Consider the following 461373-nt stretch of genomic DNA (forward strand, 5'->3'; position numbering starts at 1 on the left):
GGTTTCACGCGGTCGGTGGTGGGCACCCACAGGTCGGTGGGAAGACCGGCACCCGAACTCGACAGCATATGAACGTACTGGTTCATCAGCGCATAGGCTCCTTTCAGCGTCCAGTCGGCTGGTAGTTTGTAGGCCACCGACAGACGGGGTTCCGGCCGGACATACTGCGCGTCTTTATGCCAAAAATAACTCAGCCGCAACCCGGCATTGATGCGCCAGCGGTTCGTTGGCTGCCAGAAATCTTCGGCATACACCCCGGATTCAATCACCTCGATGGCCTGATCGGCCCGCATCGACGGTGTGCCGGTTTCCAGTTTGGCCGAAACCACCGCGCTGGGCGTAAACCGGTGAGACGTTGCCTGAAAACCAAACCGCAGTTGATGCGTCGCCCCGGCATAGACATCGAGGTCATGTTTCAGCGTAAAATCCCGGATACCCGAAAAATATTCCAGCCGGAAAACCGCCCCGGCCTGATTGGCAACCGTGGCCGTTTCTTCATTGGCAACCCGCATTTTGTACTGACTGAAAACCAGCGCCGTATGACCCGATACGCGATTGGAAAACCGGTGGCTCCAGCGGAGGGTACCCGTTGAATTGCCCCAGCCGAGTTCCGATTCCAAGGTGCGATCGTTGTAAACCCGCTGGCTGGTGAACTGGTCGGCTCCCATATAGCCACTCAGATAGACGCGGTCGCGCGGGCCCAAATCAAACGAAAGTTTGGCGTTGTAATCGTAGAAACCGGAGCGGGTCGGAAGGCCGGATTCCGGCCCCGGCGAGAGCGCCTGCGTCAGCAATCCTAAATAACACTGCCGCGCCGACACCAGAAACGACGCTTTGCCTTTCTGCAACGGGCCTTCGAGCGTCAAGCGGGAGGCAATCAGACCGATGCTGCCCGTACCGTGCAGGTTGTTCTTATCGCCTTCTTTCATGCCCATTTCGATGACCGAAGACAGCCGCCCGCCGTACCGCGCCGGAAAACCGCCTTTTGTCAGTTCGACACCCTTCAGGGCGTCGCCGTTGAACACCGAGAAAAAGCCGAGCAAATGGCTGGGATTGTAGACCACGGCTTCGTCGACCATGATCAGGTTCTGATCCGGCCCACCGCCCCGGACATAGACGCCCGCGTTCCCTTCTGATCCTTTCTGAACACCCGGCAAAAGCTGGATCACTTTCAATACGTCTTTTTCTCCCAGCAAAGCCGGTATTTTATGGAGTTGGGCAATCGGCACTTCAATTCGGCTGAGTTGGGCGTTGTCGCTGTCTTTTGGCCGGGCCAACTGGCTTTTAACCGACACTTCGGTCAGGGTTTGCCCGGGTGTCAGGGATATATCGAGTGTCTGCTTAAGTGTCGTTGGGAGGAGGGTGCGGGTGACCGTTTCGTAACCCACAAATGAAAAAATTACCGTCACACTGTCTTTGGCCGGAACGGATAAGGTATAGAAACCGGCAGCATCGGTAACTGTCCCCGTTTGATGACCGGCCCAATAAACGTGAACGCCGGAAAGAGGCTTGCGATTGCCCATTTCCCAGACAAACCCCGACATGGTTGCCGGGGTTTGTGCTGCCGCCGAAATGGTCGCTAATGCAAAAAAGAGCTTTGCAAGAGTAGAGGATGCTTTCACAATATCAGACAGAGAATAATACTAAGTACTTTTACTTAATGCAAAGTAAATACATTATCAGACATGTTGAGTAACCGAAGAGCAAAAAAAGTAAATAAAATATTTTTCCTAACTTATTGAAGGAGTAAATTAATCTAGACAAAATACTGATTTACAATATTTTATGTACCAATTAAATAATAGTAAATTTTTTATCAGACACTAATTTTAATTGAATTTTAATGTTTCAGACAATCCGCAAAGCAGAAATAAATTACTTTTCCCACAATTCGTAAGTACCAATAACGGCATAAATAATTACTAAGTATTAGCTAAGTAACCACCGGCAGGCATACCGCCTGGTCTTTCGAACGCGTCTTCCCATTGTCTTAAGCGAGCTGGTTACAATTCGGTTAGAAAATCAAAAAAAATAATAAAACGAAGAAAGACCACTCAATCACTTTTCAAACTGATTAGTTGTCCGGGGAATTTTTGAGGGCTATTATTGTCTGATAAATATTTATACCTGGATCGGCTGTAAGAAGTTTTCATCCCGAAATTTCTTTAAAAGAAAACACTACAAGCCTATTTAGTCTCCATTTTGTCCTATCTCTGATCTTATAGGCATTGTAACCGCCTAAACATTCTTAAATAATCAACTATTTATGTTGTTTAAATACAACTATATAGTACTCATCTCCGGAAATAACCGGTGATTTTAGCCAAACTCACAAACTGTACTTATTTAATATTGATTCTTTTTACTCTCAACGTGTATGATTAGTCTTGTATCCAGGGTGTATTCCCTTCCTTCCCGCGCTGCCGGTACGCGAAAGGCCCCTCCCAGGGTTTATGCGCGGGTTGGAAAGCGTTTATTTGACCTTTTCTTTGCCGGTTTGCTTACGGCTCTCGTGCTCATTTGGCTCGTTCCCCTGATTGCCCTGGCCATCAGCCTGACCTCACCGGGGCCGGTTATTTTTGCCCAACTCCGTACCGGCCGGAACGGACGTCCGTTTCGGTGTCTTAAATTTCGGACAACGGTTTACCATCCCCGAAAAAAATACCACGCTACCCACCAGCAGCAAGCCGACGTCACACCCGTGGGCCGGTTTCTGCGGAGCAGCCGCCTGGAAGCAGTACCGATCTTTTTCAATGTACTGCTCGGCGACATGAGTTTGGTTGGTCCCCGCCCCCACACGCTTCAATACGATGCCCAAAACTGGACGGTACCCGGTTATCGCGAACGCCAGACGATGCGTCCGGGCCTGACTGGCCTGGTTCAAACCCGCCTGGATAGTGCTGCAACGCCGGGACTGATTCAATTGCCGTATGCCTTTCGCTACGACCGATGGTATGCTCGTCAACACTCGCTTTGGCTGGATTTTAAAATCTGCTGGTGGGCTATTGCGGGCCATGCGAAAGCCCTAAGTTGAATCAAACGACCACAGCACACGCCAATTAACAGACAACAATTGTGACCAAAAAGGAGGAATAGTAACATACTGGCATAGTGTTTGCTAACGTTTAAGAAAGCTATGTACTCATCGTTACTTTTCCATGAATACCGCACGTACCAGTATCAAAGTTAGAGACCGCAGAGGGAGAGCTGTCACGATTTCTGCCAAACAAATCCTCTTTTTTGAAGGCTGGAGCAATTATAGCCGTATTTTTCTTAACAAACAGAACGGTTTTGTTTCTAGCTATACACTGAAGGAACAACAGGAATATCATCCTTCCTTCTGGCGTATCTCGCGGTCGCATCTGGTCAATCCGGAGCATATCATTCAGATGGATTTGCATGATATGCACAATAGCTGGGTTGAATTATCAGACGAAACCCGTCTATCGGTAAGTCGTCGGAGAGTCAAATCCATTGTCACACTGGCGAAATTCTTCAACCTGCTGGTTTCCTGAAAACAGGCCGATGCTGCCTGCCGGGAAACGAATGAGAATGCCCGGTAAGCGGTCGTCGACACCCCATACTGCCATTTACTCAACGCTAAACATGAAAGACAGGCAGGGCCTGGTGTGTTGCGGTCTAATAGCCCGGGAGGGCGTTTAGACCGCAGCACCGGGCCAGTCGCCGATGGCTTTCAGGCCCCTGCATCGCTTCGGCACGCCCAGCTCCTCCACCTTGCGCAGAGTTGGTTTGCAACGGGCTTATTCTGATTCGTACTCAACGTGTAACGTAAAAATGCTGAATCGGTATCACTGGTTTTATTACCGGCTGCGATCTCTATCGACCGCAGAAGTGGGCTTCCGGCTGCGACAGTATTTCCAGAAAAAAGCTGACAAACAACAGGTTGGATGGAAACCAAACGTTTTACCGGCAACCTGGCCGGAGCGTATATTCGCCATGTCCTCCGACCATATTCCGGCGTTCCCCTTTTTACACGAACAGAAGATTTTTGAACAGACGCTCGACTATCGCTACCCGATCGACTGGCACCTCGACCTGAGTACCAACAAACGGTTTCCGCTCACTTACGCGAAGGAAATCAACATTCAAAACGCGGCTTTTGGAAATGTCGAATACGTCTGGGAAGTCAACCGGTTCCTTTTTCTGCCGGCGCTGGCGCTGCGTTACCAGCTCACGGCCGACCCGCGGGAATTAAGCCGGCTCATCACCCTCATTTCGTCGTGGGTCAAGGCAAACCCTTATCTGCTCGGCGTCAACTGGTACAGTAATCAGGAAGTGAACATCCGGCTGATCAACTGGTTCATCTGCTGGAATATCCTGGATGCGTCTATTCTGGCCAAAACCGACCCGGTTTTTCAGCGTTTTGTCGAATCGGTCTGGCTCCCGATCATTTACCAGCACTGCCTGTATAGCCGCAACAATCTTCCGTTTCCTTCAACTGCCGGCCACCAGCTCATTGCTGGCTATGCGGGTTTGTTTGTTGCCAGTTCATTGTGGAAGTTTCCGGAATCGCCCGCCTGGCATTCGTTCGCCCAGGGTGGTCTGGAGCAGGAAATGCAGCGCCAGCAGGGAGCCAACGGGATCAACCGGGAAGGAACCGCCGGTTCAATTTCCTTCATTGCGGATTTGTTTCTCCTGACCTATCTGACCGGTTTACGCACCGGGAATCCGTTTTCCGCACATTATATTCATCAACTGGAGAATATGTTTTCGTATATGGCCCAATTGCCCGACGAACAGGGCCATGTTCCTGCCTACGGCGATGAGGGCAGCGGGTATCTGTGGTATCTGGATAACCCGGCACCGGCCAACAATTTCCGGTCGCTGCTCTCGGCTTCGGCCATTCTGTTTGGCGATCCGCTTTCGAAAGAACGATCACAGGGTTTCGATCTGAAAAACCGCCTGCTTTTTGGCGACGAGGGTCTTCCGAAATTCGAGGCTGTTCCGGCCCGGGAAACGACCCTGGGCAGCCAGTTTTACCCGGCAGAAGGGCATTACATCCTCCGCAAACAGGAAGCCGGTACCGGTGAAATTTACGTCCATTTCAACGCAGCCACACTGGGGTCTTCGGCCTCCGTACCCCACGGTCACGCGGATGCGCTGTCGTTTGTCATGCACGTCGATGGACAGCCTTTTTTCGTCGATTCCGGTACGTATGTGCAGTATTCAACTTCGGATTGGCGCCGGTATTTTGTCAGTACCCGCGCCCACAACACGGTTTGTATCGACTGCGAAAATCAGGCATTTCAGGACGATGCGCTGCGGTGGCGGAATCCGTACGTCATCACGACTCACAAAGCCGAAATCCGTGACGATTCGGACGAAGTCATTGCCTCACACAACGGATATGACCGGATTGGTTGTTCACACCAGCGCCGGATGGCGTTCGATAAACGAAATAACCGCCTGCTGATCGACGACCAGGTCGAAAGCCGGCGAACCGGGACTCGTATGGTTGAGGTTCTTTTTCACGTTCATCCGGCCATCCGGTTTCGGGCCAAAGGCCGCAATCATTTTATCCTTTCGCACCCCCAAACGAAGCGGCTGGTGGTGCTGCAAATCGATCCGGTTTTGCAGGTCGAGGTCGTCAATGGCCAGCAGCAGCCGGATTTGCTGGGGTGGTATTCGGCGGGCTTGTATCAGAAACAGGCTACCTGCGTTTTCAGGGCCTATCTAAGCCTGGGGTCCGAACGACGCGTTGAACTACAGCATCAAATCACCGTGCAATCCTGAGCGAAATCCGGGTTGGTCAAGCGCAAAAGATAGTAACATGGATAGAGTAGTCAAGAAAAAAACCAGTCAATTGACTGGTTTTTTCTTTCAAATAACCTGATATTCTCACTAGTAAAAATCTATTCGCAAGGTATTAGTTTCCATACAGCAAACGAAACCCTTTTGTAAACATTTGGCGGGCAATTTCGGGCGAAACCACTAGAAATGACGTATTGTCGCGGGCAACAATCTGGGCGTTCAGGCCTTCCATAAAAAACTGGTTGGCACACCCGATGGCTTGCGGCAGGTTTGTAAAACTACAGGACTGCAATTGATTACGTGACCGGTTTGATGTCGTCAGGTAGGATGCGTTCTTGAGCGTGTTCATTAAAAGTACAGTTACGGTAAGACAGTTCAAAGGTAATAATCCGTCAATAAATTAAGTAATAATACTCACTAAATTTATTATTCGGTAGTATACTTAAAGGCTAAAAAACACCAAAAACGGTTACAAATCAAGCAACTACGGAAATACGTAAATATATTTTCCTATTCTACAACCCCGGTCTGCTCTGTCAGAAGAAAGGTCATCCCGCAGTGGCCGGGAGGCCATGATAACACACGCCCGGTTCCTTTTCATATAGAAAGCCTGCCTCCAGGGGAAGCAGGCTTTTCTGTTAGTCCAGGTTATTAAATTGATTGTCTCAGGAGACTTACTCCTTGAGTACTTTCAGCGTGCGGAGTAATCCTTCGCCCCGCTGAATCTGGAGCAGATACATTCCGCCCGGCAGGCCGTTCGATTGCACATTGAGGGTGGCTTTACCCGGTTCAATCCGCGTGTCCTGGTCCGAAACCGGCAGTTGTTGCCCCGTCGGCGAAACGATTGAAAAACGATAGGGTGCCAGCGGTACGATTTGTTCCTGGGATTCCAGCGGCAGGTTTACCGTGATCTGATCGCGGAACGGATTGGGATAAACGCCCCAGACGGCCGATTCGGCGGTGGAGTTGGCCACCGAAATTTCGGCGTTCTCCCGTTTACCGGAAATATTTCTTACGTAGAACGTAATGAGCCGCGTGACGAGCTGGTTGCCCTGAATATTGGGGTTTTTGTAACCGGTCACTTTCAACATATAGATCCCAACTGGAAGCGGAATTCCTCCGTTGTCGCCCACCATGGCCCAGGGTGCAAAATTTTCCTGAAAATTCACGTTTTTAGGTCCACTGAGTTCAAATTTCACACTCAACACCTTCGTCTCAATTTCGAAAAAGATATTGATCATGGCCGGCAGCGTATTCGCCATCAGCACCGTTTCGTGGTTCAATTCCTGAATGAAGTTCTGCGGTTCGGGTCCCTTGCCAGCCTTATAGAGTTTCATAACGATGTTTTCTTTTACCGTCATGTTGTAGGTGACGATCACGGAACCTGCCTTGTTGTCGATCGCCTTCACGCTGACCGCAACGGTTTGAGCCGTTGTGGGAACACCGCTGATGACACCGGTCGTCGGGTTGTAAGAAAGCCCTTTCGGCAAATTGGTCACCTCGACCGACGTGATGCTGCCATCCGGATCTGAAAAATGCGACTTGCCGATCGTGTAGGAATAGGCAATGCTGATCGTTGCCGTTTGGCCGGGAATTTCGCGCACCAGAACGGGCAGTTGATTGACAGGAGCCTCGTTCACCGTCAGCCGGAAAGTCGTGGTAACGGAGCCTTCACGGTTATCCGTCGCCGTCACTGTCACGGTGGTTGTCGCAGGGGCCGTGGGCGTTCCACTGATCACTCGCGTGTTCGGCGTATACGTTAGTCCGTTGGGCAAACCGCTCACAATTTCCACTTTCGAAATGCTGCCGTCAGAATCCGTAAAGACCCCCGCTCCGATCGTATAGCTGAAAAGCTGTCCGACCGTAGCGCTCTGATCCGCAATGGTCTGTGCCACGATGGGCAGGACATTCGGAGCCAGGTTCACCGCCAGCCGGAAGGTCGTCGTGACAGAACCGTCACGGTTGTCAGTGGCCTTCACCGTCACCGTCGTGGTGGTGGGGGCCGAGGGCGTTCCACTGATCACCCGCGTGTTCGGCGTATACGTTAGTCCGTTGGGCAAACCGCTCACAATTTCCACTTTCGAAATGCTGCCGTCTGAATCCGTAAATACTCCCGCTCCGATCGTATAACTAAACGCCTGACCAACGGTACCGCTCTGATCCGGAATGGTCTGTGCCACCACGGGCAGGATATTTTCCGGAACCGGCACCGGGTTCACCATTAGCTGAAAGGTGGTGGTAACGAAGCCTCCCTGGTTGTCGGTGGCCTTCACCGTCAACGTCGTGGTGGAGGGAGCCGTAGGGGTTCCGCTGATCACCCGCGTAGCGGGCGTATAGGTCAGCCCATTGGGCAAGCCGTTCACGATTTCTACTTTCGAAATGCTGCCGTCCGGATCGGTAAAGGCCCCTTCCACGATGGTATAGCTGAAAAGCTGCCCGACGGTAGCGGTCTGATTCGGTATCAGACTACTGACCTGCGGTGCCTGATTTTCCGGCGGTGAGGGCGACGCTACAACCACCAATTTGAATGCAACCGTTGCCGTTCCGCCGTCATCGTCGGTGGCCGTCACACTAATCGTTGCGGTTTCGGGCTGCGTCAGGGTTCCGCTGATGGTTCGGTTACTCTGGTTGTAACTCAGGCTGGCGGGCAAGCCGCTGACGGCCATGCTGGCGATGGTTCCGTCGGAATCGGCAAACGTTTCAAGCGGAATCTGAAAAATGAATGATTGTCCAACGGTAACCGTCTGGTCGACCGGAGCCTGAACAATGGCCGGTGGCAGATTGGGAATGGGCGCCGGTTTGGGGGCGGCATTGACCGTAATCAGGAAGGACGTAGTGGCCGTTGCACTCAATGCATCCGTCGCCCTCACCGTCACCGTTGCCACTCCCTCGGCGGTTGGCGTCCCGCTGATTAGGCGGCTGCCAGCATTGTAAGTTAGCCCATCGGGTAAGCCACTCACCTGAATAGTGCTCAGGTTGTTATCGGGATCGGTGAAAATACCGGCAGCCAGGGTATAGGCAAAGGACTCCCCTACGCGAGCCGTTTGATCCGGAATGGTTTGGCTCACCACCGGCGGGCGGTTTTGGGGAGCCGTTGTAACCACCACCGTAACCAGCGAGGGCGTATACCCGCCCTGACCATCCGATACAATCAAACTGGCCGTAAACGTACCGACCTGGGTAGGTGTGCCAATCAATGTGCGGTTTGCCTGGTTGTAGGTCAATCCAACTACGCCACCGGACATGGCATAAACGAGCGTCTGGTTCTCATCGTCCGCAAATTCCGGAATCGTATACGAAAAAGGAACATTGACCGACGCATAGATGATAGGAAGCGGAACGGCAACGGGTGGCGTGTTACCCGGTTCCGATACCTGAGCCGTACTGGAAGGACAGTTCAGCGTGATCGGCGAGCCCTTCAGATAATAATCCGAATTCTCAATCCGCATGCTGATGACGTGCGGCTTATCGTCCTTGATGCTGGCCGGGATCAGGAACTGGTAGCCATGCAGACCGTTTCCTTTTTTGGCCGCCACCAAATCCGGCCGGTTGACATTGGCGGTAAAGGTGCCGATCACATTCAGACCGTCGAGAACTTCCACCGGCATGGGCGTATTGGGCAGGTTACGATCCCAGACCCAGCCCCAGATGTCGCCTTCGCAGTTGTATTTGTCGAGATAGCCTTCAAAATTCCCGGTTCGTTTCACCACCGGAGCGGCTTCCCGTATGGTAACCTGCAACGGAACCGAAGAGACCACTTCGGAGGGATCGGCAGCCGTATAGGTCAGCGAAAACACGCCCACCGTGGTTGGTGTGCCACTCAGTGTGTTCGTTTCTGCAGAGTAGGTCAAGCCCGGCACCGTACCCGCAAGGCGGTGAATCAGGGGTTGCGATTCGGGATCGGTAAACGGTGGCAGCCCGTACGAAAAGGCTTTGCCGACTTCGCCCAGGGGGGCAGCGACGGTTGGAGCAACCGGAGCCTGATTGGTTCCGCCGGGATCGATGACCGTCATCCGGAAACTCCCGGTAACCAGCGCGCCCAGATTGTCACGGGCCGTCAACGTCACCATCGCCGACTGTACCCGCGTGGGTGTGCCGGTAAATTCGCCCGTTGCACTCACCCACCGGATGCCTTCCGGCAAACCACTCGCTTCAACACTCACAATCGAACCATCCGAATCGGTAAAAACCTGGCCAATCGAATAACTGAAGGGTTGCCCCACGGTAGCCAACTGGTCGGTCAGAGTTTGACTCAAAACGGGCAGGTTATTGATAACCGGGGCTTCATTCCGGAGCAAATCTTCATCCAGTTCAATCCGTACCGGTTTGTTTCCGTTTTGTGCATACCGCTGCCCCCAGCGCTCCTGGGCAATCACATGGTTTTTTAAAATATCCGACAGCTTATAGCCAATGGCTGCCCCAACGGTTTGAACCTGGGTGACCGGCTGGTTCAGCAAGCCGTTGTTGACCACCATTTTAATCAGATCCGTCAGTTTTTGCCGGGCATTCGTGCCGCCAAAGTTGGCCAGTGTCAGCATTTTGGCGCCATGTTCGAAACACTGGGAAATTTGCTCGTAGTATTTCTCGGTCGATACCGACGTGTGGAACATGCCATCCACCGCGTTGATCATAAACGCCCCCGGCCGCAGATTCGTCCGAACCACATCCATCGAAAACCGGTGGTTATAATCCGGCCCGTCGTTAAACTTCAGACCATCGACCGACTGGCCGAGGTTCTTGAAGGCCAACGACGCCCGCAAGCCCGAAAGCCGGTCCCAGACGCACCCGTGCTGGTTGACAACAACGATGTTCGGATCGACCCCTTTGACAGTAGTGTTGATCTTGTCGATAAACCCTTTCAACTGGCGGTGCCGAAACACATACCAGTCTTCGCCCCGAACACCGGTATGAGACGCGTAGGGGTTCGAAGGAATGTGGGGCGCGGGTCGCACACGGTTCCACTCACTGAAGTCGGTTCCCCAGCGTTGGTTGAGTTGGGCTAAACTGAACCGAGCCTGTAGATATTGACGAAAAGCTTCCAGCTCCGATACGCTGTAATCGTAGGGAACCACGTATTTGTTGCCCGACGGGGGATCGTAAACGGGCGAATATTCGGCCTCCAGCGCGGGCGAGGACACGACCGAGAAAAACAGAAGCTGGCCCTGTTCCTGCAGATAATGGTATCGGTTGGCCGCTTCCAGCACAAACGCGTTGGCCCGGTCGACGGTTTGCTTGTGGGAAAATGAAAACTGGATGATTCCCTTGGTCAGGTTCCGGGAACTGTCGGCTGCCTGCATGGTTTCATGAAGCCCCCAGAACCCCCCAAGCCGTACGGCATCACGACCGACATGGACCCGCAGCGCAATCTTCAGACCCAATCGCTGGGCCGTCTGGATGTGAGAATCGATCACATCCCAGCTCGCGCTGCTTTCGACCGTAGGATAAACCCGGTCCCAGTTGATGGTGATTTCTACGGCATTACAACCCGTAGCGGCCGAGTGTTCGATGCGTTCATCGTCGATGCGGGCATCCGTCTCAAAGTTAAAAATCGTCAGACCGAGGTAACGCTGACTATCGATCACAGGTGGAGCAAACCGGGCATTTTTCGCAGCATATGGGGGCGGAGTGTCCGCCGGGCGAGCCATTGCAAACTGAAAAGATGCAACAAGAAGCACTACTATTTTAAAAATATGCTTCGGAAATTGGACAGGGACAGGAGAACGCCGAATGCGTACAGGTAGATTTGAAATCATAATTACCGTTGAGCAATTTTAAAGGTGATCCAACAATAGGGCATTTGCCTAAATACCCCGTTTTCTTCTCTTACACTTCACACCAACCAATCATAGCCATTAAACTATGGACATAGGTCGTCATTTGAAAAGCTTTTTTGTCTGACAAATACACTTCAACTTGCTAGCGGAATGGATAATGCAAAAGAGATGCCAATGGAATTTTTTGTTATTCTTTGGTACAAATACTTGAAATTCAGATATTTGAATGGCTGTTGATTTTTTTTGAAAAATCTAGAGAACGGTTTTTACTGTACTGACTGCCACTAAAAATCGAGAAAAAACAAAATTTCAGAACGCCATAATTACCGAAATGTACAGCCGGTAAACAAACTGGCAGGACCACTTTTAACCACCATCGACAACCAGCACAGGGCGGTTTTAGAAAGACTAATCCAGGAAGGGAATGTCGCGGTCCTCTGGGAGCAAAACAGGGCAGAATCGTTCTGGCGCGTATCGATTTTATCGATACATGAGCAAAAACCCGACAGCAGAACATTGGCGGGTGACAAAACGACGGTTTGTCGGCGAAACGCTGAAAGGGCTACAAAGTAAGATGGATTCGGCTGAAACGGCCGGGCGGCACGGTCATCCGGATCAGCCCGGTTTTAAAGCAAGTCTGTACTCAGGAAACGTATACGGGAGAGGGCATTCAAAATTTTCTGGATGTCGAACCGCGGTTTGGCACCCCGAAGCGTTCCGCGAAATGGCAGAAGCAATCCATACGTATGGTATATACGTCTCCGAAGCGATTGGCAAGCGGGCACACACCTGGTTTCGAAACCGGTTCGAAACAGCACCTGGCATTGCGGAGAGAGCGGCAATACCTGCGGCCCATTTCCGGCGGGCGGCTTTCTCATCTACGCCTGACCCTTAACCCGGGACATATGGCCCCCCGGTTTCACCCCATCCCCAGGCCGGCATCGGTGCATCGGCCTGAACGGGATTGTGGGTCGCCGTCGAATTTAGCACCGCAATCCGGCTTCCCCATTCCAGATACCCCAGCAGGGCAGAACGAAACTCCGGGTCGTCGGGCAGGCCAATTTCATCTGCGCTCTCAAGCAGCAGGTTCATCCACCGACGTCGTTTGGGCTCGTCGAGCTGCTTGCCGAGGTGATGTGCCACCATGATGGCGTGGCTTCCGCCGTCGGTTTCTGTGTAGTGTTTCGGCCCGCCAAAAACTTCGCCAATAAAATGGGCGACGTGGCTGGCGTGTTCGGGTGACATGTGCCGGAAGACGGGTTCGAGCAGGTCGTCCTTCAAAACTTTCTGATAGAAGCGTGTCGTCAGTTGTTCCAGCCGGTTGGTACCGCCCAGCCAGTCGTTCAGCGTGGGCGTGGTGCGTTCGTTCATCGTTGTGTCGTCAGTAGCTCCAGCTTCACCAGTTGTATTGAACCAGCAATAGCCCAATCGTAATCAAGGCTGGCAGAGCCTGGGTAAAGAAGATTTTTTTATCCGCTGTCAAGGCTCCGTATAGTCCGGCGACGGCAACACAGGACAGAAAAAAGAGGGCAACATTGGCCTGCCAAACCGGGTCGCTGATCAGCAGTGACCAAATCAAACCCGCAGCCAGAAAACCGTTGTACAGGCCCTGATTAGCCGCCAGGGCCTTGGTTGCGGGAAATAAATGAGCCGGGAAGTTCTTGAATACTTTCGGCCCCCGGGTGGTCCAGGCGAACATTTCAAGCCAGAGGATGTAGAGATGGAGCACCGCCACCAGTCCAATCAGGATTTTAACCAGCATTGCCGTGGAATTTAAAATTGTAAAAGCCGTTTGAACAAAAATGTTCTGTTTACTCCATCAGCCAGATCCGGTCGGTTTCCGCGCCCTGCTCCGTCCATTCCACCAGCACCCGCTGCGACTCCAGCGTGTTGACGCGTTTGCCGATGTAGTCGGGTTTGATGGGCAGGTCACGGTTATACCGCCGATCGACCAACACCAGCAGTTCAATCGTGCGGGGCCGCCCGAAAGCCGTCATGGCGTCGAGTGCGGCCCGCACCATCCGCCCCGTCGAAATCACATCATCGACCAGAATGACCTTCTTATTTTCAATCAGAAACGGCACATGGGTGGTATTGGGACGCAAGGGCGACTCGCGCCGGCGAAAATCGTCACGGTAAAAAGTAGCGTCCAGGTAGCCCAGCGGAATTTCTTTCTGTAACGTTCGGTTCAGTTCCCTCGCAATCCGTTCGGCAAAATAAATGCCGCGCGGCTGCATGCCCAGTACCACCGTTTCGGCAAAATCCTGGTGATTTTCAATCAGTTCCTGACACAACCGGCTGATAACAATCTCCAGCAACGGACTGGCGAGGATAAGGCGTTTTTGGTTCATGAACGAAAGATAGTAGTCGGTTTTCAGTTTTCGGTTTTTCCGCAGGTGTTTTTTGTTGAAAGGTTTCTGCGAACTTTGCAACCGGATTCAATTGATGAACCCCTCAAAAACGGTTTTCTATGAAATTTCTCATCGCCGGGCTGGGCAACATCGGCCCGGAATATATGCTGACCCGTCACAACGCCGGTTTTATGGTATTGGATCGGCTGGCGGCTCAACACGGTTTTAGTTTTTCCACCAACCGCCTGGCCTACACCGCCGAATGGCGTCACAAGGGGAAAATCATCCACCTCATCAAACCCACGACCTACATGAACCTGAGTGGTCGGGCGGTCAGCTCGTATTTGAAACAATTTAGCATACCCACTGAAAATCTGCTGGTTATCACCGACGACAAAGATTTGCCGTTTGGGAAGTTGCGACTAAAGCCGAAAGGTTCGGCGGGTGGTCATAATGGCCTGCGCAGCATCGATGATGTGCTGGGAACACAGGAATACGCCCGGCTTCGGTTTGGCATTGGCAACGATTTCTCAAAGGGGCGTCAGGTAGACTTTGTTTTGGGAACGTTTCCACCGGAAGAGCTGGCGGAATTGCCGGACCACCTTGACCGGGCTGGTGAGGCCGTGCTCAGTTTTTGTACTTCCGGACTACAGCACACGATGAATTTTTTCAACCAAAAATAAAACTATTTAAAGATTTTTACAATTTCTGAAATAAAAATTTCCTTTGGCTAAATTGTGCAATTTGTAGTATTTTGTTTCAATATAGCGGTTAAATAGCATAGAAACGGCGTTATAACGTATTACAAATCAATACCATACCACCCACCGCCACTACTATTATTAAAAAATAAAATTTGTACTCTTAAAATTTATTGCGATATTTGCATTGTTCTTCAAAGGGAGAGCAATTGAACAAAATCAGGAATTTCTAAGTTAATTTGAAATAAAAAGATTTTGTTGCGTTACTTCTGAATTATTGTCACGTCTTAAGTGTAGTTAGTTTAGAAAGCTGCCGGACGGTACGATTTGAAAGACATGAAGAAGTAGCTAAGTTATTAAAGAAGAAAAGGTTAAGGGTTTAGGAATAGTCAGTATAAAGCCTCTCGCAATGATCGGGAGGCTTTATCTTTTTGTGACCATCTGTCCTGAACTCGGATTCCACGGATGAAAGGATTAACTGGGATATAGAATGGCGTTGCGGTAGCAATCTTAGTTAATCCTTTCATCCGTGGAATCCGAGTTCAGACATTACGACACTGTCCCCCCGTTCCAAACCGCTTTATCCGGCCCGATCAGCGACAGGCTGCCGTCGCGGTCTTCGGCCATCAGAATCATTCCCTGCGATTCGAGCCCCATCATTTTGCGGGGAGCCAGGTTGGCCAGAAACGTTACCTGCTTGCCGATAAGGGCTTCGGGGGCAAAATGTTTGGCAATACCGCTCAGAATCTGGCGTGGGCCGGTACCATCCTCCACTTTCAGTTTCAGGAGTTTATCACTTTTCGGGACGCGTTCGGCTTCCAGAATGGTTCCGATGCGGATGTCCATTTTGGCAAAATCATCGTATTGAATCGCCGGTTTGGCTTCCGGAATGGTTTTGGTGGCCAGTTCGTTCATGCGTTTGGATTCGTGCAGTTTCGTGATTTGTTGGGCAATTACCTCGTCTTCCAGTTTCTCAAACAGCAAAACCGCTTCGCCCAAAGCATGGCCGTGGGGCAGCAAATCCGGTTTGCCCGCATTGATCCAGTGAAAAGCCGATCCGACGGCATCTTCCGGCGTAATCTGGTCGGTATTGAGCAGTTTCCGTAATTTTTCGGCGGTAAAAGGCAGAAACGGTTCGCAAACAATGCTGAGACTGGCCGAAATCTGCAAGGCAATGTTCAGAATGGTGTTGACGCGCGGCAAGTCGGTTTTGGCCACTTTCCACGGCTCCGTCTCCGCCAGATACTTGTTTCCCAACCGCGCCAGATCCATCAGATACGTCAGGGCTTCGCGGAAACGGTATTGCTCGATGGCCTGACCGATGCGATCCGGAAACTGGGCCAGTTCGTTCAAAACCGCCTGATCGGTTTCGTTAAGACTGCCTTTGGTCGGCACTTTGCCTTCACAGAATTTCTGCGTCAGCACCACCGCCCGGTTCACAAAATTGCCAAAGATCCCGACCAGTTCGCTGTTGTTGCGGGTCTGAAAATCTTTCCACGTAAACTCGCTGTCTTTGGTTTCGGGGCCGTTGGCCGCCAGCACATAGCGCAGCACATCCTGCTTGCCCGGCAGTTCGTCCAGGTACTCGTGCAGCCAGACCGCCCAGTTGCGCGAGGTCGAAATCTTGTCGCCTTCCAGGTTCATAAACTCGTTGGCGGGCACATTGTCGGCCAGAATATAGCTTCCCTCGTGCATCAGCATCGCCGGGAAAATGATGCAGTGGAACACGATGTTATCTTTTCCGATGAAATGAACCAGCTTTGTATCCTTGTCACGCCAGTACAATTCCCAATCCCGGCCCTGCTGCTCGGCCCACTCCTTGGTCATCGAAATGTAGCCAATCGGCGCATCGAACCAGACGTACAGCACCTTGCCGTCCGTATCGGGCAGCGGCACTTTGATTCCCCAGTCGAGATCGCGGGTCATGGCGCGGGGGCGCAATCCTTCTTTCAGCCACGACTGACACTGTCCCATCACGTTGGTTTTCCACTCCGGGTGGCTGTTGACGTATGCCTCGATGCGCGGCTGCATCCGATCCAGCGGCAGATACCAGTTTTTGGTGGCTTTCAAAACCGGTTTGGCCCCCGACAGCATCGAGCGCAACGGTTCTTTCAATTCGGTCGGGCTGAGTGTTGAGCCGCAGTTTTCGCACTGGTCACCGTATGCATTGGGGTTTCCACAAACCGGGCAAACCCCCACGATGTAGCGGTCGGCCAGAAACTGGTTGGCGGTTTCGTCATAATATTGCTCCGTGACTTCTTCCGTAAAATGCCCGTTGTGATACAGATTCAGGAAAAATTCCCGCGAAGTCTCGTGGTGAATCGGTTTCGACGTCCGGGAGTACATATCGAACGAGATCCCGAAATCTTCGAAGGCGCGTTTGATCTGGACGTAATATTTATCGACCACCTGCTGGGGTGTAATGCCTTCTTTCTGAGCGCGAATGGTAATCGGAACGCCGTGTTCGTCGGTGCCGCTGATGAAGGCCACATCTTTGCCAGTTGCGCGGAGGTACCGCACATAAATATCGGCGGGCAGGTAACAACCGGCGATGTGTCCGATGTGAATCGGGCCGTTGGCGTAAATCAGGGCCGCCGTGACGGTATAGCGTTGCGGGTTTTCGAGTGACATGTTGGTCGGTTTACGGTTTTCGGTATTCGGTTCAACACAGAAACAATGGCGGGTTCCATCTTCCGTCAAATCGCACCTTTCAAAACCTAATTTTGGCGCGAAATTAGCAAATCGGCGGCAAACGTTGTTATGTTTACAAAAATGCTCGTCACCGGGCGGATCTGGATAACACCATGGAAAGCACGAATAATTTCCTGACGAAGGTTGAAATCAAAAACTTCAAGTCGATCAAGGACTTACAACTCAACTGCAAGCGGGTCAATGTCTTCATCGGCAAACCGAATGTGGGGAAGTCGAATATTCTGGAAGCGTTGGGGTTGTTGGGAGCCAATTATGATGATGATAAATATTTGAACGGTGCCATTCGGTATGAATATGTAAGAGATTTGTTTAGAGATAGTGATCCTGAGCAACCCATTACAATATCAACAAACCAACTTACAGCTTCAGTTGAACGGGATAGCTATTTAGAAAACGTACCTGAAGACTCTTTTGAACTGACAAAAAAAATAGGTTCTTCTAGTTTCAGACAATTCGTTTTAAGTAATAAGGGGGCCGTAACTGTATTTGGATCAGGATCAAAAAATAATCGTGGCGAAAAAGATCATTTTGATATATACCGTACAAGTCCTGTTAAAAAGTATGATTTTCTTTCATTGAATACCTTCGATAGTACCTTTAGTCAATATCTTCTTCCGCCAGGAGGTCCAAACTTGTATGAAATAGTAAGGAGAAACAAAGATTTATGGAGCGAGTTTGCGAAGTTGTTTACCGAGCAGCAATTGGAACTCGTATTATTTGATGCAAAGCAAGAGTTTATTCTACAAAAAAAGGAAGGGCCCTATGTCAAACAATATCCTTTTTTCTCAATTGCGGACACCTTCCGGCGGTATATGTTTTATATATCTGCCATTGAGTCAAATAAGGATTCAGTACTTGTCTTCGAAGAACCGGAAGTACACTCATTTCCGCCTTATACGCAGTCACTAGCCTATCGAATGATATACGATGAAGATAACCAATACTTTATTTCAACACACAGCCCTTACATGCTTCATCCATTTATCGCCAAAATGGATTACTCAGATTTGAATGTTTTCATTACGTATTACCATGATTACCAGACAAAAGTAAAAGCGTTGACACAAGAAGAATTCCGTGACATTCTGGACTATAGTACCAATGTGTTTTTCAATCTGAATAAATTTGAGCCTAATGCCTAAGACGGTAATGTTGTATCCTGAATGTCACGCTGATACGGCCTTAATACGGTTTTTAGTAAAAGATGAAAACCTACTTATTCATTCAGCGGGTACGGAAGTGGCAAAAGACATGCAAACAGGCATCCAATCGGCAGATATAGTAGTCGGCATAATTGATAATGACAAGGTTAAACCACGCTATTTCGATTTGTTTGTAAAGCTAAATGAGGGAGTGCTCGCTGAACTGTGTCAGTGGGTTTAATCAAAGCGATGTGGCTGAATTCGTTCAGTAAATATAATAGAAACTTGGGCTAAGATCTCCTTCCAATTATACGTGGTGGTTTCCCACTTGATTTGCAGATTTTGAATCACCAAATACACCAGTTTTTGTAAAGCGATATCGGAGGGAAAAGCCCCTTTCGTTTTGGTTACGTTACGCAATTGACGATGGTAGCCTTCAACTGTATTGGTCGTATACATGACCTTGCGGATAGCCGCCGGATAGTCAAAGTAAGGCGAAAGTAACTCCCACTTGTCCAACCAAGGCTGAATGGCTTGTGGATAACGCTGCCCCCAGGTTTCCTGTACCAGCAATAATTGCTCCATAGCTTGCTCACGATCCGATGCCTGGTATACCCCCTTAATATCTTTAACAAAGCTCTTGAGGTATTTGTCAGGGATAAACCGAAAGGAATTACGGAGTTGATGGACAATGCAGAGTTGAACGGTGGCGGCTGGAAAAACGGTTGCAATAGCCGTATCAAACCCTTTGAGCCCATCCACACAGGTGATCAGCATGTCTTCGACCCCGCGCTGCTTAAGGTCAGTTAGCACTGAGAGCCAAAACTTGGCCGATTCACTCTCCGCTGTGTAAATCCCTAGTACCTGCTTACGACCCGCTAAACTCAGTCCAATGACGCTGTATAGGACGCGGGTCACGACCCGGCCTTCATGACGAACTTTGTAGTAGATACCATCCAACCAGACCAATACATACAAGCTCTCCAAAGGTCGATTTTGCCACTCCCGCATGGCCGGGATTACTTTGTCGGTAATGGCTGTTAACTCGCTGTCGGATAGCGAGTAGCCATACATCTCTGAAAGATGTTGGCTGATATCCGCGTAGCTGCTACCCATTCCGTAGAGCGAGAGAATTTTCTGTTCCAGTTGTGGAGTCAGTACAACTTGCCGTTTAGGGACTAATTGGGGCTGATAACTACCGGTGCGGTCTCGGGGCGTTTGCAAGTCCAGCAAACCAGCACTGCTTTTTACTTTTTTGCTGGTTTTACCATTGCGTCGATTTTGCTCAGGCAGACGAGTTTGAACCAGATGGTGGCTCATTTCGCCTTCTAAAGCTGATTCGAGGAAGTGTTTAAGTAAAGGGGCAAACAGCCCACCTTCGCCTGTTAAGGGTTTGCCTTCGTAAAGGCCTTTGATAGCGGCCTGTTTGAAGGCCTCGAAATCGAAGTCGTTGTTCATGATAGTGAAAATAAGGTTTTTTCCTTTTTATTCACCCTTGACACAGTTTAGCGAGCAGTCTCCTAAATGAGCAAAATAAAACCTGTTTCATGCACAAGCCTGACTCTGCTGAATATGTCATTATCATTGATAAAGCCATTGAAAGTTTTCTGATATGGAATGCCGAGCAAGTAAATCTAAACTTAGCTTTGTACGATTTTCCCATTAAGCCTAAATTATTGGGAGAAAAGCTAAAAACGCCATCAATCCAAACCGACCCCAACTACCTCCAACTCCTCACCGACCTCCACACCCGCCAGGCACCCGGTTTCATCACCCTCGAAAACCTTCTGAATGACTTCCTCACTCCCTGATATCACCCTCATCACCGGCGCTAACGGCCTCATTGGTAGTCACATCATCCGGCGGTATCTCGACGCGGGCCAAACTGTGGCCGCGCTCCGGCGCGCCAACAGTGATCTGGGTTTACTGAACGACATCCAGGACCGCATCACCTGGCTCGAAGGCGATATTCTGGATATTCCATCTCTGGAAGACGCGCTTCAAACCGTGCAGGCCCACGGTACCGTCGATGTGATCCACGTGGCCGCCATGATTTCCTATTCGCCGAAAGACCGCGACCGCATGGACAAAGTCAATGTCGAAGGCACTGCCAATGTGGTCAATCTCTGTCTGGTGAAAGGCGTTCGGAAACTGGGCTACGTCAGTTCGGTGGCCGCCGTCGGTCGCCCGACAATCAAAGGCGGGAACGACAACGCAGCTATCGTGATCGACGAAGGGCAACGCTGGGAAGAATCGCCCCAAAACTCCTTTTACGGCCAAACCAAATACCGGGCTGAACTGGAAGTGTGGCGCGGGATTGCCGAAGGGTTGGACGCCGTGATGGTCAACCCGTCGCTGGTACTGGGCGAAGGCGACTGGACGCGCAGCAGCACGCAACTCTTCAAATATGCCTACGACGAAAAACCGTTCTATCCCGCCGGGATTGTCAACCTGGTCGATGTGCGGGATGTAGCCGAAGCGGTTTTTCAGTTGATGCAGAGTCCCATCACCGCCGAACGGTTTATTCTGAGCGCGAAAAGCCTGTCGTATAAGGAATTTCTGGACAAGATGGCGGATGCGATGGGCAAAAAACGAACCCGATACCGTGTTTCCCCCAAACTGACGCAATTGCTGTGGCCCCTCGAAGCCATCCGGTCCTGGATCACGGGCAAGCCTCCGCTGATTACCCGCGAAACCGCCCGGTCGGCATCAGGACAATATCAGTATGATGGCCGCAAGATCGAAAAAATGCTCCCTTTCCGCTACCGCAATACCGACGAAACGATTCACCGGATTTCTGTGTTTTTCAAGCAGAAGCAGTGACCATTGGCCGGGAATCGGATCTAAAATACTGATCGCCAATTCATGCGAAAACCGGTCCAAAACCACTACCTCCTTTTTTTGCGCGAATAGTTGCGGAATAGATTATTAGTTGTATATTTCTACTACATTTCCACGCTGAATAGTGGTGTATAGTATATACGTAACCCCTGTACGAAGTGAATATGGAGCAAGAGTTTGAGGAAAGAGAAAGCGAAATAAAGGCCTCGATACAGCGATTTGAGAGTATGCTGGACGGCTCCGAAAACCAATTTTTCGATCTGGATGTCTACGAGCAGATGGTCGAACATTACATGGAAGAAGGCGACCTGGAAAAGGCCATGAAAGCCTGCGAAGCCGGACTCGGAAATTTCCCCTACTCGCTGGAATTGATGCTGGATAAAGCCCAGTTGCTGGCCACCAACGGAAAGTATGAGCAGGCCCTGGGTCTGCTGGATCGGGCCGCCCTGTATAATCCCAGCGACCCGGATATTCAATACATGCAGGGAACGATCAGCAACCTCGCCGGAAATTTCGAACAATCCGTTGAGATTTTGAATGATCTGCTGGAAACCGCCGACGAGAAAGACGACATCTATTTTCAGCTTGGACAAACCTATCAGAATTGGGGAAAATACGAGCAGGCCATCGAGAATTATAAAACATCGATTAACCACAACATTAACAACGAAAATTCCCTGTACGAACTGGCGTTTTGCCTGGATTTGATCGGGGAGTTGGAAAATAGTCTGGATTATTACCAGCAACTCATCGACCGCGACCCCTATTCGCACAACGCCTGGTATAACATTGGCATTGCCTACAGCAAACTGAGCCGGTATACAGACGCGGCCGAAGCGTATGACTACGCGACGATTATCAAAGAAGATTTTGCGTCGGCGTATTTCAATCTCGGCAATACGTACATGAACCTGGGCGAGTTTGTGAAGGCGGAGGAAGCCTACCGCAGTACGCTGAAATACGAAGAAGCTACGCCCGAAACGTATTGTTACCTGGGCGCCAGTCTGGAGAAACAAAACCGCTACGGAGAAGCCATCACGCGCTACCGCGATGCCGTTCATCTCGATAGTTTGTGGGACGAAGGCTATTATGGCATCGGCGTTTGTCTGAGTGAACTGGGCAAATGGCACGAATCCATTCCGTTTTTGCGGAAAGCCCTGAAACTGAATGAGAAAAATGCGGAATACTGGCTCGCCCTGGCCGAAACCGAGTATAAACTGGGCAATGGCATATCGAGTCTCGAAGCGTTTGAGAAAGCCGTCGAAGCTGATCCGGCCAACGTCGATGTATACCTGCAATGGTCGCTCGTGATGTTCGACCAGGGGGATTTCACCCGCGCCCACGAAATCATCGAGATGGGCATCGAGGAACTGCCGCAGGAAGCGGATTTATACTACCGGGCTGTGATTTACCTCATTCATGCCGGTATGTATCGCGAAGCACTTGTTAGTCTGGAAGCGGCTCTGACACTCAATTACGACCAGCACGTTCTGTTGTTCGATTTTTTTCCGGAACTGGAAAAGCAGAAGGCACTCTACAAGATCATCGAGCAGTACCGTAAAAATTAATTTGGCGCATTCCGCCGTAAAAGCCGCCCTTTTTAGAGTGGCTTTTTTTACGGGCATAGTTTTTGCAATCGACTCGTAAACCCAATACAGACTCAACGTTATGCAGAAAACGTTATTTTCCTTCTTGTTTCTCAGTTTAGTAGTCGGATTTGCCAGTATCCAACCCGCCGTTGCCCAAAATCGACTCAAGAAAATCACCTACACCGACGGCACGATCCGGCAGTTTTTCTACGATGCCGCCGGTAAACTCAGTAAGGAGGAACTCACCCGCGAACAGGCACCACTCAGTCAGTTTCAGCATAGTTACGGCACCAGTGGCAAACTGACCACCTATTCGATGCGGTACCAAACCCCCGAAACGCCCTGGAATTACGGTTATTCGGAACAGTATAACTACAGCAAGGAAGGACGCCTGAATTCGAAAGAACGTTACCTGCTCCGCAAGGGACTTTCGCTGGATAAACCCGAAAAATCGCTCTTTTTTACGGACTCCCTGATCTACAATGCCACCGGTCAGATTGTGGGCCGTCAGCGGTATACGTACCCGCCCCGGGGCGAAATGGCCGGGCGCTCACCAGTTACTTTGACCGCCAGCCAGTATCGCTACGACGCCATCGGCAACCTGGTCGAAGAAACCGTGACGACCACACCCCTGCAACGGAACGCAGCCGCCACCACCACCACCCGCCGGATCGTGTATGAATACGACAACAAACCCAATCCATATTGCCTGGCCGAATGCCCGATTTTCGATCAGATGAGCTGGTCGAAAAACAACTGCATTCGAGCCTCTACGTATCAGGTAGAAGCAGGGACACAGGCTAAACCAACGGTTAGCGAATACCGCTACGTTTACGATAACAATCTGCCAGTCAGACGGTTATTAGCCGAAAACTCTACCCTTCTGGAGCAGTACGAATACGAAACCTATTGATTGGACGACTCGGCTGACTCGTTGGCGCGTTTTTTCAGGTCGTAGGTGTGGGGCGGAAAGAGCATCAGCACATCGTTTTCGCCGAAGGCTTTCTTGACGGCGATAATGGCTTCGCTCAGGGCTTTGGTGGCGTCCACTTTGTTCGGATCGATCCAGAACCAGACCAGAAACTGGATCATTTCCAGCGAAACGCCCTTATAGTGCATTTCAACCGGTTTGTCTTTCCGAATAAACGGCAGGGCTTTTACGGCGCTGATCGCCACCCGCTGGGCTTTGCTCAAATCATCGAGGTGCGACACCCCCGCCGTTAGTTCGATCCGCCGTTCGCCGGTGCGGGAGAAGTTGGTGATGGGTTTCTGAAAAATATCCTTGCTCGGTATTTCGATGGTTTGCCCCGCCGAATTGTCCAGCACAATCGAACGCAGTTTGATACGGACCACTTTTCCCAGAAAACCGTTGGTCTCCACTACGTCGCCGACTTCAATAGGTCGCTGAAGGGCAATGATCGTCCCCGAAATGAAGTTGGCCGTCAGGTCCTGAAACGCAAAACCGATGGCCAGCGCCAGCACACCGGCCCCCGCCAGCAACGACGCCACGGTTTTTTCGAGGCCCAGAATGTCCAGCGCAATGAACAAACCCAGCGTCATGACGACCAACTGGGCGACGGTTCCGGTCAGGTTGATGAGCGACAGATTATCGCTAAACCGATCGAAAGCCCGCACCACCAGCCTGCGAAAATACCGGGATATGAAGTTAAAAATAACAATGACCAGCAGCGCCACCGCCAGATTCGGCACATACAGAACGGCGGTTTTGACCCAGCCTTCCAGACGCTCGAAAATGAGTCGTGCTACCTCTCCTACATTCAGCATAGCAATAGACAAGGTGTAATAGGGTAGAAACCGTTGCCAAAGCGGATGTGTTTCAACGAACTTACGTAGGAAGTCGCTGCATCAGTTGCTCCGTCCGGATTCCGTAGGCACACTGAAAATGGCCCAGCGGACATTTTTTGCGCCCGTGCAGACCGCAGGGACGGCAGTCGAGAATTTCCTCAATCTCGATCTGGTGCGAATCGTCGGCCAGCGGCCCGAAACCGAACTGCGGAATGGTTGAACAGAAAATAGCCGTTGTCGGAGCGTTCACCGCCGACGCCAGGTGCAGGGGAGCCGAATCGTTGACGTAATTCATCAAAGCCCCTTTCATCAAAGCCGCCGATTCCAGAAACGATAGCTTGCCGGAAAGATTCACCACCCGTTCGCTGTCGCCCCCCTGCCGAATTCGCTCCGCGGCTTCAGAATCCGACGGAGCGCCCAGCAAATATACCGTCAGCGAAGGCGGTAGCTGCCGCAAAAAGTCCATCCATTTTTCTTCCGGATATTGTTTCGTAAACCAGACCGATGTCGGTGCCAGGCAAATGTAGGGTTTGGTCTGATACGGTTTTACACGCTCAAAATCGCCGGACGATGGATATAACTTTGGCTTCAGCGCAGCATGATTCGTAAACCAGCTAACCAGTTCCGTATTGCGGTTAATCTCGTGAATATCAGGCGCAATCCGATGATCGATGCCGTAAGTAAAGAAGCGGGAAAACGGATTTTTCTCAAACCCAACGGTTTCTTCGGCTCCCGACAGTGCCGTGAGTAAACCCGTTGCACCGAAGCGTTGCAGGTTGATCACCTTGTCGTAGCGACGGGGGCGGATGAGCCGGATCAAGCGCAGCAAGTCCCGGTATTTACCATTTTTTTTGTCCCAGATTAGTACGTCATTCAAGTGCGGATTATTTTTCAGTAATCCTTCGTTTCCCTTCCGAAGCAAAAAGTCGATCGTGGCATCCGGAAAATGGAAATGGAGTTTTTCGACCAGTGACGTGGCCAGAATGACATCGCCGATGAAAGCGGTTTGGACAATGAGAAACCGGGGCGGTTGATTCATTTAACAAATTTCAGGATGGCCTTTACCTCTCGTCAAGTTAAGCAGTTCAATATTAGATTAAAAACCCCTGATTCCAAAAACCGGAGATCGGATTCTGTCCATTTGTGTACATCCGCTGTCCGTTTCTGGACAAATTTCCTTTCAGCCCGCCATCAAAACCGCCCCTGTTACAACCAGAAAGGCATTCTGGCAGTTTGGCAAGGCATTTGTTTAGCAAATAACAAGGAAATACGAAAATCATGGGAAGACCGTATCTGGGCGAATTTGAAGAACTGGTTTTACTTACCGTTGCGGTGCTGGACGGAAGTGCGTATGGCGTGACGATTGCGGCTGAACTCAAGCAGCGTACGGATCGCGTCATCAGCCTGAGCGGTGTTCACATCGCCTTGTATCGTCTGGAGGAAAAAGGATTCGTCAGCTCCGAGCTAGGCGGTGCCACAGCCGCGCGGGGTGGCCGTCGAAAGCGGTTATTTGGCATCACGGCAGCCGGCAAACAAACCTTGAGTGAGATGCGGCAGGTACGCAACGGACTCTGGGAGTCCATTCCCAACCCTTCCTGGTCATAGCCCATGAATACTCCCCAACCACCCGCCTGGGCCGACCGTTTACTGAAGGGATTGTGCCCCCCCGCTTTGCAGGAAGAACTCCTGGGTGACCTGCACGAACAGTTTGCCGATCAGGTTGTCGAATTTGGCGTCCGGAAAGCCCGTCGGCTGTACGCCCTGGAAGTGATCAAATTCTGCCGACCGTATTTTCTGAAACGACGAACGGCCCATTTCATCAAACCGTCTGCCCATCCGGTTTCAAAAACCGCTCACCGATACCCATTACGTGACGAACGCCAACCTTTTTTTCTGCAACCAGACATGCTCCGTAATTATTTAAAAATCGCCTTTCGCAACCTCTGGAAAAGCAAAGAATACGCAGCCATCAACGTGGTGGGCCTTTCGGTGGCCTTCTGCATCTGCGTTTTTCTGTTCCTGACGTCCTATCTACAGTTGACCTACGACTCCTTTCACCAGGATGGCGACCGAATTTTCAAGACCTATCTTTTCTCGAATGATCCGGAAAAAGCGACGCGCAGTGCCAACATGCCGTTGCCTTTTGTGTCGGCTCTGAAAGCCGACTATCCCGAGCTGGAAGCCGCAACCCGAATGATGAGCGGTCGGAAAAGCCTGGTAGAAGCGAAAGGCAAGTATTTCGACAAGCTGCTGCTGCACACCGACCAGGATTTTTTGAAAATCTTTTCATTTCCTCTCCTCAAAGGAAACCGGGAAATCGCGCTTCGCGACCTGAGCAGCATCGTTCTCAGCGAGAACATGGCGACGACCATTTTTGGCACCGAAAACCCGATTGGCAAAACCGTGCTGGTGGGCCGCGACGCCGATCAGAAGCAGTATGTCGTCACCGGCGTCATCGGCGATGCTCCCTACAACAATTCGTCGATTCAGTACGATGCTCTGGTCCGAATCGAAAATGCGCCGAACTATCAGAATAACAAAGAACAGTGGAATGGCCATTTTTATACAGTTTACCTAAAATTGCCGCCCCAGGTCGATCAGGCTACGTTCGAAAACCGACTGAAACCATTTGCTCAAAAATACTTCTCCGGTGCGCTGAAAGACCTTAAAGAGAAAAAAGCCCGGCCCGATCAACGGGGTGATGTGTTTGCTGTCCGATTGCAGCAGCTTTCCAAGGTGCATTTTGACCGGGAAATCTCCGGCGGAAAAGGTACCCCGATTGCGATCGTTTACACGCTGCTGGGCATGGCCGCTTTTATCCTACTGATTGCCAGCATCAATTTCATTAACCTGAGCATCGCCCGGTCGTTTACCCGTGCCCGGGAAGTTGGCGTCCGGAAATCGTTGGGAGCGCTCAAAAACCAGCTTTTTGTCCAGATCTGGGGCGAATCGACCCTACTTTGTCTGGTGGGCTTTTTAGTCGGCATCCTGCTCACCTACCTGCTGATGCCGCAGTTCAACGCTACGTTCGACGCCCGGCTGAAACTGGAATACCTGCTCAAACCCGGTTTTGTGGGCCTGATTTTCGGCGTATTTTTTCTCGTTACCTTCGTGGCCGGTGGCTATCCGGCCTGGCAAATGGCGAAGTTCAACGCGGTGGAAGTGCTGAAAGGCAAACTGTCGATGAAACGGCCGGGCGTTTTACGCAACTCACTGATCGTTACCCAATTCGCGATGTCGTGTTTGCTGGCCTGCTGCACGATCATTGCCGCCCAGCAGGTCGATCATCTGCGCACCCGACCCCTCGGTTTTGAAAAAGAACAGGTCATCAGCATTCCGGTGGGCAATCAGGTCGACGGTCGCCAAGTGCTCGGGCGGCTCCGCAACAAGCTCGCAACCGATCCTGCGGTACTGGCCGTAACGGGCACGAGCGTCAACATCGGTCGCGGGCAGGATCGGGTCAGTTCGCGCACCTCCGCCGGATTTAAATACAAGGGAAGAGAGGTCGCTACGGATATCCTGCTGGTCGATTACGATTACCTCAAAACGCTGAATATTAAACCGGTAGCGGGCCGTGACTTTAGCCGCTCCTATTCGACAGATTCGGTAAACCGGATTGTTATTACCGAAAGCATGGCCAAAATGCTGGGCGAACCCAAACCGGTGGGCGTGTTTATGGGCGACGATGAAGATACGACCGGTGCTAGATCGGAAATTATCGGCGTCATTCCGGATTTCCATTTGTATTCGCTGGCCGATGAAAACCGCCCCATTACGATGCACCTTTCTCATTCGGAAACCATCCACTACATCTTTATCCGCGTCACTCCGCAAAGTCTGGCGGGTTCGATGGAAAAGCTGAAAGCCGTCTGGCAGGAAGTGGCCCCGCAATCGGAATTTATGGGCATGTTTATGGACGCCAATGTCGATGCCTGGTACCAGAACGAAGAACAGATGGCAAAAATCTGTAGCCTGGCGGCCGGCATTGCCATCTTGTTGTCCTGCCTGGGATTGTTTGCCGTAGCGATGATGGTGATCGAACAGCGCACGAAAGAAATCGGCATCCGGAAAGTGATGGGCGCCAGCATTCCAAACATCATCGTGGTGCTTTCGCAGGACTTTGTCAAGCTGGTTGTGGTTGCGCTGCTGATTGCCCTTCCGATTGCCTGGTTTCTGATGAATACCTGGCTCGACCATTACCGGGAGCGCATTCAGATCAGCTTCTGGGTGTTGGCCGGTGTTGGCCTGTCCGCCATCCTGATTGCGCTGGCGACGGTCAGTTTTCAGACCATCAAAGCCGCGCTGGTGAATCCGGTAAAAAGCTTACGCAGTGAATAAAACCAAACAACAAATCTTATGAAACTCCTTTTGATCAGCCTGTTCCTAACCATCAGCACGGTCGCCATGGCCCAATCTTCGCTGCGAATGCGCATTAGTGACGACGAGAAAACGCTCTCGATCCGGATCGATGGCACCCGGAACGGACGCAAAATCCATTTCAACCAGGCATTCGATGTGTCGGACATGAGTACATTGCGCAAGGAATTGCTCAAATACCGGGTTTTCACATCCCTTGAATTGTCGCCACCGCTGCATGAAATGCCGTGGGTTATTCTCTCGATTTTGGGAGTCGTGGTCGTATTTTTCACGGAATTAGTCCTCCGGTTCCGGCCGACAAAACCGGCGCGGTTTCGATCGGTATAAACAACTGCTACAAAATGATTCATCCCTACGGGATTTGTGTGGATACGATAATCCCTCTTCCAGCGGGTTAAAATCGATTGCTACAAAATGATTCATCCCTACGGGATTTGTGTGGATACGATAATCCCTCTTCCAGCGGGTTAAAACCCACTGCTACTACAAAATGATTCATCCCTACGGGATTTGTGTGGATACGATAATCCCTCTTCCAGCGGGTTAAAACCCACTGCTACAAGATGATTCATCCCTACGGGATTTGTATGGATTCGATAATCCCGCAGGGATGAATCATCTTGTAGATCCCGGTTTCAACCGGGGTAGAGAATGAAAGAGATAGGTCCAAAATCCCGTAGGGATGAATCATCTTGTAGACCCCGGTTTTAACCGGGGGTAGAGAATGAAAGAGATAGGTCCAAAATCCCGTAGGGATGAATCATCTTGTAGACCCCGGTTTCAACCGGGGTAGAGAATGAAAGAGATAGGTCCAAAATCCCGTAGGGATGAATCATCTTGTAGACCCCGGTTAAAACCGGGGGTAGAGAATGAAAGAGATAGGTCCAAAATCCCGTAGGGATGAATCATCTTGTAGATCCTCCTAAGACCGTATAAACCGGAAAGAGGGCCATTCACCGGCCTTTTAGTGTGTACTGAATCGACGCGACACCTTGCACCGGTTTTCTGCCAACGCCCGGCACGTACACCATATTGTTCAATAAATCGGGCTTTTCAAAGACATACGTATTGGCCTGAATTCCCAGATCCAGCGACAAACGCGAAGCGAGGTTACTCCTGAATCCGCCTGTAATACCGGCACTCAACGCGTTAGTTTTTTTAGCCGCGGCACTTTCAAGAGGATAACAAGGCGCCACAATGCATTCAATAACATGATAGTTCGTGCCAGATTGTTTGAGGTAGCTCTCCGTTAACTGCACACCCAGAAACATCCGAAACTTCCTGTTTGAATTTAGAAAAGCTCTTCCTCCTACCCGTAAATAAGCACCACTCGATTTTCCCTCCCAATATTGCCATTCAAAATCATTTTTATTTTTCAGGTAATTGCGAGGAAAAGAATAACCGCCGTGAAGGAATATTTCATACTCTGGCGTTCTCAACACCGTCGCGTTCACTTCTACGGTTTTATCAAATAACGGCACCCCATTCAGACCGATCTGCGGGCTGAGTCGTTGCGCAAACAACCCATGACTTAAAACGAGTAAACCGAACGACAGCAGGTAGATTGTCTTCATCGTTGTATTGGGATGAACTATTCTTTGACTAAATTTAGTTTTTAATTCTGTACCTGCAACTGCACGCGCAGCAAACAACCGCCGGTATAGCTGATTATCAGACCCTATGCATTCCAAAAGGGTTGGAAAAGAATGGAAGATTACGAAGTATATACTTTACCGAACGGAATCCGGATTGTTCATAAACAAGTACCGCATACCCAAATTGCCCATTGCGGCATCATGCTCGACATCGGCAGCCGCGACGAATTGCCCCAACAGGAGGGCCTGGCCCACTTCTGGGAACACATGGCGTTCAAGGGGACCAAAAAACGCAAATCCTTTCACATCATCAACCGGCTCGAAACCGTGGGGGGTGAGTTGAATGCCTACACGACCAAGGAGAAAGTCTGCTTTCACGCGTCGGTTCTGGGGTTGCATTTCGAAAAAGCCACGGAACTGCTGGCCGACATTGCTTTCCATTCGGTGTTTCCCGAAAAGCAGATCGAAAAAGAACGGAGCGTGATTCTGGAAGAAATGGCGATGTATTACGACTCGCCCGAAGATGCGCTCCAGGACGATTTCGACCAGGTGGTTTTCAAGAATCACCCGCTGGGCGGCAACATCCTCGGCACACCCGAAACCGTCAAATCCTTCACGCGGGACCAACTCCAGTCGTTTATCGTCGACAATCTCGACACCGAACGGGTTGTTTTTTCGTCGGTCAGCAACCTGCCCTTCAGCAAGGTCAAAAAGATTGCATCCAAATACCTGATCGACATTCCGCACCGCACCTCGGAGCGGAAACGGCTGGCACCCGAAAGTTATGAACCGCAGCGGGTGACCGTCGAGCGGCCCATCACGCAGGCCCAGTGCGCCATTGGCCGCCCGTCGTATGCCCTGGCCGATCCCCGCCGGTTGCCGTTTTTCATGCTGGTCAACCTGCTCGGCGGACCGGGCATGAACTCCCGGCTGAACATGAACCTGCGCGAAAAATTCGGGCTGGTCTATTCCATCGAAGCCAGCTACACGCCCTTTCTGGATACCGGTTTTCTGGGAATTTACTTCGGCACCGACCAAAAACACCTCGACCGCAGCAGCGCGCTCATCACCCGCGAACTGAAAGCCCTGCGCGAAAAAACGCTCACCAAACTGCAACTTCACAACACGAAAGAGCAGTTGATGGGCCAGTTGGCGATGTCGGAAGAAAGCAACCAGAGTTTTATGCTCACGATGGGAAAAAGCATTTTGGACACGGGCAAACTGGACTCGCTGGAGGAGATTTTCAAGGAAATCCGGGAAGTCGATGCCGGTTTGATGCAGGACCTGGCCAACGAAATGTTCGATGAAAGCCAACTGAGCTACCTCACCTTTGTGCCGGAGCCGGACGAGGACGAGTAACGACTGCGCTTCCCGTTCGCTCCTATAAAGATACAATGATAAAATAGGAACGGCCCATTCCCGTTAACAGAATAGTCGTATTTTTACACGGCCACCGGGTTTCGTTTTCAACCGCCTAAAGTAAACCGGGCCGAACAGGCTCACAGTCAACCGGCATGGATTTTTTGCCACCTGAAATTTCAGCGTATTCCGAAGCGCATACCTCGCCCGAAAGCGAGTTGCTGCGCCAGCTTAATCGAAACACCCGCGCCCGGATGCTCTATCCGCGGATGCTTTCCGGCCATTTGCAGGGGCGGTTTTTAGCCATGATTTCCCGGATGCTCCGTCCCCATCGAATTCTCGAAATTGGCACCTTTACGGGGTATTCGGCCCTGTGTCTGGCCGAAGGGCTGGCTGACGATGGCGTGCTGACTACCATCGAAAAAGACGACGAACTGGAGTCCTTTGCCCGCTCCTACTGGAATCAGTCGCCGGTCGGTTCGCGGATCGACCTCCGGCTGGGCCTGGCCCCCGAACTGCTCCCGACCCTCGAAGGGCCGTTCGATCTGGTCTTTATCGATGCCGACAAAGAAAATTATAGTTTGTATTACGACCTGGTTTTCGACAAGGTGCGACCGGGTGGCATCATTTTAGCTGATAATGTTCTGTGGAGCGGCAAGGTTGTCCGGCCCGTTGGGAAGGGCCGCACGGCCGCCGAACGCCGGGCCGACAAAGACACGCAGGCAGTGCTTGATTTTAACCGAAAAGTGAGTGAGGATCCGCGCGTCGAGCAGGTTTTGCTGCCCGTACGGGACGGATTAATGATGATTTACAAACGATAACAGCGTATGAAAAAGAGACTTTTGACTCTCCCCTTTTTTCTTTTCTTTGCCCCTTTTTTCGTTCTCTCCGGCGTTGCTCAGGTTCCCGCCGACATTCCCGAATCCATCCGCTTCGCCGATCTGACAGTCCGTTTTGACGAAGGCGCCCGCCGAATTATCCGACAGGACATTACCTCTCTGGTTCAATCCAACAAAAAATACTGGGACGCCAAACTCGACCGCGTGGTTCTCTACTTTCCGCTGATCGAATCCATTCTGGCGGAAGAAGAAGTACCGGTCGATCTGAAATATCTGGCCGTTCAGGAAAGCTCGCTGGTTCCCGACGCGGTTTCGTCCTCGACCGCCGTTGGCTACTGGCAATTCAAGAAAGAAACCGCTACCGACCACGGCATGCGCGTCGATGACGAAGTGGACGAGCGCAAAAGCATCGTTGCCTCCACGCGCGGAGCCGCCCGGTATTTCAAACGAAACAATACGGTTTACAACAACTGGGTATCGTCCCTGTTTTCGTATTACCTCGGCACCACCGGCATCAGCAAACTCGTTCCGGCCGAATGGTCTTACGCCCAGGAAGTCACGCTGGACAGCAAAACCGACCGCTACATTCTTCGTTTTTTTGCCCACAAACTGGCTTTCGAAAGCGTTTTGCCTTCTTTTCAAACGGCAAATTCCGTAGCGCTGATCGAATATCCGTATGGCAGTGGAAAAAGCGTGGCCCGGGTTTCGCAAGATCTGAAAATCAGCGAACCGGAAATCCGGAAATACAACCGCTGGATTCTGGGCGACCAGATTCCGTCCGATAAAGAATACGTTCTGGCCATTCCGGCAACGGGCGATCAGGCGGCTGCGCTCCGGCGTCAGGCCCAGCAAGCCAAACTGGTCGCGCAAACCAAAGCCCCGGAAGTAGTGACGAGGGCGAAATTCGACACCGGTTTTCCGGTCTTGCGCAAAGTCAATTATTCGAAAGGCAAACCGGATGTGGTGTTGTATGAAATCAACGGTTTGCCGGGTATTCAGGCCCTGGCGGGTGACAATGCCTCGACACTGGCCCGCAAAGCCCGGGTCAGCGTATCGAGTTTTCTGCGTTACAACGACATGAGTGACCGTGACCCGGTCACTGAAAATGAAGTCTATTATCTGGCGAAGAAAATGCGGAAGGCGGTTGTTCCACACCACACGGTGCAGGTGGGAGAAACCGTGCGCAGCATTTCGCAGATGTATGGCCTCCGGCTGAAAAAACTCCTGCGCTACAACCGCATCGACCGCTCCGACCGTTTGCAGGTGGGCCGGGTCATGTGGCTGCGCGAACGCCGTCCGGGCAACAAACCCGTCGAAATCATCAAAACACCGGCCACACCCGCTCCTGCTTCCCGACCGATTGCCAGCCAACCCAGCCCAAGCGACAACCGGATGAGCCAGTCGACGCCTTCCGATCGCCCGGCGAATGCCATTCCCAGAAATGCCTCCGAACGCAAACTGTATTCACCAAAACTGGTTGAATCGAAGGACGCTCCGGCAAGCACAAGCACTCCTTCGCCAGCCCCGGATACGCGCGTAACGACCACCACGCCCGGCAGCGCACCCACCAGCCGACCCGTTGACAATCAGGAGAACGCCGTGGTAAAACCGCCGGTTTCTGAGCCGACGGTTGCCAGCACGCCGACGGTCACTACGCAGAATTCCGGTTCGACGCAACGGGTTGTTATCGTTCGTCCGGAACGCTCGACCGACTTCGACAGCGAACCGGCTCCTGCCCCCAGCCGGACTACCACCGCGGCACCGGTCAGCCGTCCAGCCGAGCGGAAACCGGGTACATCCGCTCCCGTAACCGCCAGTGCCAAACGCCCCGCGGCCGAACCAATGGAAGAATCATCGTCCAGAATAACCCGCACCAGTTCGGCCCCCGCAACAACGACACGGTCTGCCGGATCGATGACGCACCGGGTAGAACCGGGACAAACGTATTACAGCATTTCGCGGCTCTACAACGTCTCGGTCAACGATCTGCTGGCCTGGAACCGCCTGACCCAGAACGACAAACTGGCGGTGGGTCAATCGCTGGTAATCAAAGGTGAAGGGGCCGTATCCAGAAGCCAGCCTGCCGCGTCCGGCAGTCCGGCGGTCGATGCGAAGGTTTCGGAAGAAATCGTGTATCACACGGTGCAGAAAGGCGAAACCATGTTCCGCATTTCGAAGCAATACGGCGTTACAGTTGAGCAAATCCAGACCTGGAACCAGCTTTCGGGTGGCGGAGTCAACGTGGGGCAGCAGTTGAAAATAATCAAGAAATAAGACTCGTCCGATAAATCCATGATCCTCATTGATAATACCTGCATCAGCGATGATGTAGCCGAAAAGTTTTTCGTTTGTAACCTGGACAAATGCAAGGGTGCCTGCTGCGTCGAGGGTGATCTGGGCGCACCGCTGGAGACCTCGGAACTGGCGGTATTGGACGAAATCTATCCGCTGGTCAAACCGTACCTGATGCCCGAAGGCGTTGCCGCCATCGAAAAGCACGGCTTGTACGAATCGGACGAGGACGGCGGTTTTGTTACGACCACCATTGAAGGGCGCGAATGTGTTTTTGCCAATTACGATAAGCGTGGTATTCTGAAATGCGGCATCGAGGAAGCGTATAATGATGGCAAAGTGGATTTCAAGAAACCCATTTCGTGCCACCTGTATCCGATCCGGATCACCAAATACGACAGTTTTCACGCCCTCAATTACGACCGCTGGCCCATTTGCAGCCCCGCCTGTGATTTTGGCGAACAACTGGGCGTCGAAGTCTACAAGTTTCTGAAAGAACCCCTGATCCGCATGTATGGCCCGGCCTGGTATGGCGAGCTGGTGAAGGAAATCGAAGAGAAATAGCCCTGATTGGGGGGAGTATGGAACACCGCGATTACTTTGAAGATGTATATGACGTGGTTCGGCTCGTCCCGGCGGGGCGGGTGACGACCTACGGCGCCATTGCTCAGTATCTGAGCCTGCGCGCCGGGGCTCGCATGGTGGGCTGGGCCATGAACGCGGCCCACGGGCGCGATGTACCGGCCCACCGCGTTGTCAACCGCATCGGCGTTCTGTCCGGCAAGCATTTTTTTGGCAGCCCAACCGCCATGCAGGATTTGTTAGCGGCCGAAGGAGTTCAGGTACAGGACGACCGCGTCGTGGAATTCGGAAAATTGCTTTGGGACCCGACAACGGAATTACAATAACCGGAAGCTCAGAGCAGCTTGGACCAGCGAACGCTGGGCACCTCCAGAAAACAGGCCTGCATGCTAATCACCAGGTGGTTGTAATCGTCCATCAGATTGGGTTTTTGGAGATACCCATTGGCGCCCAGATTGTAAGCTTTTTGCACCAGATCTTCCTCGATGGAGGTCGATAACATCACGGTCGGAATATGCTTTAACGAGTCGTTGGTTTTGATGGCTTCCAGTACTTCAATTCCGCTCATCCGGTGCATATTGACGTCCAGAATAATGAGTCCGCACCGGGCAATTTTCTCTTCTGCTCCTTCGCTTTCCAGCAAACTACTCATCAACTGCTCTCCATCTTCAAATTGCAGAATCTGGTGTTTTGCCCCTACGTTTTGAAACGCCCGATGAATAAAATGGCGATCATCTTCATCATCATCAACGATAATGACATAGATTTTTCGCTGTAAGGAAGGAGAATGCAATAACTTGGCCGACTGTGGCATTGTGATACTAATCAGATAAAGGATGCCGTTACGATGGTGTACATTACTAGCAATAAAATTAGTAACCAGACCCGATTAACAGAGATTATTTCATATGAGTAAAAGCCAGAAATAAGCCGTTTTAAAACAAAAGCCTGCTTACTTCAATGTAAGATTTAGGATGTTTTATAACTATTCTAAATCTGGCCTTTCTTCGTATTAAAAATACAAAAAATTAACGGTTTTACAAATTTTTAAGGTAAGCGCGCCCACCCAGATACCGCATCTGGCGGGCAATCTGGCGGGTACGTTTCTGGGTGTAGGCCGACGGTTTTTTGATGGAGAACAAGCGGGGATTGGGCAAAACGGCGGCAATGCGGGCAGCCTCGGTTCGCGTCAGGGATTGCGCCGAATGACCATAATACCGCCGGGAAGCGGCCTCGACGCCGAAGGTCAGCGGGCCGGTTTCGGCCACGTTCAGATACACTTCCAGAATGCGTTCTTTGCCCCAGATCAGTTCGATCAGAAAAGTAAAATAGACTTCGAGTCCTTTGCGCAGGTAGCTGCGACCATTCCACAGAAAAACGTTTTTGGCCACCTGCTGCGAAATCGTGCTGGCACCCCGCGGTCGTTTCCGGTGCTGGTTGTCTTTGATCGCATCCTGAATTTCGTCGAAATCAAATCCCCAATGGGTTGGAAACGCCTGGTCTTCCGACGCCACAACGGCCAGCGCCACTTCCTTCGAAATCGATTCGTAAGGCGTCCAGTTCTTGTAGAGCCTGCTGTCCTGGTCCTCACCCATCGCTTCCAGTTTCCGCGAAACCATCAGCGGGGTAAACGAAACCGGCAGGTATTTCAGCAACACCACCCAACCAAACGAAAGCAGGAAGGACAGCGTGATCAATCTGGCAACCAGCCGAACCGACCGCTCCAGCCACGGACGCTGACGGAGCGAAGACCCCATACGTGGGGATTGGCCCGAACGGGAGGAAGCCGAAGGAGGATTTGACGAGCGCAAACGATTGACTTTAACGGAACGAAGAGTACTCATTAAACGTAAAAATAGTAAAGAGTAATGAGTTATGAGTGAAGAATTCTTCACTCATAACTTACAAAAAGCTCCGCGGCTACGCGGTCGGCAAACAGTTTACCGGCTTCGGTTAAGGTTAGCCGATGGTTCTGGAGCGAGAGCCAGCCCCGGTTGTATAAATTTTGCAGTTCAGTCCGGCAAAGTGCTTCAAAATCGGTTCCGGCCAGCGCCGTCAGTTCCCGGACATCACAGCCCCATTTCGTCCGCATTCCCGTCAGAATGTATTCGTTTACCTGATCCGCCCTCGACAACTCCTCGACGGTAGCCGGAATTTCGCCCTTTTCAATGGCCCGAATATACTGCGCATTGTTGGCGACAGTATACTGCCGACTGTGGTTGTTGAACGAGTGCGCACTGGGGCCGATGCCGAGATAGGGTCGCCGTTTCCAATAGCTGCTGTTGTGGCGGGCTTCCCAACCGGGTCTGGCAAAATTCGAGATTTCGTACTGTTCGTAGCCATTCGCCACCAGCGTTTGCACGAGTGTCGTAAACTGATCGGCGGCAAACTCATCGTCGGCAGCCTGTAACCGGCCTTTTTTCTGCCAATTGCCAAAAACCGTGCCTGGTTCGATCGTCAGACAATAGGCTGAAATGTGCGGGATTCCGAACGAAAGTGCTTTCGCCAGATCGGCTTCCCAAACACTGTGGGTTTCGGCAGGAATGCCGTAAATCAGATCGATCGTGAGGTTATTAAAACCGGCTTCCCGGGCTAATTGCACACATTTTTCGGCTTCGGAAGCCGAATGGGCGCGGTTCATCAGGCGCAAGTTCGGCTCGTGAAACGACTGAATACCCATGCTCAAGCGGTTGACGTATTGCCGAAAAAGCCGCAGCGGAGCCAGCGGGTCGGTCGTCGGCCCCACCAAATCGTCCGGATTGGCTTCGAGCGTGATTTCAGCGTCCGGCGCCACGGTATAAAACCGGTGAATCGTCTCGAAAAGCTGCTGCAATTCGGATTCGTTCAGCAGCGAGGGCGTGCCTCCACCCAGGTAAATGGTCTCCAGTTGACGGGTGGGCAGATAGTCTTTTTGCAGTTCGATTTCCCGGCAAAGGGCCTTGACCAGCGCCGTTTTCTGCTTCAGACTGGTGCTAAAATGAAAGTCACAGTAGTGACAGGCTTGTTTGCAGAAAGGGATGTGGATGTACAGATGCATCGGCGAAACTACAAATCTGAACCGGATCAAGTTCCCGGCAAAAACAGAGCAAACTGGGTCTGCCGGAAAGGCCGGGCTTTACAGCATTTTTTCCAGTACCAAGGTGGTGTGGCTATTGGCACTGGTGATGGTACCGATAATGTCAAAACCGTGTCGCAGATTCAGGATGAGCATGTCGCGCCATTGATTGCGGGTGTGGGTCCGAATGGTCTGGTAGCCGTTGATTCTGCACCAGTCGTGTTGCTGGCGCATCAGTTCGCCCGCGATGCCCTGCCGCCGGTAATCCGGGTTTACGCAACCCAGCCAACTGTAGAAATGACCCGGTTTACGCTGATACCCCATTTTATAGCCCACAATTGTTTGATCGTTGGTAGCCACGATCGTCAGCAACCGGCGGTTTTTCATTTCCTCAAATTCCTGAAAAAGCTGGTCGGGCGTCTGACCGGAGAATACCCGCTGGTGCAATTGGATTATTCCTTGCAGGGTGGTTTCGGCAGGAAAACCGTCGTAAATTTCATAATGGCACTTCATGCCACAAAGTTGGCAGAAATACCGATTATCTTTTTAGCGTGCGGTTAAAAAAGAAGAAGGTACCTTGGGAGAAACTATTACTTATCGGGACACTTTTTGCAGTGGTTCCCTTTCTTTTTCCATTTTTTGCAGCACTTTTTGAACACACAGTCCACCTCACCCAGAAAAGGGTTGGCACCAAACGCTTTGGCGTTTTCGGCTACAAAAGAGAATTCGAACGATTTTTCGGTCATTTCATTCATGGCGCTTTCAACATTGCGCCATAAAAGTATTACTTATTTAGAATAAGTACAAATATTGTTTTTAAACGGGACATAAATTACCAACCTTATTATAGAACTTTTGCTTATTGCCCCTAAATCCCCTGAAGGGGACTTGGACACTGCTTAGTCCGGATCAAAAAGTCCGGCAGCGGCCGACCGTCCTTCAGGGGATTTAGGGCAATTTGTAATTGCAACTGAATTATCAGATTTAGATCCTACTATTAATTGAAATTTTCCATGAAAGATACCTTCGCTCGCCTATCCCGGCTTCGCCCCTATGCGCCCTTCCTGCTCCGGCTGGCGTTTGGTTATCAACTCATCGATGCGGCCGGGCACACGGCTTTGCACCCCGCCGAAGGAATTCCGGGGTATGCCGACTGGCTGAAAAGTCTGGGATTTCCATTGCCGCTGGTCGGCGCAACGCTGTCGGCCTATGCGGAATTTCTGGGTGCCATTCTGATGATTGCCGGACTCTGGACGCGCTGGGCGGCTTTTTTCCTGCTGATCAACTTTGTACTGGCGGTTTTGGTGGGACATGTGGCCATTCAGGATACCTACAAAAATACCATGCCAGCCCTTAATTTGGTGGCAATGAGTGTCTTTCTGCTCCTGAATGGCCCCGGAAAACCGTCCGTTGACGAGGGACTTTAAAGTTCGAATTCGCCCGTCAGATAGAGTTTCACCTGCCCGGCCATTTCAACGCGATCCTCCAGCAATTTACACCGCAGAAAACCGCCCCGTTTGGAAACCTGGCGGGCCGTCAGCTCCGTTTTGCCGAGCTTTTCGGCCCAGTACGGAATGAGGGTCGTGTGCGCTGACCCCGTCACCGGATCTTCGTCGATGCCGGACTGCGGGCCAAAAAACCGGGAAACAAAGTCGATGGGGCCGCTTTCAGTCGGATTGCCGGGTGCCGTCACGATCACCCCCCGCGCCGGAATGGTTGCCAGTTCGCGGAAGTCGGGCTGTAGGTCCAGAATCTGCTGCTCGCTCTCGAAAACAATCAGGTAATCCGTTTTTCCTTTCAGCACTTCCACCGGTTTGATGCCGCCCAGACTCGTTTCCAGGGCTGGCGGCTGAATGGCGATGTGCGTGCTGTCGGTCGGAAAATCCAGCACGAGCCAGTCGTCTTCGCGCCGAACCCGCAGCAGGCCGCTGCGTGAATCGAACGCAATGGCATCACCTTCCGCGGTTTTTTCCAGGAAAAACACCACGTAGGCCGACACCAGCGTAGCATGACCACACAGGTCGACTTCCACGGTAGGCGTAAACCAGCGAATGTGATAAAAACCGTTTTCGGGATCGGTCGGAACGTAAAAAGCCGTTTCGGCCAAGTTGTTTTCTGCCGCAATGGCCTGCATGGTTTCGTCGGGTAGCCATTCCGTCAGCGGGCAGACCGCAGCCGGGTTTCCGCCAAAAAGCTGGTCGGTAAACGCATCAAGTTGATAAAGGCGGATAGGCATAATGGGTTTAGGGTTTCAGCGCGTTATTTGTGTGATTGACAATTGATTTTCCAGTTCCCGCAAGTGGGACAGGGTAAATGCCGTCAACGACGGAATTTTTAGCGTAGCCAGGTCAAACTTCGGATCATCGAATTCATAATCGGCGGGCACCGAAACCGTCAGCATCTCAGCCGCATAGGCCGATTTCAGGCCATTTCCGGAATCTTCAAACGCGATACAGCGGTGGGGCTCGACGCCCAGTTTGCGGGCCGTTCCCAGGTAAACATCCGGGTGCGGTTTGTTGCGTTTTTCCAGAGTTGCCGAATGCCAGAGGGTAAAATACGACCGGATGTTCAGCCGATCCAACACGACTTCGATCAGGTGCATGGGCGATGCCGACGCGATGGCCATCGGAATACCCTGCTGCCGAAACAACTCCAGAATGGCCGGAACGCCCGGCATCGGGCCCGCGTGTTTCCCAATCTGGTCGTAGGCGCCCTGAATAATATCCGCATTCACCTCTTCCACACTCCGGTTGTGCCAGGGGTATTTTTCGTACCAATACCGCACCACCGTGTCGGTGGGTAAACCGGTCGTGCGTTTACACATCTCGTCGTCCATTTCCAGACCCACCGTGCGAAATACCTCAATCTCCACTTCCCGCCAGAACGGCTCCGAATCGACCAGAAGGCCGTCCATGTCAAATATTGCTGCCTGAATCATTTGTTTTTCGGTATTCGGTTTACGGCTTTTGGTTTACGGTTGCTGACGCGTATTACAAATAGCATGCTTCGGCAACCGTAAACCAAAAATCGTAAACCGTAAATTTTCTCATATATCCGCTTGCCTAAACGGCTTGATGTCAATCCGTTCCCAAACTTTTCCTGAAATATACACCTCGTTCTGCAACCAGTCGTTCAACTGGTCTTCCGTATCGAAATCGAGCAACATCATGGAGCCGATCATTTTACCGTCGGGGTCGAGTAACGCACCACCCAGGACGAAATGGCCGTCGGCTTTCAATTGTCGGGCACCATCGAAGTGGTTCGGACGAACGGCCAGACGCCGGTTCATGGCCTGATCGTCGGTATAATCGTAAGCGTGAATAACGTACCGCATCCTTTTTCAATACTAAAACAAAAAATAACACCAAAGTTGGGGGTTCCAACGCTTGTTTTTGTCCAAATCTAATCCTTTTCCCTTTTTCTCGCTAATTTCAGTGTTTAAAACCGTACTAGCCTCTTATTCATCAATGAAACCACTACTCATCGGATTGGGTTGCCTGCTGATGGTCAGGACAATAGCCCAGACGCCGACTGCATCCCCGCTCACCGTCGAAAAAATCATGCAGGACCCGAAAGGATGGATCGGGACATCGCCATCGGGCATTTTCTGGTCGGAAGATTCCAAAACGATTTATTTCAACTGGAACCCGACAAAAGCCAAAGGAGATTCGCTGTATAAAATACCCCTCACCGGCGACCGGAAACCCGTCAAAGTGGCCGCTGCGGAACGGCAAAATCTTCCCCCCGCTACCGGTGGAACCTACAACCGCGCTCGTACGCTGAAACTCTACGAAAAAGACGGCGACCTGTTTCTGCTCGACTGCAAACCGGGAAAAACCGGCGGGCAAACCGTCCGGCAACTGACCAATACCGTTGAGCGGGAAAGCAATCCGGCATTCAGTGGCGACGAGCGAAAGGTGGTTTTTGCGAGGGCCAACAACCTTTTCACCATTTCGCTGGCAACCGGCGAATGGACGCAGGTTACGAACCTCGACCCCGGCACCAAAAAACCGGACCCCAAAACCAACGAGCAGGAAACCTGGCTCAAACGCGACCAACTGGCGCTGTTCGATGTGCTGAAAGAACGAAAAGCGAAGAAGGACGAGGGCGAGAAAATTACGAAAGCCGGGCAACCCAAACGACCGAAGCAGTTTTATACCGAAGGAAAAACCGTTCAGAATCAGCGGCTCAGCCCCGACGGGCGGTTTGTGACATTCTCGCTGCTGAAGTCGGCGCAGGGGGCCAAAACCGCCATCGTACCGAGCTACGTAACGGAATCCGGTTTTACGGAAGACCTCACCGCCCGCACCAAAGTCGGCGCTCCGTTTGCCAGTTCCGAGTTTTATGTGTATGACATTCAGCGGGATACGATCCAGGCAGTTTCGACCAAGTCGATTCCGGGCATTACGGATGCGCCGGATTATGCCAAAACCGCTCCGTCGCCAGCGTCCGTTCCCGATAGCAACCGGCGCGGCCCATCGGCGGCCGAAGTGATCACGGATACCGTCAAAAAAACGAAAAAACTGGCGGATCGCAGCGTGACGATCAGTGGGCCAATCTGGTCGGAAGACGGAAAATACGCCGTGGTAATCATCCGCGCCTTCGACAACAAAGACCGCTGGATCATGCGGCTCGACCCCGCCACCCGCCAGTTGAAACTCCTCGACCGCCAGCGCGACGAAGCGTGGGTCAGCGGTTTTGGCCCTTTGACGGGCATGACCGGTTTCCTGGCGGATAACCAGACGTTCTATTTCCCTTCCGAAACCGACGGTTATTCCCATCTATACACCGTCAATGTGGAAACGGGTGAGAAAAAGCAGTTGACCAAGGGGAAGTTTGAAGTGCAGCAGATTCAGTTGTCGAACGATAAGAAATTCTTTTACCTGACCACCAACGAGCTTCATCCCGGCGAGCAACATTTTTACCGGATGGCCGTCGACGGCGGAGAACGCGTGAAACTGACCACGATGACCGGTGCCAATGATGTAACGCTTTCGCCCGACGAAACCCAACTGGCCATTCGCTATTCCTACAGTAACAAACCGTGGGAGTTGTTTTTGATGAAAAACGAACTGGTAACCCTAAACAAAGGGAAACAAAAACCGTCGCCCGCATCGACACCGGTTCAGCTTACGGCTTCATTAACGCCTGAATTTCAGACATATCCCTGGCGTGACCCGGCCATTGTAACCATTCCGGCCCGCGATGGACAGACCATTTACGGACGGCTGTATAAACCCGCCAAACCCAATGGAAAAGCCGTGGTATTTGTGCATGGCGCGGGGTATCTGCAAAATGCGCACAAGTGGTGGAGTCAGTATTTTCGGGAATACATGTTTCATAACCTGCTGGCCGACAAGGGTTACACGGTTCTGGACATCGACTACCGCGCCAGTGCGGGCTACGGTCGCGACTGGCGGACGGGCATCTACCGGCACATGGGCGGCAAGGATTTAACGGACAACGTCGATGCGGCCCAGTGGCTCGTCAAAACCCAGGGCGTGGATGCCAAACGGATCGGTTTGTACGGCGGTTCGTACGGCGGTTTTATCACCCTTATGGCGATGTTTACCACGCCCGACGTGTTTGCGGCCGGAGCCGCCCTGCGACCCGTAACCGACTGGGCGGCCTACAACCACGGCTACACGGCCAACATCCTGAACGAACCGTATGCCGACACGCTGGCCTACCGCCGGAGTTCGCCCATCTATTTTGCCAACGGCCTGAAAGGTCATCTGCTCATCTGCCACGGCATGGTCGACGTAAACGTTCATTATCAGGATGTTGTCAGGCTCACCCAGCGACTGATCGAGCTTCGGAAAGAAAACTGGGAAGTGGCTTCCTATCCCGTTGAGGACCATGCGTTTGTGGAACCTACCAGTTGGATGGACGAGTATAAGCGAATCCTGAAATTATTTGAAGAACGGCTTTAACCGACACGAACTAAGCGCTTTGGAGCGTTGTTGTCAAAACAGGCGTTTTCTGATCCCGGAAAACGCCCTTTTTCTACCCCCTTCAAGACCCAACTCATTCGTATGCTTATTAATCGCAAGGCGTTTCTGCTGTCTCTTCTCCTGTCCATCACGGTTCTTCTGTCGGGCTGTGATACCACCGGAACCGGTTCTGACCCCAAGCCCCAACCGGATGTGTATTTGGTCAGCAGTTCCGACATTAACTCATTCACCAAGGATCAGCTTGGCGCGCAGATTGCCCAGCAATTTCCGGCTCAGTACCAGAGCATTATCAAGGGCTTTCTGCGCTACGATGTCAAGGTGTATAAACTGGTTTACAACACCAAACTGCCCGACGGAACCGCCACCAAAGCGTCAGGAGCAATTATTGTTCCGACCGTCACGACGGCAGTTCCGATGATCAGTCAGCAACACGGAACCATTCTGAACGATGCCGATGCCCCTTCCAATTTCGGGCCGGGCAGCGATGCCGCTTTTGGCGGTACGTTTTTTGCCTCCAACGGCTACATCATGGTTTGCCCGGACTACATCGGTTACGGCGAATCGAAGGCCATTCCCCACACCTACGAACACCGTGAAGGGCTGGCCACGGCCTCGCTGGACATGATCCGGGCCGCGAAAGAATTCATCAAGCAAAAGTCGATCAAATGGGATAACCGGCTGTTGCTCACCGGCTACTCGGAAGGCGGTTTTGCCACAATGTCGTTGCAGAAAAAGATCGAAGAAGAATTTCCGTCCGAATTTACGCTGACGGCTTCCAGCATTGGCGCGGGAGCCTACCACAAATCGGCCTTTATGAAGTACATCATCAACCAGAAAACGCACGGCATTGCCAGCTACAACCGCCTGTATTTGTGGACGATGCTCACGTATAACAGCTTGTATAAGCTCAACAAACCGATGAGCTATTACCTGAAAGAACCGTATGCGACGCAGGCCACCCAGAATGGCATAAACATCAACATCAGCGTTAGCATCAGTGACATTTTCACGGATAGTTTCAAGAAAGCGGTGAACGACGGGACTGAAACCGGGTTTTTGAATGCGGTGAAAGACAATGATGTCTACGATTGGAAGCCTAAAACGCCCACGTATCTTTTCCACGGTGATGCCGATAATCTGGTGTTCTTTTTCAATACACAGGATGCCTACGACGCCATGCGAAAACGGGGGGCTACGAATGTAGAGCTAAAAACGCTGCCAGGAAAAGACCACGGCACGGCGGTTATCGACTATCTACTGCAAACGTATCTCTTTTTCTCAAGCGTCCAGTAATCAGCCGCTTAGCATTCAGAGTAAACAGAAAATCCTCCCGGCAAAGGAGGATTTTCTGTTTTTACCCAACAATTGCCCTCGAACGCTGGTTATAGGAAGAGACTCAAAATAATTCCAACCAACATCATGAAAAAATTGTGGATTGTTGCTCTGCTGGCCGCATTCGGTTTCACAGCAAATGCGCAGACAGTGAAAGAGGAAGCGAAGGAGACCGCGCACCATGCCGGCCAAACCGTAAAAAAAGCCGCCGATGAGGTAGGAGACGAAGCCCGCGAAACCAAGCAGGAAGCGAAACAGAAAGCTAAAAAAGCTGGCAAGAAAATAGACAAAGCTGCCGACGACGCGGGCGATGAAGTTCGGGAAACGGCCAAAGAGACCAAGCAGAAAGCGCGCGAAGCGAAACGTAAAACCGGCAAGAAAGTAGAGAAAGCCGGTGAAAAAATGCAGGAGAATTAAAATTCCTTTAAGTGTTGAATGGTTAGATGGTTAAAAATTGCTAGTAGCATTTTGACCATCTAACCATCTACCCATTTCTAGCCATCAAAACCATTACTTCTTCCCCGTCATCTTCCTGATAAAAGCCGTTTCGGCTGGAATATACGGCTGACCGTTCTCACGGAAAATATCGTGGAACCACACCGGCGGCTCGGCGGTGTACTGCTTCTGCCACGAGTCCCACGGATAAATGGTATTCGATTTTCCGGACACAAAGCCCCAGTTTATCATTCCCACATTCTCGGCTTTCGCAATCGGCAGCGAGCCTTCAAACGTGCTGCCGGCCGGGCGAGCCATGTACTCCGTACAGATCAGGGGTCGGCCAAACTTCTTAAGATCCGCTACCCGCTTTTTGAAATCATCCGGTTTTCCGTAGTTGTGGAACGTGATCACGTCGGAATTCTGAACCAGAAACCGGTTCATGTCATCCATTTTTTCGAGCGACGACCAATCTCCTTTCCAGGGACCTGACGTAATGGGTTGCGTTGGTTTGGCTTCCCGCGCCCAGCCAAAACCGGCTTTCACCAGTTCGGTGCCGAGTTGGGCTTTGTTGGGTAATTCGGTTTTGATCTTGCCGTTGCGGCCGTAGCTGTTGGCGTTATCGTTATCCGGTTCGTTGACAATGTCCCACGCCAGAATCCGCTTGTCGGCCCGGAACGAACCCACGATGTCTTTCACGTAACTCCGCAGACCTTCCCACTTGCTTTTATCGCTCAGAATGGCCGCGCCGGGGCCTTGCACCCAGCCCGAATTGTGCCGACCCATCACCGGCGCATGTTGTTTGCCCAGTTTCGGCTGCGGGTCCCAGCACGAGTCGAACAACACCAGCATGGGTTTGATGTTGTGCTTGGCACACAGCGCCAGAAACTGATCGATGCGGTTTTTGAAGCCTTTGGCATCCTGCCGCCACACCATGTCGTGCAAAAAAACCCGCATCGTGTTCATGCCCAGTTTCTCGGCATAGCCCAGTTCTTTGTCGATCGTTTTCGGATCAAAGCTTTCGGCCTGCCACATTTCCAGTTGATTGATGGCACTGGCGGGCATAAAATTACTCCCCACCAGCCAGGGCTGGCTCTTATACCAGTCGTTGGCCTGTTTGGGCGTCCACTGCTGCGCGGTTGCTAAAAAGGACGATCCGCTCAGTAAAACCGCAAAAATGATACGTCGCACTAATCGAAGTTGATTCATAATTAATTGGCACAGAAGTTTTATAAAGAAAGATTTGGGGGTTGTTACACAGGGTTAATCAGAGAACATCAGAGAGAATCGGAGTTGTCCCTGATTAACTCTGATGTCCTCTGATTAACCCTGTGTAACAACCCGTAATTACTTCACCGAAAACCGGTATTCCGTGGTGGTTTTGTACGTTTCACCCGGTTTCAAAACCGTCGTTGGAAACTTGGACTGGTTGGGTGAATCGGGGAAGTGTTGGGTTTCCAGACAGAACGCCGACCGCTTGTCGTACGGTTTGCCACTTTTGCCGATCCGCTTTCCATTCAGGAAGTTACCACCGTAAAACTGGACACCCGGCTCCGTGGTCAGCACATCCATCGAGATGCCGGTTTTGGGCGAGGTCACCGTGGCAATCAGCCGTGGTTCAGCGGTTTGGCCGCCATTCAGCACGAAATTATGGTCGAAACCGCCCCCATTTTTAATCTGCGGATGGTCGGCATCCTGACGTTCGCCAATGGCAACCGGTTTCCGCAGATCAAAGGGCGTTCCATCCACCGGAGCCAGTTCGCCCGTCGGAATGAGGGTCGCGTCCACCGGTGTGTAGCGATCGGCTTTAATTTCCACCAGATGATCGGCCACGGAGCCGGAGCCTTCGCCGTTCAGGTTGAAATAAGCGTGGTTGGTCAGGTTGACGACCGTGCTTTTGTCGGTAGTCGCCTGATAATCAATCTTGATGCCGTTATCGTCGGTCAACGTATACGTCACATCGACCGTCAGTGTTCCCGGATAATTTTCTTCGCCATCCGGCGAAACGTAGTGCAGTTTCAGGCCGTTGGTTCCCACCGGCGTGGCATCCCACATTTTGGCGTTGAAGCCTTTCTTGCCGCCGTGCAGCGAATTAGGGCCGTTGTTGGTCGCGAGCTGATACGTTTTGCCATCGAGCGTAAACGTCCCTTTGCCAATCCGGTTGCCATACCGACCCACCAGCGTCCCGAAAAAGGATTCATTTTCCAGGTAGTCATCAATGCTGCTGTGACCCAGGTTTACATCCAGCAGTTTACCGGTTTTATCCGGCACCAGAATGCTGACAATGCGGCCGCCGTAGTTCGTAATGGCGACTTTCATTCCACTGGCATTGGTCAAAACGAATAAATCAGCCTGTTTTCCTTCAACGTCTTTCTGAAAACGCGAGCGATCAGGCAAACCGCTGGCTGAATCAGCAGCCGCTGTGCTTGTACTATCCGACATGGTTGACGATTCTTGTTGTTTTTGGGAGTTATTACAGCCGACGAGCATCCCCAGCAGGACGGCGGAGAGAAAGAATTGTTTCATACGAACGTTTAGAAGGTATCGGGGTTTATAAAACCGGCTCTACCTCTTCGAGTTCGAGTAGAAAGCCGGGCATCAAATATCAGACTTATTTTGTAAAAACTATGAATCTGAACGGAAAAGGGCTGGAACCGGTGTAACCTACTCCCAACCGGACGCAGGAACTTCTTGATCCATCAAAAGAAATCTTTTACATTCAGCGTTAAAGAGACAATACCATCCTAACGGAATTCATTCATGGCAGATCAGCCCAGCAACTGGCTTAATAAATTAGGGAATCTCCTGGTGCCGTCCTCCAGTCAGCCCAAAACCACTCCGGTTGCTACCGTTTCCAATACGCGCATTCTGAACGAGCTGGTGGCGTCGTTTCAGGATTCCGTGCCGCGGGAATCCGTCGGAAAAAGCATGCTTTTCAATGCGCATTTTTTGATCATTCTGCATCCCGACACTTACGAAGCACGCCAGAATGCGTTCCCGGTGATTGTCAACGAAGCGGTGAACGCGTTTACGACTTTTATTGAGTCGGAGAAAGCCAACTACGAACGCGTGGTGCCGGTGGCCGCCAACTGGTTCTTTAAGTTTGGGGGCGGCCGTGAATTTGGCGGAGAACCGGTTACGCCAACGGATGTCAAAGTGGTGGGTGCCCTGACCGGTATTCTGCCCGGAAACGACCCGGCGCAATTGCCAGACCGGATTCACGTCACGCGCCGGGTCAAACAGACCAACCGGTTTGAGAAAGTGGACATCGACCCGAACACCTTCCAGCACATCGACTTTCGGGAACCGGGGGCGTTTGTGGTAAAGTTTACGTTTTCGACGCCGGCACCGACCACCGCACGACCACCGGCCGGAGCCCCCGCGACCCGTCACGCGCCGGGATTGCCCCGCAGTCTGGGGGCCGGGCTGGCCCAGATCAATCACTACATTGCGGAATTGAACAAGGAGGATTCGTACCTGATGCGCGACCGTGAAATCGTGGTGGCGCGAAAAGAGCCGGACAACCAGCATTTTCCCAATTATCTTTTGCTCGAATCGGCTTATGTGTCGAACCCGCACGCCCGGATTCGCTACAACGACGAGATGCAGGCTTTTCAGATTGCATCGTTCAGCCGCAACGAAACCCGGGTGAACGAACAGCTTATTCCGCGTAGCGAACCCGCCAGTCCGCAGTGGTACGCGCTGCCGGATCAGGCTCAGATTCTGCTCAATAGCATGGTCACTTTAACCTTTCAACGCCATGATTGATGCGCTGTTTGTCGTGTTGCTGCTGCTGTTTGTAATCATCCTGGTGGTCCGGCATTTTCAGGATTTACCCCGATAAAGCCAACAGAATGCGCTGCCAGCGGTTCTATTCAGTAGAACTGTTTATTTCGCCACGTTTCCCCTGCTAAATGAATCCGTTTCTCATTGCCGGTCAAACCGATGTAGGCCAACGCCGAAAAAATAACCAGGATACGTTCATCTGCGCAACGATCTGGTCCGAATCCAGCGCGCTGCTGGCCGCCATCGACGGCGTGGGCGGCTATGCCGGGGGCGACCGGGCTGCGGCCATTGCCAAGGAATCGATCGAACAGTATATGGCGACGCCCAACGGTGACCCGCTATCGATGCTGCGCGAAGCCGTCGTGTTTGCCAACAACCAGATCAATACGCAGCGCGAGCAGAACCTCCAACTGGCGCAGATGTGTTGTGTGTTGACGACGGCAGTGGCCGATAGCCGTACCCAAAAACTGTATTTTGTGCATGTCGGTGACACCCGCTTGTACCGGTACCGCCGGGGCGTCCTCGAAAAACTCACCCGTGATCACTCGATGGTGGGCGTTCGGGAGGATGCCAACGAACTGACGGAAGCCGAAGCCATGCAACACCCGCGACGGAACGAAATTCTGCGCGAAGTGGGCTCGATGGCACACCGGGTCGATGATCCGGACTTCCTGGAATCCGGTGAAACGGACTTTCTGCCGGGCGATTTTCTGCTGCTGTGCAGCGATGGCCTGACCGACATGATTACCCAGGCCCAGATTCAGGGCGTTCTGGACCAGAACCTTTCCCTTGAAAAACAGGTGTCCGAGTTGATCCGGCTTGCCAATAAACAGGGCGGTAACGACAACATCACCGTCGTTCTGGCCCGGAACACAACGCCAGCCAGCCCGCAGCCGGTGGTTGCCACTGCCGCCGATCCAACGGTGTTGCCCAAACCGGTTTCCAAACCGACTCCGGTTGATAGTCCCAAGCCAACTTCGAGCAAGACCGAACCGGCTAAACGGGGACTGACGGGTTTCTGGATTCTGATCGGGCTGGTGCTGGCGGGAACCATTGCGGGACTGGTGTGGTATCAAAACCAGGGTCCCAGCCAATCCGATCCGCTGGTTTCCAACCAGCCGCCGACGGTCAGCGATCCGGCTGATTCGACGCAGGCTATCGCGCCAACGGTTTCGCGCTTTGATTCGCTGTTGCAAACGGCCTATCGCAGCAGTGATCACCGGCTGACGCTGCCCGTAGATACGGTTCGGCTCACGAAGCCCCTGCTGCTCACCGACTCGCTGCAAAGCATTGTGGGCGCAACCGGGCTAACGGTTTTTGTACCCGCCGATACGGCCCAGGCGCAGCTCGCGTTACGGATCACCCGTTCGGGGCCGGTGGCACTTCAAAACCTGGTCATTAGCGGTTTCAAGACCGGGATCGAAACCAGTCCCGGAACGAAGCTTCATCTGTCGAAGGTCTCTTTTCGCAACGTGAGCCAGCCCGTTCAGGCCGTTATCGGACAGGAAACTTTCCGCGATGCCGTTATTGTGGTTACCTTGCAGAACCAGACTGATTCATCCAAAACGCTCCCTCGCTGATGTCTACCACCCGGTTTGATACACGGTTTCCCGGCTACGAAGTGCTGAGTGAATTGGGCCGCAGCAACGCCCGGATTCTCAAGGCGCGTCACCTGGCTACGGGCGATCTGGTGGCGATCAAGCACTTTGCCCTCAACACCGATGCCGAAACGCTCCGGCGGTTTCAGCGCGAATCGGCCATCATGACCAGCATCGCCCATCCCAATGTGGTGAAGGTTCGGGAGGTGCAACTGGAAGCCGAACTGCCCTACATCGTGATGGAACTGATCGAGGGCGGAAGCTTAAAACAGCTCATTACCGGCCAGAACCGCATCGACGTATCGACCACCATCCGGCTGGGGCTACAAATGGCCAGTGCCTTCAAAGCGATTCATCCCCAAGGCATCATTCACCGGGATGTGAAACCGGAGAATATCCTTTTCCGGCCCTTGCCCAGTGGTGAACTGCATTTTTTGCTGACGGATTTCGGGATTGCGCGGCTCCACGAACAATCGAGTACGCTGACGGGGCAGTCGCTGATGACGTACGAATACGCATCGCCCGAGCAGTTCAACGACCCGAAAGGCGTCGGAACGGCCACAGATTATTATTCGCTGGGCGTCGTTCTGTACGAATGCCTGCACGGAAGCGTCCCGTTTGCACTCGATGATGATTCGGGTATCGTGACGTTTATGAATAAAGTGCTGACCGAAGCACCACCCGCCCTGACCGTGACCAGCCAGGACCAAACCGTGGGCCTGTTCGCGGAGCTTCTGGAGGGCTTATTGAAAAAGAAAGCCAGTGAACGCCTGAACGATCCGGATGAACTGACCTGGTTGCTGAAACGGGCCGAACTGAATTATTTGCAGGCCGGTCGAACCAGCCCTAAAACCGCCCCATTACCCAGAGTTACTCAGCAAAATCCGGCGAAGCCAGACCCCGAAGCAGCCAGGGCTCCTGCACCCGATCCGGTTGTTGTCAAACCCGAACCGGCTAAACCGACTCAAAGCAAGTCGTCGGGCAGGCGTTTGAAACTGGCGGCTCTCGTGCTGGTGATGCTGGCGGGCGGAGCAGGGCTATACTATGTTCTTACCGATTTTGGAGCGAAACCCATCGCCAGTGTGCTGGCCCCAAACGATACTAATAATACGTCAAGAGATCAGACTGCGGGGACCGATGTGCCGGAAGACCTGGAACAGGAAGAGGACACAGTAAGCCTGCGACTGGCGGAAGAAGCCCGGCGACGGGAACAGTTCCGGGCGCAGGTTCTGGCGGCCGGAAAAACCCTGACCGTAGAACCCCTGGATTTTAAAGTCGGTTTTTTCGGCGGAATCAAAAAAGCGCAGATTCAACTCAACAATCCCAGTGCCATTCCCTTTCCGGCGGTGGCGGTTCAGGTGAGTTATTTTAAGGAGAAAGGCGGTCTGTATAAAACCGAGAAGATGTTTTTCATGAACGTAAAACCCAATTCATCCCCCGTTCGGACGGCTCCGGACAGTGACCGGGGCATTCGAATCAGTTGCAGGATCTTGAAGTATGATTTGCCCGGAAATCTGGATTCTCTAATGCGGACCATGCCCGTCAAAACCGACTCGTTACTTTAATCGACTCATGCCAACCGTAAGCGTCAATACGCATTTTCCGGGTTATGAAATTATCGGCGAACTGGGCCGCTCGAACGCCCGCGTTCTGAAGGCCCGTCACCTGGCAACGGGTGATCTGGTGGCGATTAAACATTTTACCCTCAACACCGACGCCGAAACGCTCCGGCGGTTTCGGCTCGAATCGCAGTTGATGACCGACATTCGACACCCGAACGTGGTGCGCGTCCGGGAAGTCCAACTCGACATGCCCATGCCGTTCATCGTCATGGAATGGATCGAGGGCGGCAACCTGCGGACGCTTCTGGCGGAGAAAGGACATCTGGAAATACCGACCGTCATCCGGCTGGGTCTGCAAATGGCCGAAGCCTTCAAAGCGATTCACCCACAGGGCATTATCCACCGTGATATCAAACCGGAGAACATCCTTTTTCGGCTCCTGCCCAGTGGCGAACTGCATTTTTTGCTGACGGATTTTGGCGTGGCCCGGCTGCGTGAACAGTCGCAAACCATGACGGGACAGTCGCTGATGACGTACGAATACGCATCGCCCGAGCAGTTCGACAACCCCCGGGGTGTGGATGTGGCGACGGACTACTATTCGCTGGGCGTCGTGTTATACGAATGTCTCTCGGGCCGGGTGCCTTTTTCGATGGCCGATAACGCCGGTATCGCCACCTTTATGGGGCAGGTGTTGCGCACGCCCCCGCCTGCTTTGGTGCTGCCAACGGGTCAGTTCATGCCCCCCAGCCTCAACACACTCCTCGACTGGATGCTTACCAAAAAACCGGCGGAACGGCTGAGTGATGTCAACGAGCTGGTGTTGCTGTTCGGCCAGGCAAATGTGGAGCAGTTGCAGGTCGGCAGGTCGAACGATCGCCGGGGTCCGGTTTCGTCGCGCACGTTGGTGGCTTCCGAACCACTGCCGCAACTGGAGCTACCCGAAGAGCCGGAAGAAGAGCCCACGAACCGCCAGACCGGCTGGTACATCGGCCTGGGCATCCTGGTCGTTATTCTGATCGGCTTGGCGGTTTTTTATACGTACCAGGCGAAGGAAACCAACGTCAACACAACAACGGCACCGGATTCGACGCGGATGGAAACCGACTCCAGCGCGTCGGAAACACAAGGCGAAATGGTCGAGGATACAGCTACAACGCCATCGGAGGGCTTTATCGAAAGCACAACCGATTCGACCCGATCGGACAGCAGTCCGGCAACCACAACGGAACCCGAAATTCCGGCCGTCCCGGCATCGCCCCCGGATTCATCGAAAACCGTCGTTGACACCACAAAGACGGGAAATTAACCACTCAACCCATTGCATGAAAGGTACGTCTGTATCGTCTGGTCGTTTGTATTTACTGGGAGCATCGGTCATGCTGCTTCTGCTGTTTGTGCGTCTTTACATCAACCTGGCTCCCGGTTTGAATCAGGCCAAAGAAGCCCTCGCCAACGGGCAGGCCATCACGCTGCAACCCGGTTTGAAATCCGCACCGATCCAGCGTTTACTCAACAGCGGTAATTACTACAGCGTTCCGGCCGACCGGACGCTGGTGGCCGATTCTCTGGCGGCTAAACTGGCCCTCAACGGTTCGCCCGACAACCTGGGAGCCATCAACAAACGGCAGTTTTCGATCCGGGCGCCGGTGGCGTGGCGCAGCCGGATTGGCGGAGCGGATTTTCAAAACCGTCTGCAACTGTCCCGCCAGCAAATGGGCTTCGACTCTGTTCTGTACGTTCGCGAACTCAATAATCCGAAACCGTATCCGGCCACCGTTAGCGCGGGGAGCGGAACAGCCACCATTTCGGGGCAGGTGGTGCTCACGGAAACGGAGCAACCAGTGGCGAATGTGCTGATGCAACTCAGACGCCACCCCGCCACCGCCCAGCCCGACACGCTTCCCAACCAGTTCACCTACGCCCGCACCGATGCCGGGGGGCGGTTTTCGTTCACCGGCCTGACGACGGATCTAGGCTACAGCGTCGTCGCCCTGAAACCCGGTTTTGAATTCGGCAGCCGCCGGGGAACGAGCCAACTGACCAGCGATCAGTCCTACACCTTTACGGCCCGTCCCCACCAACTGCGGTTGATTGGCTCCGTCGTTTACGGCCAACTGAAGTCGGATCATGCTTTCATCGTTCGCACGCCAACGGCTTTTACCGTACAATTCTGGGTCATCGTCGGGCTGTTTATCGGGGCTTTCTGGGCCGTGCAGGGCGTCTGGACGCTCCGGCGGTTTTACCCCGATCCGCTACTGCTGTCGGTTCTCATGCTGCTCACCGGCATTTCCGTCCTGACGCTCTTAGCCATTCAGGACCCGTTGCAGGATACGTTATACGCCTGGCAAACCTTGCAGGGCGTGGCGGCTGGGCTGTTCGGCCTGCTCATCGTGTCCCAGATCAACATCGGTCGCCTGTATGCAGACTGGCGTTTCGATTGGCTGTTTACGTTTTACAACCGGTCTTCCGTCAGTTTATCGGGCTGGACGTGGCTGGTACTCGCCCTCGGTCTGGCGGCCCTGACCTTGTTCGTCGGTTCGGGGCCTGAAGGCAGTGGCGTCCGCGTAAACCTGTCGGTTTTGGGACTGACGTTTCAACCCAGCGAAATCACCAAATACCTGCTGTTGGTCTTCTTCGCCGGTTTTTTTGCTGCGAATGAACAACAGATCCGGCAACTCCCGGATTTACGCTGGCGGTTTGCGGTGAGCTTTGGTGCACTGGCCAGTGCCGGTTTACTCATGCTACTCTACCTCCTGCTGGGCGACATGGGGCCCGCGCTGGTCGTCTGCTTTACATTTTTGCTGTTTTACAGCATTGCGCGTGGCAACCTGCCGCTGACACTCGCCACGGGGATCGGCTATGGCATTGCCCTGTGGTTGTTGCCGGGCTGGATCGCCACCCTTCTCAGTCTGGTGGTGCTGATGGGGTATTTGTTCTGGCGGGGAGAGGCCCGTTCCAAAACCGCCCTGGGTTGGGCCGCTTTGCTGACGGAAGCTCCGGTTCTGCTGCTGATGGTGATCGCAATGTTTGCGTTTGGCGATCAGTTGCCTTTTGTGGGGAGCCGCCTGGCCGACCGCAAAGCGATCTGGCTAAGTCCCTGGAACAACGACGTGTACGGCGGTGATCACCTGGCCCATAGTTTCTGGACACTGGCGTCGGGCGGCTGGACGGGACAGGGGCTGGGCAAAGGCTTTGCGAATGCGATGCCAGCCGCCCACACCGACATGATTCTGCCCAGTGTCGGCGAAGAGTTGGGTGGCTTAGGGGTCATTGCGGTATTTCTGCTCATGGGCCTTCTGCTGCACCGAACCTTCCTGCACGCCCGCCGGGCGGGTCAGCCGTTCAGCTTCTTTCTGGTAGCCGGTATCGCCATCGCAACGGGTGTGCAGTTTCTGATCATTGCCAGCGGCTCCATCGGGCTACTGCCCCTGACCGGAATTAGTGTACCGTTTCTGAGTTACGGAAAAATTTCGCTCATCATCAACCTCATGGCGATGGGCATTGTGTTCAGCGTGGCGCACCGGCCCGGCCAGGCCGAGCAACGCGAATACCTGGAAAAAAACTACGATGTGGTGCTGATGGCCGGTATTGCCGGTTTTCTGCTGGGCGTAGCGGTTTTGATTGGCCGGTTGTTGCCGATTGTGGGCTGGCGCGGAAACGAGTATATTGTCCGGCCTGCCCGGGTCATCACCCGCAACGGCGACCCCATCTACAGCTACAATCCCCGCATCGAGCGGCTGACGCGCGTGCTGGCTTCGGGCACCATTTACGACCGGAAAGGGCTGGTGCTGGCTACCAGTTCGCCGGAGCGGGTTAACCGGCAATTGAACCGGCTGAAAAAAAGCGGGCTGGAACCGGATCAGGTGAAAGCCATGAGCCAGAAGCGGTTGCAACGGTATTATCCCTTCGGCGAACACCTGTTTTTCTGGACGGGTGATCTCAACACGCAACTGTTCTGGGGCCAAAGCAACGGATATTATGCCGAAGCCACCCACTTCAGCGAGTTGCGCGGTTTCAACAGCCGCCCCCGCAAAACCAACCTCGTAGCCACTAACTACCGGGCCGACCGCTTCAGTCCGACGGTTGAGCAAACGCGGACGCTGTCGGTTTACGATTACGGGGAACTGGCACCGGCTTTACGGGCCGGGGTCGATAGCCGGGAAGTGGCCAGCCGACAAGCCAAAAACCGGGATTTGTTTCTGAGCGTCGATGCAGATCTTCAGGTGGCATTGCAAAAGTCATTGGCCCAGTCCGAATACCGGGACAAGCGGCTTTCGGTGGTGGTATTGGATGCGGCTTCGGGCGATGTTTTGGCGTCGGCCATGCACCCCTTACCCAATCTGAAAACCCCGGAAGCCATGCTGCTGTCGGATCGGGAGCGGCTGCAACTGCCGTATCTGGTAACGGAACGGGATTTGGGAATGACCTTTCCGACTGCCCCCGGTTCGACGGCCAAAATTCTGACGGCGATGGCGGCTTTTAACAAACTGGGGTCGTCGGCTTCGGCTGTTCGGTATTCCATTTCGTGCCAGGAGATCATCCGGCGGGGCGAGCGGGAGTCGGAGCCCTGCGGGGAATCCGTCGATATGCGGAAGGCCATTGTCCGGTCGAGCAACGTCTATTTTATCCGGCTGGCGAACGATCAGGCACTGGATAAAGAACTGGCCGATCTGTATTTAGCCACCGGGATGAATGTCGATTACATCGGCGGCTACTCGTTTTCGGATACGCACACGGAGGCCGAGCGCGTTCAGATTCGACAGCACTGGCGCGATTCTTCGTTTGTCGTTCGTCGGAAACTCTACCAAAGTTTGCAGTATCCGAGACGGTACCGCGGTGAGTTTTCGGGACTGGCCTGGGGGCAGGGACAACTGAGTACCACACCCGCAGCCCTGGCCCGGATGGCCGGAGCGATTGCCAACAAAGGCGTTTTGCAGCCTTCGCGCTATGTGGTGGCCAAAGCGGGACAACCCCAGCCGATTGGGACCGGAAAACCCGTGGCCCGGAATACCGATTACGCCGGGCAATTGAAAGAATTCATGATCGAACAGTCGAACCCGGCGGGGCGCAGCAAGATCAGCCTGGCCCGGGTGGCGGGCAAAACCGGTACGCCCGAGCGGATTGTGCAGGGTGTTCAGGAAAATGACGGCTGGTACGTCTTTTTCGCCCCAACGCCCGACGGCCGGTCGAATACCGTGGTGACGGTGCGCATCGAGTTGGGAAAATCCTCCGCCGATGCGGTCAACCTGGCCAACACCGTCGTGGCACCTATTTTGAAACAACGCCGGTATCTGGGTAGTTTTTAACCCCAAACCGTCCCTTTTTATGAGCATTCTGGACACAGTAAAGAAACTATTCGGATTTGCAGCGGCAGAACCGCCAGCCGCTGCGGAACGCCCGGCGGAGGTGGTCAGGCAGGTCGAACCGACCCCCGTTATTCCCAAATCGGCTCCGTCCGGCCCCCCCCCGGCTGCTCCGCGCCGTGATCAGCTCATCCGGTTTGTGATCAACAAACTGCGGGCTTACCAGAACGAGCCGGAAACCGCTCCGGTGGGACTCAAGCTTGTGATTTTTTGTGCAAGCCCGGAGGAGGAAGAACTCTACCGTGTGGTTTTTTGGGCCAACCAGCCGGGGAAGTTCCAGCGGGAATTAAACCGCCTGCTGGCCGACAATTACATCGTTTTGCCCAAAAATTGGCGGTTCGACTATGCACTTTTTGCAAATGAATGGCCAGCCACAACCTACCGGGAAGGCAACCTGGGTTTGCTTGTCGAGGATCAATCGAAGTCGGATGCCGCTCCGCTGCTGGCCCGGATTGTGGCACTGGTAGGCCAGACGGAGCAGGAAGAATATCTTCTTGATTCGTCTCAAAAAGGCACGTTCTGCATCGGTCGCGGGCATACCGCCCAAACCAACTCGGGCCGGGTGCGAACCAACGACATCGTGATTCTCAACGATGACGATGCCGGTTTTGACCCGGATAAAGGGGCCGGAAATGGGGCAGTTAGCCGGGCGCATGCCACGATCCGGTATGATTCCGGGCAGAAACAATACGCCCTGCTGGTCGATCCGGGGGGGCTGCCCGCCAGCGGCAACAAGACGAAAATCATGCACCCCGACAACACCATCGAGCGGGCTGACATTGCCGGGATGGGCTACCCGCTTCAGCACGGCGATCAGATCGAGTTGGGGGGCGAGGTGGTTCTGCTGTTCGAACTCCGGTAAGCGGTTTCGCCATTTCCAAACCCGCGTTCTGTTTTGTATCTTTGGGCATGAGCAATCGAATTTCTGTTCAGCTTTTTGGTATCACCCGCGAGATTGTCGGCACTTCGGCCCTCACACTCGACTTGCCACAACCCGGCCAGGTGGGCGAATTACTGCGTAATCTGAAAGAACACTATCCCGCGTTGACTGGCCTCCGGTCCTTGCTGGTGGCTGTCAACGGCGAATACGCCGAAGCGGATCAACCGATCCATCCCAACGACGAAATCGCCCTCATCCCGCCCGTCAGCGGAGGCTAAAATAGAATGATGAACGATGAATGGACTAACGCCATCGTCCATCACTCATAACTCATCGTTCATCATCCATCATTCCCCTATGGTTTCGATTACGACTGATCCCATCGATATGAATGCGGCTTACCGATACGTTTCGACGGATGCGGCCGGGGCCATTACGTTTTTCTTCGGAACGGTTCGCGACAGCACCAACGAGCGAGTGGTCGAGCGGCTGGAATACGAAGCGTATGACCGCATGGCCTTAACCAAGATGCAGGAAATCGCCGACGAAGCCTGCCAGCGCTGGGACGTCCGGAAGTACGCCATCATTCACCGCAAAGGCAATCTGGCCATTGGTGACATAGCCGTTCTGATTGCTGTGGCCACGCCCCACCGGGCCGATGCGTTCGATGCCTGCCGCTATATCATCGACACCCTCAAACAACAGGTTCCGATCTGGAAAAAAGAGATTTTTGAAGACGGCCAGGTCTGGGTCGATGCCCATCCATAGAGCTCTGAATAACGAATATTGAATACCGAATATCGAACGTCGAATTGTGGAGAGACGGAAAAATAACCGTTCTGTGTTTTCTTCAATATTCGTTATTCAAAGTTCGTTATTTACTTTCCAATTAGTTAAAAATCAAACTCTACGTGGGTTCTCGGCGTCCGGTCTTTGCTGATTTCGCGCGGTTTGATGGCGTACTGGGCCATGATGGGGTAATGGTCGGAGAATTTGACGTCGCGGTAGGTGATGTAGTTGAGCGGTTCCAGAAACCGGGCGTTGTAAAACTGGTTGTCGATGCGGAGAAAACCAGGAGATTTGTTGAAACTAAAACCAAATCCGCGCCCCGCATCTTCGAAGGCATTGCGAAGCAGCCGACGCAGCTTTCCGTAGGTATAACTGTAGGGCGTGTCGTTGAAATCGCCACAGATGATAATGGGATGCGGGCTGTTCCGGTAATACTCTTCGAGCCGTACAATTTGGTTTCGGCGCAGGGTCAGGCCCTGCCGGAGCTGCCGTAAAACCGTCCGTGTGTTGCTTTTGACCCGGTTGGTTTCGGTTTGATCCAGCATTCCACCCACCCGAATGCCCATCGACTGCATGTGAACACTGATTACCCGGACGGTGTCGGCTCCCACCTTGACATCCGCCCAAACCAGCCCGTTGAAATTATCGAATACTTCATCGCCCCGCTTCACGATGGGGTAGCGCGAAAAAACCGCCACGCCGAAAAACTTCCCCGGCCCCTCCCGTTCCGGCGGATGCAGCACGGCATAATACGGATACCCGGCTTTCTCCAGCCGCCGGATGGTTTTGAAGACGACCGAACTATTGTCGTTGTAAAATTCCTGGAAACACTTCACGTCTGACGGCTCCTTCAGAACCCATTCAATCATGTTGTTGGCATCATCGGGGCGCTGGGTATCCACGATGTCGTATTTGTTGAACCCCATTGCGTTGTAGCTCATGACCTGCAGCGTCGGGCGTTTCTCGCTGTTGCTGCCTGGCTGGCTATACGTCAGGGTGCGTCGCCAGAACGGAATACCGATCAGCATCGTGAGCACGGGAAGCACGGCCCGCCAGGGGCGAACCAAAACCCAGAACAGGATAAAAAACAGATTGCAGGCCCAGGCGACGGGCAATGAAATCATCAGGATACTGGCGGTCCAGTGTCCAATCGGCACTTCGTAGAGCAGGTAATAAACCAGCAGAGTATACAGAAATAACAACAGGTTCAGCGACCAGAGCAGCGACGAAAAAAACGAAGAAACCAGTACGCCAAGCCTAAGCGAAAATTTCATACGAACGAATCAGATGGGTGCGGGTCACGCAGACCGCCTTTTTTCAGTAACGACAGATGTAGGGCGTAGGAGTACAAAGTTACGAACGTTTGTTCGGAAAATAGCCCGTTTAATCAGCCGTAAAAATTGTTAGCGGCAGTTCGGCAATTTGATTGGGAAACAATTCATAAAATACTTATCTTTGCACCACTTATCAGCATTTGTGCATGGCAGGGAGTTTTCGACTCCCTTTTTTGTTAATTTATGGATGTAAAGGCGAAAGTCAACGAACTGTTACAGCCGTATCTGAACGAAGATCAGTATTTTATCGTTGGCATTCAGGTATCCCCTTCCCGTACTCGTGCTAAAATAACCGTCTTGCTGGATAGCGATACCGGAATCACTATTGAGGAATGCGCGGGAATCAGCCGTCAGTTGGGCAACCAATTGGAAGAGTTGGAAGTATTTGACGGACAGGCGTTTACCCTGGAAGTATCGTCGCCGGGTGTGGATGAACCCCTGGTGTTGAGACGACAGTATCTGAAAAACGTAGGTCGTGAGGTGGAGGTGTTGCTGAACGACGGTCAGATTCGGAAAGGAAAACTGGAGAGCATCGGCGACGATCACATTGTGATCACCGAAATACCGCTCAAAAAACCGAAGAAAAACGATCCTCCGATCGAACCGACGGCCATCCCGTTTACCGAAATAAAGAAGAGCACAATACAAGTTTCATTTAAATAAAGGAAGGTCGGTTTCTAAGTCGCGTTTTCAGTTCGTAGTTTCTGTTTATTCTGACTGGAAACCTATAACTGAATCCCTACACTGAAAACTGAGAACTGAAATGATGGATAGCGGAGTACTCATTGAGTCGTTTGCAGAGTTTGCACGGTCGAAAAATATCGACCGCCCGACCATGATCAAGATTCTGGAAGATGTATTCCGGACGATGATTCGCAAGAAATACGGCACTGACGAAAACTTTGACGTTATCATCAACGCCGAAAGCGGTGACCTCGAAATGTGGCGCACCCGCGAGATTGTGGATGACAATTCGGAAGACATCTGGGATTATGACAAAATCCCGCTGGCAGAAGCCCGTAAAATTCAGGCCGACTTTGAAGTGGGTGAAGAAGTAGCCGAAGAAGTAAAGCTGGAGGATTTTGGCCGCCGGGTTGTGCAAACCGCCCGCCAAACCTTGATTCAGAAGATCAAAGATCTGGAGAAAGAGATTCTTTACGACAAATATAAAAACCAGGTTGGTGATTTACTGAACGCAGAAGTTTACCAATTGCTTAAAAATGAAGTAATTTTGCTCGACAATGAAGGCAATGAAATCAGCCTTCCCAAAAGCGAGCAAATTCCGAAAGACCGGTATCGGAAAGGGGAAACCACCAAGGCCGTTGTCCACCGGGTTGAAATGATCAATGGCACGCCCAAGATCGTTTTATCCCGGACATCGCCGGTTTTTCTGGAACGCCTGTTTGAGAACGAAATTCCGGAGATCTACGACGGACTGATTTCCATTCGCCGGATCGTTCGCGAACCGGGTGAGCGGGCCAAAGTCGCCGTGGAATCGTACGACGACCGGATTGATCCGGTGGGCGCGTGCGTCGGGATGAAGGGATCACGGATTCACAGCATTGTGCGGGAACTGGGTAACGAGAATATTGACGTTATCAACTATACCGACAACTTTGAACTGCTGATCAGCCGGGCGTTGAGTCCGGCCAAAATCAGTACGATGACTGTTGACCGCGAAGCCAAACGCGTATCGGTTTTCCTGAAACCCGATCAGGTTTCGCTGGCCATCGGAAAAGGCGGTCAGAATATCAAACTCGCCGGTCGGCTGGTGGGGATGGAGATCGACGTGTTCCGGGATGTCGAAGGGCAGGAAGACGATGAGGACGTTGATTTGTCAGAATTCAACGACGAAATCGACAACTGGATGATCGAGGAACTGCGCCGGGTTGGGTTGGACACCGCCAAGAGCGTGCTGGCCCGTTCGAAAGAAGAACTTGTCCGGATGACGGATCTGGAAGAAGATACGGTTGAAGAGATTCTGGCGATTTTACGCCAGGAATTTGAGTAAAATGATGAACTATTGAGGATGAACGATGAATTAAGTCGATCCATTCATCGTTCATCATACATAGTGTATCATTAAAATGCTTTTTTCATTCTAAACCATTTGTATGGCAGAAGATAAATCCATGCGCCTTAGCCAAGTGGCAAAAATACTCGGAGTAGGTTCGTCTACTGTGGTGAGTCGTCTTTCTGCCAAAGGGATTAAGGTTGATAGTAACCCTAACGGCAAGATTTCTACGGATCAAGTGGAAATCTTGGCGAAAGAATTCGGTAATACTGAACTGTTGAATGGTGGAGCTGTTCGCAAACCAGCTTCAGAGACTTTTGTGCCCGAACCCAAACGTCGGGAAGATGATGATTTGCCGCAATATTTCCGCAGCGAACCCGCCCGGCCTTCCCAGCCGGTGCCACCTCAGCCTGTTGCCAACCCGGTTGTTCCCAAGCCTGCCCCTGTACAGGAAGCGCCGGTGATCCCGAAACCGCAGCCGGTTACCCAACCAGAACCCGTTGTAGCAGCAAAGGCCCCAGAGCCGAGCCAGCCCAAGCCAGAACCGGCCCCGGCACCCGTGGCTCCGCCCCAGCCAGTTCCTGTTGAAGCCCGTCAGCAGCCCGCGCCGGTTGAACCAAAGGAAACTCCTCCTGCGCCGACACCAGCACCTGCTCCTAAACCGGAAGCAGTGGCTCCTGTACCCGTTATAGAGAATAAACCGGAACCTATTCAGCCTGTGGCACCAACACCGGTTGAGCCCCCACGCCCAATCGAAACCCCTCAGGTTGAAAATCGTCCGCAAGTGACCTCACCGGAAAGTAAAGAACCCGCCCAGCCGGAAATCTCCAGTCCCCGATTGCCGGGATTGACGGTTTTGGGTAAAATCGACCTGGAGAGGAAACCCTCTCCGCAGCCCTCGCAACGGCCCAACGACCCGAATGCACGGCAGCAGCAACCCAACCGGAATGATCAACGGAATGCGGGTCCCCGGCCGGATGGCCAGCGGCCCGATAACCGATCCGGTCAACAACCCAACCGGAATGACCAGCGGAATGCGGGTTCCCGACCGGATGGCCAGCGGCCCGATAACCGGGCCGGTGATCAAAACCGTGCCGGTATTCCAGGCCAGGGACAGGGTGGCAATCGCCCGTCCGATCGTGACCGGAACCGTCCGCAGGACAACAGGGGCCAACAGCCTCCGCGTCCTGTAGAACCACGGCCCGTTGCGCCCCGAATGGAAGAAACACCGGTTCAGCCCGAACCTGTCGTTGATCTGCCGATCGATGAGCCAGTCGAAACCATCCGCGCCCGGGGTGAACAACTGCGTGGTCTGACGGTTTTGGGAACCATCGAACTGCCTTCTGAACGCTCGAAGAAACAAAATGGCCCGGTTGCGTCAACCGACGAACGGGATAAAAAACGCAAACGCAAACGCCTGCGCCGGGATCCGGTCGGTGGAGCCCCGGCAACCGGCGGAGCAGTCCAACCGCAGGGTCAGGGTGGCGCACCGCGCACCCGGGATGCGAACGCACCCACCAACCGCAACCAACCACCGGGTCAGGCCAATAAGCCAGCTACGGGAACGGGTGCCGGAACCGCTAATAAAGGAAAAGCCGGAGCCCGGGGTGGTACGCGTGACCGCCGGGAAGAGCCAACCCAACGCGAAGTAAAAGATTCGATCAAGGCAACGCAGGCCCGGATGACCGGTAACAAACCGAATCGGGGTGCAGACCGTCGCCGGGATCGTCGCCAGGAACGCGCCGAACGCGAACGCGAGCGGATCGACCAGGAAAACGAAGAAGCAAAAATCCTGAAAGTAACCGAATTCGTATCCGCCAATGACCTTGCGTCGCTGATGGATGTGTCGGTCAACGAAGTGATTGCCACCTGTATGAGCCTGGGGATGTTTGTATCCATCAACCAGCGTCTCGATGCCGAAGCGATTACGGTCATTGCCGATGAATTCGATTACGAAGTACAATTTGTCTCTGCCGAGGAAGAGATCGAATCGGGTCTGGTCGATGAACCGGATAACGAAGAAGATCTGGTACACCGCGCGCCGATTGTAACCATCATGGGTCACGTCGATCACGGTAAAACCTCGCTGCTTGACTACATCCGCCGGACGCGCGTTGCGGCCGGGGAAGCCGGGGGGATTACGCAGCACATTGGTGCCTACAGCGTAAAAACCACGGACGACCGCATGATTACGTTCCTCGATACGCCGGGTCACGAAGCCTTTACGGCCATGCGGGCACGGGGTGCGCAGGTAACCGACATTGTTATCATCGTTATTGCTGCAGACGACAGCGTCATGCCACAAACCCGCGAGGCTATCAACCACGCACAGGTCGCTGGTGTGCCCATCGTGTTTGCCTTCAGCAAGGTCGATAAACCGGGTGCCAATACGGAAAAAGTGCGGGAAGAACTGTCGCAGATGAACATGCTCGTTGAAGAATGGGGTGGGAAATACCAGACACAGGAAATCTCGTCAAAATCCGGTTTGGGTATTTCGGAACTGTTGGAGAAAGTATTGCTCGAAGCTGAATTGCTCGATCTGAAAGCCAACCCGAACAAAAAAGCGACCGGAACCGTCATTGAAGCCGAGCTGGACAAAGGCCGGGGTTATGTAACCACGATGCTGGTGCAAACCGGTACGCTCAGACAGGGCGACATCGTGCTGGTGGGTGCGCACTTTGGCCGCATTCGGGCTATGACCGACGACATTGGTCAGCGCCTGAAAGCAGCCGGGCCATCGACGCCGGTGCAAATCCTGGGTCTGCCGGGTGCTCCGCAGTCCGGGGATAAGTTCAACGTGATGGAAACGGAGCGTGAAGCCCGCGAAATTGCCAACAAACGGGAGCAATTGCTGCGTGAGCAAAATCTGCGTACCCGCAAACACATTACGCTGGAAGAAATCGGTCGCCGGAAAGCCATCGGTAACTTCAAAGAACTGAACGTGATTGTGAAAGGTGACGTGGACGGTTCGGTAGAAGCCCTTTCCGATTCGCTGTTGCAGCTTTCGACGGAAGAAGTACAGGTCAACATCATCCACAAAGCCGTGGGTCAGATTTCCGAATCGGATATCCTGCTGGCGTCGGCGTCGGATGCGATCATTGTCGGCTTCCAGGTACGGCCTTCGGTCAGTGCCCGTCGTCTGGCCGAACAGGAGCAGATCGAAATTCGCCTGTACTCCATCATCTACGATGCCATCGGCGAAATCCGGGATGCGATGGAAGGCATGTTGGCCCCCACCACCGAAGAGGTCATCGTTGGCAATATCGAAGTGCGCGATGTGTTCAAGATCAGCCGCGTTGGAACAGTAGCCGGTTGTATGGTAACGGAAGGAATCATCAAACGGAACAACAAAGTCCGCATCGTTCGCGACTTCATCGTGGTTCATACCGGCGAAATCAGCGCCCTGAAACGGTACAAAGAAGATGTTAACGAAGTGCGGTTTGGCTATGAGTGCGGCTTGAGTATCAAGAATTTCAACGATATTATGGTCGGCGACATCATCGAAAGCTTCGAACTGAAAGAAGTGAAACGGACGTTATAAGCCATTCGGTACAACACGATAAAAAAAGCCTTTCCTGCAAATTGCGGGAAAGGCTTTTTCAATATATTGGAGATTCATGAAAATTATTACGATCTCTGACCTCCACGGACGGAATTCCTGGCTTCATATCGACGCAGGACACTATGATAAGGTGGTCTTTCTAGGCGATTATACCGACAGCTACGATCTGACTGATGACGCTATTTTAGAAAATCTCTCCCAAATTATCCGGCTCAAGCAGCAGGCTCCCGATAAGATTATTCTGCTCATTGGCAACCATGATGCTCAGTATCTGCATTTTCCGCATTACCGTTGCTCCGGTTTTCGGCCGTCGATGCAACCCGCACTCACTTCTCTGTTTAGAAAACATCAATCCCTGTTTCAGATTGCCCATCAGGAAGGTTTCTATCTATTTACCCACGCGGGCGTGACGAATCGCTGGCTGGCCCATGTCCCTAAAGGCGATCCAAAACTGGAACTAAATTTGCAGGCGTTGGATCTGTTGGCCGACGCCATGAACAAAATGCACCAGGATCGGATGTTGCGAACATCGCTGTTTGACGTCAGTTCCCTGCGGGGCGGTTTTGACGAAGCCGGTGGGCCATTGTGGGCTGATAAACGCGAAACATCAACGGATTACCTGCCCGGTCTGCATCAAATTGTGGGGCATACACCTGTTCCGGAATTCACCACCATCGGCGACGAAACCGGTTCGATTACATACACCGACGTGTTGCAGACACAGGAAGCCTTTTACACCATCGATTTCGACGATGTAAACTAGCCGTTCGTCGATTTATCCGGGTAAATCCGGCCAATTCGTGTTATCCGCGTGCTATTCTTGTTAAATTCGTAACGGTCAGAACAACATTGGTTTATTTGGCCGTTATTAAAGAAAATAATCGCTACAACGACCCGTTTGAATGAGTTTTCTATATCCTTCGTTTCTCTTTGGGCTCCTGGCGGTCTCTGTCCCTGTCGCCATCCATCTATTTAATTTTCGCCGGACGCGCCGGGTATTTTTTACCAACGTTGCCCTGCTCAAAACCGTCCAGACCGAAACCAAGTCGTTCCGGCGGTTGAAACACTACCTCATCCTGCTGTTCCGGTCGCTGTTTGTGATCTGCCTGGTGCTGGCTTTCGCCCAACCGTTTCTACCCAGTAAAAGCAAACTGGGCCTGTCGCGGAAGGGCCTGACGAGTCTGTACCTCGACAATTCGTACAGTATGCAGAATGAATTAAACGAAAAACGGTACCTGGATATCGCGACCAGCAAACTGGATCAACTGCTGGGATTGTTTCGAAACGCCACCTCACTCCAACTTGTCACCAACGATTTCAGCAGCCAGGAACAAACCGTCGGAACCGCCGACGCCCTGCGCGACCGCGTCACCACCGTCCGATTTGCCCATACGCCCCGCACGTTGTCCGATGTATACCGCCGACAGTTGAACCTGCTGGCCTCACACAATCCGACCGGCACCAACCAATTGTTTTGGTTCTCCGACTTTCAAAAAAGTACCACCGGCGATTTATCCCGCCTGAAAGTTGATACGACCAACCGGCTTTTCCTCGTTCCGCTGGAAACCCAGCCGACTAAAAACGTTTTTGTCGACTCGGTTTGGCTCAGTACGCCGTTCATTCGGGAGATGCAAAACAACACGCTCAACGTCCGCGTCCGGAACAGTGGCGATGAGTCGGTCCGGAATTTGCCCATCAAACTTTTCATCGACCAGACCCAGGTTTCTACGGCTTCCGTCACGCTGCCGGGCAAAGGAGCCGCTACGGCCACGCTCAATTTTAACGTGACCCAGAAAGGGTTTCGCCGGGGGCGCATCACGTTCGAAGATTACCCGATTACGTTCGATAACGAGTATTATTTTGTCATTCAGGCATCGCCCTCGATTCGGGTTCTGCACCTGTTCGACCAAAAATCGGACGCCAATTACGTCGAGAATGTTTATGGCAACGACAGCCTGTTTGTTCGCCGGAGTTTCAGTGCGCAAAACGTGGATGTGGGTCAGTTGAAAACCGCCGATCTGGTGGTTCTGGAGGGCGTCAATCAGGTGAATGGAACGCTGCGGAGCGAACTCGAACGGTTTGTGCGGCAAGGCGGTAGTCTGGTTATCATTCCGCCGACAACACCGGATGCAGCCACCTGGTCGCCGTTTTTTGCCGGTTTAGGGGTTGGCGGCTTACAAACGCAGGCCCCTCCCCTGCCACCCCAGCAGCCGCTGTCGGCTCCGAATCGCCAGAATCCGTTTTTCCGCGATATTTTTGAACAAACCAATCAACAGGGCATCGAAAACCTGCCGAATGCGGTCCCGGTCTGGCAATGGCGCGTGGTGGGAGAGCGGCTCCTGACGCTGCGGAATGGCACGCCCTACCTGACGCAATCCCGCACGGGCGGCCCGACGGCCGGACAGGTTTACATTTTTGCCAGCCCGTTGAACGTCGAATACGGGAATGTCGCCCAACATGCGCTCTTCGTGCCGATTATGTACAAAATTGCCGCCCAGAGCGTTCGCCCACAACGCACGGCGTATTCGTTCGATGACAATACGATTGAAGTCCCCGTCAGCAATGCCTCGCCCAATGCCGTGTACAAATTGGTGCGGGATAAACTGGAGATCATTCCCGTGCAACGCGTCAACGGGCAGCAACTGCTGATGGAACTCCCGAAAAGCAACCAGTTGAACGACGGCCAGCAGCTGGCCTCCGGTTATTACGAACTGCAATTGAATGGCAAAACCGAGAAGTTGCTGGCTTTCAACCACGGCAACCGGGAGTCGCAGATGGAGTTTTACAAACCCGACGAACTCCGGCGGATTTTTGCCAACCAGCCCAATGTGGCGGTTTTCGACAGCATTCAGGACGATGATTTTGTGGAGGAACTTCGGCAACAAAATCTGGGCACCAATCTCTGGAAGTATTTCGTCATTGCCGCCCTGGTGTTTCTGCTGGCCGAAGTGGCGGTGATCCGGTTTATGAAGGGATAATTTGGTATATTTGATAAAACCCGTTGGTTTATGAAACTGACTTTGCCCATTGAAATCACAAATTTGCCATCCGGTACGGATCTGGCTGACCGTCTTCGCGCGATGACCGATGACGAGTTCTACCATTTCTGTGAAGAAAATCCGGACGTCAAATTCGAACGCGATGCCAATGGCAATATTGAAATTATGGCACTTACCGGCGGAGAAACAGGTCGCAGAAATACTAAATTGACTTCCCGTTTAGACATTTGGTCAGATGAAACGCAATTAGGGCTGGTTTTCGATTCATCGACTGGCTTCAAGCTCCCCAACGGTGCTGACCGTTCACCCGATGTCTCCTGGATTAGCCAGAAGACCTGGAATCAGCTTACCCCCGAACAAAGACGCAAATTTCCCCCAATCTGCCCCGAATTCCTGGTTGAATTAATGAGCGAATCCGACGTCCTGCGCATGGCAGAGGACAAAATGCGCGAATACATCGACAATGGTTGCCGCCTGGCCTGGCTCATTGACCCTAAAACCGAAACCGTCCGAGTCTACCGGTTTGACGGTTCGGTGCAGGTTATCCAGGGCTTCGACAACACCCTTTCTGGTGAGAATGTTCTACCCGGTTTTGCCTTCACCCTCAGTCTATTACGCTAAGGATCACGGTTTCCGCTCCCAAACCACAAAATCAAACGCCACGGCGTGCCGCTCATCGGTGGCATGATGCCGACGGCTGATTTCCTGCCAGTGGCTTTTGTCAAAATCCGGAAAGGTGACATCCCCTTCAAAAGAGGCTTTCACTTCGGTCAGATAAAGCCGGTCGGCCGAGTCAATCGCCTGCCGGTAAATTTCGGCACCACCAATCACAAAAGCTTCGTCAATACCGGTTTTTCGGGCCTCATCAAGCGCTTTTTCCAACGAATCGACCACCACGACGCCGTCGGGCCGGTAATCCGGATTGCGGGTAATCACGACATTGAGCCGGTTCAAAAGCGGCTTCCCCAGGGATTCGAACGTTTTGCGACCCATCAGGATCGGGTGATGGGACGTCGTTTGTTTAAAGTATCGAAAATCGTCGGGCAAACGCCAGACCAACTCATTATTCTGACCAATAACGCCGTTTTCGGCCACGGCTGCGATTAAACTGATTAGCATACGTCAAATTTTATTCCCCCGAAAATACTCCTCTACGGTCATTTTCCGTTTTCCCTCGGCCTGCAATTCGTCTACCGACAGCCAGCCATCGGCCGCCTTGATGAGCAGCGTTTTTTTGCCATCGGACCAGGCTTCACCCGGTTCGGCCGGAAGTGGCGAATGGTCCGCAAACGACACTGCATAAATTTTATAGACCTTCCCGTTGATTTTCGTCCAGCCCGTTGGATAAGGCGACATACCCCGCACAAAATTCCGAACCGCTTCGGCGGGCTGAAACCAGTTGATCTCACAGGTCTCGCGGTGGATTTTTGGAGCGAGTTTCAGTTCGCCAACCTGCGGCTGTGGTTTTCGCGGATACGTGCCTTCTTCAATCGCCCGAACGGTTTTCAGCACCAGATTGGCTCCTTTTTCCATCAACCGGTCATGAAGCGTTCCGGCGGTGTCATCCGCATGAATGGGTTCGGTTTCCTGAAAAATCATCTGGCCGGTATCAATCTCTTTTTCGATGAAAAAGGTCGTCACACCGGTTTCCTTTTCACCATTGATGACGGCCCAATTGATCGGAGCCGCTCCGCGGTACTGCGGCAATAAAGAACCGTGCAGGTTGAAGGTACCAATCCGGGGCATCGCCCAAACCACTTCCGGCAACATCCGAAAGGCCACGACCACCTGCAAATCAGCCTGATAGCTTTGTAGTTGTTCCAAAAAAAACGGATCACGCAGTTTCTCGGGCTGCAAAACCGGAATACCGGCCGCAACGGCGGCCCGTTTCACCGGCGACTCCGTCAATTGTTGCCCCCGCCCCGAAGGCCGGTCGGGCGCTGTCACCACGGCCACGACCTGGCAGCCGTCGCCGAGCAGTTTGCTCAGGCTGGCGACCGCAAAATCGGGCGTGCCCATAAATACGATGCGAAAAGAATCACTTCTCAAAACAGTAACGGGTTATTTGCTCGAATTGCTGATTAGGACATTGGGAGAATGCTCCAGAATTGTTATTTTTGTCTTCCTGAGTTCCACTATGAGTAGTCGAACAGCTATACATACAATTCCGCAGAAAGGCTCCTGACGCTTCCTACAAAGAAACAAGATTTTGTATGGAGAACGGTCAGCGAACCGTTCTTTTCTTTTTTGTAGCCATTTACTACCAAATAAGCGGCTACAGTGGGACTTGTAGGGTCTTGGGAGCAGCGAAACCAAAGGCAAAGAAATTTATAGAGTAGATGTAACATGGGTAAAATTTCGTATTACACTGAAGAGGGTCTAAACCGGCTGAAAGCCGAACTCAACGACCTGAAGACCAAAGGACGGAGCGATATGTCCCGCCAGATTGCCGAAGCACGCGACAAAGGAGATTTGAGCGAGAACGCGGAATATGATGCGGCCAAAGATGCCCAGGGACTGCTGGAGATGAAGATTTCGAAGATGGAAGAAATTGTTTCGAACGCCCGGCTGCTGGACGAATCATCGATCGATGCTTCGCAGGTGTCGGTCTTGTCGACGGTTAAAATAAAAAATCGCAAAAACGGCGCGACGATGTCCTACACCCTGGTGTCGGAAGAAGAAGCCGATTTGAAATTAGGAAAGATTTCGGTGGGCTCTCCGATTGGCAAGGGATTGCTGGGTAAAAAAGTGGGCGACACCACCGAAATCAAAGTACCGGCCGGAACGCTGGAGTTTGAAGTACTCGAAATCGGACGATAAGTTTCAAAATGAACACTGAGTTTCGAATCCGGAGCTACATCGTAATTCGACATTCAGTGTTCATTATTCCTTCCCCTCATGGCTTCCATCTTTTCCCGCATTGTCAGTGGCGAAATTCCGGCTTATAAAATTGCCGAAACCGACGATTACCTCGCCTTTCTGGACGTGTTTCCGACGGTGAAAGGGCATACACTGGTCATTCCGAAAAAGGAGGTCGACTACCTCTTCGATCTGGATGAGGATCTGTATCTCGGACTGATGAAATTTGCCAAACAGATTGCACCCGCGATCGAGAAAGCCGTTCCCTGCCAGCGGATTGGCGTGGCGGTGGTGGGTCTGGAAGTGCCGCACGCGCACGTCCACCTGATTCCCATCAACAGCATGGCGGATATGAATTTCAACAACAAGCTGAAAGTGAGCCCGGAAGAGTTTAGCGAAATAGCCGCCCGCATCCGGAGTTTCCTCTAACTTACTTCAATACGGTTTTTAACGCATTCGTCGCCAGCACCGGCGACGTTTTTTCGTATAAAACCGTGTACACCATCTCCATAATCGGCATCAGAACGTTGTACTGTTGGTTGATTTCGTGAATGCTCTTCACGGCATAATAACCTTCCGCAATCATATTCATTTCCATTTGGGCCGACTGCACGCTGTAGCCCCGGCCAATCAGATGCCCGAACGTCCGGTTGCGGCTGAAGGGCGAATAGGCCGTTACGAGCAGATCGCCCAGATACGCCGACGCGCTCAGATCGCGCTGCATGGGATACACCCGATCGACAAACCGCCGGATTTCCTGCATGGCGTTGGACACCAGAACCGCCTGAAAATTGTCGCCGTAGCCCAAACCGTGCGTGATGCCGCAAGCCAGCGCAATGATGTTTTTCATGACGGCGCAGTATTCAACGCCATAAATGTCGTCGAGCGCCGAGGTCTGCACAAACCGTCCGTTCATGAACTGGGCTACTTCCGACGCAAAATCCAGGTTCTGCGAAGCAATGGTCAGATACGACTGTTTTTCGAGAGCTACCTCCTCCGCGTGACACGGTCCGGCAATCACGGCAATCCGGCCCGACGGCACGCCAAATTCCTGCTCGGCCCAATCGGTAATCAACTGGTTTTTTTCCGGAATCATGCCCTTGATCGCCGAAATGATACTTTTCCCCGCCAGTTGTTCCGGTTTGACGCCTTGGAGGGCGTCGCTGACAAAAGCCGCCGGAACCGCCAGAATAATGTAGTCGCTGGTACTGAGTGCGTCTTTGATTTTTGTACAAACCCGCACCTTGCGCGGACTGATCTGCACATCACTGAGGTAACTCGGATTGTGGTGAAATTTTCGGATATGCCCGGCATCGCGCTGGCTCCGCAGCCACCAGCGAATGTGGTTGTTTCCTTCCGACAGAATTTTAATGATTGCCGTGGCCCAACTGCCACCGCCCACGACGGTAATCCGAGCGGGTTGATTCATAGGTGTTTATTGTGGACAAGAGAGGTGAGAATAAAGACCAGAGACTTCTACAACCCGTTATGAAGTCTTTTGTCTCACCTCTTTTCTCTTTTTTCTTGAAATATGATCCCGCAAAATACGAAAAACGCCTGCACCTTTAACAAGGCAGGCGTTTTCGCTTTTTCAACCGTATCGCTCAAGCGGAAGTTATTCTTCCGGTTTTTCCGTCTTTTTGTCCTTATTCGGGTCGCGTTTCACCACCGGGTCGCCGTCTTTCAGGCGCTTCGAAACCGCAATGAAGGGTCCGGAAATCACTTCATCACCCGCTTTCAGTCCCGATTTGACCTCGATGTTTTCAAAGTCACTGATGCCGGTTTTGACTTCCCGCTGAACCACTTTGCCGTTCTGGTGAACAAACACAATTTCTTTGATCTCCTCTTTTTTGGCGGGAGCCTGATTAGCCGGTTTTTCTCCGTTGTTGTTATTGTTGTCGTTATTGTCGTTCGGGCTGCGGTTCATGGCTTCCTGCGCGGCTCCCCGCGTCGTTACGGCGGCAATCGGAACGGCCAGCACACCCGGACGGCGATCCGTAATGATTTCAACGGAAGCGGTCATCCCCGGTTTGAGCGGATAGCTGCGTTTGGCCCGCTGCGCCATTAAATCCTTGTAGGAACTGTTCAGCACCTTGATGCGGACTTCAAATTCGGTCACGGCATCGGTCGACATGCTTGCTGTAGAGGTCCCGGTTCCGGTCAATCCATTGGCGGTATTGGCAATTTCGGTAACAATTCCCTTGAACTTCCGCCCCGTGGTCGAATACGAATCAACGTCGATGTCCGTCGTATCGCCCAGGCTGACCCGCACAATATCGTTTTCATTGACGTTGACCCGAACTTCCATGTTGTTGAGGTTGGCAATCCGGAGCATTTCGGTACCGGCCATCTGCGATGTTCCCACGACGCGTTCGCCCAATTCGACATTGAGTTTGGAAACCGTACCATTCACCGGCGCGTAGATGGTCGTTTTACGCAGGTTTTCCGTGGCGTCGCGCAAACCGGCTTCGGCACCGGCGACGTTGAACTCGGCGGCTTTTATATTGGCCTGAACGGATTCGATGTCCTGCTTGGCCACGTTGTAGTCGGCTTCAATCTGTTCAAAATCCGAGGTCGAAATTACTTTGTCGGCCAGCAGTTTTTTGTTCCGTTCATAATTGGCTTTCGCCCGAATCAAACGGGCTTCCGATTGTGCGGCCAGGGCTTTGGTTTGCAGATACTGGGCGCGGCTGGAGTTGACCGTGGCGCGGGCGCGGGCCAGCAACGACTCGTAGTTGTCGGGCCGGATCTTGAGCAGCAATTGCCCCTGCTTGATCGAGTCGCCTTCGGCGACGTATAAGGCAATGATCTCACCGGAAACATCCGGGCTGATTTTCACCTCCACCTCGGGTTGCACCCGCCCCGAAGCACTCACCCGTTCGATGATGTCCACTTTTTTGACAGCGGTAAAATCCACTTCGGCCGGTTTGGCTTTACCGATCAACCCCGTTTGTTTGGCGGCCACCAGACCACCTACCAACAGAATAACAATACCACCTAAGATCCACCAGATGCGGTTCGATTTGCGTTTCATAGAGATGAACAATGAATAATGAGCCTGAATGTGATACGGAATACGCAAACGCCTGAATGGCAGAACTTGCAAATTATTCAATATTCATTATTCATTGTCCATTATTCGTTAAAAAGATAACGGTTTATTTTGGTAAAAATCAAGAATTTTGGTCCGGAACACGTAGTCAAATTTGGCCTGCACCAGATTGGCGCGGGCGGTATCCAGGTTATTTTTGGCAATGTTATAATCCACCGAGTTTAACGCCCCGGCATTAAACCGGCTTTCGGCCGCCTGAAATGCTTTTTCCAGCGACTCCACCTGAATCTGGGTAGCCCGGTAGCGGTTAGCACCGGCCAGCATGTTGGTATAGGCGGTTTCGATGTTCTGACGCAGCGTCAGCTTGGTATTATCAACGGCAATTTCCGACGTTTTCTGCGTAATGGTCGCGCTCGTAATCCGGTTTCTGGCCTGGAAACGCCCAAAAATCGGAATATTTAGGTTTAAAGATGCCCCTCTGTTCAGGTTATTGTTGAGCTGCTGGCCGTAGGTATAATTTTCCGATCGGAAATTATCCTGAAGAGTAATGATTTCCGTCTGGGAACCATCCGGTAAGATAATTGGTATACGGATCTGGCTTTGTCCATCCGGAATCTGCTTTTGTAAACCCACATTTGAATACAGCGTACTAACCGACCCGCTCAAAGTAAGCGTTGGGTATAAACCAGCCCGGGCGACTGCTACGCCCGCGGCATCGCTTCGTACGCGGAGTTCGGCGGCTTTTACGTCCGGCATAAACTGAAGAGCCGTTTCATAAACCGCCTGTGCCGTTGCCGAATACGGTTCCAGCGTCGGATCATCAAGTTGGTATTTCTCCACTTCCAGCGTGCTCGGTGCCGGTAGGCCATTGCTGCCCGCGGGTACATTCATTGCCTGTAACAACGCCAGTTTAGCCAGATCCAGGTTGTTTTGAGCATTCACAACCGCCAATTCATCATTGGCCACCTGCGCACGCAGGTCATACAGTTGGGCCTCCGCCAATGTGCCGGCATTGACCAGTTTCGTCGTGCGATCCAATTGACCACGCGATGTTTCAACCTGACGCCGGGCAATATCGAGTTGTTCCTGGTACGTCAATACGTTTAGGTAGTTTTGAACCACCAGGATAGAGACGTTATTCTGGGTGGCCTTTAAATTCTGCTGGGTCGATTGCAAAAACAGATCATTCTGTTTGATGGTGTTTTGCAAGGCGAAACCATTGAATATCGTCACCTGCCCCTGAAGCTGGTAATTGTTCGACCGAATCGACAAGGTACTGAATTGATTGGTTACCGGGTTGATGTTCCGGCCGGAGCTGAACGACTGATTCGCGAAACCGTTCGCACTGGGCAGAAGATTCAGTTTCGACTGTCGTAATTGCAAAGCACTACCCTGCACATCCAATTGGCCCTGCTTGATTTGCAGGTTGTTTTGCAAGGCGATGTCGATACATTGCCGCAATGAATACCGCTGGGAAACCGGAGCCGTCTGGCTGGCCTGAACCGTTGTCTGGGCATTCGTTGCGTTCACGATGAGCCCCAGTAGCGATGCCAGGATCGTTGTTTTAAACCGGATCGCCGGACCGTTGTTGATAGTAAATCGCTTCATGGTTGTTCAATGTTACAAAGTATCTTGCGTACTCATTAACTATTTTAGATAAACGGTGAAAATGCAAATGAACGTGGTTTTAAACGGGGATGTAGTGCCGGAAGACGCCGTGGGGCTCCCCCCCAACGACCGGGCATTTCAGTACGGCGACGGCTTGTTTGAGACCCTCCGTTACCAACACCATGAAGTCCGGTTCTGGCCGGATCATTACGACCGGCTCACCCGTGGAATGGAAGCCCTTTCGCTCCGGTTACCTCCCCAATTCATGCCCGACAGGCTCCAAAGCCAGGTCATCGAACTCCTGAAAGTCAACCACCTGCCCGACCAGACTTCGCGCATCAAACTCCAGGTCTGGCGACAAACCGGAGGTCTATACACGCCAACGCGTTTTGAGACCCACTACCTGATAACTACCCGACCCGGCCCGGATTTTGCCCTCTCCGAAAAAACCACGGTGGGCTTCTTCGACGCCGTCCGGTTGTCACCCTCAGCGGTTTCGGCCTACAAAACCCTCAATGCCTTACCCTACGTGTTGGCCGGAATTGCCAAACAGCAGCAACAGGCCGACGATATGATTTTGCTGGATACGCACGGCCACCTCGCGGAGTGCATCGCATCGAACCTCTTCTGGCTGGCGGGCGATGGGCTCTTTACACCATCGCCCACCAGTGGCTGCATCGAGGGCATTCTGCGTCGTCAACTGATCCGGCGGGCTCCGCAACACGGCCTTTCGGTGCAGGAAGGACTCTTCTTGCCGGACGTTCTCGCAAAAGCCGATGCGGTTTTCTGCACCAACATCAGCGGCATCCAGTGGATTCGGCGCATTGGCGAAACCGTGTTTGACGAGACGCTGATGAATCGAATCAGACCGGTTTTTGCGGATTTATAGCGCAGCTATTTACTCACGCTCCAGCGATGGCACCTGAAACGATTCCAGCCAGCCATCTTTCAACCGCAGAATCCGGTTGCCGTATTCGGCGTTCACTTCTGAGTGCGTCACCTGCACAATGGTCACGCCGTCTTCCTTGTTCAGTTTTTTAAACAAATCCATGATCTCCTTCGCGTGGTCGGAATGCAGGTTGCCGGTGGGTTCGTCGGCAAAAATCACCTTCGGCTGCGACGCCACGGCGCGGGCAATGCCGACCAACTGCTGCTGACCACCCGAGAGTTGCGACGGAAATAGGTCTTTTTTCGCCACCATGTTAAACCGGTCGAGCAATTCGGCCACCCGGCTTTTGCGTTCCGACGACGACATACCCTTATACAGCAGGGGTGTTTCGATGTTTTCATACACCGTCAGTTCGTCGATCAGGTGATACGCCTGAAACACAAATCCGATGTAATTACGGTGCAATTCGGTGCGACGTTTCTCCGACAATTTCTGTACTGGCTGGTCGAAAAACAGGTACTCTCCTTCCGACGGCTCCTCCAGCATCCCCAGAATGTGCAACAGCGTGGATTTTCCCGATCCCGATGGACCCATGATGGAGACAAACTCGCCTTCGTTGATATCCAGCGTGATATTACGAAGCACGTACGTCTTACCGAAACCGGCGGGGTAGTACTTGGAAACGTTCTGTAGTGAAATCATAATTTGGTATAGTTGAAAACCTGTTCTATTCTTATTTATTTCGCCCCCAACCCCGAAACGTCGGCCCGGCCTAAAGGGGGCTTTCAAAAGCGGCATTTTAAGCCCCCTTTAGGCCGGGCCGACGTTTCGGGGTTGGGGGGCACTATTCTACTCCGCCCGCAGGCTCTCCGCCGGATTCGACAAAGCGGCCCGGTACGTCCGGATTCCGATGGTTAGTCCACCCAGCCCCAGCAGCAAACCGATGCAGCCGCCCAGTGTTTCAAAACCGATCGAAACGTGGTAGGCAAAATTAATCAGAAAAGCCATTCCGGCCAGATACCCCAGCGGGATGGCAATCGCTCCGGCAAGGAGCAGTAATTTAACAAAATCCCACGACAGCAGCCAGATAATTTGCCGCACCTCGGCGCCCATCACTTTCCGGATGCCCACTTCCTTGATGCGGATTTCGGTCGTGTACGTCACCATGCCCAGCAAACCCAGACAGGCAATGGAAAACGCCAGCCCCGTCAGCAGGCTCATGAAATTAACATCGTCTTCGTGGCTATGGCGTTCGTATAAAAAATCAGCATACCATTGCGCGGCAAACGGTTCATACGGATTGAGCCGTTTCCAGATGCGTTGAATGGCAGGCAGCGCAGACGCTTCGGCACCGGTGGCGATTCTTACATTCAGAAACCGGAACGCCTTCGGCTGATACCGCAGAATAAGCGGTTTGATGGCCCAGTTGAACGTCGTAAACCGGAAATCTTTCAATACACCGGCAATCTGCACTTCCGTGCTGTCGTTCAGCCAAAGTGATTGTCCTACCACCTCCCGCGGGTTGCTGAACCGAAAGGCTTTTACGGCCTCTTCATTGACCAGAATGAACCGCCCCGACGAACCGTCACCAGTTGCATCCGCGGTCATTTTGGGCAAATTCTCACCTGCCAGCAAGGTCAGATCCATGTTGGCAACAAAATTCTGGTCGACGGCAAACATAAAAGCCGCAATCGAATCGCCACCGGAGCGTTGCCGGCGTATCCGGCCATAGTCTCCATCATGATGACCAAACCGTTCCGAGGAGGCCGATACCAGTTCGACACCCGAAACCCGGTTTAATTCATTGGCCAACCGCTGATACGGCACTCCGTTCAATGGAATGTTCAGCATATTTTCACTGCGAAAACCGTAATCGGCCGTTGCCATATAATTCTGTTGCCGCGCCATCGACAGGAGCGCAATCATGGCAATCAAGGCAATGGAAAACTGCGCGACAATCAGCGATTTCCGCAGGGTAATTCCTTTAAAAACCTTTAAGCCCGTCTGGCTCCGCAGCACCTGCGCTGGCCGAAAACCGGACAACACCCGGGCCGGAACGAAGCCCGCCAGCAAACCCGCCGTGATGCTAAACCCGACAAAAACCGCCCACATCGTACCATTCAATTGAACCCCGCCAATGAGCCACTGCTGCACAAACGGCATCGGTTCGATCAGCAACAGGAGCAGATAGGCAACGCCCAGCGCCAGCACCGACAACACCACCGACTCGGCCATGAACTGGGCCATCAGTTGCCAGCGCACGGCCCCGGATACTTTCCGGATGCCGACTTCGCGGGCGCGGCTCAGCGACCGGGCGAGGGTCAGGTTGACGTAGTTGAAAACCGCTAATAATAAGGTGACCAGTCCAACCGCCATTTCGGTTGCCAGCTTGCCCCAGGTTTGCTCCCAGGTGCCCATTTGCAGATCATTGCGCGAGGGAGAAAGCGTGGTCAGGGGTTGCGCCCGAAAGGTGTAGCCTTTCTCGGACGTGAACCGAAGGTCTTTTGTAGCACGCGCGGCAATGGCGGGTAACGCCTTTTCGAGCAATTCGACCGAAGTGCCTTTTTTCAAAGCGACGTAGGTATAACCGGCGGCATAGTACTTCCAGTCGGTCTGCTGCTTGCGGTTTTCGGCTGGAAGCGTCGTCATGGAAAGTACCAGGTCAAACCGCAGATGCGACCGGATTGGCAGTGGCTTGAACACCCCCGTCACCGTGATTGTACCGAACTCTTTGTGGTGGATGGTTTTGCCAATCGGGTTCGACCGGCCAAAAAACTTCTCAGCGGTTTGGGGCGTCAGCACGGCAGTATGGGGTTCTGTCGCCGGTTGACCGCTGGCCAGTTTGTACCCTAGAACCGTGAAGAACGCCGGGTCGACGGCACAATAGGACTCCTGAAGCATTTTCCGATCGACCGTAAACTCGGCATACGTGCGAATGACGCGGGCGGTTTGTTCCACAAATTCATAGTCCCGTTTCAACACCCCGGCCAGCGGCATCGGTGTACTGGCATAAGCAACTACCTGATTTTCACCGCTGGTTACATCGGTCAGGATGCGATACGTTCGCTCCGGGTTCGGGTGGAAATGGCCGTAATCAAACGCGCCTTTGATGTCGATCAAGGCCAGCAAACACACCATGATGCCGGATGACAAACCCACCACATTGATGATGGAAAACAGTTTGTGTTTCCAGAGATTGCGAAAAGCGATGACGACGTAATTGCGGAACATGGCGTTCAGATGATCAGACTGCCTAAGAAGACTCAAGGCTTATGCCAGAAAACCAAAAGGCTGATAATTAACGCCATACACGCATTAAAAACAAAAGAGTGTCCGTCACCGGACACTCTTTTGTTCACAAACGGACAGACCTGTAAGGTTTCTAAAACCTTACAGGTCTCGGCTTATCGATTCACATACACACTTCCGCTACCGGCGGAGATGCGGACGGGAACACCGCCCCCGTTCAGACGGCCCCGGACGCGGTCTTTCTCCACTGTTCCGTCGAATTTACTCAGCGGAATATCGACCCGGTTTCCGGACAAATCCAGGTCAATGCCCTGATCCAGCGGCATTCGGACTTTCACGCTGCCCGGTCCACCCGACAGCCGGACGTATTCGCCCAGTTTGGTAATTTCAACATCCATTCCGCCCCCGCTCGTGCTGGCTTCGACGCTGCCCGAAATGCCCGACAACCGAACCGAACCGCCGGACGTACCAGCTACCAGTTCGCCCTTGATGCCCTCGCCTTTCACACTGCCGCCACTGGTGCGGGCATTGACGCGGCCGCTCAGGTTGGCCAGATGGACACTACCGCCCGAGGTCCGCAGGTCCAGGTTGCCATCAGAATCTTCGGCGTGGATGGAACCGCCACTGGTGGCCAGGTCGATATCTTTCCGGCAGCGATCCAGGTGAATACTCCCGCCCGACGTCCGGCCTTTGATCAATCCTTCGACACCGGTCAGGTGCAGGCTTCCGCCACTGGTGGCAAAGTTCTGGCTCCCCACCAGGTTGCTCAGCCGGATGCTGCCTCCGCTGGTGTGCAGATCGGTTGCGAAGGTTTTGGGCGTGTAGACTTTGAACGAAATGCTGATCGACCGTTTCCAGTCCCAGTTGTCGCGGTTTTTCCGTTTGGCCGTTGCAACGACGGTATTGCCTTCGACGCCCAGTTTGATGTCGTATTCTTTCAGCCGTTCGTCGAGTTCGTCTTTGGAGAGTTTGTTGCTCGGCCAGTTGTTGCCCCGTACGTACATTTCAACTTTGACGCCACTCGACTGGTTGCCTTCTACCGAGATGCTGCCGCCGGAGGTCTCCACCCGGACGGTGTTCAGGCTACCGGAGAAATTTTTGGTCTCGTAGGGAGTTTCATCTTTATCCTGGGCGAAGGAGGTAAAGGACAAAGCGATGGCACACGCAGCGGTTAAGAGGAAAGATGAACGTTTCATAGTATTTGCGTTTGAAATTGTTGGAGAGTTGGGTAAAAGATGCAAAACGAACCAATGGAGTTGCATCGTTTCCGCTGAAAGACGATCAAAGAATACACCACAACTAACAAAACCCTCTCTATCAGCATTTTACCAAATTATCCAATTCTAAAATTGTCCGGGAGCGGACGGCTTTACTCGCTCCGCAGACTCTTCACCGGATTCATCAGAGCGGCTTTGATCGACTGGAAGCTCACCGTGACAAACGCGATGAAAACCGCAACCGTACCAGCCAGCACAAACACCCACCACGGCACGTCGATTTTGTAGGCAAAGTCTTTCAGCCACGCATTCATGCCGTACCAGGCAATCGGCGTGGCAATGAGAATGGCAATGAGCACCAGCCGGAGAAAATCTTTCGACAGCAAACCCACAATGCTGGCGGTGGTGGCACCCAGCACTTTCCGCACGCCAATTTCCTTCGTCCGCTGCTCGGCCATGAAAGCCGCCAGCCCGAACAGCCCCAGGCACGCAATCAGAATGGCCAGCACCGAGAACGTCAGCACAATTTGCCCAACGCGCTGTTCGGCGCGGTACATGGCATCGAAACGATCATCCAGAAAGGAATAACTAAACGGCATTCCCGGCGCCATTTGCTTCCATTTGGCTTCGATCTGTTTCACCAGCGCCGGCATATCCTGGCTGTTGAGCCGGAAAGATACCGCGCCCTGATTCGGGTCCATCATCAACGCCACCGAACCGATATTCTGCCGCAGGGATTCAAAATGGAAGTTTTTTACAACGCCGATAACCGTGTACGTTTTGAAGACCTTTCCCTCATCGTCCAGCATCCGCCAAACCCGTTTTCCGATGGGATCTTTAAACCCGAACACCTTGACGGCGGTTTCATTCAGAATGATTCCGGTTGAATCGGACCCAAACTCCCGCGAGAAATTCCGGCCTTCTTTCAGTTCCATACCCAGGGTCGGGATATACTCATAATCGACACCCCACTGCTGCGTCGAAACCGCTTTGCTTTGCTCTCGCTGCCCCTCCGGAAACAGCGGACTATCGCTCCGGTTCGAGGGTACGGGCAAATAGCCGGACACGGAACCGTTCATCACACCGGGCAGTTTCCGCACCTCATCTTTGAAAGCCTGCGTCTGCTTTCCCAGTGCATAGGCTTCGTTGATGGTCAGCACCTGATTGCGGTTGAAACCCACTTTTTTCGTCTGAATGAAATTGATCTGGCGATAGACCACCATCGTTCCCACAATCAGAATCACCGACATCATGAACTGAAAAACCACCAGCCCGCTCCGCAAACCTGCACTTTTCAGGCCCAGATTAATCTTGCCTTTCAAGACGCTGATGGGTCGGAACGACGACAGGAAAAAAGCCGGATAACTCCCCGCCAGCAAACCGACGCCCAGCGGCAACGCGAGCAAAACCGGCAGGAACTGCGGATTGAACAGGCTGTTGATGGTCAGTTGTTTGCTTGAAATGTCGTTGAAAAAGGGTAATGTCAGCGCAACGATCACCAACGCCAGCCCCATCGACAAAATGGCCATCAGCACGGATTCGGTCATAAACTGCCCGATCAATTGCCGTTGCACCGATCCCAGCACTTTGCGGACGCCCACTTCTTTCGCCCGGTTGGCCGAACGGGCCGTCGAGAGGTTCATGAAATTTATGCAGGCAATCAACAAAATAAAAATCGCCACCGCCGAGAAGGTGTAAACGTACTGAATGTCACTGTTGGGGGCCAGTTCGATGTTCTGTTTGGAGTGCAGGTGAATGTCGGTCATCGGAATGAGTGAGTAGTCGATCCGGTTCCCGGATTGGCGCAACTGGTCGATCGTCGTGCCGACAAACTCCTGAGCCTGCGGCCCCACGTATTTCTGAATAATGGTTTCAAAATTCTGGCTAAACTTCCGGGGGTCAACACCTTCTTTCAGAAGAATATAGGTTTGATGGTTATTGCTAAGCCAACGTCCCCACTCATAATTATCACTCCGCATACAGACAAAAAAATCGGTGCGAAAATGGGCGTTGGTCGGCATGTCGCGCATGACCCCCGTCACCCGATAGGTAAACTCATTGTCAAACAGCAGCGTTTTTCCCATCGGATTCTGGTTGCCAAAATGCCGTTTGGCGGCCGATTCACTAATCACCACCGTGTTGGGTTCTGCCAGCGCCCGTTTCGGATTACCGACCACCAGCGGCAGCGTAAACACATCGAAGAGCGTCGAATCCGCATACATGATGTCGTCTTCCCGCAGATTGTTCGTTTGCCCCGTCTCCTTGACCAGAAACGTACCCCGCCCGTGTAACCGCACAAAGTTTTCGACCTGCGGATAATCCTTGAGCAAGGTCGGCCCCATCGGATCGGGCGAAACGGCCATGTGCATATCATTGCCGCCAAACTTGATGTCGGTATTGATCCGGTAAATCCGGTCGGCTTTTTCGTGAAACCGGTCGTAGCTCAGTTCGTCCACGACATAAAGCGTAATGAGCAGACAACAGGCCAGCCCCGTGGCCAGGCCAAAAATATTGATAAACGTAAAACCCCGCTGTTTGCGGAGGTTTCGGATGGCGATTTTGAGGTAGTTTCTGAGCATAACTTTTTTTAGTGAAGAGTTATGAGTGAAGAGTTTATCGTGCGTCAGCCAACTCTTCACTCATAACTCATAATTCTTCATTCCGAACGAAGTGAGGTAACCGGATTCATCAAAGCGGCTTTTGCGGACCGAACCGAAACCGTTGCCAACGTAATGAGGCTGGCCAGACCGGCCGTTGCGCCAAACACCCACCATCCAATCTCGATTCGGTAGGTGTAGTCCTGCAACCAGCGGCTCATCAGCCACCAGCCCAAAGGGGCGGCCACCAAAAAGCCCAGCAGCACCAGCCGGCCAAATTCCCGGCCAAACAGCCAGAGAATCTGCCCGACACTGGCCCCCATCACTTTCCGCACGCCAATCTCTTTCGTTTTCGATTCAGCCATAAACGACACCAGACCGTATAAGCCCAGACAGCCAATCAGAATGGCAATCAGGGAAAACACCTGTGCAAAACCCAGCATGATGGTTTCGGCGGTGTAGAAGCGATCCATGATTTCGTCCATGAACTGGTAGTGAAAGACCAGTTCGGGAAATAAACCGTTCCAGGTTTTTTCGACCTGCTTCAGCGTTTCAGCCAACTGGGCCGGACTCACTTTCAGGGCGGCCATGCGGTTTTCGCTAAACGCTTTGAAAATCACCGTTGGTGCCACTGCCATCCGCAGCGAGTTGACGTGGAAATCGTTCACCACGCCCACCACCGTCCGGTCAATGCCCAGCACGTTGAGGTGTTTCCCCAAAATGGCATCGGGCGAGGGCAATCCCAGCCGCTTCACCAGCATCTCATTGACGATGATTTCCCTGGCGACGGTATCGCCGGAAAGAAAATTACGACCGGCCCGTAGTTTCAGGCCAAACAGGGGCACATAGTTCCCGTCCCCAATTTTGGTCTGGGTTTCGAATTTTTCCGGCTCGGCCCGGTTATCAAACGTAAACGGGCTCTTGTTGATGATGGAAGACGCAGGCGGAGTGTTGCCGAATGCCACGTCCTGAATCCCCCCGATTTGCCGCAACCGGCTCCGCAGCGTTTCCTGCCTGAGCGGATCAGGCGTCGGCACCGGAATGGTCAGAACGGTTTCTTTCGTAAAACCCAAATCCACATTGCGGACATACCGCAACTGCGACATCATCACAAGCACACTGATGACAAAGAGTTGCGTGATGAAAAATTGCACGACGACCAGCCCGCGACGTACTGAAATGCCGCCCACCTGCTCGGTTGTCATTTTCCGGCGCAAAGCCGCTATCGGATTGAAACCCGACACAATGAGCGACGGATAAAAACCAGCCAGCCCAATCACGCACCCAATCAGCACCAAAAAAATCAGCAACGACTTCGGCTGCAACAGGTCTGTCAGCGAAAAATTGGCGTTGAAAACCGACATCGTCTGGTTGACCAGTGGCAGCCCGGCCTGCGCCAGGGCCAGCGCCAGCGCAACAGCCGCCAGCGTAACCAGGGCGGTTTCGGTCATAAATTGCCGGAACAACTGCCCCCGCGTACTCCCCAGTGCCTTCCGCACGCCCACCTCTTTCGAACGCCGGAGCGCCTGGGCCGTGGCCAGATTGACAAAATTGATGCAGGCTGCCAGCACCAGAAACACCCCAACAATCCCCATCGCATACAGCAGTTTTAGCTGCATCCGACCGCCGTAGGTCGTATTGAAGTGAATGTCGTGCAGGGGCTGCGCGTGGAAGTGAAAAAACCGGGCGTTTTCGGGGGTATAATGCGTTTGGACAATGCCCGGAAAAACCGCTTCCAACTGGCCGACCGGCGTATTTTCCGGCAGCGTAACGTAGGTCATTTCTTCGCTGTTGAGGTCATCCCAGTTCTGCAACGACCGGGCCTCCAGACCCAACACCGTGCTGTAGGAAATGTATACCTCATCGCTGAGGTTGGTGGCCACCGGATGGTCTTTCAGAACACCGGTCACGGTCAGATTCAGGTTGTTATCCAGGCGCAGGGTCTGACCGATCGGGTTGGCATCGCCAAAGTATTTGTGGACGTATTTTTCCGTCAGTACCACGGAATTCGGCGCGGTCAGGGCGGTTTTCGGCGTACCGGTTTTCCACTGAAAATCAAACACACTGAACAGGTCGGGATCAGCAAAGCAAACCGTACGCTCTTCCTGAAACTTCCGAAGAAAACCGCCATCGCCCCGGGGTATACTCAGCAAATTGCTCCGCAGCCGTTTGATCCGGGCAACCGTTTCGATGAAGGGATAATCACGTCGCAACACCCCAGCCAGCGCCTTCGGCGTTCCCCGCGAATAGGTAGTCGTTTCGTAGGTCAGCTCCGTTACCACGCGGTAGATCCGGTTGGCCTTCTGATGATAGGCATCGAATCCAAGCTGAAACCCGACGACCAGAAAAATCAGAATACCGCAGGCCAGCCCGACCGCCAGCCCGATCACATTGAGCAGACTGTAGGTCCGGTGCCGCACCAGCGTGCGGAAGGCCACTTTGAAATAGTTTTTCAGCATAACATTATTCGGAACGAAGCGACTTCACCGGGTTGGCGATGGCGGCTTTGATGGATTGATACACCACGGTGGTCCAGCAGATGAGCAGCGTCAGCACGCAGGCGAGCACAAACACCCCGACGCCGATGTCGGTTTTATACGGAAAATGCTGCAGCCAGCGGTCCATCGAATACCAGGCTACGGGAATGGCAATCGGGAACGAGAACAGCACCAGCTTCGTAAAATCTTTGGAAAGCAGCAGCACCACGCTCGACACCGACGCGCCCATCACTTTGCGAACGCCGATCTCTTTCACCCGCTGTTCGGTCGTAAACGTCGCCAGACCGAATAAACCGAGGCAGGCAATCAGAATCGTCAGGCCGGAGAAGGCCGTAAAAATCCGGCCCCGCAGTTCATCGGCTTTGTAGGCCGACTCGAAATCCTGGTCCAGAAACCGGTATTCAAACAAGCGATCCGGGTAGATTTCGCGCCATTTCCGGCCAATGAACTCAACGGTTTTGTCGGCATTTTGGGCATCGATTTTAAGGTGAATCACCCCGTTGTGCGGCCGATAAAGCATAATCATCGGCTCAATGGGCATATAGAGCGACTGCTGGTGAAAATCCTTCACTACGCCCACGACCTTTGCCTCCGGCGGAGCCTGCTGACCGGCCTGCGGCAACCCGCCGAGCAATACTTTTTTGCCCAGCGGTTCTTTCCAGCCCATGCGTTTGACAGCGGCCTGGTTCACCAGCACGCCATTGGACGTATCTGCCGGGATTTTATCCGAGAAATCCCGTCCGGCAACCACTTTCATCCCCATCGTTTGCAGGTAATCGTGGTCAACACCCATCGGTTTGAAGCCCATTTCTTTCAGTCCGGCATTGGATTCCACGCCGAAAATAATTCGCCCGCCAATGTTGCTGGTAGGTGACGAAGCCGTGGCCACGCTGCGGACGTTCGGATTAGCCAGTAGTTCGCTGCGCAGCCGGTTGTAGCGGTCGCGGGGTTGGCGGTCCTGGTAATCGATGGTCAACACCTGCTCGCGGTTATACCCCAGATCCTTGTCCCGCATGTAGTGCAATTGATCGTATACAATCCAGGTACAAATCAGCATGATCAGCGAAATGGCGAACTGAACCACCACCAGCATTTTCCGGAAAAAACTGCCGCCTTTGGTGTTAAAGGAGCCTTTCAGCACCGTGGCCGGTTCGAAGGACGACAGATAAAAAGCCGGGTAACTACCGCTGATAAAACCGGTGAAAACGACAATGGAAAGGGCAATCAGCATGAACTGCGGCTGAATCAATTCCCGAAACTGAATCTCTTTTCCTGAAACCGAATTGAAAAACGGGAGCAGCAACGCCACAAACAGCAGACTCAGCAGGAGCGACAAAACCGTCATCAGCACCGACTCGGTCAGGAACTGGGCCATCAGCGCACTCCGGAGCGAACCCATCACTTTCCGCAGCCCCACTTCCTTCGAGCGTTTGGCCGAGCGGGCTGTTGCCAGGTTCATGTAATTGATGCTGGCCAACAGCAACATGAAAAAGGCGACGGCGCTGAAAATATAGACGTAACTGATATCGCCGTTGGCTTCGCCGTCGAGTTTGGAGTAGAGGTGAATGCTCGTCAGCGGCTGCAACTGGTACGTGATCTTGATGCCCATCCGCTTGAAGATCGACGCCATGTTTTTGTCGTACAGTTGCGGAAACTTGCTTTCCAGTATCCTGGTGTCGAAGTTTTTCGGCAAAACCAGGTAGCTGACGATGTAAAAACCGCCCCAGCCGTCGGCCTTCCGTTCGTTCGGACTCAGCGACAGCAGCGCGTTGAACGTAAAATGCGAGTTTCGGGGTACGTCTTCAATAACGCCCGTGACCTGATACGAAGTCGTGTCGTTGGTACGCAGCGTCTGTCCGAGCGCGGCCCCTTCGCCAAAGAATTTCCGGGCGGTTTTCTCGGTCAGCACCACGCTGCCGGGCCGGGCCAGCGCGGTTTTGGGGTCGCCCTCGATAAATTTGTGGGTAAAGACGTCGAATACCGTGGAGTCGGCCGCATAGACCTCTTCTTCATAAAACCGCTTCTCACCCTGCCGGAACGCCACCCGGCCGTTGGGAAAAAACCGCACGTAGTTTTCCACGAAAGGATAGTCCCGTTTCAGTGATGTCACCAGGGGCGGCTGCGTGCTCTGCCACTTGTTGATTTTGTCGGGTTCGGTGATGTACGAGACGATGCGGTAAATCTGGTCGGCTTTTTTGTGGTAGCGGTCAAAACTCAACTCATCGGTCACATAAAGCAGCAGCAACAGCCCGCAGGTGACGCCGATGGTCAGACCCAGAATGTTGATCAGGCTGTAGAATTTGTCTTTCAGTAGATTCCGCCAGGCGATGGTCAGGTAGTTGCGCAACATAGGTTCGGCAAGAAAAACGGTTCGGTTGCCCTGGGTCGCTCAACTTCCATGCCGCGCCTGATATATCACTGACTAACAGATCCTTACAAAATGATTTCTCCTTTCTTTGTCCGAAATCGTACAATCGTTTGTCCGCCGATGTACAGGGCTTCGTTTCTCACCCGCCACCAGCACCGGCCGTCATCCGGCTTGTCCGTTTTCAGTACGTCCACTGTCCAAAACCGGACACGGTACCCAAGCGGTTTTTGTAAAATCTGCGTTTAAAGGCAATTGAAGCGGTATTCCAACAGTTGGCACTGCATTTGATCGGCATTATCGTATCATATCACTGCGCCATGAAAAGGGCTTTTTTAGGAGAATTTGAAGAGGTGGTTTTGTTGACGGTGGCCGTGCTGGACGAAAGTGCGTACGGCGTGACCGTTACGCAGGAAATCGAACAGAAAACCGGGCGGGCGGTGGGCTTCAGCACAGTTCATACGACGCTGCAACGGCTGGAGGAAAAAGGATATCTGTCGTCGAAAATGAGCGGAGCCACGGCCGAGCGCGGTGGTCGGCGGAAGCGTTTTTTCACGGTGACAGCCGCCGGTCGTAAAGCACTCATGGAAGTCAAAAGCATCCGTGAGCAGTTGTGGGATGCCCTGCCTCCGCAAACGTTGCAGTTGATGGGAGGATGAAAGAGATGAACAATGAATATCGAATAACGAACACTGAATATTGAATAACGACTGGGCCGCCAGTGTGGTATCGAAATCAAACTCCGAAAGCTAAGCCCTCACTTCGTTATTCAATATTCGACATTCAGTGTTCGATATTAAAAACGTATGAAATCTTCTACCCCCAAACCGCCCCGCTGGGCTTCCATCCTGCTCGATTGGCTGGGCGATCCCAACACCGTCGAGGAAGTTCAGGGCGACTTGCTCGAACTTTACGCCTATTGGGTCCAAACCGGGGGTGAGCGAAAAGCCAATTGGCGATATAGTTGGAGTGTTTTGAAGTTGCTGCGGCCGCTGGCCCAACGAAAAGAAGACTATTCAACCCCTTTTTTCCTACATCCTGCTATGGTACGAAACTATTTCAAAATTGCCTTCCGCAATCTGGTCAAACACAAAGGGTACTCGGGTATCAACATGGGTGGATTGGCGGTGGGCATGGCGGTGGCCCTGTTGACGGGCCTCTGGATTTACGATGAATTATCGTTTAACCGGTATCACCAGCATTACGACCGCATCGCCCGGGTGATGCAGAATCAGGTGGTAAATGGCGAACTGCACACGTCGCAATCCCTGCCGTATCCCTTTATTCAGGAATTGAAAAGCAAGTACAGCAGTCCCTTTAAACACATCGTAACCTCCACCCACCTCGACGATCACATTTTAACGGCGGGTGAAACGAAGCTTTCGAAACGGGGGCAATTCATGGAAGCCGAAGCTCTGGAAATGCTGACGTTGAAGATGGTCAAAGGCACCTGGGCGGGTTTGCAGGACCCCCAATCCATTCTGCTGTCGGCTTCGACGGCGAAAGCCCTGTTCGGCGAGGCTGATCCCATCAATAAACCGGTGAAAATCAATACGGATTGGCTGGTAAAAGTGACCGGCGTGTATGAAGATTTACCGCAAAATACCCAGTTCCACGATGCGCAGTTTCTGGCGTCCTGGGAATATTTTGTGGCCAATAACCGGTATATGAGGGAAAAGAAATGGGATAACCACGCCATTTCAATTTACGTGGAAATCAAGCCGAATACCGACTTCGACAAAGCCACGGCGACCATCAAAGACTCCGAACTGAACGTTATTCGGCACCTGGAGAGCATGAAGGAAGAAGCCGCAACCCGGCCGCAAATGTGGTTGCACCCGATGCGCGACTGGCATTTGTATTCGGATTTCAAAAACGGTGTGGTCGGGAAAGGGCCGCTTCAATACGTCTGGATGGTGGGCCTGATCGGTTTTTTCGTGCTGCTATTGGCCTGCATCAATTTCATGAACCTCTCGACAGCCCGCTCCGAAAAACGCGCCAAGGAAGTCGGCATCCGGAAAACCGTTGGTTCGCATCGTTCCCAGTTGGTGGGTCAGTTTTTCAGCGAATCCTTGCTGGTGGTTTTCCTCTCCTTTCTGATTGCCCTGCTGCTGGCGACGGTTTCGTTATCGTGGTTCAACAACCTGGCCGCCAAGCAGATGACTATTCCCTGGGCGAATGGCTATTTTTGGTTGTTCTGCCTTGGTTTCATTGGAATAACGGGCTTCCTGGCGGGCAGCTACCCGGCCTTGTATCTGACTTCGTTTCAGCCCCTTCAGGTCCTGAAGGGGAGTGGATCGGCGCGGTCGCAGCGGGGCCGGCTGGCATCCGTCCCCCGCCAGATTCTGGTGGTGACGCAGTTCACGGTTTCCATTGCGCTGATCATCAGCACCCTGGTCGTTTACCGACAGATTCAGTTTGCAAAAAACCGTCCGGTTGGTTATGCCCGCGATGGGCTATTGCTGGTGCCGATGCAGTCTGCCGATTTCTACGGAAAAACCGCGTTGCTACGCAGTGAACTGAAAAATACCGGCGTGGTGAGCGAAGTAGCCGAGTCGCAAAGCCCGATCACGGGTGTCTGGTCGTCGAATGAGGGATTTAGCTGGAAAGGCATGCCGCCCGGTTTGAACGAGCGATTTGCTACGCTAACGGTTTCGCCCGAATACGCCGAAACCGTCGGCTGGCAATTTATTGGGGGGCGGAATTTCTCGAAAGAACTGGCGTCCGATTCCGCCGGGTTTGTCATCAACGAAACAGCCGCCAAACTACTGGGTTTTCGGCAACCCGTGGGCGAATTCGTCCGCTGGAAGAGCCAATGGATGACCAACAATGTGGAAAAACAATTCCGGATTTTGGGCGTGGTGAAAGACATGGTGATGGAGTCGCCCTTCAAGCCGATCAAACCCACGGTTTTCTTCCTGTTTGGCTCGCCCAACTGGATCAACATCAAAATCAAGCCCGGGGCTGATGCCGGCAATGCGCTATCCCACATTGAAGCCGTGTTTAAAAGGCTGATTCCGGCGGCCCCGTTTGAGTACAAATTTGCTGATGAAGAATACGACGCCAAGTTCCGGGCCGAAGAGCGGATTGGCAAGCTGGCGACCTTTTTTGCGGTTTTGGCCATTTTCATTTCCTGCCTGGGTTTGTTTGGGCTGGCGTCGTTTGTCGCTGAGCAACGCACCAAAGAGATCGGCGTGCGGAAAGTGATGGGCGCATCGGTGTTCAACCTGTGGCGTTTATTGTCGAAAGACTTCGTGGTATTAGTCCTGCTTGCCTTCGGGATTGCCACGCCCGTCGCTGCGTATTTCCTCCGTAGCTGGTTGCAGCAGTACGACTACCGCACCGAGCTTTCCTGGTGGATTTTTGCCGCATCGGGTGTCGGCGCGCTGGTGATTACGTTGCTAACCGTCAGTTTCCAGAGTATCAAAGCGGCTTTGATGAATCCGGTGAAAAGTCTTCGAAGTGAATGAAAAAGTAAATAACGAATATCGAATAATGAACACCAAATAACGAAGAGGTTTCGCCGACGTCCAACCTTCGACATTTGTTATTCGACGTTCAGTGTTCGATATTAAAAAAAATGAAACCAGCCAAAACGCCAGATCATCCAAATCGAAACATTGGACCACCGCCCCGTTGGGCTACCATCCTCCTCAACTGGCTGGGTGATCCCAACACCGTGGAGGAGGTGCAGGGCGATTTGCTCGAACTCTACGCCTATTGGGTCAAAACCGGGGGCGAACGGAAAGCGCGCTGGCGGTATGCCCTGAGTGTTTTGAAGTTGTTGCGGCCATTATCCAAACGAAAAGAACTGTATTCAACCCCATTTTTACTGAGTCCTGCTATGTTACGGAATTACCTGAAAATCGCTTCAAGAAATCTCGTTAAGAGCAAAGTGTACAGCGCCCTGACGTTATTGGGACTAGCCGCCGGTATGACGTGTGCTATTTTGTTGGGCCTGTATGTATATGACGAACTGACTTACGATCATTATCACAAGCACGCGGAGCGGATTTTTCGGGTCAATCAATACATCAAATGGTCCGACAATGAATACAAACTGGGCATTACCTCGGCACCGATGGGGCCCGCTTTGCAACAGGAATACCCGGAAGTTAACAGCATACTGCGCGTAAAAAAGAGCAATGAAACCCTGTTTCGGGCGGGCGAAAAAGTCCTGTATGCGAAGCATGTTATTTACGCCGACTCGACGCTGTTTACCTTTTTCGATTATGAATTTGTCGAGGGTAACCACCAAACCGCCCTCCTCAACCGCAATAGCGTGGTTCTGACGCAAAAACTGGCGGTTAATCTCTTCGGCAGGACTGATGGCTTACTGGGTAAAGTTATCCAGGTGAAAGATAATCTACCGGTTATGGTTGCCGGAGTGATCAGGGACGTACCTACCAACCACCACTTGAAATTTGAAGCCATTCTGCCGTATGCGAATGAAGCCATCAGCGGTATCAATCCGGGCAAGTGGGATAGCTTCAACTCGATGGTGTATGTCCTGCTAAACCGGGCCGATGAGCAGCGGAAGCTGGAAGCCAAAATGCCCGCCTTTTATAAAAAATACATTGCCCGCGCTCTTGAAGACGATGGTGGAAACAAAGTCAAATTCGATATCACTTTTCAACCGGTAACGGATATTCACCTTCGGTCGACGCACTTGATGGGTGAAGAGAATGGCGGTAACATGGCGTACGTTTACACGTTTTCGGCCATTGGGTTGTTCATCCTGCTGATTGCGGTGGTCAACTACATCAACCTGGCAACCGCCCGGTCGGCCGGTCGGGCGAAAGAAATTGGCATTCGAAAAGCCATCGGGTCACTTCGCTTGCAGCTTCTGGGGCAGTTTCTGGCCGAATCCATTCTGTCGTCGTTTCTGGCTTTATTCTTCAGTCTGCTGCTGCTGTGTATGCTATTGCCTCTTTTCAACAAACTGACAGACAAATCGTTGACACTCGCCCTTTGGAATGGACAAACCGGTTTTCAACTCACCGGTTTTGCGCTGGTCATCGGCCTGATCAGTGGCCTTTACCCGGCTTTCATTCTCTCCCGCTTCAAACCTGCCGTGGTTTTGAAAGGAAACTTTACGGCCAGCGGAAAAGGCGCTTTGCTGCGGCAATCGCTGGTGGTGGTTCAGTTTACGATTTCGATGGTCATGATGGTGGGGACGATCATCGTTTATCGCCAGTTGCAGTTTATGCGGCACACCCAACTGGGACTCAATCAGGAGCAGGTACTTACCATTCCGCTCAAAGTGCCTTCCGCTCAAAAGTCGGGTATGGTGCTCAAAAGTAAATTACTGCAAAACTCCCTTATCAAAGGAGCCAGCCTGACCAACGGCACGGTGGGGAGCGAAATGAACAACAAGAGTGCATTCACTTTTTATGCGGGAGGCACCGAACAGAGTGTAAGCACGGAACACTTTTCGATTGACCACGACTTTCTCAGTGTCTTGCAAATCAAGCTAAAAGAGGGGCGCAATTTTTCACCGGATCTGGCCAGCGATTCGACCGGTGCGGTGCTGGTCAATGAAGCGATGCTCAAGCGCCTGGGCTGGAAAAACCGCACGGCCGGACTCGTTGAACTGGGTTCGAGAAAAATACCGATCGCGGGTGTCATCCGGGATTTCCACCTGCATTCACTGCACAACAAAATCGAACCGCTGGTGCTGGTTTTACACCCGGATCGGGGCGATAACCTGCTGGTTCGGGTGATGCCTCAAAACATTCCGGCTGCGCTGGCGTATGTGAGGGCGGTTTATGAGGAGGCCAATCCCAATCAGCCGTTCGAATACACCTTTCTGGACCAGACTTTTGCCGAACAATACCGCTCCGACGAGCAGAAAGGAGGACTCTTTCTGGGCTTTTCGGGCATGGCCATCTTCATTGCCTGTCTGGGTCTGTTCGGACTCGCAACGTTTACGGCGGAGCAACGCACCAAAGAAATTGGCGTTCGGAAAGTGCTGGGCGCGTCGGTTGCCAGCATCGTGGCCCTGCTGTCGAAAGACTTCCTGAAACTGGTGGGCATTTCCATCCTGATTGCGTCGCCCATGGCCTGGTATGGTATGAACCGCTGGCTCCAGAATTTCGCCTACAAAATCGACCTGGAATGGTGGGTATTTGCCCTGGCCGGTTTGGTGGCGATTGGCATTGCTCTATTGACGGTTTCGTTCCAGAGCATCAAAGCGGCTTTGATGAATCCGGTGAAAAGCTTGCGAAGTGAATGAAAATCAATGGAATAGCGAATACTGAACAGCGAATATCGAACACTGAATATCGAATAACGAACACCGGAATCCGGAGCACGCACTTCGACATTCAACATTCGTTATTCAATATGCGCTATTAAAAACCATGAAACCTTCCACTCCACCAAGCCCAAAACCGCCCCGCTGGGCTTCCACCCTGCTCGACTGGCTGGGTGATCCCAACACTGTGGAGGAGGTGCAGGGCGATTTGCTCGAACTCTACGCCTATTGGGTAAAAACCGGGGGCGAACGAAAAGCCAATTGGCGGTATAGTTGGAGTGTTTTGAAGTTGTTGCGGCCACTGGCCAAACGAAAATCATCTGCTGCGTATCCTTCACCTTTTTTATTGAGTCCTCACATGATCCGGAATTATTTAAAAATCGCCCTCCGAAGCCTCGCCAAAAGCAAAGGATATTCATTGATCAACATCGCCGGTCTGGCTGCGGGCCTGGCATGTACGGTCGTGATTTTTCTCGTGATCAAACATGAAACCAGCTACGACCAGAACCACACCAACGGGAGCCGGATTTACCGCGTTGAAACTGAAAACACCAAAGAAAAACACACCTCTCCGGGCACCTTTACCGGCATGGCACACGCTTTACGGACGGATGTTCCTGAAGCGGAACTCGTCGTTCCGCTGTTTAAGGTTAGAGGCAGCATCTTTGCCGTTCCCTCGACCGACAAACGGTTTAAAGAATCGTTCGTATTTGCCGACAACAGGCTATTCCATTTGCTGAACTATCAGTGGCTTGCGGGCAATGCCCGGACGGCTCTCTCGCAACCCAACACCGTTGTCTTAAGCCGGGCGTATGCCGAAAAGTATTTTGGCACCACGGATGTCCTCAGTAAAGTCATTCAGCTCGATAACAAACAAGAGTTGATGGTGGCCGGTGTGCTGGAAGATCAGCCGTCGACCACCAGTTTTCCGTTCGATATGCTGGTTTCATTTTCTACTCTCAAAAACACCAGTCCGGACTTCGATTTAAACAAATGGAATGGATGGGGCGACAATTTCCAGGTGTTTGTGTTGCTAAAAAAAGGCATTGACCCCGCGCAACTGAACAAACGGTTTCGGTCGATCATACTCAAGTACATGGATAAAGAAGCGCTGTCCAACAAAAACTTCTTGCTGACCCCGTTATCCCAACTCCATTACACCAGCAACCTGAGTGGTCGAACGGCCAACCTCAGTTTACTCAAGACCCTGTCATTCGTTAGCTTGCTGGTGCTGCTGATTGCCTGCTTCAACTTCATTAACCTCAGCACCGCCCAGGCATTCAAACGGGCGAAAGAGGTCGGCATTCGCAAGGCCGTGGGCAGTAACCGCCGGTCGCTGGTCTATCAGTTTCTGACGGAAGCCGGGCTGATTACATTTCTGGCGGTTTTACTAGCCATCCTGCTGGCACAAATGACCCTCTCGACCGTAGCCGGTATGCTGGCGGTTCCACTCACCACGCCGGATTTGTTCTCATGGCAAACCGGTTTGTTTGTTTTCATCCTGGCGGTCCTGACTACCTTGCTGGCGGGGGTTTATCCGGCGTTCCGGCTGTCGGGCATGGCACCAATCTGGGCGTTGAAAAACAATGCGCTGACGCAGGGAAAGCAGTGGTTGTCGTTGCGGCAGGGATTGGTTGTCGTTCAATTTACGGTTTCGCTGATTCTCATCAGCAGTGCGTTGCTGATCAACCAGCAGCTTACTTTCTTCCGGAACGCGGATCTGGGTTTTAATAAAGCGGCCATTATTACCGTCGGATTACCCGAAAACAAACCCGAAAAACTACAAGCCCTTCGCAATCAACTGGTCGGGTCTTCGCAGATTAAGGACGTCAGTTTCTCGTTCAACAGCGCATCGGCAGAAAGCAACTGGATGCAGAGCATGCAATACCGAAAAGGAACCAAAACGATCGACATCAGGACCCAGACGAAAATGGGCGATTCGCGTTACCTGGACACCTACGGCATCCCATTGCTGGCCGGGGAAAAACTCAGGGATACCGACACCGCTTCCGCAGCGATCAAAGTCCTCGTCAATGAAATATTCCTGAACCGATCGGGCATCAGCCGACCCGCTGAGGCCATTGGACAGAAAGTATATTTTGGAGACAGTCAGGAGTTCGCCACGATTGTTGGCGTAACCAAAAACTTCAATGTCAACTCATTGCACCAGAAAATCGACCCGACACTGATCATGGTCGTGCCGAAGAATTTTTACCAGGCGGGCATCAAACTGCAAATGGAGAAGCCAGCGGCCGAAACGGTACAGGCGGTTTTGGCGCATATTGAAAAGGTCTGGACAGCCACGTTCCCGAACCAGGTGTTTGAGTATAGTTTCCTGGAAGAAACGCTGGCGCAGGCCTACAAGTCCGAGACCCGGACGGCGCAACTCATTGAAGCATCGACGTTTTTAGCGGTTTTGATTGCCTGTCTCGGTTTGTTCGGCCTGGCCACATTTACCGCCGAGCAGCGCACCAAAGAAATCGGCGTTCGTAAAGTATTGGGCGCATCCGTAGCCAGCATTATTACGCTGCTCTCCAGAGACTTCCTGAAACTGATTCTGATTGCGATCGTCCTGGCGTCACCGGTTGCCTGGTATGCCATGAATCAATGGCTACAGAATTTCGAGTTCAAGATTGAGATCAGGTGGTGGGTATTTGCGCTAACAGGCCTGCTGATGGCGGGAATCGCCCTGCTGACCGTCAGTTTCCAAAGCATCAAAGCCGCTTTGGTGAATCCGGTGAAGAGTCTGCGAAGTGAGTGAAAATAAAGGAAATAGTGAATATTGAATACTGAACAGCGACTGGGCCGCCAGCGCGGTATCGAAATCAAACTTCGAAAGCTAAGCCCTCACTTCGTTATTCAATATTCAATATTCGATATTAAAACGTATGAAATCTTCTACCCCAAAACCGCCCCGCTGGGCTTCCACCCTGCTCGACTGGCTGGGTGATCCCAACACTGTGGAGGAGGTGCAGGGCGATTTGCTCGAACTCTACGCCTATTGGGTCAAAACCGGGGGCGAACGAAAGGCCAATTGGCGGTATAGTTGGAGTGTTTTGAAGTTGTTGCGGCCACTGGCCAAAGCAAAAAAAGCCGATTCTTCACCCTTTTTTCTGAATCCCGATATGATCCGGAATTATATTAAAATCTCTCTGCGAAATCTCATTCGCAACAAAGCCTTTTCGGCCATCAACATCGCCGGGCTGGCTCTCGGCATGGCTTCCAGTCTGCTGATTTTCCTCTGGATTCAGGATGAACTTCATATTGGAACGCACTATCCCAACGCGGCTCACTTATACCGCGTGATGGAGCACGAAATTACGGATGGCCAAATTGTTACCGATGATAATACGCCCGGCATTCTGGCCGATGAACTCAAAAAACAGTTTCCGGAGGTGGTTTACGCGGCCGGTTTCTCCGGAGGAGAGGGCCACGTTTTATCGGTGGGCGACAAAGTAGCCAGACAGTCGGGGTGCTTTGTCGGAACCGACTGGTTAACGATGTATAGTATCCCATTGGTTGCGGGTTCGGCCAAAACGGCTCTCAATTCGCCCACGAGTCTGGTCATCTCGAAAAAGCTGGCCGAAATTTATTTCGGCAGTCCGCAGGCAGCCTTGGGTAAGTCCATCCGATTCGATAGCAGGAACGACTACCAGGTGACGGCGGTTTTCGAAAATCAGCCAGCCCACTCGCCCGACCAGTACGATTTTCTGCTAAACTGGGAGGGCTACCTGAAACGGGAACCCTGGCTCAACAAGTGGGACAATTATGGACCCGGAACCCGCCTGCAACTCCGCGCCGATGCTGACCCCAATCGGTTAAATGCAAAGCTGAAAACGTTCCTGAAAGGCCGGAACAAAGACATTGGGCCGAATTTTAACATTGAAATGTTTCTGCAACCGGAGACGGAAGCGTACCTGTATTCGAACTTCAAAAACGGCCACCGCGATGGCGGACGCATCGATTATGTGCGGCTTTTTAGCATCGTGGCGGTTTTTGTGCTGTTTATTGCGTGCATCAACTTCATGAATCTGGCCACGGCGCGGTCGGTCAAGCGAGCGCGGGAGGTGGGTGTCCGGAAAGTGGTGGGCGCCGAACGGTCGTCGCTGATCGGGCAGTTTATGGGCGAAGCCCTGCTGTTGACAACACTCTCGCTCGGGCTGGCGGTTGGGCTGGTGATGCTGGTCTTGCCGGTATTCAACCAGCTGACGGAGAAACACCTCGCCCTGCCGGTCGATCAACCGGTATTCTGGGCCGCGTTGGTCGGGTTGTTGATCGGAACCGGCGGGGTGGCCGGGAGCTATCCGGCCTTGTTTCTGTCGTCGCTCAATCCCGTGCGTGTTCTCAAAGGAGCCTTGCGGTTTGGGGCCAGCGCGCAATTATTCCGGCGTGGGCTGGTGGTTTTCCAGTTTGTGCTGTCGATGCTGCTGATTAGTGGAACGGTGGTTATTTATCAGCAACTCCGGTATATACAGACAAAAAATCTGGGCTACGACCGCGAGAATCTGATCAGCATTCCCAGCGAGGGTGAGATCGCTCAAAAATTCACGCTGTTTAAAGCCGAATTGCTTCAATCGTCGGGCATTCAGGCCGTTTCGAGCATGCAGACGAATCCGTTATACAATGGAAACACGACGGAAAGCGTCAGTTGGACCGGCAAAGACCCGAGTGCGGTTATTTCGTTCAACAACACCGCCGTTGGCTATGATTTTGCGAAGACCCTGAACGTTAAATTCATTCGTGGACGCGATTTCTCACCCGATTTCAGGACTGATTCAACCAATTACCTCATCAATGAAGCCGCGGCCCGGCGCATGGGCTACAAAGATCCGGTTGGGCAGCCACTGACGTTCTGGAATAAACCGGGGAAGATCGTGGGTCTGATCGAAAACTTTCATTTCAACTCCCTGCACAACCCCATCAAACCGCTCATCATTCGTCTGACGAACCGTCCTTTCGGAAACATTCTGATCCGAACCCAGCCCGGCCAGACCAAACAGGCACTGGTCAGTATCGAGGCTCTTTACCAGAAACTGAACCCCAAATTTCCGTTCACCTACTCGTTTGTCGATACCGAGTATGAGAAGCTCTACAGAAGCGAAACCGTCGTGGGGACGCTGTCCACCCTTTTTGCGGTATTGGCCATTTTCATTGCCTGCCTCGGTCTGTTTGGTTTAGCCGCCTTTATGGCCGAGCAACGCACGAAGGAAATTGGCGTTCGGAAGGTACTCGGCGCATCGGTTTCCAGCATCGTAACGCTGCTCTCACAGGATTTTCTGAAACTGGTTCTAATTGCCATCATCATTGCGTCGCCCCTGGCCTGGTATGCCATGAACCGGTGGCTCCAGGGTTTTGCTTACAAAATCGACATCGACTGGTGGGTTTTTGCCCTGACCGGCCTGCTCTCGGTGGGCATTGCCCTGCTGACCGTCAGCTTCCAAAGCATCAAAGCGGCTTTGGTGAATCCGGTGAAAAGTCTGCGAAGCGAATGAAATCAAGGGAATAGAAAATAGCGAATAACGAACACTGAATTAATACTGTACGAAGGATTGATTTTGCCGAATAGTCTTTGGGTTTAAATAAACATGCTTTTAAAATGGCCTTTTTTATCTATTAACTACGGTTTTTGACAACCATTTTGTAATGACAGGGCAAGCCCGGGCTGACTGGGCCGCGTAGCGGACGGATGTTTATAGCAAGACGCAGGTATGCTCGCGGTCCAGCGCCTTGCTACAAACATCTGTCCGCTACGCGGCCCACCTCTTACCGTTTGTTTCAATGGATACAATACAGAAAAATTTGTACGCCAACGTCCCAAGCTTGAAGCACAGAGAACAATCCTTCGTACAGTACTAACACTGAATATTGAATAACGAAGGCTGGACGTCGGCAGAGCCTCTTCATTATTCATTATTCATTATTCGTTATTCAATATTCAATATTCAGTGTTCAATATTCAGTGTTCAATATTCGTTATTCAATATTCAATATTCAGTGTTCGTTATTCTCTATCCATTATTAACCCCCTGAAAAACAGCCGTTACCGACGTCTCTCCCATCGGCAGACTTTCGATTTCGAGGGTATTTCCTGTCACTTCCAGCAGTTTTTTGACGATGGCAAGACCCAGCCCGGAGCCTTGCTGTTCGTAGCTTTTGCGGTCGAATTGGACGTACGGCGCAATGCGGGCGATGTCTTCCGGTTTAAACGGTTGTCCACGGTTTACAATCGTCAATCGGTAGGAGTCGCCCGCCCGGCGACCCGTGATTCGAATAGGACTTGACCCATTGGAAAACTTGTGTGCGTTGTCGATCAATTCATCCAGCACAATCCGCAGACCGGTTTCCGACATACAAACCGGAGCCCCTGCCACATCAATCTGACTTTGAATAGGCTGATCGTGTCGCTCATTAACCGTGCGGATTTGATGATTTACCACATCAGAATCCAGTCGTGAAATCCCCTTGATAAACTGGACAGACGCCGGATTTTCCTGAAGATCTTCCATGAGCCGCAGATTGTCCAGAGAGCGTTTCAGCCGCAGCCCACAGGTTTTGATCATGCCCAGCATCGACAGGCTATCTTCCTGATCGAATTCGTTGTAATGCTCCATCAGCAACGTAACGAAACCGAGAATGCCGCTCAGGGGCGTGTTGTATTCATGATTGGACATCCGGGTGATGGTCCGGCGGAGTTCTCCCAACCGGCTTTGCAGGTCGGATTCCCGCAGTGCCTCGCGCTGAAGACGACTTTCGATGGCCAGCAGCAGGCTCTCCAGCGTAAAAGGTTTGGTCAGGTAATCATCCGCCCCCGAGATCATACCCCGACGCACGTCGGCGTCCTCCGTTTTGGCCGTCAAAAAAATGAAGGGAACCGTTGCCAGTGACCGGTTGCTGCGAATGGCTTCCAGCACCTGATATCCATCCATCTCCGGCATCATGATGTCGCACAGGATCAGGTCGGGCTGCGACACCATCGCCAGACTAATGCCCTCCCGCCCATTGGGGGCCGATTCTACGTCGTAGCCTTTCAGACTCAGTAAGGTGGTTACATTGTCCCGAATCGGGGTTTCGTCTTCAATCAGTACGATTCGCGTAGCCATAAAGGGTGGATTTTTAAGTGGGAATGAACAGGGCGGGATTACGACGATGGGATAGAAAGACTGTCGGGTTCGATCGGCAGCCGGATGGTAAACATTGATCCTTTCGTTTCCTGGCTTTCGACGGTGAGCGTTCCCCCGTGAAGCTCCACAAACTGACGGGCAATCACCAGACCGAGTCCGGTGCCCTGAATGCTGGCCGTATTGCTGGCCCGGAAAAAGGTTTGAAAGAGGGAAGAAAGTTCGGTGGCCGGGATGCCGATGCCTTCGTCAATGACCTCGATGACCAATGTCTGTTTCTCAAAGCGGATCACCAAGCCGGGATTGGTTTTTGAAAATTTAAAGGCATTGGACAGTAAATTGACCAAAACGTGGGTCATCAGCTTTTCATCCAGATACGCCCGGGACGACGGCCCACCCAACGAAACATGGACAGTTCGCCCGTCGGGCTGGTGGCTGAAATGACTGCCGATGATCTGCTGGCACAACGCCAGGATATCGACCCATTGGGGATTGAAAGCCACTTTGCCCGATTCAATTTTGCCGATGGTGAGCATGTCCGAGAGCAAACCGGTATAATTTTGAACCTGCTGCTGAATTACCTCCAGATAGTTTTTAATGGCCGGGCGGGCGGTTTCCGGCCGCTGTTCCAGATACAGACGAATCAAATCGACACTGGTCTGGATGGTGGCCAGGGGTGTGCGGAACTCGTGCGATGCCGTCGAAACGACCTGCGATTTTAGCTTGCTGAGTTCCTGTTCGCGCGCCAGCGATTGCTGCAACACCAGTTCTTTCTCTTTCTGGCTGGTGATGTCGTTGGCAATCCCGATATACCGAATCGGCAAGCCCTGGTTGTCTTTCATAACGAACGTCCGGATCAGGAGCCACCGGATCGCCTGGTGTGTGCCTTTCACCCGGCACTGAACCGTCACTTCCTGCCCCTGCCGGTATTTTTCAAATTCGGCCAGCGTTGCGGCCCGGTCTTCTTCCAGAATCGTGTCCAGAAAAGAGTGCTCACCTTTGAGCGCATTCTGGCGTACAATCCCAAACACGCGTTCGTACGCCGGATTGATATACAGCAACCTGAACGGCTCCACCGAGTGAATCCAGAAGACCTCATCCACGTTTTCGGCAATCTCGCGAAACCGCTGTTCGCTCTCCCGCAGGGCATCTTCGGCCAGTTTTCGCTGGGTAATGTCGCGGGCTGACCCGTATACCAGGTTATCAATTCCAATGGCATTCCACTCGATGATGCGGTAGGTGCCGTCTTTTTTGCGAAACCGGTTAATCTGGTTGCGAACCGGCCGGTGCAGAATGCCCGTCAACAGGTGTTGAAAAACGAACTTCTGTTCGTCGGGATGCAGCAGATGCAAAAACGGAATAGCCATCAGCTCGGCTTCCGTATACCCCAGTGCCACCTGAAAAGCCTGATTGATTTTCGATAGGTTTCCCTGGCTGTCGGAGATGCAGTGCATGTCCAGCGCCCCCACGAAGAAGGTATTCAGCTCCCGGTTTTTCTGTTTCAGTTTTTCTTCAGCCGCCTTGAGCAACGAAATATCCGTCGCCATGCCCACATACCCCGTAATCTCTCCCTGCTCATTCTGTAGCGTGCTGGTGGTCAACAAAACCGGAACCCGCTTTCCGCCTTTGCCCTCAATCAGGCATTCGGTCTGAAAATAGCCCTGTTCCTGCAGGATCGGCTGAATCAGAAAAGAGGGCGGGGCACTGGGCAGTTCGGCCTGGTAGGTCAGAATGGGAACCGGGGCTTCGGAAATGTCAAAACGCGTCTGGGGATGTCGGCCAATGAGTTCGTCGGCCCGATAGCCCGACACCTGCTCAACGGCCGGATTTGCCGTCAGCACCACGCCCTGCGTATCGGTGGAAATGATGGCCTGCCCGGCATTTTTGAGGATGGCATTTTGCAAGGCCAGGAGTTGACCGAGTTCCCGGGTTCGTTCCGCCACCCGCTGTTCGAGCTGTTCGGTATGCTGTTGTAGCCGTTCATTCAGGTATTGCTGGTAGATAACGATGGCTAGCTGACTGGCCACCTCGCCGGCAATCTGGCAGTATTCTTCCGTAAAAAACCGGGGTGTGTGCGACAGCAGCACAAAAGCGCCGATGTATTGCTGCTGGCTGAACAGCGGAATAACGAGCAGCGACCGAAACCCCCGTTTATACAGGTTTAGTTCCGGCGGAATAGCCACAGAATCCGGTTGCAGGTGATCCAGCAGCCAGGATTGTCCATTCAGCAACGGCTCGACTTTAAACAGATGAACGGGCAAGCCGGCAGCCGTCCGGGTGGCCATTTCATTGCCAACCAGCCAACTTTCGGCCTGCGCCAGGCCCGTTGCATCGTTAAACCGGAAAACCACCAGTTGCTCGCACGGCACCAGTTCCCGGACGTGCAGAAGGGCGGCTGCTTCGGGGCCCTGTTCGGTCAAACTCTGGTTGAGCAAGGCCCGCTCAATGGCCTGAAACCCCTGAAGACGCTGGTTTGTCCGGGTCAATGTCTGATTAATCCGGTGCAGTTGTTCATTTTTCTGGTGCAGCAGATCGGCCTGCTCCCGCAACGCCTGCTGCTGCTTTTGCAGGATCGTATTGTCCAGATACGTCAGCAACACTCCGTCGCCAATCCGGGTCAGATGGCCTTCTACCCACAAATCCAGCCCATCGGCCTGGTAATGCGCTTCGTAGTGTTTGGGAATCCCGGTTTGTAACACGTCTACGAGACGCCCGAAGGAACCCTGTTCGCGGGCCGAAGGGAAGAGATCGAGTATGCTGCGGCCGATCAGTCGGTCGACGGAGAGCCCTACCGTCCGGGCATTGACGGGATTGGTCAAGGCATAGCGAAAGTCGGTGACGTCACCAGCCTCGTTCCGAACCGGGTGAAACAACGTCAGCCCGGCCGGTAAATGTTCCACAATCGTTTGCAACAACTGGGTTTGTTGCTCCAGTGCCAGTTGCGCTTGTTTGGACGCGGTAATATCGAGGGAGGTGATGATGATCCCTTCGTATTTTTTGCTCACCGTGACATCCACCCAGTTGATGGTGTTGCCAATCGGGTGTGGTCGTTCAAAGCGCTGGGTAATGCCGGTTTCCCAGGCCTGGACGTACCGGCTGAAAACACCCGTATCGACGAAACTGGGAAAAACCTGGAGCATCGTCGTCTGACCGATCTCGCCGGGCGTCAGTGCCGACATCTTCAGGGCAGCATGATTTCCCCAGATGTAGCGAAAGTCGGCTACCTGGTTGTTTTGAACGATAGGCTGGCAATACAACACCGCAACCGGGATGACGTCCTGAAAACTCTCCAGTTGTTGTGCCCGAACGGTTTCATCCTGAAAAATCATACACGCTGAGTACCCCATTTGCAGGCCTGTAGAACTCTGGCCTACAAAGAAGTAAGTATCTGATTACGGCAAAAATTGAGCCAGACAGCAGGCTCTTTCCGTAATCCTTGCGTGCTTGCGTCATTCGGAACGCAGCGACTTCACCGGGTTCCTGAAAGCGGCTTTGACAGACTCATAAGACACCGTGAGCAGTGTGATACCCGCAGTCAGCAGCGCGGCCAGCGCAAAAATCCACCAGCTCAGTTCAATCCGGTATTCGTAGCCCCGGAGCCAGTGGGTCATCAGCCACCAGCCCAGTGGAGCGGCCACCAGAAAGCCCAGCAAAACCAGCTTGCCAAACTCCCGGCCAAACAGCCACAGAAGCTGAGACTGAGTGGCTCCAAGCACTTTCCGGACTCCGATTTCCTTCGTTTTCGATTCGGCCATGAACGCCACCAAACCATAGACGCCCAGACTCCCGATCAGAATGGCCACCAGCGAAAAGACCTGAATCAGTCCCAGCAAAATCCGTTCGGTCAGGTAAAACTCATTCACCAGTTCGTCTACGAAAACCGCTTTGAAAACGTTTTCGGGAAACAGCCCATTCCAGGCTTTTTCAACCGCCTGTACCGTAGCGGGCCGGTTGCCCGGAGCCACTTTCAAGGCCGCCATGGCAAAATCCGTATGCGAATTGAGCAGAGCCGTGGGCGGCACACTGCCGTGAACTTTGCCGATCTGAAAATCATTCACCACGCCCACCACGGTTTTGGTTCCCCCAAAAACCGTGAGCCGTTTGCCCAGAATAGCCGCAGGGGTCGGCAACCCCAGTTGTTTGATCATGGCCTGATTCACCAGCACTTCGTTGTTCGTCGAATCGTTGGTGAGGAAATTCCGCCCCACCACCAGCTTCAGGTCGAACAGTGGAACGTAGTCTTTGTCGCCCACTTTCACATTGACCGGAAACTTCTCCGGTTCCGGATGGCTGTCGTAGGTAAACGGAACCGGCGGACGGCGGTACGAAGCGGGAGGATCGCCCGCCAGCGCCACCTGTTCAATGCCGGGAAGTTGAGCCAGTTGTTCGCGCAGGGTCTGTTGCTTCAGCGGGTTGGTAGTCGGCACCGGAACCGTCAGCACCGATTCTTTCGTGAAACCCAAATCGGCCTGCTGCATGTGCTGCACCTGCCTCGTCATGACGATGGCCCCAATCACGAAAAGTTGCGTAATAAAAAACTGAACGACCACCAGACCGCGCCGAACCGAAACACCCCCGACCTGCTGCGTCGTCAATCGCCCGCGCAACGCCATCACGGGATTGAACCGCGACAGAATCAGGGCTGGGTAGAAACCTGCCAGCAGAATAACCGCCAGAATCAGACCGACAAACCACCACAACGCGTCGGGCCGAAACACATTCAGCACCGAGAGATCCGCGTTTAGTTTCGCCAGGGCCGTGTTCAACAGGGGCAGGTTGAGCTGGATCAACAGCAGGGCCAGCCCGACTGCCGCCAGCACCACCAGGGTGGTTTCGGTCAGAAACTGGCCAATCAACTGCCCGCGCGTGCTCCCGATGGCTTTCCGAACGCCCACTTCTTTCGACCGTTTGATGGCGCGGGCCGTGGCGACGTTGACGAAATTGATACAGGCAGCCCCGACCAGAAATACACCCAGGATGATCAGCGCATACAGAATAGAGCGCGGAGCATGGCCGCCGTATTGTGGATTGTGATTCAGGTCGCTCAGGGGCAAGGCTCGAAAATCAAGCCGTTTCGCTTCCGGCCCGGCTAGGTACTTCCGGCGAATGGTCGGAAAGGCCTGAGTCAACCGGGCAACGGAAGCCCCTTTCCGAAGGGTTACAAAACACAGGGCAGCGGGCGCATCCCAGCGTTGCATGGCGTGTAAATCGCCCGTTAACACGGGAAAAGTCGCGTAGGAAACCAGCATCTCCAGGGGCAGCTTGGTATTGGAGGGCGGGTTTTTAATGACACCCGTAACGGTTAGGTTCGTCTGGTTATCAAACCGCAGTGTGCGGCCAATCGGGTCGGCGTCGTCGAAGTATTTGTGGGCGTAGCGTTCCGATAAAACAACCGTGTTGGGCGCGTTCAGAGCGGTTTTCGGACTTCCCTTCATCCATTCCGTTCTGAATACCTCAAAATATTGCGGTTCGACAAAACCGATGTTGCGCGACTCTTCGAACTTCTTTGCCAAACCGCCTTTTCCGTCCGGTATCCCGATGATTTTCCGAAACGCCAGTTCCAGACGGACGGCGGTTTCCACAAACGGATAATCCCGGCGCAGCACATCGCCCAGCGGTCGGGGCGTGGCATCGCTCGGAACCACGTTATCGTGCCGGATGTCTGTCACGACCCAGTAGGTTCGGTCGGCTTTGGCGTGATAGCGGTCGAAACTGAACAGCCAGTCGACCAGCAGAAAAATCATCAGGCCACTCGCCAGACCGACGGCTAATCCAACCGTACTGATGGTGCTCGAAAGCCGGTTGCGCCAGAGGTTCCGCAGGGAAATGAGGAGGTAATTGCTGAGCATAGTTGGGTTTAGAATAAAAATTAAAGAAGAATCATCCGATTTGTGCTTTCCGGCAAATGGCCATCCGGCCGAACGTCGGCCCGGCCGGGGCCTTACAAATCCCAGCACATCCCACCAATACCGCCATCTGGCCCGCCGTTCGCCAATGCGTTTCACCTGAAAGTCAAACTCCTCGTGCAAATCGCCCTGAATCTCCTCCAGGCGGTGGGCAGAACAGAAGAATTTCAGAAGCTGGTCGGCGAGTTGGGGTGGTTTCATAAGGTTTTAATAGCAAATATTGAATGCTGAATAACGAATATCGAATATCGAATATCGAAGGGTAGACAGCGGAGTCACTTCGATATTCGTTATTCAGCATTTAATATTCGCTATTCAAGCTTTCATTTTTCATTCGCTTCTCAGACTCTTCACCGGATTCGTCAAGGCCGCTTTAATCGCCTGATAACTGACCGTCAATACCGTAAGCCCCAATGCGCCCAATCCGGCAGCGATGAATATCCACCCGGATAGCTCCGTCCGGTATTCGTATTTCTGCAACCACTCATCCAGAAAATAGTACGCGATGGGCGCCGAAATCAGGCACGAAATAATGACCAGCACCACGAAATCTTTCGATAATAACCCCCAGAGGTTGGTGACCGACGCGCCCAAAACCTTGCGAATACCGATTTCTTTGGTTCGTTGTTCGGCCATAAAAGACGCTAACCCAAACAGACCCAGACAGGAAATAAAAATAGCCAATGCGGTAATAAAGGAAGCCAGTTTTCCAATGCGCTCTTCAGTGGCAAACTTGAGCGCAAACTCGGCATCGACAAAATCATAGTCAAAAGGCGCCGTAGGGCTGTATTTTTTAACGACCGCTTCAATCGTCGTCAGAGCCGCATTTGCACTGGAACCGGGATGGATGCGGATCGTCACAAAATTACCGGCCCGTCTGGGGATAAAATAGATCGTTTGTTTAACCGGTTCGTAGGGCGACGACATGAGCATGTCTTTCACCACCCCGATGACTTTAAAACGCCGGTCGTTCCATTGAACGGTTTCGCCCACCGGGTGTTTCAGCCCCATAAACTGGGCGGCCGTTTCGTTGAGCACAAACCCGGACGAATCGCTGGCGAAGGCCCGGGAAAAATCCCGTCCGTCGACAAACTGCCAGCCAACCGTTTTTCCGAAGTCGTGGGAGACACCAACGGTTGCAAAATCGGCCTGCAAACCGGGGCTTTTACCAGCCCAGGTAAAACCGGTATTGTTCGACCAGACGTCCGTGGTGGGGCTTTGCGATTCGGCCAGTGCGGTGACCGCACCGGTTTTCAGCAACGCATCCCGAACCGCATCGTAGTGATCGTGCAGATCCGGCGTGCTGACGTGCATCGACACCAGTCCTTCCCGCGTGTAGCCAATCGGCCGGTTTTTAGCGTGCAGGACCTGGCGATACACCACCACCGTCCCGATCATCAGCGTGATCGAAACCGTAAACTGCAATACGACCAGCACCTGCCGGAGAAGGGCCGCCATCCGCCCCACCCGAAACCGGGCTCCTTTGAGCGTTTTGATCGGCTGGAAAGATGACAGGTAAAAGGCGGGATAACTGCCGGCCAGCAAACCCGTCAGCAAGCTAAACCCGAGTCCGGCGGCCCAAAACCAGGGAGATGACCATAAAAGAACCATTTTTTTGTCGGCCACGTCGTTGAAAACCGGCAAAAGAAGCTGCGCCAGCAGCAGCGAAACCCCAAATGCGATGGTGACGACCAGCAGTGATTCGCTGAAAAACTGGCTGATCAACTGCCACCGGGCCGAGCCAATGGCCTTCCGGATACCAACCTCCTTCGCCCGTTTTTCGGAGCGGGCCGTCGCCAGATTCATGAAATTGATGCAGGCCAGCACCAAAACAAAGGTGCCGATGATCCCGAAAAGCCAGACAAACTGAATGCGACCACCCGCGCTAAGGCCGTTGGTCCATTCCGAATACAGATGCCAGCGGCTCATGGGATGCAGGAAAATTTCGGGTTTGAACTTCAACTCTTCTTTGTCGCCCAGATCGGTTTTAATTGGTTTTATTTTTTCGGACACACGGGCCAGATCGGCCTTGTCGGCAAGCTGGACGAAAATCTGAAACGAGTTATTGCCCCATTCAGGCTGATCCTGCGCGGCTTTTACCCAGTCTGTCGAGGCCACGTATAAATCCCAGGGAGCCACAAACCGCAGGGGCTGAAAGTCGGTATTATCCGGCAAATCTTCGTACACTCCGGTGACTTTTACGTCCAGTTTGTTGTCGATTTTCACCAGCTTATTCATCGCATCTCCATCTCCGAATAGCGCTTTGGCGGTCGATTCGGACAATAGAATGGAAGCCGGTTCTTTCAAACCCGCCTGCGTACCTTTCAGCATTTTTAACGACAACACCTCCGGCGTTTCCGGCGACATGAAATTACCGGTTTTGGTAAATTTGGCATCGCCAAACGTCAGAACATGCCGGGTGGTCCACGACGACAACAGAATGTGCTTGAATTCACTTCCGTAGTGGGTACGCAGCGCAGCAGCCAGCGGAATCGGAACGCCCTGCCCGGTTTTCACCTCGCTGTTGAGGGTTTGCCGGTGCATGACCTGCGCAATCCGGTCGTAGTTTTGATGGGAAGTATTGAACGACAGTTCGTCATGCATCCACAACCCAATCAGCATGGCAATGGCCATTCCTACCGCCAGTCCGCCAATGTTGATAATGGAATATGCCTTGTTGTTAACCAGGTTTCGAACAGCGATTTTCAGGTAATTTCGAATCATATAAGGCAGAACGGTTAGGATAATTATTGAAGGGGTCAATAACGAATATTGAATGTTGAATATTGAAGTGAGCGCCTTGCTTTCGATTTTATACTTCGTTATTCAATATTTGCTATTCAATATTCAATATTCAATATTCAATATTCAATATTCATTACTTATTTTATTCACTTTTCAAACTCTTCACCGGATTCATCAGCGCGGCTTTGATACTCTGGAAACTGATCGTCAGCACGGCCACTGAAACCGCCAAACCAGCCGTCAAAACGAGCATCCACCACTCCATCTCAATGGCGTACGCAAACCCTTCCAGCCAGCGGCTCATCGCCCACCAGGCCAGCGGTGAAGCCAGCAATGCTGCGATGATCACCAGGCGGAGAAAGTCTCTGGACAGCAGAAGAACCACGCCCGAAACCGTTGCCCCCAACACCTTGCGAATCCCGACTTCCTTGATGCGCAGTTGAGCCGCGTAGGCCGATAAACCAAACAGGCCTAGGCAGGAAATAAAAATCGCAAAAACCGCAAAAACCGTCAGCACATGGCCCACGCGTTGTTCTGAATCGTAGAGCCGGGCCAGTTTTTCGTCCAGAAATGTGTAGCTAAACAGGCTTTTGGGCGATAAACGAGCCAGGGTCGATTGCGCAAACTGGACCGTTTCGGGCCATTGATCGCCTTTTATTTTCAGTAAAAAGTAGTTGGCTTGACCGGGATGCTGAACAATCACCAGCGGCTCGACGGCGTTATGCAGGGAAGCAAAATGAAAATCATTGACAACGCCCACAATCTCGCCCGTATCACCCAGTGAAACCATTTTCTGGCCGATCGGCGACTGTAATTTAAGCGCTTTCACAGCCGCTTCGTTCAGAATATAAGGGAAGTGAGCACCTTCGGTTTTCCGCCCGAAATTGCGACCCGTTTTCAGGCCAATTTTCAGCACCGGAAGCATGTGTTCGTCGGCCCACATAAACCGCATCTGACTGGCATCGTCGGCTTTTCCTAACGGGGTCAGCATATCGGTACTAAACCGGTCGCCGGGCAGAACCGAAATCAGGGCAACCTCCGTGATGGCGGAATTTTTCAGCCATTCATTCTGGATCGTAGACACCTTTTCGTGCATTTCCTGTCCATAAAGTTTTACGGCCACGACCTGTTCCTGATCGAAACCCAGCTTCTTGTTCTGGAAAAACTGCATTTGCCGGTACACCACGATGGTACTGAAAATCATGAAAACCGAGACCGCAAACTGGAAAACGATCAACCCTTTGCGCACCAGCGTCACCGACGAAACCGAACTCTTCCTGCCTTTCAGGGAGGTAACCGGCTCAAAACTCGATATGAACCACGCCGGATACAGGCCGGCAACCAGGCTGATCAATCCGGCCAGCAGCAGCATCCCAACGACGTTTGCCGGATTGAACAACTGTCCAAACTGAAGGTTTTTAGCCGTGAGCGCATTATAAAACGGAATCGCCAGCCGGAACAGCAGGAGCGCCAAAACCGCAGCCGTTAGCGTCAGCAGGAACGATTCGCCCAGAAACTGCTTCACCAACTGTTCTTTTCGTGCGCCCAGCACTTTCCGTACACCGACTTCCTTCAGCCGGTTAAAAGCCTGCGCCGTTGCCATGTTGATGAAGTTGACCGACGCCACCAGCAAGATGAACAGAGCGGCCACCCCAAATACATACACGTACAGAATATCGCTGTTCGGCCCCATTTCCTTTTCCAGCTTCGAATGCAGGTGAATAGCCGTGATGGGCTGAAGGTGCGTTTTCCGGGCCGTCAGAATGTCTTTCCGGTTTTCGCCCGCAAGCTCGTAGAATTTCACCATAAATGCAGGCACTCGCGCTTCCACTTCAGGCAGCGAGGCATTGCGGTTCAACAACACGTAATTGTAAAATCCCGACCAGCCCCGGTTTTCCAGCGACCCTTTATCAGCAATGCCATAGTAGGTGGACATGGAAATCAGGTAGTCGAATTGCAGGTGGGTCGGAAACGAAAAGTTGCTGATCACCCCCGTTACGGTCAACGGGCGTTTGTCCAGATCATCCTGAATCACTTTGCCCAGCGGTTCGTCGTCGCCGAAGTATTTTTTGGCCGTCGCTTCGGTCAGCACGATGCCGTCGACCTGTTTCAGTGCCGTTCGTGAATCGCCTTTGACAAACGCCAGATCGAACACTTCGACCACCGTCGAATCGGCATAAAAACCGCGTTTCTCCTCAAACTGCCGAAGTTCACCGCCCGACGGTGCATAACTGAATACCCGATCGGGATAGGGACGGTGGAAACGCGCCAGGGTCTGAATAGCAGGAATTTGCTGCTTCATTTCCACGCCGATAAGGGGCGATGTAGCTGCCCAGATCCGGCTTTTCTCACCGATATTCTCGGTGGTAATCCGAAAAATAAGGTCGGCTTTCGTAAAGCCTTTGTCGTAACTCAGTTCCTCCCTGACGTGGAGAATGATCAGCAAACCGCACGCCAGCCCCAGCGCCAAGCCGGTGATGGTAAGCGTGCTGTTCAGTCGGTAGCGAAGCAGGTTTCGCCAGGCAATTTTGACGTAATTCCGGATCATCATCGGGTTTGTTAATGAGGTGTTTGAATCGTTGCTTGACTTTCTTCTTACGGCAAACTGGATTACAAATCCCAGCACATCCCACCAATACCGCCACCGCGCCCGCCGTTCGCCAATGCGTTTCACCTGCCAGGCATATTCCTCATGCAAATCCCCCTGAATCTCCTCCAGGCGGTGGGGAGAACAGAAGAATTTCAGAAGCTGGTCGGCGAGTTGGGGCGGTTTCATATTTTTTAATATCGAATACTGAATGTTGAACACTGAATAATGAAGTAGCTCTGTGGACGACACTTTGTTATTCAGTGTTCAACATTCAGTATTCGATATTCAAGTTTTCATTTTTCATTCGCTTCTCAAACTCTTCACCGGATTCACCAAAGCCGCTTTGATACTTTGAAAACTGACGGTTAACAGCGCAACGGCCACCGCCAGAAAACCGGCCAGCCCGAACACCCACCATTCCAGATCGATCCGATAAGCAAAATCCGCCAGCCACCGATTCATCGCGTACCAGCCAATCGGTGTGGCAATCAGGATGGCGATCATTACCAACCGCAGAAAGTCTCTGGAAAGCAGTACCACAATGCTGGCAACCGATGCGCCCAGCACCTTGCGAACGCCGATTTCCTTGGTTCGTTGCAGGGTGGTGAGTGCCACCAGGCCGAAGAGGCCTAAACAGGCAATGACCACCGCCAGCCCTGCGAAAATGCCAAACAGTTTCCCGATCCGCTGTTCGGACTCGTACATTTTGTTAAACCGCTCATTCAGAAAAGAATAAGAGAAGGGATTATCGGTTTCGGCTTTCCACTTCTGTTCCAATGTTTTGAGAAAAGCCGGTAAATTCTCCGTCCGGATGCGCAGGGCCAACTGGTACCCATCTCCGCCATACAACATGATCAGGGGCGCAATGTGCTGGTGCATGGACTCAAAATGAAAGTCTCTGATTACGCCGACAACCGTGTAGGTGTGCCGGTCGCCCGGACTGCCGTCGCCCATGGTTGCAATGCGCTGCCCAATCGGGTTTTTCCAGCCAAATTGCCGAACGGTGGCTTCGTTGACCAGCACCGCAGCACTATCGCCCGAAAACGCTTTGGAGAAATTGCGGCCCAGTGCCAGCCGAATGCCCAGGGTCGGCAAATACTGCTCGTCGATCCGGTAGGTTTTCAGCCGATAGGGGCTCGTTTCTGCCGGGGCATTCACATCCCGAACACCGTCAAAACCACTGTTGGAATTCCCGGCGGGCAAATAACCCGCCAGACTGACACTCGCGACCTGCGATTGCTTCGCCAGTTCGGCTTTGAACGCATTCAGTTTGTTACCCAGCACGTAGGTATCGTGCAGAATCAACACCTGTTCTTTGTCGAAGCCAACTTTTTTGTTCTGAATAAACCGCAGTTGTTGATAGACAACCAGCGTTCCGATGATCATGCCGATGGAAACGACGAACTGGATTGTAACCAGCGTATTCCGTAACCAGCCGCTGCGCACCCCGGACGCGAGTTTGCCTTTCAGCACGCTAACCGGTTTGAACGACGACAGGAAAAAAGCCGGATAACTGCCGGCCAGCAACCCGACCACCAGACAGCCCGCCAGCGTGTACGTGATCATCCGGACGTTCAACAGCGTATCCAGACCGAACGTCTTGGTGGCCAGCTGATTGAATGTCGGCAGTACGACAATCACCAAACCGCAGGCTACCAGCAACGCCAGAAACGTGATCAGCACCGATTCGGCCAGAAACTGGCGAATCAACTGCCGCTGCACCGACCCCAACACCTTGCGAATGCCGACCTCCCTGGCCCGGTTGGCCGACCCGGCCGTCGACAGGTTCATGAAGTTGATGCAAGCCAGCATCAGAATAAAAACCGCAATGGCAGAGAAAATGTAAACGTATTTTTCATCGCTGTTTGGCTCCAGTTCACCTTCCCGGTCCGACTTCAGGTGAAGGTCTGTAATCGGCTGGAACTGAAACTCGAACCGGTCGCCTTTGCGGAGGTATTCGTCGTAGCTCATGCCGAGAAACTCCTTTAATTCCGGGCCGAGATACTTCCGGACCATCTGTGTACTTTGAGCCGCCAGCTTCTCAACCGGATAGTCTTCCCGCAGCAGAAAATACGTATTTGCCCCGCTGGACAGCCACTTTTCACGCGCGTGGAGCGAGCGGTAGGAGCCAAAAAAGTCGTAATGAAAATGCGAGTTGGACGGCACATCCCGGCAAACCCCCGTTACCCGAAAAAGGCCCATCGTTCCCATCGTCAGGCTTTTGCCGACGGGGTTCTGAGTGCCAAAATACTTCCGGGCGGTCGATTCGGTGAGAACGACGGTATTGGGTTCGGTCAAAACCGTCTGGCGGTTTCCTTTCAACAGTGGGATCGAAAAAATCGTAAAAAAACTGGAATCCGTAAACACCACCCGTTCTTCCTTGAACCGTTCGTTGCCGTATTTGATCACAAACGTCCCTTGTTCTTCCAGGCGGGTAAAAGCTTCCACACCCGGATAATCGTGTTGAATGGCGGGTCCGGCGGGGGCGGGCGCATAGGCGATATCGAGTTCCTTGCCGCCAATACTGCCCTGCAGCGTCATGCGAAAAATCCGGTCGGCTTTCGCGTTGTAGCGGTCGTAACTCAGCTCGTCCTGCACAAACAGGACAATGAGCAGACAGGTGGCCAGACCGACGGCCAAACCGGCGATGTTGATGGACGAAAACGCCTTTTTCCGCCAGAGATTCCGCCAGGCAATTTTGAAGTAATTCTGAATCATCGTCGGGTTTGTTAGATGCGTTGTTGAATACTCAATTGACTTTCTTTTAAGCGCAAACGATAGCAAAAACCCCAGCACATCCCACCAATACCGCCATCTGGCCCGCCGGACGCCCACCCGCCGAAGCTGGTACTGAAACTCCTCGTGCAAATCGCCCTGCACCTCCTCCAGCCGGTCGGGGGCGCAGAAGAGTTTGAGGAGATGGTCGGCGAGGGGGGGAGGGGTCATAATGTGTTAATAGCGAATATTGAATAACAAATAACGAACACTGACGGGGCCGCCCCCGCGGTAACGAACGCCGAAATGTCGTCCACAGAGCCACTTCGTTATTCAATATTCAGTATTCGATATTCTCTTCTTGTTCAATTCTCTTCTTATTCACTTTTCAGACTCTTCACCGGATCCATCAAAGCGGCTTTGACGCTCTGGAAACTGACGGTTAGCAGCGCGATTACCACCGTCAGCAAACCCGCCAGCGCGAAGACCCACCACGCGAGATCAACCTGATACGCAAAGCCTTGCAGCCACTGGTTCATGGCATACCCGGCAACGGGAAAGGCGATAAGCATGGCCAGAGCAACGGGTTTCAGGAAGTTGGCCGACAGCAGAACCACGATGTTGGGAACCGAAGCGCCCAGCACCTTGCGAACGCCGATTTCTTTCGTGCGCTGCTCGGCCATAAAAGCCGCCAGCCCAAACAAACCCAGGCACGAGATGAAAATAGCCAGAAAAGCAAAGGCATTGGCGAGCTGGCTGACCACCTGTTCGCTGTGGTATAATTTGGCGTATTCCAGATCCGAAAACTGGTAGGTAAACGGAAAATTGGGATTCAGTTCTTTGCAGATTTTTTCGAGACTGGCCAGCGCTTCCCGGGTTTTCCCGGCTTCGGTCCGAACCAGAATACTGCCCCATTTCTGCTGTTCGTCCAGCCGGACAATCAGCGGTTCGATGGCCTGATGCATGGAATTGAAGTGGAAATCTTTCAAAACCCCGATGATCTTGCCCTCCCGGTTTCCCCACCACATCGACTTTCCGATCGGGTTTTTGTAGCCAATTTTCCGAACAGCCGCTTCATTGACGAGGTAGCTGGCCGAATCGGTGCCGAATTCGCGGGAAAAATCGCGCCCTTCGGCCAGTTTCAGGTTCATGGTTTTCAGGAAGTCGAAACCCACCACCGCGTCGGCAAACGGCACCGACAAATTCGGCTCTTTGCCAACCCATTCGATGTCGCCCCGGTGGTGGTCAATCAGGGTAGGCGATTCCTTCATCCTCGAAATGGTCAGGATGCCCGGCTGTTTCGCGGCTTCGTCTTTGAACAGATTGTATTTCTGAACCAAATCCCCCTCGATGGGAATGTAAAGCAGATTTTCACGGTCATACCCGATGTTTTTCGACTGAATGTAGCCCATTTGGCGATAAATCACGATCATGCCCACGATGAGAATCATGGAAAGCGAAAACTGAAAAACCACCAGACTTTTCCGGAAAAACGTTGCGCCAAATCCCAGACGCGCCGACAGCATCCGTCCTTTCAAAGCCCGGATCGGATTCATGGAAGACAGAAACAGGGCCGGGTAACTCCCCGACACCAGGCCGGTCAGGAGCAGAAGGCCGACGAGACTGGCCCAGAAAACCGGTTGTCCAAACGGCAGAAACAGGCGCTTTCCGGTCAGCTCATTAAAGGCGGGCAAGAGAATGAGCACCAGCATCACCGCCAGCACCACCGCGAAAAACGTGAGCAGAATGGCCTCGCCCATAAACTGCCCGATCAAGGCGGAACGAACCGCCCCGACTACCTTCCGAACGCCCACCTCCTTCGCCCGTTTGGTGGAGCGGGCCGTGGCCAGGTTCATGAAATTGATGCAGGCAATGAGCAGAATAAAAACCGCCACGACACTGAAAAGCCGCACGTAGTCGATCCGCCCGCCATCGACCTGACCGTTTTTAAAGGTCGCGTTCAGGTACTTTTCGGGATATGGCTGCAAGGCCAGTTCGGTATGTGATCCGGCGGTTTTCGTCATATATTGGTAGATGAACTCTTTGATTTTGGCCTCGACTTTCGCCGGATCGGCTCCCGGACGAAGCTGCACGAACGTAAAAGGGCTCGTGTTGCTCCAGTTATTCACCCACTGGTTTTCTTTCACATACGCTTTCCAGCTCCGCAAAAAATCAAACTGCTGCGACGAGTTGGCGGGCAGGTTCTCGAACACCGCCGTCACCATCAGGTCGTCCCGGTTCTCGTAGCGAATCGTCCGGCCGACGGCATTCTCCGGTTTTTCAAAAAACAGTTCGGCCATTTTCCGCGAAATGGCGATGCCTTCCGGCGTGTTCAAGGCGGTTTCGGGGGTTCCCTGCACCAGCGGATAACTGAACATGCTGAAGAAGTCGGCACCCGCAAACGATCCATCGGCCTTGCTGATTTTCCCGCCCACTTCAAAGGTAACCGTCCGGCTTTGCTCCAGACCGCTGGCCCGTTCCACTTCCGGAACCACGCGTTTTAATTCCTCCGCCAGCAGGCCCTGCGTGTAATAGGAGGCTTCCACCTTGCCGTCATAAAAACCGCGCTCGTAGATCTGAAAAAGCCGGTCGCCGTTGGCGTGAAAACCGTCGACGCTGCGTTCGTCCTGCACCCACAGCAGAATAAGCAGGCTGCACGCCATGCCGAGGGCCAGCCCGAGGATGTTGATGGCCGAAAACGCTTTGTTGCGAACCAGGTTGCGCCGGGCGATTTTAAAATAGTTGCTGATCATCGTTGTGTTCATTAGATGCATTGTTGAATCGTCAGTCTTTTGTCGTTTGATGGCGAACGGCCATCCAGCCGGGGGCCATCCAGCCGGGGGTTTCAGAAAACCCAGCACACCCCACCAATACCACCTCCTCGCTCTCTGTTTCCCCACCCGCCGAAGCTGGTATTGAAACTCCTCGTGCAAATCGCCCTGCACCTCCTCCAGCCGGTGGGGAGCGCAGAAGAGTTCCAAAAGGCGGTCGGCGAGTTGGGGTGGTTTCATGGTATTTTTTAATATCGAATGCTGAATATTGAATAACGAATAATGAAGTGTGGGCTTAGGCTTCTGGAAGTTGATTTCGATATTCAATATTCATTATTCGATATTCAACTTATTCACTTTTCAGGCTTTTCACCGGATTCATCAAAGCGGCTTTGACGCTCTGAAAACTAACCGTCAGGGCCGCCACGAGAACGGTGGCCAGCAGGGCTATTCCAAAAATACCGGGACCGATGTCGATTTTATAGGCAAAATCCTGCAACCAGTGCGTCATCACCCACCACGCCACGGGCGTCGCGACCACGAAGGCCACGGCAATCAGCCGGGCGAACTCCTTTCCAAACAGCCACAGGATGTTAGTGATGCTGGCTCCCAGCACCTTGCGGACGCCGATTTCCTTCGTTTTCTGAGCGGCCATAAACAACACCAGTCCATACAGCCCCAGACAACCGATCACCACGGCAATTCCGGCGAAGAAATTGACCAGATTTGCCATCGTTTGCTCCTGTACATAGTTTTCCTGCAATTGCTCATCGACAAATTGCGCGGTGAAATAACTGTCGGGATAGACCTGGTTATACTCTTTTTCCAGTTGGCGGATGACCTGCTCAAAATTACCGTTGTGTAACTGCAGACTGGCGTAATAATAATTGGTCGCCCGGGTGGTCATGAAGAGCGGAAAAATTCCACTTTTCAGATCGCGCTCATTGAAGTCTTTCACAACGCCCACGATTTCCAGTTTTCGGGACGTATGCAGGATTTTTCCCAGCACCAGGGCTGGATTACGAATGCCCAACTGCTTGACGAACGTTTCATTGACCAAAGCTTCCCGGGACGTATCGGCGGCCTGAAGATTCCGCCCGGCCACCAGTTTCAACCCATACAGGTCGACGTAAGCGGCATCGATATACTTTTGCTGGGGTGTAAATTTTTCCGGTTCGGGGCGGGTGTCGAATTTGATAACCGTCTGGCTGATCCAGCCCGTTTGGGGTGGGCCGCTCATGGAATAACTCAATTTTTCGACCTCGGGAATGGCCATAGCCCGGTGGCGGAAGTTCGCCATTTTGCCGACATCCTGTTGGGGTGACGAAGGCAATCGAACCGTGAGGATGGCCTTTTGCCGGAAACCGAGGTCTTTCGTTTGAATGTACTGCAACTGATTGGCAACCACGATCATACCCACAATCAGCATCTGTGAAATGGCAAACTGGGTGACGACCAGACTCCGGCGTATGGAAAAACCACCCACTTGCCGGGAGGTGATCCGTCCGGCCAGCGCTAAGGCCGGTTTGAAGCCCGTCAGCACCAGAGCGGGATAAAAACCGGACAGAAAAATGATCCCAGCCACGATCAGTACCAACCAGCCAATGACGGATGGATCGTAATAGAAAGTGAACCGGAAGACACCGTGTAAATATTCCTGAGCCAACTGCTGACCAAGCTGGAAAAACAGGAGGGCAATGGCCGTGGCTGTGAGCGTTAACAAGGCGGTTTCTCCCATGAATTGCCAGAATAATTGGAGTCGCGTACTGCCCAGTACTTTCCGGACGCCCACTTCCCGGGAGCGATTCAGGGCCTGCGCCGTGGCCAGATTGACAAAGTTGATGCAGGCCGTGATGAGCAGAAAAATACCGATGGCAAACAATGACCAGATCAAGCCCGAGCTGACGCCACCGGTTTCGGTCGAGAAATGAATATCCCGCAGAGGCTGCATCGGAAACCGGGTGTCTTTAACGCCGTGCGGTTTGTATTTTTTCACAAAAGCCAGCATCTGCCGATCCCAGTCGGCTTTCGTAAAGTGGCTATTCAGGCTCACAAAGCACTGCGTACCACTGTCGATGTTATCAAAATCTACGTTCAGCGGGCGGTCATGAAATTCGGGCAAACTGGCCCAGGATGCCATTAGAGAATAGGCGAAGTCAGTGTTATCCCGGTAGTCTTTAAACACCCCAACAATTCGGGCATTCAAGGTTGCATTGATTTTAATGATTCTGCCAAGTACCTGCGTTGTCCCAAAGTACCTGGTGGCATTTTCAGCACTGAGAACTACCGTATTGGGTTGAGCCAGTCCCGATGGTCCGCCAGCCAGCCACTCGTAATCGAAAATTTTAAAATAGGAAGGCTGCACAAAGGCTCCCATTTTGTGAGCGTCTTTAAACTTTCGGTCGGGTTCATTGGCTATGGGAATGGCCACCAAAGGATCCCGGTAGAGCTCGATCATCGCCAGATTTTCGATATCCGGATGGTCATTTCGAAGGGCTTTCCCCAGTTCGTAAGGAACGCCAGTTACGTTAAAATTGCCTTCGGGCGTAACAAACTCGGTGGTTACCCGGTAAATAGAAGCGTATTTCTGGTGGTGTGTATCGATGGTATGGTGGTAGCGAACGAGCGAAAAAATCAGCAGCGCAGCGCCAATGCCCAACGCCAGGCCCGTGACATTGATTAAGGCGTAGGTATGGTTTTTAATTAAATTCCGCCGGGCGATTTTGAAATAATTGCTGATCATGGTTGGGTTCATCGTATGAGTTGTTGAATACGCAGTTTCTTTTCGTTTAATGGCGAACGGCCATCCAGCCGGGGGTTTCAGAAAGCCCAGCACATCCCGCCAATACCGTATTCTGGCCCGTCGTTCGCCGATCCGTCTCACCTGATAATCGAACTCCTCGTGCAAATCGCCCTGCACCTCCTCCAGCCGATGGGGAGCGCAAAAGAGTTCGAGCAGTTGGTCGGCTAAGCGGGGCGGTTTCATATAATTTTTTAATATTGAATACTGAATATTAAACACCGAATTATGAAGTGGCTTCGCCAGCGCCCGGCGTTCAATATTCGTTATTCATTATTCAGTATTCGATATTTTATCATTTTCATTTAAACACTCGTGACTGGTTTAAACGGATTCAACAAACGCGCCCAGAAGCTGACGCGGACTTCCTGAATTTCCTGCAACGTCCGGCGGCCATAGGCCGTCACCGTAAACAGGCGCTTCCGTCGTCCCCCACGCTCGGCAGTGGGTTCGCCCATTTCCGATTTCAGCATGCCTTTGTCTTCCAGGCGCTCCAGAGCCGCGTGGACCTGATTCAACCGCACCGCACGACCGGTCTGCTCGCTGATTTCGTGGGTGATCGCAACGCCATACGCCCCGCCTTCCATGACGGCCACGGTGAGTAATACGATTTCTTCAAACTCGCCCAAATAGCTGCGTTTCATCGCTGTCAATTAGTTCTACGTTTGCTGATCAAATGCCTTGCCAACTTCCAAAACCGGCCTTAACAGCGATTTTAGGCGGATTGTAAGCGGGAACGCTGTACGATTTCGGACAATCTCTGTCCGCTAGTGTACAGGAAGATAGACCGGCCCGGACGGGTAAAAAACGGCCCTGAATGCCTTACGTTAGTTTCCGGTTCCTGAATCCGACTTTCCCCATGAAATGCTTCTTTTTGCTGCTGCTCCTCAGCACAACCGCTGGCTTTGCCCAAAAGAAAACCGTGCCGGTCATCGACGCCCGCGTGATCAAAGTCGACTCGCTGCTGTGGGATTTGAAGGCGCTGAGCAAGGCCCCGGCGGTGGAGTGGCTCAGCCAAACCGGACCGGTTCGTTCGCTTTTGTATAAAAGCGTCGATTACGAAGGCAAACCATCGCAGGTGTTTGCTTATTATTCCAATCCAGATTTGATTCGGGGAAAACCGGTCGGCAAGCAGAAATTTCCGGGCGTCGTGCTGATTCACGGCGGGGGCGGAAAAGCGTTCAAAGAATGGGTGGAAAAATGGGCCGCCGACGGCTACGCAGCCATCGCGATGGATCTGGCGGGGAAAGGAGAAGACGGAAAACGGCTCGCGCAGGCCGGACCCGATCAGGGCGAAGTCGATAAATTCTCGAAACTGGAAACCGCCGATCTCCGCGATCTATGGACCTATCAGGCCGTGTCAAGCGCCATTCTGGCGCATTCGCTGCTGCTGAATTTCCCCGAAGTCGATGCCACCAAAACGGCGGTCACCGGCATCAGTTGGGGCGGTTATCTGACCTGCCTCGTCGCCAGTCTCGACAACCGGTTTAAGGCGGCCGCGCCGGTGTATGGCTGCGCGTATTACGACGAATCCGATGTTTTCAAAACTTCCATCCGCAAGCTTTCACCGGGCGGTCAGCGGAAGTGGATGCGGTATTTCGATCCGTCGGTGTATTTGCCGTTTGCCAAACCGCAGTTTCTGTTCGTCAATGGCAACAAAGACCGGTTTTACAACGTCGTTCCCTACCACAAAACCTACAGTCTGATTGCGCCCGGCCAGCGGACGATGTGCCTGATCCCGGACATGAAGCACGGCCACGAAGCGGGTTGGGAACCGCACGAAATCCGGTATTTCTTCGAGAGTATCCTCAACGACGGCGTTCCGCTGGCGGCTGTCGCACCGGTTTCCGTACAGGACTCGACCCTCCGGTTGTCCTATCAATCACCGGTTACGGTGTATACCGCCGAGTTTTATTATTCCAACGACACGACATCGGTGAATGAGAACCGGGTCTGGTCGAAGCAGAAAGCGACCCTCGACCGAAACGCCCGAACCGTGACCAGCCCCATGCCGAAAGAAGGATTCCAGTACGGTTTTTTCTACCTGAAAGACCACCGGAATGTTTCGGTTTCGAGCCCATTCTTCGTGAAATAAACTTACAAGCTGTTGACTATTGACAGGACAGGCCTTCGGCCTTAATTCAAACAACTTCTTAGTGTTTCTCATTACCCGGTGTTATGCCGTCGCTGGCTTGTAAGGCCAGGTAAATTCCGTTGGTCCAGCCAAAACCGTCCTGATTGGGGTATTCTCCCCCGCCCGCCGGCAAATCGGTGTCCACGACGTTGTACTTTTCCATCATTTTTCCGGTTTCCCGGAACACCTTGTCATTGAGCGCCATCCAGCGTTGACGGATTTCAGCGGCTGTCTGCGTAAAGCCATACCGCAACAGACCCTGGTGCGTGATCCATTGCAACGGTGCCCAGCCATTCGGAGAATCCCATTGCTGCCCGCTCCGCTGAAGCGTTGAAACCACTCCGCCTTCTTTCAGAAAGCTTTTCCGGATATGCCCGTCAACCTGGGCTGCCTGTTCGTCGGTCGCCAGCCCGAAGAACAACGGAAACAGAGCCGCCAGCGACCAGACCGGCGTTGTCTTGTGCAAAACGACGTTATAATCCATGAAAAACTGCCGCTGTTCGTCCCAGAGATATGTCATCATGGCTTTTCGCCGGGTCTCGGCTTTCTGTCTGAAATGCGCATACGGTTCCTGGAAGGAACGCTGGAGGTAGGCATCCGACAGGGTTATTTCCAGATCATACATCAGGCAGTTCAGATCCACCGGAATGATGTCGGTGGTGTGAATGGTGGCCAGATGTTCCGGATCGCCAAACCAGCGGCAACTGAAATCCCAGCCGGATTCACAAGCCGCCCGGATGTGTCGGTACAACGTTCCGGGCGCAACGCCGTAGGGAGCCGCTTCGCGGGCCAGTTCCACATCCTCCCGGTAGGATTCGGGGCGGGGGGCAGAGAGGTCATCCCAATAGCGGTTTAAAATACTGCCGTCGGGCAACACCACCACGCGCCGGAAAGCACCTTCATGATCGTCGAGCCGAAAGTAGCCATCCATCCAGTAATTGTATTCTTTCTGCATGTGGGGCAGGTAGCGAACCAGAACGTCCGGGCCGTCGATTTCGGAAAGCAGCCGGACCATCAGGGCAAAAAACGGCGGTTGCGACCGCGTCAGGTAATAGCTCCGGTTGGCATTCGGAATGTGGCCGTAGGTATCGATTAAATGAGCGAAATTAGCGACCATGTGCCGGATCATTTCGTTTTCGCCCGACACCCGCAACCCCAGCATGGTGAAGTAACTATCCCAGTAATAGAGCCCCCGAAAACGACCGCCGGGAACGATGTAGGGTTTCGGAACCGGCAACATGGAACAGAACGGTTCTGACCGTCGCTCAAAAAGCGGCCACATCCGGTTCAGGTGCACGGCTGTCGGCAGCGACTGGTCACTGACGTGATCGGTTTCCAGGGTTTTCGGCAGGTGAAAATTAGCATGAACAAAGTCTTCCAGCCGAAAGCCCTCCCGGTGTTTCTCGATTTCATACTGGCTCAGAATTTCTTCCGGCGCCCGCCGGGGATAGCAGTCGGCGAAGGTGATGGAGTCGGTAAATACCGGCAGCATCTGCACGTCATGAAACAAAGGGCCAAATAGTTGGTCAGGGGGTAAGATGGCCGGTACTACGCTGTATATTTGGGGTGGGAGTTGAGGAGTCGTATCTGCCATAAAATCAAATTGCGTTTCTTAGTAAACCCGGCGCAATCGGGTTGGTTCACGAATTTCCTGAATAAGCCCTGTGTTTTCTTCTATCCCTTAACTCTTTAAACCGGTCAGCAACATCGTTATGCGGAACAATAATCCACACTCCGGCAAAACCATCCAGGCGGTTTTACTCCTCTTCTGGGCACTCTATTTCTCCCTCGTGCTGGGCAGCAACAGCACCGACGCCCTCAAAGCCCTCGGCTTGCTGCCGACCGACTGGGTTTTTGCTTCGGGGAACTACGCCCTGGTTCAAAAAGTGGTCGGGATTTATCATTCACCGGTCTGGCTGGCGGGGCTTTTCTACACCGGCGTTCTTGTCTGGCAGGCGGTTGGCGCGGTGCTGCTCTGGAGCGCGTTCGCGGCCACCGTCCGACAAACATCTCAGTATCAAACGACGGCCTACCGGGCGCTCACCGTCACGATCGGTTTGTGGGCGGCTTTCATCCTGGCCGATGAGTTCTTTCTGGCCTACGAAATGAGCGGTTTATCCGCCACCCATTTCAGCCTGCTCATCGCCGAAATTGGCACACTTTTGGTTTTTAGAAAGAATTAGTGCTTTCGCCCCTAAATCCCTAAAGGGCAGGGCTGTTAAGTTCTAAAAATTAGGATCGTTAAAATACCCGCTTTTCGCCCCCAACCCCCTAAAGGGGACTTGGACACATAATAATCCGGATGCTAAAAGTCCCCTTTAGGGGATTTAGGGGCGAAAGCACTAGAATAACCCATCATTAAGTTCTCCGCTTACTCACAGCTTCCATTAATCCCCGCGTATAGCCCAGCGCATACAAGGTGCCGATGGTGCTGTAACCGGGATTCTGGTTGCTGTCGCCGTACATGGTCGGGACGTGATCGGGGCGAATCGGGCCTTTGAAACCGATCGCATAATAGGCTTTCATGGCCTGATACATGTCGATAATCCCCTCATCGTGAAAGGTTTCCTCGAAGGCAAACTTGTCGCCCCGCACATTCCGGAAATGCACAAAATGGATTTTCTTCCGTTTCCCGAAGTAATCGATGAGCGCTGGGATGTTGGTATCGTTGCCCATCAGCGCAAAATTGCCCTGACACATCGTAATGCCGTTGCTCGGACTGGGATAAAGTTCCAGCAGCCGTTTGAACGAATCGACGGTATTCATGATGCGGGCGATGCCCCGAACGCTGTCTACCTGCGGATCGTCGGGGTGCATGGCCAGTTTCATGCCGACTTTCTCCGCTTCCGGCACGACGGCTTTCAGGAAATAAGCCAGATTTTTCCAGAGCGTTTCCTTCGATACTTCGCCGTATTGCGTCAGCGGCAGGTTTTTGATGGCTTCGTAATCGAACGCTGTGACCAGCGCCCCACCCCGACCCGGGCGGTCGTTCTGCGTGCGATACCAGCCAATCACCGGCATCCAGTTGTAACAGATTGTATCGATCCCGACCTGCGTCAGGTTTTTCATCAGCGTAATAAAACTGGCAATTTCCTCATCCCGACCAGCCAGCCCCAGCTTGGTTTTTTCGCCCAGCGCGGGCGGCCCTTCGATGACGCGCAGTTGCAGACCCACCTTGTCCCAGGCTTCCTTCACCGCCAAAACCGCCTTGGATTCCCAGGGTTTCACGTCCTTCAGGCCAACCATGCCGGGGTTGATGCCACCCACGGCTCCCAGCACCGCCATCTGCTTCGTCAGCGCGATTTTCTGTTCGTTCATCCCGCTGAAATACGCTTCGCAGAGCTGCATTCCGGCATCTTTCAGCACCGCCTGATCGACAGCCGGTTTTGCCCCGCCCCGTTGTTCAGACGCCTGAGCCGATGTGATTCCACCTACTGTCAGGGCGGCCAGAGAGGTGCTTTTTTTGAGAAAGTCGCGACGTGAAGTTTCCATGTAAGGGTCTTGAACTGAGATTACAGGGATTAAAGGATGAACAGGATGTAACATACTCCCGGTAAATCCTTTAATCCCTGTAATCTCAGTTCAAGACTTATTCCGTCTTCAAACTCTTCACCGGATTCATCAAAGCCGCTTTGATGCTCTGGAAACTGATGGTAAAGAGCGCGATGGCGAGCGAAGCCAGAACGGCGACCACAAACATCCACCATTCAATTTCGATGCGGTTGGCGTATTTTTCCAGCCAGCTATTCATCGCCCACCAGGCCACCGGAAGCGCCACCACCGACGACAGCAAAACCAGCAGCAGAAAATCTTTGGAAAGCATCAGCACGATGTTGACAATGCTGGCTCCCAGCACTTTCCGGATGCCGATTTCCTTCGTCCGCTGCTCCGCCGTGAAAGCCGCCAGTCCGAACAGTCCGAGACAGGAGATGAAAATGGCCAGAAAAGCAAAGTAGTTCGACAGTTTGCTAATGATGTTTTCGCTCTTATAGTTGTTGCCAAACTCCTGGTCCGTGAATTTGTACTCGAACGGATACCGCGGATTAAACTTCCGGAAAGTCCTTTCCAGATTGGCAATAGCCTCTTTGGTGCGGCCACCTTCGGTGCGAACCAGCACAACGCCGTCGAATTCGTTGCGCTGCATGTGCAAAATGAGTGGTTCGATCGCGACGTGCAGCGAATTGGTGTGGTAATCTTTCACTACGCCCACAATGATGCCTTTTCGACCCCAGAAAGTCAGCTCCTGCCCCACCGGATTTTTGTAGCCAATCTTCCGGGCCGACGCTTCATTGATGAGGTAGTTGGTCGTGTCGGTGCCGTAATCGGGTGAGAACTCGCGCCCCTCTTTCAGCCGGACGCCCATCGCCTTGAGGTAGTCGTAATGCACGGCGGTCTGGTTGAACAAAATCCGCTGCGTGGTGTCTTTGCCCCGCCAGCCAACGCCGATGGTCGAGCTGCCAACCTCCAGCGGGTCGGCCCAGGAGGCCGAAACCGCCTGAATGCCCGGCTGGGTCAGCAGTTCGCTGCGGAACGTCTGGTAGTTCTTTTTCAGATCACCTTCCAGCGGCATATACACCAGATTGCCCTTGTCGAACCCGAGGTTTTTGGTTTGGATGTACTGAATCTGCCGGTAAATGATGATCATCCCGACAATGAGAATGATCGACAGCGAAAACTGGAAAACCACCAGCCCCTTGCGGAAGAGGGTCGCACTCGGTTTGAACTTCAGCACACCTTTCAAGACCACCACCGGTTTCAGCGACGACAGGAACAAAGCCGGGTAACTGCCCGAAACCAAACCGGTTATGAGCGTCAGGCCCAGCAAAACCAGCCAGAAAAACGGATCGGTAAACTGAAACGTCAGGTGTTTTTCCGTCAGTTCATTAAAAATGGGTAGCGTCAGCGCCACCACCAGAACCGCTACGAACAGCGACAGAAACGAAATCAACAGCGATTCGCCTACAAACTGCCCCATCAACGAACCCCGCTCGGCGCCCACCACTTTCCGAACACCCACTTCCTTCGCCCGTTTGACCGAACGCGCCGTGGCCAGGTTCATGAAGTTGATGCAGGCGATGACGAGAATGAAAACCGCTACGATGATGAACAACCGCACGTATTCGATCCGGCCGCCGTCGGGCTGGCCGTTTTTAAAATTGGAATGCAAATAAGCGTCACTATTTTTTTGCAGAAACAACTCGATATTATTGGTCTGCTTGTTGGTTTTCTGCTTGATGTAATCCTTGATTTTAGCCGATACTTTGTCCGGATCCGCCTTGGCACTCAGCAGCACGAACGCCCGGGGGCCGTTGTTCCCCCATTCTTTCACCCAGGCGTTGTATTTCACAAACCGCTCCCACGACATCAGGTAATCGAATTTCAGGGAGCTGTTTTCCGGCACTTCCGCCATCACCCCCGTCACCATCATGTCGTCGGTATTGTCCACCCGAATCACTTTCCCGAGCGCATCCTGGTGGGGGAAGTATTTCTGCGCCAACTTTTCGGAGATCACAATGCCGTCCGGACGCGCCAGGGCAGTCCGGGCGTCGCCCTGTTTCAGCAGAAACGAGAAAATGGTCAGGAAATCGCCACTGGCAAACCGCCCCTTTTCCTTGCCAAACGTGTTGCCGACCGTCAGCAGAATGTTCTGTTCCCACGTCATCATGGCGGCTTTCTCGACTTCCGGAAAATCCTTCTTCAGGTTTTCGGCCAGAATACCGGGGGTGGAGGGCGTTGTACTGACGTCCTGACCCGCCCAGGCCTGGTTTTCCATGACCCGATAAATCCGGTCGTCGTTGGCATGAAACCGGTCCATCGCGCGTTCGTCCTGCACCCACAGCAGAATAACCAGACTACAGGCCATGCCGAGCGCCAGACCGAGGATGTTGATCAGCGAGAACGTTTTGTTGCGTTTGAGGTTACGCCAGGCGATTTTGAGGTAGTTGCGGAACATAAACAGGGATGGATTGATAACACATGATCAAAAGATGCTTTTTCAGGATCGACGTTGCACGCAACATCAACTATATTCTCTGACTATCAAATCCTTACAGGACGACCAGCGCGCCCGGCAATCCAGAATACAGGACGGATCGTTAGTATGAATGGAAATAACCCTGACCACTCAACGTTATGAAAATCTTAGCCAATCTTTTCGACCGTTTCGATCATCTGGATACCAGCATGAACCGCTGGCTGGTCACCTACAGCATTCCCATCCTGCGGGTCAGCATGGGGCTGGTTTTCCTCGGTTTTGGCTTCCTGAAATTTTTTCCCGGAATTAGCCCCATCGAAGTTCTAGCGACCAAAACAACGACCGTTCTTACCCTGGGTCAGCTCCGTGGGCACGGTGCCATGGATCTGGTTGCCACGCTCGAATGCATCATTGGCGTGTGTTTCATTACAGGTCGGTTCCTGCGCGTTGGGGTTTGGCTGATGGGCGCCCAGATGCTGGGGGCGATGTCCCCCCTGGTTCTTTATCCGGCGGAGCTTTTCCCCGGCCCCCTCCATGCGCCGACTCTGGCCGCTCAGTACATCATCAAGGATATTATCCTGATTGCTGCCGGTTTGATTATCGCATCTACCTGGACGGGAGCACGCATTGTTTCTGAACCCAAAAGTATGAAGAGCACGCTTTTCAAACGAATTCCGGGGGTATATGGCCCTGATCCGGTTTTCAAACCCACCCCGTCAACGCCCGCCAGAACCCGTCAGGCGTAGTTCACTGAAAGAATCCGAGTTTTCACTCACTCTTCAAACTCTTTACCGGATTTGTCAAAGCGGCTTTCACCGACTGGAACGAAACCGTCAGCAGGGCGATCAAAACCGCCAGCGCCCCGGCCAGCACAAACACCCACCAGGAGAGGTCGATCCGGTAAGCAAAATCCTGCAACCACCGATTGATTGCGTACCAGGCAATGGGCGAGGCAATCAGAATGGCGACGAGCACCAGCTTCAGGAAATCCCGGGAAAGCAGTGCAATGATCCCCGCCACCGAAGCGCCCAGCACCTTGCGAATTCCGATCTCCTTGATGCGCCGTTCGGCCGAAAACGACGCCAGCCCGAACAGACCCAGGCAGGAAATGAGGATGGCCAGCGACGCCAGGATGCCGACAATTTCGCTCACCTGACCGTCGGCGCGGTAGAGTTCGGCAAAATGTTCATCCAGAAACGAATAATCGAACGGCTGATCGGGTGCGAGTTTGGCCCAGACGGATTTGGCGTAGGCAATGGCTTCCGGGGCGTTCTTCCCACTGATCCGAATCGACATTTCGCTATAGCCCCAATCCTTCTGGTTGAAAATGCAGAGCGTTTCGATTTTGTGGTGGAGCGAGTTGAAATTGAAATCCTTCGAAATCCCGACAATCCGGCCCAGCGAATCCATCCCGCCGAAGCCAAAATTCCGGCCGATCAGCGATTGCATCGTGGCTTTGGGCTGTTCTTTCAGCAGTTCTTTCGCCAGCGTTTCGTTGATGATATACGCCCGGGCGTTGTCGGTTTTGCTGTCTTTCAGAAAGTTGCGACCGAAAAGAATCGGAATTTTATACAGCGTCAGGTAATCCGGATCGACAATCACCTGCGAGGTCGCCATTTCACGGACCGGCCCGTCGCCGTGAAACTTAACGCCGGTCTGGTGCAGGTTATTCCCCAGGCGTTGTTGCGAACCCGTCACCGCCGTGATCAGTGAATTCGACAGGAGTTCCTGTTTAAGCGCATCGTATTTCGGCTCCGTAGCGGAATTCAGCGGAACCACCATCACCTGATCGCGGGAAAAACCGGGGTCACGCTCCTGCATAAACCGCAGTTGCTTTACGACAAAAGCCGTGGCAATAATCAGAAAAACCGCCCCCGTAAACTGCCCGATCACCAGCATATTGCGGAATGACCCTTTGTTTTTGCCAATTTCCAGACTGCCTTTCAGCACTTTTGTGGGCTGATACGACGATAGAAAAAAGGCGGGATAACTGCCGGAAATGACGCCGATTACAATGGCAAAGGCGAGAAATAAAATCAAGACCAATGGGTTACTGAACAGGGCTAAATCCAATTCCCGCTGACTGAGTTTGGTGACGAAGGGCAAACAGAGTTTCACCAGCAAAACCGCAAAAACCAGAGCGATGGCCGACAGCAGAATGGATTCGCCGATGAACTGAGCCGCCAGTTGCGTTCGCTCCGCCCCCACCGACTTGCGAATCCCGACTTCCTTGGCCCGACCCGACGATTTGGCCGTCGACAGATTCATGAAGTTGATGCAGGCAATCAGCAGCACGATCACCGCAATGACTAGAAAGATGTATGTATAGTTCTTGTCGAATTTTTGAAAATTGAGGTAATCATGCGTGATCGCCATCGAATTATCGTGTACCTCGTTCAGCGGCTGGAGAAACAGTTCGTAGAATTTCCAATTCTCACCACTCATGTGCCGTTTCAGGAAAGCCGGAAATTTTTTCTCCAGAGCCGCAACGTCGGCATTGTTGGCTAGTTCCAGATAGGTCACCAGCCAGTTGCCGCCCCAGTTGTTCATGGCGTCGGCTTTAACAAACGAATTAAACGAGAAGATTCCGTCGAACTGCAGGTGTGAGTTTTTGGGGGCATTTTCAAGAATACCGGTCACTTTAAAGCTAATCGTATCTGAATCATACCGCACGAGCGTTTTGCCAATCGGATTTTCATTCCCGAAGAATTTAACCGCGCTTTCTTCCGTCAGCACCACACTGTTGGGACTCTTCAGAATAGTTTTCGCGTCACCCTGAAGCAGTTTATAATCGAAGAGCTGCAAAAAGGACGAATCCGCCCACAGCATTTGGGGCATCACGATCTTTTTATCACCATAGGTTAGCCGCACCTCCTTGTTGGGCCGAACCCGGACAAAGCTGCGAATTTCCGGATATTCTTTGGTCAAAGTCGGCCCCATGGGAAACATCGACAATGCCACGTTTTGCGGGGCCACCATGCCCGGAAATTTCTGCACTTCATCGAGCCTGTAAATGTTCTTTTTATGAATCCCGTCGAAACTCGTTTCGTACGTTACAAACAGCAGAATCAGAATACAGGCGGCCATTCCAACGGCCAGCCCAATGATGTTGATGGCTGAAAAAACCTTGTTTTTCCACAAATTCCGCCAGGCGATTTTGAGATAGTTCTGTAGCATAGTTTTTTAGTTAAAAGTGCAAGACTTTCGCTTTCTGCCCCTAAATCCCCTAAAGGGGACTTGGACGCAGCTTAATCTGGATGCTAAAAGTCCCCTTTAGGGGATTTAGGGGCAGAAAAGCTCTTCATTCCGAACGAAGTGACGTAACCGGGTTCGTTAACGCGGCTTTCACCGACTGGACCGAAACTGTCAGCAGGGCAATCAGTCCGGCCAGACCGGCGGCCAGCGCAAACACCCACCAGTCGATGTCAATTTTGTATTGGTATTCCTGCAAAAACCGGCTCATGGCGTACCAGCCAATCGGTACGGCAATAACAAAGGCGACCAGCACCAGCTTCAGAAAGTCTTTCGACAACAGCGAAACGATGCTCGCAACCGTCGCGCCCAGCACCTTCCGGACGCCGATTTCCTTCGTCCGCTGCGTTACGACAAACGAGACCAGACCGAACAAACCCAGACAGCCGATCAGAATGCCAACGGCGGCAAAGAGGGTCAGGAAGTTGGTGAGTTTGCGTTCATCGTCGTAGAAAGCCTGAATGTCCTGATCCAGAAAATGGGTTTCAAAATAATAGTTCGGAAAAACCGCTTTCCAGTGTTGCTCAATGTGTTGCAACGCCTGCGACTGCTGTTTCGGATCGATGCGAATACTGGCTTCCTGAAAATTCCAGTCGGCATACAGGAAGATGTGCGGGACAATGCTCGACCGCAGGCTTTGCGAATGGTAATCTTTGACGACGCCCATCACCGTAAACGGCTGGTTTCCATCCAGATTGATCCGTTCGCCAATGGCTTTTTGCGGGTTTTTATAACCCAAATCCCGGGCGGCTTTTTCGTTGATTATCGCAACGGTATTCGTATCGGCGCGGGTCCACGACCGACCAGCAAGCAGTGGAATTTTGAAGAAGTGGAAGTAATTCGTATCGACGTATTGCATCCGAAACTCGCCTGCTCCATTGGGCAGATTCCGGTGATGAATCGTGCGCCACCACCAGTTGCGGTTGCTCGAGGGCGTGGTCAGGGCAAACGCAACGTCCTTTATTTCGGTATGCTCCAGCAATTGCTGCCGGAACCGTTCGCGCAGAACTCCGTTGCCCCGCTCCGGCATGGTAACGGTTACAATCGCTTTTTTATCGAAACCCAGATCGGTTTCGTAGAAATACCGGATTTGCCTGCTGCCAATCAAGGTACAGATCACCAGCACCTGCGCCATCACAAACTGCGCTACGACCAGCGACGAGCGCAACGAAAATCCTTTGGAATTGGCGACATAAAACCGCCCCCGCAATACCTTCACCGGCTGAAAACCGGACAACACCAAGGCCGGATAGAAGCCCGCCAGCAAGGTTACGCCAACACCCAGAACTACCAGAAACGTGATCGCTCCGGCATCCCAAACTTTCGACTGCGCGACCTGCGTATTCAGCAACTGGTCGGCGTACCGAATCAACTGGGTCGCCAGCAAACCGCCCAGACCGATAGCGGCAAAAACCAGAAAAGCGGTTTCCCCGAAAAACTGGATCATCAACTGTTTCCGGCTGCTGCCCAGCACTTTCCGGACGGCAATTTCGCGGCTCCGCTGAACCGCCTGCACTGTGGCCAGATTGACAAAGTTGATGCAGGCGATGACGACCAGAAACAGACCGATGGCGGCCAGCGTGTTGAGCATCCACTGTGGAATGACGTAATTGAACGGGTCGGGGTCGGTTTCCGTATTGCGATGCACCGCCGTCATCGGCAAAAGCTCGAACCCGGTCAGGGCAGAGTGTTTCTGGTGTTGGAGCGCCAGTTTTTTAAGGGTGGCTTCGATGGCTGAAGGTGAAACACCCGGTTTCAGAACGACGTAGCCGTGGTGCATCGAATCGCCCCCGCCCCAGTATTCTTCGTTGGTATACTCGTGTTCGATGCGTTTCAGCGTCTCGCGGGAAGCCAGTACCTGAAACTGAAACTCCGAGTTGACCGGTGCTTTGCGAATGATGCCGGACACCACCAGATCCGTCTGGTTATTAAACCGGATGGTTTTGCCCATCGGGTCGCTTTCGTTGAAAAACCGACGGGCCGTCGGTTCGTCCAGCACCACCTGATACGGCTGGCTGAGCGACTGCTGCGGAGAGCCTTTCACCCATTCCACGTCGATCATGTCCAGAAGCCGGGGGGGCGCAAAAAAGAGGTGTTTGACGTTAAAAAGCTGTTGCCCAACCCGCAATCCGTTGGAACCGTAGCCGTAGGCATTGGCCGCGTTTTCGACCCCCGGAACCTGTTCGTTGAGCGCCTTGATGACGCCGTGCGGAACGGAGGTGCCTTTTTCGCCGTATTTATCGACCGCAATCAGCCGGTACAGCCGGTCGGCTTTTTTGTGGTACGTGTCGAAGCTGTATTCAAACCGCACAATCCAGAACAAAACGATGGCAACGCCCAGCCCCAACGTCAGCCCGGAGAGGTTGATCAGCGCATAATTCCGGTTGCGAAGCAGGTTGCGCCAGGTGGTTTTGAGGTAATTGCGAAGCATGTGCTTTTTCGGTATGTTTGTTTAATCAAATCATCTCTATCATGTATATTCCTCCGCCCCGCGCCAGTAAATTTTTTGTGAATGAAGGTGAAACGGGCGTCAATGCGCCTGTCATTCACCAGCGTATCATCGCAAAATTGACTATGGGTTTAGGAAATTTGTATCACGGTAACCACAGTATTTCGTTAGAACCATTGCCCGAAATGATGTTGGATTTTACCTACAGCAGCCCAACACCCGATGTTATTTTATTTGATAACGAAGCCGATCAAACCCCAATCATTATTGAAATCTGTCATACCAGTGGTTTAAAGCATGACCTTGCCAAAACGATTCGATTAATCGACGAGAATTTATATGGTATCCTCGAAGGCTTCGTTTACAATTACAAAACCGGCCAATGGTTCCGCTACCGCAAAGGCGACGGCGGACTGACCGAAAACTCCTCCTTCTCCGAAATTCTCCAACTCGATTTGAATAGCTTTCTATAATAACGAATATTGAATAGCGAACTTCGAAGTAGCTCTGCGGACGCCCATTTCGATATTCGATATTCGATATTCGTTATTCAATATTCAATATTCATTATTCTTTATTCCTTTCATTTTCATTCCGCCCGCAGGCTTTTTACCGGATTCATCAAGGCCGCCCGGATGCTCTGGAAACTGACGGTTACCAACGCAATGGCGGTTGCCATGACACCCGCCAATGCAAACATCCACCACTCGATGTCAATTTTATACGCAAAATCCTGAAGCCACTGGTTCGTGAAATACCAGGCAATGGGCGCGGCAATCAGCAGGGCGATCAGCACCAGTTTCAGGAACTGGAACGAGAACAGTCCGAAAATGTGCGCAGTCGATGCGCCCAACGCTTTCCGAATGCCAACCTCCTTCGTCCGCGACTCGGCCATGAAAGCCACAACGCCGTATAAACCCAGACAGCCGATAAAAATGGCGATACCGGCCAGCAACCGGAACAGGGCATACAGGCGTTCCTCAGCCGCGTAGAAATCGGCGATGGTTTTGTCCAGGTAATCGTATTTAAACAGAAAATCCGGAAAAGTAGCCGCCCAGGCCGCTTCCACTTCCGCCAGCGTTTTGCTCACCTGCGCCGAATTACCAGACACTTTGATACCCAGACTTGAATAGGCATCCCGGTGCGTAGTCAGAATACAGGGTTCGGTTTCCTGGTGCAGCGAAAACGTGTTGAAATTTTTAATTACGCCGACGATGGGCAGCCGCCGACCGTTTAGCAGAATCGTTTTGCCCAAAATCTCGTTGGGACTCTTCATGCCCAGCTTCGTCATAAACCGCTCGTTGACCAACACTTCCCGCATCGTGTCGGCGGGCAAGTTGATCCGTCCGGCCAGCAGTTTCAGCCCATACGTCCGGACGTAGGACGTGTCGGAAGGGCGCATAACGACGCCGTATTCCTCATCTTTTTCGCGGTTTTCATACCGGAAACCGGTCCACCAGTTGCCCCGGGCCGAAGGCGATGAAATCCCGAAGCTCATTGAGCTGATGCCCGGCAAACCCGTTAGTTTGGCTTGCAGCGATTCCATTTTCCCCGGTTTTTTCTCCGGAATCGGAATCATCATGATGGCGTCTTTCCGAAAACCGAGATCGGCATTCCGGAAATAATCCATCTGGTTGTAAACGATCACGGTACCAATGATGAGCGTTTGCGAAATCGTGAACTGGAGCACAATCAGCGTCCGGCGCAGCGTCAACTGCCCGCTGCCCGAACCCCGAATTTTGCCTTTCAGGGCCAAAACCGGCTGATAACCCGACAAAACCAGGGCCGGATAGAAACCCGCCAATACCGTGGTAAAGACCGCCAGCAGCAGCAGGAAGCCCAGTACCAGCGGATCACTGAAAAGCGTCGTTTGGAGTTTAATGTTGAGCAAATCAGCCACCGACGCCAGGGAGAAGTTGGCAATCAGCAACGCCAGCAGAACCGCCAGACCGGTCAGAAAACCGGTTTCGCCCAGAAACTGCCGCACCAACTGCATCCGCGAACTGCCCAAAACTTTCCGCACACCCACTTCTTTCGACCGTCGGATGGCCTGCGCCGTAGCCAGATTGACGAAGTTGACACAGGCGGTTATTAGCAGAAAAAGCCCGATCAGCGCCATCGCCCAGATCATGGATCGGCTGATGGTTCGGCCGCTGTAGTTGCTCATTTCGGTGCTGTAGTGAATTTCCGTCAGCGGTTGCAGCTCAAACCGCTGATTTTTAACATCTTCCGCACTGATGTATTTTCGGAGAAAAGGCACCAGCTTCTGTTCCATTTGGGCCGCCGGTGTGTTTTCCGGCAATGTTAGGTACAATTGTGCACCCGTGTAGGAAGAGACCCAGTCGTCCCAGTTGGTGTTGGCCCCGTATTCTTTCAGCGAAGCAAACGAGATGAGCATTTTGAACGGGATGCTGCTCGTCACCGGCGGGTTTTGCACCACGCCGGACACCAGAACGGTCAGCTTATTATCGATTTTCAGCGTGCGCCCCATCGGATCGTCGTCTCCAAAATACTTGCGGGCCAGTTCTTCCGTCAACACCACCGTACCCGGGCGGTTCAGCGCCGTGGCCGGATTCCCGCTGATCCACTGGTAGTCGAACAATCGAAAATATTCCGGCTCGGCAAAAGCAGCCACTCCGCCCGTTTCCTGAAACCGGCGCATCGTTCCTTTCTCCCGCCCGTCTTCAGCGGCAATTACGGGGTTTCGAACGTCGTGAATAAACGTCAGTTGGTGTTTCAGATCCGCAAAATCGTTTCGCATTGCAGCCAAAAACGGCAACGGTACTCCCACATTAAAACCATCTTTTGGTGCCGTATAGTGAGTCACCAGCCGGTAGGTCCGATCGGCGTTGGCATGGTGCCGGTCGAAACTCCGTTCGTACCGGATCACGATGAACAGCAGCAGACAACACGCCAGGCTGAGCGTGAGTCCGACAACGTTGATGACGGAATAATTCCAGTTGCGCCGGAAAGCGCGGAGGGCGGTGGTGAGGTAACTTTTTAGCATTGTTGTTTGAAGAGTTATGAGTGAAGAGTTATAAATGCATCAGCCAACCGACGGGCAGCCCACTCATAACTCTTCACTCCGAACGAAGTGAGGTGACCGGATTCATGCGGGCGGCTTTGATCGACTGGTAGCTCACGGTGAGGAAGGCAATGAAAACCGCCAGCACCCCGGCCGTCGCAAACAGCCACCACGACAGATCGACCCGGTATTGAAACGTGTTTAGCCATTGTGAAATCGCCCACCATGCCAGCGGAGAAGCCAGCAGCAGCGCGACAAGAACCAGTTTCAGGAAGTCTTTGGAAACCAGTGAAACAATGCTGGATACCGACGCACCCAACACTTTCCGAACGCCAATTTCTTTCATCCGCTGCTCCGCCGTGAAAGCCGCCAGCGCAAACAGTCCCAGACAGGAAATCAGGATGGCGAGTGTTCCGAAGTAATTGATGAGTGTATTGACCTGCTGTTCACCGCGGTACAGTTTTTCGTAGGCATCGTCCAGGAAATGATACTCAAACGGATAACTCGGATTAAATTCCCGCGTAACCCGTTCCAGTTCGTCGATGGCTTCGGTGGTTTTTCCTTTCTCCGTCCGCACCAGCAGATAGCTCGTATTGCCCGGTATCAGGGTTAAAATCAGGGGCGTAATCGGACTGTGCAGCGATTGCAGGTGGAAATCTTTCATCAACCCGATGATCGGGCCTTTGCCCATCCAGAAACCCACCTGTTTGCCCACCGGATTCTTCATGCCCATCATTTTAGCGGCCGCTTCGTTGATGATGTACGACGACGAATCGGCCTTGCGGGCACTCGAAAAATCCCGGCCCTCCACGAGCTGAATATTCATGGTCCTGATAAAATCATAGCCCACCGACATGGTCGCTGCATTCGAATTCTGATCCGGTTTTTGACCCGGCCAGGTCAAATCGCCGGAGGTAGACTCAATATTGACGGGTAAGCTCATCGTTACCGATGCCGAAGCAATCGACGGGGTGCGAATCAGTTCCTGCCGAAAGGCCTCCATTTTCGTATAGGTATCCCCTTCCAGCGGCACATACAGAACATTTTCGCGGTCAAGACCCAGATTTTTGGTGCGGATATAGTCCATCTGATGCGCTACGGCCAGCATACCGATGATCAGAAAAATGGATAACGTAAACTGAAAAATGACCAGCGTCCGGCGAAACAAAACCGCTCCGGAACCAAACTTCAGGGTGCCTTTCAGAATGCGGATGGGTTGCAGCGACGACAGGAACAAGGCCGGATAACTGCCCGACACAAAGCCCGTGATTAGTACCAGAATCAGGATGCCCAGCCACAGCATCGGGTCTGCCAGATTCAGCGTGAGGTGTTTGGAGAAAACGGCATTGAAGGTCGGCAAAACTACGCTCACGATGCTCAGGGCCAGAAAAACCGCCAGCAGGCTCGTCAGTACCGACTCGCTCATGAACTGCCCGATCAGCGAAGACCGTAACGCGCCAACGACCTTCCGGACGCCCACTTCCTTCGCCCGCATGGCCGAGCGGGCCGTGGCCAGGTTCATGAAGTTGACGCAGGCAATGAGCAGAATGAACAGGGCTACCAATGCAAAAATCCGCACATATTCGATCTTGCCCCCAACGGCCTTTCCGTTCTCATACTTTGCGTATAAATGCACATCCTTCATGGGCTGAAGCGTTGGCACAGGCACCTCCTTCCAGTCGGTATTGCGCCGGTAAATTCCCTTCATGCCGCCTTCCGCTTTGGCCGGATCAGCCTTTGGGTCCAGCCGGACGTAGGTCAAAAACGAGCTGTTGCCCCATTTTTTCTTCCAATCCTCCTCCTGCACGTCATAATTGATGATCCAGTCGAACTGAAAAGTCGAGTTGCCCGGCAAATCTTCAATAACCGCTCCAACGGTATAATACGTTTTATTATCAAATTGCAGGCGTTTTCCGAGTACCTGGGTCGTGCCGAAAAACTTCTCAGCTACCCTCCGCGTAATAATAATCTGATCCAGCTTCGAGTGAGCCACCAGCGGGCTCCCGACAACGGCGGGATAATCGAAAAGCAGAAAAAAGTCTTTCGTTGCATAAAACCCTTGTTGCTTCACCGATTTCTCGCCCACTTTCAGAAGTTTTTCTTCCGGAAACTGCACTTTGGCCGCGTAGCGTACTTCCGGCACATCGCGTTTCAAAGCTTCAGCCAGCGGGCCCGGTGTGACGGTATTGGTATAGATGATACCCTGAGCGGTGCTATTGGTCCGGACGAAGAAAATGTTGTCGAGATGGGGTAAAAACCGGTCGTAGCTCAACTCGTCATTGACCCAAAGACCAATCATCAGGCTACACGACATGCCGAGGGCCAGGCCAAAAATATTGATAAAGGAAAAGAGCTTGTTTTTCAGCAGGCTCCGCCAGGCAATTTTAAGGTAGCTCGTCAGCATGGGTTTCAGCAGAATAGGAAGACGTATCCGTGCTTTCTCCCAAATGGCATACCAGAATCAATAAAATACTCACAATCAATTTCTTACTAAAAAGTAAATAAAATAAAATGTCCGTAAACGGACGGTTTTCCGGCCATTTGCGGACAAATTCTTGAACTCGGATTACGCAGATTAAAGGATTAACTAGGATAGATCCTAAAGGATCATTCCGAACGCAGGGAGGTCACCGGATTCATCAAAGCCGCTTTGATACTTTGGAACGAAACCGTCAACAATGCAATCAGAATCGCCAGCGCACCCGCCAGCACAAACATCCAGACGCTCAGGCTAATGCGGTAATCAAACTGCGACAGCCAGTCGTTCAGGAAATAAGCCGCCAGGGGCGATGCCAGCAGACAGGCGACGATCACCAGCCCGACGAACTCGCGTGACAACAACCCCCACAAACTCCCCACACTGGCTCCCAACACCTTGCGAATCCCGACTTCTTTGGTCCGCTGTTCGGCGAGAGAAGCCGCCAGACCGAACAAACCCAGGCAGGCAATGAAAATGGCCAGAACCGCAAACACACCCGCCAGTTTTCCGATCAGTTCTTCCTGCCTGAACTTGCGATTATAGGCATCGTCGACAAACTGGTAATCGAAGGGAAAAGCCGGGTTGAATTTCTGAAAAATGGGTTCGATCCGCGCCAGTGCTTCGGTGGTGTTGAGATTCGGAGCCAACCGAAAAATCACGTAACGTTCAAACGGACGACCGGTGATCAGAATCAGCGGATTAACGGGCGTGTAGGGTGACTCGATGATCGAATTTTCGACTACGCCGACGATCCGCAGCTTCGTGCCGGGGTCCCAGACAAAGCTCAACTCCTGGTTCAGCGGATTTTTCAGCCGCATGGCCTTCACGGCGGCTTCGTTCAGAATGGCCGATACCGAGTCCGTGCCGTTGGCATAAAAATCGCGACCGGTTTTCAGTTTAATCCCCATCGTCTTCAGATAATCCGGCGTAGCGGCAATCAGGTTGAGCCGCATGATTTCGTCGGGGGCTTTGCCGGCCCAGTCCACCCGCGTGTCGCTCGTGATGGTGGTGGCCGGGCTGGAGGCTTTCGTCACGCTTTCGACCGCGCCGGAACCGAGCAATTCGTTTCGAGCGGCCTCGTAATTCCGATCCAGATCACTCGTCAGCGGAACCGTCAGTAACCGATCGGGATTGTAGCCAACCGGGCGGTTTTTCGCGTATTGAATTTGTTGGTAGACCAGGATAGCGCTGATGATGAACGCAATACAGCCCGTAAACTGAGCGACCACCAGCACTTTGCGCGGCCAGTTGGCGTTGCGACCAACGCGAACGCTGCCTTTCAACACCCGCACGGCCTTGAACGACGACAGGTAAAAAGCCGGATAACTCCCCGCCAAAACGCCCGTTAGCACTGTGAAGCCCAACGCCAACAGCCAGAAACCGGGTTTGGCCCACGGAAAAGAGAGCTGTTTCTGGGTGATTTCATTGAATACCGGCATCAAAAGCAGTGTCAGAATCAACGCCAGCCCCAGTGCCAGCCCGGCAATCAGCAACGATTCGCTCAGAAACTGGCCAATGAGCTGCGACCGAAACGAGCCAACGGCCTTCCGAACGCCCACTTCTTTCGCCCGTTTTTCGGACCGGGCCGTCGCCAGGTTCATGAAATTGATGCAGGCAATCAGCAAAACCGCCAGACCGACGATGCCGAAAAGCCGCACGTAGCGAATGAAACCGCCGGTGTTTTTGCCATTCTCGAACTCGCCGTATAAGTGCCATTTTTCAACCGGGTGCAGGAAAGCCTCAAAGACCGACTCCGGATTATGCCGCTTGATAAGGCCCCGCAGTTTTTGGTCGACCTTCGCAGGATCCGCATTCGGATGCAGCTCGACCAGGTATTCGATGACGTTGTTGTTCCAGTTCGTGCGGCTGCTTTCAACCCAGGGCGCGTTGGCTTCCAGGTGGCTGAACGGCACCAGAAAATGAAAATCCCAGGCGGTATTGGTCGGTAGTTTTTTCAAGACACCGGTCACCTTCAGGTCAAACGCATCGTTGAGCCGAACGGTTTTTCCCATCGGGTCCGCCTGGCCGAACAGGGCGTCGGCGGTTTGTTCGGTTAAAACGATGGAGTTCGGCTCCTGCAATGCCGTCGCCGGGCTACCTTGCAACAGGGGAAGATCGAATAGGTGGAAAAACGAATTTCCGACATTTTGGCCTTTGCGAATCAGTTTTTTATCTCCGACTTTCAAGCCGTCTTCCGGTCTCAAATTGGAACTGAGCGATTCAACCACCCGCCTGATTTCCGGGATTTCGGTCCGTATCACATTCCCAAGCGGCAAGGCCCCGTTGGGCTGCGTTGTGGTTTCACCGTTGGCGGTCCGGTTGAGCATAATCCGGTACAGATTCGCTTCGTTTTTATAAAACCGGTCGAAGGTTAATTCATCCCAAACCCAGATGCCGATCAGCATAGCAATCGCCATGCCGACGGCCAAACCCAGGATGTTGATCAAGCTAAATCCCTTGTTTTTACGCAGACTGCGCCAGGCGATTTTGAAGTAATTGTGTAGCATGAGTGGTTCGTCCTTGATGGTGCTTCAAGGTACGGACAACCCACAAAACCGGGGCGTTAAAAAAAGTTAACAAGCTGTTTGAGTTAGCTGGGAGAGCCCTGGAAGGGCGGTCTGTCAATAGTCTATAGCCGAAGTGGTAGCTCCGGAGGAGCGGTCTGAAGATATCGGCAATAGACTATTGACAGGACAGGCCTCCGGCCTTAATTCAAACAACTTCTAAGTCATCGAGTGTCGGGCGGTTTCGTTTCTATGCGAATTTTATTCGTTTCAATATCGAATACTGAATAACGAACACCGAATATCGAAGGGCCGTCGATTGCTTTCGATATTCGGCGTTCGTTATTCAGTATTCGATATTCATCTTCCCCTTTTCATTCGCTTCGCAGGCTTTTCACCGGATTCAGCAAAGCGGCTTTGATGCTTTGGAACGAAATCGTTGCCAGCGCCACCAGCACGGCGGCTCCGCCAGCCAGCCCGAACACCCACCATTCCAGATCGATTTTGTACTCGAAATTCTGCAACCACTGCCGGGTGGCATACCAGGCAATTGGTGAGGCAATCAGAAATGCGACCAGCACCAGCTTCATGAAGTCTTTCGACAGCAACGTTACGATACTGCCCACCGAAGCGCCCAGCACTTTCCGCACGCCGATTTCCTTCGTCCGTTGTTCGGTCATAAACGTTGCCAGACCGAACAGACCCAGGCAGGCAATGAAAATGGCCAGCAGCGACGCCGTGACGAAAATCTTGCCATATTGCTGCTCCGTCTGGTATTGCCGGTTGTAGTTCTCATCCACAAAGAAGAACTCGAAGGGATTGCCGGGGTAGGTCGCTTTGTAAAGCCGTTCCAGAGCCGCCATTTTCGTCTGAATCTGATCGGTGCCTAGCTGGATGGTGAGCCAGTTGCCGTAGCGGCTGGGCATGAAAATGATCGGATCGATGGCTTCCCGAAGCGACTGGTGGTGGTAATCTTTCACAACACCCATAATTTCGAAGGCCTGCCCCCAGTTGATGATTTTCCCCACCGCGTCGGCGGCTGACGGAAAGCCCAGTCGCCGGGCCCCGGTCTCATTCACCATCAGTTTGCCACTTTTCACGTAGCCAGCCTCGCATTCGGTGGTCAGAAAATTCCGCCCGGCCGCCAGGGCAATACCGTAGGTTGCCAGGTACCGGTGGTCGATGAAACCCATCGAATACACGATTTTGTCAGCCTCTGCCTGCGGATTTTGTTTCACAATACCGCTGGTTGAAAAATTGTAAAAATTCCCCGGTACGGTTCCCGTGCTGCTAAAGTTTTTGATGTAGGGTAATTGCTCCAGTTCGTGTTGGAAAGCCGACGTCCGCGCCTGAAACGACTCATCTTTCCCAACTTCCGGGCCGTGAATCACGACGCGTTGCTCCAGACTAACGCCCAGATTCTGGTTTTGCATAAACTGCAATTGCCGGTACAGCACGAAGGTGCAAATGATGAGCACCACCGACACGCTGAACTGAAAAACGACCAGCGATTTCCGCAACGCCCCCCCTTTGGCACGGTTGCCAAACGCGCCCTTCAAGGTTTGAAGGGGCTGGAAAGAGGATAATGCAAAAGCCGTATACCCGCCCGACGCCAGTGCGCCGAAAAGAAGCAAGCCCAATCCGATTAACCAGAAGTTATTGGAAATCAGAATATTCAGCGACAAGTCTTTTTTAATCAGTTCATTGAATACGGTTTGTAAGCCACTGATCAGCAGAATCGCCAGACCGAAACCGAGCAGATTGAGCAGGAACGACTCGCCCAGAAACTGACCGATCAATTGCCGCTGCCCGGCCCCGACCACTTTCCGAACGCCCACTTCTTTGGCCCGTTTCAAGGCCCCCGCCGTCGAGAGGTTGATGTAGTTGAACCAGGCAATCGCCAGAATCAGCACGGCAATTCCGCCGAGCAAGTAGACAAACGCCAGTTTGCCGGTGGTCGGATACGGATCGCTGAGCGACGCGCCCAGGTGGATGTTCGCAGCCGGTTGCAGCACCATCCGGTTCTCATCCTGCGGGCGGATTTTCATTTTCAACCGATCGAATTTGTCCTCCAGTTTTCGGGTATTCGTTCCTTCGGGCAGTTGCAGATACGTCATCAGGTACGCTCCGTCGAAACTGTCAAGCCGCGCCCAGTCGTTGCCGTTGAGGTTGGCCGGGTTCGCCAGGGTTTGCAGCGAAAACACCATGCCGAACTGCATATCCGAATTTTGGGGCATGTCGGCGTACACCGCCGAAACCGTAAAGGGCGTTGTTCCAAACTGATTGTTCATCGTCACCAACTGCCCCAGTGCCTTCGCATCGCCAAAATACTTGCGGGCGTAGGATTCGGACACGGCTACCGTGTTGGGGCGGGTCAGCGCGGTGGCGGCATCGCCCTGAACGAGCGGAAACGTGAACAGGGTAAAAAAACTGGCATCGGCATAGGCGACGTCGGTTTCCCGGAAGGCTTTCGGCGACAGGCGGTTTTTTCCTTCAGAAGCCGAAACGATCCCGGAAATCGAATTGTCGACCACCCGGCAATACGTTTTCACTTCGGGAAATTGCTGCTTCATCAGCGTTGCCACCGCCGGGGGCATATCCGGCCAGACCTCGCCGGCTTTGTTCTGCCACAACATCCGGTAGAGCGTCGGCAGGTTGCGATGAAACCCGTTGACACTTTTCTCGAAACTGATGTACTCCAGAATCAGCACAAAAGCAGCAATGCCGAGTGCCAGCCCCGCCATGTTGACGCCCGAAAAAACCTTGTTTTTCCAGAGGTTTCGAAACGCAATTTTGAAGTAGTTTTTGAGCATGGCCGTTTAGGTTTCTAAAATGGATACAGTATCTAGTCCAAACGCTGTACCAGAAAGATAAAAATCTGACTATAAGTCGTTTATGTTACACAAAAAAACTGTTTTGTCCGCAAACGGACGACCTGTTTTCCGCTTTCGGACAAGCCTCTAAAAACGTATACAGCAACGTATAAGGGTTGTTTTTTTTGCATGAACACCCCTAAATCTCCTAATTGTTCAAACTAAATAACTGCCGAAGTAGATGTTTATTAGCCCACTGCTTTAGCTGTGGGTAAATTGAAGTGAAATCAAATCATTACTAAACCGTTTTAACGGTTTGCCGGACCATGAAACCGTTAAAACGGTTCAGGTAGGTGGGGTTACTTTTCGCCTTACCCACAGCTAAAGCAGTGGGCTGATAAGCCAGTTATGAATCCGGCGGTTATTTTTTTTAAATCAATTAGGGGACTTTTGCATCTGGAAGCTTACGTGTCCAAGTCATATTTAGGGGTGTTCATGCGAAAGTCTTAGTAAGGCACGTGATAAAGATTTAGGTTAAAACCGCTATTTTTAGGCCATCTTCACGGTTTTCCTTCATCACAAAATCCATGACGCATCTTTTCAAAGCAGCGGTTTTTAGCTTAGTAATTATTTTCACCTATTCGCATGCCCTCTACGCGCAGGAGTCTGTTGCCGTCGAAAAACGCTACGCGGATGAAATCAAAACCCTGGCGAATCGCCCGGCGGTGAAGGCGGTTTTTCAACATTTTGTGGAATGGGAACCGCAGACGAAACAGGATCTGATTACGCTCACCGAAACACCGGCTCCCCCCTTCAAAGAATCGGTAAAAGCCAAAAAATATGCCGCCATGTTGAAAGAAGCGGGTGTTGATTCGGTCTGGATCGACGAAATCGGTAATGTCATTGGCAAACGCAAAGGCCGCTCCGGCCAGAAAACCGTGGTGGTCGAAGCCCACCTGGACACGGTTTTTCCGGAAGGCACCGATGTCAAAGTAAAGCAAAAAGGTGACACGCTGTACGCGCCCGGCGTTGGCGACGACACCCGGGGTTTGATCGCCATTCTGACGGTTTTGAAAGGATTGGAAAAGGCGAAGATCGAAACCGACGCGGATGTCTGGTTTGTCGGAGCCTTGGGTGAAGAAGGCCTGGGCGACCTGCGGGGCGTCAAGCATCTGTTCAAAACGAACCGTTCCAAAATCAATTCGTACATCGCGGTCGATGGCGACGGCATCAGCGAAATCGTCCATCGCGGACTGGGTTCCTACCGGTATCGGATTATGTTCAAAGGGCCGGGCGGGCATTCCTACGGCGCGTTCGGCATCGTGAATCCGCACAGTGCGCTCGGAAAAGCCATTCATTACTTCACCAACGAAGCCGACCAGTTCACGCGGCAGGGCATCAAAACCACCTACAGCGTCAGTGTGATCGGCGGAGGCACGTCAGTCAATGCCATTCCGTTCGAGTCGTGGATGGAAATCGACATGCGCTCCGAAAGTCCCGAACGGCTCAAGGGCATCGACCAATTACTGCAAGCCGCCGTGCAACGGGCGTTGAAAGAAGAGAATGGCCTGAAACGCAGCGGCCCCGATCTGACAGTTGATGTGAAGAAAATCGGCGACCGTCCTTCCGGCAAAATCGAACCGACGGTGCCGCTGGTGCAACGGGCGATGGCAGTTTCCAAACACCTGGGTGCCACGCCCAAACTGGATGTTTCGTCGACCAACGCCAATACGCCGATTTCGCTAGGGGTTCCCGCCGTCACGATTGGCAGCGGTGGCAAGGGCGGAAATGTCCACGCGCTGAACGAATGGTGGCTGAACGATCAGGGCGTTCTGGGCCTGCAAAATGTTCTGCTGGTGTTGCTGGCCGAAGCGGGTGTCGCGCAGGAATAGCGGATTCTAAGCATAATCTAATCATCCGGTTTCACCCTAAATGCCCCGATTGCACTATCTTTGGGGCTGGGCAAGCCCATCCGCTTCATGACAACACTGATCATTATCGTCTTCGTAATTGGGTATATTTTAATTACGCTCGAACACCCCATCCGGCTCAATAAAACCGCTACGGCCCTCATTACCGGCGTGATTTGCTGGACCCTCTACATCCTGAATGTCCCGGAACCGGAGCCAGTTCTGGAGAGTCTGGGGCACCATCTGGCCGAAATTGCCCAGATCCTGTTCTTCCTGATGGGGGCCATGACCATTGTGGAACTGATCGATATTCACGACGGTTTTTCCATCATCACCGACCGCATTGCCAGCCGCAATGCGCGGGTGCTGCTCTGGTTGATTTGTGGGCTGACGTTCTTCCTGTCGGCCATGCTCGACAACCTGGCTTCGGCCATCGTGATGGTTTCGGTGACCCGCAAACTGGTGAAAGATCCGGAACAACGGCGGCTGATGGCCGGTATGATCATCATTTCCGCCAATGCGGGGGGTGCCTGGTCACCCATCGGCGACGTCACCACCACCATGCTCTGGATCGGCGGTCAGGTTACGACGATGAACATCATTACCCAATTGTTTCTGCCCAGTTTGGTCTGTTTGCTGGTGCCGCTGGTGTGGCTGACTTTCACCATCAAACCGACCTCCGAAACCGAGATTGGCACGGCGAAGAAAGGCATCAGCCGACCCTACGTTACCCCGCTCCAACGGCGCGACCGGCGCACCATGTTTGCCACCGGATTAACCGCCATCCTCTTTGTTCCGATCTTCAAAACCGTCACCCACCTCCCGCCCTACATGGCCATGATGCTGGCCCTGGGTGCCGTTTGGGTGGTTTCGGAGGTTATTCATTCCGATAAAGATGAAGAACACCGCCAGCGATTTACGGCGGCTTATGCCCTCAGCAAAATCGACATTCCCAGTATTTTATTCTTTCTGGGCATTTTGCTGGCCGTCGGTGCCTTGCAATCGACTGAAATTCTTTCGAGTGTGGCTTTAGCGCTCGATGAAGCCGTCGGCGATCTCGACCTCATTGTGATGATCATCGGAGTAGCGTCGGCCATTGTCGACAACGTTCCGATTGTGGCGGCCGCGATGGGCATGTATGACATGACAACCTACCCGCCCGATGCCAAACTGTGGGAATTTCTGGCCTACTGCGCCGGAACGGGCGGTAGTCTGCTCGTCATTGGCTCAGCCGCCGGGGTGGCGGTTATGGGCATGGAAAAGCTGGAATTCGGTTGGTATCTGCGCCGGATCAGCGGACTTGCCTTGCTGGGCTACATCGCCGGTTCTTTGACCTACTTTGCCATTTACGGCCTGACCCATTGATTCAGACCGGCCAGCTTTTCCGGCGGTAGGCGCTATCCCAGAAACCATATTCCAATCGGGACGAGATCAGGTAGGCTTCGACCATGCGGTTTTTGGTGGCTTCGGAAGCCTGTTCGCCCAAACGGTCGCAGATGGCAAGGGCTTTGTTCACGGCTACGCCAAATTCTTCGCCAGCGTAGGCATCGATCCAGTTCTGGTAGGGATTGGGCGTGGTCTGGTTGGCGTAAATATAATCCCCGACCTGTTTGTAAATCCAGAAACAGGGCAGCAGAGCGGCCACGGCCACTTCGTAGGATTCGAACGTGCTGGTAGCCAGCAGGTAATTCGTATAGGCAAAACAACCCGGCGCCTTGCCGCTGGTGAAGTCGATGTTGTATTCCGCGAAGTAGCTTTCGTGCAGCGCGCGTTCCACCAGGATGGCATTTTGGGCAAACTGTAAAAATTCCAGCAGTTCCCCGCTCGTTGATGACCGGGTTCCGGCAACGGCCAGTGCCTTCGCAAAATCCGCCAGATAGAGCGAATCCTGGTAAATGTAAAATGTGAACGTTTCGACCGGTAACGTCCCGGTTTTCAGTTCTTCATTAAAGGGATGCGCCTGTATTTTTTCGTATACCGGCAACGCGGCATGCCAGAGCTGTTCCGTGAATTTCATAATCGGATTACCATGGGTTTTGGAGAAAAGGAATGATTCAAAGGGCCGGAACCACGCCCTGTGGTGACGTCTTTCCCGGCCCGAATCGCTTCGGACACGTACGATTTCGCCAGCGAAACGGCCTCGGTCAGCGCGTAGCCCAATGCCAGATGCGTGGCAATCGCCGACGAAAGCGTACATCCCGTTCCGTGGACATTCCTGCTTTCGATGTAGTCCGACTCAAAAACCTGCGTTGGTTCACCCCGAACCGCCAGCACATCATACAGCCGGGCCGCAACAAGGTGACCGCCTTTCAGCAAAACCGCCCGACAGCCCTGATCGATCAATTCTTCGGCCGCTTCCCGCATCTGCTCAACCGATTCGATCGGCTTTTTCAGCAGAATCCGGGCTTCGTCCAGGTTGGGCGTGATCAACGTAGCGCGTGGAAAAAGCTGGTTTTTCAGGATGTCAACGGTTTCGTCCAGAATCAGTTTCGCTCCGCTCGTCGCCACCATCACCGGATCGAAAACCACAAACGGCGGCTGAAACCGATCCAGAACATCGGCAATGACATCCACCACTTCGACGGTATTGATCATCCCGATTTTGACGGCGTCGATGGTGATGTCCTCAAAAACCGCTTCGAGCTGTTCCCGCAGAAAAACCGCCGGAACCGCATGAATGGCCCGAACGCCCTGCGTATTCTGGGCCGTCAGCGCCGTAATGGCCGAGGTTCCGTAGGCTCCCAAAGCCGCAATCGTCTTCAAATCAGCCTGAATGCCAGCCCCTCCGCCACTATCCGAACCCGCAATGGTCAACACCGTTGGATAGCGTTTCATCTTTTTTTTACGCCGGTTTGTATCGTTTTCTTCAATTCAAAAGCCGCCGTCCGGGGTGATTCGGCGCTACAGATCGCAGAAATCACTGCAACACCGTCGGCTCCGTTTTCGATGGCTTCGGCGGTATTCAGTAAATGCAACCCACCAATGACCACCAGCGGATGGCGGCTGTTGGCCCGCACCCACTGCAAACCGGCCAGCCCCCACGGTTCGGCATGATCGGTTTTGGAAGGCGTTGCGTACAACGGACTTAGTGCCAGATAGGAAAGATCCCACTTTTCGGATTCCCGCACGTGCTCTTTCGTTTCAGCCGATAACCCGATGATTTTACCGGGTGGCAGCAGTTCCCGTACGGTTTCATACGGCATGTCGCTCTGCCCGATGTGAACGCCGTCGGCAGCGCTGGCCAGCGCCACATCGACCCGGTCGTTGATAATCAGCGGAACGCCATACGGTTTTAACAAAGTCTTCAGCCGGATCGCCCGCTCTACAAAAGCCCGCGTGCCGAGCGACTTTTCGCGCAATTGCACCATCGTCACCCCGCCTTTGACGGCTTCCTCAACGACCCAAAAGAAGTCCCGGCCCCGGCAGGCGGTTTCGTCGGTTACTAAATAGAGCTGCATAGTTTGAAAGGCTTGCCCCTGAATCCCCTGAAGGGGACTTAGGCATACGGATGTTTCAGCGTCCAAGTCCCCTTCAGGGGATTTAGGGGTTATTTCTTATCTAATCCGCGCCAGTTCAACGAGTTTTTCGGGGGCTAATTCGGCCAGCGCATCCAGAAACGCGATCTGGAAACTACCGGGTGCGGTGGCTTTGCTGAAAGCCAGTTGCCCACAAACGCCCATCGCTGCCGCAGCCGACACAGCCGCCTGAAAAGAATCCGGTTGAACGGCACAAAACGCACCCGCAATCGCCGAAGCCGAGCAGCCCATGCCCGTCACTTTGGTCATGAGCGGATGGCCGTTTTCCACGTATGCAACCCGGTCATTCTGCACAATGACATCGATGGCCCCACTCACGCTGACGACGCAGCCCAACCGCTCGCTGAGGGAGTGGGCCGCGTCCAGACTGCTCATGGACGATGCGGTGCTATCGACGCCTTTGGTCTGCCCGCCCAAACCGGCCAGCGCCAGAATTTCGGACGCATTGCCGCGAATCACCGTCGGCGCAGCGGTTTCCAGCAGTTCGGACAAAACGGTATTTCGGTAACCCGTCGCGCCCGCACCGACCGGGTCCAGCACAATCGGTTTTCCGAGGTCGGCGGCTTTTTTCATCGCCAGCTTCATGGCCTGCACCCAGGGTGCTGAGAGCGTCCCGATGTTGATCACCAGCGCCCCCGCAATCCCCGCCATTTCTTCCACTTCCTCGATGGCGTGGGCCATCACCGGCGAAGCACCGATGGACAGCAGGGCGTTGGCGGAGTAATTCATCACTACGTAATTGGTGATGTTATGCACCAGCGGAGCCATTGCCCGCAGTGCGTTCAAATCCTGTTCAAGAGTAGTATCCACAAGCACCGGGTTTTGACGTGAGCAAAAACTGAATGGACGCATGGGTGCGCTTCCCGGTACGGAAATCAAAAAGAAAGAAGTGAGCGTTCTTTCCAGCTTTTCCCTACGACAGTCTCAACTGTGTCAGGTTCGAAGGGTATTATCTCAGTCCGCACAGGACACCCCCAAAGCCATTCATGGCCGCTAAAGTAGCGGTTTAAAGTCAGGTCCGAAAGTGATTTTTCGATTTTCTCGTCAGCAGGAATGATGAGTAGGCGGTTTACTCTGTTAAGCCAGGATAAAAGTATATTTGGAAAACCTACATTGATTATGAAAGCCACTGCTGACCAAAAAATTTCTAATCAGGAATCCGAGGACACAAAAGTGTCAAGCCGGAACCATTCTAAGCTACAAAGTCAGTTGGCTTTTTTACTGCGTTTGTCATACCGGACGCAATACAGTGTTCTAACCAATTTAGACCTTAGCTTTGCCAATGGCAAAATTAGTCCCGATCTATGCATCTTTCCCAGGCAAACCGCGGATTGGCTGAATGATGAACCAATCGTTCACGATGTTCCGCTGACTATTATTGAGATTCTTTTTCCTGATCAAAGTCTAAATAGTCTGCTCGAACGGATTTACAAAAAACATTTTCCAGCCGGTGTCAAAACCGGCTGGAAAATCATACCGGCGCTGCAAATTGTTTCCATTTTGTTGCCCAACCGCAAACAGCTCAATTTTACGGAAGGCACGATTACCGATCCCGAAACCGGTATTCAGCTTCAGTTAGCTGAGATTTTTGAAGGATAAAGCAGGGGTATTGAGTTCAAGAAGCCATTTCAATTAACCAAAAAGCCCTGGAAGGGTGATCTACCCATAGAAAATTCCCGGTTTCAGTCAGAGACCAGCTCCAGAGGAGCGGTCTAAGCATGTTTTTTAGACCGCTCCTCCGGAGCTTGCGGTATGTAGGTGACCAGCGTTTCTATTGACAGGACAGGCCTCCGGCCTTCACCAGAACGATTCCTTACTCCTCACGCTTACCTGATCACTCATTATTCCTTACTCTTAATTCCTCACTCTCAACACTTCACTCTTAACTCTTAACTTATTATTCAGAACGCAGTGACTTCACCGGATTCATCAAGGCCGTCCGAATGGAGTGATAACTGACCGCAGCCAGCGCGACGAAAACGCCCAAACCGCCCGCGAGCGCAAAAATGGGCCAGTTTAGCGGAATGCGGTAGGCAAAACCATCCAGCCAGCGGTTCATCAACCAGGTCGACACCGGAATAGCCAGCACAAAAGCTAGTACCACCAACGTGAGCGTCCGGCGGTTGAGCAGAACCCACAGTTGCCCCACGGTGGCACCCATTACCTTCCGGATACCGACTTCCCGCATCCGGTTGATGGCCTGGATGCCCGCCAGCCCGAACAAGCCCAAAGCCGCAATCAGCAACGCAATGCCGGTGGCGAGTTGGGTCAGCGTCGTCCAGCGCTGGTAGTCGCGATACCGGGCTTGCAGATCCTGATCCAGAAAAGAATACTCGAAAGGTTGCCCGTCGGAAAGCTGCGGCCAGTCGCGGGCAATGCGGGCGACTTTGTCGGACAGATTGCCCGGCGTCAGTTTCAGGTAAAACACGCCCTGAAAGTCAAGCCCCAACTTGTAATACGCGGGCTGAATGGCTTTGGTCAGCGGTTCGATGTTGTGATCGTTGACGACGCCAATCACTGTCCGGCCATTCAAAGTTTCCAGCGGTTTGTTGAACACCAGTTCCTGACCCAGTAACTTCGCCAGCGTTTCATTGATCACCACCGCCTTGACGCTTTTTGCCGTATCGGACCGGAACGCCGGCGAAAAAATCCGGCCCTGTTTGAGTTTGATTCCCAACAAAGTAAAGAAGTTGTAATCGATGGACTGCTGCAAGGCCCAGTATTTCTGTCCGTTAATCGTGGTGCCATTGCGGTTAAAACCGTCTTCGCCATAACCGCCCGCGCTGCTCGCTACCAGCAGTACGTCCGGGTTCGCCGACTGATACCGCAGCAACCTTTCGTAAATCCGGGGGCCGCTGCCGTCCTCAAACTGTTGCAGGTTTTTGACTTTGAGAACCAGTTCTCTTGTCAATCCCAGTTCCTTTTCCTGCACAAAACGCAACTGTTTATGCATCGTAATGGCGGCCGTCACCAGCACCAGCGACAGCACAAACTGCGTTCCCATCATCCCCTGAATCACCAGCGGATTGATTTTGTAGGTGCGGTTTTGACCCAGAAACACGGTCGGGCGGAAACGGGCGAACAGCAGGGCCGGATAAATTCCCGCGATTAAACTGACGCCCAACACCATGCTCAGCAAGCCCAGCAAATTACCCGCCTGAAAAACATCGAAAACCGTCAGTGTCCGGTCGGTCAGGTTGTTGAAGGTTGGCAGTAGTAGCAACGCCAGCAGCAGACTGATGACCGACGCCAGGCCGACGACCAGCACGGTTTCCAGCCAGAGCTGCACTGCCAACTGCTTTGGAGCCGCTCCCACCACTTTCCGAACGCCCACTTCCTGCAAACGCCCCGCCAGTTTCGACAGCGAAATGATGATGTAATTCAGACCGGCCACGAGCAGAATCAACAGACTGATGGACACCAACAGGTACACATTTGTCGGTGAAACCGTACGGTTCCAGCGTTCGTTGAACGAAAAATGCGTATCGGTCAGCGGGCGAACGGTCAATAAAAACCGGTTATTGGTCAGACGGTCTTTGTGTTCAGGAGACGCTGCCTTTAGCATATCACCGATCACTTCGTTGAAGAGTTTCGGTCCCAGGCTAGCCAGTTTTGTCGTCACCTGCGTCAGTGAAGCCTCGGGGCTCAGTTTCCCGAGTGTGTAGACATTGCTCGTGTTGTATCGTTGTTCGAGTTGCTTCGTGTAATAGTCATCGCTTTCCAGCCGCACCACCAGTTCGGCGGTGAGCGCCGTGTTCGACGGCGGGTTTTGCATCACGCCCGATACGTTGTAGAATTTGCCATCGTACCGAATCGTCTTGCCAACCGGATTCTCATTCGCAAACAGTTTCTGATTCAGTCGTTCCGAAATCACCGCCTGGTGCAATCCGGCCAGCACCTGCTCCGGGCGTCCAATGACCAGCGGAATCGAGAAAAACGTGAAGTAATTGGAATCCGCAAACAGAATGGCCTTTTCATACACCGCGTTCGTTTCGTATTTCACGATGCTTTCCTGAAGCCTCGTCATTCGAATAACCTCCTGAAATTCCGGCATCTGCTGCTTGATTTCCACCCCGAAAACCACCGGAAAGATCATACTCCGGTGTTCTTCGGCCGGAAAAAACGGCAGGTTGAGCGGATGCCGTTTTGGTTTACCCTCAAAATCAAACAAGTCGGTCGATTCAAACCGGTAGATGCGGTCGGCGTCGGTCTGAAACCGGTCGAACGAGCGTTCGTGACGCACGAAGGCGTAGGTCAGCAGGCCGAACGCCAGGGCAACGGACAAACCCGCCAAATGGATACTGGAATAAACCGGATCGCGTCGGAGACTGCGGAAAGCGACTTTGAGGTAGTTTTGAAGCATGGTTCAGGACGTTTTGGCACCCCTTTCGGGCCATTTTTCAATAGACGGATTGGGGTAGCTTCCTGTTGCACCGTCGATTCGTTTTCGACTGAAATAAAAAATCCCGATTCAAGGCTCGCGTCTTGAGTCGGGATTTTCAATCCATACCGGATCAGTTATTTATCGTTCGTTGCTCACTTTCGCGCATTCGACAAGCCCAGCGTTCGTTCTGTTTCGGCAATGAGCTGCTGTTTTTCGGATTCGCTTTTGCCCTGCAAGTTGATCGTCCGCTCGAAAACGTGTTCCTCGCCGTCGAGCTTGTATTCATACTTCATTTTCAGGCGGTTATTTTCGGGATCTTCGATAAGGGTTTTGGTGTAGGGCGTTCCGTCCGGTGCCACAATCACGTTTTTCGGCAGGTGATTGTCTTCATTTTTCGACCGGTTGCCGGACGTGCCGGTTCCTCTCGAAGCAACCGCCACTTCACCCGATTCATAACGCGTTGGTCGGACACCACCCCGGGGGGCCGTCGGCGGTTTGGGGGCGCGGGGCGGACTGACCACGACATGCACGCCCAATGAATCCTGGATCGAGCTAATCAATGCTTCTTTTTCTTCCTTGCTCATTCCCATCGCATCGAATTCCTGGTCGTAGTGAATGTTGCGGCTGGGCTGTTCGACGTCGATCTTTATACGCAACGTTTTGCCATTGTCATTGATGCTCCGGCTGATCGACGAGCGTTCCTGGGCGACAGCCGCGATACTGATTCCGAAGAGTGCGAGGGTAATTGCTGTTTTCATGTGTTTACTGTTTTAGGAAGAGTAACCTGAACCGGGATTACGCGGATTAAAGGATTAACTGGGATTATATACACGCACAATTAATCTTAACGTGAACTATGAGATTTTGACCCCAGAGGGGTCCAATGTTAATAGTAAAATGACTTTCTGAGTATCCCCGCGTGCCGGAGGTACGCAACTAGACTCATATTGCGTACCTCCGGCACGCGGGGATACTCAGAAAGCCGTTTTACTATTAACAGTACGTGCCGTTGGCACTTAGTTGACTTGTAAGAAAGAAAATAATCTCATAGTTCGCGTTAATCTTAGTTAATCCTTTAATCCGCGCAATCCCGGTTCAAGACTGTTTTAACGTATTCACCGGATTCATTAATGCGGCATTGATGGACTGAAACGATACGGTCAACACGGCAATCAGTATGACCAGGCCACCCGCTGCTGCGAAAAGCCATCCTTCCAATCCGACACGGTACGCGAAATCCTGCAACCAGCGATCCAGCGCATACCAGGCAACCGGAGCAGCAATGAAAAAGGCAATGAGAACTAACTTGAGAAAATCTTTGGAGAGCAATAACACCACGTTAACGACGGACGCACCCAAAATCTTGCGTATACCGATCTCTTTTGTTCGTTGCCCGGTTGTAAAGGTAACAAAACCGAATAGTCCTAAACAAGAAACCAGGATGGTTAATGTGGCGAAACCGTTAAAAACTGTTGCCAACACCCGATCTTTATGGTATTGGGCCTCAAACGATTGGTCGAGAAATTCATAGTCGAACGGATAGAGCGGGTAATGCCGCTGCCAGATGTTTTTCACAACCGGCAACTGATCGACGCTTACGTTCAGCATGACGCTGCTGGCCGGAATCGTATTATAAACCAGCACCAAAGGTTCGATCAGGTTGTGCAGGGAGCGGTAATGGAAATTTTTCACGACGCCAACGACCTTTCCCTTGTGGCCGAATCCGTCGATCGTCTGCCCGATGCCGTCCTTCCACCCCGCCAGTTTAACAAACGCTTCGTTAACGAGAAATCCCCCTTTCAAATCGGCTTTCGATTGCGACGACAGGTTGCGCCCGGTTTTCAGCTTCATCTTCAGTAACGGTAAAAATTGGTCATCCACAAATAGAAAGTTGCTCATGAGTTCCCGTTTTCGTCCGTTGCTCCGGAATGTAGTGGAAGCCATGGGCACCAGGCCCGATGGCTGCAAACCGGAGCCCAGCGTCACCGCGCCGACTTCACTGCGGTTTTTCAGACTATTGGCAAAGGCCGTGGCGCCCGCCCGCGCCGTCGAGTCGTCGGGCAGGTGAACGCTCAGAATCCGGTCTTTCGTAAAACCCAGATCCCTGGTTTGCAGGAAGGTCATTTGCCGGCGAATCACCAGCACACCGGCAATCATGCCGACGGCCAGCACAAACTGAAAAACAATCACGGATTTTCGCAGCCAGGCTCCTTTTCCGTAGCTGCCAATCCGGCCTCTCAGCACCTCGACCGGGCGATAACTGGACAACACAAAAGCCGGGTATAAACCGCCCGCCAGCGTGATCAGCAGCCACGTAAAACCGATCAGCGGCACCGCTTCTGATAAGACGATTGACAGGCGGATTTGTAACAGTTCATTGAAAAAAGAAAGGGCAGCATACACCAGCACCCCGGCAATACCGACCGAAAAACCGCTCAATAACCAGGATTCCAACAGAAACTGCCGGATCAACTGGCCGCGTTGAGCACCGTTGGCTTTCCGAATCCCGACTTCTTTGGCGCGTTCGGTGGCCTTGGCCGTCAGCAGGTTGATGTAGTTCAGCAGGGCAATGGCCAGGACAAAGACCGACAGAAAGGCGAACAGATACCCGTACTGCTTATTCCCCTTGGGCGTATCGGCCATTTTTCCCGGGCTGTAATGGACGTCTTGCAACACCTCCGCCGGGAAGGTGAGCGAGTAGCCCTCCGCACCCATTTTCTTCAGTTCGGGGTTGGCATACCTATTGGCCAGTTGCGTGAGTTTTTTGCCGAAAACCGCCAGATTGGGCTCATCCCGGAAAAGGACGTAGGTATAACACGGAAAATCATCTTCCACCCACGACCGGCTTCCGGTGAACACTTTGGAAAGAAAGGCGCTCACGGGCAAATCGGTATTACTCGGCGCATCGGCCACCACGCCGGTGATCTGGAAAATTTGCTTGTTAAATTCGATGGTCTTCCCCAGAACATCCGTCTTCCCGAAATACTTTTTTGCCAGCCGTTCGGTTAGAACCGTGCTGTTCGGATTGGCCAGCGCCGATGCCGGATTTCCTGCCAGAAATGCGTATGAGAAAACCGAGAACACTTCATTATCGGCGTAATAGACATCCGATTCTTTGAGCAGCTTATCGTCATGACGGATTACGGCGTCCGTAGGCAACAAACGCACGGCGGTTTCGACTTCCGGGTAATCGCGTTTCAGTGCTTCCGCCAGCGGAACCGGGCTGGACGCAATCGACAAAACCGACTCCGGCGTTTTCATATCGGTCGTTACGCGCACGATCCGGTCGGCGTTGGCGTGGTAGCGGTCATACGAAAACTCGTGGTCGACATACAACGCCATCAGCAGACAGGCCGCCAGCCCGATGGCCAGCCCGCCGACGTTCAAACCGGTATACAACTTGTTGCGCCAGAGGTTGCGCAGGGCGATTTTGAAATAGTTGCGAAGCATAGTCTTACTAATTTTATTACATTTGATAAAAACTCAAAGCGCTATGGAAACACCCCAGTATGATGTATTCGAGGAGTTTCAAACGGAAGATGTCATGTCGTACAACCACGCTAAGCTTACGTATCGTCTTACGAAAAGTCTTGGTCAGTATGATGAACTATTCGATATTCTGCCGGAACTGGAGTTTGACCTTTCACACGGTCGGGCAAAACCGGATGTTGCCATTTGTATCCCTGGAAAAGCAAACTGGCTCAAAGACATCATCCGTCCCACGACTCCACCATTGATAGCCATTGAGATTTTATCCCCCCGGCAAGCGTTGTCGGACCTCACCGATAAAGCATTGGACGTGTATTTCCCATCCGGCGTAACAACCGTCTGGGTTATTATTCCACAATTCAAGCAAGTGACGGTGTTGTCCCCCACTCAACAGGAAGTTTTTACTGATGGTATCTTAAGCGATGAGCAGACAGGTATTGAATTGAGTCTTACTTCCCTGTTTAAAGAATAGTCGTCGACCGAACAGACTTTGTGTTCTTTAATTTTACTCCGCGCGCAAACTCTTCACCGGGTTCGCCAAAGCCGCTTTAATGCTTTGAAAGGAAACCGTCACCAACGCGACCAAAACCGCCAGAACGCCCGCCAGCGCGAACATCCACCAGGCCAGACTGATTTTATAGGCAAAATCCTGCAACCACTGGCTCATGGCGTATCCCGCAATGGGGCTGGCAATGACCATTGCGATGAGCACCAGTTTCAGGAAGTCTTTCGAAAGCAACGCAACGATGCCGGCCACCGACGCGCCCAACACTTTTCGAATGCCAATCTCCTTTGTCCGCTGAACAACCACCAACGACACCAGACCGTATAAACCGAGTCCGCAAATCAGGATGGCAATGCCCGCAAACGTGTTGACCAGCCGAAAGATCAGGTTCTCGGTTTCGTAAAACTGCGCCAGTTGGTCGTCCAGAAATTCGTACTCAAAAACCGCATCGGGATAAATTTTCTCCCAGACTTTCTGAATGCGCTGAACGGTTTGCTGTGGGTTTTGACCCGAAATCCGCACACCGATCCGCTCATACATCTTAAAATAACTGGCAATGAAGCAGGGCGCTATTTCGTCGCGCAACGACCGCAGATGAAAGTCTTTCACCACGCCCACGATCGGCAGCGCAACCGGCGACAGATAATACTGCATTTTGCGGCCCAGCACTTGCTGCGGATCACGGATGTTCAGCTTCCGCAGAAGGGTTTCGTTGATGAGGTATTCGCGAATCGTATCACTTTCGGACAGGTTACGGCCCGCAACGAGTTGTAAGCCATACGTTTTGAGGTAATCGGCATCCGCCAGCCGTTCCCGAATCGGAAAATCCGTCCATTCGGCCTGGTCACCAAACTTAAACGACCCTCCGTTCATAATCAGGGCGGAGGGTGGGCGGTGACTGGCACTGATGGATTTAATGTCGGGATACTGAAGCAGTTCATTCTTAAACGTTTCCCGCGATGCTTTCTGCGGATTGGGCAAGGTCACCACCACGACATTGTCTTTTCGGAAACCGACATCCGTATTTTGAATGTAGCGGACCTGCGTGGCCACCACCAGTGAACCGATGATCAGGGCCTGACAAATCACAAATTGCAGGACAATCAACGACTGCCGCACGGAATAACTGCCCCCCGATTTGGCCGACAGCTTCCCTTTCAAAGCCGCCCAGGGGCTGAAACCCGACAAAACCGCAGCCGGATAGCCGCCCGCCAGCAAAATGACGACCAGAACGAGTAACGCGATAAAACCGAGCGTTGACCCGTTCGGTTGCAGCGACAGACTAACGTTGACCCACTGGTTGAAAACCGGCAAACTCAGCACCGCCATCAGAAGGGCCAGACTGGTAGCCGCCAACACGATCAGCGCGGTTTCGAGCAAAAACTGCCGAACCAGTTGCCCCCGGGTGCTGCCGAGCGTTTTCCGAATCCCGACTTCTTTGCCCCGCCGGAGGGCTTGCGCCGTTGCCAGATTGACGAAATTGATGCAGGCCGTCAGCACCAGGAACAAGCCCACCAGTCCCAGCGACCACAGCAGCGACGGGCGTATGGCGATAGCGCCACCCATCACGCGCCGAACATCGAAATGACTCTCCCGGAGTGGCTGGAAATGAAATTGCAGGAAGTTGGAACCCAAATGCTTTTTGGTCAGAGCAGGCATGGCGGCTTCCAGACTGCCGACCGATTGGGGATCTTTTAACGTTACAAAAAGCCGGTAATTGCTGTTGAGCCAGCTCCAATCCGCCTGATTGAAGTCCGGACTGAACGCCTTGAGGGTTGACAGGGAAATAAAAAAACGAATATCGGTATCTGTCGTTTTGGGAGGGTCGGCGAGAACACCGGTTACTTTGGCGTCGATTCCGGGCTTTAGATTCAGCATCCGGCCCATCGGGTCGGCATCACCGAAATACTTTTTAGCCCACGACTCGGTCAAAACCACACTACCGGGTTCGCGCAGGGCGTTTTTGGGGTTACCGTGCAGCCATTGATAGTCCAGAATATCAAACAATTCCGGTTCGACAAAAGCCGTTCCTTTGTGCTCCAGAAAGCGAACCGGTTTTCCATTCTTTTGGTACGTAACGGTCAGTTCACGGTTCATGATCAGAAAAGCCGCCTGCTCGACCTGCGAAAAATCCGTCCGCAACACCTGCGCCATAGGCAACGGGGCTTCGGGGTAATACTCGACGGAACCGTCGTCGAGGTGCAGGTCCGTCACGACCCGGAAGATGCGGTCAAATTTGGTGTGGTGCCGGTCGGTGCTGAGGTGGTAGCGAACGAAGAGAAAAATGAGCAGTCCACCCGCCATGCCAACGGACAACCCGAGGATATTGAGCAGGGTGTAACTCCGCTGCGTGGTTAAGTTTCGCCAGGCGATTTTGAAGTAATTCTGTAGCATAAGCCCCGTTGGCAAGCCGGATTTGGTTGCCCTAAAGGTACTTTCTATCCCCTTTCAACCATCGTTCTGCCTTATAAACAGCCTGTTAAAAAAAGTTAATGCTCCGACAAGTTACCGGTGTGATAGGTGCTAAAATATCGAATACTGAATGTTGAACAACGAATATCGAAGTGAATGATCCGGCTTTCGATATTCGTTATTCAACATTCAGTATTCGATATTCATCATCAATAAGCTGTATTTCAACAACTTACACTAATTTGTGAAAACCAGAAAAAACGCCCTGCAATGGTACACAGGCTGACATACCGGATCAATCACCGTACGGTAGCGGGCAATCTATTAAGTTAGGATCATTTGTCTTATTTGTCCGACATAATTCCGAAGAATCCGGGTCGATGGTCACCGGTGAGTGACTGATTTTTAACCGGTTTTGACTTCGTTTTGACTTTTATTGTTCCAATATTTTATTATTTATATTCTATTCTTAACTTAACGTTTGAATTACGATCCTCGCCCCCACGCAGGCGTTTTTCAATGTGAATTCGGCAGGCAATTCATTTTACCAAATTAGGTCGCGGTAACAGGTAACAGGATGGTATTTTTCTTCTCTATTCTGTTACAAATTGACGAAATAATTCGGGAAATAATTTTTCCTTTGCATAATTCAATTGTCTCAAACCATCTCTATTAATTATGATAAACAATTACTACAATCATTCGGGGTTTCCCCCGGTTTAATTCATTTCCCAACCTTTTTTGACTAGCGCCCCCGGTATTACCAGACACCGGGGGTCTTAGTGACACCTATAGTCTTCTTGCTGTCCACGCTTCCCTACACGTGAAAGAGTATTGCCTGTTCAATCTTACCAACTCTATTACTTACTTAATCTAATCCGTCTTATGCGTATGAAAAAGTCTACTCATCAGGTGCCTCCAAAAAACAGGTATCTATTGGTGCTTTATCTAATGATTGCTTCTGTCACCCTTTCTTTTGCTCAAAACTCGACCATAAAAGGGAAGGTAACCGGTGGACAGGGAGACGCACTGCCTGGCGTGAGTATCGTGGTCAAAGGCACCACGCAGGGAACCACAACGGCCTCAGACGGCACGTATTCGCTCAACGTTCCGAACAAAAATGCAACGCTGGTTTATTCATTTATTGGGTATGTGAGCCAGGAATTAGCCATCGGCGGCCGGTCGGTGATCGACGTAAAAATGGCGGACGACATCAGTACCCTGAATGAAGTGGTGGTTGTGGGGTATGGTGAACAAAAGAAAGAAACGATTACGGGCTCGGTTGCTACCGTAAAAGGGACGGATCTGGTGAAATCACCCGCCATGAACATGAGTAACTCCATTGCGGGACGGATGCCGGGCGTTATTGCCACCAACTCCAGTGGCGAACCAGGTTATGACGGTTCTGCGATCCGGATTCGGGGTTCCAACACGCTGGGAAACAACGACGCGCTGATCGTTATCGACGGTGTTCCGGCCCGGGCCGGGGGTTTCGACCGGATCAACCCGCAGGATGTCGAAAGCATTTCCGTCCTGAAAGATGCCGCAGCAGCCATTTACGGCTCACGGGCAGCTAACGGGGTTATTCTGGTGACGACCAAACGGGGCAAAACCGGCAAACCGGAACTCTCCTACAGCTTCAACCAGGGTTTTTCGCAGGCGACGGTGATTCCTAAAATGGCAACTGCGGCCGAATATGCCCAGTTGAACAACGAGATCAACGTGTATAACCTGCCTCCGCAGTACTGGAAAGGTGCTTCGGATGCCTTCAAAACCACAGGCAGCTTTACCCGCCCCGACAACGGAGCGATTGCCAAAGCCGCCTTTACGCCGGACGACATCAAGAAGTTTAACGACGGCTCCGATCCGTGGGGACACCCCAACACCGACTGGTTTGGCGAAGCGCTGAAAACCTGGGCTCCTCAGGTGAAACACACGCTCCAGTTGATTGGTGGTAGCGAAAACATCAAATACCTGGTGTCGGCCAACTACCAGAATCAGGATGGCTATTACAAAAACTCCGCAACGGGTTACAAACAGTATGACTTCCGCCTGAACCTGGACGCCAAAGTCAACAAGTACGTCAATACCGTGGTGGGTGTGGTCGGTCGTCAGGAAAACCGGTTTTTCCCAACAGTAGGTGCCGGAGCCATTTTCCGGATGCTGATGCGGGGTTATCCTAACAAACCAGCTTTCTGGCCGAATGGGCTGCCCGCTCCGGACATTGAAAACGGTCAGCAACCCGTTCTGGTGACGACGGACGCCACCGGTTACGACCGGGATACGCGCTACTACGTGCAAAGCAATGCCACCGTCAACGTTACCAACCCCTGGATTCCGGGTTTGAAATTCAGCGGTAGTGTAGCCCTTGACAAATACATTCAGCAAGGCAAGAGATGGCAGACGCCCTGGTACGTCTATAGCTGGGATTACACGTCGTATGATGCCAACAAGCAACCCATCCTGAACCGGGTGGCAAAAGGTCCCGCTCAGGCAGAACTTAATCAATACACGAACGACCAGTTCAACTCGCTGCTGTCGGGTATTTTAACCTACGATGGTGTCATTGGTAAGGACCACGGCATCACCTTGCTGGCGGGTATCACCAAAGAAGCGTCGAACTCGGCCGGTTTCTCCGGTTTCCGGCGGTATTTTGCCTCCACAGCCATCGATCAATTGTTTGCCGGTGGTAGTGCCGAAAAGAACAGCAACACGACGTCAGCTTGGGAACGGGCGCGGATGAGCTACTTCGGTCGGGCTGCGTATAACTACAAAGAAAAGTACCTCGCTGAATTCCTGTGGCGGTATGATGGTTCATACATGTTCCCGAAAGAAAGCCGGTGGGGTTTCTTCCCCGGTGTGTCGGCGGGCTGGCGTATTTCGGAAGAAAATTTCTTCAAAAATGCCATTCCGGCCATCAATTCTCTGAAACTGCGGGCATCGTGGGGTCAGTTGGGGAACGACCAGGTATATTTCAACGGTGCTTTGCGCGAATATGATTATCTGCCTACGTATGCCTACGGTGATGCTGTCAATGCCAACTGGGGTTACGTAACGGGTGGTCAGGTTGCCCAAACGCTGTATGAAAACGGTGTTCCGAACACGACGCTCACCTGGGAAGTAGCCAACAACGCCGACATCGGTCTGGAAGGGTCTGCTTTGAATGGCAAGATTTTCTTCGAGTTCGACGTATTCCAGAACAAACGGTCTAACATCCTGTGGCGCAAGAGTGCTTCCATTCCACAAACCACGGGGATGACCCTGCCAGCCACCAACATCGGAAAAGTAACCAACAAAGGCTACGAATTCCGGGTGGGTTACAACGGACAGGCGGGTGAATTGCGCTACAGCGTGAGTGTGAACGGCGGGTATGCCAAAAACGAAATTACGTTCTGGGACGAAACCCCCGGCGCACCCGAATGGCAGCGTTCGACCGGCAAGCCCATTCCGAGCAACGTCAACGATCCGAACCAGCAAAACGGTACGCTATGTACCAATACGACGGCATCTTCTCGACACAAGCCGAAATCGATCAGAACACGGTGGATTACAGTGGTGTAGGTGCCAGCTTGCTGCGCCCCGGCGACATGAGATTGAAAGACATCAACGGTGATAAGAAAATCAATGGTGACGACCGCGTTCGAGCCGACCGCAACAACCAACCCCGGTTCCAGGGCGGTTTCAACGGAACGATGTCTTACAAAGGCTTCGACTTCAGCATCCTGGTGCAGGCTTCGGCGGGTGGTCAGATCTTCCTGCAAACCGAGTCAGGCACGATCGGTAACTTCCTGAAATGGAGCTACGATAACCGTTGGACGGTGGACAACCCGAGCACGGAACATCCCCGCATCGTTGACCGCAGCAACCAGTACTTCTCCAACGGTACGAGCTACTGGTTGAAAAAAACCGACTACATCCGTCTGAAGAACGTCGAAATCGGCTATACGTTACCGGCCCTGATTTCCAGCAAAGTGGGGCTGAACAACCTGCGGGTCTATGTAAATGGCCTGAACCTGGCGACCTATGCACCAGCCATGAAAGGTCTGTTCGATCCGGAATCGACCAGCGGCAGCGCACAGTACTATCCGCAGGCTCGGGTACTTAACGCCGGTTTATCAGTCAGTTTTTAACTAAATGCTCAATCATTCTATTATGAACCATATCGTAAAATGCCTGTCGTCCAGTTTACTTGTAGGGATGACGATGGTAGCTTGCAACAGCGATTTTCTGGATACAAAACCCCTCGATAAAGTGTCGGGGGATGCGGTCTGGTCAGATCAGAACCTCTCCGAAGCCTTTGTGACGGACGTCTACAACGGGATTCGGGACGGTGTTCTGGACCAGATGAGTTTCGATTGCCAGACCGACAACGCTCTTTACAGCTTTGGCAAGCAGGATGTCAACGAAGCCAACGTGAGTCCATCGAACCTGGGAACGGTTAAAAACACGATGGAATGGAGTGCCATGTACGCCCGGATTCGGGCGGCCAACATTGCGATCGCCAACCTGGCCAAGCCCAAGTTTAACAATGCCACGGTGGCCGATCGGATGAAAGGTGAAATGTATTTCATGCGGGGCTATTTTTACAACCAACTGCTTCGCTATTATGGAGCGGTTCCGCTGATCAAATCGCCTTACACACTGGATAACCCCGATTTTACCATCGCCCGGAATACCTACGAAGAGTGTGTGAACGCCATCGTGAGTGACCTGGATTCGGCCACGATCCTGCTGAAAGGAAAAACCCTGACCAGTGGCCGCGCCACGATGGGTGCCGCTATGGCCCTCAAAGCCCGGGTGTTGCTGTATGCCGCCAGTGATCTGCACGATATTCCGACGGCGAAAGCCAAGTCGACCGTCATCGCCGGTTTCAACAAACCCGAACTGCTGGGATACGTTAGTGGCGACCGGATTGCCCGCTGGACGAAAGCCCGGGATGCCGCCAAAGCCGTAATCGATTTGAACCAGTATGGCTATAAACTGAACCTGACGGCACCGGTTCCTGCGGCCGAAGGCCAGCAGAACTACGTCAACATGTATCTGTCGCGCAACGGTGGTGAAGCCGATGGCATCTTCCTGAAATACTACATCCGGGCTTCGTTCGACGACTGGGGTTCGTGGTATCCGCGGAACAACATGCCAAACGGTTATCATGGCTGGACATCGAGTCAACCCACGCAACAACTGGTGGATAACTACGAGATGATGGACGGTACGAAATTCGACTGGAAAAACCCGGCCCACGCGGCAACACCTTACGAAAACCGCGATCCGCGCTTCTACGCATCCATCTTGTATGACGGTGCGCAATGGAAACCCCGCACGCCCGATGGAGCGGGTATCGATCCGGCCGGACAGATTCAAATGGGTGAGTATGAAGTCGGTAGCTCGGCTGCCCCCACCAAATACTCCGGTTTGGATACCCGCAACAGCTCCATCGAAAACTGGAACGGAACATGGACGGGTTACGCGATCCGCAAATTTATGGATCCCGATCCAACCCTTGTCGATCAGAACATCCGGCAGGAAGTGCCTTCCATCCAGATCCGGTTTACGGAAGTGGTGTTGAACTACGTAGAAGCCTGTCTGGCCCTGGGTCAGGAAGCTGAGGCCAAAACCTGGCTCAACAAAGTCCGGTTCCGGGTGGGTATGCCCGCCATTACCGAAACCGGCGCGGCCCTAGTCACCCGGTATCAGAACGAACGGAACATCGAAATGCTGTTTGAAGATCAGCGGTTCTACGATGTCCGGCGCTGGATGATTGCTCCAACGGCCTTGGGCAAACAAGCCCAGATCATTGTTATCACCGGCAAACTGAAACCTGGAAAAACCGTGACGACGTATAAATACAGCAAAGACAACTATACGTATTCCTACAGCGTTCAGGATTTAGGTACTGGCAAGGAAAACCGGAAGTGGGCCGACAAAATCTACTTCCTGCCAATCAGCCGGGATGAGATCAACCGGAACAAGCAATTGGTGCAAAATCCCGGTTATCAATAGCATTGAACGCTTTTCTCAAGTTGATATCCCTCTGAATATACCTGGTGCCAACGTATAACCCTGCGTTGGCACCAGTTTTTTTGATACTCATTCCCGCTTCTGCCACCCAAAAATCTGGATGAGTCAACCCACCCCTACCAGGACAATTTGAAAAAACACTGAACTATTGCACGCAATTGTCCTAACTTAGCTTTCCGTGCTTTTTCATCCATTCTTTCGTTTATGACGCTTTTTTTACGCGCTTTTTGGAGTGGCCTTATCATCTTGATGGCCTTTTTGTCGACGGGCTGCCAGAAGAAACCGGCTTCTACGGAGCAGACAACACCCGACGCGGGGCCTCCGCTGTTCACCTTACTTTCTCCGGAGCAAACCGGCATTTCGTTCGTCAATACATTAAATGAAGGGCTGAATACCAACGTACTCATGTACGAATATTTTTACAACGGTGGCGGTGTCGCCGTGGGTGATCTGAACGGCGACGGCCTGGAAGATATTTATTTTAGCGGCAACATGGTTCCAAACCAGTTGTACCTCAACAAAGGCAATCTCAAATTTACCGATATTACCGCCACCGCGGGTGTGTCCGGACGCGAAGGGCCCTGGCGAACGGGCGTCTCGATGGCCGATGTCAACGGCGACGGGCGGCTCGATCTCTTTCTCTCCTATTCAGGAAGTTTGCCGCCCCAAAAACGGACACCCCAACTATTTATCAACGACGGTCCCGACGCACAGGGCGTTCCCCGTTTCTCCGATCAAACCGCCAAATGGGGACTGGACCGGCCCGGACAGACGACCCAGGGGACGTTTTTCGACTACGACCGCGATGGCGATCTGGATTTGTTTCTGCTCAACCACAACCCCCGGCTGTTGCCCATCCTCGACCCGGATGCCACGGCGGAGCTGATGAAGAAAAAAAGCCCGGAAATCGGGATTTGCCTGCTTCGCAATACGGGAACCCGTTTCGAGGATGTGACCGAACGGGCGGGCCTGCTCAATTCGGTACTGAGCTATGGCCTGGGATTGGGCGTCTCCGACCTGAATGGCGACGGCTGGCCCGATCTATACGTTTCCAACGACTATAACGTCCCCGATTTTCTGTACCTCAACAACCGCAACGGGACTTTCTCGAATCAGTTGCAAACCGGCATCGGCCACATTTCCCACTTCTCGATGGGAAACGATGTCGCCGACATGAACAACGATGCCCGACCCGACATTCTGACGCTCGACATGCTACCCGAAGACAACCGGCGGCAGAAACTCCTGATGTCGCCCGACAATTACGAAAAGTTCGATCTGGCCGTCAATTCGGGGTTTTATTACCAGCACATGCGGAATATGTTGCAATTGAATGTGGGAACGGACAGCAAGAAAGGAACCGGGGGCATTCCCGAATTCAGTGAAGTGGGGCAATTGTCCGGCATCTCCAACACCGACTGGAGTTGGGCTCCCCTCCTGGCCGACTACGACAACGACGGCTGGAAGGATCTTTTTGTTACCAACGGCTATCTGCGCGATTATACCAACCAGGACTTCCTGAAATACATGGGCGATTTCCTGCTCAACCGCAAGGTCATGCGCCAGGATTTGCTGGAACTGGTCTACAAAATACCGGCTTCCGATGTGGTTAATTACGCCTTTAAAAACAATGGTAACCTCACCTTCACCGACGTCAGCCGGGCCTGGGGCATGAACCTGCCCTCGAACAGCAACGGCGCGGTGTATGCCGATCTGGACAACGACGGCGATCTGGATCTGGCCATCAATAACATCAACAAACCGGCTTTTATTTACCGGAATGAAGCCAGCAGCCAACTCAAAAACCATTACCTGAACGTCAAACTGGATGGTGTTGGAGCAAACCGGTTTGGACTGGGTACCAAAGTAACCCTGTACCGGAACGGTCAGCAACAGTATCTGGAGCAAATGCCATCACGCGGCTATCAGTCGAGCGTATCGCCCATTCTGCATTTTGGGCTGGGAAAAGAGTCGTCTATCGACTCGCTGCGCATAGTGTGGCCGGGCGATAAACAACAACTGCTGACCAACGTCAAAGCCGATCAGGTGCTGGTGGTTTCGGAAAAAGACGCCAAAACGTCCCGGCAGACAATGCCCTCCGCGCCGGCTATTTTTACGGAACAGAAAACCCCGGTGGCGTATCAGCACCCGAAAAATACCGTTAATGATTTCAAACGGCAGCCGCTGCTGGTCAATCCGGCGTCGTTTGTGGGGCCTTGCCTGACCAAAGCGGACGTGAACGGCGACGGTCTGGAAGACGTCTTTGTGGGTGGTGGCAGCGGACAGCCCGGGGCGGTTTTTCTCCAGCAAGCCAACCAGCAGTTCCTGCAAAAAGCGCAACCCGCGCTGGAAACCGACAAAGCCAGCGACGACGCTGATGCGGTTTTCTTCGATGCCAACGGCGACGGTTCACCGGATTTGTACGTGTGCAGCGGTGGTTACGCGAATTTCATGCCCGACGACGCCTTGTTGCAGGACCGCCTTTACATAAACGATGGCAAAGGCAATTTCACCAAAAATCCGGCGGCTTTGCCCGCCATGCGCACCAGCAAAAGCTGCGTGCGGGTGGCCGACCTCAACGGCGATGGCAAACCGGATCTGTTCGTGGGCGGGCGGGTGATTCCGGGCCGCTATCCCGAAACGCCCCCGAGTTTTCTGTTAATCAACGACGGGAAGGGTAAATTTATCGACCAAACGGCGAGCCTGGCTCCCGACCTCCAGCGCATTGGCCTGGTGACCGATGCCGCCTGGACCGACCTCAACGGCGATAAAAAACCCGAACTGGTGGTCGTGGGCGAATGGATGCCGGTGACGGTTTTCGGGAACGACGGTGGCAGATTTACCGATCAGACCAAGACCTATTTCGACAAAGAATACCGGGGCTGGTGGAATAAACTGCTGGTCGATGATCTGAATGGCGACGGGAAACCGGATCTGGTGGTGGGCAACCAGGGCCTGAACACGCAGTGTAAAGCCAGCGAAAAAGAACCCGCCGAACTGTTTTATAAGGACTTCGACGACAACGGTTCGGTCGATCCGATTCTGTGTTTTTATATTCAGGGCAAATCTTATCCCTACGTCACCCGCGACGAGTTGCTGGATCAGCTCAGCATCATGCGCACGCGCTTCCCGGATTATAAAAGCTACGCCGACGCGACGATGAAGGATATTTTCACGGAAGAAGAATTGAAAGACGTGAGTAAACTGGAAGCCAATCACCTGAAAACCACGTATTTTGAAAGTACGACGACGGGAAAATGGCAGGAAAAAGCATTACCGGCGGAGGTGCAGGTTTCCCCGGTTTTTGCGCTCACGGCGTTCGATTACGACCACGACGGCAAGAAAGACCTGCTCCTGTGCGGCAACATCAGCCGGGCGCGGTTGCGGTTCGGGAAGTACGACGCCAACTACGGTGTTTTGCTGAAAGGCAACGGAAAAGGTCAGTTTTCGTATGTGCCGCAACCCCAATCCGGTTTTCTGCTGAAAGGTGATGTCCGGAGCGTGCTGCCGATTGGAAATACGGTTTTGTTCGGTATCAATCAGGTCGGGGTAAAAGCGTATGGGTTTAAATGAGTTATTACACAGAGTTGATCAGAGAACCTCAGAGGTTATCAAAGTTTTTCTCTGATTAACCCTGATTTCCTCTGATCAACTCTGTGTAACAACCTTTCAATTTCGATGAAAAAAATCTTCCTCTCTCTTTTATTTATAGCCCTTATAAGCAGTTGCCAGACCGAAAAAACGCCGGAACTGGGCAACCGGGAGATCACCGGCGTCATTGCCGAGATGACCGAGGTGATGATCCACGACGTAACCAATCCGCCCCTGGCCGCCCGGTTTTTCGCCTACGCCTGTCTGGCTGGCTACGAAGTGGTTGCCCAGAACGACAAGGCCTACCGGAGCATGCACGGCGTCCTGAACGGCTACCCGGCGATGGAAAAGCCGAACGTTAGCGGACATTCCATGCACCTCAGCGCGGTACTGGCGATGCTCAAAACCGCCCAGAAAATGCAGCCTTCGGGCAAGCGGCTGGAAAAGCTGGAAAAGCAGTTACTGGATTCGTGCCGAACCGTGGGGTTTTCCGACGAGGTGATCGAACAATCGGCAACGTATGCGCTGGAGGTGAGCAAACAGATGCTGAAATACGCCAAAGCCGATCAGTACAACCGGATCAGCAACTTCCCGCGGTATACGCCCTCCGAAAAAGCCGGAAGCTGGTATCCGACCCCGCCGGGGTATTTTGCCCCGGTTGAGCCGTATTTCAATACCGTCCGGCCGTTCACGCTGGACTCGGCGGCCCAGTTTAAACCCGCACCGCCAGCGGCTTATTCCACCGATAAAAGCTCGTCTTTCTACCGGATGCTCCTGCAAAACCAGAAGGAAGGCGGCAACACCCTGACGGAAGAACACCGGCAGATCGCGGCTTTCTGGGACTGCAATCCGTTTGCGCTCGAAAACAACGGCCACATGATGGTGGGTCTCAAAAAAATCTCCCCCGGCGCTCACTGGTTGGGCATTACGGGGATTGCGTGTGCCAAAGCGAAAAAGAGCTTCGCCGAATCGCTGAAGATTTACACGGCTGTAGCCATCGGATTAACGGACGGTTTTATCTGCTGCTGGGACGAAAAATACCGCAGCAACCGCGTTCGCCCCGAAACCGCCATCCGCAAACTCATCGATCCCGACTGGAAACCGTTTCTGCAAACGCCCCCGTTTCCGGAATATTTGAGCGGTCATTCCACCATTTCGGCGGCTTCGGAAGTGATTCTGACGCACTATTTCGGCGATCATTTTGAGTATACCGACACCGTCGAAGAGCCGTATGGCCTGAAAGCCCGCCCGTTCCAATCCTTCCGCGAAGCCGCTGTTGAAGCCGGACTTTCCCGATTTTACGGCGGTATTCACTTCATGGACGCCATCGATCAGGGCAGGGCGCAGGGACTGAAAGTGGGCGAATGGGTGGTGAAGAAACTTAACTGAATGCTCACGGACTAGCTAATTCCAGCCGAATCATCTCACTAATTTTATCCCTATGATGAAGACAGTCGCGTTTGTTTTGTTTTTACTGGTCAATCTGAAGTCTTTTGGTCAGGAAACTAAAAAACCATCTTCACAACCCGACATGGCCATTCAGCTCGATTTTGGGAGTGCGCAGGCGGTTACGAATCTGCTAGCCAAAACGAAAACGACCGATGCCGAACTGGACGAAATCGCGAAACTCTACGGTAGTCAGCAATTGATCCGAAAGGTCACCAGTTACAACAAAACGGGGACAGAAGCCGCCTTTAAACAAACCCTGCGGGAGATGGTCGAAACGGGAACGGTGAAAGGCAACGACCCGTTCGAGTGGAAAGCTGTCAAGTCTAAACTTCCGAAAATCAGAGCTTTAGTCCGTCAACTGGAAACGAAGGCGTCGTTTATCGAGGATGTAAAAGCGCTCATTTTGCCGTATTCTCCGGCTACGCTGCCCGTAAAAGCCCGGGCCTGTTTTCTGGTCGGCGGGGGTGCGCTGGGCTTCACCATTGGTGGCGACGACACCTTCAATGTGGCTTTGCAGAAAATTGGCGATGATTACGAAGGACTGGTTTATCTGGTCGCCCATGAACTTTATCATACCATTCAGCAGGTCGGCGAACGCCATCGCACGAACGGAAAAACCGCAGTGAATCCGCCAAAGCATATTGACAATGCCTACACGCTGCTGTCCAATCTGTGGGCCGAAGGCTCCGCCACTCTGGTCGGTGATTTTACAAAAATCAGGCAGCCGGGCGGTTTCTCAAAAGAGCAGCAGGAACAGTATGCCCGCAACGGGCAGCGTTCACAGCAGAATTTTGCGTTATTCGAGAGCCTGTTATTTTCTGCGTTCCACGACTCCACTGCCAACCTCAGTGAACTTTATAACATCGGTTTTACGGTCGCCTTCGACGAAACCAGTTATTTTATGGGGTATCGGATGGCGAAAGTGATTGAAGAATACCGGGGTAAAGACGTTCTGGCCGGTTTAACTACCAAAAATCCCATCGAATTTTGCCAAATCTACCGGTCTATTTACACGCAGTTTCCGGACAAAAACATCATCCGGTTCAGCGGCTCGACCGAAGCCATTCTGACCCGGATGGAAGCCTGGAAAGATAAACTCTAAGGCCGGGCAACCCTTATTTCTGATTGTCGAGCCATTTCATGACTGGCGTAGCCAGTATTCCGTGGACCACGATGGAAACGAGAACCACAAATCCGACGATGGCCCACAGCCGCTCGGCTTCCGGGAAAGGGGCTTTCTCCAATCCAAAGGCGAGGTAGAAAAAAGAACCGATGCCCCGAATTCCAAAACCGGCAATCACCCACCGTTCGCGAAGCCTGGCACTGGCACCCACCAGCGTCAGAATACCCGCCAGGGGGCGAATCACCAGCAGAAGGCCCAGCCCCAGCAAGGCATCCGCCCAGGTAAGCGGGGCCAGCAGACCCTGCCCTATCGCTCCACCAAAAAACAGGAGGACGACGACAATGAAAAGCCGTTCGACCTGATCCGAAAAATCGTGCATGTGCTGGTGGTATTCGTGGGTTCGTTCGTAGCTGCGGAGGGTGACGGCGGCAATGAAGACGGCCAGGAAGCCGTATCCGTGTATTAATTCGGTGGCCCCGTAGGTGGTCAGGGTTACCGCCAAAACCACAAATCCGTAGACCGATGATTTGATGCTGATTTTTTCGGGCAACCGGAAAATGAATATGGCCATTAGCTTTCCCGAAAGCCAACCCGCCAGCAAACCTACGCCCAGCCGATAGAAAACGTCCATGCCCAGCCAATCCCAGAACCGATCCGTCAAAGGCACCCCGGAAGGCAAGAGGGCAATCGCTCCGTATACGAACGGGAAAGCCAGCCCATCGTTCAGACCAGCTTCGCCCGTCAGCGCAAACCGGACGTTGTCTTCACCGCCCTCGCCCGGATCGCCAACCTGCACATCGCCCGCCAGCACCGGATCCGTGGGTGCCAGTGAGGCCGCCAGCAACAGGGCCGAAGCCGGGGGTAATGCCACACCGTACCAGCCTGCCACTGCCATGACGCCAATGGTGAGGATCATGGCCAATGAGACCAGCCGAAGCGGTATTCGCCAGTTTTTTAGCGAAAACCGGCGATCAATCTTGAGGCCCGTCCCCGTCAGGGCTACAATGACGCACAATTCGCTCAGGTGCGTTGTTAAAGCTGGATACTGAAGCGGATCGGCAGATGGCAAAGGGAGCGGAAAAGCGTAGACCAACAGGCCCAGACCGACCAGAACGATAGGGTATGAAAGCGGATATTCTTTGAGAAAGGAAGGCAGGAACGCAACGGCCAGCACAGCCACGCCCAGCACGACCAGCAACAAATTAATGGAAACCATAGGTAAATGACAGATTCCCGGCACCCAACGGGCACTCAGGAGCGGATAATTGGCCGACGGTTCCGGTTTAATTCGGAAACGGCAACGTTACGCTGACTTAAACCAGATCCGCTCATTGAATGTTATCACGCCATTTTTTCTACACTTTCCTGACTTGCCTTACGGCCGGTTAAACCCCCAGATAGAGGGCGGCCAATTGATCCAGTTGTTGCTGTTGGGTGTTTTTTTGAGCTGAAGACGGTAGTTCCCACGTCACCCGAATGCCCGCAGCATTCTCGATAACGTCCGCGATTCGCTGCATCATCAGGTTCAGTTCAGCGGGTTTCATATTTTTTGCGTTCGCCAGGTTAGACGTCAGTTGCTCCATTATCCCTTTTTCGAGTCGTGCTGTCATGCGAATGTTTGTTTCCGGATTGCGTTTGTACGTTGCGTAAATCAGAAGAGAGAAAGGTCTCAAAACCGTATAAGGTATTCTTCACCCGGTTTTTAATCGCTTTTTACCCCCTTAGTCCTATCGACAGGGAATTTCGCCGGAAGGTTGTCAGTAAACCAAAAAAGAGGGCGTGACACCGCTATGTTCTTTTGTCCCAAATTTCTGTTTTTGAACAAAACTGGAAAAAAGTCCGGTCGGTGTCAGGAACTCCGACCGGAACCATACTAACTCTAACAAAGTATGCCCACTCTCCAGGCGAAAGAATAATCACCTATCCTGTAGTAAGACGTTGAATCTGAAAAAAGTAACTGGAGGAGGGAAAATAAACTTTCGAACTTTAGAAATGGACTGGAGCCGTCGCTGGTTTAAGAGCCAGTTTGTCGCATCGGGACTATTTTGCAGGCTACCGGCTGCCATCGCCCGCGTTATTGCGTTTGCGATTGGGCAGCCGGCTGATGTGGATGTAGATGAGCCAAACGCGCTGGGTTAAAGCGGTTTCACGGCTTCGGGGGCATCGTTGAAATGTTCGTATTTATTCAGCAGCTTTCCGAGGGCATAGATAATGGGAATCATCACTTTCCTGACCAACAGCGGAATTTCCAGCATGTCATATTCGCTGGCATAGCGGGTCAGCAGGTAGGCGGCATCGAAGGCTTCCGGCTGGTTCTTGCCCGACTTGGCCTGGGCCGCAAAGATGGCCGAGAGAAAGAACACAATGGTATTGGCCGGCTTGATCCAGGCATGGCATTGAAGCATGTCGGTTCCTGCATTCCAGAACCGGTGCGGTTCACCGCGTTTAAACACGATGGACTCGCCTTCACCGGCATACTGCTCTTTTTGCCCCTGAATCTGGTAGCCAATTTTGCCTTTCAACACCGTAAACCCTTCATCCTGCAGCCAGTGAACGTGCATGGGCGGGCCACTGCCGGGTGTCACAAAGTTTTCTCCGAAGACCCGGTCGCCGTCGGGCTCCTGGGCCACGCCCAGAAAGACCAATTTTTCGCCGTGGCCGTTCTCAATCGTGTGGGGGTAGGTAATGTGCATGGTCGTTGGTATTTGTTGTTCGGGAGCAAAGATCAACACCCAACCACGACGCTAAAACGCCGGTTCGGTTCAACCGGAAAAAGCAATCCCTGAAGCGTCGTTTTCCGGTCTTCAGGTTTCGGAGCGCATGTCAACGTTTTCCTGAATGGGGCGTCAGGAACAGCCGCAAGTGGCGGAAAAAAAACAATAAGTCATTGATAGATAAGCCCTAATCATTGTCGCCAACACTTGCCATTTCTACCAAACCGTTGTAAATTGGATTCATACCCGCTGCTTACCAGGCCAACAGACCGCTGAGCAGTAGCCCAGCACGAATCGACATGAAAGCACTTAGACCCGTCGAACCGGTCTCCGGTGATTATTACGGCATCGTTTATAAAGGCGGTCCTATTTTGCCAATCCTGGCGGTGATGCTGGTCGTAATTACCTTTTGGTGGTTTCTCCGGAAGCGGAGGAAATCGAAATGAGCTGCCGTTGTAGAAACGATCAATTTGGCAAGACCAATATTGATCGACCTATAAACCAGTTTGTATCACCTCACCGGTACTTTAAAAACCGCTTTATCAGTTGATAAACCGTTGTGCAGGATTCCGATTTGGCTGGACTGACTCCGGCTTTTTTACATCGGCCGTGAATCCGTCCGGCACGGTTTACAGCCAATTGGATTCTTGTTTCCTTTTTGACAATATCGAAACCGTCTAACGCATCGAAGAAGGCTGATGAGACGGTTTTGCTTTTTTTTCCATCATAGTAAGCTCCTAACGGGTTGATGTATCCATTGATTCGGTTGTGATAATCAGCGCGGGGCATTGGGCCACCTTTGTGATCTTCAAAATGGAGAATGAACCAATATTCGAAGGCTTGATTGGAATAGGCTACTTTAAAACCGGCGGCTTCGGCCTGATCAATAGCGTCGTTGAAATCCTCATCTGATATGTCATCTTTATCGAAGACGCACCACACTTCATCGTACTTCTTCTGACTCGCTAAATAGATGGCGTGCTTGACAACATTAACCGGTTGCTTCCTCCCACCATATGATTCGACGGTAGCCGAAGAAAGTCGAAATGAATCAAAATACGATGGTTCGGTATTCTCCCCTTCGCAAACAATCAGGATAGTGGGTTTTGTCTGCCTGTTGGGAGCCGCTCGTGTTAAATTCGGTTCGCCCCGACGCCGGGCTTTGGCCGCATCCCGGTCTTCCCGCTGCGTGACAAATTTATCCTTTCGGTTCGACATCAGCCGTTTCGGTTGCCGGGTTGAAGAGTCGGGAGAAATTGCCTAAGTACGGAATGGCGCCGTATTTTCCCTGAATGTAGTTTGTTTCAAAATTCTCATTGCGACGTACTTTAAAATCAGCTAAAGAGTAAAGTGTGGCTGCGCCGTAACGATCTTTTTCGGTAAACCAGACTTGGTCACGTCGGAAATTGTCCGATTCAAGCAGATTGGTGTCGTGCGTGTTAAAAATTAATTGAGCATTCTTGGGATTCGTCGTAGCTGAATGAAAAAGTTTTACTATGGCACTAACCAGGTTGGGGTGCATTTTTGCATCTAACTCGTCAACGACAAACACAGAACCATTCTCCAAAACATTCAGAATTGGCCCTGCCAACGCAAAAAACTTTTGTGTGCCTGATGATTCAGCTTCTTTCATCGAAAACATGACGCTACCAACAACTTGATTGGATTCGTTGTACTTGATATGAGCGGTTTGTACATCGTCCGACAAAGCATCGCCCCCCATTTCCCAAATGTAATCCTGAAATTTTGACGCTAGATTAGAAGGTAGATCATAAGGATCAAATTTTGCAAATGCAATTTCTTGGACACTTAAGTCTGCGGCTTGAAGTAAATGTAATATCTTATGTTTTTGATCCGATTGCTTCACTTGTTGTACAGTAAAGTTCTCATACCCTTCTTCGTTTATACCGGAAATAATCCGTAGGTTATCAAACCAAGCAAAAATATGATTCGCTCGTTCGTCATTAAACTGCGCAGCTACTGATAGTAATAGTGCATTCTCACGAATATTTTTACCCTTAACAAGTTGGTTTACAAGCCCACTAAAGCTACGCTTATGAAGTTCAAAGTTTTGCTTTTCACGATAGTATAACTCAACCTCTTTCGTGTTGGGACGATAATAAAGCCATTCTGAGACGATTTCGTATCGAGTAGCCTCAAAACCGTATCGATAAAGCACGTCATTATGGATAAATGTCACTTCAAATTCTGACGGTTCGTTTTCTGATACGGTATTCAAGCGAAAAGGTTCTACGGGAATTTCATCACCTTTTTGGCTATCTTTCGAAGACACATGAATAAAGTTGCGCATGTGTCCCAACGCTTCGATTAGCTTACTCTTACCACTGGCATTAGCCCCATACACCACTGCGCTTTTCAGAAGTCGCAGGCCAAACTTAGGCACTTCAATAACGTTCTCTTCGTTGGTTTCTTTGTCGTAATTAGAGGCAATAAGACTCAGTTCTACCCGCTCACGAAAGACTTTGTAATTACGGAGACTGAACTTGATGAGCATAATAAATAGTATTTTTGTCAAGTTTACGACAAAAGAACGATCTATTTTGAAATTAAGTGCAAAATGATACTATTTTTAACCCTACCCTACCCACCTCCGCACTTTATGCCCCCAAAACGCATAGTACACCAGATACAAATAACACGGGAACAACACCCAATACGCGAGTTTTACCCCGTACAAATCCGCGAAATAACCGTAGAAAAGCGGCATGATGGCGTTGCCGCAGAGTCCCATGATCAGGATGGCCGCGCCCAGTTTGGTAAACCGCCCCAGACCGTCCAGTGCCAGCGGCCAGATGCCGGCCCAAACCAGTGAATTGGCCAGCCCCAGCAACACCACGAACCAGATTGAGCGGTCGGCCTGATGACCCAGGATCGTAACCGGACCACTGGTGTAGATGATCAGCAGCGTCAAAACCGCCCCCAACAGTGTGCAAAACCGGAAAGCCGTCACCTGGCTGATGGTTTTCGGAATCAGCGAAATGCCGAGAATATAGCCGCAGATCGTGGCCATTAAGGTATACGCCGGAAAGGTCTTGGCCTCCAGGAGGCTGATTCCCATGGAGTTGGCGTATCCAATCACCGTGTCGATGGCAATGACCTGACTGCCCACGTGCAGAAAAATCGCCACGGCACCCAGGATCAGGTGCGGAAACTGGAAAATCGAGGTTTTTCCGGAGTTGGCAGCCGCCACATCGGCGGTTTCCTGCTCCGTATCGATTTCCGGCAAGGGCGAAAACCGCACCAGCAACCCCAGGCCAATCAACACCACGCCCATCAGCGAATACGGCACGATTACCCGCCGAACCAGCTCGTCCAGTGCGGCACTCCGCTCCACGGCAGACATCGTCGGCAGTTGCGCAAACAGATCGGTGTCGGTCGCCCGCAGAATCACGGCGGCAAACAGAATTGGCGCCAGCACCCCGGCCCCTTTGTTGCAAATGCCCATGATGCTAATTCGCTGGGCGGCCCGTTCCTGCGGCCCCAGAATGGTGATGAACGGGTTGGCCGCTGTCTGCAAAACCGCCAGTCCAACGCCGATCATGAACAGTCCCAGCAGAAAAATCTCGTAGGTTCGGGTCAGCGCAGCCGGTACGAAAATGAACGCACCCACCGCCATGATCCAGAAACCGATCATCATGCCTTTCTTAAAACCGGTGGCTTTCAGCAGATACGACGACGGCACCGACATCACGAAATACGAGATGTAAAACGCAAACGTGACCAGATACGATTGAAAATTGGTGAGTTCACAGGCGATTTTGAAATACGGAATCAGGATCGCATTGACCCAGGTCACAAAACCGAATATGAAAAATAACAGGCCGATGATCAGGATCGAAATGAGCGTATCCCGCTTGCTTAACGAACTGACCTCGACAGCCGCCAGAGTTGCTTTCATCTAATTCAATGAGTGAATGGGCGATTGAGCGAATGAGTGAATAATAGTAACTAAACCGTTGGTTCCCAGCCGGATTGATAGTCCCGTTGCCAGTACTTTTTCATCAGACCTTTGTTCTTGATGTGGCCGTTGCTGGGGTCGATGTTCAGGGTTTCGCCGGACCGGAGGGCGATGTTGCCCAACTGACAAAGCAACGTGCTCTGGTGTCCGCCTTTGATTTCAGCCGCCAGAGCCGTGCCTTTTCGAATGCCGTCGAAGAAGTTCTGAATGTGGATCGCATCCAGCGCCTGCGACGGGTTCATGCGGTCGCGGGCGTCGATAACAAAGTCGTTTTTAACATCTTTGACCAGCTTGCTCTGCAAGTCATACACCTTGTAAGTATTCCCGCTTTCGATCACAACCGAACCGGTTTCGCCGTAGAATTCGACGCCCACGCTGCTGTCTTCGACCGTGCGACCGTTGCAACTGCGCCCTTCCCAAACGATGCTGGTGTTGTTGTCAAATTCCAGCGTAATCACTTGGGTATCCGGCGTTTCCCAATCGTCCTTATAGCGATACCGCCCACCCGCGGAGGAAACCCGCGTTGGGTATTCGACACCCAGGCCCCAGCGCATCAGGTCGATCATGTGGGTGCCGTTGTTGAGCGCTTCGCCCGTTCCCCAGTGCCAGAACCAGTGCCAGTTGTAATGCAACAGATTGTCTTTGAACGGTCGGCGCGGAGCCGGGCCCTGCCACAACTCGTAGTTCAGCCACGACGGAACGGGGGCTTCTTTCCCGACGCCAATCGACGCCCGGTTGTTGGTATACCAGCCTTTCGCAAAATACGGACGACCGATGATGCCGCCTTTCACCTCCTGAATGGCCTTCGCCACATTCGGCCACGACCGGCGCTGGTTGCCCATCTGCACCACCCGTTTGTATTTTTCGGTAGCCGCCATCAACAACTCACCCTCATGCGGATTATGGCTACACGGTTTTTCGAGGTACACGTGCTTTCCGGCTTTGCAGCCCAGAATGGCCGCCGGTGCGTGCCAGTGGTCGGGCGCAGCCACCACCAGTGCTTCCAGGTCCTTGTCTTCGAGGGCTTTGCGAAAATCGGGAGCGGCTTTCGGTCGGCTTTTTTGCAGGTCTTCCACCGTCGCAATGGCTTTATCGGACGCCCGGGAATCGACGTCGCAGATGTACAGCACTTCACAGTTTTTCTGAAGCGCAAAGTTGCTCGCCAGCGCCAGCCCCCGCGAATTGACGCCCATCACCGCCACTTTGATTCGCTCGTTGGCTCCGAGAATGCTGGCGTAACTTTTGGCACTGAAACCGGGCAGAATACCGCCCAGCGATAAGGCGGCTGTGCCCGATACGGTTTTCTTGATAAACGCCCGGCGGGTATTATTCAATGATTGCATGGATTAAAGGGTTATATGTTGTGAAACATACCCCGGAGGGGTAGAATGTTAATAGCCCAATCAGCTAAACTTGTCTTTTTAAGCTCCGGAGGAGCGTCCTGATGGTGCTTTGAGGGCACTCCTCCGAAGCTTGGATTTGACGCTAACTTCTTTTATCTATTAACATTCTACCCCTCCGGGGTATTCCTGTTTTGATACGGTTTTGGGGTGCGACCTTTAGACCCACCTTTACACTTTCCGCAGCACGCTCTCCAGCGTTACATTGGCTCCGCCCTGCCGTTTGCTTTCTTCGGCGGCTTCCATGAAGGCAAAAATTTCCAGCGTTTCGGCGGCACTGACCGGCGGTTTTCCGGTATTGAAAAAGGTTACGATTTGTACCAACAACGCTTTGTAGCCTTCGTAGGGGCCGATGGGTGCAATGCCTTTTTCGCCGTACGCCGTGCCGCCATACCCGGTTTTTCCAGAGCGGATTCCCCGGAAAGTCCCGATCCGATCATCATTCCAGATGCCAACAACCACGTCGGCATCCTTTGTGTGCGTCCGGCTCACCTGTTTGCAACCCGGCCCCATCACCGTGAAAAGCGTTTCGACGCCGTGGATGCCGTACCAGAACAGATCCGGATGGGTTTTCTCGATGGGCGACGGACTGTAGGTGTCAGCCCCCAGCACTTTCCCGACGGTTTTTCCCTGCGCAATGTCCTGCGCACTGGTCATGTAGCGGAGCGACGAAGCCGAAAAAACCGGAACGTTGGCCTTTTGGGCGGCTTCAAAAATAGCTTTCGTATCGGCCAGCGAAGCCGCAATCGGTTTATCGATAAACACCCGTTTCCCGGCCTTGAACACTTTCAGCGCCTGCTCCAGATGCAAACGGCCGTCGTTGGTTTCCAGCAACACCACATCCACTTTTCGGAGCAGTTCGTCGATGGAACCGACAATTTCGACGCCCAGTTTTTTCACTTCTTCCGTATACCCCGCCACCCGGCTGACACTCGATTCGATGTCATTGCTGCCCTTCGGATAAGCCGCCACGACGCGGTAGCCATCCAGTTCAGGACCGGCGGTCGGACTGTTCAGTTCTTTGGTGAAAGCGGTGCTGTGCGAGGTGTCCAGACCAATGATACCAACCCGTTTTCCCTCCGCCAAAGGAGTCGGTTCAGGCATCGAAAAAAGGGTGTGCGGCAGGCTGAGCGAGAGTCCCGTAGTGGCTGTCACACCCAGAAATTTTCTACGGTTAAGCAAATGATTCATCCGATTCGGGCTAAAAAGGTCGTATTATTGTAAGAATAGCAATTTTATTCGTTTTATCCGTCTGCTGTTTCAATGGTAGGTCGATAAAAATACGGTTTTTTCCAGATATGGCTCATCTACCAAACCTGATCATTGATCTGGCGATCATTTTGGGAACCGCAGCCGTAACGACGCTTCTTTTCAAATGGCTTAAACAACCCCTCGTTCTGGGTTATATTCTGGCCGGAGTGCTCGTAGGGCCAAAGTTTTCATTATTCCCGACCATTTCCGACCCGGCCACCATTCGCATCTGGGCCGACATTGGCGTCATTGTGCTGCTGTTCAGCCTCGGGCTTGAGTTTAACATCAAAAAGCTCGTCAAAGTCGGCGGCACGGCGTCCATGACAGGGGTCATTGAAATTTCGGCGATGGTGCTCCTCGGCTACCTCACCGGCATGTGTCTGGGCTGGTCGACGATGGATAGCATTTTTCTGGGCGGTATTGTCTGCATTTCCTCCACCACCATCATCATCCGGGCGTTCGACGAACTGGGTATCAAAACCCAGCAGTTTGCCGGTATTGTTTTTGGAATTCTCGTGATTGAAGACATCGTGGCGGTTTTGTTGCTCGTGCTGCTTTCCACGCTGGCCGTCAGCAAGCAGTTTTTCAGTGCCGAAATGCTGGTTGCCATCATGAAACTGGCGTTTTTTCTGGTCATCTGGTTTCTGGGCGGTATATTTCTCGTTCCCTCTTTGTTGCGAAGCGGCCGAAAATTCATCACCGACGAAACCCTGCTGATCATCTCGCTGGCGCTGTGTCTGCTCATGGTGGTTTTCGCCACGAGCGTCGGTTTTTCGCCCGCTTTGGGCGCTTTCATCATGGGATCGATTCTGGCCGGAACCATTTACGCCGAACGCATCGAACACCTGCTGACCTCGATCAAGGATCTGTTTGGAGCGGTATTTTTTGTCTCGGTTGGTATGTTGATCGACCCGGCCCTTCTGGTCGAATACGCCGGACCGATTGCGATAGTTACCATTGTCGTTATTCTGGGCAAATCCATTTTTGTCACCCTCGGTGCGCTCGTGGTGGGCCAGCCGCTGAAACAATCGATTCAGACCGGGATGAGCCTGGCACAGATCGGGGAGTTTTCGTTCATCATTGCCACGCTGGGCCTCAATCTGAAAGTCACCAGCGGTTTTCTGTATCCCATTGCCGTTGCGGTTTCCGCCCTAACGGCCTTCACCACGCCCTACATGATCAAGGCGTCCGGCCCGCTCTGCACCTGGGTGGAAAGCAAACTGAGCCCGCGAACCAAACTCTTCCTGACGGCCTACAGCTCCGGGGCGCAAACCATCGGCAGTGTGAGTGACTGGTATCAACTGCTTCGTGAACACATTCAGATCATCATCGTCAACACCGCCGTCATTCTGGGCATCATTCTGCTCGCATCCCGCTGGCTGATGCCCCTGATTGCGGAGGAAATCATCGGCAGTCCGGGAGCCGATATTCTGACCGGTTTTCTGTCCATCCTGCTGATGGCTCCGTTTCTGTGGGCGCTGGTGCTGAAACGAATCAACCGGCCGGTTTACACCCGGCTCTGGACCGAACGACGCGCGTATCGGGGGCCGCTGGTGACGCTGGCAATTGCCCGGGGCGTCATCGGGCTGGGGCTTGTGCTGCTGTTGCTGCAACAATTTTTCTCCGTTAGCCTCCTGCTTTTCGTCGTCGTTGTGCTGACCGGCGGCTGGCTCGTGCTGGGCAAGCGGCTTCCGTTGATTTATGACCTGATCGAAAAGCGGTTTCTGATCAATCTCAATTCCCGCCAGATTTACCAGGAAAACCGCATGGGGCGGAATCTGCTGCCGTGGGATGCCCACCTTTCCTATTTCGAAGTCAATGCCGAATCGCCGGGCGTCGGGTCTACCCTGGCCGAACTGGCGCTTCGCGAAAAATACGGCGTCAATGTCATTTCCATTGCGCGCGGCAGCGTGACGATGCTGGTGCCGGGCCGCAACGAACGGCTGTTTCCGGGCGATAAAATTGCGGTAATTGGTACCGACAAGCAACTCGAACATTTCATTAGCCTGATCGAACCCGCCAAAAAGGAGAAGGTGCAGACTACACCGGCGCAGGAAATTTCGCTTCAGAAAATTGCCGTCGATGAGTCGTTTCCCTACATCGATCAAAGCATTCGAAATTCCGGGATTCGGGAAAAAACCCAGGGGCTCATCGTGGGCATTGAACGCAAGGGAACACGCATTTTAAATCCGGATTCAACGACCTTTTTCCTGCCGGGCGATGTTATCTGGCTGGCCGGGAACACAAAACTCATCAAGGAGTTTCAGCGGGAAAACCGCTTGCGGACGTTTAAATAGTATAAGAGTCTGTTTCAAAATGATGCATTGCCGCTTTCCGTTTTGCCCCCAACCCCCTAAAGGGGGCTTTCAAATCCGGATGGTTTAGCCCCCTAAAGGGGGTTGGGGGCAAAACGGAAATCAAACCTCTTTTTTTACTTTATGAAATTACTGTACAGCTACTTACGCGGTTTCTGGCCACTCCTCATTCTGGCTCTGCTATTGGCCGCGATCAACCAGATTTTTTCGCTGCTCGATCCGTACATCTTCCGAAAAATCATCGATCAGTACGTCGTCAAACCGGGTTCGGCCATCCAGCGGCTGGATTTTGTCAGCTTCCTGAGCGATGGCGCCGGGCTGCTGATCTTGCAGGCACTGGGCGTTGCGATGGTGAGCCGCATCGCCAAAAACTTCCAGGATTATTACGTCAACGTCATCACGCAGCGACTCGGCGCCCGGCTCTATTCCGACGGTTTGCGCCACTCGCTCGACCTGCCCTATCAGGTGTTTGAAGACCAGCGGTCGGGCGAAACGCTGGGTAAACTCCAGAAGGTGCGGACGGATGTGGAAAAGCTGATCCAGTCGTTTGTCAACGTATTGTTCACCTCGGTCGTCGGGATTATCTTCGTCATGTGGTATGCCAGCACGGTATACTGGCCCATTGCCCCGGCCTATTTTCTGACCATTCCATTGCTCGGTTTTGTCAGTTCGCTGCTCAGTAAAAAAATTAAAGTCGTTCAGAAAAACATTGTGGCCGAAACCACGGCACTGGCCGGTTCGACCACCGAAAGTCTGCGCAACATCGAACTCGTGAAAAGCCTCGGGCTGGCCCAGCAGGAAACCGAACGGCTGAATGCAACTACCGAAAAAATCCTGCGACTCGAACTCAAAAAAGTCCGTTATGTGCGTTCGCTGTCGTTCGTGCAGGGCACCTTTGTGAACTTACTGCGAAATGCCATCATGCTGATGATGCTGTTTCTGGTGGTGCAGGGACGCATTACGGTGGGCGAATTTTTCTCGCTCTTTATTTACTCCTTCGCCATTTTCGGGCCGTTGCAGGAGTTGGGTAACATCATCAACATTTACCGGGAAACGGAAGCGTCGCTGGCCAATTTCCAGCAGATTCTCGACACGCCCCGCGACGTCAAACCGGCTCATCCGATCCCGATCAAGAAAATTCAGACGCTGGCGTTCGAGGACGTCCGTTTCAAACACTTATCCGCCGACAACCCGGCCCTCGACGGCATTTCGTTCGATGTCAAACTGGGCGAAACCATCGCGTTTGTCGGGCCGTCCGGTTCGGGGAAGACGACGCTGGTCAAGCTGCTGGTTGGTCTGTATCCCCCGCTGGCGGGCCGGATTCTGTACAACGACGTTCCGGGTTCGGAAGTCGACCTGGACGAATTGCGCGAACAAATCGGCTTTGTAACGCAGGACACGCAGCTTTTTGCCGGAACCATTCGCGAAAACCTGCGCTTTGTAGCTCCGAATGCCACTGACGCAGAATGCCTCACGGCACTCCGTCAGGCGGCCGCCGATACGCTTTTGAGTCGCGCTCCGCAAGGGCTCGATACGGTGATTGGCGAAGGTGGGGTGAAAGTTTCCGGGGGTGAAAAGCAACGACTCAGCATCGCCCGCGCGCTGCTGCGCCGTCCGACCCTGCTGGTGTTCGACGAGGCCACGTCGGCCCTCGATTCGCTGACGGAGGAGGAAATCGGCAAAACCGTCCGCCAGCTTTCGGGTTCGCGGCAGCACATCACGATTCTGATTGCCCACCGCCTGAGCACGATTCTGCACGCCGACCGGATTTTTGTACTGGAAAAAGGCCACGTTGCCGAACAGGGGCGTCATGCGGATTTGCTGTTGCAGAAAGGACTCTACTACGCCATGTGGCGGCAGCAAATTGGCGAACGCAAAGAAGTGGCCGTGGTATAATCACGGATTTCGACAAAAAAACCGGGGCTCAACTCCGGTTTTTTGTCTTCTTTGACTTAGAAGAAGCGGGAAACTTACTCGTCAGCGACCAGAAAGTCGTCTTTCCGGGCGACGGCACTCAAAACGATATAGCCAAAACCACCCGCCAGAACCGAGGCAATGAGAATGGCAAATTTGGCTCCTGCGGCAAAAACCGGCTGATCGGCAAACGACAGGAGCGCAATAAAAATCGACATGGTAAAACCGATGCCGCCCAACAGGCCTAATCCGATAATATGGGGCCAGCGGGCGCCTTCGGGTAAGGTACACCAACCCGCTTTGACAGAAAACCAGGAAAGCAACGTAATTCCCACGGGTTTGCCCACTACAAGTCCCACCAGAATGCCCAGCCCCAGCGGGGTCGACAAGCCTTGCAACATGCCGGATTCAAACCGGATGTTGGTGTTGGCGAGCGCAAACAGCGGCATGATGGCAAAATTGACCGGTTTGATCAGCAGGTGTTCCAGCTTTTCCAGCGCCGACTCGGTGTCATCCGGTGTGGTCGGCAGCGTAAAGGCCGTAAGCACCCCGGCGATGGTGGCATGAACACCCGAATGGTGAATAAAATACCACATGAACAGGCCGGGAATCAGGTAAAAGGCCAGATTCGTTACGCCCACCCGGTTGAAAATAATCAGTACCAACAAAATACCCCCTGCATACGCGAGGTAATTGACATGCAGGTCCGTGCTATAGAAAATGGCGATCACCACGATGGCGACCAGATCGTCCACAATGGCCAGGGCGGTCAGGAAGATTTTGAGCGACGCCGGAACCCGTTTTCCCAACAACGTGATGAGGGCGAGGGCAAACGCAATGTCCGTTGCCATCGGAATTCCCCAACCCACCGCGGTTTCGGTGCCGCGGTTCAGCATCATGTAAAACAGGGCCGGAACCGCCACACCACCGATGGCCGCAAAAATGGGCAAAGCCGCCTTTTTGACGGATGACAATTCCCCTTCGACCAATTCCCTTTTGATTTCCAGGCCCACCATTAGAAAAAAGATCGCCATCAGGCCGTCGTTGATCCAGATCAAAACGGAGTATTGTAAATCTAGACCGCCCCAGTCCGTTCCCAGCCGGGTGGCCAGCAAATTTTCAAAGGACGTCCCCAAGGGCGAATTGGCAATACCAAGCGAAATAATGACACAGAGAAACAGCAGAATACCGCCGGTTGAACCCGATGTAAAAAATTCCTGGAAGTGTTTCAGCACCGTTGCTTTCATCGTTTTTCAATTGATAAAATGCAATAGTAAGAAGAAACATTCAGCCGGGCCACTTAATCTTATTTTAATCTTTTTCCTTGCTTTTTTTAATTTCTTTTTAATATTTGTCTTGGTAACCGATTCATTAATATTGGTCACATTCGGAATTATGCTGCAACTTACTCCCCCCTGACGACGATTTTCCGCTAGCCCCAACCCTGGGCTAGATCGTTGACGCGGCCGCATCGAGTGCCGGGGAGTTCCTCTTTTTTCCACTTTTTCGAGCAGTGTCCAGCCGTTTTGCGGCTGGCAGGTCTGGCTTTCCTTTTCTGCCATTTGCGGAGGAGAGTCTACAAATTTCGCTTTAGCTATGCTATATCTTATTCCACCCTGATCATTCGATCAGAGATCAATATCATTTTAGCAAACACGAGCACAATTGGCCGTAACGCTTCTCTTCTGGCTTTTCCAGATACCTACAGTATTCTTACCTTTTTTTCATCTAATCCCTCGCATAATGGATACGAAGCTGAAAAAAAACGTCCAGGAGTTCAACCGGAATGTGAACGAAAATGGCGGTTTTCTGTATACCACCAATGCCCAGTTTTCGTCGCATGTTGCCAACAAACGGATTTCGGACGAGATCTTCAAACTCATCAAACCACATTACAAAACCCTGGTAGACATTGGCTGTGGCGACGGCATGTATACCAACAACATCAAGGAGAACTTCCCGCATCTGGCCGTGCACGGCTTCGATCCTGCCGATTCGGCCATTCAGATCGCCAGTAAGAAGTACCCTAACGTAAAGTTTGAAACCATTAATTTGCTGGACGACCAGTTGCCAGTTCCGGCTAAAAAATACGATGTAGCCGTTATCCGGGGTGTACTCCACCACCTTTCCGACCAGCAAAAAGCCATCACCAATGCGTTCCGGTTCGCCGATCATCTGATTATCATGGAACCGAATGGCAACAATCCCCTTCTGAAAGTCATCGAGAAAACGTCCAAATATCACATCGAACACGAAGAACAGTCCTTCTTCGAATGGGAATTGAAACGCTGGATACGCAATGCGGGCGGGCAAATTGATTCGTGGAGCTATGTCGGTTACGTCCCTTTCTTTTTTCCGACCGGCCCCGCGAAAGTGGTCTATTTCTTACAGCCTTTTCTGGAAAAAATTCCGGGTTTAAAGCACATTTTTTCGGCCCAGTTTATCATTTCCTGTATGAAAAAGCCATAAAATTCGGCTCCTCTGGTTCTGTTGAGTGCGTTAGAAACGGCACCTATATTAACGGGAGAATACCGCTATTTACAGCTGCTTCTTGTCGTAAGTCAGGTTTCATTTTACCAGGCATACGACTGGAAACAAGCTTCCTTGCTCATTTCGCCAACCGCAATGCTTGCGCATAGACGTCCGGCAATTCACTCTGCTCGACGGCCACAGCCGCCCGTTCCACATCGTACGGCACCCGAACAAACTCGACGTGAACACCATCGGCAGAACCAGGCCGGGCGGTTTCGTCGATCGTGAGCAGAACGTAACCCGCGCGGGGGTCGCCGTCCTTGGGTTTGCCCACAGAACCAATGTTGATGGCATGCCGGTAATACGGCGTTTCGCCTTCGCCCAGCGCGTTGACCACTTTGTAATACGGTTTGTGCGTGTGGCCAAAACACATAATATCGGCATGAGCACCCTCCAGAACGCGCGCCAGACTACGATCTCCGCGATCTTCAAACAGGTATTCGTTGACCCGCCGGGGACTGCCGTGTACCAGCAACAAAGAAACCGGCGTTTGCTGCTGCCACAATTGTCCGGACGGTTGGCCGCTGCCATTGTTGCCCAATTCAAACTCGACGCGAATGTGGGTGGGTAAAGTCCGCAGATACGCCCGTTCGTCGTCGCCGACGGTTTTGTTGGTGTAGGCAATCGAAACCTTGCCGTTGGCTTTTTCATCGTCGGTTTTGTAAGCGCACCCGCAATCGTCCGACGAGCGGCCGATGCCGTAGTCGTAGTTACCGGCAATCGTCGGAATGTTCCGACGGCGAATTTCAGCGATCACTTCGTTGGGCCAGATGTTATACCCCACCAGATCGCCCAGGCAATACACTACGTCCGGTTTTTGGCGGTCGATGTCGGCTAAAACCGCTTCCAGAGCGGGCAGGTTGGCGTGGATGTCGGAAAACAGGGCAATTTTCATACGGTTTTTGGGGACGGTTTTTGGGAGGAAATTCCAAATGTATTCTTCTGTTTACGCGCAAAGTTGACCATCAGGATCAAAACCGGCACTTCGATCAGTGGGCCGATGACGGCGGCAAAAGCGGCTCCGGAGTCGATGCCAAAAACAGCAATGGCCACGGCAATGCCCAACTCAAAGTTGTTTCCGGCGGCCGTGAAAGCCAGCGAGGTGGATTTGGCGTAATCGGCACCGGCCCGTTTGGACAGATAGAACGCCGAGAAAAACATGATGGCAAAATAGATCGTCAGCGGAACGGCAATCCGGAGTACATCGAACGGAATGGAAACGATCAGTTTTCCTTTCAGGCTGAACATCACCACAATCGTGAACAGCAGGGCGATGAGTGTCATCGGGCTGATGGCCGGTAAAAATGACTCTTCATACCATTGGCGGCTGAAAACGCGCGTCAGAATCAGCCGCGACAGCAAACCGGCCAGAAACGGAATGCCCAAATAAATAAAAACACTCTGCGCCACTTCGCCAATCGTGATATCGACCATAAAGCCCTGTAAACCAAACAAAGGCGGCAAAACGGTGATGAAAACGTAGGCGTAAAGCGAATAGAACAGCACCTGAAAAATGCTATTGAAAGCCACCAGACCGGCCGCATAGAGCCGGTCGCCCCCCGCCAGATCGTTCCAGACAATGACCATCGCGATGCAGCGGGCAATTCCGATCAGGATCAAACCGGTCATGTAGCCGGGTTTATCGGGCAAAAAGATCACGGCCAGAAAAAACATCAGCAACGGGCCGACAATCCAGTTTTGCAGCAGCGACAGCCCCAGAATTCTGGTATTGGAAAATACTTTGGGCAATTCGGAATACCGCACCTTCGCTAAGGGCGGGTACATCATCAGAATCAGGCCGATGGCCAGCGGCACATTGGTCGAACCGGAATTAAACACGTTGATGAAGCCTTCCGATTGCGGAAAAAAGTAGCCGATGCCCACCCCAAGCAGCATGGCAAGAAAAATCCAGAGTGTTAAAAACCGGTCGAGAAACGAAAGGCGGGGCATGTTCATACGGCATGGTCGTTTACGGTTCGCTTCATCACAATGGCTGAAGACGGACAAAGGGTACTGAATTGCTGCGTTTGCTGAATGTCTTCAGGCACGTCCGATCGGCCTACCCGCTGAAAACCGTGCCGATCAAAATAGCGGTCGGCCGTGGTGGTGATCAGATACACGTCAACCAACCCGTCGGCTTGGGCGGTTTCCAGCAGTCGGTTAACCAGTTGCGCAGCGATGTGCCGCCCCTGGTACTGCGGATCTACGGCCACAGAACGCAGCAGCGCCACGGTTCCGAAGCATTCCAGACCCGCCACGCCAACGCAGGCTTCCTGTGCTTTGACAAGCAGAAAACCGGTTAGTTCGGGTGACAAATCATCGGTCAGCAACTCAGCCTGCTGCAACAGCGCAATAACGGCTTCCCGGTCTTCCGGGCGCGCATTTTCGATTTGTAAAGCCATCTTTTTCAGGATTGAACGCGTTGACGAACGGAAACTAATTGCAGCAGTCGGGTCCGCAGCAGGAAGCGGTTTTCGGCTCTGAATCGGCGAATTCGGGAGCAGTTGCGGCAGGCTTTTCGGCGTAAACCGTGATGCTGTAAATGCCCCGGGCTGAATGGCCTTTGTCCTGCTGGCGATAGTCAGTGATCTCGTCCGCAGTCAGATAGCTTTGCAGCAGTTCGTCGGGCAGAACAATTTCGCGTTCTTTTTGCAGGACGATCCCGGTAAAACCGGCTTCCTGCACGATCTGCAAATAGGTATCTTTCTGGATAGCCCCCGACACACAGCCCGCATACAATTCGGCATCCTTGATGATGCCCGCAGGTAAATCGCCTTTCAGCACGATGTCCGAAATGCTGAAATGACCGCCGGGTTTCAGAATCCGGAACGTCTCGGAAAACGCTTTCTGCTTGTCGGGAACCAGGTTCATCACACAGTTGCTCACCACCACATCGGCCAGGTTGTCGGGCAGCGGCATGTCTTCGATGTCGCCATACACGAAATCAACGTTGGTATACCCTAGCGTTTTGGCATTCCGGCGGGCACGGTCGATCATGGCCGGCGTCATGTCCAGGCCAATTACCCGACCGGTTTCGCCGGTTTCGGCCCGGGCCACAAAACCGTCGTTGCCCGCTCCTGAGCCCAGATCCACCACCACGTCGCCGGGTTTGATCTGCGCAAATTGCGTCGGCAGGCCACAGCCCAGCCCCAGATCGGCTTCGGCCACGTAACCGTTCAATCCGTCATAGCCAACGGCCATGTTGATGGGTACGTCATTCGAGGGGCCACAGCACGACGTAGGACCACACCCGCAGCCAGCCGCTTCAGACTGCCCCCCTTCGGCAATGGCGCCGTAGGTCTGGCGCACGATTTCTTTTAGTTGTTCAGCAGTTTCCATGTTCACTTATTTATTTGTTTATTGTAATATTACGATTGACTCAGGCAAAAAAATAGCGACGCCGGTTTTAGCAACAGGTCGCGGGCGCGAACGAATCCAGCAGGGTACCAAACGTCTGCCGGGCCTCTTCCCAAACGGTTTCGTTGATGCAATAGCACACGCGGGGCGGATCGATTTCGCCCTTGATGATGCCGATGCGTTTCAGTTCTTTCAAATGCTGGGAAACCGTCGGTTGCGCCAGTGGCAATTCATCCACCAGATCACCACAGACACAGGATTTTTTCGCAATCAGCAATTGCAGAATGGCCACCCGGGCCGGATGGGCAAAGGCTTTGGCCAGATCAGCGATGCGGTTTTGCTGGTCAGAAAATATTTCGGTTTTGGTGAGTCCCATGCTGCAAAGGTAACAGGCTTTTTGTTAATCGCAATATTACGATTTATTTTTTTGATGGTCAGATTTTTTGGGGCCGTAGATGCTACCCGGCTGCTGCACGTACGGTAAATTTCCATCGGCACGAAATTATACGTACCTTTTCCTACTTCGTTTTCAATCCATCCAATTTTAATTCCGTATGAAAAACGCCTTCATCCTGTATGCCCTTATCTCTTTTTTCAGTCAAGCGAAAGCACAAACTTCTACACCTGCGAATGGTACGGAATACCTGAAACTCATCCCCGGTTCGGAGCAATCGGCCTTCAAACGCCTGGAGCTTTCGTCCGACATCGATACGACCTGGAGCCGCTGGAAAGAACGGGGGTATAACTTTGGCTTTAATCCACGAATTACGCCGATGTATACGACCGTCAATGGAATTCTGAGTACGCCCTACATGATCCAGGTGCGGGGCAATGAAAACGAACGGAACCGCAAACGCTGGGGCTATCACGTGTTTGAAGGCTACGCCAGAGATGACAAATCCCGCATCACGATGCTGGTGAATAAACACATCGAAGACGAAAAACCGGTCGCTGAACTTTATTATTACAGCACGGTGTATAACCACGACGAACCGGCCTATAACTGGTTTAAAATCGGCTCCGATGTCCGGCAACACTCGTTTCTGTTCAGCCGGGATAAAGCGATTTTCTATGGCTCTTTAAAAATGACCAATGCGCTGACGTTAGGCAATATTGGGCGCGATAATCTGCTGGTGGAAAAACCGACGGCAGATGCCGAAACCAATTACGCCGAGGACGCGAAACACGTCAATTACGAAGCGTTGAAAAACAGCGAAAACGGAACGATCTTCTACGATAAAGACCACAACATCGTCGTGATCAAAATCAACGGAAAGTGGATGAAACTGGCGGTGGAAGCGTTGCCGAAAAATGTTAATTATCCGTTTTGAAGCTACTGGTTGGAAGGAGCACTTTCTAAGCAGTATGTTAATGTGAGTCAGAATTGATCAGGCTCCAGCGGAGCCCTCTGTCAATAGCCTGTTAGCAATCCGGTCATGAATAAGCTCCGGAGGAGCGTCCTTCTTATTCAGGACGCTCCTCCGGAGCTTATCGCCTATTCAGTACGTATATTCTAGTAACAGGGAGCCCCTCCGGGGCAAGTCCCCTGCTTATCCATTGGCTTCAATACCCCGGATTCTGCGTCAGATTCGGGTTCAGATCCCGTTCGCGCTGCGGAATCGGATACAGCGTATGCGTTTCCGTAATGCTGGTTTTACCTTTGGCTTTCAGCAGTGGCACCAACCGACCTGTCCGCACCAGATCAAACCAGCGGTGTCCTTCGGCGTTGAATTCCCAGCGTCGTTCGTCCCAGATCGCCTGCCGGAAAGCGTCTTTGGTTAAAGCCGCTGTGAAGTCGGCGGTCGAAGCTCCGGTTAACGGAAAACCGTAAGCCCGGCGCCGAATGGGATTGATGGCGTCCAGAGCCGCAGCCGTGGGGCCGCTGATTTCATTGTCGGCTTCGGCAAACATCAGCAGCACATCGGCATACCGGATGATCGGGAAGTTGTTGTTGGCATCGCCAAACGCCCGCGCCGATGGATCGACGTATTTATTGAAGTGCTGGAAGGTATTGACGGTTTTTCCGGCCCCATCGACATACGAGTTCAGGAATAGTTCCCTGCGTTTATCCCCGGTTTTGAAGCTGTTGTACAGGTCCATCGTCGGAATGAACGACCCGAAACCCCGGCCCGTGATGGGCGAGTTTTCCGGCGCAAAATACGTCACCATGCCGCTGCCCTGCCCGCTTCCGTTGCCCACAAACTGAATCTCGAACACCGACTCTTTGCCGTTTTTATTCGAAATCGCAAACACGTCGATGTAACGGTCAAACAATCCGTAACCGTATTTGGCGGCATTGTCGATCACTTCTTTGGATTTGGCCCGCGCGTTCGTAAAATCCTTTTTGGTGAGGTACACCCGCGCCAGCATCGACTTGGCGGCTCCGGCGGTAACGCGACCCAGATCGGCACCCGTAAACTTGTCGGGCAACGACGTTTCGGCCTCGGTCAGGTCCTTGATGATTTGCGTATAGACCTCATCGGCACTGGCCCGGGCCACATCTTTCCCGGCACTCAGCGACTGGGTTTCGGTCAGCATCAGCGGCACCCCGCCATACCAGCGCACGAGGTAAAAATAATAGAAAGCCCGCAGGAATTTCGCTTCCCCGATCAACCGCTTTTTCAGCGTTTCGTCCATCGTAATGCCCGGAATCCGGTCGATGGCGGTGTTGGCGCGGTTGACGCCCTGGTAGATCACCTGCCAGCTCTGCGTCACCACACTGTTGGTCGGAATGGTCTGGAAACTCCAGAGCTGAACCCGGTCGGCATTGTTCAGCAGGGGGTCCATATCATCCGACGGCAGATCGCCCATGATGATGAAATTCCGGCTTTGGTCGCCCACCTGATTGGCGATGTCATAGACGGCATTGACGGCCGCCGTGGCATCGTTGGCGTTCGTGTAAAAATTGACCGGAGCCAGCGACGACGGGGGCGTTTCTTCCAGCGAACACGCTCCCAGCCCGAAAGTCAACGCGGCAACAGCAAGGATATGATTGATTTTCATGATCGTACAAAAAGTTTAAGGTCGGATTAGAGTCCAATGTTCAGACCGGCCAGAATCATTTTATTGCCCGGATAGCTCCCGTAGTCGCTGCCCTGGCTCAGTGTGCTTTGTCCAAACCGGTTCACTTCCGGATCAAAACCGCTGTAGTTGGTGAACGTAATCCAGTTCTGCGCACTGACGTAGACCTTCACGTTATACAGTTTGATTTTACTGACCAGCGACGACGGCAGCGTGTACGACAAATTGATGTTTTTCACCCGCAGATACGACCCATCCTCAATCTGACGACTCGACAGCACGTAGGCATTGCCGACGGCGTTGGCGCGCGGAATGGTGTTGCTCGGATTCGTCGGCGTCCAGCGGTTCAGGGTTTCCGTCGACTGGTTGCTAACGCCGGTCAGCGACTCCTGCTCAAAGCGGTTGATGTTGAAAATGCTGTTGCCGTACGTTCCCTGCATGAAAACGCTCAGTTCGACGCCTTTGTAAGAGAACGTATTGGTCAACCCACCGTAGAGTTTCGGCTGGGCGTATCCCAGAATCACGCGGTCGCTGGCGTTGATGGCACCGTCGCCGTTCTGATCCACGTAACGCCGGTCGCCCGGTTTGGCGGTTTTCTGCGCAGAGCCATCGACTTCGGCCTGCGTCTGAAAAATACCGTCCGTTTTGTAACCGTAGAACAAGCCAATCTGCTCACCCACCCGCACCAGCCCGGAGTTCGGAAGCTGGAGGTGACCGCTGGCATCGCCCGATGCAAATTCAGTCTGATCGCCCAGATTCAGCACTTCGTTGCGGTTGGCCGCAATGTTAAACGCCGTCGTCCATTTGAACGCACCCGTCAAATTGGTGGAATTGATGCCCAGTTCGACCCCCTGATTCCGGATGCTTCCCAGGTTTTGCAGAGCCGACGCATATCCCGAAACGTAAGGCAGCGGCACCGACAGCAGCAGATCGGTCGTTTTCTTGTTGTAATAATCGGCCGTCAGCGTAATGCGGTTATTCAGAACGCCCACATCGACACCGACATCGAACTGCGCCGTGGTTTCCCAGCGCAAATCCGGGTTGGCCACGCGCGACGGCCCGATGCCGATCACAACGGTGTTGTTGAAGTTGGCATTTTGCGTTCCCAGCGTCGCCAGGGATTGGTATTGCGTAATTTCCTGGTTTCCGCTCAAACCATAGCTCACCCGCAGTTTCAGATCGTTGATCACATTATTGCCTTTCAGGAAATCCTCTTCCGACAACCGCCATGCCACCGAAGCCGACGGAAAAACCGCCCATTTGTTGCTGGCACCAAACCGGGATGAACCATCGGCCCGAACCGTTGCCGTCATCAAATATTTACCGGCATAATCGTAGTTGGCCCGACCGATGTACGAATTAAGCTGCCAGTTGCTGGCCGACGACGCCGGAACCAGCGCCGTCGATGCCGAGCCCAGGTTTTCGTAGGTCAGAATGTCGTTGGCAAATCCCTGCGAACGAGCCTCAACGCTCTCGAACCGGTTGCCCTGCATCGTGTAACCAGCCAGAAGCGTCAGGTTATGAGCATTCCCGAAGGTTTTGTTGTAGGTCAGCGTGTTTTCGTTCAGCCAGGTCGACGATTGGGTGTTGATGATCGATGCCTGACCGCTCAGTTGCGTACCGGTGGCGGTATTGCGCGACAGGTACAGGCTGCGTTTGGAGTAATTGACATCGGCCCCGAAGCTCGTCCGGAACGTCAGACCGGGAATGATTTTGTAATCGGCGAATACGCTTCCGATCATCCGCGTTCCAACGGTTTTGTTGAACGTTCCCAACGCCTGCGCCACCGGGCTACCGATCTGAATCCGGCCGGGCGTGTTGAAAACCACCAGCGTTCCGTCCGGGTTGCGAACCGGCTGCGTCGGCGAGAAGTTCAGTGCGCTGTAGACGACGGTTCCGCTCGTTCCGCCATCGGCGTCCGTCGGCACGGCATTGTTGCGGCTCCGGATCACGTTCAGGCTGGTTCCGATGTTGAACCGGTCGTTGATTTTATGGTCGAAATTGAAGCGGAATGAAGCCCGGTCGTACTCGGAATTGATGATAACGCCCTGCTGATTCAGGTAGTTGGCCGAAACCGCATAGCGCGTTTTGTCCGAACCACCCGACGCCGTCAACTGGTAGTTTTGAATCGGCGCTTCCCGGAAAATTTCATCCTGCCAGTTGGTGCCTTCGCCAAAACCGGCGATTTGTGCGTCCGTGAAAACCGGTGCCCGGCCCACATTCGTGTTGGCTTCGTTCACCAGCGTCGCATACTGCGTTGCGTTCAGCATCGGCAGTTTCTTGCGAACCTGCTGAATGCCATAATAGGTCTCAAATTCGATGCGGTTTTGGCCTGATTTACCCCGTTTGGTGGTAATCAGCACCACGCCATTGGCACCCCGCGACCCGTAAATGGCCGTCGCCGACGCATCTTTCAGGATTTCCATCGACTCGATGTCGTTCGGGTTCAGGTTGGCTCCACTTTCGTTGTACACCGGAAAACCGTCGATGACGTAGAGTGGCTCGTTTCCGGCATTGATGGAGTTGCCCCCGCGAATCCGAATGGTGACCCCACCACCCGGCGCGTTGGATGCCTGCGTTACCTGCACCCCGGCGGCCCGGCCCTGCAACGCCTGCCCGACGCCCGTCACCGGTACGGACTTGATGTCTTTCGCCGTAACGGACGACAGCGAACCGGTTACGTCGCTTTTCCGCTGCGTTCCGTAGCCCACCACCACGACTTCTTCCAGCGCTTTCTGGTCTTCGGCCAGCGTAATCGTCAGCTGGCTCCGACCGCCGATGTTCACTTCGAGCGAGGTGAATCCCAGCGACGAAACGACCAGGGTGCCGTTGGACGGAGCGTTCAAACTAAATGTACCCTGTGCATTGGTGGAGGTTCCGGTGGTCGTTCCTTTCACCACCACGTTGGCTCCGGGAATGGCCTCACCGTTGGCTCCCGTTACTTTCCCCGAAACCGGGGCGGTTTGCTGCGCCATAAGCAGGATTGGAAACTGCAGGCCCACCAGCAGGGCGAACCAGATCCACCGGCTGGCTTTTGTACCGTTTTTTTTCATAGGATTTAGAATTGTAAAATAGGTTGCACCCTCGACGCCCACAGGATTGTTGATCGGGTTAACAAATGCTGATTGGTTAATTACTAAGCAATATTAATTGCCAGGAGCCTATAAAATGCCGGAATAATCTAAATCGAACGGTTTGTCCACCTCTTTGAACGGTTTTTGATCGGCCTGAACGATTTGTCCACCAATTTGACCACTAGACGTTATCAAGAAAAAGTTGGACGTAACTAAACTTGCACTTCCAAACCGTAGGAGCAATCCCTGTGAGAAAAAACAGACTTATTCTATCCATTGCCGAAGTCGGGTCCATCGTCGTACTCGTCTCCTTTCTCCTATATTTGCTTTCGATCCTGCTCTGATTTCACGAGTACGACAGCCCGGTTTCGGGGTTGCCAAACGAGTCCATACTTTTTAAGTCATACCGATGCAAACACGGTTACTCCTCTTCCCGGTTTTGATCTGCCACTGGCTGGCGGGGGTGGTTTATGGGCAATTGCCGAAACCACCGAAAACCGTTGTGGCCACGTTGAAGTCCGCCATTCTGGACGAAGCCCGCTGGGCGATGCAGCAGGAGCCCGTTACCGTGACGGCCCAAACCTCGCCCCGGAGCGCGGGCGGCCAACACGATTTTTTTTCGGAAGGTGACTACTGGTGGCCCGACTCCACCAATCCGCAGGGGCCGTATGTCCAGCGCGACGGCATGACGAACCCCGACAATTTTGTCGCCCACCGCCAGGCCATGATTCGCTTCAGCCGGGTGGTGGGGGCGCTGGCGTCGGCCTACGTCATCACCCGCGACGAAACCTACGTCCGGCAGGCTTTCCGGCACCTCAACGCCTGGTTTGTCGATCCGGCCACGCGCATGAATCCATCGTTGCTCTACACCCAGGCCATCAAAGGCCGGGCAACGGGCCGGGGTATTGGCATCATCGACACCATTCACCTGATGGAAGTAGCGCAGGGATTGCGCGTGATGGAAACCGCCCAAAGCAGCGATAAACGATCTGTAGCGGCTGTTCGTCACTGGTTTGCCGACTACCTGACCTGGCTGACGACCCATCCGTATGGGAAAGACGAAATGAATGCGAAGAACAACCACGGCACCTGCTGGGTGATGCAGGTGGCAGCATTTGCCAAACTCACGCAAAACGACTCGCTGCTGGCGTTCTGCCGAAACCGCTACAAAACCGTGCTGCTCCCCGACCAGATGGCCGTCGATGGCAGTTTTCCGCTGGAACTTCGCCGGACCAAACCGTATGGGTATTCGCTGTTCAACCTCGATGCCATGACGATGATCTGTCAGATTTTATCCACCAAAACCGACAACCTCTGGACCTACCAGACCGCCGATGGACGCGGTATTCGGAAAGGTATTTCGTATCTGGTTCCGTATGTGCAGAATAAAGCGAACTGGCCGCTCAAACCCGATGTGATGTACTGGAACGACTGGCCGGTGGCGCATCCGTTTCTGGTGTTTGGAGCCGTGGCTTTTGGCCAACCGACCTGGCTGGCAACCTGGCAAAAACTGGAACATCGTCCGCAGGTTGAGGAAGTGCTGCGGAATCTGCCCATCCGGAATCTCGTCATCTGGCTTTAAGGTCATGTAACTATGAAAAAAGTCCCCATCTCACTACTGGCGTTGCTGGGTCTGCTGACCGGTTTCGTTCCCAACACCCTGATCAAATCCCTGTTCGACCAGGCCGAACAGCAAACCCGGCTGATGCTGAGCGAAGTAGCCGCTGCTGAAAAAAAACCGGGCAATAACAAACCGCTTCTGGTTTCGCCCCGAACGTTGAATGACGCAGGTGAATTACAGCTCGTGCCCGCCCGCGACTGGACGAGCGGTTTTTTCCCCGGCGAACTGTGGTACCTCTACGAATTTACCGGCAAAAAAGAATGGGCCACCCAGGCCCGGTTCTACACGGCCAACCTCGAAGCCGAGAAGATGAACGCCGGTACGCACGACATGGGTTTCAAAATTTATTGCAGCTACGGCAACGGTTTCCGGCTGACGCGCGATCCGGCGTACCGCGAGGTCATTATTCAGGGAGCGAAATCGTTGAGCAAACGGTTTAAACCGACGGCGGGCATCATCCGGTCGTGGGACCACCACAAGGAAGTCTGGCAGTGTCCGGTGATTATCGACAATATGATGAACCTGGAACTGCTGTTTGCGGCCACCCGCCTGACGGGCGACTCGACGTTTTACAAAATCGCCGTTACGCATGCCAGAACGACGCTAAAAAACCATTACCGTCCCGATCATAGTTCCTTTCATGTGGTCGATTACGACACGCTGACCGGAAAAGTTTTGAAGAAAAACACGCACCAGGGCTTCAACGACGCGTCGGCCTGGTCGCGGGGGCAAGCCTGGGGCTTATACGGTTACACGCTTTGTTACCGCGAAACCAAGGACCCGCAGTTTCTGAAACAGGCCGAAGCCATTGCCCGGTTTATGCTTGATCACCCCCGAATGCCCGCCGATCTGGTGCCGTATTACGACTATGATGCGCCGGGCATTCCGAACGAACTGCGCGATGTGTCGGCGGCAGCGGTGATGGCTTCGGCCCTGTATGAACTGAGCACCTACGGTTCCAGTAACGCACACTACCGGGCCAAAGCGGATCAGGTCATCACCAGTTTGTCGAAAAACTATGCTTCGCCGGTCGGAAAAAACCACGGTTTTCTACTCCTGCACAGCACGGGCGCGAAGACGTTCGAGCGGGATGTGCCGCTGGTGTATGCCGATTATTATTATCTGGAAGCGTTGCTGCGAGCAAAAAAGCTGAACGAGAAAAAACCGCTGTTCTGACACCGGAAACCGTCGCTCGTTTCAGGACTTCTCCCATTCATCGGCGTTTTTAATACCCAGTTCTCTCGGATTGAAAACGGGATCTTTCCCCGCTTTTTTCTGAGCCTGGTAGTCTTTCAAGGCCAGCAACGCCGGTTTTCGCAGGAGAACGATGGCAATGATATTGAGCCAGGCCATGATGCCCACGCCAATGTCGCCCAGTGTCCAGGCCAGAGCCGCCGTTTTGACTGATCCGTAAAAGGTGGCACCCAAAATCAGAATGCGAAGGGCCAGCAACAGACTTTTGCTGTTCTTTTTCTGATCCAGGTAGCTCAAATTCGTTTCTGCGATGTAGTAGTAGGCCATGATGGTGGTAAACGCGAAGAAAAAAAGCGATACTGCCACAAAACCGCCACCAAACGATGGGAAGTGGGTGTTGATGGCCATTTGGGTGTATTCGCCCCCAATGGCTGCGCCGGGAATGTTTTCGACCAGAAAACCGCCTTTCGGATTCACGACATTGTATTGTCCCGTAAATAAAATCATGAAGGCGGTGGCGGTACAAACGAACAGCGTATCGACATATACTGAAAACGCCTGCACCAGTCCCTGTTTGGCAGGATGGCTGGTTTCGGCGGCTGCGGCCGCGTGCGGGGCCGTTCCCTGACCGGCCTCATTGGAGTAGATGCCTCGTTTCACGCCCCAGGCCACGGCCATGCCGAAAACGCCACTGTAGAGCGGTTCCAGATCAAACGCCGACCGTAAGATGAGGCTCATCACCGAGGGGATTTCGGTGATGTTCATGACGATGATGATAACGGCCATCAGGATGTAGGCCCCGGCCATAAACGGAACGACAATTTCGGCTACTTTCCCGATGCGTTTTACCCCCCCGAAGATGATCAGCGCCAGCAGAAGTGTTACAATGCCGCCGGTAACGGCCACCGGAAGTTGAAACGCATTTTGGGCACTGATGGCAATGCTGTTGCTTTGAACGCCGGGCAAAAATAAGGCGGTGCTCAGAACCGTTGCGATGGCAAACAGCGTTGCATACCATTGAATTCCAAGCCCTTTTTCGATGTAGTAGGCTGGGCCACCCCGGTATTGGCCGTCTTTCACCTGCTTGTAAATCTGACCCAGCGTGGCCTCGATGAAGGCTGATGCTGCCCCTAAAAACGCAATGGTCCACATCCAGAAAACCGCGCCCGGCCCGCCCATGGCGATGGCCGTGGCAACACCGGCGATGTTTCCGGTTCCGACCCGTCCCGAAATGGCAATGGCGAAGGCCTGAAAGGAGCTGACCCCTTTTGCGGATGATTTGCCGCCAAACAGCAACTGAACCATGTCTTTGAGGTAGCGTACCTGCAAAAACCGGGTGATGATTGAAAAATAAACACCGACGCCGAGGCACAGGATGATCAGCGCATTACTCCAGATAATGTCATTAAGGGTATTGACAAGGTTTTCCATGAAACGTACGAGGTGGGTTGGGATAGGGTGTTAGCCTGCAAAGAAAGGTCCATTCTTCAACAATGTCGCAAAAAAGCCAAATTTTGCTGCGGATTACAGGGCACTCTGAAAAAATAGTCGATTCTGTGAGCAAATCAGGGTTCAATTCGGACGCCTTCCAGGCTGTTCGCCCAAGTTTTAGTATTGCTGGTTAGATAAGTAATTGGAAGTGCTAATACGAATTTGTGATACTTGTCTCCCTTGATGTATCAATTAGATTATCATAATGAATAATTAATAGCTTCTGCTGCTCACTATATTTCCTTCTTAACAGATAGGTCTTTTCAGCATAGTCGTTTCTTCTTCCTGCAACTACAACAAAATGAGTCCTGGTCCGGTCATATTTTCGAAATTCATCTGGTAATGTTTCACGCTTATTTTTGTGGTTTTTAAATATTAACTCTAAATGATGAAAATTTTGACCAAGCCAAAAATCCCAATCTTCAATCTGTTTGATGCCTTTTCTAATTGTATCTCCATAAGAGCCATCTTTAGTAGTAATTGAATTATAGAGATTCTCGAATTCAACAAAAACGAAATGGTAGCCTTCAGAGTTTTTCCCAACAATTAAATAATCAACTTGGTAGTTAGGTGCCAATTTAAATTCAGGAAAAACAAAAAGACCGTGATGGCCAAACATATATTGGTTTTTCAGTATTGATCCAATAATAAAATATGCTGCCTCTTTATGGATAAATGAAAGTATATCTCGTTCTTTTATAGACTTATCTTCTATTAAAGATTCAAGCTCAGACAGAATTTTCGAATGATAATCTCTATCGTTTAGTAAGTCAATTCTATCAATAAAATTATTAGGAAATAAACTTAGAAAGTGCCTGACAGCTCTTGGATACTTATGACGAAGGGATTTTTTAAAGGCAGTTGGCTTCCCATCCCTCCAAACAACTTCATCCTGTTTAAGGTCTTCCCAAATCTGTTTTTCTTCTTCAGTGATGGCGTTATAATCTCTATCGTACAGCCTCATATTAATAATTTATTATAACTTCTGGCTCATCTGTACACTGACAAAACCACTCACGATCTCTGACTTTAAACCCAATCTCTTGAAGAATAAAAACCCGGTAAAGCAATTAAGCCTGTTGAAGAATGAAGGCTGGGTCAATATCCAACTTTGTGTATAAACGCTTCGCAACATCCAGTGAAATCCGGCGTTTGCCCCGGATGATTTCTGACAAACGTGTTTCCGGTATTTCCAGCAAATGGGCCATATCCCGTTGTTTGAGCTTTTTTTCGTACATTTTAAACTCAATCATCTCAACCAAAGATTGAGGCATTTTAATAGGCATCAGCGGAATACGATCTTCGTAGGCTTCCGCCAGTTGGGATAGCTGAGCCAATTGGTCAGCCTCCTCAGGCGTCAGACTGGCGAAGCCTTTACCGATCGTGGCTTTTTGCAAAAAAGTTTCGATATGGTTCATCAACTCCCGGTAATCCGTTTCGTTTTTGGGCGCGTTCATAATGCTGTCGTTCAGATCGTTGAACAGTCAATTCTATCGTATTCGGTATGAGTGCCAACAAAACGGATAAATACAGTCCGTTTGTCGAAAAAAATCATGGCAACAATGCGGTACCGGTTACCTCGAATATTAAATACATAGCGATCATTATCTATATAATCCACTGAATTGAATGTTTGTTTCAGCTCTGCCAGACTATTCCAATCGGAGGTTTTTACTGTAGTATACCACTCATTTAAAGCACTTATCGAATCGGCATGCCTCTGACCAAACTCATTCAGAATTGTCTTACTAATGATGACCATTATAATTCTAGACAGATAACACAAGCTACGGCAATAAATTACAAATGTAGGTATTAATTTACATAATTTGTAAGATACTATCAACTCACAATACAAATTTTTGTAAATTCAGAAGCCGACTCGCCCACCTGATGGCTATACTCCGTCGGCGTGACGCCAAACTGGGCGCGGAACGCCCGGCTGAAATACCGGGGATCACTGAAACCGACCGCAAAGGCAATTTCCGACACGCTGGCTTTCTTCTGTTTCAGCAAATTTTCCGCTTTTTTCAGCCGCGTGGTGCGCAACAGGTCGATGACGGACAAGCCGGTCAGCATTTTCACTTTGCGGAACAAAACCGGGCGGCTCATGCCCATTTCGCCCACCAGACTGGTCACGTTGAAATCGGCATCGCTGAGGTGCGCGTCCAGAACCGTCATCAGTTGGTTCAGGAATTTATCGTCGGGGTGATCCAGTTGCTGTGCCTGCGGTTGCAACGTCACGATCCGGTGGTATTTGGCCCGCAACTGCTCCCGCAGCAACAGCAGGTTGCGAACCCGGGCCTGTAGCAAAACCGGGTGGAAAGGCTTGGTCACATAGTCGTCGGCACCGATTTGCAGCCCCACCAACTGATCATCGGTCGTGCCTCTGGCCGTGAGCATAATCACCGGAATGTGGCTGGTGCGCGGATCGGATTTGATGCGGTGGGTCAGCGCAAACCCGTCCATCACCGGCATGGCGACGTCGGTGATGATCAGATCGGGCAACAGTTGTGATGCTTTTTCCCACGCCATCAACCCGTCAGCCGCTTCGATCACCTGGGCGGTGTCGGCCAGCAAATCCCGGATATACGCCCGGATGTCGTCCTGATCTTCCACCACCAGAATGAGTTTTTTGCCGGAAAGCGGTATTTCTTCCGATTCCTTTGCGCTTTCCAGAGCTGCGATCAAAGCCGCTGGCCGAAGCACCTGAAAGTCCGGTTCTGTCGACAGGTCGGTTGGCACCGGTTCGAATTGGCCCGGCAGGCCGACGGGGAGGGTGATCGTAAAGCGTGTAAAACCAGCCGTTTGCCACACCTGCTCCCGGCTCTCGACCGTGATCTCGCCCTGGTGCTGATCGACAATGCTTTTGCTGAGTGCCAGCCCCAGCCCAAAGCCGGAATCCCGCGTTTTAGATCGGTTGACCTGATAAAATGGGTTAAAAATAGGGTCCAGCTCATCCGCCGGAATGCCGCTGCCCGTGTCTTCAACGGTAACAACCGCCCGATTGGCCGCGTCCGACGCGCCAAAATCCTGTTGCAATCGCACGGAAATGGTGCCACCCGCCGGGGTAAATTTAAACGCGTTCAGCAGCAGGTTATAGATCACCTTCTCCATTTCCCCGGCGTCAATCCAAACCGGCAGGGTGGTCACTTCCGACTCTGTGAGCAAGGCGACCTGACGCGAACGGGCGTGTTCCCGAAACGAATCCGTGATTTTTTCCAGAAAAGCCACCAGATCCGTCTGCCGTTTTTGCAAGCGGACATGCCCGGTTTCGTGCTTTCGGAAATCGAGAAGCTGGTTCAAAAGCCGCAACAGCCGGTCGGTGCTGCCCCGCATGATGGCCAGTTGTTTTTGCAGAAAAGCATCGTCGGTCCGGTGGGCGGTCAGCACCTCCAGCGGCCCCATCACCAGCGTCAAGGGCGTCCGGATTTCGTGCGCAATTTCTGTAAAGAAGTTCAGTTTGGTCTGGTGGAGCGCCTGCTGTTGGGCTTTTTCGATCTGTTCTACCTCCAGCTCATGCGCCAGGCGAAGGCGGTTTCGGTTAAACCGCGACCAGAGTCCCAGCAATCCCACAAAAATCAGCGCATAGAGAATGTACGCCCAGACGGTTTTCCAGACCGGCGGCAAAACCGTAATGGTCAGCTCCAGCGGTTGGGGATTCCAGATGCCGTCGTTGTTGGCTCCTTTTACCTGCAGCACATACGCGCCGGGAGCCAGATTCATGTACATCGCGCGGGGTTCGTTCACGTAATTCCAGCCTTTATCGAAGCCTTTCAACCGGTAGGCATACCGGTTTTTGAAGGAATTGATGTAATTGAAAGCCGCAAAATCCAGCGAAAAAACATTCTGCTCGTGCGTAAACGTAAGCCCCTGTTCATAATCGATTCCGTCGGAGGAAAGGCTGGTAACCGGCTCGTTGAACAACCGCAACTGGGTGAATGCCAACCGGGGCGGGGCGGTGTTCCGGCGAATGCTGTCGGGGTGGAAATAGACAATACCGCCGTAGCCCCCGAAATAAAAATAGCCGTTCGCGTCCCGATGCGTTGAATTGGAGGTGAACTCCTTGCAAACCAGCCCGTCGTGTTTGTTGTAGGAAATGATCTTCGACTGGTCGGGATTGAGTTGGGCCAGGCCATTGTCGGTGCTGATCCACAAACGCCCCTGCTGATCCTCGCGAATCCCGAAAACCGTGTTGCTGGGCAACCCCTGCGCCATCGTGTAGTGCCGGAACGAGCGGTTGTCGGGAAGCGTCAGGTTCAGACCGCCATCGCGCGTACCGATCCAGAGCCGGTGTTGCCGGTCTTCGAGGAAACAGGTAATGTGGCTGCTGCTGATCGAGGTCGAATCGGTGTCGCGGTGAACAAACCGGACGAAGGCATCCCGACCCGGCACCTTCCGGTTGAGGCCGTTCGTGGTGCCGACCCATACCTGTTGCCGACTGTCGATGAGCAAACTCATCGCGTTGTTGGAACTGAGCGAATTTGGTTGATCGGCCCGGTGTCCCAACTGCACAAAAGCTTGTTTTTCAGGCTCAAACCGGCATAAACCACCCAGATTGGTGACAATCCAGAGCGTACCTTCCGCATCGTGTTTGAGGTCGTAAATGCGATCGTTCGGCAACGAACGCGGGTTGTTGGGTTCGTGCAAATACCGGGTGATGGTTTGTCGGCGCAAATCCAGGTAATTCAGGCCCTGCAACGTGCCGATCCACAGGCCGTTTGGCCCATCGGCCAGCAGGCATTTGACCTTGTCGTTGGACAAGGATTGGCTATTTTTCGGATTGTGGACGTAATGCCGGGCGATGGTTTTGTCGGCATTGAGCAGAAAAAGTCCCCGGTCTTCGGTGCCAAGCCAGAGCTGGTTCGATGCGTTGGCGGGCAGCATCGGCCCCGCAATTTTAAACGGCATGCCGCCCTCGCGACTGATCGGGCGGTAGGACCCGAACTGCCGGGCCAGCGGACTGTAGAGATCGACGCCCCCGTAATAAGACCCGACCCAGACGGAGCCATCGCGGTCGCGGAAAATGGAGCGCACCGAGTTGTCGCTCAGCGAACCGGGGTCGGCGGGTTGATTGGTCAGGGTTCGAAACCGGCTGCCATCCTGCGCCACAATGTGCAGTCCCGACATGCTTCCCACCCAGAAATTGCTTTTCCCGTCAGCCTGAATCGTCCGGATGGTTTGGGTGCTGAGGTCCAGTCCGGGTGCGGTATTCCACGAAATAACGCGTTTTAATTGCCTGTCGAACAGCGCAATACCGTGCCGTTCGGTGCCCAGCCAGAGCCGTCCGGCCCGGTCTTCGGCCATGGCGTTGATGCTGTTGAAGGCGTTGTGAAAAACCGCATCGGTCGATTCCAGGAAATGATGCGTCAGTTGAAATTTCCCCGAAGGCATTGGCCGGAGTTGCACCAAACCGCCGGATGTACCGACCCAGAGGTTGCGATTACGGTCTTCGAAGAGGGTTCGGACGTGCCGGTTTTTCAGCTCCCGGCGGTACTCGGTCAGGTTCGCCAGCGGCTCAAATTGCCGGGATTGGTCGGCCTGCAAGCGGTATAATCCGTGAAACGTGGCGACCCAGAGGTTGCCACGGCTGTCTTCCGCCAGACTGATGATGGTGGAATCCTGAGAATCGTTGAACGAAAACCGCTGAAAATCATCCCGATCGGGCCGGAAGAGACACAAACCTTTCGTCGTGCCGACCCAAAGCCGCCCTTTTTTATCCAGCAGCAGGCTGTTGATCGTATTGGAAGCCAGGCTGCGTGGATTGCCGTTCTGATTTTTGTAGGCCACCACCCGGCGGGAGTCGTAGCGGTTCAGTCCGTCGCGGGTGCCGAACCACATGAATCCTTTGGGATCCTGCGCAATGGCGTACACACTACTTTGCGACAGACCTTCTTCCACGCTAAGGTGGCTGAATGTTTGTCCGATGACTGCCGGTATCAGCAGAAAGGTATAGAGAACGCCCAGCCAGAGCCGGACGCGGAGTTTGTGATGAGTCATCTTTGCAATCTTAAACCGTCCCGATACTGGATTAATTGCCTACCGGAATGCATTTATCTTACAAAGACAGGGGCCGCTCGTTCCTCCTCACGTTCGTCTACTTTACCAGCGAACGGACTGAAATTTCCAGCCGGGCTGTTTTTTCTGCATCTCCGGTTCGTCGTCCCGTTTTTTCAACCCGCAATCGAGGTAATTCTGGTGCAGCCGGGCCAGCGCTTCGCGGTCCAGTTCTACGCCCAGACCGGGTTGCTGCGGCACCAGAACCGCCCCTTCTTCGAAGGTAAACCGCCCGGCGGTGATGATCTCGTCCGACTGCCACGGATAATGCGTATCCAGCGCGTACGGAACCTGCGGCAAAGCCGCGCCGAGATGCACCATGGCCGCCAGCGAGATGCCGAGGTGGCTGTTGGAGTGCATGGACAACCCACGTCCGAAGGTTTCGCAAATGCCGGAGAGCGTCATCGAAGACCGTAAACCGCCCCAGAAATGGTGATCGCTCAGGATAATGTCCTCCGAACCAATGGCAATGCTGTTGGGAATGTCTTCGAAGGAGGTCGTACACATGTTCGTGGCGAGGGGCGTTTTCAGGGCTTTGCGAACCTCCGCCATGGCCGCCTGTCCGCGAACCGGATCTTCAAGATACTCCAGAATCGGCTCCATTTCCCGGCCGTATTGAATGGCGGTTTCCACTTTCCAGAGGGCGTTCGGATCGATCCGCAGCGGCACATTCGGGCCAAACGCTTCGTAGAGCGCGAACATCGCGTCAACTTCCTGCCGGGGTTCGAAAACCCCGCCCTTCAACTTGATCGACTGAAATCCGAATTCGGCACACATGGCTTTGGCCTGTGCCACAATCTCGGCCGGATTGAGGGCGCTGGCTTGCCGGGCCGCGGCCCAGCCTTCCGCGCTCGGGTCGGTATCGAACGCCAGCTTGCCCCCAGCCCCCTCGTATTTGTAAAACAGATAGGCCGAAAACGGCACCCGATCCCGCATTTTGCCGCCCAGAAGATCGACCACCGGACGACCCACGACTTTTCCGATAATGTCCAGACAAGCGACTTCGATGGAACTAAAGATATGGACCATTTTCCGCTGATCCCAGGGTGCATCACCGCGTTGAGCCGCCGTGTCGGTGCCGAAATGATCGACCAGAACCTGCCGGATTTCATGGAGTTGAAAGACATCGCGTCCGATCAGCAACGGTTTTGACGCTTCCAGAGCGGCATCGATGTCGCTGTTGCCCGGAATCTCGCTAATGCCCGAAATGCCGTCGTCCGTCACCAGTTCCACAATCGTGCGGAGGGCATACGGTGCGTGCAGCCCGGCGGCATTCAACAGGGGCGGATCGACAACGGCAATCGGTGTAACGGTGATCTCTTTAATTTTCGGCCCGGCCTTGTAGGAAAAAGGGGTTGTCAAAGTCATCGTAAAATGCGGGGTTCTGTTGTCAGTTAACTAACTCTTCACTTCGTCGGAAACCGCCTGAAGCAGCCCTTTGATGTAGCCATACGCAAACGAAAACGCCTGCGGTGTGCTGGCCGGATCGTGGTGGTGCGGTACGTGGTCGGGCATCACCATTCCGGAAAAACCGACATCGCGCAGGGCCCGGACCACGTGCAGGAAGTTCATGTCGCCGTTGTCGGGATACACTTCCTGAAAATTGTTCCAGCCACCTTTGATGTTCCGCAAATGAACGTTAAAAATCTGATTTCGCTCCCCTACCCACTTAATTATCGGCATAATCTCGGTTTTCGGATCTTTCAATCCTTCCGCAATCGAGCCAATGCAAAAGTTAAAACCGTGGTATTCACTGTCGTACAATTTCGCAAACCGCTGAATGCCTTTGAACACGTCGGGGCTGTTCCAACGCGTGATGCCGCGATACCCAACGGGCGTCGGCGGATCGGCGATGTGGTTGGCCAGCTTCACTTTGTACTCTTTTGCCACCGGCAGAATCCGATCCAGCAGGTAAGTAATCCGTTCGAACATCTGCTCGATGGTTACATCGCCCGCGATGGTTTTGGGATGGTTTTGCTTGAGGGCTTCCTCATAGTTCCAGACGCTGTAATCGGCATTGCCGCGTTTGGGATCGGTATACCGCCCGGTGCGCAAAACCGGCAGAATCGTGGTGTTGTAGTTCAGGACTTTGATCCCGGTTTTGCCGGCCACCTGAATCATTTGCTGGAGAATCTCAATTTCGCGGTCCCGCTCCGGACTTTTTCCGAGCATGATGTTCGGATACTGCACCTTGTCGATTCCGGCGGAAGTCAGTGGATAGTGATAGGCGTCGAGGCTGATGCCGTATTTCTCGCAGGCTTCCCGCTTTTTCATCGAATCGTCGAGGTCCCAGCCTTTGCCCGGTATGGTTACGGGCGAACCACCGTCCAGGTTAAAGACTCCGTGCCGCGCTTTGAACTCCAGGTTTTCCACGGTCGTTCCGCCCGACTGGCAGCCGACTTTCATCAACACTTTTTTGGGTGCGGCTTTCACTTCCGCCCGGGCCTGTTCGGCACCAAACGCAGCCGCTCCAACGGAGCTGGCGGCCATGACTTTGATAAAACTTTTCCGTTTCATGTTGGTAAGGGATTTAGGTTTTATTTGTGCTGATTGCGCTGGTCAAGATTTGCAATCTTGACCATATCTGTCGCGGATTTGCAATCCGCAGCGTCAGGCGTTTCTTTTAGAATTACAAACCGTGACGATGCTGCGGATTGCAAATCCGCTACAGAGTGCGTCAGGATTGCAAATCCTGACGAGCATCAATCCCGACGAGCTTCCAATTCTAAAAGAATCCCGCTGTGATCCAGTTCGGCGTTCCCAGCCTCCACGGCGGCTTGCATCTGCCCCGCGACCAGCGCCGTGGCTTTCAGCGGCACCGAAAACTCCTCACCGGACTGCAGCGCGATTCCCAGGTCTTTTTTGTGCAGTTTGATTTTGAAACCGGGCGTAAAATTGCGCTCGATCATCCGTTTGCCGTGCAGGTCGAGAATGCGGCTCTGGGCAAAACCGCCCAGCAAAACCTCCCGCATTTTCTCCAGATCGACCCCGGCTTTTTTGGCCAGTGTAAAGGCTTCGGCCACGGCCTGAATGGTGATGCCGACAATCATCTGGTTGCAGGCTTTGGTGGTTTGCCCCGCGCCCGGTTCGCCGATCAGGACGATGTTTTTGCCCATCGCCTGAAAAACCGGCAGTGCGCGTTGAAAAGCCGCTTCGCTCCCGCCCACCATGATCGACAGCGAAGCCGACACTGCCCCCACCTGACCGCCCGAAACCGGGGCATCCAGCGCTTCCACGCCTTTTTCCTGCATCTGCTGGTGAATGGTTCGGGCCGTACTGGGTGCAATCGTGGACATGTCGATGAACAACGCGCCCGGCCGAATGCCTTCCAAAACACCATCCGGGCCGGAAACCACCTGCTCCACATCGGGCGAATCCGGCAGCATCGTGATGATGATGTCCGTGTTTTGCGCCAAAGCTTTATTCCCCGGGAACGCGGTTGCACCGGCTTCAACCAGTTCGCCAGCCGCGCTGCTTTTTTCCAGAACCGATACCGGATAACCGGCTTTGATCAAGTTCAACGCCATGGGTTTCCCCATGATTCCTAAGCCAATGAATCCTATTTTTTGCATGTAATAAATCGTTTACGGTTTTCAGTTTACGGTTTTCGGTGGGCTGACGCACGCTGACTCGACGCAATGTAATCATGCGTCAGCCACCGTAAACAGAAAACCGATTACCGTAAACCGTTAAATCAACGGGAACAACTGGGCGCCGATCATGATGATAATCAGACCGGTCAGGCCCATGACCACGAGCAGGGGCGAGATGGTTTTCAGGGCCTCCTGTTCGGTTAAATTACTGAGTTTACAAATGATCCAGAAACCGGCGTCGTTCATCCAAGGCACCAGTTTGGAACCGCAGCCGATGGCCAGACCCAGGTATACCGGATGAAATTCGAGGTTCGCATTGCTCGCCATGCCCGACAGAATGCCCGATGCCGTGATCAGCGCCACCGTCGCGGAACCCTGTGCGGTTCGGACCACGGCGGCAATCAGAAACGCCAGCGGAATCAGGGCCATCTGGTAATCTTTGGTCAGGTCGGCAATCCGCGTGCTGATGCCGGTTTGCTGCAACATGCCCCCAAAAGCGCCACCCGCTGCCGTGATCAGAATAATACCGCCCCCACTCATCAGAGCCGCCTGCACAAAGGGCGTCAAGCCTTCTTTGCCGCTTTTCTTGTGGGCGGCCAGAATCAGCAAAGCCGCAATGCCACCGGTGACGACGGCAATATTTTTGTCACCAAAAAACTTCACCACCTTAAAAATCACCGATTGCGTCAGTGCGTCTCCGGGTGTGGCCAGCGTACTCAGCACGGTATCGGCGCAAATAAAAACCAGTGGAATCAACACGGGCAGCAACGACACCCCCAAACCGGGCAGGTGACTATCTTCTTTGGCGGCAATCAGTTTGATGTCTTCCAGCTTGGCATCCAGCGAATCCCGCAACGGAATCGGCCATTTTCGGTTGGCCCAGAGCGCAAAGAAATACCCGGCAGTGATCGTAAAAAGTCCTACGATGGTACCGGCAATCATCATCAGTCCAATCGGAATGTGCATTTCGCCGATCAGGAACAGCGGCCCCGGCGCGGGCGGAACCAGGGAGTTGGCCATCGCGGCTCCGGCCATGATGCACAACACCAGCAACAGGTAATTTTTACCGATGCGCAAAGTCATGGCCTTGGCAAGCGGCATCATCAGGAAAAGAACAGTGTCAAAAAAAACCGGTATCCCAATAAAAAAACTACTGACCAGAAAGGCGATGGGTGCTTTGCCGATGCCGGTCAGTTTCAGCATGGAACGGATGATGCGCTCGGCGGCCCCGCTTTCCAGCATACACTTGCCGATGATGGCGGCCATGGCAATCAGGATGCCAATTTTGCCGCAGGTGGCCCCAAACTCCGTGGCAATCCGCTCGCCGATGCCTTTTTTGGCCAGGGCCTGCGCAGCCGCCGGGGCGGTTCCTTTCGCCAGGGCAAACTGCTCGATGGCCGATGCGGGCGTCATCAGCGCGACGATGAACGCGCCGAGCAACAGCGCCAGAAAAGGATGCAATTTCAATCCGATGATGCCACCGACGACAATAAAAACACCTACGGCTAAGATTAACAGGGGATCAGACATTCAGAGTTTCAGGTTTAAGAATGTTTTAGGTTGTTACGCAGAGTTGATCAGAGGAAATCAGACGGGGCCGCCCGGCGGTTAATCAGGGTAGTTTTTGAAATCTTTTCTCTGATTAACCCTGATTTGCTCTGATCAACTCTGTGTAATAATTCATTTCCGGAATGCATCCAGCTTTTTCGCCAGACTGCGGGCACCGTCGGCGACGAAGGTTCCGTCGGCTCCGCAGGCAATCATCCGGATGCCGAGGTCGTGATACATTTTGTAATCGTCGGGATTGAAAAAAAGAATGCCGGTGGCTTTCCCGGCTTTTTGGGCTGCATTAACCGTTTCCCGCAATGCTTCCTTAAACCGCGGATGGTCGAACTGCCCGAAAATGCCGAGTTCCATCGACAGGTCGGCGGGACCGATGAACAGCACATCGACGCCGTCGATAGCCGCCACTGCGTCCAGGTGATTCAGGACTTCGACGGTTTCGATCTGCACCACGCCCAGAATCGTTTCCCGGGCCTCGGCATAATACTGCGGAAAATTTACAGCAAAACCGGTCGCCCGCACCATTTTGGCGACACCCCGGCCGCCGTGGGGCGGATAATGCAGGCCATTGACTACTTTTTGAGCCTCTTCGGGGTTATGAACCTTCGGACACATGATGCCTTCCGCGCCCATGTCCAGCACCCGGTGAATACGCTGGCTTTCCGAGCTTTCGACCCGCACAATAGCCCCCGCATCGGTATGCTCCAGCGCCTGCAACTGATACAAAGCGTCTTTTTCCGAACCCGCCCCGTGTTCGAGATCGATCAGCACCCAGTCGAAACCGGACTGGCCGACAATTTCCGCCGTGAGCGAACTTCCCAGATTTAACCAGCACCCATTGAGGGTTTCGCCTTGTTTCAGTCGTTTTTTTAGATTTTTCATGTACAGGAAAGGCGAAAAAAAGGGTACTTTACTTCTTATCCCACCAAATCCGCGTGTCCAGCAGATTGGCGCCCTGTCGGCCAATGGCCTGATCGACATTGGCTTTGTTCACGTTCAACTCGGCATCGGTGTAGGTCAGCCGCCGAATGAAGCCTTCCGTTTTCAGATCGCTGCCGGGATACGGATTGGGCGTCAAAACCGGAAAACCGCTCCGGCGGAAATTGGCCCAGGTTTCGGGACCTACCAGAAACGAGGCCACCCAGTATTGCGTGTTGATCTGCTCCAGTTCTTTGCCTGCCGCCAGCGGGTTGGCGTCCAGATAGGCCGTGATGGCACTTTCTGCCACGGCGGTATTGGCGCCATACGTGGCCAGTTGCTGCATGTGCGCCCGAATCCCGTTGGCATAGAGCGTGGCGGCATTGCCCGTCGTCCATTTCCGAAAAGCGGCTTCGGCCAGCAGAAGCTGGGTCTGGGCATAGGTTACCAGAAAACTGGGCGCGGTCAGGCCAGCCATCCGGGTTTTGTCGAGTTGGCTGTAATCCCACAAACTGGCCAGTTTACTGGCGGTTACGGCACTACTGATGGTCGTGTTATCATATCCTTGCGGAGCGCCAATCTGAACCGCTGGGGTTCTGTTGGCCCGCGACTCCACCTGCTGCGCCCCACTGATGGCACCGACGTAGCGAACCGCAATGGAGGCCAGGCGCGGGTCGTTGTTTTTCTGGAGGAAATTTACAAACTCCTGATCCAGGTAGAAGAAAGCCGACTGCCCCCCGTTCAACTGACTGCCCACGGGGTTGGTAAAACTGGCAGTATGCCGGATGATCGCGTTGTCGGCGTTAGACTGCATCACGCCACCGGCCACCGCTTTGGCCACGTATTCGGCAGCTTTGGTCGGGTTCACTTTGGAAAGCCGCATGGCACCCCGCAGCAGCAGCGAATACCCCAGCCGCTTCCACTTGACCACGTCCCCATCGTAGAGCACATCGCTGGCCACCTTGGTTTTCGACGCGTCCAGAGCCGCCGAAGCTGCATCCAATTCCGTCAGAATATCGGTATACACCGACTCCTGGGTGTCATAAACCGGTTTTACAATGCCCTCCAGATAACTCTTTCCGGCCTGAACATACGGAACGTCGCCGTAGGTGTCGGTAACCACCATGAACGAATACGCTTTCCAGATCCGCGTCATATTGTACAGATTGACGCGGGCCGGATTATCTTTGGTTTGGGCAATCACATCGACCAGTTCCCGGATGATGGTCCGGTAATAGGTGTTCCAGTTGCCGTTTGAGACGGTGCGGTTGTCCTGGTTAAAGTTGGCCGCTGAGCCCGAACCGCTGAACGGCGTGATCATCTGCTTCACAATGGTGGTTTCGTAGCTCAGGTTACCGTAGCCCGGCGCACTCGACACGATGGCCGTATTCAGTTGAAAAGCCGGTTCCACCGCCGTCAGGGCAATGGGATTGACGTTCATTTCATCGAAGCCGTCGTCGCAGGCAGTGAGGAGAAGAGTCAGAAAGAAAGCGATGTGTATCTTTTTCATGTTTTTGTATCGGGTTTGGAGAGGTTAGTTGTTACACAGAGTTAATCAGAGGGCATCAGAGTAAATCAAAGTTTTCTCAGATAGACTCTGATGCCCTCTGATCAACTCTGTGTAACAACTAACCTTAAAATCGCACATTCAAGTTAAAACCAATGCTTCTCGTAATCGGCAAACCGGTAGCTTCGAGACCGACGAGGTTATCAGACGGGAACCCAAACTGTTCGGGGTGAATATTCGGCACCCATTTCTTGATCACGGCCACGTTGTTAGCCACGGCATTGAGCCGCAGTCCTTTGATGAACTTCGCGTTGGTGGGTAGAAATTTGGTAAAGTCGTAGCCCAGCGTGATCTGCCGCAACTGCCATAACCCGGCGTTGTAGACAAACTCCTCGGCAATGTTCTGCGAACGGACGGTTTCGTAATAAGCCTGCACGCCCGACTTGGTCTGGTTGACTTCGCCATTCGGATTGACGCCCGCGCCAATCACAAAATTTTGCTCCCGCCCTACCAGCGTGGCTTTGTGCAACCCGTGCCGCCAGGCGTTGTGGTTGGTACCGGAAATCATCTTGTGCCCCAGTTTGAAGTCGATCAGGAACGACAGGTTGATGCCTTTGTAGCTGAAGCTGTTGGTAATACCACCCACCCACTTCGGTAGGGCACTGCCAAAACTGATCTGCGTGGGCGTGCGCAGCGGACGCCCGTTTCCGGCGTCGAAAACCTGCCGACCCTGCGCATCCCGCAGATAGCCGAAGCCAAAAAGCTGGCCCATCGGCAGGCCAACCACCTGCCGGAGTTCGCCGGTGAAGTCGCCGGTTCCGACGGTAATCATGTTGTCGCTCACGCTCGAACCCAGATCCAGCACTTTCGTGACGTTATAGGCCGCGTTAAAGGTGGTATTCCAGGTAAAATTCGACCGTTTCACCGGCGAAAGGGTCACCAGCATTTCCAGCCCCTTGTTGCTGCTTTTGCCCACGTTGATCAACTGCGTCTGATAACCGCCCGCGTCGGACGTCTGGGCGCGCAGAATCTGATCCGACGACACTTTGTCGTAATACGTAAAATCCAGACTCAGGTTGTTGTTGAACAGCCTCAACTCCAGACCGACCTCTTTTTCAGAAACCCGCATCGGACGCAAATCGGCGTTGGGAACGGTGGTGCCGCTGATGCTGGCCAGGGGTTGGGCCGTTCCGCTCGGCGACGGAAACTGCTGGGCGTTGATGCCGTAGAAGAGGTTGTTGGCGTAGGGCGACACGTCGGTGTCACTCCCAACTTCTGCATAGGCCGCCCGGATTTTTCCGAACGTCAGCCAGGTGGGCAACGAGCTGGCAAAAGCCTGTGAAAACACGAAGCTGGCGGTGATGGACGGATAGAGAATGCTCCGGTTTGCGGGCGACAAGGTGGAAAACCAGTCATTGCGGACGGTTCCGTTCAGGAACAGATAATCCTTAAACGAGACTTCGGCCGAACCGTAGAGCGAGTTCACCTGCCGTTCCGAAAAGTCGTAAATAGCGTCGCGTTGCCGGCCGTTGCCGATCGTATACAAATCCCGGACGTAAAAATCCTGCACCAGCACGTTGTGACGACTGATTTTACGGTACATCTGATTACCGCCCAGATTTACATTGATGCCAAAAACGCCGAAGGTTTTGTTGGCATTCAGCAGGAAATCGGCGTTCAATTCACGAACGTGCCGAACGTCCTGCACATACTGCCCATTGACAAAACCGGCGGGTGCTGCGGGTTGCCGCTGCGTACCGGTCGGCAGGTTGTAATCCTGTTCGCGGGCGTAGAAATCCTGTCCGATTCGGGCTTGCAGAAACAGCCAGTTCGTGAAGTTGTATTTGGCCGTCAGGTTGCCGAAAACCCGGTCGGTGCTGATGTTTTCAAAACGCTTCAGGGCGAAATACGGATTGGTTCGGTTCGTAAACCGCGACCAGACCGTTTCGTTGCCGTTGGCATCCGACGCGTATTTTTCCAGAATATCCAACGGCATGGAGTTCGCCATGCTAAAGATGATTACCGGACTGTAATCCTGCTCGGCGATGTTGGGCGGGTTTTTCCGGAATTCTTTGGAGTAATTGATATTCCCCGAAACCGTCAGTTTTTTCGCCAGTGTTTGGGTGAAGCCCAGGTTGACGGTTCTGCGGTTGTAGTTCGACCCGCGCAGGATGGTCGTATTGTCCAGATTGGAAAGCGAGAGGCTAAAACCGCCGTTTTCGTTCCCCGACGACAGCGTCAGTGTATTCGTCCAGGTGCTGCCTTTCCGGTAAAAATCCGTAATCTGGTTTCGCACGGGTTGGTACGGAACGGTAATGTTGTCGAACAAAACCTGCGTCATGCCGGGTTGAAATTTTTCACCAAAACTCCACTGACCCGACGTCGGAAAGGGCGTTGTCGGACGGACGCCATTCTCACCCTGACCATATTCATATTGATAATCGGTGTAATCCAGGGGCGTATCGGACGTAAAGTTGGAGTTGTATTCCAGACCAATACCGTTGCCGCTACCCCGGGTTTTGGTCGTAATCATGATCACACCGTCTTTGGCGCGCGACCCGTACAGGGCCGAGGCTGCCGCCCCCTTCAAAACCGTCATGGTTTCGATGTTGTCGGGGTTGATGCTGCTCAGCCCGTCCCCACTGTCCGACGTCCGGTTGCTGCCCCGGTCCGAAGCATCGCCCCGCGCTCCGTAGTTCGTGTTGTCGATCGGCACGCCGTTGACCACGATCAGGGGCGAGTTGTTACCGCCAAACGACGACTGCCCGCGAATCCGGATTTTGCTGGTCCCGGCTGGTCCCGATCCCAGCGACGTGATGTTGACCCCCGCCATTTTGCCCTGCAAGGCGTTCATAAAATTAGCCGTCCGGTTGATCGTCATTTCGTCCGAACCCACCGTTGCGGTGGCGTAACCCAGGCTTTTGGTCTGTTTTTTAATCCCCAGGGCCGTCACAACCACCTCATTCAGTGCCTTGCTTTCCGGCGTCAGCGCAATCTGGATGGTGGTTTGATTGCCGACGGCCAGTTCTTTGTTCACGTAGCCGACATAACTAAAAACCAATACCGTCGAACCATCCGGCACATCCAGTTGAAACGCTCCACTGGCGTTGGTGGTAGTCCCTTTCTGCGTGCCTTTGATCAGTACATTCACGCCCGGCAAGCCCGCGCCGGTTTCGTCGGTTACGTTGCCCGACACCAGGCGTTTGGGAGCCAGCTTTGCGGCTTTTTCGATCAGATCGACCAGGCCGGGCTCGTAGACGGGTGCCGTGCTGGCCGACAAAACCACCTTTCGACCCACCAGTTCGTAGTTGACCGGCAGCGGTTTGAAATACTTGACGAGCACCTCCTCCAGCGTTGAGTTGTTGGCCTGAATGCTGATCTTCTGCCGCTTCTCAATCACCTGCGAGCTGTATACAAACTGCACATCCGTTGCTTTTTCAATATCCGCCAGCACCCGTTTTATATCCTGGTTATCAGCGTGTAACGTCAGGCGTCGGCTCAGGTATTCCTGAGCGTTACTCGTGTGGGCATACGACACGCCCACCAGCGATAACATAACCAAACTTTGTGTTAATGAAAACCGCATAAGCTTCAACCAGAGTTGTCCGGCAAGGTGTTTTTTCATAGTTTTGTTAAGGTTGACTAGTTCTGTTTTCGGAACGTTTTTCTCTGAGCGGTTACTTTGGCGAGCGACACTCAGTGAATAGACCGGTTGGCAGTGGCGTTGTCACTGCCAATTCTTTTTACGGTTTTATCGGTATCCCTTTCGGCTGATGACAATTTGACCATCGGTTATTTCGTAACTCGCCGATGAGGCCTTGCAAAGCAAATCCAGCTTCTCGTAGAGCGACTCACTCGACAGGATGGCGGTTATTTTGCTGTTTTCGAATAGCTGCTCGTCAAACTGGATCGGAATCCCGTAGCTCTTTTCAAGTTCGTGCAGAATCACCGGCAGGGGAACTTCATCGTAGACAAACGGACTTTCTTTGGCTCTTTTCGCAATCAGCAGCGGTTTGGCCACCAGCGTTTTGGTCAGATTGCCGTCGCTTTTTTCAAAAATAGCCGCCTGATTCGCGTTCAGAATCAGCCCGTTGACCTCCTTGTTATCCGGGACCTTCTCCGGCTTTTTTTTGTAAACCGACACTTTCCCCGACAACACCTGCACCGTAATTTTCTGATCCAGATCGAAGGCTTTCACGACGAAACGCGTGCCGAGCACCTGCGTGATCATTTCGCCGGTGTAGACCATAAACGGCTGGCGCTGGCGCTTGACCGAAAAACTGCCTTCGCCCTGTAAATACACGATGCGGGAATTGCCGGAAAACTGGGACGGATACCGAAGGCGGCTTTTGGGACTCAGCAACACCTCCGAACTGTCGTTGAGCACCACCCGCAAAAGTTGGTGAGAATCATTGGTGGTTTCTACCAACTGAATGGCGGATTTAACCGACAACTGAGCGACCTGTTGTGCCGGTTTTTTATCGAAAAAATACCAGCCAAATCCCATCACCGCCACGAAAACGGCCGCAATCGCCGGGAGCCAGCGAACCGGATTATCGGGTCGGCTTTTGTCTGGCTCCGGCTCCAGAACCGCATACCGTTTGGGTGTATACGCACTGGCGTTGTCAATAAACGCTTCCGTTTCTTTTCGGATCTCTGCTTCGCTGAGTCGCTCGGGAGCCACGTTGGTAGCCCGGATAAACTGCTCGGCCTGCCGGAAAACCGTCTGTTTTCCGGGGTAATTCTTCAGAAAAGACCGCCAGAACCCATCCCGATTACCACGACCCCGCACCCAGTCCTGGAAATCTTCGTCCCGAATAAAATCCTCCACGGTATAGGTTTCGTAGTTTTTCATAAGTGTAGCGGTATTCAGTATACCATAAACTGAGCAAACAGCAACCCGACGCATTGCACGGTCCAGTTTTTCCGCAGGCTGGTCAGGGATTTCTGGAGCAGATTATAGACGGATTGGCGGCCCAGGTGCATCACATCCGCAATTTGTTCGAAACTCAGGTTCTGGTAAAACCGCAGATAAATCAGTTCCTTCTGGCGGTCGGGCAGGTGATTGATCACGCGCTCCAGTTTGCGAATCTGGTAAACCTCGTTTTCTTCTTCGATCCACTGCACATCGGCTGCAAACTCGACCGAAAACGCGTATTCGTCCGAAAGCGTGGATTGGTGCGTGGTGTGTTTCCGGGAAAGCTCCCGCAGGATGCGGGTTTTGAGCACCACGAGCAGATAGGCCCGGACGTTTTCGACCGAACAAACGGAATCCTGTCGTTTCCACAGATTGAGGAACAGCTCCTGAATGCAGTCTTTCACAAACTCCCGGTCGGCATGCAACCGCATTCCCCAGTGAAAGAGGTCGGCATAATAGCTCTGCATGATCTTCGCGAGCGCATACATATCCCCCGCCCGGTATTCCTGCCACAGTTGTTGTGCTTCTTCCGAAGGTAGCCGTCTACTCATAGTTTCAGATGCTATACCTGCAAGAGCCTCTTTTTCAGGAAACCTAACCCCTGTTTTAAGATTATTTTTTTAAAAAGTTAGAGAATACCGATATAATGGAAAAAATATCGAATACTGAATGTTGAATAACGAATATCGAAAGTAGGCCGGGTCTATCTTCATTACTTCGATATTCGTTATTCACTATTCAATGTTCGATATTCATTCTTCATTTTCCCTTCGTATCGGTTATAACCCTGAATAGCACAAATTCGCATCATTCCATCCGGGTCTCTATTCTCTGGTCTCCCCTCTCTTGTCGCCAGTTAAAATTTCACGAAAACATAACTTCGGAAAAGGTCGGAATTCGGGGATTCGCCGGAACTTCGGCCCGTGATATTCGAACGGACAACTTCTCCCTCAACTTTCGATTTTATGGCTACTTCCGATTTTTCTGCTTTGCCAACGGCCGACGAGTTTGTGTCGCGGCTCGACGATTTCCGTGATACAATTAAAAGCGCTATTGTGCAGGTCGTAACGGAGTTGGGCGACGATGCCGATGCGTCCGATTTCGATCTGCGGTTTCTGCCGCTAACCCTCGCCGAATCCGATCTGGAAATAACGGCCATCACCCTGAACGACGACGAAAGCGATCCGCTGACGCTGCGTTTCAGCGACGACAGCGATGTTGAACTGGACGAACTTTCTACGGATGACCTGGTCAGTCTGTATCAGGTGATGCGGGATGCTGCGGATGAAAGCACGGATGAGGATGATGACTAGTCAGTCAACGGATGCGTAATGCAAAACTTCATACATAATAGGATATAATCGTACAGACCCCGGCTCCTGTCGGGGTTTTGTATAACCGGAAAACCGGGTGCTAAACCGGACCGGAAATGTAGAAACTGTGTGATTTGAGAACCAGGGTCGTTTCGCGGAAGTGTTCCTCAAACAGATCCTGAAGCTCGTGGACGAACTGAATGTACCGGCGTGACTTGACGCACAGCCAGCAGTTCATCCCGGCTACCAGGCGGGCATTTTCGAAGTTCCACACGTTCGATGCTTTGTCGGGCTCAAATCCGAAGGCCAGCAGCCACGGTTTGGTGAGTTTGATCGGCTGGGGTTCATTCGGCGGCTGGAGTTCTTTGATGTGTTTTTCAGTCAATAAAACCGGTTCTTTCTGAACAACATAGTATCGATTGGGCTTCAGGGGTGTCATCATTGTGCTGGTGGTGTTTACCACTCTACGCAAATCGGTAACACAATATTGCTTTTAATCCCGAATTGATCGAGAACTCTTAGCTACCGGGAATTAAAGAATGGCTCCTACTTTGTTTGCTCCCAGCCCCCTAAAGGGGGAGCCTGGAGCGCGAGAAAACTCCCCCTTTAGGGGGCTGGGGGGCAAAACACGGCAGAACGGAACAGCCCGGCGGCTTCGGGAAGAACAGCGACACGATAAAACCGCTGCAAGCGTAGGCTTTAAAAGGATTTAGGGTACATTTGGGCATATTCCGACAGCCTAATTTCCCGACAAATGACTGCAAAACGGCTCCTGCTCCCGCTGTTTTTTCTCCTGACCGCGCTCCCGGCGGTTTCACAAAAAGCCTTGCCCCAGGCCCAACGGCTCCAGTGGTGGCAGCAGGATCGCTTCGGTATGTTTATCCATTGGGGACCGGCCACGCTGACGGGCAAAGAGATTAGCTGGTCGCGGGCGGGCTACGGCAAAAGCCGGTACGATTCACTGTATCTGCGGTTTAATCCCACTAAATTCAATCCAAAAGAATGGGTGCGACTGGCGAAAGCCAGCGGCCTGAAATACGTCGTGCTGACCGCCAAACACCACGACGGTTTCTGTTTGTGGAACACCAAAACCATTCCTTACAACATCATCTCGTCGCCGTTTGGGCGGGACGTTTGCAAGGAACTGGCCGATGCCGTTCACGAAGCCGGGCTGGAGTTGGGCTGGTATTTTTCGCCCGGCGACTGGAAAGACCCCGACTGCCGCAATCCCGACCGGGAACGGAACACCGTATTTGAAAACCGGATGTTGCAACAACTCACCGAACTGTTAAGCAACTACGGTAAAATCAGCCTGTTGTGGATTGATTACGACGGCTGGCCCTGCCCGACCGACCCGAAAAATGTGCATGAGCTGGCGCATCGCCTGCAACCCGGTATTATCCTGGACAACCGGCTCGAAGCCTTCAACCCGGACGAGTCGCACGCCCAGCCGGGGCGCTACGGCGATTATGTTACGCCTGAGGGTTTTGTGGCTGGCTATGGCAATGTTCCCTGGGAAACCTGCACGAACTTAGGCCACCAGTGGGCGTGGCGGTTTGAAGACAAACCCCGGCCAGCGAAAGAGGTTGTGCATACGTTGCTGCGGTGTGTGGGCGGCAATGGTAACTTACTGCTCAATGTTGGCCCCGATAGCCTGGGGCAGATTCCGCCCCTGTTTGCCAGCCGTTTGCAGGAAGTCGGGGCCTGGATCAAGCCCCGGGAAGAAGCCATTTACGGCACCAAAGGCGGTCCCTACACCCCCGCACCGGCGTATGTCTGTACGCAAAAAGACAACCGGATTTTTCTGCACCTGCTGGCGGGAACCACCAGCGAAGTGGTGCTACCGCCCCTGCCCGCGACGGTTAAACAGGCCACCCTGCTCAATGGCACAAAGCTGACTTTTTCGCAGAATAAAGAGCAGGTTCGGCTGATCGTGCCGGTTTCAGCGCGCGATTCCATTGCGACGATGATCACCCTGACCCTCGACCGCCCGGCTGCGCAACTGGCTCCCATTCTGCCGTTTTCGAAAACCGGGTCGCTGGCTTATGGCAAAAAACCGTCGGCTTCGAGCGCGGTGGGACCGTTTCTGCACGATGCGGGGGCCGCCTTCGACGATAATAGGGCGACCTACTGGAAGCTCGGCCGCCGGAGCGACGCCAATTTTGAGACCAATTACGGAAAACCGCTTCACTATAAGACGAAAGAAGCCCAGTCTCACTACGAAAGTACCGGCTGGCTGCAGGTTGATTTCGGAAAACCGCAACCCGTTGGGCAAATTGTGCTTCAGGAATTTCAGCGAAAAAACAACCCGGAGCTGATTCCGAAAATCAGCCGGTTCAGTGTGCAGTATCAGAAAGGCAACGAATGGGTAACGCTGGCGACGGGCCGGGAGATAGGCGACGAATGGCGGCAGGAAATTCCGCCCATCACGGCGCAGCGGTTCCGGTTGGTCATCCTCGAATCATCGGGCAGCATCGGGGTTAGTGAATTTCAGTTGTTACCGCCCAACTAATCAATGAATTACACCTGGTGCCGTTAGTTTTTCGTCCGACCGGATTTTTCTTCCAGGGCCAGCCGGATGAGATCGACGGTATTTTTGACGCCCACTTTTTTCAGAATGCTGGCGCGCTGGTTGGCCACGGTATTCGTGCTGATGTCGAATTTTTTAGCGATTTCCTGGCTGTTCATCCCTTCCGTCAAACAGGTCAGGATCTGGGCTTCCCGTGAGCTAACCTTGTTCCAGATGGACGAGCGGCTTTTGGAACTATAGCTGGCATCTTCTTTTCGGGGAGCTGTTTCTGGCACCACCCAATGCCGGATAATTACCGTCGAAGCGCTCGGCGGATAATACAACTCGCCGTCGACCACGGCCCGAACCGCCCGCAGAATTTCTTCGCGATCGGTGTCTTTCTGTAAATAACCGGCGGCACCGTACTGCACCGATTTCAGGATATAATCCTTGTTGTTGTGCATACTGAACATCAGAATCCGGATTTTGGGATACTGCTGGGTAATAATCTGTAGGGCTTCGATCCCCGACATGCGGGGCATGGTGATGTCCAGAAACAACACATCCGGCTTCACCACCGGAATCAGATCGATGGCTTCGTCGCCGTCGGGGGCTTCGCCAACCACCTCAATATCAGCTTCGTCTTCCAGCAAGGTCCGAACCCCTTTTCGTACCACAGAATGGTCGTCGGCAACAAGAATTCGTATCGGCATCATCCGTTCGTAGTGTCTGGTAAAGTGACGGTAACTTTCGTTCCTTTTTTCAATTTCGACGTGATCGTCAGGTCGCCGTTCATCAACCGGGCCCGGGTGCGCATGTTTTCCATGCCATTGACGGGCTGAATTCCTTTTTCGTATTTCGGAGTCGATTTCACAGAAAATCCTTTTCCGTTGTCTTCCACCGTCAATACAATTTTAGGCTCCCGCTGCCAGCTAATCCGGATTTTTTGCGCCTGCGCGTGCTTGATGGCGTTGTTCAGGGCTTCCTGCGCAATCCGGTACAGGCCAATTTCCACCGATGGCGGTAGTCTGCGTTCATCACGATCTCCTTCAAAGATAACCTCAATCCCGGATGATCGGACGGTTTGCTCCGCTAATAATTGCAAGGTAGCCCCCAGGCCGAAGTCGCCCAGCACCGACGGCATCAGGTTGTGCGAGGTCTGGCGGGTTGTCTGAATAACGTCATAAATCAGTTCGCACAATTCCTCGAACCGCTGCCGGTGCTTGGGTTCCGGAAAAGGAATGACCTTCAGCTTTTCCGCGTGCAGTTTCAGGCCGGTAAGCATTTGCCCGATGCCGTCGTGGAGTTCGCGCGCAAACCGGCGCCGTTCTTCCTCCTGCCCTTCCAGCAAACCCGCCGACCGCACGGTTTCCTCGGCAATCTGCAAGCGGTATTTTTCTTCGGTCGCCCACAGGAGTTCCCGCTGGGTGATGACCAACTGACGGTTTGCATCTTCCAGATTTCTATTGGCAATAGCCAGGTTCCCATTCACCTCCCGTAATGCATTGTCCGACTCCGTCAGCTTCCGAATTACATTTTTGGTATGCGTCACCACGGGTCTGAAAATCAGTAACCCTTCAATCAGCAGCGTCAGCAGGGTCGCCACCGTCAGCACCCACTCTATTTGTTCGAGCGAGCGAACCCGCTCGAAGCTTTCTTTATCAAACTGAAACACGATGGCATTCATCTGATTCAGAAACATAGGCTCGTCGCGCAGGATCGTCTTCAGGGCGGTTTTCTTCTGCTCCGGCCTTGCAGAAGCAACATCGATCCGCACCAGACTTTTGTACATAGATTGAAAAACCGGCTCGATTTCCGCAAACATTTGGTCGAGCTGGCGGCTTTTCCGCACTACATACGCCTTTTCCATCCGCAAATCACCATTCCGCAACTGAATGTGGCTCTGGCTCCAGGTGTGCAACAGCGCGGAAAACGACGTCGTGTCGGCCGTAGGCGTTCCTGTGGTCCGGAGCAGTGCCAGTTTCGTCAGTCGCTGGCTCAACATGCGTTGCCGACCCGCCACGTTCACCACCCGGCTGTCGTCGTAGTGGTCGCTCAGCGTCTGGCGGATAAACAGCAGCCCGCTCAGCGATAACACGGCAATACACGTTAACGCCAGGACGTAAAACCGGGTTAAACGGCGGGCTACCTGCTCATCGAGTTGATTCATTCGGTCTTTATTCTACCCCAATATACACCATTCCGTCGGTCACTTTCACCGGAAAGGTCATAATCTGGTAGCCATCGTCGTTCAGGCACTGCCCCGTCTGGAGCGAAAAGGTCTTTTTATGAAACGGACAGGCCACTTTCGGCTCGTCGCCCTGACTGCCGATCATGCCCCGCGAAAGGGCCATCTGCTGGCGGTGCGGGCATTCGTTGTCCGTCGCGTACCATTCGCCCCGGCGCGCAAAATTGTAAATGGCGATCTGGTGACCATTGATCAGGACACAGGCCCCACCATCGGCGGGAACATCCTCGACCCGGCAGGCCAGATACCACGTAAGCTCTTCTTTTTCAGTGATTAGTGTTTCCATGATTTTTTGCCTTTGGAAAAAAGAAACGACCATATTTTTTTCATAGCCCACGGTTTTAACCGTGGGTATGCCAATCCGTATCCCATATTCCGGGAACCGTTTTAACGGTTTTGGGAGTTGGCCAAACCGTTAAAACGGTTTATAATCGGCCTAAAACCTCGCCTGTTCCCACGGTTAAAACCGTGGGCTGATAAATCCACCGGGTATTACTTCCACTCCTTCGCCCGTTTCATCTCCCGCAGGGATTCAAATTCTACCGTTGGGTCTTTTTGTTCGGGAACGTTGACGAAGTGGGTAAACCGCTTGCGGAGTTCGGGGTTGTCGACCACTTCTTTCCATTCGCATTTGAACGTATCGACCAGCAACTGCATCTCGCGCTCCAGATCATCGGCAATGCCCAGCACGTCGTCCACGACCACGGCTTTCAGGTAGGTCATGCCACCCTCCATTTTGTTCATCCAGGTGGCGGTGCGCGTCAGCGGGTCGGCGGTTTTGATGTAAAACATCAGAAACCGGTCGATGTAGCGAATGCAGGTTTCCTTGTCGACGTCCGAAGCCAGCAACTGCGCGTGCTGCGGTTTGGAGCCGCCATTGCCGCCTACATACAGATTCCAGCCTTTTTCGGTGGCGATAATGCCAAAATCCTTACTTTGGGCTTCGGCACATTCGCGGATGCAACCCGACACGCCCGACTTGATTTTGTGCGGAGACCGAACGCCCTTGTAGCGGTCTTCCACTTCGATGGCAAACGACACCGAATCCTGCACGCCAAACCGGCACCAGGTGCTGCCGACGCAGCTTTTCACCGTCCGCAGGGATTTCCCGTAGGCGTGGCCGCTTTCAAACCCGGCGTTGATGAGTTCTTCCCAGATCACGGGCAGATCGCCGACGTGGGCGCCGAAGAGGTCGATGCGCTGTCCACCGGTTATTTTGGTATACAACCCGTATTTTTTTGCCACCTGACCAATCACGATCAGTTTGTCGGGCGTGATTTCACCCCCCGGAATGCGCGGCACGACCGAATAGGTGCCGCCTTTCTGGATGTTCGCCAAAAACCGGTCGTTGGAATCCTGAATGGTCGCGCGCCCTTTTTCGAGAATATTTTCGTTCCACAAACTCGCCAGAATCGACGCCACCGCCGGTTTGCAAACCTCGCAGCCGTCTCCTTTTCCGAACGTGTCCAGCACCTCATCGAACGTTTTCAGGCTGTTCATTTTCACCAGATCCAGCAGTTCCTGGCGGGTGTAGTCGATGTGTTCGCAGAGCACATTCCGGACGTAGAGTCCCTGCTGTTTCTGTACACCCTGAATAATGTCCTTCACCAACGGCGTACAACCGCCACAACCCGTACATGCCTTGGTGGCTTTCTTGAGGGAATCGATGGTCGTATGGCCATTTTCGCCAATTTCGTGGCAGAGCATCGCCTTGGTGATGGCTTCGCAGGAACAGATCAGCGCGTCGTCGGGCAAGCCCATGACACCAGCGCCCGCTTCTTCACCCCCGCGCGAACCCAGGATCAGGTCTTCGGGATCGGGTGGCAGAATGGTTTTATTCTTGCAGGTTTGCAGCAGCATGTTATACTGATCGGCATCGCCCACCAAAATACCGCCGAGTAAGGTCTTACCATCTGCCGAAATATTAATGCGTTTGTAAACGCCTTTGGCTTTGTTTTCGTACGAAATCGTGCGGCAGTGGGGTTCCGACATAAACGGATCACCAAAACTGGCAACATCGGTGCCGATCAGTTTGAGTTTGGTCGACATGTCGTACGGTTTGAATTCCTTCTCCTCGCCCATCAACCGGGCGGCCACGACCTCGGCCATTTCATAGCCCGGAGCCACCAGGCCGTAGATCATGTGGTGAACGACGGCGCATTCGCCAATGGCAAAAACCGCCGGATCGGAGGTTTGCAGGAAATTATCGACCACAATGCCCCCGCGCGGGTGCGTATCCAAACCGGTTGCTTTCGCCAGTTCGTCGCGCGGACGAATCCCGGCGGAAATAATCAGCATGTCGACATCCAGCGCGCTGCCATCCGCAAACCGGATGCCTTTGATGGTGTCTTCGCCCGTAATTTCCTGCGTACTTTTAGACAGGTGGATGTTCAGGCCCAGGGCTTCCAGCTGGCGTTGCAGAATACCGGAACCGGCATCGTCAATTTGCCGGGGCATCAGGCGGGGCGCAAACTCAATCACGTGGGCGGTTTCCAGACCCAGATCAAGCAGGGCTTTGGCGGCTTCCAGACCCAGCAAACCGCCCCCCATCACCGCCCCCTTTCTAGCTCTGCGCGCATACGATTGAATGAGGTCCAGATCTTCGATGGTGCGGTAGACAAACACCCCGTCTTTCTCGACACCAGCCACGGGTGGCACAAACGCGCCGGAGCCGGTGGCTAGTACCAGATAGTCATAGGGCACTACCAAACCGTGGTGCGAACGGACTTCCTTCCGCTCCCGGTCAATGTCCACCACCGGGTCGGTCAAATACAGTTGGATGCCGTTTTCGGCATACCACGATACGGGTGCCATCGTGAGGTCTTCGGCCGTTTTTCCATCGAAATAGGCACTCAGATGGACGCGATCGTAGGCTGCCCGCGGTTCTTCCCCAAAAACCGTCAGGGTAAACTGCGCCCCGTTTTTTTGTTTAGCTACTAATTTCTCACAGAATTTGTAGCCCACCATGCCATTGCCTACGACGACGACATGCCTCATTTTGTTTGCATTCATAGTTATTAGTAACTATAGTTATAAAACAAACCCGTTTATTTTTTGTACTATTTCAGTAAAATTCCCCAATCACTCCTGAAATACTACGATTCAAAATTAAACTGATTTTTCCCAATTTCCTATATTTTTATTCTGTTAAGGTCAAATTTTAATCTTATTTTTATCGAATCTACTTGTTTTTCAAAATTATGTCTTTAATTTTGAACCAATAATTTGATAGTTATCAAATACTAACAATAGTACATTTTAACTATTCACCACTACTAAACACCAAAGCGATGAAGCCAAAGCTTACACTCGTGGGGGCGGGTCCCGGCGACGGCGAATTGATCACCTTGAAAGGGATCAGGGCGCTTCAGAAAGCCGACGTTGTGCTGTACGACGATCTGGCCAATGACTCCTTACTGGATTTTGCACCCGAACATGCGCTGAAAACCTACGTGGGGAAACGGGCGGGGAAGGCATCTTTTACGCAGGAGGAAATCAACGGGTTGATTGTGCGGATGGCGCAGGAACACGGCCACGTGGTTCGGCTGAAAGGCGGTGATTCTTACGTATTCGGACGCGGATACGAGGAATACGAGCACGTCCGGCAGTACGGTATTCCGTGCGATGTTGTTCCCGGTGTTTCCAGTTGCATCGCGGTTCCGGCTTCGCAGGGCATTCCGGTTACCTCCCGCGGGGTCAGTGAAAGTTTCTGGGTCATCACCGGCACCACGCGCCACGGCGAACTGTCCGACGATCTGCGGCTGGCGGTTCAGTCAAAAGCGACGGTGGTGGTGTTAATGGGCGTGAATAAACTGGCGGAGATTTGCGCACTCTACTGCCAGGCCGGTCGGGGCCATGTCCCGATGGCGGTTATTCAGAACGGAACCCGCATCAACGAACAGAGTGTGGTGGGTCAGGTGTGGAAAATGCCTCATCTCGTAGCAGAGCATGGCGTGGGGGCGCCGGCTGTGCTGGTGATCGGCGAAGTGGTTGCCCTGCATCCGGCCTATCTGGCCGAATGCCTGCGCAGCATTTCGGTTGATAGTTTTCAGTATTCGGTTTACGGTGGCTGACGCAAGTTGGCTAACGCCAGAACAAGCATGCGTCAGCCACCGTAAACCGAATACTGAAAACTATCAACCGTAAAAAAAGCCGATCCGGTGTGGGGGCACCTTTGGATCGGCCAAAACGGGTTTGTCTATGTAAAACACAAACGGTTCAAAGAAAATGAAAAAACCGACGTAAAGCAAATCGCTTCATTTTGCCTTACCGGGTCCGGACGACCGGACAAATCGCGTCGTCGCCCGTAAGACCTGTCCTTTCAGAGGGTTGCCTTTCTCTTACCCGCTTCGGGTATCCTGCTTACTTTTTGCACCGGCCGCTTCTTTTCTTTCAACCCACGTATGCCATGAAACTCTACTTCATGCGGTTAAGGCTTCTATGCCTTCTGCTGACTATCTTCCAAGTTCAACTCCGGGCGCAGGTTTCGCTGACCGGCCAGCTTCGTACCCGTACGGAACTGCGCGACGGTGTCGGCAATCTGGCACCCAAAAACAGCCGGGCGGCCGCTTTTACGTCGCAACGCACCCGGTTGACGTTCGGTTATAAATGGGATCGCGTTCTTTTTAACGTTTCCGTGCAGGACGTGCGGGTGTGGGGCCAGGATGCTTCCAGTATCAACAGCACCGACGGAAACCGGCTGATGATCCACGAAGCCTGGGCTGATCTGACGCTCATCAATGCCGCCGATAGCACGTTGAAATTCAAGCCCATCGACAGGTTATCCCTGAAAATCGGACGTCAGGAACTGGTGTACGACGATGTCCGCTTGCTGGGCAATCTCGACTGGCTCCAGCAGGCCCGACGGTTTGATGCCGCCCTTCTGAAAGCTCAACACCACGGCTGGGCGCTGGATCTGGGCGTCGGCTTTAACCAGAATTCCGATGCGTTTGGAAACACCGGCACCTATTACACACCCGCCAATGCACCAGCGTCGGCACTTTCCAACAAAAACGTTTCGCTGGCGATTCCGGGCGGTTTTTTGCCCACCGTCGGCAAAGGCGGGGCGCCGGTGGTGGCCAACGCGGTCAGTACCAACGGCCAGAATCAGCAGTTCAAGGCGTTTCAAATGGCGTATCTGACGCGAAAATTTAACGGGACCAAATTCTCGGCTTTACTCTTCAAGGACGATTTCTCGAAATACCGGATCGACTCGCTGGGCAGCGCTTCAACCGGCTACGTATATGGTCGGCGTTATGATGTTCCGGGCGTTCATTCCCGGCTGACCTACGGAGCGATGTTGACAGGACAGGTCACGGTTTCGGCCGTAAAAACCGGTCAGATGCTGTGGCAGGCTTTCGGGTATTTGCAAAGTGGCAAAGACCGCGACGGTTTGCGCATCCGGAACGCCTATCACTACGGTGCCAACGTCACGTTCCAGAAAGGCTTGCTGAGTATCAGCCCCGGGTATGAAGTTCTTTCCGGCACCAATGCCGCGACGGTAAAACCGGGTGAAACCGGTCGTTTCGATCCGCTCTATGGCACCCCGCACAAACACTGGGGCTACATGGATTATTTCTACGTGGGCACGGGCGCACCCGTGGGCGGTTTGAAAGATGCCTTTCTGAAGTTCAAATATGCCGGAAAACGCCTGACGACGGGCCTCGATGTGCATTATTTCGCCCTGGCGGCAACCACGTTTAACAAAATGCCCGATGCGGCATCCGGCGCAAAACTCGATTCGAAACTGGGCATGGAGTTCGACTTTACGGCCACCTACAGCCTGAACAAATTCACGAGCCTGGAAGCCGGATACGCCTTGATGCGCGGCACGAATTCGCTGGAATATACGAAGCAAAACACCATGAATCAGAAAGATAAACTGGGAACCTGGGCGTATTTGATGATCAACATCCGCCCCACTTTTCTCTAATCATAAACCGAAAAAAGCCATGAACGCACACGCAAATAAGCCGCTGGAATCGCTTCCTATCTTCAGTTTCTCAGGCATTCAGATGAAGACTTTTCACATCACCTGGATGACGTTTTTTGTCTGCTTTTTCGGCTGGTTCGGTCTGGCACCGCTGATGCCCGCCATCCGCGCCGACCTGGGACTGACCAAGCCCGAAGTGGGTAACACGATCATTGCCGCCGTGTCGGCCACCATCTTCGCCCGGCTGGTTGTCGGTAAGTTGTGCGACACCTGGGGACCGCGTAAAACCTACACGGCTTTACTCGTGCTGGGCGCGTTTCCGGTCATGTTCGTCGGACTGGCCCACGACTACACCACGTTCCTGCTCTTCCGTCTGGCAATTGGCGTCATCGGTGCGTCGTTTGTCATCACGCAGTTTCACACGTCGGTCATGTTTGCTCCCAAAATCAAGGGAACGGCCAATGCCGTGGCCGGGGGTTGGGGGAACCTGGGTGGAGGCATCACGCAACTCGCCATGCCGGTGATTATGGCGACGATTATCGGTTTTGGCTACACCAAGCCCGAAGCCTGGCGGCTGGCGATGATTTTCCCGGGCGTCCTGATGCTCATCATGGCGTTTGTTTATTTCCGCTACACGAAAGACACACCGAACGGCAACTACGACGAGATTCAACGCACAACCGTTAAAGGCGAGAAAATAAGCTTCTGGAAAGCCTGCGCCGACATCCGCGTCTGGGCTTTATCGCTGGCGTATGCCTGCTGCTTCGGGATGGAAATCACCTTCGACGGTGTGGCGTCGCTCTACTTTTTCGACAATTTCGACATGAAAGAAACCGAAGCCGGTTTCTGGGCCATGCTGTTCGGGTTCATGAACATTTTTGCCCGCGCCCTCGGCGGAATCGTCGCCGACAAAGTGGGAAATCAATACGGTATGCGCGGTAAAGGGCTGTTACTAGCCGGTTTGCTGCTGATGGAAGGCGTCGGCATTGCGCTTTTCGCCCAATCAGGCAGCCTGTCGATGGCCATTATTTCGATGATTAGCTTCGCGCTGTTTCTGAAAATGGCCAATGGCAGCACGTATGCCATCGTGCCGTTCGTCAATCCAAAAGCCGTCGGGGTTATTTCGGGGGTGGTCGGTGCCGGTGGGAACATTGGCGGTATGCTGATGGGCTTCCTGTTTAAATCGCAATCCATCAGCTACGGACAGGCCTTTCTCTACATTGGTGGCATTGTCGCAGCGACCGGACTCCTGCTGTTCCTGGTCAACTTCGGCAAAACCGCCGTCGTAAAAACCGCCGAAACTGAATTGCAAACCGCTTGAGTGAAGAATTAAGAGTTTGGTTGGCGCATTCTAACCTCACGGGCGTCACCGTCTTAACTCTAGGACTTACATCTGATAAATCTGTTTGTCTTTAAAATGCCCCTAAATCCCGAACGTCGGCCCGGCCTAAAGGGGACTTTCAAAATCCGGATTAAGTGGTATCCAAGTCCCCTTTAGGCCGGGCCGACGTTCGGGATTTAGGGGCGAAAACTAAAAAAACCATGTCTCATCAAACTACCTGTTGCTACTGTGGTGTTGGCTGTGGAATCGTGGTCAAACAGGAGCAGAACGGACGGCTGACGGTTGAAGGGGATAAAAACCATCCTTCCAACCGCGGCATGCTGTGTTCGAAAGGGATGAATCTGCACTATACAGTAATGGATCAGTCGGATCGGTTGCTGTATCCGCAGATGCGGCTCAACCGGTCGATGCCGCTGCAACGGGTGGGCTGGGATGCCGCGCTGGAACGGACCGCTGCGGTTTTTAAGACCTTCATTCAAAAATACGGGCCGGATTCGGTGGCGTTTTATGTGTCAGGCCAATGTCTGACGGAAGAATATTACCTGGTCAACAAGCTGATCAAAGGCTTTATTGGCTCCAACAACATCGATACCAATTCCCGCCTGTGCATGAGTTCGGCGGTGGTGGGCTACAAACTGTCACTCGGGGAAGATTCCGTACCGGTTTGCTACGACGACATCGAGGAAGCCGACGTGTTTCTGGTGCAGGGGGCCAATCCGGCCTGGTGTCACCCCATTCTCTGGCGACGGATCGAAGCACACAAAGCGGCCAATCCGCACGTCAAAATCATCTGCGTCGATCCCCGAAAAACCGATACCGCCCGATCGTCGGATCTGCATTTGCCCCTTCGCCCCGGCACCGACATTGTGCTGAACAACGCGATGGGCCGGGTGCTGATCGAGAATGGAGACATCGACATTGACTTTATCACCAATCACGCCGACGGATTTGCCGCCTACCGCGATCAGGTGATGCAGCGCACGATTGAGGAAGCCGCCGACCTGTGCGGGATTTCGCCCGAAGGCATTCGGCAGGCGGCCGACTGGATTGGCCGCTCGAAAGGCTTTCTGTCGCTCTGGACAATGGGTCTGAACCAGTCGGTGATTGGCGTGAACAAAAACCTGTCGCTCATCAATTTACACCTGATTACGGGTCGGATTGGCAAACCGGGTAACGGGCCTTTTTCGCTGACAGGACAACCCAACGCGATGGGGGGCCGCGAAACCGGTGGTCTGGCCAACAGCCTCCCCGCCCACCGCGACGTGCTGAACGCAGCCCACCGCGCCGAGGTGGAAGCATTCTGGAAAAGTCCGGTCAACATTGCGCCCAAACCCGGTCTGACGGCTACGGAAATGTTCGAAGCGCTGGCGGATGACCGGTTGAAAGCCATCTGGATCATCAATACGAATCCGCTGGTGAGTATGCCGGATGTGAATGCGGCTGAACTGGCGTTGAAAAAAGCCCGGTTTGTGGTCGTGCAGGATGTTTCGAACCGCGCGGATACCGTTGGTTTTGCCGATGTCGTGCTGCCCGCTGCCGCCTGGCTCGAAAAAGACGGCACGATGACCAATGCCGAACGGCGGATTGCGTACCTCCCCAAAGTCATCGACGCCCCCGGCGAAGCCCTGCCGGATTCGGAAATTCTCTGGCGGTTTGCGCAGAAAATGGGCTTTGGCGAGTCGTTTAATTATGCGAATTGCTCGGAAGTCTATGACGAATACACCCAACTTACGGCCGGAACGAACGTCGATGTGACGGGCGTGAATTATGAGTTGCTGAAAAAATACCGGACGATTCAGTGGCCGTTTTCGGCGGAACAAAGGAAAAAAGGAGAAGGAATATCGAATATTGAATTTCGAATAACAAATAACGAAGGCGGAAAACCGTATACCGAAAACCGTATACCGGAAACTGTAAACCCTAAACCGACCCCCGGCACCAAACGGCTCTTTACCGATCACCGGTTTTATACCGCCAATGGTCGGGCGCAGATTCATGCGGTTCCTGACGAAAACGCATCGGAACCCACGGATGAGGATTTTCCGCTGGTGCTGACCACGGGGCGCATTCGCGATCAGTGGCATACGATGACCAAAACCGGTCGGGTGGCCAAACTCAATCAGCACAGTCCGCAACCATTTCTGCAAATCCACCCTGACGATGCCAAAGCGCGGGGCATTCAGGACGGTCAGTTGGTCGAAGTGCGGGGTCGGCGGGGTGAGGTGCGCGTCAAAGCCCAGCTCACCGAGGATGTGCGGCCCGGTTTGTGTTTTTTACCGATGCACTGGGGCAAAATGCCGGTCGGCGGTCCGAGCAAAAGCAACCTGAACCGCGCCAACAACCTGACGAATGCCCTCATCGATCCCCGTTCGAAAGAACCCGATTTCAAGTTTTCGGCGGTCGAGGTTGCTCCCTACTGCAAACCGGTTGAAAAAATCGTCATCATTGGGGCTGGCTCGGCGGGGTTGGGCTTTATCAATGCCTACCGAACTTTAAATACGGACGATGAGATTCACGTCTTTTCCAAAGAAATTTATCCGTTCTACAACCGGGTCCTGCTACCCGATTACATCAGCGGGGCGCAGTCGTGGGAGCAACTCGTCAAGTTGCGCGAAGACCAGTTCGAAGATGCTAACATCATTGTTCACAAGGGCGTTAGCATCATCCACATCGACCGGAAAGCCAAAGTGCTGATCGACAGCAACGGCGTGGAACACACCTACGACAAACTGCTGCTCGGCACGGGAAGCCGGGCGTTTATGCCCCGGGGCGTTCCGTCCTTACCGGGCATTTTCAACATGCGGTCGCGGCTCGATGCCGATTCGCTGCTGCCTTTCCTGAAGCAACCGGAAGACGGAGCCGAACCGCACACCGTAATTGTGGGGGGCGGTTTGTTGGGCCTGGAACTGGCGGCTTCGCTGCGTCAGATCAACGTGCGGGTGACGGTGATTCAGCGGGCGGGGCGGTTTATGGAACGCCAGATTGACCCGCTGGCGAGTGAGCTGCTGTATCTGGAACTGAAAGAACGGGGCATCGATGTATTTTTCAACGAGGAAGTCCAGACGTTTGCCGGAACCACCAAAGTGGAAGGCATTCAGTTAAAATCGGGTCATAAAATACCGTGCCAGGTCGTAGTGATCGCCATCGGTACGGAGCCGAATAGCGAACTGGCGCGGGAAGCCGGACTCGACTGCAACCGGGGCGTGGTGGTGAATGATTACCTGCAAACGTCGGACCCGGACATTTTTGCCGCGGGCGAACTGGCGCAGTGGAACGGTCAGATGTGGGGCATCACGCTGGCCGCCGAGCAGCAGGCCGAAATTGCCGCCGGTTTTATCGCCGGGGACGTTTCCAAACCGTATCGGGGCAGTGTTTCGATCAGTATCCTGAAAATGGAAGGACTGCATTTATGCAGCATCGGAATGGCCGAAACTCCTCCGAATGATTCCAGTTACGAAGAAATCGTTTTCATCGACAAGTCGAAACGGTATTATAAAAAATGCATCGTTCAGGGCGACAAGCTCGTGGGCGCCATTCTGATTGGAGACAAGAACGAATTTGCGGAGTTCCGCGACCTGATTGCCAAGGGAACGGAACTGTCGGAAAAACGCCTGCAACTGTTGCGGGCCAGCAAAGCCGTCGATCCGATGGAGGGCAAACTGGTGTGTTCCTGCAACAGCGTCGGTCAGGGCAATCTGGAGCGCGCCATTCAGGCGGGTTGCACCGACTTCCAGCAGTTGTGCCAGAAAACCGGCGCCGGAACCGGCTGCGGTTCGTGTCGCCCGGAAGTGCGAAGTATACTGGAAAAAATGAGTGAATTAGTGATTGAGTGATTGAGTGGCTCACGCGACATTTTCACTCAATCGCTCAATCATTAACTCACTCAATCACTAATCATTCATCATTAAAATGAGAGATTATTACACCCTCAAAGTCAACCTTCCCGCCGGGATCAGTTCGCCCGGGACGTTGCAAAATCTGTTGTCGCTGGCCCGGAGTGCCAACGTTCGGAACGTTCGTTTTGGTGCCCGGCAGCAATTGCTCATGACGGTGCATTACGAAGACCTGCGTGCGTTGGAAAAAGAACTGAAAAAACACCCGATTCCCTACGAAATCAATACGGATCAGTACCCCAATATCATCAGTTCCTACTGTGGGGAAGACGTATTTCGGACGGGCGCGTGGCTGCGGGAAGGTGAATATCATACGGTGCTGGATCAGTTTGATGAGCAGCCCCGTTTAAAAATAAACCTGTCAGATTCCAACCAGAGTTTTACGCCCTTTTTTACGGGAAATCTCAATTTTATTGCTTCGCCCGAGCCCCATTTCTGGTATCTGTACATTCGCCCGAAGCAGAGTAACACGGTTTTTCGCTGGCCGGAACTCGTCTATACCAACGATCTGGGTCGCCTGGCCAAAGCCGTTGAAACGGCTCTGCTGGACGGCGAACCGGACTACCGGGATGCCGAAACACTGCATAAAACCGTCACGAGTCAGGCGAGCTTCATTACCCAACCGGCGACGCAGGAGGTTGAACTGCCGGAGTTTTCACTACCCTATTACGAAGGGTTCAACCGCTACGGTGAGCGGTCATGGCTCGGATTGTACCGCCGGGATGAGCAGTTTTCCATCGATTTTCTGCTGGATCTTTGTGCCCTGTGCCTCAAAACCCGCATCGGCGAAATCTGCGTAACGCCCTGGAAATCGTTAATTATCAAAGGAATCGAAGAGAAAGACCGGAGAGCGTGGTCGTATGTGCTGGCCAAACACAACATCAACGTGCGCCATGCCGCCAACGAACTGGCGTGGCAAACGGAAGACCACAGCGACGACGGTCTGCAACTGAAAAACTACGTCATCCGGTATTTTTCAACCTACGACATGCGGACGTTTGGGTTGTGTTTTGGCGTACAAACCCGCCCAAAATCCGAAGTCTTCGGCTCCGTGCTGGTGCGCAAACGCCCCCTGCTCCGGATCGGTCACCTGGCGCTTTTCAGCGTGTATGATCTGTATTACACCGAGAATTTTAACCCGAACAGCCGGACATATATCCGGTTCGAGAAAGGGTTGTTAAAACCGTTTTTGCCGTACCAGATCGACCGCTTGTGCCGGAAATTCAGCAACCGCCGTTCGCTCGAAACGGGCAAAGCTGTCCGTCTGGAACCGGAAAATTCCGAACCGGCTCCCGCTCCGGCCCATCTGTTGTACCAGTGTCCGCATTGCTTTACGGTGTATGATCCGCAGTACGGTGACGAACGGCGCGGCATTCCGGCGGGCGTGTCATTCAGCCAGTTACCCAGTGACTACACCTGTTCTACCTGCGATGCTCCCAAAACCGAGTTACAGGAAGTTCAGCTCGAATTAACCAACCCAACTCCCACTTTCCGATGAAACCACAGGCTGTTGAAATCGTGTATTTTGCTTTTGAGAACGACTTTGTCGACACGTTTCGTTGCATTCCGATGATTGTCCGCTACAAACTCGACACGTGCAGCATCAAGCTGAAGCTACCGGAATGGGTAAAACTGCGGGTCGATGAAAAACGCGAACTGGCGATCCGTCCGTGTTATACCGAATCAGAAATCGAGCAATACCGCCAGTATCTGATTCATCGGGTGGCCGAGCGTTGCCAGAAAACCGTCAGCGAACTGCCGCCGTTGGAAGCGACCTGGGATAGTCTGGGCGAGGTTCCCGACGAAGTGCAGGAAAAAGCCCTGGAATTCAACTGTGCGCCCCTGACCCTCCGGCAGTGGATTCGGCTGGATGTGCTCCAGCGGTTTGCGCTGATCAAGCTCTGTCGTTCGGGTCACGAAGGAAAAAACTTCCCCCGCGCTTTGCGAGAATTTGGGATTACTACGGCTTAAAACCGGTCATTGCTGCCGATGGGACTGCTTATTTCGTAAACATGGGCAGCGGATTCAGCGGATGTCCGAAGAAATTCTTCGCTATTTTTTTGGTGAGAAACCAGTGAAACCCCCGATTGGGCAATCGCTCCCGGTTTTTCCGAATCTGGTGCGGGTCGGACCCAAACGTCAACAGGCCCAGCGACACATCGATCCAATCCGCTTTCCGGAAGTTTTCGACGGTTTTCTCGAAGTTACCGCGATATGGACTGATTTTGTGGTGCCAGTAAATCATCAACGTAATTTCTTCGATCCACTCTGGTTTGCCGGTTTCGGTCAGGTAGTGCCGGGCCTGTGCCACGGAAGGGTCTAAATAATCAATGGTGTGATTGGTCCAGATGCCGATGTCGTGAAAGACGACGGCTAGGGCGTATTTTTCTTCGTTGGTTGGGTCGCGATCCAGCAAAAGGCAATTCAGAAAAACCCGGTAGACGTGGTTGCGGTATCGGTCATAATCTGCACCAATGACAGGTTTGAAGGGTTGCAGCAAGGCTTCGATGGCGGGATGGGGGGCGTTCATAAATCGGTGGGCAGGTTACGCTTTAAACAGAAGTGTTTTCTACAGAGCAAAGCACGCAAAAAACTTTGAAACACCCGAAAACTACTTTGTAAAAAGAACCTTCCAAAGCCCTTGTACAGTAAGAAAAACGGTTCTAATGGGTACTTTTTTAGCCCATCCACAATCCCCGGATGGCCCGAACCGATTTGTTTGTTCCGATTCTCTCTTTTTAATTTCCAGTCGGCCAACGGGTCGGAATCAACCCCTCAACTTGTCGTTTTCGCCCCTCCTGATTCCGAAAAAAAACCGTCACCTTTGTTCCATACCAAACCCCTATTCAACACCATGGAAAAGCTGGAATATACCATTTTAATCGAGGCTCCGCGGGAAACTGTGTGGAATATTCTCTGGAACGATGCGACCTATCCAGTTTGGACGGCGGTTTTCAGTGAGGGCTCACGCGTGGAAACGGATTGGAAAGAAGGGAGTAAAGTGTTGTTCCTGGGTGGAGAACACGAGGGAATGATTTCTTCGATTGCCGCCAACCGACCCAACGAATTGATGTCGTTCAAACACCTGGGCGTTATCAAAAACGGGGTTGAAGACTACGACAGTGAAGCCACCAGATCATGGGCGGGTGCCCACGAAAATTATACGCTCAAAACCGTCGGTGAACAAACCGAACTAACGGTGGACCTGGACGTTACGGAGCAGGACAAAGTTTACTTTCTGAAGACCTGGCCAACCGCCCTGGACACAGTGAAAGCACTGGCGGAGAAAGGCGCGTAATCAATCCCACACATACCGCTCGTCATAGGCCATGCCGTATTTCTGAAAAATTCCCCGGCATTCATCCTGAAACGTGATGCTGCCGTGGTGCTGGTATTGATTGCTAATGTACCGCACCACGGCATCGACCTGCGACGGATTCACCGAGAACGCGCCATACCCGTCCTGCCAATAAAAATTCCGATAGGTGTGACCTTTTGTTTTCATCCATTTGGACGAGCTTTTCTTCACTTCTTCCAGCAATTTCATGAGGGCGATCTTCTTCGACAGAACGCACAGAATATGCACATGGTCGTAGTAACCGCCAATTTTTACGGGATTACATTCCCATTGTTTGCAAACACCGCCCAGATAAGCATACAATTCGTCTTTCACTTCATCGCCGATGATTGGCGCACGGTATTTGGTGCTGAAGACCAAGTGGACATAGACCTTGGTTAAAGATTGTGGCATGGTGTACCTGATTTAATGGTTTGCCCGATTAAATCATTAGACGATAACCCCTGCAAAAAGTAATGCCCTGAACCCGATTTGGGTTCAGGGTGATTGTTCATCACCTGCTACAAACCTATTCTAATTCCATGTTCGCGACGGTTCCATGTTCGGGGCGATGGCGTGTTCGGAATGATCCCATGTTCGGGGCGATGGCGTGTTCGGATGATGCCATGTTCGGGGCGATGGCGTGTTCGGGATGATCCCATGTCGGGGCGATGGCGTGTTCGGATGATCCCATGTTCGGGGCGATGGCGTGTTCGGATGATGCCATGTTCGGGGCGATGGCGTGTTCGGATGATCCCATGTTCGGGATGATGGTGTGTTCGCATGATGCCATGTTCGGGGCGATGGCGTATTCGGGATGATGCCATGTTCGGGGCGATGGTGCGGATGATGCCACAGGGCGTTGCCCCGTGCTAGTGATGATGCCCTTTCAGGGCGGGAGGTGGAATTTTCGCTGCATCGCGCCCTGAAAGGGCATCATTACTAGCATAGGGCATCGCCCTATGCTATGGCCATGGCATGGCACCGGCATGACATCGACACGACACCGGCATCGGCACCGCACCAACCCCGTGATGAAAACCCACCAAAAAACAAAACCCGACACTCAGGCCGGGTTTCTGCTAATCGAAGATTTTCAACGTGCTGCTCTCAAACCGGCTCAAACGGCCTTCTTCACATCACGGGCGTTGGGACCTTTGGCGGTCATTTCCACTTCAAACGTTACCTTGTCGCCGTCTTTCACCGCGTCGACCAAACCGCTGATGTGCACAAAAACGCTATCCTGCGTTTCCTGATCCTTGATAAAACCGTAGCCTTTCGACTCGTTAAAAAACGTGACCGTACCTTTTCTGATAACTTCCTGCGGGACACCCGGCTCTTGTCTGGAAACCCCAATCTGTATATCTTCCGTATTGATAGTTTTCTTCTTCCGAAGATCCGGGGGCGACGACGAGATATTACCGTTTTCATCGACATACGCCATCATTTCGTCCAGACCTTTTCCTTTATCCGAATTGGCTTTCCGCTCTTCCTTCTTTTCCGCCTTTTCCTTATTCTTCTTTTGCCGGTTCTTTTCTTTTTCCTTTTTATTAAACGTCTCTTGAGTTCTACCCATAATGTGGTGGTTGTTTTAGTGGAAAATGAGTTCTATCAGCCAGTATACGGCTTTCCCGTCTATCCGGAGGCTTTTTCGATGGGAGAAGATCTGGGATCTGGCAGGGAAGCGGCTTTCTGGCAGGCAAGGTACTATATTTTTAATTCGCTTCCCGGCAAATAAGTTCATTATCTCCCGCATTGCCTTCAAAAGAAAAGCTTAGTTACCTTTTTAGCCGCTTTTACGGATTTTTTTCCGAATACAACGAATCTGTCAAGGCCCCAACGTCCCTGAAAACCGGGCCGACGCCGAGTTTGATTTCACACAGAATACTCCTACTTTTGATTAGGCTGGACAAATAGCATTAATAACAGAAAAAGATGAAATATAGTCTCTTCTTGTTTTTCATCTTCTTTTTGGGGAGTTCCTGTTCAAAACCCCAGAGCAAAAAAATTACCATTGGCTTTTCACAATGCACCGGCGCCGACCAATGGCGGCAAACCATGCTCAGCGACATGCAACGGGCGCTGTCGTTTCATCCCGATTACACCCTGCTCTATGAAGATGCGGGCAATAGCACCGACAAACAGATCGCTCAAATTCAATCACTTACCAGCCGTGGAATCGACTTACTGATTATTTCACCCAACGAAACCGCGCCCATTACCAAAGCCGTCGATGCGGTTTTTAAGAAAAGCATCCCGGTTATTGTCCTTGACCGGCGGATCGATTCCGAATCCTACAACGCCTACATCGGGGGCGACAATTTCGAAATTGGGCGGCTGGCCGGTGCGTTCATCGGGAATCACCTCAAGGGAAAAGGTGCCGTGATCGAGGTGAAAGGGCTGGCCGGTTCGTCGCCCGCTCAGGAACGACACCGCGGTTTGCAGCAACAACTCGCCCGGTTTCCGGGAATCCGCGTGGTGGCCGAACTGGACGGCGAATGGGAACGCGACACTGCCCGCCACCGGGCCGAGGCCAACCTCCCAGCCCTTCAAAAAGCCGACCTGGTTTTCGCCCACAACGACGTCATGGCCCTTGGCGTCTACGAAGTCTGCAAACAACACGGCCTGACGAACCAGATTGAGTTTGTCGGCATCGACGCCCTGCCTGGTCCACAGGGCGGCATGCAACTCGTGACCGACGGGCTTCTGAAAGCGTCGTTTCTGTATCCGACCGGCGGGGAGGAAGCCATCGAAACCGCCGTGCAGGTGCTGGCCGGCAAAGCCGTCCGGCGCGAAACGACCCTGAATTCGATCCAGATCGACGCGTCCAACGTCCGGGCCATCAAAGCCCAGAGCGACAAACTCCTCAGCCAGCAGCAGGATATTGAAAAGCAAAGCCAGCGAATCGACGAATTGAAACAGACGTATCTGACCCAGCGCAACACGCTGTATGTCACCCTGGCCAGTTTGTTTGTGGTCATTCTGCTCGGGGCCTGGGCGTTATATCTGGTTCGGCAAAAACAGGCCGCTTACCAGATACTGGCGAAACAGAACGTTGAAATAAGCGAACAGAAAGACCGCATCGAAGCCGTATCGGCCCAGGCCCGGCTGGCAACGGAGGAAAAACTGCGGTTCTATTCGTACATCTCCCACGAGTTCAACACGCCCCTCAACCTGATTCTGACCCCCGCCGAAGACCTGCTGGCAAAAAAAACCGTCAACCCCTACGAACTCAAAACGAATTTATCCCTCATCCGAAAAAACGCCTACCGCCTGTTGCGGCTGGTCGATCAAATGCTGGATCTGCGAAAAACCGACGCCGGCAAACTGCTTTTGCAGGCCGGCGAACAGGATCTGGTGGCGTTTATCCGGGACATTACGAGTGATTTTCGCCGAAGAGCCGAGAAAAACCACATTGACCTGCAATTCATTCCCGCGCAATCGATGCTCATGGTGTGGTTCGACCGCGAAAAACTGGATAAAGTCCTGTTCAATCTGCTGTCCAATGCGTTCAAATATACCTCGAAAGGCGGACTTATTCACGTTCGGGTCGATCTGTGCGACAACCGGGCGCGGATTCAGGTGCAGGACAACGGGGCGGGCATGAACGCCGAAGAACAGGCCCACGCCTTTGATTTGTTCTATACGGCTCCCAAACATTTTAACCTCGGCAACGGCGTCGGACTGGCCCTTTCGCGGGAATTTGTTCACCTGCATTACGGCGAAATCGACGTCCACTCGGAGAAAGACCAGGGGACGACCTTCACCATTTTGCTGCCACTGGGCAATGCGCACCTGGACCCGACCCAACAGGAAGAAATCCCCGGTACCCGTACGTTGCCCCTGTTGCTGGACGATGACGAAGGAACGCGGACGCCCGCCAGCCCTGTAGCTCCGGTGTCCCGAAAAACCGGTACGCTGGTGCTCATCGAAGACCACGACGAATTGCGGCAGTACCTGACCACCCGGCTCAGTGAAGAATTTGAGGTTGTGGCCGAAACAACCGCCGAAAAAGGCTGGGAGACCGTTCTGGAAACCGTACCCGACCTGATTATCAGCGACGTTATGCTGCCGGGCATGGACGGTTTGCAACTGACCCAGCGTATCAAGAGTGACTTCCGAACGTCGACCATCCCGGTTATTCTGCTTACCGCCAAGGGCCAGATGGAAAACCGCATTGAGGGCACCCGCGCCGGAGCCGACGCCTACATCGCCAAACCCTTTCTGATTACGTATTTGCTCGAAACGATCCGGACGGCGTTGAACAACCGGGAAAAATGGCAGAAACGATACATGGGTGATTACCTGACGAAAACCGAAAACCGCCAGGAGAAAAAGTTCCTGAACGAACTCACCGCCCTCATCGAGCAGAATCTGGCCGATCCGTCGTTTGGCGTCGAGCAACTGAGCCGCGAAATGGGCGTTTCGCGCGTCCAGCTCTACCGGAAAGTACAGGCCATGCTTGACAAAAATGTCAATGAGTATTTTACCGAAATCCGCCTGAAAAAAGCCAAAGTGCTGCTGGTGGAGACCAACAAAGCGATGTCGGAAATCGCCGGAGAAACCGGCTTTAGCTCACCCGCCTACTTCACAACATTCTTTAAGCAACACACCAAACAGACCCCTTCCGAATACCGAAAATCGCCGGTTGGGGTTTGAGGCTGCCCGGAAGTGGTATTAGTGATCTGTTTTCAGCCGGGTATAAAGCTGCCGGATGGCCAGCCACCGCCGACGCGAGATGGGTAGCGCCACGCCCGACCGCAAATGAATCAATCCCCCTTTGTCAGGATAAATCCTTTCCATGCGCTCAATGTAGCGGATGTTGACAATGCAGTTGTGGTGTGGGCGAACAAACAGTGCATCGGGCAATTGAGGCTCGTAGTATTTTAAGGTCCGGGGCAGCAGCAGTCGCTGTCCATTTCTCCAGTGCAACCAGCAGTAGTTGCCGGTGGCCTGCAGAAACATCAAATCCGCTACGGGAAGGCTGATCGGTCCCGTTTTCCGACAGTGCATCGTGAGCATGCTTTCGGATGAATTAAAGGTCAAATCGGCTGATTGACAGGTCGTGTTGCCAGCGTAAAAAGGTTGGGGCATATGCACGTGAATAAGTGGTCGGTTCGTCTCTGCAAAAGAGCCCCGATTCCCCCTTTTTCAGTTAACGCATTTCGGACATCCTTTTCCTCATTTCGGACATTCTCCTCTTTTTAGCCCCATTCTCCCATAAAAAGCACTTCAAGCCGTTTTGAGTGTCTTCAAAAACGCACCCGGCACAACCCTTTCAGCCATATCCGACGCCCCGCGGGGCGGAGACGAATCCACCGGCTTTCCTCTTTTTTCGTGGGAAGGAATTCCCATATACACATCACACACGAGACCGTGGTCTGCCGGACAAACCGCCTTGTGATTCATCGTTTGAACGATTGCCAACAGGATAATCGGGCCACAAAGCAGACCCCAAACAAGCAGACCCAAGCCTGAAACCGTCGACGTCAGCATCGTTCGACAGGCTTGAAAAAAGCGAAAAAAACCGGCGTTGTTTTGCATAGCACGACCGAAAAGTGGTGAAAAAATGAACGCGTTTTTCTACCACAAAGCTGACTTTCGACGGCCAATTTCTGTTAACGCAAATCCGACATTCTTTTGCTCATTTTCGCCAAATGACATGCTTGGAGAAATGCCAACAAAGCAGACCCATTCAGATCTGTGCATAGCCGGAAGGCAACACGCCGTATTTATCCTGAAACACCCGGGTGAAATACGAGAGACTTTCGAAGCCCACCTGATAGGCCACTTCCGATACGGTATTGTTCCCCTGACGGAGCAGCTCAGCCGCATGATCCAGGCGCTGGTTCCGGATAAACTCCACGGCGGTTTGGTCGGTCAGGGCTTTCAGTTTGCGCACCAGTTGCCGCTGGCTCAGGTTCAGTTCTTCGCTGAGCTGCTCCACACTGAAATTACTTTCGGCCAGGTGTTGCCCGATGATTGCTTTCGCTTTTAGCAAAAACGCTTCTTCCTTCGATTTGGTCGGCTCATCGACCGGCAGGGTCACATTTCCCCTTCCACTAAAATAGGTTCGTAACCGGCTTTGATTCTGCAATAAATTCCGCACTCTGACCACAATTTCGGCCTGGTTGAAGGGCTTGGTCAGATAAGCATCAGCCCCGATTTCAAAGCCTTCGATGCGGTCTTCGACGGTGGCGCGGGCCGTGAGCATCACCACCGGAATGTGGCTGGTGGCTTCCTGGGTTTTCAACGCCCGGCAAAAACCAAATCCGTCGAGCCGGGGCATCATCAAGTCGCAAATGACGAGATTCGGCAACAGGGCCGTGGCTTTTTCCAGCCCTTCCTGCCCGTCGGTGGCTTCGACAATCTGGTAGTCGTTTTCAAAAATACTCCGCACATACAACCGGATGTCGGCGTTATCATCGATGATGAGCAGAATATTTTCCGGACGGGCCGGTTGCAAAACCGGGTTAGCCGGTGTCTGAATCCGGGGCACAGCGATACCGGCTTCCAGCGCTTTCCGAACCAGAGGCAAGGTCACAATAAATGTCGTGCCAATGCCTTCGGTGCTGGTGGCGGTGATAGTCCCGTTCAGTACGCGGACCAGTTCGCTGACCAGCGCCAGACCGATGCCGGTTCCTTCGTAGGTTCGGATGGACGGGCGATCGACCTGATAAAACCGCTCGAAGATGCGCCCCAGATGCCCCGGAGCAATCCCGATACCGCTGTCCTCAACCGTGACCGTTACTTCCTCTTTTCCGGACTGACCTGAATAGTTCACCGCCATGCGCACTACCTGCCCGGACGGCGTAAACTTAAAGGCGTTCGAGAGCAGGTTAGTCACAATTTTTTCGAGTTTATCCTGGTCAAAATCCGCCCAGAAAGTCGACTCGTTTTGGACGAAACTAAACGCCAGCTTCTGACTCTCCGCCAGTGACCTGAACGAACTGGCCAGCATCCGAAAAAAAGCAGCCATGTCGCCGGTGCGCAGTTCGGGGCTGAGTTGCCCCGCTTCAATTTTGCTCAGGTCGAGCAACTGGTTGATCAGGCTGAGCAGCCGGGTGGCGTTTCGTTGAATGAGCGGAAACCGGATGTCTTGGGCATATTCCTGAACCAGTTGTTCGATGGGTCCGAGGATCAACGTCAGGGGCGTCCGGAATTCGTGGGAAATATTCGTAAAAAGCCGGGTTTTGAGCGCGTCCAGTTCGGCCAGTCGACTGGCTTCTTTCTGTTCAAAAATAACCTGTTGCTGAAGGACCAATCGCTGAATCTGAAACCGGTACAACTGCCATCCGATCAGGGCCAGCACCAGCAGATAAAGGGAATAGGCCCACCAGGTGCGGTAGAACGGCGGATGAATCCGAATCTGGAGTTCGACGGGTTTGCTCCACACCTCGCCGTCGGCCGACCCCATCATTTCAAACCGGTAGCTGCCGTCGGGCAGGTGGGCGTAATTGGCGAAGCGGTTGGTGCCAGCTTCCACCCAGTCACGGTCGATGCCTGTCAGCCGGTAGCGGTAGCGGTTTTTACCGGAATTGATATAATCCATCACCCCGAATTCGAGCGTAACCAGATTCTCATCATACGACAGTTCGAGCGTTGGTGTTTGTTCGATGGCCTGCGACAGAATGCCTCCGGGGCTTCCCACCTCAACCGTTTCGTTGTTGATTTTCAACCCGATGATGTTCACCAGCGGTTTGTCCGGACTCGTCGCGCCGATTTCTGCCGTCCGGAACGTGGTCAATCCATTGATGCCCCCGAAGAGGAGTTCGCCGGATGCGGTTTTAAAGTACGAACTGGTATTGAATTCATCATCCTGCAAGCCGTCGGCCTTGGTATAGCTGCGAAACTGGTAGGTTTTCGGATTGAACTGGGCTAATCCCCGGTTGGTGCTCAGCCAGAGATTTTTGGAGCCATCGGTCAGAATACCGTACACCACTTTGTTGGGCAAGCCCCGGACTTCGGTGAAGTGCACGAACAAACCGGTTTGTTTATCCAGCCGCTCCAGCCCCCCGCCCTTCGTTCCAACCCAGAGGTACCGATCCGGTTCGTTGGGATCGTCGATCAAACTCGATACGAAATCGTTACTCAGACTCTGCCGTTCGGTTTTGCTGTTTTTATAGATCGAAAAAACCGGTTTGGTCCGGGCGTTCATCACTTTGATGAGTCCTTTCTGCGTACCGATCCACAAGGTGCCGCTCCCATCAATATACAAGGCGTACGTCTCGATGTCGGAACCACTTTGGGGCATCAGGGACTGGTAGCTGAACACCTCGAACCGCTCGGTTTTCGGGTTAAACCGGAGCAAATTCCCATTGGTTGCACCAATCCAGAGATTACCGGCCTGGTCTTCAATGGTCTGGTTACCATAAAAACCGAAGGAGGTATTGGCCGGCAACGGGTATTTTTTGAGGAGTTGCCAGTCCGGTGAGAACTTGAACAGGTGTTTTTCGTGGGTTTCGAAATGGACATTGGAAATCCAGTAGGTACCCGCCCGGTCCTGCATCAGATACCGTTGCCGCCGGTCGGCTTCGGGCAGGCTTTGATCCAGAAACGGCAGGAGCCGGTTGTGGGTCCGGTCGAGTTCCCAATATGAAAATTCAAACCGCACATAGGTACGACCCTGCCGGTCGACATACAGATTGGAGAGGGTGGTATTGGGTAAATACGAATGAAATTGTTTGATTTTGGGGTTGAATTTTCGCAAGCCGTAGCCGCTGGTTCCAAACCAGAACGTTCCGGTTCGGTCTTTTAAAACACTCGTAATGCTGTAGACGTTGGGCGGAAAAGCCACAAAGGCCTTTTGGACAGTCAAACTGTCCTGCCGAAACAGCTCGGCGGGCGACATCAGCCACATATGGTCGGCGGTGGCGATGGCGATAGTCTGCGCATCCATCGCGTATAGCTGCACCCCGAAATACTTTTTTTTTGGCAGCGCAATGGTTTTCGATTGCCCTTTGAACCAGCCTTTGATGTGATCACTGGTCGAAGCAAACCGGAAACCCTGGCGGCTGTCTTCATACACCGAATGCAAATCCAGCACCTCATTCCCAAACAGACTCAGCTTGGTGGCTTGCGAAGGATTTCGCCAGTTGAATGAAAAAATGCCATAGGCTGCGCCCAGTAACCCCTGTCCGTCCGGTCGAAAATTGAAATAGAGGGATGACGCATTGATTTTCTTCTCCTTTATTGCAATGGGCTGAATCCGAACCTGTTGCGTCAGATTCGCCTGATCCGGCAACTGATTCCGGAGCGATGCCGGCAAACTGATTTTGAAGATCTTGTTGGTATAGGTTCCCACCCAAATGTTGCCTTCGGGGTCTTCGGCCAGGGTACGGACCTCGTAATTCCCCGCATTCGAGCTGGTCTGGTCGCTGATGTTAATGTGGTAAAACCGCTGCGTCCGGTCGTCGAACAAATTCAGCCCCTCGTTGAAGGTGCCCACCCAAAGCCGCTGGCGGCTGTCGATGAGCAAGGCCGAGCAATTATCACCCGAAAGGCTAAAATCGTTGTAAGGATCGTGCGTAAAAACCTTGAAGTTGTGGCCGTCGTAGCGGTTCAGACCGTCTTTGGTAGCCACCCAAATGAATCCTTTCCGGTCCTGCTCGATGTCGAAAATCATGCTCTGCGACAGGCCATCGGAGATCGTAATCTCCTGCCAGCCTTTCGGCTGGGCAGAAAGGGTCATCGGAAAAAGAATGAAAAAGATCAGGAAACGCATTCGAAACTGATTTTGTCAATATAAATACGCAAAACCGTGCCAAAGAGACTTTCTAACTACAAAGTTATGTCGAAACAAAGCTATTTTAGGAGTATAAATCAAGACATTATCGAAATCGCAGTGATTTTCCAACTAAGTTTTATCCCGTGCCTGACCTCCTCAGCATCCCCGCCGGGATGATCTATTTTGGTTTTCCCGGTGGTATCCGATCCTACAAAATGGCCCATCCCGACGGGATTGGTGTTGGTTTTCCTGTAACATCCGATCCCTACAAAATGGATCATCCCTACGGGATTGGTTTACATTTCCCTGTAGGCCGATTCTACAAAATGGCCCATCCCGACGGGATTGGTTTACATTTCCCTGTAGGGCCGATTCTACAAAATGGATCATTCCTACGGGATTGGTTTACATTCCCCTGTAGGGTCGATTTTACAAAATAGATCATCCCTACGGGATTGTTTTGGATTTTCCTGAAGACCTGGTTGCACCATCCGTCCCATCGGGATGGTTCATTTTGTAGCAACCGTGTGCAATGATTAAGGGGATGAATCCCGTAGGGATGATCCATTTCGCACCTGCCTGATCGTCAATTGTTTTAGATTTTCCGGGGGTTGACCACCGACAAAAAACGCCCGGATGTGATCCGGTTTTACGAGACCATCGGTTTTGTCGATTCCCACGAAGGCATGAAATTACATTTGGCCTAAAATCGGGTGAATCAAACGGACAGAAGTCAATTGCTGAACATAAAAATACCGCGTTTCTGAATTGAGTTTATTACCTCAGTTCATCAAAACGCGGTATTTACCCTAAAATTCAACGGGTTAAAAAGACGATCAGATGGGTGGTTCCCAGCCTTTTTCATACTCCCGGCTCCACAGTTTCATGGCTTCCTTGTCGCGGATGTGACCGTTTTTCGAGTCGATATCCAGTGCCTTGTTGGTACGGAAGGAGATGTTGGCCAGGTGGCAAAGCAGCGTGCTTTTGGCACCATCGTCGATGGTCGAATTCTGTTTTTCTTTCCCGCGAATGGCGTTGAAGAAGTTCACGACATGACGGGTCGACATGTCACCGCCACCGCCCAGCGCCGTTCCGGCTTCCGACCCTTTCGATTTGCTGTCTTTCACCATCTTGCCCTCGCGGTTGTAAAGCCGGTAGCCGTCGCGGTCGACGTACACACTGCCGTTGCTGCCGTAAATGACGGTGCCCCGGTCGCTGCCGTAGGTTTTATACCCATTCCGGCTTTTGCCATCCCACTTGATGATTTTGTTGCCCGGAAACCGGAAGGTAGCGTCCATCGTGTCGTACATGGTCCAGCCGTCGTCCAGAAAATGCCGTTTGGCGGCTTCGACCGCTACGTGTTCCGGAAACTCCACCTGCAAGGCCCAGCGGGCTACGTCCAGTTCGTGCGTCGCGTTGTTGCCACTTTCGGCAGTTCCGTAGTGCCAGCCATACCAGTGCCAGTTATAATCCCAGGTGTCGTGCGTATACGGTCGACGCGGGGCCGGGCCCTGAAATAGATCCCAGTCCAGACCGGTCGGAACAGGTGCCGCCTTTGGCAGGGGCACTTCGCCCCGGTTGGCGGTATAAAACGCAACGGCTTTGAAGGGTGTGCCGATGGCGCCGTTGTGAATCTGGCTGATCACGTCAATCGACTCCAGCGCCGAGCGTTGCTGGTTGCCCATCTGAATGATTTTGCCGTATTTTTTCTGGATCTCAACCAGAATTTCACCTTCCCGGGGGTTTTGGCTACACGGTTTTTCGACGTAGACGTGTTTGCCCGCCAGAACGGCCAGCCAGGTGCCCGGTGCGTGCCAGTGGTCGGGCGTCGCGTTGATCAGCACGTCCACATTTTTGTCGGCAATCACCTTCCGGATGTCGTTTTCCAGCTTCGGTTTGTAGTCGATAAACTTCGAAAATTTCTGAAGCCCCGCTTCCCGCTGTTTTTGCATGACGTCACATAAATACACCAGTTCGACATTGCTGTCTTTTTTCGAAATGGGTTCGTAATACGCGCCCAGCCGCCGACCCAGCCCGGCAATGGCGACGTTCAGCCGCTCGTTGGCCCCGATCACTTTGGCGTAACTTTTGGGCGACAGGCCCGTCGCCATCCCGCCAAAAGTGATTCCGGCGGTGCTCAGGGCGGCTTTTTTAATAAAATCTCTTCGTGAATTTTCCATTGAAAACCGTTTGCTTATGAGTTGGCAGATGCTGACCGTTCGGGACAAAACCTACGGCAACCGTCCAGCGATCCCGCATACCATAGGAAGCAGACAAAGAGGGAAAAATACTGTCATCGGACGGGTTTTTCAGGAGTAGAAGCATTTTTCCCGCTGATCGTCAGTTAGACAACCGGGGATCGATCACCAGATCCGATTCTGCAATGATGCGAATGGCGGCAAACTGAGGGTGACTGGCGTGCAGGAGGTAGTTGATTCCGGCTGGCAATACCGACGAAGGTACGCCCAAAGCCAGCGTATCCGGTTTTGTCAGCCAATCCTGAAGGAGGTATTGGCTTCTGGCATACGTGTTTTCGTTCCAATACGGCAGCAACTCCTCCGGCTTTACCATGCGCTGGCTGTTCTCGGGAATTTCCAGCGTGAAGAGACGATAGGTCGGCAATTGTTCGTAAGGTACCTGCGGCATGTGAACCAGGATTTCGACCAGAGCCAGTGCAGGATGCTCGGCGGTGTAGAGTATTCCCACACCGGGAGGATTCCAGCGGCCGCCGTTCAGCCGGGTTCCTGCCACATCCAAAGGCCGGTCGGCGTATTTCTGGCGGACAACGCGATAGACCAACGCCATGCTTATCCGAAAATACCGTGATCGATTCGACCCAACACCCGATCCACCAGCGTATAGCCCGTAACCGTATCCAGGGTTTGCAGCGGAGTCTGGTTGTCCAGTTCCCGTAATGGTGTACGAAGCCACCCCAAAACCGTTGCCGTCCGCTGATCGAAGGTATCCAGCGCATGATACAGCAGATTTTCGAGCAGCAGCAACCGCTCGGAAGCATCCTGACTGATCCGCTGGTCGGTTTTCTGACGATGCAGGTAACTGGCGGATAAGCCCAAAGCCGCAGCGACCTCTTTATCGGTCAAGCCAACAAGCTGAGCCACCCGATCGGCTTCCGACCGCAGCACCCCCTGCCGACTGCGCGCAATAATCTCCTGCTCGGTAAACGAACGCGATGGTCCGGGTTGATTCCGAAAAGAACCCGGAGTTGAAGCGGCAGTAGCCATACGAGTGAACTTTTTCACTAAGATAACTATACAAGTTCACTTTGACAATTTTTCCATTTTCGGTTTCCTATTCCAACCGCTCCGGCATTTCCTGAATCAAAATCGAAAAAGCGTGTAACAAAATCGAAAAAGCATTTTAAAAATCAACCACAAACCCCTGTAAATCAACACTTTAAAATTAGTACTTAATTTGAAATAATTAGAACAATTCCCGCAAGTCCGCTCCGGTGGCTTTCGGTAGCTTTGGTTCATGATCGGCATTTAACCGGGATTTACCCTGTCAGACATGAGTCAAAAACAACGCATCTTCTTTTGGTCTATCACAGCCGCGCTGGGCGGTTTTCTCTTCGGATTCGACACCGCCGTGATCTCGGGCGTCGAACAATCGCTGCAATCGCTCTGGGGCCTGAGCGTGTGGGAACACGGGCTGACGGTTTCGATGGCCCTGATCGGAACCGTCATCGGAGCGATGTCGGGCGGGATTCCCGCCGACCGGTTGGGCCGTAAAAAGACGTTGTTCTGGATCGCCATTCTGTACCTCGTTTCATCCATCGGAACCGCATTAGCGCCCGAGTGGACCCTCTTTCTGGTGTTCCGGTTTCTGGGCGGTTTGGGGGTCGGTGCCTCGTCGGTAGCCGCGCCCATGTACATCACCGAAATTTCCCCGGCCAAATCCCGCGGACGGCTGGTCGCGCTGTTTCAGTTCAATGTCGTGCTGGGCATTCTGATTGCCTACCTCTCCAACTACCTGCTGGCGGGGATGGGTGCCGAATCGTGGCGCTGGATGCTCGGCGTTCAGGCGTTGCCCTCGCTGATTTTCCTGATTGCGGTTCTCAATATCCCGGAAAGTCCACGCTGGCTGTTGCTCAGGAAAGGCCGGGTTGAAGAAGCCCGCGACGTACTCATCATGATCGATCCGGCAACGGCGGGTCAAACGCTGCTGGCACTGGAACTGAGCGCGGCCCAGACCCAGACGAAAGCCCGCTTATTTTCGTCAACCTACAAAACACCGATCACGCTGGCGGTTTTGTTTGCGGTTTTCAATCAGGTTTCGGGCATCAACGCCATCATTTATTATGCCCCCCGCATTTTCGAAATGACGGGTTTGGGCAAGAGTTCGGCCCTGCTGTCATCCGCCGGTATTGGCTTGATCAATCTCATTTTCACGTTGATTTCCCTGAACCTGATCGACCGGTTTGGCCGCCGGACGCTGATGAAAATCGGCTCGGTTGGCCTGATCATTACGCTCGGGCTGGTTGCACGCGCTTTCTACGTACAGGACTTCAGCGGCATGACGGTTCCGTTTCTGCTCTTTGGGTACATCGCTTTCTTCGGTTTCTCGCAGGGTGCGGTGATCTGGGTGTTCATTTCCGAGATCTTCCCGAACGAAGTCCGCGCCAGCGGGCAGGCGCTGGGCAGCTTCACGCACTGGCTGATGGCGGCCATCATCACCTTCACGTTCCCGTATCTGGCCGAAAAACTCGGCGGAGGAAACACCTTCCTCTTTTTCACTGCCATGATGGTGCTGCAACTGCTTTTTGTCGTGCGGCTGATGCCCGAAACCAAAGGCACCAGCCTCGAGCAAATCGAAAAGACGTTCGTCGTCCATTAACACTACCCGAATCACGCACTCCCTCACTCTATTACGCTCTATTCCAATGACACCTTTAATTACTTGCTTCGGCGAAACTCTCTGGGACGTATTGCCCACCAGCAAACAGGCCGGTGGAGCGCCAATGAACGTTGCCGTCCACCTTCGCAACTTCGGCCTGAACGCCCAGCTCATCAGCCGGGTGGGCAACGACGAACTGGGACACGAACTGCTGGAATTCGTTGCGCAGAAAGGCCTGCCGCTCGACCGCATCCAGACCGGGCAGTCGCACCTGACGGGTGTTGCCAAAGCCAACATCTCCGACTGCAACGAGGTGACCTACAAAATCGTGCAGCCCGTGGCCTGGGACTACATCCAACTGGAACCGGGGCTACTCAAAACCGTTCAGCAAAGCGCGTTTTTCATCTACGGCAGTCTGGCCGCCCGCAGTCCGCAAACCCGCGAAACGCTGCTGGCCCTGCTGGCGGTGGCACCCCGGAAAGTCTTCGACGTCAACCTCCGCGCGCCCCACTACGAACCGGAAACCGTTCTGGAACTGCTGCAACAGGCCGACATCGCCAAACTGAACGAACACGAACTAAGCGAAATCACCCGCTGGTTCAACGGCCCGACCGACGCCAAATCGGCGATGTATGGTCTTCGGGAGCGGTTTAACCTCGAAAAACTGTGCGTGACACTCGGCGAAAAAGGAGCCTTTCTGCTGGACGAAACCGGCTTTGTCCACCAACCCGGTTTTCCGGTCGAGGTGGAAGATACCATCGGCAGTGGCGATGCTTTTCTGGCGGCTTTTCTCTACAAAACGCTGCAAGGCGAAACCGCCCAAATCACCCTCGAATTTGCCTGTGCGACCGGTGCGTACGTCGCCACCCAACGGGGCGCAACGCCCCCGGTTTCGGAAGAAATACTGGTCAAAAATGCCTTCTGGAAAGAATTGATTTAACGCTGTATTCCCTACCATCCTGATTCCTATGATTTTAAAACGTACTCCCATGAACTCAAGAAAAACGCTGTTTATCGTGACGGCCCTGTTGCTGATCGGACCGTTGGCCTGGGCGCAACGCAAGCTCTCGGGCTCCGTCCTGGATGCCAAAAATAACGAGCCGCTGGTGGGCGCCAGCATCGTCGTTCCCGGAACGACCACCGGGACTTCGGCGGATGCGGAAGGCAAGTTTTCGCTCACAATCCCGGAAAGTTCGACTTCCATTCAGGTGTCTTTTATCGGGTATCTAACCCAGGAAGTGCCGGTCAAAGGGCTTGCTACCGTGACGGTTTCGCTGGTGTCCGGCGGACAACTCGATGAAGTGGTCGTGCTGGGCTACACCACTGCCCGCAAGGAAGACCTGACCGGGGCCATCGCCGTTATCGAAGTAGCAGCCACCAAAAACACCAGTTCCGGAAATCCCATGCAGGCGTTGCAGGGCCGCGTGCCGGGTTTGTACATTGAAAAATCGGGAACACCCTCGGGCGACGCCAGCCGGATTCTGATTCGCGGGGCTAACACGCTGGGTAACAACGACCCGCTCTACATCATTGACGGGATGCCGACCAAGCGGTCGCAGGTGTTCCAGAGCCTGAATCCCACGGCTATCCAGTCGATTCAGGTGCTGAAAGATGCGTCATCGGCGTCCATTTACGGGTCGCGGGCGTCGAACGGCGTCATCATTGTCACGACCAAAAACGGGGCAAATTCCGACGGCAAGCTGAACGTTCAGTTCAATTCCAGCATCTCGGCCCAAACCGAAAAACCGCAACGGTTCAAGATGCTGAACGCCGTGGATCGCGGGCGGGCGCTCTGGCAGGCATCGGTCAACGACGGCGTCGATCCGGCGTCCGGCTACGGCGATATCTACGGTTTCGACTGGAACAAAAACTTCCAGAATCCGATCCTGAACAGCGTTACGGTCAAACCGTTCGTGGGGGGTGATCAGAACGTCCCGGCGGGTGATACCGACTGGCAAAAAGAGATGTACAAAACGGGTTACGTCACCAACAACGACCTGACGATTACGGGCGGAACCAAAACCTCCTCGATTCTGGTCAACGTGAGCTACCTGAATAATTCGGGGATGCTGCGTTACACGGGCTATGACCGGCTGACGGGCCGCATCAACGGGATGACCAGCAAATTCGACGGTCGGTTCAAATTCGGGGTGAATCTGCAAATGACCAGTTCCCGCGAAACACCCATTGCAACCGATCTCGGTGGAGCGCCAACCCCCGGTCTGGCCGTGACATTGGCCCCGACGATCCCGGTGTATACCAAAACCGGTGACTACGCCGGACCCATCGGCTCCGGCTACTCCGACCGCAACAACCCGCTGTTCATGCAGTACATCAACCGCTGGGACAAGATCAACCGGACGTTTGTGTTTGGCAACGTGTTCACCGAAATCGAACCCCTCGCCGGGCTGGTGTTCCGGTCGTCACTGGGCATGGACAATGCCGGGTATTCCAACAAAAACATCGAGCAATCGTTCCAGAACGGTTTTATTGCCCGCTCGCTCAACAGCCTGACGCTCAACACCAACAAGTTTCTGAGCCTGACCTGGACCAATACCCTGCGGTACAATTTCGCACTCGGCGACCATAATTTTAAACTGCTGGCCGGGGTTGAGGCCATCCGGGATAATCTGAACGACGTGACGTCGTACCGGGAAAACTTCGCCGTTCAGTCGGAAGAGTTCTTCGTGCTGAGTGCTGCTTCGGGCAACGCCAGCAGCAACGGGACGTCGACCGGCAGCCGCCTGCTCTCGCAATTCGCCCGGATCGACTACGGTTTTTCGGATCGCTATCTGGCGGCTGTGACCCTGCGCCGGGACGGTTCTTCGCGATTTGGTGCCGACAACCGCTACGGTTTTTTCCCGTCGGCTTCGGTGGGCTGGCGGATCGACAAGGAAGCGTTTATGAGCAACGTCCGGGCCATCAGCAACCTGAAACTGCGGGCGGGCATCGGTCGGATTGGCAACCAGGACATCGGGGATCTGGCCCGGTTTGGGTTGTTCGAACCGCGCTACGGAACCCTGGCGTCGCAGGTACCAAACGGGCACAACGGTTTTTTTGACCAATACTGGAACGTGGGAACGGCCTACGATCTGAACGGTGCCGGGGCCGGAACCCTCCCCTCGGGTTTTGTGCAAACGCAGGGAGAAAATACGGCCCTCAAGTGGGAAACCACCAATGAACTGAACGTCGGTCTGGATTTCGCCTTCCTGAACGGGAGTCTGGCGGGGTCGTTCGACTACTTTACCCGGGGCACCAAAGACATTCTGATCAAACCGCCCGTCGCGTCGGCGGTGGGTGAAGGGCAGTTGAAGTTTGTGAACGGCGCGACGAAAACCAACAAGGGCTTCGAACTTTCGCTGGCCTATTTTGGCAAACCGATCGGCGATTTCACCTATAGCATCTCGACAAATTTTGCCCGGTTCCGCGACAAAATAACGGTTTTACCGGAAGAAGTTCGCTCGGCTTTTGCGGGCAATGCGGTTACGACGATCATCGGTCATTCGCAACTGGATTTGTTCGGCTACCGCGCCGACGGTATTTTCCAGAATCAGGAAGAAGTGAACAGCCACGCGACGCAGGTGGGAGCCGCTCCGGGCCGTATCCGATACCGGGATATCAACGGCGACAAGAAAATTGACGCGCTGGATCAGGAGTTTTTCGGAACCACCCTGCCCGGTCTGGAATACGGAACCCGCATCGACCTCGGTTATAAAAACTTCGATTTCTCGGTTTTCGGCTCCGGAATTGCCGGCCGGACCGGTTTCGACTCCTACACTTTCTACAATAACTTCATCCGCGGACGCGACAACGTCGGGCCGGGGGTTTTCAACGCCTGGAGTCCGCAGAACACCGCATCCACCATTCCGTCGCTCACGCTGTCGGATGGCAACAACGAGACGCGCACCTCGGATTATTTCAACGTCAATACCTCCTATTTCAAGATCCGGAATGTGCAGGTGGGCTACACCTTCCCCAAAGACGTCATCGGGAAAGTGGGGCTGACGAGCCTGCGCCTGTACGGAATGGTTGAAAACGTGTTCTGGCTGAAAAGCAAAACCTTTCTGGGTCCCGATCCGGAGCGGGTCGATGTCAACGCCGTCGCCGTCCCACGTACGTTCACTTTCGGTTTAAATGTGTCATTCTAAAGTTTACGGTTTTCTGTTTACAGTTTACGGTGCGGTTCCCCGCCGGGACTGACGCACGAACAAGAATGCGTCAGCCCGCCGAAAACAGTAAACCGTATACCGAAAACCGCTCTAAAGCCTTCAAATCATGAAAAATAAAGCACTTTCCCTTCTTCTGATTGCTGCCGGAACGTTACTGACTTCCGCGTGCAAGGACTTTCTGGAGTATGAGCCACAAGGCACGCTTTCGTCCGATAATATCAAGAGTGCATCGAACGCCGATGCACTCGTCACGGCGGCTTATGCGTCCATTGGCAACGGCGAAATGATCGGTCCCATCGCCAGCATGTGGGTCTACGGCAGCATCCGGTCCGACGACGCCTACAAAGGTGGTGGCGGGGTGGCCGATCTGGAAGACCTCAACTTCTACGAGCAACACAACCTGACGCAGCCCCAGCAGGGGGGCGGTTTGTATCACCCGTATACCTGGGAGAATTACTACAAGGCCATTTCCCGCGCCAATGTGGCCCTGCGCTCCATCACGGCCCTGACCGATGCGAGTTTTCCGGAGCGGAAAACCCGGCTGGCGGAGTTGCGGTTTTTGCGGGGACACGCCCATTTCATGCTGAAAATGCTGTTCAAAAACATTCCGTACGTAGACGAAACGTTGTCGAACGAAGAGATTCTGACCGTTTCGAACCGGGCGATGACCAATGATCAGTTGTGGGACAAAATTGCGACGGATTTTCAGGCTGCGGTGGACAATCTGCCCGAAAAGCAGACGCAGGTGGGCCGCGCCAACAAACTGTCGGCGGCTGCGTATCTGGCCAAACTGCGGTTGTATCAGGCTTACGAACAGGACGATAACAACAAGGTGACGAGCATCAACAAAACCAAGTTACAGGAAGTCGTGAAGCTGACCGATCTGGTGATCAACTCGGGTAAGTATAACCTGCAACCCGATTTTGCGGAGAACTTCCTGCCGGAATTCGACAACGGCGTCGAGTCGGTTTTTGCGGTTCAGTATTCGATCAACGACGGAACGACGGTGGGTCGGCTCAACTTCGAAACCGGGCTGAACTACCCCCACGGTGCTCCGCAATACGGCTGCTGCGGTTTTCACCAGCCCAGCCAGAACCTCGCCAACGCCTTCGGAACCGACGCCAACGGCTTACCTAAACTCGATACGTTCAACGATGCAGTTATTGATTTCAAAACCGCCACCGTCGACCCGCGCGTGGACCACACCATCGGCATCGACGGCCATCCGTACAAGTACAATCCGGCCATTCTCTTCAGCAATAGTTGGGTGCGCGATCCGGGCGTCTACGGTTTTTTCCAGAGCATGAAGGAGCAACAGGCCGCGACCAATTCGACCTATAAAAAACAGGGGCCGTTTATTGGTACCTCGAAAAACATCGACATCATCCGGTATGCAGATGTGCTGCTCTGGCAGGCCGAAGCCTACATCGAACTGGGGCAACCAGCACTGGCCTTGCCGCTCATCAACAAAATCCGGGCGCGGGCAGCCGCCAGCACCGGGCGCACCAAGAAAGCCGACGGCACCAACCCGTCCAACTACCTGATCAAACCGTATGAGGCCACGAACTGGACGCAGGCCTACGCCCGGAAAGCCCTGCAATTTGAACGACGGCTGGAGTTTGCCACCGAAAGTCCGCGCTTCTTCGACCTCGTTCGCTGGGGCATTGCCGAACCGACGCTGAATGCCTACATTGCCAAAGAAAAAACCCGGCGGTCGTTTCTGAGCGGAGCCAAATTTACGGCGGGGCGTGATGAATACCTGCCGATTCCGCAGCGCGAAATCAATTTTACGAAGGGTCTGTATAAGCAGAACCCCGGATTTTAACCGAGTGCTATACCTGGGTGAAAGGTGGATGACGGCCGGGATGCGGTTTTGCTTCGGCAGCCCGTTCCGGCCCCATCGGCCGCCCGATGCCTCCTATTTTGTACATTGACAAATCCTATCCGTATGCATAACTTGCTCGCTTTCGTTGGTATGCTGCTCCTGAGCAACTCCTTTTCCTTTAGCCAGATGAATCAACCCGTTGTTGCGGCAAGTCCGGAACCCCATCGCCCGCAGTACCATTTTTCGCCCAAAGCGCACTGGATGAACGATCCCAACGGAATGGTGTATTTCAACGGGACGTATCACCTGTTTTTTCAGTATTATCCCGACGGCACCACCTGGGGGCCGATGCACTGGGGCCACGCGACCAGCAAGGATATGGTTCGGTGGCAGGAACAACCGATTGCGCTTTTTCCGGATAGTCTGGGTTATATCTTTTCGGGCAGTGCGGTGGTCGATGTGAACAACACGACTGGTTTTGGCAAAAACGGGCAGACGCCCCTGGTTGCCATTTTTACGCACCACAACCCGGTTCTGGAAAAGCAGAAGACGGGAAAACACGAATACCAGAGCCTGGCCTACAGCCTCGACGAAGGCAAAACCTGGACCAAGTACGCCGGAAACCCGGTGTTGCCCAATCCCGGCATTACCGATTTCCGCGACCCGAAAGTGCGCTGGTATGAACCGCAGAAGAAGTGGATCATGACGCTGGCGACCAAAGACCGGATCACGTTTTATTCATCCCCCGACCTGAAAAACTGGACCCGGGAAAGCGAGTTTGGCAGCACCGTCGGCGCACACGGCGGTGTCTGGGAATGCCCGGATCTGTTCCCGCTGACCCACAACGGCAAAACCGTCTGGACGTTGCTGGTGAGCATCAACCCCGGCGGCCCCAATGGCGGTTCGGCCACCCAGTATTTCGTGGGCGATTTCGACGGAAAAACCTTCAAACCGTATTCCACCGAAACGAAGTGGCTGGATTACGGAACCGATAATTACGCCGGGGTGACGTTCTCGAATACCGGCAATCGGGTGGTTCTCATGGGCTGGATGAGCAACTGGCAGTATGCCAACGTCGTGCCGACCGATCCCTGGCGCAGTGCCACCACGGTACCGCGTGAACTGGGCCTGAAGGAAGTGAACAAGCAATTGTTTCTAACGTCGGTACCGGTGGAAGAACTTGGTGCCCTGAATCAGGAAACGGTGTTGGTCAACAACCTGACGGTAAAAGACCGCTATGAGCTGACGGCCAAAACCCGGAATGAGTCGGGCTTATTCCGGCTGGAACTATCCACCAAAACCGCCGGCGATTTTGCCATTGTGCTGGCCAATGAACAGGGGAATGAGGTGGTGATCGGATATGATAAAACCGCGAATGCGTACTACATCGACCGGAGCAAGGCGGGCAAAACCGGTTTTGAGAAAGGCTTTGGCAAGCGGCATACGGCCCCGCGTTTGTCGGTCGATCCAAAAATTTCGCTGACGCTGCTGGTCGACGTGGCGTCGGTCGAACTGTTTGCCGATGGCGGACTGACCGTAATGACAGACATCTTTTTCCCGGATACGGATCTGACCAAACTTGTTATCAAATCGGCCCCGGGAATTGTCATTCCGACCCTGGAATACACAAAGCTGACGTCTTCGGTAAAGTAGAAACGGTAAGGAAGTATACGTTATACCAACTGCTGGCGAATGGTCGGGAGGTGCAGTTTGTTCGGATCGGTCCGGAGCCGCAGTTCGGTGTATTCGTATTCCTCTTCAAACAAATCCTGAAGCTCGTGGACGTACTGGAGATACCGGCGGGTTTGCACACACAGCCAGCAATTCATGCCCGGAATCAGGCGGGAATCTTCAAAAATCCAGGAGTTGGCAGAAGGGTCCGGCCAGTAGCCAAAAGCGATAAGCCAGGGTTTGGTGAGCTTGATGGGTTGGGGACGGTTGGGCGGCTGAAGTTCTTTCAGGAGCGTTTCGGTCAGCAGGACCGGCTCATTGTGAATGAGGTAATAGCGATTCGGTTTGGGACGGTGGAGCATTCTTCAGATAACGTGAGGTTTTACTAAAATACGTAGAAAAGCAGAATACAAGTAACTTGTATTAATAAATCGGTACATAAGTTTAGCAACCGGTACAAAACCGCTTATTATAAGCGGTTTTGTCGTTTATAACAACAGCGAATCGACCCGGTGGGCGTGGACCATCCCGTACGTTTCCGACCAGGTAAAAATCGTAAAACGACCATCCTGCGAGGCCACCAGGGCCACGGCATCCCGTTGGTCGAACACAAACTGAGCCGCCGACAAATGCCGGGTTCCGCCCGTCTGGGTGGGTTGCACCCTGGCCGGTTTATTGCCAATAACCGGTTCGGTGATGATGATCTGCTCCACCCGGTCGGTGGTTTCGGAACGGCCTATCTTGGCACCAAATCCCAGCACCTCGTAGCGATCGTTGAGGATGGTCGCGCCATCGACCGACGTCAGGCCGGCAATAGCCTCGACGGCCAGATTCACCGCGCCCCGCCATACGTTCTGGCTGGCCGCGTCTGATTCCTGCTGCAGCAGATCCGCCAGCCGCGAAAACACCGGCACCACCGGGTACAAAATAGGCTGAAGAATGGAATCACGCCAGGACTGACTGACCGACGGAACCACCAGCAGCGAACCACCCCGGCCGTGCGCCCGCATGGACACCGCCAGTTGTACCAGAATGTTCATCGAATCGTTCCAGAACGAGGGCAATTTGAAACCGAGCATGGACGTGACGACATCCGGACAATCGGGCGTCCGGGCGGTGCCTTCGTCCACGATTTTAATCTGATCGCCCTTCAGAATGGCGACATTGACAAACTTGCCAAAACCGTCCATCCGCCGGTGTTTGATGACGAGCAGACCGGGTTCGATCACTTCCAGCACAAGGCAGTTGCCCGGAATATCGCGGGTGGTTCCCCAGATGTACAATTCTTCATTTTCGTGCCAGACGCCCAGATGAATGCCGGGGCGCTCGACGGCGGGGGCCAGTTTGGTCAGCACGGCGGGGGTAAACCGCAGGCGATACCCAAAAATCAGGGGTTCACCCGCTTGTTCGGGGGGCAAAAAGGCCAGCGTCACTTTGGGCGAAACCCCTTCTTCGTGCCGCAGGCTGGCCCAGAAGGCCGTATCGATCATGGCTTCGATTTCCGGCGCATAAGGCTGATGCCCGGTGTCTTCTCCGCCATTGCGGGTTGCCGTCGCAAAATGATGGGCAAAATAGGTTTCTATGGTTCCCGAAACCAGCCGGGCCGCCTGATAAGTGGATTCAGCGTACATCGTCTAAAGAAAGCAATATTGCACTGAAAAGATGCGAAAGCCGCCTTTTAGTTCCCGGTTTGAAACCGTTCGGACCGGAATATCGTCGGGCTATTCCCAAATTCGGGGATAAAAGACGCCTAAATAGACCGTCGAAAGGAACGCAATCGCTGATAATTCAGCTACATTTGGTTATTTTTAAGGGTATATTAGGCTTATGAACGACAAAAATTACCTGTGAATACAGATTTAGGAACGGGCGGGGATGCCCGCGATAGCACGGCCAAAGGAATGGCACGGATGAACGATCATTTTGGAAACCTCATTGCCCAGGCTCCCGTGGCCATCAGCATTCTGAGTGGCGAAAATCTGGTGATTGAAACGGTCAACGACGCCATGCTGGAATTGTGGGGAAAAGATGCATCCATACTCAATCGTCCCCTGTCCGACGCCCTGCCCGAACTGAAGGATCAGGGATTCATCGAATTATTGAAAACCGTTTATGAAACGGGCGTTCCCCATTACGGGTTTGAAACACTGGCGCAACTGCAGCGCAACGGGCAACGGGAAGACGCCTATTTCAATTTTGCCTATGCACCGATGCGGGAAAACGGGCAGCACATCACGGCCGTCATGGTGCTGGCTACCGAGGTAACGCCCCAGGTAAAGGCAAAACTCGCGCTGAAAGAAAGCGAACAGCGTTTTCGTAACCTGATCGAAGAGGCCCCGGCAGCCATGAGTCTGTTTGTCGGCCCGGATATGATCATCGAGTTGCCCAACGAAGCGATGCTGAAGTTCTGGGGGAAGGGAAACACGGTTGTTGGAAAACCGCTGCGGGAAGCCCTCCCGGAACTGGTGGGACAACCGTTTCTGCCTATCCTGGATGAGGTCTACCGAACCGGCATTGAATTTTCGTCGCAGGAGTCCGAAGCGGTGCTGGTGGTCGACGGCAAACCCGGTATTTACTATTTCAATTTTACGTATAAACCATTGCGCAATGCCGACGGCGAGGTGTATGCGATTCTGGACGTGGCTATCGACGTAACCGAGCAAGTGTTGGCCCGCCGGAACGTGGAAGCGAGTGAATTGCGGTTTCGCACGCTTCTGGAGGCCATTTCGCCCATGACCTGGACGAACACGCCCGCTGGCGAAGTCAATTTTTACAACCAGCAATGGTACACCTATACCGGGCTGGATTATGAGCAGACCAAAGCCTGGGGCTGGCAGGCCGTGGTGCATCCCGACGACCTGCCCTACACCCTGGAAGCGTATCTGAAAGCACTGAAAAGCGGAGAGGTATTTGTGGTCGAAAACCGCTACCGGCGGGGCTCCGATGGCATGTATCGCTGGCATTTGAACCGGGCGTTGCCCATTCGGGACGAAACCGGGGTCATTATGCTCTGGGTGGGAACGGCCACCGACATTCACGAACAGAAAAGAATCGAAGCCGAACTGGAAAGTCAGGTTCAGGCGCGGACGCGGGAACTGAAAGAATCGAATCAGGATTTGCTCCGCTCGAACGAAAACCTGACGCGGTTTGCCTACGTGGCGTCCCATGATTTGCAGGAACCGCTGCGCAAAATCCAGTCGTTTGGCAGCCTCCTGCAAAGCCAGTATGCTTCGGGGCTGGGCGACGGTGGTCTGGATCTGATCAACCGGATGCAATCGTCGGCGGGGCGTATGTCGGAGTTGATCAAGGATTTGCTGGCCTATTCCCGCATTTCGACCCGCCAACAGACTTTTGATCCGGTTTCCATAACCCACATGCTGACGAAAGTACTGGAAACGCTGGAATGGCAGATTCAGCAGGCCGGGGCCGCGATCCAAAGCGACGATTTGCCGACGATCAACGGCGATGCGTCTCAGTTAGGGCAGCTTTTTCAGAACCTGTTGTCCAACGCCATCAAGTTCAGACGACCGGATTCTGCACCCGCCATTCAGATCAGCTACGCGAAATGGTCCGCTTCCGATTTGCCCTCCACTGTACGCCCCATCCGGCAGGCCAGCCACTACCACCTGATCGGCATTACCGACAACGGGATTGGCTTCGACGAAAAACACGCCGACCGGATTTTTGAAGTGTTTCAACGCTTACACGGGAAATCGGCCTACAGCGGCACGGGCGTGGGTCTGGCGATCTGCCAGAAAGTAGTTGAGAACCACGGCGGAGCCATCACCGCCCACAGCCAGCCGGGGCAGGGCAGTACGTTCCGGGTTTATCTGCCGGTGTGAAGCCCGGTTTACCATAATCTTATTCTGATCGCGAAGCAAACAGGGGGCCGCAAATCAATTCCGGCAAATTTAAGTTTCGGGATAGTTTCTGGTTTTTTCAATTTATGAAGATGGCCTAACGCCAGAATCACTCTGAAAACGTTCAATTTTTAAAACCAACATTTTCGCCAGTGAGGGAGTTGAAGCTTCAGTACTTATTTTTCAGAGCATTCCCTTACAATGCAAATCCGACTTTATCAGTATTGGCAATCCCTACAGGAGTCACTCTGGTTCGTTCCAACACTCATGGTGTTTGCCTCCTTTGGAATGGCCTACGGATTGATCACCTTCGACGCTGAAACGTCCTTTGATGGCGCCAAGCGATTTCCGCTCTTATTCGGTGCAGGCGCTGAAGGCTCCCGGAGCATGTTAACGGCCATTGCCGGATCCATGTTAACAGTCGCTGCCCTGGTTTTTTCGTTGACTCTCTCGACCATTACCCAGGTAAGTAGCCAATATTCGCCCAGAGTGCTGCGCAATTTCATGCGCGACCGCAGCAATCAGGTCGTTATGGGTTATTTTGTCGGCGTATTCGCCTACTGTCTCATCGTACTCGGAACCATTCGCGGCACCGAAGAACAAAAGTTTGTCCCATCAACGGCGGTTTTGATGGGATTGCTCCTGGCGTTGGGGGGCGTGGCCGCGCTTATTTTTTTTATTCATCACATCGCCGAATCCCTGCAGACGGGTACGATTGTGGAACACATCAGCCGCGAAACGATCAAGGTAATCGATGCGTTATTTCCCGGTGAATCTGAAAAACCGGTTGAAACACCTCCCGGGGATGATGCCCGCTGGCACCGTGCCGAGACCCAGTCCGGCTGGCAATCGGTTTTATCTACACAATCGGGCTACATTCAGCACATCGACCTCGATGAGGTACTTCACTGGGCGATCGAACACCGGGCCTTACTGCGTGTAGAGCAGACCATTGGCTCTTTTGTTGGCGAAAAAGCATTGCTTTTCAGTGTATGTTCCAACGGCGAAAAGTCCGGCAGCTTCGATTCCAACCATCTTCGTAAATTACTGGATCAGATAGCAATCGGTCGTCATCGAAACATCGAACAGGATGTCGCCTTTGGAATTCAACAATTGGTGGATATTGCCCTGAAAGCACTTTCTCCCGGCATTAACGATACGACGACCGCAATTATGGCGATAGACTACGCAGGTGCCGTTATGGAGCGACTGGCATCCCGCAGTTTTCCGGGACCGTTTCGCACCGCTAACGGGCAACTTCGCATCCTGGCCCAGTCTGCGGGCTTTGATTATTACCTCCGGCTAACCTTCGATCTGATCCGGATCAACGCCAACGGTAATCACGCGGTAATCCGGCGTTTGATGCGTGCGTTGTCTTTAGTCGGTAGCCAGTGCCTGGACGATGATCGGAAAGCCCTCATTCGCGAACAGGCGCACCTTCTGTTGCAATGTGCGGAGCAGACGTTGACAACCCCCTATGAAAAGCGGCAAGTTCAGGCTTTGTATCATGAAATGGCAAGTTCCTGGTCAAACTGATCCAGCTTGCTCATGACGCAAATCAAAACTTGCCCTCCTTGATTCAATCATCGATTCGAATCGAATTCGAAGATTGCCCCAAGCTTCCGTTGAGTCTTTTGAAGTTTTCTTCGGTAACCGATAAGTACCAAAAGGGGTATTTTGAAGACATTGGCTGGTCGGCCAACCTGCTCTACCGCTGGCGCACAGACCTATTCTGATCGCGAAGCAAACAGGGGGCCACAAATCTGCTGGACAAATTGCTGCCAGGCGGTGTAGTCCGTCGGTTTGACCCAACACCAGGAAACATCCAGTTCGCGGCAGCGCACCTCCCAGTTCGGGTCGATTTCGGAGCTCATCCACGCAAACGGAACGGTTTTCAGCGCCGGTCTCGACCGGAGCAATTCCGTCAGTTCCAGGCCATCCATCCGGGGCAGGTGGTAGTCGATCAAAATCAGACTGGGAACCGTCACGGCACTATCCAGGTAGGTCAACAGGCTGGCTGCATCGCTAAACGGATTGAGCTGGCAGGTGCCGCCAATCTCTAACATGGCTTTTTGCATCAGCCACAAGTCATCTTCATCGTCGTCAACTACCAATACAAGTGGCTTCATAAAAATCTGTTAACGGGCAGACGCCTGTACAACAGGGGCGTTGTCGCACTTTCCCAGGACCGAGAAAAACTCGTTTTATCCTAAACGCGTTTCCGGCTGATTTGTTCGACATATTATGAAGACTGGTACTCCAGGCCGTATTTGAAAGACCGGTTGGTTTCATCCGACCCTTCAAATGCCTTCACGCTATTGGGCAACCGTCACGCCATTCGTTTTCAAGACCTTGTGGAAAAACAAAACGTGGTAGGGCAGCGAGTTTTCCCAGTAGTCCCAGGTGTGCCCGCCGGGGTGTTCGGTGTAGTCGTGGGGCGTTTGGTTGTAGACCAGCCGCCGGTGTAACTCCCGGTTGGGCTCGATCAGAAAATCATCCACCCCGCAGTCGATGATCAGCTTCAGTCCGTTGGCTTTCATTTTATCAGCCATAAAAACCACTGAATGATCGGCATACGGATCGGGCGTTTTGCCCAACGGACCGAGAATCCGCTCAAACCGGGGTGCAATCTGTTTGGCAAATTCGGGCGTGATCCGCCAGTGCGTCGGGTTCAGATCCAGCGCCCCGCTCATGCTCCCGGCCGCACAGTACAGATCCGGGTGCCGCGTCGCCAGATACAAGGCCCCGTGGCCGCCCATGCTCAGGCCCGTGATGACACGCCCCTTCCGGTCCCGAATCGTGCGGTAGGTTTGGTCGATTTTCGCCAGCACTTCCTTCGTGAGGTAGGTTTCAAACTGGCTGTCTTTCTGAAACGGACTGTCCAGATACCCGCTCAGGTTTTCGCCCTCCGGGGTTACAATGATCAGGTTGTACTGGTCAGCCAGGGTGTGCAGCAGCATTTTGTCGGGCGTATTCGATAGCCAGTCGCTGAACCGCCCGCCCCCGCCGTGAAGCAGGTACAAAACCGGGTAAGCCGCTTTGCTTTTGGCGTAGGAATTCGGCACGACCACAGCCGCGCGCAGGGTTTTCTGCATCACCGCACTCGGAATGTCCAGCGAATCAACTTTGGCACCGAACGAAACGACACCAGCCAGCAACAGACTGAAAAAGAGAAGATAACGAAATAAATTCATGGATGGTTTTAGTCGAAAGTTGAGCAAATCAGAAAGCCATCAGCGGAACAGCAGCGGTACATATTCGTTGAGGTACTGCCGCCAGTTGGTCCAGGTATGCCCCCCCGCCGTTTCCTTATACTGGTACTTGATCTGGTGTTTGTCGAGCAGCGCCATCGTTTTTTTATTGGCATCCATCACAAAATCGTCTTTGCCAATTTCAATCCAGAACAGCTTCTTGTTTTTATTAAAACCGGGATCGTTCAGCGCACTGGCATATTTGGTTTCGGCTTCGTCGATGGTCGCGCCGAAAAAACCGGAGCTGAATACGCCCACATAATTGAACAGTTCGGGCCGGGTCAGTGCCACATCCAGCGTTTGAAAACCGCCCATCGACAGTCCGGCAATGGCCCGGTTTTCGCGATTGGTCTGCGTGCGGTAGGTTTTTTCTACATACGGCATGATTTCTTTCAGCAGTTCATCGGCAAACAACGCCCGCATTTTCTGCATCGCAGCCGGATTGGGCATTCCCGAGGAGGGCGGAAGCGGCATGCTGCCGTTGGGCATCACCACAATCATGGGTTTGGCCTGCCCGGCCGCCAGCAGGTTGTCGAGAATGAACCCCGCCCGACCGACTGTCGGCCAGCCGGAATCGTCGTCACCCCCGCCGTGAAGCAGGTAAAAAACCGGGTATTTCGTCGTTCCTTTTTCGTAGCCCGGGGGCGTGTAGATGTGCATCCGGCGCGCCATGCCCAGCGTATTGGACTGGTACCAGACCTGCCGCAATTCGCCGTGGGGCACCGGGCGGTTGTCCTGAAAAACCGTCTCGGTTCCCGGCAACGCCATCACATTTTCCAGACTGCTCATCCCCTGCTTGATAACCGGATTTTTGGGGTCCATCGTCCGAACGCCATCGACCGTCAGCGTATACGTGTAGTAATCGGGTTTCAGGGGGCCAACCGTCACCGACCAGACGCCATTCGCATCTTTGGTGAGGTTAAGCGGTTTCATAACCGTCATAAAGTCGCCCACAACGGTCACCTCGCTGGCTTTGGGCGCGTAAAGCTGAATCGTAACCCGGTTGTCGGTCAGCACTTTGGGCGATTTGAGGGTATCGTTGGGCGTGGGCTGCCGCGGGGGCGTTTGCGCCAGGGTCTGAAAACCCAAAAGGAGGGCCGCGATCAGCAACCCGCTGGAGGTAAACAGTCGATTCATAGAAATTTCGGCTAAAGGTTGGTGTGCCAGTGGCGGCTTACACCAAAAATAGGAAAAGGTTTCATATTGTAAAAAATACAGAAAGGTTTTTTTGAAGTATTAAGAGATCAAGTAGTACATTTTTTTCACCTGCGGTTCTTCTCCCTGCCCGCATCGGTCCGTCAATTATCCGCGTTTCGGCCCTGCTTATGCACCCAACACCACCCGGTATCGCTTCCGGCTGGACTTGGCGGTATTCGCAACCGTATTTTTGACCGGAAATAACAAATACACTACGATGAAATTGATCCTCTTTACCCTGTTGCTTGCCGGTATAATGAACGCAGAACCCGCCAAGGCCGATTGTCCACCCGTGGTTGCCGACGGCAAAATCCACGGCATTTTACCCGTTCTCCATCAAAAAGTCGCTTATACTGAGGTGGTCGATTGCGGCAGTGTTTCGCAGATCGACCTGTTCCGACGCGCCCGGTTGTGGGCGGCAAAATCGTTCCGGTCGGCCGGTGAAACTTTCAACGTGAGTGACAAGGAAACCGGTGATCTGGTCGGAAAAGCCGTTCAGGTCGTCACCCTGCCGCGCTCCGAAACCTCCGCCGGTGGTGTTTATACCTTCCGCTACACCTTCATCATCGAATGCGCCAACCGCAAATACCGGGCAACGATCACGCAGGTTGAACTTCTGGAAGGCGGTCTTGATTCAAAATCTGTTCCGGTTGAAGTCTATTGCCAGAAGAATGACAAGGAGTTACAGGCGATGTATACAGAACTCGACAAACACCTCAACAATGTGCTGGCGTCGCTTCAGGACGAGGTGAAAAATTACAAAGCATTTTAATCCATGAACCGCACCGTCTCCTATTTCGCCGGTCCCGAACTGGTCTGGGTTCTGATGCTGGCCGTTACCGCCTTACTGGCGGCTCGCAACCCGGGTACGGATGCCGGCAATGAGCAATTGCTGAGTTTTGGCTGGTTTTTGCCGCTCCTGGGCGTTTGGCTGTCGTTTGTTCCCCTGTTCTGGGCTCCCGGCAGCCCGTGGTGGTGGCTGCTCCGGATCGTTGTCGGCGGTTGTGTCGGCATTGTGATTTTGATGACGATTATTTGCGAAGCGATTGATTACCACGATAGTCGCAATTCGGGCGTTGGCACGGGCTACATCGTCTTTATCAGCCTGGGTTATCTGGCGCTGTTCGCCAGTGCCGCTGTGGCCGCTTTGTTCTTTCTCACGAAGTGGAATTTCCTGCCGGTGCTGAAATGGGGACTGATTATCGTGGGTTGTTTAACGGCTTTTTTTAGCCTGATTTTCTGGATTGCCTCCTTCGGAAAAAATGCGGCTTCCTGAGCAATTCCTCCCATTTTCCCCATAAAAAAACGCCCGGAGGGCGAACCTTACCGGGCGTTTTCAAGAAAGGCAGGCGCTGCTAAAACCGTCAGCGTCCTGAGTTACGGTACGTTTTTCGAGTTGGGTTAATGCAATCAGGCCGTCACCAGGCGGTTATTGCCATCGGGAAAAACGACCACGGGCTTGTACGATTTGGCTTCATCGGCGGCCAGCATGGTATACGACAGAATGATGATGATGTCGCCAATCTGCGCCTTGCGGGCGGCAGCCCCATTCAGGCAAATGATGCCCGTACCGCGTTCTCCTTTAATCACATACGTGATCAAACGTTCCCCGTTGTTGTTGTTCACAATGTGAACCTGCTCATGCTCGAGCATACCGGCCGCATCCATCAGATCTTCGTCGATGGTAATGCTACCAACGTAGTTCAATTCGGCCTGCGTCACCCGGGCTCGGTGAATTTTGGATTTCATTAGAGTTAGAAACATAGCTATATGGTTAGATGGATAAGATGCAATTCAAAGACGCTGTTGGCTGCCGTCATTCCGGCTTGCTGAACTGGAGTCACACGGCAACCGTATGCCGGTTTAGCATTGGTCCAGCACATTCTGCAGAATCCGGGCAAATTCCTTGTCGTTGGGCGGTGTGAATAAATTCATGTGATCGCCGGGGACTTCATGGATTTTGATGCCTTTGCGCGCAAACGGTTTCCAGCCCAGAAATTCGAAGTCTTTCTTGTAGGCAATTTGCTTGTTGGCCCGGAAAAGCGTGATCGTCACGTCCTGAGGAGCCAGGCGGTAGTTGCGGGCCGCAATCCGGTTCATTTCATTGACTTTGTAATAATTGCCATGAAACACTTTCAGGTAATCTTCATTATACCGAATCCGGCGGTACCACTGATTGACTTTGCGTTTCAGCGATTCGGCTTTTTCTTTGATCGTTTCGCGGGGGTATTTTCGCAGCAGCGTAAAAATATACAGCCGCTCTTTCAGCAAGGTGGTCGAATCGGTCCAGACCCGTTTTAACCACGGATCGTAGAAGTTCGATTGATCGGCATACGAATCGAACATCGCCAGCAACTTCACCGCTTTGCCCCGCTCCTTCAACTGCCTGCTCATCTCGTAGGCAATGATCCCGCCGAAGGAGTAGCCCGCCAGCGCATACGGCCCGTCCGGATTTTTGGCCATAATCGCATCGATGTAATAAGCCGCAATGGCTTCGATGCTGTCCAGCGGCTCGTCGTCGCTGTTGATCCCTTTCGCCTGGAGTCCATACACCGGCTGATCGGGGTGCATGTTGATGGCCAGGGTATTGAACAGCAAGACGTGCAAACCAGCTCCGTGGACGATGTACAATGGCGTTTTCGTTCCCTGCGGTTTGATCGGCACCAGCGAATCCCAGCTCACCGACCGGCCGTTCATGTGCAGAGTCGAAGCCAGTTTTTCGACGGTCGGGTATTCGAACAACAGTGAAAGCGGCAGACGTTTGCCGGTTTTTTTCTCCAGCCGGGTCATCACCTGCACCGCAATCAGCGAGTGTCCGCCCAGTTCGAAGAAGTTGTCGAGTACACTTATTTTTTCCAGCCGTAAACACTCCATCCAGATGTCGGCCACCAGCTTTTCGACGTCGGTCCGTGGAGCCATAAAATTGCTGCGGTTTTCGACCTCGTCCAGCATCGGATCGGGTAACGCCTTGCGGTCTATTTTCCCGTTGGGCGTCAGGGGCATCCGGGCCAGCACCACAAAGTTGTTCGGAACCATGTAGTCGGGCAGGTGCTGCCGGATTTGCTCTTTCCACACCTGAAGCTGCTCCTGCGGAACCACCAGGTTGTGTTTGAAGGGGTTGCGGGAGACATCGGTCAGCGACACGTTTTCGACCGGAATGGACGCGGGCCGGGCCGGAATCCGGTTCGGCTGGTCGTTCGGAATAAAAACAACGTCCAGCAAATTGTCGGAGCCATCACCCGCCCAGCGGACGTGCGTGGTAAACCGGTGTTTTTCACCCACCGCCCACAAGGTGGCCGGGTCGACGCTGACCGGAACGGGAGACAATTTTTGTTTGGCCTCCACCAGCAGGGTATCATCGCTCAGAGCGTCGATGTCCTGAATCAGCGAATAATCTTCAGCGGTGCGGCTGTTGAAAACATGACGGAGTTGCACAACCGATCCGGAATGGGTCGAAAGGCTCTGTTCAAGGTTCTCAAGAGCATAGTTGGGATTCCAGTCGATCACCGCATCGGCTTCGGCCACTTCGGGCGGATTGCCGACGTACAGCCAGATATCGTAGTGGTGTTTCGTGGTTTCGTTCAGGAATTTTCCTTCGCGAAGCTGAATATCGACCGCCGAAATGGCGGGAATGAGTTGCGGCAGAACGTAAAAATAAGCCGGGTCAGCCATGAGTTCATCCTCGATGAACAACCGCCGGTCGATGATCTTTTTAAAGTCCGCAACGGTATTTTCAGCCGACGAACGGGGAAACTGATCGAAGGTGTGGTGCATCCGCAGGGTTCCTTTGCCCTGCATGTCCCCAATAAAAATACAACCGCCCGGTGCCACTTTTTTAACGGCTTCTTCAATCACTTGCTGTAAATAAGTAGTATCCGGAAAATACTGGGCCACGCTGTGAATCAGCACCAGATCGAGCGAAGCGTCCGGAACCGCGCTGAAATCGTCGGCATTGCCGACGGCGGTTTTCACATTCCGCCATTTGGCCGCATCCAGTGCCAGTTTTTCCCGCAGATTTTCGATGGCCGTTGCCGAATAGTCCGTTCCGATGTAGAGCGTCGACGCGGGTGCCAGTTCAAAAAGCAACTGCCCGGCCCCGCAACCGACTTCCATAATCCGTTTCGGACCCAACGCCCTGATGCGCCGGATCGATTGCTGCACCCAGTCGTCAATTTCTTCCTTGACGTCTTTTTTACCGCTCAACTGCTCGGCAATGGCCAGTTCGAGAACCTGCTCCGACGAATTCTGCTCCTTTTCGTGTTCGACGCCGACGTTGTAAATCATGTCCCAGCGTTCCTGCCAACTGGGGGCTTTGTCATTCGTCGGAACCGACTCCGGCACGACGTAGGCCACCAGTACCTGATCGCCCGAGCGGGTTTCGTGGGCAACCACCGCCGTTTGCTTCACCTCAGCGATGGTGCCGATGATGTTCTCGATTTCGCCGAGTTCGATCCGGTGTCCCCGGATTTTCACCTGGTGGTCGATCCGGCCCAGGCATTGGATTTCACCGTTTTCCAGAAATTTCCCCAAATCGCCGGTGCGGTACATGGTGCCGTCGGTCGATTTGTCAAACGGATTTTTCAAAAACCGTTCAGTGGTCAACTCCGGCCGGTTCATATACCCCCGCCCTACGCTATCACCGCCAATATAAATTTCACCCACTGTGCCAATCGCTACCGGTTTCAGAAATTCGTCCAGGATGTAGGCTTTCATGTTGCCGATGGGCCGACCAATCGTGATGGTATCGCCTTTCACAATCTGCTTGACGGTGGCCCAAACCGTGGTTTCTGTCGGGCCATACACGTTCCACAGTTCCGCACAGAGGGTTGTCAATTTATCGGCCAGATCGTTCGAGAGGGCTTCTCCGCCACAAAGCGCCTTCACGGGCAGCGGGCTGTTCCAGCCGGCATCGAGCAGCATCCGGTAGGTCGAGGGCGTGGCCTGCACAATACTAACCCGCTCGGAACGAACCACATCCAGCAACAACCGGCCATCGCGGGCAACGGCCAGATCCACCAGCAGCACGGTGGCGCCTACCAACAAAGGCAGAAACAATTCCAGTCCGGCAATGTCGAACGAGATGGTCGTAACGGCCAGCAGCACATCGTCTTCGCCGATGCCGGGGGCCGTCATCATGCCCCACATGAAATTGACCAGGTTCCGGTGTTCGATCAGAACGCCCTTCGGTTTTCCCGTCGAACCCGAGGTGTAGAGCACATAGGCCAGATCCGGCCCCGCAGCCCGACCCACCGGTTCTTCTTTCGACAGGGCTTTTGAATCCGCCAGGGCTTTTTCAATCACGAGTTCGGGCGACTCGCTTTTCAGCCGCCCCTGCTGGCTGGCCGAGGTCAGGAGAAGTTTGGCCGACGAGTCGGTCAGCATAAACGAAAGCCGTTCGTGCGGGTAGGCCGTATCGAGCGGTAAATAAGCGGCTCCGGCTTTCAGAACGGCCAGCAACGCGATCACCATTTCCGGCGAACGGTCGACAGCCACGCCGACGATATCCCCGGTCTGAATTCCGGTCTGAATCAGGTAGTGCGCCACCTGGTTGGCGGTTTCGTTCAACGTCCGGTAGCTGATTTCCTGCTGGTTAAACCGGATGGCGGTTTTAGTCGGGAAGCGGGCTGCGGTTTGGGCGATGAGATCGTGCAGGGGCGTGTGTTTCGGATAATCGGCCTCCGTATCGTTCCACTGATCCAGTTGTTCGCTCAGTCGGTTTTCCGAAGCGAATTGAATATCCCCGATCACCACGGACGGGTTTGCAACGACCGTTTTCAGGAGATTGGTAAAATCATCCATCAGCCGCCCAATCGTTTCCGCACTAAAAAGCTGCGTGTTGTAAGCACATTCCAGGGTCAGGGCTTTTTCGGAACCGGTGGCATTGAAAAACAGCTCGAAGTTTTCGTAGGCTTTGGGATGGCTGATCAATTCGTGCGTCAGGCCCTGAAAATGAACGCCGTCATTCATTCCCATATCGATGTTGAAAACAATGGGCACCAGCGGAATCCGCGACGCATCGCGCGGAATGTTCAGTTTTCTAACCAGATCGCTGAAGGTGAGCCGCTGGTGTTCGTAGGCATCAAAAACCGACCGGCGGCACGTCTTCAAAAAGTCGGCAAAGGTACTTTGCGGTTCCAGATGGCTGCGCAGCGGCAGGAGGTTGACGCAGTTGCCCACCAGCCGGTTGTTTCCGGTCACCGATTGCCCCGCAGCCGGTAGCCCCACAACAATATCTTCCTGACCCGACAACCGGTGCAGCAATACGTCAAAAGCGGCCAGCAGGGTCGTTACGAAGCTGCAGCCCGCCTTTAAACCCATTTTTTTGATGGCCAGCACCAGTTCACTGTCCATCGGATAATCCAGCCGCCCGCTTTCAAACGTGCGGGTAGCGGGGCGCGGAAAATCGGTGGGAAGATCGAAAACCGGTACGTTTTCTTTGTATTGATTAATCCAGAAGTTCTCAATGCGCTGGTATTCTGCGCTCTGCGAAAAGTCGGCCTGTTCGATGGCGTATTGTGCAAACGAAGGCGCGTCCGGCAACGTGACAGGCATTCCCAGTGTGTAAGCCGAGTAAAGGGCGCTCAGATCCAGCAGCATCGCTCCCATCGACCAGCCATCCCGCGCACTGTGGTGGGCGGTCAAAATCAGGCGGTGTTCGTCATCGGCCAGTTTGAATATCGCCGTTTTAAACAGCGGACCATTGAGCAGATCGAAGACGTGCAAGGTCTCTTTCTGGACGTAATTGTCCACCAGGATCTGCTTTCTTTCGTCCGTCTTCGTCGAAATATCCAGATAGGGTACTGGAATCGCCAGTTCTTTGTAAATGCACAGATATTCCCCGTCCCCGCTAAAAACCATTCGCAGTGCTTCGTGCCGGTCGACCAGCGTCTGAATCGCCCGCTCCATGGCAACCCGGTCGAAAACGCCTTTAAAGACGACCGAAGTCAGCATGTTGTAAGCGCGGGTGGCGTTGTCACCACCCAGCAGACAAGCCGTCCAGATTTCTTTCTGCGGTTCCGTACTGGGCGCTACACGCTCAATTTCCGGTCCGGCAAACGGATTAAAGTCAACGGTTGTTGTCGCGGTTGGGGTCGGTATATTTTCCGTCATCACACAGGCTGGTTTAGCGTACCTTATAATTTAATCTGTAAAAACGTACCGGGTTTGTCGGGATTGGCGATAAACCAGGCAGGATTTCCGTCCGTATCGCGACCCAAACGGGCTTCCGGAACGGGCGGTTGATGGTAGTGGCCGGATGCCGTCACTTTGTTTTCCTTCGGCTGACGAACCGGCGCAATGGATTTGAAAATGTCCGCGTCAATCATTTCCTGAATGCATTCCCGGAACGCGCCCAGCACCTGATCGATCTCGGCATCGGTATGCGCTTCGGTAATGAAACACGGAAAACCGTCCCAGATGTGAATGCCTTTTTCGCGCATCAACACGAACAGCAGCTCGCCATACGGTATTTCTTCCTTGGGCTTGATTTTCCAGAGTGAGCCAAACTGGGCCACATACAGCGGAATCTGATGGCGGTCGAATTCGGCGTTTAGCGCCCGTGCAATGCGTTCGGCCTTCTGGGTCAATCCCTTCTGCAAACCCGGGCCGACTTCCCGCAGGTGCAGCAACGAAGCCTTCGCCGTGGCCAGCGCGAGAGGATGCCGGACAAACGTACCGGCAAAATAGGTGACGCCTTTTTCGGGAAACGACGCATCGCCGTATTGCCAGAAACCGCCATCGAGCACGTCCATGTAGTCCTTGTGGCCCGCAATGATTCCGATCGGAATGCCACCACCCACCACTTTCCCGTAGGAAGCCAGATCGGCTTTGATGCCAAACATCGCCTGAGTACCACCGGGGTGCATCCGAAAACCGGTGATGACCTCATCGAAAATGAGCGCCGTTCCCGACGATGCAGTGATGTTGCGCACTTCCTTCAGGAAGTCAATCGGCACAAATTCCGGTCGGCGGCTTTGCACCGGCTCCACCAGCACAGCCGCCAGTTCGTGCGCCCGTTCCCGGATAATTCTCAGACTTTCGTCCGTGCCGTAATCCAGAATCAGCATGTTCTGAACCGACTCGGGCATGATGCCCGGTGCGGCCGGAAACGATTTCAGTTTTTTGGTCCCCCGAACAATCACTTCGTCGACAATGCCGTGGTAGGAACCGGTGAAGGCCACCACCAGCGAACGTCCTGTAACGGTCCGGGCAATCCGCATCGCACCCAGTACGGCTTCGGAACCCGTGCTGCACAGAGCCGCCCGGTCGAAACCGGTGAAGTCGCAAATCAACCGGCAAACCTCGCCCGCCAGTTCGTGCTGCGGGCCGATTTCAAAGCCCTTTTCGATTTGCTCGTGCAACGCTTTCTTCACAAACTCGGGCTGGTAGCCAAACATGTTGGAGCCAAACCCGTTGAGCATATCGATGTATTCGTTGCCGTCGACATCCCACAACCGGCTGCCCTGGGATTTATTGATCACAATGGAATAGACCAGTTCTTTGGTCAGCGGTTTGAATCCCGAAACCACCCGCGGATCGGCCATGTAGGCCCGGTGTTCCTGGTTGTAGTTTTTACTTCCGCCGGTTTTCTGGTTATACCGATGAATCAGTTGGTGCAGAAAATTCTTTTGTTTCGGGCTTAACTCTGTACTTTGGCGCTCGATCCGGGCGCTGGCTCCAAACGGTTTTTTAATTTCGATTTCTTCTTCCGGCGTCAAATCCGGCGTTTTGGCCGGAACCGCCGAATCCGTTAACGCTTTCCCGTTCGGGGTGGTCAAGACAGGCAAAGCAGGTGGAGAGGGTAGCGACGCGGTTTGACTGCCCTGCATCATGGCAATCTGTCTGGCCAGAATCTGCACCTGCTGGGCCATTAACCCCAACACCGTATCATTCGTGCCGACGGCGACGGCTGCCGGAATGTGATGGGCCGGTGACGGAGCCGACGGCTGCGAAATGGGCTGCAAAACCGGTTTCGGCGCGTAGTGTTCTGCCGGTAAGGTCTGGTCCAGATACGCAACCAGACTATCTATCGTGGCGTATTCTTCATTCAGTTGCCGGAACGTGATGGGCAGGCCAAATTCTCTCTTTAAGGTGATGGAAACCTGGGTGAGCAGCAACGAATCGAGTCCCATTTCCAGAAAACTCATGTCGGGCAGCACGCCTTCCATTTCAAGGCCGGAAGCTTCTTCCAGCATTTCTTTGACCTTATTGATCAATGCGTCTTTTCTCATCACAACAGGGGGGGATATAGTAGTATGGGTAACCGGGCCGTCCATCGGCGAAACCGCAAAAACTGACGCGTCCGGGGAGTTGACCACCGGCAGCGGGGGCGCGATGGGGTCAACCCAGTAGCGTTTTTTATCAAAAGCGTAAGTCGGCAGACTGACTTTCACGCGGTTTTGGTTCGAATAGAAGGCTTTCCAGTCGGGTTCCAGGCCACTGATCCAGAGTTGCCCCATGGCTTTCAGCAGGGATTCATATTCCGACTGCGCGCCTTTTTTATCCAGACTGGTGATGATGGGAACCGGTCGGGAGCCAGCCTGCTGGCGGGCAAAAGTTGTCGTGGCATTGCCGGGACCCACCTCGATCAGCAGTGGTTGATTTAGAACAATGCTAAACTCCAGAGCCTCCGAAAAGCGAACGGTCAGGCGTAAATGTTTCGCCCAGTAATCCGGGTCGGTTGCCTGCTCATCCGTCAACAACGTGCCGCTCACCGTGGATACGATGCGCTTTTGGGGCGGGTTCAGCACCACCTCGTCAACAACGTTTCGGAACGCGGCCACCACGGGTTCCATCATCACCGAATGAAAGGCGTGGCTCGTTTGCAACACCCGGTTCGGAATTCCTTTTCCGTCCAGCACGCTGGCAAAAGCCGCAATGTCTTCGTCGTGACCGGCCACCACGCACAGCTTTTGGCTGTTGATGGCGGCAATCGACAACGGCTCGGGCATGAGATTCCCGATTTGATCGGCTTCCATCCGAACCGATAACATGCTTCCCCTGGGCAGTTCGCTCACCAGCCGCCCCCGAACCGCAACGAGTTTCAGCGCATCGGCCAGCGAAAAAACGCCCGCCAGATGGGCCGCCACAAACTCGCCAATGCTGTGTCCGCACAACAGCGACGGTTCAATGCCCCAGCTCATCCACAGTTTGGCCAACGCATATTCGGTTACAAACAAAGCGGGCTGGGTAAACCGCGTATTTTTCAGTTTCTCTTCAGCTTTGGCATTTCCCTCGTTCGGGTACAAAACCGTTCGGATGTCGGTTTCCAGGTACGCTTTCAACCCCTCGGCACATGCGTCGACGGCCTGCCGGTAGACGGTTTCGTTTTCGTAGAGGTCACGTCCCATGTTCAGGTATTGCGACCCCTGACCCGGAAACAGGAAAACCACCTCACCCGGTATCTCTCTGATCGATTTTACTTCGTGGGAAGCCCCCGAACTGGTCCGCAGTTTTTCGGCCAGTTCGTCGGTGGTGGACGCCACCGCAAACCGCCGGTGCTGGAAAGCCGCCCGGGTGGTTTGCAGTGAGAAAGCCACATCCGCCAGCTTCAGGTGACGGTTTTGCTGGAGATGATTCGCCAGAACCGGGCCGTACAAATCCCGGCTAGTGGTTGATTTGGCCGACCAGGTAATCAACTGCACCGGTTTATTCGTGGCCGGTTCGGCTGCGGTTTCAACCGGTATTTCCGTGGGATATTCTTCCAGAACGACGTGAACATTCGTACCGCCGACACCGAATGAGCTGACACCGGCCCGGCGGGGATCGGACGTTTGCGCCCATGTCGTCAAGGTCGTATTCACAAAAAACGGACTGCTGCCGAAATCGATCGCCGGATTGGGCGCGCTATAGTGAATGGAGGACGGAATCTGCTTGTGACGCAGCGCCAACACGGTTTTGATGAAACCGGCCACCCCGGCCGCAGTCGTCAAATGGCCCATGTTGCTTTTGATGGACCCAATGGCGCAGAACTGGGTGGCGGTTTGTGCGCCAAAAGCCATTTTCAACCCCTCGATTTCGATGGGATCACCAATCGGCGTGGCGGTTCCGTGGGCTTCCACATACCCGATGGTGGCCGGATCGACGCGGGCATCCTTGAGCGCCATCGCAATGGCTCCCGCCTGTCCTTCGGCATTCGGTGCGGTGAAGCTGCCTTTGCCGCCCCCGTCGTTATTCACGCCAACCCCTTTGATCACCGCCAGAATGGTGTCGCCATCCCGCCGGGCGTCTTCCAGCCCTTTCAGCAACACGATGCCCGCGCCATCGCTGAAAACCGTACCCCGTGCGTCGGCACTGAACGGCCGGCAATGGCCGTCGTTGCTCAACATGGCCCCTTCCTGGTACAGATACCCGCTGTTGATCGGCTGGGCAATGGCCGCCCCCCCCGCCAGTGCCAGGTCGCACTGCCCATTCCGGATGCTGTCGACGGCCTGGGCAATGGCCAGCAGCGAGGTCGAACAGGCCGACTGCACCGTTACGGCCGGGCCGCGCAGGTTCAGCGCATAGGCCGTCCGGGTGGCAATGTAATCCTTATCGTTGGCCGTCATCACCTGAAAACTGCCAACCCGTTCCACCAGCTCGGTGTGCGGCAACACGTTGGTGTAATAATAGGTGTTGTTGCGGCAGCCGCCAAAAACGCCGATTGAACCGTCGTACTGTTGGGGGACATAGCCCGCACTTTCCAGCGCTTCCCAGGCAATTTCCAGGAAGATGCGGTGCTGCGGGTCCATCAATTCCGCCAGGCGGGGGTTGATGCCGAAGAAGGCCGGATCGAATTCGTCGGGTTTGTTGATAACGCCCCGGGCTTTTACATAGTCCGCGTCGTTCCGTAATCCGGGAGTAATGGACGCATCCAGTTCCGCTTCGGTGAAGAAGTGGGTCGTTTCTTTGCCTTCTTTCAGAAGCGTCCAGAGGGCTTCGATGGAATCGGCACCGGGAAACCGCCCCGCCATGCCGATCACGGCGATGTCCTGCGTTGCCGCCTTTTCTTTGCGCTTCGGGGTCTGGCGTTGGCCGTCATTTTCTGTTCCCAGAAAAGCCGCAAGGCCCTTGATGGTCGGTTGCTGATAGAGTTTTGTAATCGGAACGCTGTAGCCAAACCGCCTTTTTAAACCCGCTACGGCCGAAATCGCCAGCAACGAATTGCCGCCCAGTTCGAAGAAGTTATCATCCCTGCCCACCTTGTCCAGTTGCAGGAGTTCGGCCCATACGGTTTCGATCTGGCGCTCCATGGGTGAAACCGGAGCTGTGTAGGCGTCAGGGAACGACGCCCGTTCGAGTCGCGGTTTTACCAACACTTTTTTATCTACTTTGCCATTGGCCGTCAACGGCAGGAAAGCCATTTGAACGAACAGAGACGGCAACATATACTCGGGAAGTTGGGTCGCCAGATACTGCCGGATGGCTCCATTCGTAATCCCGCTGTTGACCACCACATAAGCGACCAGTCGCCGGTCAGTCGTCTGATCTTCCTGCGCCACGACAACACATTGTCCAACTGCCTCATGCGCACCGAGGACGGTTTCGATTTCACTCAACTCGATGCGATGCCCTCTGATTTTGACCTGATCGTCGATGCGACCCACAAATTCAATCGTTCCATCGGCCCGGTATTTGCCCGTATCGCCGGTTTTATAAATTCGTTCACCCGGTTTTGTGCTGAACGGATCGGTACTAAATTTCTCCGCCGTCAGCGTACGGTTGTTGAGATAGCCCCGCGCCACGCCCGCGTTACCGATCCAGATTTCGCCCGGAATACCGGCGGGAACCCGGTTTCCATCGGCTCCAACGATGTAGACCTGGGTGTTGGCGATCGGTTTTCCGATGGGCACGACTTCCAATTCGGCCTCCGCCGGATACCGGTATTGAATCGAACTAATCGTGGCTTCGGTTGGGCCATATTTGTTGTAGAACCGAACCAGCGAACCCCAGGATTGGGCCAGATCGGGCGGACAAATCTCTCCGGCGGCAACGACTCTTTTTAAACTGCCGTAGGTCGCAGCGGGAATGTAGCGCAATAAACTCGGCGTTGAATGCAGGTGCGTGATGCGTTGTTCCTGAATCAATTGCACCACTTCGTCGGGATTGAACAGCGATTCTTTCCGGATCAGCACCAGTTTCGCGCCGTTGCAGAGCGTCAGAAAAATCTGTTCGACCGACGGATCGAAGGCATAGTTGCTGGTTTGCAGAATGGCGTCATCTTCCTGAATACCAAACTCCTGCGATTGGTTCTGGATGAAATTGCTCAGGTTCCGGTGTTCGATCAAAACCCCTTTGGGGCGTCCCGTCGAGCCGGAGGTGTAGATCACATAAGCCAGATGATCGGGCGATACGGCGGTTTTTATGGGTTCCGTCGGTTCATTCGCGATCGCTTCCCGGTCGGTGGTCAGGCAAATCTTTTCCAGTTGTTCCGTATATTCAGCCAGCACCTTACCGGCGTCAGAATCCGTCACAACCAGTTGGGCCGCAACATCAGACAACAGATACTGAATGCGTTCGGCCGGGTATTCAGGGTCGATAGGAACGTAGGCTCCACCCGCTTTCAGGATGCCCATGATACCGATTACCATCTCCAGCGAACGGCTGACACAGATCGGCACCAGGGTTTCTTCTTTTACCCCTTTTTTGCGTAAAAAACCGGCTACCTGATTCGACTTTTCATCCAGTTCCCGGTAACTGAGCCGACGGCCCTCAAACTGGACGGCAACCCGATCAGGTGACTTTCTTACCTGTTCAGCAAACAGGACGACGACGGTTTTGTCCAAATCGAAACTACGTGTTGAAAGCTCGTCCATGTTTATTAAACCGGTTAAAAGTGTATGCTCAGGCTGTTATTTGTCAATTACTTACCAGATTTCTGCGTATTGCTACCGGGCAATTCCCTCTTTTTCTGTATCCGTTTCCTGGGTCACAAAACGCTCCTTAAAAACGTCTTCCGCAGGTGTCGTTTCCGGGAAAACCGGTGATGCCTTGCAGGACGGATCGCCAATTTTGAACAACTCCTGCATAAAATCACGCAATGTCTTTTCCTTGTTCAGGTACGTTTCCGCGTAGGTTCTCGCATTGCGCCGAAAAGCCGTCAAATCCGAAAGCAGGGCTTTGTCGATGGCCTCTTTCAGGGCTTCTGCCGATTCCGGTTCAATCAGAACGCCCATGCGGTGGTACTGCACGACATCATGCAACGTCGTTCCCGGAACGGCAGAAACCAGGGCAAAACCACCGGCGGCCAGAATCCCGGTTAATTTTGACGGCAGAACCAAGTCTGAAGCCGATTTTTTCTGTAATACCAGGTGAATATCAGCCGTCGCCAAAAGGGCTGATAACTTTTCATACGGCTGCAAGGGGTAAAATTTCACGTTCGTCAAGGCATACTCCCGCGCGAGCGTTTCCAGTTTGCCCTGTCCCCCACCGGTTCCGAAAAACAAAAACTTCACATCGGGTTGGCTCACAAAGGCGCGGGCAACCTGGATGATGATTTCCAGTCCCTGCTTTTCGCCGAGATTTCCGGAATAGAGCACCACTTTGTCCGAAGGCAGCAAGCCCAGTTCGGCCCGCAGCGATTGCGTTTGCGGCAAGGGTTTGATGTATGCCCCATCGACCCAGTTCGGAAACAAAACGCACGCGGACTGAATCCCTTTTTTCAGGGCTACTTTCCGCACCATTCCCTCGCTGATGGTCGACACAACCCGGCTCTGCTTCAGAATATAGGATTCGACCCGGAACATGGTTTGTAAAAAATGGCGGTTTTTGATCATGCCCAGTTCTTTGGCCATATCGATCTGCAAATCCTGAATGTGGCACCAGAGCGGTACGCGCCGGATCTGGCTGTAAATCGTCGGCACCAGGCCCAGATGAAACGGGGGAGCCACGCAGATTACCACATCGTAGCGCTTCGTAAAGAAAATTCGCAACCAGAAAAACAGGCTGCTGAGTACGAATGAAAACTCGTGCAGAATGCGTTTCAAGGCCGTTACCTCACGCGGAACATACAGGGGGCAACGGTGTACGCGTACGCCCGCAACCTGCTCGGTATGCCACCAACGGCGCTTGTGCGACGCCTGGACGGCCCATTCGGGATAGTAGGGCATGGCGGTGATGACGTCGACCTCCTGATTCTGCTCAGCCAGCCAGGCGCCCATTTCGCCCGTATATTTCCCAATTCCGATGAGTTCGGGTGAATAATTGATGCCGTAAATGAGTATTCTCATGAAAAAAGCGTGTAAGCCGACAAAACCGGATCGTTACGACTGTGCCGTTTGCAGTTCTTTGGTTTTTAGAATAATAAAGTATTCGTAGATCGCCTGCAGCACGGCGTAGGTGACCCCCGCGTGACCATCCAGAAATCCGCGACGCCAGATCGCCAGATAAAACCATTTGATGAGTGGGCGACCGGGCAGTTTATAGAAGATGCCTTTCTGATGATACCGGCGCTCGCTGAAATCTTTGCTAAAAGCCGCCTTCTGAAGCGAAAACGACGTACCGGCGTTCATATCCACCATCCGCATGGCCGCTTCCATGTCCGCATACCCCAAATGCCGCTGCCACCAGAACCGGAAGCCTTTGCTGAACGGAAAATGATCCAGAAAGCCCCCGATCCGGGCGACTTTTCCGTCCGGAATCGAAACCGGATTGACCAGCCGCTTGTACTGCATTTTGTCGGGCCGAAAGAGCCGCAGGTAAAAAGGCGACATTTGCGCGTGTTTCAGCCACCGGCCATTCCAGGCAAAATCGCGCCGTTGAATTTCGTAGGCAACCACCTCGTCAGCACCGGGTACAAACGTCAAAAGCACTTCTTTCAGTTCTTCGGAAACCCGCTCATCCGCATCAATGTACAACACCCACTGGTGTTTGAACGGAATGTTGGCCAGCCCCCAGTTCTGGTGGGCCGACCAGTTATCGAATTTACGCTGGGTGATGGTGGCACCGGCGGCCTGGGCAATTTCCACCGTTTTGTCCTCACTGAAGGAGTCGAAAACGTGGATGTCGTCGCACCAGGATACGGATTGCAAACAGGACGGCAAATCCTGTTCTTCATTTTTGGTAAGTATGAGTACTGAAATCATTTTGTTTGCAGAATACGGTCCTGGGCTATCAACTTACGACCTTACTAACGCCTTTAACCTCTCTTTTCCGAACAATTCGGGCGGGATTTCCAGCCACAATATCGAACGGACGAACGTCTTTCGTCACCACGCTGCAAGCCCCGACAATGGCCTGGGCACCCACCGTAACACCCGGCATGATGAACGCCCGGGCGCCGACAAAAGCGTGGGCACCGATGACAATGGGGGCTGTGATTAAATTCCGGGCGGGCTGGTCGAATGCGTGCGTTCCGGTGCAGAGATACGCTTCCTGCGCCACCGTGGCGTGTTCGTGAATTTCGATCCGGTCCAGTGAGTATGCGTTGGCACCATCGCCCAGACAGGCACGATCATGAAGCACCAGATTCCAGGGAATCTGAATGCGGGCGTTTTGGTGAACAAACGGTTTTCCGGTTAGCTGCGCCCCGAAAACACGCAGCCAGAACAGACGCCACGGGTTGGCCGGTTTGGGCGTCCAGGAGCAGAATACCGTCCAGACCAGTTGCCAGCTTATCATTTTGATGCGCTGCGCTACCGTCCAGGGACTGTCATACGCTGACGCTTGCTGATGGGTTTTTATCATTTTGGGAAACGGGATAAATCTTCCTGAAATCGTCGATAAACCGCCTGGCTATCACGGGAATGGCGTATTCGGTATTCACCTTGATGGCTTGTTTCGAGAGCCATTTTAACCGGGTTTCGTCATTCATCAGCGCGGAAAGGACCTGTGCAAGCGCCCCGACCTGATCGTCGGCGGTGTGGTCATAATAGGCACCGTTCTCTCCGTTTTGAATGAAATCCTGAAAACAGCCGAGACCCGACACCACCGGCACGGCCCCATATGCCATAGCCTCGCGCGGAGCCACCGGAGCCGCATCACCACTGCCTTCCTGGGCAGGATAGCAGAAAATACCGGCTTCGGCATAGTATTTAATCAGCTCTTCATCGTTGAAAACCGGCCCGATCCATTCCACATTCATCCCGGTTGAAAGCTGCCGGAGTTCCTGGTAATAGGCCGCTCCACCGCCCCCCTCTTCGAACGACGAAGGCCCGATAATTTTCAGTTTCCAACCCGATACCTGCTCTTTGGCGAGCAACCGAAAGGCATTTAACAAGACGTGAACGCCTTTTTCGGGATGCAGCCTTCCCACGAAGAGCAGCGTTTTTTCACGCCGGATCGGGAGGGTTTTAATTTCAAACGGAACCGGATTGGGAACGTAGGAAATCAGGTGATGACATTCCGGGGTAACCTCCTTGATGATGGCCTCACAAATGGCCGGTGAACAGCCCCTTAAAACACCCACATGGAGGTAAAATTTCATCTGGCCTTTGGGCACCCGCTGCACATCGACGTAGACTTTTTTTCCGCGTTCACCGCGCAGTAAAAAGGGCGACCAGAAGGTATTGGTAACAATAATATCGACCTTTTCAGGCAGGGCTTTGATCGCCCGAATCGAGTAGATTAAATCCAGAAATTTGAGTTTAAGAAGGGACGATGGCGTTTCGTAGCCCGGAATCCGTACGTAGCTTACGCCGTTCACGTTTTCTTTGGCGGGAAAATCGGCATGAGACCGGCTGATGTGAACAACCTCGTGCCCCATTGCAGCAAATTCCTGTCCCATTCGATACCATATTTTTTCGACCGCTCCGCCCCGAACCGGCGGTACCGGCAAAAATGCCCCTTGTATAATGGCAATACGCATAGTAAAATTAGTTACGGTTTAATGCACGCAGCATCCGATGGGACGCCTGTGACATGGTGAAATGCGTCTCGAAAGCGGTTTTGGCCCGCAACGCCATCTGCTGCTTTTGGTCAACCGTCAGGGCAGTCCAGCGTTGGATCAGGGCATGGGTGCCGTTTTCCGTATCACTTTCGATCATCCCGGCTTTTTCGAGTTCGATTTCCTTCCATATGTTAATTTGATCCGAAATAAGAACCGGTTTTGCACACGCCAGTGCTTCTACGACGGCGATGCCAAAATTTTCCTGATGACTGGGCAGAATGAACGCTTCGCAGGTGTAAAAACCGCCCCATTTCGCGTTTCCTTCGAGCATACCGGGGAACAGAATGTCAGTATCGTCACCGGCCCGTTGCTGCATTTCCTGTCCGTAAGCGGTTTCCAGACCCGGACCGGCAATCACCAGTTGCGGCAACGAAATGCCCTCAGCTTTCAGTCTCCGGTACGCATCGATCAGTAGATCGACCCCTTTTTTAACGTGGATCCGGCTGATAAACAGAATGAACGACCGGCTGAGTCCCACACATTTTTCCTGAAAAGCCAGTGCCATGGCCGGTGTAAAAGCGGGAGGAGCTTCTACGCCCAGACTCACGACCTGTTCCGTCTTGGGTAAGTAGGGTCGAAACGGAATTTCGGCCAGCGTCTTCTCCATTTCACAGGTAAACAGCAACCCGTCGGCTTTATTGACCAGTTTATTTTCGATGAATTGCCAGAAAAACCAGTTCCGAATGGCCTTTAGTTTACGCCCGGCGGCCCGTTGAAACCAGGGGTCCAGCATACCGTGGGGCATGACGTAGAGTTTCGGCTTTTTCGTTTTTAATCGTGCCAGGGCTTTGTAGGTCGCATAGGTATGGTATTGCCAAAGCCCGTGGACAATCACCCAATCATACTGCGTAACGTGCTCCTTCATCCAGGGTAAAAAATCAGCACTATACTGCCAGGAGCTTTTGGCGGGGCCTGTTGCGAAAACCGGGAACGTTACATTCTGCAAATAAACCGCCTGAGGATCGTCCAGCGTTACTACGGTATTTTGAACCGAAAACTGCGATAACCCTTTGATCATCGTCTGCAAGGCCTGGCTTACTCCGCCTGCTTTTGGATCGATTCCCGAAACGACATGAAGAATGTGCATGACTATGACCGGAATTAAACGAGTGTGTGAGTTTGCCCGGCAAAACGATACGTCCCAAGTATTTTTTGGTAGGTCTCCTCAAGCTGATCGGTCGCGTTTTCGATCGTGAACCGTCTGATATTCGTCAATCCCCTGTCGATCCATTCCCGTCGTTTTTCAGCCGTTTCGTTCAGAATGTGCTGAATACGAACGGCTCCCTCGTCTGCCCAAAGCTGGCTATCGAGTTCATCGAGGGGCCGACGACGGAGCAAGGTAGCGGCTGTGCCGGCCACTTCCGTCATGGGGGCCTCGCTGGTGGTCAGCACCCGACAGCCGCACGCCATCGCTTCGGCGATCGGCCAGCCAAAGCCTTCGGCCAGAGACGGAAACAGGAACACCCGAGCGCCCCGGTACGCGTGAATAACGTGCTGATCGTCAACGCCCGTCAGAAAATGAATATCGTTTCGAAACGCCGACGTCTGCGCCAGTTCCGACAGCTCCGGTGTGGGTTCTTCGCCGATCATGAGCAGCGGTATAGACGGTGAATAGGCTTTTCGCCACGCATCATAAATCTCCAGCACCCCTTTGCGGTTTTTATACCATTGATTGCCGCCGACGTGTACGAGGTAACCGGACGATAGGTCGATGCCAAACCGGGCACTCAATACCGAGCGGGATTCGGCTGCCTGACCCGACGTATAATTGGGATTGACGCCGTTGTAGATCACCGCCGAGAACGCCGGAGCGGCTTTTAAAAACTGATGAAGCTCGGCCTGCGTTTTGTTGGAAACCGAAATGAAATTCCGGCCCTTCCGGTATCCCCGCCGGATATACGCCTGATACAATTTCCCGGTCCAGCCCGTCTGATTTTCCGGAATTTCGCCCAGGGCCGATCGCTGCGCCAGAAAGTCGTGGCAATGAATGACATGCGGCCGATCCGCGACCAATGGCACCCAGGGTCCGAGGGCCTGATCGGCAAAAACAAACAACGTCTGCTTCGGTAATCCTTTGATGCGTTGCCGAACCTGAATCGGGAATACAATATACTGATCGATGTAACCCATCCATTTTTTTAAAGCCTCCGGAACGGGCAGCGTATAAAAGAACGGTTTCGGTTGCCACGAATCCACCTCATGCCCGCGTGCCTGCATACCACTGGCCAGCCAGCGGGCATAGCGCGGCATACTTTGCGAACCGGGAAAGGACGGGTGACAAAAAATAACGATCCGCATGTTAGATGACCAGATGGTGTTTTAACTCCTCGATGATTCGGGTGCAGATGTCTTCGTTGCCCACCTTATTCTCCCGGACTCTCCGCATACCGGCCCGGCGTATCGATTCTCTTTTGGATTCATTCCCCAGCAGATCCCGGCAAATCAGGATGCATTCGTCCACATCGTTCCAGAAAACCGCTTCTTCATTTTCCCGGTACATTTCCGTGTGTTCGGAAGTGCGTTCAGCGCAGAACAAACCACCGATGTACGGGATTTCGAGCGAACGCTGGGTGTGCAGATCCCGGTTTCCTTTCGAGAGCATCCCGATGCAGAGCTTTGCCCCCTGAATGGCGGCCACGTAATCCCGACCGCCCAGGGCTCCACCCCGATAGTGCGCTTTTAGCGCATTCCAGTGCGGTGATTTCTGCCAGCGGTCGCCCCAGATCGCCACCGGCAAACCGTTCTGGATCAATTTCAACAAAAAATCGTCTCTTTTTTCATACCGCATCCAGGTGCCGATGAAAGCGATTTCCGAGCGGAATTGCGTCGGAATTTCTTCCAGCGTATCATACGGTTTATGGGCTTCTTCGTCGTAACTCCGGTAGACCAGCAAGACGTTGGACGCGCCGAGTTCACGGCATTCTTTTTCGGATTCGGTGCGCACCACGACAACGAGATCATAAAAAGGCAGCGCTTTAAGCAGGGATTTAAACCGGCCGCCGTCCCGTTTTCCCGTCGGATCATCGACGTTGTAGAGAACCACCGGAGCGCCAGCAGTTTTTAATTTTTCCAGCGCCGATTTACCGATCAACTCCCCACTATCTACCCAGATTAAATCAACGGTTTTTTGTTTTTCGAGTACCGTCGACAGCCATTTTTGAATCCGGTTTTGCAGAAACTGGTAGCCGGTCCGAAAATGCACTTTAGAACCTAAAAACCCCTGCAACTGCTCTTTACATGCCTCCTGCGGATTATAAACCGTTACCAGATGCCCCAATCTTTTCAGCGCCAGAAACCGGTGAAAGGAGGTAGAAGACGGGTTGTCGTCACCAATGTATACAATCGTCATACGACCTTAAAAAAGACGGAACTTGCGAAGAACCAACAGGATAAACCAGTAGAGAAGGGCATCCTGTATCCAGCCCCGCATTAAAAAAGAATAAATATTAACGACGCTTTCCGAAAAATTGGAAACCGAAAATAAGGTAAAGAAGAAGTTCATCTGAATGAGTCCGGCCAGACTTAAACAGGTCGTCATCACGGCCCCCTGCTGGTAATACATCACAAATAAGTCGACCAATAAAAACAGGGGAATGATGCCAACGGCCATTAACAAGAGATACCACCATCCAAAAGTCGCCATACCGGTACCGGCAAAATGGCCTGTTCGAAAACCGCCCAATCCTCCTTTACCGCCCGACCGATCGTACAAATAATCCCCATAGGAGGAGGCATTGACCGTGAGTTTATCCACTTTAATGTGGAGAAAATTCAGAACCGGTAACGGCAAAATGGCCCAGAATTTATCGATGGAATAACTGAGCATGTCGTCGTTCGGCTTGCCCATTTTATACGCCAGTTCAAGGCTGGCATCGTTGTATTTCAGGTTGCAAAACCGGGACAAAAAGATGTTATCAAAATAGGTCTCATCCCAATCCCGAACTTCAATCACTGTGTTCATGGCCCTGAACTGCTTAATGGCTTTTTTATTCTGCAAAACCTCAAGCGTTTTCAGCACCAGTTCCGTACTGGTCAGGTTGCTTCTCTGCGCCCTGACAATCACCATGGACGTACCCAAATCTGCGAGCGGACCGGTTATAATCCAGAGACCTAAACCGGCCAGGAGGGTATTTTTAAAATTGAAGATATTGTGATCGAATTTGCCTAACAGGAGGCCGATCAGATAGGCAATTCCGACGGCACTGATGCCGGTCATAAAAAGCCCCCGACTGTTTCCGCCCATCCCGACAAACAGCAGCATGGAAGCAAAAATCAGGACTTTAAGAGTCGGCGGTTTAACGAAAGGCGGTCTTTTTAACGAAAATAAAGGTCTTAATAACAGAAATAAGGGTGTATAGGCATAGGGTACCAACCCTTGGAAAAATTTCGCCACCGTTCCTCTTTCTTCGGCGGTTCCATCAAAATGGCTTCCACTGAGGTAGGTAACGGCCATGCCGCCTAAGCCCACAAAGCCAATAATCCAGATTTGGAGATCGGAAGGGGTTGCAAAAAAATAATTCCGCTTTAAAACCAGACTCAGTTTATAATACAGTCTGCCGGCAAGTCCTTCGCGCCATTTTTTATAGAGATGATGGGACGTTATAAAAACCACCAGTGCCAGTACAGAATGAATAAAAACGCTGTACGGAAATTTAAGATTATAGGTGATCGGCTTTCCTTCGAGCAGTGTAAAGATCAGCGGCAAAACATACTGGGTGAGTGAAAAACCCAGGATGATGACGGTTGAAAACGTGTATTTTGATAAGTTAAAAGCCGTCAGAATAAATTTATCGGCTAATCCCCATGCGAAAAGGACAAAAACCACCGCAAACAGATTGGCAGGACTAAAGAAAAACAGACTTTGCAGCAGCGCGGCCACAAAAACCGCAATCCAGATCCACCGTTTGAAGATCCCTAAAAAAATAAAACGCGGCTGAACCGGCAGGACAGGCGTCTGCGGTGCGGATGCGAGGGGCCGTTTCTGACTGGCTACCATGCTCATTTTCCTTCGACCAGGGCTAGTAATGTTTCCCGAAATCCTTCGCCGTAGCGATCCCATCCGCCCATGCTTTTCACGCACTCAATGGCTGCCACCGACATGCGATCCCGCAAGGCCGGGTCATCAGCCAACTGCGCTAATTTCTCGGTCATGATCGCCGGATTCCGAATGGGTACGATAAAGCCTTCCTGACCGTCTTTAAATAAATCTTCCGATCCCGAATTCACACTGGCAATAACCGGACAACCACACGCCAGGGCTTCTCCCTGCACCATGGCCAATCCTTCTTCTAAACTCGGAATGATAAATACGCTGGCGGTGCTATACATGCGGGGGAGTTGAGCGTTCGGGATCAGGCCTAAAAAAAACACCTGGTCCAGGTTTTGTCCGATCAGCAATTGTTTTATTTCCGATTCAACCGTTCCGATAACGACAAATTCCTTGTTAGGATGCCGGAGGTTCTGGAAGGCATGTAAGGCATACATGAACCCTTTTCGAAGGCACACATTGCCCACCCAGAGTACTTTAAATTTGTCCGTGTCGGGTTCGGCCACTTTATAAAATCGCTCCAGCCGGGCACCATACGGTATTTTAGAAAGCTTGCTTTCGGGAACCCCCTGATCGATAAATGTCTGCTTTACGAACTCAGAAGGAATCGTAATCCGGTCGGCCTGTTCATATTCGATTTCTTCCTTTTCGATCACCCGCGGGTCGACTCCTCTGAACGTAAATCCCCAGCGGGCGTATTCTTCGCGCAGGATTTGATCCTGAAACCGGATGTGGGATGAGCCCCGGTCGCAGATGAAATAACCGTCGTTGTCTTTCGCTTTTTTACCGGCGTGTAACCCGTTGCCCGACAAAGCAATCAGGATGGTCGGATGGTCAATTTTTCCGGCCACATATTTATCAATCACCTGTTTATCGATCCATTCCCATTCTTCCGATAACCACTCCCAGTACTGAATTCCAATCAACCCTCTTTTCATGTAGGGCGTATGAATCCACGGAAACGTTTTTACTTTGTCCTTCGGGATACCCTGTTCATCTTTTAATTTAAATTTAGGAAAGCCCGTGTATATTCTTTCCAACAGTCCTAACCGTTCTAACTGTCTTGCGAGGTGGAAGTGATGAAACCTTCCGATCGCCAACTGGGTAACCTTCATGATTGAATTAGGCAGTTTTGCTGTAACAGTACTTGCCAATAACGGGCAGACGACTTAATAATAACAAGGTTTTCTCCACCCCAATCTTCGAAAACAGCTCCCAGTATTTCTTTATATTCCAGCATAAAGCCACAAAAGATCCGGCCAGATACAACAGATAATAGTCGGGGAATGCACTCATCATGATCATGCCAAAAGCCGCTATCAGGACAGATCGGATTGCGATACCGTACGATTGGTTGGGCCAGTGCATGTGATGCAACTGGAGCCATTTCCTGGCGTAATACCGGAACCCAACAGCGGCTGCCATTTCGGCGGTTAAAAGCGAGATACCGGCGCCAACGATGCTGATTTGGGGAACGAGGAAAAAGATACCGGCGATAACGATCAGGGACGATACCAGCGAAATACCCATTTGTAATTTGAGCAGGTTATTCCCGGTGACGATTGCGGTGGCCGGTTGGGCGATGCCATACACCAGCACACTCAACGACAGCGTCGCGAACAGATAAGGATCGTAGACGATCTGGCCTTTCGTCCACATCGTAAACAGGAAAGGAGCGATGGCATGAATAACCAGCACGGCAGGCGCCAGAACAGCCACCACCACCAGCCAGATGCTGTCGAAAGCGACCTGCATGCGTTCCTGATCCTTGGTGTGCAGAAACCGCATCAATTCCGGCATCAACGGGTTCGTAATGGTAGAGAGCCCCTGCAAGGCCACATTGGCACCGGTCCGCATCGTTACGAAAGCCGCCAGACTGGCTGCACCCACCATGGGAGACAGCAACAGCCGAACGCCCTGCTGTTTGAAATTTTCCAGAAAATACCGGCCCGACAACGTAATGGAGGTAACGTATTTTTCGAAGCCCATCCGCACGGAAGCCGTCGTGATTTGGATGCTTTCCCGTTTTAATAGCCTGTTGGTATCCAGAAATTGAATGAACATAATCGCCATAGACCCTACGGATGCCGCGATGTTAACCCCCAGTAAATCGGCACCGTTTATGATAAAGACCACCGTAATAAGTGAGGTAAGAATGGACGAAATCACGTTCCACCACTCCATTCGGGGGTAGTAGCCAAAGGGGTTTAATGCTCTAAAAAACAGCCCGATAATGTTGGAGGCTATCCACGTAACCCATTGCAGCATGAGCGACCAGCCAACCTGATTTCTAAAGTCCGGATTGGTGACGCTTTTTTCGTTGAATAAAAACTCGATGTTGCTGTAAAAAGCGATGTAATATAAGATAGAGAGTTCCAGAACACTCAGGATCAGAATGACACTGACTCCGGACCAAAGCAAGGAAGCAATTTGGGGTCGGTTGGTGGTGCCAAATTTCAAAAATTCAAATTGTAAATAATCACTGTAGCCTCTCCCCAGCGTATTTAAAACATTGATCAGTGCCTGAATGGCAATGTATACCCCGTAGGTTTGAATGTCCCAATAGCTCAGAAAGATGGGAACAAGAGCCACCTGTGTGAGCATAGTAACCCCAATCCTTGCCCAGGAAGCCGCCGTACCTGAAATCAGTCGTTTAGTGGTTGACATAAATGGGGTTGCTCATCATGGATTAACTTCAAAAACTTCGCTTATCACACCTTCTTTACAGTTTTAATTCCGACTGAATGATGGGCAATAAATCTTTCGCCAATGCTTTTTGTCCCTTGCTGTTCAAATGAATTTCATCATTGAACATGTCGAACGCCATGCGGTTGATGCGCATCGGGATGTGGTTTTTTTTGCAGAATGCTTCGATCACCAGGCCGCCCCGGTCGACCGTATTTTTCGTCAGTTCCGACTGGGAGCGGTGTAAATACAGAAAGAACGGTATTTTTAACTGCCTGGAAATACTGTCTAAACCGGCAAACCCTTTGACCAGATTTTCGGGTTCTTCGGCTATTTTTTCCTCCTTACCAGCGGGTTCTTCGGATCTGAAGTAGCGATCTTCTACGGTGGCCCACGCCTTTACGACCAATTTGGGCCAGGCAAATGCGTCATTCTTATCCGGATGCGTTGACGTTACGCCTACAATGGGCTGAAAAGTCATCGGGTCGAATGCGTCGCCACTATTGGCCACCATCAAAATCATATCGGCACCGAACACCCCAAATTTCTTTAAATAAGCCACTACATTATCGGGCGACCAGGTCTTGTCACTGATGTTTAATACGCGTATTTTTTTACCGTATTGACGAAGCAGTTCTTTTTCCACGAGGGTGCTGGCCAGACTGTCCTGATCGATGGAATTACCGCCGTTGATGATCGAGTCGCCCACCAGTAAAACCACGAGCGTATCGGTTTTGGCAACGGGCGCACTGCGCATTGAAAATTCATTCGTGGTAAATCGATTCCGGTAAATTCTGACATCCTGATTGGGTTTCAGCAAATACTCATACTCCGTACTGGCGTCGTAAAGGGGATAATTGGTTAACCCGTAATAGCGACCAGCCAGCTCCACCAGCAGGAGAAAGAAGCAAAAGATAAGGGCCGCCAGGGCATTTTTTTTCATGAATTGACAGACTGATTTTGAGCGTGGTTTATCGCCCGTTATCCGGTTTTTTTTCGCGTAAACGTTCCGGAGTTAAAAAATATCGGCTGGTTTTGATACGGCTTCGCCCTTTCAGTCCCAGGTTGGACCTAACTTGCCGTACTTTCGGGTAGTCAGAAATTGCAGGGGCTCAAACGTAGCCTTTAAGCCGTAACCAGCGTTCTTGATAAATCGACTTTTATAACCATTTGCAGCGAATCGATAAACACTTGCAGTGTTTTCCCCTGCTGGTTCATTACGTTGCCTTCCAGATCCTGAAAACAGCCGGATTTTATTTTGATGCGGTCGGATGATGAAAAGGCCTCAACCTGAATGTGGTTGTTATCGGTCTCTTTCAGCATTCGCCGGATGATCTCGATTTCGGAATCCCGAACCACGGCCGGTTTATTCATCCAGAACAGGTAGCGAACAATACCGGGTACGCCGAATACCTGGGCGCGTTGCTGTTCTTCCAGATTCACAAAGCAGTAGGACCGGAAAAGTGGTTCTTCAACGGTCTTCATTCGATCCGACCACTTTCGTTTGGTTTTAACCAGCGGACAATAGACTTCGATACCGCGCTCTTTCAACTTGTCGGCCACCGCCTTTTCGGTTCGGGACTTCGTATACAATACGTACCAGGACATAAGCTTGCAAGAGATTATTCCGTTACCAGGCGTTTTTATTTTCACCAACCATGGCCTTCACCGTCAGCCAGCAAATCCAGAGATCGAACAGAATGGACTTTTTCCGGTTGTAGAAGCGGTCATATCTGACCCGGTGGCGCATTTTCATGACATGGTCGATCTCGCCCCGGTACCCATTGATCTGGGCCAGTCCGGTAATCCCCGGTTTCACGCGGTAGCGTTTCCGGTATTCAGGCATTGTATTCCAGAATTGCGCACTGTGCTGAATGGCGTGGGGTCGGGGTCCAACAATGCTCATGTCGCCGATGAGCACATTGATGAATTGCGGCATTTCGTCCAGGTTGGTTTTCCGCAGAAACCGCCCGATCGGGGTGATCCGCTCATCGTTTCGTTTTGCCTGTTTGAAGGAATCCGCCGGATTGTGCGTCATCGTTCTGAATTTCAAACAATTGAAAGAAGTTCCGCGATAACCGGTACGTTTCTGGATGAACAGAATGGGACCGGGTGAACCTAATTTGATCAACAGGCCAATCAATGGAATCATCCAGATCAGGATACACACGATAACCAGAAAACTCAGGCAAATATCGAAGGCACGCTTTCCAAAATACCGGTATGTAAAATCGCTGCGTCGGTTCCGCTCCTCTGCATAGACATAAAGGGTTTGGTATTGTGAGTTAAGGCTTAGCATATTGCTTTTAACTGTCTAATTCGGGTTCGTTACAGGAGAATGACGGTTTGGAAAACCGTCGGAGCTTGGTATCAGGCGATCAACAGCACCTGTTGGTGATTTAATTGCTAAAAAAGGCCGTTGAGTCAGGTTTTTCGGTGTTTTGCTTTGCCACCCTGCTGGTTTGGATCCGAGCCCCCATAATATTCGCCGTAGCCATAATTATAGTAGTGCGAATCGCCTTCTCCAATGGCATTCAAAACGATACTCAAATTCTGGAATCGCTGTTCTTTGTAGAGAGCATCCACCATTTTGAGGTGGTTTTTGGGTGTATGGTCGTGCCGGATCATAAACAGGGTAACATCGGCGAACGGCGCAATTACCTGCGAGTCGGTTACGAGTCCAACGGGTGGCGAGTCGACCAGAATGTAGTCGAACCGTTGCCGCAACTCGCGAAAAAGCTGACTCAGACGGGGTGAGCTCAACAACTCCGCCGGGTTCGACAGGAGTGGCCCCGCCGTAATGATGAAGTAGTTGTTGTATCCCATGATGGGCTGAAGCAGTTCATCGATCGTCGCTTCTCCCAGCAGGTAATTGCTGATGCCGGCGAGGTTTTCCATGTGCAGGCTCTTGTGCAGTTGCGGTTTCCGCAGGTCCATCTCCAGAATAACCGTCGTGCGCTCCACCATGGCCAGGCTGGCCCCCAGATTGAGGGAAATGAACGATTTGCCTTCCCCACTGATGCAGGAAGTGAACAGCAGCACCTGGCTGCGCTGTTCTTCGCCTTTCAAAAAATGCAGATTGGTCCGCAAAGCCCGAATCTGCTCTCCAATTACAGAGCGCATTCTCGGTTTGAAAACCAGGTTGTCGCTGGACATTTTACTGCCCTTCACAATTTCACCCAAAATAGGAACCTGCGTGAATTCCTCCACGTCGGAACGGCGCATCACCCGGTCATTGAGAGCCGATTTCAGCTCAATAAAGCCAATGGGCAACACCAGGCCGATGCAGCCGAAGATCAAAAAGATGGACTTTTTCACCGGGGCAATCGGCCCTTCGTCCGTGCGCGCTGCGTCTACAATCCGGCTGTCTGAAACCGTCGAAGCGGCCGACAAGGCGGTTTCTTCCCGTTTTTGAAGCAGATAGGTATACAGACCGTTTTTAATGACCTGCTGCCGGGTAATGTTAAGCAGCGTCCGCTCTTTTCCCGGAACGGTCCGGATCATGCCTTCCATCCGCCGGTTGTTTGCCAGCAGGTGGTTGCGGCTGCTGGTCAACTGCTGCCGCATCGTCCGGATATTTTCGTTGATGCTGCCTTTGATGGTTCTGATCTGGCTGTCGATCGACTGGAGCATGGGGCTGTTGCTGGCCATCATGCGGGACATTTCATCGCGCTTCAGTTCGAGTTCCGATACTTTGGTGAGCAAGCCGTTCAGGGTCGGGTCGTTCAGTCCGATGGTGGCGGGGGCCACACTTTTGTCACCAATCTGTTTGGCCACGTAGCGTTCAATGTCCGCCAAACCGCTCAACCGCATGTTTACTTCATTCAACTGGGCATCATTTTCCTTGACGGTCATCAGGAAGGTCTGGGCCTGAATGCTCAGATCCGTAATACCCTCGGTCGATTTATAGGTTTCGACTTCCTGTTCTACTTTCGAGAGTTCACCGGCAATCAGGCTCAGCCGCTCCTCGATGAAGTGGAGCATGTTGTTGGCGTCTTTGTTTTTATCAAACACCGCTTCCTTGCTGTAGGCATTGACCAGTTGGTTCAGAATCGCTTCCGCTTTGTCCGGCACGGTTTCTTCCATGCTAAGCTCCAGCACGTTGGATTCCTTGGCGGCCGGTTCAACGCTCAGTTTATTCAGATAGCTGTTGACGGCTCTCGAGTGGGTTGCCACCGACACCAGCACGGGTGGTGTGCTGGCCGAAACAGGCGTGAGCGCAAATACGCGGAGCAACCCGTAGGGTGTTTTAATATTTTGGTTAAACGGATAAGAGTAGCCATTTAACAGGAATGTTTTTTCATCCACGAACGTAAACATCAACTCGCTGGAAAACAGGCTTGGATGCTCTTTTTCAACCAGTAACCGGATGGGCGACTCCCCGTAGATTTCCTTGTTGTACGTTTTGGTGAGGTGATAATACTGAACGTCGAGCCCCAGGCTTTTCACCACCCGATCCATGAGGGTGTAGGATTTAAGAATTTCGATCTGGTCGTCGACGCTGACGTTTTTAGTAAAGAGAGAGAGTTCTTTCATCAGGTTCTCGGCCGAGACGCCCCCCTTCTTTTCGTCTTTGATCAGCAAACTCGCGTGTACCCGGAAAACCGGCGGTTGATAGAGCAGGTACCCATAAGCCGCTCCGAGCATGATCGCGATGGAAAGCATAAACCACGGCCAGAAGCGTAAATACCGCATGAGCGTAGCCCGCAGATTGGGCTGTGGTGCTATTTCATAGGCCTGATAAGGCGTATATGAGTTATTTACCATAGTATTAACGCGTTACAACAATGGCTATGATCGAAAGCGCACTGAGGATAATGGGTACTAACTGATAATTCCGGTCTGCATTGGCAATTCGGGCCTTACCGGGTTCAACATACACGATATCGTTGGGATGCAGGTAATAGAATGGCGAGCGAAACAAATCCCGCCGGGTTAAGTCAACGCGGTTAAACGTCCGTTGCCCGTTCTCTTCGCGGATCACCAGAATGTTCGTACGCTGCCCGAAAATGGTAATATCGCCCGCCAGCCCCAGGGCTTCAGGCAACGTAACGCGTTCATTGGGAATGGTGAAGAGAGAAGGCCGGGCCACTTCTCCCGTGACGGAAATCTGAAAGCTCTGGTTTCTGACATTCACCGTTGGTTCTTTCAGATAATCAAGTAATTTCTGCCGGATCTGTTTGGCCGCCTGGCTGCTGGTGAGCCCCTGAACGGTCACTTTTCCGATCAAAGGCAATTCGATCTGGCCTTCTTCGCTCACCAGATAACCGGTCACATAAGGCATGGGCGTTGTGGCAGAACTCTGCCCGGCCATGGCCGTGATGGAGGTATAGGGATTAAACAGAGCCGTAGCCTCCGGGCTAAAACTGCTTACCTGAACAGACAACACATCGCCTACTTTGATGGTCGCTACATACCGGGGAGAAAGCGCAATGGTGTCTTTATCGTTCCCGCTTTTCTGATACAGCACCAATTTCCTGCTTGATACACAACTCGTCAGAAAAACACACAGGCCCAACACCCAAATCCCCCCCCGAACACCCAGTTTACATTGATTCATACCGTCACTTTAATAAAATAATGATACTGGTTCTGCAAATAACCGGACTGCTACTGCCAGACTAACTCATCCACTTCGCTAACAAGACATTGTCCTTGTCAAAAAGTTTTGCAAGTTAAGTAAAATTACTCAATTCAAAAAACGAAAACAATTTACACGGCCTGACGTTTCGGGGTACTCATTGGGTTGCATGATCCTTACGGTAAACTCTCTGGATGCTATTACCGTTCCTGATGGAAGCAACTGTATTACAAAAATAATACTTATAAATTGAATAAAAATAGAATTTAATTTCGCAAATACCTTAAGTAATTCCGCAATCTCTTTTATCAGACACATGAATTACGAATTACCAACGACTTTGATCGCAGAATCGACTACCGTTCCGGAAACGGTAAAAAATCAGACATTACTCAAGTTTTTACGGGAATATAATTTCTACAAATTGTGCTAACCCTGCGCAGGTATGTAGTATTTCTAACCATTTTATTTGCTTGTACAATAATGTTTTACTACCTTGTATTGTATTGAATAACCATCCTATTTAACAGACAAAGAAATTCAATGAATTTTATTCATCGAATTTCCCTTACTTTATTATATGGCGGTGATTTTTATGTGCGATAATTCAAACCGGGCGCGCGTGGCAGGCTTTCCGGCGAAAATGCAACTTCTCCGGCGCATGAAGGAGCCGGGTCAATGAATGGCAAAAGGCACACTTTCAGACCGGGTAATCCCGCCCGGTTCCGCTTCATTTTGAATCTAAAATAATTTGGATCAAGAGGTGAAAGTACGAGGCTGTTTGTAGCCTGCACTGAAAGCCGGGCGATTACTTCGAACCGGATGGCAGATTGCCCTACTCTGCTTTCAGCACCCGCACGGTTTTGAATTGATCGGTGGTGCTGACCCGGAGCCACAGAAGCCCCGCTGGCTGACCGGCAATCAACACCGTCTGCCGCTCAACGGCACCAGCCCGTTCTACCCGATTTCGGGTGATCAGTCGCCCCTGCACATCCGATAATTGCCAGTGAACCGGCTGGCCTTCGGCACCCCGAATCTCGATTTCCAGTGCAGTTCCCACAACCGGATTCCCCAGCACAGTCACCCTGAGATCCGTTGTTTCTTCGGCTGATAAACGCGCATTCGCACACTGATAGGCTTTGGGTGACCCTTTCAGAAGGTACGTGCTGCCCAGCACCCTGGCCCGAACCATCGCGCCGTTTTTTAAACCTGCCGGAGGTGAAAAGTTGTACGCATGAACCCCGTTGCCCTTCCCGGCCGTCTTTAAATCTGTCCGGTAAATGTTGGCCTCCGTGCGCCCTAAAATCGTAGTAACAGCCGGCGAACCGGTTTCAAGGTAGAACTCAACCGTCAAGGGTGTGTTCGGTTTGTTGCGATCCCAGACCCACCCCCGGATGCTTTCGCATTCCAGTTTATCCAGAAAGCCTTCAAAATTTCCGGTTACAACGGGCGCGATGTCGGCAGGTTTAACAATCAAATCAAAACTGACCTGACCCATTGCCCCTTGCTCATCGGTGGCCGAATACGTCAGTTTATAGGTTCCTTCTTTGACCGGCGTACCGGTAATAATGTGATTGAACGCCGTTGCACTCAGACTTCGGTTGCCGGTATTCGTACTCAATCCGCCCGGTAATTCGCTTAATCCATACGTCAGGGTTCCGCCTTCGGGGTCGGTGAAAGCGACCAGTGTTCCCGAGAAAGGCACCCCCACCTGGGCGGTCAGCGGGGCAATCAATACGGTGGGAGAAGGCGGCTGCGGAGGTTTATTGGCCGTGGGCGTCGGGCTGGGTTTAACGCACAAAACCGTTGCCATCGCAGCGTGGCTAACCCGATCAAACCGGTCGTCCCGAATCGCGTTCGCTGAATTTTCCAGCTTCAGGTTGCAAACCAGTGTGTTGTAGGAACCGCTGTTAACATACAGCGCGTTGTTGCAGTTGATGGCCGTGTTGTTCTCGAAAATGCTCCCCAGAATCGCCGGAACCTGCTCATCCTGATAAAAAGCCACGGGATGATATTCCAAATAATTGAGGTACCCTTCCGGATATTCCGCATCCACCACCGCCGGGATGTTGGGAACGCCCGCCCGCAGCGTGTTGCCCCGCACCTCCAGCCCCACCACCGACGTACCGAAGGTTTTTTCCTGGGCGTGCTGCACGGGATGGACGCCAATAAACACGCCATTGGCCCCGTTCGTGTTCGAAACGGTGTTGCCCACAATCTGGGTGTTATACATCGGCATAAACTGCTGACGACCGTCCGACTGCTGCTGAATCGGCGTCAGGTCGATCGACCCGCTGTTGAGCAGGGTGTTGTTCACAATCGCTACCTGCGTTGTCGATGTGTGGTATAGCGTAATGCCGCGGTGATTACCCGACAAGCGGTTGTCCTGAATCAGCCAGTTGCGCGCCCCCCAGTTGAAAACCGCATACCGGCTCCCCGCGCCCGGAATGACGTCCCAGGCCCGGTCCAATTGCAGCGTCGAGCCGCTCCGGCTGGTGATCCGGCGCCACTGCCCCATCCCTTTTCCGCTCACAATGGCCACCACCGGCTGCCGTCGAAAGCTTCCCCAGTTTTTGCTCTGGTCCTGCAAGGTCGTGGCCGTGGCTCCGCTCACCGTTCCGGCATCCTCATCGATGCGGTCGCCCCCTCCACCCTCACTGATGATCGTTTCGCCGTCTCTGCCGTTCTGGGCCGGGCCGTTGACGACCTTGAATTCATTCTTGAGCACCGCGACATTCTGCGCAAAGTTCATGATCAGAACGTGGTGGATCGTATTGGTTGGATACCGGGCCGAGCCGTCGCGGATGACTACGTTGTTTTCAAAAACCCCGTCGCGGGTTTTGTCCAGATTGAGTCCATCGACAGCGTACGTAAAGGTGTTTCCCCGAAGTACAAAATTGCTGCATCCGTCCAGTTGCAGCGGCCCCCGGTAGCTAAAACGGCTGTCGATGCCCTGGCTCAGATCAGTGTTGGCAATCACCAGCTTGTCGCTGTTGGCCAGCCACAGCCAGTCGCTGCGTTTAAGATCGAACCGAACCCGCTGCAAAAAAATCTCCGTGCCCTGTCCCCGGCTGCTGTTCAGCCGTTCGCTACCCGTTTCGTCGATGTTCAGCAGCGACAAATCCGCCAGACCGGCCTGCCGGGTGATTTCCGGCCAGAGAACGCCCAAATGGGAAACGCCGGTTTCGTAGCCAAACTGGATGATGGTCTGCCCCTTCCCCGCTCCCTGAATCACCACCCGGTTGCGCATCCGCAGGTATTCGAAATGTTGATAGAGCAATTTGTAGGTTCCGGCGGGCAGGTAGACAATACCGCCCCCATCGGCCGCTGCCCGGTCGATGGCCTGCTGCAGAGCGGGCTGGTCGTTGGCAACCCCATTGCCCACCGCTTTCACAGACAGGCGCGTATCGGTTTTGACGTTGTAGATGTTGCGGTAAAAGTCCAGTTTAGCCGCCCAGCCAACCCCCAGTTGGAAATAGTCCTGACCGGGTGTAACGGCGGTCAGTTTGGACTCCATGCGGGTTTCTCCGGATGCTCCACCCAGGCCATTGGTAACCAAAACCGTGTAGGCGACTCCGGCCTGCAGGCTCCCGGGCAGTTTCAGACTCAGTTGGTAGGCGTCGCTCTGATCGGCGTTCACCAACGCTTCGTGAACGGTGTTGGAGCCATCCGCCAGCAGACGAACGCGGGGATTCGCCCCGGCCAGTTTCAGATTCCGGCCAAAGATGCGAACCGTGCCGTCGGCATAGACCTCCGGTGAGTCAAAATGGTGGCCTAAAGCCTGGTTGACGAATACACTGGGGCTGCGCTGTCCCTGGTCTTCCACCCAGATTTCGTAGAGATCCAGACCGGTTTGGGCGGGAATCTGAACCGTAAGCTGGTTGGCACTCTGCACCTGAATGGGCAAAGCCGTGGTTGTTGTAGCGGTTCCTTTGCGAAAGAATGCTTTAGCCGACGCTCCGAAAGAGCCTTGCAGACCGACGGTTTCGCCGGGTTGGGCCGAGGGGCTGGCATTGAAAAGGCGGGGTTGGGCAGTAGCGGTTTGTAAACTACAAAGGCTAATAAAAAGGAAGAATATCAGGTAACGATGGGTCATATCTTTATTTTTTACAGATTACGCATCGTATCCAACCGCACATTCCTCCTTCACCAATGTGTAGTCACAGAACTAACATCGCCTTTATTGGCTCATTATTCTTCCGCTAAATCTGTGCCAATTCGACCCGGTTTACAGCAGTTTACAAAAAAGGAAGTGAACGGACGATTTACCCCGGCGGAACCGCTGGTTGAAAAGAGAGAATGGTAATCCGGAGAGAATTTTGATAAGGATAACCATCTGGCCTTCGGTTGTAGAAAAAACCGGCTGATTTTTACCCAAACTGGTACGTTTCAAAAGCAATCAGACCGGGCTCGATGGGCTGGTTACCCGCAACAAAACTGCAATACCCTTTCCACTGTTCCAGTTCAGACACATACCAGCGGTTTTCTCCCAGCATGGCAACGGCTGATTCAATCAAAATAGTGGCAAGTGGCAGTCCGATTCCACGACCGTCGGCTTTGGCAATGGCTTCTTTGACAGTCCAGTGACGCCAGAATTCAAGGATCGGCTCTTCCGATCCCGTGATCCGCTGCCATTGCGCGGGCGACATCACCGATTCAAAATCAGAGAAGTCAATGGGTCGGATCAATTCGATGTCTATTCCGACGGCAATATCCCGGCTGGCCACGCAAACAATCCGGTCGGCCGAATGGGCAATATTGAAGTGAAATCCGGGTTCGATAAACGGTTTTCCGTACCGGCCGATGGTAAGCCGCTCCAGCGTTTCAGCGGGAAAACCATACTGACACAGAAGTTTAGCCAGCAACAACCGGCCAATCAGGGAACGCTGCCGGTCCTGCCAGTTCCGGTAGGCATTCAGTTTGGCGTGAAAGGCGATTGGTACGGATTGCAGGTAATGCCGGTAAAGGGCGTCCGGCCAGCAATCGCCCAGCGGAGCCGAAGCAATGGATATCCGTGGTTCTTCGTTCCAGCTACGCATTAAACCGGTTTAGAATTTGACTTTTCTTCAATTTATAAATAAAGAAGAAAGGGAATATTAAATTAAAAATGATGAATGCTAAAGGTAAAAGTGTCGGACTAGAAAATACTTTTACATTTAGCATTCATCATTTTTAATTTAATATTCTTTTATCTGAAAAAACACAAAATATTGATTATCAAAATCTTAACGCTCAACAAATTGTTAGAATTTTATGAAGCACTCACTCACAACGCCCCCCTGATCGGGCTGAACCTGCAACACATAGGGGCCGACGGGAAGACGCCGTACGTCCAGATTTGCTTCGGAGGTTGCCGTTCGGGTATCCATAAACAGCGCTCCGGCCAATGAATAGATTTTCAGTTGCGCCCCGGCCGCCGACAATTGGACGTGGAGTTCGGTGGTTGCCGGATTGGGATAAACCTTTACAACAAGCTGCGACTCATCATTGCTGGTAATCAGACACAACGAAGTCGACACCGAAGCATGGCTGACCCGGTCCAGCCGGTCGTCCCGGATCGCATTGGGGGTATTTTCCAGCTTCAGGTTGCAAACCAGCGTGTTATACGAACCGCTGTTAACATACAGCGCGTTGTTGCAATTGATGGCCGTGTTGTTTTCGAAGATACTTCCCAGAACGGCCGGAATCCGCTCGTCCTGATAAAACGTCACCGGATTGTATTCCAAATAATTGAGGTAGCCTTCCGGAAAGTCGGCATCCACCACCGCCGGGATGTTGGGAACGCCCGCCCGCAGCGTGTTGCCCCGCACCTCCAGCCCCACCACCGACGTACCGAAGGTTCGCTCCTGCCGGTGCTGCACGGCATGGACACCGATAAAAACCCCGTTCGATCCATCCGTGTTCGAAACCGTATTGCCCACAATCTGGGTGTTATAGACCGGAATAAACTGCTGCCGACCGTTATACAATTGCTGAACCGGCGTCAAATCGATCGACCCACTGTTGAGCAGGGTGTTGTTCACAATCGCCACCTGCGTTGTGGCCGTGTGATACAGCGTGATGCCCCGGCGGTTCCCTTGCATACGGTTATTGGACACCAACCAGTTTTCGGCTCCCCAGTTAAAAATTGCATAGTGACTTCCGGCTTCCGGAATGACGTCCCAGGCCCGGTCCAATTGCAGCGTCGAGCCGCTCCGGCTGGTGATCCGGCGCCATTGCCCCATTCCTTTTCCGCTCACAATGGCCACCACCGGCTGCCGTCGAAAGCTTCCCCAGGTCTTGCTCTGGTCCTGCAAGGTCGTGGCCGTGGCCCCGCTCACCGTTCCGGCATCCTCATCGATGCGGTCAGCGCCCCCGCCTTCGCTCAGGATTGTTTCGCCATCGTTGCCGTTCTGGGCCGGGCCGTTGACGACCTTGAATTCATTGTTGAGCATCGCGACATTCCGGGCAAAACTCAGGATCAGAACGTGGTGGATCGTATTGGTTGGATACCGGGCCGAGCCGTCGCGGTTTACTACATTGTTCTCAAAAACCCCGTCTTGCGTTTCGTTCAGGTTTAGGCCGTCCACGGCATAGTTGAACGTGTTATCCCGGAGTACAAAATTGCGGCATCCATTCAATTGCAAAGGCCCCCGGTAGTCATACTGGCTGTCGACGCCCTGGCTCAGATCAGTGTTGGCAATCACCAGCTTGTCGCTGTTGGCCAGCCACAGCCAGTCGCTGCGGTTGAGATCGAACCGAACCCGCTGCAAAAAAATCTCCGTGCCCTGTCCCCGGCTGCTGCTCAGTTGCCCACTGCCCGTCTCGTCGATGTTCAACAGCGACAAATCCGCCAGACCGGCCTGCCGGGTGATTTCCGGCCAACTGACGCCCAGGTGGGAAACGCCCGGTTCGTAGCCAAACTGGATGATGGTCTGCCCCTTCCCCGCTCCCTGAATCACCACCCGGTTGCGCATCCGCAGGTATTCAAAGTTGGGTGTCAGGAGCTTATAGGTTCCGGCGGGCAGGTAGACAATCCCGCCCCCGTCGGCAGCCACGCGGTTGATGGCCTGCTGCAGAGCGGGCTGGTCGTTGGCCACTCCATTGCCCACCGCTTTCACAGACAGGCGCGTATCGGTTTTGACGTTGTAGATGTTGCGGTAAAAGTCCAGTTTGGCCGCCCAGCCAACCCCCAGTTGGAAATAATCCTGACCGGGAGCGATGCCCATCAGCCGAAGATCCATCTGGGTTTCACCGGCGGTGCCACCCAGGCCATTGGTGACCAAAACCGTGTAGGCAACTCCGGCCTGCAGGCTGGCGGGCAGTTTCAGACTCAATTGGTAGGCGTCGCTCTGATCGGCGTTCACCAACGCTTCGTGAACGGTGTTGGAGCCATCCGCCAGCAGACGAACGCGGGGATTCGCCCCGGCCAGTTTCAGATTCCGGCCAAAGATGCGAACCGTGCCGTCGGCATAGACCTCCGGTGAGTCGAAATGGTGGCCTAAAGCCTGGTTGACGAATACGCTGGGGCTGCGCTGGCCCTGGTCTTCCACCCAGATTTCGTAGAGATCCAGACCGGTTTGGGCGGGAATCTGGACCGTAAGCTGGTTGGCACTCTGCACCTGAATGGGCAAAGCCGTGGGCGTTGTGGCGGTTCCTTTGTTGAAATAAGCCCGGGCCGAGGCCCCGAAAGATCCCTGCAGACCGACGGTTTCGCCGGGTTGGGCCGAGGGGCTGGCATTGAATATAACCGGTTGGGCGCTGGCGATTGGTGAACCAAGAACGTTACCCAGCAGAACAGAAAGCCAAAAAAGAAATCGGTACATCGTTACGTAAAATTTTATACCTGCCATGCCTGCTAACCGGCCCAATGCGGAGATAAAAGTACTTCGAAATCATCAACAAATCACCAAAAAATCCCTGCTAAAACCGGGATTTTGACGCTACGTCCACCGTGCAACCGGCTGGCCGAACGGATGAAAACCCAAAAAACCCTGTGCGTATATAACCGGAGTCCCCTTCATTTTACCGGCCCCGGTATGACAATTACTGTGCCAAATAAGCGCAAATCGCCTTGATTCCAGCGGAGTGATTTTACGGTATTGGATTCAGATGACAGGATCATAAATAATTTACCTTTTCAACAATTTTTTATGAATTGAACTATAAACCGCACAAAATGGCACTGAAATTGGATGAACACGCATGAACTTATACTCTCACAAGTTTTTACTCATCTGAGCGATTTTCCGGAATCCACTAGGGTGGCTATGCAAGTGAGTTATCAACTACCTGAAATGTCTTTCTGGTTTACTCAACGCCACCGCTTTCAAACTGAAGTTGCAGAGTCGCCGAACCGCGTTGTTCCATCAACCGGGTCGGATGAGACGGAGATTCCTTTAGAGGACCTTCTGAATCATTTCCAGGTTTGGGAACAGCAACGGCTTTCGTTATCACAAATTATGGCAAAGGCACGCTGGTTTGTTCTGTGGCACCAGCCGTCCGGAGATTCAACACCGTATGGCTTTGCCGTATTGGCCGAATGTCCGAATGCCATCTATGGCTACAGTTTGTGGGCGCGTCAGAGTGGTCGGATTCAACGGATTGTGACGGCGACTGACAAAACGATGCTGGATCATTTCTTACAGGCAGAACGGTGTGAATTAACCACAGAAGCGGTTCGGGTTCGTTTATTTCTGCAAAACGTCACCCACCAATTGACGACTTCTTCATGATGCAGCAGCAAGCGGGCTCTCTGGTATTAAGAGGATATAAAGTACCCCTGTCGCTCTCCGATCTCATCTGGTTGGAGGGCAATAGCAATTACAGCCTGTTGCACCGCAGTAATGCCCCCAATCTGATGACGGCCCGAACACTGGTTCGCTGGCAAAAAATGCTTCCCGAATTCATCCGCATCAGCCGGGGCGCCCTCGTCAACCCCACCCACATTGCCCGCCTGCACCGGATTTCCACCTACCAGGTCGAACTCACCCTGACCAACGGCACGGTTTTGCTGGTAGCCCGCCGACGCATCGCCGAGGTCTTCAGAGCCGTCAAATCAGCCAATAACTAAGCCCCATCCCGGATTGCTTCGTCGTTCCGCGTCCGTCTGAAAACCGGCGGGGTTCTATTTTTTTTCTAACTGGCATACTTCAAATACAGAATATGGGGCAAAATCCGCAGTTTGCAGGCCACCCAGATCGGCAGACGCAGCAGCCGGATCAGCGGCAGATACGTTTTGAAATCCTTGTGTGACCGGGGAGCGCGGTAATAAACCCGCTCCCACTCTTCGAGCGTCCACCCCAATTTTGCCACGGCGTAGATCACCACCGACCGGTCGTACCGGTAAGTACTCGCTTCCAGCTCCGCAATGGCTTCTTCCCGCGTTTTCTGCCCGGAACGAACCAGTGCCGACAACTCCGTTTTGCGTTTATCGATATTGAATTTATTCGGCAACAGAAACGACTGAAAAAACTTGGTATACAGGTTCTTGTGGTGGTATCCGCCGTAATACACCCAGCCCAGGTCGTGGGCCAGAATTTCGTCCACTTTATTTTTATTGTAATCGATGTATTCCAGCAGCCGCACTTCCCGAATGCGTTTTACGAAACTGTAATAGAGCAGGTAGGGCAACGTCATGACCTTGAAACTCCGGATGACCCCGCTGCCAAACCGCCGGTGAACATTTTTGATATACCGGCCGTCCATGTAAGTCCAGCTAATGGGTGAGGTGCCTTCGGTCCGGAACGAGTGCCCGTGCAGAATGTAGCCAATGCCCTGTTTGGCGGCCGTTTCGTACAATACGGAATGGATGGCGTAAACCGTCGGGATGTCGGCGTCAGGTACGGATGCTTTGAGAAAAGCCCGCTGCAAATCTTTGAACTCTTCCAGATCGGCCAACACCGTATGCAGATCCACCCGCAACAGGTCGGTTGCTTTCCGGATGTTCGAAACGGCGATTTCCGTGTTCCAGCCGTTGTCGAAATAAACCGCCAAAGGTCGAAGGCCCAGTTTGCGCGCCAGAAAAAGGGTGTAGATGCTGTCTCGGCCGCCACTCACGCCCACAATGCAGTCGTAGGTTTTGTTTTGGCCGGCTTTTTTGATCCGTTTCACGATTCGCTGCAAATCCTCCTCCATGTTTTTCAACGGATGGAGCCGCTCCATTTCGTCGTGGATGTAGCAGTATTTGCAGACGCCCGCGTCATCGAACCAGATATCCGAAACGGTCGTATCCAGTACACACCGGCTACAGCGCCGGAAATTGTCAACTTTCGTGAATTTCAACGAATCGGCCGCTGCGCTCCGGTCCCGCGAGTGCCGGTGTCTGCGCTCCGACCGGGAAAACGCCAGGGTGTTTTCCGACGGTCCGTTTTTCCATTTCGCAAGAAAATCTTTTGGTACGGTAATCATGCCCGGCTTTTCAGATCGTCCATCCACCCGTCCATTGTATCAAAGCGGACGGGCTTCCGTTTCAGTGCAGCAAATATTTTCGCAACAGGTTGGGCTTGTCATTGCCCGACTTCCGGTAGTAGTAATACCGGTAATCGTACGAGTATTTATTTTTGACGGAATTCAGCACAACGTTCAGTTTAGGAAACCGCTTCTCCTGATACAGCAAATCCACCAGTTTGAGATAGCTCCGGTTGGTAATATTATGGCGTATGGCGTAGAGCGTCACATCCACAAACGGACCGATCAACTGGGCATCGGTCACCAGACCAATCGGTGGAGAATCGATAATGATGTTGTCAAACCGCGTACGGGCCTCTTCAACCAGTTCGCGCAGGCGCGGGCCGCTGAGCAATTCAGATGGGTTGAGCGGAATGGGGCCGCAGGAAATAATGAACAGATTGTCGAAACCGGGTACCTGCTGCAGCACTTCGTCCAGCGTTGCCTCGCCCGTCAGGTAGCTGCTGCTACCGCGAAAATTGAGCATGTTCAGCGCCTTGTGCAATTTGGGCCGACGCAAATCCATATCCATGATCAGCGTTGGACGACCCACCAGGGCCATGCTCACGGCCACGTTGAGCGACAGAAATGACTTGCCTTCTCCGCTCAGGCTGGACGTAAACAGCAACACCTGGCTATCGTTCGGATTTTCGCGCAAAAACTGGAGATTCGTCCGCAGGGCCCGAATCTGTTCGGCTGCCACCGAGCGTTTCCGGCCATTTACCACTACCGGAAATTCGTGTCTGACGTAGGCAATCTCCCCGATCACGGGGGCCTTGGTGGCCTGATTGATTTCAGCCCGCCCGGAAACCCGCTCGTTGAAAAACCGTTTGATTCGGATCACGACGATGGGAATGAGCAGCCCGACGGTTCCGAACAACAACAGGATCAGCCACTTGATGGGTTTTACCGGTTCGAGGCTCCCGCTGGCAGCATCGATCACCTGGCTGTTGGATGCGACGGAAGCAAACGAAAGGGCGGTTTCTTCCTGTTTCTGAAGCAGGTAGTTATACAGGTTGTTCTTGATGGCCTGCTGCCGGGTGATGTTCATCAGCGCCCGTTCTTTCGCCGGTATAACGCCAATCCGGGCTTCAAGTCGTTTGTTGGCCGCCAGCAACTGGCTGCGTGTATTGGTCAGGATGCCACGGAGCGTGGCCAGCGTTTCGCTGATGCTGGCCCGGGTAGCAAAAATCTGGTCGTCGAGCGAACGTAATACCGCACTTGGTTCAGGCGAATTTCGAAGCAACACCGTCCGCTGCGTTTCCAGTTCTGTCAATTTACCAATCAAGGCGGTTAAAGTTGGATCGCTGAATTTCAACGTTGTCGGCAGCACACCCCGGTTTTCGCCTTTGCTGCGAACGTATTTTTCCACATCGCCCAGCGTACTGAGTTGAATGGCAACCCGGTTGAGTTGGGCATCGTTGCTCTGCAAACTGCTCAGCAGCGACTGGGCTCCCGAGCCGATGCCCGAAATACCATTCACTGCTTTATAGGTTTCGATCGACTTCTCGAGCGTAGCCAATTCCGCAGAAACGAGCTTCAGACGCGTCTGAATAAAGCTCAGGGTATTGGCTACAGCGCGGTTTTTTTCGGTGGTAGAAGCCGAACTGTAATTGGCAATCATCTGATTGAGAATGGCTTCCCCTTTGGTCACAACGGCATCCTCGATGGTCAGCACCAACACCGTCGACTCTTTGCCGCTGGGCGCAACGGTGAGTTTACTCTGGTAATAGCGGATGGTTTGCGCCGGCGACATGACCTGCACCACCAGTGGTTCGTTGGCATACACCACGGGCTGCTTGATAAAGATTTGCAACCGTCCGAAAGGCGTGTTGATGATCTGGTTGGCCGGATAGACCCAATCGTTGAGTCGCACCGTAGTCGGACTGATGATACCAATTTCCAGGTCAGCCCGGTAGAGATTGGGCGTTGGATCGGTCAGGACAATCCGGATTGGGGCTTCTTCATAAATTTCCCGTTTGCCGAAGGGCGTACTGCGAAAATAGCGGATGTTCAACCCCAGCGAGTCGACCACCTTTTTCATCAACGAACTCGATTTCAGGATTTCAATTTCGTTTTCGATGACCTTTCCCGGGCTATAAGTCGTCAGGTCTTTCAGAATGCCGTCGCCCGAAACCCCGCTCTTTGGCGGCTCATCTTTCACCAGCAAACTCGCCTGAACCCGGTAGATAGGCTCGGTAAACCAGATATAAACGAAACCGGCCACGATGAGTGTGATCAGCGAAATCAAAAACCACTTCCAGTGTTTCAGATAGTCCTTCAATGTTCCCTGCCCGTCCGAGGAGTTAATCTCGCCCTGAGGATACATAGGATAACTATACATATTCGATGACTTCATGAGCAACCGGCTTAGAAACGAAAAAAGTAAAAATTGGATCCGTCATCCCAAAGGACGGCTTATAACGTGTTTAGTATGAAGTTCGTATTGAGGAGGTTTATGCATAAGACGCCATTCATACGGAGGAAGTCTTTGAAATTTCATAACTTCCTTCTTCTTCAGAATTCACCCGAAAAATGGTTTTCGCCATTTTTTTACAATATTAACTCAAAAAAAGTTTTCCGGCTCATTATAAATACCTAAGTATTTACTCTTACCACCCGACGCACCTTGAGAACCGATTTTTCCGTCATTAAACAGACAGATCTTTTAATGTTAAAGAGTCGCTTTCAGCCAAAAACAAGCCAATTTTACTCTATAGTAACCAAAATACACATTTTATACACTACAAATCTACGTTAATCAAATTTTATCTTACAAAATACAAATGGCAAATTTATTATATGGTGGCAGAAATAATTTACCAATTCATTCTTGTTTGCCTATACATATGAAAATAACTGTCTTGTAACCAGCCGAGTCTATCTTTTATCCCATTTCCGAAAAAATGCACACTAAATAACACTATAACTACCAGAAAGACAACTAATTAAGTAAAGTCTTACAAGAAAACACTCCATATACAACAGCACCATAAAACGCTGAATACCCTCCGGATAACTGTCCGACAATTAAAACCGTACCGCAGCAAATTCCGGACTATTTCTACCCCAAAACAGATGAGCAGAATTCTTCACGATCCGGTTTCTGTTTTCCCGTCTAAATTACGGTAGCTGAGTGTGCCTGCAGCTTGAAAATTCTGTGTCCTTTTTCAGGGTCGATTTTGATAAAAATGTTGTCTAACTGCCGTAAAGCGGGTAATTTGGGGCAATTCTCCAACGATCAAACTCCCTACGAATGGATCAATTGTTCTCCGCCGAAAACATGGTTAGTCTGCTAACGCTGACATTTCTGGAAATTGTATTAGGAATCGACAACATCATTTTTATTTCCATTGCCGCCAACAAACTCGCTCCGGCCGACCAGCCCAAAGCCCGCAACATCGGCTTGCTACTGGCCATGATTTTCCGGGTCGCGCTCCTGTTTGGAATTTCGGTACTGATTTCGCTCAGTAAACCGTTTATGCACTACGAAAGCCATTGGTTAAGTGCTGCTTTTACCGGGCAAAGCGTCATTCTGATCATTGGGGGGCTTTTTCTTTTGTATAAAGCCACCTCGGAGATTCATCATAAACTGGAAGGAAGTCCGAATGAGGAGGAAGAAACCGCAGGTTCCCCGGTCAAGGCCAGCATCTCCGGCGTAGTAGCGCAAATTGCCATCATCAACGTCGTTTTTTCAATCGACTCCATTCTGACGGCGGTGGGGCTAACTCAGAATGTGACGGTTATGATTATCGCCGTCGTCCTCTCCGTGCTGATCATGATGTTTTTTGCGGGCCCTGTCGGCAAATTCGTCAATGAACACCCGAGTATTCAAATGCTGGGCCTGGCCTTCCTGATCATGATCGGATTCATGCTCATTGCCGAAGGAGCCCACCTGGCCGAGTTTGTTTTCTTTGATGCCGAAATCGGTGCCGTGCCGAAAGGATACCTCTACTTCGCCATTGCGTTTTCGCTGCTGGTCGAATTCCTCAACATGCGCCTGCGCAAGAAACAAAAACCGGTTCAGCTACATGGCTACGAAGAACGCGCCAAACGGGAAGGGATAATGTGAGTGGTCGATTGACCATAAACCGCCGACGATTGACCATAGACCATAGACTGCCGACGATCGACCATCTTCCAAAACCGGTTTTCAATGGTCGATCGTCGGCGGTCAATCGTCTATTTCGCGTTATAACTTTCCAGCAGTGTAATCAAGTTGTTTTCTTCGTTCAGGTTCAGGTCCTGTTCTTTGATCAGTTTTTCGACGCGGTCCTTCTGGTCGGTCAGCGCAGCCAGCACCGACTTTTTGTTTTTCTGAATGCGCTGCATCGCGCCGTCCGGTTTGGCAATGAAATATTGATCCTGCTTCTGAAATTCCTTTGTTACCGTCGCCGAGTTGAACGGTTTATTCTCGACGATGTTCACTTTCGTGTGCTTCAACAACTTCGTCGGGCCATCGACCAGCACCTGATAAAACGTAGCCGGGGTGTTGTTGTTTACGACGGGAAAACCGTTCCGAAAGAGCAGTTCGTCGTTGTCCATGATCCGGAATTCCCTGATCGCTGCCGGACTTAACCGGTACGTCTGGTTATTTTGCAGATACTCCAGTTCACCCGCAAAAACGTCATAACGCACTTTCAGGTTTGGATACGACTTGTTGCCGGCCGTCGTTACCGCCCCTTCTTTCCAGGCTTCGTTCAAATACGGCGACCCCTGCACATCAACATATTTACTGGCTCTGAGCACCTGCCCGTTGACATCGGTCAAAAAAACACCCTGCGCGCTGGCGAAAGTGGTCAGGCCGACGACAAACAGGCCCAAAATCAGCATTCTTTTCATGGGAAGCGTTCCGTTTAAATGGTTGGTTGAAAGCCGGCATGGCATTCCTTATGACAAGATAACGAACCAACCCCAAAACCCGTACGCTTTTTTTGTACCTTTACCGCCATCAAAATCTGCCTATTTTTCTGCGCTTTGCAACTCATTGATCAACTGAATGATAGTATACGGAGCTTATCCGGTTTCTGGCCGGAACTGGCGCTGGTCTTTGCCATTGCGATTCTCGTCGTAACCGATTTGGTGTTGCTCACCCGTTCAAAGCGCCCATCATCGGGTCAGGATTCAATTCAGGCGCAAGCTCTTGCCAAAAACCGTTCTGTTCTTTACGGTCTTTCGCTGCTGGCGGTGACCGTTGCCGGAGCGTTCATAATCGGGCAGGAGTCGCAGCAAAAAGGTTTTCTTTTTAATTCCGTTCTCCTGCTCGACAACCAGGCGGTTTTTTATAAGCTGGTGGTGACGCTGGCGGCTTTATTCGCCATTCTTCACGCCTGGACGGTTTCTAAAACCCCCAATCCCCTGCCGTTCGACTGGCTTCCCATTCTGCTGGCCCTGCTCCTCGGCCTGTATCTGATGACGATGTCGGTCAATCTGCTGACGATTTACCTCAGCATCGAACTGGTTTCCATCAGTTCATACCTGCTGACGGGGCTTTCGGCCAGCCGCAAAGCATCGGAAGGCGGTTTGAAATACCTGCTTTTCGGAGCGGTGAGTTCGGCCATCATGCTGTATGGCATGTCGTTGCTCTACGGCTTGACCGGAACCCTGGCTTTGTCTGAATCGGTCGAGCAACTGACTCAAAACGATTCGTTCGTTATTTACGTAGCCGGTTTTCTGACGCTGGGCGGTATTCTGTTCAAACTGTCGCTTGTGCCTTTCCACGTCTGGACGCCCGATGTCTACGAAGCTGCGCCAACGCCGGTTGTGGCTTTCTTTTCGGTGGCGCCCAAGGCGGCCGCGTTGCTGGTATTGATGCGCGTTCTGACGGCTTTACCGGCTAATTTCCAGACACCGATGGCGGTTATTTCGCTCGCCAGCATTACCCTCGGCAACCTTTCGGCCCTCTGGCAAACCGATGCCAAACGGCTGCTGGCGTATTCGTCCATTGCCCACGCCGGTTTTCTGCTGGTGGGCGTCGTGGCGTTCAACGAAACGGGTTTCGAAGCCGCCACCTTTTATGTGGCCACCTATGTGTTTATCAATCTGGCGGCTTTTTTGCTCATTGACCTGTTGGCGCAGGCTAATAACGGCAATCTAACCATTCAGGATTTCAGTGGCTTAGGCACCAGCCAGCCGCTCCTCGGCGCGGCCCTCACCATCGTTATGATTGCCCTGACCGGTTTGCCGCCAACGGTGGGATTCACGGCCAAATTCCTGGCCTTTTCGGCGCTACTGGAAGCCTATCAGACGAACGCAAATCCATGGGTGCTGGCCCTGTTTGCCATCGGTTTGCTAAACGCCGTCATTTCCCTTTTTTACTACCTCCGCATTCCGTTTCTATTGTACTTCCGTCCCGCTTCCACGGCCAATTTGTCGGACATCCATATTAGTCGTCCGCAACTGATTTTAGCCACCGTTCTCACGGTTCCAGTCCTGGCCCTGTTTTTCAAGCCCGAATGGATTTTGCGCTGGATCGGCGGTTTGTGACGGAAAAATCGGATGCCCGCTTCTACCCTTTTTATCCCATATGCAATCCTAAACAGCTTCTGCTAATACATCGTTAGCTTTAGTAGCTTGATCTTTCCCGCAAGCTTGTGGTATAATGATCACAGCGGCTTTGACAGTTGGCCTGCCCTCCTGCTGCCTGTACCATAGTTGCGTCTAAACCGTTATTTTTCTTCAAAGTTCCTATTGGTCAGCGGTTTGAACAATATCTCCGAAACTGTTGTATTATTACTGATCGTACTATATTTGCATTACTGCATAAAACAGGGTGCCAGGTCATGAACGAACTTACCAAATACGAAAGCATTCAGGAGTTGAAAGCTCATGCAAAGCCAGCCGATCCGACCTCAGCCCGGTCAAAGGAGCGTCATGATAGGTTTGAGCGTTTCATTAATTCCCTGAAAGACAGCACCGCTAAAGACGTGTCGCCCTCACAGAACAATGTGCCGACAAATGAGGGTGATGCGTATGGCTTATGACGAACCTAATCATAATGTATTCGAGATATTCAAGCGAAACGCTGTAGAATATATGGTTGTCGGTGGTTTTGCCGTGTCTTACTACGGAGACTACCGGAAATCGAAAACAGCCAGCGGACATGAAGTGGATAAGCCGGACCTGGATTTCTGGTACAACTCAAGCTAAGAAAACTATTACCGGCTGCTGAACGCCCTGCAAGAACTGGGCCGTGACGTGACCAGATACCGGGATGACCCTGCCCCTTTCCCCAGGAAATCCGTTTTCAAGTACGAATTTGACGGTTATACTCTTGATGTCTTGCCGATTATCAAGGCATCCCTAAAGTTCTGGGAAGCTTATACAAGGAGAAAAGTTATTGAGCAGAACGGCATCGAAATTCCATTTATCAGCTTTGACGATCTGATTCAGGATAAGCAAGCTATGGGAAGACCAAAGGATCTTGCTAACATTGAGAATTTAAAAAGAAATAATCCTCCCCAAGTTTCGTAGTTCATCTCGTTCTGCGAGTACATGATAAAATAGAATTCCTAACAGGTTCGATATGAAAATCTCTTCCCTCAAACACGGTTTACTGGTTGGTTTTCTTCTATTGTATCAGTGGTCGACAGCCCAGATTCCGGTCGACAGCCTGCTGCCTGTTCGTGGTTTCTGCATCGGCGCGCCCCAATCCAGCCGCGTGGATGAATTTGTGCAGTTTATCGAAAAGGAACTGGCTCCGCGGCAGGTGAATACGCTCATTCTGCGGGTCGATTTTAACTACGAATTCAAAAGCCATCCCGAATTGCGCGATAGCGTGGCGTTGTCGCGACGGGAAGTGAAACGGATGGTAAATGCGTGTCAGAAACACCACATCCGGCTCATTCCACAAATCAACCTGCTGGGCCATCAGTCGTGGGCGGCCAAAACCACCAATCTACTGCGGGTTTATCCCCAATTCGACGAAACGCCCCACGTCAAAATGCCGGAGAAATACCAGTGGCCAAACGCCGACGGTCTGTATTGCAAGAGTTACTGCCCCCTGCACCCGGAAGTTCATAAAGTGGTTTTTGATCTGGTGGATGAGATTTGTGACGTTTTCGAAGCCGATGCTTTTCATGCGGGCATGGATGAAGTGTTTTACATCGGCGACGACAAGTGTCCGCGCTGCTCGGGGCGCGATAAAGCCGAACTGTTTGCCGGGGAGGTGAAAACCATTCGGGATCACCTGGCACAAAACGGACGGACGTTGTGGATTTGGGGAGACCGGCTGCTGGACGGAAAAACCACGGGCCTGGGCATGTGGGAAGCCAGTATGAACAACACCCACCGCGCCATCGACCTGATTCCGAAGGACGTCCTGATCTGCGACTGGCACTACGAGCGCCCGGATCAGACGCCGGTTTATTTTGCCATGAAGGGCCTGAAGGTGATGACCTGTCCGTGGCGAATGCCGAAAAATGCGGTTTTGCAGGTACAAGACATGGTCAAGTTTCGGGAAACGGCCACCAAAGCGATGAAAGACCGGTTTCACGGCATGATCCAAACCGTCTGGTCGGACGCCGGTTCGTTTCTGGATGAATATTACGGTAGAAAAAAGACGGATGAGTCCGGCAATACCGCTTCCAACTGCTTCCGGGCTCTGTACGAAGAGATCGAAAAAACCGCTTCCAGGTAACTCACAACCAAAAAAAAGGTCCCCCGCCGACACGCAGCGGGGGACCTTTTAGAAGGCAGAAATCAAGCTGTACACCTTACGGTTTGAGCAATTTAATCGTGCGTACCTGCCCCGCCGTGCTAACCCGCAGGAACAGTAAACCCGCCGGCTGCTGGCCAACGCGCAGCGTCTGGCGCTCAATGGCTCCCGCAACCGGAATGGCCCGTTCGGTTACCAGACGGCCCTGGGCATCATTGATTTGCAAACGCAACGCCTGGTTTTCGGCCCCCTCAATCTCGATCTCGATCTGGTTCGAGACCGGATTTCCCAGAACTGTCACTTTCAGGCTGTTTCCTTCCGCCGAAGGAGAGGCAACCCGTCCGGATGGGGATGGGCAATTCAGGGTTTTGGGCGAATTTTTCAATTGGTAACTGGAATTCAGTACCCGCCCGCCAATGACGCGCGTCGTACCGGTTTTCAATCCCGCCGGTGTCGGAATGCTGAACGCGTGGAAACCGTTTCCTTTGCCTGCAGTTTTCAGATCCTGACGGAAATTGCTGGCTTCTACGATACCGACGCTATTGCCTCCTTCGAACAACTCTACCGTAATCGGAGCATTGGGCTGGTTTTTATCGTAAACCCAACCGGTCAGAATATCGCAGCTAACAGTTTGCAGAAAACCTTCAAAATTACCGGTTACCGGGGTTGGGGTTGGTCCACCTGTCACCACCAGCGTCACACTGGTAGAACTGGTCGTGGTTCCATCATCGGCCGTATAGTTCAACAGAAACGTTCCGGCAATGGTCGGTGTGCCACTCACCACCCGGGTATTTCCGTCGAAACTCAGGTTCGCCGGTAATCCGGTCAATCCATACGTTAACGGTTCGGAATCGGTAAAAGCCGGCAAAGCCCCGGACGTATACGCTTCATTTACCGTGGCCGAAAGCGGAGCCACGGAAGGAGCCACCGGAGCCGGATTCACGACGCCACACGTCAGTGATTTGGGCGAATTTTTCAGTTGAAAGCTGCTGTTCAACACAACGGCTTTCAGTACGTGCGTGGCACCGTCTTTGAGTGACTCGGGCGTTGGAATGCTGTAGGCGTGAATCCCGTTGCCTTTGTTGGCACTGAGCAAATCCTGACGGAATTTGTTGGCATCGACGATTACGACCAGTTCATCGCCTTCATACAGACCTACCTGCAAGGGCATATTGGGCTTATTTTTATCCCATACCCAGCCCGTCAGAATATCGCAATTGACGGTTTGCATGAAGCCTTCAAAGTTACCGGTCACCGTCGGAACGACCACGGTGGCCGTGGCGGTGAAGCTACAGCCCCCGCCAGCCGGTGTGCAGGTAGCCGTGTAGGTCGTGGTAGCAGTCAGAATTGGCGTGGTAAAGGAGGAGCCGGATTCGGCACCAGGATTCCAGGCCACGGTTCCGCCGTCACAACCGACGGCCGTCAACGATGCGGTTGTACCGGCATTGATGGTCTGGCTCGACGGCGTTGCCGTGAAGAGGGCCGCGATCACGGTTTGTCCGCCGGAAGCAGCCAACTGAGCCTGAGACGCCGACGAAAAAATGGCGGTTGGTCCGGAAACCGGACTCAGGTACGAAGCGCCTGCCGGGAATGTATTTTGGGAGGCCAGTCCGGCATAGGTAGCGGGGGTTCCGCCCGTTAGGGGATCCAGGGCGCGGTCGCGCTCAATGTAAGTACAATTGGTGCAGGCCGTGGCCAGGAACGTATTGCAGGTGACGCTCATGCCGGTTCCCCGCAAACGCAAGGCGGAGCGCGAAGTAGGCCCACCGGTCGATCCTGAAAAGGTATTGCCTTTGATGGTGGCCGTAGACGCTTCAACGTTTACCAGCAGGTTACCACCTTGTGATGTTCCGGCAATGCCCGTAAGCTGGTTGTCCGTAAAAGTCAGGTTAGAAATGTTAGCCCCGCTGGGTTTGCCGTTAAAAAAAACCAAGGCCCGGGCCACATTGGCGACCTCGAACTGATTGCCCAGACTGGGGTTGTCGCCGGTGAAGGTTTTGCCGGAGAAAATATTTCCACTTACCGTAATATTCGTAGCCTGATTGGCATCGCCATAGGTCGTGGCAAAAGCCAGATCGCCCATGGCAACAAATTCATTGTCTGTAATGGTAACAGTATTCAGCGTTCCTCTTAAAAATAGGGCCGCATTTTCGATTCCGGCACTTCCGTTGTCAAACCCCTGAATTGTAAACCCGCTCAGGGCGACTCCGGTAATGGTACCGTTGATCAACACCGTTGCCTCCGCACCTCCCGTTTGCCCCACAATGGTGGTGCTGGTTCGGCCCGCTCCCGTGATGGTAAGGCTTTTCGTAATGGTGATGTTCTCATTGTAGGTGCCTGCAGGTACGGCGATGACAGAAGCCGCCGGAGCAGCGTCGATCGCAGCCTGTATAGTGGCATAACTGCCGGAACCGTCGATGGTAATTTGGGCAAAAAGCCCGGGCGTAAGGCCCAGCAGCAACATCAATGACACGCCGAGAGCCTTCAGCCGACGGCATGAGCCAAGTGTACGATTTAAAGATTCAAAAAAGGTAAATGTTTTCATGGATAGGCCCTGATCAGGGATGGATGTTAGAGAAAAATGATGCAACAGCATGAGCAGGATACCGGACGGAATCCTGAATAGAGAGCGGTTGAGACAATGCCTCACAGTGTCCAGTGAGCGAGCCACTGGCCGGTATGGAAAGCCAATCCCGAAGGATACCGTTGAATTTTAGGCAATTAAACGGAAAGTACGTCCTGAATCAGGAGCAACAGCAAGGAGGAGGAGAACTGGTTGTGTTGGTGTAGTGTAGTTTCATGGGGGACAGAGTTAAGTGTGAGAATAGTCAATTTTATACCCGGATGTTACCAGATATGACCAATATTACACGTGTATTTTGTACTTTCAAAATAGTATTTATCAAATAACGGGTACCCCTTTACATTAAAATCCCTTAATTCTAATCTATATAATTGATTTTCAGACCATAAAATACATATTAACAGACAAATTATTTCTCATTTTTTGATACAAATATCCTTTCTGGCCAGCTCAAAAATCCCGAAAGAAAAAAGTCTTGTTAACGGTAGAGAATCCGTTTTGTCCTTTTCGTAACTTTGCCTTAACTTCATCTGAACGAAAAGCAACCTTCGGAAGTTACCTTCATAACAACCTAAAACACCAGGCATGAGCGACGCCATAAAGCACGAGTGCGGTATTGCCCTGATAAGGCTCCGCAAGCCGTACCAATATTATATCGATAAGTACGGCACTCATTTATACGGCATCAATAAACTGTACCTGCTGATGGAAAAACAGGTAAACCGGGGCCAGGACGGCGCCGGGGTTGCCAACATCAAAATTGACGTGCCGCCCGGCCACCGCTACATCAGCCGCTACCGCTCGGTAGCCAGCCAACCGGTCGCCGACATCTTCCAGAAGATCAACAAGAAATTCCGCAAAGCCCTGAAAAACAACAAGGAGAAAGCCCGCGATGCCCGCTGGCTTCAGGAAAACCTTGCGTTTACGGGGGAAGTGTGGATGGGTCACCTGCGATACGGGACACACGGAGCGAACGAAATTGAAAACTGCCACCCGATGCTCCGCCAGAACAACTGGCGCAGTCGTAACCTCGTGATGGCGGGCAATTTCAACATGACGAACGTCGAAGAACTCTTCGACAAACTGGTTTCGTTGGGTCAACACCCCAAGGATGAGGTCGATACGGTGACGGTCATGGAAAAAATCGGGCACTTTCTGGATGAAGAAAACCAGCGCGTGTTCGATCGGTTCAAGGGCATTTACGAAAATCCCGACCTGTCGGACATCATCGAGGATAACATGGACCTGCAACGCGTGTTGCACCGCTCCTGCCGGGATTTCGACGGCGGGTATTCGATGGTTGGCATGACGGGTTTCGGTGCTGCCTTTGTGGCCCGCGATCCGGCCGGTATTCGTCCGGCGTACTACTATGCCGATGACGAAGTGGTGGTGGTGGCTTCCGAAAAACCGGCCATCAAAACCGCTTTCAACGTTGAGTACAACCAGATTCAGGAGGTGAAGCCCGGACACGCGCTGATCATCGACAAGTATGGTGAGTACGACGAGTACGAATTCATCAAGCCGATTGAAAAACGGTCGTGTAGCTTCGAGCGGATTTATTTCTCCCGCGCTTCCGATCCCGACATTTACAACGAGCGTAAAATGCTTGGGAAACTGTTGATTCCGCAGATCTTGCAGGAAATCGATTACGATCTGGAGAACACGGTTTTCTCGTATATTCCCAACACCGCCGAAACGTCCTTCTTCGGCATGGTCGAGGGCCTGGAAGAATACCTGGCCAAACAGCGCAAGAAAGCCATCATGGACGGTATTCTGTTTGAACAGGATCTCGACCGGCTGCTGTCGTTCCGGCCCCGGATCGAGAAGCTCGTGTCGAAGGATGTCAAACTCCGGACGTTTATCACCGACGACTCCCAGCGGGATGAGATGGTGGCCCATGTGTATGACACGACTTTTGAAGTGATTCGCAAAGGGGTTGACAATGTGGTGGTTATCGACGACTCCATTGTTCGCGGGACGACGCTTGAAAAGAGCATTCTGAAAATGCTCGATCGGCTCGGTCCCAAGAAAATCATCATCGTTTCGTCGGCACCCCAGATTCGGTTCCCCGATTGCTACGGCATCGACATGTCGAAAATGAAGGAGTTTGTGGCTTTCCGGGCCACCTTGCAACTGCTGAAAGAAAGCGGTCTGGAAAACCGGGTCGATGAAGTATACGCGCAGTGTGTAGCCGCCATCGAATCCGGAAACGCATCCAACGTAAACTACGTCAAAGCATTGTACGATCCGTTTACGCACGATCAGATTTCCGATAAAGTCGCTGAGATTGTGACCCCGAAAGATCTGAAAGCCGACGTAGCGGTTATTTTCCAAACAGTCGAAAACCTCCGCAAGGCGTGTGCCAACCACTCCGGTGACTGGTATTTCACCGGAAATTATCCGACGCCAGGTGGCAACAGAGTCGTTAACAAAGCCTTCGTCAATTTTATGGAAGGCAAAGGCGTACGGGCATATTAAAAAGCCCGGAAAGCATCATAAAGTAAAAATGTAAAATGGCAAACGCCAAATGTAAAAGTAGCTTAACAGCAATCACTTTTACATTTGGCGTTTGCCATTTTACATTAATCATTTTTTCCAGCTTAGGCTGTTTACATTCTTCCCGATTTCCTTTCCGGTCATCAAACCGGTTTCGTTGTCTTGCCGGGTGTGAATACCGCCCAGATAACGCGAGTAGGCCGACTCCTCGGCGGCTTGCCAAAATGAAGTAAAACTCCGCGCTTTAAAATCCGTGTTGCGCTTCAAGTCCCGAACGCGGCTGACGTGTGAGTCATCCGTAAACGAAAATGACTCTCCGTATAGACCGCCCAAAACCGTGGCCGCAGCCGCCGATTGCGTGGCATGCCCGGAGGTATAGCCCGGAAAAGGCGGAGCGGGCCAGAACGGAATCCAGGCCGGATCGATGGCCCGGCGCACAAACGTGTAGGGACGTTCATTGTTGAACAGATATTTGCACTTCCAGCAAACCGTAAAAGCATCAGCCACGGCGAGGCCGGTGCGGGCGAGTGTTTCGGCGGCTTTCCCCAGATCGGTTTTGGCGGTCTGAATGGTAATCCGGGCCAGGTTATACGAATGGCCGGGGGGCGTAAAGGTTTCACTCGGATCGTCGGCCCACCAGATCGAAATTTCTTTTTCCGTCTGCGTCAGGGATTTGTTTTTGGTATACACTTCCAGGTACTGCGCAAAATACGGCGATGTGACATCCGCCGAAACCGGGAGCGGTTTCGGCATGGGCAGGTTCGCGTTCGCGGCCACAAACGTTCGGTTTTTGCCCCAGTAGGGTTGCATCGGAATCTTCCGCCCGTTCTCCGTAGTCTGCCACGAACCGTTGAAGAGCGGCACCTTAAAGTCGGCGGGAAAATTGCGGTTATAACCTTCGTGGCCGCCATCGGTTTTCGACCATTCAAAAACCGCGTCGGCGATCTGTCGGCCGAAGGCCACCGAGCGGTCCACGACCTCACTGCTGCCGGCTTCGGCTTTCACTTCCGTCAGTGTCAGAATCTCCAGCGAATCGATTTTCGCTTTGTTCGCATCACTGGTGTTGGCGAAAAGATTCCGCAGGATCTGAGCCTCTGCAGCGTTGGCCGAAATGGCCCAGTCGTACGCGGCTTTGGCGTCAGCCTGCGGCAAAGTGCTCAGTCCGCTGAGTTGCCCCGCCAGCGACCGACGTGTGGGTAAACCGGGCACAATGGCTTCATAGAGGGCTACTCCACCATAGCCCAGCGCCCGGGAAGCCACCGGCGGGGTGAATCCCGGCGTATTTCGAAGCAGGAACAGGTTCATCGCCGACCATCGCAAGGCCACTTCCGCGCTGTATTGGTCAGCGGTTTTGGCCTGTGGACTTACCGGATCGTCCTTCGTACTTTTCGTACAATTGGTCACCGCACTCAGTAAAAAAACACTGATAAGTATGTTATTTGCTTGTCTAATCAAATTTAACATTGTTAGATTTATCCATTTGAGAGTCATAGCCGTATTCGGTTGAGGGTAAAAAGGGAGGAGATCGGGGAGCTTCCCGACAACTCATATTAGCAAAAACGTTGCCAAAACCGGGTGGAGTTACGTACCTTTGAGTTATGCGTATTCCTGAGGAAACCATCGACCGAATCCGTCAGACCGCGGATATTATCGACGTAGTCAGTGATTATGTCTCGCTCAAAAAGCGGGGCCAGAACTGGATTGCCTGCTGCCCGTTTCACAACGAAAAGACGCCGTCGTTCAACGTTTCGCCCGTTCGTCAGATCTACAAATGCTTCGGCTGCGGCAAAGCGGGTGATCCGGTGCGGTTTGTGATGGACATCGAAAACATCGGTTATCCGGAAGCCCTGCGGCATCTGGCCAAAAAATATGGCATCGAAGTCGCCGAAGAACAACTGACGCCTGATGAACTGATCCGGCAAAATGAACGCGAGAGCCTGTTCATTGTCCTCAATTTTGCCAAAGACTTTTACCATTCGCACTTACTGAAGTCGGACGAAGGCCAGAGCATTGGCTTGAGCTATTTCCGCGAGCGGGGATTTCTGGACAATACCGTTCAATCGTTCGAACTGGGCTATAGTTCCGACCAGTGGGACGCACTGCTCCAGGAAGCGACGCGCCGGGGGTATCGCGCGGAACTGCTTGAAAAGGCGGGCCTGGTGTTATCGAAAGAAGGCGGCAAAACGTATGACCGGTTTCGGGGGCGGGTGATTTTTCCGATTCACAATGTCGCCGGCCGGGTGATTGCATTTGGGGCGCGAATTCTGAAAACGGATAAAAACCAGCCGAAGTACATCAACTCGCCCGAGACGGAAGTTTACCACAAAAGCCAGGTACTGTACGGTATTTTTCAGGCTAAGAATGCCATCCGACAGGAAGACATTTGTTACCTAACGGAGGGTTATACGGACGTGCTGTCATTGCACCAGGCGGGGATCAAAAATGTGGTGGCCTCGTCGGGTACGTCACTGACCATCGAGCAGATTCGACTGATCAGCCGGTTTACCCAAAACGTAACCATTTTGTATGACGGCGATGCCGCAGGGATCAAAGCCGCCCTGCGTGGGCTGGATATGGTGCTGGAAGAGGGCCTGAACGTCAGCGTGGCGACGTTTCCTGACGGCGACGACCCCGACAGCTACGTTCGGAAAGTAGGGGCAGAATCCTTTAAAAAATACCTCAGCCAGCACTCCAACGATTTCATTACGTTCAAGACCGACATTCTCCTGAAAGACGCGGGGGACAATCCGTTCAAACGGGCGGAGATTATCTCGGAAGTAATCCAGAGCATTTCCAAAATACCGGATCCAATCAAACGGCAGGTGTTTTTCCAGAAAACCGCCCGCCAGCTCCAGGTTGATGAGCAGACGTTGATTTCGGAAAGCAACCGAATGGTGCTCAGCCAGCAGAAACAGCAATCAAAGCAACAACAGGACAAGACGGCATCGCCCGGAAAAGCATCCGGCCCGGCAGCCATGCCCGGGGAACTGACGGAGATTCTGAATGATTTTTCGGTGGAAGCTCCCCCCATCGAGCGTCGGGCTGTCGATCCGCTGAATCCCAAAACCCGCTCTTCCCTCTCCTATCAGGAAGAAGAATGCGTTCGGCTACTGGTCAATTATGGCGCTCACGAACTGGAACCCGACATATCGGTTTGCCATTACATGCTGAGTGAACTGGGAACGATGGAATTTGTGACGCCCGTTTTCAACGAAATGCTGCGGGAAATTCGGGAGGGGTTTGTGGCCAACGAAATACGAACGGCTGACTACTTTCTGAAACATCAGAACCAGGAATACCAGCACCAGGTTATTGGTCTGGTTACGTTTCGACACCAGCTCAGTGAAAACTGGCTCAAGCACGAAATCTACGTTCCGACAGAAGTGGATAAATTAGCCGATGCCGCATTCTCCAATATCCTGCGATTGAAGAAGCTGGTGGCTGAACAACGGATGCGCGACATCAAGCAACAGATCGTTCAGGCGACCGACCCGGCAGAAAGCGACCGACTCATGGTAGAGTACATGCACTACAAGAAAGTAGACATCGAGATCGGTCGACTATTGGGAACCGTTATATCGTAACCTATGTGGACAGTTAGTAACAGACCTGGAGGAGTCGAAACCAACTGTCCACTTTATAGTAATGATACTCAGGCAGCCATGCTGTCTATTCTCGATATTTTCTTTACAAAGCGACGCAGAGTGTCCTGACTGACAGGCTTCGGCAGTTGGTGGTTGATTTGTTGCAGAGCCTGGCGGGGTTCTTTCGGAAACGTCATCATGGCCTGAATCACTTTCTCAACGTGCTGCTGATCGTCGGGATTCAATTTTGGTTTTAAACCGCGGCCGGGTTTATCCATTAAGCCCTGAACACCGTCTTCCTGCCAGCGATTCATCCAATTGTAAATACTGCGACGATCTACGGCGAACATATCCATCAATTCGCTAACCGTCAGACCGTAGTAGCTATACAGTACACACTGGCAACGTTTCTTCAAAACGTTGTTTTGGCTCTCACGAATCGTCTGACGGAGTTGCTCCACTTGTTGTCCAGTTAAATCCTTAACGTTCCGCATTGTTATCAATATTAGTAGTTCTATCCTTGTTTTCTGTGAATGACAAGTGAAAACTACGGCATCAATTTCGATCAAAAAAGTCATTTCGTACGGAATAACTACTTTTTCGCGTGAAATAACCAAATTTGCCGTATCTAGCGTTTGATTCTCTCTGTCGATTTCCGCGCGTTTACGAATTGCATCAACGACTACGAAGAGGTGGAACGACCGGTTCTCTATTTTGGTCATTTCACACAAAAAAGTATTGATTTCGATTGACCCAATGAATCAATTCGGCTAATTAAATTGTAGCTTCAAACGCAGGCTACTATCGCTTTACCATGAACAACACCAATTCAAAACCGGAATCGTCTTCTTCTTCGTTTTCATTGAAGCGAAAGGACTTTTCTATCCTGGTAGCCCAGGCTGAACTATTTAATTGTGAGGTACTTTGCCAGGTACTCAAGCAACAGGGGTACAATGTGGTTGGGAAAGCCATCGAAATGGAGGATACACTTCAGCAGATTCGGGTCAAGCAACCGCAGTGCGTCATTTTGGAATCAGAAATTTCCGGACGGCGTAGTGTAGACATTGTTCAGCAGGCCCGGACGAACAACCATAAAACCAAATTCATTCTGTATACCAGCAAACCGGATTTAAAACTGGTTGCCAACGCCATGCAGCAGGGGTTCTACGGTTTTTTATACGCGAATGACGGATTGGACGAACTCTACAAATGTTTTCAGACCATCAGTACGGGTGGATATTATTATAGCCCCGGTTTTTTACTTTTGCTAAAAAACTACGGAATGAACGTCATGACCGATGAGACGAAAGAGCAACTGGGCCGCCTGACGGGCCGGGAGCTTGAAATTCTTCGGTTGGTGGCGCAGGGGACAACCGGTCATGAAATTGCGGATCAGTTACACATCAGTTACCGGACCCTGGCGAATCATAAAACGAATATCGCGCAGAAGCTGGAGTTGGGGAGTTGCCGGAATCTGGCTCGTTACGGAATTTCCGTAAAAGAGTATCTTTGAAAATTTGCCGTAGCGAGTAAGAACAATAAAATCCAGGCTTTCCTGTGTGCTGTAAAGTTTACTAGATAATTTCGCTCTTTGGAGGGAGGTATTCGACCTCCTGGGCGGAGAAGCGTACCAGACGGTTTTTAAAATCCTGCAGCCGGGCTCGCGGCATGTCGGTTTCGTCGTTGTTGGGGGTTTGCATGCGAATGCTGTATTTACCATTCTCCCAATACGCGTAACTGGCTACGAAGCTGAGGTTGATAATGCAATTGCGTTTGGTTCGGAAAAACAGTTCGGGGTTCAGTTCCGCTTCCAGTTCGTTCATGGTTTTGGTAATGGAGAACCGGCCGGTGGGGTGAACAGCGTAATAGTACCGGTCTTCGGTTTCAAACCAGAAGCAATCCTGAACGGCCAAGATGGTTTCGCCAAAATTGTTTTTGCCTTTCAGGTGCGTCAGGAAAGCACCAGGCTGGGGAACGAGCGACTGAAAGGGATCCGGCGCTTCGCTGCTGCGTTTCCGTTGCCGGCGTTGTTCGAGAATATCGACCAGCAGCGACCCGTTGACGGCACCGTAGCCCATGATCAAAACCGGAATCAGGTAAAAGGAATAATATTTTAGGCTATACGTACCCTGGATGTAATTACCCAGGTACAGTTCGAGGTCATAATTAGGGAAGTTTACCAACAGATAGCGCACGGTTTGCGTTACCGGGTTAAACAGGAAAAAAGCGACCAGCATGACGGGTAAAATTTTTACCTCGTAATTGAGTATGTTCCGGGGGGTCAGTTCGATTTTTTTGATTCGGCAGGCTTCGTGGTAAATATTCAGCAGCATCAGCAGGATAACCAGGGTTGAAATTTCCGGCAGGATTCCGCCCCGCAGGAAAATCCAGAGGTAGCCTAGTAAACCGCCGTATTCTTCCACTTTCACTAATTTCTTTTCAAACGCAAAGAGCCAGTTGAAGGCTTCGAACGTAAATACAGCCAATAGCAGAATACTGAGACTCTTGAAGGGTCTTCTTATATACTTCAGATTTAGCGGTACTTCGGTCATTGCTACCCCAATCATGTTCTCACTTCTTGAACTGTGCTAAATTACTAACAATAAATAGTAACTAGTTACTAAAGCCGCATAATATTTTAGCCAAAAGTTGCCATTCTTTTGCCTATGCCGAGCCGGTACTTTTGTATCAGTCAATCGGCCAAATAATCCCGGGCAAAACAGACCGATTGATGACTGACAATTTAATCACTCTAACAGCATCTATCGCATCTTTCGCCATGAAAAAGAACTTTGTTATCAACTCAGCTAAGCAATTATTGAATTCTGCTACTACCAACCTGAACGTTATCGCTAAAAATGAAACCAGCGACCGCATCCTTTTAGCCGGTAAGGCCGACAAAGATGGTGAAGTTTGCTGCAACTGGTGGCCTTCATTCCACGGTCTGCAACCAAACGCAACGGATCAACTGGCTCTTTCTTAATCTTACTTTACCATGAGCAACTTCGTGCATCAATATCAGCGGGAATTGGATCGTTGTCGCCAACAGTTCGAATCCCTGGATCTCCGGAAAGAAAAAGGGTACCTCTTCAAATTTACTACGTTCTCGGCCAGTGTCCAGAACATTCTGCCTGAGATTCCGATAGAAAAGCACGAAGACCTTTTTCAGAAATTGTTACTTCAACAGGTTTATACCACCTTCGATCAGCAATTTTTGACCGCCAATGACCTGGTTCAAACGAAAGGGCCGATTCGGAAACTGGTAAACAGCCAACACCCGAATATTTACTGCACTTTCCACCTGGGTTCTTACCGCCTGCTGACCACCTATTTGTATCGAAACGGCATTGATGTGGCCCTCCTGGTCAGCAGGGGCACTTATCAGGAACAGGGTAAAGACATCTGGGCCACCATCAAAGGTCTTCAGAAAAAGCACAACTTAACCAACTCGTTCCAAATTCTGGACGCTGAGCAGACGTCATCGACGCTGCAGGTCATCCGTGAATTGCGGGCTGGAACCTCCCTGGTCATCTTTATCGACGGCGTAACCAGTACGACTGGGCTAAACCGTCAGGAAGATAAAGAAGTTCAGGTGCGCTTTGGAGCCAAAAATGTGTGGGCCCGCAAAGGGGTCGGATTCCTGTCTTATGTAACCAAGACGCCCATTGTTCCGGTGATCAGTTACCGGGAAAAAAATCTGAACAACGTATTATCATTTCTCGATCCTATTGTTCCGGAAGCTGATTGTGACCGCGAAACGTACTGTCGATTGAGCCTTCAACACCTCTACGATTCTTTCTGGCAGTACTTGACCAGGTATCCGGAACAGTGGGAAGGATGGAATTACATTCATAAATTCCTCGATCAGCACGAATTGGAACAACAGGCCGATTCGTATCAACCACCCAGGCCGCGACCCAAAAAACGGGTCGCCTTCAATCAGGAGCGGTATTCTATCTGCGATTTGGAAGATTCACCCATCCTGTTTGACCGCCGGTTGTATGTCACGTACGAAATTTCGACCGACCTTCGTGACTTTTTGCTTCAGGTTGGCACCATCGAGACCCCTGAAGAAGTGCTGGGCACGGACATGTATCTCGACTTGCTTTCCAAGCAAATTATTGCCTGAGTACCCTACAATACTAGTTTAGTCTTTTCTTGTTTTCAATTGTAAAAGTCGGATCTGCGGACATCTGTTCAGATCCGACTTTTTTATTGAACTATCCTAACAATTCACTAGACTAAAATAATGCTGGCACAAATTTTGTAACCATTTAACTACAAAATTATCGATTTGTTTGTCTGCTAATTAACAGTATCCCAGACCCGCAATTCTTTAATTATATAGTGGTTAAATAATAAAAATCCTATTTAACATTTATTTTACGTGTAAAACTCTTGCTTTATAACAATTCTCATTATATTTGAATAATTGTTCGTTAAAGACAAGCGTCGAGAATGGCTCAGAATTTTGACTGATAATTCTCTTTTGCACAGCGTAGAAATACCGAATAATCCATAAGGAGGTTTTAGTCTGCCTCCTGAGTATCCAGTGAATCAATTGCCGACTTCATACCCTGAAGTTACTACTCTCTGTCAATCATACCTCTATTTCAACGGCTGTTGAAATACTCAAAAAATCACTGTTTGTTTCCGTCTTTAGAGAAGTACGGTAACCTTCGACATGATTGGTGAGCAGGCACGATGTGCCTTACTAACTAACGGTCGAAAGGTTCTGTTCCGAAGTAATCGGCGTATAACTCTCTGCGGCAGTAATAGCGGGAAAGCTCAATTGCAAAAGAGTCAGAATCTTTGCGAGCGTCCCGTCACGCTGCCAGCGACGAAAGCGATCATAGATGGTTTTCCAGGAGCCGTACCGTTCGGGCAGATCGCGCCAGGGCGCACCGGAATTCAAAATCCAAAGGATCCCATTAATGGATTGGCGATGAGACCGCCACGGACGTCCGGGACGATTGTTGGAGGGCATCATGTCCTTTAATTTCTCCCACTGTGAGTCGGTCAATTCATACTTACGCATGGCAATAGGAACAAGAGATAGAGATTAAAACAGGTTGATTTAACTAAGTAACTGCAAAAATAAATTCATGTTTCAAAAAATATCGGAGCGTAATCGTACGACCAATGACCTGGTAAAAAACCATCAGGAAGTCTGATAACTAATTCGATGTCGAAAAATGAGAAAATATTTTTGCATTTCCTAAATTCATCCGTCAAAAATTTAGGATACGGTAGGTATTTTATGGATAATGAGGTAAAAAATATGCGAAATTATTTCTGCTGTTCTCCCTGGTTTTCTGCACAAAGCAAGCAGTAGCGGGGTATTTGGGAGCAATTGCGTATCGGTTTGGGGTCTTTTCTGTCGGACAACTCGACAAATACAGTAAGTACTTAATTTATTGATCGAAAATCACAACGTATGAAGAATTGGAATTCTCTGGCACTCTGTTTCATGATCATTGCTTTCTCGTCCTGCATCTCACAAAAACAGATCACCTATTTTCAAAGCCCGGTAGCTGACAGTACGGCAGTGGCCGAAGAAATAACGAACAAATATATCCCCACCATTCAACCCAATGATTTATTAGGCATCAACGTCAACAGCCTGAACCCGGAAGCCAGCAGTTTTTTCAATCCGTATGCTGCGGCAGAACGGGTACCCACTTTTCAAACGGTGAACGGGCAGGTTCCGGTTACGGCGGTTGTGGGATATCTGGTCGATACGCAGGGACAGGTTCAATTGCCGCTGGTGGGAAAAATAAAAGTACTGGGACTCACCTCCGCCGGTGCGCAGGAATTGATTCAGGAAAAGCTGAAGAATTACCTGAAAGAACCTACGGTGGCCGTCCGGTTTCTGAATTTTAAAGTGTCGGTGCTGGGTGAAGTAACCCGACCGTCGATGTTCAGCGTTCCGAATGAGCAAATGACCTTGACGGAAGCCTTGAGTCTGGCCGGCGACATTACCATCTACGGCCGACGGGACAATGTCATGGTCATTCGGGAGACGAACGGAAAGCGGGAATTTGGCCGGGTCAACATGAACCAGCGTGATCTGTTCAAGTCACCGTTTTATTACCTGCATCCCAACGATGTCATTTACGTAGAACCGGGGAAAGCCCGTCTGGCCTATGCCGATCGCTTTTACACCATTCTGCCATCCATCATCGGCGCGCTATCCCTGATCGCAGTGATCATCCGCCGGTAAGTAACGCATACCCCGAGCAGCCAACCCCATTGGGTCAACTGCCAAACGATAATACCTATTTACTCAACAACGTTATGATCACAACTCCGTATGTTTACCACCAGCAGGAGGAAAAAGAACCTGACCTTCGGCTGATCATCTTCCGGTATCTGAAAAACTGGAAATGGTTTTTGCTCTCGCTCGTCGTGGCGCTGGCCATCGGGTATGCGTACCTGCAATACCAGGTTCCGATCTACAAAGTACAAAGCAGTATTTTGATTAAGGACGAGAAGAAAGGGATTTCGGCCGACAACATCATGAAAGAAATGGATCTTTTCACGGATTCAAAGGTGGTCGAGAATGAAATCGAAATTCTGAAGTCTTACACGATCATGGAAAAGGTGAACGACGCGCTGGCGCTGGATGTCTCCTATTTCCACGACACGCCGGTTGGCGAGCGGGAGATTTATAAAGACTCTCCATTCCGTCTGGTTGTCGAACAACCCAAACCACTCTTATACGAAGATGGCTTCAAAGTGGAGTTTGTAGATCCTGCCACGGTTAAAATCGGCGAAAAGAAATACTCTGTCAACCAAAGTCTGAACACCGAATTTGGCCGGATCCGGATTTTTCCAAAAGCGGGTGCCAAGCTCGACAAGGAGCCCGTTATTGTTCACGTGGCTCCCAAACAGGAAATCATTCAAAAGTTTGTTGAAGATCTAAAAGTAGAAGCCACCAGCAAGCAGTCAACGGTTCTGATTTTGAGCATGGAAACGGCGGTACCCGAAAAAGGGCGTAACATCCTCGACAAAATTGTTGAAGAATACAATGATGCCGCTCTGAAAGACAAAAACCTGGTAGCGGCCAATACCTTGGATTTCATCGAAGAACGGTTGAAACTCATCTCCGGTGAACTGGCAACGGTAGAACGGGATGTAGAGAGTTACAAATCAGCCGAGGGAATTACGGATATCAGTACTGAATCGCAGATTTTTCTGCAAAACGTTCAGCAGAATGATGCCCAATTGAGCCAGGTCAATATTCAGTTGGGTGCCTTGGAAGACGTCGAAAAGTACGTTCGCAGTAAAGAGGGTGAGCGAGGCTCCGCGCCTTCTACCTTAGGCCTGACCGACCCTACTCTTTTAGGGCTGATCGCCAAGGTGTCGGAACTGGAACTGCAACGCGAAACACTGGTAAAAACCACCTCGGAAAACAACCCCATTCTGCGTTCACTGGATGAGCAAATCCGGACCACCAAATCGAACATCACCGATAACATCCAGACGATGAAGAACATCATGACGGGCACCCGCCAGAAGTTGATGGCTCACAATCGCAAGTTTGAATCGATGATTCGGTCGGTACCCCGCAAAGAACGCGCGCTGCTCGACATCACGCGCCAACAGGCCATCAAGAACAACCTGTATACCTATTTGCTGGCCAAACGCGAAGAAACCGCACTGTCGTATGCATCGGCCATTGCCGATAGCCGCACGATCGATATGGCTCGCAGCGGCAGCAAGCCCATTAAACCCAAAAAGACCCTGGTATTCTTGTTATTTGGAGCGTTGGGTTTGTTGATTCCGGTTGGTGCTTTCGCCACCCGCGACATGCTGAACAACCGGATTGGCAAGCGCACGGACATTGAAGAACTGACGAGTACGCCGATTGTCGGCGAAATCTCCTACGCCAAGCATAAATTCCCGCTGGTGGTTACGTCCAGCAGCCGGTCGATTGTGGCGGAGCAAATCCGGGCGCTGCGAACCAATTTGCAATTCCTGCGCTCCAACAACGAAAGTCTGGCCATCCTGTTTACGTCCAGCATCAGTGGGGAAGGAAAATCATTCATCTCGCTCAACCTCGGAGCCAGCCTGGCGCTCATCGACCGACCGACAGTTATTCTGGAAATGGACTTACGCCGTCCGAAATTGCACTCCATGCTGGACATGCCCAACACCGTCGGAATCAGCAACTTCCTGGTCGGTCAGGTAACCCTCGATGAAATTCTGCAACCCGTTCCGGGCATGGCGAACTACTTCATCCTGACCAGCGGCCCCATACCGCCTAACCCGGCTGAGCTTCTGGTGAGTGACAAAGTGGATGATCTATTTCTCCAACTGCGTGAGCGCTTCCAGTACATCATCGTGGATTCACCGCCGATTGGTCTGGTTACCGACGCTCAGATTCTGGCCGACAAAACCGATGCCACCATGTACGTCGTCCGGCACGATGTAACGCCCAAGCAGCACATGAAAATGGTGGACGTCATGTATAAGGAACAACGCTTCCGGAAGTTGAGCCTGATTCTGAATTCGATCAACGAAGGAACGGGCTACGGATATGGCTACGGCTACGGCTATGGTTATGGCTATGGTTCCGGAGGCTACTACGAACAGGATCCCATCGCTAAAAAATCCTTTCTGAAGCGGTTGCTTCCCGGCAACAAACCGGCCTGATTGACCTACCAATTACTTGATGGATTCCCAACCGGTTTTACCACCGGTTGGGAGGCCATTGCCTGGTAACTCGTATTTACTCAACCTGGAACGTTATGATAAACCTGTTACAACCTGACTCCTCGTATTACGTCGTCAGTGAGACGGCTGCGGGAAAGCCACAGCCGGTAGCCAAGCGGGCCTTCGACATCACGGTATCCCTCTTGGTTGCCATACTGATTCTATCCTGGTTCATCCCTTTGCTGGGACTGTTGATCCGGCTGGAATCGCGGGGGCCTGTCTTGTTCGTTCAGTTGCGATCAGGACGTAATGGACGGCCTTTCCCCTGCCTGAAATTTCGGACGATGAAATACCAGCGAAACGCTTCCTTTAAGCAAGCCACTCACAACGACATGCGAATTACCCGGATTGGCCGGATTTTGCGAAAAACCAATCTGGACGAATTACCCCAGGTTCTAAATGTCATTGCAGGTCACATGAGCATCGTTGGTCCCCGCCCCCACCCGATTCCCCTCGATGTCCAGTATATGCCACTTATACCGGAATACAAGCACCGGTTTGCGGTAAAACCGGGAATAACCGGTCTGGCCCAGTCGAAAGGACTGCGGGGCGAAACATCAGAACTCAACCAGATGCGCCATCGGGTCCGCTACGACATCTGGTATACCAAATATACCTCACTTCCTCTGGATGTGAAGATCTGCTGGTGGACGGTAGAAAAAATGGTAAAAGGTGACAAAAACGCCCGGTAATAAGCGGCTCCAGACTCTCTGACAAGAAAAGATCCCTATGACTTGTAGTATCATCATACGAGCCTTCAATGAAGAAGCTCATATAGGCAAGTTGCTCAACGGCATCAAACAACAGGAAACCGGTACCGATCTGGAAGTGATTCTGGTTGATTCGGGTTCCAAGGACAATACCGTCCGCATTGCCGAAAGCTATGGAGCCAAAATTGTACGGATTCGCCCGGAGGAGTTCTCCTTTGGCCGGGCGCTTAACCTAGGCTGCCAGCAGGCTTCAGGAGATATTTTGTTGTTTGCCAGTGCGCACGTCTACCCGGTTTACACCAACTGGATTGATCAGATGCTCAAGCCGTTTCAGGACCAGAAAGTAGCTCTGACCTACGGGCGGCAGATCGGGAATCAGCTCAGCAAATATTCGGAGCAACAATTGTTTGCCAAGTGGTTCCCGGCGGTTTCCAACTACAACCAGCAGATCCCATTCTGCAACAATGCCAATACGGCCGTTCGGCGTTCGCTCTGGGAAGAATTACCCTATGACGAAACCCTCACCGGACTGGAAGATTTGCATTGGGCCAGTGAAATTTTGCAACGGGGTTACCGGATTGCCTACGATGCCGATGCCACCATTGTCCACGTCCACGAAGAAACGCCCCGGAAGATCTTCAACCGGTATTATCGGGAGGCCATTGCGTTCAAACGACTGAAGCCGATGGCGCAGTTTGGTCTCTGGGATTTTACGTACCTGTCCGTATCCAATCTGATTAGCGATTACGTAACTGCAGCCCAGGAGCGCGTTCTGTGGCAACACATTGCTGAAATCCCGGTTTTCCGCATTCTGCAATTCTGGGGAACGTATCAGGGGTACCGTTTTGTCGGTACACTCGACCGAACCCTGCGGGAACGGTTTTATTATCCGAATGAAGTTTTCAGGCGAGAGAAACCGGTGAGTCAGGAACCGGTGGTCATGAAACAAATCGCTTACGAATAACCAAGCCGTCTTGTAAAACACTTAACGTTAACTATATGAAATACTCTGTTGCTGCTATCGTTCCCATGCGCCACTCCAGCGAGCGCGTGCCGGGCAAAAACTACCGGGATTTTGCCGGTAAGCCGCTGTTTCACCGCATCGTAGACACGCTGCTGGAATGCCCATCGATCACGCAGGTCGTCATCGATACGGACAGTCCGACGGTTATTGAACAGGTTGAAGAATTTTATCCGACCGTCACCGTCCTGGAGCGGCCCCAACACCTGCGCGACGGAGCCATTCCGATGAACAACGTGCTGCTGAACACTTGCAACCAGATTCCGGCCGATTTTTACCTGCAAACCCACAGCACCAATCCACTGCTGTCGGCCGAAACCGTTGAGAAAGGCATTCAGCAATTTCTGAAAAACTACCCAATTTACGATACACTGTTTGGCGTTACCCGGCTCCAGACGCGTTTGTGGGATCAGTTGGCGCGAGCCGTCAATCATAACCCGGCCATTCTGCTCCGGACGCAGGACCTTCCGCCGATTTACATGGAGAACTCCTGCATGTACCTCTTCAAAAAAGAAACGCTGATTCAAAAGCATAACCGCATCGGTGACCGCCCCTTCATGTACGAGATTGCGGACATTGAAGCGCAGGACATCGACGTTGAACTGAATTTTAAAGTAGCCGAATTTCTGTTTACCGAACTCTATCCTGAACTGGCCCTATGAAAGTCCTGATTACTTGCCCTCCTATGCTCGGGCAACTTGCCGAATTTCTCCCCATTTTTGAAGAAGCGGGCATTGAAGTGATTGCTCCGAAAGTCGTTCAGATTTTATCGGAAGAAGAATTGCTGGAACTCGTTCCAACTGTCGACGGCTGGATCATCGGCGATGACCAGGCCACCGAACGCATCTTTCGCGCCGGAAAAGCCGGGAAGTTGAAAGCCGCCGTAAAATGGGGCATTGGCGTCGATAATGTCGATTTCAAAGCCTGCAAGGAATTGGGGATTCCCATCATCAACACCCCGATGATGTTTGGTGCCGAAGTGGCCACCATCGCGGTATCCTACGTTCTGGGATTGGCGCGGCAAACCTACTACATCGACCGCGAAGTGCGGGCGGGAAACTGGGTAAAACCGGCGGGTATGTCGCTGGCAGGCCATACGGTGGCCCTGATCGGCTTTGGCGACATCGGGAAAGCAACCGCCCGGTTCCTGAAAGCATTCGATATGCACATCAATGTGTATGATCCTTTCGCAAAACGGACGGATGAAGACGAAGAAGCCTACCGCTTTCTGAACTTCCCCGAAGAACTGGAAACCGCCGATTTTGTGGTTTCGACCTGCGCCCTGACGCCCGCGACAAAACACCTGATCAATGCCGAATCGATTCAACGGATGAAAGACGGCGTCCGGATTGTGAACGTATCCAGAGGTCCGATTGTCGACGAAGCCGCTTTGCTGGAAGGGCTCAAGAGTGGCAAAGTTCACTCGGCGGGTCTGGATGTGTTCGAAACGGAGCCGCTGCCGATGGATTCGGAGCTTCGGAGTTTTGACCGTTGCATTTTCGGGACACACAACGGTTCCAATACCATTCAGGGTGTTCGACGTGCCAGCCACCAGGCTATTCGTTCGATGTTCGAGTTTCTGGAAATTGGTGTAACTGCGTAAAAGGATGAAAAAGATATTGATTACAGGGGTTTTAGGCGGTATTGGGAGTGCGCTGGCACTGGCCTTTCGCGAAGCCGGTTACTATGTATACGGGCTGGACATTCAGGAATCGGAGCATCACCAGGCCGACCGTCTGATCCAGTTCGATCTTCACCAGTTCAGCTCGAATGAAGCCTACCGGAACGAATGGAAACACACCTTCAATGTGCTGATCCCGGAGCTTCACGTGCTGATCAACAACGCTGCGGTGCAAATGCTCGGTAGCCTGGATGAGTTAAAGCTGGACGACTGGAATCATACCATGAGCGTCAACCTGACCGGTCCGCTGCTGCTCAGCCAGCACTTTCTGGAGCAACTGGAAGACGTGAACGGCAGTATTATCAACATTGGCAGCATTCACCAGCAACTGACTAAACGCCGGTTTATTAGCTACGCCACCTCAAAAAGCGCCCTCATTGGCCTGACCAGAGCCTTGGCCGTCGATTTGGAAGGCCGGGTTCGGGTAAACGCCATTAGCCCCGCAGCCATCGAGACCGACATGCTGCTGGCCGGTTTCGACGGAAATCAGGGCGCCCTTGATGAACTCCGCAAAATTCACCCCGTACAACGGATCGGACGCCCGCAGGACGTCGCCACGATGGCGTTGTTCCTGGCATCGGAGAACTCCGGTTTTATTCACGGAGCCAATCTGTCGCTGGATGGGGGGATTAGTTCGGTATTGAAGGATTTGTAGAATACCCATAAATCAATAGCATGTTGCCACTGGAAATACAACGGAATTCAGCGATCACGCGTCTTTGGCACTCCCCAACCTTTATGACCTGGGCGAGTCTGGCGACGCGTTCCATGAATTTGGTGCTGCTGATTCCGTTCATTCTCCGGCAATTCAGCCCGGCCGAGATTTCATTATGGTATCTTTTTAGCACAGTCATCAGCTTAAACCTGATGATTGATCTGGGGTTAGGCGTCACTTTTTCCAGATTCATCGCCTATGCCATGGGTGGAGCAAATGGAACAGATACTACGGAAAAGCCAGTAGACAGGGCGCATAAGTCAGGACCTAATCAATCCTATTTATTGAAAGTAGTTGGTACACAGCAGATCCTATTCGCCTGGTTGACCGGGTTAGTGTTTCTGTTGTTAGTAGTCGGAGGAACCCTTTCGGTATACCGTCCAATCCATTTTCTTGAAAACCCGGATCAGGGGTGGATGGCCTGGGGTATCGTAATTGTTGCCACAACGGTAACATTTCGCGGCAACGCCTATACGACTTATCTGCAAGGCATTAACAGGATTGCTGAATTTCGTCGGTATGAAACCTTTTTTTCATTAGCGGCTATTCTCACCAGCGTCCTGATGCTATACTTTAATACCGGATTAGTTGGACTGGTAGCTGTCAATCAATTATGGAACATCGTGTCGGTTTTACGGAATCGCTGGATGTGTTACCAGTACAACGAGGGCGTGTTCGTGTCCGGCCAGTCATTCAAATTTGATCAGACCATTTTGAAGGAAATCTGGCCAGCCGCCTGGCGCAGTGGAATTGGCGTGCTAATGTCCTACGGTCTCATTCAAAGCAGTAGCCTCATCTATGCACAAAGTAACCAGGTTGAGCAGGTTTCCGCCTACCTATTTGCCATGCGCATCATGCAGATCATCATCACCTTTGCCCAGGCACCCTTCTACAGCAAACTTCCTCTGATGGCTCGTCTGTATGCCCAGGATGATCGCCAACAGATCATCGAGGTGGCTCAGAAAGGAATGCAAAGGGCACATTGGACGTTTGTAGCGGGGTTTGTTGGAGTGGCATTACTCGCAGAACCAGTAATGCAGCTAATTGGCAGTAATATTCATTTTATTGACCAGCGACTCTGGGCGATCATGGGAATTGCTTTTTTTGTGGAGCGCTATGGGGCAATGCATTTGCAGTTGTACAGCATCACAAATCATATTGTTTGGCATATCGCGAATGGCCTTACCGGACTCATCTACATCATACTGGCACTAATAGCCTACCCAATGCTAGGCGTACTTGCTTTCCCTTTAAGCATGTTGGCAGCTTATTTGGGATTTTACTCCTGGTATTCTACCCTTAAGTCATACGCTGCCTTTAAATTGAATTTCATAACATTTGAATCGAAACAATTGGTAATACCATCACTTATTTTACTAGTTATTGCGATGAATTCAATCTTTCACACTATTAAGATCTAGTGACATTTTTTAATAGTAAATATCGCCACGTCATAACAATAGCAGGACTGATTCTCCTAGTCCTGGGTAGTACTTCCATAACTCATTTAAGGCAGTTTCAAAAAGCAGAAATTATTTTGTCATCGAGATGGTTTCATCCTATTAATAAAAATGACACCTTAAGTACATTAAAAATGCTGGACATCTACAAACCAGACCGACTAGACTGGATGTATTGTACAAATGAAAGCCAGTTAACGGAATTAAGAAAAAGAAATATTAAGTTTAGTCTGGCTATCAACCCTCAAATCCCTGATTCTGGAGAATATACAGTCAATGGTCGGATTAAAGATATAGAAGGAAATAAATTAAAGGCCCCCTGGATGCAGAATTGGGAGCAAAAAAATCCTTACTGGGGATGTGTAAACAATCCAATCTTTCAGAAATTATTTATTAAAAAAACACATCAGATAATAGATCTTGGTGCTTACGGTGTATTTGTAGATGATTCGAGGTTAAATGAACAAGCTATAGACTGGGGGGGATGCATGTGTGAATTTTGTATACCGGGATTCACAAAATACATGCATGAAAACTATCCGGGCAAAGTCGAAACAGATTTTGATTATAGAAATTTCTTAATGGAAAATGGAATAAAGAAAGAAAGTTTTATAAAAAAGATAAATATTCCCTTTTGGTCCGAGTACAAGGATTACCAGGAAAACTCAGTGATCCGATTCCTAGAAAGATGGAAAAAAGATGCAAAAATATACTCTGCTAACAAAATCGTTTTCTTAACCAATAATTACAAAGGTAAATGGAGTAATATTTACAAGCAATTTGAAGTTGGAATTGCCGAAGTGCCCGCAAACGGATTAAAGCAAAAATTCATTGTCGATGGAATCGAGCAAGCAAGACAATTAAATAAGAAACAATTTTACACATTTTCCTCAGATAGCGACGCAGACAATGTAGAAGCAGTTCTTGATATGTATTTATTAGGAACCACTTTAGTTATTCCATGGGATGTTTATGTGGATCTAAAATCAAGAAAAAAACCTACCAGATATTACGGTGAACCAGATATTTATTCACCTATATATAACGCAATAAGAGAAAATACAGTAATCGAAACCGTAAACAAAAAAAACAACTATAATTTTTCTCAAACAAAAAGTGAAACTTCAAGTGCCAGAATTGGTTCAAAAGAAAATAAAATAGCATCTTCAAAAATAGTAAAATATGAATTCCAGGATAGTACAAACATTAACACGGTACTAGTTGAGAAGGAAATTTTCAAAATAATCTACCCAAAAAATAAGTCAAAAATCACAGTCGACAGCCAATCACAAACCCGTATTAATGTGTACGGGAAATTACTTGTGATTAAGTATGAAAACTAAAGTCCACCTAATCGAGAACAAAGATGAAAAACGAATTTATTGATAACGACCCAACGCTTAAAATAAATCCTACACTTAATCCGTACAGGCAAGCACTAAAGTTATGCTATGACCGGCTGGTCTGGGATATCGATCCTCGTTCGTGGTCATCAAGAAATAAACTATTGAAGTGGAAAGATAAATACAAAGGAGAAAAGGCGGTAATACTTTGCAATGGCCCCTCTCTTAACAAAGTCGATTTTTCTTTATTAAAAAACACATTCACATTTGGGTTAAATAAAATTAACCTGTTATTTGATCGATCAGATTTCCGGCCTTCGTTTATTGCTGCTGTCAATTTATTGGTTATTGAGCAAAATAAGGACTTTTATAACTCAACCGATATTCCTTTGTTTTTGCGGTCTGAAGGAAAAGAATTTGTAAAGAACAGAGAGAACGTAGCTTTTCTACATACCAGTAATCAGCAGAAATTCTCAAAAGACATTAGCATCAGTTTATGGGAAGGCGGCACCGTCACATTTGTGGCCATGCAGCTTGCCTACCACATGGGGTTCAGTGAGGTGGCCTTAGTAGGCTGTGATCACTATTTCAATGCGAAAGGAGCACCAGGGCGGCTAGCCGTGAGTAATGGCGATGACGATTCTCATTTTGATAAACGCTATTTTTCAAATGGGATGAAATGGCAACTTCCGGAAATTTATACCAGCGAGTATAGCTACAATCTAGCGAAGCTAGCCTATAATGCGGATAACCGAGCTATTTACAATGCCACTGATGGAGGGGCATTAGAAATATTTGAACGGATTGAATTGACTAAATTTGTCAATAAATAATAAATATAAAAAATGAAAAATTTTATAAAAATACGAGAGTTGTTTTTCCCTATGGCTGCATGGGCTTTTATATTTGTAATATATTTCAGCTTCACTTGGCTGTTTAACGAGCCAATAAACGTTTTAACTTTGTTTTTACCGGTCATATTTTTGTTCTTTTTATATTTAGGATACATAACTACTAAAAAAAGCTACGACAATCCGGTACACATAAAAAAAGACTTCAATCTACTCATATTTGCCATTATTGGCTTTATACCAGTTTGTATATACTTTTTTTCAAGTATTGACAACTTAGGAAAAGAATTAGCAGAAATTAGAGAAGAACACATGGAACAAGCGAGTGGAGATTTTAAAGATTCAATTTATAATCTTTTATTTCCACTACTAATGTTTTCTTTTATTATTTGCAACTTCAATAATTTAAAATATAAAATATTCGTAAACATTTTAACTATTTTATCATGTTTAGCATTCATACCAATTAATGGTGGAAGAATAAACTTTATCATATTTTCATGCTTATATTTAGCAATATACTTTCACAAAAATTTCGAATTAATAAAAAAATCTTATTTAAAATATTTTGGGAAATTTACACTTGCATTGTTAGTAATTTCTATACTAGGTGCAATGTTCACAATAATGAGGACGGGTGTAGAAGGAGATACGCAAGTAAACTTTATGTCAAAGTTGCCACATATAAATAATGAGGCTTTAAATTATTTAGGGGGATCACAATTCGGAATAATATTGATATTCTTTATAAACACATTTTATGATTATACTGGAGGATGTGTTTACTATTTAAGTATTTTTACTGATACGTCTGACAAAATATCATATTTAACTTACGGATTTTATAATTTTAATTTTTTAGATAGGTTCGGGGTGATAAACTGGATGAAAGTACATGATGATATTGACCACCTTTACTACGATTATGATATAAGATATAATGTTTGGGCGACATCAATAAGAGATCTATCCATCGACTTTGGGCTTATAGGATCATTCATATTTATATTTTTTATGTCTAAGTTAATGTTTATATCTAAGAGATATCTACATAGGTCTAGATCGGCTCAATTAGTATATTTTATGTCATTCGCATTTTTCTTATTCTCTCCATTTCACAGTATGTTTTACCTTACAAAAGCATATGGTCTTGGTTTTATTCTTGCTATTATCTTACTAGTTAGATATAAGCTAAAGAAGGGTCTATCTGTATAGCAACTAATTAAAATAGTAAAATCCATGAAAAATCCGACCATTTCAATAATCACAGCGACATTTAACTCGTCAGCAACTTTAGAAAAGTCAATCTTGAGTGTAATTTCTCAAACATATAAAAATTACGAATATATTATTATAGATGGCGATTCAAAAGATGGAACTAAAGAATTAATTGCAAAATATAAGCATTACATTACGTATAGCATTTCTGAAAAAGACAAAGGGATTTACGATGCCTGGAACAAAGGTATAGCAAAAGCTACTGGCGATTGGGTCATGTTTATTGGCGCTGATGACTTTTTATTTCCAGATACTTTAGAGTCATACGTAGAATTCATTAACCAAGAAAGTACTGATTCTACATTGTATATTTCATCAAAAGTTCACTTGTTGTCTCTAGATGGGAAAATAACTAGAACTTATGGATGGCCTTGGCAATGGAAGTCATTTAAAAGGATTAATTTAATTGCTCATCCTGGATCTCTACAGTCTATGAAATTATTCAAAAGCTACGGTAATTACGATATTTCATATAGAATTGTAGGAGATTATGAATTATTATTAAGGCCCAGAGAAAAGTTAAATGCTCTATTTTTAAACAAGGTAACAGCTCATGTTACTGAGGGAGGAGCGAGTTCCAAAATTGAAACTTTCTTTGAACTTCGAAAGGCGGTTTTAAACTCCAACTCAACAAGTAAAATTCAAGCTTTTTTTGACTTTTACGTACAATTAATAAAGTATTATGGTAGAAATTTAGGCAAAAAATTTGGCTTGACTTTATATTTGAGAAAAGAGTTTTAGTCACTATAAATACCTAAAACAATGAAACAAAAGAAGGTTTTGTTTTTTGAAGCTTACCCATTTTTTTCAGGTGCTCAAAGAGTCTCTTTAAACTTATGTAAAATTTTAAAACGGAATAATTACCATATTACATTATTATTAGCCGATGATTCTAAAAATGAAATATCTAAAAACTTTTCGCCTTACGTTGATGAAATCATAAAATTGAAAACTAGCGAAAGGCTGCTTTCATATGGAAATTTTGGCCAATGGTTTAGATTATCAGTCATTTTTGAAACTCTTTTTACTGGTTTATTTCCTTTTTATTGGTCTTGTATAAAAATTTTCACAAAGGGCAAGTTTGATTTTTTTTATTTCTGCGATCCTCGAGGGGCTGTCATGCTTAAGATACCTTTACTTTTTTTTAGAGGAAAAAAGATAATGTATTTACAAAGTAAAAACAGAGTCAGCCCTTTTCTATCTAAATTACTATTCTTTTCATTTATCGATCATGTCATTTCTCCAAGTATTGATGTTCAGAATAGTTTACCAGATTCAAGAAAAAAATCAGTGATTAATTATGGTATTGATTTTTCACAATATGAATCAGTTGATAGTGGTAATGTTAAGATAGAGTTACAAAATCTCTTAGGTGAAAGCTATCAGAATAGGACAAAGCTTTTGTATGCGGGACTGATTAAGCCACAGAAAGGGTTACATCATTTAATTTATGCACTGAATTGTCTTAAGAGTAGTATTCCCGAAGCTGATCTTCCAATCATTATCATACTAGGAAACCCTTCAAATGATGCCGAAGTTAATTTTAAAAATGAGCTATTAGAATTTTCAGTTAAACATAATTTAAACCAATATATCCATTGGATGGGCTGGCAAAGTAATGTTTTAGAATGGATGAAAAATGTCGATTATTTCATTTTTCCTACCATAGATAAGGAAATGTCTACTTTTTCAGGTTATGATGGCGTAATTGAATCTACGGAAGGTTCGCCCGTAGTATTGATCGAAAGTTCAGTATGCGGTTTATTTAGTATTGCTTCCAGAGTGACAGGCGTGACAGAGACAATTATTGAAAAAGTAAATGGTATTACTTATGACCCAAATAAATCCGATTCTTTGTACGAGGCTTTAAAGTATATATCAATAGAAAAGCCTAAATTTTTAGGATTTCCAAATAAGCAAAAATTCACATTAGAATCTTTTTCCAACAAATTTTTAGAATTATTTGATTATACTCCATACTCTACTTCATCAGCCATAAAAAATGAGTCCTCGGAACTGACATCCTCTCCGTTTTCTGCGGTTAATCAATAATAACTCTTATTTTCATGAAGAAATTAAAGATACTTCACATTACACAATCTCTTGGAGGAGTTGAAACTTACATCAGGGAAATAATCAACCATGTTGATAAAGATCAATTTGAACTTAAGATTGTTGCACCTCCCAGTAAAACGTTAACGGAAGTTTGTCTTCAATATAACATTCAGCACATTGAATTTAATATGTCCCGAAGCTTTAATCCGTTCAGCGATTCGATATCACTTATTCGCCTTTACAGATTAATCAAGCGCGAGCGTCCATCTTGTGTTCATATTCATAGCTCTAAAGCAGGTTTTCTTGGACGGATTTCCTCTAAGCTGGCAGGGTGTCCTTCCCTGTTTACTCCAAACGGTGTATCTTACTTGTCCTTTACGGGCATGAAGAGGTTAATCTATTTTACCTTAGAATCATTCGCTAAATTTTTTACCGATCGTATCTTAACTGTTTCTTATTCAGAAGCCAATCGACTCATCTATGAAGTTGGTCACAAACAAAATTCAATTGACGTCCTGCTAAATTCAGTGACTTTTCCTTTAAATTACTCGAGTTTACAAAGAACAAATCATTCTAAAAATGAACATCCTAAAATTGGAACTATAGCTCGATTAACCCCCCAAAAGAATCCTCTTCTATATGTGACAGTAGCATATCATGTAATACAAGCCCATCCTGAATCACATTTTTATTTACTCGGAGCAGGTTTCCATGATCACTTAAAAACTGAAGTAATTGATCTTATAAACAGATATGGTATTGCAGACCAATTTCATATACTTGACTGGTGTGATCCTAAAGCTTCTTCTGAATTTATAAATTCACTTGATGTTTTCGTCTTAACATCTGTATTTGAGGGCCTTCCTTATTCTCTGCTTGAGTCGATGCGTGCAGGAGTACCCTGCGTCGTCAGTGCTTGCGACGGATGCCTTGATGTAGTTAGAAACGGAGAGAATGGGTATGCATGCTTGACAAAAGAACAGTATGTCAAGGCTATTCTGGATCTTTTAGAAAACCCAGGTTTAGCTAAGCGTATTGGAGAGAATGGTGCGTCCTATTCTTACACTTTCCACAATTCGTCTAAAAACTCTAAAATTTTATCAGAAATATACAAAAAAGTGTCTAATTCTGAGTGGAGTGATGAGTTACAAATTAAAAATTTAGAGTTTAATTCTTTCGCAATGGCGAAAGACCATGAGGCTATTACTCTTGGCTAGACCACATACTGATATAGTCCTGAATACTCGGATACAAAACTTATTTAAGTTCGTGTACCATAAACAAATCCCAACAACCAAAACGAAAGTATATCGCCGAGTTTAAAGCCGATGTACTGCGGTCAGTTGCCAATGGTGAACCCTTAATAGTCGTATACACTACTTTAATTATCACGAGTTATGAATCAAATTCATACACTTCCTCAAAAAGAAAGTCACTCGAAAGGAATTATTGGAATTCAGTATTTGAGAGGCCTTGCGTCTTTAATGGTCGTTCTTTGCCATGTCGCTGAAATGGCTAATTTCCCAAAGTATTTCAACACTAATTTCCTGCCAACCTGGTTACTTTCTGGATCTTCGGGAGTTCATTTGTTTTTTGTAATAAGTGGTTTCATCATCTCTTATGTTTCACTGAACAATCAGATTAAACCCAAAATCAGCCCGATGGATTTTTTAACCCGTCGTTTTGTACGTATTATTCCATTCATGTGGGTTTGTATTATTGGATATGCCTCCCTCAGATTCTTAGGAAGAGGTACCTTTACTCCCCTTCCGTATCTACGGGCAGCGGTTTTGTCTCCAATTGGTGATATAATGCCAAGTCAAATCTGGACTTTGCGCCACGAGGTTCTTTTTTATTTGCTATTCTGTGTATTTATTCTTTATGTAAAACCAAGGTGGGAGATATTAACCCTGTGGTTCTTATCGCCTGTATTTTGGTTTTGGTGCGGCATTTCTGATTTAGTTCCCGCATCAACTTTTCACCAGCTTTGTGACTTCTTATTTCACAAAGCAAATCTTTTGTTTGGCATGGGGTTTTTAATTGGAGTACTGTATAATTATGGCTTTTTGAATTATAGAATAAAGAACTGGAATGGCTTTATCCTTTGCGCAATTTTAACCATACCTCTATTTTTCTTTTCTTATCAAAGGATTCTGGGGGATAACTTTATTATAGTTACTGGCTTATTTTCAACATTAATTGTAATAATCTCAATTTTCCTATTTTCTGGTCGTCCATTAAATAGAGTCGATAAATTTGGATTAGAGTTGGGGGATGCCTCGTATTCTATCTATTTAGTCCATCCTGGAATTATTTCGGCAGTTTTAGGAGTATGGTCTAAGTTCCAACCCTCAGCAAATCCATTCGCCGTATTGGTGATTAATTGTATTCTATGCTGTCTTGGTGGAATCCTAGTGCATAAATTTATTGAGAAGCCAATTATCAAAATAGCCAGGGATAGATTCGAGCAAAAGAAGATTACTGCTGATGTACGTGCAAGTTAATCGTCATAAAATCAGCATGACAGGGCTGTTTACCCTCAATGCCACACTTTTTTAAAGCTGATCAATCCTCCGATCGCATCATTATAGAGATCTCCCTGGTCCATTGCCAGATTGATTCCCAGGAACCCGCCACCGAGCCAACTCACCGGAATATTTAATCGTATTAAGCTGGAGGATTGCGTTACACTTCCTGGAAAGCGTTTCCAGTGTGTTCCATAATTACTGCTTAACGAAAATCGCCCTTCAACTGTTACACCAGATCGTAGCTCGCCGAGAACGGCGATATGGTACAGTGAAACAAGGCTATTATTAATCATACTCCCCTGGTTTTTTTTAGATGGAGTTAAATGCGTATCCCATTCCGGCTTGGTGTCCTTATATCTTGTAATAAATGGGGTTCCAATGATCCGTTCTTTTACGGCCCACCCGTCAATGTATTGAATATTATTAAAGTAGTCATCCATTCCGTCATATTTGCGGCTGTCTATTTTCACCGTTGCGCCACTTTGATCTCTGGTAGTTAAATATTCAAAGGTAATCGTTTTGAGTTTTAAAAACCGGTCCGCCGTGTTTGCCCTGTTTTGCAAGCGAATACCATATAAACCGTCGGGTAAATTGACAAGTGCAATTCCTGATTTATCTTCGAATGGATGTTGATAATACCCTAACATAGTATAGTTTTTAATCGTAATCTCAGCACCTATATCTATGTTTCCCAAATGGTTTCCAAACCGATTGACGGCGTCCGGAAAGGCGTAATCACCAGCATTGGCCGGTTGCTGAGAGGTCACAACTGATAAATAGCTTTTAAAAGAAGAGGGCATTCGCCCATTTACCGCCTGGATGGGTGCTAGGTAATCTGATTTTCCGCCCCATTGTGCATTGTGCAAAACTCCCCCGTAAAACTTGACCTTCCAGTGCGGTTTTCCAATGCGGCCATACAGGGCCTTTTGGTGCAAATAAGAATTCTGGATTGAATCTGTATTCGGGAACCAGCCATGCGCAAAAAAGGCGTTAATCGAAATCAAGCCTTTGGTAAACTTTAAAGGAGCATACCCATTTGTTCCAAGCTGGATCTTGGTGATGGGTAATGCATTGCCCGACCACGAATAAGATCCGGATGAAAGAGTGGTATCCACCAGACCTAACACTTCTTTCCGACGGCCCACCACTAGTTCAATGGAGCGGTAGCCAATTTTGGCGTAGGCTTCCGGCACTAAAAGCCGGTTATTTGGACCAGCATATCCCACAACCTCAGCGCCATACCCGAAATGCCACCCTTTGCCTGTGCTGTCTACCCTAAACACGCCTGAACTTCCCAACCGGACTGTTCCGGCCGGAGCGATCAATGGAACAGTCCCAAATTGATTGGCTCTTAGCCAAAACGGCGTTCGGCGAGCCGATGAAGCCATGCCACTTACTTCGGCTGAAACCTGAACGTGTGAGACGGGTTGCTGTGCGAGGAGGGGGCAACTCCCTAAAAAAAGAAGAACAAGGGTGCAGAATGGTGCTTTCATAACGGATAGGGCAATATGGATTAACTACCTTCCCATGGTGAGAAGTTAAGCTTCCATTGACTTGGAATATTCCCGGTGCAATTCGCTTGTAATGGTCAGATAGGCTTGTTGAATAACCCATTCCACCTGTCCCGCGATGGATAGGTGCGAGGTGTCCAGAAGATGGGCATCCGACGCCTTTCGTAATGGATTTTCGATGCGGGTCGTATCGAGATGGTCCCGCTTTTCCAGATTTTGAGCGATTTCGGCCAATTCAACCTGCTCTCCTTTAGCCTGCAGTTCAATGCGTCGGCGTTCCGCCCGAACCAGTGAATCTGCAGTCATGAATACCTTCAGCTCTGCATGTGGAAAAACATGCGTACCGATGTCGCGCCCGTCCATCACGATACCCCGGTTTTGACCAAGTTTTTGCTGTAGCCCCACCATGGCCTTCCGTACGTCAGGAATAGCACTCACTTCCGGTACAGCATTCGCTACCGGAAGTTTTCGGATTTCTTCTTCTACGTTCTCTCCATTCAAATGCGTTTGAATGGTTCCGGTTTCCGGGTTACCTTCAAACGTAATGTGAATTTTTGCAAGCGCTTCCCGTACCGCTTTTTCACTTGCAAGATCGATTTTATGATGAATGAAGTACAGTGTGACCGCCCGGTACATCGCCCCGGTATCAATGTAGGTGTATCCCAACTGGGCTGCAACCTGCCTGGCCGTTGTGCTCTTACCACAGCCGGAGTGCCCGTCAATAGCGATGATAATTTTAGTACTGCCGGGGAGAGTATCTACGGGAGTTACTGTGTGAAACTGATAGGAATCATTGATAAAGCCCATAGCCATACCGATTAAAAACGTTGAGTAGCTGCTGTTCCAATCAGGCAGATTACAAAAGAAGGGAAGAGATCACGAACCAGATTCAGCCTGCGGTTCGTAATCTCCGGAGAGGTTTACTCAAAATAATTCATCACCAAATGCCCGCCTTCAGCCAGCAACTGATCGCGACGGAACAAGTCGATGTCGGCCGTCATCATGTCTTTTACCAGCGCGGCCAGGTCATATTTCGGCTGCCAGTTCAGTTTGGTCATGGCCTTCGTCGGATCACCCAGCAGCAGATCCACTTCCGTTGGACGGAAATACCGCTCGTCGATGCTGAGCACTTCCTTGCCGACTTCGACGGGATAATCCGGGTTCGACGCACTCACCACAAACGCCCGTTCGGCCACGCCTTCGCCCCGGAATTCCAGTTCGACGCCAATCTCGGCAAATGCCATCCGAACAAAATCCCGGATGCTGGTGGTGACACCGGTGGCAATCACGAAATCTTCCGGTTTTTCCTGTTGCAGAATCAGCCACATGGCTTCTACATAGTCTTTGGCATGACCCCAGTCGCGCAGAGAATCGATGTTACCCAGAAACACCTTGTCCTGCAAACCCAGACCGATCCGGGCCACAGCGCGGGTAATTTTGCGCGTTACGAACGTTTCGCCCCGCAGCGGTGATTCGTGGTTAAACAAAATACCGTTGCAGGCATACATGCCGTACGCTTCGCGGTAGTTGACCGTAATCCAGTAGCCGTACAGTTTGGCAACGGCATAGGGCGAGCGTGGGTAAAATGGTGTCAATTCCGACTGCGCGTGGCCCTGCACCCCGCCGTATAATTCGGACGTGGATGCCTGATAAATGCGGGTTTTTTCGGTCAAACCCAACAGCCGGACGGCTTCCAGAATGCGGAGTGTACCAATGCCGTCGACCTGAGCGGTGTATTCCGGCTCATCGAAACTCACCCGCACGTGCGACATGGCACCGAGGTTATAGATTTCGTCGGGCTGTACTTCCTGAATAATCCGGATGATGTTGGTCGAATCGGAGAGATCACCAAAATGAAGCTTGAAGCGCACATTTTTTTCGTGCGGATCTTCGTATAAATTGTCGATTCGTTGCGTATTGAATAAGGAACTCCGGCGTTTAATACCGTGTACTTCATATCCTTTTTCTAATAATAATTCGGCCAGATAAGCGCCGTCCTGTCCTGTAATACCGGTAATAAGTGCTTTCTTCATACGTGAGTAATTAGCTGTATTCTAAGGTTTTAATTTGGTTAGACGTAAACTTCCTGATGGTTCAGAAAATCCTGATAGGTCGTAGTAATACCGGTTTTCAAATCGGTCTGGTGTTGCCAACCCAGGGTATGCAGTCGTGAAACATCCATGAGTTTGCGGGACGTACCGTCCGGTTTGTCGGTATTCCAGCGAAGTTCACCTTCAAAACCAACGGTTTCTTTCACCAGCTCGGCCAGTTCGCGAATTGTGACGTCTTCGCCTGTCCCGATGTTGACAAACAATTCATCGTTGTAGGTTTCCATCAGAAACACGCAGGCATCGGCCAGGTCATCGGCGTGCAAAAACTCCCGGCGGGGCGAACCCGTTCCCCACACCTCAACGAAGGGCTGGTTGCTGATTTTCGCTTCGTGGAATTTCCGAATCAAGGCTGGCAATACGTGCGATCCCTGAAGATCGTAGTTATCATTCGGACCGTAGAGGTTGGTCGGCATCGCCGAAATGAAATTGCAGCCGTACTGACTCCGATACGCTTCGCAGAGCTTGATGCCGGTAATTTTAGCAATCGCATACGGTTCGTTGGTCGCTTCCAGATAACCGCTGAGCAGGTATTCTTCTTTCAACGGCTGCGGAGCCAGCTTGGGATAAATGCAGGAGGAACCCAGAAACAGCAGTTTTTCGACACTGTTTTGGTAGGCACTGTGGATAATGTTGGCTTCGATCAATAGGTTATCGTACAGAAAATCAGCCCGGTATGTATTATTGGCCCAAATACCGCCAACTTTTGCGGCCGCTAAAAAAACATAATCCGGTTTTTCGTCGGCAAAAAAATCAGCGACAGCAGCCTGGTTGCGCAGATCCAGTTCCGACGAGGTACGGGTGATTATATTCTGGTAGCCTTTGGCTTCCAAACTACGCACCAGGGCCGAACCCACCATGCCCCGGTGTCCGGCAACGTATATTTTATCGTCTTTTCTCATTAATGTATTAGTTCAGCCAACATCCGTTAAGTAGTACTGTTTTGAATTATCCAACCGAAAACTCCCGGTGGTAAGCCGCCTTATACAGCTCTTCTTCCGGCAGACTTTTGAAGTAATCATACGTAATTCGCAACCCTTCGGCCCGCGACACCTTCGGCTCCCAGTCTAAAATGGCTTTTGCTTTATCGATATTCGGCTGGCGTTGTTTGGGGTCGTCGGTCGGCAGCGGTTTATAAACCACCTGCTGGCTGGTGCCGGTCAGCTTGATGATCTCTTCAGCAAATTCTTTGATCGTAATTTCAACGGGATTGCCAATGTTGACCGGAGACGCATAATCGCTCAGCAGCAGGCGGTAAATTCCCTCGACCAGATCATCGACGTAGCAGAACGAGCGGGTCTGGCTGCCGTCTCCAAAAATAGTCAGGTCTTCGCCCCGCAACGCCTGCCCGATGAAAGCAGGTAAAACCCGTCCGTCATTCAGCCGCATCCGCGGACCATAGGTGTTGAAAATACGGACGATCCGGGTCTCCAGACCGTGGTAGGTATGGTAGGCCATTGTCATGGCTTCCTGAAACCGCTTGGCTTCATCGTATACCCCACGAGGACCGACCGGATTGACATTCCCCCAATATTCTTCGGGCTGGGGATGAACCGTTGGATCACCATACACTTCCGACGTGGAAGCAATCAACACCCGCGCGTTCTTGACCCGCGCCAAACCCAGGCAATTGTGAATCCCGAGGGAGCCGACTTTCAGCGTCTGAATCGGGATTTTCAAATAATCGATGGGACTGGCGGGTGAGGCAAAATGCAGGATGTAATCAAGTTCACCGGCAACGTGGATGAACTGCGATACATCGTGGTGGTGAAATTCGAAGTTCGAAAGGGGGAACAGGTGTTCGATATTGCGGATATCGCCGGTAATCAGGTTATCCATGGCAATGACATGGTACCCTTCCCTGATAAATCGATCACAGAGGTGTGAGCCCAGAAAGCCAGCCCCACCCGTTATCAGAATGCGCTTCATGTAAACCGCTTAAAAAAGTTTCATAACGTTGAGTAAAGCTGACTGTCTGATGGTAGTTCAGACAGTCAGTATAAATTCGGTCTTGATCAGGCCGGTTGTTCCACCGCCTGCGAGATGGTCTCCCGACCAACGCTGTAGTAGGTATAGCCCAATTCTTTCATCTGGTCCAGTTCGTAGAGATTCCGTCCGTCGAAGATGACTTTGTTTTTCAGCAGCAGGTTCATTTTGCTGAATTCCGGCGTCCGGAACATGGGCCATTCGGTCATGATCACCAGCGCATCGGCATCGTCCAGGGCGGCATACGACGTATGGGCGTACGTAATTTTGCTGCCAAATACGTTTTTCACATTGTCCATCGCTTCCGGATCGTAGGCCGTCACTTTCGCGCCGGCATCCAGCAGAGCCTGGATGTTTTCCAGCGCCGGAGCTTCCCGGATGTCGTCGGTATACGGTTTGAACGCCAGTCCCCATACGGCGATGGTTTTTCCTTTCAGGTCGCCGTTGAAGTGCTGGTTGATGATCGGAAGGAGTTTGGTTTTTTGCTTCGCGTTGACGTCCATCACCGATTTCAGAATCTGGAAATCGTAGTCGTATTCCTGGGCGGTTTTCGCCAGCGCCTGCACGTCTTTCGGGAAACAGCTTCCGCCGTAGCCAATCCCGGCGAATAAAAACCGTTTGCCGATGCGGCTGTCCGTTCCAATTCCTTTCCGGATGTCGTCGACGTTGGCACCTGCTTTTTCGCAGAGGTTGGCAATTTCGTTCATGAACGAAATCTTGACAGCCAGGAACGCGTTGGCGGCATATTTGGTCATTTCGGCCGAACGCTCGTCCATGAAAATCACCGGGTTGCCCTGACGAACCAGGGGCGCATACAGTTTGCTCATCACGGCTTTCGCGCGTTCGGATTTGGTGCCGATCACCACCCGGTCGGGTTTCATAAAGTCTTCGATGGCAACGCCTTCGCGGAGAAATTCGGGATTCGACACCACGTCGAAATCAACCTGCGCAGCCAGCGAGATGTAATCGTGTACTTTTTCGGCGGTTCCCACCGGCACGGTGCTTTTGTCGACAATCACGGCATACTCTTTCAGCAATTGCCCCAGATCACCGGCCACTTTCAGAATGTATTTCAGATCGGCGGAACCGTCTTCGCCCGGAGGAGTTGGGAGGGCCAGAAAAATAACCTCGGCGCCTTCGATGCCTTCGGCCAGGCTGGTCGTAAATTTCAGACGGCCTTCGGCGGTATTACGGTTAAACAACACATCCAGACCCGGTTCGTAGATGGGGATGATGCCGTTGATGAGCTTCTGAACTTTGCGCTCGTCAATGTCGACACAGGTGACCTGGTTGCCGGTTTCGGCAAAGCAGGTTCCGGTTACGAGTCCAACGTAACCGGTTCCAACAACAGCAATTTTCATAACGTTGAGTAAATAGAATAATAAGTAAAAAAATGTGGGTTTCCGACAGAAAGAGGTCTGATTAAACGAAACGGAAGTCCGTGATGAGCTACGTTTCAGGGCGATCTGTAAAGATACCTACCTTCAAAATCAGACAAACTACTACTAGCTTTTTTTAGATATTACCTTCTAAATATAAAAGAGAGAAATGATATTACCTAGGCAATCTTCAATGTTTTTAAGAGAATACGGTATAAAATCTTTAAAAAGTTCAAGAAAAAGTTTTTTACGGAATACTATTTTTCTATATTTTAAAAATATCCGCAAAGTTTTTTTCCTATTTATCAGACAATGAACAAAAAGTATGCCGCAGAATCTTCCTGCCGGAAAAATCGACACAACGGAAACTCGCCTGATTGGATGTAACCCGGTAGCTTTCTGCAACTTGTCAAAAGAAGGCCTTTTAGAGTAAGGAAGCATTCAGAAAAGTGTGCGAATCGAGGAGCGCCAGTTCTTTGGACTGAAGCAATTGCCCCAGCTTTTCGGCGTCGCGGGGCCGGTGCAGATCGGAGCCGACAAAGTCGATCATCGAATCATCGAGCAACTGTTTGGCCTGTTGTTGCACGCGCCCGCCATACTGCCCCACGAGCGAGAGCAGATTCAGTTGAAACAGACAGCCCTGCACCCGCAGTTTGTGAAACCGCTCGGTTTGGTCCTTCAGATACGAATACCGTTCGGGATGGGCCAGAATGGGTTGGTAGCCTTTCGTCTGAATCTGAAAAATGATTTCGTCCAGGTTCAGGGGCGGATTGGCAAACGACAGTTCGACCAGCAAATAATTAGCTCCGAACGTCAGCAGATCATTGGCCTTGAGCAGCGTTACGAAATGGTCGTCGATGAGGTATTCCGCAGCCGCTTCAACCTGAATGGTCAGGTCGGTTTGGGCCATGGCTTCGCGGAGTTCGTCGAGACCGCGCCGGATGGTGTCGCTGCTGTTGGGGTAATAATCGCGCAGCACGTGGGGGGTGGTGACTACTTTCTTATAGCCCAGTTCCTCAAAGGCCCGCAGGCAGGTCAACGCCGTTTCGAGGTCGGGTACGCCATCGTCAATCCCCGGAATCAGGTGTGAATGAATATCGACTCCCAAAAATCCGAAATCCGAAAAAGCGGATTGTTCCTGGCGACGCTTAAAAAATGAGAACATAGTGTAGTATAAAGTCGTAAGCCCGGCAATTATCAGCTTTCCGGAGACAAATCGGACCGACGACTAACGTGTGAGAGACGAATGACTCTTTTTTTACCCGCAGCCTGTTCAAGTTCCTCCCGAAGCAGGTCGCTGGTTTCCTGTAACAAAGCTACGCGTTCGTTTAACTGAAACAAAAGAAACTCCATATTTCGCAGCCGCTCATCTAACGTGATGGCAGACAGGGGAGTTTGCGGTAAGGTGCGAAACATAAGCCCTTCGCCCCGCAGCAGCCAGTCGGCATTGACGGTGGGATAAGCCAGTAAAATTTTTTGTAACGTTTCGTAGCGCGGTTTTAGACGACCGTGCAAAATATGGTATACTTTCTCACCCCGCTTCTCCCCCAATTGTCGGGCAAACTCCAGAACGCTGATGTCTAACGCATCGATCAGTTGCTGCAAACGGGTTCCAATGGACATGAGAAGAGGGCTTTTTTACACAGTACCATGTAATTTCTAGTCTTGCGTTCTGTCATCTAATGTAGAACAAATTCAGATTCTTCAAAATAGTCCAGGCTCACAAAAGTATAAAAAAGGACAAAAAGGCGGTTTTTGGGCTGTATTCGCGGCTACTCTATTTTTTAAGTAAACTTTTTATGTACCGTTTTGTATTATACATAATAGTGTGTATATTTAAACTCAAATACAAACCCCCTGAAAAGGCAAAAGGGATCGCATAGCGGTCCCCCTGTCCGAACAGTAAACAACAAATACTAATGAACACACAAAAAAACAACACCGGCACAACAAATCAAAATGGTTTGGAAGTGAAACTTTATCAGAAGGTTAACGAATCGACGGGTGAAGTCATCAATAATCCTGATACGAGCCACTTCAAATATTTGGAGGGACATCCCCGCCAGTACCGTTTCGACGCCAAGGAGGGCATCTTTAACATCAATGGCACCGAAAAACTGGGCGGGCCGACGAATGGCCGCACGCTGACATTCCAGCCGATTGCCTGGCGCATCTTTACCGACAATATTTTGAACATGGGAACCAAGAACTGGGCCGAAATCTTTTTCATCGATGAAAAGAACTGTGTTTCGGCGGTCCTGTTCCACGGTTATTCGGTCGATAACATCTTCCGGCTCATCGAACCGCTGTTCTACGACGATCTGACCCTGGCCGATGTCGTGATTACCGCCGTAGCGGAGAAGAAGGAAAATACCAAGATCCAACCCAAAGGCGTCTATTACATCGCCACCTTCAGCTACAAACTGGCCGATCCGGAGGAAACGAAGGTGCTGAAATCCTTTGGTCAGGCCAATCGAATTTTCCGTCAGGAAACCCTGACCGACATCGCCAACATCAAAACCGCCTACAATTACTACAATCCGTTTCTCAATCCGACGGAAGAACTGCTGGTTGAGAATGGCGTTCATTTGCTGAATTAAAAACCCAATCCCGTTATGATAACCGAATTGATCGACTACCGTTCCATTCCGCGGGTTTCGAATTCCGACTTGACCCGGTTGAAGGAAGAATGTTTGGGCTACACCTCGCCGGGACGACTGGTTCCGCAGCGGGCCATGGAGTTCGGGCGGGCATTTCACTCGCATCTGCTGGAACCGGAGCGCATCGGCGGTATTATCGAGCAGTTGCTGCCCGACATGAAACCGGTCGAGTCGGGGCGGCTGCAACACCTCACTGAGCAGGTTCGGCGCGATTCGTTCTGCAACCGGTATCTCCGGAGATCGGAACGCGAACGGGTGATTCTCTTTACTGACCCGATCACCGAACTGGGTTGCAAAGCCCGGCTGGACATGGTCTATACCAGTCCCAAACGGCGGAGTGCGCTCATTCTGGATTTCAAAACTACCTCGGCGCGCACGCAGAGCCAGTTTCTGCAAAGCTGCTACGACTATGACTACGACCGGCAGGCGGCTTTCTACATCGACAGCCTCCGCTCCGCCGATAGTCAGGAATGGGAGCAAACGCGCCAGATTCGCTTTGTACTGATTGGTGTTCAGAAGCAGAAACCGCACCGGCTTTTTGCCGTCGATGCCACGTCGATCCCGGATTTTGTGGACTACGGACGGAAAAAATACCGGTTCTGGCTCCGCAAATGGAAAGAACAGCAACAGGAAGACACCGGTTTCTGGCTGCGGCAGGCTTCCTGAATCTGGAGAGCGGTTGGCAGACAACCCGTTTTCATTTTACAGTTAACCTTTAGAAGTTGTTTGAATGAAGGCCGGAGGCCTGTCCTGTTAATAGTCAATAGCCGATATCAACTCGTGGTAGCTCCGGAGGAGCGGCCTGAAGATGTTTTTAGACCGCTCCTCCGGAGCTACCACGAGTTGATATCAGCTATTGACTATTAACAGACCGCCCTTCCAGGGCTCTCCCGGTTAACTCAAACAACTTCTTAGTCTTTATCAGCATGACGAACGACCTAGTGATAACCAAACCCGCCAGCCGGGCTTCGGCTCCATTGTTCGATTGGGGCATCGACGGTCTGGTGATCTGGCTGGAAGAACTGGACGGTTTTGGCAGTCTGATGGCCTACATCAACGAAGCGCTGGCGCAAATTGCCTTTGCTATTGAACTGCAAACTGGCTGGGATCACCGCACCGACGGCCATACCTACCACCCGCTGTATGGCTACCGGCTGCTACTCCGCGATGCAACCGGTTTGTGGTATGCCATCCGCATGGACGAAGCAGGCCGGTTTGCCGACTTTGTTCCGCTGGAGGAATTCGATTACGATACCGCCTACGACAAAGTCCTCTGGCTTCCCTGAAGGGCTGAAAAATCACAAATGTAAAATGCTGAATATTAAATGTAAAAGTGTTGGGCGAGCGTGTTTCCTCTCACTTTTACATTCGATATTCAGCATTTTACATTTATGATTTTTCAGCCCTTCATGATTCTGTGCAACCTTTGCCGACGTATTTTCATCCTTAGGGAAACACTCATCTTTCCCGCATGAAAACAATCATCACTACGCTCCTCCTCATTATCACCACCTTACCGGCCGTCTGGGCTCAACGCACGGTCGAAGCCAAAGAAATTCTGGCTAAAATCAACCGGAAAGAGGTTATTAGTTACGAAAACGCCACCATTACCGGCGATCTCGACCTGACGGAGCTGGCCAACAAAAAACGCGTTACCAAAAACTCCTGGGCCGAAAACGAAGCCTACGAAAGCACCGTTGAAATACCGGTCACGTTCCGGAACTGCACCTTCAGAGGTAATTTCCTGGCGTACAAAAACGTCAAAACCGAAGGGCGCTTTCTGAACGGCAATGGAATCACGTTTGCTACGCATTTCAACGAACCCGTAACGTTTGAAAACTGCACCTTCGAAAAAGCCTCCGAATTTAAGTATTCCGACTTCAACCAGCGGGCGTCCTTTATTGGTACCGGTTTTCGGGAAGAAGCCAATTTCAAATACGCCAAATTCAAGGCATTAGCCGATTTCACAGACGCCCGCTTTGCAAAAACCGGTAATTTTAAATACACGAGTTTCAGGGAAGCAATCGCCTTCCGGAAAGCCCGCTTCGATCAGTATGCCGATTTTAAATACACTAAATTTGACGAAGGTGTCAATTTTAACAACACGCGGTTCGACGGAACCGCTGATTTTAAATACACCCATTTGCCCCGCAATTCGAGTTTCGACGAGACCGTATTTGACGGCCCCACCGATTTTAAATACGCCACCCTGAACGGTCGGAAGTTTGCACCCAGTCGTCGCTGATCCAACGGGCCGACCGACGTAAGTTCGTCGGCCCGAATAACTCTTCGGCTGATTTTCAGTTCTATAAGCAACATCAATGCTTGTTGCTTTGAAACGATCCACAAAAATTATCCTGGCGATTGTCGTTGTCCTCATTATCGCCAGGCTTCTGCTGCCGTATTTTGTACTGCGCTACCTCAATAAACTGATGGCCGACATGGGTTCGTATACCGGACACGTGGAAGACGTCGATATTGCGCTCGTGACGGGTTCGTACCAGATCAAAGACCTGCGCATCCGGAAAATCAACGGTAAAATCAAAGAACCTTTCCTTTCCGTTCCTAAAATCGATCTTTCCGTCGAATGGAAATCACTGTTCAAGGGCGCCCTCGTCGGAGAAGTCGAGTGTTACCGGCCCGAACTTAATTTTGCTTTCAGCAACAACGAACAGGCCAGCCAGACGGGTCGGGAACTCGACTGGACGAAACTGGTGAAAGACATATTGCCCATCCAAATCAACCGGTTTGCGGCTTATGACGGCAAAATTGATCTGGTTAATTTGTTCGAAGCCACCAAAACCGACCTTTCGCTGGAAAAAGTCGCCCTCGATATTCGCAATATCCGCAACGTGGAAGAGAAAGAAACCCGCCTGCCCTCGCCCGTTACGGCCTCGGGTGACGTGCCGGGCTGGGGCGGCACCATGAAGTTTGGAGCCGGAATGTACTTGCTGAAACCGCTCCCGGATTTCAATTACAACCTCAGTTTCGACAATCTTCAACTGGTTAAACTCAACGATCTGGCGCGCAAGTACGGCAACGTCGATTTCGAACGCGGAACCATCAGCGTGGTCAGCGAGATGGCCATGTACGACGGTCGGCTGGTGGGCTATTTCAAACCGCTGACCAAAAACATGAAGATTTTCAAGCTCAAGGAACCGGGCGAGGATCGGAAAATAGGGCGGTTTTTTACGGAACTGCTGGCTGAAGGCGGTGCTGCCATTCTCAAAAATCAGAAGCGCGACCAGGTGGCCACCCGGATTCCGCTGCGGGGAACGGTCGAGAATACGGAAACGGAGGTCTGGCCCATCATCATCGGCGTGCTGCGGAATGCGTATGTCGAAGCGTTTACCACCGAATTTGACAATACCGTCACCTTCAAGGATGCTGTCGATAACCTGAAAGAAGATTTTAAAGAAAAACGCGAGGAGAAAAAAGCCGAACGAAAGGAAGCGCGTCAGGAGCGGAAAGAAGAGCGGAAACAGAAACGCCGGGAGCGAAAAGAAGCCCGAAAAAAAGACTAGGATGGTTGAGTAAGGAAACAAAAACCGTAGTTTCGCGAAGAACCGAAGCATTTTGCCCGATCTGTACTTTTCGCCATGCCCCAACCCAAATACGCCCGCGAGTCTCTGGTTACGATGACCGAGATGGTATTGCCCAACGATACCAACACCCTAAACAACCTGATGGGTGGCCGGTTGCTGCACTGGATGGACATCTGTGCCGCCATTTCGGCCCAGAAACACTCCAACCGCATCGTCGTCACGGCTTCGGTCGATAACGTCTCGTTTTCGGAACCCATCAAGCTCGGCAACATCGTGACGATGCAGGCCAAGGTCACGCGGGGATTCAATTCGTCGATGGAGGTCAACATTGAAGTCTGGGCGGAAGATATTCCGGCCGGAACCCGCGTCAGCACCAACCGGGCGTTTTACACCTTCGTGGCCGTCGACCAGAACGGGCGTCCCATCGAAGTGCCGCCGGTGACACCCGAAACCGAGGCCGAACACGATCTGTACGCGAGTGCGCTGCGCCGTCGGCAATTGCGTCTGGTGCTGGCCGGACGCATGAAACCGAACGACGCCAAGGAGTTACGGGCGCTGTTTGGAGTGGAAAGCTAGTTTACGGTTTTCAGTTTACGGTTTTCAGTTTACGGTGGGCTGACGCGTTCTCCTACGTGTGTCAGCCCACCGTAAACTGAAAACTGAAAACCGTAAACCGTAAATCCTGCTACTGCACTTTCAGCTTCGCTAAACCGACCACAGGCCGGCCATCGGTCGTAATGCCCTGCACCACAACGCGGATGGTGCGAACGACGTCCGACAGCGGGAACGCCAGATTCGATGTTCCTTTGGAATCAGTTTGAACCACGGGTTTCCAGTACAACACATCCCGGCGGTCGATGGGGGCGTTCTGTTCGGCCAAAACCGCCCCCGGCGTGTCTTCGTAGCGCGGAACATAAAACTCCCGGTGGGCCGAAAAACCAATGAGAGGCAACTGGTTAAGTCCGATACTGGACTCCACTTTTTTCGCTTTGGAATTCCCGCGTTTGGTATAGAAAGCAATCACGCCGTTGCCCCCGCGCGCGCCGTAAATGGCCGACGTAGCCGCGTTTTTCAGCACTTCAATGCGGTCGATGTCATTTGGATTCAGGCTCAGCAAGGCATTCCCTTCGGGCGTTTCGGTCAGGTAAGAACCGTCCAGAAGGTACAAGGGTGCCTGAATCTGCATGGTGTTCCCGACCCCAAACGAAACGGCGTTCCGGATGTTGACCGTATAACCGTTCATGGTTTGCTTCACCTGCACCCCCGCCACCCGGCCCCGGATCATTTCGTAGACATTTGAAAACTGCGGGGATCGCTCATCGAACAGAATGACCGCATCGGGTGTGCCGTGCAGACTCATTCGCTCTACCGACTCGGGTCGCTCAGGCTGTCGATAGCCTTTGATGGTTACTTCTTTCAGGATTTTGGCCTGCTTGTCACGGTACAATCCCGGATCAGATTCCTGACGCATCCGCGCCAATTCGAGCTGTTGCTGAAACCGTTGCCAGTCCGGCGACGGCTCGGCCACCACTTTTGCCGACGACCAGACGCTCCCGGCCGTATCCGTTTCAACAATTGCCTTGATGGATTTAAACTGGGTATTCATCACCTGAACCAGCAGTTGTACCGTATCGGTGATGCCCAGACCCGCCATCCGAAACCGCCCGTAGCGGTTGGTCCCGATGGAATGCGGAATGGCTTGCGATGAACCGGGGGCCGCCACGAGCAACTCGGCGAAGGGAATGGGGTTGCGTTTTTCGTCCACTACCCGGCCACTGAACACAATACCGCCCAAGGTATCCGACGACGACTCCGGTTTGCGCAACCCGATCCGTCGCCAGCCCTGCGTCAACAGCAGATCATCGAGCGCCCGGCGGGTTGTTGCCGTCGTGTCTTTGAAGAAAAAACCGGGTTGCTCAATGCGTCCGCGCAAATCTCCGGTCAGTAACAAATGGGTTCGAATGTCCGCAGCCAGGGAGTCGTCCGGAACCTGATCGGCATCGGTTACGGCCGCCGACAGCGTGGACACCATCGACATTTCCGGTTGAGCGTTCACTTTGAGATTCAGAACGACGCGTTCCCGGGGCGCGTAGCGGGGTTTGTCCGCCGTCACTGTGATCCCGGCCGGTGGAATCTGTTCCGAAATAAAGAGCATTCGCTCCGCCCGGGGCTGACCGTAGGCATCATAGAGCGTCACCTGACAGAGTCCGGGCGGAAAAACGGCCATCGGCAGGGTCAACCGGGCTTTTCCGTCCTGCAGCTTCATTTTGGTCCGCTGCACCAACTGCCCGTAGCTTTGGAAGGTCAGGTAAATCACCGGATCAGGTTGCGGCACATTGGCCAGAATGCGAATGCTCAGGTTAGCCGTATCACTGACCATGTCAGCGGTCAACACGAATCCTTCCGTCTCGAGTTTCGGCAAGGCAATTCGCTGGACTTTGCCATTGTGCTGGATTTCAGCCTGATAAGCCCGGTCGGCTTTCGGATCGAGCAACACACTTCCCATACCAAACCGGTTGCTGACAAACCGGGTCATTTCCCGCCCCTGCTCGTCCAGAATCCGGCCCGACACGGTTTTGCCGCGACCATCCCGCCCAACGGCTTTGAACCCCAACCGCGTCGGCAGATTCGCGACCCAGCGGCCTCCCTCCGGCAAAAACTGAACGTCCAGTTCCTCCGCAACCCCGACGGAACGTTCGCCGGGGCCGTTCAGCACGTTGTAGACCGTTAGGCTTCGTTCAAAAGCCGGGCGGGTGGCGGCATAATCCTCATCCGTATAGGCCCGCAGCCGGTAGATGCCGGTCGCCAGCGTATCCGAAAGCCGGAAGTCGCCCGTTGCCCGGCCGTCGTTGATGCGAAGCCACTGGTGTTGCACCACCTTCCCGCCCGGTGTCAGCAGATCGACGTGCAGGGCACCCTCGCCGAACATCAGTTGCGAAGTAACCGGCTCCATGACGTACGCACTGAGCCAGATCCGGTCGCCGGTGAGGTAAAACGGTTTGTCGAGGTGAACGAAAGCCGACGGTGCCTGATATGGATGGGCCAGTTTCCAATGGCGAAGCATCGAATCGAGCCGGTAGTCGGCCGCCAGAATCTGGCCTTCCATCGGCGACGCCATCACGGAATCCGGTTGGCTGGAGGCCGCACTGGGTTCCCAGTTGGCGGGCAACAGCAACGAAAACCGGTCGTTGCCCAGATAGCCCATCGCCAGCATACCCAACGGGAGCGTCACCCGGCCATCGACGGTGATCTCGCTCATGCCCTGCGGAAACCGAAACTCGGTATAGGCATACGGCGCATCCCGGTAGGGCGAATACGCCGAGAAAATCCGGTTATAAAAGACTTTGAGTGGAGTCGCCGTCACCAGTTTTCGTTCAAACGACAAACGCCCCGGTTTGATCAGCGAGTCGGTAGCGACCGGCAGCAAATGGCGGTTGATGTCCTGAAACAAACTCACTCCGCCCGTTCGTTCGGGATAGCTGGGGTTTACCTGATAAACCAGGAAGCCTTCTTTCTCGTAGGTTCCGGCCACCAGACTGGCCATCAGGTGACGGGTGGAGCCGAGGTACGCCCGTTGCCGGTTGCTTCGCCAGCGGTCGGCCTGGCGGGTGTCCTTCGGTTTCAGTTCTTCAAACCGGGTGGCCCCCGCAAAATACATCGCCCCGTTCGTCTGCACCTCAAAATACTGCATGTCATACTGAATGCGGTAGCCAAATGCCCGGTTTTCAATCACCAGCGGTTCGCGGGCCTTTGCTTTCAGGATGTTATTCTGGTAGGTAAACTGGAGCACATCCGGATTCATGATCTCGCACTGGCTCCGAAAAGGCGTTTTTCCGAGCAATTCCCGTTCAAATTCCCGGTAGTGCCGCTCCCAGGTTTTATCTCTCTTTCCTTTAACCGTGACATCGGCGAGGGTGAGGCCGGTGCTTTTCAATGCCAGATTGATGATGCGGGGTTGGCTGTTTTCCAGCCGAACCGACTGCCGGGCGGGCTGATAGCCCAGATACGAAGCTACGAGTTCGATGGTGCCGAGTGGTACGCTGGTGAGCCGAAACCGGCCTTTTTCGTCGGTTGTGGTGCCTTGCGTGGTGTTGTTGAGGTAGACGTTGGCAAACGGCAGGGGCTGGCCGGTTTGCGATTCGGTCACCCGCCCGGTGATCGTTGTGGTGGTTTCCTGAGCCAGAACGCCGGTATACGCCATGAACACCCCGAGCCAGCCGACCAGCAGGTTACGAAAACGATCGGCGCGAAAAGCAGTCATGGAGTCTGAGAAGTAGCGTTCTTAAAACTACAAAATTCTTAGCAAAATACCATATCAAACCTGAAAAGGCACATTCCTGACTGCTACTCTGTCACTCCTTCACTTCGTCTATTTTCTCCATTGAAAACGCCGTTGCCCGTTCGGCAAACAACCGTTTCGTGGCCGCCCAGGTGGTCCTGAACAGTTCGGAACGACGGTATTCCTGTAAGGCTTCGGGGGTTTCCCACTGGCTGTAGGTCACATAAACCGCCGGATTATCAAGGTCACGGAGTAATTCGAGGTGAAGACAGCCGGGAAACGTGCGGATTTTCTGTTTTGATGTCTCGAAAATCGCCAGGAAATCCGCGGTTTTCGTTTCCAGAAACGTCATTCGAACGATACGAACCAACATAAATTTGAGTGAAGAGTTAGGAGTCAAGAATTAAGCGTTAAAAGTAGTCGCGAATAATTACTTTTAACGCTTAATTCTTAACTCATCACTCTTAACTATCCTTATGAAGTACCGTACTTTTGGCCGAACCGGCTGGCAAGTAAGTGAAATTGGCTATGGCATGTGGGGGCTGGCCGGTTGGACAGGGTCTGAACGGCAGGAAGTCGATCAGGCACTCGACCGTTCCGTTGACCTGGGTTGTAATTTCTTCGATACTGCCTGGGGGTATGGCGAAGGGCTGAGCGAGCGGATTCTGGGCGATTTGCTCAAACGATTCAGTGACAAACGGTTGTATGTGGCCACCAAAATTCCGCCCAAAAACCGCCAGTGGCCTTCCAAACCCGAGTTTGCCCTCCAGGATGTTTTCCCGGCTGATTACATCGTCGAATACACCGAAAAAAGCCTGAAAAATCTGGGCGTCGAAACCATTGATTTGCAGCAGTTTCACGTCTGGGAAGATGGTTGGGCCGAGCAGGATGAGTGGAAAGAAGCCATTACGAAACTGACGCAGCAGGGCAAGGTGCAGGCGTGGGGCATTTCAGTAAACCGCTGGGAACCGGACAATTGCCTCAACACCCTGCGAACCAGCCTCGTCGACGCCGTACAGGTGATCTACAACATTTTCGATCAGGCCCCGGAAGACAACCTGTTTCCGCTTTGCCGCGAACTGAACATCGGCGTCATTGCCCGCGTGCCGTTTGATGAAGGTACTCTGACCGGTACATTGACGAAAGAAACCACCTTCCCGGCCGACGACTGGCGTTCGACGTATTTCGTACCGGAAAACCTGAATTCCAGCGTCGACCATGCCGACGCGCTAAAACCGCTGATTCCGGCCGGTATGACCCTGCCCGAAATGGCGCTGCGCTTCATTCTGGAAAACCCGGATGTGGCCACGACCATCCCCGGTATGCGCAAACTCCGCAACGTGGATGCCAACATGGCCACCAGCGACGGCAAAACACTGAATCCAGAACTCATCAAAGAACTGAAAGGCCACCGCTGGGACCGCACACCAACGGAGTGGAGCCAGTAGGGAATTAAGAGTTAAAAATGAAGAGTTAAGAGTTGGCGGACGCATTCAACTCTTAACTCTTCATTTTTAACTCTTAACTCTCTCAATACGAGTACCGCAGCGTTACGCCGTAGGTGCGCTGGTCGCCCACGATACCGGCATATTGTCCGGCACTTCCGGGTGCTGCCAGGAGTTGCTCGTAATAATTCGTGTTGAAGATATTTCTTCCCCAGAAGAAGAAAGTAAGCCCGTTCGAAGCTCTAAAGCCCAGACGGCCATTGGTCAACGCATAGCCGTCGATGTTCAGATACTGTGAAGGAGACGGACTTGACGAGAACTCGGAGCGGTAGAAGACATCGACACCCAGGAAGTAATTTCCCTTGAGTCCAACGAGCGAACCTTTGGTGGTTGTTTCACCGCCCACGGAGCCCGACCATTTGGAGATGCCGGGCAATCTGCCTCCCGAAACATCCTTGAAAGCCTGCGCCCCTCCTACTTCTTCCAGAGGTACGGGCGCATTGACGAAACTCACGTATTTACCATCCGTATAGGCCACAGCGGCATTCAGGGTCAGGTTGGTGAAACGGACATTCCCGTCCAGTTCGGCACCCTGCACCCGGACTTTTTCCGCATTGGCCAGATACCCCCGGTTTACACCCGGTTCCGGCGTTTGCACCTGGGTTTGGTAATCTCTGATGTCAGAGCGATAGAAGGTCAGGTTCAACACCGAATTGCCCGACGGTTTGGTTTTGATCCCAAACTCCTTGTGGTCCACGTACTCGGGTTTCACATTAGCCAGATTAATCAAAATCTGCCCATTTGCCGTTGGCAAACCACCCACATTCACCCCAATGGGCTTATAACCAACGGAATACGTAGCATAAGCGTTCAGCTTGCTGGTGGCTTTGTATTGCAGGGACAGTTGCCCGGAGAAGTTTCCCTGCGAATAATCCGTGTTAAAGGACTGATTGGTATAGACTCCGTTTTTCAACGCAATCAGGGCCGCATCGGTGGTCTGCAAACCGCCGTAGGTCACCCGGCTGTAATCCACCACTTTTTTGTCGTAGTTGTAGCGTACGCCCGGCAAAACGTGGATCCGGTCTGTTATGGCCCAGTCAGCCTGGCCGAACACCGCCAAACTCGTGCTCTTGATTTCGTTGGTGGTGCGAATGCCAAAGTTGTCGAACAAACCGGGCGTTTTCCAGAGCGCGCTGGTTGAGCTTTGCGCAAACCGCCATTGGGCCGAACCGGCTTCTTCCGTCTGCACCGGGTCCGATTTCAGGTCTTGCCAGAGGCCAAATACGCCAATTACCCCGCTCAGTTTCGGTGATATTCTTCCGGAATAACGGACTTCCTGCGACCACTGGTTGTGTTTCGAATTACCGGATGAAATCGTAAAGACGGGCAATCCGATGTAGTCCCGGTCATTCAATGGCGTCCAAACCCAGTAGCGCCAGGCCGACGTACTGGTTAGCGTTCCGTTCCCGATTTTGATGTCGGCATTGACCGAAACACCACCCAATTGGTTGTCGGCTTTGGAAGGCGTATCCAGATCCAGTTTGCGTTCAAAGGCGCTCTGGTAAGGCAGGGTATAGCCTAAATCAGCGATGATGGCATTGAACTGCCGGTATGCTGCTCTTTTCGTCGGAACGACCCCAGCGACTGGCCATCCGTATCCCGTCGGTTTTTGGTCCGAAATATCCCCAATCACGGTGATGTTTACATTTTCGCTCGGTGTGTAGAGTAATTGCCCACGTACGCCAATGTTGTTGATATCATTGATCGGCAATTGCGTATGAACGTTAAAAAACGTGCCGTTGCGCTGCGTACCCGTAAAGGAAACCCGCGTGGCCAGTTTTTTGCTCAACGCCCCGGTCAGCGACGCCTTTGCCTGAATGAACCCTAAATTACCGTAGCTCAATTCAAAGTTGGCACCGGGCGTGAAGCTGGCCGCCCGCGTGGTGATGTTGAAAGCCCCGGCTGTCGTATTTTTCCCAAAAAGCGTTCCTTGGGGACCACGCAATACCTCGACACGTTCGATGTCGATGAAGTCGAGGGCCGTGGCCGCCGGACGCGCGTAGTAAACACCGTCTACATAAAAGCCTACACCCGGGTCAACGCCGTCGTTGGTCAACCCGTAGGTGGACCCCAACCCGCGAATGTTGAGCGTTGTATTGCGGGCATTGGAAGCATACAATTGCACCGTAGGCACCAACTCTTTAAGACGGTTTACGTTAAAAGCACCGGCATCTTCGGCCCTTTGCCCACCGATCACCGAAATGGGAATGGGCACCTCCTGAGCAGATTCCTGACGACGGCGGGAAGAAATCACGACGTCGTCCAACTGGGTCGTGTTCGCATCAAGCTTGATTTCCACCTTGCTTTCATTGATCAGAACCTCCTTTTTAAGGTATCCTACGTAGGAAACGATCAACGTGAAGGGCAGACGCTGGCCGGTGATAAGACTGAATTCACCGTTTGCGTCCGTCGCACTGCCATTGGTGGTTCCTTTGATGGATACCGTCGCGCCAATGAGCGGTTCGTTGGTTTTTGAATCGAGTACTTTACCGGAAATGGTCGAATTGACAATGGGGGCATTCTGGGCGGATAGAAACACAGGGGAAAAAATGATCCCAATCAAAAAAAATACGCTTAAAACTCGTTGCATTGTGGTGGCTGGTTGTGTTAATTTAGTATTCCTATAGAATAAATAGGTTTTTTTTCAAGTACGTGGCTCCAGTTTATGAAGGGAATGAAGAGACAGGCAAAGACTAGTGAGCAGCCTGCGCAAGATGCATCAGCAACATCGCTGTACTAGGCGGGACGAGCGTACTGGTTTTTTCATGTGTTCCTGATTAATTGACAGATACTAACTACGTTTTCAGGTAGACTATAGGGAGTATTATTACTTATAATCTATTGACTTAGTAGTTTTTTGCACAAAAAAAGAGTGCCACGTCGCGATTTGCAACTAATGGCACCGAAAATTTTATCAGAAACTGAAACTTCTTTAAAAAATTACATTTTATCGAAGATTTTGGGCAGAATTAAGCTACTTTTTTTACCTGTGCCCGGCGTGCTGGCCGGAGGGCGTCATTTTTAGCACTTTCCAAAACCGTATCGGAAATAATCTCCAGTTGGTGCGCCCGTTTCAAGACAAACTCGAAAGGCAGGTTGAAGTAGTTGGAAACATCCATGCGGAAGCTATCCGGGAAGCGCGACAACCGTACACCGAAGAAACTCCGGATTTCGGTTTCGGGCAACAAAGCCGCGAGAGCCACGCGTTCAGCTTCAGCCAGCAGTTCATTGCGGTTGGCGAACAAATGCTCCAGGCCGATGGCCGCCGTCAGAATGTGCAGATAAAGCTGCTTGTAGGCTCCCGACAGTTCGTTCGGCAGAATCACCCAACCCTGTTCGCGGAACTTGGCCGCAAAACCAGTCAGGCCGGGAATGCCCCGCAGATCGCCCGCGATGACCTCTTCGGGAAACTGCAACCGATCGTCGGATTTCGACAAGCGGTAGACTACCGCTTCCACCGGGCTTTTCTGGAACAGCAGGTCGGCCGGGAGTTGGCGGTTGTTTTCCCACTGATCGCTCAGTTTGACAAAAATCGTCTCGTTGACGGGCGAACTTTGTGAATCGCCCAAACTGACGAGCATACGCCGAAACGCAGCCAGAAAGTCGATCTGAAATTGATTCGGATTAAATTTTGTGCGTCTCATAGCGTAATGTCCTCAGGCGACCCATTCGCCGGGATTCGTGAATGTCAAGGGTTTACTACCCGAAAAGGCCTATAAAGATACAAAATACCGGAAGTATTTGCAATACGTTCTCTAACGCCGGATCAGCCCATATGGTTCTAACTTCCGGGCTTCCACTGTAGGGTTTTGAGCAAATGCAACACATCTTTCCGCAGGTAGTCGATCACCGGCGCCAGCGAATCGTTGCGGGTGGCGACGTTGAAATAAACCGCTCCCCGCAGAAAATGGGTGGTAGTATCGGTCGTAAAAAACTGCAGTTGGCTGGGCACTTCACCCGTGATGGAAAGCACATCGGCCTTCAAACCGCCCGGAAGCTGAATCAACTCTTCTTTAAAAGCATAGGCTTTTTCGTTGTGCATGGCGGCCAGTTTATAAGAATCGCCAATCATGCCTGCCAGCCGCTTCTCATTGTGCAACACCGGATGGTACGTCAACTGAACGCTCGCTTTGAACGCGGGGTAATGGATAAAAATCCAGTGGGGCTGGGCCCCTCGAAATGTATCGGGCAAAATCCGGGCCTGTCTGGAATATTCGAAGGTGTACGGATGAGCTTCTTTCAGCTTCTGATACTGATGTGATGGCAGGTCGATGCGGTTATAGCCTTTGGGTTTCGGAACATAATTGTCGGCATCGCGACTGCCGCAAGCCGCCAGCAGAACCGCCAGAAAAACGAAAACTGATTTTGTCACAGGCAATGGGAAGTTACACCAGAAAGGAAACGAAAAAGCCCGGCGTTTTCGTGCCGGGCGAACTCACACCTGTTAGGTTTTGAAAACCTGACAGGTGTTTGATTATCTAAAATGCTTCAAACCTGTAAGGTTTTTGAAACCTTGCAGGTCCTATCACGAATTAATCATTTCCAGTTCTTCCTGCCGCACCGGCTGGCCGAGCAGCGTCCGGAACCGGTTGATGTTGAAGGTCGGTTCAAACCAGACTTCGCCCAAAACCGGGTGACGAACCGGCACATCCGGATTCTGGATTTCGCCCAGCAGCACGCCGGTTTCGCCGTTGGTATGCCGCTTCACCATCCGAACGGTATACATCTGATCTTCCTTGGGCGTTTTGACCCCAAATTCCGCATAAAAAGCCAGCACCGGAGCCGGGAAATTCTCGTTTACGCAAATGATTTCCATCTCTGTTTTTACTTCAACGTATTAACTATAGCAATCTATTTTTTAAGCTATTTGCTGATTTATTCGCCTTGGGTATACAAGGATTGCTGACGCAAATTTGTTCCCAAAAACTCCTGAATGTGGTAGACTTCATTGTCACCGTCAAACATCAGCACATCTCCATCCGCAATATGATATTGTTTGCGTTGAGTCGTATTTAATTGAGCAATTCCGGGAAAGCACTCCAGCGGTATATACAAAATCCGACCGTCTTCGAGAAAGAGCGATAGAAATCCCTCCTTGCGAAAAGAGATGTGATCAATAACAGGCTGCACCTTGCGAAAACCGGCGGTTTTCATGATAACTGTAAAATAATTATTTTATAAATCGCCAGTTTCGGCACGATTAATCCTCAAACAATTTCCCCAAACCGCCCAACACCGAACCACCTTCTTTGTTAGCCTGTCCGCCACCGGCCGACAATCGATCCACCAGCTTGGAGATCGGCATCGACTGAATCCAGACTTTTCCGGTTCCGCGTAAGGTAGCCAGAAAAATGCCTTCTCCGCCGAAAATCATGGATTTCAACCCGCCGGAACGCTGAATGTCGAAGCTGATAGAAGGCTCGAAACCGACCACGCAACCCGTATCGACCCGCAGCGTTTCGTTGTTCAGTTGCCGCTCCATCACCACACCCCCGGCGTGAATGAACGCCATGCCGTCGCCCTGAATGCGTTGAAGAATGAAGCCTTCTCCGCCGAACAAACCCGTTCCGATCCGCTGGTTGAAATGAATCGCAATTTGGGTTCCCATGGCGGCACACAAAAAAGCGTCTTTCTGAACAATCAGTTGATTGCCATAGATTTTGGCCAGATCAATCGGCATCACCGTTCCCGGATACGGAGCTGCAAACGCCACTTTCCGCTTGCCGTAGCCCCGGTTGGTGAAGTGCGTCATAAACAGGGACTCGCCCGTCAGCAACCGCGAACCGGCCTGAAACAGCTTGCCCATGATGCTTTGGGTAGCCTGCGAGCCGTCCCCCATTTTGGTTTCAAACTGAATACCATCTTCCATGAACAACATGGCACCGGCTTCGGCAATGACGGTTTCGTTCGGGTCCAGTTCAATTTCAACGACCTGAATGTCTTCGCCGATGATCTTGTAGTCGATTTCGTGAGAACGCATGAAAATCTATGAATTACAGATTAAAAATTACGGATTGTACCTGGACTGGCGTACGTACCTATTCCTCCTCTCCATCTTCATACTCCTCCCCGTCGCCCTTCTCACCGTCTTTCAGGTCTTTCCGGTTCCGGAGTTTTTTATCATCGACGGTTTTATTCAGAAACGCGTTGATCTTGTCAATATCGTAGCTGTTCGTAATCTCGCCGAACGTATTGATTTTGATGTCAAAACCTTCCAGTTCTTTGTGAACCCGCGGTTTTTCGTTCGGCTGGTCTTCGGGTTTCGTGACTTTCTTCGCCATGTTTTTAGGAATGATGAGTTATGAATGATAAACGATGAATAGCGTGTGGTAACCCATTCATCGTTCATCATTCATCATTTATAATTCATTGAGCGCTTTCTGCAACCGGTCAATCGCGTCCTGTTTACCGATAATTTCCAGCGTCATCATCAGGTCCGGCCCGGCCCCGACGCCCGTGATGGCCAGCCGGAGTGCCTGCATGATTTTGCCCTGTTTAACCCCGGCAGCGGCCGTTGCGGTGGCCAGCGTAGTCTTCGCCAGATCAACCGTCAGCGGTTCCTCAACCGAAGTTAATGCATCTTTCAATGCGGTCAAAGCCCGCACGGCTTCATCGTTCCATTTGGCCGCGACAATGGCCGGATCGTACTGTTGCGGTCCCCGGAAAAAGATCGCCGATTCGTCATAAATCTCACTGGCGAAGTTGACGCGCTCTTTGAGCAAACCCGCTATTTTGGCCGCTTTCTCGCGGGTGCAGTCAATCCCGTCGGCCGCTGCCTGGCTCACAATGGCTTCGGCCAGTTGTTCGTTCGGTTGCTGCCGCAAATATTCGTGGTTGAACCACTTCGCTTTCTGAATGTCGAACCGCGCCCCGGCTTTGTTGATCTGCTCCAGACTGAAGGCCTGAATCAATTCGTCCATCGTAAACATTTCCTGCTCCGTACCGGGATTCCAGCCCAGGAACGCCAGAAAATTGACCAGAGCTTCGGGCAAATACCCGTCTTCGCGGAAACCACGGGCGACGGTATCGGAAAACGGATCTTTCCATTCGAGCGGAAAAACCGGAAAACCGCCCAGATCGGCGTCGCGCTTGCTGAGTTTGCCGTTGCCATCGGGCTTCAGCAAAAGCGGCAGATGGGCAAACTGCGGCATCGTGCTTTCCCAGCCTAAAAACCGGTACAGCAAGACGTGAAGCGGAGCCGAGGGCAACCACTCTTCGCCCCGAATGACGTGCGTAATGCCCATCAAATGATCGTCGACGATGTTGGCGAGGTGATACGTCGGCATGCCGTCCGATTTCAGCAATACTTTGTCGTCGATCTGCGACGAATGCACCACCACCCAACCGCGAATCAGGTCGTTCAGCCGGACGTCTTCCTTGCGCGGCACTTTCAACCGAATCACGTACGGACTGCCCGACTCCATCAGGGCGGCTACTTCCTCCGGTTTCAGCGTCAGGGAGTTTTTCATCTGAAGCCGCGTGATGGAATTGTACTGAGCCGCCGGGGCATTGGCTTCCTCCATCCGTTTGCGCATCGCATCCAGTTCTTCGGACGTATCGAAGGCATAATAGGCTTTGCCTTCCGACACGAGTCGTTCGGCGTATTCGCGGTAAATGGCTTTGCGCTCCGACTGGCGATAGGGCGCATGAGGACCACCAGCGGTCAGGCCTTCGTCGATTTCAATACCGACCCATTTCAGGGCTTCGACAATGTATTCTTCGGCACCGGGGACAAAGCGGTTTTGGTCCGTGTCCTCGATGCGGAGCAGCATTTTGCCGCCGTGTTTGCGGGCAAACAGGTAATTATACAGGGCAGTTCGCACACCCCCAATGTGAAGCGGCCCGGTTGGGCTGGGCGCAAAACGAACGCGTATTTCAGCTTGTTGAGACATTTTTGATCGATTATTCCATCAGGTGCAAGCTGCAAAGGGGATTGGAATTGAAACTCCTTTTACCTCTTTTTTTCTCCGCTTAACTCCGCGAAACAATTTTAATGGCTTATACTTTTGATTACTTATTGAACAGCGATAACCGATATTTCGACATTCACATCTTTCGGCAAACGCGCCACTTCCACCGTCTCACGAGCGGGCGGATCGGCTGTAAAAAAGCTACCGTATACCTCGTTGATGGCCCCGAAGTTGTTGAGGTCCTTGACAAAAATGGTGGCCTTCACGACGTTCTCGAACGTGAGTTCGGCTACCTTCAAAATGGCGCCGATGTTTTCCATCACCTTGCGGGTTTCGGCCTGAATATCACCGGACGGAGCGACATCGAGGGCAATCTGGCCGGAAACATAGAGCGTTCCGTTCACCATAACCGCCTGGTTGTAAGGCCCAATTGGCGCGGGGGCATCGGGGGAGAATATGATTTTTTTCGTTGACATAATACGCAGAATAGTTTCGGCACTGCCGCAGGCGGTGTTCACAGGAAAACGTTGCGAGGCCGTACCGGATTAAAATTTCGTGGCGCAAAGTTAGCAATCAAAACCGTCGGATGGCAGAAATCTGTCGATCAACTTTCTATCGGGTTTGGTTGTCCGCAATTTAACCATTTTTAATATCCCAATCGGTACAGGTTTGAGTGACATTGAACCGGGTTCTTCGTCAAATACCCAAAGGCTTCTTATGAAAAAAAGACACTTTGTTTTTCTGCTGCTCTTACTCTGTGCAACAAAATCGATTTGTCAGGCCCAGGTTTTTGACCGAAGCAAGCATGCTACCGGCTGGTACCCGACGGACACAACCGAACGTTTCCGACCCTGCAATAAAGACTGGGCCGTATACCAATACTTTTCCCTCCACAAGAAATACCCGGAAAGCTCCATGATGCTTTTGAGAAAAGTCAGAAGTATCTACCAAAAACCGGAAAACTGTACCCAAAGCGGTTTCATCACTTTCCGTTTCATCGTCAATTGCCGGTCCGAAACGGGTTGGTATCATACCTATGAAATTGACGAACGATACCAGGCCCGAACTTTTGATCCCCAAATTGCCTCCCAACTGCTCACCTTCGTTCAATCGCTGACCGACTGGCCCGTCGGAATGGTTGAAGGAGAAGCCGTTGATTATTTCACCTATTTTACGTTCAAAATCAACCATGGCGAAATCGACAATTTGGTACCTTAGGCTATTGCTGCTGGTTTTCAGCTTACGGGCCCATGCGCAAACGGATTCGGAAAGGAAGAAAATGCTGCGCGATAGTGCCGACCGGTATTTTGACAAAAAGACGGAGCATCTAAATTATATGTCATACCGCCTGCAATTGTATGCAGACTCTGCCCTGCGGATTGATTCAACATACGCACACCTCTGGCGAATGAAAGGTTTCCCGTATCTGCAAGTTGGCGATATCGAATACACACTTCGGTATTACGACAAAACCGTTGAGTTGGAACCCCAACGCTGGCTGGCCTACCGGGCGTTTTGCAAAACGGTTTTCCTGAAGGATTATGAATCAGGGCTTCAGGATTTTCTGAAAGCCGACAGCGATCCGGCCATTCCAAAGTATGAAATGGACCATAGCTTTGCCTTTTGGAAGGGCATCTGCTACCTGGAATTGGGTGATTATAAGCAGGCAAAAGCCCTTTTTGAAGAATCCATTCAGGAGCAAACCGATCGTTTAGGTACTACTAAAGTTCACCACTTAGACCTGTTTTATCTAGGGATGGCCCATGCCCATCTCAAGGAATACGACCGGGCGATTGATTGCTTAAAAAACAGTCTGACCAGGTATCCTAAGTTTTCGGATGTGTTCTATCATTTGGCCAATATCCACCATCAACTCAACTTAGATAAACAGGCTCTGGACTATATTTATTGGGCAGAATTTTACCAATTGGAAGGTTTAAAACTCAATGAAACCAACGAAATCTATGTCAATTTTCCGGAGCAGATTGCCATCGGTGACATTCGGGAACTAATGCAGCAGTTGACAAAAAAATAGGATAGGATTTTGAGAATACAGCCAGCAGAAAACACCCGTCAGGTTTTGTAAACCTGACGGGTGTTTTCTGCTGGCTGTATTCTCAAAATCACGGTCATTACTCCACCGTCACCGACTTCGCCAGATTGCGCGGCTGGTCGACGTTGCGGCCCCGCATCACGGCGATGTAATACGACAGCAGTTGCAACGGGATCACCGAAACCAGCGGCATCAGAATGTCGTGAACGTTCGGAATTTCAATCACAAAATCGACCATTTCCCGAATCTGGGTGTCGCCCTCGGTCACCACCGCAATGACGCGGCCTTTGCGGGCTTTCACTTCCTGAATGTTCGAGACAACTTTTTCGTAGGAACTGTCCTTCGTCGCAATCACCACCACCGGCATATCCTCGTCGATGAGTGCAATCGGACCGTGTTTCATTTCTGCGGCCGGGTAGCCTTCAGCGTGGATGTACGAGATTTCTTTCAGTTTCAGCGCCCCTTCCAGTGCCACGGGGAAATTCAGCCCCCGGCCCAGGTAGATGAAGTTCTTGGCGTACGTAAAAATATAGGCGATTTCCTTCACCTTCTCGGCGTTTTGCAACACCTTGTCGACCAGCGCGGGAATGCGTTCCAGTTCGGCCAGCAACTGGCGGAAAAGCGTCTCCGAAATCGTGCCTTTCTTTTGGGCCGCAGCGATGGCCATGAGCGTCAAAACCGTTACCTGGGCAGTGAACGCCTTCGTGCTGGCCACCCCGATTTCCGGCCCGGCGTGGGTGTAGGCCCCTGCGTGCGTGGCCCGCGCAATCGACGAACCCACCACGTTACAAACGCCAAAAATGGTCGCTCCTTTCGATTTCGCCAGTTCGATAGCCGCCAGCGTATCCGCCGTCTCGCCCGACTGCGAAATCGCAATCACAATATCCCGTTCAGCGATGATCGGATTACGATACCGAAACTCCGACGCGTATTCCACCTCGACCGGAATGCGGGCCAATTCTTCAAAAATATACTCGGCCACCAACCCGGCATGCCAGGACGTTCCGCAACCGACAATCACAATCCGCTTCGAAGCCGCCAGTTGATCCAGGTAATCGCGCAAACCGCCGAGTTGAAGATGACCGTCGTCGGCCCGAACGCGGCCGCGCATGCTATCGGCAATGGAACGGGGCTGCTCAAAAATCTCTTTCAGCATGAAATGCTCAAAACCGCCTTTTTCGATGGCTTCCAGTTCCATCTCCACTTTCTGAATGTAGGGCGTGGTCTGCGTGTTGTCGAGGTTGATCACCTTCAGCTCCCCGGCGCGAACGACGGCAATTTCGAGATCGTTCAGGTAAATGACGTCTTTGGTGTATTCAATAATCGGCGTGGCATCCGACGCAAAGAAGTACTCGTTCTCCCCTACCCCAATCACCAGCGGACTGCCTTTCCGGGCGGCAATGAGTTGCGTTGGGTCTTCCTCTGAAATGATCACGATGGCATAGGCCCCGACCACTTCCAGCAAGGCCTGCCGAACGGCTTCCTCCAGCGACGACCCGGTTTCTTTCCGGATGTCTTCAATAAACTGAATCAACACTTCCGAGTCGGTTTCGGAGCGAAAGACGTGGCCTTTCCGAATCAGATTCTGCTTGATCGTCGCGTAGTTTTCAATAATACCATTGTGGATAATCGCCAGCTTTCGGTCGTGCGACTCGTGCGGGTGGGCATTCACGTCATTCGGAGCGCCGTGGGTGGCCCAGCGGGTGTGTCCGATCCCGATTTTGGCCTGCAACGCCTTGCCCGCCAGTTCGTTCTCCAGATCGACCACTTTGCCTTTTTTCTTGTAGACCTTCAATCCCGACGAACCGGGCGATTCAACATCGAGCAGGGCGATTCCCGCGCTGTCGTACCCCCGGTATTCCAGTCGTTTCAACCCTTTCAGAACCAACGGAGCCGCATCGCGATGACCGACGTAGGCGACAATTCCACACATAGGCTTTTAAATTTAAATGGTGTTGTACAAACTACTTTTTAAAATATTTAAGGAAGTGATCTTGCATTCCTAAATTGTTAACAAAACCGCCCTTCTTTCTGGGAAAGATACCAATAAAACCGTTGATTCTCGCGATTTATAACCGGAAAGTACATAAACAAAAAAGCCAGCTCCTGAAAGAAGCTGGCTCCGTTTTTGTCGTCTAAGTTTACGGCGTGTATGTATAAAACACCACCAGTTTAGCATTCATCGGCGCATTTAAAATAGCACCGTTCAACTGGTTGTTGAGGTAAGGTTGAGCCAGAAAACTCGGTGCTCCTGTCGTTTGGCTGGTCGTAACCAATGAGGTGTTGGTGGCAGGTAACAAAGCTAAACCGTTGTTGGCTTGAAAGCCTACCAGAATAGCCTGCAAATACGTTGTAACATCAAAAGTGTAGGTTTTCTGACGGCTGCTGTAGCCAACAATCTGCGGATAATACCATTTATTGGCCGTCTGGAACGTGCCCGACTGAGTCTGGAGCAAGTGCAGCAGCCGGGTTCCGGTACTAACTTCCGGTGTGTACAAAAGCCGGTTATTGGCATCGGTCTGGGCCAGCGTCATCACGGAAGGAACGGGGCCGCCGGGGCTGCTCCCTTTCACGAAAAAGCTCAGTTCAGCCCGGTTGATGGCAATCCGGCCACTTTCTTTTTTCAGGTTCTCGATGGTCGGAAAATTCACTTTCGTCGTCACACCGGCAGCACTCTGAACGAACATCTCACCACCCGTGTCGGCTCCCGTCAGCGATTTTGTGAGGCTCAAAGCTGCCAATTTCGTTCCCGAACGATCGACCTTGACCTGACTGAAGGAGGGCAAACCCGCCGTTGTGAAAAAGTCGATGCTCAGCACTTTGGTCGTATCCGCCGATTTGTGGTAATACAACTCGACAAACATGTTGTTGGAAAACCCGAAAACCGTCGTGTTCGTCGCACCCGGAACCACGGCAATGCCTTTGAACACTTTCCGGAAGTCCGCCTGAACAATGCCGGAACCTTTGGAAAGCTCCAGCAACTCACGACCCAGCGCATCGGGCAGACGGGCATAACCGGCCCCTCCAACGGCGGTTGGTGTCAGCTTGATTTTGGCCAGTGGCTCGGTAGCATACGCGACCGACGATGCGTTGGTATACCGTTTGGTAGAATCCAGGTCCTCCGTCAGCCGGTGAACCAGAATCTCCTGCGCCCTGGTGGTATCGCCATACACATACGAATAACCGACCAGCACGCGCAGGGAATCGTAGACAATTTCACCTTCGGTTTTGAAACTGCCGCCTTCGACATACAACTGCCCGAACGTTTTGGCAACGACTTTGCCAAAAACCGGATCGGTATATTGACCCACCAGCAAGCGGCTGTTGCGGTCGGTCACAACCGAGTCGAGCAGAATGGTGGACGTTTTAACGGTCAGCGTGTCGGTATACAGCACGCCAATAGCCGTGGGTGGTGCCAGACCAATGTCTTTCGGCTCTTCGCAGGCCACCAACACCGACACCAGCACGAACATGCCGGCCATCAAACTGAGTTGAATCGTGCTGACGGCCCGGCGGCCCCGATTAGCCCGCCAGTTCCGTATAAAGGTTGTAGTATTGATCAGCAAATTCCTGGCCTTCTTCGGCGAGTTCAAATTTCTTGTCGGACAAATCATTCAAAATAGTATTTAAACTCTCGCTATAATCTTCGTCGGCTTTTACAACCACGTCGGCATAAGTACACCCCATCCGGATAAAACCGTCATAATCAGCCGATTTCAGATACTTCAACATATCCTCATCCACATCCATGGCCTTGGCTTTTTCGACCAGACCATCGTCGAAGCGGTATGAAAATGAGTTATTGTAGACCGAGAATACCGACTTGGTATCCTTAAACATGGGGTCGTTTTTATAGGTTGTTTTCAGATACAGCGGAATCAGGGCCGTCATCCAGTCATTGCAGTGGACGATATCGGGCGACCAACCTAGTTTCTTCACGGTTTCCAGAACGCCTTTGCAGAAGAAAATAGTCCGCTCGTCGTTGTCTTCGTAGAATTGGTCATCCTTGTCAAGAAAAACGTGTTTACGCTGGAAATAGTCTTCATTGTCAATAAAATACACCTGAAGCTTGGCATTGGGAATGGAGGCCACCTTGATAATCAGCGGCTTTTCTTCATCGCCCACCGTAATGTTAATACCCGATAAACGGACCACCTCGTGTAGCCGGTTCTTTCGCTCGTTGATCAGCCCGAAACGTGGCACCAGGATGCGAATTTCCATGCCGCGTTCCTGCATCGCCTGCGGTAGTTTCCGAACAAAATCGGCCACCGCAGAAGTCTGGAGAAAAGGGTTGATTTCACTGGCAACGTAGAGAATCCGAAGTTTGCTCATAACACGATTGGGGGGCTTTAGTGAAATACACCGCCGTAGCGGAACAAATTAAAAATCTGCAAAATTATACAATTTTTTCTGGTATTTCAATAGAATTCCGCCAGAAAAACTCCTGTTTTGTCAATATAAACCGCTCGTCGCCGAATTCACGCTTCGACCGAATCCGGCGGCTGACCAACTCAATTCCTTAAAAAGTCACTATGCAACTCTACGAAACCATCGCCGGTATACGGCAAGCACTTGATTCTCAACGCAGGACCGGTTACTCCATCGGGCTGGTCCCGACCATGGGGGCGTTGCACGCAGGACATCTGACCCTGGTCGAGGCCAGTAAAGCCCAGAATGACCTCACGGTTTGCAGCATCTTCGTCAACCCGACGCAGTTCAACAACCCCGACGACTTGGCCCGGTATCCGCACACGCTCGAGGCCGACTGTAAATTGCTGGAAGAAGCGGGTTGCGACCTGGTTTTTGCCCCTTCGGCAGACGAAATATACCCGACCAATCCCCTGATGAAACTGAATTTTGGCGAACTGGAAACCGTGCTGGAAGGAGCCTTCCGGCCGGGGCATTTCAACGGCGTCGGCATTGTGGTTTCCAAACTGTTCAACATCATCCAGCCCGACCGGGCGTATTTCGGCCAGAAAGACCTGCAACAGGTGGCGGTGGTAAAACGGCTCGTCCGCGATCTGGGTTTTCAACTGGAACTGGTTCGGATGCCCATCGTACGGGAAGACGACGGCCTGGCAATGTCGTCGCGCAACCGCAACCTGTCGCCCGCCGAACGGCAGGAAGCCCCCGTCCTTTTCCAGGCATTGGCCCAGGCTCAGGACATCTTGCGCAACGACGGAACACTCGAAACCGCTAAAACCGCCGTAGAACACTATTTGCAGAACCATCCCGCTTTTCGGCTGGAATATTTTGAAATCGCCAATGCCGACACGCTCCAGCCCGTTGAACAGCTCCAGGCACCGGGCGCAACAGCCTTGTGCATTGCCGCGCATCTGGGGAAAACCCGGCTGATCGACAACCTCATCGTGTGACAACCCAGCGGCTGAACTAACTCTTTTCGCGGGCTGTTTTTGCGGTAACTGCTTCGGGTGGACGGTTTTTCACTACTTTTGACCGTCCGTTTAAACCGGGCAGTCACCACAACTATGTTTATTACCGTAATGAAATCCAAGATCCACCGGGTCCGGGTAACGCAGGCTGAACTGAATTATGTCGGCAGCATTACCATCGACGAGGATCTGATGGATGCGGCCGGATTGCTCGAAAATGAGCAAGTCCATATTGTCAACAACAACAATGGCGAACGTTTGGTCACCTACGTGATCAAGGGTGAACGCGGTTCCGGCATTATTTGTCTCAACGGGGCAGCCGCCCGGCGCGCGCAGGTCGGCGACATCATCATCATTATTGCCTACGGCATGATGACCACCGATGAAGCCAAAACCTACCAACCGCTGGTGGTTTTTCCCGACAACAATAATCATCTGGTTTGAATGGTTTTTAATGATTTGATGGTTGAAGGATGGTTAAAAATGGTTGAATGGCTTCCCGTCATTTCAACCATCCAACCATTTTTAACCATTAAAAACCATCCTTCAGCCATTAAACCATCCAACCATATTTAGCCATCAAACCATCCAATCGTCTTGAAAAACATTCTGAAATACGGCATTTCGCTCAGCATTGCCGCCGGCTTGCTCTGGTACGTTTTTAAGGACATCGACCGGGCGGCCATGTTCGACGCGTTCAGCAAAGCCGACTACACCTGGATTGCCGTGTCGGGCTTGCTGACGGTGGTGGCCCACTGGAGCCGGGCCTATCGCTGGAGCCTCTTGCTGGAACCAGTGGTGGGCTACCGGCCCGCGATTGTCAACACCACGCTGGGCGTTCTGACCGGTTATTTTGCCAATCTGGTGGTTCCGCGTATGGGCGAAGTCACCCGCTGCGGCACGCTCAACCGCCTGGAAGGCGTTCCCGTGAACGTCAGTTTCGGCACCGTTGTGGCCGAGCGGATTATCGACGTCGTGGTGTTGTTTCTTCTCCTTGGTGCTACGTTTCTGATCGAATTCAACCGGCTCAGTACGTTTCTGATGGACTTTTTCGCATCCAAATTCAACATGGCCGGTGTGCGCGACAACACCTGGTTGCTGGTCATTCTGGGGGGATGTCTGCTCGGTTTTGCGGTGATGCTCTGGTTTTTCTACACCCGTTACAAAGAGGTTCTTCGTCAGAAACCGTTCTACCAACGCGTTGAAAAGTTCGTGGTTGGTCTGCTCGAAGGCCTGCTGAGTGTCCGCAAGTTGAAAAACCCCGGGGCGTTCATCTTTCATACGGTTTTGATCTGGACAATGTACTATTTCATGTCGTTCGTGCTGTTTTCGGCCATGCCCCAAACCGCCGATCTGGGCTGGCGCGCGGGTCTGACGATTCTAATCATGGGTGCATTGGGCATGGCGGCTCCCGTCCAGGGCGGTGCCGGAACGTTCAACATCCTGGTCGGGGCGGCATTGGCACTTTATGGAATCAGTAACCAGGATGGCGCCACGCTGGCGACGCTGATGCTGTTTACACAGTGGTTCTACGTCGTGGTGCTGGGCGCACTGAGTTTCCTGATTGTGATGCTGAAAGGCCGAAACACGCAACAGGTCGTTGGCGCGGAGTGATGATAAAATAAAACATGATTAGATGGTTAGAATGGCTGGATGGTTAAAAATGGTTGTTTAAAAACAAGCCATCCAACCATTTTAACCATCAGAACCGTTCAACCATCAAAACCATTTGTAGCAATATGACCGAATCCAAAATTCTCAGCCGGGATCAGGCCGTTGTGTTAGCTGAACAATGGCACGCTGAGGGGCAGCAACTGGTTTTTACCAATGGCTGTTTCGATATTTTGCATCTGGGTCATGTCGATTACCTGGAAAAAGCCCGTCAATTCGGCGATAAATTGATTCTGGGATTAAATACCGATGCGTCCGTCAGTTGCATCAAAGGACCGCTGCGCCCCGTCGTCAACGAATATGCCCGCGCCCGGCTGATGGCTTCGCTGGAATTTGTCGATGCGGTTGTTCTCTTCGGCGAGTCCACACCGCTTGACTTGATTCAGGTGTTAAAACCGGATGTGCTGGTCAAAGGCGACGACTACGCCGTCAGTGCCATCGTGGGCGCCGATTTTGTGCTGGAAAACGGCGGCCGGGTGCAAACCATTCCGCTCGTGGCGGGTTATTCAACCACGGCCCTGATTGGAAAAATCCGCAACGCTTACCCGGAAGGATGATTTTCCCAAAACCGGGATCAACGGTTGCCTGTATGGATGAACAATGAACTGTTTTTTTGGTGATATTTGTTAAGTTAGTATAGTGATCCACACTACCGTTTAACCACGTACTCTTAATCGCACCGGCGACCCCGGTCTTCATTGAATTATGCCTGGAATCTGGATTATTTTCATCATTTTCGCTCTCCTGAGTGCCGGTATTAGCTGGCGTCTGCGGAGCAAGTTTAACGAGTATTCACAAATCGGACTGAGCAACGGTCTGAGCGGCAAGGAGATTGCTGAACGGATGCTCCACGAAAACAACATTTTCGACGTTCGCGTCCTCTCGGTGGAAGGAATGCTGACCGACCACTATAACCCGCAGGACAAAACCGTCAACCTGAGCGCCGACGTCTATTACGGGCGAAGCGTGTCGGCAGCGGCCGTGGCAGCCCACGAGTGCGGTCACGCCGTACAACACGCAACGGCCTACGGTCCCCTTAAATTCCGCTCGGCGATGGTGCCTTTTCTGACGGTTTCGTCGAGTTACCTGCAATGGATCATCCTGATCGGTATTTTACTGATCAACACCACCATCATTCCGCTGGCGGTTGGGGTGGCTCTGTTTGCCGTGACGACGCTGTTTAGTTTTGTAACGCTGCCCGTCGAATTCGATGCCAGCCGCCGGGCCCTGGCCTGGGTGCAAAGCCGGAACATCGTCAACCAACGGGAATACGGTTTTGCCAAAGATGCCCTCTGGTGGGCGGCCATGACCTACGTAGTAGCCGCACTCGGTTCGCTGGCCACGCTGCTGTATTATGCCAGCCTGCTGATGGGCGGTCGCCGGAGCGACTAAGTTTAGAATTTCTTACAATGAAGAGGTGCTGCGAAAAACCGTGGCACCTCTTTTTTTGTATAATAGCCCCTTCTCCAATATAAAAAAAGCCCATAGGGAGACCCTATAGGCTTTCTGCATTATTGCGAGATGTAAAGATTAATTCCAATCGGAAACCGGTAGACCGCCAAATCAGGACTCATCGGCATAACATTCAGCCGTGTAAACCGCTCATTGAACGCAACGATTTCCGGGTCACAAGATAGCATTAAATTATATTGCCTGTACAATCAATTAATAAAATATTGCATTATTTTCCTATTTCCCATTTGAAACCGCCCTTTACGAAGCGGTTTCGACAGCCAGTTTGCTTTTCCGGTAGCCGTATGAAAAGTAAATTACCAGACCGATGACCAGCCAGACCACGAAAATGACCCAGTTACTGATGCCCAGCTCGGTCATCAGGTAGAGGTTAGTCAGGATGCCCAAAACCGGGAGAAGGGAGAAATTGTACCGAAACGAGAGGACGGCAAAAAGGGCCCAGGTAAGCCAGAAAAACGCCAGCAACGGTTTTTCCTGAATCCCGCTCAGCAGACCGCCCGCCCGCAAAACCAGAACCATCGCTACAACCAGCGCCAGGCCGATGATGTATTTGCCGTTGATATAAGGCACTTTGAATTTCGAATGTTTGGAAAGGCCTTTAGCGTCCAGAAACAGAATACCAGCACAGACCAGAATAAAGGCGAAGAAGGTTCCGACACTCGTGAGGTCGATGAAAAACTGCATATCCAGAAACAACGACGGAATGGCGACCAGAAAACCGGTTACGATGGTGGCGAACGAGGGCGTCCGGTAGCGCGGATGAATTTTCGAGAAACGCGGCCACAGCAAACCATCGCGGCTCATCGTCATCCAGATGCGGGGCTGGCCCAGTTGATACACCAGCAAGGCGCTGGTGATGGCAACAACGGCACTAACCGAAATCACGCCCGCAATCGCGTCGAGTCCCACCTTCTGAAACACATACGCCAGCGGATCATCGACGCCCAGTTCCTTGTAATTCACCATGCCGGTCAACACCAGCGTGATCAGCACGTACAGAACCGTACAAATAATCAAACAGTAGATCATCGCCCGGGGTAAATCGCGCTGCGGATTTTTGCACTCTTCCGCCGTAGTCGAGATGGAATCAAAACCGATGAAGGCAAAGAACACCGAAGCCACTCCGCTCAACACCCCCGCAACGCCATTGGGCGCAAACGGTGACCAGTTCGCCGGTTTGACGTAAAAGGCTCCGGCGGCAATGACCAGACCAATGACGGCCAGTTTCAGCACCACCAGCAGGTTGCTGGCGGCCCGGGACTCCTTGATGCCGACGTAAACCAGAGCCGTGATCAAAACCGTAACAAAACCGGCGGGCAAGTCGGCAATGAATTTCAAACTTCCGAGTGCCGGAGCATCCTGAAAAGCCTGCGCGAGTTCCCGCGTATTCTCGGGCAAACTGGCGGGCGCAGCACTGGCCTGCACAAGCGCATAGGCTTTGGCCGCCGATCCGTAATCGGTTGCCCAGTAAGACGGAAAATGAACCCCGAACCCTTCGAGCATCGACGTGAAATATTCGGACCACGAAATGGCCACCACCATGTTGCTGACGGCATATTCCAGAATGAGCGCCCAGCCGATGATCCAGGCAAAAATCTCCCCGAACGACACGTATGCGTAGGTATACGCACTTCCGCTAACCGGCACGGTGGAGGCAAACTGGGCGTAACTGAGGGCCGTAAAGACGCAGGCAATGGCCGTAAAGACGAATAGCAGCGAGACCGCCGGACCGCCGTTGACACTGGCCCGTCCGATGGTGCTGAAAATACCGGCTCCAATGATGGCCGCGATTCCAAACGAAGTCAGGTCGCGGACGCCCAGCACCTTGTTCATGTGTGACGCATGGCCCTCGTCCACATCGGCGATGGCTTTTACAACCGATTTTTTCCGGAATACAGAGTCACTCATAAGGCTGGCGTCTATTGTCTAAGTTTGCGTTCGGCTATTAGTTCTTTTAATTCGGTAATCCGGCTGAGGGTGGTGGCTTCCTTGCAATTGGCAATCACCATCAGCAGCGCGGAACCGCCTTCGTACATTTTTTCGTAAATTTTGCAGTGGGCATCGCGGTAAACGATCCACTGCCGCTGGGCTTCCATCACGATGGCTTTCTCATCTTTCGCAACCAGACCGATCAACTGTTTGTAAACTGCATTCAATTCGTGGTCGGCCTTCTGAAACCGCATCTGGGCGCATAAATTCATGTCCGTCTGCGTTTGGGCGCTGTCACAGTTGGTGAGGACATCCGGCGGATGACTGAGAATATCGATGTGTTCCAGAGCGGGACTTTGGGTCGCCGGTCGCTGCGCCCACGTACTGATGGCCATCAGGCAACCCACTACCATGCCGATGTGCTTCGTTCTCATTGCAGTTATTTCAACCCGTTTCAGGTTGAACGGAAGGCTAAAAATAAAAATTGTTTTTGGTATTAAAAGCGGTTTTCCAAAAACGCCGTTAATAGAGGGACTTCGCATTGTTTTTTTACCTTGCAGGCTGTCTCTTTGCATTTTCGTATCGACCAATGTCCATTCTGGTACAAAACCTGACCAAACTCTACGCCCGAAACGGCGAAACGGCCCAGCGCGCGGTCGACGGCATTTCTTTTTCCGTTCAGCCGGGTGAGATCGTGGGATTTCTGGGGCCCAACGGGGCCGGGAAGTCCACGACGATGAAAATGGCAACGGCGTATCTGCCCCCTACCGAAGGCACGGTTTTGGTGAATGGTTTTGACGTTCGAACGAATTCAATCGATGTACGGCGAAGTTTGGGCTATCTGCCGGAGCATAATCCACTCTACCTCGACATGTACGTGAAGGAATTTCTGCACTTCGCGGGATCGCTCCACGGTTTGCGGGGTTCTGCACTGAGTCGGCGGGTTTCGGAGATGATCGGCTTGGTGGGGCTGGAACTGGAACAGCGCAAGAAAATCGGGCAGTTGTCGAAAGGATACCGGCAGCGCGTCGGATTGGCGCAGGCCCTGATTCACAATCCGCCCGTTCTGATTCTCGACGAACCCACCACGGGACTTGACCCCAATCAGCTTACGGAAATCCGCCAGGTGATTCGGGAAGTGGGCCGCGAAAAAACCGTGTTGTTTTCAACCCACATCATGCAGGAAGTGGAAGCCCTCTGCGAGCGGGTCATCATCATCAACCGGGGCCGGATTGTGGCGGATGGGCAATTGAGTCAGTTGCGGGAAACGTCCGACGGTTCGGTCGCCGTCGTGGCCGAATTCGAGCGGGATCTGGAGGATGTTGCGGTCTTGAACGCACTTCCCGGCATTTTGCGCATCGAGGCCCTGGGCGAAAACCGCTACCGGCTGACGGCCCACAAAGACAGTGACCTGCGAGCCGCAGTTTTTCGTTTAGCGGCCGACAAAAACCTGACGCTCGTTGGGCTGAAACAGCAGGAAAGCAATCTGGAGGGGGTGTTTAAACAACTGACAACACCAAATAGTGAATAGCGAATAATGAACGCTGAATAGCGAATAACGAAGTGGCGCTGCCTCTTTATTTCGTTATTCGCTATTCAGCGTTCAATATTCGCTATTTAATTTTTATTATTTAACTCTTACTTCACTTTCAGGCAGACTAACAACACCAAATAGTGAATAGCGAATATTGAACGCTGAATAGCGAATAACGAAGTGGCGCTGCCTCTTTATTTCGTTATTCGCCATTCAACGTTCAATATTCGCTATTTAATTTTTACTTCACTTTCGGGCAGACGCCATCAGCGGATACTGGTCGAAGATGGATCGGACAATGCCTTTGAAGTAATTATTCTTAAAGTTCGGATTTCGGGTTACACGGGACGCATAGCCTTTCCAGATCACCTGGTAGGTATCGGCATCGATCAGAGAAATCATCAGCGTCCCTTCGTCGAGGTTGTAGTCGATGCGCTTGTACGTTGCGTCGCCATCTTCACTCACCACCCAGTCCTTAATAACCGGTTGCTGGTAGCCTCTGAAACGCAGATCGTTGCGGAAAATGTTGTAGGAAATCAGCAGATTGGGACCCCGGTTGGCCACTTTATACCCCCGTGCTTCCATTTGGTGACGAATGGCTTCCTGGATGTCCGAGCAGAGCAGGGTGGAGTCGATATACTCACATTCCAGAAAGTTAAAGGATTCATAGTTTTTAAAATGCCCTTCGTAGCTGTAATCGTGCTCAACGAATAATTTCCCAGGCATGCATCCGGCCAGCGAAACCACAGCCAGTAACACAAGAACGCCGATAAAATGTTTCATAAACGGACTGTTTAACAGGGTTGTAAATTTGAATCGTATAGACAAACTGGTTAAAAATGAATGGTACTATTGGTATAGTAAGTGTCTAGCTATAAGGTTCAAAAAAACCGCGTGAACGGCCCTGCTTACAGACTAGTTTAGGTTCGATAGTAATCCAGTGCCCGGCGCATTTCTGCTTTCGTCACCAGCACATCGTAGGTGCAACTTCCCGGTCCGTCCAGCAAAGCCATCCGAACCTCGCCGTTGCGGTTTTTCTTGTCCTGCAACGTCAGCTTCAACACCGGCTCCAGGTCGGCATCCGTCAGTTTGACACGGCCATAGATGGAAAACAGATACTCTTCAATCTGCTCCAGCAAGCCGGTTTCGATCAGGCCTTTGCGTTTGGCAATAAAGGCTTCGGCAATCATCCCGGCGGCAATGGCTTCGCCATGCAGCAACCGGCGTTTGGGATCGGCCAGAAAATGGGTTTCGAGCGCATGTCCCAGCGTGTGACCGAAGTTTAATACTTTACGGATTCCCTTCTCATTTGGATCTTGCCCGACGATATTTTTTTTCACGCCCACCGAATGCGCCACCAGATCATTCCAGTCCTGCTGGTGCAGATCCCGGCGACGAATGACGTTCCATTTGGCCGCGTCGGCAATCAGGCAATGTTTGATGATTTCGGCAAAACCCGACCGCAACTCCAACTCCGGTAAGGTTTGAAAGAAAACGGTGTCGATCAGAACGGTTTCCGGTAGTTTGAAGACCCCAATATGGTTTTTAAATCCGTGAAAGTCAATACCTAACTTTCCGCCCACACTCGCATCCACCTGCGACAATAGCGTGGTCGGAATCTGAATAAAATCGATGCCCCGCTTGTAGGTAGCGGCACAAAAACCGCCTAAATCCCCAATTACGCCCCCTCCGAGATCAATCAACAGGGCATGACGGTCAAATTGGGCGTCGGTCAGGGCCTGCCAGACGGTTTCGCAAGTCGCTAAATTCTTGAATTCTTCCCCCGCCCGAACCGTAATAATCTTATGTTTCGGTAAAAAATTTTTTATTGCCGGATAGCAATGACGCTTCGTATTTGCATCGGCCAGAACCGCAATGGCCGAATAATTGTGCTGCTTTAGAAAAGCCGGCAAGCTTTCGGCCAGGGGTGAAATGTGAACGGACATAGGTGGTTATATAGAAATCGCTCCCAAAGGTAAGTCTTCGGAAGCGATTTCAAGGTACGAAAGTCCGTGGGTAACTAGGAAATAACTTTCAGCGCATCGGCGAAGTATTTCATCTGATCCATCGTCCCGAGGCTCACGCGGCACCAGAACTGACCATCAAATTTCCACTGACGAACGCTCACGCCGTTTTCCATCATTTTCTTGGTGAAATCGTCGCCTTTCATCCGGATCGGGAACAGCACGAAATTGGTTCCCGATGGCAGGTAGGTGTAGCCGTTCTGCTTCAGCGTGGCATACAGAAACTCGCGGGCTTCCAGTCCTTTGCCCAGTGAATATTTGATAAATTCTTCGTCTTTGTAACACGCCAGTGCAGCCCGCAATGTGGTCATGCTCAGGTTACCGGCTCCACCGCCCCACTTCGAGATGGCTTTCAGCGTATCCGGCTGACCCACCATATAGCCCATCCGCAAACCGGCCATGCCGTAGATTTTCGAGAACGTCTTGGCCACCATCACATTCTGGCCTTTTTTGATGTTTTCGATCACCGTGTATTTCTTCGGATCGCCGGTGTAGTGAATGTAGGCTTCGTCGACGAAGATCGGTTTTTTCGCCGAAACACGGTCCACAAACGCCCGCAGGCTTTCCGGATTGATCGTAACGCCCGTTGGGTTGTTGGGATTACAGATATAAACCAGACCGGTTTTGTCGTTGACCCGCTTTTCAATTTCTTCCAGATTGTGGTCGTAGGTGCCGCTGGTCAGGGGTACTTTGTCCCACGTCATGCCGTGCATCACAGCCGCCCGAACAAGTGACTCGTAGGTGGGGTCGGCCGACAGCACGCTGCTGCCCGGACTGGCATACGCATACTGCAAAGCCGTTGCGTGCAGCAACGCGCCCGAACCCGCCGAAAGCAGAATTTGCTCCGGTGCTACCCCTTCCTCATCCGCAATCATTTTCTGCAATTGCGCGCCGTAGGAAAACGGATACAAAAAGCCATCCGAAGCGGCTTCATTAATCGCTTTCAACGCCTTTGGCGATGGACCATACGGATTTTCGTTGGCCGACAGACGTGCTTTCAGCGCACCTTTGGGAGCCGTTGGCGGTAAGGCACCGGCTGGCGCTGCGTTGTCCAGCCAGGGTTCACAATACGCGGCCGGGGCTGCGGCTAAACCAACACCCGCGAGCAATCCGGACCGGAGCCATTCACGACGATTAAGAGACATAAGAAAGAAGTGGTTAGATGTTTGTTTTCGTTTAATTTACCCCCTGAACCCGCGACAACCGGGAAAATGCCTGGCCCTTGTATTCGCCCGTCCAGGTCAGCGACACACTGCTACCGACGGCGGGCGCAGCAATGCCGAGTTCGGCCCAGGTTTTGGTCAGGGTGGCCTTTCCGGTGGCATCGGTTTTCAGATCCGCAATTGCCGTCATGACGGTCGCCGTGCCTTTCACCTCGCGTTTCATCAGCTTGACGGTTAATGACGCTACCGGAATGGAGTCGATGCCCACTTTGTAGTCCAGAATACCGCTTTTGTCCAGTTCCAGAATTTTCACGGTCATCACCACCGGGGCGGTAATTTTCTGCGTCACCACCGGTTCGGCGGTTTGTCCACCGCCGTCGGAGGCTCCGTCGACCAGTACCAGAACCGGCGCGACGACGCGATCGACAAAGGGATCCTCCGTTTTTTCGCACCCGGCGAGCAAGCTCCCTGCTGCAAGTAACCCACTCAAAATAAGGATTTTATAGCTCTTCATACGCATCTTCATGGTTAATTATAATTATTTCTCAACCCACCACAATTTAGACTTCATATCATCCGCTCCACCGAGCAGGGAGATGCCTTTATCCAGACTCACTTTGTTCAGGGAATACTCCGAAGTGGGATACTTCAGGCGGGTTGGCAGCACACCATCGTTCGAGAAAACCGACCGTGAATCTTTCGCGGGCAGCACCGGCAGACCCGTCCGGCGGTACTCCGTCCAGGCTTCGATGGCTTGCCCGAACAACGAAATCCACTTCTGCTCCATGATGGTCGTTTTGGTAGCGGTTCCTACTTTGGCCAGATACCCGGCGGGCACCGTCAAACCGTATTGGTCGAACGAAGCGGTGATGCCTTTCTCCAGATACGTCTGCGCACTGCCCGTGATGTCGCCATCCGCAGCCGCTTCGGCCAGAATCAGGTTCAGTTCCGAAAACGTCATGATGACGGCCGGGGCCGTTGGGGCCGTGAAGTAAGTCCCCAGTAAGGAACTCGTTCCGAGGTAAGCCGTGGCAACCGCATCGGGCAATCCGTTGGCGTGACCTTCGTATTTACCGGCTTTGTTGGGCTGCGCGTAAACCGTAATCCGGCTGTCACCCAGTTCATTCAGCCGGTCGGCCAGGGTTTTGCTGATGTTCCAGTCGGTTCGGCCGTCCTGAATCATCACCTGGTGCCACTCGTTGTTGCTGGGCAATACGGCGGAGTTGGTCAGTTTGGCATTGTCGGCATTGCTCGTAAAAACCGGATAGGTTGTTGCATTGCCCAGAATCTCGGCCATGACGGCCTTCGACTCCGCCGATTTTTTCACGGCCTGACGGTTTGCTAAGCGCAACCGCAGTGAGTTGGCAAACTTCTTCCATTTCAGAATGTCACCACCGTACAGAATATCACCAGCAATGGCCGGGCCTGTCACGCTCAACTTCTCGTTGGCGGTTTTCAGGTCTTTCAGCAAACCCGCATACACCGTTTCGACCGGATCATAAACCGGCGTGTAGTTAGGCGATTCAGCCGTGCCTTTCAGTGCTTCAGTATACGGAATAGGCCCGTAGACATCGGCCAGCAACGAGAACACCCACGACCGCATGACCAGTGCCACGCCTTCGTAGTTGGCATTTTCGAATTTGCCGCCCGGTCCGGCCAGCGCAATAATCCGCTGGTAGTTTACCTGAGCGTCGTTGAAAAATCCTTTCCAGTTGTTGGTATAAAACCCAACCGAAACTTCATAATTATCCCCCTCGTTGGAGTAGATGTTGCGGGTCAGATATTGCATCCAGCACATGGCCCCATCCAGATTCAAACGCTCAAAACGGGTCCGGACGCCCCAATAGCGATCAACGGAAGCTTCGAGGGCATAGGGCAACAGATACTGGGGGCTGATGGCGGTCGGATCGTTCGGGCTGACGTTCATTTCATCGAACTCCGACGTGCACGAACCCGCCAGCGTCATCAAACCGATACTCACAAAAAGTGCTTTTATGATCTTCATAGTCAATTCGTTTGGTCGGAATTAAAAGGACAGACTCAGGTTGGCGCCGATGCTGCGCGAGCTGGGCAATTCGCCGTAGGCAAAACCCTGCTGGTTAGCCCCAAACCGGTCCACTTCAGGATCGACGTGGGTGGTGTTTTTGAACAGCATCGCCAGGTTACGGCCCACCAGGGAGATCTTGGCCGAGCGGATTTTGACCCGGTTCAGGAAACCCGCCGGTAGCTGGTAGCCAATCGTAGCCTCACGGAGTTTGACGTAGCTGCCGTCGTAAATCGACGCTTCGTGGTAGCTGCGCGGGTTGTTGTAGGCAATGAGGGTTTTAGCCGGGACAATCACCGTGTTGGGGACGTAGTTGGGTGCTTCGGCGGTTCCGGCGTTGTAAACGCCTTTGCCAATCACGCCTTCTTCGCGGCCCACGGCGGTTTCTTCATACTGGCCCGTCCAGCGGGCGGTTCCGGTGCCTTCGTCGAAAAAGTCACCACCCCATTTCACATCCACCAAAGCCGAAACAGAGAAGCCTTTGAAGGTCAGGCTGTTCAACCAGCCACCCGTCCATTTCGGCTGCACGTTGCCCAGCGTGCGGGGCGTGGTCGAAATCACCGGCAAGCCATTGGCATTGTAAATCCGCTGTCCATCGGGGGCTTTTTCAAAACCGGTTCCGAAAAAACTGCCGTACGGTTGTCCAACCCGGGCTTCGGTAATCAATCCCTGCCGGGTGGCCAGCGTGTAGGTCGTCAGCCCTTCGGCCAGTTCCAGCACTTTGTTGCGGTTGCGGGAGAAGTTCAGGGTTGTTTCCCAGCTAAAACCGGTGGCGGTTTTGACGGGCGTACCGGTCAGCACCACTTCAAGGCCTTTGTTGGAGATTTTACCGGCGTTAAGAACGCGGGAATTGTAACCACTTGATTTCGAGATTTCAACCGCCAGAATCTGGTCACGGGAGAGCTGATCGTAATACGTTACGTCCAACCCAATCCGCCCTTTCAGGAAGCGGACATCAAGCCCCAGTTCCGTTCCGGTCGTAATTTCCGGCCGCAGCGTGGAGTTGGCAATCTGGGTGTTTTCATAAAACTCCGGCGTCGATCCCGCCCAGGAAGTTCCGGCTCGGAACGTTTGCAGCAACTGGTAGGGCAACGCATCGTTTCCAACCTGCGCCCAGCTCGCCCGAATTTTACCAAACGAAATCACATTGCTCTGCACATTCAGAAGATCGGTGATCACGGCACTACCCGATATGGATGGGTAGAAATACGAGCGGTTGTCCGAGGGCAACGTGCTCGACCAGTCGTTGCGGGCCGTAGCGTTCAGAAAGAGTGCGTTTTTGTAGCTCACTTCCAACGATCCGAATACGCTGTTGACCTGCGACTTTTCAATCGCGCTCTGGGCCGTGTTCCGGCTGGGGTTGGCGTTGGAGGCATTGTAGAGGCCGTCGACAACCAACTCACCCACGGCGAGCGAATTGCGTTTGTAATAATTCGTCCGGGAGATCGCACCGACCTGGATGTTGGTCGAAAAATCCGAATTAATGGCTTTGTTGAACGTCAGAATGGCATCGTGGTTGGTTTCCTGGCGACGCAGAATTTCTTCCGTGAAAGCACCGGGCGTCCGGTTTCCGTTCCGAACCCGCTCGAAATTGTTGACACTGATCCGCGTATCGGTCCAGACGTCGGTTCCACTCCGGACCATCAGACTCAGCGATGGCAGGATTTTGTAGTTCAGCGCGATGTTGCCCACCAGCCGGTCTTTTTCGTTATTAGACGGCAGCAACTCCGAAGAATAATACGGGTTGGTAAAGAACGTATGCTGCCAGTTGGGGGGATCGGTGTCGGCGGGTTTGCCGGGCAATGCCCGCTGGATGTGAACGCTGGTGTAATCCCGCCAGTTGCGCAACTTGGTGTAATCCGTTTGACGGTGCGCCCAGATGAACTCCTGACCGCTGCTGTAGCTCCGGTTACCGCCCGATTTGATGTATTCCGCCGAAACGGTTGCGCTGAATTTCGGGGTGAAGTTATAGGCGGAGTTGAATTTGAAGTTGTTCCGGTAGAAGTCGTTGTAGTAAATCAGCCCTTTCTGATCCATCCGACCAGCCGACAGGCGGAAGCTTCCTTTGTCGTTCCCGCCCGAAACCGCTACGCTGTTCGTAATGGTCTGTCCGGTTTGCCAGAAATCTTCCCAGTTGTTGGGGTTGGGCGTGAGCGGAGCCACTTCCTTGCCCGACCACCAGTGCCGAACCAGCCGACCGTCCATCGGGCCACCCCAGCTTTCGTCGGTGCCTTCGGTGCCGGTCAGGGGAGCCGTTGGGTAAGCCGCCCGGTATTGCTGAATTTCGAGCGGATCGGTAATGGCACCCGACCACCCGTCGGTGTACCAGGTCCGGTAGCCGTTTCCGCCACCGTACGTGTTCTGAAACTGCGGTTTGATCCAGGGGCGCTCAAACGTAACGTTGGAGTTGATTTCAACACCGATGCCTTTCGTTCCCGCTCCGTTTTTGGTCGTAATCAGAATGACCCCGTTTGCCGCCCGTGAACCATACAGAGCAGCCGCATTAGGGCCTTTCAAAATACTCATTTCCTTGATGTTATCCGGGTTTACTTCCGAAATCCCGGAACCGTACGTTTTGTCGAAGGATTGTTGAATCGGTACACCATCGACCACAATCAGCGGCTGGTTGTTGCCCGAAACCGATGAGGCACCCCGAATCTGGATGGTGGAACCGCTCCCCGGCCCGCCGTTGGAGCTAACCCGCAAACCGGCCACTTTGCCGGACAAGGCGTTGACGACGTTGGACGAACGCGCTTCGGTGAGTGCCGTGCCTTTGATTTCCTGCACCCCGTAGCCGAGCGATTTCACTTCTTTCTCAACCCCAAAAGCGGTTACCACGACCTCCGACAGCGACTTGACGTCCGTTTTGAGGGTTAAATCAAGTGTAGAGCGATTGCCGATGGCGATTTCTTCGGTTAAGAAGCCGATGGAGCTGATGATAATGGTTGCATTTTCGGAGGGGACTTTCAGGGTGAACTTGCCCTCGTTATCAGTTGTCGTTCCGGTTGTACTGCCTTTCACGACGACATTGGCCCCGGGGAGAGGCCCTTCTTCGGCCGCCAGAATGGTACCGGTAAGCGTACGCGTCTGGGCCGTAGCAACCACTACCGACAACCAGATCATCCCTACTAGTAATAGTAGCGTTTTCCTCATAATTAGCTAGGTTAACAAAGTACGTTAAAGATGGATAGTTGAACACGTCCATTGTCATGCAAACCCGGAGCGTTGGACGGCCGGACACTGGCCGCTTCGCCGAACCGCCCTCCGCAACCGGGCGCATGACAATGACTGATCATCCGGAGTTGCTCCGGATTCAGTGCTTTGTCCGAGATTTCTGGTACGGTTTTGATCCGAATGGACAACGCAATGCCCAGCCGACCAGATCGTCGGTAATTGGTTTGATTAAGGCTAAACGGAATGGTTGAACTGCCCTGAATTTCTCAGGCAGTGAATCCGGACCCTCCCTGCTCCATGCAGGAAATGCGTGATCCGGTCAGGGCTTTCCGGTAGTGCGGCCAGCGGATTGCCCTATAGAAAGAAAGAAGTCACTGTGGTTTGTCGATAAATCAAAAGTAAGCAAAACAATATATTTGCCAAATTAAATTGTCACTTTTTTAAGTATATACGTACAAAATTTTCAAAAAAATATCATTTGCCAAATGTGCCCATTGGTAACGCAAAATTATTTCTCTTTAAAATCCAATAGACAGGAGCCCGGATTGGACGGATACAACGGATTAAAACAGATTTTATCCGTGGACATCTGTTGCATCCGTTCCATCCGCGTCCCTGTCTATTGCCGGTTGTTCTTTTCGCCGATATACCGCTCGAAGAACTCGTAAATCCGCAACATCCGGTCAATCCGCTGGCGAACGTTCCCCGACCGGCTCATCTCGTGCGTACCGCCGGGCATCCTGACATACTCGACCGGGCGGCCCAGTATTTTCAGACTTTTGTAGAGCATTTCACTCTGGATTACGCCCGTTCGCAGGTCGTTTTCACCGTGTTTGATCAACAGGGGCGTTTTGATGTTTTCGACAAACGTGTACGGCGAATTGGCTTCCAGCACGTCTGCGGTCTGTTTCTGCCACGGATAGCCCCCGAAATAGTTCGGAACCAGCCGCCAGGCGTTACCTTCGCCCATGAAAGTCGTGAGGTCATACACCCCGCGCTGCGAAAAAGCCGCCTTGAAGCGGTTGTCGTGGGCCACAATCCAGGCCGTCAGATAGCCCGCATACGAACCGCCCGTAATCACCTGCCGACTCGTATCGACCCAGGCTTCTTTGGCGGCATCGGTCGCGGCTGCCAGCACATCTTCGGTCGGGCCGGTTCCCCAGTCTTTGACGTTGGCGCGCTGAAAATCAATCCCGTAGCCGCCCGACCCCCGCGGGTTGGCATACACCACGCCGTAGCCCTGCGAACAGAAATACTGAAATTCGTGCCACATCGACGCTTCGCCGGGTCCCCACATCGCCGTTGGGCCACCGTGCATGTTGAGCAGCAAGGGGTATTTCTTATTGGAAGCGGACGCGTCGTTTGCCGCCATCGCCGTGGGCTTCATAATCCAGTACTCGACCGTCTGCCCTTTCGAATTTTTGTAAGTCCGTTTTTCCGGAAAACTCAACGTTTTTCCGGCCACCCAGTCGTTGTGATTGCTCAGTTTCACCGCATTGGCCGTAAGCGGTTTTTGCGTCGTAGCACCCGTAAAAGCTGCCATATACAATTCCGACGGATTGGCAACGGCGGTTTTGGCAAACACCACCTGATCACCCGCCAGATCGAAGGCCGTGATCCCGCTGTCGAAATCCGACAATTGCGTTACCTGCTTCGTAGCCGGGTCAAGCCGGTAGAGCGGCACCCCGCCGTTCGATGATGCCGTAAAAAATACCGCATAGGCCGTGGTTGCGGGGCCTTTTTTCTTTTTCGGACCCGGCACCGCTCCCCATTTCAGATTGCCAGCCGCCCGGTCGAAAGCAACCACCTGCAAATCAGAAACCGACGTGCCGTTCAGGGCGGCTATGGCAAGCTGCCCCGCGTTAACGCCCTGTGCAGCATTCGTCAGCAAAACCAACTGACGACCATCGGGCGAAACCGAGGGTGAGAAATACGTTTTTCCGGCTTCCGACAGCAGGCTGATCCGTTTGCCCGAGCCATCGGCCGCCAGCCAGATTAGCGCGGCATCCTGCTCGCGGTCAGGGTGGCGGAGCGTATCGCGGTCGGTCACGGCCAGAATCCCTAGGCCGTCGGGCATCCAGACCGGAGCCTGGAACGAATAAAAACCGTGCGTCAAGGGTTTCGGCGTCGCGTTTTCTTTGACCTCGACTGCATACAGGTGGGTAAAGCTCAGCTCGGGTTCGGTGGTCGATTCGCCCTGAAAATTGAGCCGGTTGATGACTTTCGCTTTTTTATCCTCCACATCCTTGTTCAGATAGGCCCGGATTTCGGCCAGTGATCCGTCGGGATTTGCCTTCACGGTTTTGTCCGGTTTGATAAACTCATTGGTGGCGAAACCCGGTTTTTCCAACGACCAGGCCGGCACGGTTTTCCCCCGGTTCAGCAGCGAGTCTTTCAAAATGTCGGACAATGAGGCACTGGCCGTAAACAAAATCCGTTTGCCATCCGGCGACCATTGCGGACTGGAAGCCCCGTAGCTCAGTTTGGTTAACTGCCAGGCTTCGCCCCCATCGAGCGGCATCACAAAAATCTGAGATTTGCCTTTCACCGTCCGCACAAACGCAATCGACTTGCCATCGGGCGACCAGTCGGGCTGCCGGGCGCTTTCGCTGCCGTGGGTCAACGCTTTGGGATCGCCGGACGATGCGTCGCTACGCTTTAAGCCGGCTACATAAATATGGGTCTTATACTCATATTCATCTTTCTTCTCGGCGTCCGGTTCAATCGTCGTCAGTGTGTAAACCGCCTGTTGGCCATCGGGCGAGGTTTTGACGCCCCCAACCTGCCGGATGCGGGTCAGGTCGGTCACGGTAATCTTCTGTTTGCCGGTTTGGGCGTGGGCGTGCGGAAACAACAGCCCGAAAGCGGCTGCGAGGAGGAAAAGTTTCTTCATGAGTTTGTTTCTGAATGACTCCCGAAGATAACAAAAAGCCGATCTCTACCAACACCCCAAAGCCTGAAAGGCTTGCATCACTAGCCCCGGATAACATCCGGGGAGGACGGTATCACAACGGGGATGGCATTACCCCAACGGGACGGCGTATCCCAACGGAGTTATCCCATCGGGACATGATTCAACCCTTTCAGGGTTGGGACGCATTCGGAATGTGCGGATGTGCCCCGGCCTGCGGCCGGGGCTAATGATAGAAAGCCTTTCAGGCTTGTTTCTGATTGCCCCGATATAACGAAAATAGCCTGAAAGGCTTACATCACTAGCCCCGGATAACATCCGGGGAGGGCGTTACCCGACGGGGGTGTTATCCCACGGGAGGGTGTTACCCAACGGGGACGGCGTTGTCCCAACGGGGACGGCGTTGTCCCAACGGGGACGGCGTTATTCCAACGGGGGGTGTTATCCAACGGGGAGGGCGTTATTCCAACGGGGAATCTACAACCCGACATGGTAATCATACCCGCGTTCGGCCCAGAAGTCGCGGGGGCGCTCGTCGCTGAACCAGAGACTGCCGATGCGTTTCAGGTTTTTGACCCCATATTTCACCGGAATAATCAGACGCAGGGGCGCGCCGTGCGGATCAGTAAGCGGCTCGCCGTTCATTTCGTAAGCCAGAATCGTTTGCGGATGCAGGGCGCTGGGTGTGTCGATGCCGACGTAATAGCCACCATCGGGTGTTTTCATGCCGACGTACGGATACCATTCGTCCGAGCCGTCTTTCTGTCCCAACTGGTATTTTTTGGCAAATTCGGCAAAAGTCACCCCGCCCCAGTGTTGAATCTGGCTCCAGCCTTCGATGCACTTGAACTCAAAAATAATCTCCTGTTTCGGCAACGCTTTTAGTTCGTCGAGCGAAATTAACAGGGCTTTCCGGTCCGGTTGCTCCACTTTCAATCGCCAGGCGTCTTTATCGATCGCGCTCCGCAAACCGTCTCTGCCATTCACCCGCACGTTTTTGACCGCCCAGTCTTTCGGGAAAGTCGGAGCCAGATTCGCGTTGCTGAAATAGCCGTTGGCCACGTCCTCATTCACCTTCAAAACCTCACGGAATACCTTTGGCAACCCGGCTTCTTTGGGCTGGATTTTAATCCATTTCCAGAGGCTAAAGGGAATAACACCGGCCAGACCGAACCATGCGAACGCTTTCAGCGTCCGGCGACGAATCTGCTGCTCCGAGGTCAGCTCTTCGCGATGCGGCTTTTTTTCAGGAAGTTTTTCTTCAATATCATCAACTGTTGCCATAACGGTTTGGGGTCAGTTAGGCCGGGGTGGTTGGGGCCGGTGGTGTTTTTTCTGGCAACTTCTTTTCGACTTCGAAACCGGTCACCATCGCCTGAAAATTGTTCCAGCCCGCCCGGGCGACCTGCAATAGATGGATCACGAAAAACAAAACGTAGCCGATGGTCAGAATGAAATGCCACATCCGGGCGTTCTCGTAGCCGCCCGTTAAAGTCGTCAGTTCCGAAAACTGCGTGGGTTTGTAAATCGCCAAACCGGTCAGCAGCGATCCCACGCCCATCAAAAGAATAGCCGTGTACGCAATCCGCTGCGCGCCGTTGTATTTTACCTGCGGAGGAGCGGTTTTTCGGATTCCCAAATCGTGCAGCACCACCTGTCCGGCTTCCCGAAACGACCGTCGGTTGGGGAGCAGAAACCGCCATTCACCCGAAACAAAGGTGTAGAGAACGTACAGAAACCCGTTGATGGTGAACAGCCACATGAACACAAAATGCCACGACATGCCCTCGGCCAGCCGCCGACGCAGGTTCAGGGCCTGAATAAACCAGTTCGGGAAAAACTTAAACAGAACTGTATCGCCAATCTGGATTTTATAAGGCTGGTAGGCCCAGTAAATCAGCAATCCGCTCCAGATCATGACGAACAGGATTGGGAAGTTGATCCAGTGAAACCACCGGATCGCCAGCGGGTGTTTGTGGACGATGCGCTTCATTTTCCAACGAGTTCTTTCACCAGCCGATCCGCTTTGTAGATGTAGCGCATGGCAGCCACAATGGCTCCCGTATTGACCGAAACCGTGCGGTTTTTATCGGGAACAAAAATGAAACTCCCCGGCAGACTTTCCATGTTGCCGTCGAAAGCCAGCCCCACGGCTTCGCGGTTTTTGTTGATCAGCGGACTACCCGAATTGCCGCCGATGATGTCGTTTGTGGACACAAAACACATCGACTGCCGCAGCAATTCGGCCGGGGGAGCCAGCCAGCGTTTGGGCAAGGCCCACGGAAATTTGCCGTTGAAGGAATAATACCGGTCGTATAGTCCGGCAAAAGTGGTTTGATACGGTGCGACGGTTCCGTTGTACGGAAATCCTTTCACAATGCCATCGTTGATCCGCAGCGAAAACGTCGCGTCGGGCGGAATTCCGGTTCCGTAGACTTCATACAACAGCCGCCCCAGGTTACTTCGCAACACCGTCTGCCGACCGGTAATGGCCTTCACGGCGGCTGATGCCTGCTGGTAGCGCGGCACCGAAATGCGCGAAAGCGCTAGCAACGGATCGTTGTCGGCGCTGATGGCCGCCGGGCCTTTCGTCACCAGATCATTCACGTAGCCCTGGTCGTTCAGTTTCGTATTGTTCATCAAATAGGCAGCCGCTTCCTTAGGCGATTTGCCATTCAAAGCCGCTTTGATGTAGGGATCATCGTTGCCCAAAGCCGCCTGGGCTTCGGTCAGGTGAGCCGCCAGATAGGCTTCTTCCAGCGCCCGGTCGGTCAATTTAGGGGTTTGCAGCAACTCTTTGATCTGCTCCGCCCGGCCGGGATTCTGGCGGGCCACATCGGCATATGTAATTAGCAAATGGGCAAAAACCAGCAAATCACCCCGCGCCAGCTCGCTGGGCGACAAGTACGTATTGTCCTTGTAGTATTTCCGAAGATCGCCCACATTGGTGGCAATATTGTCCCAGAGTTTCAGGTTGATATCGACCTTCGACCCCGTAGTGCCATTGGCCGCGTCGCTCTTCTGGCCGGAACCCGTACTCATTTTCGCCTGTCCGCGCCCGCCTTCCAGCCGCTGGGCGTCGGCTTTGAACTGCTGCTCGAAAGCGCCTTTCCGGGCAAGCAAATACGGGTCGCGCAAGCCTTCCAACTGACCACCGTAGGCTTTCAGGCTGTTTTCAAAACTAAAAATTTCATTCTGGATGCTGTCGCTTTTCGCCGTGGCATTGTAGATCTGCAAGGCATCGGCGCGGTTGCGGAGCAGTTGCAGAACATACGGTATTTTCAGGTCGCGGTCGAATTCCAGTTCGGCCACGGTTTTCAGTCGCTCGGTGCTGCCCGGATTTCCGGTTACAAAAACCGGCTCGTTTTCCTTGATTCCGTTGGGATTGAACTTAAAGAAGTGCGTGGTTTTCAGCGGTTTCCCGTTGTCATAAACCCGGAAAAACGAGAAATCCAGCGCGTAGCGCGGATAGGTGAAGTTGTCGGGATCTCCGCCGAAAAACCCGAGTTGCAGTTCGGGCATCAGCACCAGCCGAACGTCGTTGTAGCGTTTGAAACCATACAGCGAATACCGCCCGCCGTTGTAGAAGGTAATCGTTTGCAGTTCAAGTCCTTTCCATTCCGGCTGACTGCCAAATTCCTGCTTGATGGTTGCAAATTCCCGCTCGCGCATCTGCAGTTGCTCGGCTTCGGATTTACCGAGTGCCATTGCGGCCTGTACGCGGGTGGTGATGTCTTCAATTTTCAGTAGCTGATCAACGTACAGATTTTCTACCTTGCGTTCTTCGGCGAAGGTTTTGGCAAAAAAACCGGTGCTGTTCAGGTCTTCGCCTTTCCGCTGCACGCCCGTTCCCGACTCCCGCGCGCAGTGGTGGTTGGTCATCACCAGACCATTCGCGGAAACGAACGAAGCCGAGCAGTAGTCGGCAAACCGCAGCGATGCCAGCCGAACCTCGTCAAACCATTTCTGGTCGGGTGTAAAGCCGTATGTTTTCTGGAAATATTCCTGAGGTGGATTGTCGAACGTCCACATCTTGCCCATATCGAACAACCCGGCTTTCACCGTATCGGGATTCAGCGTAGGTTGGGCCGAAACAACAAGAACGTAGATTGAAAAAAGGGCAGTCAGCAGGAATTTGATCATATCGTGAACTATGATTATGCAGATTAACAAACTCAACAGAGCCGCGTTTTGTGTTTAATTGTAACCAGCTTACGTGCCAGAGGCACGACATGTTTGTAGAAATAGCAAGTGACTAATCCCATGTCCCGCGTGCCTTTAGGTACGCAATAGCTCTGGTGGTCGCGTACCTAAAGGCACGCAGAGATAGTCGGAGCTATTCCTTCTACAAACATGTCGTGCCTCTGGCACTTAACAACATCTATTTCGACCTATTTTGAATCAGGATTGTGCGAATAAACGAATAAACAAGGTATAAAAATAATCTCAGTTAATCCGTCAATCCGCCTAATCTCGCTTCAGGACATTTCATTCTTCATTACAAACTCTTCGGCGTCTTTGTCGTCTTTTCGAACAAAAGGCCTGATGATCAGCCGGGTACCGCGCTCGTAGGTAAACAGGCGATAAATCCAGTTGCTCAGAACGACCAGTTTACTCCGAAAACCGATCAGGTAGTAAATATGGACAAACAGCCACGCTACCCACGCAACAAAACCGCTGAGGTGCAGATTGCCCGGCAAATCGGCGACGGCCCGAACGCGGCCAATGATCGCGAGAGAGCCTTTGTCAAAATAATCAAACTGCGTCATTTCCTCCTTGCGGATCAGTCGGCGCAGGTTTTTCGCCAGGTGCTGACCCTGTTGAATCGCCGGTTGAGCCACGCCGGGATGCCCGTTCGGCCATTTTTCGCTTTTCATGAAAGCAATGTCGCCGATGGCAAAAATATCACTGTATCCGGCCACCTGATTGAATGCATTGACGGTTACGCGGCCACCGCGCACAATGCTTTCTTTCGGCAACCCGTCAATGAGCGCACCCGTAACGCCAGCCGCCCACACCACCGTCTGCGACCGGATCTGCTCCCCGGTTTTGAGCGTCACCACGTCGCCGTCGTAGGAATCGACCAGGGTTTTCAGCTTGATGATGACGCCCATTTCTTCCAGGTATTTCTGCGTTTTGGCACTGGCTTCCGGCGACATTGGCGGCAAAACCCGCTCCAGCCCTTCCACCAGGTAAATCTTCATCTTGCTGAAATCCAGACCCGGATAATCGCCCGGCAGAACGTGTTTGCGCATTTCGGCCAGCGAACCCGCCATCTCAACACCCGTTGGCCCGGCGCCAACAATCACGAAATTCAGTAAACTTTCCCGGTTTTCGGGATCGACCGTAATGCTGGCCTGCTCAAACGACTGCAGCAACTGGCTGCGGAGGTTCAACGCTTCGGGAATCGTTTTGAGCGAAAAGGAATATTTCTGAACCTGGTCGTTTCCGAAAAAATTAGCCTTCGTTCCCGTTGCAATCACCAGGTAATCGTAATGCAACTCGCCAATCATCGTCTTCACGGTTTTTGCCACCGGATCGACGCCCAGAACGCGCACCAGCCTGAAGTGAAAATCCTCGTATTCTTCGTCGAACATCTTGCGGATTGGTTCGGCAATGGCGTCTGGTTCCAGCCCGGCCGTGGCCACCTGATACAGCAGCGGCCAGAAACCGTGGTAGTTCTGCTTATCGAACATCACAATCTGAAAATCTTTGCCGTTCAGCTTTTTCACCAGATTGAGCCCGCCAAAACCGCCACCGATGACGACCACCCGCGGCTTGGTTGTTTCGGGAATATTGAGCGAGAGCTTATCAAAATTCAGCATGATCGTAGGGTTCTATCGAGTTGTTACCTTGGTAACTCTTCACCAGCGAAACTGTTAACTTCAGTCTCGGTTATACTTTTTGAATACCTTCTATCGTACTAACAAAGAATAAGACCATTAGAATGCCTGAATGAAGTATTTCTTCCTGTTTTATTTTGTGTTTTGGATGGCCGGTTTTGTCGCCCTCGCTCAGCCTGCCGCTTCCCGTTCCGTCGCGACGGTGAGCGGGTATGTTCGCGAAAAAGGGAGCCGCGAAGCACTCATCGGCGTCAATGTCTACCTGCCCGGCACTTCGACTGGCACCGTTACCAATACCTACGGTTTTTATTCGCTGACCATTCCCGTTCAGGACAGCCTGACGCTGTCGTTCTCGTTTGTGGGTTATGAGAGCATTCAGGAAACCTTCGCGTTCCGGAAAAATACCGTGCTCGACGTTCAGTTGACGCCCGGCCGTTTGCTGTCGGAAGTGATCGTGACCGGCAATCGCAGCGATGAAAAAGTGAGCGAAAGTCCGCAGATGAGCACCATCGACGTTCCAGTGGCACAAATCAAGAAAATACCGGCTTTTCTGGGCGAGAAAGATGTCCTGAAAGTGCTGCAACTGATGCCGGGCGTGCAGAAAGGTTCCGAAGGCAGCACCGGGATTTACGTCCGTGGGGGCGGCCCCGACCAGAATCTCATCATTGTTGATGATGCCATTGTCTACAATGCCAACCACCTGTTCGGCTTTTTCTCGGTTTTCAATGGCGATGCGCTCAAAAGCGTCGAACTGATCAAAGGCGGTTTTCCGGCGCGGTATGGCGGGCGGCTCTCGTCAGTCATCGAGATGAACATGAAGGAAGGCAACAAGGAAAAGCTCCACGGCGAAGGCGGTATTGGCCTGATTGCGTCGCGGCTGACGCTGGAAGGACCACTGACCAAAAAGAAATCGGGGGCGGGCTCGTCGTCGTTTCTGGTGTCGGCCCGTCGGACGTACCTGGATTTTGTGGCCCGACCTCTCATCAAACAGCAAACCGATGGGCAGATTGTGGCCGGGTATTACTTCTACGACCTGAATGCCAAAGCCAATTACGATTTCGGTCCGAAAAACAAGCTGTACCTGAGCGGGTATTTCGGTCAGGACCGGTTTTATGTCGATGATCAGGAAACCGCCACCAAAATTAACCTCGACTGGGGCAACAGCACGGCGACGCTCCGCTGGAACCACCTGTTTTCGCAGCGGCTTTTTTCCAACCTCTCGCTGATTTTCAGCAATTACAAATTCCAGATTTCGTCGGACGAGCAGGATTTGCAAACGGCCGACCAGTTTTCGCTGCGCTACAGTTCCGGCATTCGGGATTTTTCACTGAAATACGACGTCGACTATTATCCGTCTCCCCGGCATTCGATCCGGTTTGGCGTCCAGACCATTGCGCACCGGTTTACACCCAGCGCGGTCGTTTTGCAAAATACACTCATCAACCAATACACGACTAAAATTGACGCCATCGACGTGGTGGAATCCGGTATGTATGCCGAAGACAACTGGCGCCCCAACGAGCACTGGCGCATCAACGCCGGGATTCGGCTGAGTCATTTCATCCAGAAACAGGTGAATTACGTCCGGCCCGAACCGCGCATTTCGGCGGCTTACGTCATCAAACCGTCGCTGTCGGTCAAGGCGTCGTATGCGCTGATGAACCAGTACGTCCATCTGCTGTCCAATACCGGCATCGGCCTCCCGACCGACCTCTGGGTGCCGACCACCGATCAGGTAAAACCGCAGCAATCGCAGCAGGTCGCTGTCGGCATCGCCAAAGACTTCGCCGACAAAGGCACCACCCGCGGACTGACGCTGACCGTGGAAGGGTATTACAAAACGATGAACAACATCATCAATTACCGCGAAGGCGCCAGTTTTCTGCTGATCAACAGCCCGGAATCGGCCAATCAGGTGCGCTGGGAGGATAATGTAACGGCGGGCAAAGGCTGGTCGTATGGCGCGGAGGTTTTGTTGCAGAAGAAACTGGGGCGGTTTACGGGCTGGACCGGCTACACACTGTCGTGGACGCAGTGGCAGTTTCCGGAACTGAATTTCGGGAAGAAGTTTTACCCCCGTTACGACCGGCGGCACGACATTTCGGTGGTTGGCATTTACGAAATCAATCCGCGCATCACGCTTTCGGGAACCTGGGTGTATGGCACCGGCAATGCGCTAACAGTTCCGCTGGCGAAATACCAGGCCGCAACACACCAGGTCAATCCGATTGTCAACAACGACAACTCGTTCATCAACCAGTTTTTCAGCTACGGCCGGGCAGTGAACGACTACAGCGAGAAGAACAGTTTTCGGGCCGAAGCCTATCACCGCATGGATGTTGGCATCCAGTTTCACAAGAAAAAACGGCATCACGAGCGCACCTGGGAAGTCAGCGTCTATAACCTCTACAACCGTCGAAACCCGTTTTTCTACCAACTGAACACGGTGACGAACGAGCAGACCAACCAGCCGACCAGGACGGTTTTTCAACGTTATTCCGTATTTCCGATTGTTCCATCGGTTACCTACGGCTTTAAATTTTAACCGGTTATGATGCTTCGTCTGTCATCTCTGTCTGTGCTGTTGCTGCTGGTTATGATGGCCTGTCAGAATCTGGTCGCCGAAATTGACCCCAGCAAACTGCCACCCATCGACCGCAAGCTGGTGGTGAACGGCTACTTGTCGCCCCAGGATACGGTGCTGGCGGTATCGGTGTCAAGTTCGCAGACGGTTTTGGGCGACATCGTTACTGACTCGGTCAATACGGTTCGGGAAGCCATCGTTCGTATAGCCAGTGAAGGAAAAACAGTGACGCTGGCTTTCGATCCGAAGCAGCGGGTGTATCTGGCCGACGTGCGGCAGTTGCCGGTTTTGGTGGGAAAAACGTATACGCTTCAAGTCGGCGCACCGGGTTTTGAAACCGTCGCCAGTTCCTGTACGATTCCGGCCAACATACCGGTTTCGGAACTGAGACTTGATTCCGCCCAATCCTACGTTGGGCCGGGTCTGGAACCCATCTGGCAGTACAATGTTCGGGCGATCTGGCAGGACCCGGCGGGTCAGACCAACTATTACCGGGTGGCTGGCTACGGCGAGTGCCTCAATTGGCCGCCCCGGTTTCCGGAAGCCCACATCGACACCACCGGACCCAAAGTGCTGATGCGGGGAATTATCGGTTTCGGTCGGCAGGATCAGTACATTTCCGACCAGAATCAGGATGGGCAACTGCTGTTGTCGGTGCGCGGTGACGTGCCGCTGAACTTCGATTATTCGTACTATGACAGCACCCGACAGATGACGTACGCCGGAAGCTATGTATTTTCAAAACCGCTTACCATTCGGGTGTCGGTTTTGCAGGTCGATGAAAACTATTTCACCTACCACCGGGCGCGCCAGCAGCAACGCCAATCGCAGAATAACCCGTTTGCCGAGCCGGTGCTGATGCCCACCAACATTCAGGGCGGTCTGGGCTGCTTCGGGGCTTATAACCGCTCGACACTGGTGATGCTTGTCAAATAGATAGGAACGCGTTCTTAAAAAGAGTTAATTTCCAACCTTTCCACACTTTTTTATCTCCTTCATCGTATACGGATTGAAGCATTTTCATTTGTATACGAAAACGATGAAACACACGCTACTCTCTCTATTTCTTCTCTTCTTCTCTGATTTACCGGCCTGGGCGCAAAAACCGGCCAATCGTTTCACCGTCAGCGGCTATGTGCGCGAAGAAGGGAGTCAGGAAGCCCTGATTGGCGTCAACATTTATTTACCCGGCACTTCGACCGGCACCGTCACCAACACCTACGGTTTTTACTCCCTGACCCTTCCGGCGGAGGACAGCGTGACGCTGGCTTTTTCATTCGTCGGCTACGAATCCGTGCAGCAAACCGTTGCATTCCGGCAAAACAGAGATTTGAACATTCAGTTGACGCCCGGTCGTTTGCTGTCGGAAGTGACCGTGACCGGCAATCGCACGGGCGAGGAGAAAGTCAGTGAAAGCGCCCGGATGAGTACCATCGATGTGCCGATCAACCAGATCAAGAAAATACCGGCTTTTCTAGGCGAGAAGGATGTATTGAAAGTTTTGCAACTCATGCCGGGTGTGCAGAAAGGCTCCGAAGGCAGCACCGGGATTTATGTGCGCGGGGGTGGCCCCGACCAGAACCTGGTGATCATGGACGATGCCGTGGTCTACAACGCCAACCACCTGTTCGGTTTCTTCTCGGTTTTCAACGGCGATGCGCTCAAGAGCGTGGAACTGATCAAAGGCGGTTTTCCGGCGCGTTATGGCGGGCGGCTGTCGTCGGTGATCGAAATGAACATGAAAGAGGGCAATAAGGAAAAACTGCACGGCGAAGGCGGCATTGGCCTGATTGCGTCGCGGCTGACGCTGGAAGGGCCACTGACCAAAAAGAAATCGGGGGCGGGCTCGTCGTCGTTTCTGGTATCGGCCCGCCGGACCTACCTGGATTTTGTGGCCCGGCCCCTCATCAAGCAACAATCCAACGGGGAGACGGTAGCGGGTTATTACTTCTACGATCTGAATGCCAAAGCCAATTACGATTTCGGTCCGAAAAATAAATTGTATCTGAGCGGGTATTTCGGCCAGGACCGGTTTTATGTCAACGACAAAAAAGAAGGGACTAACATTGGGCTGAACTGGGGTAATGCCACGGCTACCTTGCGGTGGAATCATCTTATTTCCGAAAAAGCCTTCTCCAATACATCGCTCATTTTCAGCAATTACAAATTTCAGATTTCGTCGGACGAATTGAATTTTCAGGATCAGGAAGCTTTTTCGCTACGCTACAGTTCGGGTATCCGGGACTTCTCGATCAAGCACGACGTCGATTTTTATCCGTCTCCCCAGCATTCGTTGCGGTTCGGTGTCCAGAGCACGTTTCACCGGTTTACGCCCAGCGCCGTGGTGCTGAAAAATACGGACATCAACCAGTTTAAACAGGAAGTTGACGCCATCGATGTTTTGGAGTCGGGACTGTACGCGGAAGATAGCTGGCGACCAAACAGCCGCTGGCGAATCAACGGGGGACTGCGACTGAGCCATTTTGTGCAGAAGCAGGTGAATTATTTCCGGCCCGAACCACGCCTTTCGGCGGCTTATATTCTCAAGCCCAGTTTGTCGGTCAAGGCGTCGTATGCGCTGATGAATCAGTATGTCCATCTGCTGTCTAATACCGGAATCGGTTTACCGACCGATTTGTGGGTGCCAACCACCGATCGGATCAAACCGCAGCAATCCGAACAAATCGCGGTTGGGATTGCCAAAGATTTTGCGGATAAAGGCGCCACCCGGGGCCTGACGCTAACCGTAGAAGGCTATTACAAAACGATGAACAACATCATCAACTACCGCGAAGGAGCCAGCTTTTTGTTACTCAATGATCCCACTTCGGCCGAAAAAGTGCGGTGGGAAGACAACGTAACCCGTGGAAAAGGATGGTCGTACGGGGCGGAAGTGTTGTTACAGAAGAAAGTCGGCCGGTTTTCAGGCTGGGTGGGCTATACCTTGTCGTGGACACAGTGGCAGTTTGCTGAATTGAACTTTGGTCAGAAATTCTTCCCCCGTTACGACCGTCGGCACGATGCGTCTATCGTCGGAATTTATGAAATCAGCCCCCGCATTACGCTATCCGGAACCTGGGTGTATGGCACCGGCCAGGCCCTGACCGTGCCCACCAGCGAATACCAGGCCGTTACGCACCAGCCCCTGTACGATTCTTACTACAGCGATGCTACGCCGTATCTGAATTTTGGCCGTCAGGTTGAAGCATACGGTACCCAGAAGAACAGTTTCCGGGCCGAACCGTATCACCGCATGGATTTGAGTGTTCAGTTTCACAAGAAGAAAAAGCACCACGAACGCACCTGGGAATTCAGCGTGTATAATCTCTACAACCGCCGAAACCCGTTCTTTTACGGACTGGACACCAAGGATCAGGGGCAAGGGAAACCGAGCAAAACCGTCTTGTACCGGTATTCCGTTTTCCCCGTTGTGCCATCGATCAGTTACAACTTCAAGTTCTGAAAACCGTATGAAAAACTGTATCGCTGTTTTGTGTTGCCTGAGCGGCCTGATGGCCTGCGACAGTCTGAAGCAGGAAGTGAACCCGGCACTGATCAATGCCGAAGCCGAGAAGATCGTCGTAGCCTGCTTCATTGCTCCGCAGGATACGGTATTGACGGCGGAAGTGTCTCTGTCGAAACCGGTTCTGGGCGAAAATACCGGCTACGACAAGCGGGTGAACAACGCCACCATTACCCTTTCGGATGGCGTTCGCTCGATTGTTTTTGATCGCCGTGACGGACAATACCAGGGGCAATATTATTACGGGGCCGATCCGAAGAAGTTCCCGATTGTCGCTGGCCAACGCTATACGCTGACCGTCCAAATCCCCGACGGGCGGAAAGTTGAAGCGGTTTGCACGGTTCCAAAGGCGGTTGTTCCCCGCGCAGTAGTACTGGATTCGATCCCAACGTTCGAGAATGGCTTTTCCGGTAAAGACTATTTTGTGCGCTTAAAGTGGCAGGATCCGGCGGGTGAAGAAAATTTTTACCGGGTTGCCGGTGTATACAATTATTTGCCGCTCCAGTCAACTTATCCGAACGCGCCAACGCCCAACTGGGTCCGCAATTTAATCGATTACCGGCCTAATGGCGATGACCGTGACCTGGTTGACGACCGGCAGCGCGACGGTGAAATCCTGAACTCACCGCGTGGTTTTTTGCGGTTCTATGGATTTAGCCAGCAAACGCTGTTTGAACGCGTTCAACGTCTCAATTGCGTCATCGATCTGCTCCACGTCGATGCCAATTATTATCAGTATCAGGAGGCTGTTCTACGCCAGACGCAAACCGGTGACAACCCTTTCGCCGAACCCGTTCTGGTTCCCACCAACATCCAGGGCGGTCTGGGCTGCTTTGGTGCCTACAACCGCTCGACGATTACGGCTGTCTTAAAATAAGCACGACCACGCATCCAAAACCAGCCCGTTTTCGTACACAGCAATACGAGATACGGTCATCGAAATTGTCCGATAAATCGTATCTTGGGTAACCGATTCATCATCAACGCGCTGCCGGATGAAACGCCTGCTGATCGTGCTGTGCCTGCTGGTTTCCGGCTTCAGCAGTCCGGGCCAGGATCGGCATGCCATCAGCGGAACGGTTTCTGAAGCAGGTCGCGGCAATCCGCTGGCTGGTGTCAACGTTTATACGTCCGACAAAACCGCCGGTACAACAACCGATCTGAACGGTTTTTTCACCCTGACCCTTCCGGGTAACGACAGTCTGACACTAGTTTTTTCTTTCGTGGGTTATCAAACGGTGACGAAAACCGTCTCGCTCCGAAGTCCGCAGCCGCTCGTGGTTTTTCTACCGGTTGGGCAAACATTGCGCGAATTGACAGTGCTTTCATCAGCGAGTCAGCCGGTCATCAGCCGCATTCCGCAAATGAGTCAGCTTAGCATTTCGGGTCGTCAAATCGAAAAAATACCGGCATTACTGGGTGAAAAAGACATTTTACGGGTTCTACAACTCCTGCCGGGCGTGCAGAAAGGCTCCGAAGGCACGACCGGAATTTACGTGCGCGGGGGCGGCCCCGACCAGAATCTGATTCTCCTCGACGATGCGGTGCTCTACAATTCCGGCCATTTGCTGGGCTTTTTCTCGGCCTTCAACGGCAGCGTTGTCCGGAACGTCGAACTGACCAAAGGCGGTTTTCCGGCGCGGTATGGCGGGCGGCTTTCCTCCGTCATCGAAGTGACGACGAAAGAGGGCAATCCGGAAAAACACGCCGGGGAGGCCAGTCTGGGGCTGGTGGCATCGCGCCTGCTGCTGGAAGGCCCGCTCGGCAAAAAACAGTCGGCGAAGCACCCTGCTACCTTTCTGGTGGCGGGTCGCCGGACCTACATCGATCTCGTCACCCGCCCGTTTGCCGCTTCCTCCCCATCGGGATCGCCCCGGAACACCACCTATTTTTACGATCTGAATGCCCGATTGAACTACAGAATGAGTCGGAAAAACCAGTTGTTTCTGAGCGGTTACTGGGGCCGGGATGCGTTTTCCAACCGCCAGCAGTCTGGCAATAGCCCGTTGCAGGGAAGCCTTACCTGGCGTAATGCAACGGGAACACTCCGCTGGAATCATGTAGCTTCCGAACGCTGGCGGGCCAATCTTTCGCTCATTTACAATCAATACCGCTTGATGGTTGCCAATGAAAGTGGCAGTCGCGATACGTCGGCTTTGCAGTATTCGCTCCGGTATCGCTCCGGGATTCGGGATCTGTCGCTGAAATACGCCGTCGAATACTTTCCGGAAAACCACCAGCTTCGGTTTGGATTTCAAAGCACGCATCACCGGTTTGCGCCCGGAGCCGTGGTAACAACCGGCGATGTCGACCCGGCCACGCCCCGGCTTTTTATCGACGTGCTGGAATCCGGGCTGTATGCTGAAGATACCTGGAAACCGGCTTCCCGCTGGAACCTGAATGCCGGTTTCCGGCTCAGCCATTTCCTGCTACTCCAAACGGGTTCGGTTGGCGGGAAGTCGGTTGAGCGGCCCGAAATTCCCGGACCGCGAAGTGGAGGTCGGCCGGTTCAGTATTTTCGCCCCGAACCCCGGCTGTCGATGGCCTACCAGATCGATAGCACCACCTCGCTGAAAGTATCGTACGCGCTGATGACGCAGTATACGCACCTGTTGTCTAACAACGGTGCCGGTTTGCCCGCCGACCTCTGGATTCCGACTACCGACCGGATTCGTCCGCAACAAGCCCAACAGATTGCCGTCGGTTTAGCAAAAGATTTTATTCACCCCGAAAAACCCACCCGGAACCTGACGCTGACGCTCGAAGGCTATTATAAACGCCTGAAAAACAGCATCAGCTACACCGAAGGCGCGAGTTTTCTGACCACCGAACCCGCGCCGACCGCCGAGGCAAAACCCTGGGAAAGCAACATTACGGCGGGCCGGGGATGGGCCTACGGGGGCGAAATTCTTTTGCAGAAAAAAACCGGGCGGTTTTCCGGCTGGGCGGGCTACACGCTTTCCTGGACGTGGTGGCAGTTTCCGGCCCTGAACGGGGGCGTGAAATTCCACCCGCGCTACGACCGTCGCCACGATGCTTCGCTGGTGGGTCTCTACGAAATCAAACCCGGCCTTACGCTCTCGGGCACCTGGGTCTACGGAACCGGACAGGCGCTGACGTTGCCCATTTCCCGGTTTTCAGGCTATGAAAACCGCCCGACGTCTGCGGTGAATTCCGGCAATCCGCAGCAGCAACTGTTCGGAACGGCGCCCAATGTCAAGGAATACGGCCCGCGAAACGGTTTTCGGGCGGAGGCTTATCACCGGCTGGACATCGGTTGCCGGTTTTATAAACAGCGAAAACGCTACGCCCGAACCTGGGAAGTCGGCATCTACAACCTGTACAACCGCCGGAATCCCTTTTACTACTCGCTGGAAGGTAAGGACCAGGGCGTGGGCAAACATTCCAAAAGCGTGCTTTATAAATATTCACTTTTTCCGGCAGTTCCGTCGGTCAGTTATACGGTTTCATTCTGAAGACAGAAGCATGAAAAAGTTTGGATGGCTTATCGGTATTTTGGGGCTGGCTTCCTGCCAGAATCTACGGCAGGAGGTGCAACCGCAGCAACTGGCGGACCAGCCGGTCAAACTGCTGGTGGCCTGTTTCATTTCGCCCCAGGACACGGTGCTGGCGGCCAAAGTGGCCCGTTCCCGCCCGATTCTGGACGATGAAACGGTGATTAATCTGGAGATTACCAACGCAACCGTAACGCTGCAAACCGGCTCCCGCAGCATCGTTCTGACCTATCATTCCCGGCTCCGCTATTACCGGGCTTCTCCGAACCAGTTCCCGATTCGGGCCGGAGAAACCTATCAGTTACGGGTGCAAACGCCGGATGGGCAATCGGTGGAAGCCCGCACCAAGGTTCCGGAAGCGGTTTTGTTGCAGCAAGTTCGGCTGGATTCGGAAGTGGTTCTGGAAAATAATCAGGTGCGAAAACGGTTTTTTGCGCGGTATGTCTGGTCCGACCGCTCCGGCCAAACCGAGTATTACCAAACGGCGGGAATCGTCGCCTACCGCTGTTCCGGTTGTTCGCCTGACAAGACGATTCGAGAACCGGTTCAGTTTGTTGGGGAGCAGGGGTTGTATACCGATCGGGAAAGCAAGGGCGGGCAGATGGTTTCCGATCCCGGCTACCTGGGCGTTTCCATTCCGTCCAATCAGCCTTTTTTTCCGACGCTGTTCAGCAAACCGTTTGTTCTAACGGCCGATTTACGGCATGTCAATGAGGATTATTACCACTATCATCAGGCGTTGGGGCAACAACTTCAAATTGAAAGCAATCCGTTTGCCGAACCCGTACCGATTCCGTCCAATATTCAGGGAGGGTTGGGTTGCTTTGGTGCTTACGATCGCTCGACCCTGACGGTTAGGCTGGAGTAAAAAACCCCGAACAAGACCTGTCAGGTTTCTAAAACCTGACAGGTCTTGTTCGGGGTTTTTTACTTACTTTTAATATCGCAGCGTTACGCGCTTTGCTCATTGCTGTTCATCACTTCCGTCTGCTTCCGGATCGACTCCATGTGGATAATCTTGAAGATTTCTTCCACCAATTCCGGATACAAGCCCATTTTCTGGCCCTGTTTTGCGCGCGTTTCGTGTACTTCCTTCCAACGATCGGGCTGGAAGACGGTTACGTTGTTTTCGCGTTTGTATTCGGCCAGTTTCTCGACAAGGGCCATACGGGCTGCCAGCATCTCGACCAGTTGCCGATCCACGTTATCAATTTTGCTCCGGATTTGCTCCATCGCCCCCTGGAACTCGATGTTCTGCGAATCCACTTTGCGGATGTGCAGGTGCTCCAGCATTTGGCCGAAAGCCGCCGGCGTCAGTTGCTGGGCCGCGTCGCTCCAGGCATTGTCCGGATCGATGTGCGACTCGACGATCAGACCGTCGTAGTTCAAATCCATCTGCATCTGTGCCAGTTCCTGCAAATACGCGCGCTTACCGGCCATGTGGCTCGGGTCGCCAATGATGGGCAGGTTCGGGAACATTGATTTCAGTTCGATCGCGATTTGCCACAGCGGAATGTTGCGGTATTTCGAAGCCTCACCGGTAGAGAAGCCGCGGTGAATAGCGCCCAGTTTGGTGATCCCTGCTCCGGCAATCCGTTCGAAGGCTCCAATCCACAGCGCCAGATCCGGGTTAATTGGATTTTTCACCAAAACCGGAACATCGACACCCCGCAGGGCATCTGCAATTTCCTGTACATTAAAAGGGTTTACCGTCGTGCGGGCACCAACCCACAGGATGTCAACGCCGTATTTCAACGCCAGTTCGATGTGCTCGGGGGTGGCGACTTCCACCGCAAACGGCAACCCGGTTTCGGCTTTGGCGCGCTGAATCCACGGCAAAGCCGCTTCTCCCATGCCTTCAAAGCTGCCAGGGCGTGTGCGGGGCTTCCATACACCGGCACGAATGACATGAACCGCACCCAATTGAGCCAACTGGCGGGCGGTTTCAACTAATTGCTCTTCGGTTTCGGCGCTGCACGGCCCCGATATAATGAGCGGTTTTCCGTTCGTCTCTATCCAGCTATTCAGCGGCAGGACTTCTAAACTTGGCTTCATACTCGTACTCAATCGTTTAATACTCCTATTACTCTACCGGGAACTTTTTATTAAAAAATTTTAGTATATTAGCTGTAGATACAGGCGTTTTCAGTTAACTTTACATCCCTTTTGCGCTGACAACAAAATGATGTTAAAACAAGTTTACAGGTCAGTGTTAGGAATACCGAAAACAAGTTTTAACTTTCGGATCACAAGTTGGTGCATCAGACAGTGATTATGTCAAACCGAAGTTCTTCTTCTATGCCAACGATCGTTCAACGGGCCACAACCACCAAGTCCGTCTCGTTTGAAGACACATCGATTGCCTTCTCTTCCCAATCCAACGGGAAACTTCGTAAAACGTATTGGTTATTTGCGTTGATGAATCAAGGTTGGCTGGTAAATTTAGGCACTTTTTTTATCAAACTGGCATTCAAACTTCAACTTCCCGTAAAAAAACTCATCAAGAGTACGATTTTCGAGCAGTTCTGTGGGGGCGAAACCATCCGCGATTGTGAAAAAACCATCCAAAAACTGCACAGCGGGCGCGTTGGCACCATTTTGGATTATTCCGTTGAAGGAGAAGACAACGAAGCCTCTTTCGACGAAACGGTTCTGGAAATTCTGCGAACCATCGAGCGTGCCAGTGAATCGAACGACATTCCATTCTGCGTTTTCAAGGTTACCGGCATCGGCTCGGCCGACCTGCTGGAAAAAGCCCAGTCCGGAACAGAATTGAGTGACGAGGAAAAGGATGCCTACGAACGAGTTCGACAGCGGGTCGATGTCCTCTGTAAAAGAGCCAGCGAGCGCAGCGTCCGGATTTTCATCGACGCCGAAGAAAGCTGGATTCAGGATACCATCGACAAGCTGGCCTACGAAATGATGGATCGGTATAACCATCAGCAATGTATTGTTTACAATACCTACCAGTTGTATCGCTCCGACAGTTTCGAGAATCTGAAAAAAAGCACGCAAACGGCCCGTTCCAGAGGCTACTTTCTGGGAGCCAAGCTGGTACGGGGTGCCTACATTGAAAAGGAACGCATTCAGGCCCACGAAGGAGAATACCTCGACCCGATTCACCACACGAAAGCCGAAACCGACCGCGATTTTAACCAGTCTGTCGAGTTTTGCCTCGATAACCGCGATACGGTGTCGATTTGCCTGGGAACTCACAATGAATACAGTTGCCATTACTGCATCAACCGGATGCAGGAACTCCGGATTGCACCCAACGACACGCACATCTGGTTTGCCCAGTTGCTGGGAATGAGCGACAACATTTCGTACAATCTGGCATATGCCGGCTACAACGTGGCCAAATACGTTCCCTACGGCCCCGTTGAAGCCGTAATGCCCTACTTATTTCGCCGGGCCGCCGAAAACAAGTCGATTGCCGGACAAAGCAGCCGTGAGTACCTCCTCGTGAAGAATGAGTTGAAACGTCGGAAAAGCTGTCAAAAATAAGTAGATAGACCGATTTTAGGAGCTTTACACTCCAAAACCGTCACCCGGCTGGCCGCTGACCAAGTCTGACCAACCGGGTGATTTTATATACTCAGACAAAAGAAGAAAGAGGGTAGACATGAGTTAAATAGCTAAGAAGTAATGAGATACTCTTATTTCTTTTCTCTCTTGTCTACCTGTATTCTATTATTATAAATCATGGTAAAGAAAAGTCCGCTTAAGTTTTTTTTATTAAGTCTGTTGCTGATCGCGATCGATCAGTCTTCCAAACTCCTGGTGCATTTCAATATGGAACCGGGGTTTGCGGGGCAAATCCGGTTGGTGGGTGACTGGCTTAAACTGCATTACGTTCTGAATCCAGGCATGGCTTTTGGCATGCAGTTGGGCCACGAATACGGTAAGTTGCTGCTGAGTCTGTTCCGGTTGGTGGCAATGGCCGGCATTGGCTGGTATCTGGTGCATCTGGCGCATCGGGGCGCTCCCAACGGGCTGTTGTGGGCTATGGCAATGATTCTGGCCGGTGCCGTGGGCAATGTCATCGACAGCACGTTCTACGGCGTTTTTCTCGATAATGCACCCTACGGTTCCACCACACCCTGGTTTCACGGGCAGGTCATCGACATGGTTTTTGTGGATGTCTGGGAAGGCTTTCTGCCCGAATGGATACCGCTCTGGGGCGGTCAGTACTATTCGACGCCCATCTTCAACATTGCGGATTCCTGCATTTTCGTCGGCGTCTGTATCATCCTGTTTTTTCAACGCCGGTTTTTCCGGGAGCAGCACGAAGAAGATGGCCTGTTGCCCGACGATCTGTCGCCCGATACGGCATCGGTGCTTCCTGCCAGCGAGTTTGACGAAACGACGCCCACCGATTCCGATGCAACGGAAAAAGATCCCGATCCGGTTTCAACCGACGATCCGCAACGTCCCCGAAACTCGCCGGAAGACAGCCCCCACGGACTGTAGAGCGGGGCTGGGACATTCTCTATTGGCGGCTGCTGGTTTGTTTCTCTTCCAGAGGGGTAAAATCCTTGAACATCTGCTTCAGGGCTTTGTCGCTTGCTTCCGACTTGCTTCTCCAGGCAGCATCCAACTCCAGGGCAACCAACCCCGAAAGGCTCAGGGCCGCGCGAAAATCGTCCAGTTTCCGCACAAAATCCTGATTCCGGCGTGTGGCCTTCAACGCAAACTCCCGCGCAAAGACATCGCCTTTATTCTGTAGTTCACTCTTTTTGCTCATCACGTAATTAAAGCGGTCGAGCAGGTCTTTCATCGATTTTCCAATTACTTCCGTAGCCTCCAGCGTTCCCATCGTCAAAACCGCCGTTCCGCCCACCGCCGATACATAGCGCAAATTGGTTTGAACCGTTGTGCTTTTGTTGTTGGCAATCACGGCGGGAGTAACGCCCGTTACGGCCCCCAGCGAGGCATTGGCGACCGAGCGGTTGCGCTTCCCTTTTTTGGCCCGGCGGTAGCTTTTTTTCAGTTCTTCTTCTTTCTCGCCCAACTGCTCCAGTAAATTCCAGGCCGTCACCAAAGCCTGACGGTATTGCGCGTAATAATAACGGTCTTTTTCATCTTCGTTAACCGCGTTATAGATCGTAAAATTGATTTTACGCTCCGCCCGGTTCTGGCCTTTATCCAGGGCAAAAAACACGATCTGAAACGCCAGTGAATCAAACGGATCCTTGACAAAATCATAACCAGGTTTCCAGATAAACTCGTAGTTGGTCTCCGTATTTTTCCGGAGCGCACTTTTCGGCACATCCTGGCTTTCCGACAGAAAATCGAAGGTTGTAATGTCGTCGTCGCCGTTGGGATCACCCAAATAAAACTTCAGGTTGACCGTGGCATTTTCTTTGATCTTTACCCGGGGTTCTTCCGGGATCAGGGTAATTTCCGGCGGCACATCCATCTGGGTCACTTCCACCTTCAACCGCCCTTTCGTCCGGGATTTGGCAGGTTGATCTTCGACCCAGAACTCAATGTATTGTCCCTTGCTAGCCCTCAAATGGTTGAACTGATTGAGAGATAACTGCCACGTGAACTCGCCCTGCGCCGTCAGTTTCGAACTCTCCGGCATCTGGTCGGCAATGGGAATAAAAACGACAGGATCATTATCTTCATCGCGAACGGCAGCCGCATCGATTTTATAAACATTCTGCGTTTTGTTGCGAACATAAAAAGGCCGCAAATCGCCAATAATCGGTGGCCGGTTGACGTGCTGTACTTTGATATCGACCGATTGGGTGGCGGTTTCGCCCTGCTTATTGCGAATTTCGAAAATCAGCGGAATGCTTTTGGTTGTATTGATCCGGTCGGCAAGGTCGAAACCCGGTGTCCACCGGAAGTGGCCCGTCGAGTCCAGCGTCATTCCTTCCATCTGTCCCTGCTTGATAGCATAGGTCACCGAATCGGTCTTGCTGCCCCCGGCTCTGATCAGAACATCGATGGTTTGGCCTTCTGCAACGACATTCCAGTTCGCGTTTTGCCGGTCCAACTGATGAGGTAGGATTATTTGAAGAGGTTTAGCTTCCTGCGCTAAAGCGGTCAGTCTGGTTAAGATTACGAATAAAGTAACTATACTCCCTATTTTTTGAAACATGAGGAATCGTCACCGATGGTTTGTAAGTGTAACGTAAAAATAATAGATAGATTTCATGGAAACCGTAAACACAACGTATAATTGATGGAACGATTGTCAACCCACCTCTCCTTTTGTACTAATTTAAGAAAAAGTTGACACAGTAATTCGTTTCATTTAAGGTTCACGGATGGCTGATAAACAAAAAGCCGCCCATTGCTGGACGGCTTCCGTTCTCTTGATCGTACCGGTTAGTTTTTCTTCGGAGCGGGAGTCGTCGGTTTCGCCGTCGTTGGAGTGGCTGCCGGCTGAGCCGCGGCCTGTTTCGACGGAAGAGCAACCCCCATCTTTTTAAACACCAATTCCGTCACATCGTTTTCCTCGGGGGCATAAAGCAGTACCGGAATCGTACCGGAACCTGCATCGAGGTTGAAGATGAACGTAAAACCGCTCTCTTTGGCAACCGCGTCGATGTTCTTCTGGATTTTCTGCATCACCGGGTTGACCAACTGGTTGTATTTCGTCTGCAACTGGGTCGACGAGTTCGCCTGGAACTCCTGAATCCGCTGCTGTAGTCCCTGCAATTCCTTTTCTTTATCCGCTTTGATCAAATCAGACATCTGGGCCTGACCCTTTTCGTAAGCAGCCAGTTTGTCCTGAAATTCTTTGGACATTTCCTGGTAGTTCTTCTCCAACTGCGTACGCTGAATGGTAATCTGGTTCTGAATATCTTTGCTTTCCGGCATATTTTGCAGGATGTATTCCATATTCGTATAACCAATCTTCACAGAAGCCGTCGGGGCCGCTGTCGTGGCCGGTTGTTGCGCCTGTGCCCACACCTGGCTACCTCCTAATAGCAGAGTTACTGCCAGTGCAATGAGTTTGTTTTTCATTTCTACCTCGTTATTTTGGTTGTTTTGTAGGTTTACTGGTATTAGATTTAGAATTACCGGCCGGGTTTAATTCCTTCTCCGGCGGATTGGTACTCACGGGTTCGGACGCTGCGGCCGTTTTGGCTTTCTGATCGGCCGTCAACCCCAGCTCTTCCATGACGTAGTCGGTATAATCGTGCTTCGGATTGGTAAAAAGCAGGACAACGCCTTCGCTGGCTTTATCGAGCACCATGTCCAACCGTTTCTGAGCCGCCACTTTATCTATGGCCCGGATCACGGTTTCGGTCACGGGTTTCATCAGGTCTTTCTTTTTCTCAAACAACAAGCCCTCGTACCCAAACACTTTATTGTTATATTCCCGTGCTTCGCGCTCTTTATCACTAATGATCCGCAACCGATCCCGCTTCATGTCTTCCGTCAGCAGGATTTCTTCGGCCTGGTAGGTCTTTTGCAATTTATCGATCTCCGAATATTTATCCTGAATATCCTTCGACCATTTCTCGGCAAATTTGTCGATCTCTGTCAGCGCTTTCTGATAAGCTGGCATCTTACTCGTAATAAACTCCGAGTCAACATACCCAATTTTTTGCGCCTGCACGGACCCAAAAGCCGAAAAGGAGAGCAAAGTTACAAAAATAAGTCCTTTTTTCATGACATTTTTTGAAACAAAACCAGTGTGCTTCGACATTATTTTATTCTGCATGAACCCATTACAGCCAACGAGTCACCTGTTTTGCATCTCCTAATAACGTCTCAAAGCCCGATTTCTTATCTGATCTGCTGCCCGATTGTAAAGTGGAATTGACCGCCCGGCCCGACGCGGGTCGGTGATCCCGGCATCCGGTCGAAACCGTAACCGTAGTCAATTCCGATCAACCCGAAGGCAGGCATGAAGATCCGTGCCCCTGCGCCCACTGAGCGTTTCAGGTCAAACGGATTGTAGCTTTTAAAGCTTCCCCAGTTGTTCCCTGCTTCCAGAAAGGTCAGAACGAAAATCGTTGCCGATGGGTTCAGCGAGACCGGATACCGGAGTTCCATCACGTACTTGCTGAAAGCCAAACCGCCCTGCGACCGTTCCAACGGGGTGGGCGAAACACCGTTCAGACCCGTATACACATCCCGGTCGTTGTAGCCGCGCAACCCGATGATGTCCTGAGCGAGGGCAAACTGACCCGTACCGGCCAGACCCGAACCACCCAACACAAACCGCTCAAAAGGACTGAAAACCGTCCGGCTGTTATACCGACCCAGGAAGCCCATGTGGGCGCGGGCGTTCAGAACCAGTTTGCCGGTTACGGTGGCAAACCAACTGGCATCGAACATCCACTTGTGGTATTCAACCCACTTGTAGCGGTCTTTCACGTCCACATTCGCATTCGTCGTTTTGTTCGAGAATGCCGAGTAAGGCGGGGTGAACGTGGCCAGCAGGGAGATCGACGAACCTGACCGGGGGAACTGTGGATTATCAATGCTGTTCCGGGCCAGGGTGCTGTTGAACGTGATGCTATTGGAAGTACCGTCGCGCAGACCGATGCCAAAAATATCGTAGTTGTTCAATTCATACCGCTGGTAGGTCAGCGAATTGCTCAACTGGAAAAAGTCATCCGGGAAACGCAGCCGCCGACCCAGGCCGAGGGAGATCATCGTGTTTCCGTAAGACCCCAGGAAGTTTTTACCGTATGCACTCGGATTGGTATACAACTGGTTGTAATCCGAAATCCGGTAGACCGTCCGCGACAAACTGACCGAAAACGAGTTAGGCCGTTTTCCACCCAGCCACGGTTCGGTAAACGTCAGGGAGTAGGTCTGAAACTGCCGTCCGTTGGCCTGAAAACGCAGGGCCAGTTTCTGCCCGTCACCCGCCGGCAACGGCCGCCAGGCTTTCATGTTGGTGATGTTGCGCGCCGAGAAGTTGTTGAACACCAAACCCAGCGTTCCGACAAACCCAACGTAACCACCCCAGCCACCGGATAATTCAATCTGGTCACTCGGTTTTTCTTCGACCGTATATTCAATGTCTACCGTACCGTCGGGCTGCGGAACCGGGTTGATACCAATCTTTTCCGGATCGAAATACCCCAGTGTCGACAATTCGCGCTGTGTCCGGATGATGTCGGTTTTACTGAACTTCTGGCCGGGCAGTGTCCGGATTTCCCGCAACACCACGTGGTCACTGGTCTTGGTGTTTCCGTTCAGGATAATCCGGTTGATGGTGGCCTGTTTGCCTTCAAAAATCCGGAATTCAATGTCGAGCGAATCGCCTTCCACGCTTTTGATCACGTCTTCGGCGTTGAAATACAAGTACCCGCGGTCCATGTAAGCCGAACTCAGGTCACTGCCGGGGATCCCGTTTTTCTTTTTCTCAATGTCTTCTTTGCTGTAGACATCGCCTTTTTTCAGCCCCAGAACCTGTGTCAACTGTTCGTCGGTATACAGGTAATTGCCTTCCCAGCTAATGGTGCGGACGTAATATTTCTGCCCCTCGTCAATGTTCATGATGATATTGACGGTCCGGTCGTCGTGGGCGTAGACCGAGTCGAAGGTGACGGCGGCATCCCGGTAGCCCTCTTTGTTATAAAACTCGACAATCTTCTGCTTGTCCTCTTCGAATTTCTTCGGAACAAACTTGGAAGGCGTAAACAGGCGGCCAAACCGCATCTGCTTGGTACCTTTCATTTTCATCCGGATTTTCGACTCGTCCACCAGTTCCCGGCCGCGAATCTCGATGTTGTTAATCTTGACCTTGCTTCCCTTGTCGATCGACACGCGCATGGTGGCCTGGTTGCGGGTGCTGTCGGTTGGCACCGACAGGATTTTCACCTTCGTGTTCAGGTAGCCTTTCTCAACGAAATACTTCTTGACACTCAGTTGCGTATTTTTAATTAACGTATTGGAAATCAGACGACCCAGATTCAGTTTTATCTTGTCTTTGAGCGCGTCCTGCTCTGATTTTTTAATCCCGACGAAGGTTACCTTGTACAGACGGGGTTGCTCTTTGATCGATACATTGAGGGTTACCTGCGAACCGTCGACTTTGGTGGCCAGGATCTCGACATCTTCGAGCAGTCCCTGTCCCATCAGGCGTTTGATGGCTCCGTTGATGGCTTCGCCCGGAATCCGGATTTTATCGCCGACTTTCAAACCCGTCAGCGAGAGCAGGGAGTTGGGATCGAGGTATTTGTTTCCGGTTACGGTCAGTCCTTCAATTTCGTACTCTTTCGGATCGGCGTAGTTCAGATCGATGAGGGAAGGCGTTGAGGAAACTGGCGACTGGCCCGTCGTAATGCGTCCGCCCCCGAATCCCGGCCGAACCTGCGCCTGCGCCGACAGCGCGATGAACAGCGTCAGCGAGACCACACCCGCCAAAAATCTTTTCCTGCTCAAAAATACCAAGGTGGTAGGAGTTCCTTTCATACGTCACTTTACGAGTTGTTCACTGGTTTTTCCAAAACGCCGTTCACGGTTCTGATAGGTCAGAATCGCTTCCCACAAATGTGGTTTACGGAAATCGGGCCACAACACGTCATTAATAATATAGAGTTCTGCGTAAGCCAATTGCCAGAGCATAAAATTGCTGATGCGGTGATCGCCACCCGTCCGGATCATCAGATCGACCTCATCGATGCCTTCGGTTGCCAGCGCACCGGCAAACACGTCTTCATTGATCTGGTCGGGCGTCAGGGTCCCGTCCTGTACCTGTCGGGCCAGCTTCTTGGTGGCCTCCAGAATATCCCATTTTCCGCTGTAACTCAACGCGAGATTCAAATTCAGGCCGTCGTTATTCTCCGTCAACCGCATGGCTTCGGTCAGTTCCGACCGGCAATCCTTGGGCAACGTACTGATGCTGCCAATGGCCGTTAACCGAACGTTGTTTTCCATCAAGGTTGGCACTTCGCCCCGGATGGTGTGCACCAGCAGGTGCATCAGCGCATCGATTTCCATCTTCGGACGGCTCCAGTTTTCGGTGGAAAAGGTATAGAGTGTCAGGTACTTCACGCCCAATTCTGCACATCCTTCGGTTACTTCCCTGACGGCTTTGATTGCATTTCGATGGCCGAACACCCGTGCAGCTCCCTGCTTTTTGGCCCAGCGTCCATTTCCGTCCATGATAACGGCGATGTGTCGGGGCAGATTGCTCAGGTCAATGAGTTCTTTCATTCAGCCGGATTCGTTTTAACAAACTTTAACATAAAGACGGCCCGACGAGGTGGGCCGATCAAAATCAGGCTGCAAGTTACTAAAAAGCCTACGGTTTTAAAAGGCATGAGGGAGCGAAGGAACGAGGGAGTGATTTATATTTTCACGCCGTCGATCTTTCACTCCCTCATGCCTTTAGGCCTTCCTGCGGATAAAGTCGGACCAGGCAATGCCGCAACGGGGATCAGGCGTCACTTTTTTTGCCAAGCAAGCCTAAAAAACCCTGAAACCGCTCCCGGTAAGCAGCTCCCAACGGGATTTGGTGGCTTCCAACGGAGATACTTCGGTAGGAATAACTGGTGATTTTGGACAGGTTCACAATGTAGGATTTGTGAACCCGCAGGAATTGTTGCCGGGGAAGGACGTTTTCAAGGTTGGAGATGGTGTCGTTGACGGCAACGACCTTCTGCTGTCCGGCAATTTTACAGTAAATCCCGTAAGCCTGCACATAGTCGATGTCCGCATAATCGAACCGTTGAAAAGTATGCCCGGTTTTCAGGAAGATGAACGGATAACGGGCCTGGTTTCCGGGCGTAAGCCGAACACTCAGCGCCCGGTTGATGGCCCGTGTAAAGCGCAGAAAAGTGAAAGGCTTGAGCACATAATCGACAATTCCCAGATCGAAACTGTCGACCGCATACTCCGCATTGGTTGAGGTCACAATAACCGGAACATGTTTTGAAAAAGAGCCGATCAAATCGAATCCGTTCAAACCAGGCCGGTGCATATCGAGACAAACCAGGCTGTATGACTTTTGACGCAGCAAGCCCAGCGCTTCAGGAACGGAATGGCACACGTCGGGTGGTAAAAAAAACGGCAGTTGGGTAATGTAGTCTCTCAACTCCGTCCCGGCCTTGGCCGAGTCATCCACAATAAGGCATTTCTGTAAATTCATAATCGTTCGTGGTGGACTAAAATTCAGGTTCTGAGAAACGCTGTCGATATCCCTGTTTAGTTGTGTTTTTACAGGAAGTGCCGTATTTCCTTCACACAAACCTTTACCGCGCGTTGAAAACCGACAGCAGGGGCCGAAATTTCCGGGGTTCCCCAAAGGGTACCAATTCAACCAATAGTGTACTAAACTGAATGATTTAGTACACAAACGTGAAAAAAAACCACACAAAACCATCACTTCGACCGGTTAGAAGCAATGGCCCGCATTCAAAAAAGGCTATCTTTAAATCCTTCTTACGGCAGGATTGCGGAAAGGATAACCACCACCGGACCGGGTGGGTCTCTCTCGTTGAATGTTGACACAAAGAACGGGCAGGAAAACATGGGAATCCTGCCAAAATACTGGGACAATCCTGCCAAAGAGACTAAAATAACGTGTTTGGAAAGGTGTTTTTTCGATACAGCAGGATGGCGAAGACAAAACTGGGGGCAAGTGGGCGAAATTGGACTTTAGGATGTTGGCGTTATCTGCGCATTGGCCTCCTGCTGACGGGCGGTTTTCCTGGGATATATCCTGCCTACGCAGATACGCCCTACATCGTCAAAGTACAGCATTACTCCGTAGCAGAAGGATTACCCAACCGGATGGTGATGACCATCGGGCAGGATCATCAGGGCTTCGCCTGGGTCGGTACCATGAATAATGCGTATCAATTCGACGGCCATACGTTTAAGGCGCTTCCACCCGAACAATCTGCCATAGAAAGCGCATTGGCCTCCGTCGTTCATGCTATTCGTACCGATTCGGAGCGGCATTTATGGTTTTTTAAGGCCTGGTCGTCCAGCGACCATGAACAGATTGAAATACTGGCTCCGGGTCAACAGAAGCCCATTTCATTTGAAGCATTTTTTCACCGAAAGCTTCCCTTCAATGCCGATGAGATGATCGAAATTGGTTCGCAGGAAAGTGCAGCCCGCCAGTCGACGGAACCTTTCCTGGTGCCCCTTCGGAACGGCGATATCTGGCGTCATGAAGGGAAAGGCCATTTTAAACGGTTGTATCACCATTCAATCTCGTCCAATAAACTCGTTTCATCGTCCGACAAACTCATTAATCTGCACGTAACGCCTACCGGAACCATATTACTGGTTTTCTCCCGGGAACCAACACGCCACCCCACCGCCGAAACGCCTTTCCTGAACGAATTAGTCGAACTCTGGCCCAACGGAACAGTGCGTCGGCGGCAAGCCATACCAAATCGGCTGTTTCCGGTGTGGGTAGACCCTCAGGGAGCGATTTACCTGAACAATGAAAAATTCTTTTCCCCCGGCAACAAGGCAAAGGACTCCCCCCATCTGACCGAACACCAGGTCGATCGCTTGCTCTATCGGCTGACCGTAGACGGCAGGCTGATCCATATGCCGATTTCTTTTCCGACCAACCCGTTTCCCAATCCCAGTCACTATAGTTTTACGGGCAAGGGCTGTAAAATGGCCTACGACTCCAGGCATCAGTTGTTCTGGATCATTGGCAAAAACGTTCTGTTCGCCTGGAGTCCCAAACACGGTATTGTCTTCGACCTGGCGGCATCGGGCTTTCCGGTCGCCAGTCTGGACGAATTCACTCAATTATTCGTTGACCGAACCGGCGCCGTTTGGATCGGCACGAACAATGGTTTTTTTTTAATGACCGTCGAACCGAATCATTTCCAACGGCATTTTTATACCGCCGACCAGGAAACCACGACACCTAACCTGAGCACCCGGGGCATTACTCAGGCTGGCGATTGGCTCTGGATCAACGCAAACTGGCCTTACTTTGGTACCAGCCAGCTACTAAACCTGAAAACCGGACAAAGTCCGCAAGTAGTTTTAGGAACCTACGGCCCCACCATCCAGGGCCATGATCGGGCGATTTGGGCCCCGGCGACCGGTAACTTTCTGGCTCGGGTCGATCCGGCAACGCTGAAAATCCAAAAATATCATCTAACAAACCCGGTAAGCATGTGCTGGGCGCTCTGGCAGGATAGCCGGCATAATTTCTGGATGGGCTTCGATGAAGGTCTCTCGTATTTTGACAACCACCGGAAACAAAACCACCCGTTCAGGCAGTATAACCAGTACCGCGAACTGGCGAAAAACCGGGTCAACGGTTTTTTCCCGGACGCTTCCGCCAACGGAATCTGGGTGGCCGCTTCGTCGGGTCTGTATCTGCTCGACACATTGCGGGGCATCACCGCCCGCTTCAGTTCCCACGATGAAGCCCCGAACTACCTCCCCTTCGACCACTTTACGTTTGTTCATCCCGACCGCACCCAACCCGGTATCTACTGGCTGGCTACCCGCGGAGGAGGGCTAATCCGGTGGGAGCGCCGAACCGGTCGCTGGCAACAATTTACGCGGGAAACCGGGCTTTCCAACAATGAACTCTATTCGATTCACGAAGACCGCCAGGGGCGGCTCTGGTTGCCCAGCAGCTACGGTTTGATGCGGTTCCAAAAGAAAACCTACCAAACTCAGGTCTTTTTGCCGCAGGATGGCATTGCGCACGAAGAGTTTAACCTGACTTCCCATTTCCAGACGCCGGACGGACAACTGTTCCTGGGTGGCCTGAACGGCGTGACGGCTTTCTGGCCCGACCGGCAAATGGCCGAAAAACCGGTCGTCGTTCCCCTCATGGTAACGGGCTATGAACAACTTAATGCCAGCACCGGCCAGCGTACGAATCATCTTGCGGATTTCAACCGGGATCGACACCTTACCATTCCTACCGAAAACCGGTCTTTCTCCCTGACTTTTGCGCTGCTCGATTACCGCTACGGCCGTCAATTTCGGTTATCCTACCGCATCGTCGGCTGGCAGAATTACTGGACGTCGCAACTCCGGCGGGATGTAGCGATCAATGGGCTGCCCCCCGGCCAATACCAACTCCAGGTGCGGGCGCAAAATCCCAATGGACAGTGGGTATCCGACACGCTCACGATTCCTGTTACGGTTTTGACCCCGTTTTATCAACAAACATGGTTCGTGATCCTGTGTCTTCTGAGCTTACTCTGGCTGATCGTTGGTATTTTCCGGTGGCGAAACAAACGGTTGATCCGGGAAACCAAACGGCTGGAAGCGGAAGTGACCCGCCGAACCGCACAAATTGAAAATGATAAGGCGCTGATTCAGCAACAGGCTACCGATCTACAGGCCAGTGCCACGCTGAAAGCCCGGTTTTTCGCCAACATTTCCCACGAATTCCGGACGCCCCTGACCCTGCTCCTGGGGCCACTGGCGTATTTATCTAAACGCACTACCGAGCCGGTTACCAGCCGGTTGCTGGCCGGAATGGACCGTAACGCCCGGCAATTGCTGGCTATGATCAACGACTTGCTCGACCTTTCCAAACTGGATGTCAACCCGGTGCAGTTGACCCAACAGCCTGCCGACCTGTCTGCGCTCATCCACCGCACAGTCGCGTCTTTTACCCCCCAGGCCGATTATACCGGTATCCAACTGATCATCGAAGGAGCAACGTCTCCCCTTTGGCTGTTCCTGGATGTGGCCAAAATGGAGACGGTTTTGAAAAACCTGCTGGCCAATGCGCTCCATTTTACCTCCGCCAACGGATCGGTTACCGTTCGGCTCCACAAACCAACGGACTGGATCCGAATGGAGGTAATCGACACCGGCAGCGGTATTCACCCGAATGACCTACCCCATATTTTCGAACGGTATTACCAATCGCAGCAGCCCAACGCTCCGCTGCGGGGAGGCACTGGAATCGGGCTGGCCCTGTCGATGGAGTATTGTAAACTCTGGGGGGGTGACTTAACGGTCGACAGCACCCTGGGGAAAGGCAGCACGTTTGCCCTAACCTGCCCCTACCAGCCGACCGCTCCGCAGGAATCGATGCCGGCACCGGAAACCAAAAGCCCGGAGCCGGTTTGGGCCGAAGCTAAAAACCACAATTTGGCCACCCGAATTTTACTGGTCGAAGACAATCCCGACATGGCGGAATATCTGGAAACGATTCTGAGTCCCTATTACCTCCTCCACGTGACGCGAAACGGCCGGGAAGCCTGGCAGTGGCTGAGTGTCCTGCCGGTGGCCGACCAGCCTAAATTGATTGTTACCGATCTGATGATGCCGGATATGGACGGGCTGGCACTGGTCAACCAGATTCGCCAGCAACCGACGGTTCGCACAATTCCGGTGCTGATGCTGACCGCCCGAACCAGCCAGGATGTCAAACTCGAAGCCCTCCGCCTGGGCGTTGCCGATTACGTCACCAAACCGTTCGACCAGGATGAGTTGATCACCCGCATCGACAATCTGCTCGAACGCTCGCAGGAACGTATCGCCTGGCAGCAACAGCTTCCGGCCGAAGCCGCCGGCTCGTCGGTTCCGATGGACGAAGAATGGCTCCTGCAGATTGAGCAACTGGTCCTGAAAAACCTGACCAACACCCAGTTTCAGGTTCACTCGATTGCCGATGCCGTTCACAGCAGCGAGCGGCAGTTATACCGGCGACTGAAGAAACTGACCGGTTTTTCGCCCAATCAGTTTATTCAGGAAATCCGGCTTCAAACCGCCCGTGAATGGCTCGAAAACCAGCAGTATGGCACGGTTAAAGAAGTGTGCTACGCTGTTGGTTTCCAGGATGCTGTCTATTTTTCGCGACTGTTTCTAAATCGCTTTGGCCGCTATCCGGCAACCTTTCTCCGAACGGCAGACGTATCGTAGCCGGGGCAATCTTATAATTCCATCAGGCTTTTCAGATTGTCATGAAAACTGCTTCCGGTTAGTAGCTGAGTGGCTTTTTTATCCCGCATGATAACCGCATATTTTCCGTTAAAATGCCGTTGAATCTCCTGAATATGGCGGGAATTCAAAAGCGTCGAGCGGCTGATGCGGGTGAACGAATCCGGCAATTTTTCCTCCAGCGTCGAAATGGTATGGTTGGTCAGAAACTGCTGTCCGTCAACGGTATGGAGGAACACGTACTTGTCTTCGGCTTCAAACCAGGCAATGTTGGCAAGCGGAATCAGCAAAATACGGTCGCCGGTTTTAACGGAAATGGAATGCAGTTCTTTCCGGGGTTTCAGCAATTCCAGCACATGCCGCAAATCCGGGCTTGCACCCGTCGGTGCCGCCTTTGACCTCCGGATGCGCTCCACGGTTTTTTCCAGACGCTCCGGTTCGATGGGTTTCAGGAGGTAGTCGATGGAGTTTTCTTCGAAGGCCCGGACGGCGTAATCGTCGTAGGCCGTAGCGAACACTACAATCGGCAGATACGGCAGTTTCGCCAGCATCTCGAAACCGTTCAGGCCCGGCATCTCGATATCCAGAAAAATGAGATCCGGTTCCAGTGCTTCCACGGCTTTCAGACCTTCCAGCCCATTCCCGGCTTCGCCCACAATCTCGAACGTATCGCCATATGCACCCAACAAGCGCCGGAGCCGGTTGATGGCCAGGGGTTCGTCGTCCACCAATAAGGTTCGGAGCGGAAATTCAGCAGCCATTCTCATGATTTAATCGCCTGATTTTCAACATACTTTGTTTTTTGAATCGCATCCGGCGGGTTGTTCAGCCGTTCTTTTTTTATCTGAACCACTACTTCTTTACGCGGTTTGTTTTCAACGATCAGACGGGCGTCGTTGCCATACAGCAGTTTCAGCTTGTCCTGAATGCTTTGCAGCCCGTAGCCAGCCACGAGTTCTTCCGGAAAAACCGGCCCGTTGTCGTGAATCCGGCAACTGAGCCACCCCTCATCTTCCGTAATCCGCAGAATGATGGCGCCCGGCCCGGCCACTTTCGAAATCCCGTGTTTGATGGCATTCTCGACCAGCGGTTGCAGCAAAAACTGCGGAATCTGAACCTCGTTCAAAGCCGGATTGAGCAGGTCGATGCGGTAGGTCAGCCGGTCGCCGAAGCGCACCTGCTCCACGTCCAAATACGTCCGAACCATCTCCAGTTCGTCGGCAATCGTGTTGAAATACCGGTTTTTCATGCCGGTCGTATACCGAAACAGTTTCGACAGCAGCACCACCATGCGTTCGGCCCGGTCGGGTTCGTCATGCACAAGACTGGCGATGGAATTCAGGGCGTTATACAAAAAATGCGGATTGATTTTGGCTTGCAGGGCTTCCAGTTCGGCCCGGGTTTTCAGTTGTTCCAGGTGCAGCAACTGGTATTCCTGTTCGGTAATTTTGCGCGTCACGTTGCGGGCCTGACTCTGGAAATAATACAACAGATTTCCCACAATGGGCGACGGCAACACGTAAAAAATGCTGACCCATTTCGGAATACCGGAGACGTTTTCAACCGAATTGCCCAGAAGTGCATACAGTATAATACTTTCGATCATCGACACCACCACAATCGTTACCGTCAGCAGCACATGGCGAACCCAGACTTTCGGAATTCGGTCTTCGATCCGCAGAAATCCCAGACTGATCACCACGACGAACAGGGCATCACACAAATTATTCGCCACGACAAACAGCGTCGGCGCATTTTCGTCGGGCTTATCAGCCGCTAGCTGGGTGGTAAAGTAAACGATGGCGCTCATACCATAGACGCCCATCACGCAGACCAATAAAGCCATTATAATGCCCGTCGGACTGCGCTGCGATAGCTGACGAATGATGCTCATGTAATCTGAAGAAAAGACGCCCCCCTTTTTTACTTACCACACTGGCTCAGCAGATACTGATTCGTTTCCATGCCCCAACTGGGGTGAATGGTCGATGCCGGTTTGAAAGTAGCAAATTTTTCGGCGGCTTGTTTCAACAATGGGCAGGCCACGGTTTTTCCCCCGCCATATTGCTCGGGTGTATAAAACAACGATTGCGCCTGAAGCGCGTAAATCCGCGGATTCTCGGCATTTTTTGTTTTGGCCTTGCCCAAAGCCGCTTCAAATTCCGGCACGTATTGCTGCCAGCGGTTTTCCGGGTCCACGGCCAGCCGGGCACTGGCCAGTTGAGCCGCCAACACCATCGTTTCGTCGTCTTCCGGCTGTTTTTGCGCGACGTTCTTATAAAAATTATTGGCCTTGTCGAGTAGCGCATCTCTTTTGGCCACATCCGTCTCTTTCATCGACAACAGCGCGTACGTATAAGCCGCCCAATAAGCCGGTAGCCATTCCGCAGCTTCGGCATTCGCGATGCGCTCGAACTGCCCGGCGGTTTGCTGCAATTCCGGGGTGGGCGTCATAAATTTCACCTTGGCAATGGCGTCTTCCATCGCTTTTGTGTACTTCTCATTTTGCGCGTGAACATTGGCCCCAATTCCAAGGGCGAGGGTCAGAAAAAGAACGGTTTTTTTCATGGTTTTATATGATTAGAAATGGTTGAAAGAGATGGTTCTTTTACCCCTAAGTCCCCTTTAGCCGGGCCGCCGGAGCGGGGATTTAGGGGCAGAATGCGAAAGTCCTATTAATTCGGATTACGAATCAGTTCAGGATCAATTGGTTTTCGGGTCAGGCTCAACACGGCTCCGGCGAAGAAAAACCGGTAGAACGGCGGCACCACGGCAAACTTCTGACTGCCATCGGGCGTGTAGCGATAGCCGTAGGTATTTTTCGTTCCGAGCACGTTTTCCACCGACGCGTAAAGGACCAGAAATTTTCGCGGCAGGATTCGGATGTAACTCATGTTCAGGCTCAGACTGCTGTAGGGACGGGTTTGGTCACCCAGAAACTGATTGCTGCCCGGGTTGAAATACGGCCGACCGCTGGCGAGCGAATACGTGGCCCCGGCATTAATGCCCAGCGCCGGGATGTATTTTTTAAAAACGAGGTTCAGCGTGTGCGTGGCCGCGAAGGTCGGCATGGCCTCGGTTGGATAGTTTCGGAAAAGCCGTTTGGTATCCAGAAACGAATACGAAACCCAGTAATCGACGTTTTTCATCGACTGCTTGTCGCGCCAGAACACGTCAAATCCCTGCGCATAGCCGAAACCGCTGTTGTTGGTTCGGTGGGTTGGAAACCGGTACGGGTTCGGGTCATAAAAACCGTTGGTGTTTTCCCGTACCAGATGTCGGTAGTCTTTGTAGAAGGTTTCGACCCGGAACGTCCGGTTGTCGCGAATTCGCTGGTAGTTCAAAATCAGGTGATTGGCCTGCTCGAACCGCAACGTCGGATTGGTCAGCAGGTAGGTCTGATCGGGCGTTTGGTAAAACTGACCGGCGGCCAGCGAGACCTGTCCGTAGGCATCGGTTTTGTAGGCCATCGACAGCCGGGGCGATACATTCGCCCGGCCAATGACCGACGTTCGCTCTCCGCGCAACCCCGCCCGAACAGCCAGTTTTCGGGTAAAAAACACTTCGGTTTCGACAAAAACCGCTGAATACCAGTCCGTCAGCGAACCACCCCAGATTCCGTAGTGGTTTTGGTAGGTATACCGATGCAGTTCGGCCCCGGTCAGCAACGAAACCTTATCGCTCAGCGAGCGTGTCAACACCACCCGCCCCTGCATCCGCTGTTCCTGCGTCCGGGCCTGAACGGTATCGATGCCCAGCCGGTCGCGGTTGTAGTTGTAGCTCAGGCCGGTTTGCAGGCCCCAGCGGCCTTCGTCCCAGGTCGTTTGAAAGGTCGTCATGGAAAGCGCATTATGGTTCCGAACCGTGAAGGATGACGCCCGGAAATCGCCCGTAAAATTCCGGAATGAGAGAGACTGGTGGCTGGCCGACACATCGGTGTAATGTTTCAACAACCCGCGTTTGCCGATGGGCTGCGTCAGAATAACCGACGTGCCGCCCGCTTCGGGTGCGTGAATCCAGTTGATGTTCTGTTTCAGGATGTTGAACAGCGGATTCAGATTGGTATAATTCACCGAAAATGTAATCCGTTCTTTTTTAAAAGCCGACAAAGTGACCCCGGCGGCATTAAGTCCCACGCTTATGCCGTCGTTGTCCTCGGCCCGGTCTTTGGTGTTCAGCGACAAAACCGACGAAAGTGCCTGACCGTACTGCGCCGAATAACCGCCCGTACTGAACGCCGTCCCTTTGAACAGAAAAGGCGAAAACCGGCTCCGCTGCGACACATCCGGCGCGCCACTCGTAAACGGATTCTGAACCACCAGACCGTCGATGATAGTGCGGGTTTCGGAAGCCGACCCGCCCCGAACGAACAAGCCGGTTTGGTCGCCGACGCGCTGCGCACCGGGCAGCAACTGCATCACCGCCGGAATGTCGGCTCCTCCGCTGGCGGTCGTCACAATGTCGAGCGGTTTCAAAACCGTCTGGCGTTTTTCGTCGCTGGCTTCAAACGCCCCCGCCGTGATGACGACGGTGTTGAGCATCGTGGCGGTTTCCTGCAATTTCGCGGTGAAGAGAATCGTGGGTTGAGTCAACTTGAGTTTTTGCTGGAACGGTTCGTAGCCGACAAAACTCACCGCAATGGTGGCCGTATCTGGCTGGCTGGTCTGGAAGCTGAACGCGCCGGTAGCATCAGTATTGACGCCGTCGTAGGAACCGGCGATGAAGACGTTGGCCCCTGCTAATCCATTCCCTTTGCGGTCGGTTATTTTACCACTGATCGTCGTTTGCGCCCCGGCGAACGATGGAAAAAGCAGGGCGCAACAGCAGAGTAGTTGTTGTTTCATGGCGGATCACTTCGAATACCGTTTCAAAGCTATCCGACCGGAACCCGGAATGGAAGCGGTTTCCGACGAAGGACAATTTAGGCGGAATAAACCGGGGGAAACGGCCGATGATTGAGGCTGACAAACTGCTTTTGTAAAAAAATTTAAGAAGTAAGCCGCATTTCTGGCCGTTCTGCCATATATTATTTCAGATTTCTAAAATTACCCCAAAAATAATTTCATTAAAAAGAGTATTGACTACCGGCTACTGCATCTTTAGCTCAAATCTGCCATATTATACGGTTTTCAGTTTACGGTATTTGGTTTATGGTGGCTGGCGCGTTAGCCACTGTAAATGGACCAACAACCCTAAAAATTTATTAACCTAACGATCCTGTGGACAAAAAATACGGAGGCCTATGAAGAAACTTCATTGCTGACTATTTAATAAAACCGGTGACGGAACAGCCATTACCGGCCAGTTGATCCCCTTCGCTTTTAAGCTCATTTTGCTACATCCCCAGTGGATGGATTGGGAATTATTACGCCTAATTTTAACCGACAAGACCAACATTATGTCAAGACTCTTACCTATTCATCCTGTTTTACAGACGATTATGCGCGTTGCTCTGTATCAATCCCTGCTGTCTCTATTCATTGTACTAACTCCGCTGGCCCACGCCCATGACGTACGGGGTCAGAAAGTGCTGGAACAAAAAGTAACGTTGCTGCTGACCAATGTCGATGTCGAGAAGGCGCTGGAGAAAATTGAGAAGATGACGAAAGTCAAATTCATGTACAATCCCCAGGTTTTCAGCAACCAGAAATACACCTTCCGGTTTCAGGACGAAGCGCTTTCGGGCGTACTGGAAAAAATACTGACCCCCCATAAGGTGGTTTACGAAGTTGTGCAGGACAAAATTATCCTGAAACGCGCTCCGGGTCCAATCGAAGTCGCACCCGCTAGTGTCAAAGAAGCGCCCAAACGCAATGTGACGGGGAAAGTGTCGGACGAAAACGGGGTCGGACTCCCCGGCGTCAGCGTTCTGGTGAAAGGCACCCAACGGGGAACGTCTTCCGACGCCGAAGGACAGTACAAACTCGAAATTCCGGATGCGGAAGTTCAGACGGCGGTTCTGATTTTCAGCTTCGTAGGCTATACCTCCAAAGAAGTAACGGTGGGCAATCAGACGACGCTTTCGGTGCAACTGGCCCCGGAGGCCAAGTCGCTGAACGAGGTGGTCGTAACCGCCCTCGGGATTGCGCGGGAGAAAAAGGCCCTGGCTTATTCCGTTTCGGAAGTGAAAGGCAGCGAATTTACGCAGGCCCGCGAAAACAACGTCGCCAACGCCCTGACCGGTAAAATTGCCGGGGTGAACGCAACCGGTATGGCCACCGGCCCCGGTGGTTCGAGCCGGATCATCATCCGCGGAAACGGTTCGCTGAATGGCAACAACCAGCCTTTGTATGTGATCAACGGGATGCCGATGGACAACAGCATTCCGGGCGGTGGCACCGCTTCGGACGGCAACGGGATGAACGTTGACCGGGGTGACGGCATTGGCGGGATCAACCCCGACGACATCGAGTCCATCAGCGTGTTGAAAGGCGGCCCCGCAGCCGCTCTTTACGGCGCCCGGGCCTCCAACGGGGTGATTTTGATCACGACCAAAAAAGGCCGGGGGCAAAAAGGAATCGGGGTGGAAATCAACAGCAACACGACGTTTGAAGACATCGCCGTGATTCCAAACTGGCAGTATGAATTCGGCCAGGGTCTGGACGGCAAAAAACCGACCACGGTGACGGAAGCCAAAAGTACGGGACGCCTGTCGTACGGTGCACGGATGGACGGCCAGCCCACCATTCAGGTCGATGGCCAGTTGCACCCGTATTCGCCCCAGAAAGATAACCTGAAAAACTTCTACCGCACCGGAAGCAACTACATCAACTCGGTGGCTTTTACGGGCGGCAACGAATCGGTCAATTTTCGCCTGGGTCTGAACAACACCAGTTCCAACAGCATTGTGCCGAACTCATCGTTCACCCGCCGAATCGCCAATTTGAACCTGAACGCTTTTCTGGGCAAGAAACTGAGCATCGAAACCGTATTCCAGTATAACCTGGAAGAAGGGAAAAACCGCCCCAAAGTGGGGTATGCCGACATGAACCCGCACTGGGCGACATACCTGGTGGCCAACGTGGTCGATATCCGCAGCCTCTCGCCGGGTTATGACCCTTTGACGGGCAAAGAAGTGGAATGGAATCCGGTTCCAGCCGCGCCGAACCCCTATTTTGTGGTCAACAAGTTCAAAAACGACGACACCAAAAACCGGTTCCTGAGTCAGGGAAGCATTCGGTACGACATTCTGGACAACCTGTATCTGAAAGGCAGCGTGAGCCAGGATTACTACAGCTTCTCGTCGGAATACGTACAGCCGACCAACAACGCCTACCAGCCGCTGGGAACGTATGAAGCCCGGAAAACGACATCATCCGAAACCAACGGCATGTTGACGCTGAACTATAACACCACGTTTTTCAAAGAATTGAGTTTCACGGCCATGCTGGGAGCCAATTCGCAACGCGCCATTTATGACCAGACGGTGATTGCGGGCAGCGAGTTTACGGTGCCTTATTTCTACAGCTACACCAACCTGGCCGCATCGACGACCACACCGACGTATCTGAAAAGTGCGATCAATTCCGTGTTTGGTTCGGTCGATTTTGGCTACAAAGGGCTGGCGTACCTGACGGTTTCCGGTCGGCAGGACTGGTTCTCGGTGCTGAATCCGAAGAGCAACAGCATTTTCTACCCGTCGATCGGTGGCTCGCTGATTCTGTCGGATGCGTTCCGCTTGCCAAAAGCCATCAGTTTTGCCAAACTGCGGGCTTCGTGGGCGCAGGTGGGCGGTGCCACGGTGAATGCCTACCAGATTTACCAGTATTACTCGATGCAGCAGGGTGGTCACAACGGCCGTCCGGTGCAGGTGTTGTCGTCGTCGCAGGTGCCTAACCCGGATCTGAAACCGCTGACGTCCACCACCTATGAAGGCGGTCTTGAAGCCAAATTCCTGAACAACCGTCTGGGCATCGACCTGACGTTTTACAACCGGAAAACCACGGACGACATCGTAACGTCCAACATCGCCCTGTCGTCGGGTTACACCTCGGCTCTGCTGAACGTGGGTGAACTGAGCAACAAAGGCGTTGAGTTGCTGCTGACCGGCACGCCCGTTAGCCAGGGCGCTTTCGGCTGGGATGTCAGCTTCAACATGGCCTACAACAAGAGCAAGATCGAACGGCTGGCCGAAGGCCTGACCGGTATCGACGTCGGCAGCGGTGTGGGTGGTGGTCTGGTGCGGAACGTTCTGAACCGGCCCTATGGAACGGTTTGGGGATACCGCAAGAAAACCGACGCCAACGGCAATGTGGTTTTCAATACCGCCAGCGGTTACGCCGTTCGGGGCGACTTGCAGGAAATCGGGCAGGGCACTCCTCCGCTGACGATGGGGATTACCAACAATTTCCGGTATAAAAACTTCTCACTCAACTTCCTGATCGACGGCAAATTCGGCAGCATCGTGTATTCGAACCTGTACCAGTATGCCTACCGGTTTGGTTTGCCGCAGGAAACGCTGCCGGGTCGGGAAACCGGCGTCACGGTAACCGGTGTCACCCCCGAAGGCAATCCGTTTACGAAAACCTGGAAAAAAGAAGAGGTGGATACCTACTACGACAACGACAAGAATTACACCGCCATGTTCATGTTCAACAACGACTTCGTGAAGCTCCGCCAGGTGGTTTTGAGCTACAACCTGCCCGTCAGCAAGTTGTCGTTCCTGAAACTCCAATCAGCCTCGATTTCCTTCGTGGCGCGGAACCTCGCGATTCTGTACAAGGACAAAAAGAACCAGTATTTCGATCCTGAATCGGGCTATACGAGCACCAACGCCCAGGGTCTGGAAGCCTTTGGGGTGCCCAGAACCCGGAGTCTTGGTGTGAATTTAATGGTGAAATTCTAATTAAAACTATCTCACGATGAAGCGTCTGATCCAAAAAATACTGTGTGCAGCCCCGTTGTTCCTCCTGTTGTCTTCCTGCGACAAGGGTTTTGAGGAAATGAACGTGGACCCCAATAAATATTCCGAAGTCATTCCCGAATACATGTTCACCCGCGCCTTGCTGGACGGCGTAAGCACCAACTTTACGGGGGCGGCTTACCTGACCATCGGGCAGTCGATGCAGCACTTTGCCACCTACAAGGAGGTCCCGGCGGCTGGTGACAAATACTTCAACTTCGGGTATTCGACCGGCAACTGGAATGCCTACGCCGGAACCGGTGCCGGGCAGGGCGCGGTCGTTTCCATCCGCCAGGTGATCGATGCGGTTTCGACCAATCCGGCCAGCGTGAACAAACTGTCGGCGGCCCGCATCTGGAAAGCGTATGTGTTTCATCGGCTGACGGATTTGTACGGCGACATTCCGTATTTTGACGCCGGGAAAGCGCTTTCTGACAAGAATTACGGGCCCAAATACGACACCCAGCAAGCCATTTACGCCGATCTGCTGAAAGAACTGGAGCAATCCATCGCGGCTTTCGACGCAACCAAAGCCACCTTCGGCTCAGCCGACCTCATGTTTGGGGGCGACGTGGTGAAGTGGAAAAAATTCGCGTACTCGCTGATGCTACGGCTGGGCATGCGCCTGACCGAAGTGGATGCGGCTACGGCCAAAACCTGGGTTGAAAAAGCCATCGCCGGGGGCGTAATTCTGGAAGATGCCGATCGGGCTGTCATTGCTTACGTGGACGGTTCACAAACCGCCAGCCGGAATTTCATCGCCAACGGTTTGCTCAGTACGGACTACATCACGCCCGGTGGCGACAATGTGGAAGGCGGAAAGTTTGCCAAAACGCTGATCGATTACCTGAAAAACACCAAAGATCCGCGTCTGAACGTGATTTCCATCGTCTGGACGTCTGCCGATGGCAAAACGTTTACGGCCGACACCACAACGGCTTTACAGAGCGGGATGCCCAACGCGGCTTACAACAACCTGCCGGCCAACTTCAACACGTTTTCGGAGCCGAATCCGAACACGCTGCTGAAATACAGTGCGCCTTTGATCGTGTTTGGCAATGCCGAAACGAACCTGTTGCTGGCGGAGGCTTCCGTCCGCGGCTGGGCGAGTGGAACAACGGCGGCAACGGCCTATGCCAATGCCGTTAGAGCCGGAATGCGGCAATGGGCCTTATTCGGAACGGGGGGAACGATTTCCGAGGCAAAAATCAGCGCGTATCTGGCCCTCAATCCGTACAAAACCGGCGGAACCGTAGCGCAGCAAATGGAACAGATCCAGACCCAAAAGTGGGTGTCGCTTTTTCTGGAAGACGAATACGAGATTTTTGCCAACTGGCGCCGGACCGGCTATCCGGTGCTGACGCCGACCAATTATCCGGGCAACCTGACGGGCGGCAAAATCCCGACCCGCTTTGTGGTTCCGGATTCAGAAGAGACCTACAACAAAACCAATTTCATCGAAGCACGAACACGGCAGGGCGGCACCAACACGCTCTCCAGCGTTGTCTGGTGGGATAAATAGGCAACGAAAGATCGTTTTCGAGTACCGATTAAATTGACAAACAAAATAGCACCGGGATCTTCCTGGTGCTATTTTTTTAAGGTGATGTTCGTGATGGGCCGGTTTTCGGTTACTTCAAATGGTTATTCCTTCTTTTTAGCGTAAACGATGTCGAGTGCGGCTCCGGCATCCCCCTGCTGTTTCATCCAGGTTTCCAGTTTCTGCCGGTATTGCCCGATCCGGTTCTGATGGGCCGGGTCTGTCGCCAGATTGGTAAGCTCCCAGGGGTCTTTTTGCGTATCGTAAAATTCGATGGCGGGGCGTTTCACAACCCGGTCGGTAATCCGTTTGGCCTTCGGATCGTTCGGCACCTGATCGACCCAGGAAAACCAGACCGAATTGCGGTCTTTTTGCTTTGCGTTCATCATAAACCGGTTGTAATACTCCTCATCGGGCGTCAGGTTCAGAATGAGCTTGTAGCGGGTGTCGCGGATGCTGCGGATCGGGTAAGGATTTCCTTCGGGAATGTTGTTGTGAATTCCGTAGGCATACGGTCGCGCGGTCGAACTTTTTCCCAGCAAAACCGGCAAAAAACTCTTGCCGTCCAGCCCGGCAATGGGTTTGCCGCCCGCCAGATCCACGAGGGTCGGGGTAATGTCTTCGTATTGAACCAGCGCATCGGTTTCGGTCCGGGGTTTGACGGTTCCGGGCCATTTGACCACCATCGAACTTTTCTGACCCACATCCCAGAGGTTCCATTTCGCACCCGGAAACTGCGCGCCCTGTTCACCCAGAAACACGACAATGGTATTCTTGTCCTGACCGGTTTCTTTCAGCAAGCGGGTAATTTCGCCCACCTGGTCGTCCAGCCGCCGGACTTCAGCCAGGTATTTGACAAACTGCCGGCGCGTCACCGGCGTATCGATCCAATTGGCGGGCAGAATCAATTTATCTGCATCGAACTCGGTGGTATCGCCCACCGTCCAGGGGGTGTGCGGATTGATGCTCATGACAAACAGGCAATACGGTTTGTTGTCGCGGGTGATGAATTTCCGGACATCGTTCAACTGGTAGTCGTCCGTCGGGGCCACGCAGTTGGGTTCGAAACCGGTGACGATCTCGAACGGAAAGACGGTTTTGGGTTTGGTACTGTGATCTTTGCCAGTTAGCCCGACGCGGTAGCCCAAATCCGCCAGATAATGGCCAACGCTTTTCAAGGAATCGTAAACCGGCTTGTGGTTCTGGAACGATCCGTGCCGCACCGGATACAAACCCGTAAAGAGCGAGGCCCGCGTCGGCACACACATGGCTTCGGAAGCATAGATGTGATTGAATTTCAAGCCTTCATTTGCCAGCGCATCAATGTGGGTCGTTTTCAGGTTTTTCCCGCCGTAACAACTCAACTGCCGACTGTCCAGGTCATCGGCCATGATGATAATGACATTGGGTTTGGTGGCCACCGGAGAGGGCCTTACGGCCAGCCCCAGCCAAATGCTGCTAAGCAGGATCAAACCGAGTAGAAGTCGATTCCGGGAAGTCATCATAGACGCTGTTTTAAAAAAAATTCCAATATACGGAATATCGGTTTCGAATGTGCCGAATCGTGGTGTTTTACAATAACCGCCCACTTACCCTACTCTCCTTAACAAAAGCAACCGGATGTTCAATAACATCCGGTTGTAGCATCAACGGTTGAACTTGCCAGAGACCGGTCACCTCCTTCAACCTGTTACGTTATTTCAAAACGGTCCCGAATCTATTATTTAAGTTTTTCCATACGCCAGCTAGCATCTTTTTTATACAGATCTGCATCCATTTTCGGATCGATTTCCAGGAAAAGACCTTGATGACGCAAGTAAGAATTGGCGAACTTTGCACTCTGAAAGCTAGTAAAGCCTTTTTGAGCAGGATCATTAAACAGCGGTGTTTCTTCGTAGAATTTTGCCTCATCCGGTACGGCAGTATGTTGCCTGGCCGTTAATCTATTATCACTCTCCGTATTTCCCGACAGCGTTAAGTAGGTGTTCGGTTTTGAATTGACTACTTTAAAAGCAACCATTGGCTTACCGGCATTTGCCCCTAACTGTACCTTTTGAATATTCAGATATTCATCATTTCCAGATACATCTTTAAGCTTTTTGATAACACAGACGCCGTTTTGCAGGGTTACGGCATAAGGCTCCTTATCGCTGTAAGCTCCTCCATTGATCGAATAAGCCCTCAAATTATTCAGGTCGATGTAAACGTCGCTTTTCTTAAATTCATCCCAAACACTACCCGTTGGATTAACTGGTTGCATAATTTTATCATTTAGATTCACCGTTATGCCTCCTTTCAGGTTATTTCCACAACAGTTATCATCCACTTGTACAATAACGAAGGTATTGATTTCTCCGACAGCCAGTTGTTTTGTAAAGTCAGTAGTGACATTTTCACCACCTCGTTTACCGTCATTTGCTTCCACATAATAGCCGGTGGGGTGCAGACTGTTATACAACATCATCCGGGCCTGATCATCCACGATTCCAATGGTTACCGTTGCTTTATTGACCTTAAAATCGGCTGGTATGTGCAGATAGGATCTGAAATAGGTGAAATCAATTTGTGTGAATTTGTTGTAATTCGCGTTAGGCAATATGCTGGTTGTTGAATACGAGACCTGTCCATTCGGCGCAGCGACAGACTTCCACTTCGGGTCTTTCTTGATGGGCGTCTGGGCGTATTTATAAACGCTCGAAAGTCTCTCGTTGCCATTCCGGGTTTTTTCGTTAGCCGGCAGATCGACGATGCCAGCTCCTTCATTTACCTCCCAGGTCGACAAGGTCTGGGCCTGGCTGTAAGCAACAAAACAAAGGCAAAGCAGGGCGACAGAGATTAGTTTTTTCATAAAAAATGGATTGAATTTTCAAATGCCTACTCTTGGCAGGGATTTTCAGCCTCCTCCCTCGTTAGCGCTGGTACGCTTGTAACGATAGAGCAAAACTAGGTCTGCCCGACGGGCATTTTCCGTCAAATTAGTTACACTTTCCGTCAAAATGAGGGGTAATGGGCTATTTTAAACCCGAAATCAGGTCTCCAGCAGTTCAGAAGGTGACTTACCAAACCGCGTTCGAAAGCTGCGCGCAAATGAGCGGGCATCGGCGTAACCTACTTTAGCCGCTACCTGGGTAATAGAGTAACTGGTATGGCTTTCCAGCAAGCGCCGAGCCTCTTCCATCCGCACCGCCTGTACATATTGCAGTGGCGAAAGCCCCGTCAGCCGTTTCAACTGACGCAGGAGGGTGGATTCGCTCATGGCGAACTGGTGGGCTAACTCCGGCACGTTGAGCGTTGAATCGGCCAGGTTTTGCTGCACAAATCCCTCAAACATTGCCAGCCATTCCCGGTCTTCTTGCGACAGGACAGGACCCGCCGGATCGGGTTTCTCCTCTTGGGTGATTGCCAATCGACGGGCAGCCTGGTTAGCCAGCAGATTGGCAATACGGGTCAGCAGTTCTTCTTCGTCGAAGGGCTTGAGCAGGTAATCGTCTATACCAATGCGCAAAGCCCGCAATTTGTCCTGCACATCGGCCCTGGCGGTAAGCATAATAACAGGGAGGTGACGGGTAGCGTCGTCGGATTTGAGCTGCCTGAGCAATTGATCCCCATCCATGACGGGCATCATTAAATCGGAGAGAATGAGCGAGATCCCCATCCCCGCCTTACTGTCTACCCGTAATCGTTCCAACGCAGCCTGCCCGTTGTCTGCAGTCACGACCTGGTATTTGTCCGACAAAATCAGGCGAATATATGCTTGCAGATCTGCGTTGTCCTCCACAACGAGGATCGTCGGTTTTGAGTTATACATCACTCCTCCCGTTTCACCGGTAGTTAAGCCCCGCCGTGCCATATCCCTATCACCTGCCTTTACAGTCTGACGTGAATACAGCGGTTCACGGTTCTGACTGCTGGCACTGGTAGGCCGAACAACAACGGGGAAGGCTACCCGAAAAACCGAGCCGGTATCAAGTGTACTTTCTGCGTCGATTTCTCCCCTCAAAAGCTGGACGTATTCGTGGCACAGAGCCAGGCCAATGCCCGTGCCACCCTCAGCAGGTTTGTCGGGCCGGGTGGTTTGGAAATAACGGTCAAACAAGTGGGGCATGTCGTCGGGATGGATACCCGGCCCGGTGTCGGCAATGCTCAACTGCAGCCTTCCATCAGCCAGGTGTACCGTGGCCGTTATCAGCCCGCCCGCCGACGTAAACTTGAACGCATTACCGAGCAGGTTGTTCAGAATCTGGCGGCATTTCGCCTGGTCCAGATTGGCCTCCACATCGTCGGCCACCGCGATGTGGAACGCATAATGCAGGTTCCTGCTCTCAGCCAATGACTCAAACTGGGCGAAATGGCTTCGAAAAAAGGCGGCTATCAGGGTTGGCTTTTCATCCAGTTCCATTTTTCCCATTTCCATTTTGCCCAAATCCAGAATATCGGTGACCAACTGTTCAAGTTGCTTGCCGCTCCGGTGGGCAAATTGCAATAGGCTGGTTTGCTTTTCGGTTAATCGGGTTTCCTTGAGCAGCGTACCAATGGGGCCGAGCAACAACGCGAGCGGGGTGCGCAACTCATGGGAAACGTTGGCAAAGAAGCGGGATTTGGCCGCATCGAGGGCTTTGAGTTTGTTGGCCTGGTTGTGAATGAGCGTATTCTGTTCGATCAGCTTGCGTTTGTCCTTCCGCTGTTTCCGATAGCCAAAGAACAGGCCCACCGCTGAAACCACTACCAGAAATACAATGATGAATGAAAAGCGGAGTTGGTCATTCATCAGCCGAAGGGCCAATTGTTGTTCCTCAAGCTGTTGTTCCTTGTATTTATTCTGATAGCGTGCATCGATCTCAATTATCTTGTCTCTAACATCTTTTTCTTTTAAATCCAGCTCCATCCTGTACCCTTTTTGCAGGTTAGCCATAGCCGAATCCAATAAACCCATATGCCTGTAAACGACGCTGCGAAACCGGTAAGCACCAGCAATGGCTGAGTGCCGTTCATGGCCTTTTAAAATGGCCCGATTGGCCGAAATGATCGTGGAATCATTGTACGCCAGGGCCTGGCGGTATTCCTTTTTTTGAAAATGCAGACTGGCAAGGGCTGCAAACATATAACTACTGCCTGTATGATCGCCCAATTGCTGATAAAGCTTAACGGCGGTCTGGCTATGATACATCCGCTCAGCTATGGAAGATTTGGGCAGCAGCATGTTCAGGAGAAGGTGGCTGATGGCTTCTTCAAGCACTAGCCCATATTTTGGTGCCGTATTCAGGGCTTCCCGTGCAAAAAATAGCGCTGTATTTTTATTTCCGAACAGGCGTTCCCAGGAAGCTCTGCGGATGGCGAAGTAGGGATATACCGCGTCCAGCCTGTACTGATCAATGTCAGCTTTAGCCAACTCCAGTTGTTTCTTACTGCTTTCTTTACGACCGATCTTTTCGTATAACAAGGCCAGCCCCAGACAGGCTTTGGCATGAATCTCCCAAAGTCCTTTTAGCTTACTCTGCTGTTCTACACGCAGCAATTTTTTTAAAGCCAGATCGCCCTGCTCATCCTGGTCGAAAGCTACGGCTTCTGCCAGTTGCGCCCGAATCCCGAAGGGCGTGTCGAGTTGGCCACGGATTTCTATTGCCTTCAGCAATTTGCCGGTAATGGCGATCACACTGTCATTTCTAAAAGCCTGCAAGTGGGCTTCTGCGCGGGTTAGTTCCCATTCATCCTTAGAAGTAAGACGGTTTTGGGCGTTTAAGCGGGAGATGCTCGAAAAAAATAAGATTACAAAAACAATCAATGCGGGAATATCCCGGCGCATGATTATCACCATAAAGAATGCTAAGGTTATGGAACGTCTCTTATTTATTTCCGGTTTAAATTTAACAAATTCTTCGTTAAGTACCGAATTTCACGCGTTTTATTCCAACGGCAGAATCACATTCGTCAGCTTCCAGTCGAACCAGTCGCGCGTGAGCACAAAGCGAATTTCATTCCCATCCTTGTCGGGAACATAGGCCGAAAACGTATCGAAAGAATTGAACCGAAAGCGCACGTTCCCAAACGGCTCGGTCGTTCCCCCCGTGGATTTCTTCAGGGGGTTCACTTTTTGCCCCCGCATCATCGTTGCCAGACCGGCCGGTGTTACCATCCGGTCGACTACCGGGCCCGCAAAGAGGCCGGCCAACCCTTTCACCATGGCTGTAGCCGGGCTGTTGTTCGGATTGTTGACGGCATTGGCAGCCTGCGCGTTGAGCTGGTCTTTCAGGTTCTGGCGCAATCGGGTAAAATCCACCTGATCGGCGATCGTTTCCGCATCATTGGCTTTTACACCCGTTTTGAGTTGATAAACCGTATAGTAAGGCCCAACCCAGATGATGCCCAAAAGGGCAAGAACAGCGATGGCGATGTAGTGACGCGGTTTCATGACGGGTGCATTTTTCTGTAAAGCTACAAGAAGTATACGACTACGAAAACCTTTGTTTCGCGGCCACTCGCAGGTCGTGCGCATAGCGATCACCTTCAGGTCTATCTTCCAGTATGACTGTTATTCACGCTTAATTGTACATACTCCCGGATTGTTCACTACCTTCGTCAAAAGCCAAGAGACTGTTTCGATTCTAAAACCGGGTTTTAAAAGTAGTCCTACTATAATAAAGCCAAAAACACAGTTTTATTAAAATCGTCGTATGAAGTGTCGTATCTGCGGAAGTGAAAAAGAGAAAAAATATTTTAAAGCAAAAGAAATGATGCTGGGTACACGCGAAGAGTTTACATACTTCCAGTGTGGTCAATGTCAGTGTTTACAAATAGAAGAGATTCCCGGCAATTTATCGCAGTATTATCCCGAAGGTTACAACGGATTCGAGGCTCCTGAAAAGAATATATTCGGAGGTATAAAAGGCACTCTCAGAAAGTACAAATACAAGGCCGCTTTATTTCCAAAAACCGCTTCTTCAGGCTTTTTAAAGGTTTTTTTTCAGGCAAAACAATACGACATTTTAGGTTCTTTGTCGCTGACCATGCAGTCTAAAATACTGGATGTAGGCAGTGGTGAGGGGGCTTTTTTATATCCCTTATACGAATTAGGAATGAAGCAGGTGCAGGGCGTAGATCCTTTTATAAAGGACACTATCGTCTATCCCAATGGTTATAAAGTTGTTAAAAATCAAATCTATGCGGTCACAGGAAAATGGGATATTATCCTTTATAACCATTCCTTTGAACATGTTCCGGACCCTTTAGAACATTTACTGGCGGTTTCTAAGTTGTTAAAACCCGGCGGAATCTGTATCATCCGGATTCCAACGGTTACTTCATACGCCTGGGAACATTACGGAACCGATTGGTTTCAACTGGATGCGCCCCGACATTTATTTCTCCATTCAGTAGAAAGCATGAAGTTGCTAATTTCAAAGGCGGGGCTAAAACTAGAAGATATCATTTATGATTCTACTCATGCGCAATTTACAAACAGCGAAAAATATAAAAATAACATCGGGCTTTACGAGGACTCAAAAAGCCTGTATGCCGGTTATGCAGACCGCAAATTAAAAAAAGAAAAATACAAACGATTTGCCCGGCAATTAAACAAAGAAAACCGAGGTGATCAGGCCGCTTTTATCATGAAGAATTAGAGAGATTCCTGCTCATTAAACCAGCAGAAAATAGATCATTCAGGACTTGTTGTCACCTTGCCAATCGCTCCAGGCAATTGGCAAGGTGATCGTTGCTTCGCTTACAGCGGTTTTAACTCCAGGTTTTTCCACCGAACCTTAATGCCGCCCCCATCGTGAATCTGCAACGCCACTCCGCCTTCGCCTTTCCCGATTTTTTCGTCCTTCAGATCCACCATTTGCTGGCCATTGAGCCAGGTCTGCACGCGGTCGCCCTCGGCCCGAATCCGCAGTTTGTTCCACTGCTCCGGCTTCAGGATATTCTCTTTTTCGTCGGGAATCTGGATCAGCCAGCCCCGGCCATAAGACTCGTAAATACCGCCCGTATCGTGGTTCGGGGGCGCTACTTCGACCTGCCAGCCGCTCACTTTCGTTCCTTCTACCGTCGACCGGATAAAAACGCCACTGTTACCATTGGCTTCCTGCTTGAACTCCAGCGACAGATCGAAGTTTTTATAGAATTTATCGGTCGCCAGATACCCGTAGCCTTTGTCGGGGCCGCTTTCGCAGACCAGTTCACCATCCGCCACATACCATTTTTCAGTACCGTAGATTTTCCAGCCCGTCAAATCTTTTCCGTTGAATAGCCGGACTTTTTTGGTGGGGGCCATAAAACCAACCGACACCACAACCAGGAGAACCAATACGAGCAATTTTTCTTTCATGGGTTATCAAAAAAGTAAGTTTAACAAAGGATTTGGTAGTTTTGTAACGTAGTTGTAACCGGTTGGTTTTGTCCAATAAACATACTACCGGTTTCGTTTTGAACTGTACCGGCATAAAGATAGCAAGCCGATGCGTCTGTCCGACCTGATTGTCCACTTAATCTTACTCATCCATCGCTTTTCCATGAAAAAAACACGTTTATCCACACCCCGGTCCCGGGCCTTGCTGCTGGCGGTTTTAGCGGCTCTTTTTACGTTTACGACCAGTTGTGATAAAGAAGAAGACACGGCATCCGCCCAACCCAAAACCGTTGCCGATCTAATCGTTGAAAGCAGCGACTTCACCATTCTGGAAGCGGCTATTCTCCAGGCGGGTCAGCTCGATGCGTTCAAAAATCCAAACCTGACGGTTTTTGCCCCCAACGATGCGGCTTTTCGGGCTTCGGGGGTTGCGGATGCGACTTCACTGACGGCCCTGACCAAAGAACAGTTGACCGGCATTCTGCAATACCACGTTCTGAAAGCCGCCGTGGCTTCCTCCGGTTTTCCGATG

General features: G+C 52.2%; 326 protein-coding genes, 1 pseudogene and 1 riboswitch (2 of these 328 cut by a window edge). Of the genes and pseudogenes, 139 read left to right on the forward strand and 188 right to left on the reverse strand.

All coding sequences use genetic code 11. From position 1 onward, the window contains the following. A protein-coding gene (locus ACO064_RS10490) for a TonB-dependent receptor (RefSeq protein WP_421827326.1) crosses the window boundary here: on the reverse strand, nt 1-1544 show its 5' portion. The gene continues 769 nt to the left of window position 1, outside the view; 1544 of the gene's 2313 nt are visible here — the first part of the coding sequence; its start codon is at nt 1542-1544; its stop codon lies beyond the left edge, outside the window. 833 nt (nt 1545-2377) lie between these two features. Between ACO064_RS10490 and ACO064_RS10495 the strand changes: the two genes are divergently transcribed. The 3 genes from ACO064_RS10495 to ACO064_RS10505 all read left to right on the forward strand — a co-directional run bounded on the left by ACO064_RS10495 (nt 2378) and on the right by ACO064_RS10505 (nt 5754). Then, nucleotides 2378-3034, forward strand: a complete 657-nt coding sequence (locus ACO064_RS10495) for a sugar transferase (RefSeq protein ID WP_421827327.1) — start codon at nt 2378-2380, stop codon at nt 3032-3034. 124 nt (nt 3035-3158) lie between these two features. Further along, on the forward strand, nt 3159-3515 hold the full coding sequence (locus tag ACO064_RS10500) for a LytR/AlgR family response regulator transcription factor (RefSeq protein ID WP_114408088.1): 357 nt from the start codon (nt 3159-3161) through the stop codon (nt 3513-3515). A gap of 280 nt (nt 3516-3795) precedes the next feature. Continuing rightward, entirely contained in the window at nt 3796-5754 is a 1959-nt protein-coding gene (locus ACO064_RS10505) for an alginate lyase family protein (RefSeq protein ID WP_421827328.1), read from the forward strand. Between the two features lie 133 nt (nt 5755-5887). Here ACO064_RS10505 and ACO064_RS10510 read toward each other — a convergent pair whose 3' ends face one another. The 5 genes from ACO064_RS10510 to pyrR all read right to left on the reverse strand — a co-directional run bounded on the left by ACO064_RS10510 (nt 5888) and on the right by pyrR (nt 13897). Beyond that, a complete protein-coding gene (locus ACO064_RS10510; protein ID WP_133299898.1) occupies nt 5888-6121 on the reverse strand; it encodes a hypothetical protein in 234 nt (77 codons plus the stop codon). A 325-nt stretch (nt 6122-6446) separates the two neighbouring features. Continuing rightward, a complete protein-coding gene (locus ACO064_RS10515) occupies nt 6447-11417 on the reverse strand; it encodes a putative Ig domain-containing protein (protein ID WP_421827329.1) in 4971 nt (1656 codons plus the stop codon). A gap of 1020 nt (nt 11418-12437) precedes the next feature. Beyond that, a complete protein-coding gene (locus tag ACO064_RS10520; RefSeq protein WP_421827330.1) occupies nt 12438-12917 on the reverse strand; it encodes a group II truncated hemoglobin in 480 nt (159 codons plus the stop codon). A gap of 25 nt (nt 12918-12942) precedes the next feature. Beyond that, nucleotides 12943-13308 carry a DUF1304 domain-containing protein gene (locus ACO064_RS10525; RefSeq protein WP_421827331.1) on the reverse strand — a complete coding sequence of 122 codons (366 nt, stop codon included), beginning with the start codon at nt 13306-13308 and terminating at the stop codon, nt 12943-12945. 49 nt (nt 13309-13357) lie between these two features. Next, nucleotides 13358-13897 (reverse strand): bifunctional pyr operon transcriptional regulator/uracil phosphoribosyltransferase PyrR, encoded by a 540-nt coding sequence (gene pyrR, locus ACO064_RS10530; RefSeq protein WP_421827332.1) that lies wholly within the window; start codon nt 13895-13897, stop codon nt 13358-13360. Between the two features lie 119 nt (nt 13898-14016). Here pyrR and pth point away from each other — a divergent pair, with 119 nt between their 5' ends. Then, nucleotides 14017-14580 carry an aminoacyl-tRNA hydrolase gene (gene pth / locus ACO064_RS10535; RefSeq protein WP_421827333.1) on the forward strand — a complete coding sequence of 188 codons (564 nt, stop codon included), beginning with the start codon at nt 14017-14019 and terminating at the stop codon, nt 14578-14580. 567 nt (nt 14581-15147) lie between these two features. On the opposite strand, the gene metG is transcribed toward pth, so the two are convergent. Beyond that, complete coding sequence (metG, locus tag ACO064_RS10540; protein WP_421827334.1) at nt 15148-17229, reverse strand: methionine--tRNA ligase; 2082 nt, start codon at nt 17227-17229, stop codon at nt 15148-15150. A gap of 173 nt (nt 17230-17402) precedes the next feature. Here metG and ACO064_RS10545 point away from each other — a divergent pair, with 173 nt between their 5' ends. Both ACO064_RS10545 and ACO064_RS10550 read left to right on the forward strand, forming a co-directional pair. Then, a complete protein-coding gene (locus ACO064_RS10545; RefSeq protein ID WP_421827335.1) occupies nt 17403-18452 on the forward strand; it encodes an AAA family ATPase in 1050 nt (349 codons plus the stop codon). Further along, on the forward strand, nt 18445-18693 hold the full coding sequence (locus ACO064_RS10550) for a hypothetical protein (RefSeq protein WP_421827336.1): 249 nt from the start codon (nt 18445-18447) through the stop codon (nt 18691-18693). The genes ACO064_RS10545 and ACO064_RS10550 overlap by 8 nt, the downstream gene beginning before the upstream one ends. On the opposite strand, the gene ACO064_RS10555 is transcribed toward ACO064_RS10550, so the two are convergent. After that, entirely contained in the window at nt 18690-19910 is a 1221-nt protein-coding gene (locus tag ACO064_RS10555; RefSeq protein ID WP_114410211.1) for an IS256 family transposase, read from the reverse strand. The two genes, ACO064_RS10550 and ACO064_RS10555, sit on opposite strands and share 4 nt — an antisense overlap. Before the next feature lie 89 nt (nt 19911-19999). On the opposite strand from ACO064_RS10555, the gene ACO064_RS10560 reads away from it, so the two are divergent. The 4 genes from ACO064_RS10560 to ACO064_RS10575 all read left to right on the forward strand — a co-directional run bounded on the left by ACO064_RS10560 (nt 20000) and on the right by ACO064_RS10575 (nt 23795). Then, entirely contained in the window at nt 20000-20263 is a 264-nt protein-coding gene (locus ACO064_RS10560) for a hypothetical protein (RefSeq protein ID WP_421827337.1), read from the forward strand. Next, the gene (locus ACO064_RS10565; RefSeq protein ID WP_421827338.1) at nt 20244-21275 is read left to right on the forward strand and encodes an SDR family NAD(P)-dependent oxidoreductase; all 1032 of its coding nucleotides are present in this window, start codon (nt 20244-20246) and stop codon (nt 21273-21275) included. Before ACO064_RS10560 ends, ACO064_RS10565 begins: the two co-directional genes overlap by 20 nt. A gap of 182 nt (nt 21276-21457) precedes the next feature. Then, nucleotides 21458-22861 carry a tetratricopeptide repeat protein gene (locus ACO064_RS10570; protein ID WP_421831009.1) on the forward strand — a complete coding sequence of 468 codons (1404 nt, stop codon included), beginning with the start codon at nt 21458-21460 and terminating at the stop codon, nt 22859-22861. Between the two features lie 100 nt (nt 22862-22961). After that, nucleotides 22962-23795 carry a hypothetical protein gene (locus ACO064_RS10575; protein ID WP_421827339.1) on the forward strand — a complete coding sequence of 278 codons (834 nt, stop codon included), beginning with the start codon at nt 22962-22964 and terminating at the stop codon, nt 23793-23795. Here the strand turns inward: ACO064_RS10575 and ACO064_RS10580 are convergent. Beyond that, complete coding sequence (locus ACO064_RS10580) at nt 23789-24667, reverse strand: mechanosensitive ion channel family protein (protein ID WP_421827340.1); 879 nt, start codon at nt 24665-24667, stop codon at nt 23789-23791. The genes ACO064_RS10575 and ACO064_RS10580 overlap by 7 nt on opposite strands. A 61-nt stretch (nt 24668-24728) precedes the next feature. Continuing rightward, a complete protein-coding gene (locus ACO064_RS10585) occupies nt 24729-25727 on the reverse strand; it encodes a glycosyltransferase family 9 protein (protein ID WP_421827341.1) in 999 nt (332 codons plus the stop codon). 239 nt (nt 25728-25966) lie between these two features. Between ACO064_RS10585 and ACO064_RS10590 the strand changes: the two genes are divergently transcribed. Genes ACO064_RS10590 through ACO064_RS10600 form a run of 3 tightly spaced genes read left to right on the forward strand, consistent with a single transcriptional unit; the run spans nt 25967 to nt 29392 of the window. Continuing rightward, nucleotides 25967-26293 carry a PadR family transcriptional regulator gene (locus ACO064_RS10590; protein ID WP_421827342.1) on the forward strand — a complete coding sequence of 109 codons (327 nt, stop codon included), beginning with the start codon at nt 25967-25969 and terminating at the stop codon, nt 26291-26293. Nucleotides 26294-26296: 3 nt separating this feature from the next. Beyond that, nucleotides 26297-29026 carry an ABC transporter permease gene (locus tag ACO064_RS10595; protein ID WP_421827343.1) on the forward strand — a complete coding sequence of 910 codons (2730 nt, stop codon included), beginning with the start codon at nt 26297-26299 and terminating at the stop codon, nt 29024-29026. Nucleotides 29027-29044: 18 nt separating this feature from the next. Continuing rightward, the gene (locus ACO064_RS10600) at nt 29045-29392 is read left to right on the forward strand and encodes a hypothetical protein (protein ID WP_421827344.1); all 348 of its coding nucleotides are present in this window, start codon (nt 29045-29047) and stop codon (nt 29390-29392) included. A 626-nt stretch (nt 29393-30018) separates the two neighbouring features. Here ACO064_RS10600 and ACO064_RS10605 read toward each other — a convergent pair. Beyond that, nucleotides 30019-30639 carry a hypothetical protein gene (locus ACO064_RS10605; protein WP_421827345.1) on the reverse strand — a complete coding sequence of 207 codons (621 nt, stop codon included), beginning with the start codon at nt 30637-30639 and terminating at the stop codon, nt 30019-30021. Between the two features lie 132 nt (nt 30640-30771). Between ACO064_RS10605 and ACO064_RS10610 the strand changes: the two genes are divergently transcribed. The 5 genes from ACO064_RS10610 to ACO064_RS10630 all read left to right on the forward strand — a co-directional run bounded on the left by ACO064_RS10610 (nt 30772) and on the right by ACO064_RS10630 (nt 36058). Beyond that, complete coding sequence (locus ACO064_RS10610) at nt 30772-32019, forward strand: M16 family metallopeptidase (RefSeq protein ID WP_421827346.1); 1248 nt, start codon at nt 30772-30774, stop codon at nt 32017-32019. A gap of 155 nt (nt 32020-32174) precedes the next feature. Next, nucleotides 32175-32840, forward strand: coding sequence for an O-methyltransferase (locus ACO064_RS10615; protein WP_421827347.1), 666 nt, complete (start codon nt 32175-32177; stop codon nt 32838-32840). Between the two features lie 6 nt (nt 32841-32846). Further along, nucleotides 32847-35132 (forward strand): LysM peptidoglycan-binding domain-containing protein, encoded by a 2286-nt coding sequence (locus ACO064_RS10620; protein WP_421827348.1) that lies wholly within the window; start codon nt 32847-32849, stop codon nt 35130-35132. 18 nt (nt 35133-35150) lie between these two features. Beyond that, a complete protein-coding gene (locus tag ACO064_RS10625; protein WP_114409895.1) occupies nt 35151-35714 on the forward strand; it encodes a DUF3109 family protein in 564 nt (187 codons plus the stop codon). Nucleotides 35715-35731: 17 nt separating this feature from the next. Further along, nucleotides 35732-36058 (forward strand): MGMT family protein, encoded by a 327-nt coding sequence (locus tag ACO064_RS10630; RefSeq protein WP_421827349.1) that lies wholly within the window; start codon nt 35732-35734, stop codon nt 36056-36058. A gap of 8 nt (nt 36059-36066) precedes the next feature. Here ACO064_RS10630 and ACO064_RS10635 read toward each other — a convergent pair whose 3' ends face one another. The 4 genes from ACO064_RS10635 to ACO064_RS10650 all read right to left on the reverse strand — a co-directional run bounded on the left by ACO064_RS10635 (nt 36067) and on the right by ACO064_RS10650 (nt 39300). Then, nucleotides 36067-36546, reverse strand: a complete 480-nt coding sequence (locus tag ACO064_RS10635; protein ID WP_421827350.1) for a response regulator — start codon at nt 36544-36546, stop codon at nt 36067-36069. A 223-nt stretch (nt 36547-36769) separates the two neighbouring features. Beyond that, nucleotides 36770-37489 (reverse strand): monofunctional biosynthetic peptidoglycan transglycosylase, encoded by a 720-nt coding sequence (gene mtgA, locus ACO064_RS10640; RefSeq protein WP_421827351.1) that lies wholly within the window; start codon nt 37487-37489, stop codon nt 36770-36772. A gap of 134 nt (nt 37490-37623) precedes the next feature. Continuing rightward, nucleotides 37624-38769: a radical SAM family heme chaperone HemW gene (hemW, locus tag ACO064_RS10645; protein WP_421827352.1), complete on the reverse strand. Its 1146-nt coding sequence runs from the start codon at nt 38767-38769 to the stop codon at nt 37624-37626. A 78-nt stretch (nt 38770-38847) separates the two neighbouring features. Continuing rightward, complete coding sequence (locus tag ACO064_RS10650; RefSeq protein WP_421827353.1) at nt 38848-39300, reverse strand: GNAT family N-acetyltransferase; 453 nt, start codon at nt 39298-39300, stop codon at nt 38848-38850. 500 nt (nt 39301-39800) lie between these two features. Here ACO064_RS10650 and ACO064_RS10655 point away from each other — a divergent pair, with 500 nt between their 5' ends. Next, nucleotides 39801-40214 (forward strand): DoxX family protein, encoded by a 414-nt coding sequence (locus tag ACO064_RS10655; protein WP_421827354.1) that lies wholly within the window; start codon nt 39801-39803, stop codon nt 40212-40214. On the opposite strand, the gene ACO064_RS10660 is transcribed toward ACO064_RS10655, so the two are convergent. The 3 genes from ACO064_RS10660 to ACO064_RS10670 form a co-directional block, all read right to left on the reverse strand. Beyond that, nucleotides 40211-41023 carry a PhzF family phenazine biosynthesis protein gene (locus tag ACO064_RS10660; protein ID WP_421827355.1) on the reverse strand — a complete coding sequence of 271 codons (813 nt, stop codon included), beginning with the start codon at nt 41021-41023 and terminating at the stop codon, nt 40211-40213. The two genes, ACO064_RS10655 and ACO064_RS10660, sit on opposite strands and share 4 nt — an antisense overlap. Nucleotides 41024-41038: 15 nt before the next feature. Further along, nucleotides 41039-41725: a hexitol phosphatase HxpB gene (hxpB, locus tag ACO064_RS10665; protein ID WP_421827356.1), complete on the reverse strand. Its 687-nt coding sequence runs from the start codon at nt 41723-41725 to the stop codon at nt 41039-41041. A 108-nt stretch (nt 41726-41833) separates the two neighbouring features. After that, on the reverse strand, nt 41834-42121 hold the full coding sequence (locus ACO064_RS10670; RefSeq protein ID WP_421827357.1) for a YciI family protein: 288 nt from the start codon (nt 42119-42121) through the stop codon (nt 41834-41836). A gap of 133 nt (nt 42122-42254) precedes the next feature. Here ACO064_RS10670 and ACO064_RS10675 point away from each other — a divergent pair, with 133 nt between their 5' ends. From ACO064_RS10675 to ACO064_RS10685, 3 genes are all read left to right on the forward strand, one after another. Continuing rightward, nucleotides 42255-44720: a prolyl oligopeptidase family serine peptidase gene (locus tag ACO064_RS10675; RefSeq protein WP_421827358.1), complete on the forward strand. Its 2466-nt coding sequence runs from the start codon at nt 42255-42257 to the stop codon at nt 44718-44720. Nucleotides 44721-44822: 102 nt separating this feature from the next. Then, a complete protein-coding gene (locus ACO064_RS10680) occupies nt 44823-46034 on the forward strand; it encodes an alpha/beta hydrolase family protein (protein WP_421827359.1) in 1212 nt (403 codons plus the stop codon). Nucleotides 46035-46160: 126 nt separating this feature from the next. Further along, the gene (locus tag ACO064_RS10685; RefSeq protein WP_138994769.1) at nt 46161-46490 is read left to right on the forward strand and encodes a hypothetical protein; all 330 of its coding nucleotides are present in this window, start codon (nt 46161-46163) and stop codon (nt 46488-46490) included. A 93-nt stretch (nt 46491-46583) separates the two neighbouring features. On the opposite strand, the gene ACO064_RS10690 is transcribed toward ACO064_RS10685, so the two are convergent. Together ACO064_RS10690 and ACO064_RS10695 are read right to left on the reverse strand one after the other, a co-directional pair. Next, nucleotides 46584-47699, reverse strand: coding sequence for an endo-1,4-beta-xylanase (locus ACO064_RS10690; protein ID WP_421827360.1), 1116 nt, complete (start codon nt 47697-47699; stop codon nt 46584-46586). A 156-nt stretch (nt 47700-47855) separates the two neighbouring features. Further along, complete coding sequence (locus ACO064_RS10695) at nt 47856-49034, reverse strand: aldose epimerase family protein (RefSeq protein ID WP_421827361.1); 1179 nt, start codon at nt 49032-49034, stop codon at nt 47856-47858. Nucleotides 49035-49268: 234 nt separating this feature from the next. On the opposite strand from ACO064_RS10695, the gene ACO064_RS10700 reads away from it, so the two are divergent. The 8 genes from ACO064_RS10700 to ACO064_RS10735 all read left to right on the forward strand — a co-directional run bounded on the left by ACO064_RS10700 (nt 49269) and on the right by ACO064_RS10735 (nt 60468). Beyond that, nucleotides 49269-50276, forward strand: a complete 1008-nt coding sequence (locus ACO064_RS10700) for an FHA domain-containing protein (protein ID WP_421827362.1) — start codon at nt 49269-49271, stop codon at nt 50274-50276. A gap of 146 nt (nt 50277-50422) precedes the next feature. Then, on the forward strand, nt 50423-51874 hold the full coding sequence (locus tag ACO064_RS10705; RefSeq protein ID WP_421827363.1) for a PP2C family protein-serine/threonine phosphatase: 1452 nt from the start codon (nt 50423-50425) through the stop codon (nt 51872-51874). Continuing rightward, entirely contained in the window at nt 51874-53457 is a 1584-nt protein-coding gene (locus ACO064_RS10710) for a serine/threonine protein kinase (RefSeq protein WP_421827364.1), read from the forward strand. The genes ACO064_RS10705 and ACO064_RS10710 overlap by 1 nt, the downstream gene beginning before the upstream one ends. Before the next feature lie 7 nt (nt 53458-53464). Beyond that, nucleotides 53465-54763: a serine/threonine-protein kinase gene (locus ACO064_RS10715; RefSeq protein WP_421827365.1), complete on the forward strand. Its 1299-nt coding sequence runs from the start codon at nt 53465-53467 to the stop codon at nt 54761-54763. 16 nt (nt 54764-54779) lie between these two features. Next, entirely contained in the window at nt 54780-58763 is a 3984-nt protein-coding gene (locus tag ACO064_RS10720; protein WP_421827366.1) for an FtsW/RodA/SpoVE family cell cycle protein, read from the forward strand. A 19-nt stretch (nt 58764-58782) separates the two neighbouring features. Then, a complete protein-coding gene (locus ACO064_RS10725; RefSeq protein WP_421827367.1) occupies nt 58783-59682 on the forward strand; it encodes an FHA domain-containing protein in 900 nt (299 codons plus the stop codon). Nucleotides 59683-59729: 47 nt separating this feature from the next. Beyond that, nucleotides 59730-59978, forward strand: a complete 249-nt coding sequence (gene moaD / locus ACO064_RS10730; protein ID WP_421827368.1) for a molybdopterin converting factor subunit 1 — start codon at nt 59730-59732, stop codon at nt 59976-59978. Nucleotides 59979-60057: 79 nt separating this feature from the next. Further along, a complete protein-coding gene (locus ACO064_RS10735) occupies nt 60058-60468 on the forward strand; it encodes a molybdenum cofactor biosynthesis protein MoaE (RefSeq protein WP_421831010.1) in 411 nt (136 codons plus the stop codon). A gap of 125 nt (nt 60469-60593) precedes the next feature. Here ACO064_RS10735 and ACO064_RS10740 read toward each other — a convergent pair whose 3' ends face one another. Next, nucleotides 60594-61763 carry an endonuclease/exonuclease/phosphatase family protein gene (locus ACO064_RS10740; protein WP_421827369.1) on the reverse strand — a complete coding sequence of 390 codons (1170 nt, stop codon included), beginning with the start codon at nt 61761-61763 and terminating at the stop codon, nt 60594-60596. A 243-nt stretch (nt 61764-62006) separates the two neighbouring features. On the opposite strand from ACO064_RS10740, the gene rimP reads away from it, so the two are divergent. From rimP to ACO064_RS10770, 6 genes are all read left to right on the forward strand, one after another. After that, nucleotides 62007-62486, forward strand: a complete 480-nt coding sequence (gene rimP / locus ACO064_RS10745) for a ribosome maturation factor RimP (protein WP_114409918.1) — start codon at nt 62007-62009, stop codon at nt 62484-62486. A gap of 103 nt (nt 62487-62589) precedes the next feature. Next, nucleotides 62590-63834: a transcription termination factor NusA gene (gene nusA, locus ACO064_RS10750; protein WP_114409919.1), complete on the forward strand. Its 1245-nt coding sequence runs from the start codon at nt 62590-62592 to the stop codon at nt 63832-63834. Nucleotides 63835-63937: 103 nt separating this feature from the next. Next, nucleotides 63938-67378, forward strand: a complete 3441-nt coding sequence (gene infB / locus ACO064_RS10755) for a translation initiation factor IF-2 (protein WP_421827370.1) — start codon at nt 63938-63940, stop codon at nt 67376-67378. Between the two features lie 76 nt (nt 67379-67454). Beyond that, nucleotides 67455-68162: a metallophosphoesterase gene (locus ACO064_RS10760; protein ID WP_421827371.1), complete on the forward strand. Its 708-nt coding sequence runs from the start codon at nt 67455-67457 to the stop codon at nt 68160-68162. A gap of 139 nt (nt 68163-68301) precedes the next feature. After that, nucleotides 68302-70377 carry a BatA domain-containing protein gene (locus ACO064_RS10765; RefSeq protein WP_421827372.1) on the forward strand — a complete coding sequence of 692 codons (2076 nt, stop codon included), beginning with the start codon at nt 68302-68304 and terminating at the stop codon, nt 70375-70377. Nucleotides 70378-70407: 30 nt separating this feature from the next. Further along, nucleotides 70408-71019, forward strand: coding sequence for a Uma2 family endonuclease (locus ACO064_RS10770; RefSeq protein ID WP_421827373.1), 612 nt, complete (start codon nt 70408-70410; stop codon nt 71017-71019). A 3-nt stretch (nt 71020-71022) separates the two neighbouring features. On the opposite strand, the gene ACO064_RS10775 is transcribed toward ACO064_RS10770, so the two are convergent. After that, entirely contained in the window at nt 71023-71517 is a 495-nt protein-coding gene (locus ACO064_RS10775; RefSeq protein WP_421827374.1) for a dihydrofolate reductase, read from the reverse strand. A 3-nt stretch (nt 71518-71520) separates the two neighbouring features. Beyond that, complete coding sequence (fmt, locus tag ACO064_RS10780; protein ID WP_421827375.1) at nt 71521-72447, reverse strand: methionyl-tRNA formyltransferase; 927 nt, start codon at nt 72445-72447, stop codon at nt 71521-71523. A gap of 297 nt (nt 72448-72744) precedes the next feature. Here fmt and greA point away from each other — a divergent pair, with 297 nt between their 5' ends. Next, nucleotides 72745-73218 (forward strand): transcription elongation factor GreA, encoded by a 474-nt coding sequence (gene greA / locus ACO064_RS10785; protein WP_114409926.1) that lies wholly within the window; start codon nt 72745-72747, stop codon nt 73216-73218. Between the two features lie 78 nt (nt 73219-73296). Next, on the forward strand, nt 73297-73686 hold the full coding sequence (locus ACO064_RS10790; RefSeq protein WP_421827376.1) for an HIT family protein: 390 nt from the start codon (nt 73297-73299) through the stop codon (nt 73684-73686). Between the two features lies 1 nt (nt 73687). On the opposite strand, the gene ACO064_RS10795 is transcribed toward ACO064_RS10790, so the two are convergent. The 3 genes from ACO064_RS10795 to ACO064_RS10805 form a co-directional block, all read right to left on the reverse strand. Next, nucleotides 73688-74686 carry an NAD(P)H-dependent glycerol-3-phosphate dehydrogenase gene (locus tag ACO064_RS10795; protein WP_421827377.1) on the reverse strand — a complete coding sequence of 333 codons (999 nt, stop codon included), beginning with the start codon at nt 74684-74686 and terminating at the stop codon, nt 73688-73690. 186 nt (nt 74687-74872) lie between these two features. Continuing rightward, on the reverse strand, nt 74873-76291 hold the full coding sequence (locus tag ACO064_RS10800; RefSeq protein ID WP_421827378.1) for an efflux RND transporter periplasmic adaptor subunit: 1419 nt from the start codon (nt 76289-76291) through the stop codon (nt 74873-74875). A 108-nt stretch (nt 76292-76399) separates the two neighbouring features. Further along, the gene (locus tag ACO064_RS10805; protein WP_421827379.1) at nt 76400-77917 is read right to left on the reverse strand and encodes a TolC family protein; all 1518 of its coding nucleotides are present in this window, start codon (nt 77915-77917) and stop codon (nt 76400-76402) included. A gap of 67 nt (nt 77918-77984) precedes the next feature. Here ACO064_RS10805 and ACO064_RS10810 point away from each other — a divergent pair, with 67 nt between their 5' ends. Next, a complete protein-coding gene (locus ACO064_RS10810; RefSeq protein WP_421827380.1) occupies nt 77985-78806 on the forward strand; it encodes an aminotransferase class IV in 822 nt (273 codons plus the stop codon). Nucleotides 78807-78815: 9 nt separating this feature from the next. Here the strand turns inward: ACO064_RS10810 and ACO064_RS10815 are convergent, their stop codons facing one another. From ACO064_RS10815 to ACO064_RS10840, 6 genes are all read right to left on the reverse strand, one after another. Further along, on the reverse strand, nt 78816-79508 hold the full coding sequence (locus tag ACO064_RS10815) for an ABC transporter ATP-binding protein (RefSeq protein WP_114409932.1): 693 nt from the start codon (nt 79506-79508) through the stop codon (nt 78816-78818). Nucleotides 79509-79655: 147 nt separating this feature from the next. After that, nucleotides 79656-82037, reverse strand: a complete 2382-nt coding sequence (locus ACO064_RS10820) for an ABC transporter permease (protein WP_421827381.1) — start codon at nt 82035-82037, stop codon at nt 79656-79658. A gap of 173 nt (nt 82038-82210) precedes the next feature. Further along, nucleotides 82211-83251 (reverse strand): DUF4097 family beta strand repeat-containing protein, encoded by a 1041-nt coding sequence (locus ACO064_RS10825; protein ID WP_421827382.1) that lies wholly within the window; start codon nt 83249-83251, stop codon nt 82211-82213. 173 nt (nt 83252-83424) lie between these two features. Further along, the gene (locus tag ACO064_RS10830) at nt 83425-85851 is read right to left on the reverse strand and encodes an ABC transporter permease (RefSeq protein WP_421827383.1); all 2427 of its coding nucleotides are present in this window, start codon (nt 85849-85851) and stop codon (nt 83425-83427) included. A gap of 77 nt (nt 85852-85928) precedes the next feature. Continuing rightward, nucleotides 85929-88328 carry an ABC transporter permease gene (locus ACO064_RS10835; protein WP_421827384.1) on the reverse strand — a complete coding sequence of 800 codons (2400 nt, stop codon included), beginning with the start codon at nt 88326-88328 and terminating at the stop codon, nt 85929-85931. Between the two features lie 4 nt (nt 88329-88332). Further along, nucleotides 88333-90717 (reverse strand): ABC transporter permease, encoded by a 2385-nt coding sequence (locus ACO064_RS10840; protein ID WP_421827385.1) that lies wholly within the window; start codon nt 90715-90717, stop codon nt 88333-88335. Between the two features lie 335 nt (nt 90718-91052). Between ACO064_RS10840 and ACO064_RS10845 the strand changes: the two genes are divergently transcribed. The 5 genes from ACO064_RS10845 (at nt 91053) to ACO064_RS10865 (ending at nt 102480) form a co-directional block, all read left to right on the forward strand. Beyond that, nucleotides 91053-91391 carry a PadR family transcriptional regulator gene (locus ACO064_RS10845; protein WP_114409941.1) on the forward strand — a complete coding sequence of 113 codons (339 nt, stop codon included), beginning with the start codon at nt 91053-91055 and terminating at the stop codon, nt 91389-91391. A 147-nt stretch (nt 91392-91538) separates the two neighbouring features. Beyond that, on the forward strand, nt 91539-94202 hold the full coding sequence (locus ACO064_RS10850) for an ABC transporter permease (RefSeq protein ID WP_421827386.1): 2664 nt from the start codon (nt 91539-91541) through the stop codon (nt 94200-94202). A gap of 110 nt (nt 94203-94312) precedes the next feature. Continuing rightward, the gene (locus ACO064_RS10855) at nt 94313-96967 is read left to right on the forward strand and encodes a permease prefix domain 2-containing transporter (RefSeq protein ID WP_421827387.1); all 2655 of its coding nucleotides are present in this window, start codon (nt 94313-94315) and stop codon (nt 96965-96967) included. A 127-nt stretch (nt 96968-97094) separates the two neighbouring features. Further along, nucleotides 97095-99749, forward strand: a complete 2655-nt coding sequence (locus ACO064_RS10860) for an ABC transporter permease (protein WP_421827388.1) — start codon at nt 97095-97097, stop codon at nt 99747-99749. Nucleotides 99750-99876: 127 nt separating this feature from the next. After that, nucleotides 99877-102480: an ABC transporter permease gene (locus tag ACO064_RS10865; RefSeq protein ID WP_421827389.1), complete on the forward strand. Its 2604-nt coding sequence runs from the start codon at nt 99877-99879 to the stop codon at nt 102478-102480. Nucleotides 102481-102996: 516 nt separating this feature from the next. Here ACO064_RS10865 and ACO064_RS10870 read toward each other — a convergent pair. The 9 genes from ACO064_RS10870 to ACO064_RS10910 all read right to left on the reverse strand — a co-directional run bounded on the left by ACO064_RS10870 (nt 102997) and on the right by ACO064_RS10910 (nt 124277). Beyond that, complete coding sequence (locus tag ACO064_RS10870; protein WP_421827390.1) at nt 102997-104088, reverse strand: hybrid sensor histidine kinase/response regulator; 1092 nt, start codon at nt 104086-104088, stop codon at nt 102997-102999. 38 nt (nt 104089-104126) lie between these two features. Then, nucleotides 104127-107435, reverse strand: coding sequence for a PAS domain S-box protein (locus ACO064_RS10875; RefSeq protein ID WP_421827391.1), 3309 nt, complete (start codon nt 107433-107435; stop codon nt 104127-104129). Between the two features lie 120 nt (nt 107436-107555). After that, a complete protein-coding gene (locus ACO064_RS10880) occupies nt 107556-110213 on the reverse strand; it encodes an ABC transporter permease (protein WP_421827392.1) in 2658 nt (885 codons plus the stop codon). 129 nt (nt 110214-110342) lie between these two features. Next, nucleotides 110343-112736: an ABC transporter permease gene (locus ACO064_RS10885; RefSeq protein WP_421827393.1), complete on the reverse strand. Its 2394-nt coding sequence runs from the start codon at nt 112734-112736 to the stop codon at nt 110343-110345. A gap of 163 nt (nt 112737-112899) precedes the next feature. Beyond that, on the reverse strand, nt 112900-115533 hold the full coding sequence (locus ACO064_RS10890) for a permease prefix domain 2-containing transporter (RefSeq protein ID WP_421827394.1): 2634 nt from the start codon (nt 115531-115533) through the stop codon (nt 112900-112902). Between the two features lie 114 nt (nt 115534-115647). Then, the gene (locus ACO064_RS10895) at nt 115648-118293 is read right to left on the reverse strand and encodes an ABC transporter permease (RefSeq protein WP_421827395.1); all 2646 of its coding nucleotides are present in this window, start codon (nt 118291-118293) and stop codon (nt 115648-115650) included. A 146-nt stretch (nt 118294-118439) separates the two neighbouring features. Then, nucleotides 118440-121073: an ABC transporter permease gene (locus tag ACO064_RS10900; RefSeq protein WP_421827396.1), complete on the reverse strand. Its 2634-nt coding sequence runs from the start codon at nt 121071-121073 to the stop codon at nt 118440-118442. A 109-nt stretch (nt 121074-121182) separates the two neighbouring features. Then, nucleotides 121183-123819, reverse strand: coding sequence for an FtsX-like permease family protein (locus ACO064_RS10905; protein ID WP_421827397.1), 2637 nt, complete (start codon nt 123817-123819; stop codon nt 121183-121185). Nucleotides 123820-123938: 119 nt separating this feature from the next. After that, nucleotides 123939-124277: a PadR family transcriptional regulator gene (locus ACO064_RS10910; RefSeq protein WP_421827398.1), complete on the reverse strand. Its 339-nt coding sequence runs from the start codon at nt 124275-124277 to the stop codon at nt 123939-123941. Between the two features lie 215 nt (nt 124278-124492). Here ACO064_RS10910 and ACO064_RS10915 point away from each other — a divergent pair, with 215 nt between their 5' ends. After that, a complete protein-coding gene (locus ACO064_RS10915; protein WP_421827399.1) occupies nt 124493-125728 on the forward strand; it encodes an alpha/beta hydrolase family protein in 1236 nt (411 codons plus the stop codon). Nucleotides 125729-125786: 58 nt separating this feature from the next. On the opposite strand, the gene treF is transcribed toward ACO064_RS10915, so the two are convergent. Beyond that, on the reverse strand, nt 125787-127361 hold the full coding sequence (gene treF / locus ACO064_RS10920; RefSeq protein ID WP_421827400.1) for an alpha,alpha-trehalase TreF: 1575 nt from the start codon (nt 127359-127361) through the stop codon (nt 125787-125789). Between the two features lie 118 nt (nt 127362-127479). Here treF and ACO064_RS10925 point away from each other — a divergent pair, with 118 nt between their 5' ends. Beyond that, nucleotides 127480-127950: a hypothetical protein gene (locus ACO064_RS10925; protein WP_421827401.1), complete on the forward strand. Its 471-nt coding sequence runs from the start codon at nt 127480-127482 to the stop codon at nt 127948-127950. A gap of 175 nt (nt 127951-128125) precedes the next feature. On the opposite strand, the gene ACO064_RS10930 is transcribed toward ACO064_RS10925, so the two are convergent. Both ACO064_RS10930 and ACO064_RS10935 read right to left on the reverse strand, forming a co-directional pair. After that, nucleotides 128126-129259, reverse strand: coding sequence for a mannonate dehydratase (locus ACO064_RS10930; RefSeq protein ID WP_421827402.1), 1134 nt, complete (start codon nt 129257-129259; stop codon nt 128126-128128). A 97-nt stretch (nt 129260-129356) separates the two neighbouring features. Further along, nucleotides 129357-131720: an ABC transporter permease gene (locus ACO064_RS10935; RefSeq protein ID WP_421827403.1), complete on the reverse strand. Its 2364-nt coding sequence runs from the start codon at nt 131718-131720 to the stop codon at nt 129357-129359. A gap of 179 nt (nt 131721-131899) precedes the next feature. Between ACO064_RS10935 and ACO064_RS10940 the strand changes: the two genes are divergently transcribed. After that, on the forward strand, nt 131900-132487 hold the full coding sequence (locus ACO064_RS10940) for a hypothetical protein (protein WP_421827404.1): 588 nt from the start codon (nt 131900-131902) through the stop codon (nt 132485-132487). Between the two features lie 22 nt (nt 132488-132509). Here ACO064_RS10940 and ACO064_RS10945 read toward each other — a convergent pair whose 3' ends face one another. Both ACO064_RS10945 and ACO064_RS10950 read right to left on the reverse strand, forming a co-directional pair. Further along, entirely contained in the window at nt 132510-134918 is a 2409-nt protein-coding gene (locus ACO064_RS10945) for an ABC transporter permease (RefSeq protein WP_421827405.1), read from the reverse strand. 124 nt (nt 134919-135042) lie between these two features. Beyond that, entirely contained in the window at nt 135043-137424 is a 2382-nt protein-coding gene (locus ACO064_RS10950) for an ABC transporter permease (RefSeq protein ID WP_421827406.1), read from the reverse strand. A gap of 41 nt (nt 137425-137465) precedes the next feature. Here ACO064_RS10950 and ACO064_RS10955 point away from each other — a divergent pair, with 41 nt between their 5' ends. After that, nucleotides 137466-137915 carry a hypothetical protein gene (locus ACO064_RS10955; protein ID WP_421827407.1) on the forward strand — a complete coding sequence of 150 codons (450 nt, stop codon included), beginning with the start codon at nt 137466-137468 and terminating at the stop codon, nt 137913-137915. A gap of 116 nt (nt 137916-138031) precedes the next feature. On the opposite strand, the gene ACO064_RS10960 is transcribed toward ACO064_RS10955, so the two are convergent. The 4 genes from ACO064_RS10960 to ACO064_RS10975 all read right to left on the reverse strand — a co-directional run bounded on the left by ACO064_RS10960 (nt 138032) and on the right by ACO064_RS10975 (nt 148263). Continuing rightward, a complete protein-coding gene (locus ACO064_RS10960) occupies nt 138032-140449 on the reverse strand; it encodes an ABC transporter permease (protein WP_421827408.1) in 2418 nt (805 codons plus the stop codon). Between the two features lie 73 nt (nt 140450-140522). After that, nucleotides 140523-142871, reverse strand: a complete 2349-nt coding sequence (locus ACO064_RS10965) for an ABC transporter permease (RefSeq protein WP_421827409.1) — start codon at nt 142869-142871, stop codon at nt 140523-140525. 203 nt (nt 142872-143074) lie between these two features. Further along, complete coding sequence (locus tag ACO064_RS10970; protein WP_421827410.1) at nt 143075-145453, reverse strand: ABC transporter permease; 2379 nt, start codon at nt 145451-145453, stop codon at nt 143075-143077. A 371-nt stretch (nt 145454-145824) separates the two neighbouring features. After that, on the reverse strand, nt 145825-148263 hold the full coding sequence (locus ACO064_RS10975) for an ABC transporter permease (protein ID WP_421827411.1): 2439 nt from the start codon (nt 148261-148263) through the stop codon (nt 145825-145827). Between the two features lie 587 nt (nt 148264-148850). On the opposite strand from ACO064_RS10975, the gene ACO064_RS10980 reads away from it, so the two are divergent. Continuing rightward, a complete protein-coding gene (locus tag ACO064_RS10980) occupies nt 148851-150155 on the forward strand; it encodes a M20/M25/M40 family metallo-hydrolase (protein ID WP_421827412.1) in 1305 nt (434 codons plus the stop codon). Nucleotides 150156-150242: 87 nt separating this feature from the next. After that, entirely contained in the window at nt 150243-151538 is a 1296-nt protein-coding gene (nhaD, locus tag ACO064_RS10985) for a sodium:proton antiporter NhaD (RefSeq protein ID WP_421827413.1), read from the forward strand. Nucleotide 151539: 1 nt separating this feature from the next. Here the strand turns inward: nhaD and ACO064_RS10990 are convergent, their stop codons facing one another. The 4 genes from ACO064_RS10990 to thiM form a co-directional block, all read right to left on the reverse strand. Further along, a complete protein-coding gene (locus ACO064_RS10990) occupies nt 151540-152190 on the reverse strand; it encodes a TenA family protein (protein WP_421827414.1) in 651 nt (216 codons plus the stop codon). Beyond that, nucleotides 152187-153008 (reverse strand): bifunctional hydroxymethylpyrimidine kinase/phosphomethylpyrimidine kinase, encoded by an 822-nt coding sequence (thiD, locus tag ACO064_RS10995; RefSeq protein WP_421827415.1) that lies wholly within the window; start codon nt 153006-153008, stop codon nt 152187-152189. Before thiD ends, ACO064_RS10990 begins: the two co-directional genes overlap by 4 nt. Beyond that, nucleotides 153005-153631 carry a thiamine phosphate synthase gene (thiE, locus tag ACO064_RS11000; RefSeq protein WP_421827416.1) on the reverse strand — a complete coding sequence of 209 codons (627 nt, stop codon included), beginning with the start codon at nt 153629-153631 and terminating at the stop codon, nt 153005-153007. Before thiE ends, thiD begins: the two co-directional genes overlap by 4 nt. A gap of 96 nt (nt 153632-153727) precedes the next feature. Beyond that, nucleotides 153728-154519: a hydroxyethylthiazole kinase gene (gene thiM / locus ACO064_RS11005; RefSeq protein WP_421827417.1), complete on the reverse strand. Its 792-nt coding sequence runs from the start codon at nt 154517-154519 to the stop codon at nt 153728-153730. 83 nt (nt 154520-154602) lie between these two features. After that, nucleotides 154603-154695, reverse strand: a riboswitch (TPP riboswitch). Between the two features lie 133 nt (nt 154696-154828). On the opposite strand from thiM, the gene ACO064_RS11010 reads away from it, so the two are divergent. After that, a complete protein-coding gene (locus ACO064_RS11010) occupies nt 154829-155308 on the forward strand; it encodes a Uma2 family endonuclease (RefSeq protein ID WP_421831011.1) in 480 nt (159 codons plus the stop codon). A 298-nt stretch (nt 155309-155606) separates the two neighbouring features. Here the strand turns inward: ACO064_RS11010 and ACO064_RS11015 are convergent, their stop codons facing one another. From ACO064_RS11015 to ACO064_RS11025, 3 genes are all read right to left on the reverse strand, one after another. Continuing rightward, nucleotides 155607-158072 (reverse strand): ABC transporter permease, encoded by a 2466-nt coding sequence (locus ACO064_RS11015; RefSeq protein ID WP_421827418.1) that lies wholly within the window; start codon nt 158070-158072, stop codon nt 155607-155609. Between the two features lie 173 nt (nt 158073-158245). Further along, on the reverse strand, nt 158246-158851 hold the full coding sequence (locus ACO064_RS11020; RefSeq protein WP_421827419.1) for a hypothetical protein: 606 nt from the start codon (nt 158849-158851) through the stop codon (nt 158246-158248). 337 nt (nt 158852-159188) lie between these two features. After that, the gene (locus ACO064_RS11025) at nt 159189-161543 is read right to left on the reverse strand and encodes an ABC transporter permease (protein ID WP_421827420.1); all 2355 of its coding nucleotides are present in this window, start codon (nt 161541-161543) and stop codon (nt 159189-159191) included. A 43-nt stretch (nt 161544-161586) separates the two neighbouring features. Between ACO064_RS11025 and ACO064_RS11030 the strand changes: the two genes are divergently transcribed. Beyond that, nucleotides 161587-162054 carry a Uma2 family endonuclease gene (locus ACO064_RS11030; RefSeq protein ID WP_421827421.1) on the forward strand — a complete coding sequence of 156 codons (468 nt, stop codon included), beginning with the start codon at nt 161587-161589 and terminating at the stop codon, nt 162052-162054. Nucleotides 162055-162087: 33 nt separating this feature from the next. Here the strand turns inward: ACO064_RS11030 and ACO064_RS11035 are convergent, their stop codons facing one another. Then, complete coding sequence (locus tag ACO064_RS11035; protein WP_421827422.1) at nt 162088-164481, reverse strand: ABC transporter permease; 2394 nt, start codon at nt 164479-164481, stop codon at nt 162088-162090. 969 nt (nt 164482-165450) lie between these two features. On the opposite strand from ACO064_RS11035, the pseudogene ACO064_RS11040 reads away from it, so the two are divergent. From ACO064_RS11040 to ACO064_RS11060, 5 genes and pseudogenes are all read left to right on the forward strand, one after another. Beyond that, nucleotides 165451-168629, forward strand: a pseudogene (locus tag ACO064_RS11040) (SusC/RagA family TonB-linked outer membrane protein). A 22-nt stretch (nt 168630-168651) separates the two neighbouring features. Continuing rightward, nucleotides 168652-170502, forward strand: a complete 1851-nt coding sequence (locus ACO064_RS11045) for a RagB/SusD family nutrient uptake outer membrane protein (protein WP_421827423.1) — start codon at nt 168652-168654, stop codon at nt 170500-170502. 222 nt (nt 170503-170724) lie between these two features. Continuing rightward, nucleotides 170725-174093: a VCBS repeat-containing protein gene (locus ACO064_RS11050; RefSeq protein WP_421827424.1), complete on the forward strand. Its 3369-nt coding sequence runs from the start codon at nt 170725-170727 to the stop codon at nt 174091-174093. 105 nt (nt 174094-174198) lie between these two features. Beyond that, a complete protein-coding gene (locus ACO064_RS11055; RefSeq protein WP_421827425.1) occupies nt 174199-175500 on the forward strand; it encodes a vanadium-dependent haloperoxidase in 1302 nt (433 codons plus the stop codon). Nucleotides 175501-175552: 52 nt separating this feature from the next. Beyond that, the gene (locus tag ACO064_RS11060) at nt 175553-176662 is read left to right on the forward strand and encodes a DUF5700 domain-containing putative Zn-dependent protease (protein ID WP_421827426.1); all 1110 of its coding nucleotides are present in this window, start codon (nt 175553-175555) and stop codon (nt 176660-176662) included. 13 nt (nt 176663-176675) lie between these two features. On the opposite strand, the gene ACO064_RS11065 is transcribed toward ACO064_RS11060, so the two are convergent. Together ACO064_RS11065 and ACO064_RS11070 are read right to left on the reverse strand one after the other, a co-directional pair. Continuing rightward, nucleotides 176676-177899, reverse strand: coding sequence for a cation:proton antiporter (locus ACO064_RS11065; RefSeq protein WP_421827427.1), 1224 nt, complete (start codon nt 177897-177899; stop codon nt 176676-176678). Nucleotides 177900-178068: 169 nt separating this feature from the next. Next, nucleotides 178069-178293, reverse strand: a complete 225-nt coding sequence (locus ACO064_RS11070; protein ID WP_421827428.1) for a hypothetical protein — start codon at nt 178291-178293, stop codon at nt 178069-178071. A gap of 382 nt (nt 178294-178675) precedes the next feature. Between ACO064_RS11070 and ACO064_RS11075 the strand changes: the two genes are divergently transcribed. Then, the gene (locus ACO064_RS11075) at nt 178676-178822 is read left to right on the forward strand and encodes a hypothetical protein (protein ID WP_421827429.1); all 147 of its coding nucleotides are present in this window, start codon (nt 178676-178678) and stop codon (nt 178820-178822) included. Here ACO064_RS11075 and ACO064_RS11080 read toward each other — a convergent pair. Then, nucleotides 178819-179376 carry a cupin domain-containing protein gene (locus tag ACO064_RS11080; RefSeq protein WP_421827430.1) on the reverse strand — a complete coding sequence of 186 codons (558 nt, stop codon included), beginning with the start codon at nt 179374-179376 and terminating at the stop codon, nt 178819-178821. The two genes, ACO064_RS11075 and ACO064_RS11080, sit on opposite strands and share 4 nt — an antisense overlap. A gap of 320 nt (nt 179377-179696) precedes the next feature. On the opposite strand from ACO064_RS11080, the gene ACO064_RS11085 reads away from it, so the two are divergent. Further along, nucleotides 179697-179843 (forward strand): LPXTG cell wall anchor domain-containing protein, encoded by a 147-nt coding sequence (locus ACO064_RS11085; protein WP_421827431.1) that lies wholly within the window; start codon nt 179697-179699, stop codon nt 179841-179843. A gap of 70 nt (nt 179844-179913) precedes the next feature. Here the strand turns inward: ACO064_RS11085 and ACO064_RS11090 are convergent, their stop codons facing one another. The 5 genes from ACO064_RS11090 to ACO064_RS11110 all read right to left on the reverse strand — a co-directional run bounded on the left by ACO064_RS11090 (nt 179914) and on the right by ACO064_RS11110 (nt 185967). Further along, a complete protein-coding gene (locus ACO064_RS11090) occupies nt 179914-180615 on the reverse strand; it encodes an RloB family protein (protein ID WP_421827432.1) in 702 nt (233 codons plus the stop codon). Next, on the reverse strand, nt 180596-181912 hold the full coding sequence (locus ACO064_RS11095) for an AAA family ATPase (RefSeq protein WP_421827433.1): 1317 nt from the start codon (nt 181910-181912) through the stop codon (nt 180596-180598). The genes ACO064_RS11090 and ACO064_RS11095 overlap by 20 nt, the downstream gene beginning before the upstream one ends. An 81-nt stretch (nt 181913-181993) precedes the next feature. Next, complete coding sequence (locus ACO064_RS11100) at nt 181994-183316, reverse strand: sugar MFS transporter (protein WP_421827434.1); 1323 nt, start codon at nt 183314-183316, stop codon at nt 181994-181996. Nucleotides 183317-183366: 50 nt separating this feature from the next. Continuing rightward, nucleotides 183367-184719, reverse strand: coding sequence for a Gfo/Idh/MocA family protein (locus ACO064_RS11105; RefSeq protein WP_421827435.1), 1353 nt, complete (start codon nt 184717-184719; stop codon nt 183367-183369). A gap of 228 nt (nt 184720-184947) precedes the next feature. Beyond that, nucleotides 184948-185967, reverse strand: coding sequence for a Gfo/Idh/MocA family protein (locus tag ACO064_RS11110; protein ID WP_421827436.1), 1020 nt, complete (start codon nt 185965-185967; stop codon nt 184948-184950). Nucleotides 185968-186074: 107 nt separating this feature from the next. On the opposite strand from ACO064_RS11110, the gene ACO064_RS11115 reads away from it, so the two are divergent. Both ACO064_RS11115 and ACO064_RS11120 read left to right on the forward strand, forming a co-directional pair. Continuing rightward, nucleotides 186075-188324 (forward strand): cation:proton antiporter, encoded by a 2250-nt coding sequence (locus ACO064_RS11115; protein ID WP_421827437.1) that lies wholly within the window; start codon nt 186075-186077, stop codon nt 188322-188324. A 141-nt stretch (nt 188325-188465) separates the two neighbouring features. Further along, nucleotides 188466-190238 carry an ABC transporter ATP-binding protein gene (locus tag ACO064_RS11120; RefSeq protein WP_421827438.1) on the forward strand — a complete coding sequence of 591 codons (1773 nt, stop codon included), beginning with the start codon at nt 188466-188468 and terminating at the stop codon, nt 190236-190238. Between the two features lie 74 nt (nt 190239-190312). Here the strand turns inward: ACO064_RS11120 and nhaA are convergent, their stop codons facing one another. After that, a complete protein-coding gene (gene nhaA / locus ACO064_RS11125; protein ID WP_421827439.1) occupies nt 190313-191503 on the reverse strand; it encodes a Na+/H+ antiporter NhaA in 1191 nt (396 codons plus the stop codon). A gap of 6 nt (nt 191504-191509) precedes the next feature. Next, a complete protein-coding gene (locus ACO064_RS11130) occupies nt 191510-191818 on the reverse strand; it encodes a hypothetical protein (protein WP_421827440.1) in 309 nt (102 codons plus the stop codon). A gap of 181 nt (nt 191819-191999) precedes the next feature. On the opposite strand from ACO064_RS11130, the gene ACO064_RS11135 reads away from it, so the two are divergent. Further along, nucleotides 192000-192725, forward strand: a complete 726-nt coding sequence (locus ACO064_RS11135; RefSeq protein WP_421827441.1) for a class I SAM-dependent methyltransferase — start codon at nt 192000-192002, stop codon at nt 192723-192725. Nucleotides 192726-192864: 139 nt separating this feature from the next. On the opposite strand, the gene ACO064_RS11140 is transcribed toward ACO064_RS11135, so the two are convergent. The 5 genes from ACO064_RS11140 to ACO064_RS11160 form a co-directional block, all read right to left on the reverse strand. Further along, a complete protein-coding gene (locus ACO064_RS11140; RefSeq protein WP_421827442.1) occupies nt 192865-193683 on the reverse strand; it encodes a metallophosphoesterase family protein in 819 nt (272 codons plus the stop codon). Next, on the reverse strand, nt 193680-194744 hold the full coding sequence (arsB, locus tag ACO064_RS11145; RefSeq protein WP_421827443.1) for an ACR3 family arsenite efflux transporter: 1065 nt from the start codon (nt 194742-194744) through the stop codon (nt 193680-193682). Before arsB ends, ACO064_RS11140 begins: the two co-directional genes overlap by 4 nt. Beyond that, the gene (gene arsN2, locus ACO064_RS11150; RefSeq protein WP_421827444.1) at nt 194741-195190 is read right to left on the reverse strand and encodes an arsenic resistance N-acetyltransferase ArsN2; all 450 of its coding nucleotides are present in this window, start codon (nt 195188-195190) and stop codon (nt 194741-194743) included. Before arsN2 ends, arsB begins: the two co-directional genes overlap by 4 nt. Nucleotides 195191-195224: 34 nt before the next feature. Then, nucleotides 195225-196127 (reverse strand): arsenite methyltransferase, encoded by a 903-nt coding sequence (locus tag ACO064_RS11155; protein ID WP_421827445.1) that lies wholly within the window; start codon nt 196125-196127, stop codon nt 195225-195227. Between the two features lie 67 nt (nt 196128-196194). Next, on the reverse strand, nt 196195-196521 hold the full coding sequence (locus ACO064_RS11160; RefSeq protein WP_421827446.1) for an ArsR/SmtB family transcription factor: 327 nt from the start codon (nt 196519-196521) through the stop codon (nt 196195-196197). A 178-nt stretch (nt 196522-196699) separates the two neighbouring features. Between ACO064_RS11160 and ACO064_RS11165 the strand changes: the two genes are divergently transcribed. Then, complete coding sequence (locus ACO064_RS11165; RefSeq protein ID WP_421827447.1) at nt 196700-197476, forward strand: hypothetical protein; 777 nt, start codon at nt 196700-196702, stop codon at nt 197474-197476. Between the two features lie 232 nt (nt 197477-197708). Here the strand turns inward: ACO064_RS11165 and ACO064_RS11170 are convergent, their stop codons facing one another. Continuing rightward, nucleotides 197709-199148 (reverse strand): RagB/SusD family nutrient uptake outer membrane protein, encoded by a 1440-nt coding sequence (locus tag ACO064_RS11170; protein ID WP_421827448.1) that lies wholly within the window; start codon nt 199146-199148, stop codon nt 197709-197711. Between the two features lie 26 nt (nt 199149-199174). Beyond that, nucleotides 199175-202219, reverse strand: a complete 3045-nt coding sequence (locus tag ACO064_RS11175; protein WP_421827449.1) for a SusC/RagA family TonB-linked outer membrane protein — start codon at nt 202217-202219, stop codon at nt 199175-199177. A 430-nt stretch (nt 202220-202649) separates the two neighbouring features. On the opposite strand from ACO064_RS11175, the gene ACO064_RS11180 reads away from it, so the two are divergent. Continuing rightward, on the forward strand, nt 202650-203822 hold the full coding sequence (locus tag ACO064_RS11180; protein WP_421827450.1) for an alginate lyase family protein: 1173 nt from the start codon (nt 202650-202652) through the stop codon (nt 203820-203822). Nucleotides 203823-203834: 12 nt separating this feature from the next. Beyond that, nucleotides 203835-205037, forward strand: coding sequence for a glycoside hydrolase family 88 protein (locus tag ACO064_RS11185; protein ID WP_421827451.1), 1203 nt, complete (start codon nt 203835-203837; stop codon nt 205035-205037). 21 nt (nt 205038-205058) lie between these two features. On the opposite strand, the gene ACO064_RS11190 is transcribed toward ACO064_RS11185, so the two are convergent. From ACO064_RS11190 to ACO064_RS11255, 14 genes are all read right to left on the reverse strand, one after another. Next, nucleotides 205059-206486, reverse strand: a complete 1428-nt coding sequence (locus tag ACO064_RS11190) for an alanine/glycine:cation symporter family protein (protein WP_421827452.1) — start codon at nt 206484-206486, stop codon at nt 205059-205061. A gap of 211 nt (nt 206487-206697) precedes the next feature. Then, nucleotides 206698-207510, reverse strand: coding sequence for a Shedu anti-phage system protein SduA domain-containing protein (locus tag ACO064_RS11195; protein WP_421827453.1), 813 nt, complete (start codon nt 207508-207510; stop codon nt 206698-206700). A gap of 106 nt (nt 207511-207616) precedes the next feature. After that, nucleotides 207617-208003 carry a helix-turn-helix domain-containing protein gene (locus ACO064_RS11200; protein ID WP_421827454.1) on the reverse strand — a complete coding sequence of 129 codons (387 nt, stop codon included), beginning with the start codon at nt 208001-208003 and terminating at the stop codon, nt 207617-207619. Between the two features lie 11 nt (nt 208004-208014). Then, a complete protein-coding gene (locus ACO064_RS11205; protein WP_421827455.1) occupies nt 208015-208308 on the reverse strand; it encodes a type II toxin-antitoxin system HigB family toxin in 294 nt (97 codons plus the stop codon). 80 nt (nt 208309-208388) lie between these two features. Further along, nucleotides 208389-212546, reverse strand: coding sequence for a two-component regulator propeller domain-containing protein (locus tag ACO064_RS11210; protein WP_421827456.1), 4158 nt, complete (start codon nt 212544-212546; stop codon nt 208389-208391). Nucleotides 212547-212648: 102 nt separating this feature from the next. Continuing rightward, nucleotides 212649-213971, reverse strand: coding sequence for an enolase C-terminal domain-like protein (locus ACO064_RS11215; RefSeq protein WP_421827457.1), 1323 nt, complete (start codon nt 213969-213971; stop codon nt 212649-212651). Between the two features lie 30 nt (nt 213972-214001). Further along, nucleotides 214002-215120 (reverse strand): mannonate dehydratase, encoded by a 1119-nt coding sequence (locus tag ACO064_RS11220; protein ID WP_421827458.1) that lies wholly within the window; start codon nt 215118-215120, stop codon nt 214002-214004. Nucleotides 215121-215305: 185 nt separating this feature from the next. Further along, on the reverse strand, nt 215306-216175 hold the full coding sequence (locus tag ACO064_RS11225; protein WP_421827459.1) for a 2-hydroxy-3-oxopropionate reductase: 870 nt from the start codon (nt 216173-216175) through the stop codon (nt 215306-215308). A gap of 117 nt (nt 216176-216292) precedes the next feature. Then, entirely contained in the window at nt 216293-217726 is a 1434-nt protein-coding gene (locus tag ACO064_RS11230; protein ID WP_421827460.1) for a GntP family permease, read from the reverse strand. Between the two features lie 150 nt (nt 217727-217876). After that, on the reverse strand, nt 217877-218641 hold the full coding sequence (locus ACO064_RS11235) for an HpcH/HpaI aldolase family protein (RefSeq protein WP_421827461.1): 765 nt from the start codon (nt 218639-218641) through the stop codon (nt 217877-217879). Nucleotides 218642-218669: 28 nt separating this feature from the next. Further along, nucleotides 218670-220187: a SusD/RagB family nutrient-binding outer membrane lipoprotein gene (locus tag ACO064_RS11240; protein ID WP_421827462.1), complete on the reverse strand. Its 1518-nt coding sequence runs from the start codon at nt 220185-220187 to the stop codon at nt 218670-218672. 124 nt (nt 220188-220311) lie between these two features. After that, nucleotides 220312-223809, reverse strand: coding sequence for a SusC/RagA family TonB-linked outer membrane protein (locus ACO064_RS11245; RefSeq protein WP_421827463.1), 3498 nt, complete (start codon nt 223807-223809; stop codon nt 220312-220314). Between the two features lie 126 nt (nt 223810-223935). After that, entirely contained in the window at nt 223936-225039 is a 1104-nt protein-coding gene (locus ACO064_RS11250; RefSeq protein WP_421827464.1) for a FecR family protein, read from the reverse strand. 14 nt (nt 225040-225053) lie between these two features. After that, nucleotides 225054-225653 (reverse strand): RNA polymerase sigma factor, encoded by a 600-nt coding sequence (locus ACO064_RS11255; protein WP_421827465.1) that lies wholly within the window; start codon nt 225651-225653, stop codon nt 225054-225056. Nucleotides 225654-226067: 414 nt separating this feature from the next. Here ACO064_RS11255 and ACO064_RS11260 point away from each other — a divergent pair, with 414 nt between their 5' ends. Beyond that, nucleotides 226068-226415 (forward strand): hypothetical protein, encoded by a 348-nt coding sequence (locus ACO064_RS11260; protein WP_421827466.1) that lies wholly within the window; start codon nt 226068-226070, stop codon nt 226413-226415. A gap of 100 nt (nt 226416-226515) precedes the next feature. Here ACO064_RS11260 and ACO064_RS11265 read toward each other — a convergent pair whose 3' ends face one another. Continuing rightward, nucleotides 226516-226857: a hypothetical protein gene (locus ACO064_RS11265; protein WP_150879770.1), complete on the reverse strand. Its 342-nt coding sequence runs from the start codon at nt 226855-226857 to the stop codon at nt 226516-226518. Nucleotides 226858-227169: 312 nt separating this feature from the next. Between ACO064_RS11265 and ACO064_RS11270 the strand changes: the two genes are divergently transcribed. Next, on the forward strand, nt 227170-228927 hold the full coding sequence (locus ACO064_RS11270) for an alpha-L-fucosidase (protein WP_421827467.1): 1758 nt from the start codon (nt 227170-227172) through the stop codon (nt 228925-228927). A 23-nt stretch (nt 228928-228950) separates the two neighbouring features. Here ACO064_RS11270 and ACO064_RS11275 read toward each other — a convergent pair whose 3' ends face one another. From ACO064_RS11275 to nirB, 4 genes are all read right to left on the reverse strand, one after another. Beyond that, nucleotides 228951-229637: a response regulator transcription factor gene (locus tag ACO064_RS11275; protein ID WP_421831012.1), complete on the reverse strand. Its 687-nt coding sequence runs from the start codon at nt 229635-229637 to the stop codon at nt 228951-228953. Next, the gene (locus ACO064_RS11280) at nt 229637-231094 is read right to left on the reverse strand and encodes an ATP-binding protein (protein WP_421827468.1); all 1458 of its coding nucleotides are present in this window, start codon (nt 231092-231094) and stop codon (nt 229637-229639) included. The genes ACO064_RS11275 and ACO064_RS11280 overlap by 1 nt, the downstream gene beginning before the upstream one ends. Before the next feature lie 7 nt (nt 231095-231101). Further along, a complete protein-coding gene (nirD, locus tag ACO064_RS11285; protein ID WP_421827469.1) occupies nt 231102-231458 on the reverse strand; it encodes a nitrite reductase small subunit NirD in 357 nt (118 codons plus the stop codon). A gap of 206 nt (nt 231459-231664) precedes the next feature. Then, nucleotides 231665-234169 carry a nitrite reductase large subunit NirB gene (gene nirB / locus ACO064_RS11290; protein ID WP_421827470.1) on the reverse strand — a complete coding sequence of 835 codons (2505 nt, stop codon included), beginning with the start codon at nt 234167-234169 and terminating at the stop codon, nt 231665-231667. 293 nt (nt 234170-234462) lie between these two features. On the opposite strand from nirB, the gene cobA reads away from it, so the two are divergent. The 6 genes from cobA to ACO064_RS11320 all read left to right on the forward strand — a co-directional run bounded on the left by cobA (nt 234463) and on the right by ACO064_RS11320 (nt 244310). Further along, nucleotides 234463-235245 (forward strand): uroporphyrinogen-III C-methyltransferase, encoded by a 783-nt coding sequence (gene cobA / locus ACO064_RS11295; RefSeq protein WP_421827471.1) that lies wholly within the window; start codon nt 234463-234465, stop codon nt 235243-235245. A gap of 350 nt (nt 235246-235595) precedes the next feature. Further along, entirely contained in the window at nt 235596-237104 is a 1509-nt protein-coding gene (locus ACO064_RS11300; protein ID WP_421831013.1) for an alginate export family protein, read from the forward strand. A 19-nt stretch (nt 237105-237123) separates the two neighbouring features. Further along, nucleotides 237124-238425 carry a NarK family nitrate/nitrite MFS transporter gene (locus tag ACO064_RS11305; RefSeq protein ID WP_421827472.1) on the forward strand — a complete coding sequence of 434 codons (1302 nt, stop codon included), beginning with the start codon at nt 237124-237126 and terminating at the stop codon, nt 238423-238425. A gap of 221 nt (nt 238426-238646) precedes the next feature. Next, on the forward strand, nt 238647-242279 hold the full coding sequence (locus ACO064_RS11310) for a molybdopterin-dependent oxidoreductase (RefSeq protein ID WP_421827473.1): 3633 nt from the start codon (nt 238647-238649) through the stop codon (nt 242277-242279). Between the two features lie 76 nt (nt 242280-242355). Then, nucleotides 242356-243837, forward strand: a complete 1482-nt coding sequence (locus ACO064_RS11315) for a rubredoxin (protein WP_421827474.1) — start codon at nt 242356-242358, stop codon at nt 243835-243837. After that, complete coding sequence (locus tag ACO064_RS11320; RefSeq protein WP_421827475.1) at nt 243834-244310, forward strand: nitrate reductase associated protein; 477 nt, start codon at nt 243834-243836, stop codon at nt 244308-244310. The genes ACO064_RS11315 and ACO064_RS11320 overlap by 4 nt, the downstream gene beginning before the upstream one ends. A 28-nt stretch (nt 244311-244338) precedes the next feature. Here the strand turns inward: ACO064_RS11320 and ACO064_RS11325 are convergent, their stop codons facing one another. Beyond that, a complete protein-coding gene (locus ACO064_RS11325; protein WP_421827476.1) occupies nt 244339-244869 on the reverse strand; it encodes a hypothetical protein in 531 nt (176 codons plus the stop codon). Between the two features lie 324 nt (nt 244870-245193). Between ACO064_RS11325 and ACO064_RS11330 the strand changes: the two genes are divergently transcribed. Continuing rightward, nucleotides 245194-245637: an SRPBCC domain-containing protein gene (locus tag ACO064_RS11330; RefSeq protein WP_421827477.1), complete on the forward strand. Its 444-nt coding sequence runs from the start codon at nt 245194-245196 to the stop codon at nt 245635-245637. On the opposite strand, the gene tnpA is transcribed toward ACO064_RS11330, so the two are convergent. Then, the gene (tnpA, locus tag ACO064_RS11335) at nt 245638-246090 is read right to left on the reverse strand and encodes an IS200/IS605 family transposase (protein ID WP_421827478.1); all 453 of its coding nucleotides are present in this window, start codon (nt 246088-246090) and stop codon (nt 245638-245640) included. Nucleotides 246091-246347: 257 nt separating this feature from the next. Between tnpA and ACO064_RS11340 the strand changes: the two genes are divergently transcribed. Continuing rightward, the gene (locus ACO064_RS11340) at nt 246348-246497 is read left to right on the forward strand and encodes a hypothetical protein (protein ID WP_421827479.1); all 150 of its coding nucleotides are present in this window, start codon (nt 246348-246350) and stop codon (nt 246495-246497) included. A gap of 299 nt (nt 246498-246796) precedes the next feature. On the opposite strand, the gene ACO064_RS11345 is transcribed toward ACO064_RS11340, so the two are convergent. Further along, nucleotides 246797-247252 (reverse strand): cold-shock protein, encoded by a 456-nt coding sequence (locus tag ACO064_RS11345; protein WP_114406920.1) that lies wholly within the window; start codon nt 247250-247252, stop codon nt 246797-246799. Nucleotides 247253-247611: 359 nt separating this feature from the next. On the opposite strand from ACO064_RS11345, the gene ACO064_RS11350 reads away from it, so the two are divergent. After that, on the forward strand, nt 247612-250335 hold the full coding sequence (locus ACO064_RS11350) for a substrate-binding domain-containing protein (RefSeq protein ID WP_421827480.1): 2724 nt from the start codon (nt 247612-247614) through the stop codon (nt 250333-250335). An 18-nt stretch (nt 250336-250353) separates the two neighbouring features. Here ACO064_RS11350 and ACO064_RS11355 read toward each other — a convergent pair whose 3' ends face one another. From ACO064_RS11355 to ACO064_RS11380, 6 genes are all read right to left on the reverse strand, one after another. Further along, on the reverse strand, nt 250354-250770 hold the full coding sequence (locus ACO064_RS11355) for a LytR/AlgR family response regulator transcription factor (protein ID WP_421827481.1): 417 nt from the start codon (nt 250768-250770) through the stop codon (nt 250354-250356). 138 nt (nt 250771-250908) lie between these two features. Further along, nucleotides 250909-251220, reverse strand: a complete 312-nt coding sequence (locus ACO064_RS11360; protein ID WP_421827482.1) for a hypothetical protein — start codon at nt 251218-251220, stop codon at nt 250909-250911. A 151-nt stretch (nt 251221-251371) separates the two neighbouring features. Next, nucleotides 251372-255400: a hybrid sensor histidine kinase/response regulator transcription factor gene (locus ACO064_RS11365; protein WP_421827483.1), complete on the reverse strand. Its 4029-nt coding sequence runs from the start codon at nt 255398-255400 to the stop codon at nt 251372-251374. A gap of 839 nt (nt 255401-256239) precedes the next feature. After that, complete coding sequence (locus tag ACO064_RS11370) at nt 256240-257583, reverse strand: Gfo/Idh/MocA family protein (RefSeq protein WP_421827484.1); 1344 nt, start codon at nt 257581-257583, stop codon at nt 256240-256242. Between the two features lie 160 nt (nt 257584-257743). Continuing rightward, a complete protein-coding gene (locus tag ACO064_RS11375; protein WP_421827485.1) occupies nt 257744-258208 on the reverse strand; it encodes an RES family NAD+ phosphorylase in 465 nt (154 codons plus the stop codon). 2 nt (nt 258209-258210) lie between these two features. Continuing rightward, nucleotides 258211-258645 carry an antitoxin Xre/MbcA/ParS toxin-binding domain-containing protein gene (locus ACO064_RS11380; protein ID WP_421827486.1) on the reverse strand — a complete coding sequence of 145 codons (435 nt, stop codon included), beginning with the start codon at nt 258643-258645 and terminating at the stop codon, nt 258211-258213. 286 nt (nt 258646-258931) lie between these two features. Here ACO064_RS11380 and ACO064_RS11385 point away from each other — a divergent pair, with 286 nt between their 5' ends. From ACO064_RS11385 to ACO064_RS11405, 5 genes are all read left to right on the forward strand, one after another. Then, the gene (locus ACO064_RS11385; RefSeq protein WP_421827487.1) at nt 258932-260257 is read left to right on the forward strand and encodes a sugar porter family MFS transporter; all 1326 of its coding nucleotides are present in this window, start codon (nt 258932-258934) and stop codon (nt 260255-260257) included. A 46-nt stretch (nt 260258-260303) separates the two neighbouring features. After that, nucleotides 260304-261197 carry a carbohydrate kinase family protein gene (locus tag ACO064_RS11390; RefSeq protein ID WP_421827488.1) on the forward strand — a complete coding sequence of 298 codons (894 nt, stop codon included), beginning with the start codon at nt 260304-260306 and terminating at the stop codon, nt 261195-261197. Between the two features lie 49 nt (nt 261198-261246). After that, nucleotides 261247-264405, forward strand: a complete 3159-nt coding sequence (locus ACO064_RS11395) for a SusC/RagA family TonB-linked outer membrane protein (protein ID WP_421827489.1) — start codon at nt 261247-261249, stop codon at nt 264403-264405. A 127-nt stretch (nt 264406-264532) separates the two neighbouring features. Continuing rightward, nucleotides 264533-266251, forward strand: coding sequence for a RagB/SusD family nutrient uptake outer membrane protein (locus tag ACO064_RS11400; RefSeq protein ID WP_421827490.1), 1719 nt, complete (start codon nt 264533-264535; stop codon nt 266249-266251). A 123-nt stretch (nt 266252-266374) separates the two neighbouring features. After that, on the forward strand, nt 266375-267904 hold the full coding sequence (locus tag ACO064_RS11405; protein WP_421827491.1) for a glycoside hydrolase family 32 protein: 1530 nt from the start codon (nt 266375-266377) through the stop codon (nt 267902-267904). A gap of 20 nt (nt 267905-267924) precedes the next feature. On the opposite strand, the gene ACO064_RS11410 is transcribed toward ACO064_RS11405, so the two are convergent. Beyond that, entirely contained in the window at nt 267925-268284 is a 360-nt protein-coding gene (locus ACO064_RS11410) for a hypothetical protein (RefSeq protein ID WP_421827492.1), read from the reverse strand. 126 nt (nt 268285-268410) lie between these two features. After that, the gene (locus ACO064_RS11415) at nt 268411-269553 is read right to left on the reverse strand and encodes a putative sensor domain DACNV-containing protein (RefSeq protein ID WP_421827493.1); all 1143 of its coding nucleotides are present in this window, start codon (nt 269551-269553) and stop codon (nt 268411-268413) included. 216 nt (nt 269554-269769) lie between these two features. On the opposite strand from ACO064_RS11415, the gene ACO064_RS11420 reads away from it, so the two are divergent. Together ACO064_RS11420 and ACO064_RS11425 are read left to right on the forward strand one after the other, a co-directional pair. Next, the gene (locus tag ACO064_RS11420) at nt 269770-271764 is read left to right on the forward strand and encodes a PAS domain-containing protein (RefSeq protein WP_421827494.1); all 1995 of its coding nucleotides are present in this window, start codon (nt 269770-269772) and stop codon (nt 271762-271764) included. Nucleotides 271765-271983: 219 nt separating this feature from the next. Next, a complete protein-coding gene (locus ACO064_RS11425; RefSeq protein ID WP_421827495.1) occupies nt 271984-273318 on the forward strand; it encodes a DUF2254 domain-containing protein in 1335 nt (444 codons plus the stop codon). 191 nt (nt 273319-273509) lie between these two features. Here ACO064_RS11425 and ACO064_RS11430 read toward each other — a convergent pair whose 3' ends face one another. The 3 genes from ACO064_RS11430 to ACO064_RS11440 all read right to left on the reverse strand — a co-directional run bounded on the left by ACO064_RS11430 (nt 273510) and on the right by ACO064_RS11440 (nt 276170). Further along, the gene (locus ACO064_RS11430; protein ID WP_421827496.1) at nt 273510-273911 is read right to left on the reverse strand and encodes a response regulator; all 402 of its coding nucleotides are present in this window, start codon (nt 273909-273911) and stop codon (nt 273510-273512) included. A 186-nt stretch (nt 273912-274097) separates the two neighbouring features. Next, complete coding sequence (locus tag ACO064_RS11435; protein ID WP_421827497.1) at nt 274098-274976, reverse strand: alpha/beta hydrolase; 879 nt, start codon at nt 274974-274976, stop codon at nt 274098-274100. 39 nt (nt 274977-275015) lie between these two features. Next, nucleotides 275016-276170, reverse strand: a complete 1155-nt coding sequence (locus ACO064_RS11440; RefSeq protein ID WP_421827498.1) for an esterase — start codon at nt 276168-276170, stop codon at nt 275016-275018. A 277-nt stretch (nt 276171-276447) separates the two neighbouring features. Between ACO064_RS11440 and ACO064_RS11445 the strand changes: the two genes are divergently transcribed. Next, nucleotides 276448-277002 (forward strand): DUF4468 domain-containing protein, encoded by a 555-nt coding sequence (locus ACO064_RS11445; RefSeq protein WP_421827499.1) that lies wholly within the window; start codon nt 276448-276450, stop codon nt 277000-277002. A gap of 3 nt (nt 277003-277005) precedes the next feature. Then, on the forward strand, nt 277006-277506 hold the full coding sequence (locus ACO064_RS11450; protein ID WP_421827500.1) for a hypothetical protein: 501 nt from the start codon (nt 277006-277008) through the stop codon (nt 277504-277506). A 134-nt stretch (nt 277507-277640) separates the two neighbouring features. On the opposite strand, the gene panD (ACO064_RS11455) is transcribed toward ACO064_RS11450, so the two are convergent. From panD (ACO064_RS11455) to ACO064_RS11555, 21 genes are all read right to left on the reverse strand, one after another. Then, nucleotides 277641-277994, reverse strand: coding sequence for an aspartate 1-decarboxylase (gene panD, locus ACO064_RS11455; RefSeq protein ID WP_114406898.1), 354 nt, complete (start codon nt 277992-277994; stop codon nt 277641-277643). Between the two features lie 99 nt (nt 277995-278093). Continuing rightward, nucleotides 278094-283340 carry an amino acid adenylation domain-containing protein gene (locus ACO064_RS11460; protein ID WP_421827501.1) on the reverse strand — a complete coding sequence of 1749 codons (5247 nt, stop codon included), beginning with the start codon at nt 283338-283340 and terminating at the stop codon, nt 278094-278096. 23 nt (nt 283341-283363) lie between these two features. Then, nucleotides 283364-290023: an amino acid adenylation domain-containing protein gene (locus ACO064_RS11465; RefSeq protein WP_421827502.1), complete on the reverse strand. Its 6660-nt coding sequence runs from the start codon at nt 290021-290023 to the stop codon at nt 283364-283366. 72 nt (nt 290024-290095) lie between these two features. Beyond that, the gene (locus ACO064_RS11470) at nt 290096-291436 is read right to left on the reverse strand and encodes a WcaI family glycosyltransferase (protein ID WP_421827503.1); all 1341 of its coding nucleotides are present in this window, start codon (nt 291434-291436) and stop codon (nt 290096-290098) included. Nucleotides 291437-291469: 33 nt separating this feature from the next. Continuing rightward, nucleotides 291470-292291: a glycosyltransferase family 2 protein gene (locus ACO064_RS11475; RefSeq protein WP_421827504.1), complete on the reverse strand. Its 822-nt coding sequence runs from the start codon at nt 292289-292291 to the stop codon at nt 291470-291472. Nucleotides 292292-292319: 28 nt separating this feature from the next. Next, nucleotides 292320-292892 (reverse strand): DapH/DapD/GlmU-related protein, encoded by a 573-nt coding sequence (locus ACO064_RS11480; protein WP_421827505.1) that lies wholly within the window; start codon nt 292890-292892, stop codon nt 292320-292322. Next, entirely contained in the window at nt 292858-294012 is a 1155-nt protein-coding gene (locus tag ACO064_RS11485; protein ID WP_421827506.1) for a glycosyltransferase family 4 protein, read from the reverse strand. Before ACO064_RS11485 ends, ACO064_RS11480 begins: the two co-directional genes overlap by 35 nt. A gap of 7 nt (nt 294013-294019) precedes the next feature. Beyond that, nucleotides 294020-295180 carry a glycosyltransferase gene (locus ACO064_RS11490; protein ID WP_421827507.1) on the reverse strand — a complete coding sequence of 387 codons (1161 nt, stop codon included), beginning with the start codon at nt 295178-295180 and terminating at the stop codon, nt 294020-294022. 14 nt (nt 295181-295194) lie between these two features. Continuing rightward, nucleotides 295195-296391 (reverse strand): glycosyltransferase family 4 protein, encoded by a 1197-nt coding sequence (locus ACO064_RS11495; RefSeq protein WP_421827508.1) that lies wholly within the window; start codon nt 296389-296391, stop codon nt 295195-295197. 1 nt (nt 296392) lies between these two features. Beyond that, nucleotides 296393-297442: a CgeB family protein gene (locus ACO064_RS11500; RefSeq protein ID WP_421827509.1), complete on the reverse strand. Its 1050-nt coding sequence runs from the start codon at nt 297440-297442 to the stop codon at nt 296393-296395. Between the two features lie 6 nt (nt 297443-297448). Then, the gene (locus ACO064_RS11505; protein WP_421827510.1) at nt 297449-299095 is read right to left on the reverse strand and encodes a hypothetical protein; all 1647 of its coding nucleotides are present in this window, start codon (nt 299093-299095) and stop codon (nt 297449-297451) included. Next, the gene (locus ACO064_RS11510; protein ID WP_421827511.1) at nt 299092-300180 is read right to left on the reverse strand and encodes a glycosyltransferase family 4 protein; all 1089 of its coding nucleotides are present in this window, start codon (nt 300178-300180) and stop codon (nt 299092-299094) included. Before ACO064_RS11510 ends, ACO064_RS11505 begins: the two co-directional genes overlap by 4 nt. 82 nt (nt 300181-300262) lie before the next feature. Further along, a complete protein-coding gene (locus ACO064_RS11515) occupies nt 300263-301807 on the reverse strand; it encodes a lipopolysaccharide biosynthesis protein (protein WP_421831087.1) in 1545 nt (514 codons plus the stop codon). A gap of 55 nt (nt 301808-301862) precedes the next feature. Next, entirely contained in the window at nt 301863-302768 is a 906-nt protein-coding gene (locus ACO064_RS11520) for a hypothetical protein (protein ID WP_421827512.1), read from the reverse strand. Nucleotides 302769-302950: 182 nt separating this feature from the next. After that, the gene (locus ACO064_RS11525) at nt 302951-303433 is read right to left on the reverse strand and encodes a UpxY family transcription antiterminator (RefSeq protein ID WP_421827513.1); all 483 of its coding nucleotides are present in this window, start codon (nt 303431-303433) and stop codon (nt 302951-302953) included. Nucleotides 303434-303455: 22 nt separating this feature from the next. After that, a complete protein-coding gene (locus ACO064_RS11530) occupies nt 303456-304124 on the reverse strand; it encodes a sugar transferase (protein WP_421827514.1) in 669 nt (222 codons plus the stop codon). A gap of 125 nt (nt 304125-304249) precedes the next feature. Beyond that, nucleotides 304250-306592, reverse strand: coding sequence for a GumC family protein (locus tag ACO064_RS11535; protein WP_421827515.1), 2343 nt, complete (start codon nt 306590-306592; stop codon nt 304250-304252). Between the two features lie 4 nt (nt 306593-306596). After that, nucleotides 306597-307385 (reverse strand): polysaccharide biosynthesis/export family protein, encoded by a 789-nt coding sequence (locus tag ACO064_RS11540; RefSeq protein WP_421827516.1) that lies wholly within the window; start codon nt 307383-307385, stop codon nt 306597-306599. An 856-nt stretch (nt 307386-308241) separates the two neighbouring features. Further along, on the reverse strand, nt 308242-311502 hold the full coding sequence (locus tag ACO064_RS11545) for a putative Ig domain-containing protein (RefSeq protein WP_421827517.1): 3261 nt from the start codon (nt 311500-311502) through the stop codon (nt 308242-308244). A gap of 274 nt (nt 311503-311776) precedes the next feature. After that, on the reverse strand, nt 311777-312445 hold the full coding sequence (locus ACO064_RS11550; protein WP_421827518.1) for a 4'-phosphopantetheinyl transferase family protein: 669 nt from the start codon (nt 312443-312445) through the stop codon (nt 311777-311779). Between the two features lie 204 nt (nt 312446-312649). After that, nucleotides 312650-315211 carry a T9SS type A sorting domain-containing protein gene (locus ACO064_RS11555; RefSeq protein ID WP_421827519.1) on the reverse strand — a complete coding sequence of 854 codons (2562 nt, stop codon included), beginning with the start codon at nt 315209-315211 and terminating at the stop codon, nt 312650-312652. A 369-nt stretch (nt 315212-315580) separates the two neighbouring features. On the opposite strand from ACO064_RS11555, the gene ACO064_RS11560 reads away from it, so the two are divergent. Together ACO064_RS11560 and ACO064_RS11565 are read left to right on the forward strand one after the other, a co-directional pair. Beyond that, nucleotides 315581-316120 carry a hypothetical protein gene (locus ACO064_RS11560; protein ID WP_421827520.1) on the forward strand — a complete coding sequence of 180 codons (540 nt, stop codon included), beginning with the start codon at nt 315581-315583 and terminating at the stop codon, nt 316118-316120. Beyond that, complete coding sequence (locus ACO064_RS11565) at nt 316117-316458, forward strand: LytTR family DNA-binding domain-containing protein (protein ID WP_421827521.1); 342 nt, start codon at nt 316117-316119, stop codon at nt 316456-316458. The genes ACO064_RS11560 and ACO064_RS11565 overlap by 4 nt, the downstream gene beginning before the upstream one ends. Before the next feature lie 65 nt (nt 316459-316523). Here ACO064_RS11565 and ACO064_RS11570 read toward each other — a convergent pair whose 3' ends face one another. Both ACO064_RS11570 and ACO064_RS11575 read right to left on the reverse strand, forming a co-directional pair. Beyond that, on the reverse strand, nt 316524-317795 hold the full coding sequence (locus ACO064_RS11570) for an N-acetyl sugar amidotransferase (protein WP_421827522.1): 1272 nt from the start codon (nt 317793-317795) through the stop codon (nt 316524-316526). A gap of 61 nt (nt 317796-317856) precedes the next feature. Further along, nucleotides 317857-320193, reverse strand: coding sequence for a GumC family protein (locus tag ACO064_RS11575; RefSeq protein ID WP_421827523.1), 2337 nt, complete (start codon nt 320191-320193; stop codon nt 317857-317859). Between the two features lie 897 nt (nt 320194-321090). Between ACO064_RS11575 and ACO064_RS11580 the strand changes: the two genes are divergently transcribed. Further along, a complete protein-coding gene (locus tag ACO064_RS11580; RefSeq protein ID WP_421827524.1) occupies nt 321091-321906 on the forward strand; it encodes a TerC family protein in 816 nt (271 codons plus the stop codon). A 110-nt stretch (nt 321907-322016) separates the two neighbouring features. Here ACO064_RS11580 and ACO064_RS11585 read toward each other — a convergent pair whose 3' ends face one another. Continuing rightward, nucleotides 322017-322676 carry a hypothetical protein gene (locus tag ACO064_RS11585; protein ID WP_421827525.1) on the reverse strand — a complete coding sequence of 220 codons (660 nt, stop codon included), beginning with the start codon at nt 322674-322676 and terminating at the stop codon, nt 322017-322019. Between the two features lie 135 nt (nt 322677-322811). Between ACO064_RS11585 and ACO064_RS11590 the strand changes: the two genes are divergently transcribed. The 3 genes from ACO064_RS11590 (at nt 322812) to ACO064_RS11600 (ending at nt 326472) form a co-directional block, all read left to right on the forward strand. Next, a complete protein-coding gene (locus tag ACO064_RS11590; protein ID WP_421827526.1) occupies nt 322812-324320 on the forward strand; it encodes an NADH-quinone oxidoreductase subunit N in 1509 nt (502 codons plus the stop codon). 296 nt (nt 324321-324616) lie between these two features. Continuing rightward, nucleotides 324617-324817: a hypothetical protein gene (locus ACO064_RS11595; protein WP_421827527.1), complete on the forward strand. Its 201-nt coding sequence runs from the start codon at nt 324617-324619 to the stop codon at nt 324815-324817. Between the two features lie 542 nt (nt 324818-325359). Then, on the forward strand, nt 325360-326472 hold the full coding sequence (locus ACO064_RS11600; protein WP_421827528.1) for a family 20 glycosylhydrolase: 1113 nt from the start codon (nt 325360-325362) through the stop codon (nt 326470-326472). A 76-nt stretch (nt 326473-326548) separates the two neighbouring features. Here the strand turns inward: ACO064_RS11600 and ACO064_RS11605 are convergent, their stop codons facing one another. Beyond that, the gene (locus ACO064_RS11605) at nt 326549-329035 is read right to left on the reverse strand and encodes a pectinesterase family protein (protein ID WP_421827529.1); all 2487 of its coding nucleotides are present in this window, start codon (nt 329033-329035) and stop codon (nt 326549-326551) included. Between the two features lie 624 nt (nt 329036-329659). Here ACO064_RS11605 and ACO064_RS11610 point away from each other — a divergent pair. After that, nucleotides 329660-331552, forward strand: coding sequence for an amidophosphoribosyltransferase (locus ACO064_RS11610; protein ID WP_421827530.1), 1893 nt, complete (start codon nt 329660-329662; stop codon nt 331550-331552). A 108-nt stretch (nt 331553-331660) separates the two neighbouring features. Here ACO064_RS11610 and ACO064_RS11615 read toward each other — a convergent pair whose 3' ends face one another. Then, a complete protein-coding gene (locus ACO064_RS11615) occupies nt 331661-333034 on the reverse strand; it encodes a vanadium-dependent haloperoxidase (RefSeq protein WP_421827531.1) in 1374 nt (457 codons plus the stop codon). Nucleotides 333035-333168: 134 nt separating this feature from the next. Here ACO064_RS11615 and dnaG point away from each other — a divergent pair, with 134 nt between their 5' ends. Further along, nucleotides 333169-335154 carry a DNA primase gene (dnaG, locus tag ACO064_RS11620; RefSeq protein ID WP_421827532.1) on the forward strand — a complete coding sequence of 662 codons (1986 nt, stop codon included), beginning with the start codon at nt 333169-333171 and terminating at the stop codon, nt 335152-335154. Between the two features lie 68 nt (nt 335155-335222). On the opposite strand, the gene ACO064_RS11625 is transcribed toward dnaG, so the two are convergent. Next, on the reverse strand, nt 335223-335876 hold the full coding sequence (locus ACO064_RS11625; protein ID WP_421827533.1) for a helix-turn-helix domain-containing protein: 654 nt from the start codon (nt 335874-335876) through the stop codon (nt 335223-335225). Nucleotides 335877-335968: 92 nt separating this feature from the next. Here ACO064_RS11625 and ACO064_RS11630 point away from each other — a divergent pair, with 92 nt between their 5' ends. Further along, nucleotides 335969-336667: a helix-turn-helix transcriptional regulator gene (locus ACO064_RS11630; protein ID WP_114406865.1), complete on the forward strand. Its 699-nt coding sequence runs from the start codon at nt 335969-335971 to the stop codon at nt 336665-336667. Nucleotides 336668-336728: 61 nt separating this feature from the next. On the opposite strand, the gene ACO064_RS11635 is transcribed toward ACO064_RS11630, so the two are convergent. Next, nucleotides 336729-337721 (reverse strand): LytTR family DNA-binding domain-containing protein, encoded by a 993-nt coding sequence (locus tag ACO064_RS11635; RefSeq protein WP_114406864.1) that lies wholly within the window; start codon nt 337719-337721, stop codon nt 336729-336731. Nucleotides 337722-337885: 164 nt separating this feature from the next. Between ACO064_RS11635 and ACO064_RS11640 the strand changes: the two genes are divergently transcribed. Both ACO064_RS11640 and ACO064_RS11645 read left to right on the forward strand, forming a co-directional pair. Then, entirely contained in the window at nt 337886-338137 is a 252-nt protein-coding gene (locus ACO064_RS11640) for a hypothetical protein (RefSeq protein ID WP_114406863.1), read from the forward strand. A gap of 12 nt (nt 338138-338149) precedes the next feature. After that, a complete protein-coding gene (locus tag ACO064_RS11645; RefSeq protein WP_114406862.1) occupies nt 338150-339283 on the forward strand; it encodes a hypothetical protein in 1134 nt (377 codons plus the stop codon). Between the two features lie 585 nt (nt 339284-339868). Here the strand turns inward: ACO064_RS11645 and ACO064_RS11650 are convergent. Beyond that, nucleotides 339869-340192: a transposase gene (locus tag ACO064_RS11650; protein ID WP_114406861.1), complete on the reverse strand. Its 324-nt coding sequence runs from the start codon at nt 340190-340192 to the stop codon at nt 339869-339871. 399 nt (nt 340193-340591) lie between these two features. On the opposite strand from ACO064_RS11650, the gene ACO064_RS11655 reads away from it, so the two are divergent. From ACO064_RS11655 to ACO064_RS11725, 15 genes are all read left to right on the forward strand, one after another. Then, on the forward strand, nt 340592-341377 hold the full coding sequence (locus ACO064_RS11655; protein ID WP_138995134.1) for a polysaccharide biosynthesis/export family protein: 786 nt from the start codon (nt 340592-340594) through the stop codon (nt 341375-341377). Nucleotides 341378-341451: 74 nt separating this feature from the next. Next, the gene (locus ACO064_RS11660) at nt 341452-343812 is read left to right on the forward strand and encodes a GumC family protein (RefSeq protein WP_421827534.1); all 2361 of its coding nucleotides are present in this window, start codon (nt 341452-341454) and stop codon (nt 343810-343812) included. Nucleotides 343813-343907: 95 nt separating this feature from the next. Continuing rightward, nucleotides 343908-344564, forward strand: a complete 657-nt coding sequence (locus tag ACO064_RS11665; RefSeq protein ID WP_421827535.1) for a sugar transferase — start codon at nt 343908-343910, stop codon at nt 344562-344564. Between the two features lie 37 nt (nt 344565-344601). Beyond that, the gene (locus ACO064_RS11670; RefSeq protein ID WP_421827536.1) at nt 344602-345546 is read left to right on the forward strand and encodes a glycosyltransferase family 2 protein; all 945 of its coding nucleotides are present in this window, start codon (nt 344602-344604) and stop codon (nt 345544-345546) included. 35 nt (nt 345547-345581) lie between these two features. Beyond that, nucleotides 345582-346265 carry a cytidylyltransferase domain-containing protein gene (locus ACO064_RS11675; protein ID WP_421827537.1) on the forward strand — a complete coding sequence of 228 codons (684 nt, stop codon included), beginning with the start codon at nt 345582-345584 and terminating at the stop codon, nt 346263-346265. A gap of 23 nt (nt 346266-346288) precedes the next feature. Then, a complete protein-coding gene (locus ACO064_RS11680; RefSeq protein ID WP_421827538.1) occupies nt 346289-347206 on the forward strand; it encodes a phosphoglycerate dehydrogenase in 918 nt (305 codons plus the stop codon). Nucleotides 347207-347210: 4 nt separating this feature from the next. Continuing rightward, a complete protein-coding gene (locus ACO064_RS11685; protein ID WP_421827539.1) occupies nt 347211-347939 on the forward strand; it encodes an SDR family NAD(P)-dependent oxidoreductase in 729 nt (242 codons plus the stop codon). Nucleotides 347940-347959: 20 nt separating this feature from the next. Further along, nucleotides 347960-349420, forward strand: coding sequence for a lipopolysaccharide biosynthesis protein (locus ACO064_RS11690; protein WP_421827540.1), 1461 nt, complete (start codon nt 347960-347962; stop codon nt 349418-349420). Between the two features lie 173 nt (nt 349421-349593). After that, nucleotides 349594-350802 carry a hypothetical protein gene (locus tag ACO064_RS11695; protein ID WP_421827541.1) on the forward strand — a complete coding sequence of 403 codons (1209 nt, stop codon included), beginning with the start codon at nt 349594-349596 and terminating at the stop codon, nt 350800-350802. Nucleotides 350803-350825: 23 nt separating this feature from the next. Then, a complete protein-coding gene (locus tag ACO064_RS11700; protein ID WP_421827542.1) occupies nt 350826-351635 on the forward strand; it encodes a 6-hydroxymethylpterin diphosphokinase MptE-like protein in 810 nt (269 codons plus the stop codon). A gap of 12 nt (nt 351636-351647) precedes the next feature. Beyond that, complete coding sequence (locus ACO064_RS11705) at nt 351648-352868, forward strand: O-antigen polymerase (RefSeq protein WP_421827543.1); 1221 nt, start codon at nt 351648-351650, stop codon at nt 352866-352868. 24 nt (nt 352869-352892) lie between these two features. Then, nucleotides 352893-353672 (forward strand): glycosyltransferase family 2 protein, encoded by a 780-nt coding sequence (locus tag ACO064_RS11710; protein WP_421827544.1) that lies wholly within the window; start codon nt 352893-352895, stop codon nt 353670-353672. 21 nt (nt 353673-353693) lie between these two features. Continuing rightward, complete coding sequence (locus ACO064_RS11715) at nt 353694-354983, forward strand: glycosyltransferase (RefSeq protein ID WP_421827545.1); 1290 nt, start codon at nt 353694-353696, stop codon at nt 354981-354983. Between the two features lie 14 nt (nt 354984-354997). After that, entirely contained in the window at nt 354998-356203 is a 1206-nt protein-coding gene (locus ACO064_RS11720) for a glycosyltransferase (protein WP_421827546.1), read from the forward strand. 180 nt (nt 356204-356383) lie between these two features. Then, nucleotides 356384-357490, forward strand: coding sequence for an acyltransferase family protein (locus ACO064_RS11725; protein ID WP_421827547.1), 1107 nt, complete (start codon nt 356384-356386; stop codon nt 357488-357490). Nucleotides 357491-357525: 35 nt separating this feature from the next. On the opposite strand, the gene ACO064_RS11730 is transcribed toward ACO064_RS11725, so the two are convergent. From ACO064_RS11730 to ACO064_RS11765, 8 genes are all read right to left on the reverse strand, one after another. Then, the gene (locus ACO064_RS11730; RefSeq protein ID WP_421827548.1) at nt 357526-359007 is read right to left on the reverse strand and encodes a capsule assembly Wzi family protein; all 1482 of its coding nucleotides are present in this window, start codon (nt 359005-359007) and stop codon (nt 357526-357528) included. Between the two features lie 45 nt (nt 359008-359052). Then, nucleotides 359053-359838: a (d)CMP kinase gene (cmk, locus tag ACO064_RS11735; protein ID WP_421827549.1), complete on the reverse strand. Its 786-nt coding sequence runs from the start codon at nt 359836-359838 to the stop codon at nt 359053-359055. Nucleotides 359839-359945: 107 nt separating this feature from the next. Beyond that, on the reverse strand, nt 359946-361058 hold the full coding sequence (gene gmd / locus ACO064_RS11740; RefSeq protein ID WP_124908840.1) for a GDP-mannose 4,6-dehydratase: 1113 nt from the start codon (nt 361056-361058) through the stop codon (nt 359946-359948). 38 nt (nt 361059-361096) lie between these two features. After that, nucleotides 361097-362035 carry a GDP-L-fucose synthase gene (gene fcl, locus ACO064_RS11745; RefSeq protein ID WP_421827550.1) on the reverse strand — a complete coding sequence of 313 codons (939 nt, stop codon included), beginning with the start codon at nt 362033-362035 and terminating at the stop codon, nt 361097-361099. A 46-nt stretch (nt 362036-362081) separates the two neighbouring features. Next, nucleotides 362082-363062: a UDP-glucuronic acid decarboxylase family protein gene (locus ACO064_RS11750; RefSeq protein ID WP_421827551.1), complete on the reverse strand. Its 981-nt coding sequence runs from the start codon at nt 363060-363062 to the stop codon at nt 362082-362084. Nucleotides 363063-363148: 86 nt separating this feature from the next. After that, a complete protein-coding gene (locus tag ACO064_RS11755) occupies nt 363149-364480 on the reverse strand; it encodes a UDP-glucose dehydrogenase family protein (protein ID WP_421827552.1) in 1332 nt (443 codons plus the stop codon). Between the two features lie 442 nt (nt 364481-364922). Further along, the gene (locus ACO064_RS11760) at nt 364923-365663 is read right to left on the reverse strand and encodes a tyrosine-protein phosphatase (protein ID WP_421827553.1); all 741 of its coding nucleotides are present in this window, start codon (nt 365661-365663) and stop codon (nt 364923-364925) included. 32 nt (nt 365664-365695) lie between these two features. Next, nucleotides 365696-366121, reverse strand: a complete 426-nt coding sequence (locus ACO064_RS11765; protein WP_421827554.1) for an XRE family transcriptional regulator — start codon at nt 366119-366121, stop codon at nt 365696-365698. Nucleotides 366122-366417: 296 nt separating this feature from the next. Here ACO064_RS11765 and ACO064_RS11770 point away from each other — a divergent pair, with 296 nt between their 5' ends. The 6 genes from ACO064_RS11770 (at nt 366418) to ACO064_RS11795 (ending at nt 371279) form a co-directional block, all read left to right on the forward strand. Beyond that, nucleotides 366418-367098, forward strand: coding sequence for a hypothetical protein (locus ACO064_RS11770; protein ID WP_421827555.1), 681 nt, complete (start codon nt 366418-366420; stop codon nt 367096-367098). 15 nt (nt 367099-367113) lie between these two features. Further along, a complete protein-coding gene (locus ACO064_RS11775) occupies nt 367114-367824 on the forward strand; it encodes a PD-(D/E)XK nuclease-like domain-containing protein (protein ID WP_421827556.1) in 711 nt (236 codons plus the stop codon). A 260-nt stretch (nt 367825-368084) separates the two neighbouring features. Continuing rightward, entirely contained in the window at nt 368085-368444 is a 360-nt protein-coding gene (locus tag ACO064_RS11780; protein ID WP_421827557.1) for a hypothetical protein, read from the forward strand. A gap of 185 nt (nt 368445-368629) precedes the next feature. Then, nucleotides 368630-369403 carry a pentapeptide repeat-containing protein gene (locus ACO064_RS11785; RefSeq protein WP_421827558.1) on the forward strand — a complete coding sequence of 258 codons (774 nt, stop codon included), beginning with the start codon at nt 368630-368632 and terminating at the stop codon, nt 369401-369403. An 88-nt stretch (nt 369404-369491) separates the two neighbouring features. After that, on the forward strand, nt 369492-370682 hold the full coding sequence (locus ACO064_RS11790; RefSeq protein ID WP_421827559.1) for a DUF748 domain-containing protein: 1191 nt from the start codon (nt 369492-369494) through the stop codon (nt 370680-370682). A 75-nt stretch (nt 370683-370757) separates the two neighbouring features. After that, nucleotides 370758-371279 (forward strand): acyl-CoA thioesterase, encoded by a 522-nt coding sequence (locus ACO064_RS11795; RefSeq protein WP_421827560.1) that lies wholly within the window; start codon nt 370758-370760, stop codon nt 371277-371279. Between the two features lie 109 nt (nt 371280-371388). Here the strand turns inward: ACO064_RS11795 and ACO064_RS11800 are convergent, their stop codons facing one another. Together ACO064_RS11800 and ACO064_RS11805 are read right to left on the reverse strand one after the other, a co-directional pair. Then, nucleotides 371389-374964 (reverse strand): carboxypeptidase-like regulatory domain-containing protein, encoded by a 3576-nt coding sequence (locus ACO064_RS11800; RefSeq protein WP_421827561.1) that lies wholly within the window; start codon nt 374962-374964, stop codon nt 371389-371391. A 91-nt stretch (nt 374965-375055) separates the two neighbouring features. Next, the gene (locus ACO064_RS11805; RefSeq protein ID WP_421827562.1) at nt 375056-375355 is read right to left on the reverse strand and encodes a putative quinol monooxygenase; all 300 of its coding nucleotides are present in this window, start codon (nt 375353-375355) and stop codon (nt 375056-375058) included. 103 nt (nt 375356-375458) lie between these two features. On the opposite strand from ACO064_RS11805, the gene ACO064_RS11810 reads away from it, so the two are divergent. After that, on the forward strand, nt 375459-376430 hold the full coding sequence (locus tag ACO064_RS11810; RefSeq protein ID WP_421827563.1) for an aldo/keto reductase: 972 nt from the start codon (nt 375459-375461) through the stop codon (nt 376428-376430). 82 nt (nt 376431-376512) lie between these two features. On the opposite strand, the gene ACO064_RS11815 is transcribed toward ACO064_RS11810, so the two are convergent. From ACO064_RS11815 to ACO064_RS11855, 9 genes are all read right to left on the reverse strand, one after another. After that, on the reverse strand, nt 376513-379077 hold the full coding sequence (locus ACO064_RS11815) for a TonB-dependent receptor (protein WP_421827564.1): 2565 nt from the start codon (nt 379075-379077) through the stop codon (nt 376513-376515). A 379-nt stretch (nt 379078-379456) separates the two neighbouring features. Next, nucleotides 379457-380131: a hypothetical protein gene (locus ACO064_RS11820; protein WP_421827565.1), complete on the reverse strand. Its 675-nt coding sequence runs from the start codon at nt 380129-380131 to the stop codon at nt 379457-379459. 137 nt (nt 380132-380268) lie between these two features. Beyond that, entirely contained in the window at nt 380269-380859 is a 591-nt protein-coding gene (gene gldD / locus ACO064_RS11825; protein WP_421827566.1) for a gliding motility lipoprotein GldD, read from the reverse strand. A gap of 153 nt (nt 380860-381012) precedes the next feature. After that, the gene (locus tag ACO064_RS11830) at nt 381013-381303 is read right to left on the reverse strand and encodes a hypothetical protein (protein WP_114406830.1); all 291 of its coding nucleotides are present in this window, start codon (nt 381301-381303) and stop codon (nt 381013-381015) included. Nucleotides 381304-381362: 59 nt separating this feature from the next. Then, a complete protein-coding gene (locus ACO064_RS11835) occupies nt 381363-381641 on the reverse strand; it encodes a hypothetical protein (RefSeq protein ID WP_421827567.1) in 279 nt (92 codons plus the stop codon). Between the two features lie 46 nt (nt 381642-381687). Continuing rightward, nucleotides 381688-382467: a TIGR00266 family protein gene (locus ACO064_RS11840; protein WP_114406827.1), complete on the reverse strand. Its 780-nt coding sequence runs from the start codon at nt 382465-382467 to the stop codon at nt 381688-381690. A gap of 58 nt (nt 382468-382525) precedes the next feature. After that, nucleotides 382526-382768, reverse strand: a complete 243-nt coding sequence (locus ACO064_RS11845) for a hypothetical protein (protein ID WP_114406826.1) — start codon at nt 382766-382768, stop codon at nt 382526-382528. Between the two features lie 78 nt (nt 382769-382846). Next, complete coding sequence (gene gltX, locus ACO064_RS11850; RefSeq protein ID WP_421827568.1) at nt 382847-384379, reverse strand: glutamate--tRNA ligase; 1533 nt, start codon at nt 384377-384379, stop codon at nt 382847-382849. Nucleotides 384380-384501: 122 nt separating this feature from the next. Further along, on the reverse strand, nt 384502-384873 hold the full coding sequence (locus ACO064_RS11855; protein ID WP_421827569.1) for a Rid family detoxifying hydrolase: 372 nt from the start codon (nt 384871-384873) through the stop codon (nt 384502-384504). Between the two features lie 145 nt (nt 384874-385018). Here ACO064_RS11855 and ACO064_RS11860 point away from each other — a divergent pair, with 145 nt between their 5' ends. Both ACO064_RS11860 and ACO064_RS11865 read left to right on the forward strand, forming a co-directional pair. After that, nucleotides 385019-385615, forward strand: a complete 597-nt coding sequence (locus ACO064_RS11860; RefSeq protein ID WP_421827570.1) for a hypothetical protein — start codon at nt 385019-385021, stop codon at nt 385613-385615. Beyond that, nucleotides 385551-386432 (forward strand): tetratricopeptide repeat protein, encoded by an 882-nt coding sequence (locus tag ACO064_RS11865; RefSeq protein WP_421827571.1) that lies wholly within the window; start codon nt 385551-385553, stop codon nt 386430-386432. The genes ACO064_RS11860 and ACO064_RS11865 overlap by 65 nt, the downstream gene beginning before the upstream one ends. 97 nt (nt 386433-386529) lie before the next feature. On the opposite strand, the gene glmS is transcribed toward ACO064_RS11865, so the two are convergent. The 3 genes from glmS to ACO064_RS11880 all read right to left on the reverse strand — a co-directional run bounded on the left by glmS (nt 386530) and on the right by ACO064_RS11880 (nt 390782). Further along, nucleotides 386530-388383, reverse strand: coding sequence for a glutamine--fructose-6-phosphate transaminase (isomerizing) (gene glmS / locus ACO064_RS11870; RefSeq protein WP_421827572.1), 1854 nt, complete (start codon nt 388381-388383; stop codon nt 386530-386532). A 208-nt stretch (nt 388384-388591) separates the two neighbouring features. Then, nucleotides 388592-390016, reverse strand: a complete 1425-nt coding sequence (locus ACO064_RS11875) for a DUF4270 family protein (RefSeq protein WP_421827573.1) — start codon at nt 390014-390016, stop codon at nt 388592-388594. Further along, complete coding sequence (locus ACO064_RS11880) at nt 389973-390782, reverse strand: glycogen/starch synthase (RefSeq protein WP_421827574.1); 810 nt, start codon at nt 390780-390782, stop codon at nt 389973-389975. Before ACO064_RS11880 ends, ACO064_RS11875 begins: the two co-directional genes overlap by 44 nt. A gap of 200 nt (nt 390783-390982) precedes the next feature. On the opposite strand from ACO064_RS11880, the gene panC reads away from it, so the two are divergent. From panC to ACO064_RS11905, 5 genes are all read left to right on the forward strand, one after another. Beyond that, complete coding sequence (gene panC / locus ACO064_RS11885) at nt 390983-391825, forward strand: pantoate--beta-alanine ligase (protein ID WP_421827575.1); 843 nt, start codon at nt 390983-390985, stop codon at nt 391823-391825. 114 nt (nt 391826-391939) lie between these two features. Then, nucleotides 391940-392287, forward strand: coding sequence for an aspartate 1-decarboxylase (gene panD, locus ACO064_RS11890; RefSeq protein WP_421827576.1), 348 nt, complete (start codon nt 391940-391942; stop codon nt 392285-392287). Nucleotides 392288-392440: 153 nt separating this feature from the next. Next, nucleotides 392441-393457: a lysylphosphatidylglycerol synthase transmembrane domain-containing protein gene (locus ACO064_RS11895; RefSeq protein ID WP_421827577.1), complete on the forward strand. Its 1017-nt coding sequence runs from the start codon at nt 392441-392443 to the stop codon at nt 393455-393457. 125 nt (nt 393458-393582) lie between these two features. Next, a complete protein-coding gene (rfaE2, locus tag ACO064_RS11900; RefSeq protein ID WP_421827578.1) occupies nt 393583-394071 on the forward strand; it encodes a D-glycero-beta-D-manno-heptose 1-phosphate adenylyltransferase in 489 nt (162 codons plus the stop codon). Between the two features lie 148 nt (nt 394072-394219). Beyond that, nucleotides 394220-394906 (forward strand): zinc metallopeptidase, encoded by a 687-nt coding sequence (locus ACO064_RS11905; RefSeq protein ID WP_171062995.1) that lies wholly within the window; start codon nt 394220-394222, stop codon nt 394904-394906. A gap of 321 nt (nt 394907-395227) precedes the next feature. Here ACO064_RS11905 and ACO064_RS11910 read toward each other — a convergent pair whose 3' ends face one another. Continuing rightward, the gene (locus ACO064_RS11910; protein WP_421827579.1) at nt 395228-396895 is read right to left on the reverse strand and encodes an amino acid permease; all 1668 of its coding nucleotides are present in this window, start codon (nt 396893-396895) and stop codon (nt 395228-395230) included. An 11-nt stretch (nt 396896-396906) separates the two neighbouring features. Next, nucleotides 396907-397350: a lysozyme inhibitor LprI family protein gene (locus tag ACO064_RS11915; protein WP_421827580.1), complete on the reverse strand. Its 444-nt coding sequence runs from the start codon at nt 397348-397350 to the stop codon at nt 396907-396909. A 155-nt stretch (nt 397351-397505) separates the two neighbouring features. Between ACO064_RS11915 and gldA the strand changes: the two genes are divergently transcribed. Continuing rightward, nucleotides 397506-398447: a gliding motility-associated ABC transporter ATP-binding subunit GldA gene (gene gldA / locus ACO064_RS11920; RefSeq protein ID WP_421827581.1), complete on the forward strand. Its 942-nt coding sequence runs from the start codon at nt 397506-397508 to the stop codon at nt 398445-398447. A 249-nt stretch (nt 398448-398696) separates the two neighbouring features. Here gldA and ACO064_RS11925 read toward each other — a convergent pair whose 3' ends face one another. From ACO064_RS11925 to ACO064_RS11975, 11 genes are all read right to left on the reverse strand, one after another. Beyond that, complete coding sequence (locus ACO064_RS11925; RefSeq protein WP_114406811.1) at nt 398697-399233, reverse strand: DUF4136 domain-containing protein; 537 nt, start codon at nt 399231-399233, stop codon at nt 398697-398699. Between the two features lie 137 nt (nt 399234-399370). Next, entirely contained in the window at nt 399371-400396 is a 1026-nt protein-coding gene (gene aroB / locus ACO064_RS11930; protein ID WP_421827582.1) for a 3-dehydroquinate synthase, read from the reverse strand. 74 nt (nt 400397-400470) lie between these two features. Next, nucleotides 400471-401619: a pyridoxal phosphate-dependent aminotransferase gene (locus tag ACO064_RS11935; RefSeq protein WP_421827583.1), complete on the reverse strand. Its 1149-nt coding sequence runs from the start codon at nt 401617-401619 to the stop codon at nt 400471-400473. Between the two features lie 31 nt (nt 401620-401650). Continuing rightward, entirely contained in the window at nt 401651-402151 is a 501-nt protein-coding gene (locus tag ACO064_RS11940) for a hypothetical protein (protein ID WP_421827584.1), read from the reverse strand. A 24-nt stretch (nt 402152-402175) separates the two neighbouring features. Then, nucleotides 402176-403642 carry a SusD/RagB family nutrient-binding outer membrane lipoprotein gene (locus tag ACO064_RS11945; protein WP_421827585.1) on the reverse strand — a complete coding sequence of 489 codons (1467 nt, stop codon included), beginning with the start codon at nt 403640-403642 and terminating at the stop codon, nt 402176-402178. A gap of 21 nt (nt 403643-403663) precedes the next feature. After that, nucleotides 403664-406834: a SusC/RagA family TonB-linked outer membrane protein gene (locus tag ACO064_RS11950; protein WP_421827586.1), complete on the reverse strand. Its 3171-nt coding sequence runs from the start codon at nt 406832-406834 to the stop codon at nt 403664-403666. Between the two features lie 640 nt (nt 406835-407474). Then, a complete protein-coding gene (locus ACO064_RS11955) occupies nt 407475-409748 on the reverse strand; it encodes a S9 family peptidase (protein ID WP_421827587.1) in 2274 nt (757 codons plus the stop codon). A gap of 495 nt (nt 409749-410243) precedes the next feature. Next, nucleotides 410244-411050 (reverse strand): molybdopterin-dependent oxidoreductase, encoded by an 807-nt coding sequence (locus tag ACO064_RS11960; RefSeq protein ID WP_421827588.1) that lies wholly within the window; start codon nt 411048-411050, stop codon nt 410244-410246. Nucleotides 411051-411066: 16 nt separating this feature from the next. After that, on the reverse strand, nt 411067-411759 hold the full coding sequence (locus ACO064_RS11965; protein WP_421827589.1) for a cytochrome b/b6 domain-containing protein: 693 nt from the start codon (nt 411757-411759) through the stop codon (nt 411067-411069). Next, a complete protein-coding gene (locus ACO064_RS11970) occupies nt 411756-413909 on the reverse strand; it encodes a S46 family peptidase (protein ID WP_421827590.1) in 2154 nt (717 codons plus the stop codon). Before ACO064_RS11970 ends, ACO064_RS11965 begins: the two co-directional genes overlap by 4 nt. Before the next feature lie 335 nt (nt 413910-414244). Then, entirely contained in the window at nt 414245-415591 is a 1347-nt protein-coding gene (locus tag ACO064_RS11975; protein WP_421827591.1) for an NAD(P)/FAD-dependent oxidoreductase, read from the reverse strand. Between the two features lie 166 nt (nt 415592-415757). On the opposite strand from ACO064_RS11975, the gene ACO064_RS11980 reads away from it, so the two are divergent. The 6 genes from ACO064_RS11980 to ACO064_RS12005 all read left to right on the forward strand — a co-directional run bounded on the left by ACO064_RS11980 (nt 415758) and on the right by ACO064_RS12005 (nt 426099). Further along, nucleotides 415758-418154, forward strand: coding sequence for a TonB-dependent receptor (locus ACO064_RS11980; RefSeq protein ID WP_421831014.1), 2397 nt, complete (start codon nt 415758-415760; stop codon nt 418152-418154). 6 nt (nt 418155-418160) lie between these two features. Beyond that, nucleotides 418161-419129, forward strand: coding sequence for a DUF4249 domain-containing protein (locus ACO064_RS11985; protein WP_421827592.1), 969 nt, complete (start codon nt 418161-418163; stop codon nt 419127-419129). 103 nt (nt 419130-419232) lie between these two features. Further along, nucleotides 419233-421656 (forward strand): TonB-dependent receptor, encoded by a 2424-nt coding sequence (locus tag ACO064_RS11990; RefSeq protein WP_421827593.1) that lies wholly within the window; start codon nt 419233-419235, stop codon nt 421654-421656. A 7-nt stretch (nt 421657-421663) separates the two neighbouring features. After that, entirely contained in the window at nt 421664-422593 is a 930-nt protein-coding gene (locus ACO064_RS11995) for a DUF4249 domain-containing protein (protein ID WP_421827594.1), read from the forward strand. 118 nt (nt 422594-422711) lie between these two features. After that, nucleotides 422712-425192 carry a TonB-dependent receptor gene (locus tag ACO064_RS12000; protein WP_421827595.1) on the forward strand — a complete coding sequence of 827 codons (2481 nt, stop codon included), beginning with the start codon at nt 422712-422714 and terminating at the stop codon, nt 425190-425192. A gap of 10 nt (nt 425193-425202) precedes the next feature. Next, nucleotides 425203-426099: a DUF4249 domain-containing protein gene (locus ACO064_RS12005; RefSeq protein WP_421827596.1), complete on the forward strand. Its 897-nt coding sequence runs from the start codon at nt 425203-425205 to the stop codon at nt 426097-426099. An 83-nt stretch (nt 426100-426182) separates the two neighbouring features. Here ACO064_RS12005 and ACO064_RS12010 read toward each other — a convergent pair whose 3' ends face one another. Continuing rightward, on the reverse strand, nt 426183-427286 hold the full coding sequence (locus ACO064_RS12010) for a chorismate mutase (RefSeq protein ID WP_138994331.1): 1104 nt from the start codon (nt 427284-427286) through the stop codon (nt 426183-426185). 243 nt (nt 427287-427529) lie between these two features. Between ACO064_RS12010 and ACO064_RS12015 the strand changes: the two genes are divergently transcribed. Both ACO064_RS12015 and ACO064_RS12020 read left to right on the forward strand, forming a co-directional pair. Continuing rightward, nucleotides 427530-428738: a proline dehydrogenase family protein gene (locus tag ACO064_RS12015; protein ID WP_421827597.1), complete on the forward strand. Its 1209-nt coding sequence runs from the start codon at nt 427530-427532 to the stop codon at nt 428736-428738. 198 nt (nt 428739-428936) lie between these two features. Beyond that, the gene (locus ACO064_RS12020; protein ID WP_421827598.1) at nt 428937-429704 is read left to right on the forward strand and encodes a lipoprotein signal peptidase; all 768 of its coding nucleotides are present in this window, start codon (nt 428937-428939) and stop codon (nt 429702-429704) included. Between the two features lie 19 nt (nt 429705-429723). Here the strand turns inward: ACO064_RS12020 and ACO064_RS12025 are convergent, their stop codons facing one another. The 6 genes from ACO064_RS12025 to ACO064_RS12050 form a co-directional block, all read right to left on the reverse strand. Continuing rightward, on the reverse strand, nt 429724-431343 hold the full coding sequence (locus tag ACO064_RS12025) for a hypothetical protein (RefSeq protein ID WP_421827599.1): 1620 nt from the start codon (nt 431341-431343) through the stop codon (nt 429724-429726). A gap of 230 nt (nt 431344-431573) precedes the next feature. Beyond that, nucleotides 431574-432215, reverse strand: coding sequence for an OmpH family outer membrane protein (locus ACO064_RS12030; protein WP_421827600.1), 642 nt, complete (start codon nt 432213-432215; stop codon nt 431574-431576). Between the two features lie 10 nt (nt 432216-432225). After that, nucleotides 432226-432867 (reverse strand): OmpH family outer membrane protein, encoded by a 642-nt coding sequence (locus ACO064_RS12035; protein WP_421827601.1) that lies wholly within the window; start codon nt 432865-432867, stop codon nt 432226-432228. 116 nt (nt 432868-432983) lie between these two features. Continuing rightward, nucleotides 432984-435599, reverse strand: coding sequence for an outer membrane protein assembly factor BamA (gene bamA, locus ACO064_RS12040; protein WP_421827602.1), 2616 nt, complete (start codon nt 435597-435599; stop codon nt 432984-432986). A 33-nt stretch (nt 435600-435632) separates the two neighbouring features. Continuing rightward, nucleotides 435633-436373, reverse strand: coding sequence for an isoprenyl transferase (locus ACO064_RS12045; protein ID WP_421827603.1), 741 nt, complete (start codon nt 436371-436373; stop codon nt 435633-435635). Nucleotides 436374-436596: 223 nt separating this feature from the next. Then, nucleotides 436597-437307 carry a LytR/AlgR family response regulator transcription factor gene (locus tag ACO064_RS12050; protein ID WP_421827604.1) on the reverse strand — a complete coding sequence of 237 codons (711 nt, stop codon included), beginning with the start codon at nt 437305-437307 and terminating at the stop codon, nt 436597-436599. Between the two features lie 467 nt (nt 437308-437774). Here ACO064_RS12050 and ACO064_RS12055 point away from each other — a divergent pair, with 467 nt between their 5' ends. Beyond that, nucleotides 437775-442037: a response regulator gene (locus ACO064_RS12055; RefSeq protein ID WP_421827605.1), complete on the forward strand. Its 4263-nt coding sequence runs from the start codon at nt 437775-437777 to the stop codon at nt 442035-442037. Between the two features lie 11 nt (nt 442038-442048). On the opposite strand, the gene ACO064_RS12060 is transcribed toward ACO064_RS12055, so the two are convergent. The 4 genes from ACO064_RS12060 to ACO064_RS12075 all read right to left on the reverse strand — a co-directional run bounded on the left by ACO064_RS12060 (nt 442049) and on the right by ACO064_RS12075 (nt 446899). Continuing rightward, complete coding sequence (locus ACO064_RS12060) at nt 442049-442822, reverse strand: LytR/AlgR family response regulator transcription factor (RefSeq protein ID WP_421827606.1); 774 nt, start codon at nt 442820-442822, stop codon at nt 442049-442051. Beyond that, nucleotides 442819-443949, reverse strand: a complete 1131-nt coding sequence (locus ACO064_RS12065; RefSeq protein WP_421827607.1) for a sensor histidine kinase — start codon at nt 443947-443949, stop codon at nt 442819-442821. Before ACO064_RS12065 ends, ACO064_RS12060 begins: the two co-directional genes overlap by 4 nt. 29 nt (nt 443950-443978) lie before the next feature. After that, the gene (locus tag ACO064_RS12070; RefSeq protein WP_421827608.1) at nt 443979-444623 is read right to left on the reverse strand and encodes a hypothetical protein; all 645 of its coding nucleotides are present in this window, start codon (nt 444621-444623) and stop codon (nt 443979-443981) included. 107 nt (nt 444624-444730) lie between these two features. Continuing rightward, the gene (locus tag ACO064_RS12075; RefSeq protein WP_421827609.1) at nt 444731-446899 is read right to left on the reverse strand and encodes a TonB-dependent receptor; all 2169 of its coding nucleotides are present in this window, start codon (nt 446897-446899) and stop codon (nt 444731-444733) included. Between the two features lie 554 nt (nt 446900-447453). On the opposite strand from ACO064_RS12075, the gene ACO064_RS12080 reads away from it, so the two are divergent. Continuing rightward, a complete protein-coding gene (locus ACO064_RS12080) occupies nt 447454-450900 on the forward strand; it encodes a SusC/RagA family TonB-linked outer membrane protein (protein WP_421827610.1) in 3447 nt (1148 codons plus the stop codon). A 16-nt stretch (nt 450901-450916) separates the two neighbouring features. Continuing rightward, a complete protein-coding gene (locus ACO064_RS12085) occupies nt 450917-452479 on the forward strand; it encodes a SusD/RagB family nutrient-binding outer membrane lipoprotein (protein WP_421827611.1) in 1563 nt (520 codons plus the stop codon). Nucleotides 452480-452601: 122 nt separating this feature from the next. Here ACO064_RS12085 and ACO064_RS12090 read toward each other — a convergent pair whose 3' ends face one another. From ACO064_RS12090 to ACO064_RS12105, 4 genes are all read right to left on the reverse strand, one after another. Then, on the reverse strand, nt 452602-454002 hold the full coding sequence (locus tag ACO064_RS12090) for a sulfatase (protein ID WP_421827612.1): 1401 nt from the start codon (nt 454000-454002) through the stop codon (nt 452602-452604). A gap of 215 nt (nt 454003-454217) precedes the next feature. After that, a complete protein-coding gene (locus ACO064_RS12095) occupies nt 454218-455345 on the reverse strand; it encodes an AbfB domain-containing protein (RefSeq protein WP_421827613.1) in 1128 nt (375 codons plus the stop codon). A gap of 180 nt (nt 455346-455525) precedes the next feature. Then, a complete protein-coding gene (locus ACO064_RS12100) occupies nt 455526-458300 on the reverse strand; it encodes a response regulator (protein ID WP_421827614.1) in 2775 nt (924 codons plus the stop codon). A 99-nt stretch (nt 458301-458399) separates the two neighbouring features. Beyond that, nucleotides 458400-458906, reverse strand: a complete 507-nt coding sequence (locus ACO064_RS12105) for a DUF2939 domain-containing protein (RefSeq protein ID WP_421827615.1) — start codon at nt 458904-458906, stop codon at nt 458400-458402. Between the two features lie 262 nt (nt 458907-459168). Here ACO064_RS12105 and ACO064_RS12110 point away from each other — a divergent pair, with 262 nt between their 5' ends. Beyond that, nucleotides 459169-460116, forward strand: coding sequence for a class I SAM-dependent methyltransferase (locus ACO064_RS12110; protein ID WP_421827616.1), 948 nt, complete (start codon nt 459169-459171; stop codon nt 460114-460116). Between the two features lie 101 nt (nt 460117-460217). On the opposite strand, the gene ACO064_RS12115 is transcribed toward ACO064_RS12110, so the two are convergent. Further along, nucleotides 460218-460820, reverse strand: a complete 603-nt coding sequence (locus ACO064_RS12115) for a 3-keto-disaccharide hydrolase (RefSeq protein WP_421827617.1) — start codon at nt 460818-460820, stop codon at nt 460218-460220. A 184-nt stretch (nt 460821-461004) separates the two neighbouring features. Between ACO064_RS12115 and ACO064_RS12120 the strand changes: the two genes are divergently transcribed. Beyond that, nucleotides 461005-461373: the 5' end (the start) of a fasciclin domain-containing protein gene (locus ACO064_RS12120; protein ID WP_421827618.1), read on the forward strand. The gene runs 615 nt beyond the window's last position; the window shows 369 of its 984 coding nt (coding positions 1-369); it begins with the start codon at nt 461005-461007; its stop codon lies off the right edge, out of view.

The sequence above is a fragment of the Larkinella sp. genome, assembly GCF_965227735.1.
In the GTDB taxonomy this organism is placed as follows: Bacteria; Bacteroidota; Bacteroidia; order Cytophagales; family Spirosomataceae; genus Larkinella.

What these genes read in the sequence shown, in the direction of transcription:
- ACO064_RS11810 (WP_421827563.1), top strand. Translation starts at nt 375,459, where the DNA reads ATGAAGTACCGTACTTTTGGCCGAACCGGCTGGCAAGTAAGTGAAATT.
- ACO064_RS11940 (WP_421827584.1), bottom strand. Translation starts at nt 402,151, where the DNA reads ATGAAGAGCTATAAAATCCTTATTTTGAGTGGGTTACTTGCAGCAGGG.
- ACO064_RS10895 (WP_421827395.1), bottom strand. Translation starts at nt 118,293, where the DNA reads ATGACCCCTCCCCCCCTCGCCGACCATCTCCTCAAACTCTTCTGCGCC.
- ACO064_RS11105 (WP_421827435.1), bottom strand. Translation starts at nt 184,719, where the DNA reads ATGCAATCATTGAATAATACCCGCCGGGCGTTTATCAAGAAAACCGTA.
- ACO064_RS11155 (WP_421827445.1), bottom strand. Translation starts at nt 196,127, where the DNA reads ATGGAAACTGCTGAACAACTAAAAGAAATCGTGCGCCAGACCTACGGC.
- ACO064_RS11955 (WP_421827587.1), bottom strand. Translation starts at nt 409,748, where the DNA reads ATGAAGAAACTTTTCCTCCTCGCAGCCGCTTTCGGGCTGTTGTTTCCG.
- ACO064_RS11130 (WP_421827440.1), bottom strand. Translation starts at nt 191,818, where the DNA reads ATGGCAGAAAAGGAAAGCCAGACCTGCCAGCCGCAAAACGGCTGGACA.
- ACO064_RS11600 (WP_421827528.1), top strand. Translation starts at nt 325,360, where the DNA reads ATGAAAATCTCTTCCCTCAAACACGGTTTACTGGTTGGTTTTCTTCTA.
- tnpA (WP_421827478.1), bottom strand. Translation starts at nt 246,090, where the DNA reads ATGCCACAATCTTTAACCAAGGTCTATGTCCACTTGGTCTTCAGCACC.
- ACO064_RS10660 (WP_421827355.1), bottom strand. Translation starts at nt 41,023, where the DNA reads ATGCCTATCCGCCTTTATCAACTTGATGCGTTTACCGACCAGCTTTTT.
- ACO064_RS11995 (WP_421827594.1), top strand. Translation starts at nt 421,664, where the DNA reads ATGAAAAACTGTATCGCTGTTTTGTGTTGCCTGAGCGGCCTGATGGCC.
- ACO064_RS11355 (WP_421827481.1), bottom strand. Translation starts at nt 250,770, where the DNA reads ATGCCCCAACCTTTTTACGCTGGCAACACGACCTGTCAATCAGCCGAT.
- ACO064_RS11395 (WP_421827489.1), top strand. Translation starts at nt 261,247, where the DNA reads ATGAACTCAAGAAAAACGCTGTTTATCGTGACGGCCCTGTTGCTGATC.
- panD (WP_114406898.1), bottom strand. Translation starts at nt 277,994, where the DNA reads ATGTTTCTAACTCTAATGAAATCCAAAATTCACCGAGCCCGGGTGACG.
- ACO064_RS11090 (WP_421827432.1), bottom strand. Translation starts at nt 180,615, where the DNA reads ATGTCGAACCGAAAGGATAAATTTGTCACGCAGCGGGAAGACCGGGAT.
- ACO064_RS10585 (WP_421827341.1), bottom strand. Translation starts at nt 25,727, where the DNA reads ATGAATCAACCGCCCCGGTTTCTCATTGTCCAAACCGCTTTCATCGGC.
- ACO064_RS11625 (WP_421827533.1), bottom strand. Translation starts at nt 335,876, where the DNA reads ATGACCAAAATAGAGAACCGGTCGTTCCACCTCTTCGTAGTCGTTGAT.
- ACO064_RS11610 (WP_421827530.1), top strand. Translation starts at nt 329,660, where the DNA reads ATGAGCGACGCCATAAAGCACGAGTGCGGTATTGCCCTGATAAGGCTC.
- nhaA (WP_421827439.1), bottom strand. Translation starts at nt 191,503, where the DNA reads ATGAAAGCAACGGTGCTGAAACACTTCCAGGAATTTTTTACATCGGGT.
- ACO064_RS11485 (WP_421827506.1), bottom strand. Translation starts at nt 294,012, where the DNA reads ATGCGTATTGCCATTATACAAGGGGCATTTTTGCCGGTACCGCCGGTT.
- ACO064_RS10560 (WP_421827337.1), top strand. Translation starts at nt 20,000, where the DNA reads ATGCACAAGCCTGACTCTGCTGAATATGTCATTATCATTGATAAAGCC.
- ACO064_RS10955 (WP_421827407.1), top strand. Translation starts at nt 137,466, where the DNA reads ATGTATATTCCTCCGCCCCGCGCCAGTAAATTTTTTGTGAATGAAGGT.
- ACO064_RS10875 (WP_421827391.1), bottom strand. Translation starts at nt 107,435, where the DNA reads ATGATTTTTCAGGATGAAACCGTTCGGGCACAACAACTGGAGAGTTTT.
- ACO064_RS11200 (WP_421827454.1), bottom strand. Translation starts at nt 208,003, where the DNA reads ATGAACGCGCCCAAAAACGAAACGGATTACCGGGAGTTGATGAACCAT.
- ACO064_RS11760 (WP_421827553.1), bottom strand. Translation starts at nt 365,663, where the DNA reads ATGTTCTCATTTTTTAAGCGTCGCCAGGAACAATCCGCTTTTTCGGAT.
- ACO064_RS11705 (WP_421827543.1), top strand. Translation starts at nt 351,648, where the DNA reads ATGAAAAATTTTATAAAAATACGAGAGTTGTTTTTCCCTATGGCTGCA.
- ACO064_RS11480 (WP_421827505.1), bottom strand. Translation starts at nt 292,892, where the DNA reads ATGATAAAAACCCATCAGCAAGCGTCAGCGTATGACAGTCCCTGGACG.
- ACO064_RS11580 (WP_421827524.1), top strand. Translation starts at nt 321,091, where the DNA reads ATGGATCAATTGTTCTCCGCCGAAAACATGGTTAGTCTGCTAACGCTG.
- ACO064_RS11765 (WP_421827554.1), bottom strand. Translation starts at nt 366,121, where the DNA reads ATGTCCATTGGAACCCGTTTGCAGCAACTGATCGATGCGTTAGACATC.
- thiD (WP_421827415.1), bottom strand. Translation starts at nt 153,008, where the DNA reads ATGAAACGCTATCCAACGGTGTTGACCATTGCGGGTTCGGATAGTGGC.
- ACO064_RS11670 (WP_421827536.1), top strand. Translation starts at nt 344,602, where the DNA reads ATGACTTGTAGTATCATCATACGAGCCTTCAATGAAGAAGCTCATATA.
- ACO064_RS11570 (WP_421827522.1), bottom strand. Translation starts at nt 317,795, where the DNA reads ATGATTACCGTACCAAAAGATTTTCTTGCGAAATGGAAAAACGGACCG.
- ACO064_RS11960 (WP_421827588.1), bottom strand. Translation starts at nt 411,050, where the DNA reads ATGGCAACAGTTGATGATATTGAAGAAAAACTTCCTGAAAAAAAGCCG.
- ACO064_RS11970 (WP_421827590.1), bottom strand. Translation starts at nt 413,909, where the DNA reads ATGATCAAATTCCTGCTGACTGCCCTTTTTTCAATCTACGTTCTTGTT.
- panD (WP_421827576.1), top strand. Translation starts at nt 391,940, where the DNA reads ATGTTTATTACCGTAATGAAATCCAAGATCCACCGGGTCCGGGTAACG.
- ACO064_RS11095 (WP_421827433.1), bottom strand. Translation starts at nt 181,912, where the DNA reads ATGCTCATCAAGTTCAGTCTCCGTAATTACAAAGTCTTTCGTGAGCGG.
- ACO064_RS11345 (WP_114406920.1), bottom strand. Translation starts at nt 247,252, where the DNA reads ATGGGTAGAACTCAAGAGACGTTTAATAAAAAGGAAAAAGAAAAGAAC.
- ACO064_RS12100 (WP_421827614.1), bottom strand. Translation starts at nt 458,300, where the DNA reads ATGCGCCGGGATATTCCCGCATTGATTGTTTTTGTAATCTTATTTTTT.
- ACO064_RS12050 (WP_421827604.1), bottom strand. Translation starts at nt 437,307, where the DNA reads ATGAATTTACAGAAATGCCTTATTGTGGATGACTCGGCCAAGGCCGGG.
- ACO064_RS11690 (WP_421827540.1), top strand. Translation starts at nt 347,960, where the DNA reads ATGTTGCCACTGGAAATACAACGGAATTCAGCGATCACGCGTCTTTGG.
- pyrR (WP_421827332.1), bottom strand. Translation starts at nt 13,897, where the DNA reads ATGAACCAAAAACGCCTTATCCTCGCCAGTCCGTTGCTGGAGATTGTT.
- ACO064_RS12060 (WP_421827606.1), bottom strand. Translation starts at nt 442,822, where the DNA reads ATGAGAATGGCTGCTGAATTTCCGCTCCGAACCTTATTGGTGGACGAC.
- ACO064_RS11770 (WP_421827555.1), top strand. Translation starts at nt 366,418, where the DNA reads ATGAACACACAAAAAAACAACACCGGCACAACAAATCAAAATGGTTTG.
- ACO064_RS11060 (WP_421827426.1), top strand. Translation starts at nt 175,553, where the DNA reads ATGATGAAGACAGTCGCGTTTGTTTTGTTTTTACTGGTCAATCTGAAG.
- rimP (WP_114409918.1), top strand. Translation starts at nt 62,007, where the DNA reads ATGGATGTAAAGGCGAAAGTCAACGAACTGTTACAGCCGTATCTGAAC.
- ACO064_RS12000 (WP_421827595.1), top strand. Translation starts at nt 422,712, where the DNA reads ATGAAACGCCTGCTGATCGTGCTGTGCCTGCTGGTTTCCGGCTTCAGC.
- ACO064_RS11380 (WP_421827486.1), bottom strand. Translation starts at nt 258,645, where the DNA reads ATGGCTACTGCCGCTTCAACTCCGGGTTCTTTTCGGAATCAACCCGGA.
- ACO064_RS11545 (WP_421827517.1), bottom strand. Translation starts at nt 311,502, where the DNA reads ATGACCCATCGTTACCTGATATTCTTCCTTTTTATTAGCCTTTGTAGT.
- ACO064_RS11595 (WP_421827527.1), top strand. Translation starts at nt 324,617, where the DNA reads ATGAACGAACTTACCAAATACGAAAGCATTCAGGAGTTGAAAGCTCAT.
- ACO064_RS10940 (WP_421827404.1), top strand. Translation starts at nt 131,900, where the DNA reads ATGAAAATCTTAGCCAATCTTTTCGACCGTTTCGATCATCTGGATACC.
- glmS (WP_421827572.1), bottom strand. Translation starts at nt 388,383, where the DNA reads ATGTGTGGAATTGTCGCCTACGTCGGTCATCGCGATGCGGCTCCGTTG.
- ACO064_RS11300 (WP_421831013.1), top strand. Translation starts at nt 235,596, where the DNA reads ATGCGGTTAAGGCTTCTATGCCTTCTGCTGACTATCTTCCAAGTTCAA.
- ACO064_RS11375 (WP_421827485.1), bottom strand. Translation starts at nt 258,208, where the DNA reads ATGGCGTTGGTCTATCGCGTTGTCCGCCAGAAATACGCCGACCGGCCT.
- ACO064_RS10725 (WP_421827367.1), top strand. Translation starts at nt 58,783, where the DNA reads ATGAGCATTCTGGACACAGTAAAGAAACTATTCGGATTTGCAGCGGCA.
- ACO064_RS10980 (WP_421827412.1), top strand. Translation starts at nt 148,851, where the DNA reads ATGACGCATCTTTTCAAAGCAGCGGTTTTTAGCTTAGTAATTATTTTC.
- ACO064_RS11935 (WP_421827583.1), bottom strand. Translation starts at nt 401,619, where the DNA reads ATGTCTCTTAATCGTCGTGAATGGCTCCGGTCCGGATTGCTCGCGGGT.
- ACO064_RS10855 (WP_421827387.1), top strand. Translation starts at nt 94,313, where the DNA reads ATGAAACCAGCCAAAACGCCAGATCATCCAAATCGAAACATTGGACCA.
- ACO064_RS11025 (WP_421827420.1), bottom strand. Translation starts at nt 161,543, where the DNA reads ATGCTTCGCAACTATTTCAAAATCGCCCTGCGCAACCTCTGGCGCAAC.
- ACO064_RS12105 (WP_421827615.1), bottom strand. Translation starts at nt 458,906, where the DNA reads ATGAAACCGCGTCACTACATCGCCATCGCTGTTCTTGCCCTTTTGGGC.
- ACO064_RS11230 (WP_421827460.1), bottom strand. Translation starts at nt 217,726, where the DNA reads ATGTCTGATCCCCTGTTAATCTTAGCCGTAGGTGTTTTTATTGTCGTC.
- ACO064_RS11950 (WP_421827586.1), bottom strand. Translation starts at nt 406,834, where the DNA reads ATGAGGAAAACGCTACTATTACTAGTAGGGATGATCTGGTTGTCGGTA.
- ACO064_RS10710 (WP_421827364.1), top strand. Translation starts at nt 51,874, where the DNA reads ATGTCTACCACCCGGTTTGATACACGGTTTCCCGGCTACGAAGTGCTG.
- ACO064_RS11555 (WP_421827519.1), bottom strand. Translation starts at nt 315,211, where the DNA reads ATGTACCGATTTCTTTTTTGGCTTTCTGTTCTGCTGGGTAACGTTCTT.
- ACO064_RS10960 (WP_421827408.1), bottom strand. Translation starts at nt 140,449, where the DNA reads ATGCTAAAAAGTTACCTCACCACCGCCCTCCGCGCTTTCCGGCGCAAC.
- ACO064_RS12020 (WP_421827598.1), top strand. Translation starts at nt 428,937, where the DNA reads ATGGTAAAGAAAAGTCCGCTTAAGTTTTTTTTATTAAGTCTGTTGCTG.
- ACO064_RS10825 (WP_421827382.1), bottom strand. Translation starts at nt 83,251, where the DNA reads ATGAAACGTTCATCTTTCCTCTTAACCGCTGCGTGTGCCATCGCTTTG.
- ACO064_RS11585 (WP_421827525.1), bottom strand. Translation starts at nt 322,676, where the DNA reads ATGAAAAGAATGCTGATTTTGGGCCTGTTTGTCGTCGGCCTGACCACT.
- ACO064_RS11450 (WP_421827500.1), top strand. Translation starts at nt 277,006, where the DNA reads ATGAACCGCACCGTCTCCTATTTCGCCGGTCCCGAACTGGTCTGGGTT.
- ACO064_RS11440 (WP_421827498.1), bottom strand. Translation starts at nt 276,170, where the DNA reads ATGAATCGACTGTTTACCTCCAGCGGGTTGCTGATCGCGGCCCTCCTT.
- ACO064_RS11350 (WP_421827480.1), top strand. Translation starts at nt 247,612, where the DNA reads ATGAAATATAGTCTCTTCTTGTTTTTCATCTTCTTTTTGGGGAGTTCC.
- ACO064_RS10715 (WP_421827365.1), top strand. Translation starts at nt 53,465, where the DNA reads ATGCCAACCGTAAGCGTCAATACGCATTTTCCGGGTTATGAAATTATC.
- ACO064_RS11225 (WP_421827459.1), bottom strand. Translation starts at nt 216,175, where the DNA reads ATGCAAAAAATAGGATTCATTGGCTTAGGAATCATGGGGAAACCCATG.
- ACO064_RS11830 (WP_114406830.1), bottom strand. Translation starts at nt 381,303, where the DNA reads ATGGAAATCATTTGCGTAAACGAGAATTTCCCGGCTCCGGTGCTGGCT.
- ACO064_RS10580 (WP_421827340.1), bottom strand. Translation starts at nt 24,667, where the DNA reads ATGCTGAATGTAGGAGAGGTAGCACGACTCATTTTCGAGCGTCTGGAA.
- ACO064_RS11635 (WP_114406864.1), bottom strand. Translation starts at nt 337,721, where the DNA reads ATGATTGGGGTAGCAATGACCGAAGTACCGCTAAATCTGAAGTATATA.
- ACO064_RS11910 (WP_421827579.1), bottom strand. Translation starts at nt 396,895, where the DNA reads ATGAGTGACTCTGTATTCCGGAAAAAATCGGTTGTAAAAGCCATCGCC.
- gmd (WP_124908840.1), bottom strand. Translation starts at nt 361,058, where the DNA reads ATGAAGAAAGCACTTATTACCGGTATTACAGGACAGGACGGCGCTTAT.
- ACO064_RS10925 (WP_421827401.1), top strand. Translation starts at nt 127,480, where the DNA reads ATGCGGAACAATAATCCACACTCCGGCAAAACCATCCAGGCGGTTTTA.
- ACO064_RS11820 (WP_421827565.1), bottom strand. Translation starts at nt 380,131, where the DNA reads ATGAGACGCACAAAATTTAATCCGAATCAATTTCAGATCGACTTTCTG.
- ACO064_RS11015 (WP_421827418.1), bottom strand. Translation starts at nt 158,072, where the DNA reads ATGCTTCAAAACTACCTCAAAGTCGCTTTCCGCAGTCTCCGACGCGAT.
- ACO064_RS12110 (WP_421827616.1), top strand. Translation starts at nt 459,169, where the DNA reads ATGAAGTGTCGTATCTGCGGAAGTGAAAAAGAGAAAAAATATTTTAAA.
- ACO064_RS10885 (WP_421827393.1), bottom strand. Translation starts at nt 112,736, where the DNA reads ATGATTCGAAATTACCTGAAAATCGCTGTTCGAAACCTGGTTAACAAC.
- thiE (WP_421827416.1), bottom strand. Translation starts at nt 153,631, where the DNA reads ATGCAGCTCTATTTAGTAACCGACGAAACCGCCTGCCGGGGCCGGGAC.
- ACO064_RS10565 (WP_421827338.1), top strand. Translation starts at nt 20,244, where the DNA reads ATGACTTCCTCACTCCCTGATATCACCCTCATCACCGGCGCTAACGGC.
- ACO064_RS11265 (WP_150879770.1), bottom strand. Translation starts at nt 226,857, where the DNA reads ATGATGACACCCCTGAAGCCCAATCGATACTATGTTGTTCAGAAAGAA.
- ACO064_RS11160 (WP_421827446.1), bottom strand. Translation starts at nt 196,521, where the DNA reads ATGGGACTCACCAAAACCGAAATATTTTCTGACCAGCAAAACCGCATC.
- ACO064_RS10815 (WP_114409932.1), bottom strand. Translation starts at nt 79,508, where the DNA reads ATGATTTCACTACAGAACGTTTCCAAGTACTACCCCGCCGGTTTCGGT.
- ACO064_RS10700 (WP_421827362.1), top strand. Translation starts at nt 49,269, where the DNA reads ATGGCAGATCAGCCCAGCAACTGGCTTAATAAATTAGGGAATCTCCTG.
- ACO064_RS11370 (WP_421827484.1), bottom strand. Translation starts at nt 257,583, where the DNA reads ATGGAAAATTCACGAAGAGATTTTATTAAAAAAGCCGCCCTGAGCACC.
- ACO064_RS11165 (WP_421827447.1), top strand. Translation starts at nt 196,700, where the DNA reads ATGAAAAACGCCTTCATCCTGTATGCCCTTATCTCTTTTTTCAGTCAA.
- ACO064_RS11700 (WP_421827542.1), top strand. Translation starts at nt 350,826, where the DNA reads ATGAAAAACGAATTTATTGATAACGACCCAACGCTTAAAATAAATCCT.
- nirB (WP_421827470.1), bottom strand. Translation starts at nt 234,169, where the DNA reads ATGAGGCATGTCGTCGTCGTAGGCAATGGCATGGTGGGCTACAAATTC.
- dnaG (WP_421827532.1), top strand. Translation starts at nt 333,169, where the DNA reads ATGCGTATTCCTGAGGAAACCATCGACCGAATCCGTCAGACCGCGGAT.
- arsB (WP_421827443.1), bottom strand. Translation starts at nt 194,744, where the DNA reads ATGAACATGCCCCGCCTTTCGTTTCTCGACCGGTTTTTAACACTCTGG.
- ACO064_RS11270 (WP_421827467.1), top strand. Translation starts at nt 227,170, where the DNA reads ATGACTGCAAAACGGCTCCTGCTCCCGCTGTTTTTTCTCCTGACCGCG.
- ACO064_RS11175 (WP_421827449.1), bottom strand. Translation starts at nt 202,219, where the DNA reads ATGAAAAAAAACGGTACAAAAGCCAGCCGGTGGATCTGGTTCGCCCTG.
- nusA (WP_114409919.1), top strand. Translation starts at nt 62,590, where the DNA reads ATGGATAGCGGAGTACTCATTGAGTCGTTTGCAGAGTTTGCACGGTCG.
- ACO064_RS10975 (WP_421827411.1), bottom strand. Translation starts at nt 148,263, where the DNA reads ATGCTCAAAAACTACTTCAAAATTGCGTTTCGAAACCTCTGGAAAAAC.
- pth (WP_421827333.1), top strand. Translation starts at nt 14,017, where the DNA reads ATGAAATTTCTCATCGCCGGGCTGGGCAACATCGGCCCGGAATATATG.
- ACO064_RS12095 (WP_421827613.1), bottom strand. Translation starts at nt 455,345, where the DNA reads ATGAAAAAACTAATCTCTGTCGCCCTGCTTTGCCTTTGTTTTGTTGCT.
- ACO064_RS10575 (WP_421827339.1), top strand. Translation starts at nt 22,962, where the DNA reads ATGCAGAAAACGTTATTTTCCTTCTTGTTTCTCAGTTTAGTAGTCGGA.
- ACO064_RS11365 (WP_421827483.1), bottom strand. Translation starts at nt 255,400, where the DNA reads ATGCGTTTCCTGATCTTTTTCATTCTTTTTCCGATGACCCTTTCTGCC.
- ACO064_RS10570 (WP_421831009.1), top strand. Translation starts at nt 21,458, where the DNA reads ATGGAGCAAGAGTTTGAGGAAAGAGAAAGCGAAATAAAGGCCTCGATA.
- ACO064_RS12070 (WP_421827608.1), bottom strand. Translation starts at nt 444,623, where the DNA reads ATGAAAAAAACCGTTCTTTTTCTGACCCTCGCCCTTGGAATTGGGGCC.
- ACO064_RS12065 (WP_421827607.1), bottom strand. Translation starts at nt 443,949, where the DNA reads ATGAGCATCATTCGTCAGCTATCGCAGCGCAGTCCGACGGGCATTATA.
- ACO064_RS10915 (WP_421827399.1), top strand. Translation starts at nt 124,493, where the DNA reads ATGAAATGCTTCTTTTTGCTGCTGCTCCTCAGCACAACCGCTGGCTTT.
- cmk (WP_421827549.1), bottom strand. Translation starts at nt 359,838, where the DNA reads ATGGCTATGGGCTTTATCAATGATTCCTATCAGTTTCACACAGTAACT.
- ACO064_RS11630 (WP_114406865.1), top strand. Translation starts at nt 335,969, where the DNA reads ATGAACAACACCAATTCAAAACCGGAATCGTCTTCTTCTTCGTTTTCA.
- ACO064_RS10850 (WP_421827386.1), top strand. Translation starts at nt 91,539, where the DNA reads ATGAAATCTTCTACCCCCAAACCGCCCCGCTGGGCTTCCATCCTGCTC.
- ACO064_RS11140 (WP_421827442.1), bottom strand. Translation starts at nt 193,683, where the DNA reads ATGAAAATTGCCCTGTTTTCCGACATCCACGCCAACCTGCCCGCTCTG.
- ACO064_RS10840 (WP_421827385.1), bottom strand. Translation starts at nt 90,717, where the DNA reads ATGTTGCGCAACTACCTGACCATCGCCTGGCGGAATCTACTGAAAGAC.
- ACO064_RS11030 (WP_421827421.1), top strand. Translation starts at nt 161,587, where the DNA reads ATGGAAACACCCCAGTATGATGTATTCGAGGAGTTTCAAACGGAAGAT.
- ACO064_RS11080 (WP_421827430.1), bottom strand. Translation starts at nt 179,376, where the DNA reads ATGCACATTACCTACCCCCACACGATTGAGAACGGCCACGGCGAAAAA.
- ACO064_RS11660 (WP_421827534.1), top strand. Translation starts at nt 341,452, where the DNA reads ATGATCACAACTCCGTATGTTTACCACCAGCAGGAGGAAAAAGAACCT.
- ACO064_RS10735 (WP_421831010.1), top strand. Translation starts at nt 60,058, where the DNA reads ATGGTTTCGATTACGACTGATCCCATCGATATGAATGCGGCTTACCGA.
- ACO064_RS11185 (WP_421827451.1), top strand. Translation starts at nt 203,835, where the DNA reads ATGAAAAAAGTCCCCATCTCACTACTGGCGTTGCTGGGTCTGCTGACC.
- ACO064_RS11055 (WP_421827425.1), top strand. Translation starts at nt 174,199, where the DNA reads ATGAAAAAAATCTTCCTCTCTCTTTTATTTATAGCCCTTATAAGCAGT.
- ACO064_RS11495 (WP_421827508.1), bottom strand. Translation starts at nt 296,391, where the DNA reads ATGCGGATCGTTATTTTTTGTCACCCGTCCTTTCCCGGTTCGCAAAGT.
- ACO064_RS11505 (WP_421827510.1), bottom strand. Translation starts at nt 299,095, where the DNA reads ATGAGCATGGTAGCCAGTCAGAAACGGCCCCTCGCATCCGCACCGCAG.
- ACO064_RS11925 (WP_114406811.1), bottom strand. Translation starts at nt 399,233, where the DNA reads ATGAAACATTTTATCGGCGTTCTTGTGTTACTGGCTGTGGTTTCGCTG.
- ACO064_RS11075 (WP_421827429.1), top strand. Translation starts at nt 178,676, where the DNA reads ATGGACTGGAGCCGTCGCTGGTTTAAGAGCCAGTTTGTCGCATCGGGA.
- ACO064_RS11415 (WP_421827493.1), bottom strand. Translation starts at nt 269,553, where the DNA reads ATGTACGCTGAATCCACTTATCAGGCGGCCCGGCTGGTTTCGGGAACC.
- ACO064_RS10775 (WP_421827374.1), bottom strand. Translation starts at nt 71,517, where the DNA reads ATGCTAATCAGTTTAATCGCAGCCGTGGCCGAAAACGGCGTTATTGGT.
- ACO064_RS10625 (WP_114409895.1), top strand. Translation starts at nt 35,151, where the DNA reads ATGATCCTCATTGATAATACCTGCATCAGCGATGATGTAGCCGAAAAG.
- ACO064_RS11715 (WP_421827545.1), top strand. Translation starts at nt 353,694, where the DNA reads ATGAAACAAAAGAAGGTTTTGTTTTTTGAAGCTTACCCATTTTTTTCA.
- ACO064_RS10705 (WP_421827363.1), top strand. Translation starts at nt 50,423, where the DNA reads ATGAATCCGTTTCTCATTGCCGGTCAAACCGATGTAGGCCAACGCCGA.
- ACO064_RS10630 (WP_421827349.1), top strand. Translation starts at nt 35,732, where the DNA reads ATGGAACACCGCGATTACTTTGAAGATGTATATGACGTGGTTCGGCTC.
- ACO064_RS12005 (WP_421827596.1), top strand. Translation starts at nt 425,203, where the DNA reads ATGAAAAAGTTTGGATGGCTTATCGGTATTTTGGGGCTGGCTTCCTGC.
- ACO064_RS11100 (WP_421827434.1), bottom strand. Translation starts at nt 183,316, where the DNA reads ATGAAAGCAACTCTGGCGGCTGTCGAGGTCAGTTCGTTAAGCAAGCGG.
- ACO064_RS11275 (WP_421831012.1), bottom strand. Translation starts at nt 229,637, where the DNA reads ATGCCGATACGAATTCTTGTTGCCGACGACCATTCTGTGGTACGAAAA.
- ACO064_RS11730 (WP_421827548.1), bottom strand. Translation starts at nt 359,007, where the DNA reads ATGAAAGCACCATTCTGCACCCTTGTTCTTCTTTTTTTAGGGAGTTGC.
- ACO064_RS11305 (WP_421827472.1), top strand. Translation starts at nt 237,124, where the DNA reads ATGAACGCACACGCAAATAAGCCGCTGGAATCGCTTCCTATCTTCAGT.
- gldA (WP_421827581.1), top strand. Translation starts at nt 397,506, where the DNA reads ATGTCCATTCTGGTACAAAACCTGACCAAACTCTACGCCCGAAACGGC.
- ACO064_RS10860 (WP_421827388.1), top strand. Translation starts at nt 97,095, where the DNA reads ATGAAACCTTCCACTCCACCAAGCCCAAAACCGCCCCGCTGGGCTTCC.
- ACO064_RS11310 (WP_421827473.1), top strand. Translation starts at nt 238,647, where the DNA reads ATGTCTCATCAAACTACCTGTTGCTACTGTGGTGTTGGCTGTGGAATC.
- ACO064_RS11400 (WP_421827490.1), top strand. Translation starts at nt 264,533, where the DNA reads ATGAAAAATAAAGCACTTTCCCTTCTTCTGATTGCTGCCGGAACGTTA.
- ACO064_RS11725 (WP_421827547.1), top strand. Translation starts at nt 356,384, where the DNA reads ATGAATCAAATTCATACACTTCCTCAAAAAGAAAGTCACTCGAAAGGA.
- ACO064_RS11255 (WP_421827465.1), bottom strand. Translation starts at nt 225,653, where the DNA reads ATGAGTAGACGGCTACCTTCGGAAGAAGCACAACAACTGTGGCAGGAA.
- ACO064_RS10990 (WP_421827414.1), bottom strand. Translation starts at nt 152,190, where the DNA reads ATGAAATTCACGGAACAGCTCTGGCATGCCGCGTTGCCGGTATACGAA.
- ACO064_RS11565 (WP_421827521.1), top strand. Translation starts at nt 316,117, where the DNA reads ATGATGCAGCAGCAAGCGGGCTCTCTGGTATTAAGAGGATATAAAGTA.
- ACO064_RS10800 (WP_421827378.1), bottom strand. Translation starts at nt 76,291, where the DNA reads ATGAAACGCAAATCGAACCGCATCTGGTGGATCTTAGGTGGTATTGTT.
- ACO064_RS11425 (WP_421827495.1), top strand. Translation starts at nt 271,984, where the DNA reads ATGCAAATCCGACTTTATCAGTATTGGCAATCCCTACAGGAGTCACTC.
- ACO064_RS10765 (WP_421827372.1), top strand. Translation starts at nt 68,302, where the DNA reads ATGAGTTTTCTATATCCTTCGTTTCTCTTTGGGCTCCTGGCGGTCTCT.
- ACO064_RS11695 (WP_421827541.1), top strand. Translation starts at nt 349,594, where the DNA reads ATGCTGGACATCTACAAACCAGACCGACTAGACTGGATGTATTGTACA.
- cobA (WP_421827471.1), top strand. Translation starts at nt 234,463, where the DNA reads ATGAAGCCAAAGCTTACACTCGTGGGGGCGGGTCCCGGCGACGGCGAA.
- ACO064_RS11945 (WP_421827585.1), bottom strand. Translation starts at nt 403,642, where the DNA reads ATGAAGATCATAAAAGCACTTTTTGTGAGTATCGGTTTGATGACGCTG.
- ACO064_RS10545 (WP_421827335.1), top strand. Translation starts at nt 17,403, where the DNA reads ATGGAAAGCACGAATAATTTCCTGACGAAGGTTGAAATCAAAAACTTC.
- ACO064_RS11280 (WP_421827468.1), bottom strand. Translation starts at nt 231,094, where the DNA reads ATGAATCAACTCGATGAGCAGGTAGCCCGCCGTTTAACCCGGTTTTAC.
- ACO064_RS12010 (WP_138994331.1), bottom strand. Translation starts at nt 427,286, where the DNA reads ATGAAGCCAAGTTTAGAAGTCCTGCCGCTGAATAGCTGGATAGAGACG.
- ACO064_RS11330 (WP_421827477.1), top strand. Translation starts at nt 245,194, where the DNA reads ATGGAAAAGCTGGAATATACCATTTTAATCGAGGCTCCGCGGGAAACT.
- ACO064_RS11720 (WP_421827546.1), top strand. Translation starts at nt 354,998, where the DNA reads ATGAAGAAATTAAAGATACTTCACATTACACAATCTCTTGGAGGAGTT.
- ACO064_RS11805 (WP_421827562.1), bottom strand. Translation starts at nt 375,355, where the DNA reads ATGTTGGTTCGTATCGTTCGAATGACGTTTCTGGAAACGAAAACCGCG.
- ACO064_RS11550 (WP_421827518.1), bottom strand. Translation starts at nt 312,445, where the DNA reads ATGCGTAGCTGGAACGAAGAACCACGGATATCCATTGCTTCGGCTCCG.
- ACO064_RS11245 (WP_421827463.1), bottom strand. Translation starts at nt 223,809, where the DNA reads ATGAAAAAACACCTTGCCGGACAACTCTGGTTGAAGCTTATGCGGTTT.
- ACO064_RS11685 (WP_421827539.1), top strand. Translation starts at nt 347,211, where the DNA reads ATGAAAAAGATATTGATTACAGGGGTTTTAGGCGGTATTGGGAGTGCG.
- ACO064_RS10620 (WP_421827348.1), top strand. Translation starts at nt 32,847, where the DNA reads ATGAAAAAGAGACTTTTGACTCTCCCCTTTTTTCTTTTCTTTGCCCCT.
- ACO064_RS11325 (WP_421827476.1), bottom strand. Translation starts at nt 244,869, where the DNA reads ATGAACGCCCCCCATCCCGCCATCGAAGCCTTGCTGCAACCCTTCAAA.
- ACO064_RS11605 (WP_421827529.1), bottom strand. Translation starts at nt 329,035, where the DNA reads ATGAAAACATTTACCTTTTTTGAATCTTTAAATCGTACACTTGGCTCA.
- ACO064_RS11665 (WP_421827535.1), top strand. Translation starts at nt 343,908, where the DNA reads ATGATAAACCTGTTACAACCTGACTCCTCGTATTACGTCGTCAGTGAG.
- ACO064_RS11985 (WP_421827592.1), top strand. Translation starts at nt 418,161, where the DNA reads ATGATGCTTCGTCTGTCATCTCTGTCTGTGCTGTTGCTGCTGGTTATG.
- ACO064_RS11235 (WP_421827461.1), bottom strand. Translation starts at nt 218,641, where the DNA reads ATGAAAAATCTAAAAAAACGACTGAAACAAGGCGAAACCCTCAATGGG.
- ACO064_RS12090 (WP_421827612.1), bottom strand. Translation starts at nt 454,002, where the DNA reads ATGATGACTTCCCGGAATCGACTTCTACTCGGTTTGATCCTGCTTAGC.
- ACO064_RS10900 (WP_421827396.1), bottom strand. Translation starts at nt 121,073, where the DNA reads ATGAAACCACCCCAACTCGCCGACCGCCTTTTGGAACTCTTCTGCGCT.
- ACO064_RS11650 (WP_114406861.1), bottom strand. Translation starts at nt 340,192, where the DNA reads ATGCGTAAGTATGAATTGACCGACTCACAGTGGGAGAAATTAAAGGAC.
- ACO064_RS10695 (WP_421827361.1), bottom strand. Translation starts at nt 49,034, where the DNA reads ATGAAACAATTCTTTCTCTCCGCCGTCCTGCTGGGGATGCTCGTCGGC.
- ACO064_RS12045 (WP_421827603.1), bottom strand. Translation starts at nt 436,373, where the DNA reads ATGAAAGAACTCATTGACCTGAGCAATCTGCCCCGACACATCGCCGTT.
- ACO064_RS11115 (WP_421827437.1), top strand. Translation starts at nt 186,075, where the DNA reads ATGGCTCATCTACCAAACCTGATCATTGATCTGGCGATCATTTTGGGA.
- ACO064_RS11240 (WP_421827462.1), bottom strand. Translation starts at nt 220,187, where the DNA reads ATGAAAAAGATACACATCGCTTTCTTTCTGACTCTTCTCCTCACTGCC.
- ACO064_RS11855 (WP_421827569.1), bottom strand. Translation starts at nt 384,873, where the DNA reads ATGTCAACGAAAAAAATCATATTCTCCCCCGATGCCCCCGCGCCAATT.
- ACO064_RS10905 (WP_421827397.1), bottom strand. Translation starts at nt 123,819, where the DNA reads ATGAAACCGCCCCGCTTAGCCGACCAACTGCTCGAACTCTTTTGCGCT.
- ACO064_RS10675 (WP_421827358.1), top strand. Translation starts at nt 42,255, where the DNA reads ATGAAACCACTACTCATCGGATTGGGTTGCCTGCTGATGGTCAGGACA.
- ACO064_RS11500 (WP_421827509.1), bottom strand. Translation starts at nt 297,442, where the DNA reads ATGACGATTGTATACATTGGTGACGACAACCCGTCTTCTACCTCCTTT.
- ACO064_RS11085 (WP_421827431.1), top strand. Translation starts at nt 179,697, where the DNA reads ATGAAAGCACTTAGACCCGTCGAACCGGTCTCCGGTGATTATTACGGC.
- ACO064_RS11675 (WP_421827537.1), top strand. Translation starts at nt 345,582, where the DNA reads ATGAAATACTCTGTTGCTGCTATCGTTCCCATGCGCCACTCCAGCGAG.
- ACO064_RS11785 (WP_421827558.1), top strand. Translation starts at nt 368,630, where the DNA reads ATGAAAACAATCATCACTACGCTCCTCCTCATTATCACCACCTTACCG.
- moaD (WP_421827368.1), top strand. Translation starts at nt 59,730, where the DNA reads ATGAGCAATCGAATTTCTGTTCAGCTTTTTGGTATCACCCGCGAGATT.
- ACO064_RS11320 (WP_421827475.1), top strand. Translation starts at nt 243,834, where the DNA reads ATGAAACCACAGGCTGTTGAAATCGTGTATTTTGCTTTTGAGAACGAC.
- ACO064_RS11385 (WP_421827487.1), top strand. Translation starts at nt 258,932, where the DNA reads ATGAGTCAAAAACAACGCATCTTCTTTTGGTCTATCACAGCCGCGCTG.
- ACO064_RS11515 (WP_421831087.1), bottom strand. Translation starts at nt 301,807, where the DNA reads ATGTCAACCACTAAACGACTGATTTCAGGTACGGCGGCTTCCTGGGCA.
- ACO064_RS11640 (WP_114406863.1), top strand. Translation starts at nt 337,886, where the DNA reads ATGACTGACAATTTAATCACTCTAACAGCATCTATCGCATCTTTCGCC.
- ACO064_RS11750 (WP_421827551.1), bottom strand. Translation starts at nt 363,062, where the DNA reads ATGAAGCGCATTCTGATAACGGGTGGGGCTGGCTTTCTGGGCTCACAC.
- ACO064_RS11980 (WP_421831014.1), top strand. Translation starts at nt 415,758, where the DNA reads ATGGCCGGTTTTGTCGCCCTCGCTCAGCCTGCCGCTTCCCGTTCCGTC.
- ACO064_RS12075 (WP_421827609.1), bottom strand. Translation starts at nt 446,899, where the DNA reads ATGAAACAACAACTACTCTGCTGTTGCGCCCTGCTTTTTCCATCGTTC.
- ACO064_RS11530 (WP_421827514.1), bottom strand. Translation starts at nt 304,124, where the DNA reads ATGCTAAGCCTTAACTCACAATACCAAACCCTTTATGTCTATGCAGAG.
- ACO064_RS10650 (WP_421827353.1), bottom strand. Translation starts at nt 39,300, where the DNA reads ATGAAGTGCCATTATGAAATTTACGACGGTTTTCCTGCCGAAACCACC.
- ACO064_RS11390 (WP_421827488.1), top strand. Translation starts at nt 260,304, where the DNA reads ATGACACCTTTAATTACTTGCTTCGGCGAAACTCTCTGGGACGTATTG.
- ACO064_RS12085 (WP_421827611.1), top strand. Translation starts at nt 450,917, where the DNA reads ATGAAGCGTCTGATCCAAAAAATACTGTGTGCAGCCCCGTTGTTCCTC.
- ACO064_RS12025 (WP_421827599.1), bottom strand. Translation starts at nt 431,343, where the DNA reads ATGTTTCAAAAAATAGGGAGTATAGTTACTTTATTCGTAATCTTAACC.
- ACO064_RS11020 (WP_421827419.1), bottom strand. Translation starts at nt 158,851, where the DNA reads ATGAAAACAGCAATTACCCTCGCACTCTTCGGAATCAGTATCGCGGCT.
- ACO064_RS10600 (WP_421827344.1), top strand. Translation starts at nt 29,045, where the DNA reads ATGAAACTCCTTTTGATCAGCCTGTTCCTAACCATCAGCACGGTCGCC.
- ACO064_RS10835 (WP_421827384.1), bottom strand. Translation starts at nt 88,328, where the DNA reads ATGCTGAAAAACTATTTCAAAGTGGCCTTCCGCACGCTGGTGCGGCAC.
- ACO064_RS10770 (WP_421827373.1), top strand. Translation starts at nt 70,408, where the DNA reads ATGAAACTGACTTTGCCCATTGAAATCACAAATTTGCCATCCGGTACG.
- ACO064_RS10505 (WP_421827328.1), top strand. Translation starts at nt 3,796, where the DNA reads ATGCTGAATCGGTATCACTGGTTTTATTACCGGCTGCGATCTCTATCG.
- ACO064_RS10610 (WP_421827346.1), top strand. Translation starts at nt 30,772, where the DNA reads ATGGAAGATTACGAAGTATATACTTTACCGAACGGAATCCGGATTGTT.
- nirD (WP_421827469.1), bottom strand. Translation starts at nt 231,458, where the DNA reads ATGGAAACACTAATCACTGAAAAAGAAGAGCTTACGTGGTATCTGGCC.
- ACO064_RS11360 (WP_421827482.1), bottom strand. Translation starts at nt 251,220, where the DNA reads ATGCAAAACAACGCCGGTTTTTTTCGCTTTTTTCAAGCCTGTCGAACG.
- arsN2 (WP_421827444.1), bottom strand. Translation starts at nt 195,190, where the DNA reads ATGGCTTTACAAATCGAAAATGCGCGCCCGGAAGACCGGGAAGCCGTT.
- ACO064_RS11470 (WP_421827503.1), bottom strand. Translation starts at nt 291,436, where the DNA reads ATGAGAATACTCATTTACGGCATCAATTATTCACCCGAACTCATCGGA.
- ACO064_RS11535 (WP_421827515.1), bottom strand. Translation starts at nt 306,592, where the DNA reads ATGGTAAATAACTCATATACGCCTTATCAGGCCTATGAAATAGCACCA.
- ACO064_RS10605 (WP_421827345.1), bottom strand. Translation starts at nt 30,639, where the DNA reads ATGAAGACAATCTACCTGCTGTCGTTCGGTTTACTCGTTTTAAGTCAT.
- ACO064_RS10810 (WP_421827380.1), top strand. Translation starts at nt 77,985, where the DNA reads ATGAACGTGGTTTTAAACGGGGATGTAGTGCCGGAAGACGCCGTGGGG.
- ACO064_RS10870 (WP_421827390.1), bottom strand. Translation starts at nt 104,088, where the DNA reads ATGGCTACGCGAATCGTACTGATTGAAGACGAAACCCCGATTCGGGAC.
- ACO064_RS12115 (WP_421827617.1), bottom strand. Translation starts at nt 460,820, where the DNA reads ATGAAAGAAAAATTGCTCGTATTGGTTCTCCTGGTTGTGGTGTCGGTT.
- ACO064_RS10820 (WP_421827381.1), bottom strand. Translation starts at nt 82,037, where the DNA reads ATGTTCCGCAATTACGTCGTCATCGCTTTTCGCAATCTCTGGAAACAC.
- ACO064_RS10865 (WP_421827389.1), top strand. Translation starts at nt 99,877, where the DNA reads ATGAAATCTTCTACCCCAAAACCGCCCCGCTGGGCTTCCACCCTGCTC.
- ACO064_RS11215 (WP_421827457.1), bottom strand. Translation starts at nt 213,971, where the DNA reads ATGACTTTGACAACCCCTTTTTCCTACAAGGCCGGGCCGAAAATTAAA.
- ACO064_RS10910 (WP_421827398.1), bottom strand. Translation starts at nt 124,277, where the DNA reads ATGAAACGCAGCTATTTGGGCGAGTTTGAAGAAATCGTATTACTCACC.
- ACO064_RS10845 (WP_114409941.1), top strand. Translation starts at nt 91,053, where the DNA reads ATGAAAAGGGCTTTTTTAGGAGAATTTGAAGAGGTGGTTTTGTTGACG.
- ACO064_RS11965 (WP_421827589.1), bottom strand. Translation starts at nt 411,759, where the DNA reads ATGAAGCGCATCGTCCACAAACACCCGCTGGCGATCCGGTGGTTTCAC.
- ACO064_RS11800 (WP_421827561.1), bottom strand. Translation starts at nt 374,964, where the DNA reads ATGACTGCTTTTCGCGCCGATCGTTTTCGTAACCTGCTGGTCGGCTGG.
- ACO064_RS11190 (WP_421827452.1), bottom strand. Translation starts at nt 206,486, where the DNA reads ATGGAAAACCTTGTCAATACCCTTAATGACATTATCTGGAGTAATGCG.
- aroB (WP_421827582.1), bottom strand. Translation starts at nt 400,396, where the DNA reads ATGTCCGTTCACATTTCACCCCTGGCCGAAAGCTTGCCGGCTTTTCTA.
- greA (WP_114409926.1), top strand. Translation starts at nt 72,745, where the DNA reads ATGGGTAAAATTTCGTATTACACTGAAGAGGGTCTAAACCGGCTGAAA.
- ACO064_RS10520 (WP_421827330.1), bottom strand. Translation starts at nt 12,917, where the DNA reads ATGAACGAACGCACCACGCCCACGCTGAACGACTGGCTGGGCGGTACC.
- mtgA (WP_421827351.1), bottom strand. Translation starts at nt 37,489, where the DNA reads ATGGGGTCTTCGCTCCGTCAGCGTCCGTGGCTGGAGCGGTCGGTTCGG.
- infB (WP_421827370.1), top strand. Translation starts at nt 63,938, where the DNA reads ATGGCAGAAGATAAATCCATGCGCCTTAGCCAAGTGGCAAAAATACTC.
- ACO064_RS10515 (WP_421827329.1), bottom strand. Translation starts at nt 11,417, where the DNA reads ATGGCTCGCCCGGCGGACACTCCGCCCCCATATGCTGCGAAAAATGCC.
- ACO064_RS11010 (WP_421831011.1), top strand. Translation starts at nt 154,829, where the DNA reads ATGAAAGCCACTGCTGACCAAAAAATTTCTAATCAGGAATCCGAGGAC.
- ACO064_RS11430 (WP_421827496.1), bottom strand. Translation starts at nt 273,911, where the DNA reads ATGAAGCCACTTGTATTGGTAGTTGACGACGATGAAGATGACTTGTGG.
- ACO064_RS10760 (WP_421827371.1), top strand. Translation starts at nt 67,455, where the DNA reads ATGAAAATTATTACGATCTCTGACCTCCACGGACGGAATTCCTGGCTT.
- ACO064_RS10880 (WP_421827392.1), bottom strand. Translation starts at nt 110,213, where the DNA reads ATGAAACCACCCCAACTCGCCGACCAGCTTCTGAAATTCTTCTGTTCT.
- ACO064_RS11410 (WP_421827492.1), bottom strand. Translation starts at nt 268,284, where the DNA reads ATGCTCCACCGTCCCAAACCGAATCGCTATTACCTCATTCACAATGAG.
- ACO064_RS11990 (WP_421827593.1), top strand. Translation starts at nt 419,233, where the DNA reads ATGAAACACACGCTACTCTCTCTATTTCTTCTCTTCTTCTCTGATTTA.
- ACO064_RS10740 (WP_421827369.1), bottom strand. Translation starts at nt 61,763, where the DNA reads ATGAAATTTTCGCTTAGGCTTGGCGTACTGGTTTCTTCGTTTTTTTCG.
- metG (WP_421827334.1), bottom strand. Translation starts at nt 17,229, where the DNA reads ATGTCACTCGAAAACCCGCAACGCTATACCGTCACGGCGGCCCTGATT.
- ACO064_RS11615 (WP_421827531.1), bottom strand. Translation starts at nt 333,034, where the DNA reads ATGTTAAATTTGATTAGACAAGCAAATAACATACTTATCAGTGTTTTT.
- ACO064_RS11525 (WP_421827513.1), bottom strand. Translation starts at nt 303,433, where the DNA reads ATGTCCTGGTACGTATTGTATACGAAGTCCCGAACCGAAAAGGCGGTG.
- ACO064_RS11315 (WP_421827474.1), top strand. Translation starts at nt 242,356, where the DNA reads ATGAGAGATTATTACACCCTCAAAGTCAACCTTCCCGCCGGGATCAGT.
- ACO064_RS11645 (WP_114406862.1), top strand. Translation starts at nt 338,150, where the DNA reads ATGAGCAACTTCGTGCATCAATATCAGCGGGAATTGGATCGTTGTCGC.
- ACO064_RS11340 (WP_421827479.1), top strand. Translation starts at nt 246,348, where the DNA reads ATGGCGTGTTCGGATGATCCCATGTTCGGGGCGATGGCGTGTTCGGAT.
- ACO064_RS11655 (WP_138995134.1), top strand. Translation starts at nt 340,592, where the DNA reads ATGAAGAATTGGAATTCTCTGGCACTCTGTTTCATGATCATTGCTTTC.
- ACO064_RS10950 (WP_421827406.1), bottom strand. Translation starts at nt 137,424, where the DNA reads ATGCTTCGCAATTACCTCAAAACCACCTGGCGCAACCTGCTTCGCAAC.
- ACO064_RS11845 (WP_114406826.1), bottom strand. Translation starts at nt 382,768, where the DNA reads ATGGCGAAGAAAGTCACGAAACCCGAAGACCAGCCGAACGAAAAACCG.
- ACO064_RS10795 (WP_421827377.1), bottom strand. Translation starts at nt 74,686, where the DNA reads ATGAATCAACCCGCTCGGATTACCGTCGTGGGCGGTGGCAGTTGGGCC.
- ACO064_RS11710 (WP_421827544.1), top strand. Translation starts at nt 352,893, where the DNA reads ATGAAAAATCCGACCATTTCAATAATCACAGCGACATTTAACTCGTCA.
- ACO064_RS11775 (WP_421827556.1), top strand. Translation starts at nt 367,114, where the DNA reads ATGATAACCGAATTGATCGACTACCGTTCCATTCCGCGGGTTTCGAAT.
- ACO064_RS10595 (WP_421827343.1), top strand. Translation starts at nt 26,297, where the DNA reads ATGAATACTCCCCAACCACCCGCCTGGGCCGACCGTTTACTGAAGGGA.
- ACO064_RS11490 (WP_421827507.1), bottom strand. Translation starts at nt 295,180, where the DNA reads ATGCACATTCTTCATGTCGTTTCGGGAATCGATCCAAAAGCAGGCGGA.
- ACO064_RS11560 (WP_421827520.1), top strand. Translation starts at nt 315,581, where the DNA reads ATGAACACGCATGAACTTATACTCTCACAAGTTTTTACTCATCTGAGC.
- ACO064_RS10525 (WP_421827331.1), bottom strand. Translation starts at nt 13,308, where the DNA reads ATGCTGGTTAAAATCCTGATTGGACTGGTGGCGGTGCTCCATCTCTAC.
- ACO064_RS10935 (WP_421827403.1), bottom strand. Translation starts at nt 131,720, where the DNA reads ATGTTCCGCAACTACCTCAAAATCGCCTGGCGTAACCTCAAACGCAAC.
- fcl (WP_421827550.1), bottom strand. Translation starts at nt 362,035, where the DNA reads ATGAGAAAAGACGATAAAATATACGTTGCCGGACACCGGGGCATGGTG.
- ACO064_RS11250 (WP_421827464.1), bottom strand. Translation starts at nt 225,039, where the DNA reads ATGAAAAACTACGAAACCTATACCGTGGAGGATTTTATTCGGGACGAA.
- hxpB (WP_421827356.1), bottom strand. Translation starts at nt 41,725, where the DNA reads ATGATTCAGGCAGCAATATTTGACATGGACGGCCTTCTGGTCGATTCG.
- ACO064_RS10680 (WP_421827359.1), top strand. Translation starts at nt 44,823, where the DNA reads ATGCTTATTAATCGCAAGGCGTTTCTGCTGTCTCTTCTCCTGTCCATC.
- ACO064_RS12015 (WP_421827597.1), top strand. Translation starts at nt 427,530, where the DNA reads ATGCCAACGATCGTTCAACGGGCCACAACCACCAAGTCCGTCTCGTTT.
- ACO064_RS11905 (WP_171062995.1), top strand. Translation starts at nt 394,220, where the DNA reads ATGCCTGGAATCTGGATTATTTTCATCATTTTCGCTCTCCTGAGTGCC.
- ACO064_RS11195 (WP_421827453.1), bottom strand. Translation starts at nt 207,510, where the DNA reads ATGAGGCTGTACGATAGAGATTATAACGCCATCACTGAAGAAGAAAAA.
- ACO064_RS11065 (WP_421827427.1), bottom strand. Translation starts at nt 177,899, where the DNA reads ATGGTTTCCATTAATTTGTTGCTGGTCGTGCTGGGCGTGGCTGTGCTG.
- treF (WP_421827400.1), bottom strand. Translation starts at nt 127,361, where the DNA reads ATGGCAGATACGACTCCTCAACTCCCACCCCAAATATACAGCGTAGTA.
- ACO064_RS10500 (WP_114408088.1), top strand. Translation starts at nt 3,159, where the DNA reads ATGAATACCGCACGTACCAGTATCAAAGTTAGAGACCGCAGAGGGAGA.
- ACO064_RS11445 (WP_421827499.1), top strand. Translation starts at nt 276,448, where the DNA reads ATGAAATTGATCCTCTTTACCCTGTTGCTTGCCGGTATAATGAACGCA.
- ACO064_RS10970 (WP_421827410.1), bottom strand. Translation starts at nt 145,453, where the DNA reads ATGCTACACAATTACTTCAAAATCGCCTGGCGCAGTCTGCGTAAAAAC.
- ACO064_RS12030 (WP_421827600.1), bottom strand. Translation starts at nt 432,215, where the DNA reads ATGAAAAACAAACTCATTGCACTGGCAGTAACTCTGCTATTAGGAGGT.
- ACO064_RS11975 (WP_421827591.1), bottom strand. Translation starts at nt 415,591, where the DNA reads ATGCTGAATTTTGATAAGCTCTCGCTCAATATTCCCGAAACAACCAAG.
- ACO064_RS12080 (WP_421827610.1), top strand. Translation starts at nt 447,454, where the DNA reads ATGTCAAGACTCTTACCTATTCATCCTGTTTTACAGACGATTATGCGC.
- ACO064_RS10830 (WP_421827383.1), bottom strand. Translation starts at nt 85,851, where the DNA reads ATGCTCAGAAACTACCTCAAAATCGCCATCCGAAACCTCCGCAAACAG.
- ACO064_RS10945 (WP_421827405.1), bottom strand. Translation starts at nt 134,918, where the DNA reads ATGCTACAGAACTATCTCAAAATCGCCTGGCGGAATTTGTGGAAAAAC.
- ACO064_RS10890 (WP_421827394.1), bottom strand. Translation starts at nt 115,533, where the DNA reads ATGAAACCGCCCCAACTCGCCGACCAGCTTCTGAAATTCTTCTGTTCT.
- ACO064_RS11070 (WP_421827428.1), bottom strand. Translation starts at nt 178,293, where the DNA reads ATGACAGCACGACTCGAAAAAGGGATAATGGAGCAACTGACGTCTAAC.
- ACO064_RS11135 (WP_421827441.1), top strand. Translation starts at nt 192,000, where the DNA reads ATGGATACGAAGCTGAAAAAAAACGTCCAGGAGTTCAACCGGAATGTG.
- ACO064_RS11780 (WP_421827557.1), top strand. Translation starts at nt 368,085, where the DNA reads ATGACGAACGACCTAGTGATAACCAAACCCGCCAGCCGGGCTTCGGCT.
- ACO064_RS11575 (WP_421827523.1), bottom strand. Translation starts at nt 320,193, where the DNA reads ATGAAGTCATCGAATATGTATAGTTATCCTATGTATCCTCAGGGCGAG.
- ACO064_RS11050 (WP_421827424.1), top strand. Translation starts at nt 170,725, where the DNA reads ATGACGCTTTTTTTACGCGCTTTTTGGAGTGGCCTTATCATCTTGATG.
- ACO064_RS11460 (WP_421827501.1), bottom strand. Translation starts at nt 283,340, where the DNA reads ATGACGGAAAATATACCGACCCCAACCGCGACAACAACCGTTGACTTT.
- ACO064_RS10805 (WP_421827379.1), bottom strand. Translation starts at nt 77,917, where the DNA reads ATGAAGCGATTTACTATCAACAACGGTCCGGCGATCCGGTTTAAAACA.
- ACO064_RS10930 (WP_421827402.1), bottom strand. Translation starts at nt 129,259, where the DNA reads ATGGAAACTTCACGTCGCGACTTTCTCAAAAAAAGCACCTCTCTGGCC.
- panC (WP_421827575.1), top strand. Translation starts at nt 390,983, where the DNA reads ATGCAACTCTACGAAACCATCGCCGGTATACGGCAAGCACTTGATTCT.
- ACO064_RS10655 (WP_421827354.1), top strand. Translation starts at nt 39,801, where the DNA reads ATGAAAGATACCTTCGCTCGCCTATCCCGGCTTCGCCCCTATGCGCCC.
- ACO064_RS11880 (WP_421827574.1), bottom strand. Translation starts at nt 390,782, where the DNA reads ATGAGCAAACTTCGGATTCTCTACGTTGCCAGTGAAATCAACCCTTTT.
- ACO064_RS11045 (WP_421827423.1), top strand. Translation starts at nt 168,652, where the DNA reads ATGAACCATATCGTAAAATGCCTGTCGTCCAGTTTACTTGTAGGGATG.
- ACO064_RS12035 (WP_421827601.1), bottom strand. Translation starts at nt 432,867, where the DNA reads ATGAAAAAAGGACTTATTTTTGTAACTTTGCTCTCCTTTTCGGCTTTT.
- ACO064_RS11795 (WP_421827560.1), top strand. Translation starts at nt 370,758, where the DNA reads ATGCCCCAACCCAAATACGCCCGCGAGTCTCTGGTTACGATGACCGAG.
- ACO064_RS10635 (WP_421827350.1), bottom strand. Translation starts at nt 36,546, where the DNA reads ATGCCACAGTCGGCCAAGTTATTGCATTCTCCTTCCTTACAGCGAAAA.
- ACO064_RS10495 (WP_421827327.1), top strand. Translation starts at nt 2,378, where the DNA reads ATGATTAGTCTTGTATCCAGGGTGTATTCCCTTCCTTCCCGCGCTGCC.
- ACO064_RS11815 (WP_421827564.1), bottom strand. Translation starts at nt 379,077, where the DNA reads ATGCAACGAGTTTTAAGCGTATTTTTTTTGATTGGGATCATTTTTTCC.
- ACO064_RS10550 (WP_421827336.1), top strand. Translation starts at nt 18,445, where the DNA reads ATGCCTAAGACGGTAATGTTGTATCCTGAATGTCACGCTGATACGGCC.
- ACO064_RS11520 (WP_421827512.1), bottom strand. Translation starts at nt 302,768, where the DNA reads ATGAAAAAAAATGCCCTGGCGGCCCTTATCTTTTGCTTCTTTCTCCTG.
- ACO064_RS10685 (WP_138994769.1), top strand. Translation starts at nt 46,161, where the DNA reads ATGAAAAAATTGTGGATTGTTGCTCTGCTGGCCGCATTCGGTTTCACA.
- ACO064_RS11210 (WP_421827456.1), bottom strand. Translation starts at nt 212,546, where the DNA reads ATGACTCATCACAAACTCCGCGTCCGGCTCTGGCTGGGCGTTCTCTAT.
- ACO064_RS11035 (WP_421827422.1), bottom strand. Translation starts at nt 164,481, where the DNA reads ATGCTACAGAATTACTTCAAAATCGCCTGGCGAAACTTAACCACGCAG.
- rfaE2 (WP_421827578.1), top strand. Translation starts at nt 393,583, where the DNA reads ATGACCGAATCCAAAATTCTCAGCCGGGATCAGGCCGTTGTGTTAGCT.
- ACO064_RS10555 (WP_114410211.1), bottom strand. Translation starts at nt 19,910, where the DNA reads ATGAACAACGACTTCGATTTCGAGGCCTTCAAACAGGCCGCTATCAAA.
- ACO064_RS10615 (WP_421827347.1), top strand. Translation starts at nt 32,175, where the DNA reads ATGGATTTTTTGCCACCTGAAATTTCAGCGTATTCCGAAGCGCATACC.
- ACO064_RS11755 (WP_421827552.1), bottom strand. Translation starts at nt 364,480, where the DNA reads ATGAAAATTGCTGTTGTTGGAACCGGTTACGTTGGACTCGTAACCGGA.
- ACO064_RS11120 (WP_421827438.1), top strand. Translation starts at nt 188,466, where the DNA reads ATGAAATTACTGTACAGCTACTTACGCGGTTTCTGGCCACTCCTCATT.
- ACO064_RS11915 (WP_421827580.1), bottom strand. Translation starts at nt 397,350, where the DNA reads ATGAGAACGAAGCACATCGGCATGGTAGTGGGTTGCCTGATGGCCATC.
- ACO064_RS11435 (WP_421827497.1), bottom strand. Translation starts at nt 274,976, where the DNA reads ATGAATTTATTTCGTTATCTTCTCTTTTTCAGTCTGTTGCTGGCTGGT.
- ACO064_RS10790 (WP_421827376.1), top strand. Translation starts at nt 73,297, where the DNA reads ATGGCTTCCATCTTTTCCCGCATTGTCAGTGGCGAAATTCCGGCTTAT.
- ACO064_RS11475 (WP_421827504.1), bottom strand. Translation starts at nt 292,291, where the DNA reads ATGATTTCAGTACTCATACTTACCAAAAATGAAGAACAGGATTTGCCG.
- ACO064_RS11180 (WP_421827450.1), top strand. Translation starts at nt 202,650, where the DNA reads ATGCAAACACGGTTACTCCTCTTCCCGGTTTTGATCTGCCACTGGCTG.
- ACO064_RS12055 (WP_421827605.1), top strand. Translation starts at nt 437,775, where the DNA reads ATGGCGAAGACAAAACTGGGGGCAAGTGGGCGAAATTGGACTTTAGGA.
- ACO064_RS10510 (WP_133299898.1), bottom strand. Translation starts at nt 6,121, where the DNA reads ATGAACACGCTCAAGAACGCATCCTACCTGACGACATCAAACCGGTCA.
- ACO064_RS11405 (WP_421827491.1), top strand. Translation starts at nt 266,375, where the DNA reads ATGCATAACTTGCTCGCTTTCGTTGGTATGCTGCTCCTGAGCAACTCC.
- ACO064_RS11260 (WP_421827466.1), top strand. Translation starts at nt 226,068, where the DNA reads ATGGCTACTTCCGATTTTTCTGCTTTGCCAACGGCCGACGAGTTTGTG.
- ACO064_RS11170 (WP_421827448.1), bottom strand. Translation starts at nt 199,148, where the DNA reads ATGAAAATCAATCATATCCTTGCTGTTGCCGCGTTGACTTTCGGGCTG.
- hemW (WP_421827352.1), bottom strand. Translation starts at nt 38,769, where the DNA reads ATGCATCTGTACATCCACATCCCTTTCTGCAAACAAGCCTGTCACTAC.
- gltX (WP_421827568.1), bottom strand. Translation starts at nt 384,379, where the DNA reads ATGTCTCAACAAGCTGAAATACGCGTTCGTTTTGCGCCCAGCCCAACC.
- ACO064_RS10590 (WP_421827342.1), top strand. Translation starts at nt 25,967, where the DNA reads ATGGGAAGACCGTATCTGGGCGAATTTGAAGAACTGGTTTTACTTACC.
- ACO064_RS11840 (WP_114406827.1), bottom strand. Translation starts at nt 382,467, where the DNA reads ATGCGTTCTCACGAAATCGACTACAAGATCATCGGCGAAGACATTCAG.
- ACO064_RS11465 (WP_421827502.1), bottom strand. Translation starts at nt 290,023, where the DNA reads ATGGACGAGCTTTCAACACGTAGTTTCGATTTGGACAAAACCGTCGTC.
- ACO064_RS10965 (WP_421827409.1), bottom strand. Translation starts at nt 142,871, where the DNA reads ATGCTGACGAGCTACCTTAAAATTGCCTGGCGGAGCCTGCTGAAAAAC.
- ACO064_RS11540 (WP_421827516.1), bottom strand. Translation starts at nt 307,385, where the DNA reads ATGAATCAATGTAAACTGGGTGTTCGGGGGGGGATTTGGGTGTTGGGC.
- ACO064_RS10670 (WP_421827357.1), bottom strand. Translation starts at nt 42,121, where the DNA reads ATGCGGTACGTTATTCACGCTTACGATTATACCGACGATCAGGCCATG.
- ACO064_RS11205 (WP_421827455.1), bottom strand. Translation starts at nt 208,308, where the DNA reads ATGGTCATCATTAGTAAGACAATTCTGAATGAGTTTGGTCAGAGGCAT.
- nhaD (WP_421827413.1), top strand. Translation starts at nt 150,243, where the DNA reads ATGACAACACTGATCATTATCGTCTTCGTAATTGGGTATATTTTAATT.
- ACO064_RS11835 (WP_421827567.1), bottom strand. Translation starts at nt 381,641, where the DNA reads ATGAAAACCGCCGGTTTTCGCAAGGTGCAGCCTGTTATTGATCACATC.
- ACO064_RS11220 (WP_421827458.1), bottom strand. Translation starts at nt 215,120, where the DNA reads ATGAAACGGAAAAGTTTTATCAAAGTCATGGCCGCCAGCTCCGTTGGA.
- ACO064_RS10720 (WP_421827366.1), top strand. Translation starts at nt 54,780, where the DNA reads ATGAAAGGTACGTCTGTATCGTCTGGTCGTTTGTATTTACTGGGAGCA.
- ACO064_RS11680 (WP_421827538.1), top strand. Translation starts at nt 346,289, where the DNA reads ATGCTCGGGCAACTTGCCGAATTTCTCCCCATTTTTGAAGAAGCGGGC.
- ACO064_RS11110 (WP_421827436.1), bottom strand. Translation starts at nt 185,967, where the DNA reads ATGAATCATTTGCTTAACCGTAGAAAATTTCTGGGTGTGACAGCCACT.